This is a genomic window from Acidithrix sp. C25 (assembly GCF_904848545.2).
This window is the reverse complement of the sequence record NZ_CAJHCI020000010.1, coordinates 576,714-1,038,086: the sequence shown is the minus strand read 5'-3', so window position 1 is coordinate 1,038,086 and position 461,373 is coordinate 576,714. Positions and strand designations below refer to the sequence as shown.

The 461,373-nt window shown below is 47.9% G+C and carries 395 protein-coding genes, 7 tRNA genes and 19 pseudogenes (2 of these 421 running past the window's edge); 271 read left to right on the top strand and 150 right to left on the bottom strand.

Annotated features, from left to right (window positions below; genetic code table 11):
* The 12 genes from ACIDITHRIX25_RS80290 to ACIDITHRIX25_RS80235 form a co-directional block, all read left to right on the top strand.
* Positions 1 to 2,099, top strand: partial view of a chemotaxis protein CheA gene (locus ACIDITHRIX25_RS80290; protein ID WP_201733434.1) — the 3' portion only. Its footprint begins 316 nt before the window's first position; 2,099 of the gene's 2,415 nt are visible here — the last part of the coding sequence; the start codon falls outside the window, past its left edge; the stop codon is at positions 2,097 to 2,099.
* Positions 2,100 to 2,101: 2 nt separating this feature from the next.
* The gene (locus ACIDITHRIX25_RS80285) at positions 2,102 to 2,548 is read left to right on the top strand and encodes a chemotaxis protein CheW (protein ID WP_200891197.1); all 447 of its coding nucleotides are present in this window, start codon (positions 2,102 to 2,104) and stop codon (positions 2,546 to 2,548) included.
* An 88-nt stretch (positions 2,549 to 2,636) separates the two neighbouring features.
* Positions 2,637 to 3,011: a response regulator gene (locus ACIDITHRIX25_RS80280; protein ID WP_052604991.1), complete on the top strand. Its 375-nt coding sequence runs from the start codon at positions 2,637 to 2,639 to the stop codon at positions 3,009 to 3,011.
* Positions 3,012 to 3,015: 4 nt separating this feature from the next.
* Complete coding sequence (locus ACIDITHRIX25_RS80275) at positions 3,016 to 4,341, top strand: protein-glutamate methylesterase/protein-glutamine glutaminase (protein ID WP_201733433.1); 1,326 nt, start codon at positions 3,016 to 3,018, stop codon at positions 4,339 to 4,341.
* Complete coding sequence (locus tag ACIDITHRIX25_RS80270) at positions 4,332 to 5,243, top strand: CheR family methyltransferase (RefSeq protein WP_201733432.1); 912 nt, start codon at positions 4,332 to 4,334, stop codon at positions 5,241 to 5,243. The genes ACIDITHRIX25_RS80275 and ACIDITHRIX25_RS80270 overlap by 10 nt, the downstream gene beginning before the upstream one ends.
* Before the next feature lie 74 nt (positions 5,244 to 5,317).
* The gene (locus tag ACIDITHRIX25_RS80265) at positions 5,318 to 5,683 is read left to right on the top strand and encodes a response regulator (RefSeq protein WP_201733431.1); all 366 of its coding nucleotides are present in this window, start codon (positions 5,318 to 5,320) and stop codon (positions 5,681 to 5,683) included.
* Entirely contained in the window at positions 5,684 to 6,157 is a 474-nt protein-coding gene (locus ACIDITHRIX25_RS80260; RefSeq protein ID WP_201733430.1) for a chemotaxis protein CheX, read from the top strand.
* Between the two features lie 35 nt (positions 6,158 to 6,192).
* Positions 6,193 to 6,690: a hypothetical protein gene (locus ACIDITHRIX25_RS80255; protein WP_201733429.1), complete on the top strand. Its 498-nt coding sequence runs from the start codon at positions 6,193 to 6,195 to the stop codon at positions 6,688 to 6,690.
* A 183-nt stretch (positions 6,691 to 6,873) separates the two neighbouring features.
* A complete protein-coding gene (locus ACIDITHRIX25_RS80250; RefSeq protein WP_201733428.1) occupies positions 6,874 to 9,171 on the top strand; it encodes a tetratricopeptide repeat-containing glycosyltransferase in 2,298 nt (765 codons plus the stop codon).
* Positions 9,172 to 9,372: 201 nt separating this feature from the next.
* Positions 9,373 to 10,203, top strand: coding sequence for a flagellin N-terminal helical domain-containing protein (locus tag ACIDITHRIX25_RS80245; protein WP_201733427.1), 831 nt, complete (start codon positions 9,373 to 9,375; stop codon positions 10,201 to 10,203).
* Positions 10,204 to 10,324: 121 nt separating this feature from the next.
* Positions 10,325 to 12,877 carry a flagellar filament capping protein FliD gene (gene fliD / locus ACIDITHRIX25_RS80240; protein ID WP_201733426.1) on the top strand — a complete coding sequence of 851 codons (2,553 nt, stop codon included), beginning with the start codon at positions 10,325 to 10,327 and terminating at the stop codon, positions 12,875 to 12,877.
* A gap of 33 nt (positions 12,878 to 12,910) precedes the next feature.
* Positions 12,911 to 13,306, top strand: coding sequence for a flagellar export chaperone FliS (locus ACIDITHRIX25_RS80235; RefSeq protein WP_201733425.1), 396 nt, complete (start codon positions 12,911 to 12,913; stop codon positions 13,304 to 13,306).
* 644 nt (positions 13,307 to 13,950) lie between these two features.
* Here ACIDITHRIX25_RS80235 and ACIDITHRIX25_RS80230 read toward each other — a convergent pair.
* The 6 genes from ACIDITHRIX25_RS80230 to ACIDITHRIX25_RS80205 form a co-directional block, all read right to left on the bottom strand.
* Positions 13,951 to 14,664: a hypothetical protein gene (locus tag ACIDITHRIX25_RS80230; protein ID WP_201733424.1), complete on the bottom strand. Its 714-nt coding sequence runs from the start codon at positions 14,662 to 14,664 to the stop codon at positions 13,951 to 13,953.
* A 155-nt stretch (positions 14,665 to 14,819) separates the two neighbouring features.
* On the bottom strand, positions 14,820 to 15,302 hold the full coding sequence (locus ACIDITHRIX25_RS80225; protein WP_201733423.1) for a hypothetical protein: 483 nt from the start codon (positions 15,300 to 15,302) through the stop codon (positions 14,820 to 14,822).
* Positions 15,299 to 15,643: a helix-turn-helix domain-containing protein gene (locus tag ACIDITHRIX25_RS80220; protein WP_201733422.1), complete on the bottom strand. Its 345-nt coding sequence runs from the start codon at positions 15,641 to 15,643 to the stop codon at positions 15,299 to 15,301. Before ACIDITHRIX25_RS80220 ends, ACIDITHRIX25_RS80225 begins: the two co-directional genes overlap by 4 nt.
* Positions 15,643 to 16,344: a tyrosine-type recombinase/integrase gene (locus ACIDITHRIX25_RS80215; RefSeq protein ID WP_201733421.1), complete on the bottom strand. Its 702-nt coding sequence runs from the start codon at positions 16,342 to 16,344 to the stop codon at positions 15,643 to 15,645. The genes ACIDITHRIX25_RS80220 and ACIDITHRIX25_RS80215 overlap by 1 nt, the downstream gene beginning before the upstream one ends.
* A 76-nt stretch (positions 16,345 to 16,420) precedes the next feature.
* Positions 16,421 to 16,729 (bottom strand): hypothetical protein, encoded by a 309-nt coding sequence (locus tag ACIDITHRIX25_RS80210; protein ID WP_201733420.1) that lies wholly within the window; start codon positions 16,727 to 16,729, stop codon positions 16,421 to 16,423.
* Positions 16,730 to 17,299: 570 nt separating this feature from the next.
* Positions 17,300 to 17,488 carry a hypothetical protein gene (locus ACIDITHRIX25_RS80205; RefSeq protein ID WP_201733419.1) on the bottom strand — a complete coding sequence of 63 codons (189 nt, stop codon included), beginning with the start codon at positions 17,486 to 17,488 and terminating at the stop codon, positions 17,300 to 17,302.
* 294 nt (positions 17,489 to 17,782) lie between these two features.
* Here ACIDITHRIX25_RS80205 and ACIDITHRIX25_RS80200 point away from each other — a divergent pair, with 294 nt between their 5' ends.
* Complete coding sequence (locus tag ACIDITHRIX25_RS80200; RefSeq protein WP_201733418.1) at positions 17,783 to 19,888, top strand: methyltransferase domain-containing protein; 2,106 nt, start codon at positions 17,783 to 17,785, stop codon at positions 19,886 to 19,888.
* Positions 19,889 to 20,032: 144 nt separating this feature from the next.
* A complete protein-coding gene (locus ACIDITHRIX25_RS80195) occupies positions 20,033 to 20,788 on the top strand; it encodes a glycosyltransferase family 4 protein (RefSeq protein WP_201733417.1) in 756 nt (251 codons plus the stop codon).
* A 690-nt stretch (positions 20,789 to 21,478) separates the two neighbouring features.
* Here ACIDITHRIX25_RS80195 and ACIDITHRIX25_RS80190 read toward each other — a convergent pair.
* Entirely contained in the window at positions 21,479 to 21,721 is a 243-nt protein-coding gene (locus tag ACIDITHRIX25_RS80190) for a hypothetical protein (RefSeq protein WP_201733415.1), read from the bottom strand.
* 72 nt (positions 21,722 to 21,793) lie between these two features.
* Here ACIDITHRIX25_RS80190 and ACIDITHRIX25_RS80185 point away from each other — a divergent pair, with 72 nt between their 5' ends.
* From ACIDITHRIX25_RS80185 to ACIDITHRIX25_RS000000104465, 5 genes are all read left to right on the top strand, one after another.
* Positions 21,794 to 22,912 (top strand): tyrosine-type recombinase/integrase, encoded by a 1,119-nt coding sequence (locus ACIDITHRIX25_RS80185; protein WP_201733414.1) that lies wholly within the window; start codon positions 21,794 to 21,796, stop codon positions 22,910 to 22,912.
* Positions 22,878 to 24,158: a hypothetical protein gene (locus tag ACIDITHRIX25_RS80180; protein ID WP_201733413.1), complete on the top strand. Its 1,281-nt coding sequence runs from the start codon at positions 22,878 to 22,880 to the stop codon at positions 24,156 to 24,158. The genes ACIDITHRIX25_RS80185 and ACIDITHRIX25_RS80180 overlap by 35 nt, the downstream gene beginning before the upstream one ends.
* The gene (locus tag ACIDITHRIX25_RS80175; protein ID WP_201733412.1) at positions 24,044 to 24,793 is read left to right on the top strand and encodes a tyrosine-type recombinase/integrase; all 750 of its coding nucleotides are present in this window, start codon (positions 24,044 to 24,046) and stop codon (positions 24,791 to 24,793) included. Before ACIDITHRIX25_RS80180 ends, ACIDITHRIX25_RS80175 begins: the two co-directional genes overlap by 115 nt.
* The gene (locus ACIDITHRIX25_RS80170; protein WP_201733411.1) at positions 24,790 to 25,107 is read left to right on the top strand and encodes a DUF6262 family protein; all 318 of its coding nucleotides are present in this window, start codon (positions 24,790 to 24,792) and stop codon (positions 25,105 to 25,107) included. The genes ACIDITHRIX25_RS80175 and ACIDITHRIX25_RS80170 overlap by 4 nt, the downstream gene beginning before the upstream one ends.
* 928 nt (positions 25,108 to 26,035) lie before the next feature.
* Positions 26,036 to 26,260, top strand: coding sequence for a hypothetical protein (locus ACIDITHRIX25_RS000000104465; RefSeq protein ID WP_201733410.1), 225 nt, complete (start codon positions 26,036 to 26,038; stop codon positions 26,258 to 26,260).
* A 96-nt stretch (positions 26,261 to 26,356) separates the two neighbouring features.
* On the opposite strand, the pseudogene ACIDITHRIX25_RS80160 reads toward ACIDITHRIX25_RS000000104465, so the two are convergent.
* Positions 26,357 to 26,537, bottom strand: a pseudogene (locus ACIDITHRIX25_RS80160) (IS1595-like element ISAxf1 family transposase); the annotation flags it as partial.
* A 266-nt stretch (positions 26,538 to 26,803) separates the two neighbouring features.
* Between ACIDITHRIX25_RS80160 and ACIDITHRIX25_RS80155 the strand changes: the two are divergent.
* The 4 genes and pseudogenes from ACIDITHRIX25_RS80155 (at position 26,804) to ACIDITHRIX25_RS80135 (ending at position 29,456) form a co-directional block, all read left to right on the top strand.
* Positions 26,804 to 27,235 (top strand): hypothetical protein, encoded by a 432-nt coding sequence (locus ACIDITHRIX25_RS80155; RefSeq protein ID WP_201733409.1) that lies wholly within the window; start codon positions 26,804 to 26,806, stop codon positions 27,233 to 27,235.
* Positions 27,162 to 28,319 (top strand): Mu transposase domain-containing protein, encoded by a 1,158-nt coding sequence (locus ACIDITHRIX25_RS80150; protein WP_201731840.1) that lies wholly within the window; start codon positions 27,162 to 27,164, stop codon positions 28,317 to 28,319. Before ACIDITHRIX25_RS80155 ends, ACIDITHRIX25_RS80150 begins: the two co-directional genes overlap by 74 nt.
* Positions 28,319 to 29,082 (top strand): annotated as a pseudogene (gene istB, locus ACIDITHRIX25_RS000000104460) (IS21-like element helper ATPase IstB). Before ACIDITHRIX25_RS80150 ends, istB (ACIDITHRIX25_RS000000104460) begins: the two are co-directional and overlap by 1 nt.
* Entirely contained in the window at positions 29,079 to 29,456 is a 378-nt protein-coding gene (locus ACIDITHRIX25_RS80135; RefSeq protein ID WP_201731841.1) for a hypothetical protein, read from the top strand. The pseudogene istB (ACIDITHRIX25_RS000000104460) and the gene ACIDITHRIX25_RS80135 overlap by 4 nt, the downstream one beginning before the upstream one ends.
* 1,096 nt (positions 29,457 to 30,552) lie before the next feature.
* On the opposite strand, the pseudogene ACIDITHRIX25_RS80130 reads toward ACIDITHRIX25_RS80135, so the two are convergent.
* Positions 30,553 to 31,374, bottom strand: a pseudogene (locus ACIDITHRIX25_RS80130) (IS1595 family transposase); the annotation flags it as partial.
* Positions 31,375 to 31,443: 69 nt separating this feature from the next.
* The gene (locus ACIDITHRIX25_RS80125; protein ID WP_213333454.1) at positions 31,444 to 31,782 is read right to left on the bottom strand and encodes a helix-turn-helix domain-containing protein; all 339 of its coding nucleotides are present in this window, start codon (positions 31,780 to 31,782) and stop codon (positions 31,444 to 31,446) included.
* Positions 31,783 to 31,933: 151 nt separating this feature from the next.
* Between ACIDITHRIX25_RS80125 and ACIDITHRIX25_RS80120 the strand changes: the two genes are divergently transcribed.
* Both ACIDITHRIX25_RS80120 and ACIDITHRIX25_RS80115 read left to right on the top strand, forming a co-directional pair.
* Positions 31,934 to 32,707, top strand: a complete 774-nt coding sequence (locus ACIDITHRIX25_RS80120) for a winged helix-turn-helix transcriptional regulator (protein ID WP_201733407.1) — start codon at positions 31,934 to 31,936, stop codon at positions 32,705 to 32,707.
* A gap of 128 nt (positions 32,708 to 32,835) precedes the next feature.
* On the top strand, positions 32,836 to 35,241 hold the full coding sequence (locus tag ACIDITHRIX25_RS80115) for an IS1634 family transposase (protein WP_201733406.1): 2,406 nt from the start codon (positions 32,836 to 32,838) through the stop codon (positions 35,239 to 35,241).
* A gap of 116 nt (positions 35,242 to 35,357) precedes the next feature.
* On the opposite strand, the gene ACIDITHRIX25_RS80110 is transcribed toward ACIDITHRIX25_RS80115, so the two are convergent.
* The 14 genes from ACIDITHRIX25_RS80110 to ACIDITHRIX25_RS80045 form a co-directional block, all read right to left on the bottom strand.
* A complete protein-coding gene (locus ACIDITHRIX25_RS80110) occupies positions 35,358 to 36,035 on the bottom strand; it encodes a group II intron maturase-specific domain-containing protein (protein ID WP_201733405.1) in 678 nt (225 codons plus the stop codon).
* Between the two features lie 104 nt (positions 36,036 to 36,139).
* Positions 36,140 to 37,150, bottom strand: a complete 1,011-nt coding sequence (locus tag ACIDITHRIX25_RS80105; RefSeq protein ID WP_201733404.1) for a site-specific integrase — start codon at positions 37,148 to 37,150, stop codon at positions 36,140 to 36,142.
* A complete protein-coding gene (locus tag ACIDITHRIX25_RS80100; RefSeq protein ID WP_201733403.1) occupies positions 37,137 to 37,349 on the bottom strand; it encodes a site-specific integrase in 213 nt (70 codons plus the stop codon). The genes ACIDITHRIX25_RS80105 and ACIDITHRIX25_RS80100 overlap by 14 nt, the downstream gene beginning before the upstream one ends.
* Positions 37,350 to 37,482: 133 nt before the next feature.
* A complete protein-coding gene (locus tag ACIDITHRIX25_RS80095; protein ID WP_201733402.1) occupies positions 37,483 to 38,532 on the bottom strand; it encodes a tyrosine-type recombinase/integrase in 1,050 nt (349 codons plus the stop codon).
* Positions 38,519 to 39,145, bottom strand: a complete 627-nt coding sequence (locus ACIDITHRIX25_RS80090) for a tyrosine-type recombinase/integrase (RefSeq protein ID WP_200891212.1) — start codon at positions 39,143 to 39,145, stop codon at positions 38,519 to 38,521. The genes ACIDITHRIX25_RS80095 and ACIDITHRIX25_RS80090 overlap by 14 nt, the downstream gene beginning before the upstream one ends.
* 68 nt (positions 39,146 to 39,213) lie before the next feature.
* Positions 39,214 to 39,486, bottom strand: coding sequence for a hypothetical protein (locus ACIDITHRIX25_RS80085; RefSeq protein WP_201733401.1), 273 nt, complete (start codon positions 39,484 to 39,486; stop codon positions 39,214 to 39,216).
* Positions 39,479 to 40,561, bottom strand: a complete 1,083-nt coding sequence (locus ACIDITHRIX25_RS80080) for a tyrosine-type recombinase/integrase (protein ID WP_160291912.1) — start codon at positions 40,559 to 40,561, stop codon at positions 39,479 to 39,481. Before ACIDITHRIX25_RS80080 ends, ACIDITHRIX25_RS80085 begins: the two co-directional genes overlap by 8 nt.
* Before the next feature lie 234 nt (positions 40,562 to 40,795).
* Positions 40,796 to 41,605 (bottom strand): tyrosine-type recombinase/integrase, encoded by an 810-nt coding sequence (locus ACIDITHRIX25_RS80075; RefSeq protein ID WP_201733400.1) that lies wholly within the window; start codon positions 41,603 to 41,605, stop codon positions 40,796 to 40,798.
* The gene (locus tag ACIDITHRIX25_RS80070; RefSeq protein ID WP_201733399.1) at positions 41,602 to 42,837 is read right to left on the bottom strand and encodes a site-specific integrase; all 1,236 of its coding nucleotides are present in this window, start codon (positions 42,835 to 42,837) and stop codon (positions 41,602 to 41,604) included. The genes ACIDITHRIX25_RS80075 and ACIDITHRIX25_RS80070 overlap by 4 nt, the downstream gene beginning before the upstream one ends.
* Before the next feature lie 137 nt (positions 42,838 to 42,974).
* Positions 42,975 to 43,478: a reverse transcriptase domain-containing protein gene (locus ACIDITHRIX25_RS80065; RefSeq protein ID WP_201733398.1), complete on the bottom strand. Its 504-nt coding sequence runs from the start codon at positions 43,476 to 43,478 to the stop codon at positions 42,975 to 42,977.
* Between the two features lie 948 nt (positions 43,479 to 44,426).
* Positions 44,427 to 45,455, bottom strand: a complete 1,029-nt coding sequence (locus ACIDITHRIX25_RS80060) for a tyrosine-type recombinase/integrase (RefSeq protein ID WP_201733397.1) — start codon at positions 45,453 to 45,455, stop codon at positions 44,427 to 44,429.
* On the bottom strand, positions 45,452 to 46,411 hold the full coding sequence (locus tag ACIDITHRIX25_RS80055; protein ID WP_201733396.1) for a tyrosine-type recombinase/integrase: 960 nt from the start codon (positions 46,409 to 46,411) through the stop codon (positions 45,452 to 45,454). Before ACIDITHRIX25_RS80055 ends, ACIDITHRIX25_RS80060 begins: the two co-directional genes overlap by 4 nt.
* Positions 46,408 to 47,112, bottom strand: a complete 705-nt coding sequence (locus ACIDITHRIX25_RS80050) for a tyrosine-type recombinase/integrase (protein WP_201733395.1) — start codon at positions 47,110 to 47,112, stop codon at positions 46,408 to 46,410. Before ACIDITHRIX25_RS80050 ends, ACIDITHRIX25_RS80055 begins: the two co-directional genes overlap by 4 nt.
* Entirely contained in the window at positions 47,049 to 47,660 is a 612-nt protein-coding gene (locus ACIDITHRIX25_RS80045; RefSeq protein WP_201733394.1) for a hypothetical protein, read from the bottom strand. Before ACIDITHRIX25_RS80045 ends, ACIDITHRIX25_RS80050 begins: the two co-directional genes overlap by 64 nt.
* 228 nt (positions 47,661 to 47,888) lie before the next feature.
* Here ACIDITHRIX25_RS80045 and ACIDITHRIX25_RS80040 point away from each other — a divergent pair, with 228 nt between their 5' ends.
* The 3 genes from ACIDITHRIX25_RS80040 to ACIDITHRIX25_RS80030 are packed head-to-tail and all read left to right on the top strand — an operon-like array spanning position 47,889 to position 49,760.
* The gene (locus ACIDITHRIX25_RS80040; RefSeq protein ID WP_201733393.1) at positions 47,889 to 48,674 is read left to right on the top strand and encodes a Mu transposase domain-containing protein; all 786 of its coding nucleotides are present in this window, start codon (positions 47,889 to 47,891) and stop codon (positions 48,672 to 48,674) included.
* A complete protein-coding gene (gene istB / locus ACIDITHRIX25_RS80035) occupies positions 48,622 to 49,422 on the top strand; it encodes an IS21-like element helper ATPase IstB (protein WP_082058385.1) in 801 nt (266 codons plus the stop codon). Before ACIDITHRIX25_RS80040 ends, istB (ACIDITHRIX25_RS80035) begins: the two co-directional genes overlap by 53 nt.
* Entirely contained in the window at positions 49,419 to 49,760 is a 342-nt protein-coding gene (locus ACIDITHRIX25_RS80030; RefSeq protein WP_152625792.1) for a paraquat-inducible protein A, read from the top strand. Before istB (ACIDITHRIX25_RS80035) ends, ACIDITHRIX25_RS80030 begins: the two co-directional genes overlap by 4 nt.
* Before the next feature lie 937 nt (positions 49,761 to 50,697).
* On the opposite strand, the gene ACIDITHRIX25_RS80025 is transcribed toward ACIDITHRIX25_RS80030, so the two are convergent.
* Together ACIDITHRIX25_RS80025 and ACIDITHRIX25_RS80020 are read right to left on the bottom strand one after the other, a co-directional pair.
* Positions 50,698 to 51,012 (bottom strand): hypothetical protein, encoded by a 315-nt coding sequence (locus tag ACIDITHRIX25_RS80025; RefSeq protein WP_201733392.1) that lies wholly within the window; start codon positions 51,010 to 51,012, stop codon positions 50,698 to 50,700.
* Positions 51,013 to 51,062: 50 nt separating this feature from the next.
* A complete protein-coding gene (locus ACIDITHRIX25_RS80020; protein WP_201733391.1) occupies positions 51,063 to 52,169 on the bottom strand; it encodes an IS1380 family transposase in 1,107 nt (368 codons plus the stop codon).
* A 685-nt stretch (positions 52,170 to 52,854) separates the two neighbouring features.
* Here ACIDITHRIX25_RS80020 and ACIDITHRIX25_RS80015 point away from each other — a divergent pair.
* On the top strand, positions 52,855 to 53,727 hold the full coding sequence (locus tag ACIDITHRIX25_RS80015) for a hypothetical protein (protein ID WP_201733390.1): 873 nt from the start codon (positions 52,855 to 52,857) through the stop codon (positions 53,725 to 53,727).
* Between the two features lie 281 nt (positions 53,728 to 54,008).
* Here the strand turns inward: ACIDITHRIX25_RS80015 and ACIDITHRIX25_RS80010 are convergent, their stop codons facing one another.
* Entirely contained in the window at positions 54,009 to 54,695 is a 687-nt protein-coding gene (locus ACIDITHRIX25_RS80010) for a Druantia anti-phage system protein DruA (protein WP_201733389.1), read from the bottom strand.
* Between the two features lie 444 nt (positions 54,696 to 55,139).
* On the opposite strand from ACIDITHRIX25_RS80010, the gene ACIDITHRIX25_RS80005 reads away from it, so the two are divergent.
* The 4 genes and pseudogenes from ACIDITHRIX25_RS80005 to ACIDITHRIX25_RS79990 all read left to right on the top strand — a co-directional run bounded on the left by ACIDITHRIX25_RS80005 (position 55,140) and on the right by ACIDITHRIX25_RS79990 (position 57,855).
* Positions 55,140 to 55,595, top strand: coding sequence for a hypothetical protein (locus ACIDITHRIX25_RS80005; protein ID WP_201733388.1), 456 nt, complete (start codon positions 55,140 to 55,142; stop codon positions 55,593 to 55,595).
* Positions 55,596 to 55,602: 7 nt separating this feature from the next.
* A complete protein-coding gene (gene istA / locus ACIDITHRIX25_RS80000) occupies positions 55,603 to 56,730 on the top strand; it encodes an IS21 family transposase (RefSeq protein WP_201733387.1) in 1,128 nt (375 codons plus the stop codon).
* Positions 56,730 to 57,512, top strand: a pseudogene (istB, locus tag ACIDITHRIX25_RS79995) (IS21-like element helper ATPase IstB). Before istA ends, istB (ACIDITHRIX25_RS79995) begins: the two are co-directional and overlap by 1 nt.
* A 73-nt stretch (positions 57,513 to 57,585) precedes the next feature.
* On the top strand, positions 57,586 to 57,855 hold the full coding sequence (locus ACIDITHRIX25_RS79990) for a hypothetical protein (RefSeq protein WP_201733385.1): 270 nt from the start codon (positions 57,586 to 57,588) through the stop codon (positions 57,853 to 57,855).
* A 451-nt stretch (positions 57,856 to 58,306) separates the two neighbouring features.
* On the opposite strand, the gene tnpC is transcribed toward ACIDITHRIX25_RS79990, so the two are convergent.
* From tnpC to ACIDITHRIX25_RS79965, 5 genes are all read right to left on the bottom strand, one after another.
* Entirely contained in the window at positions 58,307 to 59,494 is a 1,188-nt protein-coding gene (gene tnpC / locus ACIDITHRIX25_RS79985; RefSeq protein WP_201733596.1) for an IS66 family transposase, read from the bottom strand.
* 42 nt (positions 59,495 to 59,536) lie between these two features.
* Positions 59,537 to 59,725, bottom strand: a complete 189-nt coding sequence (locus tag ACIDITHRIX25_RS79980; protein WP_201733384.1) for a hypothetical protein — start codon at positions 59,723 to 59,725, stop codon at positions 59,537 to 59,539.
* A gap of 76 nt (positions 59,726 to 59,801) precedes the next feature.
* A complete protein-coding gene (locus ACIDITHRIX25_RS79975; protein WP_201733383.1) occupies positions 59,802 to 60,053 on the bottom strand; it encodes a hypothetical protein in 252 nt (83 codons plus the stop codon).
* A 51-nt stretch (positions 60,054 to 60,104) separates the two neighbouring features.
* The gene (locus ACIDITHRIX25_RS79970) at positions 60,105 to 62,138 is read right to left on the bottom strand and encodes an IS1634 family transposase (protein ID WP_201733382.1); all 2,034 of its coding nucleotides are present in this window, start codon (positions 62,136 to 62,138) and stop codon (positions 60,105 to 60,107) included.
* Positions 62,081 to 62,284: an IS1634 family transposase N-terminal domain-related protein gene (locus tag ACIDITHRIX25_RS79965; RefSeq protein WP_201732276.1), complete on the bottom strand. Its 204-nt coding sequence runs from the start codon at positions 62,282 to 62,284 to the stop codon at positions 62,081 to 62,083. The genes ACIDITHRIX25_RS79970 and ACIDITHRIX25_RS79965 overlap by 58 nt, the downstream gene beginning before the upstream one ends.
* A gap of 788 nt (positions 62,285 to 63,072) precedes the next feature.
* On the opposite strand from ACIDITHRIX25_RS79965, the gene ACIDITHRIX25_RS79960 reads away from it, so the two are divergent.
* From ACIDITHRIX25_RS79960 to fliK, 10 genes are read left to right on the top strand one after another with little or no spacing between them, the layout of a single operon-like run.
* Complete coding sequence (locus tag ACIDITHRIX25_RS79960; RefSeq protein ID WP_201733381.1) at positions 63,073 to 63,426, top strand: flagellar basal body rod protein FlgB; 354 nt, start codon at positions 63,073 to 63,075, stop codon at positions 63,424 to 63,426.
* A complete protein-coding gene (locus ACIDITHRIX25_RS79955) occupies positions 63,426 to 63,869 on the top strand; it encodes a flagellar basal body rod protein FlgC (protein ID WP_052606328.1) in 444 nt (147 codons plus the stop codon). The genes ACIDITHRIX25_RS79960 and ACIDITHRIX25_RS79955 overlap by 1 nt, the downstream gene beginning before the upstream one ends.
* 42 nt (positions 63,870 to 63,911) lie before the next feature.
* Positions 63,912 to 64,313 (top strand): flagellar hook-basal body complex protein FliE, encoded by a 402-nt coding sequence (gene fliE, locus ACIDITHRIX25_RS79950; RefSeq protein ID WP_201733380.1) that lies wholly within the window; start codon positions 63,912 to 63,914, stop codon positions 64,311 to 64,313.
* 19 nt (positions 64,314 to 64,332) lie between these two features.
* A complete protein-coding gene (fliF, locus tag ACIDITHRIX25_RS79945) occupies positions 64,333 to 65,865 on the top strand; it encodes a flagellar basal-body MS-ring/collar protein FliF (protein WP_201733379.1) in 1,533 nt (510 codons plus the stop codon).
* Positions 65,862 to 66,875, top strand: coding sequence for a flagellar motor switch protein FliG (gene fliG / locus ACIDITHRIX25_RS79940; protein ID WP_213333453.1), 1,014 nt, complete (start codon positions 65,862 to 65,864; stop codon positions 66,873 to 66,875). Before fliF ends, fliG begins: the two co-directional genes overlap by 4 nt.
* The gene (locus tag ACIDITHRIX25_RS79935; RefSeq protein WP_201733377.1) at positions 66,875 to 67,561 is read left to right on the top strand and encodes a FliH/SctL family protein; all 687 of its coding nucleotides are present in this window, start codon (positions 66,875 to 66,877) and stop codon (positions 67,559 to 67,561) included. The genes fliG and ACIDITHRIX25_RS79935 overlap by 1 nt, the downstream gene beginning before the upstream one ends.
* Positions 67,561 to 68,883 (top strand): FliI/YscN family ATPase, encoded by a 1,323-nt coding sequence (locus ACIDITHRIX25_RS79930; protein ID WP_201733376.1) that lies wholly within the window; start codon positions 67,561 to 67,563, stop codon positions 68,881 to 68,883. The genes ACIDITHRIX25_RS79935 and ACIDITHRIX25_RS79930 overlap by 1 nt, the downstream gene beginning before the upstream one ends.
* Positions 68,880 to 69,317 carry a hypothetical protein gene (locus tag ACIDITHRIX25_RS79925; RefSeq protein WP_201733375.1) on the top strand — a complete coding sequence of 146 codons (438 nt, stop codon included), beginning with the start codon at positions 68,880 to 68,882 and terminating at the stop codon, positions 69,315 to 69,317. Before ACIDITHRIX25_RS79930 ends, ACIDITHRIX25_RS79925 begins: the two co-directional genes overlap by 4 nt.
* Positions 69,314 to 70,534, top strand: a complete 1,221-nt coding sequence (locus ACIDITHRIX25_RS79920) for an NlpC/P60 family protein (protein WP_201733374.1) — start codon at positions 69,314 to 69,316, stop codon at positions 70,532 to 70,534. The genes ACIDITHRIX25_RS79925 and ACIDITHRIX25_RS79920 overlap by 4 nt, the downstream gene beginning before the upstream one ends.
* Complete coding sequence (gene fliK, locus ACIDITHRIX25_RS79915; RefSeq protein ID WP_201733373.1) at positions 70,531 to 72,228, top strand: flagellar hook-length control protein FliK; 1,698 nt, start codon at positions 70,531 to 70,533, stop codon at positions 72,226 to 72,228. Before ACIDITHRIX25_RS79920 ends, fliK begins: the two co-directional genes overlap by 4 nt.
* Before the next feature lie 17 nt (positions 72,229 to 72,245).
* Here fliK and ACIDITHRIX25_RS79910 read toward each other — a convergent pair whose 3' ends face one another.
* Positions 72,246 to 72,491 carry a hypothetical protein gene (locus tag ACIDITHRIX25_RS79910; protein WP_052606320.1) on the bottom strand — a complete coding sequence of 82 codons (246 nt, stop codon included), beginning with the start codon at positions 72,489 to 72,491 and terminating at the stop codon, positions 72,246 to 72,248.
* A gap of 4 nt (positions 72,492 to 72,495) precedes the next feature.
* Between ACIDITHRIX25_RS79910 and ACIDITHRIX25_RS79905 the strand changes: the two genes are divergently transcribed.
* The 5 genes from ACIDITHRIX25_RS79905 (at position 72,496) to ACIDITHRIX25_RS79885 (ending at position 76,592) form a co-directional block, all read left to right on the top strand.
* Positions 72,496 to 72,837 (top strand): flagellar hook capping FlgD N-terminal domain-containing protein, encoded by a 342-nt coding sequence (locus ACIDITHRIX25_RS79905; RefSeq protein WP_502756222.1) that lies wholly within the window; start codon positions 72,496 to 72,498, stop codon positions 72,835 to 72,837.
* A gap of 79 nt (positions 72,838 to 72,916) precedes the next feature.
* A complete protein-coding gene (locus ACIDITHRIX25_RS79900; protein ID WP_201733372.1) occupies positions 72,917 to 74,194 on the top strand; it encodes a flagellar hook protein FlgE in 1,278 nt (425 codons plus the stop codon).
* A 478-nt stretch (positions 74,195 to 74,672) separates the two neighbouring features.
* Complete coding sequence (locus tag ACIDITHRIX25_RS79895; RefSeq protein ID WP_052606317.1) at positions 74,673 to 74,930, top strand: flagellar FlbD family protein; 258 nt, start codon at positions 74,673 to 74,675, stop codon at positions 74,928 to 74,930.
* A gap of 2 nt (positions 74,931 to 74,932) precedes the next feature.
* Complete coding sequence (locus ACIDITHRIX25_RS79890) at positions 74,933 to 75,730, top strand: flagellar motor protein (protein WP_052606316.1); 798 nt, start codon at positions 74,933 to 74,935, stop codon at positions 75,728 to 75,730.
* Positions 75,731 to 75,734: 4 nt separating this feature from the next.
* A complete protein-coding gene (locus tag ACIDITHRIX25_RS79885) occupies positions 75,735 to 76,592 on the top strand; it encodes an OmpA/MotB family protein (protein ID WP_201733371.1) in 858 nt (285 codons plus the stop codon).
* A gap of 623 nt (positions 76,593 to 77,215) precedes the next feature.
* Here ACIDITHRIX25_RS79885 and ACIDITHRIX25_RS79880 read toward each other — a convergent pair.
* The 3 genes from ACIDITHRIX25_RS79880 to ACIDITHRIX25_RS79870 are packed head-to-tail and all read right to left on the bottom strand — an operon-like array spanning position 77,216 to position 81,156.
* On the bottom strand, positions 77,216 to 77,527 hold the full coding sequence (locus tag ACIDITHRIX25_RS79880) for a hypothetical protein (protein ID WP_201733370.1): 312 nt from the start codon (positions 77,525 to 77,527) through the stop codon (positions 77,216 to 77,218).
* Between the two features lie 16 nt (positions 77,528 to 77,543).
* Positions 77,544 to 79,127 carry a hypothetical protein gene (locus tag ACIDITHRIX25_RS79875; RefSeq protein ID WP_201733369.1) on the bottom strand — a complete coding sequence of 528 codons (1,584 nt, stop codon included), beginning with the start codon at positions 79,125 to 79,127 and terminating at the stop codon, positions 77,544 to 77,546.
* Positions 79,105 to 81,156 carry a flagellar biosynthesis protein FlhA gene (locus ACIDITHRIX25_RS79870; protein WP_052606311.1) on the bottom strand — a complete coding sequence of 684 codons (2,052 nt, stop codon included), beginning with the start codon at positions 81,154 to 81,156 and terminating at the stop codon, positions 79,105 to 79,107. The genes ACIDITHRIX25_RS79875 and ACIDITHRIX25_RS79870 overlap by 23 nt, the downstream gene beginning before the upstream one ends.
* Positions 81,157 to 81,461: 305 nt before the next feature.
* On the opposite strand from ACIDITHRIX25_RS79870, the gene ACIDITHRIX25_RS79865 reads away from it, so the two are divergent.
* On the top strand, positions 81,462 to 82,478 hold the full coding sequence (locus ACIDITHRIX25_RS79865; RefSeq protein WP_052606310.1) for a glycosyltransferase family 2 protein: 1,017 nt from the start codon (positions 81,462 to 81,464) through the stop codon (positions 82,476 to 82,478).
* Between the two features lie 571 nt (positions 82,479 to 83,049).
* Here the strand turns inward: ACIDITHRIX25_RS79865 and ACIDITHRIX25_RS79860 are convergent.
* The 13 genes from ACIDITHRIX25_RS79860 to ACIDITHRIX25_RS79800 form a co-directional block, all read right to left on the bottom strand.
* On the bottom strand, positions 83,050 to 84,183 hold the full coding sequence (locus tag ACIDITHRIX25_RS79860; RefSeq protein ID WP_052606309.1) for an EscU/YscU/HrcU family type III secretion system export apparatus switch protein: 1,134 nt from the start codon (positions 84,181 to 84,183) through the stop codon (positions 83,050 to 83,052).
* Positions 84,184 to 84,187: 4 nt separating this feature from the next.
* Positions 84,188 to 84,958 carry a flagellar biosynthetic protein FliR gene (locus tag ACIDITHRIX25_RS79855; RefSeq protein ID WP_052606308.1) on the bottom strand — a complete coding sequence of 257 codons (771 nt, stop codon included), beginning with the start codon at positions 84,956 to 84,958 and terminating at the stop codon, positions 84,188 to 84,190.
* Between the two features lie 4 nt (positions 84,959 to 84,962).
* Positions 84,963 to 85,235 (bottom strand): flagellar biosynthesis protein FliQ, encoded by a 273-nt coding sequence (gene fliQ / locus ACIDITHRIX25_RS79850; RefSeq protein WP_052606307.1) that lies wholly within the window; start codon positions 85,233 to 85,235, stop codon positions 84,963 to 84,965.
* Positions 85,232 to 85,879 (bottom strand): flagellar type III secretion system pore protein FliP, encoded by a 648-nt coding sequence (fliP, locus tag ACIDITHRIX25_RS79845; protein WP_052606332.1) that lies wholly within the window; start codon positions 85,877 to 85,879, stop codon positions 85,232 to 85,234. Before fliP ends, fliQ begins: the two co-directional genes overlap by 4 nt.
* Before the next feature lie 62 nt (positions 85,880 to 85,941).
* Entirely contained in the window at positions 85,942 to 86,478 is a 537-nt protein-coding gene (locus ACIDITHRIX25_RS79840) for a flagellar biosynthetic protein FliO (RefSeq protein WP_052606306.1), read from the bottom strand.
* Positions 86,479 to 86,600: 122 nt separating this feature from the next.
* Positions 86,601 to 86,936 (bottom strand): flagellar motor switch protein FliN, encoded by a 336-nt coding sequence (fliN, locus tag ACIDITHRIX25_RS79835; RefSeq protein WP_082058726.1) that lies wholly within the window; start codon positions 86,934 to 86,936, stop codon positions 86,601 to 86,603.
* On the bottom strand, positions 86,923 to 87,861 hold the full coding sequence (locus tag ACIDITHRIX25_RS79830) for a flagellar motor switch protein FliM (protein ID WP_052606305.1): 939 nt from the start codon (positions 87,859 to 87,861) through the stop codon (positions 86,923 to 86,925). The genes fliN and ACIDITHRIX25_RS79830 overlap by 14 nt, the downstream gene beginning before the upstream one ends.
* 81 nt (positions 87,862 to 87,942) lie before the next feature.
* Positions 87,943 to 89,196 carry an ABC transporter permease gene (locus tag ACIDITHRIX25_RS79825; RefSeq protein ID WP_052606304.1) on the bottom strand — a complete coding sequence of 418 codons (1,254 nt, stop codon included), beginning with the start codon at positions 89,194 to 89,196 and terminating at the stop codon, positions 87,943 to 87,945.
* Positions 89,193 to 90,263 (bottom strand): ABC transporter ATP-binding protein, encoded by a 1,071-nt coding sequence (locus ACIDITHRIX25_RS79820; protein ID WP_082058725.1) that lies wholly within the window; start codon positions 90,261 to 90,263, stop codon positions 89,193 to 89,195. Before ACIDITHRIX25_RS79820 ends, ACIDITHRIX25_RS79825 begins: the two co-directional genes overlap by 4 nt.
* 292 nt (positions 90,264 to 90,555) lie before the next feature.
* The gene (locus ACIDITHRIX25_RS79815; protein ID WP_283770438.1) at positions 90,556 to 91,056 is read right to left on the bottom strand and encodes a transposase; all 501 of its coding nucleotides are present in this window, start codon (positions 91,054 to 91,056) and stop codon (positions 90,556 to 90,558) included.
* 127 nt (positions 91,057 to 91,183) lie between these two features.
* Complete coding sequence (locus tag ACIDITHRIX25_RS79810; protein ID WP_052605479.1) at positions 91,184 to 91,432, bottom strand: helix-turn-helix domain-containing protein; 249 nt, start codon at positions 91,430 to 91,432, stop codon at positions 91,184 to 91,186.
* 767 nt (positions 91,433 to 92,199) lie between these two features.
* Positions 92,200 to 92,436 carry a MoaD/ThiS family protein gene (locus ACIDITHRIX25_RS79805; protein ID WP_052606302.1) on the bottom strand — a complete coding sequence of 79 codons (237 nt, stop codon included), beginning with the start codon at positions 92,434 to 92,436 and terminating at the stop codon, positions 92,200 to 92,202.
* Between the two features lie 178 nt (positions 92,437 to 92,614).
* The gene (locus ACIDITHRIX25_RS79800; RefSeq protein WP_201733367.1) at positions 92,615 to 93,730 is read right to left on the bottom strand and encodes a hypothetical protein; all 1,116 of its coding nucleotides are present in this window, start codon (positions 93,728 to 93,730) and stop codon (positions 92,615 to 92,617) included.
* Between the two features lie 255 nt (positions 93,731 to 93,985).
* On the opposite strand from ACIDITHRIX25_RS79800, the gene ACIDITHRIX25_RS79795 reads away from it, so the two are divergent.
* The 9 genes from ACIDITHRIX25_RS79795 (at position 93,986) to ACIDITHRIX25_RS79755 (ending at position 104,740) form a co-directional block, all read left to right on the top strand.
* Positions 93,986 to 94,948, top strand: coding sequence for a class E sortase (locus tag ACIDITHRIX25_RS79795; RefSeq protein ID WP_201733366.1), 963 nt, complete (start codon positions 93,986 to 93,988; stop codon positions 94,946 to 94,948).
* 119 nt (positions 94,949 to 95,067) lie between these two features.
* Positions 95,068 to 95,595 carry a hypothetical protein gene (locus tag ACIDITHRIX25_RS79790; RefSeq protein ID WP_052606299.1) on the top strand — a complete coding sequence of 176 codons (528 nt, stop codon included), beginning with the start codon at positions 95,068 to 95,070 and terminating at the stop codon, positions 95,593 to 95,595.
* Between the two features lie 123 nt (positions 95,596 to 95,718).
* Positions 95,719 to 96,897 carry a non-hydrolyzing UDP-N-acetylglucosamine 2-epimerase gene (wecB, locus tag ACIDITHRIX25_RS79785; protein ID WP_052606298.1) on the top strand — a complete coding sequence of 393 codons (1,179 nt, stop codon included), beginning with the start codon at positions 95,719 to 95,721 and terminating at the stop codon, positions 96,895 to 96,897.
* Positions 96,898 to 96,906: 9 nt separating this feature from the next.
* The gene (locus tag ACIDITHRIX25_RS79780) at positions 96,907 to 98,541 is read left to right on the top strand and encodes a hypothetical protein (protein ID WP_201733365.1); all 1,635 of its coding nucleotides are present in this window, start codon (positions 96,907 to 96,909) and stop codon (positions 98,539 to 98,541) included.
* A 310-nt stretch (positions 98,542 to 98,851) separates the two neighbouring features.
* Complete coding sequence (locus ACIDITHRIX25_RS79775; protein ID WP_201733364.1) at positions 98,852 to 99,058, top strand: hypothetical protein; 207 nt, start codon at positions 98,852 to 98,854, stop codon at positions 99,056 to 99,058.
* Positions 99,059 to 99,210: 152 nt separating this feature from the next.
* On the top strand, positions 99,211 to 101,097 hold the full coding sequence (locus ACIDITHRIX25_RS79770; RefSeq protein ID WP_201733363.1) for a DUF2334 domain-containing protein: 1,887 nt from the start codon (positions 99,211 to 99,213) through the stop codon (positions 101,095 to 101,097).
* A 27-nt stretch (positions 101,098 to 101,124) separates the two neighbouring features.
* Entirely contained in the window at positions 101,125 to 102,381 is a 1,257-nt protein-coding gene (locus tag ACIDITHRIX25_RS79765; protein ID WP_201733362.1) for a glycosyltransferase family 2 protein, read from the top strand.
* A gap of 98 nt (positions 102,382 to 102,479) precedes the next feature.
* Positions 102,480 to 102,614: a hypothetical protein gene (locus ACIDITHRIX25_RS79760; RefSeq protein ID WP_283770437.1), complete on the top strand. Its 135-nt coding sequence runs from the start codon at positions 102,480 to 102,482 to the stop codon at positions 102,612 to 102,614.
* Between the two features lie 65 nt (positions 102,615 to 102,679).
* The gene (locus ACIDITHRIX25_RS79755) at positions 102,680 to 104,740 is read left to right on the top strand and encodes a hypothetical protein (protein ID WP_201733361.1); all 2,061 of its coding nucleotides are present in this window, start codon (positions 102,680 to 102,682) and stop codon (positions 104,738 to 104,740) included.
* Between the two features lie 1,234 nt (positions 104,741 to 105,974).
* Here ACIDITHRIX25_RS79755 and ACIDITHRIX25_RS79750 read toward each other — a convergent pair.
* Positions 105,975 to 107,132, bottom strand: a complete 1,158-nt coding sequence (locus tag ACIDITHRIX25_RS79750; protein ID WP_201733360.1) for a 3-keto-alpha-glucoside-1,2-lyase-like domain-containing protein — start codon at positions 107,130 to 107,132, stop codon at positions 105,975 to 105,977.
* A 259-nt stretch (positions 107,133 to 107,391) separates the two neighbouring features.
* On the opposite strand from ACIDITHRIX25_RS79750, the gene ACIDITHRIX25_RS79745 reads away from it, so the two are divergent.
* A complete protein-coding gene (locus ACIDITHRIX25_RS79745) occupies positions 107,392 to 108,588 on the top strand; it encodes an MFS transporter (protein ID WP_201733359.1) in 1,197 nt (398 codons plus the stop codon).
* 139 nt (positions 108,589 to 108,727) lie between these two features.
* Positions 108,728 to 109,510, top strand: a complete 783-nt coding sequence (locus ACIDITHRIX25_RS79740) for a thioesterase family protein (RefSeq protein WP_201733358.1) — start codon at positions 108,728 to 108,730, stop codon at positions 109,508 to 109,510.
* A 90-nt stretch (positions 109,511 to 109,600) separates the two neighbouring features.
* Here the strand turns inward: ACIDITHRIX25_RS79740 and ACIDITHRIX25_RS79735 are convergent, their stop codons facing one another.
* Together ACIDITHRIX25_RS79735 and ACIDITHRIX25_RS79730 are read right to left on the bottom strand one after the other, a co-directional pair.
* Entirely contained in the window at positions 109,601 to 110,557 is a 957-nt protein-coding gene (locus tag ACIDITHRIX25_RS79735) for a pirin family protein (RefSeq protein WP_201733357.1), read from the bottom strand.
* Between the two features lie 461 nt (positions 110,558 to 111,018).
* A tRNA-Lys gene (locus ACIDITHRIX25_RS79730) sits at positions 111,019 to 111,091 on the bottom strand.
* A 306-nt stretch (positions 111,092 to 111,397) separates the two neighbouring features.
* On the opposite strand from ACIDITHRIX25_RS79730, the gene ACIDITHRIX25_RS79725 reads away from it, so the two are divergent.
* On the top strand, positions 111,398 to 112,228 hold the full coding sequence (locus tag ACIDITHRIX25_RS79725; protein WP_201733356.1) for a hypothetical protein: 831 nt from the start codon (positions 111,398 to 111,400) through the stop codon (positions 112,226 to 112,228).
* A 407-nt stretch (positions 112,229 to 112,635) separates the two neighbouring features.
* Here ACIDITHRIX25_RS79725 and sodN read toward each other — a convergent pair whose 3' ends face one another.
* Positions 112,636 to 113,028 (bottom strand): superoxide dismutase, Ni, encoded by a 393-nt coding sequence (gene sodN / locus ACIDITHRIX25_RS79720; RefSeq protein WP_052606286.1) that lies wholly within the window; start codon positions 113,026 to 113,028, stop codon positions 112,636 to 112,638.
* A gap of 186 nt (positions 113,029 to 113,214) precedes the next feature.
* Between sodN and ACIDITHRIX25_RS79715 the strand changes: the two genes are divergently transcribed.
* From ACIDITHRIX25_RS79715 to proC, 5 genes are all read left to right on the top strand, one after another.
* The gene (locus ACIDITHRIX25_RS79715) at positions 113,215 to 113,544 is read left to right on the top strand and encodes a S26 family signal peptidase (protein ID WP_052606285.1); all 330 of its coding nucleotides are present in this window, start codon (positions 113,215 to 113,217) and stop codon (positions 113,542 to 113,544) included.
* Between the two features lie 222 nt (positions 113,545 to 113,766).
* The gene (locus tag ACIDITHRIX25_RS79710) at positions 113,767 to 114,348 is read left to right on the top strand and encodes an RsiG family protein (RefSeq protein WP_201733355.1); all 582 of its coding nucleotides are present in this window, start codon (positions 113,767 to 113,769) and stop codon (positions 114,346 to 114,348) included.
* 330 nt (positions 114,349 to 114,678) lie between these two features.
* Positions 114,679 to 115,923: a glycosyltransferase gene (locus tag ACIDITHRIX25_RS79705; protein WP_201733354.1), complete on the top strand. Its 1,245-nt coding sequence runs from the start codon at positions 114,679 to 114,681 to the stop codon at positions 115,921 to 115,923.
* The gene (locus ACIDITHRIX25_RS79700) at positions 115,924 to 116,391 is read left to right on the top strand and encodes a type III secretion system chaperone family protein (protein ID WP_201733353.1); all 468 of its coding nucleotides are present in this window, start codon (positions 115,924 to 115,926) and stop codon (positions 116,389 to 116,391) included.
* A 225-nt stretch (positions 116,392 to 116,616) separates the two neighbouring features.
* A complete protein-coding gene (proC, locus tag ACIDITHRIX25_RS79695) occupies positions 116,617 to 117,405 on the top strand; it encodes a pyrroline-5-carboxylate reductase (protein ID WP_052606630.1) in 789 nt (262 codons plus the stop codon).
* Between the two features lie 34 nt (positions 117,406 to 117,439).
* Here proC and ACIDITHRIX25_RS79690 read toward each other — a convergent pair whose 3' ends face one another.
* On the bottom strand, positions 117,440 to 118,144 hold the full coding sequence (locus ACIDITHRIX25_RS79690) for a hypothetical protein (RefSeq protein WP_052606631.1): 705 nt from the start codon (positions 118,142 to 118,144) through the stop codon (positions 117,440 to 117,442).
* Positions 118,145 to 118,264: 120 nt separating this feature from the next.
* Here ACIDITHRIX25_RS79690 and ACIDITHRIX25_RS79685 point away from each other — a divergent pair, with 120 nt between their 5' ends.
* From ACIDITHRIX25_RS79685 to hemB, 5 genes are all read left to right on the top strand, one after another.
* Entirely contained in the window at positions 118,265 to 118,999 is a 735-nt protein-coding gene (locus ACIDITHRIX25_RS79685; RefSeq protein ID WP_201733351.1) for an NAD(P)-dependent oxidoreductase, read from the top strand.
* Positions 118,987 to 120,243, top strand: a complete 1,257-nt coding sequence (gene hemA / locus ACIDITHRIX25_RS79680; RefSeq protein ID WP_052606633.1) for a glutamyl-tRNA reductase — start codon at positions 118,987 to 118,989, stop codon at positions 120,241 to 120,243. The genes ACIDITHRIX25_RS79685 and hemA overlap by 13 nt, the downstream gene beginning before the upstream one ends.
* A gap of 22 nt (positions 120,244 to 120,265) precedes the next feature.
* Positions 120,266 to 121,147, top strand: coding sequence for a hydroxymethylbilane synthase (hemC, locus tag ACIDITHRIX25_RS79675; protein WP_201733350.1), 882 nt, complete (start codon positions 120,266 to 120,268; stop codon positions 121,145 to 121,147).
* A gap of 220 nt (positions 121,148 to 121,367) precedes the next feature.
* Positions 121,368 to 122,870, top strand: coding sequence for a uroporphyrinogen-III C-methyltransferase (gene cobA, locus ACIDITHRIX25_RS79670; RefSeq protein ID WP_201733349.1), 1,503 nt, complete (start codon positions 121,368 to 121,370; stop codon positions 122,868 to 122,870).
* 176 nt (positions 122,871 to 123,046) lie between these two features.
* Positions 123,047 to 124,027 carry a porphobilinogen synthase gene (gene hemB / locus ACIDITHRIX25_RS79665; protein WP_201733348.1) on the top strand — a complete coding sequence of 327 codons (981 nt, stop codon included), beginning with the start codon at positions 123,047 to 123,049 and terminating at the stop codon, positions 124,025 to 124,027.
* Between the two features lie 402 nt (positions 124,028 to 124,429).
* Here hemB and ACIDITHRIX25_RS79660 read toward each other — a convergent pair whose 3' ends face one another.
* Positions 124,430 to 125,560, bottom strand: coding sequence for a glycosyltransferase family 2 protein (locus tag ACIDITHRIX25_RS79660; RefSeq protein WP_201733347.1), 1,131 nt, complete (start codon positions 125,558 to 125,560; stop codon positions 124,430 to 124,432).
* Between the two features lie 388 nt (positions 125,561 to 125,948).
* Between ACIDITHRIX25_RS79660 and ACIDITHRIX25_RS79655 the strand changes: the two genes are divergently transcribed.
* On the top strand, positions 125,949 to 127,760 hold the full coding sequence (locus tag ACIDITHRIX25_RS79655; RefSeq protein ID WP_201733346.1) for a methyl-accepting chemotaxis protein: 1,812 nt from the start codon (positions 125,949 to 125,951) through the stop codon (positions 127,758 to 127,760).
* Positions 127,761 to 128,000: 240 nt separating this feature from the next.
* On the top strand, positions 128,001 to 129,308 hold the full coding sequence (hemL, locus tag ACIDITHRIX25_RS79650; protein WP_052606639.1) for a glutamate-1-semialdehyde 2,1-aminomutase: 1,308 nt from the start codon (positions 128,001 to 128,003) through the stop codon (positions 129,306 to 129,308).
* A 64-nt stretch (positions 129,309 to 129,372) separates the two neighbouring features.
* Here hemL and ACIDITHRIX25_RS79645 read toward each other — a convergent pair whose 3' ends face one another.
* From ACIDITHRIX25_RS79645 to ACIDITHRIX25_RS79635, 3 genes are all read right to left on the bottom strand, one after another.
* Positions 129,373 to 131,457 (bottom strand): IS1634 family transposase, encoded by a 2,085-nt coding sequence (locus ACIDITHRIX25_RS79645; RefSeq protein ID WP_201733345.1) that lies wholly within the window; start codon positions 131,455 to 131,457, stop codon positions 129,373 to 129,375.
* The gene (locus ACIDITHRIX25_RS79640; protein WP_201732276.1) at positions 131,400 to 131,603 is read right to left on the bottom strand and encodes an IS1634 family transposase N-terminal domain-related protein; all 204 of its coding nucleotides are present in this window, start codon (positions 131,601 to 131,603) and stop codon (positions 131,400 to 131,402) included. The genes ACIDITHRIX25_RS79645 and ACIDITHRIX25_RS79640 overlap by 58 nt, the downstream gene beginning before the upstream one ends.
* Positions 131,604 to 131,959: 356 nt before the next feature.
* Complete coding sequence (locus tag ACIDITHRIX25_RS79635; RefSeq protein ID WP_201733344.1) at positions 131,960 to 133,300, bottom strand: geranylgeranyl reductase family protein; 1,341 nt, start codon at positions 133,298 to 133,300, stop codon at positions 131,960 to 131,962.
* Between the two features lie 1,583 nt (positions 133,301 to 134,883).
* On the opposite strand from ACIDITHRIX25_RS79635, the gene ACIDITHRIX25_RS79630 reads away from it, so the two are divergent.
* From ACIDITHRIX25_RS79630 to ACIDITHRIX25_RS79560, 15 genes are all read left to right on the top strand, one after another.
* The gene (locus ACIDITHRIX25_RS79630; protein ID WP_160291699.1) at positions 134,884 to 135,042 is read left to right on the top strand and encodes a hypothetical protein; all 159 of its coding nucleotides are present in this window, start codon (positions 134,884 to 134,886) and stop codon (positions 135,040 to 135,042) included.
* 237 nt (positions 135,043 to 135,279) lie between these two features.
* Complete coding sequence (locus ACIDITHRIX25_RS79625; protein ID WP_052604357.1) at positions 135,280 to 135,723, top strand: NADH-quinone oxidoreductase subunit A; 444 nt, start codon at positions 135,280 to 135,282, stop codon at positions 135,721 to 135,723.
* Between the two features lie 100 nt (positions 135,724 to 135,823).
* Positions 135,824 to 136,402: an NADH-quinone oxidoreductase subunit B gene (locus ACIDITHRIX25_RS79620; protein ID WP_082058433.1), complete on the top strand. Its 579-nt coding sequence runs from the start codon at positions 135,824 to 135,826 to the stop codon at positions 136,400 to 136,402.
* Positions 136,403 to 136,864, top strand: a complete 462-nt coding sequence (locus ACIDITHRIX25_RS79615; protein WP_052604356.1) for an NADH-quinone oxidoreductase subunit C — start codon at positions 136,403 to 136,405, stop codon at positions 136,862 to 136,864.
* A 157-nt stretch (positions 136,865 to 137,021) separates the two neighbouring features.
* Entirely contained in the window at positions 137,022 to 138,278 is a 1,257-nt protein-coding gene (locus tag ACIDITHRIX25_RS79610; protein ID WP_152625817.1) for an NADH-quinone oxidoreductase subunit D, read from the top strand.
* Positions 138,279 to 138,914, top strand: coding sequence for an NADH-quinone oxidoreductase subunit NuoE family protein (locus ACIDITHRIX25_RS79605; RefSeq protein ID WP_201733343.1), 636 nt, complete (start codon positions 138,279 to 138,281; stop codon positions 138,912 to 138,914). It abuts the gene before it with no gap.
* Positions 138,911 to 140,224, top strand: a complete 1,314-nt coding sequence (gene nuoF / locus ACIDITHRIX25_RS79600; RefSeq protein WP_052604355.1) for an NADH-quinone oxidoreductase subunit NuoF — start codon at positions 138,911 to 138,913, stop codon at positions 140,222 to 140,224. The genes ACIDITHRIX25_RS79605 and nuoF overlap by 4 nt, the downstream gene beginning before the upstream one ends.
* Positions 140,217 to 142,781 (top strand): NADH-quinone oxidoreductase subunit NuoG, encoded by a 2,565-nt coding sequence (gene nuoG, locus ACIDITHRIX25_RS79595; protein ID WP_201733342.1) that lies wholly within the window; start codon positions 140,217 to 140,219, stop codon positions 142,779 to 142,781. Before nuoF ends, nuoG begins: the two co-directional genes overlap by 8 nt.
* The gene (gene nuoH / locus ACIDITHRIX25_RS79590) at positions 142,781 to 144,004 is read left to right on the top strand and encodes an NADH-quinone oxidoreductase subunit NuoH (protein ID WP_201733341.1); all 1,224 of its coding nucleotides are present in this window, start codon (positions 142,781 to 142,783) and stop codon (positions 144,002 to 144,004) included. Before nuoG ends, nuoH begins: the two co-directional genes overlap by 1 nt.
* Entirely contained in the window at positions 144,004 to 144,687 is a 684-nt protein-coding gene (gene nuoI, locus ACIDITHRIX25_RS79585; protein ID WP_052604353.1) for an NADH-quinone oxidoreductase subunit NuoI, read from the top strand. Before nuoH ends, nuoI begins: the two co-directional genes overlap by 1 nt.
* Positions 144,687 to 145,367 (top strand): NADH-quinone oxidoreductase subunit J, encoded by a 681-nt coding sequence (locus tag ACIDITHRIX25_RS79580; RefSeq protein WP_052604352.1) that lies wholly within the window; start codon positions 144,687 to 144,689, stop codon positions 145,365 to 145,367. The genes nuoI and ACIDITHRIX25_RS79580 overlap by 1 nt, the downstream gene beginning before the upstream one ends.
* Positions 145,364 to 145,669: an NADH-quinone oxidoreductase subunit NuoK gene (gene nuoK, locus ACIDITHRIX25_RS79575; RefSeq protein WP_052604351.1), complete on the top strand. Its 306-nt coding sequence runs from the start codon at positions 145,364 to 145,366 to the stop codon at positions 145,667 to 145,669. The genes ACIDITHRIX25_RS79580 and nuoK overlap by 4 nt, the downstream gene beginning before the upstream one ends.
* Position 145,670: 1 nt before the next feature.
* Positions 145,671 to 147,602 carry an NADH-quinone oxidoreductase subunit L gene (gene nuoL / locus ACIDITHRIX25_RS79570; RefSeq protein WP_201733340.1) on the top strand — a complete coding sequence of 644 codons (1,932 nt, stop codon included), beginning with the start codon at positions 145,671 to 145,673 and terminating at the stop codon, positions 147,600 to 147,602.
* Between the two features lie 56 nt (positions 147,603 to 147,658).
* Positions 147,659 to 149,194 (top strand): complex I subunit 4 family protein, encoded by a 1,536-nt coding sequence (locus tag ACIDITHRIX25_RS79565; RefSeq protein WP_201733339.1) that lies wholly within the window; start codon positions 147,659 to 147,661, stop codon positions 149,192 to 149,194.
* A 5-nt stretch (positions 149,195 to 149,199) separates the two neighbouring features.
* The gene (locus tag ACIDITHRIX25_RS79560) at positions 149,200 to 150,828 is read left to right on the top strand and encodes an NADH-quinone oxidoreductase subunit N (protein ID WP_052604348.1); all 1,629 of its coding nucleotides are present in this window, start codon (positions 149,200 to 149,202) and stop codon (positions 150,826 to 150,828) included.
* A 523-nt stretch (positions 150,829 to 151,351) separates the two neighbouring features.
* Here ACIDITHRIX25_RS79560 and ACIDITHRIX25_RS79555 read toward each other — a convergent pair.
* Positions 151,352 to 154,399: a bifunctional lysylphosphatidylglycerol flippase/synthetase MprF gene (locus ACIDITHRIX25_RS79555; RefSeq protein ID WP_052604347.1), complete on the bottom strand. Its 3,048-nt coding sequence runs from the start codon at positions 154,397 to 154,399 to the stop codon at positions 151,352 to 151,354.
* Between the two features lie 92 nt (positions 154,400 to 154,491).
* Between ACIDITHRIX25_RS79555 and ACIDITHRIX25_RS79550 the strand changes: the two genes are divergently transcribed.
* Positions 154,492 to 154,989, top strand: a complete 498-nt coding sequence (locus ACIDITHRIX25_RS79550; protein WP_052604346.1) for a phosphatase domain-containing protein — start codon at positions 154,492 to 154,494, stop codon at positions 154,987 to 154,989.
* 317 nt (positions 154,990 to 155,306) lie between these two features.
* Here ACIDITHRIX25_RS79550 and ACIDITHRIX25_RS79545 read toward each other — a convergent pair whose 3' ends face one another.
* Positions 155,307 to 155,795: a YajQ family cyclic di-GMP-binding protein gene (locus ACIDITHRIX25_RS79545; RefSeq protein ID WP_200891172.1), complete on the bottom strand. Its 489-nt coding sequence runs from the start codon at positions 155,793 to 155,795 to the stop codon at positions 155,307 to 155,309.
* A gap of 27 nt (positions 155,796 to 155,822) precedes the next feature.
* Here ACIDITHRIX25_RS79545 and ACIDITHRIX25_RS79540 point away from each other — a divergent pair.
* From ACIDITHRIX25_RS79540 to ACIDITHRIX25_RS79530, 3 genes are all read left to right on the top strand, one after another.
* Positions 155,823 to 155,904 (top strand) — tRNA-Tyr (locus tag ACIDITHRIX25_RS79540).
* 464 nt (positions 155,905 to 156,368) lie between these two features.
* Complete coding sequence (mptB, locus tag ACIDITHRIX25_RS79535; RefSeq protein WP_201733338.1) at positions 156,369 to 157,886, top strand: polyprenol phosphomannose-dependent alpha 1,6 mannosyltransferase MptB; 1,518 nt, start codon at positions 156,369 to 156,371, stop codon at positions 157,884 to 157,886.
* Positions 157,887 to 157,925: 39 nt separating this feature from the next.
* Positions 157,926 to 158,558 carry a DNA-3-methyladenine glycosylase family protein gene (locus ACIDITHRIX25_RS79530; RefSeq protein ID WP_201733337.1) on the top strand — a complete coding sequence of 211 codons (633 nt, stop codon included), beginning with the start codon at positions 157,926 to 157,928 and terminating at the stop codon, positions 158,556 to 158,558.
* Between the two features lie 1,640 nt (positions 158,559 to 160,198).
* On the opposite strand, the gene ACIDITHRIX25_RS79525 is transcribed toward ACIDITHRIX25_RS79530, so the two are convergent.
* The gene (locus tag ACIDITHRIX25_RS79525; protein ID WP_160291698.1) at positions 160,199 to 160,711 is read right to left on the bottom strand and encodes a GNAT family N-acetyltransferase; all 513 of its coding nucleotides are present in this window, start codon (positions 160,709 to 160,711) and stop codon (positions 160,199 to 160,201) included.
* Positions 160,712 to 160,830: 119 nt separating this feature from the next.
* Between ACIDITHRIX25_RS79525 and ACIDITHRIX25_RS79520 the strand changes: the two genes are divergently transcribed.
* The 3 genes from ACIDITHRIX25_RS79520 (at position 160,831) to rpmG (ending at position 161,224) form a co-directional block, all read left to right on the top strand.
* Positions 160,831 to 160,906, top strand: a tRNA-Thr gene (locus tag ACIDITHRIX25_RS79520).
* Between the two features lies 1 nt (position 160,907).
* Positions 160,908 to 160,984, top strand: a tRNA-Met gene (locus ACIDITHRIX25_RS79515).
* Between the two features lie 75 nt (positions 160,985 to 161,059).
* Positions 161,060 to 161,224, top strand: coding sequence for a 50S ribosomal protein L33 (gene rpmG, locus ACIDITHRIX25_RS79510; RefSeq protein WP_082058425.1), 165 nt, complete (start codon positions 161,060 to 161,062; stop codon positions 161,222 to 161,224).
* 879 nt (positions 161,225 to 162,103) lie between these two features.
* On the opposite strand, the gene ACIDITHRIX25_RS79505 is transcribed toward rpmG, so the two are convergent.
* Positions 162,104 to 162,697 carry an RNA polymerase sigma factor gene (locus ACIDITHRIX25_RS79505; RefSeq protein WP_052604339.1) on the bottom strand — a complete coding sequence of 198 codons (594 nt, stop codon included), beginning with the start codon at positions 162,695 to 162,697 and terminating at the stop codon, positions 162,104 to 162,106.
* Between the two features lie 512 nt (positions 162,698 to 163,209).
* On the opposite strand from ACIDITHRIX25_RS79505, the gene ACIDITHRIX25_RS79500 reads away from it, so the two are divergent.
* The 50 genes and pseudogenes from ACIDITHRIX25_RS79500 (at position 163,210) to ACIDITHRIX25_RS79255 (ending at position 203,002) form a co-directional block, all read left to right on the top strand.
* Positions 163,210 to 163,281, top strand: a tRNA-Trp gene (locus ACIDITHRIX25_RS79500).
* A gap of 27 nt (positions 163,282 to 163,308) precedes the next feature.
* The gene (gene secE, locus ACIDITHRIX25_RS79495) at positions 163,309 to 163,602 is read left to right on the top strand and encodes a preprotein translocase subunit SecE (protein ID WP_152625815.1); all 294 of its coding nucleotides are present in this window, start codon (positions 163,309 to 163,311) and stop codon (positions 163,600 to 163,602) included.
* A gap of 43 nt (positions 163,603 to 163,645) precedes the next feature.
* Positions 163,646 to 164,347, top strand: coding sequence for a transcription termination/antitermination protein NusG (gene nusG, locus ACIDITHRIX25_RS79490; RefSeq protein WP_052604337.1), 702 nt, complete (start codon positions 163,646 to 163,648; stop codon positions 164,345 to 164,347).
* Between the two features lie 115 nt (positions 164,348 to 164,462).
* The gene (gene rplK, locus ACIDITHRIX25_RS79485; RefSeq protein ID WP_052604336.1) at positions 164,463 to 164,891 is read left to right on the top strand and encodes a 50S ribosomal protein L11; all 429 of its coding nucleotides are present in this window, start codon (positions 164,463 to 164,465) and stop codon (positions 164,889 to 164,891) included.
* Positions 164,892 to 164,932: 41 nt separating this feature from the next.
* The gene (gene rplA / locus ACIDITHRIX25_RS79480) at positions 164,933 to 165,652 is read left to right on the top strand and encodes a 50S ribosomal protein L1 (RefSeq protein WP_052604335.1); all 720 of its coding nucleotides are present in this window, start codon (positions 164,933 to 164,935) and stop codon (positions 165,650 to 165,652) included.
* A 191-nt stretch (positions 165,653 to 165,843) separates the two neighbouring features.
* On the top strand, positions 165,844 to 166,377 hold the full coding sequence (rplJ, locus tag ACIDITHRIX25_RS79475; protein ID WP_052604363.1) for a 50S ribosomal protein L10: 534 nt from the start codon (positions 165,844 to 165,846) through the stop codon (positions 166,375 to 166,377).
* Between the two features lie 122 nt (positions 166,378 to 166,499).
* Positions 166,500 to 166,877 carry a 50S ribosomal protein L7/L12 gene (gene rplL / locus ACIDITHRIX25_RS79470; protein ID WP_052604334.1) on the top strand — a complete coding sequence of 126 codons (378 nt, stop codon included), beginning with the start codon at positions 166,500 to 166,502 and terminating at the stop codon, positions 166,875 to 166,877.
* Between the two features lie 347 nt (positions 166,878 to 167,224).
* Complete coding sequence (gene rpoB, locus ACIDITHRIX25_RS79465) at positions 167,225 to 170,791, top strand: DNA-directed RNA polymerase subunit beta (RefSeq protein WP_052604333.1); 3,567 nt, start codon at positions 167,225 to 167,227, stop codon at positions 170,789 to 170,791.
* 3 nt (positions 170,792 to 170,794) lie between these two features.
* A complete protein-coding gene (locus ACIDITHRIX25_RS79460) occupies positions 170,795 to 174,748 on the top strand; it encodes a DNA-directed RNA polymerase subunit beta' (RefSeq protein ID WP_201733336.1) in 3,954 nt (1,317 codons plus the stop codon).
* 324 nt (positions 174,749 to 175,072) lie between these two features.
* Positions 175,073 to 175,444 (top strand): 30S ribosomal protein S12, encoded by a 372-nt coding sequence (gene rpsL / locus ACIDITHRIX25_RS79455; RefSeq protein WP_052604332.1) that lies wholly within the window; start codon positions 175,073 to 175,075, stop codon positions 175,442 to 175,444.
* 6 nt (positions 175,445 to 175,450) lie between these two features.
* The gene (rpsG, locus tag ACIDITHRIX25_RS79450; RefSeq protein ID WP_052604331.1) at positions 175,451 to 175,921 is read left to right on the top strand and encodes a 30S ribosomal protein S7; all 471 of its coding nucleotides are present in this window, start codon (positions 175,451 to 175,453) and stop codon (positions 175,919 to 175,921) included.
* 316 nt (positions 175,922 to 176,237) lie between these two features.
* The gene (gene fusA / locus ACIDITHRIX25_RS79445) at positions 176,238 to 178,322 is read left to right on the top strand and encodes an elongation factor G (RefSeq protein ID WP_052604362.1); all 2,085 of its coding nucleotides are present in this window, start codon (positions 176,238 to 176,240) and stop codon (positions 178,320 to 178,322) included.
* Positions 178,323 to 178,400: 78 nt separating this feature from the next.
* Positions 178,401 to 179,588, top strand: a complete 1,188-nt coding sequence (gene tuf / locus ACIDITHRIX25_RS79440) for an elongation factor Tu (protein ID WP_052604330.1) — start codon at positions 178,401 to 178,403, stop codon at positions 179,586 to 179,588.
* 133 nt (positions 179,589 to 179,721) lie between these two features.
* A complete protein-coding gene (gene rpsJ / locus ACIDITHRIX25_RS79435; protein ID WP_052604329.1) occupies positions 179,722 to 180,048 on the top strand; it encodes a 30S ribosomal protein S10 in 327 nt (108 codons plus the stop codon).
* A 221-nt stretch (positions 180,049 to 180,269) separates the two neighbouring features.
* Positions 180,270 to 180,911: a 50S ribosomal protein L3 gene (gene rplC / locus ACIDITHRIX25_RS79430; RefSeq protein ID WP_052604328.1), complete on the top strand. Its 642-nt coding sequence runs from the start codon at positions 180,270 to 180,272 to the stop codon at positions 180,909 to 180,911.
* A gap of 3 nt (positions 180,912 to 180,914) precedes the next feature.
* Positions 180,915 to 181,607, top strand: coding sequence for a 50S ribosomal protein L4 (rplD, locus tag ACIDITHRIX25_RS79425; protein ID WP_052604327.1), 693 nt, complete (start codon positions 180,915 to 180,917; stop codon positions 181,605 to 181,607).
* Positions 181,608 to 181,610: 3 nt separating this feature from the next.
* Complete coding sequence (gene rplW / locus ACIDITHRIX25_RS79420; RefSeq protein WP_052604326.1) at positions 181,611 to 181,898, top strand: 50S ribosomal protein L23; 288 nt, start codon at positions 181,611 to 181,613, stop codon at positions 181,896 to 181,898.
* A gap of 15 nt (positions 181,899 to 181,913) precedes the next feature.
* The gene (gene rplB, locus ACIDITHRIX25_RS79415) at positions 181,914 to 182,750 is read left to right on the top strand and encodes a 50S ribosomal protein L2 (protein WP_052604325.1); all 837 of its coding nucleotides are present in this window, start codon (positions 181,914 to 181,916) and stop codon (positions 182,748 to 182,750) included.
* A gap of 15 nt (positions 182,751 to 182,765) precedes the next feature.
* Positions 182,766 to 183,047: a 30S ribosomal protein S19 gene (rpsS, locus tag ACIDITHRIX25_RS79410; protein ID WP_052604324.1), complete on the top strand. Its 282-nt coding sequence runs from the start codon at positions 182,766 to 182,768 to the stop codon at positions 183,045 to 183,047.
* Positions 183,044 to 183,742 (top strand): 50S ribosomal protein L22, encoded by a 699-nt coding sequence (gene rplV, locus ACIDITHRIX25_RS79405; protein ID WP_082058423.1) that lies wholly within the window; start codon positions 183,044 to 183,046, stop codon positions 183,740 to 183,742. Before rpsS ends, rplV begins: the two co-directional genes overlap by 4 nt.
* On the top strand, positions 183,742 to 184,602 hold the full coding sequence (gene rpsC / locus ACIDITHRIX25_RS79400) for a 30S ribosomal protein S3 (protein WP_201733335.1): 861 nt from the start codon (positions 183,742 to 183,744) through the stop codon (positions 184,600 to 184,602). The genes rplV and rpsC overlap by 1 nt, the downstream gene beginning before the upstream one ends.
* Before the next feature lie 2 nt (positions 184,603 to 184,604).
* Positions 184,605 to 185,039 carry a 50S ribosomal protein L16 gene (gene rplP, locus ACIDITHRIX25_RS79395; protein WP_052604322.1) on the top strand — a complete coding sequence of 145 codons (435 nt, stop codon included), beginning with the start codon at positions 184,605 to 184,607 and terminating at the stop codon, positions 185,037 to 185,039.
* On the top strand, positions 185,039 to 185,245 hold the full coding sequence (gene rpmC / locus ACIDITHRIX25_RS79390) for a 50S ribosomal protein L29 (RefSeq protein WP_052604321.1): 207 nt from the start codon (positions 185,039 to 185,041) through the stop codon (positions 185,243 to 185,245). Before rplP ends, rpmC begins: the two co-directional genes overlap by 1 nt.
* A gap of 13 nt (positions 185,246 to 185,258) precedes the next feature.
* Positions 185,259 to 185,531 (top strand): 30S ribosomal protein S17, encoded by a 273-nt coding sequence (rpsQ, locus tag ACIDITHRIX25_RS79385; protein WP_052604320.1) that lies wholly within the window; start codon positions 185,259 to 185,261, stop codon positions 185,529 to 185,531.
* Positions 185,528 to 185,896, top strand: coding sequence for a 50S ribosomal protein L14 (gene rplN / locus ACIDITHRIX25_RS79380; RefSeq protein ID WP_052604319.1), 369 nt, complete (start codon positions 185,528 to 185,530; stop codon positions 185,894 to 185,896). Before rpsQ ends, rplN begins: the two co-directional genes overlap by 4 nt.
* Positions 185,896 to 186,201 (top strand): 50S ribosomal protein L24, encoded by a 306-nt coding sequence (gene rplX / locus ACIDITHRIX25_RS79375; protein ID WP_052604318.1) that lies wholly within the window; start codon positions 185,896 to 185,898, stop codon positions 186,199 to 186,201. The genes rplN and rplX overlap by 1 nt, the downstream gene beginning before the upstream one ends.
* The gene (gene rplE, locus ACIDITHRIX25_RS79370) at positions 186,198 to 186,764 is read left to right on the top strand and encodes a 50S ribosomal protein L5 (RefSeq protein WP_052604317.1); all 567 of its coding nucleotides are present in this window, start codon (positions 186,198 to 186,200) and stop codon (positions 186,762 to 186,764) included. Before rplX ends, rplE begins: the two co-directional genes overlap by 4 nt.
* Positions 186,765 to 186,774: 10 nt before the next feature.
* Positions 186,775 to 186,960, top strand: a complete 186-nt coding sequence (locus ACIDITHRIX25_RS79365; protein ID WP_052604316.1) for a type Z 30S ribosomal protein S14 — start codon at positions 186,775 to 186,777, stop codon at positions 186,958 to 186,960.
* A 15-nt stretch (positions 186,961 to 186,975) separates the two neighbouring features.
* On the top strand, positions 186,976 to 187,377 hold the full coding sequence (rpsH, locus tag ACIDITHRIX25_RS79360; RefSeq protein WP_052604315.1) for a 30S ribosomal protein S8: 402 nt from the start codon (positions 186,976 to 186,978) through the stop codon (positions 187,375 to 187,377).
* A 34-nt stretch (positions 187,378 to 187,411) separates the two neighbouring features.
* Positions 187,412 to 187,954 carry a 50S ribosomal protein L6 gene (gene rplF, locus ACIDITHRIX25_RS79355; RefSeq protein ID WP_201733334.1) on the top strand — a complete coding sequence of 181 codons (543 nt, stop codon included), beginning with the start codon at positions 187,412 to 187,414 and terminating at the stop codon, positions 187,952 to 187,954.
* Between the two features lie 24 nt (positions 187,955 to 187,978).
* Positions 187,979 to 188,347, top strand: a complete 369-nt coding sequence (gene rplR, locus ACIDITHRIX25_RS79350) for a 50S ribosomal protein L18 (protein WP_201733333.1) — start codon at positions 187,979 to 187,981, stop codon at positions 188,345 to 188,347.
* 4 nt (positions 188,348 to 188,351) lie between these two features.
* Positions 188,352 to 188,897, top strand: coding sequence for a 30S ribosomal protein S5 (rpsE, locus tag ACIDITHRIX25_RS79345; RefSeq protein ID WP_052604312.1), 546 nt, complete (start codon positions 188,352 to 188,354; stop codon positions 188,895 to 188,897).
* Positions 188,894 to 189,094, top strand: coding sequence for a 50S ribosomal protein L30 (gene rpmD, locus ACIDITHRIX25_RS79340; RefSeq protein ID WP_052604311.1), 201 nt, complete (start codon positions 188,894 to 188,896; stop codon positions 189,092 to 189,094). Before rpsE ends, rpmD begins: the two co-directional genes overlap by 4 nt.
* 6 nt (positions 189,095 to 189,100) lie before the next feature.
* Positions 189,101 to 189,601, top strand: coding sequence for a 50S ribosomal protein L15 (gene rplO / locus ACIDITHRIX25_RS79335; protein WP_052604310.1), 501 nt, complete (start codon positions 189,101 to 189,103; stop codon positions 189,599 to 189,601).
* A gap of 190 nt (positions 189,602 to 189,791) precedes the next feature.
* On the top strand, positions 189,792 to 191,087 hold the full coding sequence (secY, locus tag ACIDITHRIX25_RS79330; protein WP_052604309.1) for a preprotein translocase subunit SecY: 1,296 nt from the start codon (positions 189,792 to 189,794) through the stop codon (positions 191,085 to 191,087).
* A gap of 40 nt (positions 191,088 to 191,127) precedes the next feature.
* The gene (locus tag ACIDITHRIX25_RS79325) at positions 191,128 to 191,787 is read left to right on the top strand and encodes an adenylate kinase (protein WP_201733332.1); all 660 of its coding nucleotides are present in this window, start codon (positions 191,128 to 191,130) and stop codon (positions 191,785 to 191,787) included.
* Between the two features lie 55 nt (positions 191,788 to 191,842).
* On the top strand, positions 191,843 to 192,604 hold the full coding sequence (gene map / locus ACIDITHRIX25_RS79320) for a type I methionyl aminopeptidase (protein WP_235347526.1): 762 nt from the start codon (positions 191,843 to 191,845) through the stop codon (positions 192,602 to 192,604).
* Positions 192,605 to 192,774: 170 nt separating this feature from the next.
* The gene (gene infA / locus ACIDITHRIX25_RS79315; RefSeq protein WP_082058422.1) at positions 192,775 to 192,999 is read left to right on the top strand and encodes a translation initiation factor IF-1; all 225 of its coding nucleotides are present in this window, start codon (positions 192,775 to 192,777) and stop codon (positions 192,997 to 192,999) included.
* 91 nt (positions 193,000 to 193,090) lie between these two features.
* Positions 193,091 to 193,204, top strand: a complete 114-nt coding sequence (gene rpmJ / locus ACIDITHRIX25_RS79310) for a 50S ribosomal protein L36 (protein WP_082058421.1) — start codon at positions 193,091 to 193,093, stop codon at positions 193,202 to 193,204.
* Between the two features lie 4 nt (positions 193,205 to 193,208).
* Positions 193,209 to 193,586 (top strand): 30S ribosomal protein S13, encoded by a 378-nt coding sequence (gene rpsM, locus ACIDITHRIX25_RS79305; RefSeq protein WP_052604308.1) that lies wholly within the window; start codon positions 193,209 to 193,211, stop codon positions 193,584 to 193,586.
* A 77-nt stretch (positions 193,587 to 193,663) separates the two neighbouring features.
* Positions 193,664 to 194,062 (top strand): 30S ribosomal protein S11, encoded by a 399-nt coding sequence (gene rpsK, locus ACIDITHRIX25_RS79300; protein WP_052604307.1) that lies wholly within the window; start codon positions 193,664 to 193,666, stop codon positions 194,060 to 194,062.
* 21 nt (positions 194,063 to 194,083) lie between these two features.
* On the top strand, positions 194,084 to 194,707 hold the full coding sequence (gene rpsD, locus ACIDITHRIX25_RS79295; RefSeq protein ID WP_052604306.1) for a 30S ribosomal protein S4: 624 nt from the start codon (positions 194,084 to 194,086) through the stop codon (positions 194,705 to 194,707).
* 29 nt (positions 194,708 to 194,736) lie between these two features.
* The gene (locus ACIDITHRIX25_RS79290; RefSeq protein ID WP_052604305.1) at positions 194,737 to 195,675 is read left to right on the top strand and encodes a DNA-directed RNA polymerase subunit alpha; all 939 of its coding nucleotides are present in this window, start codon (positions 194,737 to 194,739) and stop codon (positions 195,673 to 195,675) included.
* 2 nt (positions 195,676 to 195,677) lie between these two features.
* Positions 195,678 to 196,028, top strand: a pseudogene (rplQ, locus tag ACIDITHRIX25_RS79285) (50S ribosomal protein L17); the annotation flags it as partial.
* Positions 196,029 to 196,214: 186 nt separating this feature from the next.
* The gene (truA, locus tag ACIDITHRIX25_RS79280) at positions 196,215 to 197,066 is read left to right on the top strand and encodes a tRNA pseudouridine(38-40) synthase TruA (RefSeq protein ID WP_201733331.1); all 852 of its coding nucleotides are present in this window, start codon (positions 196,215 to 196,217) and stop codon (positions 197,064 to 197,066) included.
* 101 nt (positions 197,067 to 197,167) lie between these two features.
* On the top strand, positions 197,168 to 197,623 hold the full coding sequence (gene rplM / locus ACIDITHRIX25_RS79275) for a 50S ribosomal protein L13 (RefSeq protein WP_052604302.1): 456 nt from the start codon (positions 197,168 to 197,170) through the stop codon (positions 197,621 to 197,623).
* Between the two features lie 16 nt (positions 197,624 to 197,639).
* Complete coding sequence (gene rpsI, locus ACIDITHRIX25_RS79270; protein ID WP_052604301.1) at positions 197,640 to 198,032, top strand: 30S ribosomal protein S9; 393 nt, start codon at positions 197,640 to 197,642, stop codon at positions 198,030 to 198,032.
* Positions 198,033 to 198,041: 9 nt separating this feature from the next.
* On the top strand, positions 198,042 to 199,355 hold the full coding sequence (gene glmM / locus ACIDITHRIX25_RS79265) for a phosphoglucosamine mutase (protein WP_201733330.1): 1,314 nt from the start codon (positions 198,042 to 198,044) through the stop codon (positions 199,353 to 199,355).
* 510 nt (positions 199,356 to 199,865) lie between these two features.
* A complete protein-coding gene (gene glmS, locus ACIDITHRIX25_RS79260) occupies positions 199,866 to 201,713 on the top strand; it encodes a glutamine--fructose-6-phosphate transaminase (isomerizing) (protein ID WP_201733329.1) in 1,848 nt (615 codons plus the stop codon).
* A gap of 221 nt (positions 201,714 to 201,934) precedes the next feature.
* The gene (locus ACIDITHRIX25_RS79255) at positions 201,935 to 203,002 is read left to right on the top strand and encodes a radical SAM protein (protein WP_052604298.1); all 1,068 of its coding nucleotides are present in this window, start codon (positions 201,935 to 201,937) and stop codon (positions 203,000 to 203,002) included.
* A gap of 335 nt (positions 203,003 to 203,337) precedes the next feature.
* Here the strand turns inward: ACIDITHRIX25_RS79255 and ACIDITHRIX25_RS79250 are convergent, their stop codons facing one another.
* Positions 203,338 to 204,564 carry a hypothetical protein gene (locus tag ACIDITHRIX25_RS79250; protein ID WP_201733328.1) on the bottom strand — a complete coding sequence of 409 codons (1,227 nt, stop codon included), beginning with the start codon at positions 204,562 to 204,564 and terminating at the stop codon, positions 203,338 to 203,340.
* A 608-nt stretch (positions 204,565 to 205,172) separates the two neighbouring features.
* Here ACIDITHRIX25_RS79250 and acpS point away from each other — a divergent pair.
* From acpS to ACIDITHRIX25_RS79220, 6 genes are all read left to right on the top strand, one after another.
* Positions 205,173 to 205,604 (top strand): holo-ACP synthase, encoded by a 432-nt coding sequence (gene acpS / locus ACIDITHRIX25_RS79245; RefSeq protein WP_052604296.1) that lies wholly within the window; start codon positions 205,173 to 205,175, stop codon positions 205,602 to 205,604.
* 213 nt (positions 205,605 to 205,817) lie between these two features.
* Positions 205,818 to 207,329: an NAD(P)H-hydrate dehydratase gene (locus ACIDITHRIX25_RS79240; RefSeq protein ID WP_201733327.1), complete on the top strand. Its 1,512-nt coding sequence runs from the start codon at positions 205,818 to 205,820 to the stop codon at positions 207,327 to 207,329.
* The gene (alr, locus tag ACIDITHRIX25_RS79235) at positions 207,293 to 208,414 is read left to right on the top strand and encodes an alanine racemase (protein WP_201733326.1); all 1,122 of its coding nucleotides are present in this window, start codon (positions 207,293 to 207,295) and stop codon (positions 208,412 to 208,414) included. The genes ACIDITHRIX25_RS79240 and alr overlap by 37 nt, the downstream gene beginning before the upstream one ends.
* Positions 208,415 to 208,456: 42 nt before the next feature.
* Complete coding sequence (locus ACIDITHRIX25_RS79230) at positions 208,457 to 209,041, top strand: uracil-DNA glycosylase (protein WP_201733325.1); 585 nt, start codon at positions 208,457 to 208,459, stop codon at positions 209,039 to 209,041.
* Positions 209,034 to 209,495 carry a tRNA (adenosine(37)-N6)-threonylcarbamoyltransferase complex ATPase subunit type 1 TsaE gene (gene tsaE, locus ACIDITHRIX25_RS79225; RefSeq protein ID WP_201733324.1) on the top strand — a complete coding sequence of 154 codons (462 nt, stop codon included), beginning with the start codon at positions 209,034 to 209,036 and terminating at the stop codon, positions 209,493 to 209,495. Before ACIDITHRIX25_RS79230 ends, tsaE begins: the two co-directional genes overlap by 8 nt.
* A gap of 432 nt (positions 209,496 to 209,927) precedes the next feature.
* A complete protein-coding gene (locus ACIDITHRIX25_RS79220) occupies positions 209,928 to 210,686 on the top strand; it encodes a hypothetical protein (RefSeq protein WP_052604292.1) in 759 nt (252 codons plus the stop codon).
* A gap of 4 nt (positions 210,687 to 210,690) precedes the next feature.
* On the opposite strand, the gene rnhA is transcribed toward ACIDITHRIX25_RS79220, so the two are convergent.
* The 4 genes and pseudogenes from rnhA to ACIDITHRIX25_RS000000104455 form a co-directional block, all read right to left on the bottom strand.
* Entirely contained in the window at positions 210,691 to 211,149 is a 459-nt protein-coding gene (gene rnhA, locus ACIDITHRIX25_RS79215; protein ID WP_052604358.1) for a ribonuclease HI, read from the bottom strand.
* A gap of 414 nt (positions 211,150 to 211,563) precedes the next feature.
* Entirely contained in the window at positions 211,564 to 212,007 is a 444-nt protein-coding gene (gene cynS / locus ACIDITHRIX25_RS79210; protein WP_201733323.1) for a cyanase, read from the bottom strand.
* A 144-nt stretch (positions 212,008 to 212,151) separates the two neighbouring features.
* On the bottom strand, positions 212,152 to 212,394 hold the full coding sequence (locus ACIDITHRIX25_RS79205; protein ID WP_201733322.1) for a HypC/HybG/HupF family hydrogenase formation chaperone: 243 nt from the start codon (positions 212,392 to 212,394) through the stop codon (positions 212,152 to 212,154).
* Positions 212,395 to 212,634: 240 nt separating this feature from the next.
* Positions 212,635 to 213,320 (bottom strand): annotated as a pseudogene (locus ACIDITHRIX25_RS000000104455) (Kae1-like domain-containing protein).
* Between the two features lie 63 nt (positions 213,321 to 213,383).
* Here ACIDITHRIX25_RS000000104455 and ACIDITHRIX25_RS000000104450 point away from each other — a divergent pair.
* A complete protein-coding gene (locus ACIDITHRIX25_RS000000104450) occupies positions 213,384 to 213,506 on the top strand; it encodes a Rieske 2Fe-2S domain-containing protein (protein ID WP_201733319.1) in 123 nt (40 codons plus the stop codon).
* 104 nt (positions 213,507 to 213,610) lie between these two features.
* On the top strand, positions 213,611 to 214,843 hold the full coding sequence (locus tag ACIDITHRIX25_RS79190; RefSeq protein WP_201733318.1) for a HypC/HybG/HupF family hydrogenase formation chaperone: 1,233 nt from the start codon (positions 213,611 to 213,613) through the stop codon (positions 214,841 to 214,843).
* 547 nt (positions 214,844 to 215,390) lie between these two features.
* On the opposite strand, the pseudogene ACIDITHRIX25_RS79185 reads toward ACIDITHRIX25_RS79190, so the two are convergent.
* From ACIDITHRIX25_RS79185 to ACIDITHRIX25_RS79140, 9 genes and pseudogenes are all read right to left on the bottom strand, one after another.
* A pseudogene (locus ACIDITHRIX25_RS79185) lies at positions 215,391 to 216,205 on the bottom strand (ExeA family protein).
* A pseudogene (locus ACIDITHRIX25_RS79175) lies at positions 216,202 to 217,555 on the bottom strand (DDE-type integrase/transposase/recombinase). The pseudogenes ACIDITHRIX25_RS79185 and ACIDITHRIX25_RS79175 overlap by 4 nt, the downstream one beginning before the upstream one ends.
* Before the next feature lie 26 nt (positions 217,556 to 217,581).
* Positions 217,582 to 218,169, bottom strand: a complete 588-nt coding sequence (locus ACIDITHRIX25_RS79170; protein WP_201733314.1) for a DUF6431 domain-containing protein — start codon at positions 218,167 to 218,169, stop codon at positions 217,582 to 217,584.
* A gap of 153 nt (positions 218,170 to 218,322) precedes the next feature.
* Positions 218,323 to 221,049 (bottom strand): DEAD/DEAH box helicase, encoded by a 2,727-nt coding sequence (locus ACIDITHRIX25_RS79165; RefSeq protein ID WP_213333451.1) that lies wholly within the window; start codon positions 221,047 to 221,049, stop codon positions 218,323 to 218,325.
* Between the two features lie 135 nt (positions 221,050 to 221,184).
* Positions 221,185 to 221,547: a DUF4011 domain-containing protein gene (locus tag ACIDITHRIX25_RS79160; RefSeq protein ID WP_201733312.1), complete on the bottom strand. Its 363-nt coding sequence runs from the start codon at positions 221,545 to 221,547 to the stop codon at positions 221,185 to 221,187.
* A gap of 274 nt (positions 221,548 to 221,821) precedes the next feature.
* Positions 221,822 to 222,301, bottom strand: a complete 480-nt coding sequence (locus ACIDITHRIX25_RS79155; RefSeq protein WP_201733311.1) for a hypothetical protein — start codon at positions 222,299 to 222,301, stop codon at positions 221,822 to 221,824.
* A 320-nt stretch (positions 222,302 to 222,621) separates the two neighbouring features.
* Entirely contained in the window at positions 222,622 to 223,524 is a 903-nt protein-coding gene (locus ACIDITHRIX25_RS79150; protein WP_201733310.1) for a transposase, read from the bottom strand.
* A 98-nt stretch (positions 223,525 to 223,622) separates the two neighbouring features.
* On the bottom strand, positions 223,623 to 223,790 hold the full coding sequence (locus tag ACIDITHRIX25_RS79145; protein WP_201733309.1) for a hypothetical protein: 168 nt from the start codon (positions 223,788 to 223,790) through the stop codon (positions 223,623 to 223,625).
* Positions 223,791 to 224,130: 340 nt separating this feature from the next.
* Positions 224,131 to 224,376, bottom strand: a complete 246-nt coding sequence (locus tag ACIDITHRIX25_RS79140; RefSeq protein WP_201733308.1) for a hypothetical protein — start codon at positions 224,374 to 224,376, stop codon at positions 224,131 to 224,133.
* A 784-nt stretch (positions 224,377 to 225,160) separates the two neighbouring features.
* On the opposite strand from ACIDITHRIX25_RS79140, the gene ACIDITHRIX25_RS79135 reads away from it, so the two are divergent.
* The 16 genes from ACIDITHRIX25_RS79135 to ACIDITHRIX25_RS79065 all read left to right on the top strand — a co-directional run bounded on the left by ACIDITHRIX25_RS79135 (position 225,161) and on the right by ACIDITHRIX25_RS79065 (position 243,377).
* On the top strand, positions 225,161 to 225,715 hold the full coding sequence (locus ACIDITHRIX25_RS79135) for a helix-turn-helix domain-containing protein (protein WP_201733307.1): 555 nt from the start codon (positions 225,161 to 225,163) through the stop codon (positions 225,713 to 225,715).
* Positions 225,716 to 225,719: 4 nt separating this feature from the next.
* Positions 225,720 to 226,160, top strand: coding sequence for a PIN domain-containing protein (locus ACIDITHRIX25_RS79130; RefSeq protein ID WP_201733306.1), 441 nt, complete (start codon positions 225,720 to 225,722; stop codon positions 226,158 to 226,160).
* Positions 226,132 to 226,281 carry a VapC50 family PIN domain-containing toxin gene (locus ACIDITHRIX25_RS000000104445; RefSeq protein WP_502756218.1) on the top strand — a complete coding sequence of 50 codons (150 nt, stop codon included), beginning with the start codon at positions 226,132 to 226,134 and terminating at the stop codon, positions 226,279 to 226,281. Before ACIDITHRIX25_RS79130 ends, ACIDITHRIX25_RS000000104445 begins: the two co-directional genes overlap by 29 nt.
* 340 nt (positions 226,282 to 226,621) lie before the next feature.
* A complete protein-coding gene (locus tag ACIDITHRIX25_RS79125) occupies positions 226,622 to 228,463 on the top strand; it encodes an IS1634 family transposase (RefSeq protein WP_201733305.1) in 1,842 nt (613 codons plus the stop codon).
* 32 nt (positions 228,464 to 228,495) lie between these two features.
* Complete coding sequence (locus ACIDITHRIX25_RS79120) at positions 228,496 to 229,521, top strand: IS630 family transposase (protein WP_201732410.1); 1,026 nt, start codon at positions 228,496 to 228,498, stop codon at positions 229,519 to 229,521.
* Between the two features lie 9 nt (positions 229,522 to 229,530).
* Complete coding sequence (locus tag ACIDITHRIX25_RS79115) at positions 229,531 to 229,893, top strand: hypothetical protein (protein WP_201733304.1); 363 nt, start codon at positions 229,531 to 229,533, stop codon at positions 229,891 to 229,893.
* Between the two features lie 611 nt (positions 229,894 to 230,504).
* Positions 230,505 to 231,080: a ribosomal protein S18-alanine N-acetyltransferase gene (gene rimI, locus ACIDITHRIX25_RS79110; RefSeq protein ID WP_201733303.1), complete on the top strand. Its 576-nt coding sequence runs from the start codon at positions 230,505 to 230,507 to the stop codon at positions 231,078 to 231,080.
* A gap of 923 nt (positions 231,081 to 232,003) precedes the next feature.
* Positions 232,004 to 232,543 (top strand): DinB family protein, encoded by a 540-nt coding sequence (locus tag ACIDITHRIX25_RS79105; protein WP_052606590.1) that lies wholly within the window; start codon positions 232,004 to 232,006, stop codon positions 232,541 to 232,543.
* 545 nt (positions 232,544 to 233,088) lie between these two features.
* Positions 233,089 to 234,090 carry a tRNA (adenosine(37)-N6)-threonylcarbamoyltransferase complex transferase subunit TsaD gene (gene tsaD, locus ACIDITHRIX25_RS79100; RefSeq protein ID WP_082058775.1) on the top strand — a complete coding sequence of 334 codons (1,002 nt, stop codon included), beginning with the start codon at positions 233,089 to 233,091 and terminating at the stop codon, positions 234,088 to 234,090.
* Between the two features lie 153 nt (positions 234,091 to 234,243).
* A complete protein-coding gene (gene groES / locus ACIDITHRIX25_RS79095) occupies positions 234,244 to 234,537 on the top strand; it encodes a co-chaperone GroES (RefSeq protein ID WP_052606586.1) in 294 nt (97 codons plus the stop codon).
* Positions 234,538 to 236,187, top strand: a complete 1,650-nt coding sequence (gene groL / locus ACIDITHRIX25_RS79090; protein WP_052606585.1) for a chaperonin GroEL — start codon at positions 234,538 to 234,540, stop codon at positions 236,185 to 236,187. It begins immediately after the preceding gene.
* A gap of 407 nt (positions 236,188 to 236,594) precedes the next feature.
* The gene (locus tag ACIDITHRIX25_RS79085) at positions 236,595 to 237,317 is read left to right on the top strand and encodes an NUDIX hydrolase (RefSeq protein WP_201733302.1); all 723 of its coding nucleotides are present in this window, start codon (positions 236,595 to 236,597) and stop codon (positions 237,315 to 237,317) included.
* A gap of 40 nt (positions 237,318 to 237,357) precedes the next feature.
* Positions 237,358 to 237,762 carry a hypothetical protein gene (locus ACIDITHRIX25_RS79080; RefSeq protein WP_052606583.1) on the top strand — a complete coding sequence of 135 codons (405 nt, stop codon included), beginning with the start codon at positions 237,358 to 237,360 and terminating at the stop codon, positions 237,760 to 237,762.
* Positions 237,763 to 237,912: 150 nt separating this feature from the next.
* Positions 237,913 to 239,076: a GuaB3 family IMP dehydrogenase-related protein gene (locus tag ACIDITHRIX25_RS79075; protein ID WP_052606582.1), complete on the top strand. Its 1,164-nt coding sequence runs from the start codon at positions 237,913 to 237,915 to the stop codon at positions 239,074 to 239,076.
* A 480-nt stretch (positions 239,077 to 239,556) separates the two neighbouring features.
* Positions 239,557 to 241,101, top strand: coding sequence for a glutamine-hydrolyzing GMP synthase (gene guaA / locus ACIDITHRIX25_RS79070; protein ID WP_201733301.1), 1,545 nt, complete (start codon positions 239,557 to 239,559; stop codon positions 241,099 to 241,101).
* A 44-nt stretch (positions 241,102 to 241,145) separates the two neighbouring features.
* Positions 241,146 to 243,377, top strand: a complete 2,232-nt coding sequence (locus ACIDITHRIX25_RS79065) for an ATP-dependent helicase (RefSeq protein WP_249685746.1) — start codon at positions 241,146 to 241,148, stop codon at positions 243,375 to 243,377.
* 217 nt (positions 243,378 to 243,594) lie between these two features.
* Here the strand turns inward: ACIDITHRIX25_RS79065 and ACIDITHRIX25_RS79060 are convergent, their stop codons facing one another.
* Together ACIDITHRIX25_RS79060 and ACIDITHRIX25_RS79055 are read right to left on the bottom strand one after the other, a co-directional pair.
* Positions 243,595 to 244,800, bottom strand: coding sequence for an MFS transporter (locus ACIDITHRIX25_RS79060; protein ID WP_201733300.1), 1,206 nt, complete (start codon positions 244,798 to 244,800; stop codon positions 243,595 to 243,597).
* Positions 244,801 to 245,760: 960 nt separating this feature from the next.
* Complete coding sequence (locus tag ACIDITHRIX25_RS79055) at positions 245,761 to 247,425, bottom strand: DUF885 domain-containing protein (protein ID WP_201733299.1); 1,665 nt, start codon at positions 247,423 to 247,425, stop codon at positions 245,761 to 245,763.
* Positions 247,426 to 247,942: 517 nt separating this feature from the next.
* On the opposite strand from ACIDITHRIX25_RS79055, the gene ACIDITHRIX25_RS79050 reads away from it, so the two are divergent.
* From ACIDITHRIX25_RS79050 to sucD, 4 genes and pseudogenes are all read left to right on the top strand, one after another.
* The gene (locus ACIDITHRIX25_RS79050) at positions 247,943 to 249,496 is read left to right on the top strand and encodes an AMP-binding protein (protein WP_201733298.1); all 1,554 of its coding nucleotides are present in this window, start codon (positions 247,943 to 247,945) and stop codon (positions 249,494 to 249,496) included.
* Between the two features lie 176 nt (positions 249,497 to 249,672).
* The gene (locus ACIDITHRIX25_RS79045) at positions 249,673 to 250,086 is read left to right on the top strand and encodes a cobalamin B12-binding domain-containing protein (protein ID WP_052606577.1); all 414 of its coding nucleotides are present in this window, start codon (positions 249,673 to 249,675) and stop codon (positions 250,084 to 250,086) included.
* Positions 250,087 to 250,228: 142 nt separating this feature from the next.
* Positions 250,229 to 251,380, top strand: a pseudogene (gene sucC, locus ACIDITHRIX25_RS79040) (ADP-forming succinate--CoA ligase subunit beta); the annotation flags it as partial.
* Positions 251,381 to 252,265, top strand: coding sequence for a succinate--CoA ligase subunit alpha (sucD, locus tag ACIDITHRIX25_RS79035; protein ID WP_201733297.1), 885 nt, complete (start codon positions 251,381 to 251,383; stop codon positions 252,263 to 252,265). It abuts the pseudogene before it with no gap.
* Positions 252,266 to 252,443: 178 nt separating this feature from the next.
* Here the strand turns inward: sucD and ACIDITHRIX25_RS000000104440 are convergent, their stop codons facing one another.
* Positions 252,444 to 252,647 carry a DUF805 domain-containing protein gene (locus ACIDITHRIX25_RS000000104440; RefSeq protein WP_502756217.1) on the bottom strand — a complete coding sequence of 68 codons (204 nt, stop codon included), beginning with the start codon at positions 252,645 to 252,647 and terminating at the stop codon, positions 252,444 to 252,446.
* Positions 252,648 to 252,800: 153 nt separating this feature from the next.
* On the opposite strand from ACIDITHRIX25_RS000000104440, the gene ACIDITHRIX25_RS79030 reads away from it, so the two are divergent.
* From ACIDITHRIX25_RS79030 to ACIDITHRIX25_RS78995, 8 genes are all read left to right on the top strand, one after another.
* Positions 252,801 to 253,535 carry a response regulator transcription factor gene (locus ACIDITHRIX25_RS79030; protein ID WP_052606594.1) on the top strand — a complete coding sequence of 245 codons (735 nt, stop codon included), beginning with the start codon at positions 252,801 to 252,803 and terminating at the stop codon, positions 253,533 to 253,535.
* The gene (locus ACIDITHRIX25_RS79025) at positions 253,532 to 255,076 is read left to right on the top strand and encodes a sensor histidine kinase (protein WP_201733295.1); all 1,545 of its coding nucleotides are present in this window, start codon (positions 253,532 to 253,534) and stop codon (positions 255,074 to 255,076) included. Before ACIDITHRIX25_RS79030 ends, ACIDITHRIX25_RS79025 begins: the two co-directional genes overlap by 4 nt.
* A gap of 576 nt (positions 255,077 to 255,652) precedes the next feature.
* Complete coding sequence (gene purN, locus ACIDITHRIX25_RS79020; protein ID WP_052606571.1) at positions 255,653 to 256,291, top strand: phosphoribosylglycinamide formyltransferase; 639 nt, start codon at positions 255,653 to 255,655, stop codon at positions 256,289 to 256,291.
* Complete coding sequence (gene purH, locus ACIDITHRIX25_RS79015) at positions 256,288 to 257,799, top strand: bifunctional phosphoribosylaminoimidazolecarboxamide formyltransferase/IMP cyclohydrolase (protein WP_052606570.1); 1,512 nt, start codon at positions 256,288 to 256,290, stop codon at positions 257,797 to 257,799. Before purN ends, purH begins: the two co-directional genes overlap by 4 nt.
* A 108-nt stretch (positions 257,800 to 257,907) precedes the next feature.
* A complete protein-coding gene (locus ACIDITHRIX25_RS79010; RefSeq protein WP_152626104.1) occupies positions 257,908 to 258,765 on the top strand; it encodes a bifunctional 5,10-methylenetetrahydrofolate dehydrogenase/5,10-methenyltetrahydrofolate cyclohydrolase in 858 nt (285 codons plus the stop codon).
* A 32-nt stretch (positions 258,766 to 258,797) separates the two neighbouring features.
* Positions 258,798 to 259,691: a methylenetetrahydrofolate reductase gene (locus tag ACIDITHRIX25_RS79005; protein ID WP_052606568.1), complete on the top strand. Its 894-nt coding sequence runs from the start codon at positions 258,798 to 258,800 to the stop codon at positions 259,689 to 259,691.
* Positions 259,692 to 259,986: 295 nt separating this feature from the next.
* Entirely contained in the window at positions 259,987 to 261,183 is a 1,197-nt protein-coding gene (gene icd / locus ACIDITHRIX25_RS79000) for an NADP-dependent isocitrate dehydrogenase (protein WP_052606567.1), read from the top strand.
* A 122-nt stretch (positions 261,184 to 261,305) separates the two neighbouring features.
* A complete protein-coding gene (locus ACIDITHRIX25_RS78995; RefSeq protein ID WP_052606566.1) occupies positions 261,306 to 262,298 on the top strand; it encodes a malate dehydrogenase in 993 nt (330 codons plus the stop codon).
* A gap of 538 nt (positions 262,299 to 262,836) precedes the next feature.
* On the opposite strand, the gene ACIDITHRIX25_RS78990 is transcribed toward ACIDITHRIX25_RS78995, so the two are convergent.
* From ACIDITHRIX25_RS78990 to ACIDITHRIX25_RS78965, 6 genes are all read right to left on the bottom strand, one after another.
* Positions 262,837 to 263,478, bottom strand: a complete 642-nt coding sequence (locus ACIDITHRIX25_RS78990; protein ID WP_201733293.1) for an isochorismatase family protein — start codon at positions 263,476 to 263,478, stop codon at positions 262,837 to 262,839.
* 141 nt (positions 263,479 to 263,619) lie between these two features.
* Positions 263,620 to 265,473, bottom strand: coding sequence for a hydantoinase B/oxoprolinase family protein (locus ACIDITHRIX25_RS78985; RefSeq protein ID WP_201733292.1), 1,854 nt, complete (start codon positions 265,471 to 265,473; stop codon positions 263,620 to 263,622).
* Positions 265,474 to 265,490: 17 nt separating this feature from the next.
* Complete coding sequence (locus ACIDITHRIX25_RS78980) at positions 265,491 to 267,548, bottom strand: hydantoinase/oxoprolinase family protein (RefSeq protein ID WP_201733291.1); 2,058 nt, start codon at positions 267,546 to 267,548, stop codon at positions 265,491 to 265,493.
* 239 nt (positions 267,549 to 267,787) lie between these two features.
* Complete coding sequence (locus ACIDITHRIX25_RS78975) at positions 267,788 to 269,029, bottom strand: CaiB/BaiF CoA transferase family protein (protein ID WP_201733290.1); 1,242 nt, start codon at positions 269,027 to 269,029, stop codon at positions 267,788 to 267,790.
* Between the two features lie 76 nt (positions 269,030 to 269,105).
* On the bottom strand, positions 269,106 to 269,783 hold the full coding sequence (locus tag ACIDITHRIX25_RS78970) for a GntR family transcriptional regulator (RefSeq protein ID WP_052604621.1): 678 nt from the start codon (positions 269,781 to 269,783) through the stop codon (positions 269,106 to 269,108).
* A 1,152-nt stretch (positions 269,784 to 270,935) separates the two neighbouring features.
* The gene (locus ACIDITHRIX25_RS78965; protein WP_152625850.1) at positions 270,936 to 271,703 is read right to left on the bottom strand and encodes a hypothetical protein; all 768 of its coding nucleotides are present in this window, start codon (positions 271,701 to 271,703) and stop codon (positions 270,936 to 270,938) included.
* Between the two features lie 577 nt (positions 271,704 to 272,280).
* Between ACIDITHRIX25_RS78965 and ACIDITHRIX25_RS78960 the strand changes: the two genes are divergently transcribed.
* Positions 272,281 to 273,510 (top strand): kynureninase, encoded by a 1,230-nt coding sequence (locus ACIDITHRIX25_RS78960; protein WP_201733289.1) that lies wholly within the window; start codon positions 272,281 to 272,283, stop codon positions 273,508 to 273,510.
* A 526-nt stretch (positions 273,511 to 274,036) separates the two neighbouring features.
* On the opposite strand, the gene ACIDITHRIX25_RS78955 is transcribed toward ACIDITHRIX25_RS78960, so the two are convergent.
* The 5 genes and pseudogenes from ACIDITHRIX25_RS78955 to sdhA all read right to left on the bottom strand — a co-directional run bounded on the left by ACIDITHRIX25_RS78955 (position 274,037) and on the right by sdhA (position 277,950).
* Positions 274,037 to 274,246 (bottom strand): hypothetical protein, encoded by a 210-nt coding sequence (locus ACIDITHRIX25_RS78955; RefSeq protein WP_052604618.1) that lies wholly within the window; start codon positions 274,244 to 274,246, stop codon positions 274,037 to 274,039.
* 64 nt (positions 274,247 to 274,310) lie between these two features.
* Entirely contained in the window at positions 274,311 to 275,108 is a 798-nt protein-coding gene (locus tag ACIDITHRIX25_RS78950) for a hypothetical protein (RefSeq protein ID WP_201733288.1), read from the bottom strand.
* A complete protein-coding gene (locus ACIDITHRIX25_RS78945; RefSeq protein ID WP_201733287.1) occupies positions 275,109 to 275,459 on the bottom strand; it encodes a hypothetical protein in 351 nt (116 codons plus the stop codon).
* Entirely contained in the window at positions 275,446 to 276,195 is a 750-nt protein-coding gene (locus ACIDITHRIX25_RS78940; RefSeq protein ID WP_201733594.1) for a succinate dehydrogenase iron-sulfur subunit, read from the bottom strand. Before ACIDITHRIX25_RS78940 ends, ACIDITHRIX25_RS78945 begins: the two co-directional genes overlap by 14 nt.
* Before the next feature lie 4 nt (positions 276,196 to 276,199).
* A pseudogene (sdhA, locus tag ACIDITHRIX25_RS78935) lies at positions 276,200 to 277,950 on the bottom strand (succinate dehydrogenase flavoprotein subunit).
* A 250-nt stretch (positions 277,951 to 278,200) separates the two neighbouring features.
* On the opposite strand from sdhA, the gene ACIDITHRIX25_RS78930 reads away from it, so the two are divergent.
* The 4 genes and pseudogenes from ACIDITHRIX25_RS78930 to ACIDITHRIX25_RS78915 all read left to right on the top strand — a co-directional run bounded on the left by ACIDITHRIX25_RS78930 (position 278,201) and on the right by ACIDITHRIX25_RS78915 (position 284,784).
* The gene (locus ACIDITHRIX25_RS78930; protein WP_201733286.1) at positions 278,201 to 279,610 is read left to right on the top strand and encodes a sigma 54-interacting transcriptional regulator; all 1,410 of its coding nucleotides are present in this window, start codon (positions 278,201 to 278,203) and stop codon (positions 279,608 to 279,610) included.
* Positions 279,607 to 281,607: a vWA domain-containing protein gene (locus tag ACIDITHRIX25_RS78925; RefSeq protein WP_052604612.1), complete on the top strand. Its 2,001-nt coding sequence runs from the start codon at positions 279,607 to 279,609 to the stop codon at positions 281,605 to 281,607. The genes ACIDITHRIX25_RS78930 and ACIDITHRIX25_RS78925 overlap by 4 nt, the downstream gene beginning before the upstream one ends.
* A 222-nt stretch (positions 281,608 to 281,829) precedes the next feature.
* A complete protein-coding gene (locus ACIDITHRIX25_RS78920; protein ID WP_283770431.1) occupies positions 281,830 to 282,099 on the top strand; it encodes a WhiB family transcriptional regulator in 270 nt (89 codons plus the stop codon).
* A 1,432-nt stretch (positions 282,100 to 283,531) separates the two neighbouring features.
* Positions 283,532 to 284,784, top strand: a pseudogene (locus ACIDITHRIX25_RS78915) (aldehyde dehydrogenase family protein).
* On the opposite strand, the gene ACIDITHRIX25_RS78910 reads toward ACIDITHRIX25_RS78915, so the two are convergent.
* From ACIDITHRIX25_RS78910 to ACIDITHRIX25_RS000000104435, 3 genes are read right to left on the bottom strand one after another with little or no spacing between them, the layout of a single operon-like run.
* Complete coding sequence (locus ACIDITHRIX25_RS78910; RefSeq protein ID WP_160291723.1) at positions 284,671 to 285,114, bottom strand: integrase core domain-containing protein; 444 nt, start codon at positions 285,112 to 285,114, stop codon at positions 284,671 to 284,673. The pseudogene ACIDITHRIX25_RS78915 and the gene ACIDITHRIX25_RS78910 sit on opposite strands and share 114 nt — an antisense overlap.
* Positions 285,115 to 285,168: 54 nt before the next feature.
* Complete coding sequence (locus ACIDITHRIX25_RS78905; RefSeq protein WP_052604141.1) at positions 285,169 to 285,441, bottom strand: hypothetical protein; 273 nt, start codon at positions 285,439 to 285,441, stop codon at positions 285,169 to 285,171.
* Complete coding sequence (locus ACIDITHRIX25_RS000000104435; protein WP_502756221.1) at positions 285,438 to 285,608, bottom strand: helix-turn-helix domain-containing protein; 171 nt, start codon at positions 285,606 to 285,608, stop codon at positions 285,438 to 285,440. The genes ACIDITHRIX25_RS78905 and ACIDITHRIX25_RS000000104435 overlap by 4 nt, the downstream gene beginning before the upstream one ends.
* Positions 285,609 to 285,610: 2 nt before the next feature.
* Here ACIDITHRIX25_RS000000104435 and ACIDITHRIX25_RS78900 point away from each other — a divergent pair, with 2 nt between their 5' ends.
* On the top strand, positions 285,611 to 286,432 hold the full coding sequence (locus ACIDITHRIX25_RS78900; RefSeq protein WP_201733284.1) for a Druantia anti-phage system protein DruA: 822 nt from the start codon (positions 285,611 to 285,613) through the stop codon (positions 286,430 to 286,432).
* 86 nt (positions 286,433 to 286,518) lie between these two features.
* Here ACIDITHRIX25_RS78900 and ACIDITHRIX25_RS78895 read toward each other — a convergent pair whose 3' ends face one another.
* Together ACIDITHRIX25_RS78895 and ACIDITHRIX25_RS78890 are read right to left on the bottom strand one after the other, a co-directional pair.
* Positions 286,519 to 287,364 (bottom strand): hypothetical protein, encoded by an 846-nt coding sequence (locus tag ACIDITHRIX25_RS78895; RefSeq protein WP_201733283.1) that lies wholly within the window; start codon positions 287,362 to 287,364, stop codon positions 286,519 to 286,521.
* A 6-nt stretch (positions 287,365 to 287,370) separates the two neighbouring features.
* Positions 287,371 to 287,613, bottom strand: a complete 243-nt coding sequence (locus ACIDITHRIX25_RS78890) for a WhiB family transcriptional regulator (protein WP_052606835.1) — start codon at positions 287,611 to 287,613, stop codon at positions 287,371 to 287,373.
* A 1,614-nt stretch (positions 287,614 to 289,227) separates the two neighbouring features.
* Here ACIDITHRIX25_RS78890 and ACIDITHRIX25_RS78885 point away from each other — a divergent pair.
* Positions 289,228 to 289,494: a hypothetical protein gene (locus ACIDITHRIX25_RS78885; RefSeq protein ID WP_052606831.1), complete on the top strand. Its 267-nt coding sequence runs from the start codon at positions 289,228 to 289,230 to the stop codon at positions 289,492 to 289,494.
* A 20-nt stretch (positions 289,495 to 289,514) separates the two neighbouring features.
* On the opposite strand, the gene ACIDITHRIX25_RS78880 is transcribed toward ACIDITHRIX25_RS78885, so the two are convergent.
* The 3 genes from ACIDITHRIX25_RS78880 to ACIDITHRIX25_RS78870 all read right to left on the bottom strand — a co-directional run bounded on the left by ACIDITHRIX25_RS78880 (position 289,515) and on the right by ACIDITHRIX25_RS78870 (position 293,476).
* Positions 289,515 to 290,852, bottom strand: coding sequence for a hypothetical protein (locus ACIDITHRIX25_RS78880; RefSeq protein WP_201733282.1), 1,338 nt, complete (start codon positions 290,850 to 290,852; stop codon positions 289,515 to 289,517).
* Positions 290,853 to 290,922: 70 nt separating this feature from the next.
* A complete protein-coding gene (locus tag ACIDITHRIX25_RS78875) occupies positions 290,923 to 292,095 on the bottom strand; it encodes a zinc-dependent metalloprotease (protein ID WP_082058816.1) in 1,173 nt (390 codons plus the stop codon).
* 181 nt (positions 292,096 to 292,276) lie between these two features.
* A complete protein-coding gene (locus ACIDITHRIX25_RS78870) occupies positions 292,277 to 293,476 on the bottom strand; it encodes a PDZ domain-containing protein (RefSeq protein ID WP_201733281.1) in 1,200 nt (399 codons plus the stop codon).
* 180 nt (positions 293,477 to 293,656) lie between these two features.
* Between ACIDITHRIX25_RS78870 and ACIDITHRIX25_RS78865 the strand changes: the two genes are divergently transcribed.
* The 3 genes from ACIDITHRIX25_RS78865 to ACIDITHRIX25_RS78855 are packed head-to-tail and all read left to right on the top strand — an operon-like array spanning position 293,657 to position 295,319.
* Positions 293,657 to 294,148 (top strand): molybdopterin synthase catalytic subunit, encoded by a 492-nt coding sequence (locus ACIDITHRIX25_RS78865; protein WP_052606827.1) that lies wholly within the window; start codon positions 293,657 to 293,659, stop codon positions 294,146 to 294,148.
* Positions 294,149 to 294,154: 6 nt separating this feature from the next.
* The gene (locus ACIDITHRIX25_RS78860) at positions 294,155 to 294,349 is read left to right on the top strand and encodes a hypothetical protein (protein WP_152626143.1); all 195 of its coding nucleotides are present in this window, start codon (positions 294,155 to 294,157) and stop codon (positions 294,347 to 294,349) included.
* Positions 294,327 to 295,319 carry a rod shape-determining protein gene (locus tag ACIDITHRIX25_RS78855; protein WP_201733280.1) on the top strand — a complete coding sequence of 331 codons (993 nt, stop codon included), beginning with the start codon at positions 294,327 to 294,329 and terminating at the stop codon, positions 295,317 to 295,319. Before ACIDITHRIX25_RS78860 ends, ACIDITHRIX25_RS78855 begins: the two co-directional genes overlap by 23 nt.
* A 187-nt stretch (positions 295,320 to 295,506) precedes the next feature.
* On the opposite strand, the gene ACIDITHRIX25_RS78850 is transcribed toward ACIDITHRIX25_RS78855, so the two are convergent.
* A complete protein-coding gene (locus ACIDITHRIX25_RS78850; RefSeq protein ID WP_052606825.1) occupies positions 295,507 to 296,160 on the bottom strand; it encodes a HEAT repeat domain-containing protein in 654 nt (217 codons plus the stop codon).
* Positions 296,161 to 296,869: 709 nt separating this feature from the next.
* On the opposite strand from ACIDITHRIX25_RS78850, the gene ACIDITHRIX25_RS78845 reads away from it, so the two are divergent.
* The 4 genes from ACIDITHRIX25_RS78845 to ACIDITHRIX25_RS78830 all read left to right on the top strand — a co-directional run bounded on the left by ACIDITHRIX25_RS78845 (position 296,870) and on the right by ACIDITHRIX25_RS78830 (position 304,266).
* Positions 296,870 to 297,874 (top strand): S16 family serine protease, encoded by a 1,005-nt coding sequence (locus ACIDITHRIX25_RS78845; RefSeq protein ID WP_201733279.1) that lies wholly within the window; start codon positions 296,870 to 296,872, stop codon positions 297,872 to 297,874.
* A gap of 526 nt (positions 297,875 to 298,400) precedes the next feature.
* A complete protein-coding gene (locus ACIDITHRIX25_RS78840; protein ID WP_201733278.1) occupies positions 298,401 to 301,175 on the top strand; it encodes a DivIVA domain-containing protein in 2,775 nt (924 codons plus the stop codon).
* A 12-nt stretch (positions 301,176 to 301,187) separates the two neighbouring features.
* Positions 301,188 to 304,127 carry a UPF0182 family membrane protein gene (locus ACIDITHRIX25_RS78835; protein WP_201733277.1) on the top strand — a complete coding sequence of 980 codons (2,940 nt, stop codon included), beginning with the start codon at positions 301,188 to 301,190 and terminating at the stop codon, positions 304,125 to 304,127.
* Positions 304,128 to 304,192: 65 nt separating this feature from the next.
* Positions 304,193 to 304,266 (top strand) — tRNA-Met (locus ACIDITHRIX25_RS78830).
* 399 nt (positions 304,267 to 304,665) lie between these two features.
* Here ACIDITHRIX25_RS78830 and ACIDITHRIX25_RS78825 read toward each other — a convergent pair.
* The 8 genes from ACIDITHRIX25_RS78825 to ACIDITHRIX25_RS78790 all read right to left on the bottom strand — a co-directional run bounded on the left by ACIDITHRIX25_RS78825 (position 304,666) and on the right by ACIDITHRIX25_RS78790 (position 312,385).
* A complete protein-coding gene (locus tag ACIDITHRIX25_RS78825) occupies positions 304,666 to 304,926 on the bottom strand; it encodes a Smr/MutS family protein (protein ID WP_201733276.1) in 261 nt (86 codons plus the stop codon).
* 19 nt (positions 304,927 to 304,945) lie between these two features.
* Entirely contained in the window at positions 304,946 to 306,919 is a 1,974-nt protein-coding gene (locus ACIDITHRIX25_RS78820) for a M13 family metallopeptidase (protein ID WP_201733275.1), read from the bottom strand.
* A 756-nt stretch (positions 306,920 to 307,675) separates the two neighbouring features.
* Complete coding sequence (locus ACIDITHRIX25_RS78815; protein WP_201733274.1) at positions 307,676 to 308,533, bottom strand: urease accessory protein UreD; 858 nt, start codon at positions 308,531 to 308,533, stop codon at positions 307,676 to 307,678.
* 53 nt (positions 308,534 to 308,586) lie between these two features.
* The gene (gene ureG / locus ACIDITHRIX25_RS78810) at positions 308,587 to 309,219 is read right to left on the bottom strand and encodes an urease accessory protein UreG (protein ID WP_052605889.1); all 633 of its coding nucleotides are present in this window, start codon (positions 309,217 to 309,219) and stop codon (positions 308,587 to 308,589) included.
* A 24-nt stretch (positions 309,220 to 309,243) separates the two neighbouring features.
* Complete coding sequence (locus ACIDITHRIX25_RS78805) at positions 309,244 to 309,948, bottom strand: urease accessory UreF family protein (protein WP_052605890.1); 705 nt, start codon at positions 309,946 to 309,948, stop codon at positions 309,244 to 309,246.
* 37 nt (positions 309,949 to 309,985) lie between these two features.
* A complete protein-coding gene (ureC, locus tag ACIDITHRIX25_RS78800) occupies positions 309,986 to 311,695 on the bottom strand; it encodes an urease subunit alpha (protein WP_052605891.1) in 1,710 nt (569 codons plus the stop codon).
* Between the two features lie 5 nt (positions 311,696 to 311,700).
* A complete protein-coding gene (ureB, locus tag ACIDITHRIX25_RS78795) occupies positions 311,701 to 312,006 on the bottom strand; it encodes an urease subunit beta (protein ID WP_052605892.1) in 306 nt (101 codons plus the stop codon).
* 76 nt (positions 312,007 to 312,082) lie between these two features.
* Complete coding sequence (locus tag ACIDITHRIX25_RS78790; protein WP_052605893.1) at positions 312,083 to 312,385, bottom strand: urease subunit gamma; 303 nt, start codon at positions 312,383 to 312,385, stop codon at positions 312,083 to 312,085.
* A 310-nt stretch (positions 312,386 to 312,695) separates the two neighbouring features.
* On the opposite strand from ACIDITHRIX25_RS78790, the gene ACIDITHRIX25_RS78785 reads away from it, so the two are divergent.
* The gene (locus ACIDITHRIX25_RS78785) at positions 312,696 to 312,881 is read left to right on the top strand and encodes a hypothetical protein (RefSeq protein WP_201733273.1); all 186 of its coding nucleotides are present in this window, start codon (positions 312,696 to 312,698) and stop codon (positions 312,879 to 312,881) included.
* A gap of 149 nt (positions 312,882 to 313,030) precedes the next feature.
* Positions 313,031 to 313,630 carry a phosphatase PAP2 family protein gene (locus ACIDITHRIX25_RS78780; RefSeq protein ID WP_201733272.1) on the top strand — a complete coding sequence of 200 codons (600 nt, stop codon included), beginning with the start codon at positions 313,031 to 313,033 and terminating at the stop codon, positions 313,628 to 313,630.
* 828 nt (positions 313,631 to 314,458) lie between these two features.
* Here ACIDITHRIX25_RS78780 and ACIDITHRIX25_RS78775 read toward each other — a convergent pair.
* The 5 genes from ACIDITHRIX25_RS78775 to ACIDITHRIX25_RS78755 all read right to left on the bottom strand — a co-directional run bounded on the left by ACIDITHRIX25_RS78775 (position 314,459) and on the right by ACIDITHRIX25_RS78755 (position 319,083).
* On the bottom strand, positions 314,459 to 315,154 hold the full coding sequence (locus tag ACIDITHRIX25_RS78775; RefSeq protein ID WP_052605896.1) for an ABC transporter ATP-binding protein: 696 nt from the start codon (positions 315,152 to 315,154) through the stop codon (positions 314,459 to 314,461).
* Complete coding sequence (locus ACIDITHRIX25_RS78770; protein ID WP_052605897.1) at positions 315,147 to 315,866, bottom strand: ABC transporter ATP-binding protein; 720 nt, start codon at positions 315,864 to 315,866, stop codon at positions 315,147 to 315,149. Before ACIDITHRIX25_RS78770 ends, ACIDITHRIX25_RS78775 begins: the two co-directional genes overlap by 8 nt.
* Positions 315,859 to 316,845, bottom strand: a complete 987-nt coding sequence (locus ACIDITHRIX25_RS78765) for a branched-chain amino acid ABC transporter permease (RefSeq protein WP_200891263.1) — start codon at positions 316,843 to 316,845, stop codon at positions 315,859 to 315,861. Before ACIDITHRIX25_RS78765 ends, ACIDITHRIX25_RS78770 begins: the two co-directional genes overlap by 8 nt.
* Positions 316,838 to 317,716 carry a branched-chain amino acid ABC transporter permease gene (locus tag ACIDITHRIX25_RS78760; protein ID WP_201733271.1) on the bottom strand — a complete coding sequence of 293 codons (879 nt, stop codon included), beginning with the start codon at positions 317,714 to 317,716 and terminating at the stop codon, positions 316,838 to 316,840. The genes ACIDITHRIX25_RS78765 and ACIDITHRIX25_RS78760 overlap by 8 nt, the downstream gene beginning before the upstream one ends.
* Before the next feature lie 83 nt (positions 317,717 to 317,799).
* A complete protein-coding gene (locus tag ACIDITHRIX25_RS78755) occupies positions 317,800 to 319,083 on the bottom strand; it encodes an ABC transporter substrate-binding protein (RefSeq protein WP_201733270.1) in 1,284 nt (427 codons plus the stop codon).
* Between the two features lie 738 nt (positions 319,084 to 319,821).
* On the opposite strand from ACIDITHRIX25_RS78755, the gene ACIDITHRIX25_RS78750 reads away from it, so the two are divergent.
* Complete coding sequence (locus tag ACIDITHRIX25_RS78750; RefSeq protein ID WP_201733269.1) at positions 319,822 to 320,193, top strand: DUF3054 domain-containing protein; 372 nt, start codon at positions 319,822 to 319,824, stop codon at positions 320,191 to 320,193.
* 698 nt (positions 320,194 to 320,891) lie between these two features.
* On the opposite strand, the gene ACIDITHRIX25_RS78745 is transcribed toward ACIDITHRIX25_RS78750, so the two are convergent.
* The 3 genes from ACIDITHRIX25_RS78745 to ACIDITHRIX25_RS78735 all read right to left on the bottom strand — a co-directional run bounded on the left by ACIDITHRIX25_RS78745 (position 320,892) and on the right by ACIDITHRIX25_RS78735 (position 324,324).
* Complete coding sequence (locus ACIDITHRIX25_RS78745) at positions 320,892 to 321,188, bottom strand: MoaD/ThiS family protein (protein WP_201733268.1); 297 nt, start codon at positions 321,186 to 321,188, stop codon at positions 320,892 to 320,894.
* Positions 321,185 to 322,300: a WD40/YVTN/BNR-like repeat-containing protein gene (locus ACIDITHRIX25_RS78740; protein WP_201733267.1), complete on the bottom strand. Its 1,116-nt coding sequence runs from the start codon at positions 322,298 to 322,300 to the stop codon at positions 321,185 to 321,187. The genes ACIDITHRIX25_RS78745 and ACIDITHRIX25_RS78740 overlap by 4 nt, the downstream gene beginning before the upstream one ends.
* 464 nt (positions 322,301 to 322,764) lie before the next feature.
* On the bottom strand, positions 322,765 to 324,324 hold the full coding sequence (locus ACIDITHRIX25_RS78735) for an HRDC domain-containing protein (protein WP_201733266.1): 1,560 nt from the start codon (positions 324,322 to 324,324) through the stop codon (positions 322,765 to 322,767).
* Between the two features lie 363 nt (positions 324,325 to 324,687).
* Between ACIDITHRIX25_RS78735 and ACIDITHRIX25_RS000000104430 the strand changes: the two genes are divergently transcribed.
* Positions 324,688 to 324,822 (top strand): IS3 family transposase, encoded by a 135-nt coding sequence (locus tag ACIDITHRIX25_RS000000104430; RefSeq protein ID WP_082058684.1) that lies wholly within the window; start codon positions 324,688 to 324,690, stop codon positions 324,820 to 324,822.
* Positions 324,823 to 324,999: 177 nt separating this feature from the next.
* Positions 325,000 to 325,212 carry a hypothetical protein gene (locus tag ACIDITHRIX25_RS78730; protein WP_152626041.1) on the top strand — a complete coding sequence of 71 codons (213 nt, stop codon included), beginning with the start codon at positions 325,000 to 325,002 and terminating at the stop codon, positions 325,210 to 325,212.
* Positions 325,213 to 325,611: 399 nt separating this feature from the next.
* Here the strand turns inward: ACIDITHRIX25_RS78730 and ACIDITHRIX25_RS78725 are convergent.
* The 4 genes and pseudogenes from ACIDITHRIX25_RS78725 to ACIDITHRIX25_RS78710 form a co-directional block, all read right to left on the bottom strand.
* Positions 325,612 to 325,728, bottom strand: a pseudogene (locus tag ACIDITHRIX25_RS78725) (hypothetical protein); the annotation flags it as partial.
* A 638-nt stretch (positions 325,729 to 326,366) separates the two neighbouring features.
* Positions 326,367 to 327,500, bottom strand: a complete 1,134-nt coding sequence (locus ACIDITHRIX25_RS78720) for an IS630 family transposase (protein ID WP_249685742.1) — start codon at positions 327,498 to 327,500, stop codon at positions 326,367 to 326,369.
* A gap of 335 nt (positions 327,501 to 327,835) precedes the next feature.
* Positions 327,836 to 328,627, bottom strand: a complete 792-nt coding sequence (locus ACIDITHRIX25_RS78715; RefSeq protein ID WP_249685738.1) for a response regulator transcription factor — start codon at positions 328,625 to 328,627, stop codon at positions 327,836 to 327,838.
* A 66-nt stretch (positions 328,628 to 328,693) separates the two neighbouring features.
* Positions 328,694 to 330,397, bottom strand: a complete 1,704-nt coding sequence (locus tag ACIDITHRIX25_RS78710; protein WP_160291833.1) for a sensor histidine kinase — start codon at positions 330,395 to 330,397, stop codon at positions 328,694 to 328,696.
* A 332-nt stretch (positions 330,398 to 330,729) separates the two neighbouring features.
* Between ACIDITHRIX25_RS78710 and ACIDITHRIX25_RS78705 the strand changes: the two genes are divergently transcribed.
* The 5 genes from ACIDITHRIX25_RS78705 to ACIDITHRIX25_RS78685 all read left to right on the top strand — a co-directional run bounded on the left by ACIDITHRIX25_RS78705 (position 330,730) and on the right by ACIDITHRIX25_RS78685 (position 335,766).
* Positions 330,730 to 331,605 carry a branched-chain amino acid ABC transporter permease gene (locus ACIDITHRIX25_RS78705; RefSeq protein WP_052605903.1) on the top strand — a complete coding sequence of 292 codons (876 nt, stop codon included), beginning with the start codon at positions 330,730 to 330,732 and terminating at the stop codon, positions 331,603 to 331,605.
* Between the two features lie 146 nt (positions 331,606 to 331,751).
* Positions 331,752 to 332,777: a branched-chain amino acid ABC transporter permease gene (locus ACIDITHRIX25_RS78700; RefSeq protein ID WP_052605904.1), complete on the top strand. Its 1,026-nt coding sequence runs from the start codon at positions 331,752 to 331,754 to the stop codon at positions 332,775 to 332,777.
* Complete coding sequence (locus ACIDITHRIX25_RS78695; RefSeq protein WP_052605905.1) at positions 332,778 to 333,563, top strand: ABC transporter ATP-binding protein; 786 nt, start codon at positions 332,778 to 332,780, stop codon at positions 333,561 to 333,563.
* Positions 333,544 to 334,284: an ABC transporter ATP-binding protein gene (locus ACIDITHRIX25_RS78690; RefSeq protein ID WP_052605906.1), complete on the top strand. Its 741-nt coding sequence runs from the start codon at positions 333,544 to 333,546 to the stop codon at positions 334,282 to 334,284. Before ACIDITHRIX25_RS78695 ends, ACIDITHRIX25_RS78690 begins: the two co-directional genes overlap by 20 nt.
* Positions 334,285 to 334,476: 192 nt before the next feature.
* Entirely contained in the window at positions 334,477 to 335,766 is a 1,290-nt protein-coding gene (locus ACIDITHRIX25_RS78685; RefSeq protein ID WP_201733265.1) for an ABC transporter substrate-binding protein, read from the top strand.
* Positions 335,767 to 336,518: 752 nt separating this feature from the next.
* Here ACIDITHRIX25_RS78685 and ACIDITHRIX25_RS78680 read toward each other — a convergent pair.
* Positions 336,519 to 338,318: a glycoside hydrolase family 15 protein gene (locus ACIDITHRIX25_RS78680; RefSeq protein ID WP_201733264.1), complete on the bottom strand. Its 1,800-nt coding sequence runs from the start codon at positions 338,316 to 338,318 to the stop codon at positions 336,519 to 336,521.
* Between the two features lie 456 nt (positions 338,319 to 338,774).
* On the opposite strand from ACIDITHRIX25_RS78680, the gene tgt reads away from it, so the two are divergent.
* From tgt to ACIDITHRIX25_RS78645, 7 genes are all read left to right on the top strand, one after another.
* Positions 338,775 to 339,890, top strand: coding sequence for a tRNA guanosine(34) transglycosylase Tgt (gene tgt, locus ACIDITHRIX25_RS78675; RefSeq protein WP_201733263.1), 1,116 nt, complete (start codon positions 338,775 to 338,777; stop codon positions 339,888 to 339,890).
* An 89-nt stretch (positions 339,891 to 339,979) separates the two neighbouring features.
* Positions 339,980 to 340,444: a preprotein translocase subunit YajC gene (gene yajC / locus ACIDITHRIX25_RS78670; protein WP_052605909.1), complete on the top strand. Its 465-nt coding sequence runs from the start codon at positions 339,980 to 339,982 to the stop codon at positions 340,442 to 340,444.
* A gap of 171 nt (positions 340,445 to 340,615) precedes the next feature.
* Entirely contained in the window at positions 340,616 to 342,043 is a 1,428-nt protein-coding gene (gene secD / locus ACIDITHRIX25_RS78665; protein ID WP_052605910.1) for a protein translocase subunit SecD, read from the top strand.
* A 32-nt stretch (positions 342,044 to 342,075) separates the two neighbouring features.
* Positions 342,076 to 343,611 (top strand): protein translocase subunit SecF, encoded by a 1,536-nt coding sequence (gene secF, locus ACIDITHRIX25_RS78660; protein WP_201733262.1) that lies wholly within the window; start codon positions 342,076 to 342,078, stop codon positions 343,609 to 343,611.
* A gap of 99 nt (positions 343,612 to 343,710) precedes the next feature.
* Entirely contained in the window at positions 343,711 to 345,948 is a 2,238-nt protein-coding gene (locus ACIDITHRIX25_RS78655; protein WP_235347771.1) for a RelA/SpoT family protein, read from the top strand.
* A 270-nt stretch (positions 345,949 to 346,218) separates the two neighbouring features.
* Positions 346,219 to 348,546 carry a glycosyltransferase family 2 protein gene (locus ACIDITHRIX25_RS78650; RefSeq protein WP_201733261.1) on the top strand — a complete coding sequence of 776 codons (2,328 nt, stop codon included), beginning with the start codon at positions 346,219 to 346,221 and terminating at the stop codon, positions 348,544 to 348,546.
* Positions 348,547 to 348,805: 259 nt separating this feature from the next.
* Entirely contained in the window at positions 348,806 to 349,942 is a 1,137-nt protein-coding gene (locus ACIDITHRIX25_RS78645; RefSeq protein WP_052605914.1) for a glycosyltransferase family 4 protein, read from the top strand.
* 44 nt (positions 349,943 to 349,986) lie between these two features.
* On the opposite strand, the gene ACIDITHRIX25_RS78640 is transcribed toward ACIDITHRIX25_RS78645, so the two are convergent.
* The 7 genes from ACIDITHRIX25_RS78640 to aspS all read right to left on the bottom strand — a co-directional run bounded on the left by ACIDITHRIX25_RS78640 (position 349,987) and on the right by aspS (position 359,037).
* Positions 349,987 to 350,253: a hypothetical protein gene (locus tag ACIDITHRIX25_RS78640; RefSeq protein WP_052605915.1), complete on the bottom strand. Its 267-nt coding sequence runs from the start codon at positions 350,251 to 350,253 to the stop codon at positions 349,987 to 349,989.
* 3 nt (positions 350,254 to 350,256) lie between these two features.
* A complete protein-coding gene (locus ACIDITHRIX25_RS78635; RefSeq protein ID WP_052605916.1) occupies positions 350,257 to 350,622 on the bottom strand; it encodes a hypothetical protein in 366 nt (121 codons plus the stop codon).
* 1,928 nt (positions 350,623 to 352,550) lie between these two features.
* Positions 352,551 to 353,369 (bottom strand): ABC transporter permease, encoded by an 819-nt coding sequence (locus ACIDITHRIX25_RS78630; RefSeq protein ID WP_201733260.1) that lies wholly within the window; start codon positions 353,367 to 353,369, stop codon positions 352,551 to 352,553.
* Positions 353,362 to 354,390 (bottom strand): ATP-binding cassette domain-containing protein, encoded by a 1,029-nt coding sequence (locus ACIDITHRIX25_RS78625; RefSeq protein ID WP_502756220.1) that lies wholly within the window; start codon positions 354,388 to 354,390, stop codon positions 353,362 to 353,364. The genes ACIDITHRIX25_RS78630 and ACIDITHRIX25_RS78625 overlap by 8 nt, the downstream gene beginning before the upstream one ends.
* A gap of 1,029 nt (positions 354,391 to 355,419) precedes the next feature.
* Positions 355,420 to 355,611, bottom strand: coding sequence for a hypothetical protein (locus ACIDITHRIX25_RS78620; RefSeq protein WP_052604147.1), 192 nt, complete (start codon positions 355,609 to 355,611; stop codon positions 355,420 to 355,422).
* A 492-nt stretch (positions 355,612 to 356,103) separates the two neighbouring features.
* Entirely contained in the window at positions 356,104 to 357,234 is a 1,131-nt protein-coding gene (locus ACIDITHRIX25_RS78615; RefSeq protein WP_201733258.1) for an AAA family ATPase, read from the bottom strand.
* Positions 357,235 to 357,276: 42 nt separating this feature from the next.
* Complete coding sequence (gene aspS / locus ACIDITHRIX25_RS78610; protein WP_201733257.1) at positions 357,277 to 359,037, bottom strand: aspartate--tRNA ligase; 1,761 nt, start codon at positions 359,035 to 359,037, stop codon at positions 357,277 to 357,279.
* A gap of 637 nt (positions 359,038 to 359,674) precedes the next feature.
* On the opposite strand from aspS, the gene alaS reads away from it, so the two are divergent.
* From alaS to ACIDITHRIX25_RS78575, 7 genes are all read left to right on the top strand, one after another.
* Positions 359,675 to 362,245, top strand: coding sequence for an alanine--tRNA ligase (gene alaS, locus ACIDITHRIX25_RS78605; protein ID WP_201733256.1), 2,571 nt, complete (start codon positions 359,675 to 359,677; stop codon positions 362,243 to 362,245).
* A 143-nt stretch (positions 362,246 to 362,388) separates the two neighbouring features.
* Positions 362,389 to 362,817, top strand: coding sequence for a Holliday junction resolvase RuvX (gene ruvX, locus ACIDITHRIX25_RS78600; RefSeq protein WP_052604151.1), 429 nt, complete (start codon positions 362,389 to 362,391; stop codon positions 362,815 to 362,817).
* Between the two features lie 91 nt (positions 362,818 to 362,908).
* Positions 362,909 to 363,964, top strand: a complete 1,056-nt coding sequence (gene mltG / locus ACIDITHRIX25_RS78595; RefSeq protein WP_201733255.1) for an endolytic transglycosylase MltG — start codon at positions 362,909 to 362,911, stop codon at positions 363,962 to 363,964.
* Entirely contained in the window at positions 363,961 to 364,842 is an 882-nt protein-coding gene (gene aroE / locus ACIDITHRIX25_RS78590) for a shikimate dehydrogenase (protein WP_052604153.1), read from the top strand. The genes mltG and aroE overlap by 4 nt, the downstream gene beginning before the upstream one ends.
* Positions 364,843 to 364,906: 64 nt before the next feature.
* Complete coding sequence (locus ACIDITHRIX25_RS78585; protein WP_201733254.1) at positions 364,907 to 366,658, top strand: GspE/PulE family protein; 1,752 nt, start codon at positions 364,907 to 364,909, stop codon at positions 366,656 to 366,658.
* Positions 366,659 to 366,676: 18 nt separating this feature from the next.
* Entirely contained in the window at positions 366,677 to 368,314 is a 1,638-nt protein-coding gene (locus ACIDITHRIX25_RS78580; protein ID WP_201733253.1) for a type IV pilus twitching motility protein PilT, read from the top strand.
* A gap of 849 nt (positions 368,315 to 369,163) precedes the next feature.
* On the top strand, positions 369,164 to 370,384 hold the full coding sequence (locus ACIDITHRIX25_RS78575) for a type II secretion system F family protein (RefSeq protein ID WP_201733252.1): 1,221 nt from the start codon (positions 369,164 to 369,166) through the stop codon (positions 370,382 to 370,384).
* A 575-nt stretch (positions 370,385 to 370,959) separates the two neighbouring features.
* Here the strand turns inward: ACIDITHRIX25_RS78575 and ACIDITHRIX25_RS78570 are convergent.
* Positions 370,960 to 371,697: an NUDIX hydrolase gene (locus ACIDITHRIX25_RS78570; RefSeq protein ID WP_052604198.1), complete on the bottom strand. Its 738-nt coding sequence runs from the start codon at positions 371,695 to 371,697 to the stop codon at positions 370,960 to 370,962.
* Between the two features lie 275 nt (positions 371,698 to 371,972).
* Between ACIDITHRIX25_RS78570 and ACIDITHRIX25_RS78565 the strand changes: the two genes are divergently transcribed.
* From ACIDITHRIX25_RS78565 to ACIDITHRIX25_RS78505, 13 genes and pseudogenes are all read left to right on the top strand, one after another.
* Entirely contained in the window at positions 371,973 to 372,611 is a 639-nt protein-coding gene (locus ACIDITHRIX25_RS78565; RefSeq protein ID WP_201733251.1) for a DsbA family oxidoreductase, read from the top strand.
* A gap of 468 nt (positions 372,612 to 373,079) precedes the next feature.
* Positions 373,080 to 374,285, top strand: coding sequence for an acyl-CoA dehydrogenase family protein (locus ACIDITHRIX25_RS78560; protein ID WP_200891155.1), 1,206 nt, complete (start codon positions 373,080 to 373,082; stop codon positions 374,283 to 374,285).
* Positions 374,286 to 374,678: 393 nt separating this feature from the next.
* Positions 374,679 to 375,824, top strand: coding sequence for a hypothetical protein (locus tag ACIDITHRIX25_RS78555; protein ID WP_201733250.1), 1,146 nt, complete (start codon positions 374,679 to 374,681; stop codon positions 375,822 to 375,824).
* A 156-nt stretch (positions 375,825 to 375,980) separates the two neighbouring features.
* Positions 375,981 to 377,165: a glycosyltransferase family 4 protein gene (locus ACIDITHRIX25_RS78550; RefSeq protein WP_052604159.1), complete on the top strand. Its 1,185-nt coding sequence runs from the start codon at positions 375,981 to 375,983 to the stop codon at positions 377,163 to 377,165.
* A 3-nt stretch (positions 377,166 to 377,168) separates the two neighbouring features.
* On the top strand, positions 377,169 to 377,366 hold the full coding sequence (locus ACIDITHRIX25_RS78545; RefSeq protein WP_201733249.1) for a hypothetical protein: 198 nt from the start codon (positions 377,169 to 377,171) through the stop codon (positions 377,364 to 377,366).
* A complete protein-coding gene (locus tag ACIDITHRIX25_RS78540) occupies positions 377,360 to 378,358 on the top strand; it encodes a glycosyltransferase family 4 protein (RefSeq protein WP_201733248.1) in 999 nt (332 codons plus the stop codon). Before ACIDITHRIX25_RS78545 ends, ACIDITHRIX25_RS78540 begins: the two co-directional genes overlap by 7 nt.
* Before the next feature lie 715 nt (positions 378,359 to 379,073).
* Positions 379,074 to 379,871: an enoyl-CoA hydratase/isomerase family protein gene (locus ACIDITHRIX25_RS78535; RefSeq protein WP_052604161.1), complete on the top strand. Its 798-nt coding sequence runs from the start codon at positions 379,074 to 379,076 to the stop codon at positions 379,869 to 379,871.
* 122 nt (positions 379,872 to 379,993) lie between these two features.
* Complete coding sequence (locus ACIDITHRIX25_RS78530) at positions 379,994 to 380,554, top strand: acyl-CoA dehydrogenase family protein (RefSeq protein WP_201733247.1); 561 nt, start codon at positions 379,994 to 379,996, stop codon at positions 380,552 to 380,554.
* Positions 380,478 to 381,992 carry an ISL3 family transposase gene (locus tag ACIDITHRIX25_RS78525; RefSeq protein ID WP_201733246.1) on the top strand — a complete coding sequence of 505 codons (1,515 nt, stop codon included), beginning with the start codon at positions 380,478 to 380,480 and terminating at the stop codon, positions 381,990 to 381,992. Before ACIDITHRIX25_RS78530 ends, ACIDITHRIX25_RS78525 begins: the two co-directional genes overlap by 77 nt.
* Positions 381,989 to 382,816 carry a DNA methyltransferase family protein gene (locus ACIDITHRIX25_RS78520; protein ID WP_201733245.1) on the top strand — a complete coding sequence of 276 codons (828 nt, stop codon included), beginning with the start codon at positions 381,989 to 381,991 and terminating at the stop codon, positions 382,814 to 382,816. Before ACIDITHRIX25_RS78525 ends, ACIDITHRIX25_RS78520 begins: the two co-directional genes overlap by 4 nt.
* The gene (locus ACIDITHRIX25_RS78515) at positions 382,813 to 383,517 is read left to right on the top strand and encodes an Eco57I restriction-modification methylase domain-containing protein (RefSeq protein WP_201733244.1); all 705 of its coding nucleotides are present in this window, start codon (positions 382,813 to 382,815) and stop codon (positions 383,515 to 383,517) included. Before ACIDITHRIX25_RS78520 ends, ACIDITHRIX25_RS78515 begins: the two co-directional genes overlap by 4 nt.
* A 160-nt stretch (positions 383,518 to 383,677) precedes the next feature.
* A pseudogene (locus tag ACIDITHRIX25_RS78510) lies at positions 383,678 to 383,806 on the top strand (hypothetical protein); the annotation flags it as partial.
* Positions 383,807 to 384,127: 321 nt separating this feature from the next.
* The gene (locus tag ACIDITHRIX25_RS78505) at positions 384,128 to 384,922 is read left to right on the top strand and encodes a site-specific integrase (RefSeq protein ID WP_249685736.1); all 795 of its coding nucleotides are present in this window, start codon (positions 384,128 to 384,130) and stop codon (positions 384,920 to 384,922) included.
* 58 nt (positions 384,923 to 384,980) lie between these two features.
* Here ACIDITHRIX25_RS78505 and ACIDITHRIX25_RS78500 read toward each other — a convergent pair whose 3' ends face one another.
* A complete protein-coding gene (locus ACIDITHRIX25_RS78500; RefSeq protein ID WP_201733242.1) occupies positions 384,981 to 385,301 on the bottom strand; it encodes a hypothetical protein in 321 nt (106 codons plus the stop codon).
* A gap of 304 nt (positions 385,302 to 385,605) precedes the next feature.
* Here ACIDITHRIX25_RS78500 and ACIDITHRIX25_RS78495 point away from each other — a divergent pair, with 304 nt between their 5' ends.
* From ACIDITHRIX25_RS78495 to ACIDITHRIX25_RS78440, 12 genes and pseudogenes are all read left to right on the top strand, one after another.
* Positions 385,606 to 386,754 (top strand): hypothetical protein, encoded by a 1,149-nt coding sequence (locus ACIDITHRIX25_RS78495; protein ID WP_201733241.1) that lies wholly within the window; start codon positions 385,606 to 385,608, stop codon positions 386,752 to 386,754.
* Entirely contained in the window at positions 386,751 to 388,880 is a 2,130-nt protein-coding gene (locus ACIDITHRIX25_RS78490; protein ID WP_201733240.1) for a hypothetical protein, read from the top strand. Before ACIDITHRIX25_RS78495 ends, ACIDITHRIX25_RS78490 begins: the two co-directional genes overlap by 4 nt.
* Positions 388,877 to 389,314, top strand: a complete 438-nt coding sequence (locus ACIDITHRIX25_RS78485) for an MBL fold metallo-hydrolase (protein ID WP_201733239.1) — start codon at positions 388,877 to 388,879, stop codon at positions 389,312 to 389,314. Before ACIDITHRIX25_RS78490 ends, ACIDITHRIX25_RS78485 begins: the two co-directional genes overlap by 4 nt.
* Positions 389,315 to 389,429: 115 nt before the next feature.
* Positions 389,430 to 390,338: a hypothetical protein gene (locus ACIDITHRIX25_RS78480; protein WP_201733238.1), complete on the top strand. Its 909-nt coding sequence runs from the start codon at positions 389,430 to 389,432 to the stop codon at positions 390,336 to 390,338.
* Positions 390,335 to 392,014 (top strand): Eco57I restriction-modification methylase domain-containing protein, encoded by a 1,680-nt coding sequence (locus tag ACIDITHRIX25_RS78475; RefSeq protein ID WP_201733237.1) that lies wholly within the window; start codon positions 390,335 to 390,337, stop codon positions 392,012 to 392,014. Before ACIDITHRIX25_RS78480 ends, ACIDITHRIX25_RS78475 begins: the two co-directional genes overlap by 4 nt.
* Positions 392,011 to 394,620, top strand: coding sequence for a hypothetical protein (locus ACIDITHRIX25_RS78470; RefSeq protein WP_201733236.1), 2,610 nt, complete (start codon positions 392,011 to 392,013; stop codon positions 394,618 to 394,620). Before ACIDITHRIX25_RS78475 ends, ACIDITHRIX25_RS78470 begins: the two co-directional genes overlap by 4 nt.
* A gap of 191 nt (positions 394,621 to 394,811) precedes the next feature.
* Positions 394,812 to 395,750 carry an Eco57I restriction-modification methylase domain-containing protein gene (locus ACIDITHRIX25_RS78465; protein ID WP_201733235.1) on the top strand — a complete coding sequence of 313 codons (939 nt, stop codon included), beginning with the start codon at positions 394,812 to 394,814 and terminating at the stop codon, positions 395,748 to 395,750.
* 2 nt (positions 395,751 to 395,752) lie between these two features.
* Entirely contained in the window at positions 395,753 to 398,518 is a 2,766-nt protein-coding gene (locus tag ACIDITHRIX25_RS78460; protein WP_201733234.1) for a GIY-YIG nuclease family protein, read from the top strand.
* A gap of 68 nt (positions 398,519 to 398,586) precedes the next feature.
* Positions 398,587 to 399,909, top strand: a complete 1,323-nt coding sequence (locus ACIDITHRIX25_RS78455; protein WP_201733233.1) for an AlbA family DNA-binding domain-containing protein — start codon at positions 398,587 to 398,589, stop codon at positions 399,907 to 399,909.
* Between the two features lie 173 nt (positions 399,910 to 400,082).
* Positions 400,083 to 401,120 carry a hypothetical protein gene (locus ACIDITHRIX25_RS78450; protein WP_201733232.1) on the top strand — a complete coding sequence of 346 codons (1,038 nt, stop codon included), beginning with the start codon at positions 400,083 to 400,085 and terminating at the stop codon, positions 401,118 to 401,120.
* An 88-nt stretch (positions 401,121 to 401,208) separates the two neighbouring features.
* The gene (locus ACIDITHRIX25_RS78445; RefSeq protein WP_283770429.1) at positions 401,209 to 401,331 is read left to right on the top strand and encodes a hypothetical protein; all 123 of its coding nucleotides are present in this window, start codon (positions 401,209 to 401,211) and stop codon (positions 401,329 to 401,331) included.
* Positions 401,332 to 401,430: 99 nt separating this feature from the next.
* Positions 401,431 to 402,126, top strand: a pseudogene (locus ACIDITHRIX25_RS78440) (acyl-CoA dehydrogenase family protein); the annotation flags it as partial.
* Between the two features lie 276 nt (positions 402,127 to 402,402).
* Here the strand turns inward: ACIDITHRIX25_RS78440 and ACIDITHRIX25_RS78435 are convergent.
* From ACIDITHRIX25_RS78435 to ACIDITHRIX25_RS78420, 4 genes are all read right to left on the bottom strand, one after another.
* A complete protein-coding gene (locus ACIDITHRIX25_RS78435; protein WP_052604163.1) occupies positions 402,403 to 403,581 on the bottom strand; it encodes an ABC transporter ATP-binding protein in 1,179 nt (392 codons plus the stop codon).
* Positions 403,582 to 404,327: 746 nt separating this feature from the next.
* A complete protein-coding gene (gene galE / locus ACIDITHRIX25_RS78430; protein ID WP_201733230.1) occupies positions 404,328 to 405,281 on the bottom strand; it encodes a UDP-glucose 4-epimerase GalE in 954 nt (317 codons plus the stop codon).
* Between the two features lie 370 nt (positions 405,282 to 405,651).
* Complete coding sequence (locus ACIDITHRIX25_RS78425) at positions 405,652 to 406,584, bottom strand: aldose 1-epimerase family protein (protein ID WP_082058392.1); 933 nt, start codon at positions 406,582 to 406,584, stop codon at positions 405,652 to 405,654.
* Positions 406,585 to 406,702: 118 nt separating this feature from the next.
* Entirely contained in the window at positions 406,703 to 408,085 is a 1,383-nt protein-coding gene (locus tag ACIDITHRIX25_RS78420; protein ID WP_201733229.1) for a glycoside hydrolase family 36 protein, read from the bottom strand.
* Between the two features lie 479 nt (positions 408,086 to 408,564).
* Here ACIDITHRIX25_RS78420 and ACIDITHRIX25_RS78415 point away from each other — a divergent pair, with 479 nt between their 5' ends.
* The 7 genes from ACIDITHRIX25_RS78415 to ACIDITHRIX25_RS78385 all read left to right on the top strand — a co-directional run bounded on the left by ACIDITHRIX25_RS78415 (position 408,565) and on the right by ACIDITHRIX25_RS78385 (position 417,175).
* Entirely contained in the window at positions 408,565 to 409,914 is a 1,350-nt protein-coding gene (locus ACIDITHRIX25_RS78415; RefSeq protein WP_201733228.1) for an ABC transporter substrate-binding protein, read from the top strand.
* 120 nt (positions 409,915 to 410,034) lie between these two features.
* Complete coding sequence (locus ACIDITHRIX25_RS78410) at positions 410,035 to 411,003, top strand: carbohydrate ABC transporter permease (RefSeq protein ID WP_200891156.1); 969 nt, start codon at positions 410,035 to 410,037, stop codon at positions 411,001 to 411,003.
* Positions 411,000 to 411,878 carry a carbohydrate ABC transporter permease gene (locus tag ACIDITHRIX25_RS78405; RefSeq protein WP_052604170.1) on the top strand — a complete coding sequence of 293 codons (879 nt, stop codon included), beginning with the start codon at positions 411,000 to 411,002 and terminating at the stop codon, positions 411,876 to 411,878. The genes ACIDITHRIX25_RS78410 and ACIDITHRIX25_RS78405 overlap by 4 nt, the downstream gene beginning before the upstream one ends.
* Positions 411,875 to 413,896, top strand: a complete 2,022-nt coding sequence (locus ACIDITHRIX25_RS78400) for a beta-galactosidase (protein WP_201733227.1) — start codon at positions 411,875 to 411,877, stop codon at positions 413,894 to 413,896. The genes ACIDITHRIX25_RS78405 and ACIDITHRIX25_RS78400 overlap by 4 nt, the downstream gene beginning before the upstream one ends.
* A gap of 97 nt (positions 413,897 to 413,993) precedes the next feature.
* A complete protein-coding gene (locus ACIDITHRIX25_RS78395) occupies positions 413,994 to 414,791 on the top strand; it encodes a DeoR/GlpR family DNA-binding transcription regulator (protein WP_201733226.1) in 798 nt (265 codons plus the stop codon).
* Between the two features lie 282 nt (positions 414,792 to 415,073).
* The gene (gene galT / locus ACIDITHRIX25_RS78390; RefSeq protein WP_052604174.1) at positions 415,074 to 416,060 is read left to right on the top strand and encodes a galactose-1-phosphate uridylyltransferase; all 987 of its coding nucleotides are present in this window, start codon (positions 415,074 to 415,076) and stop codon (positions 416,058 to 416,060) included.
* Complete coding sequence (locus ACIDITHRIX25_RS78385; protein ID WP_052604175.1) at positions 416,057 to 417,175, top strand: galactokinase; 1,119 nt, start codon at positions 416,057 to 416,059, stop codon at positions 417,173 to 417,175. Before galT ends, ACIDITHRIX25_RS78385 begins: the two co-directional genes overlap by 4 nt.
* A 359-nt stretch (positions 417,176 to 417,534) precedes the next feature.
* On the opposite strand, the gene ACIDITHRIX25_RS78380 is transcribed toward ACIDITHRIX25_RS78385, so the two are convergent.
* From ACIDITHRIX25_RS78380 to ACIDITHRIX25_RS78360, 5 genes and pseudogenes are all read right to left on the bottom strand, one after another.
* Positions 417,535 to 419,493 (bottom strand): glycosyltransferase family 2 protein, encoded by a 1,959-nt coding sequence (locus tag ACIDITHRIX25_RS78380; RefSeq protein ID WP_201733225.1) that lies wholly within the window; start codon positions 419,491 to 419,493, stop codon positions 417,535 to 417,537.
* Positions 419,494 to 419,661: 168 nt separating this feature from the next.
* The gene (locus ACIDITHRIX25_RS78375) at positions 419,662 to 421,383 is read right to left on the bottom strand and encodes an HlyD family secretion protein (protein WP_052604177.1); all 1,722 of its coding nucleotides are present in this window, start codon (positions 421,381 to 421,383) and stop codon (positions 419,662 to 419,664) included.
* Between the two features lie 2,383 nt (positions 421,384 to 423,766).
* Complete coding sequence (locus tag ACIDITHRIX25_RS78370; RefSeq protein WP_201733183.1) at positions 423,767 to 425,074, bottom strand: zinc ribbon domain-containing protein; 1,308 nt, start codon at positions 425,072 to 425,074, stop codon at positions 423,767 to 423,769.
* A pseudogene (locus ACIDITHRIX25_RS78365) lies at positions 425,064 to 425,687 on the bottom strand (IS607 family transposase). Before ACIDITHRIX25_RS78365 ends, ACIDITHRIX25_RS78370 begins: the two are co-directional and overlap by 11 nt.
* Positions 425,688 to 425,896: 209 nt before the next feature.
* Entirely contained in the window at positions 425,897 to 426,970 is a 1,074-nt protein-coding gene (locus ACIDITHRIX25_RS78360) for a PspA/IM30 family protein (protein WP_201733223.1), read from the bottom strand.
* A gap of 686 nt (positions 426,971 to 427,656) precedes the next feature.
* Here ACIDITHRIX25_RS78360 and rodA point away from each other — a divergent pair.
* Entirely contained in the window at positions 427,657 to 428,844 is a 1,188-nt protein-coding gene (rodA, locus tag ACIDITHRIX25_RS78355; RefSeq protein WP_052604180.1) for a rod shape-determining protein RodA, read from the top strand.
* Positions 428,845 to 428,936: 92 nt separating this feature from the next.
* Entirely contained in the window at positions 428,937 to 429,542 is a 606-nt protein-coding gene (locus ACIDITHRIX25_RS78350) for a bifunctional nuclease domain-containing protein (RefSeq protein WP_160291687.1), read from the top strand.
* A gap of 135 nt (positions 429,543 to 429,677) precedes the next feature.
* Here the strand turns inward: ACIDITHRIX25_RS78350 and ACIDITHRIX25_RS78345 are convergent, their stop codons facing one another.
* Complete coding sequence (locus ACIDITHRIX25_RS78345; RefSeq protein ID WP_201733221.1) at positions 429,678 to 430,583, bottom strand: NAD(P)-dependent oxidoreductase; 906 nt, start codon at positions 430,581 to 430,583, stop codon at positions 429,678 to 429,680.
* 279 nt (positions 430,584 to 430,862) lie between these two features.
* Between ACIDITHRIX25_RS78345 and ACIDITHRIX25_RS78340 the strand changes: the two genes are divergently transcribed.
* The 3 genes from ACIDITHRIX25_RS78340 (at position 430,863) to ACIDITHRIX25_RS78330 (ending at position 434,506) form a co-directional block, all read left to right on the top strand.
* Positions 430,863 to 431,420 (top strand): MBL fold metallo-hydrolase, encoded by a 558-nt coding sequence (locus ACIDITHRIX25_RS78340; protein WP_052604183.1) that lies wholly within the window; start codon positions 430,863 to 430,865, stop codon positions 431,418 to 431,420.
* A 210-nt stretch (positions 431,421 to 431,630) separates the two neighbouring features.
* Positions 431,631 to 433,829: an SF1B family DNA helicase RecD2 gene (recD2, locus tag ACIDITHRIX25_RS78335; protein WP_052604200.1), complete on the top strand. Its 2,199-nt coding sequence runs from the start codon at positions 431,631 to 431,633 to the stop codon at positions 433,827 to 433,829.
* A 194-nt stretch (positions 433,830 to 434,023) separates the two neighbouring features.
* Complete coding sequence (locus ACIDITHRIX25_RS78330) at positions 434,024 to 434,506, top strand: peroxiredoxin (RefSeq protein WP_052604201.1); 483 nt, start codon at positions 434,024 to 434,026, stop codon at positions 434,504 to 434,506.
* 183 nt (positions 434,507 to 434,689) lie between these two features.
* On the opposite strand, the pseudogene ACIDITHRIX25_RS000000104425 reads toward ACIDITHRIX25_RS78330, so the two are convergent.
* From ACIDITHRIX25_RS000000104425 to ACIDITHRIX25_RS78315, 4 genes and pseudogenes are all read right to left on the bottom strand, one after another.
* Positions 434,690 to 435,103 (bottom strand): annotated as a pseudogene (locus tag ACIDITHRIX25_RS000000104425) (zinc ribbon domain-containing protein); the annotation flags it as partial.
* Between the two features lie 251 nt (positions 435,104 to 435,354).
* Positions 435,355 to 435,597, bottom strand: a complete 243-nt coding sequence (locus ACIDITHRIX25_RS78325) for a hypothetical protein (RefSeq protein WP_201733220.1) — start codon at positions 435,595 to 435,597, stop codon at positions 435,355 to 435,357.
* Between the two features lie 98 nt (positions 435,598 to 435,695).
* Positions 435,696 to 435,962: pseudogene (locus ACIDITHRIX25_RS78320) on the bottom strand (integrase core domain-containing protein); the annotation flags it as partial.
* Between the two features lie 139 nt (positions 435,963 to 436,101).
* A complete protein-coding gene (locus ACIDITHRIX25_RS78315; RefSeq protein WP_201733219.1) occupies positions 436,102 to 436,377 on the bottom strand; it encodes a coiled-coil domain-containing protein in 276 nt (91 codons plus the stop codon).
* Positions 436,378 to 436,645: 268 nt separating this feature from the next.
* Between ACIDITHRIX25_RS78315 and ACIDITHRIX25_RS78310 the strand changes: the two genes are divergently transcribed.
* The 3 genes from ACIDITHRIX25_RS78310 to ACIDITHRIX25_RS78300 all read left to right on the top strand — a co-directional run bounded on the left by ACIDITHRIX25_RS78310 (position 436,646) and on the right by ACIDITHRIX25_RS78300 (position 438,804).
* Positions 436,646 to 436,999 (top strand): hypothetical protein, encoded by a 354-nt coding sequence (locus ACIDITHRIX25_RS78310; RefSeq protein WP_152625797.1) that lies wholly within the window; start codon positions 436,646 to 436,648, stop codon positions 436,997 to 436,999.
* 189 nt (positions 437,000 to 437,188) lie between these two features.
* Entirely contained in the window at positions 437,189 to 438,568 is a 1,380-nt protein-coding gene (locus tag ACIDITHRIX25_RS78305; RefSeq protein WP_201733218.1) for an exonuclease domain-containing protein, read from the top strand.
* Between the two features lie 174 nt (positions 438,569 to 438,742).
* A tRNA-Ser gene (locus tag ACIDITHRIX25_RS78300) sits at positions 438,743 to 438,804 on the top strand.
* A gap of 768 nt (positions 438,805 to 439,572) precedes the next feature.
* On the opposite strand, the gene ACIDITHRIX25_RS78295 is transcribed toward ACIDITHRIX25_RS78300, so the two are convergent.
* From ACIDITHRIX25_RS78295 to ACIDITHRIX25_RS78280, 4 genes are all read right to left on the bottom strand, one after another.
* The gene (locus tag ACIDITHRIX25_RS78295; RefSeq protein ID WP_201733217.1) at positions 439,573 to 440,202 is read right to left on the bottom strand and encodes a hypothetical protein; all 630 of its coding nucleotides are present in this window, start codon (positions 440,200 to 440,202) and stop codon (positions 439,573 to 439,575) included.
* A gap of 33 nt (positions 440,203 to 440,235) precedes the next feature.
* A complete protein-coding gene (locus ACIDITHRIX25_RS78290; RefSeq protein WP_052604193.1) occupies positions 440,236 to 440,418 on the bottom strand; it encodes a hypothetical protein in 183 nt (60 codons plus the stop codon).
* Positions 440,405 to 441,421 carry a hypothetical protein gene (locus ACIDITHRIX25_RS78285; RefSeq protein WP_201733216.1) on the bottom strand — a complete coding sequence of 339 codons (1,017 nt, stop codon included), beginning with the start codon at positions 441,419 to 441,421 and terminating at the stop codon, positions 440,405 to 440,407. The genes ACIDITHRIX25_RS78290 and ACIDITHRIX25_RS78285 overlap by 14 nt, the downstream gene beginning before the upstream one ends.
* Positions 441,422 to 441,735: 314 nt before the next feature.
* A complete protein-coding gene (locus ACIDITHRIX25_RS78280) occupies positions 441,736 to 441,858 on the bottom strand; it encodes a PIN domain-containing protein (protein ID WP_201733215.1) in 123 nt (40 codons plus the stop codon).
* 1,211 nt (positions 441,859 to 443,069) lie between these two features.
* Between ACIDITHRIX25_RS78280 and ACIDITHRIX25_RS000000104420 the strand changes: the two genes are divergently transcribed.
* Together ACIDITHRIX25_RS000000104420 and ACIDITHRIX25_RS000000104415 are read left to right on the top strand one after the other, a co-directional pair.
* The gene (locus ACIDITHRIX25_RS000000104420; protein ID WP_201733589.1) at positions 443,070 to 443,378 is read left to right on the top strand and encodes a helix-turn-helix domain-containing protein; all 309 of its coding nucleotides are present in this window, start codon (positions 443,070 to 443,072) and stop codon (positions 443,376 to 443,378) included.
* A 225-nt stretch (positions 443,379 to 443,603) separates the two neighbouring features.
* On the top strand, positions 443,604 to 443,873 hold the full coding sequence (locus ACIDITHRIX25_RS000000104415) for an integrase core domain-containing protein (protein ID WP_201733214.1): 270 nt from the start codon (positions 443,604 to 443,606) through the stop codon (positions 443,871 to 443,873).
* Positions 443,874 to 444,617: 744 nt separating this feature from the next.
* On the opposite strand, the gene ACIDITHRIX25_RS78275 is transcribed toward ACIDITHRIX25_RS000000104415, so the two are convergent.
* Positions 444,618 to 446,006 (bottom strand): FtsW/RodA/SpoVE family cell cycle protein, encoded by a 1,389-nt coding sequence (locus ACIDITHRIX25_RS78275; RefSeq protein WP_201733213.1) that lies wholly within the window; start codon positions 446,004 to 446,006, stop codon positions 444,618 to 444,620.
* 539 nt (positions 446,007 to 446,545) lie between these two features.
* Here ACIDITHRIX25_RS78275 and nadC point away from each other — a divergent pair.
* The 4 genes from nadC (at position 446,546) to ACIDITHRIX25_RS78255 (ending at position 452,809) form a co-directional block, all read left to right on the top strand.
* Positions 446,546 to 447,385 (top strand): carboxylating nicotinate-nucleotide diphosphorylase, encoded by an 840-nt coding sequence (nadC, locus tag ACIDITHRIX25_RS78270; RefSeq protein WP_201733212.1) that lies wholly within the window; start codon positions 446,546 to 446,548, stop codon positions 447,383 to 447,385.
* A 129-nt stretch (positions 447,386 to 447,514) separates the two neighbouring features.
* Complete coding sequence (gene nadA, locus ACIDITHRIX25_RS78265; protein ID WP_052605362.1) at positions 447,515 to 448,438, top strand: quinolinate synthase NadA; 924 nt, start codon at positions 447,515 to 447,517, stop codon at positions 448,436 to 448,438.
* Between the two features lie 7 nt (positions 448,439 to 448,445).
* The gene (locus ACIDITHRIX25_RS78260) at positions 448,446 to 449,945 is read left to right on the top strand and encodes an L-aspartate oxidase (RefSeq protein ID WP_200891222.1); all 1,500 of its coding nucleotides are present in this window, start codon (positions 448,446 to 448,448) and stop codon (positions 449,943 to 449,945) included.
* A 257-nt stretch (positions 449,946 to 450,202) separates the two neighbouring features.
* The gene (locus tag ACIDITHRIX25_RS78255) at positions 450,203 to 452,809 is read left to right on the top strand and encodes a pyridoxal phosphate-dependent decarboxylase family protein (protein ID WP_052605361.1); all 2,607 of its coding nucleotides are present in this window, start codon (positions 450,203 to 450,205) and stop codon (positions 452,807 to 452,809) included.
* Between the two features lie 123 nt (positions 452,810 to 452,932).
* On the opposite strand, the pseudogene tnpB reads toward ACIDITHRIX25_RS78255, so the two are convergent.
* Positions 452,933 to 454,538, bottom strand: a pseudogene (gene tnpB, locus ACIDITHRIX25_RS78250) (IS607 family element RNA-guided endonuclease TnpB).
* A pseudogene (locus ACIDITHRIX25_RS78240) lies at positions 454,535 to 455,100 on the bottom strand (IS607 family transposase). Before ACIDITHRIX25_RS78240 ends, tnpB begins: the two co-directional pseudogenes overlap by 4 nt.
* 195 nt (positions 455,101 to 455,295) lie before the next feature.
* Here ACIDITHRIX25_RS78240 and ppk1 point away from each other — a divergent pair.
* The 6 genes from ppk1 to ACIDITHRIX25_RS78210 all read left to right on the top strand — a co-directional run.
* The gene (ppk1, locus tag ACIDITHRIX25_RS78235) at positions 455,296 to 457,401 is read left to right on the top strand and encodes a polyphosphate kinase 1 (protein WP_201733209.1); all 2,106 of its coding nucleotides are present in this window, start codon (positions 455,296 to 455,298) and stop codon (positions 457,399 to 457,401) included.
* Positions 457,401 to 458,096 (top strand): CYTH domain-containing protein, encoded by a 696-nt coding sequence (locus ACIDITHRIX25_RS78230; protein WP_052605329.1) that lies wholly within the window; start codon positions 457,401 to 457,403, stop codon positions 458,094 to 458,096. The genes ppk1 and ACIDITHRIX25_RS78230 overlap by 1 nt, the downstream gene beginning before the upstream one ends.
* A gap of 294 nt (positions 458,097 to 458,390) precedes the next feature.
* Complete coding sequence (locus ACIDITHRIX25_RS78225) at positions 458,391 to 458,606, top strand: helix-turn-helix domain-containing protein (protein ID WP_052605330.1); 216 nt, start codon at positions 458,391 to 458,393, stop codon at positions 458,604 to 458,606.
* 9 nt (positions 458,607 to 458,615) lie between these two features.
* Positions 458,616 to 459,614 carry an RNA-guided endonuclease InsQ/TnpB family protein gene (locus tag ACIDITHRIX25_RS78220; RefSeq protein ID WP_213333447.1) on the top strand — a complete coding sequence of 333 codons (999 nt, stop codon included), beginning with the start codon at positions 458,616 to 458,618 and terminating at the stop codon, positions 459,612 to 459,614.
* Between the two features lie 724 nt (positions 459,615 to 460,338).
* Positions 460,339 to 460,620, top strand: a complete 282-nt coding sequence (locus ACIDITHRIX25_RS78215) for a hypothetical protein (RefSeq protein ID WP_201733207.1) — start codon at positions 460,339 to 460,341, stop codon at positions 460,618 to 460,620.
* Positions 460,621 to 460,665: 45 nt separating this feature from the next.
* Positions 460,666 to 461,373, top strand: partial view of a class I SAM-dependent methyltransferase gene (locus ACIDITHRIX25_RS78210; protein WP_201733206.1) — the 5' portion only. It continues 57 nt past the right edge of the window; only the first 708 of its 765 coding nucleotides appear in the window; its start codon is at positions 460,666 to 460,668; its stop codon lies off the right edge, out of view.

The window sequence follows — 461,373 nt, the reverse complement described above, 5'->3', positions numbered from 1 at the left end:
GTGAGATGCTCTCATTTATAGAGCAGGAAAACTACGAGGGCAATGGCGACTACAGCGCGCTAATCGAGCTTCTTGCTTCGATGACCAATGGAACGCTACCGCAACCGAGCCAAGGCTCTAACCCAGCCACGGTTCCTTCGAGTGCCCCTACATCTCAAGACCCCATCTCTCCGCCGGAAGAAGTTCAACCAGAGATTCATGCGCCAATTAAGGTCGGGGAGTCTTCCTTTGTCTTCAATAAGAAGGTTTCAAAGCCTGCTCCACCCCAGGAACCCGTCTCTATAGCGGCTCCGACATCCGAGCAGGTCACAGTCGATGAGCCTTTGGCCGTATCGCCTATAAGTGATGTCTCAAAGGATGCAACTCCTCCAAATAGAGGTGATGTCGACAAGGATAAAGTTGTCACATCTGTCTCTGACGCCAATATAAGGGTTGACGTTGGGTTGCTGGACAAGCTTATGAACTTAGTCGGAGAGTTGGTTCTAGCACGAAATCAGATTCTGCAATATACCTCTTCTCAGACCGACTCTTCGTTCGTCGCAGCTTCGCAACGGTTGAATCTGATTACATCTGAACTCCAAGAGGGTGTGATGAAGACGAGGATGCAGCCGATTGGGAATGTCTGGTCTAAGTTCCCTCGGGTGGTTCGAGATTTAGCCCTCTCTGTCGGTAAAAATGTGGCTATTGAATTCGAAGGCAGAGAGACGGAACTGGATCGAACTATCATCGAATCGATCAAGGATCCCCTGACCCACCTTGTCCGTAACTCAGTAGATCATGGAATTGAGACACCAGAGGGTCGAATTGCAGCAGGTAAAGCTCGGGATGGTCGATTGATCCTTCGTGCATACCACGAAGGTGGCCACGTAAATATTGAAATTGCAGATGATGGTGCTGGAATTAACCCCGATAGGATTCGGGCTAATGCTCTCAAGAAGGGCCTTTTTCGAGCGGATCAACTTGACAAGATGAGTGAGCGTGAGATTACAAATCTCATCTTTGCGCCAGGGTTTTCCACCGCTGAGAAGATTACCAATGTCTCGGGGCGTGGCGTTGGGATGGATGTGGTCAAGACCAATATCGAAAAGATTGGCGGCACTATCGACATCCAAAGCACTCCTGGTGAGGGAACCACTATCAAGATCAAGATTCCACTTACCTTAGCTATCATTCCTGCACTTGTGGTGGCTGCAGGCGGCCAGCGCTATGCAATCCCTCAAGTCTCCTTAGTAGAACTTGTGCGCCTGGAGCGAGATCAAGCTAAGGTCGATATTGACTCTGTCTATGGTGCCCCTGTCTGTCGATTGCGGGGAAATCTCCTTCCTCTTGTCTATCTGTGCGACTTGATGCATACCTCGACGAAAAAGATAGAAGATGATGCTGTAAACGTAGTGGTGCTTCAAGCCGACGAGAGGCAATTTGGCCTGGTAGTTGACAACGTCGTTGACACCGAAGAGATCGTCGTGAAACCACTCGGTAAGCAAGTAAAGAATGTAGATGTCTACGCTGGCGCGACAATAATGGGTGATGGACGCGTTGCACTGATTTTAGATGTAATGGGAATCGCACAGCGGTCGTCGGTGATTTCAGAGGTGCGAGATCGTAAGCTAAGTGAACTTTCAGCTAGTTCAACGCTCGAGGTGGGAGAGCGCCAAACCCTGCTCCTGCTAGGTGTCGGCGATTCGTACAGGGTCGCGGTTCCGCTGTCGAGCGTGGATCGTCTGGAAGAGTTTCCTTCCGATGCCCTTGAATGGGCAGGGGATAACCAAGTTGTTCAGTACCGTGACGCAATAATGCCACTCATCTGGCTCTCGAGCACCCTTGGTGTACCGAGTGCAACAGAAGTCGATTCCGCGAGCATTCAAGTTGTGGTTCATTCGGGCCATGGCAGGCGTGTCGGAGTAGTGGTCGATCGGATCCTTGACATAGTTGCTGTCAATATGAACCTAGAGAAGTGTTCTATAAAGTCACAAGTCATCGGTTCAACAGTTATCAACGATCGAGTAACTGACATAGTTAACGTCGACGAAATCGTTCAAAGCGCTCTTGTGAACTTTATCGATTCGTCCAATTTTGCTTTAGCTGGATACGGAGGCTAGAAGTGTCCCAAAAGATTTTGAGTGAAAAGCAGTATTGTACCTTTTATTTGGACAATCATTTTCTTGGAATAGGCGTTCGCGAGGTTCAAGAGGTCCTCAAATACCAACCGATGACAAGTGTTCCATTGGCCGATGATGTAGTTGCTGGACTCATCAATCTGAGAGGCCAGATTGTAACTGCTCTTGACCTTAGGAAGGTCATGGGTCTCGCGCATCTAGATGGTCGTCTTCCTATGAACATAGTGGTTAGAAGCGACGATGGCCCCTTGAGTCTCTTGGTCGATGAGATTGGAGATGTCGTCGAAGTGGAGGCGGACTTCTTTGAGGATCCGCCCGAGACGCTTGAGGTTTCATTTCGTCACCTGATTAGGGGTGTCTATAAGCTCGAAGGCAAACTGATGCTTGTTCTGGATCTTGAGCGAGCGGTATTTTCATTAGTCGACGCCTGATTTGGCCCGAGTAGTCACATTCACCTTTTGGCCCAGTGGATCGCTTTGGGCAAATATTAAATCACAACTATCTCCGGAGGGGATCTAGATGGCGTTGGCCCTGGTAATAGACGATTCGAGCGCAACGAGGATGATTTTGGCACGTATCTTAACGGAGCTTGGGTATTCGGTCGAAAAGGCAGAAAATGGCGCTGATGCTCTTCATAAACTCTCGAAGATGGCCAAGCCAGAGCTGATTCTAATTGACTGGAATATGCCGGTTATGAATGGTTATGAGTTTTTGGTAAAGGCGAGGTCGATGGCTCAATTCGACGATGTGACGATGATGATGGTCACTACTGAAACCGAAATTGAGCAAGTCTTAAAGGCTCTCGAAGCAGGTGCTAACGAATATGTAATGAAACCTTTCACTAAGGACGTTATAGATGAGAAGCTCTCGCTCCTGGGTCTCGGAGCGAGGTAGGCGGATGGATAGTACGCGTATCCGTGTAATGGTCGTCGACGACTCTGCTGTTATTCGTAAGATCGTAACCTCGACACTACTTCGGGAGCCCGATATAGAAGTCGTAGGGACTGCAGCCTCTGGTAAAGAAGCGATTGCTCGCTTTAGGGAGTTGCAACCCGATGTAATCACTCTAGATATCGAGATGCCCGAGATGAATGGGATTGAGGCGATTGGTCATATTCGCGCTATGGATTCGCGAGTTCCTATCATCATGTTTTCAACTCTTACAGAGGCTGGGGGCAAGGCTACCTTAGATGCACTCAGCTGTGGTGCGACTGATTATGTAACAAAGCCAACATCTAGCGCCAGCATAGAATCATCGAAAGACATTATTGCATCTGCTTTGGTCGGTAAGATTAGGGTACTTGGCCAAAAGCGAAAAAAATCTCCTCCTTCGTTACCGGGATCAAGCGGTGTCAATCCGACTCATCGACCAGGTGCCACCAGAGGGTCTTCTTCAACTATCGAAACTCGCCATTCCAATTCGCGCGAGACCCGCAACGCTCTGCCAGAGCCAATTGGCCGTAGTCTTTCTCACCGAGATGAAGGCTCTCGCGATAGTGGCTCGAGGCAAGTGCCAAGAGCGGCTCCTACTCGAGCTCCTTCTGTTGTATTGATTGGCATATCCACCGGGGGGCCGAATGCTCTAGGGGAGGTAATCCCAGCACTGCCAGCCAACCTTTCGGTGCCAATTGTGATCGTGCAGCATATGCCTGCGACCTTTACCCGACTTTTAGCGGAAAGGCTAGACACCAAGTCAAAGCTTCATGTGATGGAAGCTAAAGGAGGGGAGAATCCTCGTGCAGGAGAAGTTTACATTGCACCAGGAGAACATCATTTGGTTGTCAATACCAACTCTCGCGGCGACCTAACCTTGGCTTTAGATGACTCACCGCCGGTAAATTCTTGCAGACCTTCGGTTGACACGCTCTTTCATTCGGCTGTCAGATTAGGAAGTCGAGTCCTAGCGATCGTAATGACCGGTATGGGCCAAGATGGCTACGTAGGAGCTCGAGAGCTCAAGGGCGTAGGGGCCGAGATTGCGACTCAGGATGAGGCGTCCTCGGTGGTCTGGGGAATGCCTGGATTTGTCACTAATGCTGGACTGTCCGACAATGTTATCGCTTTGTCAGCAATGGCCGACTTTATCTCCAAGCGCTGTGCGCCAAGCAATGGATCTAGTGGATTTGCCAGGCAACCCAAAATGTTGACTCCCGGAAGCCTCGTTGGAACCTCGGGTTCACCTCGTGGTCAATCGAGAGAGCTAGGAGGTGGTAAATGGCACTAACTCCAGGTGATTTTACCTTTCTTTCTAACTACGTAAAGAATTCAACTGCCATTGTTTTGACTCCAGATAAGGATTACTTGGTAGAGTCGAGATTGAATCCCGTGGCGTGGCGCTTAGGTGCCTCAAGTATCTCCGATCTGGTCTCAAAATTGCGAGCCAATCCGTCTCCGACTTCGGAGATCGGAATGATGGTCTCCGAGGCGATGACGACAAACGAAACCTATTTTTTTCGAGACGTAAAACCTTTTGATGTATTGAGGAACGAACTGTTGCCACAAGCGATGGAACGCCGAGGAAGTGATCGATCTTTAAATATCTGGTCTGGAGCATGTTCTTCAGGCCAAGAGGCATATTCGATTGCGATGACAATCAAGGAGCACTTTCCTTCTTTGTCTACTTGGCGAGTTCGGATAATTGGTACCGATATCTCAAGGGCTATGGTGGAGCGAACTAAAGAGGGGATTTTTTCACAGATCGAGATAAATCGTGGATTGCCCGCTCCTCTGTTGGTGAAATACTTCTCCAAGGTGGGTTCCGAGTGGAAGATCAAAGGTGAATTGACTTCGATGGTCGATGCTTCTGTGATGAACTTAGCCGGGAACTGGCCCATATTGCCCAGGATGGACATCGTCTTTATGAGAAATGTTTTGATCTATTTCGATCTTCCTACCAAAAGGGCAATTTTGGAGAAGGTTGTTCGGGTTATGGCACCGAATGCTTCGTTATTGCTTGGTGGATCCGAAACGACCATGAATGTCACTAATGAATTTGACCGCGTAACAGTAGGCGCCAGTTTTTACTATCGAATAAAAGGTGGGGGTGCTAGTTCGGTTGCACCATCGGTTGGATCTACCCCAACCTTTCGTGGAACTCCAGTTGCACCACGAGCTGGACTTCGGTAATAATTTCAAGGTTGTTTATAGTTAGGTCGAATAAGACAACAGCTTCTAGCAAAGGATTGAATAGGGAGCTTAGAATGAAGATACTTATTGTTGATGACTCAAAGGCGATGCGGATGATTGTCCTGCGGCACCTCCGCCAAGCGGGACATGGTGACGCGGACTTCTGCGAGGCAGCAAATGGCCTCGAGGGCCTTAGCCAAGTTAGAGCCGAAAGTCCGGATCTAATCCTGAGCGATTGGAACATGCCCGAGATGAATGGTCTCGAATTTCTTCGTAAATTACGATCGGATGGCTTTGACACTGCATTCGGTTTTGTAACATCAGAAGGTACTCCAGATATGCACATGCTTGCCCGTGACTCCGGTGCTCTATTTTTGATCGCCAAGCCATTTACTGTGGATACCTTTAGGGAGACACTAGATGCAGCTGGGGTGGTATAGATGGATGATCCGACGTTAGTTTCAACTTGGCTTCATGCAATGGTAAATTCTGCCGAGGAGCTCGCCACTTCGACTCTTGGTCTTGAAGGTATTACCGTTATAAATGAAGAGCTCCCAAAGGAGAGGGACTTCCCAGGTTCGTATGTAGCCTTGATTGGTGATTCATATAATTTTGAATATGGGATAGCAGGAAGCTGGGATTCTTGTGCGGTTCTAGCACGGGCGCTATTGTTCATGGAGCCAGAGGAAGAACTCAGCGATGATGATCTGGCAGATGCCGTAAATGAAGTTATAAACATTGTAGCTGGAGGCATAAAAAGACGTATGTCGGAGATTGATACTGGCCTCAAACTGGGACTTCCTGCATTCTTCAATGGAACTTTGCATCCGACATCTCATCAAGAGGCAGCAGCCTCTAAAGTTGATCTAGCGGGAGCGGAAGTTTACTTGATGGTATTTCGCCACCGAACGTAATTTTTTATAGCACGAGAGAAGAGAGAGGTAGTCCCATGTCGAATCAAGGAGCAGACCTAAAACTGCCAAATCCGAACGATGTTGAAGAGACACTGGGGATGTTGTTTGGCAAGTCGGTCACAGCCAAGCGGATAGCAACGCCGGGTAAGTTGCCCGGAGTGGGTACTGTCTCTATCTATACATTCGATGATGATGAAGTTGGAGCAGCGGTCTTTTGCGAACTGGGCCTTACTAACTCCTTGGGCGCTTCTATGATGATGATCCCAGCAGGAGCCGCAGAAGATGCAACCGACGAAGGTGAGATCCCAAAGAATTTATTGGAGAACTTTCACGAGGTGGCAAATGTTATCACATCACTTTTGAATGATCGCCGTAGCCATGCCAAGCGAGTGAAGCTAGATAGAGTTGTCGTTCTGCCGGAAGAACTCGACGATGAAACAAGCAGTCTCATAGCTTCGCCAGGTCGTATAGTGTCCTACGATGTTTTTATTCCGGGAGGGTATCCTGGGGGCGAGCTTCGTTTTTGCCTTTGATAGACCGTTTTGACTGAATGCTCTTCCTTCTGGGTCGGTATTTTTGTAATAGTTTCAAGGGGCTTGGGCCATCTAGAGGCTAGGTGAAGATAGTTCTTAATCGGAAATAGACCATAATTTTCAAAAGGTCGTCTCAATTGAGGCGACCTCTTGGTCGATTAATAGTCCATGGTAGATCAATCATTGTCAATCGTTGTTTTATACTCTGAAAAAAACACCAAGCTGCTCTCGCAATCTGTTGATTCAATTTCTTCGGCAATTCGTGCCGGAGATGAAGTGACAATTGTTGAACTTGTTGATTCAACACTTAGAATGCCACCTCGATTCAAGGTCACTCGAGGCGCAGACTTGGTCCAATCCATTGCATCTATCTCCTCTAACCATCTTTGTGGCAAGGTCGTCTTCTTTTGCGCAGGTGCCTTTGTGACTAGGGCGCATTTGGACCAGATCAGAAATTCATCCCTGATAGCCACGGATGTGATCACCGGTCCTCGTAGTGCTTATCTTCCAGGATATCAGCTCTCGTTTGGACAGAGCTACCACGGAAGAAGCGCTATGCGAGAGTTTCAGTGCGAATGGATTAAAAGTCACAGCGGTTTCTTTTCATCGACTCCTTTTCTAGGAATTGACGGTATCTCATTGGCCAAGGAGACATTCATTCGATTTGCCTCGCAGCTGACCGATTGCGATGACCTGGTTGAGCTATCTTGGTCGATAGCGACCTGGGCCAGTGAGAACCAGCTCTCTATGGTCGTGGATGACTCCCAATTTCTCCATAGCGATGCAGTGCTTGATTATCATCTAACCCTTGAATATCGAAATGTAAATCAAGGAACCGGCTTTCACAAATATCAAAAATTCGCCATTTGTGACAATGCGCTGTCTTCTCGCGAGATACCGGCGACAGGACGAGTGAAAACTCCGGTCTTGAGCCTAACGATGATCGCTAAAGATGAGGAGCATATTATCTCCGGAGCTCTATCCTCGGTATCTGATTTGGTAGAGGAGATTTTTGTCTTAGATACTGGATCGAGTGATTCGACCCGCGATATCGTGCGTTCTCATGGAGGTGCGGTCGGGGAGTTTGAATGGTGCGGCGACTTTGGTAAGGCGAGGCAACTAGCTCTTGAATCGGTCGATAGCGACTGGGTTCTGTGTTTAGACGCTGATGAGGAATTTGATTTTACTATTCCTGATATTTTGTCTGAATTGTCGCAAAACCTTGGCCTTGGCATTGGACTTATGGTGAATATAAAAAGTGTGGACAATCTTGACATATCCACTCCAATTCGCAACCAAATGGGCCGTATTCTGAGAAGGGTAGACGCGAGGTGGGAAGGAAATTTGCATGAAATAGTGCTTCCTAAACACTCCTTGTTGCCACCGTATTTTTCCACTCTTGAGAGCGGATCGATCAGTCATTTCGGATACCAGCCTACCAGGGTTGATATGCAAGCTAAAGCTTTGAGAAACGTGACGATTTCCCGAGATTTTGTCGAATCCACAAATCGAAGTGCCGAGTCGTTAGTGCACCTTGGTCGCTCCCTTTTGATGATTCAAGAAATAGATGAAGCGGCCCAACTCTTTGAGGATGTGATTCGCTCCACTTCGACCCCGCTTAGTTGGTATCCGATTGTTCTGAGATTATTAATTCAAATTGAGCTTGACCGCGGTAATTCTCAGGCCGCGATCGATTGGCATAAAGAATTCAAAGATAGATTTCCACATCGAGCAGACCAAGCCGCGTTTGAGATGATGATCTTGATCTCGCTTGATAGAACAGACGAAGCTCTTTTAGTTTATCATTCGCTGCCTCTCTCTGAGAGCTACTTAGGTGATCAACAGTTTGATAAAAGCAGATTTTTGCCAGCGTTGATTGGACACCTCTACGAGAGTGAAAGATATTCAGAGGCACTGGGAATTATTATTGAGGGCCTTGATATCTCGGGTTATCTGGAGATTCACCCTGGATTGATTGTGTCAATTCTGGAGAAAGCTAATGTCCAGCCCTTAGAGTTCTATAAGCGAATTCCAGAAAAACGGCGAATTCCTGTCTTTGGATTTATTCAACAGCTAGGCTACAGCGACCCCGAAGTTGCGAGTAAGTTTTTACTTTCGTTATGGAAGAGCCAAGTCCAAGAGGATCTATTGCTCGCATGCGCACTCAATTTTGTCGATAACGCCTCGTTGAGTGATCGCCTGGAGTGGTCAGCGATCGCTAGGAATTGCGGACAAAGCGATAAATGCCCACTCGTAAAGGTTGGTGTTGACGAATCAAAGGAACTTTTGGAGCGGGTCGCATCTTTGTACGTCGCTGACTTTGCATTCGGGGATCCATTTGCACATAAACAGCTTGACGAGCTGATGCGGTCAGTGGATCGATGCGTGCTCGAAGATGCCTTGGAAGAGATTCGTCAAAGATATGAAATAATAATCCCAATGATAGTTGCTGGAGTACCCCTTCAAGCTGGTATTTCGTGAAGTTTGATTTGCCATATGTCTCAAAAATCCAAGTGACAATGTGTGAAAGTATTAAAGGCTTAAAGATCAAGGAAAAATTAAAGTTCGTATTAGTTAAGCCGAGATATTAGGTAGCCACTCCATCGGTGACCCTGTGAATCTTGCCGCAAGAATCGCGTCACCAAGGATGGGAGACGTAAAAATCAAGGAGGAAATTACCAAATGTCACTTTCTATCAATACTAATATCGCAGCAATTGACGCTTATAACAACCTGAATAGTACTAGCAATGCAATGAGTAAGACAATATCTCAGTTGTCTTCGGGTCTTCAGATTCAAACAGCTGCTGATAACGCTTCAGGCTATGTAATTGCCCAGGATTTGCAGGCACAATCAAATGGCCTAAATGTTGGAATAACAAACGGGCAAAATGCAATTGCAGTTCTTCAAATTGCAGATGGAGCAATGAACCAGCAGGCATCTATTCTTCAGCGGATGAACCAACTTGCAACGCAAGCCTCCAACCAAGGTGCCATGACTTCTAATGCCTATAGTGCGGTCAATGCTGAATTTACTTCGCTTGCAAATCAGCTAAATCAAATTGCCAATTCAACGTCTTTTGGTTCCGCGTCTAACACGCTTTTGAATTCAACTCAGACGCTGACGTTCCAACTCGGTGCATTTACAACGTCTGCGAATCAGGTAACAGTAGGGTTGAACGCTACCACACTCGGCGCACTCACTCTCTCCGGTGCGTCAATTGGCTCCGGAACAGCGGCACTCGCGGCAATGGCTTCGGTTCAGTTGGCAATTGACAATATCTCGTCGATTCAAGGCGCACTGGGTGCGGCGCAAAATCAGATTCAAGCCGATATCGCGAACTTGACAGTTAGTCAGCAGAACGTTCAGTCAGCGCACTCGACACTTGTTGATACTAATGTCGCCCAAGCGATGACAACATTTTCTTCTCAGCAGATATTGATGCAAGCAGGTACTGCTATGCTCAGCCAAGCGCAGCAGTTGCCTAACCTATTGTTGAAACTCATACCGTAATAAATAATTTTTAGCCAAGGCTGGGGTGCGGGAGCTTTTTGGGCTTCGGTGCCCCAGCTCTTTGGTTATTGGATTGTTTGATTGGAACTCATTTTGAGATAAATTGAAAGGGTGATTCTAGATGACAGTATCTTCCACGTCTTCTACCACTAGTAGCGGTACAACCACTGTCAACCCATTTGCCGGTAGCACTACTAGTACATCCGGTGGAGCGCCGATAACTTTCAGCGGGGTCATCTCTGGATTGAATACCCAATCGATAATAGCTGCACTCATGGCAGCCTATAAACAACCTCAAACTAACATCACGAATCAAATCTCACAAATCAATTCCAACATCTCAAACTACGAAACTATCCAGAGTCAGCTGAGTTCCCTTCAAGCCGCAGCCGATGCTATCAACCAGACGTATCTATGGGACGCCACCTCTGCATCTTCATCCAACTCTTCAGTAGCCACGGCTACCTCCACATCAGGTGCTCCTACGGGCACCCTAAGCTTTAGTGTGAACCAACTTGCTCAGGGCGCAGTTGAAATGAGCAATAGTTCCGTTGGATCGACTTCCAGCATCGTAGCCACCGCTCCGCTATTAATTGCTACCGGGGCTAGTAACCTTGGATTTGCATCATTGACCGCGGGAACCGGGTTAGCGATTGGTTCGCATTCGATTGATGTGACATCTGCACTCAGCGGAGCATCGGTTACGGGAACTTCAGGCTCTTCTTCTACTACGATTACCACGGGCTCTAACGATACCGTTACCGCGAACGTCAACGGAACAGCACAGACCTTCACCATTGCGGCAGGAACTTATTCGGAGTCACAACTCGCCAGCGCCCTTGCGAGTGCATCAGGTGGACTATTAAATGTTTCAGCTGCCCAGAATGGTGGCTTAGCGGTTAGTACGACTCAGCTCGGATCAAGCTCGTCTCTTCAAATAACTGGTGGCAACGCATTGTCCTCTCTGGGACTTACCGCAGCTGCCTCGGCGGTTAACGGTACCGCGGGTTCTATTACTGTTGATGGGACTGTCAATACCGTCAATAATGTTGCGGCTGGATCTTCTGTTACTCTCAATTCCGGTACGGGTGGGACGATCGCAACAACCGTTGGTACAACGGGATTTAGTACCGGATCGTTTACGGCGAACTATTTAAACATAGGTGGTGGCACTCTCTCGGATCTTGTAAGTTCGATCAATGGCGCTGGTATTGGAATTAGTGCATCTGCTGTAAATCTCGGAACGAATAGTTACGTCCTTGAACTTGCATCAACTTCAACAGGTACTGCCTCTCAAATAACCCTCGATAATTCTGCACTGTCGTCTTCGCTGGGTGGTATGAAGCAGGTAGTTGCTGGTCAGGATGCACAAATTCAAATCGGTGGATCTAGCGGGTACACCGTAAATTCTGCAACTAACGCCGTTACAGGAGTGATGCAAGGGGTGACGCTGAACTTGGTATCGGCGCAAGCTGCTGGAAGCACCCCTGTGAGTGTTTCAATAACTCCAAATGCAACAGCTATGGCATCGTCAGTTTCTAACTTGGTTTCAGCAGCTAATACCGCTTTGTCTACAATCAATAAGTTAGCAGGTTATAACTCTTCAACATCAACCGCGGGACCTTTGATGGCCGATCCTAACATGACAACTCTAACACAGGCAATCTTGCAAACAGTGGCGTCAGCGACGGGGCCTGCCGGGGCTTATAACTCTGCAGCTGTTGGTCTTTCCTTGACGAAGACTGGTACCATAACTTTTGACCAAAATACATTCATAAGTGCATACAACGCAAACCCCTCAGCCGTTGCATCGATCTTCTCCCAGGGTGGGAACTTTCAGTCTTCTAGTGCCACCTATAACGGAGCGGTTTCTCTGGTATACGGCGCAGATGCTACAGTTCCAGGAACCTATGCAGTAAATATTTCACAATCTGCTACTCAAGCCAAGGATGCTGGAAATGTGATTTCAACGGGAACCATTACAAGCGCGGAGAATTTGACGATAACCTCAGGGACTGCGAGCGCATCGTATTCGGCGACTGCGGGTGAAAGTCTCAGCGCCATAGCTACTGGTTTGAATTCCGCTCTATCCGCACAGGGTATAGGGGTAAATGCATCTGTAGTTACAAACGGATCTGGGAGCCAGTTGGTTCTAAATAGCGGTGCATATGGTTCGGCTGCTTCCTTTAGTGTAACCAGTTCAGCTGTTGGTGCCGGTCAGACCGGGCTGGCTAGCGTGGCTAATACTCCCTCGACCTTTAGTGGTCTTGATGTGGCGGGAACGATAAATGGTGTGACCGCTACTGGATCGGGTCAGATTTTGACTGCTCCAGCTACTGATCCAACTCTGGCGGGCATGGCTCTATCTGTTACGGCATCTGGAATTACATCTTCGACGAATATAGGCTCATTTTCCTATACGCCAGGCATTGCCGGGGGAATGGCATATACCGGTAATTTAGGCTCCAACGCTGTCAATGGCATGACAACTACTACGATAGCTAGCCTGAATAGCCAAGTCGGCGCATTGCAGTTTCAGTACAGCTCATATACGCCGATGATTAACGCAGAGCAGCAATTGTTGACGCAGGAGTTTTCAAATATGGAAGTTCAGTTGGGAACTCTGCAAAATCAGACGCAATGGCTTACATCGGCGATTGCCAAGCTGCCTTAATGAATTGTTTTACTCGTTCCATGGAAGGCATTTATGTATTCAAAGCCTAATGATTATGTAAAAGATGCAATTTTAACTGCGTCACCGACACAACGTCTTTTGATGTTTCTGGATCGTCTGGAAATTGATATGAAACGCGCTGAAATAGGCTTTGACGAAGCTAATGTGCAAAGTCGGAACGACGCATTGATTCATGCACAAGAGATCATTTTACATCTTCGGGATTCTCTAAGACCTGATATCTGGGATGGGGCTATACAGCTGGCCTCGGTTTATGGGTTCATCTACAGTGAACTGGTTTACGCCAATATTCGAGCCGACAGGAAGCGATTTGACGTGGCATATAAGTTGATACTTCAAATAATTATGGCATGGCGAGGGGCAGCTAACCAAATACAAGGAGAGGGAGCTTCAATTGGAGTGGCGTGACGTAATCTCACAGATAGAGGACAATCAAAATGAATCGGTCCTAGCATTGGAAGGAAAGCGGAGTTGGCCTATGCCTTTAGAATTTAATCAGTTTAGCCAGGTCAGCTTTCCGAAATCTTCGAAGGCTCTATTGCTTGGGTTGCTTAGTCGCAATGAATCTTTAATTGAGGCGATTAATGCTCGTAAAGAAGTCCTATCAGAATTATTGGCAAGCTCGAAGCGTCCCGAGTTGAATCGTCCACTTGCGGTTGATATTCACGCCTGATGAGAGTTTGGCTAATTAGCTTGTTGTGGATTGGACGTACTTGCAAGAAATATTGCTGGTCGTAAAATCTCATTAGCTCTACGAAGCTCTACGACTTCTCGCTCTAGTTGACGGGTGCGCTCTCTCATTGAGTAATTGTTCCTTTAGCTTCACCGACATCTATCGAAGCCTAACGCACCCAAGTACGTAAGCATCTCGGGCGTCTTTTACAGCTCCTGAGCAACAGATTGGATAGCTGCCCACTGTGGGGGATACTCACCCCGATGGTCTGTGACCATTCGTATTGGCCGATCACGAACTTCGGGTGAGTACTTCTTTAGCCTTGATAATGATGACCCCTTAGCTCAAGACTAGGAGTCTCCAAGATTTCCGGGGCGTATCACTTCGAATGACCTGTCGAGGTTGTAGATCGATTCGAAAGCGCGCCACGCTCACGGTTTCGTCGCAGGACCCACCAAATTGCATACGACCGAAGTAGGTGTTGATCTTTGGACGAAGACACCTTGTCGAGTTTGCTGTTTATCCAGGTTTCAAGTTCACTAAGTCTGTCATCGCGCCGCATAAGCACGCCGTTTGCTACCAGAATCTGGCGCACCAGGTTGGCTGCGACTCGTTTGGGATATGAGTCAAGAGCTTCGTGAGAAAGCGCAAGGGTGCCATTAGATATTTCAGCCATAATCTTCGCACTTGCTGATTGTCTTACCCAGTTGTATGCGCTGTAGGGCTGGGGGTTTGAAATAATCGCCCGATAAATTGGTGCAAGTGGACCATCTATATTGTCAATTAGTAAACGTGTCTGTTCTCTAAGTGCGCAGCGGATACAAAGGCCATCTTTGTAGGGACATTCCTCGGCGTTACATTCTCGACAACGCAATAGGCCTTGGGTACCCGAACAATCAGCACATAGTCGTGCATTTGGACCTGGTGGATCTACGAGACGGCGTTCACTCCTACAGGTCTCACAAATACCCCTGCGGCTGAGCGCGCCGCGATAACAAGGTTTACAGACTGCCCCTTCTGGCCAGTGCACCGCCGGTGGAGAGAGTTTTCCACAGTGAACACAGAGTACCTTTGGACGTGGTGAGCAAGACACACAGACCGGCCGGCCGGATGATACGAAATTACATGGACGTTCCCGGCCACATACCCGACACAGCGCCAGCGGTCCCTTGTAACAGGAATTACATACGTCGCCACTGTCTTGGTGGGCTCGAAGCGCTATTACTCGGATCCGACCACATAGAGAACCTAATCGTTTTTCCGTGGAGAACATAGCGAACACAACGCTCCGCCGTTGGGATCACGTCCGTGGACGATCTTTATCTTCCCACACGAAACACACGTTGTAGCCAGCTGTCGATGCCGACAATTACCACACACCCCGCCTTCCTGCGACGAGGTCAGCTTGTGATTTGTTCGTCCACATCCTACACATGTGGGTTCGCCAATTGCTATACCTGCCTCTCTCAAAGCCATAACCAGACGTCCCACCAATGGAGGTGCACCGATCGATACTGCGTCAGGATGGTCTAAGAACGCTCGGTAGAGTGAAGCTAATATGGCAGGTTTAACAGTCATCTGATTGAGCACTTGGGCAATTGCCAAACGATCGGCTTCACCAACTGTGGCCACAATGCTCTCAAGTATCATTTCTACCTGGGAGGTGCGATGAGTTCCATTAGATGAGTTGTCGTGATGGTCATATGTGTGACTTCTAAGCATTTGGTTCATAGACGGGGATCCGGTGTGATTTTTGCCTTTATCGGGTGAATGGCTGATATTTGTGCCCGACCAGGCGCTGGTGTATCTGCTGGGCCAGATTCCGTACCAGAAAGTGGTTCAATCAAATCCGATGGGCTGCACTCTAAAATGTCGCATAGTGCCGATAGTGTCATCAAACTGAGGCGCTGAGGAGTCTTTACCACCAGTCGGTAAACCTGCTCCCGAGAGAGTGTTACCCCACGTGATGCCAATAGCGGCACCAGTTCCGATGTTACAAAGATCCCCTTTTGGGCTAAGACCGTCCGCAAATGCCACCTAAAACTAACTGGCGCAATCCTCTTGGTACTCATCAGTACTCCTTATCCCTAAATGCCCGGTCCAGTGCACCGCGTAGCATACGATTCATATGGTCAGATCCGACAGTAGTGTAAATAGCAGTGGTCGATGCCCAGGAATGGCCCACCTGATGCTGTACAAATAACGGATCGACACCATCTTCTATCAGATGTGATACATAAGAATGTCTCAAGGAATGAACTGACAGCTCAGGTGGTAACTCTGCCAACCTACGCCAGGTGGCAAATCTGTCGTCAATTGAGCGAAGTGAGATTCTTTCGCCACGTTCGGTTAACCATAGTGCGGAACCACGGGCAGGATCGCCATGTAATGGACGAATCTCTTTTACATACTGGCCTACAACCTCAGATGTCCACGGCCACACTGTAGCTACTGAACGTCGCTTCGGCGGGCTGCCGCGCATTGCTTTTGCGAATCGTACATGACATATGCCGAACTCGCCAAGTTCAGGAGCTGCTGGGTTTATCCCGAAATCAGATACATCTAGCATGGCTGCTTCTCTGCGCCGTAGCCCCCACCCGTATATTACTTTCAGTAGTGTCGCATCCCGGAAAGCCCCCAGCCAACCTTTTCTTGGTGAGGTGGCAGCTTCTTCGACACAAGCATCGGCGACATCAAATAGTGCCTGCAGTTCCCCTCGGGTGAACGGACGCCTGGCCGGTCGACCTTCATACCCTGAAACATGCACTGACATATTTTCTTTATGACATATCTAACTTGGAGCAACACCAACCTGGCTGAGACATTCCGCTGTCCATCCATAGTGAGGGTCACAGAGAAACCCCATAAACAAAGCGATTGATCCTTGGTAAGATCTGATTGTCGAATGTGACCAGTTGCCTTGGGCAATCCAGGCATCTAACTTTTTTAGACTGCCACTCCCAGGGCCAGGTTTCGCAGTAGTCACCGAATCGCCTTACCACTCGTTCACGACTTCGGATCATAGAAGGAGATAGCCGACGCGCCATATGCTGGCATCGCCATCCCTCCAACATTGCATCAAATAACATCGGCTCTACGCGCAGTGGCGTTCCAGCACCCACCAAAACCAATGCAGCCGAACCAGACGGTCGTCTCATTCGTGCTCCTCCCTGTTGTGGCATCAGATACAACATTATGTACTTCGACCCAACTTATTAGATGCATCATTATTGCATCTAACTGACTATAGGTGTTATATATCCATTCCCACCAGCGCTTTGGTGCGCGATGGACAAACTTCTATAGAACTGCTTAAAACTGTTTTCCCAGGTGGGAACTAATCACGAACCATGCTGAATGATGCATCAGACCTAACATTGCTCATTTTACGCAAACGAAAGTTGAAATGTGGAAAACGCTTCGCGTTTACGCACAATCCAACGATCTTCGCCCACGAGGCTCTTTCAACCTGTAGCTACTACCCATAAAAAAGAATAATAAAGAGATCTTTTCCAAGTCGCCCTCAACGAAATCTCAACCCTATCTAAAAATCACACTGCGCCTCGATGGAGCACTTTCATCTAATCGACAATTAACTGCTCTTGGATGCAAGTTGGAGTAGTTAATAGACCTTTGCGACCAAAGGTTACATTATTTCACCTCCTCGACAAGAAATGCCCATAGAAGGACCGAATGAAATAGCTACTGTAATAGTAAAAAAAGCGGCCTCAGGTAAACGCGAGCTGTGGTAAAATGTGCAAAAGTGATGGCCACTTGTATGCATTCTTCGTGTCCACCAACTTGCAGTTCTCAATGGCCAGTAACACTTTTTCACAGCGGTAGGACTCAACGAGTTGGTACTTGCTGTAGCTAATGCCGGTCTTTTTATTTATTGTTGGAGTTTCACGGATAAACACAACAAGACAATAGCACCATGTCAGGGCTAATGCAAGTCATAATCAAAACTACTCAAAAATTAGGACACTACATTTGCGACCCAAAAAGATCTAATAGCCATCTACCATGGAATCTATAAATCACACAAGTTGTAAAACGCCCAAAATCCCCTCAAAAGGGGCTAATTGGGGCGATTTTTCGGGAATTCTGCGAAAGATGGGTCAGGAAAACTGCTGCCATGTTCAAGCACAACGCCAAACGAGACGATATTTATCAAACCTAAAGAGGTCGTAAATTCGAATACAAGAGGCAATGTGGAAAAGATAATAATTGAAGGCAATCTGGACACATCGGGAAGCTATGCGATCGTAAATATTTCGCTTGCCGAGTCACTTCTCGAACTTGGCTTTGATGTTTCGCTGCTCCCATTCGACACATCCGCAAAAAAACTCTCAAAACACTTACTTATAAATAACTCTAAGCTTCAGGTTGCAGATAGAGACGCCTCCTGCGATATAAGAATCCGAATGGTTTGGCCGCCAATTTGGACGAAGTACTCTCCAGATGAAAAGTTGGTCGTCTTACAACCTTGGGAGTTCGGTTCGATCCCAATAAGTTGGATTGAGGGCGTGGCTTCGGCGGATCAGGTTTGGGTTCCAACTGAATTCGTTAAAGCATGTTACGTACAGTCTGGGGTTGATCACAAAAAGATTCGAGTAATTCCCTACGGCGTAAATTCTGACGCTCTGAAACTGGGGGCTGAAAAACTATCAAACACAAAATCGACTACATACAACGATCCTTTTCGCCTCTTATTTCTCGGCGGCGCCATATTTAGGAAGGGCGTTGATCTCCTAATGGACGGCATCGCTCTGCTTTCTGCAGCCGAGCAATCAAAGTTACGCCTAACTATAAAAAAAGTTGGCTCCGGCGGTGCATACCTCGGCCAATCTCTCGTAGAGCAAAAGCTCACAGAACACCCCGAAATCCAAACAATCGTCGAAATTATCGACGAACATTTGGATCAAAGGGAGCTCTACGACTTGATTCAGGGATCAGATGCTCTAATACACCCTTACAGAGGAGAGGGATTCGGCATGCCAGTCCTTGAAGCTATGGCACTAGGCACCCCAGTAATTCACACCGCAAATGGTCCAACAAACGAATTTTGCACTTCGGACATATCGGTCCTAATCAAATCTGATATTGTTGTTCAAGACATTCCGGTAGTCAGCAATAGTTTGCTCTCCGACAGGCTCTGGTACCTCGAATGCTCACCGATCGACATTGCCAATACATTGCGAAATGTACTTACGTATCGCTACGAACTTCCACAATTCGCGAAATTAGCACACGAAAGAGCAAAGAGTTATCTTTGGGAGCACATTGCCAGTAAGGCGGTCGAGCACATTCAGTCGCTTGCCAACTCGCAACACATCCTCGATGCTTACAGCATAATTACAGATGCGATGACCGTTTGGTCTCAAAGTCCAGTAACCGTCGATTTGGTATTGCAAGTCGTACAGCAACTTACAAATTTGGGGGACTTTCAAAGCGCTCTCACACTTATCGACGCCTCAGATGCTGATTCGAATCGTCAACTTAAGCAAATTCGCGAACAACTATTTACCTTAGCCAACACTCGAAAAGACCTTTGGTCGAAATCCCACCATCGCGAACTGATCAATAACTTGTCCGCATCGAATAATAACCGATTGGTGGCTCATGTCTTCGAGGGTAGTGACGATCAAACTTATCAAATCGCACTACACCTCTCGCAGTACTTCGCGGGAAGACGAAAGGTCCTAGACATTGGCTGTGGACAAGGTTCGATGTTGCGCGCGCTGCGAGAACGTGGCATCGATGCAATTGGGATAGAGGCTGACCCCGTTCTGGTGTCAAACCTCCGATCAGACGGCTTCACCGTATTCGAAGGCTGGCTGTCGGAGACTCTAAACGACATCGAGATCTCGTCATTCGACGGAGTATTCATGGGCCATATCATCGAACATCTGCAACCGAGTCACGCTGAAGAGATTTTCAAATGGATACATAGTCGAATCGACGACGGTGGAACCATATTGCTTCAAACTCCAGATTTCACAAACCCGTTTGTCACCTCTTTCAACTTCTGGCTTGACTCCACTAACATTCGTCTCTATCCCATCGAACTAATGAAGGAGATGCTCAAGGCCGCCGGATTTGCGCCAATTGAAGGGGCTTGCCGGCGCATCAGCGAAATTGCACCCCTTGATGTCATTGCGATGGCTAAAAAGGTAAACCATCGCTCGACTCAGAAAAACACTCCATCGAACGAAGTAACCACAAACGACCAATCCTCACTATCGGTTGCTTATATGGGGCTCTTCCAGGGAAACAGTGGATTTTCGAAAGACTGTGCCACGCTTCTAAGCGACTGACCGCAAGGGGTGCGACTTGAAAAATTCGACGTACTAGCAACCGACTACAGAAGCGAATATCCGCCACTCTCCGACGTGCGGGGACAAAGTTATAGCACCACAATAATCAATACACCTTTGACTTGGATCTCGAAGATCACGCCATTGACAAGATCAAAAGTCAAAATCGCTCGAACCTCCTGGGAAGCTTGGTCAATTCCAAAGACAATTGCTAGTTCCCTTCGACAATTTGACGAAATTTGGACCTTTTCGGAGTACGACCGATCCATATTTATCGCATCAGGATTAGATCCCACCAAAATTCGCCGAGTTCCCATAATAGTTAACGCACTAAATATACCGACAAGAGATGTAAGAACTGAAGATACGTCAGCATCGCACCCCTTCACCTACCTATCGATCTTCGACTTTCAGGATAGGAAAGATCTAGCATCTCTATTGCGAGCATTCGAAGGAGTCGCTAGTGTGCACCAAGACTCTCGCCTCATCCTGAAGGTAAATGGTATTAGTACGCCTGAATTAATAAAATTCATGGATGGAGTGCTTCCCCAAGGATTGCGTCAGGAGCTTTTGGAAAAGATCACAATCATCACAGAAAACTTGGACACCTCCGAGATCAAAGATCTCTACCATCGATCCGACGTATTCGTCTTACCATCTCGCGGAGAAGGTTTCGGATTGCCTTATGCAGAAGCTATGATGATGTCCAAACCAGTCATAGCACCAGACAAAGGGGGACATATGGATTTCTGCTCCAATGAAAATTCATACCTAGTGGAGTCAGGTCTTGTTCCCGTTGTAGCTACATCAAACGATCAACTATTTCGAGATTGTCTCTGGCTAGAGGTGGACGAGGAATCGCTCTTTGAGAAAATGAAATATTCACTGTTAACCGGCTAATAAGATCTCATTTCTATATGGATTAGTGGAAACACCGGATTTAACCAGCTCCGATGAGCTTGATCAGATGGTCTAACAACTATGATTCCTCAACTTCACCTACCAAGAAAAAACGCAGATGTTGGCTATGGCTATGACAACTTAGAGCAGGACCAAAAATAAAGAACCTTTTGTTTAATTGGTAGTAGTGACGGGCTGTGGGTCTTGTTGACCAAGAGTAGCCGATGACAAATCGATGGACGAAAGCCATAGCTTTGGGGTTAGCCCGTGTTCTTGGTCCACAAATCCATAGCCCCTTTTGAAGTCTTTACGCATTGGCGATCTCAAAGTGTCATCGGGTTAGCTAAAGGCGGTGCCTGGTCCATAAGCAATGCGGATGTGAATTGAATCCAAAACAATCGGGGAGGAATACCTCACTTTTGTCTCCAAGTCACCTAAATCATCGAATTGCGGCCTAGGGCTCAGAAAGATTGAGGAATACCCCTCTACAACCATATTCGCAACAATCATACTCGCCACAGCGGCCCTTCTCTTTGATGCCTTGGGCCATGGGCTTCACGTAGACATCTGAGGCTATCTCACTTGCGCTGGTGTCGGGTGGATTCTCGAGGAATCCAAAAACTATAGGACTATCGCCAGATTCTGATTGATCCTAAAGCCAAAGAATCGATCAGAATTAATCTCCTTGGTCTAAATTCTTAGTAAGCCCAGGGCCAAGTTGTCATCGATTATCACGACAACGCCGATAAATACGGCTTTACGGGCAAATGCAATTTCACTTGGTTGACTAGAAGCCATCCAAGTGGCAAGCTCAAAAGGAGCGCCAAATAGGTGAATCTTAGCGAAATTGACAGATCCCAAAGGGATCTGTCTGTAACCAACAAATCTCTCATGGCGCGTCGTCGGCATTGAATGGCGACCGCAGTCACTCACTTAGACGTATTGGGCCATAGCGATCGAGCGTTTCCAAATTAGTAAATAAACCCAGAAAATGATGGAAACCTCTTGCTTTTTTGGATCATCTATGGTACATCTGTATCTATGAATGAAGTTGAACTTCGGGTTGAGTATGTAAACGACACTTGGGTACTGACTGGCTCTTGGTTAGCTGGGCTCCAGCTTGTGAACGATTACCTCGGTTATCTAGCTGACCGCAACTATTCACCGAAGACTGTTCGCTCCTACGCCTTTTCGCTCCTTGCTTTTTGTCGGTGGCTGTTGACAGAGAAAATTGATTTGGATACAGTAGACACCAAGGTACTGCTCAAGTATCTATCTTCATGCCGTCAGGCCACAGTTCTAGGCCGGTCCACCTCCAATGTTGTGCGCATTGATGGTACAAGAGTTGATGGTTACGCGCCCGCTACGGTCAATCATCGCCTAGCTGCCATCTCCGGATTGTTCGGGTTTTGGTCAATGCGAGATCCGGAAAAAAGGAGTCCGATTCCACGTGGTGTAAATGTCCGGCGGTTGTCTTCGTCTGAACGTAATGGGCTTTTGGCCCATATAAACCGAGGGCCAAAATACCGTTCAGAACTGAGACTTAGAGATTCAAAGCGTCTGCCTCATGCTCTTAGCTCTAAGGAAGTCGTCAATCTTATTGAGGACATGAAGACCTGGCGCGATAGGGCCATTTGCGGACTTATGGTCTACTGTGGTCTTCGCTCGAGTGAGGTACTTGGTCTCAAAGTCACAGATATAGACATTGGGGCAAGATGGATTCATGTCTTAGGCAAGGGGAGGAAGGAGCGCAAGGTCCCCCTTGATATTGATGTGGCTGGAGTTATCCAGACCTACCTTCTAGTTGAACGTCCAGAATCTTTGAGTGACTGCCTTTTCCTGGTTGCCAAAGGTCCAAATCGTGGACTTCCTCTTTCTTCTGCAGGGCTTCGGTCCATCTTTCGCTATCACCGCATTACAAGTGGCGTTGTCGGCGGGAACCCACATTCCCTAAGACACAGTTTTGGCACTTGCCTAGCTGAGGCCGGGGTCGATTTGGCAGTTATGCAAGCACTGCTCGGACATACCCACACAGATACCACCACCCGTTATATCCATCTTGCACCTATCCATATAAAGGCTGAATTTGATGCAGCTTATGCCCGTAGTCGCAACTTACGCTAATTGCTCAAAGGAAGACATCCTCCTTCACTACGCTAGCGTTCTAAGAGTTGACCCATTTGGCAAATCTAGGCTTATAAATATTGCGACTTCGTATTTCGAATTGCACCCAGATCTTGAGACCTTATCAGATCTCCCACTTTCGTTGAGATTGACTGAATTCCCCAAAGCTGGGCGATTTCTTCTTTTTTTAATGCTGCATGGGTATTTACATCCAGGTTATGACTATTTGGTGGAGCGAAAGCTTTGTGGATTCTGGCATGAACTCGAGGCGAGCCCTATAAAAAGTGATATCGATTCTTTTCTACTTGGCGCACAGAAAGCTGGATTTAGCGAAAAGGTTTCTATACGAGTCGCATCTCAGACGATTGCACGACTGCTAATACAGAGTGGCAAAAGCCTTCATGAACTGAAAGCCTCTGACCTTAGTGACCTAGCCAACGCCTGTCGGGAACGTAAGGATGCGACCGGTCAGGGCTGGGAACACTATAAAATTGCACTCACTGCAGCCGAACGGATACTTTTTCATCTAGGAGTGCTTGAGTCTCCGCCCAAACCTTGTTTGGTGCCCAAGTCATTTTTAGTGAGAATGTCTGATACGCATCCAGCATTGCAGTCTTCACTGATTGAGTATTTGGAGCGGAAATCGGGGACCTGTAGGCTAAAAACTGTAAGCTCGCTGGCAACTCGTCTGTCACACTTTGGTCGCTTTATTTCCAAATGTGATCCTGAACTTACCTCAATTAGAGATCTAGAGCGACGCCGTCACATCGAGCCATATCTAAATTCAATCGCAACTGCAATTAATTCCCGAACTGGCAAACCAATTACAACAGCCGACCAAGCACGGCGCATCCTCGCAGTTACATGTTTTTTTAGAGATATAACCGAATGGGGCTGGGAGGACATCCCAAGTCGTATTTTGATATTTCGCTCCGATATGCCTCGCCTGCCTGATCCGCTTCCACGGTATATACCCATAGATGCAGACCGCAGGCTCACACTGGCACTGCGAAGTTCCAACCACCGTCTAGCTGCCGATGCACTTTTATTAGCCCGAGCTACTGGACTTAGAATCGGGGAACTATTGGATCTTGAACTGGACTGTATCCATGAGATCCCAAACAATGGTTCATGGCTAAAGGTGCCTCTTGGGAAACTCGACACCGAGCGTATGGTCCCCTTGATGAGGAGACGGTCTCAATCATTGACTCTATTGTTGCTACACGAAGTTGCGGAAGGGCATTAATTCATCCCCGAACTGGCAAACCTGCCCAGTTTCTCTTTATGCACTACGGTAGGCGATTATCACAAAATGCGTTAAGAGAAGAACTTTGCAGAGCTGGCGAAGAAGCGGGGATTAGGCATGTAACTCCCCATCAACTCCGTCATACTTTTGCCACTTCTATGGTAAATTCTGGAGTATCACTTCAGGTTCTAATGGCTTTGTTAGGACATAAATCATCAGAAATGAGTCTTCGATATGGCCGTCTTTTTGATTCAACCGTTCGAGCAGAATATGAAAGGGCTCTTAACTTGGTAAAAGCCAGGATTGGACCAATACCGAAAAAGCGTGAGTACATTGCGGTAACACTAGATGAATCTAGCCCCTGGCAGAGTGCTCCTCTTATCAAATCCAGGCTCTCTAAAGGACACTGTCTGCGCTCAGTAGCACAAGGGCCATGCTCGTATTGCAATATCTGTGAGCACTGTGCCAACTTTAGCGTTGATGCCACTAACGTTGCGGTTCTTGATTCCCAGCGCAGGGATAGTCAAATACTGGCAGAGGACGCGACTAATAGGGGTTGGATCACCGAAGCTGATCGTCACCGCTCTTTAGTGGCACGTCTTGACGCACTCATAGAACAAGCAGGTTCAAATTGACGTCACCAGAGGTCATTTCCAAAGTGGAGCAAGCTTGCCGAGAGCTAGTTGACGAAGGCAAAGTGGTTAGTTTTGTTGAAGTTGCCCGTCGGATAGGAATCACGAGAAACAGACTTTATCGAAATGAAGAACTTCGTGCAACTGTAACGGAGTACCGCAATATCAGTCGAGATGTACACACCTTTTTGGGATTATCTGCCGAAATCAGTCACCTACGCACTGCAGTCGAAGTTCTAGCAGACAATGTTCGTCGTCATGAAGAACAGATTCGACGTCTCAGCAGAGAAGATCGTTACCGACGACAGGCGACTTGAAATCTTCAAAAGTCCATAGATTGCTTGAAACAGGATTAGCCGGTTAATCACAGGACAATCCAGATGAAACGGTGGCGAAAGGCAGGACATCACAGCAAGCCATAGAGAATTTTATGACCGATATTCGAAACATTAATAAGTCCGATATATTGGAGGCTCTCCTTCTGGGATATCCACCGAAATTATAAGAATAAAAAAAGAAAGTTACATTTCAAACGATATTCGCTATCACAAAGTCAATAAACAGCAAAACGAGCTCACACAATAAAATTTCGAGGGATATCTCCTCGGGAAAGAAACAACTTTGAAACATCACCCTGAAGATTTCACTCCCTTCTCATGTCCGCCATGAGTCCCGTAATGATGTGACTGCGAAGTTACAAATCATTTTGACATGTGCATAAATTAACAAAACTCCATCCTGTTAGATTAACGGAAAAGACTGATTAATACCCACAAGCCAACTAATACAATTCAAAACCATAGCAGCCGGAAAATACAACTGGCGGGTCCCCATTTAATGGTCCAAAATTAATGTTATTTTTGGATCGGGTTGTTTTTAGGGGTTAGCGACTCTAGGGCAAATCCATAGAGCTTTTTAAGTAATTAGTAGTAGCTGTTTGTTGAGCCTGTGGGCGAAGATCAATCGATTGTGCGTAAACGCGAAGCGTTTTCCACATTTCAACTTTCGTTTGCGTAAAATGAGCAATGTTAGGTCTGATGCATCATTCAGCATGGTTCGTGATTAGTTCCCACCTGGGAAAACAGTTTTAAGCAGTTCTATAGAAGTTTGTCCATCGCGCACCAAAGCGCTGGTGGGAATGGATATATAACACCTATAGTCAGCTAGATGCAATAATGATGCATCTAATAAGTTGGGTCGAAGTACATAATGTTGTATCTGATGCCACAACAGGGAGGAGCACGAATGAGACGACCGTCTGGTTCGGCTGCATTGGTTTTGGTGGGTGCTGGAACGCCACTGCGCGTAGAGCCGATGTTATTTGATGCAATGTTGGAGGGATGGCGATGTCAGCATATGGCGCGTCGACTATCTCCTTCTATGATCCGAAAGAGCTTTCGAGATGAACTCTGGTCCGTTGTCACACCTTATATAGATAGGATGACCTCGGCTTGCTACGATATCATCTAGGACGGCAATAACCCCTAGTGAATCGATCGATCTGGCTGTTATTGACGCTAGGGCTTCCCTCAAAACCTAGGGCTTGAGTATTCATCAACATACTTATCAAGTTTCGTAAGCAAGAGCCATTTTGGAGTCAGATTCGCGGAGTAGCGGATGTGGAGACGCAAACACACATGTATTGAGAAGTCGCTCTACCAAGGACATTTCAAAGTGCCTTGCGTTGAATCGGTATGCGAATTCCTCGAGGCATAAGTTGCTTATGTTCCTCATCTCCGTGGTATGTCAACGGCCATTTGAAAATGCATGAATATGGCCATTTGGCATGAATGAATATAGCCACGAAAATTGCATACAGGATGACCGCCTAGCGTGACGGCCCACTCTCGGGTCTCCTGGACCCGAGAGTGGGCATGCAAAGGCGGTCTGGCTATCACTTTTTGAGAAAAAAGAAGAATGAAGGCCCTTATCTTGGGGCATTATGGATTTATACCACTCCTAATGCCAAGAAAGGGCCCAAAGTGAAGGATAGCAAAGAATCCATGGAAATTATTGAGGCTTACGATCTTTTTAGATCGTATAACGGAGCAGCGCAGTTCGTTGGCTGTTCTCCTAATACCCCTAAAGAAGTATGTTCAAGCACGAAATGCCGGACAACTGATACGACAGGGTCAATATGAGAGGCGTCCTAAGGCCACCGATAAGTTCGCTGGCGTAATTGAGGAAGCCGTTGACAAGTCTAAGGCTAAGGTCCGGGCTAAGGCGATCCATGTCAGGCTGGTGGCGCTAGGTTATAACGGTTCAATTCGAAGCACTAGAAGAGCTGTAGCTACAGCCAAGGTCGCCTGGAGGAAATCTACGCAAAGAATCTTTTGGCCTTGGATTGCCGAGATGGGGAAATGGGCACAGTATGACTTTTCTTCATGGTCCTGTGATCGATGGGAAAAAGACCACACTCTTTCACTTCTATCTCCCTTTCTCTAAGGTGAGGATCGTTAAATGGATCCCGGATCAGTCACTGCCCAATGTGATTATGGCCTTAGATTACTGCTTTAGGTACATAGGGGGTATTCCGGCTTATGTACTCACCGACAACGCTAAGACTGCTGCGGTGAAGCATATCGCAGGGGTGGCTGTCATTAACCCCAAGATGGTCTCCTTCGCTAGTGCGTATGGCTTTAGTATCCAAACTTGCGTTGTCTATGATCCAGCATCAAAAGGTGGAGTAGAAGCTGCAGTTAGGGTGGCAAAAGAAGATATCTGCCCAAAAGACACCAACCTCGTTCAAAACTACAGGAACATCGCTGAACTTGAAGCTGCATGTGCCGCCTATACCACTTCTATCAACTCCGTTGTCCACTCAACCTCAGGCAAGATCCCATCAGTGGTACTTCAATCTGAGGCTATGACATTTCATAGCCTTCCTAAAGTGCCTTATCTCGGTGCTTATGGAGTGATGCGCAAGGTAGAGCCAAAGATGCCCATCGTTAGGTTCAACCACTGTGGTTACTCGGTACCAGCGAAATATCGTCGCGAAGTAGTCTATGTTCGCAGCGTTGGGGAAGAAGTGGTCATCGTAGCCCAGGAAGAAGCTGGTGGATATGTTAACGAAATAGCTCGCCATGCAAGAGGAGAAGCTTTCAGCTATGTCATTGACGATTCTCATAAGGAACCAGATCATCCCAATGGCCCACTTGTGAGGATGCCGATTCCGACCAATGAAACTCAGGCTAAGTTTCTTTCAATTACACCTGATGCTAGCCAATGGCTCATTAGGGCTTGTAATAGTGGAGCCAGCGGTATTGAAACCTCGATAGCAGATCTAGTGGGCTACGCCAATAATGAAGTCTCCTCTTCAATAATTGAGGAGTCACTTCGTCTTGGAGCCTTCAATCACTCGGTAATAGCTGATCTCTTGGTAATTCACAAAAGGTCAGCTCGTAGTGGAACTAAGGCCACTTCACCACAGAGTTCCAAACCACAGAGTTCTAATGGTGCATCTAGCTCACCACAGGGTCCCTATGGTGCATCTACTGACGCCTGGTCCAAACTTGCGGCGGTGTCATAATGGCCGATAATATAATCCAAGACGAGATCGAAGCTATGACCAAGCGTCTTAGGCTTCCTCATATTAGGCGGAGCTACTATGATTTAGCTCTTTCGGCCCGAGCACAGCGATGGGATCCCATGGAGATGATCCGGCTGCTATTGGAAATCGAGCTAAAAGGCAGAAATGCTTCTACGTTAGAGATTCGCCGCATAGCAGCGAATCTCCCCTCCAATCGAACCCTAGAGGGGTTTGACTCATCCATATCATCGATTCCAAATAGAACCATTATGGGATTGTCCAACTTGGAGTGGGTAAGACTAAAGAGAACTTACTGGTTCTTGGTCCTCCTGGAACGGGTAAGAGCTTTCTGGCGGAGGCACTTGCAAGTGCTGGAATCGAAGCAGGTTTCAGGGTAGCTTGGTACACCCCTGAAACTCTGTGTCGTTATATGGATATAGCTAAGGCCACTGACACCTTGGCGAAGATGATGCTCAAATTGATGAGAATGGATTTGATTGTCATTGACGACCTAGGAATACTTCCTATGAACTCTATGGAATCAGAGTCTCTCTATCGGGCGGTCGATGCTTGTTATGAGAAGACTTCAATGATTGTGACCTCGAATTACCCTATAGCGTCCTTCGACGAGATCATCACGCCTAGATCTCTCGCTGCAGCACTTGTTGATCGTCTGGCTCATCATGGCCATCTCATAGAAACCAAAGGAGACTCTATTCGCCTTAGCCAAGCTCTTTCGGGTAAAGGTGTGGTGCCACTATGAGCCAGAGACCAGCGTTAGATGATCCCTCCTATCACAACGATAGAGAGGCGTTAGATGATCCCTCTCTAAAGAAGTCCTGTCCTATCTGTGGAGGTCAATTTGTCTCAATCGGTCGACGCATCTATTGTTCGGCAACTTGTAAACATAGAGCCTATCGAAGACGCCATCAAGGATTGGTGAGCAATGCCATAGTTGGAATAAGTAAACCTCGTCGAAATATCAGTATCTATGAGTGTCCTTCTTGTGGAGTGCACGAACTCGGCATACAACGCTGTAGCGATTGTGGAGTCTTCATGACTCGCGTTGGCATTGGCGGGCTGTGCCCTCACTGCGACGAGCCTCTCGCAGTAGGCGAACTCATGGGAGAGATATAGAGATAACACTCTTAGAAACCCAGTAATAATCAAATAAGAGCCCAACCAAGGCCTAACATAGTCCTTGGTTGGGCTCTATCTATATAGGACTCTATCCGTGTAGTGCTCTATCTATATCGGCGACTATCAGGACGATTGATACATCCATTCGGTTTCTCGATTGATAGCTGCTGGTGCCCTACTGTCACCAGACTCGGAGAAATCTCCGTTCCTCATGAATCAAATGACCACACATGGATCTCACGCTTTAGACCCCACACTTTAGAGAACTAATGACGATATGTCTTAGCTCTTGACCAAAGAGAACCAACAAGGATAGCGAATCGTCACCATATAGACAAAGCCCACGGGATCCAACCCTTGTCGCGAATGTTCCACGATCTCATTGATTCGCCATGTCAACTGATTCGCCATGTCAACTGATTCGCCATGTCAACTTCATGCCCAAGAGCTGATGGGGCCAATTTGTTCGATTGCAAGCAAACCTATCGTCGCTCTATCGTCGCGCAACGGGCCATTGGGGTTCACGATGGGGCCTCTTGGTTGGGTTGGGTAACTTGCGGTGCCGTCACTACTCGCTAGTTCTCTAGAATCTAGAACCTAGAACCTCCACCTATCCAGGAACGTAATGGGGGTTATTGAGTTGTGAACGATTGCTACGCAAACGAAAGTTGAAATGTGGAAAACGCTTCGCGTTTACGCACAATCCAACGATCTTCGCCCACGAGGCTCTTTCAACCTGTAGCTACTACCCATAAAAAAGAATAATAAAGAGATCTTTTCCAAGTCGCCCTCAACGAAATCTCAACCCTATCTAAAAATCACACTGCGCCTCGATGGAGCACTTTCATCTAATCGACAATTAACTGCTCTTGGATGCAAGTTGGAGTAGTTAATAGACCTTTGCGACCAAAGGTTACATTATTTCACCTCCTCGACAAGAAATGCCCATAGAAGGACCGAATGAAATAGCTACTGTAATAGTAAAAAAAGCGGCCTCAGATAAACGCGAGCTGTGGTAAAATGTGCAAAAGTGATGGCCACTTGTATGCATTCTTCGTGTCCACCAACTTGCAGTTCTCAATGGCCAGTAACAGTGGTATGTTCCGTCGATAAATTTCTTGCAGTTCCCAATTTAGGATCTTGAGCCATTTGAATGTTACATGTGCTTGTTCGTCTTTGGATAGAGTGAACCAGTGCGCTAGTCCAAGGTCTTTCAGCACATACCCCGTAACTTGGGTTACCATTACTTATCAGCTTGGTATCGGAATCTCAACGTCTCACAAAAACATCTTTGGGTGATTTAGCAGTGGTATCTTTGATTACTTCCATGAAGCAATGAGTAGGAGCACCATTGCTAATCGACACTCCAATTAGAACATTGGTTTGTTTTGTTCCCTTTCCTCGTTAGCCTTCGCCATGGCTCTCACCACCTAAAAAGAACTCATCTACTCAGGCGTTTCCTCCAAGTTTGTATAAACCATTTCGGTCAGCCATTACGCTCAGCCATTACGCTCAGCCATTGCCTTAGGTAGCTTATTTAGCATCAACCAGCCAGTTGGATAAGATACTTGAACGAATTTAGCAAGGGCTCTGATGGCTAGGGGGTAGTAGCCGAAAGACCACGCTTGTCGTTGGACAATAGATAGATAGATAGCAGAAAACCACTTGGATAAAGAGATATGGCTTCGATGAAAGATAGTCCCGGAGGTAACGCTAGTTTGACGGTGAAAAGATTTACATTGAAAAAGTGGAGCTCGAGATGCTGCATTTCTTGAAATGATTTGCCCTGACTAAGGTAAATTGGTCGAAGTCACACTTTGGGCATCTAAATCCCTCATAGCATAAGCAATTTGATCAAATGATCTTCACATGCTTCCTCTGAAGCGAAGCGTACCATAAAGCCTGAGAGATCCACCTAGACAGCTTTATCGAACATCTGTTCTACTAAAGATTAGCTCCAATCTGGTCTCGGTGGAGGCGAAACTTACGAAACTTGATAGGTATGTTCATCAATGATATTTAGGATCTTGATAGTACGAGTATCGGTTGTCTGGTCGAATTGAAAGTCAAGTGCCCATGAAACGTGTTTCTCCAGGGGAACGTTGTAGCCCATGGCTTGTCCATGGCCAACAGGTGACTTTCTCTTCTTCTTATAGGGTACTTTCAAACCGGCTTGTCGCCAAAGAGACCTTACCTTTTTGATATTGACATGGTATCCCTTGTCTATGACGTAGCGATATGCTCTTTTGTAACCTTGAGCTTTGTGTTCTAGGACAAACGTTCTAAGGAATTGCGTGATCTCTTCGTCTAATGACTTTTCCACAATCTTTGGACCGCCTCGCTGAAATCTTTGGACCATGATTCCACAATCTTTGGACCACCTCGCCGAAATCTTTGGACCACCTGATTCTTTATCTGATTAACTTGCTTTGGCGTCTTGAAAAATGTGGACGCCAAAGGAGGAATGAACATAAATGGCTTCAAAGAAATGGAAGGTGGATATGAAAGATATCCGTAATTTATTGGCTCTTGTAGCCAAGGGTAGTTACAGCAATAGAGAGATAGCAACATCGCTTGGTATCTCACACCAAAGCGTAAGTCGACATCTCGATAGGCTCGCCAAAGCAGGCGTTAGTACCCAAGAGGCATGCGACCTTGACGATGAGGCACTCTCTGCTATCTGCTATCCAAATAGTCCGGGTCCAAAATCCAATGGAGCGGTAATGCCGAATTTGGATGCAATACTCACAGAGCTAGCCAAGCCGAACCCACCAACTCGCAAAGTACTTTTTGACGAGTATTGTGAGCAATTTCCCGATGAGCACTATGGATATTCGCAATTTGCCGAATTTATCCGTCAAGCCAAAAAAGACCGTAGTCTCACGATGCACTTAGAGCATGTACCAGGGGATCAGTTATTGATTGACTTCGCTGGGGATAAGGTGGGAATCTACTCATCGCCAGGTGCTAGTGATCCCGACTACCAAGCCTCTATTTTTGTTGCTACTCTTGCCTTTTCAGGCAAGACATTTATTTGGGCTACCAGATATCAAGATGTATCTTGTGTGATAGATGCAACCGAAAGGGCTCTCTACTTCTTTGGCGGTGTTGTAGGTCGATTAGTCCCAGACAATATGGCTGCAGCGGTAACTACCGCCAAAGGTCCTAAGACTGCGCTGAAGCTAACCCCAGTTTCGGCTGAATTCCCCCCAAGAGCCTGTTTAAGCCCCCTTTTAGCCCCTATTTAGGGGTAACCCCTATTTGGAGATGCTGGTAGATGAAGTTCGGTTTTCTCAAGTGGCGAATGTAGTGCCCTAAGCTGAGAGTTAGCTGCGAATATTGACCTACAAGGTAATTCATCTGGTATACTTGTTATATGTTCATTCGCGAGAAGACCACTAAGAATAAGGCAACTGGAACTAAATATATAAAGCATCAGTTAGTTAGGTCTTATCGCGAAGGAGACAAAGTACGCCAAGAGATAGTTATGGATCTAGGACGACTTGAGATTGATCCTAAGGACTACAAGAAGCTAGCTCAGATATTGACGATGAGACTAGCTGGCTCTGAGTCTTTGTTTGAAGGTGACCTAGAACTAAAGTCAATCGCCGATAAAGTTCTATCTAGCTTTTCTGTTACTCAAACACTTCGCTCTGATCGTGAAGTAATCACAAAAGATGCCGAGTTCCTAAATGTCAATACATCATCTCTAGAGGCATCTGATATTAGGCGCTTAGGTCCTGAACTAATAGCTAGTAGCTTCTATGACAGATTGAAGATCAAAGAGCAGCTACTACGGTGTGGCCTTAGTGAAAAAGAGACAGCAATTGCTAAAGCTGTAATATGTGCTCGTTTGGTTGCTCCTTCTTCTGATCTTGAAACACATCGCTTCCTAAAAGAGGACTCTGCACTCTATGAATTGGTAGACCAAGACCTTAGCAATATCGGTAAAGATGCTATTTATGAGATAGCTGATGCTATCTACGAAGCCAAAGACTCAATCGAGATGGCACTTATCAAAGCCGAGAATGAGCTTTACCCAACTAATAAGCGTCTCTTTTTATTTGATCTTACCAATGCCTATTTTGAGGGACGAACACTTGGTAATGATCTAGCCCAATATGGCCACTCCAAAGAGAAGCGCTTCGACTGTACTTTAGTAAGTCTTGCCCTTTTGGTGGATGATCGTGGACTACCGATCTATAGCCACATATATCCCGGTAATCAGTCAGAGCCTGAAACCCTTGGTGATGTCTTATCTAGTATCTCTAGTCACCTAAGACAGGGACTCTTTAGCGAAGATCTCCCAACGGTTATCATGGATAGAGGGATAGCAACTTATGACAACATCGCACTGATTGAGTCCTATGGTCTTAGCTATCTGGTAATTACACGCGCTAATGCAGCTAGACACTATCTAGCTGAACTACGCCAAGGAAAAGATACCTTCTTAGAGATCAAGAACTCCTCCAATGAGAGCATCTACATCAAAGAACTGGGTGATGACCTGGGTGTTGAGCTGGACGGCAAGGTGGGAGTTGTCGAGTCGGGTGCCGAGATGGATGGCAAGGTGGGAGTTGCCGAGGGAGAAGTTGCTGAGGTAGAAGTTGCCGAATCGGGTGCTGAGATGGGTGCCGAGATGGGAGTTGCTGAGATAGGTGGCCACCTTGGCGTTGAGGTGGATGACAAGGGAGAAGCTGCTGAGTCGGGTGCCGAGGGAGAAGTTGCCGAATCGGGTGCCGAGGGAGAAGTTGCTGAGTCGGGTGGCCACCTGGGTGCTGAGGTGGATTCTGAGCAAATAGTTGTTCATCTACAAGGCAGTGAGTCGATGGGCATCGAGTCGATGGGCATCGAGTCGATGCGTGTTGATTTCATCGATGCTGGATCACTCAGCGCTCATCCACAAGCTAACCATTCACTTGGCGGCGAGTCCCTCGGTATCGATTCGATGGATACTGCTCCACAAGTTGGCGGTCCACAGGCCAAGCACTCCCAGAGCAATGAACCCCAAGCCAACCATTCCAATAGAGCTCAACCATACGCAAGTGGCTCCATGGACAACAAGATAAAGCAGATCCTATGTATCTCAGAGCGTCGCAGGGATAAAGAAGAGGCAATTGCTAGAGGTATGCAAACTAAGTTCCAGAGTGCATTTGACAAACTAGCTGACTCAGTTAAGCGTGGTCAATATTCCAATGCCACAACTGTGGCTTCAAGAATAGGAAAGCTAAAGCAAGAGCATCGCTCTATTGCACGTCGCTATGAGATAGATACCATAACTGGCGATGACCAAAAAGTCAAAGAGCTGGTTTTGACCGAGAAACCAAAAGTAAAAGAAGCAGCTGAGACTCTCTATGGTGCCTATGTGATTGAGACCAATAGGAACGATCTAGAACCAGAAGAGATCTGGAAGCTCTATATGACCCTAACAAAGGTAGAGGATGCATTCAAAGCCCTAAAGAGCAATCTAGGGATGAGACCGATCTATCACCAACTAGCTAGTCGTACCGCTGCTCATCTATTTATCTCAGTAGTTGCTTATCACCTCTATGGAGCAATTGCACTTAGCTTATCTCAAGCCGGTGACAAAAGAAGTGTTCACAGCATTCTTGCTCAAGTGTCTACCCATAGCCGCTTGAACGTAACGATGTTAGATGATAACAAACGTCTACATAACCTTCGTATCTCCTCTACTCCAAACTCTACCCAAAAAGAGATCTACTCTATTCTTGGAGTAGTAGATACCCTAGCTCGAACCAAGAAGGTGATTGCTCAACTGTAGTGCCCAAATCCAGACACCAATATGCTCATGACCTGGGCTTTCATGGGGTGGTTGTCGAGTGGCGGGGAGGAACTTCCCCTCCCCGCTCTCACAGAACCGTGCGTGAACCTCTCAATTCACACGGCTCCTAGCGAACCGACTTTTGGTATTACCCCAAATGACCAGTGAGCCCAAAGATTGGGTTCACGTTCGGCTATTTGAGATAGGTATTTCCAAGCATTTGCTCGTATGCTAAGTCGCCTGTACTTTTTGCGTGCCCATCTAATCAAATAGATATTGATACGTCGGAGGAGTTGGCCTAATCTGGATTTGTAGAAGCGTCCATAGTAGTTGATCCAGCCTAAGATCACCGGGTTGTAAAGCCTGGCGAGTTCGGCTATGGTTTGGCCTGTTTGGAGGTGAATACGAAACCGCCTAAGTTCTCTGCCCATTTCTTCTACCGCTTTATCTGAAGCCGCTGGCAGGAAGTTGTTAAACTGCTGCTTGAACTTATTGCGGGCGTAGCGTGGTGCAAAGGTAAATCCTAGAAAGTCAAAGCGTATTTGTTCGAACTCTCCTTTACGGTTGGAGTCCTTACAATAGACGATTTTGGTCTTTTGTGGATGTAACTCCAACTTGACCTGCGTCATTCTCTGACCTATAGCCTCTAGGATCTCTTCGGCTCGTTTCTTTGTTTCCACATGTACCAAAAGGTCATCCGCGTATCGTTCAAACGGGGCATCCGGGAAGTTCTTTACCATCCATTTGTCAAAAGCGTAATGTAAGAACAGATTCGCCAAAATCGGAGAAATCACCCCGCCTTATGTGAAGCAAACGATTATGCGAAGTTGAAAGACATACCCGCATTTCACGGTGGTATTTGGGTCTGATTTACTTCGCATAATCGGGTATCAATTCCTCAAAAACCTGTCAACCAGGCAAGGAGGTTAGCATCGTCCTTCCATTCGGGCAAATCTGGCGAGATCATGTTGGGATACGCCTTTTCGAGAGCTTGGCGTTTCAACTCGGTATCGGCTCGGGCATAAATCTCGGTAGTGGAAATATCTACATGCCCCAAGAGGTCGCGGATATAGATCAAGTTCACTCCAGCTTGGAGCAAGTGCATTGCTTTAGAATGACGAAAAACATGGGGAGTTATACCTTCTGGAACGATTGGTGAAACCAATCGAGCAGAAGCCGCGTATTTGTCGAGAATATAAGCTACGCCCTTGGAAGTTAGCTTCTGATGCTGACGGTTACAAAAAAGTGGGACATCATCGGTTCGGTTACTACCCAGATGATTCTCTTTTAGATACGCCTTGAGCAACGCTTGTGTAGGAGACATCAACGGTACCTGACGAGTTTTTCTACCCTTGCCGGTCAACGAGAGAACCGGTGGAGGATCGAGTCGCACATCTCTCACGCGTAGGTCGACCAATTCTTGAACCCTCGCACCGGAATCATAGAGCACAGCGAGCAACGTAGTGTCGCGCCGTCCCTGACGTGTTGTGCGGTTGGGCTGGGATAATATCAGCTGCATTGCGTTGGCGCTGAGATGATTGACGAGCGGTTGCGGTGTCTTTTTCATAGGGATGGCCAGGATCCTCTGGTACGACAAGAGTCCAGCGGGGTCTTGAACTTGTAAATAGCGGAAAAACCCGTGTAGACATGCGAGGCGTTGGTTACGAGTCGATTTAGCGTTGTGCCGTTCCTCTTCCAACCAGTTGAGGAACCCTATGATTAACTGATCGTCGATATCACAAAGGGTGAGTCGTTCTACTGCTAAGTGCCGCTCACCTTGACAGTAGCCAAGAAACAACTTAAAGGTATCCCGATAGGAGTCAATCGTATTCGGACTGACATTTCTGTGGCCTGGTAGATAGAGGGACAAATAGGTAGATAATGCTCGGGCGAAGTCAGTCGGTTTCATTTGAGCCACTTCCAATCTCTGGCATAATATAGCCAAAGGCCTGTTCCATCTGGGCGGTGATATCTGGATAGAGTTCGGCCGTCAAGCTTAAGTAATAGGCGGTATCACTAAATTCGTAATGGCCGAGGTACGTTTTCAGAATGGGTAGATAGGCGCCAAGGTCCTTACCTTCGCGAACCCATTTACGTAAGCAATGCACGGAATAGGTATGGCGAAAGAAATCCAAACGTTTGGATTTCTTTCGTTATCCCAACCTTAATAAAATCCCAACCTTGGCCCCCAAAACGATCTGACACCGGCCAGCTTTGAGAGAAAAGGTTGGGATTTTTTCTTCACTTTTCCAGAGATGCTACGCCGCAGAATGCAGCGAGGCCGCCGCTCCCCGTTTTCCATTTCTTTGAGACGGTTCGGTCTTTCTCGTCTTCTATAGTTGCCAGGGCTTGCAATTCTTGTTCGAGAGTAATGTCTAGATAGACCATCGTCGTCTGCAGTTGTTCATGGCCTAGTAGAAAGGAAATCTGCACAATATTCATTCCGTCCTCTAGCCAATGGGAGGCCTTTGCATGCCGCAGTTGATGGGCATGCAAATCCAGGGGGACCTCAGGACGCCGTGTGTGGGCGATGCCGGCATGTTTCTTTAGTTGCTTGTTGACCGCTGTCTGACTCATTTTTCCCTGGGGCCCAATGTTGCGGGAATAAAAAACATACGCAGTGGGGTGGGGCATATCCCCATGGAATTCTTTGAGGTATTGCTTCAAATGGGCTACAGCCCTCGGAAGCAGATAGAGAGTGCGGATTTTGCGCCCTTTGCCGACGATCGTGACGTGCGGTTTGGCGGCATCTAAATGCAGGTGTTCCATTGTCAAAGAGAGGATCTCATCTAAGCGCATAGCAGTGCCATATAGCGTAACCATGAGAGCTAGGTCGCGCCGTCCCGACTTGGTGGATCCATCTGGCACGGCCAACAAGGCCTGCATGGCTGATTTACTCATTCCATGGACGGGCTTATGCATGTCCTTCATTCTTGGGATGAGGGTGGCATCTTCAAACAAGTACAGTAGTGCGATGTCTTGTCTTCCTATGTATTTGAGAAACGCCCCCATGGAGGCCAGGCGATTGTTACAGGTGGCAGGGCTACAGCCACGCTCGGTCAAGAGCCATTGCATCCATTCTTCGATCATGGCGCGGCTGAAACACGGGGCCCCTAGCGTTTCGGTACGAATCCCTTTTTCCTTTTCCAAAAAGCCGAGATATAAGACGATGGCATCTCTATATGATTTCGCAGTATGTTGACTGTAGGTCTGTTGGGACAGAACATACGTATTCAAAAATGTGTTGATGTGACGGGCAATGAGAATTGATTCATTGTTAGCTTTTTTCATTAGCCACCTCCGGAACAATCTGATCGAAATCGGCGCTGGTTTTTTCTTCAAGGATCTGTGCCAGTCCCGGTACTAGGCAATAGTAATTCTTGGTGCTTTCCACCGTGCAATGGCCCATGCTCTTGGAGAGATAGAGGAGCTTGGCATCGAATCCAAAACCAACATCGATCCAGCGATTGACGTTGGTGATGGCATAATGGTGCCGAAGGGCATATGCCGTCGCATGCGACGAGTGACATTGATCCCAGAGCACTCGGAAGTTCGTTTGCACCCATTGCCGAGTGTGACATGAGTCACCGCGAGCCGGAAATAGATAGGTACGATTCGGATACCAACGGGAAATAGCCGCATCATACCGGGTCAACAGATCAAACATGGAGTCGGCCAGCACGACGTGATGCTGGGCACGCCCTTTGGAATAGCGAATATTCAAAATGCCATGCTGCCAGTCCACATCTTCTACCCGCAACAGGCGAGCCTCATTCGTACGCAGTCCGCTGCTATAGAGAAGCCGGAAGAAGACCGGAATGGTGATCTTACGCAACCGTTGGTCGGGCGTGCTTGAACCCGAAGGCAGGTTGTCACAGGCTCGGAAAAAATTCGTTAGTTCCACTTCCGTGAAGGCATGGGGAATATATGTACGGGGCTCTTTCCTGGGCATAACTGGCGGTATCACTTCGGTTATGCCACGTGCCCGGCAGTATCTGATGAAACTAACCACCACATAGATGCGGGATCGACACGAATTGTTAGTTTCGGTATCTCGTTGGCAACACACCATGTGTCGATCAGCTCTTGGGAAAGGCAGGTCGCTTCGGGATCATGAGCCTCGTGGTATCGATCGAACAATAGGAGGTTCGGTCCATACGATGTGTCATTCCATCGCCCGGATGCTTTTTGATAGGTGATATATTCCAGAATGAGCGGCGCTAAGTGCGAAGTGAACTCAGTCATTGGAGAACACCTCCTCGGCCACTGGCCACCTCACGATGCTGAGCGCACAGTCCTTCAAATGTGTAAAGTCGGCGCTGAGATAGGGCCCTAGGGAATTGGGCGATGTGTGGCCGAGGGTCCGGCTGATGACCGGCTGGGGAACGCCCTGGCCCAAAAGGGTGGTCGCTAGATGGTGCCGAAAGAGATGTAGTCCCCGTCGATCACCAAAGGATTGTCGGATGCCGCTAGAGCGCATTATCTGCGCTGCGACGTTGCCAAGACTCCTACTTTGTAATCGTTCATAGGGCCGACGTTGGGACAGGAAAATGTATCGACTGTCTGTTGATGGACGCTCATGGGTTAGAAAATCATAGAGGGCATTGCCGACGCCGGTTGTCAAGGGGAGCTCCAGTGGCACCGTTGTTTTCTGCTGGCGAATGGTGATGACGTCCCGATCCCAATCAAGGCAATCAAGGGTCATGGCCGCGATATCGCAACTTCGTAACCCTGTATACAGCGCGAGCATCCCGATGGCTTTATCGCGCAGCGTTAGTGCGGGGTTCTCGGGTGCGAGGGCCGCCTTCACCTTATCGATCTCTTCAGGGGTGAGATACGGAATGTTCTTGCGCGTTTCCCGTAATGCCGGTAGAAAGGTCAAAATTCGCTTGCACAGGTCTTCGTGGTCGGAGAGACCCGCTTTCAAGACCGCCATAACACTTTTCTTGTACGAAGCACTCCGTCGTAGGGTGCCATCCGAAGACAGAAAGACCGATAGCACTGCCGCTTGGGTTACGTTCATGAGGCGATCGATGCCCTGGTTCTGAAGGGCCAAGAAAAAGGTCGCAGCCTGATGCGATTCGGTGTCGATGGTGGTTGGTTTCTTGCCCTGTTGGGCTGCGATGGCACCGTAGTCGTCAATGATCGATCGGAATTCGGGTGATAGTAATGGGTAAGCGCCTCGTGGAAAAAGCTCATGACGCCGCCGACCATCTGGGAATCGGTGATAGAGATCAAACTGTTCAATAGCGCCAATGATCGTGCGTTTATCCCGGAGATACCCGACAGAGCGCGAGGTGTAGGTATAGTCCCGATACACATCTGCATAACAGGACCAGGCCGCGGAATCCGCCCGAGCCAATATTTGTTTCAACTCCCGGGCGAACCGTTCCACGTAGAGTTTCGAGTAGCCGTGGTCTTCCATGTAGGCAAGAAGCTCGGGATAGTGATCCCGCAGGTTTTGTATATCCATAGGAATGCCCTTCTTTAGATTGACAAAGTGGAGCATACAATGAAATAAAATCCCAACCTTTTCTCTCAAAGCTGGCCGGTGTCAGATCGTTTTGGGGGCCAAGGTTGGGATTTTATTAAGGTTGGGATAACGAAAGTCGTGAACGCGAGGTCCCTTGCCCCATCCCCCGTGGGAAATCCCAGCTTGCCATAGGAACCGGCGGAAGTTCTTGTAAACATTACCGGATGTAAGGGGGTGACCAGGCCTGCCGACAAAGAACGCTGCATCAGGGTTTGAATATTGATGTACAAGTTTCGCGTATTTCCTGGAGCGTTGTAACAGATCTTGAGTGATTGGTATCAGACGATCTTTGTGAAACTTGGCATCGCGAATTGTAAGTACCCCCATCTCTAGGTCAACGTCCGCCAGACGCAGACATAATGCTTCAGAGAGTCGAAGACCACAACCATATAAAACACGAAATAATAAAGGCATTACCCACTCTCGATAAGGAACAGTCGAACAATAGGTGCAGTTGTCAATTTGTCGAAATATTGCACTCAGTTCCGCGTTCGAAAAGATATAGGGGACATAACGGGGTCCGTCTCGATAGATATGAGTTGGTGTCACGTATGCCGGAAGGTCTATTCGCTCCATATACAGTGCCAATTGACGGACCACACTTATCCTTCTCTTCCATGTAGCGGGAGCTTCGTGGGAGCGTTTTTCGTTCCAAGCCTCGACTAGTGTTTTGTCTAGTCCTGCCCCTTCGTAACCGTAGGCTGTGCAGAATTGGTCAAACTTGTAAAAGAGTCTCGCGACGGCGTCACAATCGTAGCCAAGAGCCTTCTTCTGTCGGAGCACTCCTTCGATTTGGCTGTGCAGGCTGCTGTGATAGGTATAGGTGGTCATGAAAGTTCCACCTCTTCGAGATCGAGAGCGCATTCACGGAGCCGATTCACATCTATTTTAAGATAAATAGCAGTGGTATCTGAGTTGGCGTGACCCAAAATATCGGAAATCACTGCCAACGGGGTGTGTTGTTCCAAGAGGACGCTAGCCAAAGTGTGTCTAAGCGAGTGCATGCCACGTTTCTTGTCGGGTGAAAGTGGTAGATGAGCCTGTTGCATATATTTTTTGATCACTTGATGGAGATGATCGTCATCTGAAAACGGTACAAGTGGCGCCAGATGTCGTAAAAAAATAAATGGCGAACTCACCTTCGGACGGCCATTTTGTAGGTAATCGATAATGGCCCACCCAACATCACTAAGTAGAGGCAGGCTCAGTGCTTGCCCTGTTTTCTGAGCGACGAACTCGATACGGTTGGTTTCCCAGCAGAGATTGGAAAATTGCAAGTGCTTGACGTCCATAGTTCGAAGGCCTAGGCGAGCTACCAAAAGAATCATTGCATAATCCCTCTTGCCAGCAGGATTCCCTCGATCTATCACATCCAATAACTTTTTTACATTCTCAGGACTCCACACCGAGGGGATTCGGGCATGCTGGTGTACGTGGACTGTGGGGACCACCAGGGCGAGGTCTCGATTGTTCCTACCATCCGCATATAAAAAGCGAAGCAAGGATCGTAACGCGGTGAGCTCAAGTTCTATTGTCTTAGAGCTGTATCCCAGCCAAGTCGAAGCGTATTCGCCTATGTGTTTTGGTATAATCTGAACGGTATTGGTCACTGTGTGGGATTCTAAAAAACTAAAGAATTTCTCTGCACTCCGTTGATAATGTGCCTTAGTGACTTGCGAATACTCGCGCGTTTGACACATGGAGATATAAGCAGCCACCGTGTCTGTGAACTCGTCGCTCTGTAATAGTTGGCGATGCTTGTAGTATCGCCGTAGAATGCTTCTGTGCTGAGAAAAGTCACCCAGCATACGGACAGCTCTAAGAGCTGTAATCATGTTTTGTGTCAGCGTTCCGGCTTGCTGATGAGCCAAGAAGTTATATTGCTTGTCTAAGAATCGCAGACCTAATTCCTCAGTGAACTGCTGAGCCCCCTCACTTTCAAGAAACGTTGCCACATGGCCCCACATGCGGCGATAGTAGTTGGTAGTGGCCTGGGTATAGTGCAGCCGATATAGCTCGGCTTCTAAGTCAGTTGTCAATTGTGAAAATGATTCAGGAATCAATTTAGTGCCTCCTCAATGGACTGTGGGATCGTAAGGATCTCCCACTCCATTTTGGAACACCATGGCGTTATGCGAAGTAAATCAGACCCAAATACCACCGTGAAATGCGGGTATGTCCTTCAACTTCGCATAATCGTTTACTTCACATAAGGCGGGTTATGCGAAGCTTCGCATAACCCGCCTTGGGGTAATCCTTGCTCTCGATCTATTAGTTGTCCATCTTTGTTTTGCATTGGAGCTTTCAACCAACGTTTGATGTAGAGAATTATCCATGGCTCTGATACGTGCATAGAGACAGCTTTTAGCAGCAGTTCATGATCTATTGTGTCGAAGAAGGCCTTGATATCTAGATCAATGACCCAATCGTACTTCCAACATCTCTTGCGTGCTTTTTCAATGGCATCATGGGCTGAGCGATTCGGCCTGTAACCATAGGAGTCTTCGTGGAAGACCTCTTCCAATCTTGGCTCTATGTAGGCTTTAGCTACCCCTTGGGCGATGCGATCTTTGACGGTTGGAATACCTAGGATTCTTTTACCGCCATCTGACTTGTCTATCTCGACATATCTAGTTGCCGCTGGAAAATAACTTCCAGAAGCCATTCGATTCCAGAGTTGGTAGAGATTGTTCTTTAGATCCATCTCAAAGACTGAGATGGACTGCTTATCAATCCCTGGTGCTCGCTTTGTGTCTATTGTGATTGGCTTTTGCCTCTTTGTATGCTTTAAGTACGACGTACTTGTCTTTTGTCAAAAGCTTTTTCTTGTCGTGGTCTTGTCATTTGATCCCTCCCCCTCAACTTTTACCTTGAGAAGTTGTTCATTTGCCAATTACAACTAGATCTGCTGTTTACTCCATCTCTTTGGCTCCATCCTCATTACAAGGACTTCGTAGCTACTACGGGATGGTCCGCCCCCAATCCATAGGCATTTGGTACTTTCCCTCTTGTTGATCTGCAACTTGTAGGTTTTCCTCATCTTTGGGCTTAGCCCATGTGGGCTTAGCCAAGAACGTCTAGGACTGGGTTCTCATGTTCCACATAAACGCCTGATGTTAAGCTCACGCCACCTACACGCCGGATGCCCAAGGAGCACTAATTGGGTTAGTCTCCAAGTTGTCCCGAAAGTTCGACGTCCCTCGGTTTCGACATCATCCATACCAATTTCGAACGCTTCGTCAGTGGTTTGTTTTCACTCGTCTTCTTAACTCATACCTGAAAGAGTCATTGCTCTAACTTTTCCGTACCGCTTTGGACAACAGTCTTTAGCTAATGCCCCGTACGGTGGTTTGGAATCTCCTCCCAAAAGGCGATCCCGGAGGGCCTACCTCCATCATCTATGTAGCATTGCAGTGTGATTGTTATCAGCTTCTACATGATTTACAACCTCTTTCATTCATGACGCACGCCGAAAGTAGGGCTAAATAATTCTTTCAAGGAATTTGCCAACCATCTTGGTACTTTAATAGCTCCGACCAGGGTTCGCAGGCCAAAAGATTATCCCGAAGTTTTAGTTATCCCGAATTAATTTCACAAGTCCCGTTCAGGGTGTCAAGAGTAAGCAAATCTTCGGGATAACCAAGTTCGTTTATTACAACCCAGATAATTGCATCAACAGTATTTCATTGTCTTGCCACAGTGGCATCTCTCGAGGAGCATCTTCGTTTACATACGTTTTTTCAAGTGCTTGTTTCATCATCTTCAAGTCAGCAGAGGCGTAGATGTCTGTCGTGTTGACACTTGCATGGCCGAGAAAGTCCTTGATATACGAGAGCGGCATTCCTGCTTGGTACAAGTGCATGGCGCGAGTATGACGAAATAGATGAGGGTTGACTCGTTCGGGGACTTCCGGACAAATTTGTCTTGCTGATCTCGCGTAACGATTAAGAAAGGATGCAACATTATCCGGTGACATTTTGCCGGAGTTACCCTTTATCACCGTGTAAAAGAGCAGCTCTTGTACGTCGTGTGGCTTTGGGTTATGGAAATATCCCATGTACGACTCGAGATGTCGGACTGTTTTTGAAAGCAGTGGCACCGCCCGTGTTTTTTGTCCCTTCCCCGTTAGGTAAATACTTGGAACAGTGTCGCTTAGGTGGAGATCCATAAGACGAAGATCTAGTATCTCTTGGATTCTGGCGCCGGTGTCGTACAGTAGCACCATAAAGAATTGATCACGGATTCCAAGTCGAGTCTTTACGTTTGGCTGTCGCAGCAGTACTTCTAAGGCGCTTTCTGACAAGTATCGCATAGGTAATGCAGGTGCCTTCTTTAGCGGAACTTTAGAGAGTTCCACATATGCCGCCATCAGGGAGATATCGCGCTGAGCTGCATACTTGAAAAATGACTTGAGCGCCGCCAGCCTCTGGTTCTGAGTCGAGGTGGCACAGTTTCGTTTCTCACCCAGCCAAACTATGAATTCCCCGATGAGAATGTGATTGAGGCAGTCAAAGGTGATCTCTGAAATAGCTATTTTCTTTTCTGTACTTACAAATGCGCAAAGTAGCGTGATACTTTCGCGGTAGGATTTCACCGTGTTCCCGCTGAAACAGCGATTCTTGGGTAGATATATCAAAAGAAAGTCACGCACATAGCAAAAGAAGCGATCATCTTGGCTCATTGGTTCACCTCCGGTATCAGATGAGCAAACCGTTGCTCGCTAGCAGCGATCAGGGTCGGGAAAAACTCCGGAACAAGGTGAAGATAGTAGTCAGTTTCGCTTAAATGCGCATGGCCGAGGTACATCGAGAGGTATGGCAAATATGCGTTTAGGTCTTTCCCTTCCGATACCCACTTATTCAAACGATTAACCGAAAATCCGTGGCGAAAGTCGTGAACTCTAGGTGAATTTCCGCTGATGTATCCTATATTTGCCTCCTTCCAGCACTTTTGAAAGGTATGCCATAAAAACCCATTGCTATACCGATCCCCACGATGGTTTGGAAAGAAATAGGTCCTCTCGGGCCATATCACACTGACTCTTTGATGATAAATCTGACAAAGGCGAAGAACGTCTTGGCTCATCATCACGATTCTGTCCTTGTGTCCTTTTGACTCCAAGATGCTCAGGGTTCCGGTAATAAGATCCACGTTTTGTACTTTCAGCCCGATGACTTCTGATGAACGTAGGCCACAACAATAAAGCAAGCGAAAGATGACCGGAGCAACCAGATGGCGAGTAGGAGAATTCACGTTGTAGGTGAACTGGTCGAGCACCGAGAAAAAAGACTTCAGTTCGTCTTTGGTGTATACGTGCGGCACATAGCGGACACTCTTGGCTGGAATCCCATCTGGGATAACATAGGCGTCAATTCCAAAGCTAAGTAGATACTTCGCAAATTGGCGAACCGGGGTGATCCTCCGGGTGAGCGTGTTGACGTGTTCACCCGGCCGTTTTTGTGCCCAGTGCATTGCCATGTCCATCCCTAGGAGACATTCATCTGGATAATGTTCTAAACAAAATCTGTCAAAGACACCAAGTATTCGCTCCGCGGTATCATAAGGGAACCCAACTGCTCGCTTCTGAGCAACAAAGCCTTCTAGATCTTTTTTGAAGCTACTTGAAAATTTGCTCATGACAATGCCTTGCTGCTGACTTCAATTCCCTCAAGCCCCAGCGCACAGAGGCGTAGATGCTCAGAATCGGTAGAGAGATAGACTTTGGTGCTGTTCTTATTTGCGTGGCCAAGAACACCTGAGATTACAGGCAGAGGAGTTTCGTCAGCCAATAGACGTGCGGCCAAGGAATGTCTCAGACAGTGAGGACCCCGCCGCTGTCCTATCTCTTGGCGTATATTGGCCTTTTCCATGTACAAAGCGACCATGTTATAGATGCCTCCACGAGGCGCGATGTTTATATAAGGGGCCTGAATTCGAAGAAATAGGTAGGGTGAATTCGATTCTGGCCTGCCGTTGAGCAGGTAATCTATGATTGCGTTGCCGACATCTGTAAGTAGCGGAACCTCTAAGCGACGCAGTATTTTCTGCTGGATGATCGATATGGAGTTTGTCCTCCATTTGATGTCAGTAGGTTTCAGCTGAATGATATCTATGGAGCGCAATCCAAGACGCAGAGCCAGCAGAAGCATGGCAAAGTCCCTTTTACCGACAGTGGTTGTCCGATCGACAGCTGCAAGCAGTAACTCTTCTTCTTCGGCTGTGATCGTGGGGATGAGTGCGGTTTTTCTCCCGAAGCTTTTCGGAACAGCTGCTGTTAGATCCGATGGGGTGAGACCGCTCTCTGCAGCAAAGCGGGTAAAGCTTCTAAGCCCCGACAATACCGTGCGCATACTTGTTGGTTGATAGGCCCAGAAATAACAGAAATGAACAAGCTAATATCCGCTAGAGTCAGCTGCCCAAGACTCTTTATATCTCTGTCTTCAAGGTATTTGAAGAACTCCTTGGCGACGATGGCATAAAGCTCTACGGTTCCTTCCCCGTAGCTAGCGATCCTTAGCTTTTGGACGTAAGTGTCATAAATGTCGATGAAGTGCTGTTCTTTGAGTCTTTGGTTTCCCCATTTTGGTAAGTTCTTCCATTGCACGGTTCCACTTACATGAAACTGAACTAAAAGATCCGTAGTTTTGCGGAATAGCTTGAATTTCCACATCTTCAACGCACCCTTTTCGTACTTTTCCCTGGCCTCATCAACATAACGACCTGCCAGGTCAATCGAAAATGAGTCGTAGCCATGGGCAATAAAATAAAAGCGCAGTTCTTCCCAGCCGTAGTTGTACTGCCACAGCGTTGACTTGCTGTGGTTAAGGGGAGCAATCGCTTTTCTCGTACAAACGATCAATTCCTCAAGTGAAAGCTGTTTCTCCATCTGGTTCTCCATAGCTCGAACCGGCGTTGTTGCCGGTGTCATAAGTATGGATGATGTTATGATTTGGGTAAATGCACTTGGGGTTTCATTTTTTGGTTATCCCGAAGATTTGCTTACTCTTGACACCCTGAACGGGACTTGTGAAATTAATTCGGGATAACTAAAACTTCGGGATAATCTTTTTTATCCCGAATTCGGGATAAAAAAGACAAAGCTCGCGTAGAGCAGATGGTTGGCTATGTACAAAGAGATATTCTCGGGAGACTGAGAAATCAACGCTTTTACTCTATAGCTGAGCTCAATGTAGCACTTTTAGATGGGATCAATCGGCTAAACAACACCAAGATAGGTGGCCAGGACTTCTCTCGCGAGGATAGATTCGTAGAATTCGAAGCTAACTGCCTAGCTCCACTTCCTCCTCATAAGTTCCAATTCGGCATCTGGTCTAATGCCAGAGCAGGATCCAACTACCACGTCAAGGTAGCAGGAAACTACTACAGCGTTCCATACCGCCTAGCAAATAGCTCCCTAAGTGCTAAGGCAACCATCGATACGATTGAGATCTATGAAGGTAGCAACTGCGTGGCTATTCATACAAGATCGATGCTATCTGGAAAATACACCACCATCGAAGCACATATGCCACAAAATCACCTCATCTATCAAAGATCCACATCCATCGATGGACTGATGACGCAGATCAAAAACATAGGTCCATCAGCAGTTAGCTTCGCCGAGGTAATCCTAGATAGAGTGGGGCCATCTACTGGATTAGCAATTGGCTCTTTAGCTCAGATAGCTGAAGTAGCCAAACTCTACGGAGCTCAAGTATGTGAGCAATCGTGCGCATATGCAATAGCTATTGGATCCACTAAGTCATCTTCTCTTAGGAGCATCGCTGCCAAGGGACTATTCGATAGCGAAATAGGTGAAACCCCAAATTTGCCATGCATCACAACTCATGACAACATCCGGGGTGCCTGCTACTACGGAGGTATGGAAGATGTCATCTGAGGCCATAGTTACCCAACACCTAAATAGCCTAGGACTATCGGGCGCTCTGGAAGAGTTTCATCGGCAATTAAATGAACCAGCCTCACTGTCATTGGGATTCGAAGAGAGGCTGGCCATGATCCTTGGTGCACAAGTTGATCTAAGGGTTAATCGTAGGATCCAACGACGTATAAAAGAGGCGGAATTAAAAGTTTTAGCTCATCCAGGCGAAATAGACTTTTCAGTTGATCGGGGTGTTCCTAAGGCCAAGGTAGCCGAGATACTCTCACTTGGTTTTCTAAGACGTCACCATAACCTTTTAGTTACCGGTCCTACTGGTTGCGGTAAGACCTATCTGATCTGTGCTATAGCCCATAGCGCAATCGTGGCGGACCATACAGTGCGTTACTTTCGACTGTCGCATCTACTTGAACAGATAACCATAGCAAGAGCCGATGGCACCTACAAGTCGTTCCTCACCAAGATAAGGTCCAAGGACGTTATCTTGATAGACGACTTTGGTCTAGCACCAATTGCATCACGGGGTAGCCGAGAGCTACTAGATATTCTTGACGAGCGCATTGGTGTTGGATCTACCATCATCGCCTCACAACTTCCCGTTAGCACTTGGTATCAAAGTTTTGAAGATCTAACAGTTGCAGACTCAATACTCGATCGTCTCGTTCATGACTCAATGCGCCTCGAGATGAAAGGCGAGTCAATGCGAAAGATACGAGCACAACATAGCGAAATGGGAGACGGCTCATGAGTAACGAAATCCCGTTGCGTCACGATAGCGTCACGATAGCTTGTCCGGTTTGCCATAGTGATTTCTTAGTATCGGGTCGTAAGACCTACTGCTCAGAGCGTTGTAGAGCTAGTGCTTACCGAGCTCGACGCGATAGCACCCAACCCAAGGTACCTGTTGTAGGTAAGAAACAGCCGCTAAAGCCAATCACTGTATATGAGTGTGATATCTGCGGGGAGCGAGCCCTCGGGGAGCAACGCTGCGACGAATGTCAGAAATTCATGCGTCGTGTTGGCTTTGGAGGACTGTGTCCTCATTGTGATGGCGCAGTTGCCTATGACGAGCTAACCGTTGGTTAAACGAATCTAACAAACTAAAGATCAGGCCATCTTTAGTGAGCGGTGGACGCCTGCACGCTTGCCTCGCAAATAATCTGACACATGTGAATAAGCGCTTCGCGTTTACACGCAGGTTCCAGATCTCGACCACAGGGCCCACCGCTATCGCTACTACCGATAAACAAATAATAAAAAGAAGGGTAACTGGTTCCGAAACTACCCATTGGGACCAGTTACCCCTCGTGCTACTCCTGGCTTAGAGTTGTCCGTAATCCTCAGAAAAGCGAAAGACAACTTTCTAATCCAACAACGAGAGGACTATGGACAAATAAATATCAAAAAGACGAGCCATTTAGGCATTAATTAAGGGACCTTCTAGCCTGACATCTACCAGGATTGAGGTAACTTAGAGATAGGTTAAAGGGATCAGGAAAGTCTGGTCCAAAGACTTCGGTACAGTGGTCCAAAGATACTGGTGCTGTGGTCCAAAGATTCTACCAATAGTGGTCCAGAGAATCGGAATAGTCAGTCTAGATCTGCACTTTTGCGTTCAGGTGCTACGGTACGCTGCGTAGAACCATTTTGACCTGCTACTTTGCAGGCTCGTCTCTTTAGAAACCCCGAATCGTATCTGTAGTTTGTGAACTACCATACGACGACGATTCGGGGTTAGAAGTTTCTTATCGTCACCTCCTTAAGCCTGAATCCACAGAAATGGACCAGCTTGAGCCCCTCGGTGTGAATCCAAGTCGGTTTTTAGGATCTGATTTAGGTTTGACGGAGGGTCTATGGTTTAAATCTGGTTTCAGAGTGCCAAATATGACCTATTCCCTTTGTAATTGAGCCTGTTTGGTCATTTTTGAGATTGTGAAATCTCATTTTGGGTATAGTGACCTAATCCCTTGTCTTCTAGAGCAGTTCCTTCAAGTAATATTCAGTGTGTTAGGTAACCAGATGTTCAGGTGATGGCGATCTCAAACTTTCTGATCCGATCAAGAGCCTCTAAGAACTTATCCTTATAGTGCCAGTGTTCTTCAAGATGCAGTATTACTTTTCTAGCTGAACGAGTGATATGTCCTGCGATCTGAAAGTAACACCGTCGAAGCTTTGGTGTGGTTATTACAGTTTCTGCAATAGCACCTATTTGTGCAGTTGCACCGTGTCGGGTTGTGCAGTTGCACCGCGCCAGGTTGTGCAGTTGCACCGCGCCAGGTTGTGCAGTTGCACCGCGCCAGGTTGTGCAGTTGCACCGCGCCAGGTTGTGCAGTTGCACCGCGCCAGGTTGTGTGCAGTTACACCAATAACTAACCAGACCAGAGCTAATTAGACCAGAGCCAACCAAACGGCATTAGCGTTCATGTATCTGGATGGAACATGATTCCACCCCGAACCTCCTTTGAGATCCTTGATGACTAGTTCGATCTGGGCATGTGCTCGGTGATCAGCCTCAAGAAAGAGCGTTTCGCCTTGTCGATCGGTAATAAATGCGTGATAGTCATAGTCACTAAATAGTGCCAGCTGAGACCCTGGAGTAGGCTTGACCCTTCGTACGATAAGACGAACGTCTTGTCTATCTCTTGCAAATGCGCGATATTTCACTTCTGCTACATCAGCTCCACCTTCAAGCCAATAAGGAATTGAAGTCCATGTTTCTTCTGGTATGGCTGCAATAACCTGCTTCAATCGTTTTGACATCCGTGTTGTAATGCAAATGCGAACATCACCCGCACTAGCTGCGTCTCTAACGGCTCTTGAGAAGAACCCAGAGTCAAAACGCATGGTTATTTCACCAGTTGCTCCAGCGGCTCTGGCATTGTTGATTACCTGGGTTACAAACTCCCCGGCACCACGGGCGGTATTGGCGTTGCCTTCACGTGTCACTATTCCAAGAATGTCACCTGTTTTACCAACTGCTGCTAGGTGTGGGTGATACCCCCTTACTTTGGTATAACCAAATCCAGCTCCTTCTTTTTTGTTTCCATATACCTGACATATTGTGGAATCAACATCAATGGTGAGTGACTCATCACCTGGACCTGCTCCAGCTAGCCAGGCTCGTTTTAGCAACAAAGCTGCAACTCGTTCAACATCTGCGATGTCACTGGTCTCAAAACTACGCAAGAAGACACCAAACCTAGATGGTGCTGGCATTATCTGACCAAGGATAACTTGCGCATTTGGGCTTCGAAGGATTGCAGTGTCATCAATGCAATCACCACCGGCCAAGATAGATGCGACGATAGCCATAGCTTTTCTGCCAACATTTGCTCGTCCAGGACGATCCTCTAGGTCAATGTGTAAATCAAAGAGATCCCTAAGGCCAAGTCTCTCAGCAAGGGTGATAGGGAGTATTAACCCACTGTTGGAAACTGCGTTCGAATCGTCAAAGGTGACTATCAAACACTCTAAAGCACTAGTAGATGCTTGCATCTAAAAGGTGCTCCTTGAACTGATGGATTTGAATTGTATTCAAACATCATTCCACCAGTTCAGAGCACCCTTTCTATGTCTAAATCAAAGTTGAGCGGCTAAATTTTCGGTGGATCCAGGTTAAGCATGGAGACATCAAGAGTTAGGTCGACAACGATGCTCTTTAGACGACGGTTCTTTAGGCGACGGTTCTTTAGATTCAAATTCAATGAGTAAGCTTTACTTTGGTTCCCTTCAATGCAGCGTAGGTACTCTTCCATCGGTGCCAGGTTGTCTCGGTAACTGCAGCGCCTTAGGGCTTTTATGGCAAAGCGGCAGCTTCACTTATGGTTGCACCGTTATTTAGCATCTTGTCCCCTTCGGCGATCTTCTTGCGCACCTGTTCTGGGGTATGCCTTTTGGACTTCACAATAATTTCCTCCATCTACATTATGGATACAAAGCTCACATTAGTAGCGGATCAATTAAATGGGAGCCTTCCACAACTAGAAGTATATCGATGTAAATCGAATGCAGGAAGTACACAGACGCTGCGATATTATCGAAAGATCAATATCTAGCAATTACCCCGGAAAAAAGAGAATATATAATTGAATGAAACGAGTAATTCCCCCACCTTTATGAAACCCTTTTAGTCGAATGCTTCCACCTAAACGACCAATATGCCGAGAATGAGAGTATCAAGTTGAACGAAACGCCTGAAACCTGGAACCTACTGCTAAATAATATCAGCGTTGCAATTGGGAACCAAGGAGCTATATTTCAAAAAATCTTTGAGGCTGACGGATATCTGGCACGGGCCGAACGCGATCGTATTATTGCTCGCCACTCGAACGATCCTAACCGTCTAGAAAACTATGGATATAAAGTCTACTCTCAACACGAGGAAGACGGAATTATCTCCAAGATAATGGAGATAATCGGACTAACGACTGCGACCTTTATTGAGATAGGAGTAGAGGACGGATTGGAGTGCAATTCCCGTCTGTTACTGCAAAATGGATGGCAAGGAATTTGGATAGACGGGAACCACGAAAAACTAAATTCAGCATCTCTGACGTTCGCAAAATACTTGCAAGAAGAAAAGCTAATCATTAAAAATAGTTTTATCACCCGTTCAAATATTAACGAACTAACAAACAAACAAGAATCAGAGAGACTAGGTATGGTGTCCATCGATATCGATGGAAATGACTATTACATATGGGAAGAACTTCAACTTAGTCCTCCGTTGGTAATTATCGAGTACAACTCAAAATTTCCACCACCGGCGAAACTTGTACAAAAGTACGATGAGCGCTGGGTATGGAACCACGCAACTGATGACTACGGTGCCTCTTTAGGAGCCCTCGTTGATCTTGGAATACGCAAGGGATACCGACTCATCTGCTGTTCGATCACGGGAGTTAATGCCTTTTTTATTCGAAATGACCTAGCCAACAAGTTCGGTCAGTATGATTCAAACGAACTTTATCACCCAGCTAGACACCACCTGATAGCATCTCAGTTTATCGGAAGTGGTCATCATCCCGGGAAAATGATATTCGATAAGATATAGCCATAACGAGCAATTCATTATCAATCATCAAATAATTATCATTTATAATGCTAATTTATAGTTCCTAAATTGATATCTCATTCCGCATTTTATCCCTAGGTGTCCGGATGGTTGGTATCTGCTCAAGTAAAGCATGAATGATCGGATAGGGCGAGAATTCCGGCGAACGATGATACTTTATCCAAAGGATAGAAAAGAAGCTGTTATTAGGAAAATCGTAAACATTCGGCCAACCCGTTAGAGAGTGACCTCCCGGGCCAATCTGATATCCTGTTGCGTTTTCACTCAGGTGAAGCAAGGATGCTCCGATAGTTACGGTGCAGCGGGTAGAGATAGACTTCCTTGACAGAGAGAGCGTATTGGTTGTAGCGATCAAGTTTGCCCCGACCTTTGGTTTGCCCGACACGGATCCAGTTCGCCGCCTTGTAGCTCGCTCCGGTGAACCTGGCAGACTCCACGAAGGTCTCCAAGAGTACAGGCTGGTACCCGTAGGCGAGTTGCCAGTCGCCAGGGAGGCGGCGAGCGACACGGGAGAGGATGTATGAGCTGAGGTTCACAACACGTACCTGAGGAAGAATGAGAAACCTCGCGTTGCCAACCACAAGGTGCAGCCATGCTTCGCGGGTCGCTTTGTCCCAGCCGATATAGTTATCGCGTGGTGCGCAGCTCCATGGCGAGGCAGCGAAGCCGATCGCACCGATAGTTCCAGAGGAGCTCTCGATGAGATAGCGCCCCTCAGCACCGGCAAAGGTGGTGTAGCCGAGGTAGTGGTAGCTTGCAATGAGGTTTCGCCAGCGCTGCTTTTGGGCTTTGGTATTTGCTATGGCGAACTTGATTGGACAGAGATCGTCGAGCGATTCAGGATAGGCAAAGGGTAGCTCAGCGATTGGCTTTGCGTAGCGGGTGATGCGGCCGTTGCCGTTGCCATGCAGTGGCTTGGGCAAGGTGATGAGTCTGTCTCTGTCCATACGCAACTACACAGCCACCTCTACGTCATCATCAGCTTCAGTGACGCCTTAATACCCCCGCGTAATCAACGAAAGCGTCGCCCTACAGTACACAGCGATCAGGTTGGAGATGACCTCAAGGTCTGCTTGGGAGAAGTCCCGCCCGCAGTAGCGAAGCGCTTCACTCATGGCATTGGACCAGGTGGCGGCATGCGCCACTCAACAAGATCAGTCTCGCTCGCCGCCCAGGGAAAGAACCGCTCCAGCGCGGCGGGATTCGGGGCCTTTCCACCAGCGTGAATATTCCACTAATTCTTTTCCACGTATTCCAGTAATACGTTTCCACCTATTCCACTAATTCTTTTCCACCCATTCCGGAAACTCTTTACCGCTCTTTTGAAGTAGGTAAATGCGAGAAACTTGTAAGTGGATCGAAGTATTCGATCCACTTACAAGGAGGAAGCATTGAAAAGAAAAGGAGGATGGTCCCTGCAACTATTTGTGATTAGAAATATCGTGACGATCAAAGAATCATCACCATCAATATCCAAAGGCGAAGTTGCAAAAGCAGTTGGAGCTTCGCATCCCTCGGTAGGGAAAGTACTCAATCAAGCTAGGCAGTTAGGCCTTAGCGCTAGCGAGTTAGAGTCAATGACAGATAGTGACATATCTGATAAATTCTATTCTTTAGCGCCAGGACGCCATGGGGTAGCCAACAAGGTGGAACCCGACTTCGCGATAGTGCTAAAGGAATTGGAGGCTGGCAAGCGACAAAACCTTACCAGATACCTGCTTTGGTGCGAATATGAAAATGAGGTAGGCGAAGATCATGCCTATGGATACTCAGGTTTCTGTGAGAAACTTGGTCGTTTTGATGAATCCAAAGAGATATCGATGGTCCTTCATCACGCTCTAAGGTGACGTTGCAATGGTTGACTACGCCGGGCAGAAAATACCAATTTATGATTGCACAAGTGGCGAGGTAAGTTTCGAAGCGTCAATATTTGTTATGACTCTTGGTTATTCGGGATACGTCTATGTCGAGGCCCAGAGGTCACAAGATATCGCCAACCTCATGGAGGGCCATTCTCGGGGGTTCGAATTCATAGGAGGTGTACCAAAGAGTTTGATCGGCGATAACCTCCGCGCTGGCGTCACCAAGAACACTAGAGACGAAACGGTACTGACTCGCAGTTACCTAGAAATGTGCCAGCATTACAATGTGATTCCAGCCCCGCCAAGACCATACCACCCTCGCGATACGAGTAAAGTTGAAGGCTCTGTATACCTGGTCGAGACTAATATTCTGGCACGATTGAGAAAGTTGAAGTTCTTCACTTTAGCAGAGCTAAACGAGGCAATTAGTCCGTTACTCACTAGCGTCAACCAAAAGAAGTTCCAAAAACTACCAGGCAGTCGCCAGGAGAGGTACCTCAACCAGGAAAAAGCCGCACTTGGCAATATTACCCTTGGTTCCTACGAGTACGCCTCCTGGCAGCCCGTGAAAGTGGGGTCCAACTACCACTTCTCTCTTGAGGGAGTCTACAACTGCGTACCCTTTCATTTAAGAGGATCAGAGATTATGCTTCGGATCACAAATGATCTCGTATCGGCCTATTCGAACAATATTCACATCACAAGCCATCGACGCACGAGGGAAGTTGGTACTTGGGTTACTGATAACACCCATTTGCCAGAATCTCATCGAAGTTATTTACGAAATACTACTGATGAAATTACCGCTCGGGCTAAAACAGTCGGAAGTGCTTGTGAGGAGTTGATAGGGGTCGTTTTGCTATCTCATGCTTTTCCACAAAGTGCACATAAATCCGCTCGAGCAATTCTTCGTCTTGCCAATACCTACACAGATGTTGAACTTGAAGCGGCTTGTTTGGTGGCCATTGAGATAGGTTCACCCACCCGAGCTAGTGTCAGTTCTATTTTGGCAAGGGGACTGCATATAAATCGTACCCCCATGATCGAGGCGGTGTCTTTACCCACCGGCGAACATGAAAATATCCGTGGTGAAGAGTTCTACGCTAAGGAGGTGTCATAATGACACATCCCACTCTTATATCAAGCCAACTATCCCAACTCTGTCTCCCCGCGCCAGAAAAGGAATACCGCCGACAAACTACAGATGCAAGCTCAACTTCGTTATCCTTTGAAGATCGACTTGAACTAATGCTAAATACGGAGTTATCTGGACGTAGTTATCGCAGGATAGAGCGTCGGATAAAAGAAGCTAATCTTAGAATTCACGCAGTACCAGAAGAGTTAGAAAATAAGAGTGCCCGTGGACTCCCCGAAGCACTTGCTTCTTCGTTACTTGGACTTGGTTGGCTAAAGAACCACCACGTATTGATCACTGGAGCTACAGGAACTGGCAAAACATATTTGGCTTGTGCACTTTCAACTGCTGCAATTCGATCAGATGCCACGGTGCGCTACTTCAAGTGCTCTAGCCTTCTAGAGACAATCTGAACTGCCCGTCTTGATGGTAGCTACCGATCATTTGTAAACAAATTCTCGCGTATTGACCTAATAGTAATTGACGACTGGGGATTATCTCCTATAACGGTAAATGGTGCCCGGGAGCTTCTTGACATCATCGATGACAGGAGCGGAGTCTCCTCTTTGATCATTGCTTCACAACTACCTCTTTCTTCTTGGTATATGACCATTGAGGAACGTACTGTGGTTGATGGGGTATTTGATCGTGTGATTCACAATTCGATCAAAGTGGAATTACTCGGAGAGTCAATGCGCAAGTTTGTTGGCTCCTCCTATCAAAGCGCACCATCGGTTCGGGGAAACCAAACCGAGGTGTCGCAATGACACAAGATCCCAAAACCCCGTTGCGTCACGATAGGCTCACGATAGCTTGCCCGTCTGCGGAGGTAACTTCCCCTTGTCAGGGAGGAGAACCTACTGCTCAGAGCGTTGCAGAGCTAGTGCTTACCGAGCTCGACGCGATAACACCCAGCCCAAGGTACCTATCGTAAATAAGAAACAGCCGCTAAAGCCAATCACCGTATATGAGTGTGATATCTGCGGGGAGCGAGCCCTCGGGGAGCAACGCTGCCAAGAATGTCAGAAATTCATGCGTCGTGTTGGCTTTGGAGGACTGTGTCCTCATTGTGATGGCGCAGTTGCCTATGACGAGCTAACCGTTGGTTAAGCGAATCTAGCGAATCAAAGATCTGAGAATCTTTAATGAGCGGTGGACGCCTGCACGATTGCTTCGCAAATAATCTAACACATGAGCAAAACGCTTCGCGTTTACACACAGGTGCCAGATCTCGACCACAGGGCCCACCGCTATCGCTACTACCGATAAACAAATAATAAAAAGAAGGGTAACTGGTTCCGAAACTACGTATTGGAATCAAACCCCTTTAGTTCGAATTCAATGGAGCTAAGAACACAACTTTCAGATCCAATTACGGGACTGCTTATTTCTTTGGATCCAAAGAAACGCTCGAGGGGAGTTCTTGAATTCTAAGCAACCATTTTGAGTAAATGCGTTGCTGTCGAATACGCCAAAACGGTCATTTCGCAATGGCCCCTGTGGTAGGTTAAAAGCACTGGTAAAGAGTTACTGGAATGACTGGTAAAGAGTTTTGGAATACTCACCAGATCCGCGCCGCCAGGGTGGCTGCCCATATTGAACCGGATCCATAGCAGTTCTTGCGTATTACTGCTGGGTTGCGAAGTACAGCCTCTGCTGGGTTGTTATCGAGTGGCAACTCGGGGAACTCTTCGTGGCGACAGAGGCCTTCCCATTCACGATCCAGTGTTGCGAGCACCTTTATGGCCCCAGGGTGAAGCGTCGGATCGCAAGCCTCAGCCTTTCTGGCAGTATCCATTGCTCTGATGATCCTGGTAAAGTCCTCCTCAGCGCGTAAGCGCCCGGTAGTTCCCGTCTCAAGTGCTTGGCGTGCATGATGTGCTACATAAAGCGACCCGATGCGAGCGAGCCATGAAGTAGTCCAACTCCGCAGCTCTTGATGCGCATCGCTAGCGCGGATGAAGTAGCGCCTGATGTGTGCCCAACACCACAACGGATCTACTCCCTCAAGTGCACCAAGGGGCTGGTAGACACTGTAAAAGTCTGAGCTTATCAGGAGCTGTCGGCCAGGTTCGAGCGAACCCGCATCTATATCGATACCCAAATGCTCGGCTACCACTCTCGTCGAGCATTTGGGATCGATCAAGAACACCACGGTGTCGGGACCGAGGAAGGTCCACAGCCACCAGCGGTTGCCCGCTTTGTCAGCTACCGCCTCGAACACCTTCCAGGATGTCTCGTCGATGTGCAGATGCGCCGACTTTGCGTTCCTCTCCCTAATCGCTGCGTCAAGTTGCTCAAGTAGGTCCGAAAGCGCCTTGAGCGCTCCTGTCAAGGTGCCTTTTGAAACCTCGAACCCGTCATTTGAGAGAGCTGCGACGATGCGTTCCAAGGGACGCCCGAGCACGTACTTCTCCACTACCAAGCGGCCCAGGAACCCTGAGGTGAACATTCCCCTGGGGATTGGCTTGGCCGGGACCGGTGCGACGAGCATGCCCCGAGTCTGACACTTGCAGGTGCGCCGGTAGGTAGGGCGGCGATGTCGGTGTCGCACGATGTGTACTTGCCAGTCGATCTGGTAGGAGGTCTCTTCGCCGAAGGCGGCATAAGGTGCCCCGCAACCCGAACAGATTCGCTCGTTGTCTGGTACGTCGTGGATCACTTCGACGGTTTCAAGGGCCGAGTAGTCCCGTCGGCCATGCCCTGGACTCCCTGGTTGTTGACCACGGAGGCGTTTCTCACCTGTGATATCGTCTTTGCCTCTTCTAGGCTCGACTGGCTTACTCTTCTCCTACGAGGTGCCAAAGACGAGCTTTGCGAGAGTCGTCACCTTCTCGGTGAGTGCACCAATCTGGCCTTCGGGTTCACTAACCCGTGCTCGAAGCTCGGCGTTCTCCGCCTGAAGACGGGCATTATCGCCAGCGAGGCGTTCTGCCTCCGCCTTCCAGTACGCTGACTCGGTTGTATGCAAACTGTCCATGACTACCAGTTAACACTATCTAGCGCTTCGTGTTCAGTCCTGTTTTCGTCAGGGGTGGTACGGGTTCACCGAACGTTTACGTTGCAGTTGCAAGCACGGCTTGGAACTTAGCCTCTGAACTCCATAAACTGGCTGGGGTTCGCTTAGTTGGATCTTGGCGATCTATCTGGTCCTTTAATTCACGATTCCAGATGTAGATAGTTGTCTTTGGTATCTGGACTTGTTTAGCCAAATCGACGATTGCACCTCTGGGTGCATTGGGATCTGACAACAGCTCCCTCGGCCTCTTGACTACAGCTTCTTTTTGATCCTTGGCCCATCTTTCCAAAAATCAAACCATTCTCCCAGCTAGTTGAGTATGTGGTCTTACGTTGGGACACTACAAATGCGTCGCAATGGTCTTTATCCGTTTAAGGGGATCACTAACTCCTAAGAGACGGTAGATCTCTTTGTGAACCGGCTCAGAAACACCACTAGTGCGGATGTGATAGACGACACCTTTATCTGATGTAAGAACTATGGTGGCTCGGCGGTGACTGTTGAGTTGCTCTTTGATGGTTGACCATCTTCTCTTATCGTTATTTTGCCTCAAGGTCAGCTCAATAGCACTAAGGAGGTGATAGGCAAGTACTGAGATGAAGAGGTGAGCAGCAGTTCGGCTAGCTAGTTGATGATAGACCGGTCGAAGTCCAAGATCACTCTTGAGGGATCTAAAGGCATCTTCTACTTTAGTGAGAGTCGTATAGATATTCCAGATCTCACCTGCATCTAGCTCGCTATGGCTGGTGTCTATGACGTAGGCTCCTTGGAGATTATCATCTTTGGCTTTAGTGGGTTTTTCTGTAATAGTGAGATTGATTACTTTGTCAAAGCGTCTCTTTTTGATGATCTTGCCATGGTCTTGATGATATTCAAGGGATATCTCGTATTTGGAAGCAATACTTGGGTACTTGGCCTTGATGCGTCCGATACGCTCTGAGACAACTGTGGTCTTAGATATAGAACCCTTTGTGATTGAGGTACTCAACGAAGTGATATCTACTAAGAATCTCTCGTTAGCTTGACTAGAGATCGCTGATTCCTTCTTGGATCTCCCCAAAGAACGACACAACACCACGGTTGTGGTGTTGTTGTTGGTGGAAGAGGAGGAGATGGAGATGGAGGAGGAGATGGAGGAGGAGATGGAGGTGGCGTTAGTATCAGTGTCGGTGCTGTCGCTGATATTGTTGCCGGTATTCTTGCCGGTGGCACCATTACGGATATAGTCGTCAGTGTCGGTGCTGCTGTCGCTCTTGATGATACTGTTGCTAGTGTTGCCGGAGGTGGTGTAACTGTTATTGTCGTCAGTGCCGGTGTCTTCTTCTAGCGTTTGCACTTGTCCTTGTACTTGTGTTTTCACTTGTCCTTGTGGCTTTTGTGGTTCCACTTGGAGCTTTTTCACCAGTACTGGGGATCCTTGGGCATCGTAGATCTCGGTGAAGCCTTCCATCTCCATGAAATGGCTTCGATAGAGGCTCTTTTTGTTAGCTCTCTCAATTACTACGTAGTTGAGATTGCGCTTAATGAGAAGTTCTAGGTTTGCCTTGGTAGCAATTCCCCTATCCATCACAATGGTAGGAACAACATCCCCAAAGAGAGATCCATCCGATAGAGACTCCAAGGCATCAAGTACGCTAATGAGAGTTCTAGGCTCAGAGGTATTGCCCTCATGTATCTCTGAGTAGATGGGTAGTCCCCGGTGATCAACAAGTAGTGCCAGAGAAACTAATGTGCAATCAAAACGCTTCTCTTTGGAATGTCCATGTTTAGCTAGGGAGTTCCCCTTAGTAGAACCTTCGAAGTAGGTGTTGGTTAGATCAAAGAGAAAGAGCCTGGTATTCGTCCTAAAGAGATCAGAGCTAGCTCTATAGAGTGCTGGCTCTATGACGGCTTTAGCGTCATAGAGCTTATCTGCAATTGCATAGACCTTATCCTTGTGAAACTTAGAGAGATCGATACCACATATCTCAGGTAATGAAGAGTTGGAGTTGATATAAGAATAGGTCTTTCGATCAGATCCAGGATGAATAAGACGAGCTATTATCGTTGCCTTGGCAATGCCAAGAGATTCACCCGATAGACCTGCACTCTCTAGGATCTTATCGAAGCTAAGAGCTTCATAGAACGAGTTTCCTATGAGTTCTGGACCGATACTTCTACTATTGATAGTCTTAGCACTAGAGAGATCCACCATCTCAAGGTCAGCCTCAGTAGCTCTTGTTTCTTTAGCGGCTGCAACTTCGGAACGAATTGCATACTTAGTGATTGCCAGATCTGCGTATCTGGCAATAATAGGATCTGATTCAAAGAGTGAGGTTACTCCAGAGAGTCCCAGGTAATAGCATTGGCAATTGCATTGGCCAGAGCTGGCCACAATGACTTATCCAGGTCCAGTTCGGTCAAGGTCATTACTATACGTTGACGGGGACCTTTTTCACAGCGGTAGGACTCAACGAGTTGGTACTTACTGTAGCTAACGCCGGTCTTTTTATTAACTGTTGGAGTTTCACGGATAAACACAACAAGACAATAGCACCATGTCAGAGCTAATGCAAGTCATAATCAAAACTACTCAAAAATTAGGACACTACATTCGCGACCCAAAAAGACCTAATACCCATCTACCAGGGCATCTATAAATGACACAAGCCGAAAATCGCCCAAAATCCCCTCAAAAGGGACCAATTAGGGCGATTTTTCGGGAAATCTGCGAAAGATGGGTTGGGATAAGGCTTCATCGTGTTCGATCAAAGTTCTCGCCCTGCATGGTTGGTATTCTATTCGAATAGATGCCAACTCCCTTGACACCTAGGGCTCAGAATCACTAAATGTCACCCAAGACGCTTTCGTGCTTTGATGCGTCACAGGCTGCTATAGATGTCCGTGACGGTAAAGGAACAAATACTCAACGAGAGGATTGAAACCCGTTAACTTGAGCGAGAAGTTGTGAAACGCATGAGATTTTATGAGCGGTATTTATTCTATAGCGATCTGATTTGGAAGGTCAAAACGTGAAGAGATTCAAGTAATCGCTTGCTTGGATTGGAATAAATAAAGATGGGTGCTCCGGCTGATTGCCAGGGGAGAGTCGATTGTTGGTTCTTATCGTTATAAGTGAATTCTCAATACCAGCACTGGCTTAACGGATTTTTACCCTTTGTATCCAAATTATTTGGAAATTGCCTTAAGTACTGTTCAATTGACACCGAAAACAATAGTGCGAGCAGGATAGCGCAGTAGGAGCCCAGGAAGGGCCGTATTCGGATTCGGACATTTATGTCCAAATGAAGGATTTCGGTGAGTACTTAATGGGTGGACCTGTAGTTCAAGCATTACAATTCGCATTAGATGGCCTGACGATCCAGCAGAATGTTCAGGCAAATAATATCGCAAATGTCAGTACGCCTGGATTCACTGCTTCTAGGGTTGACTTTGCATCTTCTCTCCAGAACGCTCTAGCGTCAAGCACAAAGGGTGCTCCAACTGTAGCTTCGGTGGCAATAACGGGTTCAAGTAGATTGCCCTCCACAAATGGAAACAATGTCTCCATGAGCCAAGAGCTTGTTGGAATTGAAAAATCTACGGTCTGGTATCAATCAGCTTCTGCTGAAATCAATAACCAATATCACCTAATGCGTGGTTCAGCGGGAGGGTCCTTCTAATGTCTCTGTTTGGCCTTTTGTCAATTTCTGGTTCTGGTATTGATACGAATCAAACCTGGTTGAATGCAATTGGAAGTAATATCGCCAATATCAATGACGCGGTAAATCCAGCGAAAACGCCATTTTTGCAGCAGGAGATCGTAGCCGCACCGGGAGCGGTACCAACAGGATACGGTCCCTCTCAGAGTGCAATTCCAACATCTCCCCTAAATGGTATGGGTGTGCACGTCGCAGCTGTTACGACGAATCTTCCAAATGGAGTTCTCACCTATGATCCAACGAGCCCGGTAGCTAACGCAAGTGGCTATGTGCGCACTCCTGGGATCAGTCTTGCCGATCAGCTTGGAAACTTGAACATCGCTGAGGCAAACTATCAAGCCAATGTTGCTGTGATCAACCATGCGAAGTCGATCTATCAATCCGCATTGACGCTCGCTGTATAGTAAGCGAAAAGTTTCCTAAATTATTTACCGAGAAAGACTACCATGACTGCGATTCCGGCTATCTCCGCCATTCCATCGATCCCACCACTTCAGAGCGGATTGTCCCCTTTGAATCAAATCGCGACTCCTAACTCGACTAATTCTTCATCTGCGACAGGTGCAATTGCCACAAACCCTACCATCGGCGCAATACAGCCAATCGGAGGGGCTGCAGCTACCAGTGGAACTTCTAGCTTCGGTAATGCCCTCGCTTCGGCTGTGGATTCGATCTCTTCAGTGCAGAACCAGGCAAGTTCTCAAGCACTTCAAGTCTCTACCGGTCAAGCTAATCTCGCTGACGCGATGATCTCAGCACAGCAGGCTTCTTTGGATACCCAAGTAGCGACGGCAATTAAAACTGCTGGAGTTGGAGCGTTCAATCAAATTATGGCCATGCCGGTCTAAGAAATAGTTAGGTACTAATGTGGCAGTTTCAGATAGCGTAGGATCGCTTAGGCAATATGGCGTAAGGTTCGCAAATGGCTTTACGTCCGGTCAAAAAGTTCTCACAGTTCTTGCCATAGCGGCTCTAGCGCTTGGTGGATTTGTGTATTCCCAGTACGCATCTAAGCCCAGTTATGCTCCTTTGTTTACGGGGTTGGCAGCATCTGACGCTGCTGCTATGACGGCAAAGCTTCAGGCGGCGGGCGTTCCGTATCAAATAGCTGACGGTGGTGCCACGATTATGGTCCCACAGCCAGATGTTTACCAGCAGCGCCTAAATATGGCCCAAGCAAATCTTCCAGCCAATTCGACGGTTGGCCTTGCGATCTTGGACAAAGTCGGAATTACTGCCTCGCAACTCACACAGCAAGCCGACTACCAGCGTGCTTTGCAAGGAGAACTCGCCTCTACGATCGAAGCAATCCAAGGTGTTACTGCGGCTCAGGTCAACCTTGCGTTGGTCTCTAACAATGTCTTTGCGATTTCAAATACCCAACAGCCATCTGCTTCGGTTTTGGTAACACTGGCTACCGGGACTGTTCTTAGCGCTACGCAAATCCAAGGGATCGTCCATTTAGTGGCTTCGTCGATTCCAAATCTTTCAGCATCAAACATCACCCTCGTTGATTCAAATGGAAATGTTCTCTCAGCACCGGGGATGAATACTGCGTCTTCGACCAATTCGGCAGCTACTACTGCTTATGACCAGAACCTTCAGACCGCTCTAGAGTCTCTTCTGACTCCCTTGGTGGGAGCTAACAACGCCGTGGTTCGCGTGGCTGCAACCCTGAATTTCAATCAAGTCACCACTCAGAGTCAAGCCGTTCAGACTAACCCTAAGGGAACTCCGATCACGGTTCCAACGCAGGTTCAAACTGCAACTCAGAACTTTAGCGGAACTGGATCCCCAACAGGTGGAGTTCTGGGAAGTATCACGACTAATGCCGCTACCGGTGCTGCTAATTCCACCTACCAGCAAACCAACAACACGACCAACTACGCCCTTGGCCAAATCAACCAAAGCACCACCCAAGCACCAGGGCAGGTTCAGCGGCTGAGCGTCGCAGTTTTGTTGAACTCAAAGGTAAAAGGTGTGACCCCGGCGCGAGTCTCGCAACTTGTCTCGGCGGCTGCCGGAATTGTAGCGGCCAGGGGCGATACTATCTCGGTTGTTCAAATGCCCTTTAGCGTTTTACCTAAGACTACCCCGATTGTTGGAGCGTCTTCTGCATCATCGCTTTATTCCCTGATAAAGACTGCACTGCTAGTCTTAGGCGTGATCTTGGCCATGTTCTTTGTCATTCGATCGTCCAAAAAAGAGGTTCGAGCCGAGATAGATATTCCTGCCTATAGCGATTATTACGATGAGATTCCAGAGGCACAGATTCGTCAACTTCCACCTGCTGAAGCTCCGATGATTTCAACTGAAATTGTGAGCTTTATAGAGAGCCAGCCTGAAGATGTCGCCAAGCTGCTTCGAGTCTGGATGACTTCAGCCGTAAAGGCGGGATGATGGCGGTGAAAGCCAGCGAACTCACAGGAACCCAAAGAGCAGCCATTGTTTTGGTGCAACTCGGAAGAGATGTTGCTGGTCGGATCCTTCGATCGATGTCGGAGACTGAGGCGATATCGCTCACGCTCGAAATAGCGCGCCTTCCAAAGATTGAAAATGATCTGAATCGTCAAATTGCTGATGACTTTATTAATTCTTTGGCTGGAATTAGAAACCTCACCCAAGGCGGAGTTGACACCGCCAGGGATTTTTTGGCCTCTCGAATTGGAGCCCAGGCGGCCGAAGAGATACTTGATGAATTTTCTGGATCTCAGGTAAATAATCCGGTTTCGTTTTTGGCACATGTGGATGCGGGCCAGACTGCTTCTTACCTTCAAGATGAGCACCCGCAGATAGTCGCAGTAATTCTAAGTTTTTTGTCCCCAGATACTGCGGCTGCAATTTTGTCTGCACTTCCGGATGTTTCGCGCGCCGATATAGCTAGGCGAATAGCCAACATGGAGCGAGTTGACCCAGAGGTTCTAGAGCTTGCTGCATCGGTCTTGCAGAGAAAGCTTGCTGGTCTGGCAAAAGCTGGGCAAACTTCTAGCAGAGGTGGGGTCTCAGCAGTTGTGGAGATGCTGAATCGGGCAGAGCAAAATACAGAAAAGAGGATCCTAAGCGACTTAGATGCCATGGATCCTGAATTGGCTGACCGAATTAGAACGCAGATGTTTGTCTTTGAAGATGTGATGAATTTGGACGATCGAACGCTTCAACGCATCCTTCGGCAGGTTGTGCCTAAGGATCTAGCCGTCGCACTCAAGGGTGTTCCAAACGACATGAGAGAAAAGGTCCTAAAGAATATGTCAGAGCGTGCTGCTGGGGACTTGGTCGATGAGATCGAGACGCTTGGTGCTATGAGGGTTTCAGCTGTTGAAGCGGCACAGTCGGCGGTCGTTAGGGTTGTGCGCGAATTGGAGTCAGCTGGAGAGATTGTTCTCACTCGAAACGATGAGGAGATGATCTAATGAGCCGCAATCGATATGAAAATATGGACGCATCTACGAGAGCTGTTTTGCGATTTGGAGCAATGCGCGATAATCCAGAGCTGATCTCACCACTTGAGCTACCATCGGTTGCATCTTATTCATCCGAGGGGAATCCCTCATCAGGCTTCGAATCCCAAGAAAAAGAGAGAATACGCCAGGATGCATTTGAGGAGGGAAGGCTCCAGGGTTACAACGAAGCAAGAGAACAAGCCCAAAGTGAATTTGGAGCAAAGGTTCGAGCCTTTGATTCAGCAATATCGTCACTCTCTCAAGCCATCGAGTCAATCTCGTCAAAGAGCGAAATCCTAGAGATGACTGAGTCAACCGACCTAGCTACCTTCGTGGTTGACTTGGTGGAAGCAGTGTTATCTGCCCCTATCTTCGATCTGCGTCAGAGATTGATCGAGGTGCTCAAGAGTACCATCTCCATGAGTATCGATGCTAAAGCTGTCACGATTCGACTCAATCCTAAAGATTTCCAAGTGGTTTCAGTCGCCTTTGAAGAGCGAAAGATTCCACCTCCGTCAGGACTCTTGCTAGTTGAAGATCCGGATATAGAGGCTGGCGCCGCAATATTAGAGGCGGATTCCATGAAACTCGATCTTCAGATCTCTTCAGCATTGGCTCGCATGAGGGAAGTCCTTAATGAACTAGGAAACGACTAATGATACCTAGTTCTATCAAAGATGCCCTTCGCGAGGGGGCAGCATTTCGCCCAGTTGGGAAGGTCTCTCGAATCACCGGCCTTCAACTTGAGATAGAGGGCGTTAGCGCTGCAATTGGCGACTTGGTAATGGTCCAACGAGATGATGGTTTTATGGAAGCCGAAGTAGTGGCCGTTCGAGAGGGGCGTTTGATCTGCACTCCATTTGGTCATTTACGTGGCCTTCGTTTTGGAAGTTCTGCGATGCCAGCAGGTCGGCCACCAACAATTAGAGTCGGTGAAGCGCTTTTGGCGCGAGTGGTCGATGCCCGAGGGTACCCGATCGATGGCGGTAAGCCTATTAGTGGTGGCGAAGTGATATCAGTTCATGGAGAGCCGCCAAGTCCCATGGCGAGAGGAACGATCTCACGTCAGATCCCTCTAGGGGTGCGGGTGCTTGACACCTTAGTTCCCTGTGGAATTGGCCAGCGCCTTGGGATCTTTGCTGGCTCTGGAGTCGGCAAGTCCACAATGCTGTCGATGATAGCTCGCGGTAGCGCGGCCGACATAAATGTAGTTGCACTGATTGGCGAACGAGGTCGAGAGGTAAATGAGTTCATTTTGAACGATCTTGGGACTGACGGCTTGGCGCGTTCGGTAATTGTGGTGGCCACCTCTGACGAACCTGCCTTGGTGAGAATCAGGGCCGCATTTACCGCTACTCGTATTGCAGAATGGTTTAGGGATCAGGGCAACTCAGTAGTGCTAATGATGGATTCGCTAACGCGTTTGGCTATGGCTCAACGAGAAGTTGGATTAAGTGCCGGCGAGCCACCAGCTACACGGGGATATCCACCATCTGCCTTTGCCCTTTTGCCTAAGTTGCTAGAGAGAGCTGGAAACTCCGAATTAGGCAGCATAACTGGTTTGTACACCGTTTTGGTTGATGGCGATGAGATGAACGAGCCAATATCAGATGCCGCACGGTCGATTTTGGATGGTCATATTGTTTTGTCACGGCGGTTAGCTACCTCAGGTCAGTATCCAGCTGTTGATGTATTGGAGTCGATCTCTCGTCTTGAAGGCGCAATATTGACACCTGAACGCAGAGCCTTGTGCACAAGATCTCGAAGGTTGATGGCCACCTATCGCGAGGCCCGCGATCTAATTGAGGTAGGTGCCTATCAGCGTGGCTCTAATCCTGAGATCGACCTTTCTATCTCAGTCAAACCACGACTTGATGAATTCCTACGTCAGACTATCGATGATCAAAGCGATGTGGACCTAGCCTTTGGGCGACTTGGTGAGATTCTGAATTCCTCCTACGAAGAGGTGTCTCGATGAAGAAGTTCGTCTTTTCCCTGGAGCGGCTGATGCGCCTTGCTCAGATGCGCGAGGAGGTGGCTCGGGCACAGCTTTTAACTCAGGAGAATATCGTTCGTCTCGCGGAGGTCCAGGTGAAGACGAGGTCTCATTCTTTATCTGCCATGAGCTTTAATGCCTCTTCCAAAGAGGAGTTGCAAGGCACCTTCGCCCTTCAGCTAAACGGAGTGGAAGCCCTGGAATTTTCTGAGCGAGAAAAGTCGATTGCTCTTGATCAGAGAGATAGTGCAAAGGATAAGTGGACCGTTGAAAAGCGTTCATTCGAATCGCTTTCTCGTTTAGAGGAACGCGATTATAGAAACTACATCGAGGAACTAACACGCTTTGAACAGATGGAAAACGATGAAGTCGGATCGGTTATGTGGTATATGAGAAAGAGAGAGGACGAACAATGAGTATGGTTAGCCTCGCTCCATCGAGCTCTTCTTCTGTGAACCCATCGGTCCAAATGAGCCAAAGTGCGATCTCGGGCATTTTGGCTACCATAAATTCCATCTCTAACATGGGCAAGACCTTGGCAAGCAGCGTTGATGCAGCGGTACCTTCAAGTGCATCGTTTGCCTCGGCTTTAGCATCTGCGACTCCTAGCGGATTGATCAATGGCGCAAACCTATTGCAGAACTTAAATAATGCGGCAAATCCATCGGCGACAAATTTATCTAATGCGGCAGCGGTAACTTCTCAAGTTCCATCACAGCCCACATCACCAAGCGGCGCACAAGCTCTCGCCACAGGCAATTGGGCATTTTCACCATCTAGTACCCCCTCTGTGTCTCCTGCATCTCCTACGTTTGCTACATCTCCAGCGTCTCCTGTAGCTTCGAGCGGAACTATCACAGGGGGCGCGCCTGTCGTAAATGGTGCATCTGTAGTTAGTGATGCTATGCAATACCTAGGTGTGCCTTACCAATGGGGTGGGGCCTCTCCATCAACAGGATTTGACTGCTCGGGCCTGGTGCAAAAGGTATTTTCGGATCTCGGCGTCTCACTTCCTCGAACCGCGGCTCAACAACAGAGCACAGGAACCCCAGTTGCATCATTGGCACTTGCACAACCTGGCGATCTGATCTTTTATGGAAGCCCTGCTTATCACGTTGGCATTTATATAGGTAATGGAAAGATGATCGATGCTCCAAAAGCAGGCCAGAACGTTCAGGTAAATTCGGTTGGCACTCCTACTTCAATTGTGCGAATAACTGGCGCAACAGCAAATCCTTCTTTGGTGAGCCAAGCTGGAAGCTACCTTCCGACCTTCCAGGCTGCGGCTGCGGCAAATCACATTGATGTGAACTTGTTGCTTTCAATCGCTAAAGTCGAGTCAAACTTTAATCCAAATGCCGTTTCGTCGGCGGGCGCCCAAGGCATAATGCAGATAATGCCATCAACGGCTAGCGGTCTTGGAATTAACCCAATGAATCCAACCCAAGCTATCTATGGCGCTGCTCAGTTGCTCAGCGAAAAGCTTGGAGCCTTCAAGACCCCGGCTTTAGCTGCAGCTGCCTATAATGCCGGCGACAATGCGGTAAGAGCCTATGGAGGAATTCCTCCGTATCCAGAAACTCAAAATTACGTCACCTCGGTACTTCAGAATATGAAAGGAGCAGCTGCATGATAAGTGTTTCTGCATCCAATTCGTCCTCTAGCTCTACAGTAAGTTCAACGCCAAATTCAAATGGGTCCTCCTCGTCAGGCGGTTCCTCTTTTTTAGATGCGATCTCGCAGGCGACATCCCCTCCCAATGCTGCAACATCTAACGCTGCATCAAGTTCTTCGTCTCAAACTATCTCTCGCGTCAGTGACACTATCGGCCAAGGGGCATCTGCTTCCCAAACCAATATGAGCACACCTACCTCTTCGCAGAGTCAAGATGCGACCTCAAAGAGCCCTGCGGCCGCGAATAGTTCTTCGAATGGGGTGAATAATGGTCCTAAAGGTGCTGCTATTTCGACAGTGATGCTGACAGATGTCAGTGTCGCAAATGGCACTGGACCAGCGACTAATCCGTCTTTAGCCAGTGTTGTTTCGGATGCCAAAAATGCTTATCTCGCAAATTCAAATTCCCAGCCAATAACTACAATTGGCGCGCCTTTGGACAAGCAACCTACGAAGACAACCACAACCACAGCTACCAAATCAAAGTCGAAACCTATTTCATCACCTGGTAATTCGATAGGGTCACCGGCACAGTCGACCACTGTTCCGAATCAGATTTTGTCGAATCAGCTTGCACCAATCACGATTGCATTGAGTGCTTCCAATCTCTCAAGTAAGGTGGCATCTTCGAGCACCAATGGCCAAAGCGTCCAAAGTGCATCAAAGCAAGGTGCTTCGGTATCTTTGGTTAGTGCCTCAGTGTCAGAGAGTGCCCTTTTGCCAAATCAGCTTGGAAACAAATCCAGCACTGCTGCTGCGCCGGAGGCGACGGCCTCTAATAAGGCGATTCAAAATTCAAACAGTCCGACTTTTGTTTTGGGAGAGAATTTAGCCAAAACAGTCCCTAACCAAACCCAAGATGCATCGAGTGTGAGTCAGCCTTTGTCTTCTAGTCAAAGTCAACAGGAGGCGTCTTCTAAAGGTGCAGCCCCTATTGATTTTACTAGTGCAGTTATGAGCGGCTCTAAAATGACTTCTTCTTCAGCACAGATTGGCGGATCAGGTGCTTCTGGTATCTCTTCAACCTTGGTTGGCGAAGCTACTAAGGCGGCTGCGTCTCAGAGTCATACTTCTGGTAATTTAACCCCAGGAACACAGAACCAACCAAGCGTTGCCACAGTTGGCCCCTCAGAAGAGAAGTTGGCTAGTCTTTTAGCCAACTTTGGAACTATTGCGTCAAACGACCCAACTTCTGGCGCGCCGAAGACTTTGACCATTTCATTTCCGACGCCCCTTGCACCTTCTGAAGCTATCTCAAGTGCGATAGCAACATTGGGGATTAAGGCTGGGATGGGCGCAAATGTGGAACTTATTATTACACCACCAAATCTTGGACCAATCACAGCACATATGACCATTGATTCAGGCGGTCTAGTGGTCTCTTTGACCTCTAGCAATTCAGCAACTAATTCCCTTCTATTGCGACATGCTGGCCAACTCACGAGTGAACTTACGAGTGCATCTGGCCTATCTACCCACTTAGATTTTTCGCAGAATCGCTCGTTTGGACAAAGAAGTCCTACCCCGAGCGCATTTTCACCAACGGCCGCCACAGCCGTTCTAGACGGACCTATCGAAAATCAACAGCCCTCGCCCGCTTCGCTTTCTTCAGTTTTGATCAGCGGATATCACGTACTTGATATGCGTCTTTGAAGTGACTAATGAGAGAACTATCTATTTTTTGAGAGAAGGAAATTAATGTCATCTATTTCATCGATACCGGCGATACCACCGATCATCCCACCTGCAATGCCGACCTTTAGCTCGATCGCATCACCCACAACCACCACTTCAACCTCGACGACGCCTACCAGTACTACGCCTACCAGTACTTCTACGACGACGCCTACTACGTCATCCACTTCGACGACACCAAGTTCGTCCTCGTCGGGTGGTTCGAGTGCAACTTCGACCAATGCGATTGCTTCGATGAATTCGAGTGAGTTTTTGCAACTATTAGTCGCACAGCTGCAGAATCAAAACCCCCTGAATCCAACAAATCCGACTACCTTTGTAACTCAAACTGCACAACTTACGATGGTTCAGGCGCTTCAAGCGGTTCAAACATCGTCAGCTCAAACGAACCAGGAGATGGGGGTGATGGCGTCGACGTCGATGATCGGTAAGACGGTTTCGGGTACATTATCCAATGGAACACCTTTTTCGGGTTTGGTATCTTCTGTCTCCGTAACAGCAAGTGGGCCAAATTTAAATGTTGGTTCTCAATCCGTGCCACTCGCAAGCGTCAGCTCAGTCTCTTAGATCTTGCTCTCTTAGTTATCCATTTATTAATCATAAGTATTTCAATTCGACCAACAATTAAATTAGAAAGGCAAGCCAAATGACTCGTTCTTTATCCGCTGCTATATCAGGAATAGATGCCGCACAGACAATGCTTGATAATGTCGGTAACAACATTGCAAACGTCAATACGGTTGGATACCAAGACACAAGTGTCCAGTTCGCAGACCTTTTAAATCAGCAGGTAGCTCCTGCTGGAGCGCCGCAGACTGGAGTAACGGGTGGCGTAAACCCAATCTTTGTCGGTAGCGGTGTTCGTGTCAGTAGCACAAGTACTAATTTTACTGAAGGTACAAATGTTCAAACCGGAAGTCCGACTGACGTTGCAATTCAAGGAACGGGCTTCTTGGTAGCTCAACAAAATGGCCAAACTTACTACACCAGAGCTGGTAATTTGAAGCTTGATGCCAACGGTCAGCTCGTTACTCAAACTGGAGCACTGATCCAAGGCTGGTCCCCAACGACTGCAGGGGGTACTATCTTAACTACAGGACCGACAGGGCCCCTATCAATACCTCAGGGCCAAGCTGCAAATCCAGCAGCTACAGCGAATATAACCTTGGGGGGAAACCTCCCTGCTTGGAACGGAGCTACGGTTACCACGCAGCCAAGCTATACAGCTACGACTACAGCGTATGATAGCCTTGGCAATCAGATACCAATTACGGTTACATTTACAGCCACATCGGGGACGGCAGATAGCTATGGCGTAAAGGTAACCACGCCGACGCCAGGAAGTACAACGGGAGGCACCACCTCCCTAGGGAGCGGTACGATTACCTTTGATCCGACCACCGGGCAAATGACGTCAACGACTCCAATACCGTTGACGGGTTTTCCAACATCCTATAGCGTGCCGACGGCGGGAATGAATTTGGACTTTCCGGCCGCTGGGACGACAGGGGCTGTAACTCAGTTTTCTGGATCAAGTACGATAGCGGTTGCTTCTCAAGATGGATATCCTTCTGGAACCTTGCAGAACTTCTCCATTGGGTCTGACGGGACGGTAACTGGTACTTATGCAAACGGTAAGACGCAATCTTTGGGAGTTATCGCAATGGCAAACTTTGCCAATGAAAATGGCCTAACCAAGGTGGGTAATCTAAATTATCAATCCACCTTGAACTCTGGAACTGCCCAACTTGGTACTCCTGGTACTGGTGGTCGAGGGCAACTTCTAGGTGGTTCTTTGGAAAACTCTAACGTCAGCCTTGGAACTGAACTATCGAACCTGATAGTCGCCCAAACTGCCTACCAGGCTGACACTAAAGTGGTTTCAACAACTTCCATGGTCCTTCAGTCGTTGGTTCAGATGTAGCTGACCACCTTGAATAAATAAATTCATCACTTTTTCTTCGACGAATCCGCCAAATGGGCACCGGGTAACTGTGAACCTGGTGCCCATGTTTTTGCCTTCGGATATGCCGTGAGCAGTCAAGATATGCGTGCTACTCGATCGTTGTGTCAGAAACTTCCATTGTCTATAACAGATATAGTTCAACCGATTAAAGGGCAGCCCCATGAGGCGATACCCCTGAAACTATTGGTGTCAAATGAGATAGCGAAGACACCATCGTTTAATGTATCTATCGATTTTTGGATTATCCAATAAAACACTATTTGCCTCGGACCCCAGCCTTTTTGGTCGAACGCAATTGAGGAAATCTTCAGATTGTAATTTCGATGATCTTGAGCATTGCGTTATTTATTTATTGATTTCTTTAAATTAGCCACCTAGAGTGCCGACACTCTAGGTGTTGGAATTGTCGGGAGATGTTCGAAAAGGAAACTTATAGATGATTAATCTAACTCGATTGAATGGTGAGAAGATGGTCATCAATTCGGATCTCATACAACGCGTTGAGGCTAACCCTGATACCGTGATAATGCTGAGTGACGGGACTCATTACGTTGTTCGAGAGAGCGTCGATGAGATCGTTGCTGGGGTTCGTACCTTTCAGGCATCTGTTTTGGCAGAGGCTGCATATTTGGGACGCACCGGAGAGCCCTCTCCCGCACTTCGACTGGTTATAGGACCTGACCAAGAGGGGTAGAAATGGATTTCGCAACACCAATCGGAATTGGAGTTGCCTTAGTGGCAATTATGGTTTCGATGATAATGGACGGGGGCAATCCTGCATCGCTGATCGCTCCGTCTTCAATGCTTTTGATCTTTGGAGGCACGATCGGCGTTACTATGGCGACGGTCCGTCTTAAAGATATGTCTATGTTGATCGGTGGAATCAAATCTGCAATGTTAGCAAAGGCTCCAGTGGCAGAGGAGTCGATAGCCGATTTAGTCAAATACGCAGAGGTTGCACGCAAGGAAGGCCTATTAGTGCTGGAATCTGCGGCAAAAGACATAGAGGATCCCTTTATGAAAAAGGGCCTTCAAATGGTTGTGGATGGCTCCGATCCGGAGGTAATTCGGATGATTTTAGAGGGCGATATCGACTCGATGAAGGCACGGCATAAGGCTGCGGGAAAGATCTTCAAGGACATGGGAGGATATGCACCTACGATTGGTATTTTGGGAACAGTTATGGGCTTGGTCCATGTTCTGCAGAACCTTTCTAACCCTAGCACTCTAGGGCCCGCAATTTCGGCAGCCTTTACCGCAACCCTTTGGGGTGTTATGACTGCTAATGTGATCTGGCTTCCAATCGAAGGCAAACTTCATCGCATGGGAGAGTTAGAAGTCAAAGCCAAGCAATTGACTCTTGATGGGATATTGGCAATTCAAGAGGGATCTGCTCCTCGAATTGTCGAACAGCAACTCTTGACCTATTTGGCGCCAAAAGACCGAGAAGCGCTTGAAGCTGCAAAAGCGGCTTCTAAGAAGAAGGCAGCATAACAAGATGAGCGTTAAGGGACATACTGCTCCTGCACTTCATCGAGGAAAGAAAAAGCACGAGGAAGAAGTTGGTGAGCACTCTGAACGTTGGCTACTGACATATGCCGATATGATTACTCTTTTGCTTGCTCTATTTGTGGTTCTTTTTGCTATGAGTTCTATCAGTGTAAAGAAATTTAATGAATTTAGGACTGGTGTGATCTCTGCATTTTCTCCTCAAATAAACTCCCTACAAGCGGGAGGAACTGGAATTTTACAAGCGAATTCACTTGTATCGAGTCCTGGCAATTCGTCAGCTAAGGCTACGATCTCGTCCTCATCAAATTCGAGCTCCTCTAATGCGACTGTTAGCTTAGAACGCCAGTTGAGCAGGTCGATCGCATCCTCAGGACTTTCTTCTTCGGTAAGTGTTTTGACAAGCTCCCAAGGAGTTATTGTTAGGATTCTGACGGATAAGGTATTTTTCGCCGTTGATTCTGCCAACGTTCAGCCTGGTGGAACCAAGATTTTGGATGCCGTCGCCTCGGTGATTGCACCGATTCCAAATAATGTAGTTATTCAAGGTAACACCGATAACCAGCCAATTGTAGGAGGACCTTACAGCTCTAATATGGAATTATCGGCCATGCGTGCCGTGAACGTGCTTGAATATTTAGTGAAGAACGATCATATTTTGGCTTCGCGCTTGAGCGCAACCGGATATGGATCAACGCAGCCATTGCTTCCAAATACCACCCCAGCTAACATGATGGAAAATCGACGAGTTGATATCGTGATTCTCAACACGACGATATCGACGAGTCTCTCTTCTACGGCCACCTCTTTAGCGCCGACCTTGACTACGCTTCCGAATCTAGGTTAGCTGACTCGCGCTACTGGATATCATGAGCGAATGTTGATTTCTACATTTTTGTGAATAGATCTATAAAGAGATTCATTGAGCTCGGGTCCTCATTATTAGTGTGACCAAAGCGCTGCGACTGAACATATGAGCTGGAGCTGTGATTGACTTTCTCATGGTCGGCTACAAAGTTCAAGACCCTCCAGGCGCAATTGGCACGGAGACGACCAGGATTGTTGCCAGGGATTGGGACACAGACACGATTCGAATTGGTACTGTAGGTCGCAACCTCTAAATTGATTTTGCAGAGTCTATCTGCGCTATGGTAGTTGTTTGATCTCTTCCTTTTCTCTTTTCGTCTCTTGTCTTCTTGACGATCCAAGACCATGTTTTTACCCTTTGATAGGGTCCAGTTAGTTAGCTATCTTTAGCATTTTGGGAGAAGATCGATTTAGGGATCGATTTCCGCAGATTCATTTGAGATAGCCGATGATGGTGAGGTGCAATGGTGAGGCGCAAAGGTGAGGCGCAATGGAACTAAATCAGTTAACTAAATTGACTACGCCATGGCTTCAATCTAAAGAGACAATGCTCTTTAGATTGAAGCCATGGCGTAGTTGTCGATAGGTTCTAAATTAGCTCTTTTAGCCAATGGCAGGTGGTGGCTGAGAGGTCTGTTGGTTTATCTCCTCTAAGGCGAGTTTGGCAGGCACCACATTATCGCCTTTGTTCTCCTTCTCCTTGGCATCTAAGAGTTCTATATTTTCCAAGGATTGAGCAGTAAAGATTGCAAGTACATACGAAAGAAGGGTAACCCCAACAAACGAGACCGCAATTGAGATTAATGCACGGCCAAGAAGGTCGTTGAGGGAGATGAAGCCCGCACTATAAGACGAAAAGGCCGGAAAGGTAATCGCAGCAGATGCTGCCAATGTTAGTTTTGGTCGAAAGTGCATCGAGTCTCACCTCCTATCAATCAGGGTTACTTTGCGACCTGGTCATCTTGGTTGGAACAACTCGACCGGCTTGATTTGTTGCCAGGTTCAGAACTGGCAGGTCGAAGTTGTTTGCGTCAAAGCCAGGCGAGTTGCTCAAAAAGACGAGCGTCATTGCGCTTTTGCCACCGAGTTCTCGGGCTAGATGATTGATATAGGCATTAGACCACCGTGGATCACAAAATAGATATGTAGATGGAAGGCCAAGTTCGCGACGTACAAAGGCCACTTCTGTCGGGTTTAGCGATTCTTCGTCGATCTCCATTGCAATTGTCATTGGAGAATTAGAGGTTTCAATTTGTCCAAAGAGGTTGTTGATCTGCTCGATTGTAGCCACAGCAAGAAAGAGTGAAGGACTCTCGATCCGATATTCTGATTCAATAAGATCTAAAAGCTGGTAGGAACCTTTGCGGATCTGCCTTTTCTCGCCTATGAAAATCGTTCTTAGGGCAGCCAGCGAAGGAGAGTTTAGAGTTCCATCTCGACTTTGATTTAGAGTTCCGTTTGGGCTCGGTGGGCGGCTTTGTTCGTTTATGTCGGCAGCTAGGCCCCGTGTGAGGCTGTTGATTCGAGCTTCGAGCCAAGTTATAGGATCGGACTTCGTATCGTGAGCGGAGCTGTTGTCTCTAATTTGACGAAGGTCGTCTAATTCGATTACATTCCCACGCAGAAGTTCGGGTTCTGGTGGGGTCTTGGGCTCAAAAGGGGTCTTGGGCTCAAAGGTACTTGGAGTTCGAAGGTCTATTATTTGTTCTTTTTCGGGAGAATTTCGATAGGACGACGGGGTGGCTTGTGCTGCCGCATTATTTGAGATGTCATCGAGAAGTTCAAGGGAGAGGTCGTCTTCCAAATAATCGTAGGAGCTATTGGAGCTTCTAGAGACTAGATATTCATTTGAGAGTTCATCGTTTGAGGCATCGCTTCCTAGATATGCTTGGCTGAGTTCGCTGGAGAAGTCAAAGGCCAGATCATTTTTGCTAGCCTTAGGAGATTTGCTCTCTTTGGTGAGGTCCAACTCAAAGTTGTCATTGGTCGGGGCGTTAGCTTCAGCTTCGCCATCGAACTTTTTCGATAGGCGAGTCCAAAGGGGAGTGGTAACCTCTTTTGGCGTCTTTGTCTTTTTTGCTCCTTTTGAATTTGAGCGAAGCGTTCGTTTATCCGGATCGGATGGATCGTCTAAGAGGTGCTGTGATGGGTTCGAAGATACCTTTAAATTTGGAAACGGAAGAGAGGTCGAAGGTGACTGGGGCTGCGATGGGGCGACCTCTCCGTATGCACGTGCTAGTCGTACCGCAAATTCAGCAGGATCTCGAACGAGAGTATCTTCTCTTAGACGGGCTGATTCCGCACGAAAACGGTCTTCAACTAAAGCATTTGAGAAGTTGGGATTGTCGGAGATTTCAACGAGAATGGAGAATCTCTCTTTGTAGACCAGCGACTTTAATCCCGCTGGCTTAATCTTTTCGGCTTTTATAATCTTTGCGGCGGAGCCCCATTGATTCTTCACATTGAGAATCAGGAGCTCGAGGGATTCACCCTCAAATTGCTGAAGCGTTGACAAGGCTCACTACTCCTATCAGATTGGGGCGGTATGAACCACCCAGTTCGGCGGTCGAAATGACGCTTAATCGAGGTATTAGAGGGTGTATGGTTCGGTAGGTCGCTGCCCTAAGCTTGGGTTGGACGACTAGAACCGGGGACTTTCCCTTGGTTTCTGAGTCTGCAAATATCGCTCCCACCTCGTCGACAACTCGTCTAACATATGTGGGGTCGGCTCCAAGGGTCAGACCAGCCTCTGTAATTTTGAGCGTTTCCATCAAATGCGTGGTTACAAGGCCGTCCAGTGTGATCATAGGCAGCTCGCCATCGGTGAGTTTTAGTGAGACTATCGACGGGCCAAGCGCCACTCTTGCGGCTTCGAGGAGGTTATCGGGATCGCGACTCACACGAGCTCTTTCGGTGATAGCTTCTAAGATTCGTGTGAGATCGCGAATCGGGACGCCTTCGTCGAGGATATCTTTTAGGGTTCGCTGTACTTCCGAGAGGTTTATGCCAGCTGCTCCCAACTCCTCTACAACCGCCTCATTTCCTTTTTTGATAGCGTCTATGAGTTCTTTGACTTGTTGTCGTGAGAGTAGTTCGCCTGCGTGACGTTTTACCACCTCGGAGAGGTGGGTGGTAATTACTGACGAGCGGTCGACAACTGTCGCACCCATCATCATGGCCTGTTGCTTCATTGAAGAGGGGATCCACTTGGCCTCAAGGCCAAAGACTGGTTCTTTATCCATCTCGCCCGGGATTAGATGGAGATCGCCTCCGATTGCTAGAGATCGCCCTTGAGGGGCTCGTCCTTTTGCGACTTGTACTTCATGGACTGAGATCGCATATTCAGTCATGGCTAGCTCTATGTTGTCTCTAGTTCTTACCGGTGGGAGGACAAGCCCTAGTTCATTTGCAATCTTGCGACGAAGGCCTCGAACGCGATCCAAAAGGTCGCCACCCATGGGAGTATCCAATAGATCCAAAAGATCAATTGCAAGTTCCAGAGTGAGAGGTTCCACCTTCATAGTGTTCATAAGGGCTTCTGGGGTGTCAAGTGGAAGCGGAGCTATTACCTTTGGCTCTTCTTTTTCCACCTTGGCGCTAGCGTCAGCTTGTGCGTTGTTTCGACGACCAATTATATAGACAACTGAACCAACGAGTATAAATGGGAGCTTCGGAAGTCCTGGGAGGATTCCAAGGCCGGCGATGATACCTCCAGCCATGGTCATAGCATGTTTTTGAGATTTGAATTGCGATAGTAGGTCTAAACCAAAGTCGTTTTCTCCAGCTGATCTGGTTACGATAAGGCCAGTTGAAACTGAGAGCAATAGAGCCGGAATCTGTGAGACTAAACCGTCTCCAACGCTCAGGAGCGAGTAGGTAGAAATCGCCTGAGTGAGCCCAAGATGATTCTGTAGTACGCCTACGGTAAATCCACCTATAAGGTTTATCATCGTGATTATGACGGCTGCGATGGCATCGCCTTTTACAAACTTCGATGCGCCATCCATAGCTCCGTAGAAGTCAGCCTCTTTTGAGATCTTTTCTCTTCTCAATCGTGCTTCAGCCTCATTGATGTGGCCTGCATTTAGGTCGGCGTCGATTGCCATCTGCTTTCCAGGCATTGCATCGAGTGTGAATCGAGCTGCGACTTCAGCGACTCTTCCGGCACCATTTGTAATTACAACGAACTGGATGATGAAGAGGATAAAGAAGATTACTAGGCCGACAACGATCGAGCCACCGACGACAAAGTGGCCAAAACTTTCAATAACGGATCCAGCGAATCCATGCAGGAGAACTAGGCGTGTGGCGCTTATATTGAGCGCAAGGCGAAAGACCGTAGCGATGAGCAAGACCGATGGAAAGGCAGAAAATTCCAAGACTGATTTCACTCGTATCGCCATCATTAGCACGAGCACGGCAAAGGTTATGTTGATAGATATCAAGATGTCCAAAAGTATCGATGGTATAGGTACCACCAACATGACAACGATCGCTACGATTGCCAAGGGAACACCAAAGAGCGTCCATTTACCAGCCTTCAAGACTTATCCTCACATCGCGTTCTTACGCAACCATCATGGTTAAGTTCCAAAGAGCCGTCCTGGCTTTCAATAATTTTCGACAGCTTGAAGGTCTGACTAAAATTTTTACTTGATTTACTTTGAGCTTCGTCTTCGATTGCTAGAGTTGGCGATCAATCAATGTATTTTATCTCTTGGGTCGGGCCAGTTGGAATCCAACCAAGGTGCACCAGCCGCAGAAGGGCAAAATGGCTAGGATCGCGATCTAAATCGTCGCCGTTAAATGCTATTCAAGTCTCCTCGTTGTTAGGTCGAATAATTAAAATATGGTCAAGACCATAAGCGCATGTCTTATAACAAAAAATGAAGAGATCCACCTGGAGAGGTGTCTGAGCTCTGTCTATGGCCATGTCGATGAGATCGTGGTCGTAGATACCGGTTCGAATGATCGTACAGTTGAGATTGCGCAGGGTTTTGGTGCCAAGGTTTTTTCGGTCTCCTGGAAAGACGACTTTGCCCTCGCCAGAAATGCAGCGCTAGATCTCGCCTCGTCGGAGTGGATTTTGAGCATCGATGCAGACGAATGGGTGGAAGTAAATTGGGACGCTTTGGACTTTGCGCTTAGATATCCAAGAGGTACTCAAGCTTATTTGATTGATATAGAAGTGAAAAGCGCAACTAGCTTTGGAGGAGATTACTCTTTTCGAGCTCCACGGCTCTTTACCAGGACGGAACTTCGCTGGTTTAATCGGGTTCATGAGAAGGTTTTGACCCCAGATGGCTTTGAACCAGTGGTCTCTTTTTTGGAGTCGTCGATAATGAAGATTATTGACGTTGGCTATCAAAATGAGGATGATTGTTTGGTTAAAGGTGAGCGAAATTATACCCTGGCTCTTCGTGACTTGTTAGATCACCAAGAGTTCTCGTTCGATCAAAACCTCCTTGCGCAAAAGGCCTTCGAAGTTGGGCGCAGTTTAGTCACTTTAGGCCGTAGAGAAGAGTCTTGTGAATATTTTGAGCAAGCTCGGGGCACCGCTAGAGACCCGCAACTTTGGATGTGCGCTACTGACTTTCTAGCACGCCAATATCTTGCCCTTGGAAGGTTCCGCTATTGCATAAGCTTGGCGATCTCGCTACGCCAGCGTGGTGGTGAAGAGCGATATTGCAATTGGTTGTGCGCCCAGGCTTTGGCTCAAGCCGGTCAACCACACGATGCATTGGACTTTCTAGAAGGCGTGGACCAAGTCATCGATCCTTCGGGGTGTGAGTTCGATCGAGCTCGGGTAGTAGAATTTCGCTCGCTCTGTCTTGCACTCAGTGAACTTGAGGAGTCCACAGGATAGAGTCTTTGAAAAAGGGACTGAATCAACCAGGCAGAGATAAGCACCCGATTACAGCGCCAAAGTAAATAGAGGAATCTGAGGCCTTGTGACCAAGGTCAATTTATTTGCCGTAGAGCGTTTTTGCCTTTAGCGTTGAGCCCCCTCGAACTAACTTTGATTGAAAGTCGAGACTTTGTTGACCTGAGGTAGAAGTCGATCTTTGGTTTTAGATTTCGTTTGATTCTTTTTCTAAGGACGGCACTTTGGCCGCCTCGCTTGCTTTAAAGAGACGATCCCAAAGAGACGATCCCAAAGAGACAATCTTTTTGAATGGACGGACCTAGGCGAGCTCTGGTTAGTCGACTATAGGTCGACTATAGGTCGACTATAGGTCGACTATAGGTCGACTATAGGTCGACTATAGATAGTCTGGGTTCTAGGGGCTTTTACTTCACGTAGCGATATCTCAATTTGATCCGTGATATTTCAAATCGATGTGATAGTAGGTTAGCCCTCTTGGACGCTCTTTAGATCGATCTTTTGCCTACCTCCAGTGCCAATCGCGATAGTTGGTTGCCCATAGAGGTGTCGCCTAGGCAATTGAATCCGCTTTGATTAATAGTTCATTGGGGATCTCTGCGCTCGGAGTTGTGTGGCTCATCTCTTGGCTTTTAGCAAAGGCAGATAGCTTGAAGACGAATGCGATCAGCTTAGCAACGGCCTTATAAAGCACAAATGGAATTTGATCGTCAATCTTCGTGGAAACATAGAGTGCGCGAGCTAATGGTGCGTCGCGAACGATCGGAACATGATTTTGGCTTGCTCGTTCCTTTATCAGGAGCGCTATGTTATCTTTTCCTTTGGCTACGACCCTAGGCGCCGGTGAGATCTTGGGGTTGTAAGAGAGGGCGACTGCAAAGTGGGTTGGATTTACCACCACAACAGTTGATTTTGCTATTGCAGCCATCATCCTCTGCCTGGACATTTGCATCTGCATTCTTCTGATTCTACCTTTTACGGTTGGATCGCCTTGATCGTCTTTGTTTTCCTCTTTGACCTCTTGTTTGGTCATCTTTAAGCTTTTGGTAAGCATTTTTTTCTGACGGGCATAGTCGGCTACGGCTATTACTAGACCAAATCCTGCTATCATTCTGGCAGCTCCTAGGACAATACCGGCCGTTTCAGTTGTAACGCTTCCAATTGCCAGATTTGAATTTGTGGAGAGCAAAGATGTGAGGCCATGAACCTGTGAATAGCCAAGCCCAACCACGACAACTAGCTTGACAAAACTCTTTAGCACTTCTGTGAGGCCAGATGGAGAAAAGATCTTCTTGATGCCCTTGAGGGGCGAGACTTTGGAGAGTTTAGGGGTTATAGATTTATAGAAGAGACCAAATCCCGTTTGAGCAACCGAAATGATGATAGCAACAAGGGCTGCTCCTCCAATTATCGGACCCACAATCAATACGAATGCGCTGAATCCATCGCTGAGCATGGCCGTTGTGCTTGTTGTCGTTGGATTCAGGGTTACGCGAGGAATTGTATAAAAGAGCACCTCGATCTTTTGTTCGGCAGGTCCCAATAGGATTGGCATCAGAATCGTCGCTGCTAAAAGTGAAAACCATGAAAATAATTCCGGAGATTTTGCTACACTACCCTCAGATCTCGCCTTTTTGATTCGTTTAGCGGTGGGTTTTTCAGTCTTACTCTTCTTGTCGGCGGCCATCTGGTCACCCCCCGTTGATCAAACGCATGAAGTTCATCATCGTCGTTACCGAGTCACCACTAATTAGTTGTACAAAGCCAGGAAGATTCGAAATTACCAAGGAGACGACCAGGATTGTTGCCAAGATTTGAATGGGAAATGAGAGTGCATAGATAGAGATCGAAGGTGAGACCTTAGAGAGGATGGATAAGAGTATTTGGACCGTAAAGGCCACCGCTGCAATTGGCGCTGCTATCTGCAGGGTCGCTCCGAAGAAGGTCGAGAAGTTGTTAATAACTAGTTGACTAATCGCAGAGGATGAGATGTGGGTTGGCATCGCGATCTTCAGTGATACAAATAGTCCTTTTAGAATAAATAGGTAGGCACCTGAGGTGAATAAGAGCATAAGTGCGATCATCTCGTACAAGATGCCAAGTCCAGAGTTTTGGTTTAAACTCAGTGGGTCTAATTGAGGCGGAGGTGAAAATCCACCGAGTAGACCACTAAGAAAGCCAGCGCTAGAAAAGGCCGATATCAATGTGTTGACAAGGACTCCAAGGGCCAGCCCTAATACGACTTGTACAACCAGAAAGATTAGCGTCGAGTTGGGGTTTGAAAATGTCCCACTTGGAACTGCCAAGAGATGAGCTGCTGGAAGTGCCATCGCCAAGGAGAGACCGACTCTAACTGAGACCGGGATCTGCTGTGATGAAAATGGCGGTGCGACAGCAACGAATGCTCCGATGCGAAGCAGTGCGCCAAGCAACAAGAGCAAGGATGCTTCAGAGAGCGTCACGGTCTCATCCAGCCAGTAGCTGAGGTAGTTGAGAAAACAGCGAGTCGGTGAAGGAGATCAATTGGCCGATCATCCAATGTCCCCCAACAAATAGCACGGCCGCCGCCACGACTAGTTTTGGAACAAAAGTTAGAGTTGGCTCTTGAATCTGCGTTATCGCCTGGATAAAGGAGACGATCAGTCCGATTGCAAGGGTTGCTACCATAACTGGCCCTGCGATCTTGCCAATTAGGTAGAGTGCTTGTCCTGCAATATTTATTACTTGAGAGTCGGTCACCGAAAGCTCACCAGTAGCCCATGAACCACCAGGGTCCAGCCATCCACCAGCACAAATAAAAGAAGTTTAAAGGGCAGAGAGATAAGTGTTGGTGGTATCATCATCATTCCCATTGACATCAATATCGATGCGACCACCAGATCCACGATCATAAAAGGTATGTAGATAACGAAGCCAATAATGAAGGCAGACTTGAGCTCAGAGAGCATGAAGGCCGGAACCAATGCACTCATTGAGATGTCTTGTGGCTTTGCGGGATGTTGGTTTGTCACCTGTGTAAAGAGCGCTAGCTCGGGTGTGCGAGTTTGTTTGAGCATCCAAGTCTTCAGGGGCGCCTGGGCGTCATTGTATGCAGTCACTGCTGATATTTTGCCGTTTAGATACGGTGAGACTGCAACATTATTAATCTGGGTGAAGGTTGGCGCCATAATAAAGAATGTCATAAATAGGGCAAGTCCTGTCAGGACCTGACTTGGGGGGATCGTTGAGAGGCCCAGGGCGTTTTTGGTAATGGAAAGGACGATGATAATGCGGACAAAGCTAGTCATCATAATTAGAAGCGATGGTGCTATTGAAAGCAGGCTCAACAGCAGAATGACAATAATACTCTGACTTGGCTTTGTGAGGGTGTTACCTAGATTGATGCTGACGGTAGGAAGAGTTGTTGTGGTCGGTGTTATGAGACCGGCGGCTGCGAGAATGGGTGTCATCGGCTTGCCTTGGTGAATCTTTGGGTTCCACTAAATAGGCTCTGGGAGAGTTTGGTAGCGAGAGCTTCTTCAAATCGAAGTTTTGTACCTGAGCGACCTTGGCTTTGTCTGATCTGTGCAGTCAGATCCTCAAGGCTATTATTAGAGAGCTGATTTGCATCGTCAGTCAAGTCGATAACTTCACCTTGATATCCACCCTGGCGCTTTTGCGGTTTCATGACAAGTAGGTTTGTGGCATCTAAGGCTTCATGGGAGCTTTCATCATTTGATTCGGCCTCTATCTTTGAGATTAGCGAGATGTTGGACGGCGTGATTCCAACGATAAAGGAGTGCTCTCCGAACTCTACAAGGGCGATCTGGCTCGATTTCCCAATGGTTATTCGACTCTTGATGACAAGATTCTGCAACTGCTTGGGCTTGGGTCGCGTCCCTTTGACCATTCGCTTTTGGTAGATTTTTGAAAAGAGAAGGATGATTCCAATTGTCGCTCCCAAGGAAAGAACAACTCGTGCTGCTAGAAGGACCATGCTCATTGAAGTAACTCTCCTGACATCGCATATCGCGATGTCTAAATAAGCCGATCCTTGGCAGGGTTTGGATTCTTCCGTGTTTGAAAAGTAATAGAAAAATTAAGTGATAAAGTTGACTCGCTTGGCTAGGAGTCGCTTCGCTCATCTCGGCCGACCACTTCGGTGATACGTATGCCGAATTCGTCTTCTACGACGACTACCTCTGCTCTGGCTACTAGGGTTCCATTCACCAGAACATCCACTGGGGAGGTGGCCAAGCGATCGAGCTCTACGACGTCGCCGCTTGTCAGGGAGAGGAGTTCTCGAACTGACATCTTGGCGCGACCCAATTCGACCGTAATCTCCATCTCGACATTTTGGATAACCCCTAGCGGACCAAGGTCTGATTCAAGTCTCTTCCCAAGAAAGTTTTCGTTTCCATTTTGATTAGTATCGGAAAAGTCAGTACTAATGTCGGTCATTTGTCTCCTCCGGTTCGACTAATAGACAGGCAACTCGTTTACCGACCTGTGTCGGTTGAGCCCAGTAAAGATAGGTTCCATCGACCTTTATTTTCAGAGGGTTACCTTTTCGATGTTTCAATCGCACCACGTCACCGACCGAAAGAGAGACTATCTCTCGTGAGGTAAGAGACGTTGGCTCGAATTCCACCGTTGCCTCTACCTCAATGTCAAATAGCCGAGCCTCTAAATCATGGCTTAAGGTGGTATCGGCCGCGTCTTCTACTGGGTTGGCTCGATTGTTTAATATGTCAGTGATGGGACGAAGTAGCGGAAATGGTAGGCAGATAGCCGTTTGAATTGGCGGGTCATTTGAGATTGACATCTCAACTTGAGCCAAGACGCACATCTCAGACAGCGATACAAGCTGAACAAATTGAAGGGATGCTTCTTGATGGATGGATCCTATTGAAATTTGGGTTATTGGGGCGAATGCCGGAATTAATTGGGCAAGCATCTCTTCGATGAGATTTCGAACGATAACCCGTTCTAAGTCGCTTAGAGATCTTCTTGGGTTTTCGCCTCTTCCGTTTCCGCCAAGTCGCATATCGATGAGACGCATAACAAGCTCAATTGGCATATGCCATAGAGCCTTTGACGGCAATGGAGGGAGGGAAAAGACTGCAATTGACGCAGGATCTTCAAGAATTGTGATTACATCTTCCCAAGGCTTTTGTTCTAACTCGCCGATGTTCAATCGAAATGGCATGCGAAGGTTGGCAGATAGGACCGACGAAGCTGCCCTTAGAAAGCTCTCCAATATCAATTGGAGGGTTCTAAGTTGGTTACGCTCTAGAGACTTCGGCTGGCGAAAGTCGAAGTTTCTAGGAGCTCGCTTGTTATTTTTTTTAGAGACATTTGCGATGTCGAAGGAAGTCTGAGTCATACCTATCTATAGTTTTCGGCACTTCCATAACCAATCTTCAATATCTCGAGTGGAATTTCCTAAATTTAGTTGGTCGCTAATTCAAAGGGGAGGTAGTTGGTGCAGTTTTTTAGAGTCGTGGCCTTTGGAGCGTCTTAGAACCATAGGGCCTAGTTCGGAAAACTTTACGCGGGCACCTATTCGCAAAATTGAAGCAATGTAGATACGAGCACCTATTCGTGCGACTAGGACAGTCGCAATTATTGAAACTGCAATCGAACCTATGAAATATGCAAGTGAGATTTTTCCAAGAGAAAAAAGAACCGGTGCCAAAAATGGCGATACCCCAGGGATGAATACGAGCACTTTGGCCAATAGCGAGGGAGAGGACGATGCGACCTCAAAGAAGCCAAGTCCATAGCCGGCAAGCATTGGTAGAACCAATGGGAAACTAACAGCTTGGGCATCTTCAACTCGAGAGACCATCGATCCTACCGAAGCAAAGAGAGTTGCATAAAAGCCATAACCTGCGATGAACCAGATAGGACCAGTGACCAAGAGTGATCCGGAGACGACGCTGGTCGGCGACACTCCAATTACAGCTAACCCCACGATTAGCGAGAGGATCAGTAAGGTGGCATGTATGAGGGCTACGACTGCAATCCCAGCAATTTTTCCCGTCAATAGTTGAATTGGACGTACGATCGACAAAAGGACCTCTATGACTCGGGTCGATTTTTCCTCGATTATTCCAAACATTACCCAACTGGAGTATTGGGATAGAAGAACGTACATTAATATCAACTCGAAGATCGCAGCTTTTTGCGCTCCCTGATTTGGTGCTTTACTTGGCGTTAAGGAGGTGATTGAAAAAGGAGCGGGATGATTGATTATATAGAGTTGGCTCTTTGTCAATCCTGCTTGATCCTGTGCGTTGATGGTTGCAAGAACATTGGCGGTCCTATTGGCTAGAACGTAAGATGAAGAGGAGGTAGAGGCGGAATTTATTAGGAATCGCTTTGATGGTGAATAGCCAACGGATATGGCTTGGCTTCGAACTTCTTTCTCAAGTTGGCTGGATGATGCGATGGTTTCGATCCGAATGTGAACACCAATTTCAGTTGAGGCGATTTGAAAAGCCTCTAGAACGGATTTTGGGGCAGAGGATTCGATACCGACGCTTTGAGGTCCAGCCTTTGATGCGGTTAAATGCGGTACCAGAACATATGCAAAGGCTGCGAGCATCGTTAGGATCGTTGCTATCCTAAATGCTCTTGAATTGGTGCGCTGTCTAATTTCTCTCTTAGCGATTAGTGCCAGCGAGGAAGTCCCGAATTGGGGTCGTTTCAGTTTCATGAGATCTCATCTTTTAGGTCGTGGCCTAGTTCGGTTTGGTGTTCTGCCTTGAATTTTAGGTCTTCGTCGAAGTCATCTCTTGTTTCCCATTGGCTATTTGATAGGCCAGAGGTTGAGATGGCTTCCTTGAAAACATCGGAGAGGCGTCTTCGCGCGACTTCGTATCGCTCTAAGGTCCCGAACTCCATAGCTCTGTGCAATACGACTGGAGCCAATTCTGGTCGTGCGAGGCGTAGTCGAAAGGTGCCCTCATGATTATCTAAAATTGAGATATCATCAATTTGATTTAGATAGTTACCATCTAAATCGTCTTGGACCTTGATGATTAGGTCTTTATCTAACTCTGTGAGCGTTGTGAGCCGATCCCAGGCGACGATTCGACCTTGGTAAGCTATCGCCACTGATTCGCAAAGGTCCTCGACCACTTCTAGCTGATGCGATGAGAAGAGTACAGTCTTGCCCTCCTGCGCATATTTTTTAAATATCCCGCGCACTACCTCAATCGAGATAGGATCGAGGCCAGAAAATGGCTCATCCATAACCAACAGGGTGGGCTCATGTATGAGCGCCGCTGCAATCTGGGTCCTTTGTTTGTTTCCTAGCGATAACGACTCTACTTTGGCACTTCCACCACCTTTAACCTCTAATTCGTCTATAAGAGCCTGCGCCCTTTTGGTAGCGGTTTCAGTGGATAGGCTATGAAGACGACCTAGGTAGACTAGGTGATCCATTACTGACATTTTGGGGTACAGCCCGCGTTCTTCTGGCATATATCCGAATTGTCTTATTTCATCGGGCGTAATGGGTGCGTTTTTCCATTGGACATGGCCGGCCTCAAGCGAGATCAACCCGAAGATTGATCGCATTGCCGTGGTTTTGCCAGATCCATTTGGGCCAAGAAACCCAAATACTGCTCCAGGTTGAACGGAAAATGTCATTCGATCAAGAGCTTTAACTTGGCCGTACGTCTTGGTGAGATCTATCAAATCGAGCATATGTTTGTAATGTCCCCTCTGACTTTGGTAGGACCTAATATCTATTTGGATAACTATAGGAAATCTTCTCATACCTAATTACTCCTCAAGATGAGTAATTAGGTATTGCTATCTATGCAAATGTGGTTGGCCATATTCTAAGGTGTTGTGATGTGATAGTAATTGGAGATAGAACAATGAGACCAAGTGTTAGGATTTCTGCTCTAGAACCAAATTTGGCTCTCCTAACATAGATGTGGATCAAGCAACCCTTTCGTAGGGGAGCTTGAGATCAATCGGACCGCATGAAAGCATCACCAAGCCAAGTGTTGATTTTGCAGAGTGAAGACCATAGCATCTAGCAATGGCGGATCTAATATATTGTTTAGACCCTCAAGCCTTCCATTAGAGACACCCTTTTCAAGCTAGGGGGCTCAATAGCAGCCATAATTCCAGCTTTATGGATTCGAATTGTCTTTGACAATCTGACAAAGCTAGGTATCTGTGATCGTGAAGCACGAGCACACCAGGAATCCAAGAACTCAGCTACTTCGTCATTGGATAATCCAGTACCGAATATCCCTCTTAGGGATTCTTTCATCTCTAAGGGCTTTAGGAGTATTGCAGCGGTTGACTTTATTTGACGTAGAGTCTCATTTTGGCGTTGAGTCAAATCACCAGGATTCTTTAGTAATGCCCATCTTGCACTCACAAACCTACGGGCGTAATCTGGAGTAGGAAGTTTTCTCAGTTGGCGCCATAGGTCGCATCTTACCTCCTCCAGGGCCTCAGTGCCCAATTTAACGACATGAAAAGGATCGAGTGCGATTTGAGTATCTGGTGTGCGATCAGCGAAAGCTTTAGCAAAAGCTGGTCCCATGTCCATTGTTGCTACTTGTGTGAGAGCTTGGAACGTTGCGAACCAAGCTCACATAAGAACCCATCTAGACTCTTAGCGCTTTTTCCTTCTGCTCCATAGACGATCTTTCCAGTTTCATGATCTGTTACGGGCTCTAAATAACTTGGGTTATGTACTTATGGTGTTTACGATAGGCAATCTCATCTACCCCTATTATTGAGAGCTTCTCTAGTCGCTTTGGATCGATCTCTTTGGCTACTACTCTCTCACAGATCGTACCAACTGTTTTCTGAGCAATTCGGGTGAGCTTCGTAACTGTTGTTTTATCCATCTTTGCGGTTGAGCCGGCAACTAGATGTTCAAAGTCTCTCGTGAAGCGAGATTTGCGATACCGGTCACCCAAATGGCACTGACTCAGTGATTACTCCATGATTGGGGCATTTCGGTCTCCGTAGGGCACAAGAGATCCAAGTACGACGTATTCCCATGTCAAGATGTCTCCAGCGTGAGTTGATAAGTTCTGATGTCGTAGCGGTATTTGGTTTTGAATTTACGGCTTATTCAACAACACGGTGGACATGCGAGTTTGGATCGTGCAAGTTTGACATCTACAACAATTTCATCTTTTGAGATAAAAATATCGTTGACAATGACACCTTTAACGTCAAGCAACTGCTTGACTAGAGAGTTAGCGTGCACGGTTAGATCTCCTAAATCTGTGTGTTAGTAACTTCAAATTTAGAGGTCACAAACCGTGCACGTTTCATTCAATGCTTTTAAAGACCCAAAAGTTCTTATCGTACAGGCGTTACTTATCAGTTATGGGGTCTTGGTGACCCACATGAGGGTTAGGAGAGCCCCAAATTTTCCCCGAACGATCGCCCATGACTCGAGTGATCAATTTCAGTTGAAATATAGCTCGACAAAAGACCGGTAGTTTGTTATCCTTCGGGATAAGTTTACCTCCTAGTCCGGGCAGGTTACGGCTGTGCCTGATGAGCCTTGGGGTTGATCTCTTTGACCCAAAAATGCAATATCTACATTTATCTTATAGTCACCCTATTAATCACCCTTTTAAGGCGATCACGAAAGGCAATTGAGATATGATGTCGGGCCTGTGGGGCCTTTTATGGAAGCATAAGGCTCAGGAGGAGTTGTCATCTAGAGTTGTTATCCACCTGATACAGGGGGTAAAAATGCCAACTCGCTATTATTGGAGAGTTCGGTATCCAAAGGAACCTCGTCGCCGTCAAGCCAAACCTTTGAGACCAAGAGGAGTTCTTCAAATTTTGTTCCAAAAGATTGTCGAGCAAAAGCTATTGCTTCTCCTACCGTCTTAGCATCGATCGATATCTTAGTCTTGCCGGTTATGTCTTTGAATTGCGCAAAAAATAGTAAGGTTGCCACCACATCCACCTTAGCGCTTAGAGGGCACTTTTAAACAAAGCCAGCGAATGAACAGAGCTGGCCAATAGGTTTTTGTTCAAATTATTCTTCGATGATAGCTAAAGCATCATTTAGATCTAGGTCGGGATAAACCTATATGGTGATTGGGAGCGCCCTTTGAGCAATGATATCTTGGAAACTAGCTCCCGCTTGGATTTTCAGGCGTTCTATTTTTGAATTTTGGAAAATCGACGTCGAGGTTTTTCCAGCGCCTTGGCCCAGACCATGGTGCTGGAAGTGCATCGATCTCATAACACAGCCGAAAGACTATCGCCTCATAATTTACTCGCCAGCCTTGAAAATGTCGATATGCATCTTCGACGCTGCGCTCAATTGGAAAGCCAACGATCCTCAGCATCTCGACCGTTTCTGCAAATTCACTCAACGATATCGAGATCGGATTTGTTGGAAGGGGATCTGGATCGTAGGAGATTCTAAGTGAACGAGCAATCTGGCGTAGCGCGCTAAAGCCCATTTGAAGACAGAGACGCGCCTGCATCGGAGCGTCGCTGGGAGCTAGGGAGAGATGGATTGCTGCGGCATCCAAGACAGCCATTAGGGAGGTGATCCATGATGTAGCAAAACCAGGAGATCGGAACCTAAGCAAAATTGGGTATGAGACATGACTTTCAGCAACTTGCGCAGACCAGCGTTCCCAAGCCAAATAGATGATTGGGAGCTCATCTGCGACGATTCCGAGACGACTTCTTCTTAGAACCTCTGGTCCCCAAGCTGGTCGACCCGCTCGTGCAACTAGTAGAGTTACCTCGGTTTCTCTCTTATTGTAGGCGGCATATAGCGTCGGAAGGTACGCAATTTGCAGTGCCACCAGGATCATTCCAGTAAAGGCGGCGGTGAAATCAACAAATGTTGCCCAAGGGCGGTTAGTGGCTACAAATCCAAGTGTCATTAGTGAAGCGCCGGCTTCTCGGATGGCTGCACCAAAGTTTGGGACTACAGGAAAAAGTAGCATTGAAGTTGACAGGAGAAAGATTATGCCCCAAGTGCTCAATTGTACGAATAGGACGGCAGCTGGTTGGCTAGTGAGAAGTGCATTTTTATCTTCATAGTTTGGACGAAAGCCACTCGCCATGTGGTAGATGAAACTCACACCATGATCGATTGTTCTTGCGGTTTTGGTAATGTATCCGCCCGGTATTACTAGGGTCTTCAGAATGTTTGCAACGGTTAGGCCAAATAAAAGGGAACCCACTATGGCGACGAATATTCTCAAAGACGACTCCCTATCGCTCACTCTTGGCAAACCTAGATTACAAAGCTAGGCTACATGGTTCGATGGTGGCTAACCCCCATAGCGTGGAAAGTCAAATCAAGCGACGAAAAAGATGCGGCAGTTATCTATTGGAGGCTTCGACTTTGCGATATCGTAAAGTAGTGTGTTTGGGTAAAGTTGCATGCGTTCATTGTCGAATAATTCACCGATAGTGGTAAATTTACTTTAGTACCATGACTTGGGGTTCCCTAGATTTTTTGATAAGGGGTTGATGCTTTGGCGAATCGGACTTATGAAAAGGAGGTCGTTGGGGATCGCTACTCCTTTGATTCTAGGACTCTTAAGGATGCTCATTTAGCTAACCAAGATCTAAGGCGCAATAGAAAGTCCGCCATACACTTTCAGAATGCTAGAAGTTACCAGAAGCACTCGATAGAGTACATTGGATCGATCGCGCTCTATTTGGCGCTGGTTGTCGCGCTTTTTATAGCTTTTATGCTCTTTGGCACGAACTTGATAAATGCCAGCGAGCAGTCAAGCCTTCTAAATAGCTATCAAAGTCGAGTAACCCATGGCTCGTATCTGCCTCCAAAACAGGGGAGTGTACTCGGAGTTCTCTATATCCCAAAGATCGGACTTGACAGGGTAATAGTGCAAGGTTCCATGGAATCTGACCTTATCTTGGGTCCGGGTCACTACGTCGGAACGCCGCTACCTGGACAAATGGGTAATGTGGGAATCGCTGGCCATCGAACTACATACGGCGCACCTTTTTATAACATCGCAAAATTGGCCGCGGGCGATCCAATATATATTCGAAGCAGCGCCGGGCGATTTGAATATTTAGTTACTGGCGCTGAGGTCGTTGCTCCAAGTGACAATTCTGTTCTGGATCAAACTAATTTCGCTCAATTAACCCTTACAACATGCAATCCAGCCTTTTCAGCATCAACTCGCCTGGTGGTCTTTGCTCGTCTTTTGGGAAAGCCGATAGGCTCTACAATCACCCTAACCAAAACAATCCACAAACAGGTCTCTATCTCTAGCGGTACCTCCTCAACGATTAGCTGGCGAGGGATTGCCTTGGCGCTTGTTTCACTTTTGGTTGGACTGTATGGACTTTGGAAGATTTCAATTCGCCGCGCTCACTTAGTGGGCTTTGCGCTGGTGCTTGGGTCTTTGGTGTTGTGGATTGGGGCTTTTTACTTTGGTGCTTCCATGCTGCCAGGATCTTTTTGATGCATCTTGGTGAATGCACCTTGAGGTTGAGATGGAGCGATTCTAGATGGAGGAGATGGTGCAAGAATTGGCTCAAATTCTCACCCAGGCGATGGCGATCTAGAGGGGCCGACGTTTTAATGCGGACTTCTATTTGCTGGGTGGCTCTTCTTGCAGTTGGCCTAAGCGGTTGTCAATTGCTTCCAACTTCGAAGGCGCTAATCAAAAAGACCGTAGTAACTTCGATGATTTCATCCACAACTGTGACTTTTCCAGTAGTCCTAAATAACTGGGGAGCAACTATGGCTATATGGGATCAAAATCACACCGTAGACCCGAGGGCGCCTTCGGCATTTTGGCCACGTTTGAGCGATGGCCGCGACACCTATACCTCTTTGATCGTTGAATCAGGAGTGGTTGTTGGATTTACTTTCGCGCTGTATCCATCGATATCGTTGGCTTTGGCCAAGGGGCTGGCACTTTCGTTGTTGCCTCTCTCGGAAAAGCAGATCTCAACAGCCAAGAGCGCCTCATGTCTTGAGGTTAGCTATAGTCGGTTCGACCATATGATTCCTGTGGCTTTTTTTGTATTTGATCCATCTATGGATATAAAGACGGTTATTTTTTCAGTCGATACACGGCCAAAACCAGATCAGTGCGTTGGTTGATCTATGGTCAGTTGGGTTTTGTCCGAGACGTTGCTTTGAGCCTATGGATAGGAATTAGACAACCGTTTTTGGGTAATTTTTATAGATATTGAAAATCAAATTATTAGGCAAGGATTACATTAAATGAAAAAACGGGTATTGATTGGATTTGGCACTCGCCCGGAGGCAATCAAAATGGCGCCTCTGGTTAAGGTGATGCAACAAAGTGCCGACTTTGACTCGATAGTTTTAACAACCGGTCAACACAAGGAGATGCTACGGCAGGTCTTGGAGGTCTTTGGGATTATCCCAGATTACGAGATTGAGTTAATCCGAAAGTCCCCAGATCTAGCTGAGCTGACCACCGCCTTGATAGAGATTGCCGATCGGGTCATCGTGGAAGCCTCGCCTGATGTTGTTTGTGTTCAGGGCGATACGACAACGACTTTCGCTCTCTCGCTTGTGGCATTTTACCACAAGATAAAGGTGGTTCACCTAGAGGCAGGCCTGCGCACCGACAGCAAATTTTCCCCGTTTCCCGAAGAGATCAATAGGCGACTGACTTCCACCCTTGCTGATCTTCATCTAGCTCCGACTCCGATTTCGGCGGCGAATTTGATTCGAGAGGGTGTGGACGAGGCAAAGATTGTCATCACGGGCAATACCGTTATTGATGCACTTTTGAGCGTGGTGAATGGGGGTTTCCCGTTCGAGACAGAGATTGTGCCAAAGATCCTTTCTGGCAAGAGAGAATTTGTTTTGGTAACCATGCATCGAAGAGAGGCTTGGGGAGAACCGATGGTCATGGTCTCCAAGGCGATAGGCGAGTTGGCTAAAACTTTCAAAGACCTCGATTTTGTGCTTCCGCTTCATCCAAATCAATTAGTGCAAGAGGCAATGCGAAGTGGCGTGAGTGGCCTAGATAATGTGATTATTACCGAGCCGGTGCCCTATGGGGACTTCTGTCGCTTGATGAATGGTGCAAAGATGGTTATTACAGATAGCGGTGGAATTCAAGAAGAAGCGCCATCGCTCGGAAAGCCGGTTTTGGTCGCTAGAGACACTACCGAGCGACCCGAGGCCGTCATGGCAGGTACGGCAAAGTTAGTTGGGACGCAACCGTCGCAGATCGTCGCTGAAGCCTCGAGGCTTTTATCGGACCCACAATATTTTCGATCGATCGCTCAGATTGCGAATCCATTTGGTGATGGTAGCGCGGCACTCAGATCACTTATGGCAATTGGCTATCTCTTTGGAATGGCACTCAAGCCGGCGGATTTCGTAGCTGACTCTTTGAGGGACTCTAAGGTTCTGGCCTCCTAGGCGATAAAAATGATCACTTATCCCAAGGATGGACCTAGCCTATTAGGAAAATGTTTTAGAGCTGGAGCTACTTTAGCAATCTTAGGGGTGGCCCTAACTAGTTGTCTTGGTCCCACAAAGGTCAAGTCTTCATCGGCCCCAACGACGGTGGTCAATGGTCGAACTCTTTCTACTACGTCGTCTACCTCGAACATAGTGGTGTTACCTGGACCTCCGTCTACAACCTTGACTTCATCACCTAGCATTGCACCGCCACCACTGGTTGCCCTACCTAATATCACTCCAGGGCCACCAGGAACTGTTCTGCTGAGCGCTTTCAATGCAAATGGTTCGCTAATTTCATGGGGAAACTTTAGATCTATTGAATCTAATAACACTGGATCCAATGGATACGACGATGCGCTTTTGAATCCAAAGACCCTTGAAGTTGAAGATCTTGGACCTCTCTATAACCAAGGGATAGGTGTTAGTGCTGCGTTGGATGCGACAGGATATGAATCTTTGTCTTTGGCGTGGCCGTCTGATTTGGGATATTCGAATTTGATCTGCGACCTTCCAGGGGCTGGTCAATACAATTTTGATCAGGTTTGTTCTTTGTCTCTCCTTCGAGATGTCTCTGAGATATTGTCAGAGCATAAGGGAATGACATTGACTTTGGGTCAAGCTTCCACCTTCAACTCGATTGCAAGCCAGTTGCTCAAACCGGCCGGTGGGAGTTTTAACCAAAACCAACTCCAGGCGGCAATGGACCTCGATGTAAGTGTTACAAGTGACGCGGGCCTCTATCAGATTTCTACGGTTGGACTAGCCAATAATTATCGATATGGAGTTACAATTGACTCCCCAGCCATTGCGATTACGACTCTTCGATCACTAAAGAGCATCTATCCAACCGGTGCCCGGGTTCGATTGGTAATAGATCCAGGCACGCCTCTTTCTAGATATCAATCTATTATCAATTTTGCCCATTCACTTGGTATATCAGTGATGGTGGAGTTGGTGGATTCACAATACATGGCATCGATGAACCTTGCCAACTATGAGGCTCGCGTAAGTCAAATCGTAACGACTTTACGGAATGTTGACTCATACGAAATTGGAAATGAAGTAAATGGCAATTGGCTGGGCACGAACGTCGCTGCCAAGGTGGCCTATGCAATTAGCTTCGTTAGATCTCACTCCTCGGCAACTACCTTGCTAACGCTCTATTGGCAGTTGGGTGAAGATACTGCCTCTAATTCAATATTCAATTGGTTTGCTACAAATATCACAAACAGTGAACTTTCTGGAATAAACGATATAGGTATCTCTCTCTACCCACAAGAAGCACCAATGGGTACCGCATTTCATCGGGTATTGGATACTTTGCACAGCCAGTTTGCTCCAGGTCAGAGGATCTTTATCACCGAATTGGGCTATGGTGGCTCTGGAGTTACGGGAAGCTGGTGGTGGGTAAGTCCCGGTGTCGCATCGGACTCCCAGCGAGCAGCGGTGGCTTCTCTCTATCAGGATGAATTGGCTGGCTTTAGCTTTAGTGGCGGTGGGACTTTTTGGTGGTACTTTGGTGAAGAGTACAAGAGCAATCTTGGCTTAGATTCTGCCTTGGCAAATTTTTATCAACTAAGCCACCCCAAAGCGCCCTAATGCGTCGCTTGAGCTAGGTATCGCAATATATAGATACAACTTAGAGTAGGATTTACGATTTTCCTTTCACGGAAAATGCAGTTATGTGCCTTCTAGCTAAATATTCCCGGTGATTCGATAAAATTTCGGTAAGTTCTAGCGAATTCGTAGTCATAAGAGACTTCCGTCTTAATTTTATAAAGTAATATTAACAAATTGTGAGATTTTACTTTTTTTGGGTAAGAAAAATCTTTATTATCCGTATAATAGTCACATAGGGTGGTAACAAGAGGTCGGGCATGTTTTATGCTGCCCATAAAGGAATGGTTTTATGTCTGGTGTAGGAACTACATTAACAACGCTTGGAAATGTGACAGGGACGACCCTAGGTAGTGTCGCTACTACCCTTGCAGCAGGCCAAACAACCGGAGTTGCCCATGACGCTCTTGCCTTTACTGGCTTTGCCCTGGGAGGCTATGCGCTTTTAGTGGCGGGCCTGGTAGTAGTTGGTTTAGTGGTAAAGATCTTCAACCATTAATATTGTTTTTTGATGTGGCTTTTGCTTCATCTGCTTTAGGTTTCATAAATATCGGTCTTATAAAAGAGTCCAAGCCGGTTCTCGCGTGATATTATCCGGCTTTAATATATGTTCAATTTCATACAGCGAAAGTTTCAACAAGGAGTGTCGGGATGTCTAGGACGACGGTAGTTAAGCGAGATGATAAGCATAGATTTGGAAGTACGGTAAGTATTTTCCAAAGGGGCAGGTCCTTTCCTGTTGTACGGTTAGCCATGTCGGCACTGGCAATGGCCACGGTTGCGAGCGCTGGTGTTGGAGGTCTTACCGCTACCAAGGCGTTCGCCGAAGATTCGACTACTCCCGCCAACATAGCCAAGAGTATTTCAGCAACTGCCCCGGGCTCTACAGTTTGGGGAACTACCTCATTGCCGGCTAAAACGCTTGTCCTCTACGACACAACTGGTCCATGGGGATATCTTGGTCAGATGTATGCTATTTCGCTTGGGAACCTAGCGTCGAACGCTGGGATGGTTGCCGCACAACCGGTGGTTGACTACACAGCTGGTGAGATGAGTAAGTTCACTGCTGTGATTTATGTAGGATCTACCTACGGTGAGCCCATTCCACAATCTTTCATAAGTGATGTTACGACCTCCTCCACCAAGGTACTTTGGTTGGGGGAGAATCCATGGGTGTTGGATAATTCGTCCGCAACTGCTACGAGCGCGTTCATCAACAAATACGGGTGGGATCCTTCGACTAGTTATTTTGATACAAATAACATTGCATCGGTTAATTACAAAGGTCAGACGCTCTCTAGAAACCCCTTGGCGGGTGGCGTCATCGGGCCCAACATAGTAACGCCTGCTAAGGTGACAGTGCTTGGCACTGCCAATTGCACTACGACTGCCGGTGTGGCTATCCCCTGTGCAAGCCAGGCTCGAGTAAATGGGGCTACTAGCTTCCCGTGGGCTATTACCTCTGCTAACTTGACTTACGTTGGAGAGAACCCGCTTTCTTACATGACCGAGACGGATCGATACCTTGCATTGGCAGATCTAGTTCAGGGGTTGACAGCTCCTGCGGTAACCGGCCATACCGCGCTAGTGCGTCTTGAAGATATCAGCGTCAGTGACTCAAACCGTCAGTTGTTGGCAGCAGCGCGGTACCTTCATTCCCAGCACATTTCGTTTGGCATAAACCTCATTCCTCACTGGTTGGATCCGCTTGGAACTTATAGCAATGGCGTGCCAACCAACATTCCATTGACCTCGCCAAAGGCGAAGAGCTTTGTTGCGACCATCAAGAAGATGATACGGTTGGGCGGGGTGTTGGGACAAGAGGGATACACCCATCAATATTCGAATATACCAAATCCATATGACGGTACCACTGCAGATGATTTCGAGTTCTATCGTGGACAATGTGCAACTACAGCGTCAGCGCCGTATACCTTTGTAACTCCGTGTGCAAATACAGATTGGGTTATAGAAGAGGGGCCACTGCCGGGAGACTCAGGATCTTGGGCTGCTTCGAGAGTCCAGGCTGGTCTGTCTGAGATTGCTGCGGTTGGTCTTCCTAGGCCGACCTATTGGGTAACGCCTCATTACGCGGCTTCTTCTGTGGATTATTTGGCCTTTGCGAAGTACTACGGTTCCAATACAACGACCGCTGGATACGATCGAAGGCTTTACTTCGGTGGGCAATTGAGCACGCCTGCTGCTCCTAACTATTCGCAAGTGATGGGTCAGTTCTTCCCCTATATGGTTCATGACTTATACGGATCCACGGTTATCCCAGAAAACCTTGGTGACTACGAGCCGATTGCGCTAAATAATCACCCAGCTAGGACTCCAGCCGACATAGTTGCTGAGGCTAAGGATAATTTGGCCGTTCGAAATGGGTTCGCCAGCTTCTTTTATGATCCTTCTTATGGTACTACTGCCCTCACTCAGATAGTTAGTGGAATTCAGGGCTTAGGCTACACCTTTGCATCGCCGAAGACATTACTAGGAGCACAAAGCACCACTACCTTTGGAGCTTCATCTGGAAGTTAACAAATTGAAATAGATCAAGAGGGTCATGTGCAATCGATCACTGCGTTATTGATACTTCTCTTTCTTGCCTATGGCGTTGGTTATGTGGTTCTCTCGAGAACTAAGAAGCCAATGCCACCGGCGATTGAGGAAGCCGCGGAAGAGATTCACTTTATCTTTTTGCTGCCCTGTCTAAATGAAGGCGCAGTCATTGGGCGAAGTCTGGATCGACTATTAGAGCTACCGTATAAAAATAAGAGCGTCGTCGTCATAGACGACGCTTCTGACGATAATACCTATGATGTCGTAGCAGGATATTTCGACCGTCGTGTCTCGCTGTTGAGGCGCGAACTTCCAGATGCACGTCGAGGCAAAGGCGAAGCTCTCAATGCCGCCTATCGAGCAATCACATCGTCGCCGGAGATTGTAGCGTCCGATCCGTCCAAGGTGGTTCTGTGCATTGTGGACGCCGACGGTCGTCTTGAAAAGAATGCACTTGCTCGGGTAGCTCCATACTTTAGTGACCCAAAGGTTGCAGCCGTTCAGATTGGCGTGCGCATGTACAATAGCGCCAAGTCTCTTTTAGCCCGGATGCAAGACTTCGAGTTCCTAGTCTTTACCGAGATCTTTCAACGGGCTCGCCATCAAATTGGCAGTTCTGGACTAGGTGGAAACGGGCAGTTTAATAGATTGAGCGGATTGGCGGATTTAGGAGAATCTCCTTGGTCAAACTGTTTAACTGAAGATCTTGACCTTGGCTTGAAATTGATTGAGCGTGGATGGGTGAATGCCTTTTGTCAGGAGACCTACGTTGCCCAGCAAGGCGTCACTGTATTTTCAAAGTTGATTCGACAACGGACTAGGTGGTTTCAGGGCCATTTGCAATGTTGGCACCACATGCCCAAGCTTATCAAAGCTCGCTTACCGGTGACGGCAACGATTGACCTTTTGTATAACCTCATGGGGCCAATGACCGTCCTTTTGCTTAGCCTGTCAATCGTAACGGTTATGGTGGCGAATATTTTTATCGCGATTTCAATGCCGATGAGGTATCTACACGCGGTGACGTCTAACTATGGCCTGCCGTTGATCATTGTTTATCTATTTTCGTTTGGATTTAGCCCAATCTATGCCTACTTATATTTAAAGAACACTCCAGGCGTCGGCATCATGAAGGCCTATTTTATGCCCATATATATGTGCTTTATTCCTACATTTGGTTTATATCTGGTTGGAAGGCCATTTTTCGAATCGTGTTTCGGAAAAAGGGTTGGTCTAAGACCTCTAGATTTACTAAGCAGCTAGCTATATTAGATCCCTATGAAACCAGTTCTTCTAGGCCTAACCCAAATAGGCCAAGACAAACAGTAATGTCTTTCGGCCAAGGAGGGTCCGTCGCCGATGTGGCAATTGACGATCTGGAATTGATTGCAAGGGAACTACCGAAGGCATTTTTGGATGATCTCGTGAGAAGAGAATCTACGGTCTCTGGGTGGGGGTTTCTCTGGCCCGAACTTCAATCTGACACTTTCGAATAAGCATTTGATAAATGAGAAAAATTCTATCGAAATCAAGTCCGAGCCATCCTAGGGCCAGATCGACAGTGGCCTTCTTGCGTTGGTTTGTTTCACTTTTAATATTGACCGTTACATTGGCTGCTTGCTCGGCGGCAACCGTTCCATCGACCGGTTCCACCTTTACTATGGCTCCTAAAGAGACGCTAAGTGCGTGGGGAGGAACTTCCCCCATCGTCGTCGCAGGCGGACCGAGCGAGATATCCAAAGCTTTGAATATCCTACGTTCTGGAGGCTTAGCGGCATATAGCGAATCGATTTCATTCCTCACAAATGCATCAAGCCTTGTCGTGCTCGGTGATGCAATTTTGTCAAAGCCACAGATCGATGCGATATTGACCTGGACTAGAAGGGGTGGTTATCTAGTTAGCTTTAATCGAGTGCTCAATAGCGCTTTAGGGGTGAAGCTTTTGCCAGCTAACCTCTACCCAAAAGCATTGGTTCCTTTTGTTGGCACTCCGGTTACCATCAAAAATCCCATAAAGATTACACCAATTTCACTCACTAAGGGCTTTAATCCACTCGTATTTGGAGGTAGTGCTGCTAACCCCTCCAACGCGTTTGTCGCCAGTGAGGGGTTCGGAATTGGAAAGGCACTGATTTCGACCTTTGATCCATTTAGTGGTGGTTTCCTTGGATATGAAGTTATTCCGTCACTGGCGAGGGTGATCGGGGGCTTTACCAACGCCCCTCATGGTGCTCAATCCCTCATGACGACAGTATTTGTTGATCCTGGTGTTTTGGGGCCGAATCTGGAGTACAACTATGCTCAGATCGCTAACGATCTTTATGGTGTTCGTGCCGTTGAACTTGCTGCTTGGGACTTTGGTTTTTCTGTTCCATCGGCGAACTACCCCTATCAAAAATTGATCAGCGCTCTTCACGCGCGTGGGATTTTAGTTTATGCATGGCTGGAACCGCCATTTGTGAACGATGCCCTATGGCAAAAGTATCCTCAGTGTCGTGAGAAGACACAAAGTGGAAGTCAGGCGATTGGCGGCTGGCGCGAGCTGATTGCACTTGAAGATCCAACTTGCTATGCCTTAGCATGGGGCCAATTTAGCAAGGTGTTGACGTCTTACAACTGGGATGGTGTCAACTTTGCTGAACTCTATTTTGAGACTTTGGCAACTCCGGCTCTTTCGACTCCTTATTCTTCGGCTGCGCTGAGTCAATTTGGTAAAGACCCACTTACCAACCCTGCCGCATGGATACAATTTCGATATTCCCTTGTTGACCGTCTATATTCGGAGCTATTGAAATCGGCAAATGGACTTGCAAACGCAAAGTCACTAGCGTTTCAGATTACGGTAATCGATGACTCGATAGACCCGGTTGAGGCTCAGGATATTGGTATGAATGTCCATCAGTTGGCAAAGGTGGCGTCAAATGGGGGTGCATCGATGATTATCGAAGATCCTTATACCGTGTGGACGCAGGGACCCAATCGCTACGTTGGAGTCAATAAATACATTTCGTCGATGGTGACAGCACCCAACTATTCGATCGATATAAACGACGTTCAAAGAGGTGCGTCAGCCGCACCGACGCCAAAACCCACCATGGGCGAATTCAATTTGGCCTCGATGTTTGCGGGCGCGAATAGCTCGAGAGTTGACTTTTACGCACTGGGAACTATTGCTAGCTACGATATGGCTAATCTGTCGTATGGTGTTGCGGGCAGTACTGTGTATTTTCCAAATGGACTTTCGTCAAAGTTTCCCGTTGTCTTGTCCGTGAAATCATCCTATGGAAGACTTAAGGTGGATGGTGTACAGTGGCCAGTTTCTGGCGGAGTTGGCGTCATTCCTGCGGGGCAACATAATTTGGTTTGGGAGAAGGGTTCACCTCTTTCGCCGGGGTTGATGAGAATTGATGCAGCAATTTCCACAGCTAAGGTCATCTCGAGCAAAAGTATCTCATTTGATTACTACTCAAGAAGTGCTACCTACGCGCTTTTGTCTGCTCTACCTAGATCTATTACCGCTAAAGGTGGTGCGGCTATAACTTTCCAACCCCGCCAGGATCCACTCGGGGGCTATTGGGTACGGCTTCCTAGCGGCACCCAAAGTATTACGATTGACTTTTAATCAAGTTTTTCAATTTAAGCTAATGCTTATTAATATAAATTCGAAGATACTATTTATGGTGGCGATCGAATTCATGGGTTCTGTATCGATCATTGCGAATTCTTATCTTATTGGGAACGAACTGGGTTCTTTTAGGATATCAGGGATGTTATCTCGTTCGAGCTATTTCTCTAAAGTGTAAGCGTTCTTTGAGCTTTGCTTGTTGGGCTCTAGTCGTAATAATAAAGTCGGGATTGAGTGGATCTTTGTCTTCGGCTGCGATGTCGTGACTCATAGCGCTGAAAGTTCTTTGGGTTTATCTCCTATGAAAGTAGATAACCTATCTAATGAGGCTTATGAATGATGGATACTCCCTGAGATATCATTGATTTATCGATTTGATTTATCGATTTGATTTATCGGATTGATTTATCGAATTGATGGAGCTTCCAGGATTTGAAGGTACCCTATCTTTCGGTCTTATCGTCAATTTGAGTTGGCCTGTTTTTTACGATTGATTAAGGTGAAAAGGCTATCGTGCTTTAGATGCAATATTATTTCGAAGATTACAACTCATTCAAAATTAGAAGTTGGCTCATTTTCGAGATTTACTTACCTTTGATGGTTAGGCTTTTTAGAGTATTAATTTAATTTTTGGGATAAATTGGGGCTTACAGTCGTTTGGTGATGAAGTAGTGATTAAGGTGGTTTTTAAAAGCTAATCGCGAGGCAATTTAATCGCGAGGCAATTTAATCGCGAGGCAATTTAATCGCGAGGCAATTTAATCGCGAGGCAAATTTCTAAAGATCAAATGATACCTAAATTTCGGATTGCGCGATGAGTAGTGCCGCTAGAGATGGTTGGCATACAACCGATATCGGCGATTATGACCCGCCCTCTTTTTGAATTAAGGCATATCGTAAATGGGGATCTGCGCAGAGGATGAAGATTAATTTTAGCACTATGAGTGGATTTTGCTTCCGCCAAAGTGGCGTGGAACTGGCAACGGCACAAACTTATTGATTGCCAGTTTCTAAGGCCGTTGTTTCCTCGTTGGGAATTTCGTGGGGAATTGACTTTTACGTTACGATATCTATTGGTATCTTTATTGAAATATTTGAATCGTTACGCTTGGATGCGCTTCAAAGATATTGATGGCCCTACCCATTACGAATGGGCATTGATGTAGTTGGATTGAGATAAATTGTTGGGTGATTCCAGCACAAAGAATCGAATAAGTTGGATTTAGAGTATCTAATTTATTTGAAGGGGGCCATAGTCAACGGATGAGTCCTCATCGTAGAGGCCAAAAGATCCTGAGAGATATGGGTTCTGATTGTCGGTGAATGTCACAATTGGTGTTCCATTTACACTAACTGAGATGGTCGAGCCGTTCATAATGACATTGATCTTGTACGTCGCTCCAACGGGGAATGTTGGGGAAGATCCAGTGGCCATGAACCGCTGATTGCCGCGATAGCTTGGATCTTCTTTTCCTAGCTCCCACCCGGTTGGCTTTGCCAGAAAGTAGTAGAAGTGAGTGTTATTGGTGTAATGAAAGAGCACCCAACCTTCTTCCCAAGGGTTTGGGGGAGTGCCGGTTCTAAGTTGACTGATAGTTCGGTAGGTAAAGGTCGCGTTGAAATTTCCATAGTTTGAGGTTGTGGTCACTAGTGCGGAGTGTGTGACGTTGGAAGCGTTTGCAACTGCTGGTGAGAGATTTAGCGAAGGGCCAAGGACTGGGTCGTTTACACGATTTATTGATCCATAGCCGTTAAAGTCGACAAACCACGGACCATAGGTTTGACCAGGTGTACCTTGGTTGTTTGTTGGAAAGGACGAATACCCTATTGTTCCCAAAGGTGTGGTTGTAGTGGGGGTAGCTGCGGTTGTAGATGTGGTGGTCGTGGCTATAGGCTTCGAGGTGGTCGGAACTGCGACTGGAGCAGGAGCCTGGCTTGGAGCAGCCGTTGTCACCTGAGATACTGCGAGAGATGTGGCAGTTACTCTTTGGCTTGTAGGATTGGCATTTTGACTAAGTAGTGCGGCGTTCGCTAAAGTTGCGTTCTTGGTTGGCTGGGTCGGGTTTGATATCGTTGCTTGTGAAGCGGTGGTCTTTTCTTGGCCGATAGCGGTAGTCGATGTTGCTTGAGAGCTAGGCGTAGTGGATCCCAAGGTATTGACCAAGGATATTCGGGCTGGAGATACTTGGGCCGACTTGGCGGCACCTGTTGCAATAATTGGTGCATTGACCATATTCGTTTGAGAAGTCAATCCCGGGCTAAGTAGGGTGACGGAGGCTGTGTTGGCCATGTTTACCCCGGCTTCGTGAGCTACAACTGCCGTTGTGAGCGGCATGATCGCTATCGCCGTAAGTCTGAACAGAATCGGTGCCTTCAAAGCTATCTTCATACTTTGTGTATCGTCACTGAGAGTGATAATTATAAGTTAGAAATCATATTAGCGCGTTGATTGACGCTACTTTAGGCGCTCGCAGTGTAAATTATCACTGGAAATCTCTTGGCTGACCACTGAAATCGAAGGTTGTCACTCAGGTCCAAAGATGTGGGATCCATTGATGTTGGCGTCGATGGCGCCCTAGTATGTCAAGGCGGCAATTGCTCATTTTGCTGTCTGAATATCTTTGAGCGAGAGTGAGGTGTGAGAGAGAATGCGAGAAGAAGATCCGATTCTAACAAATCGAGCACTTTATATATTTTCTGTTACCTGCGGTGCGAGTGTTGCATCGACTTATTACCTTCAGCCGATCTTTCCATCTGTCGGAAGATCGCTTCATATTTTGCCGGCCACTGTGTCGTTAGTCTCTACTGTGTTGCAACTTGCTTATGCACTTGGCCTTTTGCTCGTGGTACCACTCGGGGATCTGTTCGATAGGCGTAAGCTGATTCCATTTTTGTTGGGGTTGTCGTCTCTGTCACTTCTGGGGGTGGCATTGTCGCCAAACTTCGGCCTCTTTCTCTTTTTTTGCGCTCTTGTTGGCGTTACATCGGTGGTGGCTCAGATCACAGTTGGTTTTGTAGCTACGATCGCCGAACCTGCTAGAAGAGGAGCGCAAGTTGGTACCGTTATGAGTGGACTTTTGATGGGAATTCTTCTGGCGCGAACCATCTCTGGGACGATCGACCAATTCTTTGGATGGCGTGCAATCTTTGTCATGGGTGCAATAGCAGTTGGAGCTTTGGCCTTGGTGATCGCTCCCAATATCGCCACCTTACCGAGATCGCACCAAGGTGGATATGGTTCCCTCTTGGGCTCTTTGTTAGTTACCTTCAAGTCGGAGCCAGTTGTACGTCAGGCTTCACTTCTCGGCCTGTTGCAATTTATGGCCTTTTCGATATTTTGGAATACCTCTTCGCTTCAGTTGTCGTCGGCAAAATTACACCTAAGTCCCTTTGATATCGGCCTTTTTGGTCTGATTGGTGCTGCGGGAGCGACTGCGGCACGAATTTCAGGCAAACTCGCCGACCAGGGCCGTCAGTTTGCCGTCTCACTTTTTTGTGCAGCCTTGATAGTCGTCGCCTTTGGTTTGTTGTATCTCTTTGAATATAACTTAGTTGTGATCGTGATTGCGGTTTTGCTCTTGGATTTTGGTGTTCAAGGGGCACATATTGCGAATCAATCTGTTATTTATGCCATTGGGCAACAAGCCAGAAGTCGCATCACAAGCATCTATATGACCTCTTATTTTTTTGGAGGCGCAATCGGCTCATTTCTATCTACCTTGTTCTTTAGACAGTATGGCTATAGGTCGGTGGCTATCTATGGCTTCGCGGTTGGATTGACTATAGTTTTCGTTCGGTTCATTATTGGAGATGTGCAAAAACGCTATCGTTTGCTGCAGAAGTAGTTGGTTCCATCGAATCTCTGAGGCGTCATTGCGATAGCACGAAGTTTTTTGCACCTTAGATCTATCAACGAGCTTCAATCAACTATTTTTTAGTGTTAGCTCGCAAATATACCGGGGCCTTTACTTCTATGCTGGCGCTATGGCAAATAGTGGATTTTACGAACGAATTGGTGATGGAAAGTTTTTCCCGAACGAAGCGACCATTGGTCCGTGGTCGTCTGATGCACAGCACGGCGGACCTCCGTGTGCACTTTTAGCAAAGATGATGGACGACTTTTCGCGTTCGGATTCCACCTTTATATCGAAGATCTCGATAGAGTTTTTGAAGCCGGTTTTGTTCGGGGTGGTTGAAGTATCGCTTCGGATAGTGCGACCGGGTTATAAGGTATCTTTGGTTGAAGGAGAACTGGCTGTAAATGGAGAGCCGACCTTGCGCGGGCGTGCATGGCGACTCCGCAAGACTCCGAATCGGGTGCCCGAGGTTTCAATGGCAGAGGGCTTGGTCTTAGATCCAGAAGCATTTGAAGTGTTAAATCTTGACGCATTCCCTTACATATCAAATATTGAATGGAGATTCGAGGAGGGGTCCTTCTATGATCCAGGCCCCGTATTGGTACACGCTAGACCAAAGATCCCCCTAATTTCCAATGAAACCACCTCCGGATTAGCGGAGATGATCATCGTTGCCGACTCTGCGAATGGGATATCCCAAGAATTAACGATGGGAGAGTTTGTCTATGTCCCGGTTGATCTAATGATAAGTATTCTAGATGAGCCGATACCAGGTGAATTTATCAAATACGACGCTCGAACCAGGATTGATTCAGGCGGTGTTGGAACTTCGATAATGACTATCTCTCAAGGTGGACGTCTAAAGGCCAGTAGTTTGCATACTTTATATGTTGATAAGGGCAAGGCTTAGAAGAATTACTTCGAACAAAGCCTTGCCCTATTCGTATTTTCTCTATTTGCAGGCAGGAAGCTATTAGAGAAAAAGGCGGCCACTGTTCGTCTAGTGTTGGTAAGAGGAAGGAATGCGACCCATTTTTCCGCTTTGAAAATCGTCAAATGCCTCTTGCAGCTCGGATCTTGTATTCATCACGAATGGTCCATGCCAGGCCACGGATTCTTTAATCGGCTGTCCACCCAAGATTAGCAGTTCGAGTTTGTCTGGAGCATTTCGCTCGTCTCCATAAAGGGTTATATGGTCACCCCGCCCGAGGACGGATAGATTTCCAGTTTTGATTGAAGCTTTATCCGAACCAACGAAACCTTGTCCGCTTAAAACGTATACCAACGCGTTGAAGTTGGATGGCCAGTTCAATTCGACCATTGAGTTGGGTTCAAGGGTAGCATGGACAAAGTTAATGGGGGTCATGGTAGCGCCCGGGCCGGCGTATCCGTCGACTTCACCAGCCACGATGCGTATGAGGGCTCCACCATCAGGCGTCGTAACCAATTTGACCTTATCGGATTCCAAGTTTTGATACCCTGGTGGTGTCCACTTGGACCGTGCTGGAAGATTGACCCAAAGCTGAATTCCATGAAATAGACCTCCAGACACTACAAGGGATTCAGGTGGTCTCTCTATGTGTAAGATTCCAGCTCCTGCGGTCATCCATTGCGTGGCGCCATTTTGGATTATTCCACCACCACCGGTCGAGTCATTGTGAACGAAGGTGCCATCAATCATGTAGGTGACTGTTTCGAAGCCGCGGTGTGGATGCCAAGGGGTTCCCTTGGGTTCACCGGGTGCATAGTTTACCTCTCCCATTTGGTCCATGTGGATGAAGGGATCTAGATAGGCTAGGTCGACGCCGTGGAAGGCTCGCCTTACTGGGAATCCTTCTCCTTCGTGACCCTTGGGGGCATTAGTAATCGAACTAACAGAACGTGAAGTGGAGATGGATCTGTCAATTCTGTTAGTCCTCGGCAGGACGAGGAGGTCGGAAACTGTTACAGCTGGCATTTTATTTACCTCAAAGTGTCTATAGTTGCGCACGCAACTAAAATTATAACCAACTTATGGCGCAGTTGTATTCCAACTGTCGCTGAAAATCAGGGATAAATCCAAAGGCCATGATATGACGCCACCTCTATTGGTCTTTGGGTGTTCAAGCTGAAGTGGAGTGGGGGATGTCAAAACTTCTCACGAGTTGCATAGTTGGCTACTTATCCAAGAGCCAGCTAGACCAGATAAACCAAGGGCAATTGGATCGGAGTTTTGGGAGAATTTCCTAGTGGGAGGGATGATCTTCTTGGAATCAGGGTGCATGTTTTGGGAGGGTCTGTGCCTTAAACGTGTGTGTATTAGATGGTGTCATCGTGTCTTTGAGTTCCCTGTGCAAACTGCACCTTTGACACATAGCTTTTGAACTAGAGATCCAGGGCATTTATGTGTGGAATTCCTAGATAATTTATCGATTTAAGTGCCCCCCCTGGGACTCGAACCCAGAACCGCCGGATTAAAAGTCCGTTGCGCTAACCATTGCGCCAGGAGGGCAGTCCGATCTAGAAACGTATTCCGGAGTATGACAGAGTCTAACCTCGGCCCTTGGGCTATGAGTCCGATTTGTTGTAGGCAAACCGATGGATTTTGCATCCTTCCAGCACCTGGAGCCGACTCATTAGACCAAAATCGTCCAATTCACGTCAAGAACAGCTTTAAAGGTTAGTCGATTAAGGCTGCGCTTCATCGATTCAGTTTTAATTTTTCGTTTCGATTGGAATTTGATCTTTGTTCTAAATTTTCCTTGTAGATTCCATGGTCAATTAATGTTGCCTTCAGAATGGAGGACTATTACTGATAGTGATGAATGCGAACGGTAATGAGGAAATAGTCAACGACTATGGTGAAATGAAACGGCCTCCCATAGTCCGAATCGAATCTCGGATATCGACTGGTTTTGAGCGGACACCAATCTCGGGCAATGGCCTCAGCGAGCCACTTCATCCGGCGATTGCTCCAATCGTAGAAGAGATCTTTCACCCAGAAATTGACGATCAGGGTCCCAAACGAGCGGTATTGGCAAATACACGTCTTACATCTTCCATAGGACTTTTGATCTTTCTTGAGTTGTTTGTAATTGGCATTACCATACCTGTGGTCGGCCAACTCTTTACACTTCATGCAATCATTGGCTTTATGCTAATCCCACCACTTTTGTTCAAGCTAGTTTCGACTGGGTATCGATTTTTTCGCTACTATAGTGGCGCTCCACGATATAAAGCCGCTGGTCCGCCACACACCCTTTTGCGTGTTGCGGCACCATTATTGGTATTATCGACCGTGGCTTTAATGGCCTCAGGTGTGGTGCTGATGGTGATAGGTCCAACCGCGAGTGCGATGAATACATGGAAAGGGATACATCAAGCCAGTTTCGTCGTTTGGTTTGCTCTGACGGCAATGCATGTTGTCTCCTATCTGCCAAGGGCTGTCTATCAGATGGGTGGTGAAATTCGACTTCCAGCGATTGGTTCCTTTCAGTTTTCAAGCGTGAGACTCAAAGGACGTGAGGCGCGCTTGATCGTGGTCTTGATTGCCATCATCTTTGGTATTGTCGTCGTTAGCCTGGGTTATGGAAGTATCGCTCCGTGGGTTCACCTATTTCAGACCGGTCGGTTGATCAAGGTTCATTAGTTCTTTTTGAAGTTGATTCGATAGCCCCAAGCTAATGGATTCCAAGATGGATAATTGGTGTTTAGTCTTGATCTATCTTTAGTCTTGCTTGGGATGATTTAAGATCTAGCTATCTTTGAGACAATTCTCTAACTAAAAAGTGCTTCGAACGCAATTGCTTGGTCATACTTGATCGTAAACACCTAATCGGCCATACTTGGAGTTATTCAACGCATTGGTCCGCTGGAATTGGCATTAGTCCGACTTGCAACAGGGGCCTACGTTTCACTAAGGATTTGTTCATAAAATGGAGAGCCCTATCTGAAAACTTCAGCTAGGGCTCTCCATTTTTTTATTCTTATTCTTATTTTTACTAGGTTTTACTAGGTTTTACTAGGTTTTACTAGGTCTAAACAAAGTATAAAGATCTACTTCTTTGTATCCCAAAAGATCGTGTCGATCGCGGCAATCTCTGAGAGCAATTTTTCGGCGACTGCTACGTCATTAGTTTTTTTGGCTTCGCCTGCGGTCTTGGTGGCAGACCAAAAGAGCTGATGGAGATCTGGATGTGCTTCTAGATGAGCTGGTTTGAAGTAGTCAGTCCAAAGAACCCAGAGGTGATGCTTGACGAGTTCAGCTCGGTCCTCTTTGATTCTGACAGCACGCTCGCGAAAGACATCATCGCTGGATGCATTGAACTTCTCCATGCAGGCTTTGACTGATTCGGCTTCTATTCGGGCTTGCGCCGGATCGTAAACTCCACAAGGAAGGTCGCAATGCGCAGATGCGATTCGTGGCGCCAAGGTCTTTCTGATTTTCAAGGTATCCTCCGTTTATTTTCATCCGATTCCGATGGTCTCCGAATACGGCCATCCTTGCCGCTATTTTCTTTCATCTCCAATCTACATCGGAATTCGGTTCTTGTAATTGACTTAGTCGGCCAACGTTAATTTTCTGGTGAAAATATAGTTGTCTGATTAGGGGTTTACTTTGTAGGATCGAAGTGAATGAGACCTGTTTTTAGAGTAGAGGTTACCGGATTGAGCATGCTTCCTACTTTGATGCCAAAGGAGAGACTCCTTTGCGTTGGGATCTTTCGACGAAGATCTCTAGCTCTAGGCGCAATAGTTGTGATAGCTGATTTTGAAGCCACAAGTGAGCTTATGGTCAAGAGGGTATCAAAGATTTTCTCAGATGGATCATTTGAGGTGATGGGCGATAACCGAGGTATTTCTATCGACTCACGTCAATTTGGGGTTGTTTCGCCGGATTCCCTGCAGGGGCGAGTCTGGTTTTGCTACTCGCCCAACTTTCGAAGTTTGTGGCGAGCTACATAGAAGAGCTCATAGTGAACATCCCAAAACGCTTTTACATACAATTCCGAGGAGATGTATAATTCCGTCGAAGGAGTTTTTTAGGGTTATGGCATGGTCGATGGAGCGAAATTTTGGTGCAAAACTTACTTTTTGGCTAATTATAAGGGCAAAAGGGATCGCGCTATTGGCATTGGACTCACCTTAATGATGCCAATAACTTATTGAAGTCTATAATTTTAGATCATGCAAAGACTTGAGTCAGATATCGAGCGGATTCTAAATGTAAAGTTTTATACCGATCTTGATTCGGTTTCAACCGAGGAACTGCGTCTTCGAAAGAAGGATGCTGAAGCCATCGAGGCAATGGTCTCTTACGCCCGGAGGATTACCCAAGGGCGAATGGAAATTTTTGAGTACGATCCGACGACCTTGGCAGCAGAGGGCTCCAGTGCCGATGCGGGGGCAGTCGATCGTCTCGGTGATGTTATTACCCCCAACTCAGGGGGCAGGCCAATATCTTATGGCCGTTTTGTTGACGTCTCGATTAGTCAGAGCCAGATCGATGAAGTCGAGGCTCAGCTTTTAGAATTGATCGCAGCCGCTAGGACACAAGTAAGCACCACGTTAGAAAAGCCTACTCCGGACTCAGTTATTGAATTTTCTAGTTTGAATCAGGTGGAGACGAAGTTATCTGAGTGGCGAAAGCAGCTGTTTTTGAGTATAGATGCTATTCATGCTGAGCTGGTGGTTCGATATCGAGATGATGGTTCGATCATCGACAGCCTTTTGAACAAGGTAATTCAAGGCGAAACTTCAGGGGATTAGCACTCCAGAGGTTCTGAGATTCGAACGGTTCTTTCATCAAAGTCGAACTTTTGTGCTTGCGGTCCTGGATTTTTATCATTTTCGTCATTTGGGGATTATTGACCTTTAAGGGAATTTTTTGGAGCGTGCTTTTTTAGATGATCTTTGAAGTCGTTTTTTTCGATCCACATTGGCTCAAAGTGAGCGACATCTACCTGATGAGGTTGTATCTCTCTTCTCTGAAACGATAGATGGTCTTGGTGTTATGGTAGTTCCGGAAACAACTTGGAGACGATGATTGTTGTTATCGAAGATGCTTTGGGTAAGAGGTAAGACTTTGTGGGTTTTTGTATGACCAATTTTGCCGTAGTTTCGCTCCATAGTTCCCCGCTGGATCAGCCTGGTAGTGGTGATGGCGGGGGAATGAATGTCTATGTTTTTCAATTAGCGTCGGCCCTTGCGAGACTCGGCAATGACGTTAACATCTATACGCGAGCGACCTCGCAAGACGATCCAGCTCGCATTGAAATCGAACCTGGACTAAGGGTCCACAATGTCCCAGCAGGCCCTTTGGCGGCTCTTGATAAAGACGAGCTGCTGGAATATGTCGATGAGTTCACCGAAAATGTGATCGCAAGAATTCAGATAGACCGTTCACTTAAGCCTGATGTCGTGCACTCAAATTATTGGATCTCAGGGTTGGTCGGCCACAAACTGAAGCACTTCTATCAAGTCCCGATGATTACGACTTTTCACACAATTGAAGCCATAAAAGCGATTGGTCGTACTGTTCCAGACGATCGAGTCAGTGAATCCTTTCGGATGGATGCCGAGGATCAGATTGCCGGTTGTTCAGACTTCGTGCTCGCTTCCTGTGACCAAGAGGCGCTCGATATTCAGAGGTATTTGGGTTTAGCTTCGGAGCGAATTGCTGTTGTGCCATTGGGCGTTGAACATGCCTATTTTGCGCCGGGAGATATGGCTATGGCTAGATCTGCAATGGAGCTACCTCAGAACGATCCAATAAGCCTCTATGTGGGCCGAATTCAGCCTCTCAAGGGTCTTGCAACTGCCTTCGAAGCCTTTTCTTGCACCCTTGGTGACTTTCCCAATAGCCGCTTTGTGGTAGTTGGAGGACCTTCGGGCCATCTAGGCGAGGTTGAACTTGACTATTGTTTCGATATGGCTAGATCCAAGGGATTTGAGGACAAGATTATCTGGCGACAGCCAGAGCCTCACATCCGCCTAGCAAGCTACTATCGGGCCGCAAACCTGGTGGTAGTCCCATCGCGTACCGAGTCATTTGGATTAGTAGCCCTAGAAGCAATGGCATCTGGAACCCCCGTTGTAGCCTCAAGCGTGGGCGGATTGAAGTCCCTAATATCGCATGGCCGAACAGGCCTATTGGCTCCTGTGCGAAATGGCGGTGTGTTTGCTAATTTGATGTTGGAGCTTTTGTCTACTCGTGAGCGGTCTTCGATGATAGCCAGAAATGCTCTTATGCAAGCACGGACATACTCTTGGAAGGAAGCGGCTGAGCGAGCGCTTTCGGTAGTGGAATCTTTGGATGTTCGACAATTGATCGAGTGTGGATAAGTGCCCGAGTTGGTCTCTCTAGCCAAGCAGAAAGAACTCTTCATGGAGATCAATGGGTATCTTTTGGACTTTTCTAGGTCTGACATAGTATTGAACGTTGATAGCGATGAGACTATATTTCGCCATTACTTGCGTTGTCGCGGTCAAGAGCGTGAAGTTATTACTATATGGATTACCCAAAGGGGTCGTACAGTAATGTTTGAGACTTACTTTATGCCATATCCCGAGGAGAATGTTGCGCAGTGTTTTGAGTATCTGCTTGCCTCGAATTCACGAATTCACCCGATGTCATTTTCAATAGGGATAGAGGATGCGATCTTTATCACGGGAACTTGCCCCACTTCAAACTTCACGAGGAACCAGCTAGAGGAATATGCCGGCGCTCAACTTCAATATAGCGACGAGATCTTTCCAATTGCGATGTCTATCGGTTATGAAAGCAAATATCGCCGTTCTAGAGCTTTCTGATCTTTGAAGTTCGACCTCCGATGACTCATGGGTGATCATCTGCTTCAATAGTAAATCCACCTAAGTTTCTTCCAGGGTTTGTTTTTTAAATGATTGGTGAGCGTAGCTAAGGACTACCTTTTCATATGGTCGTGCTGCGGATAGCAAGGCTGGTTGATTATCAGTTTGACTATTTGCCCCGATGACGATCTTACCTTTTGAAAATTTGCTATAGCGTGTCTTGTTATGGCGAGATTGACAATTGTTGGTGTAGGTAAAATGGGTCGGGCAATTCTAGATGCTGTTGTCGCGGTGGGGATTACGGGGCTAGATGAGATCGTAATTTTCGATGCCAACCCAGCCCTTTTGGACGATGCGGTTCTGGCTCATCCAACTATAACTGTGGGTCACAAAATTGAGGCATCAGATATTTACATTATCGCAACCAAACCGCCTGTAGTTCGGGAAGTTGCAGGTGAGATCGGCTTGATCGGTAAGGGCTTGGTGATTTCAATAGCCGCTGGCCTTAGCATATCCTATTTGGAGGAGTCACTTGGGACCCAGATGTCCATCGTTCGCTGCATGCCTAACACCCCTGGTCAGATCGCGATGGGGATTACCGCTCTCTGTGCTAATTCAAATACAACTGCTGGCGAGTTGACTTGGGCGTCGTCGTTGCTTTTGGCTCTTGGTGAGGTGGTTGTGGTTCCTGAGAGTCAAATTGACGCCGTTACTGCGATTTCAGGCTCTGGTCCTGCCTATCTATTTTTATTTGCCGAGGCGATGATTGACGCAGGCGTAGCGCTGGGTTTGAGCGCAGATCTTTCCGCGCGTTTGGCGGTTTCGACGCTTTTGGGTTCGTCTGAGCTTTTGGCACGATCAAACTATGATACCAGAGGACTACGCCTTGCGGTTTCTTCTCCCGGAGGGACCACTATTGCAGCTACAAATGAGATGGAAGATTCTGGTTTACGCAGAGCAATTCATCGTGGAATTGCCGCAGCTCATAAAAGAGCAAGGGAAATGCAAGGCTGAGTTTTCTTTATCACTGCTCTGAATTGGTGCCCGCTCAGGATACCTTAGCGGGCACCTTGGCGGTCGTCGCAGCGATAAAGCCAAAGTAAATTATGGTAATCCCAATTACCAATGTTATTGAGAATGCCGTCATGGCATTTGCCAATGAATTTAGGAGTCCGCTAGCGCCCGTTACTGCCGTTCCGATTGCTATGAGGGCGTTGGATACCTTGAATCGAAGAGTGTTGGTTCGAAAAAAAGATGCAATTGCGCCCACAAAGACTACCGTTGCCCCAACTCCGGATCCGACTCCCGCAAAGAGTCTTGGTAGGACGCTAAAGACCTTTGAACCTTGTGCCAAATGATGCAAGGGGAGTGGGGCTAAAAATGGAGCCGAAATCATCATTCCGGTTACAAGGAATGCCAATAAGACCAAGACCTTGGCAACTTTGTTGCCAATCTTTTCTCCGAATTGGAGATAGACCGTTCCTAGTGCCAAAAATGGCACGTTCAAGATCGCACCAAAGAGATAGAAGACTTTGAATAGAAGGTGGTTCCAGCTACCAGCTGCGCCTAGAGCTAGCGCGAAGGCTGCAATCGCAAACATCGAAAGCGATGATGCCCATGCCAATTCATGAATTTTTTTCTTATTCAGCCACCGTTCATAGGTCGATAGTGCAAATATGACTCCGACTAGTGTGGCTACGATTGCCGAGATTAGCTCTACCATTTTATCTAAGGATAGATGAGATATGGACAAATGTGTTAGCCTTGGCGCTTATCCTATGGTAAAAGTGAGAGTAGCTCCCGAACAAAGGCACTATTGCGCCGACCAATTGGTTGAAAGTGACCGACGTCGAGGCGGAGCGGTGACTAAACGATGATGGTCGACTTAGATCTGTCCAGCTTGAATGTGGCAGTGATCGGCGCTGGAGCGGTTGCAGCTCGAAAGATCGCAAGGTTCGACGCCCTTCCAAGGCGCCTTTTTATCGTATCTCCTGAGATATCGAGGGAACTTTTATTCCAGGTTGGACGCCTCTTGGAAGATTACGATCCAGAAGTTATCAAAGGGGTCGATGCTATTGGGTGCGCCGATCAGATTCTCCTTTTGATCCAAGGCAACCTTGAGGATAATTCCAAGGACATTGAATTGAGATTTGGGCCTATCGAGATTCGCTTAGGCGAATATAATGAAGGCGACCTTGATGGCATTGACTATGTGGTCGTATGTACGGATAAGCATGAGCTGAATGACTCTATTACCAAAGCCGCACTAAGTGGTAAAGTTTTAGTGAACAATACTAGCGACTTTAGATCTAGTACGGTGAGAAATGTTGCGGTAAGGGCGTTGGAGAACTTTTCTGTGGGGGTAAGTTCCCATCGTCCGGTACCGGCGGTAAGCGATTGGGTTTGCGACGGACTTGTTCGGAGCATGGATCCATCGCTTGATAAGTTTATAGAAGCCTGTGCGAGTATTCGTGAGACTTTGAAGATGGAAAAGGTGAGCCTGTCAAGGGGGGCGTGGTCGAGGGTTCTTGAATCGGGAGCTTTTGATTTTATGAAGATGGGCGAAACAGATTTGGCGATTAGTGAGATTTATAAATGCCTCTCGTAGCAGTGGGAATTTCCCAAAATGAATTAGGTAGCAGAGATTTCAGTGATTTCTCGATAGACGACCAGCGTTGCATGGATTTGTTGGTCGACTTGACCGCTTCTAGCCTTGTTGAAGAGGCAGTCGTTGTAAATACCTGTGCCCGAACTGAGGTTTATGCAGTTGTCTCTTCATTCCATGCTGGGGTTGACACTGTAATTGAGCACCTAAGTCTGTGGCTTTCGGCGAATAGGTCAGAGATCGCTGAGGTCGCTCATGTATATTACGATAATGGTGCTTCGCGTCATTTGTTTAGACTTACATCTGGCATTGAATCGACAATTATTGGTGAGTCAGAGATAATTGGGCAAGTTAAGCGTGCTTATTCAAGGGCTCATGATGTGGGCACCACTAAGAGTTTCTTGGAGCGCCTCTTCCAACGGTCACTTGAGGTAGGTAAGAAGGTTCGTAGCGAGACCGCGATCTCGCAGGGAACAGTCTCCTCTGCTTATGCTGCCACGGAAATGTTGGCTCGAATAAAGCCTGGTGTGGAGCGAGCGCTCGTAGTGGGTGCTGGAGAGATCGGCTCGAAGATAACTCAAGCCTTGGTCGATAATGGAGTTAGTGTTCACGTTGCGAATCGAACAGCCGAGCGTGGTGAGAAGTTGGCTGAGTCCTTTGGCGCATCGTCTATTCCTTTAGACTTTGCCCTTTCAAACCTAGTCGACTACGACGCTGCCTTTTTCGCGACTGGTACCTCGACTTATTTAGTTGAAAAGGGTGCGCTTGCTAAGGCGATCTTATCGAAGGTGGATGTCGATTCTCAACTGGTGCTTTTTGATCTCGGCATGCCTAGAAACCTTGACCCCCAACTGGGTTTAATCTCCAGTGTTGAGCTGGTTGATCTCGAGCGTATCTACGACTACTTAAACGATGAGATGAAAAAACGAAGGTCTCAGATATCTCTCGTTGAAGAGATTATCGATTTGGAGTTGGCAGACTTTTCTTCCCGAGCCACCCAGGCCGCCACCCTTGGGCCGACGATTGCTTCACTCTATGCCTTTGGAGAAAGTGTCAAATCTGGAGAGCTAGAGCGGTTTAGGAGTAGGCTGTCGAACTTGGACCCCGAAGAAGCAAAGGCAGTAGAGGCGTTAGTATCTGGCATTGTTGGAAAGATCTTGCACGCTCCCGTGAGCAAATTAAAACAGACGAACCTAGAACGCGCCGAGCGATTAGCGGATTCTCTGCACTACCTCTTTGGACTTTAGTTTTAGGTATGGGCGAAAAATCATGACGAAGATCGTTCGGATAGCCACACGCCATTCGGAGCTTGCCCTCTATCAAGCACGAGAGGTAGCCTCTCGGCTGAAATGTGACTTTGAAATTGTTGAGATTACGTCAAGTGGTGATCGTGACCTAATAAGCTCGCTGTCGCAGATTGGCGGAACGGGAATCTTTGTCAAAGAGGTTCAAAATGCTCTGCTTGAAGGGCGGGCAGACATAGCTGTTCATTCAGCTAAAGACCTTCCTGGGGTTCTTCCTGAGGCGACGACCATTGCGGGATATCTTCCCCGAGGTGACATCCGTGATGCAATATTTGGATCTCGAATAAGTGATCTTCGTGAAGGCGCCATTGTGGCCACTGGGTCGGCCCGGCGAAGGGCGCTACTTTTATCTAAGCGCCCCGACGTTAAAGTGGTTGACTTGAGGGGGAATATCCGAAGTCGTCTCTCGAAGGTTGGTGAGGTTGACGCGATCTTGGTGGCAAATGCAGCCTTGGTGCGTCTTGGCATTGATTTGGAGCTTGGAGAGATCTTCGAGCCCGAAGAGTTTTGCCCACAGATTGGACAAGGAGCAATTGCTATTGAAGCTCGGCTCGACGATCTGTCGACCCTAGAGCTTGTTCGGGAGGTCTCTGATTCTGATACGTTTTTGCAGTTGACCGCCGAACGGAGTCTCTTGGCCACATTGGGGGCGGGTTGCACATTGGCGGTTGGAGCCTATTCATCGCTGATCGGGCCTCGAGTTTCCCTCTTTGGGATGATTAGCTCCAGCGATGGAGATGAATTTGTCACAGTCAAAATGGAGAGCGAGGACCCGGGCCTACTAGGCCAGAGGGCGGGTGCATTTCTTCTTGAGAATGGTGGCTCACGCCTTTTGTCTAATGGCTAATTTTTTCATTTGGTCTGCTTTTGATTAGAGCCGATGTTGGGCCATAATTTATTTTCTTGCGAGGTCGCCTCGACCCGTTGATTGGTGACTCATCTCAGGCGAAGTGGCCTTTGTCTGCTGTAATCTTTGCCCCCGGAACATTTTTGTCACTTGACCGAGGTGCCCGGTACCTCATTGAAACCGCAATAGGATTGTTCTGATTCGACTAAGTTAGGTTTGTGTGAGTAGTTCTTATCAGAGGTTTTCAAGCGGCGTAGTTTATCTAGTTGGTGCTGGACCTGGGGATCCCGGATTGCTAACTCTGCGAGGTCGCGATCTTTTGTCAAGTGCAGATTGCGTTATATATGACTACCTTGCCGATTTGTCACTACTCAAATATGTCCCGAGTGACGCTGAAATAATCGACGTAGGTAAGCGTCCTGATCGACCAATGCCCCAGGATGAGATCAATGAAATTATTCTTGCCTGCGCCAAACGACATGAGAGGGTGGTGCGTCTAAAAGGTGGAGATCCTATGCTCTTTGGCCGCGGTGGCGAGGAGGCCATGGCTCTTGTTGAACATAAGATTCGATTTGAAGTTGTGCCCGGAGTCTCGTCTGCAATTGCTGTACCTGCTTATGCCGGAATTCCGGTTACCCATAGGGGCGTTTCAAATACCTTGACGATAGTCACCGGCCACCGACAAGGAGGTGGTGAGGGCGAGATGGACTTTGAAGCCTTAGTTCGATTAGGTGGAACGATAGTTGTACTCATGGGTGTGGCACACCGAAAGGCGATAGCTCAAGGATTGATTGATGCTGGGATGGCATCCAACACACCGGCGGCAAGTATTCAATGGGGAACAAAAGCTGCACAAAAGAGCTGGCGTGGTACGGTTGGCGAGCTTGGGGAAGCTCCGATATCTTCTCCTTCGACCATTGTTATAGGTGCCGTGGCATCCTTCAATCTAGTTTTTTTCGAGTCGCGGCCACTTTTTGGAAAGAAGATTGTGATCACGAGGGCACCCCGTCAAACGGGCCTCCTCGAAGGCCAATTGAGATTACTAGGCGCCGAGGTAGTGGTTGCACCGTCGATCGACATTGCTCCACCTCTCGATAACTATGACTCTCTCGATCGGGAGATCTCACGGATTGAAACCTATGAATACTTGATCTTTACCTCCGTTAATGCAGTGGAGGCGTTTTTTAGTCGAATCGATGATATTAGGAGACTCGCGAGACTCAAACTCGTGGCAATTGGTACTTCAACTCAAAAGGCGATAGAGAGTTTTCAACTCCGTGTGGATTTGGTGCCAAGAGAGGCTCACCAAGAGGCTTTACTGAAAGAGTTTCCGATTGATAAGGGTCGAGTCCTCTATCCGAGAGCCGAGATAGTTCGGGACCTCCTGATCGGTGGACTGATCGAACTGGGTCACGAAGTTGTCGATCCAATAGCCTACCGTAATGTCGACTATGACCCTAGTGAGATCGAAATCGATGCAATTTTAGGTTGTGACGGTATATGTTTTACGTCATCTTCGTCGGTAGTAAACTTCCTAAAGATCTACTCTAAGGATAGACTGCCGCGTTCCGTATTTTCAATAGGGCCGATCACCACTAAGACTGCGCGTGACTGTGGAATTGAGGTATCTGCTACAGCTGATCTTCACAATCTCGATGGTTTGGTTGAAACCCTTGTTGCTTTTTTTGCTGATGACTTTCCATCTGTGGACAGAATTGGATAGATCTATACAAATTCATAATAAGCGCCATCACTAGGGGTGTCTTTTTAGATTTTTCTGAATGTCTTTTGCACGAGGGCTGTCAGCTGATAATCATTTTATTTCGGTAACGGATAGGTTGTTACGTCGGATTTCGATTTGCTTGATGGCCTTTGGCGATTTGGCCCTAAATTTTAACTATGGCAAATATCGCGCGGCGCCCAAGGCGTCTTCGTTCTACCGCAGCACTTCGTGATCTAGTTTCGGAGGTGCAAATAAGTAACAACGATCTTATTGCACCACTTTTCATAAAAGAGGCACTTGATGAGCCAGTTCCGATCTCATCTTTACCTGGGATCTATCAACATAGCGTTACCTCGGCGATCGAAGAGGCGCGTCGTTTGAATGACTTAGGGGTAAAGGGCTTCATGCTCTTTGGAGTCCCGAGTCAAAAGGATCCCCTTGGAACCCAAGGATATGACGATAATGGGATAACTCAACTCTCGATCGGGGCCTTCAAAGAGGCTTTTGGTGACCAGGCAGTCGTAATGGCGGATCTTTGTCTTGATGAGTTTACGGATCATGGTCATTGTGGAGTCCTGGACCAACGCGGTTGCGTGGACAACGACAAGACTCTTGAACTCTATGGCGAAATGGCGTTGGCTCAAGCCCGAAGTGGCGTTGACTTTGTAGCGCCCTCCGGAATGATGGATGGACAAGTTGCATTTATTCGACAAACCTTAGACCAAGCCGGATTCGTGGGTGTGGGTATCTTGGCGTATTCGGCCAAGTACGCCTCAGCATTCTACGGGCCGTTCCGCGATGCGGTTGATGTGACGATTGCCAATGGTGGTGACAGGAAGGGTTATCAACAGGACTTTAGAAATCGTCGTGAGGCAATATTGGAGATAGAACTCGACATCTCTGAAGGTGCTGACATGGTTATGGTGAAGCCCGCTTCGAGCTATCTCGACATAATCTCTACCATTCGACCAATGGTCAACCTGCCAATCGCCGCTTACCAGGTATCGGGTGAATATGCAATGGTAAAAGCCGCTGATGCGGCAGGATATATTGACGGTACTGCAGTGGCTCTTGAGCAGTTACACGCCATCAAGCGTGCTGGGGCGGACTTTATATTGACTTACTTTTCGCACGAACTTGCTGAGATTCTTAGATAATAATCCCACTGGCATCTCCAATGGTTTGTAGATTTCTACACATTGGAGCAAATTTCAAGGTTCATTTATTTGGGTGGTTGCAGATCCTATTCAACGCCTCAACGTGAATGGCGTTAGAAGCCTAAAAACTCAGTCGACGTCTTAGATAACGGCCGAATCTTATCTTATGGACCATCAAGTGGGTGACATAACAGAGATTCGAACAGTTAGATAGTCGATCGTCATAATGTGTTTTATGCTGGCATAGCTTGGGTCAGACTTGTCGTCTCGAGCTGTAGTTTAAAATGGGGCATAAGCTAAAGCGTTTAGCAGCTTAGTCAAATGAAGCTAGGTAGATCCCACCCCAGCTCGGCATGACGGATCAGATTTTATAACGAACCTATTTTTCGGTAGAGCATTTTACTAGGAATGTACCACTGGTTCTTCAAATGGATTTACAAACCCTAACTCTAAAAGCTTGCCTTCTCCCCACTTTTGAACAAAGTGTTCTTGGTCTTTTTTGACTATCTTGCGGATCCAGGAGGCAATGATTGGATCTTTGGTTCCAACGGTTTCGGAGAGGCCATGGGAGATTTTGCTTTCATGAACGCAAGTCGGTGACCTTCCAAATTCGCGCATTCTTACATAAAGATCCGTATCTTGAAACCAAATTGTAAAAGATTCGTCAAAGAACTCGTCCTTACCTGCGGAAAGCAATTCGATTGATGAGGCTTTGAATACAAAGCACCAAGCGGAAAAGTCATATCGAGTCATCTCTAAGGTGTAGGGAAATACTACAAGTTCTCCTGAGTCAAGTGATTCTTGCAAAGGGTCCCACCATCCTGGGAGTAACTGAACGTCATCATTTACGATCGCGATATATTCAGTTTGAGCAGAGCGTACTCCAGTGTTGACTGGAGTCGTGTATCCCTGGGGCGCACCTCCGTTGTCGACGATAACTGTTTGAAACGGTACCTCTGTGGTTTGATATATAGATTTGACCAATCGTAGGAAACGCGCCGAGGTGACATCCAATGTTGGGACGATTATTGTGAGAATCGGTTTTATACCAGGTCCAGGGTTTGCTGGGATTTTGGCCTTGGTAGGATTCGCATGTCTTGTCCCCATCTTGGTCTTTTTTGCAGTTTCGTTTAAGTCGATGGGATAGTTGGCAGCTCGTTTCGTGAATGTTTTGAGTTCGGATATTTCATTGAGACCAAAGTGATTGATCTGAGAGAGTTCTTCGATAATCAGTTGTGTCTCGATTACCTCAATACCCTCGAATTCGATTGCGATCTCTATCGACTGGTCGGCAGAACTAATATTGCTTTGTTCCGTTTTTGCATTAGCATCTAGAAAGCGAGTCAATTGATCGATTATGCCGAATTTACTTAGGTTCAATGCAATTGTTTTGGCCATTGGATGGAATTCGGTAGATTCCTGGGGCCATTGGGACTTTTGATTTGGGTCGGCCAGAGAAAATATTGGAAAAGGGTATTCTCGAAATTTAGCGATCGCATCTACAGAGAGTTCAGCGCGCTCGCCGTAGGGCAAAAAGGCGATGGCGCCTATATATGGCTTCGCGTTTCCATTTCCGAGATCAACTGGATATAGGCGTTAACATCTACATCAGAATCAGCAAAGACCAAAAGCAAAAACCAAAAGCAAAAAACTCATGCCTTCAATATCGGAATAACCAGGATAGTTCTGAAGCCCTGACGCCATATGCAAGAATCTAAAGACATACCCGATGATGCTTTTGGGATCTAAATCAGCCAGAGATAGCTTTTGTGGCAAGGTGTATGGATTCTTAAATTGAGCTTGAGTTTGGTCAACTTTGTTTCGATATAGAGTTGGAGACTTTTAACTTAAGTCCTAGCCCGACTCGGTCGTTGAGACTAAGAGCGCGCGATCTTGAAACGAACTAGGGAAGACGATTAGAGTGACCACAACTGAATCTCGAAGTACCTTATCTGAGGATGCGCCCGCATCGAAAGGACTTCAAGCGCCATCTTTTAATACTCGAACGCGGCGTCCGCGAAGCGATAAGGCAGTAGCTGCATTGAAAGTTCGTCGAAGTATTTCAAGTGATGACCGTGCCTCATCAATTGTAAAACCCGAGGTCCCTGAAGAGTCCTCTGTTGAAGTGGAGGTCGATTTTGATTTCCAAAAGCTATCGTTCGGGGGTGATCTTCTGGGACGAGGTTCTAATGAATCTAGTGATGAACGACAAGTTGGAAAAGAAGGTTTCTCTTTTGGATCGGATCGATTTCGTGTTAATCGATCGATGGTAGATGATTCTGGGTCCCACCTGAGGAATGGCTCGATCTCGGGGGATCGAGTGGTTACAAATAAAGTTGCTATCTCTGACGATGCGCGAAAGGTCAAAGCATCACTGAATCGAATTGCCGTCACAGGGTCAAATCTAGGGGTACGTATTGCCGAGATGGCTGGTGTCTTGGAGGTGGTTTCGAGCTCAATTGATGATCAATTGGCCGAGGTTGCATCACTTGGTGATTTGGCAGAGGGACTCTCTGTGCGAAATAGCGGTGTCGCGCATTCGGCCGATTTGGCTCGGGGGCTAACTCAAAACTTGAATAGCCGAATCTCAGTTACTAAGAGCCAAGTCGATGACGCTGTTGGCGAAATTAAGCAGCTTATCAAGTGGGTGAATGCCACATCTGAGGAATTGGTTCGGCTTAGTGATGTCGCTGGAGGTATAGGAGAATTTACTACTGCAATATCGAGGATTGCCCAACAGACCCATATCTTGGCCCTAAATGCAAGAATTGAAGCTATGCGTTCTGGAAGCGCGGGCGCAAGTTTTGCCGTGATAGCTAATTCGATTAGACAACTTGCTGATCAGACAATTAAAGCTGCCGCTGAGAGCGCAAATACTGCAAATCTTTTGCGTGAACGAATTGATATTCTTTCAAAGGATTCAGGCACTGCTAAAGATAGGGCGAAACGTGCTGAATGGGCAACTACCTCGATGGCTGATGCGATATCGGAGATAGAGAGTTCGTTGGAAGACGCAGATTTGACAGTATCTGAAATAGCCGTATCTGCATCAGAGTCAGCGACAGAGATGCGGGAGTTCGCAGATGGCATTGGTCGCCTATCAAAGGAAGTCGCAGATTCTAATAAAGAGCTCTTCGAAGGTCGAGAGCTCGTAGCATCAGCTCAAGCAGCCTCGAATTTTTTGGTAAATCAGACTGTGAATTCGGGAGTCAAGACCGTTGACTACTTTTTTGCTCATCTCTCGTTTGATATAGCACGAGAGATAGCTGGTCTATTCGAGAGATCTATTCGGGAAGGTCGAATCTCGGCATCGAGCCTCTTTGATGATAATTATCTTCCAATCGATGGTACTTTACCTACCCAGTACACAACAAAGTACGTTAACTTTACCGACCAGGTTCTACCAGCAATTCAAGAGCGGGTTCTGGCTATGGATAAGCGAATTATCTTTTGTGCTGCAATGGATCGAAATGAATACATAGGGACTCACAACCATATCTATTCCAAACCACAGGGAGATGATGTGGTTTGGAACGCAGCGAACTCTAGAAACAGGCGAATCTTTTTAGATGATGTTGCTAAAGCAGCGGCTGCTAATGAAGACGAACATCTGATTCAGCTCTATCGTCTAGATATGGGCACCGGACAATTTGTGATCAGCAAGGACGCTTCCTCGCCTATTTATGTCGGAGGACGTCATTGGGGAGCCCTTCGGATAGCCTATCGTGCCTAACGATCCTCTCTGGGGTTGCTTGAGTTTTTGTAATTGAGGCGCCCAAGGTAGCACTATGGATGTTGGGTCCAACGCAGCATCTCGTGATAGTGCCCACTGGGGCTTTTAAATAGGTCTCATGAGCTTTGGGGGATTTCAGCTAGGATCTCTGTTATCCACTTTTAGCCGATCTGTCGCCATTAAGTGGGTTATAAAAACTATTTGTGGCCCTTTTGGCCCGACCTCCGAGGAAAATTGCACGTGAATAGCCCTGAATCAAAAGTCACCAATGCTTCACTGTTCGATCGAGCATGTGAGCTAATACCCGGCGGTGTAAATTCGCCCGTCAGAGCCTTTCGTTCGGTAGGCGGAGGAACGCCATATTTTGTTGAATCGGGCAAGGGTGCGTTTGTCGTTGACGTCGAAGGCAGAAAGTATCTTGATTACGTACAATCCTACGGAGCGTCGATTCATGGCCATGCCCACGACGACGTTGTGGAAGCCATCATCTCGGCGGCCAGGAAAGGGTCTACCTTTGGAGCACCAACGCCTAACGAGGTTGTACTTGCCCAATTGCTAATAGATCGGGTGCCCGGTTGTGAGATGATTCGCCTTTGTTCTAGCGGCACCGAGGCTACGATGTCTGCCCTCAGAGTCGCAAGAGGTTTTACGGGGCGAAATAAGATAGTGAAATTCGATGGGTGTTATCACGGCCATTCCGATGGTTTGTTGGCTGGAGCAGGTAGCGGTTTGGCCTCTCTTTCGCTTCCAGATAGTGCGGGTGTCTCACCTAGTTCTATTGCTGACACAATGGTCTTTGAATATAACACTGTTCCCACCTTGGACGAGTCGGTCGCGGCTGTCATTGTGGAGCCCGTTGCGGCCAATATGAACCTTGTGCTCCCGGTTGCTGGTTTTCTAGAAGGACTGCGCGCCGAATGTGATCGTGTTGGAGCATTACTGATTTTCGATGAGGTAATTACTGGATTTAGAGTGGGCTTTGGCGGCGCGTCTAAGCATTTTGGTGTTACCCCGGATCTTTGGTGCTTTGGTAAAGTCATCGGAGGGGGATTGCCGATTGGCGCTTTTGGTGGTCGAGGCGAAGTAATGTCTAAGTTGGCGCCAATTGGTCCGGTCTATCAGGCCGGCACCTTGTCGGGCAATCCGGTTGCCACCGCCGCAGGCATTGCTGCTTTGAGCCTCTTGGACGAATCAAGTTATCTTATGCTAGCGGGCCGTTCTAAGGCTCTTGGTGAAGGGCTATCTAAGGTTTTTTCCGATGTCGGCGTAAACGTTGTGGTTTCGGTATTTGAGTCTTTGCTCGGATTATTCTTTTTAGATACTGCTCCAAGGAACTATTCAGAGTCCAAGGTGAGCGGAGACAGCGGTCTCTACAGTATCTTTTTTCGAGAAATGCTTCGCCGTGGTGTCGCCTTTGCTCCTGGCGCCTATGAGGTTATCTTTCCTTCTTTGGCACATAGTTGGGACGACATCGAATGGACGGTTGACATTGCGAGTGCTGCGGCTGGAGAAGTGGCAAAGCATATAGAGAAAAGATCGAAATCTTAGCCCATCTTTCCAAAAATCAAACCATTCTCCCAGCTAGTTGAGTATGTGGTCTTACGTTGGGACACTACAAATGCGTCGCAATGGTCTTTATCCGTTTAAGGGGATCACTAACTCCTAAGAGACGGTAGATCTCTTTGTGAACCGGCTCAGAAACACCACTAGTGCGGATGTGATAGACGACGCCTTTATCTGATGTAAGAACTATGGTGGCTCGGCGGTGACTGTTGAGTTGCTCTTTGATGGTTGACCATCTTCTCTTATCGTTATTTTGCCTCAAGGTCAGCTCAATAGCACTAAGGAGGTGATAGGCAAGTACTGAGATGAAGAGGTGAGCAGCAGTTCGGCTAGCTAGTTGATGATAGACCGGTCGAAGTCCAAGATCACTCTTGAGGGATCTAAAGGCATCTTCTACTTTAGTGAGAGTCGTATAGATATTCCAGATCTCACCTGCATCTAGCTCGCTATGGCTGGTGTCTATGACGTAGGCTCCTTGGAGATTATCATCTTTGGCTTTTGTGGGTTTTTCTGTAATAGTGAGATTGATTACTTTGTCAAAGCGTCTCTTTTTGATGATCTTGCCATGGTCTTGATGATATTCAAGGGATATCTCGTATTTGGAAGCAATACTTGGGTACTTGGCCTTGATGCGTCCGATACGCTCTGAGACAACTGTGGTCTTAGATATAGAACCCTTTGTGATTGAGGTATTCAACGAAGTGATATCTACTAAGAATCTCTCGTTAGCTTGACTAGAGATCGCTGATTCCTTCTTGGATCTCCCCAAAGAACGACACAACACCACGGTTGTGGTGTTGTTGTTGGTGGAAGAGGTGGAGATGGAGATGGAGGAGGAGATGGAGGAGGAGATGGAGGAGGAGATGGAGGTGGCGTTAGTATCAGTGTCGGTGCTGTCGCTGATATTGTTGCCGGTATTCTTGCCGGTGGCACCATTACGGATATAGTCGTCAGTGTCGGTGCTACTGTCGCTCTTGATGATTTTGGTGTCGTTGCTGCTGTCGCTGTTGCTGATACTGTTGCTAGTGTTGCCGGAGGTGGTGTAACTGTTATTGTCGTCAGTGCCGGTGTCTTCTTCTAGCGTTTGCACTTGTCCTTGCACTTGCACTTGCGTTCTCACTCGCCCTTGTGGCTTTTGTGGTTCCACTTGGAGCTTTTTCACCATCACAGGGGATCCTTGGGCATCGTAGATCTCGGTGAAGCCTTCCATCTCCATGAAATGGCTTCGATAGAGGCTCTTTTTGTTAGCTCTCTCAATTACTACGTAGTTGAGATTGCGCTTAATGAGAAGTTCTAGGTTTGCCTTGGTAGCAATTCCCCTATCCATCACAATGGTAGGAACAACATCCCCAAAGAGAGATCCATCCGATAGAGACTCCAAGGCATCAAGTACGCTAATGAGAGTTCTAGGCTCAGAGGTATTGCCCTCATGTATCTCTGAGTAGATGGGTAGTCCCCGGTGATCAACAAGTAGTGCCAGAGAAACTAATGTGCAATCAAAACGCTTCTCTTTGGAATGTCCATGTTTAGCTAGGGAGTTCCCCTTAGTAGAACCTTCGAAGTAGGTGTTGGTTAGATCAAAGAGAAAGAGCCTGGTATTCGTCCTAAAGAGATCAGAGCTAGCTCTATAGAGTGCTGGCTCTATGACGCCTTTAGCGTCATAGAGCTTATCTGCAATTGCATAGACCTTATCCTTGTGAAACTTAGAGAGATCGATACCACATATCTCAGGTAATGAAGAGTTGGAGTTGATATAAGAATAGGTCTTTCGATCAGATCCAGGATGAATAAGACGAGCTATTATCGTTGCCTTGGCAATACCAAGGGATTCACCCGATAGACCTGCACTCTCTAGGATCTTATCGAAGCTAAGAGCTTCATAGAACGAGTTTCCTATGAGTTCTGGACCGATACTTCTACTATTGATAGTCTTAGCACTAGAGAGATCCACCATCTCAAGGTCAGCCTCAGTAGCTCTTGTTTCTTTAGCGGCTGCAACTTCGGAACGAATTGCATACTTAGTGATTGCCAGATCTGCGTATCTGGCAATAATAGGATCTGATTCAAAGAGTGAGGTTACTCCAGAGAGTCCCAGGTAATAGCATTGGCAATTGCATTGGCCAGAGCTGGCCACAATGACTTATCCAGGTCCAGTTCGGTCAAGGTCATTACTATACGTTGACGGGGACCTTTTTCACAGCGGTAGGACTCAACGAGTTGGTACTTACTGTAGCTAACGCCGGTCTTTTTATTAACTGTTGGAGTTTCACGGATAAACACAACAAGACAATAGCACCATGTCAGAGCTAATGCAAGTCATAATCAACACTACTCAAAAATTAGGACACTACATTCGCGACCCAAAAAGACCTAATACCCATCTACCAGGGCATCTATAAATCGCCCAAGTCGAAAATCGCCCAAAATCCCCTCAAAAGGGACCAATTAGGGCGATTTTTCGGGAAATCTGCGAAAGATGGGTTAGAGTCAATCGCACTTTGTAACTATGAGTAGCCTAGAAAAGATGCGATTACCTAGAAAGAGCGACAAGTCATAAAAGCGATAGACCCCAAGGAACCCAAGATAGTGGACGATTATCGAAGTGTCTCATTCGATAATCGTCCGAGGCCTAGGCGTTAGTTATCTGTTTTTACGGAAGGTCGCTTTGGTATCTGAATTAATTTCATGAATTTGGCGCGGTTTTTGGATACTGGCCTCCAGATGAGATCTTTGGTCTTGACTGCGCCAAGGCCAAGCTGATAGAGCGCCTCCGGAGTTCCGATGTGGTTTGGTCGCATAAGGTTTGCCATAATTCGTACGATAGGGGTCATGACGCTCTTAGAGTTCATTCCAAGACCAACGCTAGCTCGCATAATGGTTGGGTGTCCTATTAGGCCTACGAAAGCTCTGGCGACCCTGTAGTAATTCCCATATATTGATTCAAGGCTACGTTCGTAACGCGATAAAATGGAAGGATCATCTAAAGATAATGCATCAAATATCACTCCGGCCGCCAGACGTCCAGTCTCATAGCCGTATGCTATTCCTTCACCATTCATGGGGTTAATTGTTCCGCTTGCATCTCCTATTAAGATGAAGTTTGAGCCAACTCGTGGACTAACCGATAGCCCCATCGGAAGTTTTCCGCCCGTGCCGACATAGATCGGATCATCAAGGGAAAGGCCCCATCTTTTGGGTGCGTTTTCGACGAAGGCTTCCATAACTTTGGTGGTGTTGACATCTTTCCACTTGCCTAAAGTGGAAAGGAGGCCGATTCCTACATTTACTCTTCCATCTCCAAGTGGGAAGATCCATCCGTATCCGGGGAGTATCTCCCCTTCTTTTGTTCTTATGTCGAGGTGGGATTCGATGAATGGATCACCCGAGAGTGGCGATGAGAAGTATCCCCGTAACGCTAAGCCCATAGGGAGCGATCTATCTCTTTTTGCCCCGAGTAACCTCCCTATTCGTGAGTTGGATCCATCTCCAACAAGTAGATATTTAGGGTGAAATGAAACTGTAGTGGATGAGGCTTTGTCGTATGCCTCGACAGCTGTTACCTTACCATTTGGATCTCTTTCAATCGATACGGCTTCATGACCTTGGAGAATTGTTGCTCCAGCATTTTCCGCATTCTTCGCAACTGCTTCGTCCAGTCGAAAGCGAGTCACAACATATCCATATGATGGAAGGTCTGGATGATCTGGCCATGAGAGTTCCATCTCTTTTTTTAGCGCTACAGCTCGCAGACCGTCATAGCGATGGGTGGTTTCAAGAAAGTCCCCCATTCCCATTGCTTCGAGCTGAAAGACAGAACGTGGAGTAAGGCCGTCTCCGCAAGTCTTTTCTCTTGGAAACGTCTTCTTCTCTAGGACTACTACAGAGACCCCGTATTTAGAGAGCCAATAAGCAGCACTTGCCCCGCTAGGGCCTGCTCCAATTATCAAAACATCACATTGGTTGTTCAACTCAGTCATCGCCTATAGCCTAGGGCTCTATTGAAGTTAACTCAAAGGTGCAGTAAAGAGCAGTCGTAAACTTTTGATATTCACATGCTTGCTCGCATGGTCTACCGATGACCATCGGTTTATAGACCGCGCGCGAAGACAACCATAGCTGATCGTTAGTTGTCCCCTTGGCGTGCCTTAGTTTTGTTTGCTCGAAGTGGTCAGGGATTTTGGATTAACTTTGTAGATTTCGTGTGTTAATTCTTGGTCAGAGGTGTTTGTGGACGGTTGATATTCGCCGTTTTATCTTCTACTACAATGACTAGATCTTGGAATAAACCAGTGCTAGATCTGCCGGCATAAGATTACTTGGTGAATTATTCAACGCATTTCGTTATGGTTTCTGGCTTGTGACATCGGGTATTTAAGATATTTATTCCCCACAAATTAATGAAGTGATAAAGCGTTATTTGAACCTTTTCATAAATTCCTCTAATAAAGGCGCAGACTATAAAGAATTATGAAGGTGTGGAGATCGAGAGCTCTGCTCGTTCTTTTAAAAGCAAAAATTGGATTGTCGTATGAAATATTTCAAGGGAACACATCTCTTTTCCTTGCTCTAAAAAATATTTCGACCATGGGCAACTATTTAGATTTCAAAGATTTATTTGTATCCGTCGCGCTCGGCCTAGGATGAACGTGTGATTAGATTTGTACAATCCTGGTGGTCAATCAAGGACTTTATAGCCCAATTTGGATAGCCTAATTTTGATAGCCCAATTTGGCACAGATCGCCATCAAGTTCGAAGCTCTACTAATTGGCGGCATAAAATTGTTGATTGGCTACCTGCCATTTAGGTACCGAATGATATTATGGGTGGGATTTTTGTGATCTCAAGGAAATCTCGTTTTTTTGATCGAGGATTTCAGATCCCACTAACGCTCGCAGTGCGTCTGTGTATTGATTTGCTGAGTAACCTATCTGGTTTTGGGTCCTGGCAATTGCCCCATTATCACCAGAGAAGTAGATTAATAATTATCCTCTTCAGGTTAATTTATGCAGATTAATAATTAACTCACATCAGTAGGTTTGTCGGAACAGGTTGCTGTATATCGATCTGAAGACTCGTTTTCTTAAAAGGTTGATAAATATTGCTATTGCTTCAGCGAGATAATGTGATAAATCGCGGGTGCTAACTTAATTATCACTTCAATGATCAATCGCAAATTAGATTAATGGCATTGCGGGCATCAGGAATGGATCCCGGTAGAAGCCTGGATGTCAACTCAGGAATTTTGGCCCTATCAATCCTTTGGTATTTTATACAATTTCATATGCGAAACCTTGATTAAATGGGCTTTCGAATGACTTAGATTTAATCGGTTGTTTTCGAGCTGTAATGTATTTTTGGAAGTCTTTCTGGCTTCAAGAGCACCGAATGGATGCATCGCCTAAATTGCATCGTTCTTACTTTGGTTTTTGAGTTCTCTTCCTTTTGGAATCGACCCAGGAATCGACCCAGGAATCGGCGAGTTAACTTTTAGGTGATTTTGGTCACATTTATTCGTCGGTCATGTTTCAGGTTGATTAATTTTGATCGAACAATGCGATTGTGAACAGGGCAGACGATGCTGTCTTTGGTCGTCAAAGAGGCGAAGACGGTACCTATGACTCTTTGGTCGAGGGCTTAAATTCAGAGACTGTTTTGTGTGACGTTCGAGCCAAGTTGCCTGATGGGATTCAGCTTACGAAGTTGAATAGTGTAAATTGATGTGTGATGCTGATGCATTGTTGTCATTATATAAAAGGCGAAAGTCCTTATGAACAAAGTATGTTGTGACCCGTTTGGGATTCTTACTAACCTAGGTGCTAGACATTAACGGGACGCGGAGTCGATTGATTTTTGCGTGTCAGATGTTGCCTTAGTTTTCCGTAAGAGTGAACGCTTTGTTCCAAGGTCGGACTAGTAGGCTAAATTCTGATTTTGTTAAGAGGTGATGTTTTAGCTATGGCACCTTATTTGCCAATAGTTATCATGCTGGGGTTGGGAATGCTTTTCGCTGCAGGGTCTTTCATAGGCTCTGGTTTGTTGGCTCCAAAGAAGCCAACAAATGCGAAATCTGCTCCTTATGAGTGTGGAATCGTACCACAGAGAGAACCCGTAGCACGTTTTCCAGTTCGGTTTTACCTCATAGCTATGATATTTATTATCTTTGATATAGAGATAATTTTCTTATACCCGTTTGCGGTTGTCTTCCATCAGTTGGGCTCGTTTGGCCTCTCAGAGATGGTTGTCTTCGCGGTAGTGGTCTTTGTTTCTTTCGTCTATTTGATTTCAAATGGAGCGCTTGACTGGGGTCCAGTAAAGCGTTATGGAATTCAAGAACCTTATCCGCAGCGTACGACAACATCGACGATTCGTCGAGTTGCATCTGGCGAAGAAGCCGCTTGATAACTCAATAGCGCACACGGAGGCTTATAGTCTCCGTGTGCATTTTTTTGGCGATCTAAATCGCCACATACCCTTGGGTAATCCAATTTGGAGGTTTTTTGTGGGTTTAGAGGACTTGAGTCATAATTTCCTGACCGGGAATATTGAAAACTTAGTCAAATGGGCGCGTCGTAATAGCGTTTGGCCGGCCACTTTTGGTTTGGCTTGCTGCGCAATTGAGATGATGTCTGCTGGCGCTGGAGATTATGATCTTGCCCGTTTCGGGATGGAGGTCTTTCGGGCTTCCCCACGGCAGGCTGATTTGATGATCGTAGCCGGGCGTGTCTCTCAAAAGATGGCGCCGGTTCTGAGGCAGGTCTACGATCAGATGATGGAGCCTAAGTGGGTCATATCCATGGGTGTCTGTGCCTCAACTGGCGGAATGTTTAATAACTACGCCATCGTACAAGGGGTAGACCAAATCGTTCCAGTCGACGTCTATGCGCCTGGGTGTCCACCTGGCCCCGAGACGTTAATGCATGCAATATTGACCTTGCATGAGAAGATTCGAACTGGCGAGATTACTCGTCGTAAGGGTGAGGGAGCAGGGATAGTAGTTGAGGAGCGTCCGAGGATCTCTCCGATTGCACCTGCAAGTGCCTCCCCAAAGAGCGCTTCGGTAAAAGTGGTGAATAAGTAGATGATGGATGAAGTTGTTAAAGATTCTTCGGGCGTATATTTTCCAAGGCCCGATCAGTATCTAGCGCTCATAGAGGATTTGAAGGATCACACCTATGAATTCCTTTCGGATCTATGCGGTGTGGATTACCTTGGCGATTCCACCAGGGTGCTTCCAGATGGAGTGCTCGGTGAGCGTTTTGAGGTTGTAGTGGTGCTGACTTCTCTGGTAGAACGCAAGCGGGTTAGGGTACGCGTTCAAGTTCAAGAGGCAAACCCGATCGTAGGTTCGCTCTTTGACCTTTATGTGGGATGTGAGGCCATGGAGCGCGAGGTCTATGACCTTTTCGGAATAGTTTTCGAGGGTCATCCTGACCTTAGCCGAATCTTGCTTCCAGAAGAGTGGGAGGGCCATCCATTGCGCAAGGACTATTCGATTGGAAGAGTCCCTGTCCAGTTTAAAGCTTCTCAGGCAATCAGATAGGGGTGAATTGACGATGGTGAAGCAAGTATCAAGCGGATCTCCAAATAAGGCTTCGAATCCTTCTAAAGATTTACTCTCTAAGGAGGTTGAGATAGAAGCTCTAGCGGCTGAGACCTCTGAGGGTTCTCAGGAGATGTTCGAACGCTCTGACACAGATATGGTGGAGTTCCGACGAGAGTCCGGCTCGGTATTGCGAATTGCAGAGGGTGCTATCCTTGACTCGAGCGATATTGATGTAGAGGTTTCAGAAGACGAAACCATGATTATAAACATGGGCCCCCAACACCCCTCAACCCATGGTGTTTTGAGGTTGATGATGGAGCTCAAAGGCGAGATGGTTCTTCGAACTAAGCCAGTTATCGGTTACCTTCACACTGGAATGGAAAAGACTGCAGAAGGTCTTAGCTATATTCAGGGTTCGACCAACGTAACTCGAATGGATTATCTCGCTCCACTCCATAACGAACTGGTCTTTTCCTTGGCGACCGAGTCGTTACTTGGAATTGATATGCCACCTCGTGCAACCTGGATTCGGATGTTGATGTCGGAGCTAAACCGTCTTTCGTCGCATCTTATGTGGATGGCGACGAATGGAATGGACCTTGGTTCGACTTCGATGATGATCTATGGCTTTAGAGAGCGAGAGATGGTGCTTTCTTTCTTTGAGAAAACTACCGGTCTTCGAATGAACCATAATTACATTCGTCCTGGTGGCGTCGCCGCGGACCTTCCCGATGGATGGTACGACGACGTTTTGGCAATTTGTCAAACGATTCCGGGTCGACTCGATGAATACGATGAGATGCTTACAGGTCAGCCGATCTTTCGCGAGCGAACTGAAGGGGTTGGAATCATAACCCAAGCCCAAGCGATCGCCCTTTCGGCTTCTGGTCCATTGCTTCGATCGACAGGCGTAGCGTGGGATCTTCGTAAGGACATTCCCTATTTGGCTTATGATGAAGTTGATTTTGACGTGATCGTGGGAAGCGTGGGGGACACCTTTGATCGTTTTGCAGTTCGCCTTGCCGAGTTGCGAGAGTCGGTGCGCATAATAGCCCAGATCATTGAAAAGATGCCCGAGGGTCCATATCGCACTTTGGATAAGAAAGTTACCCCTCCGCCGCGAAAGCGCATCGATGAATCGATGGAGGCACTTATTCACCACTTTAAGCTTTTCACAGAGGGCATTCATGTGCCACCTGGGGAGAGCTATGTTGCTGTGGAGTCACCACGCGGTGAGTTGGGTTGTTACATGGTCGCGGATGGTTCAGCTAAGCCGTTCCGTATGCATATTCGAGGGCCGTCCTTTGTGAATCTGCAGTCGCTTCCAACGATGATGGCTGGAAGTTTGATAGCGGACGCGGTTGCAATTATTTCCTCGATTGACCCAGTTATGGGAGAGGTGGATCGTTAAATGAGTGGTTTTTCGCAAATAATGCGAAGGCGTGCGGAGTCTCTCGTGGAACTTTACCCCGAGCGACGTTCGGCCTTGATTCCTCTTTGTCATCTAGCACAAGAAGAGGCTGGATACCTCAGTGAGGATATGATGCGAGATATTGCAGATCTCGTAGGCGTGACGCCCGCTGAAGTCTATGGAACGGCAAGTTTTTATGACATGCTCCACACTGAGCCAGTCGGCAAATATCTAGTCGGCGTATGCACCAATATTGCGTGTCTCTTGCAGGGCGGTGGCGAATTGCTCGAACACGCCGAGGAGAAGTTGGGCGTTTCGCCTGGTGGAACTACCCATGACGGAGTTTTTACCCTTGAAGAGGTTGAGTGCGTTGCCCATTGCGACAAAGCGCCTGCTGTCCAAGTCAACTATCGTTTTTTTGGGCCTCTGACGGATGAGACCTTTGATGAGTTGATCGATGACCTCAGCGTTGGAAAGTACGAGGGTGAAGTTCCTAGCCATGGAACACTCATTCGAGTCCATCGCGAGGTTGGGATTGAGGTTCCAATGGAGGAGATTGTCGCTCAGCGCCGAGAGTCGGACGCCGCTATTGCCAGTCGTAAGGCAGCACTTGAAGCTGCGAAGGAGTCTAAGTGACAACTGTTAGTGAACACGTCCCCAAGATTGTGACTTCGCGCATCGGGTTGGATCAATCGTATTCGATTGATACCTATCTAGCAACTGGAGGTTATGTCGCCTTAAGAAAGGCGCTTACCACCATGACACCTGAGGCCGTGGCCAGCGAGGTTATGACTTCAAACTTATTAGGTCGAGGTGGAGCTGGTTTTGAAGTTGGACGCAAATGGTCCATGCTAAAGAACTCGCCCGTTCGATATTTGGTAGTCAACGGCGACGAATCTGAGCCTGCAACTTTCAAGGATCACATGCTTATTGAAGGCGATCCCCATCAAATAGTCGAAGGTACCATAATTACAGCCTATGCAGTAGGTGCTTCGCGAGCTTTTATCTTCATACGAGGTGAGTTCGCGTTAGGACTAGAAAGAGTTCAAGCTGCAATAAACGAAGCCTATCGCTATGGTGCTTTAGGGCAAAATATCTTCGGGAGCGGTTTTTCACTTGACTTGGTGCTACACCCCGGAGCCGGAGCTTATATTTGCGGAGAAGAGACTTCTCTGATCGAATCTTTAGAGGGTAAGCGCGGATATCCTCGAATCAAACCTCCATTTTTCCCCGCGGTAATTGGACTTTACGGTGCACCTACGATTGTAAACAACGTAGAGTCGATGTCCAATATTCCATGGATTGTAAATAACGGCGGTGCCGCTTTCGCCTCTCTGGGAGTAGGGCGTTCGACAGGTACTCGAATCTTTGCATTGGCCGGTCACGTCAATCGACCTGGTAATTACGAGGTCGAGATGGCGAAGATGACCTTTAGAGATTTGGTCGATTCGCCACAATACGGCGGTGGCATGAGGCTTGGCAGATCAGTCAAAGCCTTCATACCAGGTGGCGTTTCGGCACCATGGTTTGGACCTGAGGGTTTGGATATTCCCTTGAGCCAAGATGACGTTGCCAAAGCTGGATCGATGCTTGGTTCAGGGTCGATAGTCATGATGGACGACCACACCTGCATGGTCAGGGCTGCGTGGCGTATCACTAAATTTTTCAATCGAGAGTCATGTGGCCAATGTACGCCGTGTCGCGAAGGAAGCGGTTGGATTGAGAAGATGATGCGACGCATTGAAAACGGTGGAGGACGCGAGGCCGATCTAGATTTGCTTTTGGATGCCTGCGACAATATCGCGCCGGGTCTTTCGTGGCCTCCGGCCCAAACGACGATATGTGTTCTAGGACCATCGATTCCTTCGTCAGTAGTTGCTGCGATAAAGATGTTTCGCGACGAATTTTTAATTCACATCAAAGAGGGTGGTTGTCCGTATGAGTAATACCGAATCGAATCCGGATTCACTAAAGATTGTCGTTGACGGAGTAGAGATTGACGCTAAGCCAGGTGAACTTATAATTTCGGCTGCCGAGCGCAACGGTGTCTTCATACCTCGTTTTTGCTATCATCCGAGAATGTCTTCGGTTGGCGTCTGTCGAATGTGTCTGGTGGATGTAAAGGGGCCACGTGGTTTTAGCTTGGCACCTTCTTGTTATCTGACGGTGGCTCCCGGAATGGAAGTCATCACCAACTCCGATAAGGTAAAAAAGGCACAGGATGGCGTTCTTGAGTTTCTTTTAGTAAACCATCCGCTTGACTGTCCAGTTTGCGACAAGGGAGGCGAGTGCCCACTTCAGGACCAGACTTTAGCCTATGGCCCGGGCGAATCCCGCTTTGTTGAAGAAAAGCGTCACTTCGAGAAGCCAATTGCCCTCTCTGAGATCGTCTATCTTGATCGGGAGCGATGCATCCAATGTGACCGATGCGTTCGATTTGCCAGTGAAATTGCCTTTGACCCCTTGATTGAGTTCATCGGAAGAGGTGATCATACCGAGGTAAATACCTTCCCTGACAGCCCCTTTGCTTCATACTTCTCAGGTAATACGGTTCAGATATGTCCCGTTGGCGCTTTGACAGCGAAGCCATATCGATTCAAAGCACGCCCTTGGGACTTAGAGCAGAGTGAAAGCACCTGTACTACTTGCTCTGTAGGTTGTCGAATTGCGATTCAGACCTCTCGTAGTGAAGTGACTCGCTATCTAGGAATCGATTCCGACGCAGTAAATCACTCTTGGTTGTGTGATCGGGGACGTTTTGGCTACGAAGCCACTAACTCTTCCGAACGGCTTTCAGAGCCATATGTTCGATATCGCTCAGATCTTGCAGCGGTTTCATGGCGGGATGCGATTGGTAAGGTCGGAAGTATCCTTCGAGGAGCGATCTCCCAGGATCCAGCAAATGTCGCCTTTATAGGTGGCTCGAGCCTTACCAATGAGGGAATCTATTCCTTTGTTCGACTTGCCAAGTCGGGACTTTCTGTGGAGAATTTCGATGCCAGAGTTATGCCAAGTCGCTCAGCGGACGTTCTATTTTCGCTTCCGCGAGTGTCATTGAACGAAGCCATGGCTTCGTCGATCGTAGTTGTCATAGGGGCCGATCCTCGCGAAGAGATGCCAGTCCTCTTTCTGAGAATGGGCGAGGCATCTAAGACCAAGACTGAGATCTATGAGCTTTCTAGGGTCGAGACATCGATTTCAACTTTTTCCAAGCATATTGGGGTCTCTCAGATCGACCTTTTGCGCCAACTGCGCGAAGGTAACTTCGGCACTAACACATCTTTAGAGTCTTTGTTTGATCGACTTGCAACTGTGGATAAAGTTACCTTTGTCATAGGGGACGAAACCATTGCGAATGCTTCGGTGATCACGGACGAACTCGCCCTGGCGTTGCACGAGAAGGTCCCAAATGCGGGTTTTCTCTTTATGATGTCGGATGCGAATATTTTTGGTGCCTATGACCTAGGAGCGATTCCTGGATATGGTCCAGGTAGGGTAGCCCTAGGCACAAATGGCGATAGCAATATTGGAATCGATACATATTCGATATTGCGACGTGCTTGTGACCAAGATATGGTCCTTGTTATCTTGGCTGAGGATCTAATCACCAAGATGGCCGATACGGCTTTAGTCGAAGCTGCACTTTCGCGATCTACGGTGATAGTGATCGATAGCTATTTGACTGCTACGGGTAAATACGCCGATGCTATCTTGCCACTGGTGGCTCCGGGAGAGACCGCTGGAACTCATACAAACTTTGAGGGACGTGTTTCGCGTTTAGGTAAGGCTGTGGTACCGATGGGCCAAGCTAAGACCGACGTGGTGATTGCAGCTGAGATTGCTCGCGAGATGATGATCGAAGCCACAAGCCATGACCATGAAGATATTTTCAATGAGATGGTGGCCACCTGCGCACTATATAGCGGCCTCTCCTATAGCGAACTTGGTTCTGAGCGGTCTCCGGACGGGGTGATTGTCCCGCTGCCGAGAACGAAGGTTGCGATTGGTCGCCGTCGTTCTTTGGATCCGATCGCCACTCCTGGTCTGGTGTCTAGTGGTCGCCAAGGTCCTCCAGCAAATATCGATGAAGCTGTCGATAATGGACCATCTGACTACGTGGGAAGATTTACTCAGGCGAGCTTTGCAAGGCAGTCAGATAAAGTTGACCTTGTTGACCATCAACAACATGGCGAGTACCTCCTAGTGTTGACGCGTCCACTCTATTATCCGACCCCCGATCTTGTGGTGTCTCCTGTGATGAAGGCTTTGATACCATCCTCGCAAGTTCGAGTTCCTTCTATCCTGGCGGATAGTCTTGGACTCATTGACGGCCAGGAGGTTGAACTTAGCAACGGAGAGATGGGCATCCTTAGGGTTCCTGCTCTGATTGATAAGACGCTTCCTGATGACATAGTGGTCGGTACGTTGGGGTCGGGAGTCAACTTGTTGTCCATCGTGGATTCGTCTAAAGAAGTAAATTATGTGAAGGTAGGGATAAACTGATGGGTCAAGACCCGCTTTTTCTCGGCCATATCTCACTAGGGGTTGTCCTGATCGTCGTTGTAAAGGTCCTCGTGGCTTTTGTAGCGCTTTTGGTCTCAGTTCTTTTGATGATTTGGTTCGAGCGTAAGATAATCTCGGATATGCAGAACCGAATTGGACCTAATCGAGCAGGCCCCTATGGTATTCTTCAGACACTTGCCGATGGAATCAAGCTCTTTTTCAAGGAAGATTTGATACCAGAAAAGAGTGATCGATTCGCCTTCAAATTGGCTCCATATTTGACGGTTATCCCGGCATTTTTGATCTTTACGATCGTACCAATTGGCGGCACAGTCCATATCTTTGGTCACGTAGTGGAGTTGCAAGTCGCGGATCCCCCGATTGGAATTCTCTTTTTGCTTGCGATGTCATCGGTCGCGGTCTACGGTACAATGCTGGCTGGTTGGTCTTCTGGCTCTAAATACCCGTTGCTTGGCTCTGTTAGAGCTTCAGCACAGATGGTCTCCTACGAGGCCGCGATGGGACTTTCGGTCGCAGCTGTTGTATTGATAACTGGTTCCTTGGGTACTCGGGACATAGTCAACTCTCAGATGGGATCGTTCTTTGGGATCTTCCCCAAGTGGAATATTATTCGCCTTGGTATCGTACCCTTTGTTATCTTTGTGATCGCGATCACCGCCGAGTTGAATCGTCCTCCATTTGACCTAACCGAAGCAGAACAAGAGTTGGTCGGTGGATTCCATACCGAGTATTCTTCGATTCGGTTTGCCCTCTTTTTCTTGGCTGAGTTCATGAATACGATTTCGATGTCAGCTGTCATCGTGACCTTGTTCCTCGGTGGTCCAGATGGCCCCAACCTCGGTGGGCCTGCATGGATTTGGCCGATTCTCTGGTTCTTGATCAAGACTGGTGCATTTCTTTTCTTTTACGTATGGGTAAGAGCGGCTCTACCGCGATTGAGATACGATCAGCTGATGGATTTGGGTTGGAAGATACTTATCCCAATCTCGCTGGCTTGGCTTCTGTTGGTTGGAGCTATGCAAGTATCTAAGGTCTATGGTTTTGTCCTTTTCGTAGTCTTTTTGATAGGTGGATCGGTGCTCTATCGAGCTGTATCGATCGGACGCGACAACGATTCAGACGTTGAGACGATTGCTACATTTACACGGATTAAGTTCAACGATGAAACCTCCATCGAAGGCTCAAATGAGGGAGATAACTGATGGGCGTATTTGATGGCTTCAAGGGCTTCAAAGTCACGCTGAAGCAAATGGCCGAGCCTCGCATTACTGGCCAATATCCAAGGGATAAAAGGCCAAAGCCACCGCGGTTTCATGGACGTCACGTCCTGAATCGCTACGAAGATGGCATGGAAAAGTGTATCGGTTGTGAGCTTTGTGCCGGGGTTTGCCCCGTAGGTTGCATCTATGTAAGAGGTAAGGATAATCCTATCGATGATCCAGTCTCACCTGGTGAGCGATATGGATTTGTCTATGAGATTAATTATCTTCGATGTATTCACTGCGACCTTTGTGTAGAGGCCTGTCCGACCGAGGCAATCACCGAGTCGAAGCTCTTTGAGTTTTCCTTTACTTCGCGTCAAGACGCCATTTATACAAAGGATGAATTGGTCGTCGATGACGATGGCAAGCCGATGCAAATGCCCTGGGAGGACTGGCGAGAAGGCGATGACGAGATGACATCTGGTTGGATGCGCGCAACCTCTCCAAGTGGTGATCCGGGCTTCGAAGGTATTGTTCATTGGTCCAATGAACTGGGTTATGGGACGAGAACTCCCGAAGACGGTCAAAAGAGCGATAGAGACGAGAGCGCCGTTAATTCCTTTGCAATTAGGAAGATCAAAGGGGATCGCATCTCCAAAGCTAACGGTGGGAGGGTTAGATAGTGGAGACAAGCCTTATCTTAGCTGCAATCGCTAAGCCGGATTTGATTACATTTATTGCGGCTGCAGCAATTGTTTTGGCTGGCGCTTTTGGCGTTGTGGCATCAAAGAATCCAGTCCATTCGGCTTTGTCATTGGTGATGACGATGTTTGGAATCGCCATTTTGTTTATTGAAGAGAATGCGCAGTTTTTAGCGGCGGTACAGATAATTGTCTATGCCGGTGCAGTCGTTGTTTTGTTCTTGTTTGTCATCATGTTGCTTGGCGTCGATAGAAGAGAGATCTTTTCGCGTGAGAAGCTCCGAGGTCAACTCCCTATGGGTATCGTTGCAGGAGTAATCGCCTTGGGCGAAGTACTCCTTTTGGCTAAGACCACCTGGGCAACGGGGGCTAAAGCATCGACGGGTCCAGTCGGGAATTCCGTGGACAATGTAACAAGAATTGCACGGGCTGTCTTTTCGACCTATCTTCTCCCATTTGAAGCAACCGCAGTTCTGCTCGTCATCGCGGTTCTTGCCGCGGTGTATCTGGCTCGTCGTGTGGTTGTCGAACATAACGAAGAAGAAGAGATCGCAGTTGCGATTCCCGAGCCAGATGATAGCGACTTTGGGGTCTCGATTTCAACGGCCGACTATAGCGAGGATTTTGAGAATGAATCTGATGAAGAGGTGATCGATCTATGAGTATTCCAGGAAGTTGGTTCTTAACACTGGCTGCGGTGCTCTTTAGTGTTGGCGTCGTTGGCGTTTTGGTTAGACGTAATGTAATCGTGATGTTTATGTGCGTCGAGATGATGCTAAATGCAGTGAATTTGACCTTTGTTACCTTTGCACGAATGTTGGGCGATATAGGCGGTCAGGTACTTGTCTTTTTCGTTCTAGTTGTTGCGGCTGCAGAAGTAGTAGTGGGATTGGGAATCATCGTTTCAATCTTTAGGCGACGCGTAGGCGCTACCGCCGATGACTTACATCTTTTGAGGGGCTAGCGTGGAAGGTTTAATTTTTCTCATACCGGCTATGCCGTTAGCTGGTTTCTTTATCAACCTATTTTTTGGGAGATTTCTTCCAAAGCGGGTTGTAGGTTGGCTGGCAACAGCTCTGGTCGGTGTCTCATTTGTAATTGCACTGACTGAATACTTTCACCTGCTTTCTCTGACTTCAGCTGCTAGGGCGTTGGCACCTAACCTCTTTACATGGTTTGCAGTGGGTCATTTGAGCATTCACTTCGGGGCTTATTTGGATCCGTTGTCGAGCGTGATGATATTGTTCGTGACCGGTGTAGCGACCTTGATACATGCTTATTCCATTGGCTATATGGATCATGATCCTCGATTTAGAACGTTCTTTGTCTATTTGAACCTCTTTGTCTTCTCAATGTTGGTCTTGGTTCTTGCCAATAACTTTGTCGTAGCCTTCCTTGGTTGGGAGGGTGTTGGCGCCTGTTCGTATTGGTTGATCTCATTTTGGTTCGACCGAGATAGTGCAGCTTCAGCTGGCAAGAAGGCCTTTATTATCAACCGAATTGGTGACTTTGGCTACATGCTTGGAATGTTCTTGCTCTTTGAGGTTGCAAAGTCGCTCAATTATACTTCGGTATTTGGCAATATTGCCTCGAGCGCAGCACATGGTGGTCATCCCTTCATAAGCGGCCCCCAAGCTACTGCGATTGCCTTGCTGCTCTTTGTCGGTGCGGCTGGTAAATCCGCTCAGATTCCACTCTTTGTATGGCTAGTGGATGCCATGGAGGGTCCAACTCCAGTTTCAGCTTTGATTCATGCCGCCACAATGGTTACCGCAGGCGTCTATTTGATGGCTAGAGTCGCTCCGATCATTCACCTCTCATCGAACGCTGGCACCGTGATTGCGATAGTTGGCGCTGCGACTGCCTTTGTCGCTGCGACCGCTGCGACCGCCCAGAATGATATCAAGAAGGTTCTTGCTTATTCAACGGTTTCACAGCTCGGGTATATGTTTCTTGGAATTGGTTCAGGAGCATATGTTGCTGCGATCTTTTTGATGATAACCCACGCATTCTACAAAGCACTTTTGTTCCTTGGCGCTGGCTCGGTGATTCACTCCTTGGGTGATGAACAAGATATCAAGAAGATGGGAGCGCTCTATAAATTGATGCCAATTACTGGCTTCACCTTTATCATTGCGTGGCTTTCCATTGCAGGTTTGCCGCCTTTTTCGGGATTTTTCTCCAAAGGCGATGTCCTCCTAGCTGCCTATTCAAAGTCTCCAATACTTTGGGCCGTTGGAGCCATAACAGCAATACTTACGGCTTACTACATGGGACGAGAAGTTTATCTGGTCTTCTTTGGTTCACCAAGATATCGCGAAGCGCTCACTAACCATGATGGCCACGGTGCTCATTCAGAGCCCCATGAATCTCCAAAGGTTATGACCGTGCCGCTGATTATCCTGGCAATTGCCTCGATCTTGGCTGGTGTCATGAACCTTGGTATTAGCTCGAGCACAGACTTTCTAACCAACTGGCTATTGCCAGTCTTTGGTAAGGCTCAGGCAAACTTGACCTTTGGTGGTGGTACTAAAGTGATTTTGGAAGTCGGTGACATCGTCTTTGCGCTCCTTGGTATCTTCATAGCAACTAGAGCTTGGTCTAAGACCGCAAGCAACCCATCTCTCGAGGTTGGTTTCTTGAAAAAGGGATGGCAGATCGACCATCTCTTCGACTCAGTCTTCGCTAGAGGATCTAGCGGACTCGCGATCGAATTGAATGAGATAGTTGATAATGAAGTTATCGATGGTGCCGTAAATGGCTCGGGACGTCTAATTGGCGCTCTTGGTGGATCGCTGCGGGGAATTCAAAGTGGTTACGTTCGAAGTTATGCCTTGATCATCAGCTTTGGTGTGGTTTTGATTCTCGGCTTTGTAATTACGAGAGCAGGTCTTTAGGAGATGTTATATGTCGAACCAATGCAAGATGAGATTAATAGTGGCGGTGAAGTTCGTTGAGTAACGTATTGGAAGTCCTTGTTATTTTGCCAGCCATAGGTGCTCTTTTGATTGCGCTCCTTCCCAAAGAGGTCCGAGGAAGACTGGTAGTTCCAATAACAGGAGCTATATCTATTGCCGAGGCAATATTGGCGATCGTTCTCGCCGTCAACTTCAAGGCTGGAGTGGCATCTTATCAATATGTTTCGAGCTACAGTTGGATCTCTTCTTTTGGGATCTCTTGGAAGCTCGGGGTAGATGGGATCTCGATCTTTTTAGTCCTTCTGACGGCCTTGATCTTTCCGATTGCATATATCGGTGCCAAGGAGCGAGCCAACGCGCAGAGCTTCGCAGCCTGGATGCTTCTCCTAGAGGCAGCCTGTATGGGTAGTTTTATGAGCTTGGACCTGTTCGCATTTTTTGTTACCTTTGAATTGACCTTAATACCGACCTATTTCCTGATCGGGTCGTGGGGCTATGAAAAGAGTGGCGCTGCGGCTATCAAGTTCTTTATCTATACCTTCCTAGGCTCTGCACTTTTGCTAGTTGGAATGCTTGCACTCGTCTTTATCCATTCGGCTCAAACTGGCGTTACGACCTTTGACATTGCCGCTTTGGCTAAGACATCACTTTCTAGCGGAACTGAGAAGTGGCTCTTTTTGGCCTTTACCGCGGCATTTGCCGTGAAAGCTCCGATCTTCCCCTTTCACACTTGGTCGCCTGACGCCTATCGGCAAGCGCCTACGTCGGGCGTAATTGTCCTTGCTGCCATTATGGCCAAGCTTGGTACCTATGGTATCTTGCGTTTTGACTTCACGCTCTTTCCGCATGCGGTTGTCTCATTTGGTCCATTGCTGCTTACTTTGGCGGTAATAGGGATCATCTACGGAGGAATCGTGGCCGCTGGCGAGCGTGATATAAAGCGAATGCTCGCCTATTCTTCTTTGAGTCACATGGGCTTTATAATCTTAGGATTCTTTGCCCTGTCGCGCGAGGGCGTAGCTGGCGGCGTGCTTCAGATGATAAATCATGGCATCTATACTGCTGCACTATTTTTATTGGTGGGCTTTCTCTTTGCGGCAACTGGAGCTATCGACATGGATCGCCTTGGTGGGCTTCAATCCAAGGCACCGGTCATGGCAGGTATTTTCACCTTGTTTGTAATGGCATCGATAGGACTGCCTGGACTAAGCGGCTTTGTAGGTGAGTTTTTGATTCTCATTGGTAGCTTTAGCACCCATCGCTGGTGGGCTGTTGTGGCTGCTTTTGGTGTCGTTATCTCGGCCGTCTATATGCTTTGGTCATACCAACGGATATTTCATGGGAAGCCATCGGAGCCAGACTTGATTCCAGAGAGTCGTCCGATTGAGATCAAGAAGGGTCAGATCTTGGTCCTTGCACCACTGATCGTGATAGTAGTTGCTTTGGGTCTTTATCCACGACCGATCCTTGATCGAATAACTCCCAGTGTGAATGCCCTTATAAGCCATGTAAATGCAGCGAACGTCTCTCCAAATGCTATGGGCGTTATCGTGCAAAAAGGAAAGGGATAGTCCTTATGAATTCAATCCTTGGATTAATATCTACTGGCCCCAAGATTGTCTTTCCGTCGATTTCCTATAAGGCAATTGGCCCCGAGATAATTCTGATCGTGGGAGCCCTGGTGATCATGCTGATCTCATCGCTTGCGCCATCGCTAAAACGGACCAAGGCGATTGGCGCGATGGCATTTGCCGTAACCGCCATTGCTTTGATCGATTCGATTGTTCTTTGGTCGAACTTTGTCTCCCATGGGGCATCGAGAGCGATAGCATCCTCGATCGTACTCGATGGATTTGCTATATTTTTGATGATTACGATCTCTTCTGCGGCGCTTCTGTCGGTATTGGCCGGCGAAGCTTACCTATCGAGGAGCCGGATCGGTCGAGTTGAGTATCACTGCCTTTTGCTTCTATCAAGCGCTGGCGCCATCCTTTTAGCAAGCGCTGGCGACCTGATCGTTGTCTTTTTGGGCCTTGAGATCTTGTCGATTGCCCTCTATGTCATGGCAGCTTTCGAAAAGCGCAATCAACTATCTGGCGAAGCAGGACTAAAGTACTTCATACTTGGCGGTTTTTCCTCTGCAATCTTCTTGTATGGAATTGCCCTTACATACGGTGCCACCGGCACTACCAACATTCAAAAGATCGCCTCTTTCTTGGCCACTAATACCGTAACTTCTAACGGTGTTTTATTGGCTGGAATTGCGCTTTTGATCGTCGGTTTGGGCTTCAAGGTTGCTGCAGTTCCTTTTCACCTTTGGACACCAGACGTCTATCAAGGAGCTCCAGCGGCTGCGAGTGGTTATATGGCAGCAGTGGCCAAGGCCGCAGGTTTTGCAGGTCTGCTGAGGATTCTGATAACGGCGTTTCCTACTCAGCGCCTTGATTGGCAGCCTATTATTTGGGGACTTGCGGCTCTTACGCTCGTTGTGGGTGCAATACTGGCGATAGTTCAAAGCGATATCAAGCGCATGCTTGCATACTCCTCGATTAATCATGCTGGTTTTGTACTACTTGGAGTTGCAGCTGGCACTGCCGGTGGGGTTTCAGGCTCGCTGTACTACTTGATCGCTTACACCTTCATGGTCATTGGCACCTTTGCTATTGTAAATGTCTTTGAAGATAGCGATACGGGTGTGGTTCCGATCGAACGCCTTAGGGGTCTCGCTAGAACTAATCCGGCGCTAGCGCTCTTTATGGCAGTATTACTCGTAGCTCAAGCAGGTGCGCCGCTCACAACTGGTTTATTGGCTAAGTTCTCAGTTATTGCTGCGACTGTAAAGGCTCATTCTTATATCCTCGCCGTGATTGCGATGCTATCAGCTGTAATCGCCACCTTCTTCTATCTGCGAGTGGTAGCCGTCATGTACTCTAAGGTTCCACAAGACAAGGTCTCTGAATCACCTATTGACGATGAGGAAGTGTTGGTATTTGCGAGTGGCGGTGATGGTGATCTGGGTTCGTTCGATCGACCCGAAGGCGATTTGGCGGTACTAGCTCCCGCAAAGGTGGCGGTAGCTCGCTCGCTACGAATTTCAACTGAAGCTAAGATCGTGGTCGGAATAAGCATTCTATTTACTGTTGGATTTGGTATCTTTCCGAATCCTCTTGTTCATATGGCAGATTTAGCCAAGCTTCTGTTTTAGAGAATCAATTCTTCGAGAACCAGTTTTTAGGGCGGGTTCGCAATGAGTAGATGTTAATCAAAAGGGCTCGATTAAGGTGTTTATCACCCTGATCGAGCCCTTTGTTTTTAGCGATTGTGGCGCGTTCGGGCTTTTCTCGCAATGTTGGTCGCAATTAGCATTAAAAGGGGACCAACTCCTGCTTTGCCTTGGATGGTTGGTTTCGGTCTAAAAAAGGCGGTCTTTCAGTTTTTTGTGGGGGAATGAAGTTCGGATACTTTATTCTTGCGAGCCAGGATGCCAGGATTGAAAGAATTGCAAGGAGCTAGTTTTGTTTTTGAATTTCGGAGAGATTCTTGAATGTATTTTCGCGGTATAGGTTTTAATAGTGGGTTTTAGTACTTCCTTGCCATTGATTTGGGCAAGGAAAGAGGGGGTAAACCGGCACCTAAGGACTAAACACAGCTCCCCATTGGCCTTTTAGATTGGCCTTTTAGAACTAGTTCTAGCATCGTTTGGCTCTTTCAAGTAGCAATACCGATTGCTATTGCTTTGGAACTAGAAACTTTCCTATAACTGGAAGTTCCCAAAGCGATTCTGCTCGAGCAATTGCGATAGCAATTTGAGGGAGGCTGTCTGGGGATTCAAAGACCAGATAGCGAGGAAGCCAGATTGGATGGAATTTGGAGTTGAAGCGCCAGAGGCTCTCAATCTGCATTGTATCTGATAATCTTTTGAGAAACCATCTTTCGATCCTCGAACTGACACCGTCTTCAGTCTCTCCAGCTATGACGGCACGCATTGTCGCGAAGTTTAAGCTGAGCGCCTCCATTGCATTTGCCCTTAGATATTCAATTGTGGCTACCACCATAAGGTCGGTTAGTCCATTTGGATGGTCAGCTAGATCCCGACGCATAAGGTCAAGTGAATATCCATTTATTCCTGGTGCGGGTACCCATTGGCAGAAGCCCACCACCTCGTTGTTTGGGCCATAAGCTATGCTCAATAAGAGGCCAATATCTCTTGGATCTAGAAAGCGACCAAGTGTCATAGAGAAGCCTCGTTCGACCCCACCTTTGCGACTTTGTGCGAGGACTCTGGTGAGTTCATCGCGCAACGGGCCGCTAACAGTTGCCGGGTCTACGAATTCGACACGGTAGTTGTAGTTGCGCATTCTGTTGACGGCTTGCCGGAGCGATTTATTCTTATTTCCATCTAGGTGGAAGTCGGAGACATTTACCACTGCTTCATCTCCGATATAGATGGAGTGAAGGCCGCTAGAGGCATAGGTTGTCTGCCATGGTTCGCCAGAACCTAGTACGCATATCGTCCAACCATTTGAATTTGCATGATTTCGAAATGCATTCCAGGCTTGAGTGGCCGTTGCAGCTGGTCCTATAGGGTCAGGTGAGACCACGGCTACTGTGCCAATCACGGCATAGGCGATCAAGGTGTTATAGGCGATAAAGTGCGATTTGTCGTCGCGAAGAGCAAAGTAGTCAAGTGTGGTTTTGGAGTAGCGGTTGACTATCTCAGTTGGCGTAAGTGCAGGTCGACCTGGCAGAGTCAATCTTGCCACCTTTGCCTCAACTACTGGTCGAGATGCTCGAAGGAGAAGAAGAGCTAGAAGCGTTAAGGCGGAGTAGCTGAGCGCTGGGGCTAGAAAAAGGTTGATTGAATGAGGAATTGGGATCGATTGTGACCCTACCATCCGTTCAAGAACCGCTAGGAGTCCATTGAGTATTCCTATAGAGGTGCTACGGCTAAAGAGCAGAAGATCAAGGCGTAATGCTAAAGAGCCAGCGATAAAGATCAAAAGCCATCCAATTGGTATCCTGATGATGCCCTTTAGCATGGGAATCCTATTTGTTGGCGCAGTGAATGCTTTGCGAGAGGCGACGAGCGATCCAACCAATATCGCGGTCAGAATCGACTCCTCAATGTCGCCACCCTTGATCAGGTTGGTTATGACGCTGGCGCTAGCTATAGCCACTGTCAGCAGGTAGGCGACTCGTTGACCCCTTCTTAGACCACTGGCGAGAGCCATTAGCCCCACGGATTCGATCGCAGCAATCGCATTGGCGGCCACGGGTACCGCTAGTGGGATGAACTCTGTTATAAGACTTAGCCGCGAGCGAAGTGGTGGCACCAGAGTTGAAATTAAGTCAATTAATCCAACTAGCAGAACGCCAAGGGCCACTAGTCGCCGTGGCCTTGAGAATTTGGTAGAGGTTGCGTCGCTAGGAATGTAGCCTTCGCCACCGGGATATGACGCCAGGATACGCAGGCCACTCGTCGGATCGTGTTTTCCTAGACGAACAAGTCGCTCGCTCCTTGACTCTAGGGGCAGTTCTTCAGTCTGAGAATAGAGACGAACTCTCACTTTGGCACCTGGCTGAATTTCTACCCAGGTGCACTGCGCGATCGGCTGAAAGACTGATGGTAGTCCAAATCGTGCTGGGGACTCTCTGTAGCATTTTGATATTCCACCAGTGGCGCAAAAGAATCCTGAGGTCATGTCGGTCATCTCGGGGTTCAGGCTGTTGCCGATGATGGTTCCGATATGGCTGTCGTCTAACGCCTCCATGGCTGCGATTCGTGCGGCAAGGTTTGGTAGTGCTTCTCCGCTATTTGTGGCGATAAGTGGATTTTCAATCATCCCGGCGTATGTTCGACGCGCTAGCCACGTTGCAATGGTCAGGACTAGGACTGCATCCAATAGTGTGGCTGCGCCAGCAATTTGGATAAAGGGTGCTAACGCGCGAATTCGATGTTTGAAGTGACCTATCGTTGGCAGCGCCAGAATTACCGGCAACTTAATGAAAAAGGCGCCCAGAATCGGTGCGATGAGCCATGGAAGATATCGCATTGCCTTTCGATAGAAGATTCGGGATGCGAAGAATCGAGATATTGCGCCCTGGTTGTCGACGAGGTCTATGCCTTCTAGCCATTTTGCCCGTTTGGTCAGATGGGGAATTATCTCCCCAATGAGATGCGTAGACCATGGGGTATCAACTTTTGAATATGGATCGACTTGATTCGATCTGGCTTCGAATTCTCGCCCTGAGAATATATCGATTGTTTTTGGTCCATTGGTGGTCTCGACAATAAGGCTGACCTTGATTCCTAAGCTGGCTTGGCCTATCGTTTCTAAGTCTTTTTGTTGAGAGAGATCCCAAGCTAGAGATCGATCTCTAGAACCAGGAAGAATGTAGATTTCAAAGCCGTGAGAGGTAGTGAGGTCCCGAAGTTGACCAAAGAACTCCTTTTCCTGATCGATTAGGTCACAAACTTTGACTTGTAGGGTTTGATTAGAAAGATCAAAGAGATTCCCAGCAAAGATTATTACCCCTGGTCCATCGAGTGTTGCCAGGTATTCCTTGAATTTGGTTAGTTCGCCGCGAGTGCCGGGCTCAAAGCGACCGATCAAAAGATCTGAAGCTACGATCACCCGGCTTCCGATACCGACATGAACTTCAATTTCTTTCTTGCAAGCGCTATGAAGGCTTTCATCCACAAAATCATCGATGCTTTCTTTAATGTGCATCGTTTGATTTTCGGCTTCATATGGTTTTGCAGATAGTGAATCCAAGTTAGTTATCCTTACCCCTTTCATATCTCAATAGGATAATCGCTATCAGGGATTGATTATCTGACTGAAGTGATCCAAGGAGATATCCAAATATGCAAATTGACCTTTCAGGCCGACCCAAGAATTGGATAATCAACGAGAAGGTCAGTATCAATGAAACCGCGATCATCTTTGATATTGACGGAGTTCTAGCGGATGCTTCTCTCCGGCAACACTTTTTAGATCGCCCGAGACGCGACTGGGATGGATTTTTCAATGCGGCTGGTGATGACCCCCTGATCAAAGAGATGGGCACCTTGATGACGCTTATCGATCCCCAATTTAGTTTTATTTTGATGACCGGTCGACCGTCGTCGATCGCCGACTTGACCGTTGCATGGTTAGCTACGAACAACCTTCGGTGGGATCTGTTGATTACCCGTAATTGGGGGGACTATAGCCGAGCGAGAGAATTCAAGGCGTTAGAGACCAATCAGTTGTTGGGGATGAACTTTGAGATCGTTTTGGCATTCGAAGATGATAAGCGAAACGTCGAGATGTTTCGAGAAAATGGGGTGCCATGTATCTACATTGAGTCGGGCTACTACTGATCCATTGCATCGAAAGACCAAAAGCTAAAGCACGGTTTGCCCTGCTTGAATCGTATGAATCAGCTTTGATCTAGCCGATAGTTGCCCCTTGGGGCAACTATCGGCGATAAAGTTTATAATTCTTATCAATTGGTCTCTTTGAGAACTTACATTAAGGACCAGCCTGATTATCGACCTAACTTGTTCAATGGCCGATAATCAGCTACCACAATGAGGCTCCACAACGCCTAAAGAGTCTCCCAATTCGCTTGCGCACCCATTGGGCGTTGGCTTTCTAGAAATGTAGCGGTTTGCTTGTATCTTTAGCTACGAAGGAGTCAATCTCGAAAATTATTGAATTGTAGGGGTATCTGAAAATCACCCTCGCGCAGTTTGGAGATCACCTCTTGGAGATCATCTCGTTTTTTGCCTGAGATCCGCAAGGAATCGCCTTGGATTGAACCCGAGACGCCTTTGAGGTTTAAGTCTTTTATGAATTTGTTAATTGCTTTTGCTTTTTCAGAGGAAATTCCGGCAACGAGCTTGATCGTTTGACGAGCCGATCCCCGACTACCTTCTACAATTTGACCCTTCTCGAGGCTCTTTAGCGAGACGCCCCTTTTTACTAGTTTTTCTTCCAGTACGATTTCAAGAGCCTTTAGGCGGTCCTGAGACGATGATGAAAGGTGGAGCTCGGAGTCGGTATATTCGATCTCCGAATTTGTATCTTTAAAGTCGAAACGTGTCGATGCTTCGCGATTTGCTTGATCAACCGCATTTCGAACTTCTTGTAGGTTTACTTCTGAAACGACATCAAATGTTGGCACACTAATATAGGATATTCACAAAAGAGTGGGTCGGTGCCCGAGCGGTCAAAGGGAGCAGACTGTAAATCTGCCGGTTACGCCTACGTAGGTTCGAACCCTACCCGGCCCACAAAGCTATGTTCGACTTTATTTGTATCCGAAAAAGTGGATAAAGTTATTGGCGACATAGCACTCAAGAGTCTCCCTTCTTACCACCCTTTTTACCGTAAAGTTTCCCTTTGGGTATATTGAGAAGTTTTGACCTTATTGCGTTTCTTGGATTTAGATTCTGCTAGCGACATTTAACCTGGTACTAATGATCTTCTCGCATGGCAATTGCTTATCTGCTGATTTCGTTTGCTTAGGCTGGGAAGTGGTCGATTTCTGTTATTTATGAAATTGTGCTGAAGTGACGATTAGTATTCGACCTCCATTCGGGATTGTGTGAGTGAAATATCAGGTACGATTAATTGTTATAGATAGTTGAATAGTAACCCGATCTGGAAAGTGCAAGTCCGCTTCGACCCGAAATTTCCCAATCGATGTAGTTGGCAGTCTTAGTAATCTTAAAGAACGACGGTCCCAAGAAGGCAAATGCAATTAGCTCAATCGAAATTGATGAATGGAATCAACAATCTAACTACCGTGCGTAGGCATGATCTAAAATTTGTACGCAACGTTGGAATTGTTTCGACCGTGGCTATAGTCATTGGCTCGCTTTCTCCATCGGTTCCCTTCACCTCTAAAATTCCCGGTTCATGGTTTTTTGGAATCGCCAACGGTCCGCTTTCGTTAGGGATACTTCCTTCGTGGCTCGCACAAGCGATTTTTTATTTCGGCTTTATCTCAGGTCTTTTAGCCTGGCTATGGCTAGTTCAACTTGTCATGGCAAAGGAAGTTACCACTAAGCAGTTGATAGTGATAGGAGCAATCTGGTTTGTACCCCTTGCGATAGCCGGTCCCCTATATTCGAGAGATATTTACAGCTATGCTGCAATTGGCGAAATGGTCTCGAGGCATATTTCACCCTATCAGTATGGCCCCAATATTTTGGGAGCGACGCCATATTTGAATACAGTTGACCCATTTTGGGGTAATGCTCCAGCTCCTTATGGCCCGCTCTTTTTATGGTTTTCCGGTGTTGCGGCGGTCGTAACCCAGCATAATCCATTTGCCACCATGCTATTTTTGAGAGTCGCCACGGTCATTGCTGTCTTAGCCATCATCTTCAGTTCGATGAGAATCGCAGAGATTTTGGGTAAAGACAAAAGGATCGCTTTGGTTTTGATTGGATTAAATCCGATCGTAATCTTTCACCTTGCATCTTCTGGCCATAACGATGCGTTCATGATAGCTTTCATGACCCTGGGCCTTTTGATGTTTTACAAGGGTCATTCTATTTTAGCGACGGTCTTGATTTCTGCAGGTGCGGCGGTCAAGGTTCCTGCCGTGATAGCGTTGGCCTTTATCGCCTGGAATTCTACGGCTGGTAACAAGATCAAGGATAAGATCATCCCTTCAATCAAGTATGGGTCGATAGCACTTGCAACTGTAGGGGCTATTTCATATTCGACAGGTCTTGGATGGGGTTGGATCCATAATCTAGGAACGCCGGGCACTGTTAGATCGCCAGCGGTACCTACTACAGCCCTGGCGGCTTGGTCAGATAGGTTGACCTCTTTGTTGGGGATTCCGCTTCATTTTGCCGGATTCCTAACGCTCTATAGGGCTTTGGGACTTCTTGGGGCGGCTTTGATCACGCTGTATTTTGCCTTTCACCTAGAGCGTTTTAGCTTTGAAAGAGCGATTGGGTACTCGTTATTGGCGCTTGTCTTGTTGGGACCAGTTATCCAACCATGGTATATTGCATGGGGCCTGATTTTCGTGGCCATTTCGCCCAGCGAGCGAGTTGTGAACGGTGTAGTAGTGGTGACGTTTATGGGCATGATGCTAGGTCTCCCCGACGGCCCGATGCTTGTCTCTTGGACTGTGTACGTCGTTGGAACCCTCGCTCTTGTGGGATATCTGGGTGTGCGATATCAGTTGTCTTTTATCCCGTCGCAGTTAAAGGCGCTGAATCTCACCCGTGAGAGACTATTTGTCAATCGATAGTCGCAGTAGGGCTCTTGAAGTACTGATGTTGGATTCAAAGTGATCGATCCAGACGTTGAGTTTTTCCTTAGATCTCATCCAGAATTTGCTGGTCTCTATAATCACTTTGGGGTTCCTGGCTTTTTAACTCCTAACTTGTCTTTTGTTAGAAGTTCAAATGAGATTTTTGCATCTTTGGTTCGAACTGTTGTGCATCAGCAATTGTCGGGCGCCGTCGCGAGCGTCTTTGACAAAAGAATACAAGAGGCTGCTTCGGGTGATGTTTCACCAGAGAAGGTATTGGCTCTTTCGTTCGAGGGACTACGCGCATTGGGACTATCAAATTCCAAGTCCCGCTCAATTTTAGAGCTCGCTCAGAAGGTCTACATAGGTGAGTTGGATCTGATAGAACTAGTTACTTTAGATGAGGCTGCTATCTCTAGTTCATTGTGCGGGCTATATGGTTTTGGACCTTGGTCTGCGCAGATGTTTTTGCTATTTGATTTAGGCAAGAGAAATGTTTGGGCTCCAGCCGATTTAGGAGTTCGAAAGGGCTTTCGTATTCTCTATGGCCTTGATGATCTTCCTTCAATACCAGAGATGACTAAACATGGTGAGAGGTATTCTCCCCTTGCTTCACTTGCAACTTGGTACCTATGGCGAGTGCTTGAATTGCCTAAGTCGATCTCTTGATCTGATCTATTGACTTGGCTGCCCGACCGCTCGATTTGAGGATGATGGGGATTCTTCGATCCTGATATGATTCTCCTAAGGGGAGATCAAATTTGCTATCTTCACATTCCAGTGTATCTATTTGTGTTTGAAGAATTGCTGCCATCGAGGTTCTCAGGGTTCGTAATTTAGCGCCGTGAATAGTTTGGTTATATAAAAATAAAAGCCGCTAAGAGCGCCGATTTGGTGTGAGCTGGCCACTCGGGAAAAGCTTTCAGTGATTATAGGTTTTATTGAGATTAAGTGCAATATAAAACTGACGAGTGTGGTGGTTTTATATTTAGCTTAGTGCTGGTTTTGATTAAACTAATTTATCGGATTAGGTTTGTACTCATTGGCATTTTGGTGACTCTTGTGAGAATAAGAGATTTAGTCATGATATTGTACCGATTCCTCGCCAAGGTCGGTTTAATTGGTGATTGATCTTTTTGTAACCTATCAAGGACGAGAAGTCCTAGATTTCGCAACCTTTTCTGGATTAATGAGGTGATGAGTGGGGTATTTGCCGTCAACCTGAGACTATTTGCATAGTTTTTGTGACGCTTGGCATGACGCTTTGCTCTTTTATTTGAATGACGACACCTTTTAGTCGCTGGCGTTTCAATGCTTGTTCTGGGGTACTGGTATGGTCGCCAGCATGCTATATCGTTTTAAATAATTGGTCCATACTGGCTATTCGATAGAGGCCAATGGATAGAGGCCATTCGACTCCAAAGGGTAGGAGTTTCATTGAGATGGCGCCTTTTGACTCGGGTGACCCTCCTTTGGTCGATTTTGAAGGCTTAGAAATTACGAGCTGTCTGCAATAGGTCTTTATACTTTTGCCCAATTTAGTCTTTTGGCTATTCCGATGGGTTTCATTGTTCTAGATGGCTGTAGCTTTTTCGTACCCATTATGGCCGATCAGCTTCGTCGTCTTATGAATTGGTTCTATGACTTCTTGAATTGACTTACCGTGGATTGATTTAAGGATAAGCGATCTGCGATGTGATTTTTTTAGAGGAAGCAATTTTACATAAAGCCATTAATCAGCGCAGCCACGGATCGACTGAAGCTTTTCCTGGTGATCCATAGTGGTTCTATAAGCGACCGGGCGATAATCGATTCCGCATTGATCACACTGATTAGATTATTGATATGTGAATAGACAATTGGTGCTTTGGGCTACCAAATGACTCTCCACCAAGGGGGATTTGTGGCTGAGATCATCTTTGTATCAAGTTTATTTGGAAATACCAAATGATTCTTGACTCCTGAAAGTGCCAAGGTGTGGTCTGCTTTGATAAGGTGCCAAGTGCCAATGAGAAGATAGAGCACACAGATGGTGTCCTTGGCTGGGTTTATTTACTTTGGTCGGCACTTTTGCATCGCTAGGGTAAATCACCGATTCCAACTAATCGACCTAGATACGCCTTTGTGAGTAGTTGTAGATTTTGCTCCCCTTCTTCTCGACCTTGGTTGGTGGGCATTTGCTTTCTGGCCTACGAAGATTTTAAGAGGAGGCGGACTATCTTGTCTGATTCCCGGTGCGATAAGAGCGTTGCCTTCATGATCAAAGCCGGCCTCCGTGCTTGGCAGATTGCGCCGTCGACGGGGATCTTTTATTGAGGTTTTAGCAAGAGTTCAAGGAGCATCATGTCGATCCATTTTCCAAATTTCCTACCGACTTCACGCTCAAGGCCAACTTCGAAGAAGCCAATTGACTTATGAAGGGCAAGCGATGCGGTGTGATCTGAAGCCACCCTAGCCATACAGGCATGAAAGCCATGTTTCGCCGCTAGTCCAACGATGTTGGAGAGGAGTAATTTGCCGATACCTCGACCCTGGAAATTAGGGTCAATGTAAATAGAGTCTTCGACGGTGGTCGAATAGCCAGGACGAACGCGGTATGGTGATACTGACGCGAACCCTACGACTTGTTCTGAAATGGTGGCAACGAGAGCAGGGTATGGGCCTAAGTGTTCTTCAATCCATTTAGTCTGTGTCTCGATCGTTCTTGGAACAAGGTCAAGTGTCACGCGGGAGCCAAGTACTTCGCGATTGTAGATTTGCATCAATGGCACTGTGTCGGTAAGTGTTGCCGGTCTTACGGCGACTTTCGGGGTATTTGGCATTGTTATTTTCATAATCGTAGTTGATGCCAGCTAGTAGATTGTTGTGAATTTTGATTTCCCTTAAACGTCAGGTTTTGCCTTTGGGCGGATATAGAATAACTAAGCTATTTTTATCAAGCGCCCCCTTAGCTCAGACGGCAGAGCACATCCATGGTAAGGATGGGGTCGTCGGTTCGATTCCGACAGGGGGCTCCAAGGCGGCGTAGCTCAGGTGGTTAGAGCACACGGCTCATAATCGTGGGGTCGTCGGTTCGAGTCCGACCGCCGCTACCAGAAGTAGCAGTGCATTGCTTTTCGTAATGTATAGGTAGTCGCTGTGAACGAGTTTAGAGATACACGGAGAGCTCAATGGCAAAGAACGAAAAAAGAATTAAAGTAACGCTCGCTTGCGAGACCTGCAAAAGGCGTAATTATATTACGACAAAAAACCGAATCAACGATCGCGAGCGAATCGAAATGAAGAAGTATTGTCGTTGGGATCGTCAGCACACAACTCACAAAGAGACTAGGTAGTTTCTTTCTTATTAGATCTCGCCGCATCTTTTGCTAAGGGTTACTCTTGGCAAAAGATGCGGCGTTTTTATTTAATTTTTTGCGAACTCCTAGATCTATCCATTAGCGATAGCTATTTCTAGCTACTTTCAATGCGACGGCCTTGCGCTCTTCAAATCCGTGGTTTGTAATAACCGAAACTTCGCCACCAAAGTGCAGTTTCGCCAATGGATGTTAAACCTTTGCATTGAATCTGAGGAGATATCCAATTGGAGTTTGACCCAGCAACGCTATCTTCTGTTTGAGTCGGTGTTTGGGGCGCTAGGGTACGGCTACCGTTTCGATTTTGGGTTGAAGGAGTGGTGTGATGGTCGTGGCTTGATTGTATGGCGTGGGGGTAATAGCAATTTCTAGAATTTCGCTGTTGTTGGTTATATCTGTCTCTTGGATTCTCCTGTCTCTTGGATTCTCCTGTCTCTTGGATTTTCACCCCTAGGACCGCTAGCGCGTCGCAATCGTCGCCATGGTCGTAATGTCATTCGGCGGTACTTTGAACTTTAACCGACAGGGCGCTCTGATTGGGTCTGCGCAAATTGGGTCTGCGCAAATTGGGTCTGCGCAAATTGGGTCGCCGCGGTGATTGTCGGTTTTGATTCATGGGGCATTTAGGTGAGTCACCCGTATTGCTACCTTGGCGATGGTGTGTGGCACTAAGGGATAAAAATTCGCTATTTCATTTGGATCACTGGCGAGTGAAACTTTTATCTATTTTTGTCTTGTAGCTATTTCATGCTTTGAGTTCAATGGAGTTGACGACATAACCCCGGCATATTTGTATCGACTTTGGAATCAAGCCGATGTACAAAAACTATGGCCTGTGGGATCAAGTCGGACGTTACCTCAAGCGTGGCGCCTTTTTTTCCCGTTACCTATGACATCTGGCGCTTCACCTTCGGCGATGAGGTGGATTCGCAATAATTTACGCGCCCTATGTAGGCGAACCTTTGCATTGGATTCGGTAATTCCAAGCACCAAAGCGATCTCTGAATGCTCCATTCCATAGAGCTCTTTTAGGATTACGATGCGCCGCAACTCCTCTGGGAGTTTCTTTAAGGCCGCTTGAACCTCCATCGTGGATGCTATATCTTGATCGGTGACGCTTGAATTAGAAAGGGTGTCACCGAGTAGGACGTCAGCTCCTTCGATTACTTCAAAGCGTCGCCTCCTAGCTTTAGCAAGCAGGGTCGAGCTAGCATTTGTGACAATGCTAGACATCCACCGGCTAAAGCTAGAGTCTCCTCTAAAGTTCTTGAGCGAGCGGAAGGCTCTCAAATAGGCCTCTTGGAGTGCGTCACGTGCGTCGTCTAGATTTCCCGTTAGGGCTACGGCCCGCGCTAGGAGGTTTGGATATGTAATCCGTACTAATTCGTCGAAAGCTTCATGGCTGCCGGTTTTGGCCTCTTCTACGAGACGCTTGACTGCATTGGTGTCCATGCTCTGCTCCCGACTTTCTCCAAACCGATAAGTTCCTATGATAGTTCTTAAAATTGGTAGAGGAGACCAATAGCTACAGCATTTTGGTCTCGCGAGCAACCCACTGCGACGTTACCTTCGTTTGACCACGCTAGATCCGTCGATTTGTTTAATTAAATCCCTGGTCTCCTCATTGGCCGCAAGCAAATAGGAGGCGTTCAATGAGAAAATATCTTGATCTAGATCTTTGTCCGGACTCTGGAGCGCCAGACTGCGCTTGATCTGGACTTCTCGTAGCCATTGGCTCAGACCTTTGTGGATTTAATTGAAGGTTGGAGGGTGAAATTGGGAGGCAATTAGCTTTCTTGGGGAGATAATTGTTCGAGATCAGAATTTCATGGTCGTAAATATTCCTGAAGTTGGAGAGCAAGCGCTTAGAATTGAATCTCCGATAAGTATTTTCGGACACTGTTTAGGTTTGACTTCTTCATGGAGCTAACTTCGCGGTAGTCTGATAAGCTTGTGTCGGTCTTAGGGTAGTAGCTCAATGGTAGAGCACCGGTCTCCAAAACCGGGTGTTGGGGGTTCGAGTCCCTCCTACCCTGCGCAAATTTACCGGAAGAGGTTTTTAGGTGAATCGTCAATCGAAACGTCTTATGGCTCGCCAGCAAAGCCAGAGCGAAGCGGAACGGGCGAACGCCCCAAAGAAAGTTATATCTCAGAAGAATCAGCCAGAGTCAAAGCGACTTACGCCAAAGATATATCTTCGTGAAGTTCGTGATGAACTCAAGAAGGTTACTTGGCCAACTCGAAAGACGGTCATTAACTATTCGACTGTAGTTTTTATAACCCTTACCTTTCTTATCGCTTTGATATTCGTGCTGAACTTGGCTTTCTCCAAAGCCGTTCTATTTTTGTTTGGCTGATTCAGTCTTGGCTCTTGGGTGCCGCTGCTACTTTAGGATTTAAATGACTGACTTTTTTGATGAAACACCCCCAGAAGAAGATATACCTTCACGCGAGGAGGTTGAAGCTCCGATCCAGGTGATACCTGGGAAATTGGAGTATGTAAAGGATGGCGACGAGGTTCCTCTGGAGCCACAAGGGCCTCCGGAACAGAGCCCATTTGATCTGCCAGGGGACTGGTATGTCATACATTCATATTCTGGTTATGAGAAGAAAGTGAAGTCCAATCTGGAGTCTCGCATGAGTTCCATGCAAGTGGAAGATCGAATTCACCAAATTTTTATTCCGATGGAAGATGTCACCGAGATAAAAAATGGCAAACGAGTTGTCTCCCAGAAGAAGGTTTTTCCCGGGTATATCCTAGTGCGCGCTGACCTAGACGATCTGACTTGGGATGTGGTGCGGCATACGCCTGGTGTAACTGGTTTTGTCGGCATGGGATCGAAGCCGACGCCGCTATCACGTAAAGAAGTCGAATCCATTCTTAATTTCTCTGTCGAACCGATGGATCTTCAAAGAAAGTCAAGGCCTACTCTTGAATATCAGGTAGGTGACCCAGTAACCGTCAAGGACGGCGCCTTTGAGGGGCTAACAGGGATGATATCTGAGATAAATGAAGATCACCTCAAGTTGAAGGTGCTTGTCAATATATTTGGCAGGGAAACGCCTGTTGAGTTGGAATTTGCTCAAGTAGCCAAGGTATAGCTACCTAAAATCATATTGGCCTCTGCAGGATATTGCAGGATCCGCCGTATGATGTACTAGTTCATTAGCTGTTGTATGTCAGCCAAAAATTTAACAAAGTGAAACGAAACTAAAGATGGCAAAGCGTCGTGTTACCGCAATTGTAAAGATTCAGCTGCCCGCTGGAGCTGCTACTCCAGCTCCCCCGGTAGGTACCGCTCTTGGACCCCATGGAATTCAAACCATGGAGTTTTGTAAGCAGTATAATGCAGCCACAGAAGCGCAGCGTGGAACGGTTATCCCGGTTGAGGTTACAATCTTCGATGACCGCTCATTCACATTTGTGCTAAAGACCCCTCCGACACCGGTTTTGCTGCGACAAGCAGCCGGCGTTCCAAAGGGATCTGCAACCAACAAGAGAGTTGTAGCCGGAACTATTTCTGGTGACCAACTCGAAGAGATCGCTAAAACCAAGCTGCCGGACCTAAATGCCAACGATCTAGACGCCGCTAAGCGTCAAATTGCCGGAACGGCACGATCAATGGGCATCAAGGTCGCCGAATAGGCCTCGTCGAGCAGTTCATATATTTGGGAGATTTACCTTAAATGGCAAAAGTTACAAAGCGCATGAAGGCGCTAACGGCGTCCTATGACAGAGAACATCTAAATGTTCCAGCTGAAGCGGTGGAGACTGTAAGGAAGCTTGCAACTGCAAAGTTTGATGAGTCGATTGAGTTAGCGGTACGCTTGGGTGTTGACCCCCGAAAGGCCGATCAAATCGTGCGAGGTACCGTTTCACTACCAGCTGGTACTGGTCGAGAAGTCAGAGTCGCAGTCTTTGCATCCGGTGAAGCAGCCAATGAGGCCCGTGAGGCCGGAGCTGACGTCGTAGGCGCTGATGATTTGGTTGCTCGTATTCAAGGTGAGAGTTTTCTCGATTTTGATATAGCAATAGCCACTCCGGACCTTATGGGTCAAGTTGGCAAGTTGGGTCGTATTCTTGGTCCAAGAGGCCTCATGCCTAACCCCAAGACCGGTACTGTCACCACTGACGTTGCCAAGGCAGTCCGTGAATTCAAGGGCGGAAGAGTTGAATATCGCACCGATCGCGTGGGAAATGTTCAAGTACCGATCGGCAAAGCATCCTTCACCAAGGATCAGCTCCTTGAGAACTTTAGAGCAGTCGTTGATGAGCTCAGTAGAGCTAAGCCAGCATCCTCAAAGGGTCGCTACTTCAAGAGCGTTACCTTGGCTTCGACAATGGGACCTGGCGTCAAAGTTGATACTAACCGTCTGAGGGTTACAGAAGAGGATCTAGCGAGCTAGACTCCCTGATAGATTTCAAATATATAGGCAGTTGCCAAAGACCTTTGGTGCTCTTTTAGAGTGTAAATTCCAAGTGAAGCCAAAGTAGGTAACGATAAAAGTTTTTGGTACTGCCACAGATCGCCTCCAAGCGACTTGTGGCTTTTTGTTTTGTTCCGACTTTGGAGCAAATCTTTTGGATTGGAGAGAGTATGGATAATCCGCGTCCCGATAAGGTGGCGATAGTAGAGGAGCTAAACCAAAAATTTGCTAGTTCCGCTGCTGTTGTGGTCGCTGAATATCGTGGTTTGAAGGTCTCGGATCTCGAGGCGCTTCGTCGGTCTCTTGCGCTAGCCGGTGGCTCCTTCAAGGTGTACAAAAATACTCTTGTGAAGCGATCAGCCGATGCCGCAGGGCTAGAAGGACTGGCAGCTTACCTCGATGGGCCAACAGCTCTGGCGTTCGTGGAAACAGACGTCGTTGAGGTAGCGAAGGTTCTAAAGGAGTTTACAAAGACTCACCCGCTTCTCGTCGTGAAGGCTGGCGTCTTAGGCAATAGCGTGATAGATGCCAAGGGCGCACTTGCCCTCGCAGAGCTTCCTTCGCGCGAGGCCCTCTTGGGCCAGCTGGCTGGAGTCATGGCCGCGCCTATGCGCGACTTCGCTTCGGTTCTCAAGGCACTGCCGCAAAACTTTGCATATGCTCTATCTGCCTTGGTGGACAAGCAGACCGAAGAAGCAGCATAGCATTTACCCAATTTGGTCGTCGCCAGTTGGCGCGGCCGCTTAGATCCCTACGCCAGGTGGCTGGCGGGAGAGTACATCTTTAGTGATGTGCTTAAAATTTGAAAAATAGAAAGGAAACACAAATGGCAACTTCTGAGGAAATTCTAGAATCAATTGCATCCATGACCGTACTAGAGCTGAGCGAATTGCTCAAGGCTTTCGAGGAGAAGTTTGGCGTAACCGCAGCTGCTCCTATGGCTTTTGCAGCTCCAGTTGGTGGCGGCGATGCAGCACCTGTAGTGGAAGAGCAAGATGAGTTCGATGTTATCTTGACCGGCGCCGGCGAGAAGAAGATTCAGGTCATCAAGGAAGTTCGCAGCTTGACAAATCTTGGTCTAAAAGAGGCCAAGGATCTCGTTGATGGTGCTCCTAAGGCCGTACTGGAGAAGGTATCGAAGGAAGACGCCGAGAAGGCTAAGGCTCAGCTCGAAGGAGCAGGCGCCACGGTCGAGCTCAAGTAACATAAGTTTTTCGGTGGCGTTCGATCTATAATTGAGTTTATAGTTAGAGCAATAGATTAGTGAGCCACTTGCTCAGAGATGATATGGTGTTTCACTAATCCTGCCGAACTTGTTGATCAAAGGAGTCAAAATCGATATTTTCTCTGTTTTTGCCTCCTTTGACGAAATATTTGATGAAAGTTGAGTCAATCCTGCAAAGGATTGACTCGCTTTTGCGTCTCTATGTGTAAACTAGAAGATTGCCGTGCTTTCATTCTTACTCGCCCTCTTGCGCTTTTTGAGCATCTTTAAGAGCCCCTTGGCGATTCATGTCCTATTTCAGGTGAACTCTAGCTGGGAGAGATTCGTTGACCTCTAGATCTCGTTCTATTGAACGGTATTCGTTTGCAAATCTGGATGAGGTTTTGCCTCTACCAGACCTCATTTCTATTCAAAGAGAATCCTTCGATTGGTTTCTCCGCAAGGGCCTCTCAGAGGCCTTCGCGGAGTTAAGTCCGATTGAGGATTTTTCGGGTAAATTAGCTCTTGAATTAAATTTCGACGCCGATGACCCCGACCTTACGCCCGTGCCAAAATATAGCGAAGAGTTCTGCAAAGAGCGTGATTTAACTTATCAGGCTCCGATCTTCGTGAAGGCTACATTTATCAATAAGGGTACAGGTGAGCTCAAAGAGCACACAGTATTCATGGGTGATTTCCCTATGATGACTGAACGAGGTTCTTTCATTATAAACGGCACTGAACGTGTCGTTGTCTCCCAGTTGGTCCGATCTCCCGGAATTATTTTCCAAAAAGGTCGAGAGGCCAAGACTGTCGTTAGCGGAACGATTCATGCTTACCGTGGGGAGTGGCTCGAATTTGATGTCGAGTCTAAGCCTGGTCGCGAATTAAACGCTGGGGCTAGAGTTGCTCGAAAGAGGCGTATCTCTATCTTTACATTGATTCGTGCACTGGGTTATGACGATCCAGAGCTGCTTGAGCGCTTCGTTGAGGAGTTTGATTTTCTTTCGGATCAATGGTCCAAGGACAAAAATATACACAAGACTCAAGAAGAGGCATTGCTCGAGATCTATAAGAGGGTTCGTCCTGCTGACCTTCAGAATATTGAGTCCGCTCGAAATTACTTCGAGAGTTCCTTCTTCTCGACCAAGCGATACGACCTTACTCGAGTTGGTCGTTATAAGCTCTCTCGTAAGCTTGGTGCTGAGATTGAAAGACTATCTGATGTATTGGGGTTGGATCTTCCGGTGCCAGGTAGCAAAGATACAACTCTTTCACCAGCTGAGATATTGAGCGCAATCTCTTACATGCTCTGTTTGGTGGCACAGCGGCCCGGCTATCGCCTTGATGACCAGGATCACTTTGCCAATCGTCGAGTTCGTAGCGTAGGCGAGCTGATTCAGAATCAGCTTCGTTTGGGCCTCTCTCGATTGGAGAGATTGGTCAAAGAGCGTATGTCTACTCAGGATGTTGAGGCAATTACTCCTCAGACTCTGATCAATATACGACCAGTTAGTGCAGCTATCAAAGAGTTCTTTGCGACTTCTCAGTTGAGCCAGTTTATGGATCAGGTGAATCCTCTTTCTGGCCTAGCAAACAAACGTCGTCTCTCGGCATTGGGACCTGGTGGTCTTTCTCGTGAGCGAGCAGGCTTTGAGGTCCGTGACGTTCACACATCTCACTATGGCAGGATGTGCCCAATTGAGACGCCAGAAGGTCCAAACATCGGATTGATTGGTGCGCTAGCTAGTTATGCGCGTATCAACGAGTTTGGCTTTATCGAGACTCCTTATCGCAAGGTAGTCGAGGGAATAGTCACCGATGAGATTGCCTACTATCCTGCGGACTTGGAAGAGCAGTTTATTATTGCTCAGGCGAACGCACCTATCGACAAAGACGGACGGTTCATTGAAGATAAGGTTCTTGTTCGACGTGGTCCAATTGGTGCAGAAGTTCGAGTTGGCGTAGATACCACTTCGTATGCGTCTACCTCGGAGATTGACTTTGTCTCTGCTAAAGAGGTGGAGTTGATGGACGTCTCTCCAAAGCAGATCGTCTCAGTGTCGACCTCTTTGATTCCATTCATTGAGCACGACGATGCTAACAGGGCACTTATGGGTGCGAACATGCAAAAGCAGGCGGTTCCGCTTTTGGTGCCTGAGGCTCCTTATATCGGGACCGGTGTTGAGGCTCGTGCTGCACGAGACGCAGGTGACGTTGTCTTGGCGGAAGGTGTCGGAACTGTTACCGATGTCAGCGGAGATAGGGTTACGGTTGAATATGAGGTTGGGGAGTGCGATCGTTACGGTCGAGTTCTTGGTCGCAAGATCTACCCAATCGCTAAGTTTCGTCGTTCCAATCAAAATACTAGTTATAACCAGGTAGTGCTAGTCAACGTTGGGGAGCACTTGGTCAAGGGCTCTGTGATAGCTGATGGGCCAGCAACTCATGAAGGTGAGTTGGCTCTTGGTAAGAACCTTCTTGTGGCATTTATGCCTTGGGAAGGCTACAACTATGAAGACGCGATTATTCTTTCGGAGCGCCTGGTAAAAGATGACGTGCTCACATCTATTCACATCGATGAGCATGAGACTGATGCTCGTGAAACGCGACTTGGACCAGAGGAGATCACCAGAGATATACCAAATCTTTCAGAAGAGATCCTCTCTGACTTGGACGAACGTGGTATCGTCCGCATCGGTGCTGAAGTCGGACCAAATGATATTTTGGTCGGTAAGGTCACACCAAAGGGCGAGACCGAATTGACACCCGAGGAGAGGCTTCTTAGAGCTATCTTCGGGGAGAAATCTCGAGAGGTTAGAGATACTTCGCTTAAGGTCCCTCATGGTGAATACGGGAAAGTTATCGACGTGAAGGTATTTTCACGCGATGAGAATCCCGATTTAGCTGCTGGGGTCAATCAGTTGGTAAGGGTCTATGTGGCTCAACGTCGTAAGATTACAGAAGGCGATAAGCTTGCTGGTCGCCACGGTAACAAAGGTGTTATCTCTAAGATTTTGCCCCTTGAGGATATGCCCTATATGGAAGATGGCACTCCTGTTGATATTATCTTGAATCCACTTGGAGTTCCTAGCCGGATGAACGTTGGTCAGGTCCTCGAGTCGCACTTAGGGTATACGGCACGTTGGGGATGGCCAGGCAACCCCTTGGCCGATGAGCCCGTGCGAGGTACTGAGACTAAAACTCGACCAAGAACTAAGCCATCTTCGTGGATTGCAACGCCCGTCTTTGATGGTGCGCACTGGGATGAAGAAGATAAAGCTGGTCGTCACCCGACGATCCAGAATATCTTTGAGAATCTGAATCCAGAATCTCGCGACGGGGTGAGGTTGATTGGCAATGACGGCAAGGTCACACTATATAACGGGCGTACCGGGGATAAGTATGACAACGCGGTTTCTGTCGGTTATGTCTATATCCTAAAACTCGCTCACCTTGTAGATGACAAGATTCACGCACGTTCGACCGGTCCATACTCCATGATTACCCAACAGCCGTTGGGTGGTAAAGCTCAATTTGGTGGTCAGCGCTTTGGAGAGATGGAAGTTTGGGCTCTTGAAGCTTATGGAGCTGCATATGCTCTTCAGGAACTTTTGACTATTAAGTCTGACGACGTCTTGGGTCGTGTCAAGGTATATGAGGCGATTGTAAAGGGAGAGAATATTCCTGAGCCAGGAATTCCTGAGAGCTTTAAAGTTTTGATCAAAGAGATGCAATCGCTTGGTCTAGACGTAGAGGTTCTCTCGCATTCTGGCGAGGAGATTCAGATCCGTGAGATCGATGAAGACGCATTTAGAACAACCGAACAACTCGGGATTTCACTAGCACGTCCTGAACGTGGGTCGGATTACGACGACGGTCAAAGGCGCTTCGGTGGAGAAGGGAGCTTTTAATAGATGATTGATGTCAATGAATTCAATAATCTTCGTATCGGCATCGCTAGCTCTGATGCCATTCGTTCATGGTCTCATGGCGAGGTCAAAAAGCCTGAGACGATTAACTATCGAACCTTGCGCCCCGAACGTGATGGTCTATTTTGCGAGAAGATTTTCGGTCCAACTAAGGACTGGGAATGCGCTTGTGGAAAGTATAAGAGGGTTCGTTTCAAGGGTATTATCTGCGAACGCTGTGGCGTCGAGGTTACCCGAAACAAGGTTCGCCGTGAGCGAATGGGCCATATCGAACTGGCAGCTCCTGTAGTTCATATCTGGTACCTTCGTGGTACTAGATCGTGGTTGGCTTATCTATTGATGGGTACATCTCTAAAAGAGGAACTCAAGGCTAAGCAGCTAGAAAAGGTTATCTATTTCGCCGCCAACTTGGTTACCTGGGTTGATGAGGATAAGCGTCACGAAGATCTCTCTAATCTAGAGATCGAACACGCTGCCAAGGTAAAAGAGGTTGAGAATCGAAAGAATCTCGATCTTGATGCTATCTTCAAAGAAAACGAAGAAGAACTAGCTGAACTCGAGGCAAAGGGTGCCAAAGAGGCTGAGATTCGAGCAGTTCAGAAGCGCTTTGAACAGCGTCTTGAGCTAGCTCGTGCTCGCTTTGATAGAGATATCGAAGTGGCCGAGAGGGCTTTTGATGCCTTTAGAAATCTACATGGTCGTCAAATTATCGAGGATGAAATCCTGTGGCGTGAACTTCGGGAGAGCTTTGGCGAATACTTCGAAGGCGGCATGGGTGCTGAAGCTATAGCTAAGCTGATCGGTCGTTTGGATTTGGTCGATGAGGAGCGAAAGCTTAGAGAGATCATTGATCCCACCGACGGAAGAAAGCCACTAGCTGCCCAACGTCGTCAGAAGGCTATCAAGAGACTTAAGATTGTCTCGGCTTTCAATGCCGCGGCAAGCGCTGGTGAGCATGGAAAGATAAATTCTCCATCTTCGATGATCATGGACGTTATTCCAGTGATTCCACCGGATCTGCGCCCTATGGTTCAACTCGATGGTGGTCGTTTTGCTACTTCGGACCTCAATGACCTTTACCGTAGGGTCATAAACCGCAATAACCGCCTAAAGCGATTGCTCGATCTAGCGGCTCCTGAGATCATCGTGAATAACGAAAAGCGTATGCTCCAAGAGGCAGTTGACGCTCTCTTTGACAATGGGCGACGTGGTCGACCCGTTGTTGGTCCAGGAAATAGGCCACTAAAGAGTCTTTCTGACATGCTCAAAGGCAAGCAGGGACGTTTTCGTCAGAACCTTCTGGGAAAGCGCGTTGACTATTCGGGACGTTCGGTTATTGTCGTTGGACCAACACTAAAGCTGCATCAGTGCGGCCTCCCCAAGCAGATGGCACTTGAACTCTTTAAACCTTTCGTTATGAAGCGGTTGGTTGATCTTGAATACGCACAGAACATTAAGTCTGCAAAGCGAATGGTTGAGCGACGGCGAAATGAGGTCTGGAACGTTCTCTCTGAAGTTGTCAAAGAGCACCCAGTTCTCCTGAACCGCGCCCCGACCTTGCACCGCTTAGGTATTCAAGCTTTTGAGCCAGTGTTGGTGGATGGAAAGGCAATTCAGATTCACCCGTTGGTCTGTGCCGCCTTTAACGCTGACTTTGACGGTGACCAGATGGCTGTTCACCTTCCGCTTAGTTCCGAGGCGCAAGCCGAAGCTCGCATTCTGATGCTTAGTGCTAATAACATTCTTTCTCCTGCTACTGGTCGTCCAATTACAGTTCCTACTCAGGATATGGTCTTTGGTATCTACTATCTGACCATGGAGGTAAATGGGGCTAAAGGGGATGGAAGAGTCTTTAGGCACAGCTATGAGATTCAGCGTGCTTATGAGGCAGGCGACGTCAACTTGCACGCTCGAATCCTCTTTCGACGTCCAACCGAGGATGGATATGAAGAGATTGTCACTACTCCTGGTCGAGTTTTCTTCAATGATGCCCTTCCAAGTGACTTTCGTTTCGTAAACACTTTGATAGGTAAGAAGGCAACTCCAATCGGCTCGATCGTAGAAGAGATAGCCAATAACTACTCTAAGCAGGTCGTCTCTACCTCGCTGGATGCGATCAAGAGCCTCGGTTTTCGATTTGCAGCTCAGTCTGGTCTTACGATCTCTATCAATGACGTAAAGACGCCGTCGATCAAGGGTGAAATCTTGGATCGTTATGAGAAGGAAGCGGAAAAGGCTGAGACGCAGTTCAAGCGCGGTATTATTACCGACGACGAGCGGCGTCAAAAAGAGGTCGAGATATGGACCTCTGCAAACAGCGAGATCGGTAAGGCGATGGAGGCAGTACTCTCTTCGTTTGCCTTCAACCCCTTGGACATGATGGTGGACTCAGGTGCTCGTGGTAATGCTCAGCAGATTCGCCAGATATCTGGTATGAAGGGTCTTGTCTCTAACCCTAGAGGAGAGATGATTCCCCGTCCTATTAAATCTTCCTTCCGTGAGGGCCTCTCGGTACTCGAATACTTTATTTCAACACACGGTGCTCGAAAGGGATTGGCTGATACCGCCCTTCGAACAGCTGACTCTGGATATTTGACCCGTCGTTTGGTCGACGTTGCCCAAGAGTTGATCGTTCGTGTGGATGATTGCGGTTCTACCCGTGGTATTTGGATGGACGAGATAGTTCCCGATGAAGCTAAGCGTTCTTCTTATTTGGAGACTCGTATCTATGGAAGGGTCTTAGTAGAGGGCGTTGAACTGGTCGATGGAACGGTCCTTGGGACCGGTACCTTGATTGATGATAACGTTTTAGCTCAACTCCGTGACGATCCGGGTATCGATAGGATCAGGGTGCGTTCTGTATTGACTTGTGAGACTCCTCATGGAGTCTGTCGGGTTTGCTATGGACAATCCTTGAGCGCAGGTCGTTTGATCGACTTGGGTGAGGCCGTTGGCGTTATTGCTGCACAGTCGATTGGTGAACCTGGTACCCAGCTAACAATGCGTACCTTCCACCAGGGTGGCGTTGCAGGCGCTGACATCACCCATGGACTCCCTAGGGTGGTGGAGCTCTTTGAAGCACGTACCCCCAAGGGATCGGCCATCTTGGCCCACCGTAGTGGATCTGTGCAAGTTGAAGAGGGCGAAAGTCATCGAAAGCTTATTGTCATTGACGATCAGGGCGAGCGCGAGGAGTACGATCTATCTCCTAAGCAGCGCTTGGAGGTTCACGGTGGTGACATGGTTGAGGCTGGAGACGTTCTTGTCGATGGCCCCAAAGATCCTAAGGAACTCCTAGACATTAAAGGCATGCGCGAAGTTCAACAGTATTTGGTTGAAGAGGTACAAAAGGTCTACCGTGACCAAGGCGTTTCTATCCACGATAAGCATATTGAACTTATCGTGCGACAGATGCTCAAGAAGGTTACAGTGGCCGAGCCAGGCGATTCGGACTTTTTGCCCGGCGAGAGGGTAGACGCTCGTGTCTATCACGATCGCAACGTCGAACTGACCTCTTCTGATCAAAAGCCAGCTCTTGGTCGGCCCGAACTTATGGGTATTACCAAGGCGAGTCTCGCTACCGAGTCGTGGCTTTCTGCTGCGTCATTCCAGGAGACGACTCGCGTGCTGACTGAAGCGGCCATTGAGGCCCGTTCTGATTCGCTGCTTGGCTTGAAGGAAAATATTATCATCGGGAAGTTGATTCCGGCCGGTAGCGGCATGCCGCTCTATCGCAGTGTTCAGGTCTCAACTCCTCATGCACGGAAGATGTCGTATTGGTCATCTAGTGATGACTTTGATGAGTATGAGGACCCAGATGAGGATGAATTGGCCGACCTTGAGTCGACCATTGATGATTCATTTGACTTTGATCTTGATGTAGATCTAAACGACATTCCCGGTGGAATTGGCGGTAGCGGTCTGGGCGAAGGCGCCTGATATTATTTGATTCCAGAGAGAGTTCATCTTCCATCTTTTTATCATTAAGGGTGGTCCGTGGCCTCTTTCTGGGTCATTTGATCTAAGGGTTGTAGCGTTTGGTAGAAATACCATGCAGGTTGTTCGTCAAATCCGCCCTATAGTGTAATTTTGGCAAATTTTCGCCAAACTGTCGAGAGTTGCGCGACAGATTAGCCAGGGTTGTTTGTGGCGGACAGGGATCCCCTGTTTTTAAAGTTTGTTTTCCCCGAGGCCTGATGGTGGCTTTGGGGTCATGTTATTCGTAGCGGTCATATGATCGTCTACTAAAGTGGAGAGGTACCAATGCCAACGATTGCTCAGCTGGTACGCACCGGGAGAGAGTCAAAGAGGTCAAAGACCAAGACTCCTGCGCTAAAGGGCGCCCCGCAGCGTCGCGGTGTATGCACCAGGGTCTATACGACTACGCCCAAGAAGCCTAACTCGGCCTTACGCAAGGTGGCCCGTGTGCGATTGACTTCAGGTGTAGAAGTGACTGCATACATACCTGGCGTTGGCCATAATCTACAGGAGCACTCCATAGTGCTCGTTCGTGGCGGTCGAGTCAAAGACCTACCTGGTGTTCGATACAAGATTATTCGAGGTGCACTAGACACCTCGGGAGTAAAGAACCGTAAGCAAGCTCGTAGCCGCTACGGTGCTAAGAAGGAGAAGTAGTAAGCTATGCCTCGTAAAGGTCCAGCTCCAAGGCGGGAGATCGTCGCAGATCCCATTTATCATTCCACCTTGGTTACTCAGTTAATAAATAAGATTCTTTCCCGAGGCAAAAAGACCTTGGCGGAAGCCATTGTCTATGGTGCATTGGAGAATATCAAAGAGCGCACCGGCAACGATCCTTTGGTGATCCTCAAAAAAGCTATCGATAATACTAAGCCTGAACTAGAGGTTCGATCGAGGCGTGTTGGTGGGGCAACCTATCAGGTACCAGTTGAGGTCAAATCCCGCAGGGCTCACACTCTATCGATTCGTTGGCTCGTCTCATTTTCACGTAAGCGCCGTGAAAAGACGATGGTAATGCGGCTTGCGAACGAGATTCTTGATGCTTCTAATGGCATCGGTGCATCAGTGAAGCGTCGTGAGGATCTTCATAAGATGGCCGAATCCAATAAGGCGTTTGCTCACTATCGTTGGTAGCCATCCATTGCCCTATGATCGATCTAGGTTTTAAGATACGCTAGATTTGGTCAAAAGTGCTTTGGGTATGTAAATTTCCCGGCCAAAAATTTAAAAGCGTGGGTTGCGTCAGTAACCCACGCTTTGGTATGGATTTTGATTAATGCAGTTTCTGGGTTTTAAAAATCCTATGGGCGGCATGAAAAACTAGTACAAAGTCGGACAGAGAATTTATCAATTGAAGTCAAGGATCGAATAACTCCAGATCCTTGGAGTGGTTGATGATCGCGGTCTTGTAGGTGACACCAAAAGATGGTGTCGGACATTGAGGGACAAAATGACGGCTCGAGAATATCCGTTAGAGAAAATTAGAAATATCGGCATTATGGCCCACATTGATGCGGGCAAGACAACGACGACTGAGCGAATTCTTTACTACACCGGTAAGAACTACAAGATCGGTGAAGTTCACGAAGGTGCTGCGACAATGGACTGGATGGTTCAAGAGCAAGAGCGTGGAATCACCATTACTTCGGCCGCGACCACCTGCTTTTGGAATAGCCACCGCATTAATATTATCGACACTCCAGGCCACGTTGACTTTACCGTTGAGGTAGAGCGCTCACTTAGGGTTCTAGACGGCGCGGTAGCAGTCTTTGACGCAGTTGCTGGTGTGGAACCTCAGACTGAGACGGTTTGGCGACAGGCAAATAACTACAACGTTCCCCGCCTTTGTTTTGTAAATAAGATGGATCGTGTCGGGGCGAACTTTTATCGCTGTGTCGACATGATAAAGGATCGTTTGGATACCAATCCTCTTGTGATTCAACTCCCAATCGGTGCTGAGAACGGCTTTAGGGGAATTGTCGACATAATCGAGATGAAGGCGACCATCTATGAGGATGAACTGGGTGAGCGCTTTAGCGTTACAGAGATCCCAGAGGATGTTCTGGAGTCTGCCCAAGCCTATCACCACGATCTAATGGAATCCCTTGCATCCTTTGACGATGATCTCATGGAAGCTTATTTGGCTGAAGAGGAGATAACTCCAGCTCGGGTCGTAGAGGTTTTGCGCCAAGCTACAATTGCAGGTTACGGTGTACCGATTCTGTGTGGTTCGGCCTTTAAAAATAAGGGCGTTCAGCCAATGCTAGATGCCGTTGTGAATTTCCTTCCTAGCCCGTTGGATATTCCAGCAGCGATTGGTACTTCCCTTCGCGGAGAAGCCGGACTGAGCAGAGATGCCGACGATAAGGCACCTTTTTCTGCCTTGGCCTTTAAGATCATGACCGATCCATATGTAGGTAAGTTGACTTACTTTAGGGTCTATTCTGGTTCGCTCGAAAAGGGTTCTTCTGTCTTGAACAGCACCAAGGACAAAAAAGAGCGAATCGGGCGACTTTTGTTGATGCACGCTAACCATAGGGAAGATATCGATACCATCTTCGCGGGTGATATTGTTGCAGCGGTTGGTCTAAAGAACACCACCACCGGTGACACCCTTTGTGACGGCGACAGCCCCATTATCCTTGAGTCGCTGGAGTTCCCAGAGCCAGTTATTCACGTTGCAGTCGAGCCTAAGACCAAGGCCGATCAGGACAAGATGGGCAAAGCTCTTTATGCATTGTCCGAGGAAGACCCGACCTTTAGGATCCGGACTGATGAAGAGACCGGCCAGACTGTTATCTCAGGCATGGGCGAATTGCACCTCGAAGTGATCGTGGATCGTATGTTGCGCGAATTTAAGGTTGACGCTAACGTCGGTAAGCCCCAGGTTGCTTACCGAGAGACGATTCGCAAGACGATCGAAAAGGTGGAGTCAAAGTACGTTCGCCAGAGCGGTGGTCGTGGTCAATACGGTCACGTCGTAATCACCTTGGAGCCTACGGGCCCCGGTGGTGGTTACGAATTCGTCGATAAGATTACCGGCGGTGTAATTCCTAAGGAATATATACCTCCGGTTGATGCGGGTATTCAAGAGGCTATGACCTCTGGTGTACTCGCGGGCTATCCGACAGTGGATCTTCGGGTGATTTTGACCTTCGGGTCCTATCACGATGTTGACTCGTCGGAGATGGCATTCAAGATTGCTGGTTCTATGGCATTCAAGGAGGCTGCAAGGCGGGCATCGCCGGTTCTATTAGAGCCGATTATGTCAGTCGAAGTAGTTACCCCTGATGAATACATGGGCGATGTAATCGGAGATTTGTCATCAAGGCGTGGAAAGATTGAAGGTATGGACCAGCGAGGAAATGCTCAGGCAATTCGCGCTCAGGTTCCGCTGTCTGAGATGTTTGGATACGCCACTGACCTACGGTCGCGCACGCAAGGGCGCGCCACATACACTATGCAATTCAACTCGTACCAAGAAGTCCCGGACTCCATAGCCAAGGAGATCGTGGCGAGGGTGCGGGGCGAGTAGCCTAGTATCAGTACCTTGTAAGCAAGTCGGCGCCGTAATTTTCGGCGTCGGTCATACATAACGGAGCAAGTTGGAGAGATGGCAAAGCAAAAGTTTGAGCGCCTCAAGCCACACGTAAACATAGGAACCATGGGTCACATCGACCATGGTAAGACTACATTGACCGCAGCGATCACTAAGACGCTTGCGGATCGCAACCCGGGAGTGAAGTTCACCCCCTTTGATCAGATCGATAAGGCTCCTGAAGAGCGAGCTCGTGGTATAACAATCTCGATTGCCCACGTTGAGTATGAGACGCCAAATCGTCACTATGCCCACGTGGACATGCCAGGCCACGCTGACTACATTAAGAACATGATTACTGGTGCTGCCCAGGTTGACGGAGCAATTTTGGTTGTTTCCGCCGCCGACGGCCCCATGCCCCAGACTCGCGAGCACGTGTTGCTAGCCCGTCAGGTAGGCGTTCCTTACATCGTTGTAGCCCTAAACAAGGCTGACATGGTCGATGATGAGGAGTTGCTGGATCTGGTGGAGCTAGAGGTACGCGAACTCCTAAGCGAGTACGAGTTCCCTGGTGACGATACACCTGTTATTCGCGTAAGTGCACTCAAGGCTCTTGAGGGTGACGCCGAATGGCAAAGTAAGATCGTAGAGCTCATGGATGCAGTTGATTCTTACATCCCAGAGCCAGAGCGCCCAGTAGAGCGTCCTTTCTTGATGCCAATCGAGGACGTCTTTACGATCCAGGGTCGTGGTACTGTCGTAACTGGCAAGGTTGAGCGAGGAATCGTTCGAATCTCGGAAGAAGTCGAGATCGTCGGTCTACGCGCAACTCAAAAGACAGTTTGTACCGGTGTTGAGATGTTCAATAAGATCTTGGACCAAGGACAAGCTGGAGATAACGTAGGCGTTTTGCTTCGTGGAACTAAGAAGACTGACGTTGAGCGTGGCCAAGTGCTTTGTAAGCCTGGCTCGATCACTCCTCACACTGAGTTTGAAGCTAATGTGTACGTTTTGAACAAGGATGAAGGCGGCCGTCACAAGCCTTTCTTCAACAACTATCGTCCCCAGTTCTACTTTAGAACGACAGACGTTACCGGCTCGATCACCCTTCCTGAGGGTAAAGAGATGGTTGTCCCTGGTGACAACATTACTTTGAAGGTTGAGCTACAAAAGCCTATCGCAATGGATGAGGGTCTTCGTTTCGCTATTCGCGAAGGTGGCCGTACTGTTGGTGCTGGCGCTGTAACAAAGATCATAAAGTAACGCTGTCTAAATAGACAACTTCTCAGCGGTCAAGGTACGCTTGGTCGGTCCCAGAGAAATCTAGGGACCGACTTGTGCCTTTGATGCCCTATGATGGTAGGGCGCGTATTCGTGGATTTTATAAGGAATTATGATGGCAGAGAACTCAAAGCAGCGAATTCGTATCAGGCTAAAGGCCTATGACGCTGCCATATTGGACGCCTCAACTCGGAAGATTGTCGATACTGTCCTTCGTACCGATGCTAAGGTAAAGGGTCCAGTGCCACTGCCGACGGAGACGTCGCGCTACACTGTGATTCGATCCCCGCACAAGCACAAGGATTCCCGCGAGCATTTCGAGATGAGAGTTCACAAGCGCCTCTTGGATATCGTAGAGCACACCCCTAAGACTGTAGATTCGCTTCAGCGTCTCGACGTCCCAGCCGGTGTGGATATAGAAATAAAAGTCCAGAGTCTATAAGTAGCCGGATGGTCCAGGTTGGACCGGTAGGCTAGAAGAGTTTGAAAGCTTTGACGTCTGGGTAGGCCCTTGAGGAACCGCCTAGCAAACAGATGGCAGAGCTCCGCCGATTAGGCGGAGTTTTTGTGTCTGAGCAAAGGTGCTTTGTACCTTTGAACGTCGGGTTTTTAGATCTAAGCAAAGAATGTCTTTGCATTTAATTATGAAAGTTTCGTATAGAAATGGCAACCAAGGCTTTAGTAGGCAAGAAGTTGGGCATGACGCAACTCTGGGACGACCAGAACCAAATCATCCCAGTTACTGTCGTCAAGGTTGACCCAATGAGGGTCATGAGGGTGAAGCAGCCCTCCACTGACGGATATTCGGCCCTTTGCGTCACTTATGGCGCGAAGGATGCTAGGAAATTGAATAAGCCCGAGGCAGGAGTCTTTCGGGCTGCCGGCGTAGAACCGGGCGTAGAAATTATGGAGTTTCGACTCGATGATGTCTCCTCCTATTCTGTCGGCTCTGAATATGGAGTTGAGATTTGGGAGAGTGGGGACTTTGTTGATGTAACAGGTACATCCAAAGGCCACGGTTTTGCTGGAGTTATGAAGCGTCATAATTTTGCTGGCCAGAAGGCTACTCACGGTAACCATAAGAAGCATCGAGCTCCAGGTTCAATTGGCGCTTGCGCTACCCCAGCACGAGTCTTCAAGGGGACGCGCATGGCTGGGCAAATGGGTTCCGATAAGGTAACGACCCAGAACCTCAAAGTTGTAAAGTCCGATCCAGAGCGTGGTCTTTTGTTAATCAAGGGTGCCGTTCCAGGTGCTAAGGGCTCGTCTGTAGTCGTTCGTGACGCTGTGAAGGGTGGCAAGTAACTTATGAGCGCTGAAGTTGTTCGAGTGATCGAACTCAATCAATATGTCGCGGCCCTCTTGGACCACAACGGCAATCGCATCGGTGAAGTTGAACTGAATCCAACAGTCTTTGGTTACACGCCAAATGTTTCGCTTTTGCACCAGGTAGTTACTGCTCAGTTGGCTGCTGCCCGAAGTGGAACACAGTCCACCAAAACTCGCGCCGAGGTGCGCGGTGGTGGTCGTAAGCCATTTCGCCAAAAGGGTACTGGACGTGCCCGTCAAGGCTCCATACGAGCTCCCCATTGGGCAGGCGGTGGCGTAGCCCTAGGGCCAAAGCCACGTTCTTATGAGCAACGCACCCCAAAGAAGATGAAGCGTGCGGCTCTATATCATGCGCTTTCTGATCGAGCGGCTAACGACGCAATCGTAGTTGTTGAATCGTTTGAGTATGAGACTCCTAAGACTAAAAGTGGTATCGCATTTTTGTCCAATGCCGGTCTTTCGAATAAGAAGGTCCTCTTGGTGGTGGATCCATTTGAATATAACTTGGTAAGAACCTTTTCCAACTTGCCTCTCGTTCGTCTTATCGATGAGGCTGAGTTGAATCCCTACGATATCTTATGGTCAGATGTCGTTATCTTTGATAAGTCCACACTGATTGGCGAGGCTGATTCTTCCAGCGACGCCGATGACGAAGTGGCCACGGAAGGTTAAACGATGGCAAATCCATACTCGATTATCATCAAGCCAGTTATCTCCGAGAAGTCCTATGGACTCTCCGATGCCGGCGTCTATACATTTGTGGTCGATCGCAGGGCCAACAAGATTGAAATTGGTAAGGCCATAGAGGAGATCTTCTCCGTAAAGGTCGGCAAGGTCAACACTCTGAATCGCAAGGGTAAGCGGAAGCGTTCACGTAAAAGCGGACTCTATGCCAAACTCTCTGATACAAAGCATGCCATGGTCACCCTTAAAGAGGGTCAGATCGAACTGTTCCAGAGATAGAAGGTTTTTAAGAATATGGCTATTAGAAAGAGAAAACCCACTAGTCCTGGACGTCGGTTTCAGTCGGTGTCCGACTTTTCCGAGATTACTAAGTCCAAGCCTGAGAAGTCGCTTTTGGCTCCTAAGAGCTCTAGTGGTGGTCGTAACTCCTATGGACGAAAGACCTCCCGCCACCGCGGCGGTGGTCACAAGCAACAATATCGCTTGGTGGACTTCAAGCGTCGCAAAGACGGAGTTCCAGCAAAAGTTGCTGCGATTGAATACGATCCCAATAGAAATGCTCGGATTGCTTTGCTTCATTATCTTGATGGTGAAAAGGCATATATTCTGGCTCCTAATCGCCTCAAGGTCGGCGAATTGGTGGAGTCGGGTTCCGGTGCTGATATTCGGATCGGAAATGCACTTCCTCTAAGGAATATTCCAGTTGGTACTGTGGTGCATAACGTGGAATTGCGACCTGGTCAGGGCGGCAAGATTGCTCGTGGAGCAGGTATGTCGGTGCAACTAGTCGCCAAAGAGGGCGATTTTGCTACACTTCGTCTTCCCTCTACTGAAATGCGTCGCGTTCCTATTGATTGTCGGGCTACCGTAGGCGAGGTTGGCAACGCCGAGCATGAGCTGATTTCGATTGGTAAAGCTGGACGTAACCGTTGGAAGGGCGTTAGGCCTCAGACACGAGGTGTCGCTATGAACCCAGTGGATCACCCACTTGGCGGTGGCGAAGGCAAGACGTCTGGTGGACGTCATCCAGTTTCCCCTTGGGGTCAACCTGAAGGTCGTACGCGTTCAAGGCGCAAGGCAAGTGATGCAATGATCGTACGTCGTCGTCGCGGACGCGGCGCAAGGCGCTAGGAGGTCTTATAAAAGATGGCACGTAGCCTTAAAAAGGGTCCTTTTGTCGATTCTCACCTACTCAAGAAGGTCGACGCTTTAAATGAGAAGAACGAGAAGAAGGTCATTAAGACCTGGTCTCGTAGATCTACAATTATTCCTGACATGGTGGGTCACACCATCGCCGTTCATGATGGCCGAAAGCATGTTCCTGTCTATGTGACAGAGTCCATGGTCGGTCACAAGTTAGGTGAATTCAGCCCTACTCGAACCTTTAAATACCATGCGGGTCAAGAGAGAACGGGTAAGAGAAGATGAGTACCACTACTTTCAATTCAGGCACTAGGGCTGTCTTGCGTCAATATCGCATGTCGGCATCGAAGGTTCGTGAAGTTCTTGACCTGATCCGGGGCAAGGATATTATTACCGCTCGAGATATTTTGGTCTATTCGGATCGTGGAGCGGCTCGTCCGATCTTGAAGCTTCTGGCCTCTGCTGTGGCCAATGCTGAGAATAACGACGGTATTCCAGCAGATGAACTCTATGTCTCTGCCTGCTTTGCAGACGAGGGGCCGACTATGAAGCGTTTTCGTGCGCGAGCTCGTGGGCGTGCAGGACAGATTTTGAAGCGTACGGCTCACATCACGATCTATGTCGATCGCATGGAATTTACCAAGATTGCTCAGATCAATGCTAAGAGATCCTCTGAGGAAGCTCGTCGTCAAGAACGTCGTAGTGCACGTGTCCGTGGCTCAAACAGTTCTCTCGACGAAATAGAAGTTGTCTTTGACGCCGAGGATTCGGATCTTGTTGTTCATACTGAGACCGAGAACACAGAGACCGCTAACACAGAGACCGCTAACACAGAGCCGACAATTCCAGAGAGCTCGGAGACCGTGAGCGATCAAGGTGATTTAGGTGCAAGTGATGCAGTCTCCAACGACGTCCTTGAGGTAGTTTCAAGCGAAGATCAAGACGTTGTCGATGACGATGCTGAAAGCGAGAATAAGTAATGGGTCAGAAAGTAAATCCCTACGGTTTTCGCCTTGGTATAACCACCAAGTGGAAGTCGACCTGGTACGAGGATAAGAATTACAAAGAGACAGTTCTTGAGGACTGGAAGATCCGTAACTTTCTTATCAAGAGACTTGAGAACTTGCAGCTTTCGCGAGTAGAGATCGAGCGTAAAAGAGGCGATATCAGAGTTGATATCTACTCATCGAAGGTTGGTCCTATCGTCGGACATCAAGGCAAGAAGATTGAAGAGCTTCGCCATGATCTCGGTGCGCTAATTGGGGATGAAAAGGTCCAATTAAACGTCAAAGAGATTCAAAACGCTGAGCTTGATGCCGCATTGGTTGCACAAAGTATTGCAGATCAGCTGGCTCGGCGAGTTAGCTTTAGAAGAGCGATGAAGCGCGCTATGCAGCTCGTGGAGCGTTCTGGTGGTCAGGGCGTCAAGATCCAGTGTTCTGGTCGACTTGGCGGTGCTGAAATGGCACGCAAGGAGTCCTATCGCGAAGGTCGAGTTCCGCTTCATACCTTGAGAGCAGACATCGACTATGGCTTCCGAGAGGCTAGAACTACCTTTGGTCGTATCGGTGTTAAGGTCTGGATCTATAAGGGCGATATCGTTCCCTATAAGGTACCTAGCCTTACCGAAGCAGCTCCTACCGAGCAGGCCGCGCAACGGCCGCGAAGAGTTTCTGCAGGTGGCGGTCGACGCGTAAGCGAAGGAAGGCCCCGTAACGCGGCGCCGGTCGTAAATGGAGAAGAGCAACTTGAGAAGATCCTAGATCGGTCTGAGGAGCTCGAGAAGAAGGTGCGCCAGGAGTCACATGAGACAGCGCACTTCAAGCGGGAGAGCGATTAATCATGTTGATGCCTAGGAAGGTAAAGCACCGTAAGGTGCAGCGTGGCCGGCGAACTGGGCTGGCCAAGGGTGGTACCGAGTTGAACTTTGGTGAGTTCGGTATTCAAGCCTTGGAAGCTGGTTGGTTGACCGCTCGTCAAATAGAAGCAGCTCGTATTGCTATGACGAGGCACATCAAAAGAGGTGGAAAGGTCTGGATTCGAGTTTTTCCAGATAAGCCAGTTACCAAGAAGCCTGCTGAGACTCGCATGGGTTCGGGCAAGGGTAACCCGGAGTTTTGGGTTGCAGTTGTAAAGCCGGGTCGCATCCTCTTTGAATTGAATGGTGTCTCGGAAGAGCTAGCTCGTGGCGCTTTGGAGAGAGCTATTCAAAAGCTCCCCTTTAAAGCACGTGTGGTTGTAAGAGATGCATTTTCTCACGAGAATGAGGGTCAATAATGTCAAAGGCTTCTGAATTAAGAGATTTCGGTGATCAAGAGTTGCAAGAGCGTCTTGATGAGAATATCAAGGAGTTGTTTCAACTTCGGTTTGACCTGGCTACTGCCCAGGTCGCCAATACCTCGCGTGTGGGTCTATTAAAGCGAGAGGTTGCTCGTATTCATACGATTATGACCGAGCGATCCGCTTCATCCGAGGACAAGTAGGTAGGAAATCATAATGAGTGAGATTGAAAGTCCGAATGAGAATACCCGTAAGGTCCGTGAAGGTACAGTTATTTCTGACGCCATGACCGATACGGTTGTTATAGCGGTTGTAGAGCGAGTTCGCCATCCGAAGTACCGAAAGACGGTGCAGCGTACTAAGAAGTTGTATGCGCACGACTCGACCTTTGGTGCACGCGTTGGAGATGTCGTCCGCCTGGAAGAGACAAGGCCTCTTTCCAAGCTAAAGAGATGGCGTGTTGTGGAGATTTTGGAGCGTGCCAAGTGATACAGCAAGAAACCAGACTTAGGGTGGCTGATAATTCAGGCGCAAAAGAAGTCCTCGTTATTAAGGTTTTGGGGGGTTCACGGAGACGATATGCCAGCATTGGCGATATCTTTGTGGCCACTGTTAAGGATGCAATTCCTGGAGGTAATGTAAAGCGCGGGGATGTTGTAAAGTGTGTGGTTGTGCGAACCAAGAAGGAGAAGCGCCGTTCAGACGGTAGTTACATTCGGTTCGACGAGAATGCCGCTGTTATTATCAACGATGCGATGCAGCCAAGAGGAACCCGTATCTTTGGGCCAGTTGGCCGGGAACTCAGGGACAAGAAGTTTATGAGGATCATATCGTTGGCTCCGGAGGTGCTTTGATGAAGATCCGTAAGGGTGACAAGATAAAGGTGCTGGCCGGTAAAGATAAGGGTCGCGAGGGCGTGGTCTCTAGGGTGATTCCTAAAGAGGGACGTATCATAGTTGATCGTATTAATGTCGCTCGCAAGCATCAAAAGCCGACCAATCAGACCTCTCAAGGTGGAATTATCGACAAGGACATGCCTTTTTCGGCTTCGAATGTGCAGATAGTTTGTGCTAAGTGTGGTCCAACACGGGTCGGTTATAAGTTTTCCGACGCAGGCGTTAAGTCTCGCGTCTGTAAAAAGTGTGGGGGTGACCTATGAATGAGTTCGCTGGACCGCAGCCGCGTCTGAAAGAAAAGTACAACACTGTACTGCGAAGCCAACTCAAAGAGAGCCTTGGCCTGTCAAATATCATGCAGGTCCCTCGCATGGAGAAGATAGTTATCAACATGGGTGTTGGCCGTGCTACCGCTCAGGCTTCTCTACTTGAGGGAGCGCTGCGGGATCTAGAGATTATCTCTGGCCAAAAGCCCATAGTTACCAGGGCACGAAAGTCCGTGGCGAGTTTCAAGCTTCGTCAGGGAAATGCTATCGGTGCCAAGGTAACGCTTCGAGGCGATCGCATGTGGGAGTTCTTTGATCGTTTGGTCTCGCTCTCCATTCCTCGCATTAGAGACTTTCGGGGATTGAACCCTAAGTCGTTTGACGGTAACGGTAACTATACCTTCGGCGTCACGGAGCAGTTGATCTTCCCGGAGATCGAGTATGACAAGGTTGATGTAATGCGTGGTATGGATATAACCATCGTTACAAGTGCAACAAGTGACGACCATGGCCGAGCGCTTTTGTTCGCATTTGGATTTCCCTTCAAAAGAGAGGGTTAGGAAGTAGATAATGGCTAAGAAAGCTCTAATCGAAAAGCAAAGGCGTGCAGCGAAGTTTAAGGTTCGCGCCTATACCCGTTGCGGTCGTTGTGGTCGTCCACACTCGGTATATCGCAAGTTTGGTCTATGCAGGATCTGCCTTCGGGTAATGGTTCACGCAGGCGAGATTCCTGGCGTGACCAAGGCTAGCTGGTAGAGGAGGAACTGACCAATGATGACGGATCCGATCGCGGACATGTTGACGCGAATCCGTAATGCCAATACGGCAATGCATGATACGGTTGTAATGCCAGGTTCGAAGCTAAAGAAGGCTTTGGCTGAGGTGCTCGTTAGCGAGGGCTATATAGAGGGCTTTGATATCAAAGAGACTGAGGGTAAGCCCGGTAACTCTCTAGAGATTCAGCTCAAGTATTCACCAGAGCGCAAGCGGGTAATCTCTGGTATTCAGAGGGTTTCAAAGCCCGGGCTCAGGGTCTATTCCCGAGCGGAGTCTGTTCCACGTGTCCTTGGTGGCCTTGGGATAGCGATCGTCTCTACCTCTCGGGGTTTGATGACTGATCGAGAAGCTCGAAAGCAAAAGATCGGCGGTGAGGTCGTCTGCTACGTCTGGTAGTGATGACCCATCTATTGAGGAGTATGTAAGTTCTATGTCACGAATTGGGAAAGTCCCAGTAGAAGTACCTCAGGGCGTGTCGGTCGAGATTCTTGGATCTAACGATATCAAGGTAAGTGGTCCTAAAGGGACGCTTTCGAGAGTGCTTCCTGGTGAGATTTCGGTCCGCCAGCAAGAGTCGGTTTTGGTTATTGAGCGTCCAAACGATGAGAGACTCTCTAAGTCCCTGCATGGCCTTTCGCGCACTTTGGTCTCGAATATGGTCGCCGGTGTAACCAGTGGTTTCACCAAGGAGCTAGAGATTATTGGCGTTGGATATCGCTGTATAGCTAAGGGCCCTGGAGAGTTAGAGCTCTCGTTGGGTTTTTCGCACACAGTCAAGGTCGTTGCACCAGAGGGTATTACCTTCGAGGTGCCCACGCCTACAAGGATCATTATTAGAGGGATCGACAAGGAAATTGTCGGTCAGGTCGCTGCCAATATTCGCAAGATTAGAAAGCCAGAGCCTTACAAAGGTAAGGGCGTTCGGTACCTGGGAGAAAAGGTCCAGCGTAAGGCTGGTAAGACTGGTAAGTAGTGCCAGAGCTTTTTGGAGATAGCAATGTCAATTAACAAAGTTAACAGCCACGCGCTGCGTATCAAGCGACATAAGCGAGTTAGACGTATCGTTATCGGTACCACAGTTCGCCCACGTTTGGCTGTCTTTCGTTCGAATAAGCACATAGTTGCTCAGATCGTTGATGACTCGACTGGTTCAACGATCGCTTCAGCTTCGACGCTTGAGGCCGACCTTCGTGGCGGTGGCGCTACCGGTAATATAGCTGCTGCTGTCAAGGTTGGAGAACTCGTTGCGCAGCGCGCAGTGCAAAAGGGAATTAAAGCAGTCGTTTTCGACCGGGGTGGATTCCAATACCACGGTAGAGTGGCGGCATTAGCCGATGCAGCCCGTAGCAAGGGATTGGAGTTCTAAGGATATGGCCGAAGAGGTTTATGAAGAGCGCACGATTAAGGTCAACCGGGTTGCCAAGGTTGTAAAAGGTGGACGTCGTTTCTCCTTCACAGCACTTATGGTGATTGGTGACAAGAATGGTCGTGTAGGACTCGGTTATGGTAAGGCCAAGGAGGCCGGTATTGCCGTCCAAAAGGGTATTGAAGAGGCTCGAAAGAATCTTTTTAGTGTTCCGTTGGCGGGAGATACAATAATTCACCCGGTTTTAGGTGCTGCTGGGGCTGGGCGAGTTTTGCTCAAGCCAGCTGCTCCTGGTACAGGTGTTATCGCTGGTGGCGCTGCTAGAGCTATTCTTGAGATGGCCGGAATTCATGACGTGGTTGCTAAGTCTTTGGGTTCGTCCAATGCTATCAATGTCGCACACGCCACCATCTCTGGTTTGAAGGATCTAAAGCGTCCCGACGAGATAGCTGCGCTTCGTGGTAAGTATGTCGATGAGATCATTCCAGGCGCCATTAACCGTGCTTATGCTGAGAAGAAAAAGCAAATAGAAGGTGGCGAACGAGGTTGAGCGAGACTAATTCGGAGAAGAAACTTACAGTTACGCAGATTAAGTCAGGGATCGGTACAAAGCCAAAGCATCGTGCCACCCTTAAGGCTCTAGGGCTTGGACGTATCGGTAAAAGCAATGTGCTTCCTGATCGCAGAGAGATTCGCGGGATGATTGCCAGAGTGCCGCACTTGGTCGAAGTCGTGGAAGAGGTATAGAGGCTGATGTTAAAGTTACATGATCTGACTCCAGCTGAGGGGTCAAAAAAGAAGCCAAAACGCGTTGGTAGAGGTATTGGCGGTAAGGGCGGTAAGACTGCTGGCCGTGGTACCAAAGGCCAAGGAGCTCGCGATACGATTCCTATGGGCTTCGAAGGTGGGCAGCTTCCCCTGACCCAGCGTACGCCTAAGGCTAAGGGATTCAAGAACCCCTTTAAGGTGATCTACGAGATCGTCAACTTGGATAAGGTAGCTGAATTGGCTGCTCAGGGTGTCCTGGTGATAGATCCAGGCGTCTTAGCCAATTATGGCATCGTAAAGCGTGGTTCGTTGGTGAAGATCCTTGGAAACGGGGAGATTCGTACCGGTGTTACTGTAACGGCCCATAAGTTTTCTAGGGCGGCTGAGTTTGCCATTAGAGCTGCCGGTGGTTCGATAGTCACTGTGGATCTACCTTATGCTGGTGGGCGACCACCGGTCCGTGGTAACCAACACGCAAACCGTTAATTATTTCTTTTATCTGATTGTGGGGCCGGTTGCTATTCTAAGCTTGCCGGCTCTTTTTTTAGTTTCGGACCCAGTTTCATGGGTTTTTTAAGAGTCTCTATGGAATCTTTTCGCCATTGACTAGTATGGGATAGCTAGGCTTGGGTCCAATTGTACGTAAGAGCCTTATGAATGGTAGGTGAGTCGTTAAGTGCTTGGCAGTTTGAAAAACATCTTCAAAGTCGCAGACTTGCGCAATAAAGTTCTTTTTACGCTGATGATCATTGCGGTCTATCAGTTGGGCGCGAATTTACCAGTACCTGGTATTGACTTCGCGGCACTTAAGCAGTTGGAGACATCTGCCTCTGGTAGCGGAGTCCTTGGGTTTTTAAACCTTTTTTCTGGTGGCGCTCTGACCCGCTTTGCCATCTTCGGCCTTGGGATTATGCCCTATATCACCTCCTCGATCATCATCCAGTTGTTGACGACTGTTATCCCTAAGTTCGAAGAGTGGCGTGATCAAGGACCAGTTGGCGAAAAGAAGCTGACGCAAACTACCCGTTATCTTACCATTGTTCTAGCGATCCTCCAAGGAACTGGTTTAGCCTTTGTCTTTCACAATGGTGGTGCTGGATTTTTGCCTAACGGTCAGCAGATCGATCTAATTCCTAGTTTTACAATTGCGAGGGTTCTCTTCATCGTCCTCACCTTTACGGCGGGTACTGCCTTGGTTATGTGGTTAGGTGAGTTGATTACACAGCGTGGAATCGGTCAAGGTATGTCGATCATCATCTTTGCCAATGTCGTGGCTGGTATTCCTAGCGGTGGCCATGCGATTCTTGCTCAGGCTGGTGGCTTTAAGTTCGGCGTTATCGTTGTCCTTGCGCTTATAATCTTGGTCGCTATCGTCTTTGTAGAACAAGGCCAGCGTAGGATTCCTGTTACCTTTGCTAAGCGTGTAGTTGGTCGTAATATGTATGGCGGTGGAAGCACTCATATTCCGCTCAAGGTCAATCAGGCTGGCGTTATTCCAATCATCTTTGCATCATCTATTTTGTATTTTCCGGTTCTTTTGACGAATATTATCCCGTGGGCCGGCTTTAGAACCTTTGTGAATAACCATTTGGTCTCTGCCACCAGCTTTTATTACATTATTAGCTACGGTATCTTGATAGTCATGTTCACCTTCTTCTATGTGCAGGTGGCATTTGATCCATATCAACAAGCCGATATTATTCGAAAGCAAAGCGGTTTTATCCCAGGTATCCGTCCAGGTGCGCCGACAGAGCGTTACTTGGCTAAGATCCTCAATCGGATCACCTTCCCTGGCTCGCTCTTTTTGGCGGCGGTTGCATTAGTACCCGCTATCGCTTTGGCACTATGGCATGTAACGGGATATCCTTTTGCAGGTACGACATTGTTGATTGCCGTTGGTGTCGCGTTAGAGACTATGAAGCAGGTCGATTCTCAGCTTTCGATGCGAAATTACGACGGCTTTCTTAAGTAGCATCTTTGGGTGCATATTTTAGAATTTAGGGGGCAAGGGGTTGGATAAGCCGTATCGAATTGGCATGCTTGGTAAGCAAGGCGCCGGTAAGGGAACTCAATGTATTCGTTTGAGCGAGGTATTGGGGATCCCCCATATATCCACAGGCGATATGCTGCGAGCTGCACTTCGTGAAGGTACCGATTTCGGTAAGGCTGCGGGTGAGTTTATGGAGCGTGGGGAGTTGGTTCCTGACTCTATCATCGTTGGCGTCGTAGCTGAGAGACTTGCACAAAGTGATGCTCTAAATGATGGTTTTGTATTGGATGGCTTTCCCCGTACCTTGGCTCAGGCCCAGATGTTGGAGGATACGTTAGCTCCAGTGGGGTTGAAGGTTGTCATCAACTTAGACGTCTCAACCGAAGTAGTCCTGGATCGCTTGTCTTCTAGACGTGTTTGCGTGGGCTGTGGTCGGACTTATTCGATCCATTCGAGGCCAAATCGCAATTGGAGCTGTGATAGCTGTGGTGAGGAAGTCATACAACGCAGTGATGATACCAAAGAGGCTATCGCGAGAAGACTGGCACTCTATGATGAGCTGACTGCACCGCTGATTGATTGGTACGGCCAGTTGGGCAAATTGATTTCGGTTTTTGGCGATGGCGACTTCGACTTGATTCACAAGGAAATACGTAGCGCTATAGATAGCGTTATAGGTTAGAGTACTTGTCGCTATTGGCTTATTAGGCCCCTATCGCTAAACGTGAGGTTTCGAATTGAAGTGGGATTCTACGGTCCGTCGTTCAGGTGCTGAACTTGATAAGATGCGTAAAGCTGGAAAGATAGTTGCAGAGATTCGCGCTAAGACTCGCGAAGCTATTCGAGACGGAATTACTACAGGCGAGATTGATAAGATAGCCCATGAGATAATCGATGCTAGAGGTGCTAAATCTAATTTTCTGAATTACCATGGTTTTCCAGCTACTATTTGCACTTCGCCGAATTCTATGATTGTTCATGGTATCCCTGGTGATTATCGATTAGTCGAGGGGGATATTATCTCCATCGACTGTGGCGCCATTTGGCAAGGATATCATGGCGATTCGGCTTATACAGTTGGGGTGGGAAAGATCTCGAAGGTAGCTGCGAAGCTGATTGAGGTTACTGAGGCCTCTTTGTTTGCCGGTATAGATGAGATGGTGGTCGGAAATCACCTTCATGATATTGGTCGGGCTATTCAAAATCTCGTCGAAGCTAACAAGATGGCAGTAGTGCGCGAGTATGTTGGTCACGGAATTGGTACGGCGATGCACGAGGCGCCCAATGTGCCAAACTATTGGCCCGGGTCTCCAGGTCCGAAGCTTCGTGCCGGTAACGTCTTTGCAGTTGAGCCGATGGTGAATTTAGGTAGTGCCGATACTAAGGTTTTGGCTGATGGATGGTCGGTGATGACCGCTGATGGCTCACTCTCGGCTCACTTCGAGCATACGATTGCGGTTACAGATAATGGTCCAGAGGTCTTTACCTTAGAGGACTAGTAAGGGGTTAATTTTTGGATTGCCTTTCTTTTTGTGATATACCGGAAAGATCTCGGCGTACGCTAGACTAATCTCTCTGTGCAAGATCTTAGGGTGCACCTAAGTTTGTGCAGCTGTCTCCTATGGGGGATTGACAACCGATTTGGTTGTAGCGATTTAAGGAGTTTGATCTGACGAAGCCGAAAGAAGATGCAATTGTTCTCGAAGGGACCGTGGTAGAGCCCCTTCCCAATGCGATGTTCCGAGTTGAACTCGAAAATGGCCATAAGGTATTAGCTCACAGTTCTGGAAAGATGCGTATGCACCGAATTCGAATTCTTCCGGGTGACCGGGTGCAGATTGAACTGACCCCATATGACCTCAATCGGGGCCGGATAACATACCGGTACAAGTAGGAGACTATACTTACCAGTTTTGATTGGTAAATAATTCTCTATCGTCGCTTCTAAATTAGGAGTGACGATTTTCAAGTCAAGAGAGTAAGCAATGAAGGTAAGACCGAGCGTCAAAACAATTTGCGAGAAATGCAAGGTAATTCGCCGCCACAGGGTTGTGTTGGTGATTTGTGAAAACCCTAGACATAAGCAACGACAGGGATAGGTAAATGGCACGTATAGCCGGAGTAGACATTCCAAGGGAAAAGCGGTTGGAGATTTCTCTGACCTATATCTATGGAATTGGACTGACCACCTCGCAGCAGATCTGTGCTGCAACCGGTGTAGATCTGAACACTCGAGTTCGGAACTTAACCGACGAAGAAGTAGCACGTTTACGTGCCTACATCGACGCTAACTTCAAGGTTGAAGGTGACCTCCGTAGAGAGGTATCCCAAGATATCAAGAGGAAGCAGGAGATTGGCTGCTATCAAGGACTGCGTCACCGTAAGGGGCTCCCAGTTCGCGGTCAGCGTACCCACACTAATGCGCGTACGCGTAAGGGTCCAAAGAAGACCGTCGCTGGTAAGAAGAAGGTCAAGCGATAGTAACCCTATAACAGAGCGCTTGTAACACCTCTGTTAGATCTTGTTTTGAAGTTAGAAAATTCCTATAAGGAGCGTCGATGGCCAAGCCAAAACCAGCTGGGCGAAGAGTAAAGAAAAAAGAGCGTAAGAATATCGCTCATGGGATTGCCCATATTCATTCGTCTTTTAATAACACCATAGTTTCGATTACAGATCCAGATGGTAACGTCATTTCTTGGGGTTCCGCAGGAAACGTCGGTTTCAAGGGATCCCGTAAATCCACCCCATTCGCGGCTCAACTAGCTGCAGAAGCCGCCGCCAAGCGCGCGGCTGAACACGGCGTGCGTCGTGTCGATGTTTTGCTCAAAGGACCTGGTTCCGGTAGAGATACAGCGCATCGCGCCATTGCTAATGCCGGTATTGAGATTATGTCCGTGCGCGATGTGACACCTACTCCCCATAATGGATGTCGCCCCAAAAAGCGCCGCAGGGTTTAGAAAGTTTAAAAGGAGTTTATTGTGGCTCGATATACAGGCCCTGTGTGCCGTCTGTGCCGAAGAGAGCGTGAGAAGCTATTTCTCAAGGGTTCCAAGTGTGATACCCATTGCCCCCTGGAAAAGCGTAATTATCCACCTGGTGAGCACGGTCGTGACCGCGCCCGTCAGGGTTCTGAGTACTTGACCCAGTTGCGCGAGAAGCAAAAGGCTCGTCGTATCTATGGTGTTTTGGAAAAGCAGTTCCGAAATATGTTCGAAGAGGCTTCACGCCAAGATGGTATTACCGGTGAGAACTTGTTGCGTATGCTTGAGATGAGACTCGACAATATAGCATTTCGTGCTGGTTGGGGTGTATCTCGTTCGCAAGCTAGGCAATTTGTTTTGCACGGTTTTGTGACGGTAAATGGCCGAAAGGCTACAATCCCATCGATGAGACTTCGTCGAGGCGATATCGTCGCTCTAAAGCCATCGGCTCGTGAACTTGCCGTTGTTACGGAGTCGATTGCATCTCAGGCCCCTCACATCCCGGCCTGGTTGACATCGATCGGATCTGGCTTTGAAGTCGAGGTTTCGAATCCACCACTGCGTGAACAGATTGATGTCAAGGTTCGCGAACAGTTAATCGTCGAACTCTACTCCAAGTAAAGGTTTCGCAAGAGCGCTAAGGAGAAGGAATGCTCTTTATTCAAAGACCCGCCGTTGAGGAAGCATCCGAAGAGGTTGCGGGTCGTCAAAAATTTGCGATAGGACCTCTGGAGCCCGGTTTCGGACATACCTTGGGTAATTCGTTGCGTAGGGTTTTGCTCTCGTCGATTCCTGGTGCTGCTCTCGTTGAAGTTCGCTTTGACGATGCGCTCCATGAGTTTACGACGCTGCCCGGAGTTAAAGAAGATGTCACTGAGATCATCCTTAACTTAAAGGACGTTGTGATTCGCTCTGAGGTAGACGAGGCGATTACTATTCGTCTGGACGTCAGAGGCCCCGGAATTGTAAGAGCGGGTGACTTTCAGGTCACTGCTGATCTAGAGATAGTTAATCCCGATCTACATATCGCCACTCTGTCGGATCGAGGGCGGATAGCTCTTGATGCTGTGGTAGATAAGGGCAAAGGCTATCAGAGTGCCGATTCGTCGCGTTCGAGTGGAATCATTGGACGTATCCCTATGGATGCGATCTTTTCTCCAATTCGTCGTGTAGCGGTTGAGGTGATTGCCACTGCAGGTGAGCGATCTCGTGACTACGACCGCTTGGTCTTAGATATCGAGACCGACGGATCAATTACTCCACGCGAGGCTTTGGCCTCGGCTGGAGAGACTTTGAGGTCGTTGGTTGGATTGATTGCTGATATGAGTGATCAACCCCAAGGACTTGCTTTGACGGAGACGCCAGTTATAGAGGTTCGTTCACCAGATCTTGACCTTCCTATTGAAGATCTTGAATTGACTGAGCGTCCGCGTAACTGCCTCAAGCGTGCTCAAATTAATACGATCGGTGAGCTACTTTCGCGAAGCACCGACGACCTACTCGCGATTACTAACTTTGGCCAGAAGTCACTTGATGAGGTTGTCAGCCGACTCAATGAGCGCGGCCTTTCACTAAGGAAGAGGGACTAGTTATGCCCGGTAGGCCTAAGCAGGGACGTCGTTTTGGTGGCGACGCAAAACATCAAAAGGCGATTCTCGCTAATCTAGCGGCTTCGCTCTTTGCAGCTGAATCGATTACTACTACAGAGGCCAAAGCTAAGGCTTTACGACCAGTGGCAGAGAAGCTTATTACAAAGGCAAAAAGAGGGGGTCTCGCTAACCACCGTGAGCTCGCTAGCTATCTTCGTGATAAGGATATGGCCCAGAAGTTGATCTCTGATATCGCCGAGCGTTATTCAGAGCGTCAAGGTGGCTATACCCGGATCCTGAAGAAGGGTCCTCGCCAAGGAGATAATGCGCCTATGGCCATTATTGAGTTGGTATAACAAGTCTCTGTGTGATCTAGAGAGTTTTTGATAGCGGATGTTGGGGCGTAAGCTCCTCATCCGCTATTTTTCTTGGCTGAGTTTTCTTTGTCTATGGCTTGGTTCTTCGGCGGGTTTCTAAGGGATTTGGAGAGATCTCCGTGGCATTGTTTTATGGTGAAATCAGTTTAAAGGGTGGGACCGTTGTCTTCGCCTAGAAACTATCTTCCACAAGAAGTCAATAACTTGGCTATAGAGTTTGCCTATGATGGCTCAGCATTTAGCGGTTACGCGCGTCAGCACGATCAGGTTACGGTGCAAGGGGATCTCGAGGCCGCACTAAGGGCAGTTCTTGGGGACTCTTTTCGAACGTTTGTTTCTGGGCGAACTGATCGGGGCGTTCATGCTAACTCTCAGTTCGTCTCAGTTGTACTGGAGGATCCCAAGTACATTGATTTGGATAAGTTCCGGCGGTCGATCGAGCGCCTCACTAGTGCCTCGATTGCTATTCGTGCGGTATGGTCGATGCCGGAGGATTTCCATGCACGCTTTTCCGCAGTGGCCCGTCGATATCGGTATTGTCTTCTTACCGGCGACTTTGCGCTGCCAATGGAGCGCCGTGCGGGTTGGCATATCGGTTCTCCACTCGATCGAGATGCTCTATTTGCAGCGGCATCCTACTTGGTAGGTGAGAAGAATTTCGCTACCTTTTGTAGAGCCGATCCCAATGGTGGTTCTCTTAATCGACGTGTGAGTGAAGTCAGCGTCTTTGAGACCGATCGCGATCATATCCATATAGAGATTGAAGCCAATGCCTTTTGTCACCAGATGGTTAGGGCTCTAGTGGGTTACTTAGTAAAGGTCGCTCTAGGCCATGCTACTCCTTGGGATTTCAGTAGGGCTCTTGATGCACAGGATCGTTCTAAGGGAGTCGATCTCGCCCCACCGTATGGTCTTTTTCTTATCATGGTTCGCTTTGAGGAGCGCTTTGAATTTTTGAATCGGCCTGTAATTTCGGTTGGCAATCGACTTATGTCCAAAAGGTTGGAGGATTAGCGGATTGGCTATCGATTAATCCTGTTATAATGTTCCTTTGTGTCTTATGCGACCGAAACTGTCGTAGGCATCTAATTCGTACCTTTGAAACCAGTGAGATTATGCGCACCTATTCAACAAAGCCATCAGAAATTGAGAGAAAGTGGTTCGTAGTCGACGCCGAGGGCATGGTCCTTGGTCGTTTGGCTACCGAAGTCGCCAGAATTCTGCGCGGTAAGCACAACCCTTATTTCGCACCACATCTCGATACCGGTGATCACGTTATCGTGATTAACGCCGATAAGGTTATTTTGACTTCCAACAAGGCGGAACGAAAGTTCTCCTATCATCACTCGGGTTATCCGGGTGGCCTTCGTACGACTCGATACACTGACCTTATGGCTGATAAGCCTGCCTTCGTCGTGGAGAAGGCCATTAGGGGTATGCTTCCTAAGAACCGATTGGGTCGCGCTATGTATTTGAAGTTGAAGGTATATGCAGGGCCGACTCACCCGCATTCTGCCCAGATGCCAGTTCCGCTAGAGATTCCAGGCGCTACGCGCACTGCAAACCGTTAAGCCGGGGAGAGATTATATGTCAATACCATTAGTTCAATCGACAGGTCGTCGCAAAGGTGCAGTCGCTCGTGTTAGGCTTCGCTCAGGCGAAGGCTCTGTGACCTGTAATAAGCGAAGTTTCGAAGAGTATTTCGGTGCTCCAAGCCTGCGCCAGCACGCGATCGAACCGCTTCGGCTGACCAATTTGTTGACCAACTATGACGTGGATGTCACCCTAAATGGCGGTGGCGTCTCTGGTCAAGCTGGAGCCCTTCGCCTAGGTTTGGCAAGAGCTATTGTCGAGTTGGATCCTGAACTTAGAGCACAGCTCAAGAAGGCCGGATTGCTTACTCGCGATGCCCGTGAGAAGGAATCTAAGAAATACGGCCTCAAGAAGGCGCGCAAGGCTCCTCAGTACTCCAAGCGTTAATCTTCGGTGTTGGAATTTGGTACGGATGGCGTACGTGGTAGGGCGAACTCTGAGCTTAATTCAGAGTTCGCCCTTCGTCTTGGTATGAGTGTTGCAAATACAATTGCTGGCTCTACTTTTTTGGTTGGTCGTGATACTCGGGTCTCTGGAACCATGTTGCAGGCTGCATTTTCTGCTGGTTTAGCCGCTGCGGGTACCTCAGTTTTGGATCTCGGGGTAATTCCTTCTCCAGGAGTCGCTTATCTGTGCTCTAGATTGAAGCTAGCTGGCGCGGTGATTTCTGCTTCCCATAACCCCTATCACGACAATGGGATCAAGATTTTGGGGCCGGCAGGCGCTAAATTATCGAATGCAACCGAGATTGAGATTGAACGTGGCGTAAGAGATGGCATTGCCATCGACGAAGGTGTTGGAACCATCAATGACGCTTCGCATCTAGTCTCTGACTATTTAACCTATATTACATCTCAGCCGCTGATTCAATCGCTAGTTGGACTAAAGCTGGTTTTGGATACCGCTAATGGTGCCGCATCCGGATTTGCTCGAGAGGTTTTTGAGCGTTACGGTGCAAGTGTTGTGGTGATCAACGACTCCCCTGATGGTGTAAATATCAATGCAAATGCAGGTTCGACTCATCTTCAAGGTTTGATTGACACCGTTTTAGCAGAGAAGGCTGATCTGGGTTTAGGGTTTGACGGAGATGCAGATCGAGTATTAGCAGTAGCTCAGGACGGCTCCGTTATAGATGGTGACATAATCCTAGGGGTTTTAGCTAAGTTTTTGAATAGCCGTTCGCTGCTGTCGCATAATGGTCTGGCGATAACGGTTATGAGCAATATGGGCCTTCGGATCGCCATGGCGCAAGCTAACATCGTCGTCGTTGAGACGCCGGTTGGTGATCGCCATGTATTTGAAGCTATGGAGCGGCATGGTTTTGTGCTAGGCGGCGAACAGAGTGGCCATATAATCTTGGCGGATTTGGCGGCAACCGGCGATGGAATGCTCACCGGAGCCGTCTTTAGCCGCGCTCTTTTGGAGTCCGGCATCGCTGCTAGCGAGTTGGCCAATAGAACCATGGTGCGATTCCCACAGATTTTGCGTAATGTCGCTTGTGTTGGGGATCCAAAAGTTGTTCTTGGTGCTCCAGAGGTCAAAGATGTGATCGCCAGAGCCGCGCAGCAATTGAGTGATGCAGGCCGGGTTTTGGTTCGACCTTCAGGCACTGAGCCTTTGATACGTGTTATGGTCGAAGCTAGGGACGAAGCTCTCGCTACCGAGTCGATCGAGCTGATCCTAAAGGTGATTTCTCAGACTGATCTTTAATTCAGATTGAGCTTTAGTGTGATCGGGACGTGATGGCGGCCTTTTCCATCTAAGCAGGTAATCTCCCAGCATCATTACCCACGACGCCTTATCCGGCAATGCTTTAGAACATCTAGGAAGCTCGTTGTATGCAAATAATTACAGCGCTGCGAGTTTTAGGGTTGAGCTCATCTCTTGTGCTGCATGTTGATTCGTCCATGCTGAATTAATCAATGGTACTTGGTAAGAATCCAAGAACGCGTTTGTAATCTTGATGATCGAAAGGCCGATGGCGGATCTCTGTATATCTTTATTTCTGGCTTGGTTGCAAGTGGCTTAGCGGTATAGTTTGGCGCGATTTGTGATCTTTGCCAGGGTGTTTGTTCCAATTGTGGTAGAGCTGTTGATGGCTGTCTCGTATTTTTTCGGAATCATTGACCGAAGGGCTTAAAGTCTTTCTTTGATTTAGGTTTTAATCTCATTTTGACGAACGAATTTTATATTTTGATCAAAGGGCTAGGGTATTAAAGCGTGTGTGGAATTATTGCAGTAACTGGCCAAGGCGCAACCGTTGAGGTTTTGACAAGTGGCCTCAAACGTCTGGAATATCGGGGATACGATTCCGCTGGAATTGTAGTCTGTGATGAAAATGGTCTATTTTCGCGATTGCGGGTAGCACAGGGTAAGAATTCTTTGGATCGATTAGATAGCGATGCTAAAGAGAGCGAATTTGGCTCGATCATCAGCGGAATCGGTCATACTCGATGGGCAACTCATGGTGGTCCAACCCTATTTAATGCGCACCCCCATATCGATTGCAATGGGACAATAAGTGTGGTTCATAACGGAATCGTTGAGAACTTCAGAGAGCTCAAGGATGATCTTATTTCGCGGGGCCATATATTTTCCTCCGAGACCGATACGGAGGTAATCGCACACCTTCTAGAGGAATCTTTGATTTCGAAGGGAAGCTTGGTCGAGGCTGTTTCATCGATAGCGCCAATCATGCGTGGCGCGATGTCTTTTGTGGCAATCTCTTCGACAGAGCCAGGGGTTTTGGTTGGTTTTAAACGTATGGCGCCGATGGTTATCGGTCGGGCTTCAAACACCTGGTTTATTGCGAGTGATATACCGGCGATTCTTGATCGTGCGGAGGTTTTTTACCACTTAGAAGATGACCATCTTGTCTGTGTTACTGGGGGTGGTGCTGAGATCTTTAACCTCGAAGGGGACTCGGTTGATCTGGTTGAATTCCCCGTTACTTGGTCGCTTGAGTCCGCTGAGAAGTCGGGTTTCGATGATTTTATGTCGAAGGAGATACTTGAACAACCTGGGGCGCTGCGAGACACTTTGGCAGGACGCTTAGCATCCTCTGGTGAGTTGATTTTGGACGAGACGACCAGCGATCCAGATTCTTTAGCGCGCATAAATAAGGTTTTTATCGTTGCCTGTGGAACCTCTTATCACGCAGGTATGGTAGCGAAATATGCAATCGAGCATTGGACGAAAGTCCCCGTTGAATTAGATATTTCTTCGGAATTTCGTTATCGGGATCCAGTGGTGGATGAGCGTACTCTCGTAGTGGCCGTTAGTCAATCGGGCGAAACCCTAGATACGCTTGCTGCTTTACACGAGGCAAAGAACCTCGGAGCCCAGACGTTAGCGGTCTGTAACGTAGTGGGTTCATCAATGGCGCGATTGGCCGATACTGTGATGTACACCAGAGCCGGACCTGAGGTTGGTGTAGCCGCCACGAAGACTCATACCGCACAGATAGGGGCTCTTTTACTTTTAGCTTTGAATCTAGCTCGAACTAAGGGCCAGCTCTACCCGAGTGAGATCGACGCATTGTACGAAGAGTTGACTTTGGTACCTGCAAAGATCCAAGAGGTTTTGAACTCATGGGATGCCATTGGCGAGGTGGCTAAGCGCTTTAGTGGCTCAAGTAGATTTTATTTTATTGGCCGTCATGTTGGCTATCCTGTTGCCTTAGAAGGAGCGCTAAAGCTTAAAGAGATCTCATATCTACCCGCGGAAGGCTATCCCGCTGGAGAGCTCAAGCATGGTCCAATTGCAATGCTCGATGAGATGGCGGTTGTTGTGGCGATAGCGACTCGAACCAGGCTTTACGAGAAGATCGTTTCGAATATAGAAGAGGTACGTGCTCGCGATTCTTCTGTGATAATTATCGGCAATCCTGGAGATGAAGGACAGGCTAACTTAGGCGAGTCCTTCATCTCGGTACCCAGAGTTCATCCTCTCTTTGCTCCATTGGTAGACGTGGTTCCCCTACAGATATTCGCATACCATATGGCTCGGAACCTAGGTATGGATGTCGATCGTCCACGGAACCTCGCCAAGACGGTGACTGTGGAGTGATGCTGGACCCCACGGGGATCAAGTTTTATTATGAGAATCGACGATTGCGATTTTGAGCCTTAAGGCTGGGGATTTGGACTCTAACTTGATCTTACAATTGCGCCTAGCCTTGGATGGTAAAGACTTTTATAGGCATGATATAAAAAGCTAGGTTCCATTGGCGGCTCAACTTCTCGAAGTTGCCAACTTGGGGGACTAGTCGGGTTTGAATAGAGGTTGTCGTGGAGGATTTTTCATCGTTTTTACATGTGATTACTTGGGAGCTGACCAAGGCATGTCATCTCCATTGTCGTCATTGTCGAGCAAGAGCGATCCCAAACCGAAATGAAGGAGAACTTGATATTGACGAGATCCAAAGTGTCTTATTAGATATTTCGAATCGGCTTCCAAGAAAGCCGATCATGGTCTTCACTGGCGGTGATCCAACCGAACGACCAGATCTCGATGAAATTTTGAAGAGTTCGATCGAGATGGGATTCATCACATCTATCTCGCCATCTGTTACTAATCGCGTTACTCCTGAATTGGTCTATCATTGGGCAGAACTTGGGGTTCGTGCGATCTCTCTTTCAATCGATGGACCATCTCCTGAGATTCACGATAGATTTAGAGGCGTTAAGGGAACCTTTGAACGCTCCATTGAAATAGCTCGCACAGTCGTTGACGCCAAGATGTCCCTGCAGATCAATACCTCAATTGGGAGATTTACATTAGACGGTTTAGCCGAGATGGCGGATCTGGCCAAAGATCTCAAGGTGTCGTCTTGGGAGGTATTTTTTGTAATACCTATGGGTAGAGCGAAGTTGTCGAGCGCCCTAGATTCCTCAGAGATGGAAGAGGTGCTTCGGTATCTCGCGACTTTTAGCCGCAGCGTTGATTTTCGCGTTACTGCGGTTGGCGCGCCGCAATTTCAAAGGGTGCTTCATGAGATGAACTACCTAGAGACCTCTGGCCTTCGTCCGTCGGTACGAGAGGGTCGAGGATTTGCATTTATTGACCACCTAGGGGAAGTCTATCCTTCGGGTTACCTTCCTTTGTCCGGTGGAAATGTGAGATCGCAATCGCTAGTGGATATCTACTCCAGTTCGCCACTGTTCACATCAATGCGCGACCCCTCTAATTACAGCGGTGCATGTGGATCGTGTGACTACAGCGGCTTTTGTGGAGGATCCAGGGCTCGTGCATTTGCAGTGACAAAAGATGTGCTTGCCTCTGACCCAGGCTGTCCAAGGACTGACTCTTATGGATCATTTCTTGATTTAGAACCTGTAGAATTGGTTATAGAGTAGCAATTAGGCTCCAGATCTGTTTTCATTTATAAGTTGTATGGCCGTTCTGGTCGGCGCCAATTTCATGGAACTCGCGATCATAATGAAAGACACAAGCCCCTAAAAGAGATCTCTTTTAGGGGCTTGTGTCTATTGATGGATAAATACGGATCAGTTCGATCGTCTGTCTTTGGATTAATCACCCTGTTGTATCCCTACTGGTTGATGCAACAGGGTGAGGGAGCTGACCCAAGAAGGCTCCTATAGCTTTCATAGCCGTTATGTCCGACCTAGATGGGCCAAAACGGCTATGTGAGTTAAGCAGCCCACTTATTTAGCCCACTTATTTAGCCCACTTAGGCAGCTTGAGCCGTTCCAGCGCTGGTAGTACTTCTAAGTGCCGCGCCACCATTAGGTCCACCAAAGCCAGGGCCACCATGACCGCCAGGGCCACCAGCGGGACGTGGGTTATTGACGAAGTTGGTGATAGCTGTATTTAGATGAGACAGGATCTGAGTGGCTTGAGTAGAGGTTATCTTTCCAGCGGTTACAGCGGAGTTGATATTTGCTGTAGCACTAGTTACCAACTCTGAGATCAAGGTAGATGGAGAGATATTAGCTGCCGTTGCTACTGCGGCTAGGGTCTTTCCAGCTTGCAAGTCTGCTTTGAGAGCAGATGTAGTTGTCTTTAGGTCACTAGCTGCAGTTTTCAAGAGATTATCTCCAGCAACAGCTCTCATGCCACCAAAGCCAGGGCCACCATGACCGCCAGGGCCACCAGCGGGACGTGGGTTATTGACGAAGTTGGTGATAGCTGTATTTAGATGAGACAGGATCTGAGTGGCTTGAGTAGAGGTTATCTTTCCAGCGGTTACAGCGGAGTTGATATTTGCTGTAGCACTAGTTACCAACTCTGAGATCAAGGTAGATGGAGAGATATTAGCTGCCGTTGCTACTGCGGCTAGGGTCTTTCCAGCTTGCAAGTCTGCTTTGAGAGCAGATGTAGTTGTCTTTAGGTCACTAGCTGCAGTTTTCAAGAGATTATCTCCAGCAACAGCTCTCATGCCACCAAAGCCAGGGCCACCATGACCGCCAGGGCCACCAGCGGGACGTGGGTTATTGACGAAGTTGGTGATAGCTGTATTTAGATGAGACAGGATCTGAGTGGCTTGAGTAGAGGTTATCTTTCCAGCGGTTACAGCGGAGTTGATATTTGCTGTAGCACTAGTTACCAACTCTGAGATCAAGGTAGATGGAGAGATATTAGCTGCCGTTGCTACTGCGGCTAGGGTCTTTCCAGCTTGCAAGTCTGCTTTGAGAGCAGATGTAGTTGTCTTTAGGTCACTAGCTGCAGTTTTCAAGAGATGATCTCCAGCAACAGCTCTCATAAGACCACCATGGTGTCCACCACTTGGGCTCGTCGTTGTGAATGAAGAGAGAGCCGCAGGTATCGATGTAGATGGGGTTGTGCTCGCAGATGATACCGCTGGGGTTCCAAGTGTTGCACCTGCTAGCCATCCACCGCCTATCGCCAAAACTGTAAGACCACTTGCTATCTTTGCGTTTAGTTTAATTTTTCTCATTTGAACTTCCTCTGAGATTTACTTTCCTATTTTGCTTCGCCCTAGGCCTTCAGGGGATACTTACATGCTCGTTGAGATTGCCTAAAATTAGCTGTGGAGCGATTAATGACTTTGTTTATAATTCCTGAACTTACTTTTACCTTTCTTAGACAACTTTCATATTTGAATAAAGTCCCAGCTAGCAATAGGTGTAGACACCAAGCAATTCTAAAGATCTCAAATGGAACTTGTAAAAAACTATGGCAAAGTGCTCAATGATCCCTAACGAAAAGGTTGTGTCGAAGGTATTTTGGGACCCAATGGCAAATTGGACGCAGGGCAAGAGATAGTCTCAGCTAGCTGGATATCGGTGGTGGATCGAGGTAATGGGCTTTATGCAAGCTCGAAGCGTTGAATTAATTCTTCACGGCTTGATTTACCGTAGCACTTTCGGGCTGGCATAAAGGAGATATTCCGCCCTAAGCAAAAGGTGGTAGGTTTGTCTTTGTTGGCCCAGGACCATCAAGCCGATCACGGCTGTATTCTCGGGTACTTCATAGGACGTGGTGGCGTTTTAGGGATCTGGCTTGGATAGATTCCGGTCGTATTGAATGAGGGTTGGGCTCTGTATGAATCAAAGATATACCTTTGGAATTGGGGTGGACGTGGTCGACCACGATCGCTTTGCTTTATTTGTGAAGCGTCGGAGTCGAGGGGTCGATCGGATCTTTACTGATGGTGAGCTTGACTATATCAACCGCTTTAAGGGAGATGGCGCAATTGCACGTATGGCCGCGCGCTTTGGGGCCAAAGAGGCAGTCTCAAAGGCGCTAGGCGTCACCCTCTTTTCGCTCTCACTGCATGACATTGAGGTAGTGAATTCCAGTGACGGACCACCGAAGGTGAAGCTACACGCTAAGGCAAAGGAGGTTGCTTTTCAATCAAATGTTGTTGAAGTCAAAGTTTCATTTTCTCACGAAGTCAGAGTTTCAATTGCCTTCGCTATGGCAATCGCCGAGATTCGGAGCGTTGATCTTCAAGGACCACTAGAGCTCGGCTGAACCCTATGGTCGGTTGGGGCGTTGAAATCGTCTCTTTGGAGCACTTCTAAAGGTGTAATTTATCTCCTTGAATTCATTAATACTAAACCAGTCGGTCGCGGTGGCGTGATGGAAGCGATGTTAGGAAACCCCAACCAAACAGACGGAGCCAGAAGCCCCGTCCGTAAGGGCGGGGAAGGTTCACGAAAAATAGGGTAAAGCCCCAAGGAAGCCATGATTCAAATATATTCGACCGAAACGATGAGATCTCTAGATGAAACCTTGGCCGCCCAGGGTTCGTTGGCCACCATAATTGATCGCGCTGGTTTTGCACTGGCACAATTTAGCGCCTTGATTCTAGGTGGAGCCTACGGCAAGGTGGTAGTAATCGTAGTGGGCAAGGGAAACAATGGAGCAGATGGCAGGGCGTGCGCTAAGTATCTCTCTATTCTTGGAGCAAGTGTAGGGGTTATTGAATATGAAGATCTCCACGAAAGATCGACTCCTCGATGCGATCTTTTGATCGATGCTGTCTTTGGTTTTGGCTTTCATGGTGATTTGAAAAGGTCGATCAAAACTCCCCGTGGAGCGTTGATCCTAAGTGTCGATATGCCAAGCGGCGTCAATTCTACGAGCGGTGAAGTTGCACCAGGAACACTCAAGAGCGACTTTTGTCTGGTCCTAGCTGGGCTGAAGAGAGGTTTGCTTTCCGGTGATGCCATTGAGGTTATGGGTGAGAGCTATCTCTGTGATCTAGGTGTGGCTACCAATCTCGCGGGTGAAGGAACCTTTTATCAATCCTTTGACTTTAGCGAAGTCCCAACTCCAACACAGCATCACAAATGGAAAAGTTCGGTAGCGGTCTTTAGTGGATCACAGGGAATGGAAGGTGCTGCTATCTTATCGTCGGTAGCAGCGATGCGGGCGGGGGCGGGAATCGTTCATCTTTTTTCGCCGAGCAGTTCAATCTCATACCTTTTGGCTGCTTCGAATCCAGAAGTTGTCCTGCGTCCGTTGCTCCACGACGGAGAGTTGCAGATCCCGAAGGAAGACCTCTCACGGTTCAATGCTATTGCAATTGGCCCGGGGTTAGGGCGATTTAGCGGCCAGTTGCTTGAATATGTTGGACGAGCCAGCGGCGCTAGTTTAGTTGTCGATGCGGACGCCATCTCTGCCTTGGCGGCCTCGCCGGATTCTCTCGGATTACTTAAAAAGGGTAAACGAGGCATTGTGCTAACTCCACATATGGGAGAGCTTGACCGCCTCTCTATTGCATTTGGCTTTGCTAAGACAGATCTCGGTATCTTGGAGTTTTGTCGGCGGTGGAGCGTATATATGTTGGTTAAGGGATTTCCGACCTTTATATATTCTCCGGAGGGTCACTTTGGGGTGGTCTCCTCCAACGGTAGTGAGCTGGCAACCGCAGGCTCAGGCGACGTGCTAAGCGGCATCATTGCTGGTGTTCTTGCAAATGAAGTGATCTCTATCTCTGCTATTGCTAAGGCTGCCTATATTCATGGACTTGCCGGTCGTCTGACCTTCCGAAGGGGAATGATCTCCTATGATCTATTGGATAAAATTCCGCGCGCAAGGTGGCTGTGTCAAACAAGCAGTGAGCTGCAACGCCAACAAAGCCAATTTGTGCCATTGTTTTCTCGCGGTCCATTGATCTCTAGCCGCGAATCCAAGATCGATTGGGGTGTACTCGCATGGGGGCAGAACATAGGCCCGTCTGGGCAGAGATAGATGCACAGGCGCTGATTCACAACTATCGCTTATTTGCTGCTCTGGCTGCGCCCGCAAGAATCTGTGCCGTTGTAAAGGCCGATGCTTATGGCCATGGTGCCGTGGATGTGGCTCGAATCCTTCATGAAGTGGGATGTCGTGATTTTGCTGTCGCCTTTGTCGACGAGGGAGTCGAGCTTAGACAAGCTGGTATCGATGGAGAGATTTTAGTCTTGAGTGAGCCCGCCGTCTCTGACTTTGGAGTTGCGGGCGATGCAGATATCTCTCTCACGCTCTATAGCCTCGAGGCTATAGGGATAGCGTTGGCTACTCGATTTGGCAAGGAGGGAAAGCGACTCTCTTTTCAGCTGAAGTTAGATACAGGAATGTATCGAGCCGGTGCATCCTTGTCCGATTTAGACAGGATCTCAGAGCTCTTAGAAGGAGTTGATTTAGATGGCATTTGGAGCCACTTTGCCGTTGCCGACTTGGACGATCCTGAGTCGGTTGCCTTTACCAAGTTGCAGATTGAAAGGTTTAGAGATGCCGTAGAAGCGCTTTCGCTAAAGGGTATCACCGCTCGTCAGTTGCATATTGCCAATACTGCAGGGCTCTTGGACTTTCCAAAGGTGCGATTTTCAAAAGTTCGCGTAGGTCTTGGACTCTATGGTTACGACCCAAATCCAAAGTCACGATCGATTGGCTTGCGTCCGGTGCTCTCTTTGATCTCCAAGGTGACTTTCATACGGCAGGTAGAACAAGGTGTCAGGCCATCTTATGGGCGCCTTCGCCCTATTGATTCAGATGGATTCCTAGGGCTGGTTCCAATTGGATATGCAGATGGAGTTCCTAGGGCACTCTTTAGGGGTGGGGGTAAGGTGGCAATTAATGGTGTGCTATTTCCATTTGCAGGAATGGTCTCTATGGATCAATCTGTAGTAGACCTTGGGCCAGATCCAAGGGTGCAAATAGGCGACCGAGTAGTACTTTTGGGTTCGGATAATCCGGTTTCAATTTGGGCAGATGAGTGGGCTTTGCGCACTGGAACTATTTCGTGGGAGATTCTTTGTGGAATCTCAAAGCGGGTTCCCAGAAGAGTGGTTTAGGCCAGATAGCCTGTTTCTAGCCATTCAAAACAAGGGATAATATTGAGTTCGCGAACTGATTTTGAGAGAACAAGATCTGCGGCCCTGGAGTGCCAAAAGTGTTCTTTATGTGAGAGTCGTTTGAATGTGGTCTTTGGCGAAGGTGATTTGTCATCTCCGATACTCTTTGTCGGTGAAGCCCCAGGAGCTCAAGAGGACCTTCAATCAAGGCCATTTGTCGGGCGTTCAGGGAAGTTGCTCGAACGTTTAATCTTCGAGGCATTGGGGCTTAACCGAGGTGATGTCTACATCACCAATGTTGTAAAGTGCCGTCCACCAGAAAATCGATTACCAAAACCAGATGAGGTTAGAAGCTGTAGTGGCTACCTAAAGGATCAGTTGAACTTCATCTCGCCTTTTCTTGTGATTTCACTCGGTTCGCTTGCGACAAAGGTTTTTATGGGTCGAGACGTTCAGATAACTAAATGCCATGGGGAAATTGTACAGAGTGAACTTGCTTTGGTGATGCCCATCTTTCATCCAGCCTATGCGCTGAGGCGAGGGCGAGTAGCTCAAGACGCTATTCGCAATGACCTCATCGGCGCTAAAGGGTACCTGCAAGAGATCGGTGTGTGGAACTTTGAATGAGATATTAGGAGTAAAGTCATCATCGGCGCTAGAGACCAAGGCTATTGGTCAGCGCCTGGGCTCTCTTTTGCATGGTGGCGATGTAGTCCTTCTAATTGGCGATTTGGGAATGGGTAAGACTGCATTTACTTCTGGTATCGCGGTTGGAATGGGAATTTCTCAGAGGGTCGCATCTCCAACATTTGTAATGGTTCGGGAGTATTTTGGGAGTTTTCGTTTGGTCCACTGCGACCTTTATCGAATTGACACCACCAGAGGAGTTGACTTCGATGATTTGGAACTCTTCGACGAAGATAGCGTTACGGTCGTCGAATGGGCAGATCTATGCCTTTGGCAATTCGACGACTTTGATCCCTTAGTGGTTTTGTTTGCCAATGGGGCTGATGAAGATTCCAGGTCGATAACGTTCACTGAGAACAATTCGAGATGGAATGAACGATTTTTAAAGTTTTGACTAGATGAGGTGACAATTTCCACAACTTGTGACTAAAAACGATCCCTAAGGATTCCTTGAATAAGTCTAGGAGATCCTATGTCAGGGATGCAAAGCTTGATGTAGCTGTGTACTATAACAAAATATAAAGAACTTGCCTGGATTGGGTCCGGGGCATATTTACAAGGCGCCCATAATAAAGGGCATGTAAGGTTCTACAAGGGGTAATATAGGTGCCATGCAAGCGGTATGGAGTGCAGGTTGCATCGTGTATCGCTAGATTCGATCAAACCAAGCACGCAGAGTTGGTCAACACTATATGGTGTTTTCAGCGGTGTTTTTTGATCACCTCGACTTTGTCCAGGGGGAAACCTTTGGGGTGAATAGATTGCACCTCCGGTTTCTTTTATAGAATTTTATTTCTGCCCTATTTGATCTACATCGGAGTCCACCTTGTCAAAGAGAAATTCACCAAAACGAACTATTTTGGCCATAGACACCGTCTCGCCGAGGTCATACATAGGGCTGGTCCAATTTCCACAAGGTGAATTTGACGCTGGCGAATGTGCCTATTACATGGAGATCTCTAAACCAAGAGCCTTTCTTTCAGAAGTTGGGATCTTCTTAGAAAGAGCTCTTGGTCCCAATGCGAACTTTGGTCTTCCCGAGGCAATTGCAGTGGCTGTTGGCCCTGGAGGGTTTTCTGGAAGTCGCCTTGGAGTCGGCATCGCCAAGTCGTTAGGTTTTTCTATGGGCTTGGGGGTCTTGGTCTATGATCATTACGAGATGGTGGCGAATTCATACCTTGAATGGATGCGCGCTGAGACAAGAGGTGTCGCTGTGATTGGCGACGCGAGAAGAGGTCAAGGCCATCTTATGATCAAGGAGGGCGACCCAAAAGGCAACCTTTCCTATGGTCAGTTCTCAAAGACTTTGGACTACCATGACATGAGCGATCTCCTCATGGACGCGGATCTATCCTCAGTCATATTTTCAGACCCGGTGACAGCATTGAATTTGGGCGATTTGATTGATCGTAGTGATATGCAAGTAGCAAGTGAAGTATTTTCCTACGTTAATTCAAAGTCCCTTGGGAGATATATCGGCCGACTTTCAGCACAAGGGGGCGAGGTGGAGGCCTCTAGCGTAGTGGTTAGGTATTCTAGAGACTATGACGCGAAGGTCAACTTCGAGACGATTCTGCCATCTTGATGGTCTAAAAGTTGCGCTTTGAACCATTTGCTAGCAATTGGTCAATTCCAAGATTTGCTAGTTGGTCGGCTCTTTCGTTGCCCTCATCGCCGTTATGGCCCCGAACCCAAATCCAGTTGATCTCGTGGCGTTTGGTCGCTTGATCTAGCAACTTCCAAAGATCGGTATTTTTAACTGGCTCTTTTTTAGAGTTGACCCAATTTTTCTTCTTCCAATTTACGATCCACTTTGTAATGCCGTCCATAACATATCTCGAGTCGGTGTGGAGGCTTATACGACACGGTACTTTTAGGAGTTCTAGGGCTTCAATTACCGCTTGGAGCTCCATCCGATTGTTGGTTGTTGGGTTGTCACCACCGTAGATCTCTCGTTGCTTTTTTGGGCTAATCAACAGCGCACCCCAGCCTCCGGGCCCCGGGTTACCTCGGCATGCTCCATCTGTGTAGATCGTCACGGCCTGCAATTCTTGATTGGCAGAGCTAGAGGCACCACTGGGTTGTCCCACAGATGTGGATTGGTTATTTTTTTCTTGCATATCCCTGGTGAGCTTGCGCAGATTCCCTTCAAAGTCGACTTATTCTTGGCCCATGATCTTATAGGCGCGGTAGAAGATGTGGCGCGAGGCCACGACTATCTTGGCCCAAAGGTATGTCGTTGAATAAATAAATACCAAATCTCCAAGACTCCTCGAAGCACGATATTTCTTTGAGGAGTATTAACAGGTGAGTTGTTTCGCCCAACCTTGAGGTCTTTATCGAGTATCGATTGTGAGAGCCCCGGTGATCCCAGTGAAAGGGGATCACGAGGTCAAAGCCAAAGAGACCAAAGTAATCTGCAAGCTATGTTGTTCATTTGCCAGTTGAGGTGACTCGCCGCGTTAGTAGCTTTTGTAAGGTAAAAATTTGCCTGAGAGCTCTATGTGTACGCGGTCGCCATTTGGGTCTTCTTGGCGGGTAATTGACATATCGAAGTCGATAGCACTCATGATTCCATCTCCGAATTCTTCATGGATCAGTTCTTTGATTGTCGGTCCATAGACTGAAACCAGTTCGTATAGGCGATAGATCGTTGGGTCCGCCGGTATCTGATTTGGTAGGCTTCCTCTAAATGGAGGGACTCGCAACATGGCGATCTCTTCCGGAGAAAGGTCAAATAACTCACCGACTACCTGTGCTTGGTGATCGGAGAAGGCCATTTGTCCAAGACAACCTGCCGTAACCCACTCTTTGGACTTGCCAACCTCTTCTGCAACTTTCGACCATGTGATGTTTCGTCGGATTTTGGTCTCGATAATCTTTTCAGTAACGTCGTTTCGATCCATGGCCCTACCTTTAGATAGTGAGAGATAGAGCTATCCTAAGGTGAATTGACGAATGCAGTTCGCAACCTTCTCAAAAAATTCATCTTTGTGGCCATCCCATGGTGCTAACACCTCTTGGACTTATATGCTGAGTGGCCATAAGGCCTATCTTTGGACTCTTGCGAGTGCGATTCCGGCTTGTACGAGAACTACGTCGCCAACGGCTAGGTGCTCGATAAAGGCGTAAGCCACCTCAGAGATATTTCCACAAGGGTCGACCCCTAATGCGAAGCCTGATTTGATCTCCACTATCTCGATTGCGGTCGCATCATCTAGGCAGACGCTACAGCTCGCAGGTTCTTCTTGGTCTAGCGCCAAGGGAATTAGGAAACGTCTGGTATCTGTCATGAGCTAGGAGTTTTCATTAGAGAAGCCTTTCAGATCTGATTCGTAGGGTAGGTGCTGAGGTGAATAATTATCGATCTGGAAAAAGCCAAGACAGTAGCCTTATTTTCCTTATTTAAAGTTATTGACTAAGAATAGAAATTTCATTGATCTTTGCGCTAGGGGATTTGGTCACTATATCTTCGATTGCGGTTTCATGGTTAGCTTTTCTTTAGGTGTGAACCGCTATTGGTTTCATGAACCTCAGGTTATGGCTTTTGGCGAACTTGTTTGGCCAAGGCGAGCTGCCGCTATGGCGACCTGCCCCAAGGAGATACCCCCATCGTTTGGAGGAACTTCTAAAGAGCAAAGCACTCTAAACCCCGCCATCTCTAGCTCCTTAGTTGACTCTTTGAGCAGGATTATGTTTTGAAAACATCCACCTGCAAGCACCACGGTTCGAAGATTTGTAGTCGCTGAGAGTTCTATTAGAACCTCAGCTGTTGATGTCGCTAAGGCCCAATATGCATATAGCGCTATCTCAGAAGGGTCATGACCATCCAGGATCTTTTGAGCGGTCTCTCTAAAGGTTGATGCCGTATCAATTACCCATCGCTCTTGGTCTTTGTCAAAGCGCACATGGGGGTCAGCCTGATTTGAGTTCATAGCGCGATGGGCCAGCGCCCCTAGGTACATGGCCCCTTGGCCCTCGAAGGTGCGACGTCACATAGCTCTATGAGCCCACCGACCGCGTCAAAGAATCTTCCCATTTCAGAGGTGCATGGCGAAAAAATTGGAGATTTTGAGATTGCGAGTAGATCTTTGAGTTTGGATTCGAATCTGGCGATGGATGGAAATGATAAAAATTGTGCCTCGTCGCCGAAGGCTGCTATTGAGTAGGAAATTGCCATGCGGTAGGGCTCGGTTATCGCCTTTTCAGCACCGATCATTGGTATGGACGATGAAGTTGCAAGTCGAAAAGAGCTGATAAGGTTGGCGACCGAGATGTTATTGTGGTTGCCCACAATGATGAGTTCTCATGTTTTGAGAATGCATGTTCTCATATTGAACTGCCTCTTGACCGAGCAAGTGTTGACGCCGATGGCGTCTTGGCATGCCCATGGCATGGCTTTTGATTCGATGGACTAACTGGTGAATGTATAACATTTCCGGATGTCTTTCTAGAGTGCCACAAATGTAAGGTCGTGTATGGAGAGATCTTTATCAAGGCATGTCCTTGATGCTTCGAGTAATTTCTCTCGGGGCCGAGTCGCCAGGAGGGCTAGCACCTCCCGCTGCAACTTCCGCGCCCGATCGATTTTATGGTCCCCGTGGACTCGTGTTGATCGGATCGACTTTGATCGTATGCGATACGGGAAATCATCGGGTTTTGGTCTTCAGAGATTTGTGCGATGGGATTGTCAGTCCAAAGGCGTCAACGATCCTTGGACAGCCTGACTTTTATTCAGAGAGCCACAGCAACGGAGGCGGATCTCAAGGGTTGTTTTTGCCTACAGGGGTTGCAACTAGGGATAATAGGTTGATTGTGGGCGATGTATGGCATCACAGGGTTCTCATATGGGACGCCATCCCGACAGAAGATTGGACCGGAGCCGATCACGTAATCGGACAAGCCACTATGGAGGATGTCGAACCCAACCAGGGCGGAGAGTGTAGCACTGCCAGCTTGGATTGGCCCTTTGGTGTTGGCTTTGTAGAAGACCGTTTTTTTATTGCGGATACTGGCAATCGTCGAATTTTGGGTTGGGATCATCTTCCTCTAGATGGCGAACTGCCCGAGGTGATAGTTGGGCAAAGTGACTTTAACTCACGTCATGAAAACAGAGGAGAGGTAGGGCCATCGAGTTTTAGGTGGCCCCACTCCGTAGTCGGTGACTGTGATGGAATGTATGTAGCTGATGCGGGAAACCATACAGTCCTTATGTTTGATCTAAAGATTGACAAAGATTGCGATGCGCTTTGTGTGATTGGTCAAGTTGATCCTTGTTCAAATAGCGAGTGGCCCTATGGCCTTCAGCCTCAAATGCTTATCGTTTTCCATATGCCATTGCCAAAGATGGTGACAGATTTATGGTTGCAGATACCGCCAATAATCGGGTGCTTCTTTACGATAAGCTGCCTAAGAGTTATAGTTACCTTCCTTATGGGTCAATTGGCCAAAAGGACTTTAGCTCAAATGGTGAGAACCGATGGGCTGGGGTTGCTCCCGACACCCTTTGTCGGCCATATGAATTTCGCAGGTGTTAGTCGTGACGTCTGTTTTGCTTCATGGCCAGATGTAAAGGTCGGAGACTATGTTCTGGTACATGTCGGATTCGCGTTGACAGTATTGGATGAATCTAGCGATCATGAGACACTTGCCATCTTTAGGGACTTTGGCCTAATTGATGGTGAACTTGGTAGCGACGCAGAGATCGTTCCACAGCGTTGCGCCCTTTTGGCAGGAAAATAGAAAAAGCGCTTAGACGTAACTAGCCCCATCTTTCGCAGTGCGTCATGAATGAAAGAGGTTGTAAATCACCTACAAGCTGATAACAATCACACTGCAATGCTACATAGATGATGGAGGTAGGCCCTCCGGGATCGCCTTTTGGGAGGAGATTCCAAACCACCTTATCGATAATGGCACGGGGCATTAGCTAAAGACTGTTGTCCAAAGCGGTACTAAAAAAGTTAGAGCAATGACTCTTTCAGGTATGAGTTAAGAAGACGAGTGAAAACAAACCACTGACGAAGCGTTCGAAATTGGTATGGATGATGTCGAAACCGAGGGACGTCGAACTTTCGGGACAACTTGGAGACTAACCCAATTAGTGCTCCTTGGGCATCCGGCGTGTAGGTGGCGTGAGCTTAACATCAGGCGTTTATGTGGTGTTGCCCGCCAGCCAAGCTGATCATGCAGACGACATGGTAACTGATCATGTTGTGTGATCGCTATGTCGCCAGTGACACTGATGGTGGTCACGGCGGTCCTCTGGTTGTCGCTAACTTTCTCATTCTCACTCTGAATCAACTTCTGATATTGCCTGGCGTGCCGATTTCTCATCTACGATTGCGCTTTTATATTTGCAAATGTAGCTATCAGTGCTTGACGGGCAAGGTTGTTGACCGCTCTCGGCAGACCTCTGGAAACCTGATGAATCAGTCCCAACGCTTCATCTGAAAATAGAGCATCCGTTCGACCTGCCAGCTTCAGGTGATGTAGCGTATAGCTTTTGGTTTCCTCCGATTTCATTGGTGGAACGCTATAGCGAAGCGATATTCTCTGTTCAAGTGCGCTAAAGGTTGAAAGTCGCAGCCGTGCCTTTAGATTTGGCTGACCAACTAAAACCAGAGCAAAAGAGCTGGATGAATCCATATCGCTATTGGTAAGAAATCTCAGCTCTTCTAACTGGGAACCTTCCAAGAGATGAGCCTCGTCACATACCACTATCACCTTTCGTCCCTTTTCCGATTCAGATGCAAGCAGCGAGATTGTCTGGGAGATAAGCGGTGTTTTGTAAAAACAGGGACTCTCGCCTAAATGAGAGACGATCCCTGAATATATCCCTTTAGTTCCAAGTGCCGGATTAGCCAGATAGATAATACTGTGTCTCGATGGCTCTAACAGTGACACTGCTTTTCTCACTGCTACTGTTTTGCCAGATCCAACTTCTCCGGTTATCACTCCAATAGCTGATTCATCAACTAAAAAGCCAATCCGGGCAACTGCTTCTAAGTGCCCCTGGTTGGGGTGGAGATCAGACGGGGATATTTCTTTTGTAAATGGCATCTTTGTAAATCCAAAATGTGAACGTATCTGATCTATGCTCATTTCTCTTCCTCTGCGTTTAGCTCCCTGTAGCCAATTGGAGATCCAAGGTATTTCCTGTGCTGTTTATCCACCAGGGATAGATAGTCAATTCCGGTTGGTTTTATGGTTTCTGGCGAGTGGGCAATGGTCATCGGATGCGAATGGCGGGAGATTTTATGAATAACAGCCTTACCAAAGTCTCTGTCCATATACCGCACATTGATAGCTGAGAGATCGAATGGATCAAAGACCAGATCTACTTTCCTACCTACCAGAGCCTGGTCTACTTCGTAGTCGTTCCCATAGAGGGAAACCGTTGCAGTTTTTGTAACAGTTCTTGATTCAGAGAATAGAAATGCCTCCCGCACAAGAGAAAGATCTGGTATCTTTGGCAGAATGGAGAACCGTTCAAGTGGTGTCTGGCCGGTTTCAGAATGAATCCATCGGTGATAGACCTGTTCCACCCACCCCTGGAAGCGTTCTTCGAGAACTTCCAGCGAAGAGATATCGCTGTGGGCTACTTCTACTAGGAACTGGTCTCTTACCGTTGATGAAAAAACGCTCAATTTTTCCACGACCCATTGGACGCCCAGGTTTCGAGTGCACTAGCCGAATCCCGAGAACTGCCAGGGCTCTTAGCAGTTGACGCGAGACAAATGGACTCCCGTTGTCGAGATACACGGTACCCGGTATACCTCTTGAGAGTATTCCACGTCGTAGCGCTGCCTGAACTGAAAGAGTATCTTCAGAATATGTCCAGCGGTGAGCTGTAACCAATCGGGAGTGATCGTCACAAAAACAAAACAAGATTGCCTTCTTTCCGGCAATTACCGGGCCGTGTAAAGCATCTCCCACCCAGAGCTCATTTGGATAGTCTGCCTCAAATCTCCCAAATGCAATGTTTTGACCGCTCAGCTGGGATCTTGTGAGTCCTAAAGCTTTGAAATGACGCTGTGGAGTTCTTTCATTAGGTGACCATCCATTTTGAGTTCTGATGATCTGGGCAATATGGGCTGCTGTTCTAAAAGGATCTTCTTTTCTTAGCTCACATGCTAAAGAAAGCAGATGCTCCGGGGTACGGGGCTCAACATGGCGTGCTGAAGGGTGAAGAGCTTGAAAGCCGCCTTTTCTGTAGGTACGGATCCAGCGGTCGATGCTTTGGCGCGATACCACTACCGGAACTCCGTCAATACCAATATGTGTTACAGAAGCCAACTCGCGTACAAGTTGCCCCCGCTTTGTTTTAGAGAGGGTTTCATCTGCAGCTTCACGAACTATCCCGTAGCGAAATAGTGCTATATCTTCCGCTCGGTGATGTTTTGGCTCTTCCAGTGGATCCGTTGTCACTTTTTCTCCTTTTTGTCGTGCCAATAAATGACAAAAAGAATCATTACTGATTATGAAGGTGCTGGAAAGGGTGAGTTGGTGTTGGAAAGAAGTCTTCCTCCGCACATAACTGACATCTGGGACCATGGGGGACTAGGACCAAAGCGGATGCTTAGAGAACGAACAGCAATCCCAATTGCACTTATTGCATCTGCGAATAGAGATCCCGCTGGGGCAATCTCAGACAATGTGACATCTAAAACCAGAGCCCAATTGGTGAAGTGTTCTAGGAGTATCTCCAACTTTTCTCTAAAACGTCTGAGCCAGCCTCGGACGGTTGTCTCGGGACGACAGATATTTGCAGCGATCTTTCTATGTCCAAGTCCCTCAGCCTTTTGAACTAAAGCTGACCCGATTACCGCTGCTTCGTCCACCCGGCGAACTAAAAGGTAATCGGGCAGGAGAACCGAGGTCTTAAAACAATCACTACAGCGCGATCTTCGTGGACAAAGCGTCTTTGTGCAGTCACGCATACGAATGGTTCTCGACCTCGCATGTGCCCATTTCCGAAGCACTCCGTTACAGGATGGACAAAAAAGTTTTCCACCCAACAATTCAGATTCCACAACGTCGGGATCACTAGATACAATTAAGGTCATGGTGCCTCTGGCATCTCTGGGGGACCCTCTTGTAGTTCGGACAAAAAACAGCGAGGGGGTCCCATTTTATTCGGACTCCCTAGTTTGCCCTAACAGATAGCGACAACGCAACTACACAGCCACCTCTACGTCATCATCAGCTTCAGTGACGCCTTAATACCCCCGCGTAATCAACGAAAGCGTCGCCCTACAAACCAGAGTAATCTTCTTCCGCGCTCTTGTTATAGCTACATTTAAGCGTCTGTGACCGCCCTGCATGTTGATCGGACCGAAGCGGTACTGCATTCGCCCATCCGCTGTTTTGCCATATCCGATCGTCAAGATGATTGAGTCGCGTTCGTCGCCTTGAACTCTCTCGAGGTTCTTGACAAAAAACATCTCATTTCTTGCTTTGGGAGAGGCGCTTCCGCTAATGAATGCCTCTAGTACGGGGTTCTCTCTTCCGGCGCGCCGAAGTGCTTCTTCGATGCGATTAGCGTGCTTTATGCCCATTGTTATTACGCCAAGGGACTCACCTGGGTGACGCGCGGCGTGTTCGGCGACGAGTGCTACCACTCGCCTTACTTCATCGGCGCCAGATTCCAGCGGATCTAACCTATTGGAATGGAATGGGACAAGTACGTGGCTTATACAACTTTCACTGCTCACGCCTGGGAAGGTCGTCATAGAAAAACTGTAAAGTTCGCTCTGTGCATTTGAGAAGGCAATAAGGCGCTCGTCCTTTGACCGATAGTGCCAGCCAAGGGTGCGAGTACCGATAGGAGGAGGCAAAATTGCGCTCATCGCATCCAGGATTGATTCCATATCCTTTGTGACATCGGTTTCGTATATTTCGCTTTCGGCACTCTCGTCGTCTTCTCCCCCTCCTGACGATGTCGCAAAGAAGCTTGTAGGCGGTAATTGACGTGGGTCACCAGCGACCACAGCTTGTTCTGCTCGCATTAGGGCGCCAACGGCATCCGCGGGGCTTACCTGAGATGCCTCGTCGAAGATGACAACGTCAAATAGTCGTTGGGTTGGCAAAAGTTGAGCTACAACGAGTGGGCTCATAATCCAGCATGGCTTTAGTGCCCCTAAGACGTTAGGTGCGGCCTCGAACAATGTCCGTACCGGAAGGTGGTTTCGCTTTAAGTGAGCTTGGCGTTCAATGACTTCCGATTCCCTCGGACAGCTGTCGCGAACTTGGGTTATGCGCTCGCTAACCGCTCGGCGAACCCTAATTGACGCACTTTTTATATGTTCGCGATCTGCTCGTTGAAATTCAGTTACGGTGCGAGAATGCGCTGTTCCATCGAATGCTCCAATAAGTGAATTAGATAGTGAGACGGATTCAATTATTGATATCAACCAGACGTACTCCAAAGTCTCCAAGGTACCGTCTACAGTTAGTTTTTTCGAACGCATCTCTGCCAGGAGACCACCTAGTGACGATTCTTGGAGTTTAGCGTTTAATCGAATTAATTCAGGAATCTTAAACAGTGTTGTAGTGTCTTCAGAGAGGCTAATTAGCAGGTCGCAAAGCGTAGGAAAAGACATATCCAGAAGATTGGTGTGTGCTGTCAATTTAGCAAGCTCTTCTAGTTGTAGTACGACCTTTTGATAGCCGTCTTCATTGTCCAACAATTTAAATGCGGTCTCGGGAACGGTGACATCTTTTTTGATCTGAGGCCACGCTTCCAAAACGTGCTGTGCCTTCTTTATGGCAATCGAAAGCTCTTTGGGAGAGGGCTTAGGACCGATCCAAATCCGTGAAGCTTGCTTTCGGGCATGACGATAGGTTCTATTGGTAATTTTCGTAATCCAACCACCGATGCCACCTGATTTGCCTGGGGTAAGGTCGCGTGCAAATTCAGCCAGCGGAAGTTCGAAGATATCCTTGTTGAAGACTTCCAATGTCGTTTTCGTATCTCTAATGATTTGAAGGATGTCACCCCACGTCCTCATCGCCGTAGGAATAAGAAGCCCACAGTCGGCGACCGTCTTTGAGAAGGTTTCGAATGCAATTGTCAATGTCTTCGTGTTGAGGGTTGTCAGCAATTCGAGGACTTGAGAGGCGGCGTCGGAAGTTGAAATTGTGGAGTCAATGAAGGCTCCTCCCCAAGGGCTGCTCTGTGAGGAAAGGGTAAATCCACCCAAGCCGAAAAACTTTTCTAGATTCGCATAAGTATCTCTAAATTTATCTTTGTCCAGTCGTACCAATGCTTCACCTCGAATCCGAAACGTTGAAGTTGCTGAATCTGAAATAGCCATGATCCGCGATTGGGCATCGTAAATGCTCAAGCCCCATGGTTCGCGACTCTTATGTAATGCGTCGGTTACCTCTATTAAGGTTCGCTTTCGTTGAGTTAGGTTCTCATGCACGGCAGTCATATCCGGACGAGCAATAGAAGAGGCAGAGGCTAAGGACTTAGCGAGATTTTCGGCAAGTTTGCGTCGCGACCCCGCCCCGTCATGGAGATCGAGCACAAGGTCCTCAAGTCCAACGCTCCGTAGACGGTCTACTACCGCGTCGATCGCAGCACGTTTTTCGGCGACAAAAAGGACCTTTTTCCCGCGAGCGGCCAAAGTGGCAATAAGGTTGGCTATTGTCTGTGACTTTCCAGTGCCCGGAGGTCCATCAATAACCAAGTCCGCACCTCCGACGACAGCATTTATTACGTAGGATTGGCTAGCATCGGCGTCAAGGACAAGGAATTCATCTTGGGGTGGTTGTCGATCGGGATCAGAGAGCGTTATCTCTGGATGTCGACTACGGAGAGACTCGAGCGAAGCTTGATCGCCAGCGAGAGAGGAAATAAGGTCTGATGCGACCATCGTATCAAGTGATTTCTCAAGGTCAAGGACCATGGGGAGCTTAGCATAGGAGAAATTTCCAATCACGATTCGAGGTTTTACCTCAAATCCATTAACTGCGACACATGCTTTTGAAAGATTATCAAATAAATTATTGGAGTCTATAGAACCATTTCTACTATCGGTAATATTTGGCAGATCGATAGCTTCAAAATCGATCTTCTATTCGGTCTTAAGCATGTGTAAGAGCGAAGGGTTTGTCTCCCACTCTTCTGTTAGTTCTACCTCAAAATCTTCTCCTGCGCTATTTTTCGGTTTTAGATTGATCGGCCGCAATAAAACCGGAGCCGCAGGAGTCGCTTCGCTATTGGTGTTGTTCCAAGTGGCCATGCCCCACGCTACGTGTAAGGTTTGAAGCCCCCTCTCCTGAAAGTTCTCTACCGCCTTAGCGTTGATGGTGCGCACACGGCGAGCGGCTGTTTCTCGTGCTGATTCACCAAACAAATTTGAAAGTAGCACCTTACCTCCAGCGAGCAGGGCCTTCAAAACGGCTTCATTTTGAGTCGATACCGGTTCGAGCGCCAAAGTACCCTGCTTTAGCCTGAATCCACAGAATTGGACCAGCTTGAGCCCTTCGGTGTGACTCTGAGTCGGTTTTTTGGAACTGATTTAGGTTTGACGGAGGGTCTATGGCTTAAATCTGGTTTCAGAGTGCCAAATATGACCTATTCGCTTTGTGATTGAGCCTTTTTGGTCATTTTTGAGATTCTGAAATCTCATTTTGGGTATAGTGACCTAATCCCTTGTCTTCTAGAGCAGTTCCTTCAAGTAATATTCAGTGTGTTAGGTAACCAGATGTTCAGGTGATGGCGATCTCAAACTTTCTGATCCGATCAAGAGCCTCTAAGAACTTATCCTTATAGTGCCAGTGTTCTTCAAGATGCAGTATTACTTTTCTAGCTGAACGAGTGATATGTCCTGCGATCTGAAAGTAACACCGTCGAAGCTTTGGTGTGGTTATTACAGTTTCTGCAATAGCACCTATTTGTGCAGTTGCACCGTGTCGGGTTGTGCAGTTGCACCGCGCCAGGTTGTGCAGTTGCACCGCGCCAGGTTGTGCAGTTGCACCGCGCCAGGTTGTGCAGTTGCACCGCGCCAGGTTGTGTGCAGTTGCACCGTGTCGGGTTGTGCAGTTGCACCGCGCCAGGTTGTGCAGTTGCACCGCGCCAGGTTGTGTGCAGTTGCACCGTGTCGGGTTGTGCAGTTGCACCGTGTCGGGTTGTGCAGTTGCACCGTGTCGGGTTGTGCAGTTGCACCGTGTCGGGTTGTGCAGTTGCACCGTGTCGGGTTGTGCAGTTGCACCGTGTCGGGTTGTGCAGTTGCACCGCGCCAGGTTGTGTGCAGTTACACCAATAACTAACCAGACCAGAGCTAATTAGACCAGAGCTAACCAAACGGCATTAGCGTTCATGTATCTGGATGGAACATGATTCCACCCCGAACCTCCTTTGAGATCCTTGATGACTAGTTCGATCTGGGCATGTGCTCGGTGATCAGCCTCAAGGAAAAGCGTTTCGCCTTGTCGATCGGTAATAAATGCGTGATAGTCATAGTCACTAAATAGTGCCAGCTGAGACCCTGGAGTAGGCTTGACCCTTCCTACGATAAGACGAACGTCTTGTCTATCTCTTGCAAATGCGCGATATTTCCCTGTATTTCCCTGTATTCAACTTCTGCTACATCAGCTCCACCTTCAAGCCAATAAGGAATTGAAGTCCATGTTTCTTCTGGTATGGCTGCAATAACCTGCTTCAATCGTTTTGACATCCGTGTTGTAATGCAAAAGCGAGCATTGCCCGCGCTAGCTGCGTCTCTTACGGCTCTTGAGAAGAACCCAGAGTCAAAACGCATGGTTATTTCACCAGTTGCTCCGGCGGCTCTGGCATTGTTGATTACCTGGGTTACAAACTCCCCGGCACCACGAGCGGTATTGGCGTTGCCTTCACGTGTCACTATTCCAAGAATGTCACCTGTTTTACCAACAGCTGCTAGGTGTGGGTGATACCCCCTTACTTTGGTATAACCAAAGTAAGCTCCTTCTTTTTTGTTTCCATATACCTGACATATCGTGGAATCAACATCAATGGTGAGTGACTCATCACCTGGACCTGCTCCAGCTAGCCAGGCTCGTTTTAGCAACAAAGCTGCAACTCGTTCAACATCTGCGATGTCACTGGTCTCAAAACTACGCAAGAAGACACCAAACCTAGATGGTGCTGGCATTATCTGACCAAGGATAACTTGCGCATTTGGGCTTTCAAGGATTGCAGTGTCATCAATGCAATCACCACCGGCCAAGATAGATGCGACGATAGCCATAGCTTTTCTGCCAACATTTGCTCGTCCAGGACGATCCTCTAGGTCAATGTGTAAATCAAAGAGATCCCTAAGGCCAAGTCTCTCAGCAAGGGTGATAGGGAGTATTAACCCACTGTTGGAAACTGCGTTCGAATCGTCAAAGGTGACTATCAAACGGTCTAAAGCACTAGCAGATGCTCGCATCTAAAAGGTGCTCCTTGAACTGATAGATTTGAAGTGTCTTCAAACATCATTCTACCAGTTCAGAGCACCTTTTCTATGCCAAAATCAAAGTTGAGCGGCTAAATTTTCGGTGGATCTAGGTTTAGATCGCGGTAATAGAGCAGGTTGTTTCTTCCACCAAGGTCGACAAGCTCATTGATCCAAGCGCTTGCCGCCTTCGTGACGAGTTCGACGCGCTTATTCGCAGATTCAGCCGATGTTACGATTGTCGGGTTCAATTCGCTCACAAAAATCTCCACTCGCATTTAAAGCTGATTCGGACAAGAATATGCGATTTGGGGGGCTTTTGATTGATTATGGCTTAGGTTTGCTCAATTTTCGAAAAACAACGACAAATTCAACTTACCTTAAATATTCAAAATCATAAAAGTGACAAGGTAATATCTGTTCAATAGAACAAGGTCTGTGGGTTGGTAGTCAGAGCAAAAAACGTGCAATGCATACTTCTCCGAAATCCTCGAAACCGATGTGCAAAAATTATTATACTTCTGAACAGCGGTACCAATTTATCGATATGAAATTATATAGTCGGCCAGAACGATGTCAGCTATTTATCAAATCACCGTTTCAGAAGCGATAGACCCTTCGATCCGATATTGGAATTTCATCAGAATCAGACTTGGAAAACGCCAAATATGAGACCATTCGCTCCGAAATACAAAAAGGACCCTTTCGAGGTGTCAATGGCTTACTAGTTCTTGCGACCTGGCCAACGGAGGCGATCAAAAGTGCACCGTCAATCTCTTGAAGTAAGCGTGGTTCGATAATGACGACGGTGGGTGCTACGTAATTCGGAGAGCTGCGAATCGCCAACTCTAACACCAGAGGTCTTCAAATGCCGCATTGTGCTTTACGAGCGTAGTCATAGGGTACTCCCTGAGGCGAATTCGTTTTTTAGAGCATTAGTGCAGTGGGCTTGACCTTTAGTGAGTTGCGACAATCAATTTACTTGTCTGCGGGATTCTTTGACTGGGGTTACGACTGCTTTGGCATATTGTCTGAGCAGCCATGGATGCCACTTGTGAAACTGGAAAGTTTTTGACCGCGGACATCTCTCTTGTATTTATCTTCTTTTTCATTTATGGTAAAACTTGGATCTATTGAGCTGATCCATTCTTTGAATTTACGGAAATCGCCAAAGGCATATGGGTGTCAATATTCGTGCTTGAAGACTTGCTAGATAACATTTTGTACCCGCATGATCGTTGCAAGAGTCGTTGCGACGGATAGCACTGAAATGCCCCGAAGGAGCGACTGGTTTGGTGGCGATAAATCTGTTACCCTGATGTGGTTTTCATGGAGTGCCGCTCTGAAGTTAGTTTTTTTTCTTCCCGAACTACTGCTCTCCTAGAAATGCCAATTTGTCAAGTGGCAATTGCTGCCTTCTGGCCATCGTTATTGATATTGGAGAATCAGAGTCTTGCCCTAGTTCTGCCCCCGTGGATGTGGCAGAACACGCAAAGGCGTCTGGAGAGCGAAAACAAAAGAGGTGCATATGAATGTATATGCATTTCGGAGCGGAAACATTTCACGTAGCAGGTTTCAATGATAAAAATAAATCATTTTCGATTTTTTCGAATTATGCTAATTTGGTTATATGACAACGATAGGCCAAGCAGACGAAGAAACCTCTGAAGCTAATTTCAATAGCGATCGTGAAAAAATTCCCGTCTTCCCTCCTGATACTCTCGACGAGCTCCTCGAATTGTCTCGGTTCATTCAGGTTCATACGGAACCTGGATTCTTAGTAGGACCCGACGGAGAAAAGACACCTCTATCTGCAGAGGTATATGAGGTTCTGCGGCAGGTAATAGAAGCAATGCGCCGTGGCAGGGCAATACTCGTATCATCGCAGGGACTCTTTCTGACTACCCAAGAAGCCGCCGACTTTTTGGGAGTAAGTAGACCTACGTTGGTCAAGCTTCTCGAAGAAGGTACGATTGCATTCGAAAAGCCGAATCGCCATCGTCGCGTTCGCCTCCAGGACCTAGTTGACTTCCAGCAAAGACGCCGAATTGAGCGCAAGCAAGTCTTGAACCAGTTAACTGAAGAGGCATCTGAACTCGGACTTTATGATGGTTCTCCTGACGACTACAAAGATGCGCTCAGGGAAGTCCGTCAAAGACGGTCTCAATCTGATCATAAAGCATAAGGCAATGACTCGTTATTCTGCAGTTTTAGACGCTTGCGTGATCGTACCTATCGCACTAGCTGACACATTGCTACGCGTAGCCGAAAGCGGACTTTATCGGCCGCTTTGGTCATCCAGGATCATCGCCGAAGCCATGGATGCAATTTTAATGATTTACCCAGAAATGAACGGCGAAAAGATTTTTGGGAGATTTCAAGATATGAATAGGACATTTGACGATGCATGTGTGGAAGGCAGGCAAGATCTAGAACTTATAATAAAACTTCCGGACGATGACGACAGACACGTGGTATCGACGGCGATCTGCGGACGTGCGGACGTTATTGTAACCTTCAATCTTAAGGACTATCCTTACGATGTACTTGAAGCATTTAACCTCGAGGTGATCCACCCGGATTACTTTTTGTTGAATCAGCTTGACCTTGCTCCAAAAAAACATTGTTGAAGTAATTCGGGAACAGGCTTCACATGCACGCCACCCCAAATTAGACCCTGTAGACCTTCTGGCGAGACTTGCTAAAGCGGGAGTTCCTCATTTTGCTCAAGAAGTTTTACGACTCATCTGAGTTGAGAAGGACAAATAATTGCCCTTCTTGCAAAATGCAAGTTGAATTAGCCTCTCAATCCCTCGGTAATGATTTCGGCCCGGTCGATTCCATTCGGGAAGACTCGGTTCGAGGTGTTCCAGCTGTAGCTGACGTTCTAGGAGTCTGCTAACCCCAGTTTCGGCTGAATTCCCCCAAGACCCCGTTTAAGCCCCCTTTTAGCCCCTATTTAGGGGTAACCCCTATTTGGAGATGCTGGTAGATGAAGTTCGGTTTTCTCAAGTGGCGAATGTAGTGCCCTAAGCTGAGAGTTAGCTGCGAATATTGACCTACAAGGTAATTCATCTGGTATACTTGTTATATGTTCATTCGCGAGAAGACCACTAAGAATAAGGCAACTGGAACTAAATATATAAAGCATCAGTTAGTTAGGTCTTATCGCGAAGGAGACAAAGTACGCCAAGAGATAGTTATGGATCTAGGACGACTTGAGATCGATCCTAAGGACTACAAGAAGCTAGCTCAGATATTGACGATGAGACTAGCTGGCTTTGAGTCTCTGTTTGAAGGTGATCTAGAACTAAAGTCAATCGCCGATAAAGTTCTATCTAGCTTTTCTGTTACTCAAACACTTCGCTCTGATCGTGAAGTAATCACAAAAGATGCCGAGTTCCTAAATGTCAATACATCATCTCTAGAGGCATCTGATATTAGGCGCTTAGGTCCTGAACTAATAGCTAGTAGCTTCTATGACAGATTGAAGATCAAAGAGCAACTACTACGTTGTGGCCTTAGTGAAAAAGAGACAGCAATTGCTAAAGCTGTAATATGTGCTCGTTTGGTTGCTCCTTCTTCTGATCTTGAAACACATCGCTTCCTAAAAGAGGACTCTGCACTCTATGAATTGGTAGACCAAGACCTTAGCAATATCGGTAAAGATGCTATTTATGAGATAGCTGATGCTATCTACGAAGCTAAAGACTCAATCGAGATGGCACTTATCAAAGCCGAGAATGAGCTTTACCCAACTAATAAGCGTCTCTTTTTATTTGATCTTACCAATGCCTATTTTGAGGGACGAACACTTGGTAATGATCTAGCCCAATATGGCCACTCCAAAGAGAAGCGCTTCGACTGTACTTTAGTAAGTCTTGCCCTTTTGGTGGATGATCGTGGACTACCGATCTATAGCCACATATATCCCGGTAATCAGTCAGAGCCTGAAACCCTTGGTGATGTCTTATCTAGTATCTCTAGTCACCTAAGACAGGGACTCTTTAGCGAAGATCTCCCAACGGTTATCATGGATAGAGGGATAGCAACTTATGACAACATCGCACTGATTGAGTCCTATGGTCTTAGCTATCTGGTAATTACACGCGCTAATGCAGCTAGACACTATCTAGCTGAACTACGCCAAGGAAAAGATACCTTCTTAGAGATCAAGAACTCCTCCAATGAGAGCATCTACATCAAAGAACTGGGTGATGGCATGGGTGTTGAGATGGATGGCAAGGTGGGAGTTGCTGAGGTAGAAGTTGCTGAGGCGGGTGCTGAGGTAGAAGTTGCCGAGGCGGCCAATGAGTCTCTTGGCGTCGATTCCATCGATGCTGGTCTACAAGTTGCCGGTCCTCAAGTCGCTCATCCACAAGCTAACCATTCACTTGGCGGCGAGTCCCTCGGTATCGATTCGATGGATACTGCTCCACAAGTAGGCGGTCCACAGGCCAAGCACTCCCCGAGCAATGAACCCCAAGCCAATCATTCCAATAGAGCTCAACCATACGCAAGTGACTCAATGGACAACAAGATAAAGCAGATCCTATGTATCTCAGAGCGTCGCAGGGATAAAGAAGAGGCAATTGCTAGAGGTATGCAAACTAAGTTCCAGAGTGCATTTGACAAACTAGCTGACTCAGTTAAGCGTGGTCAATATTCCAATGCCACAACTGTGGCTTCAAGAATAGGAAAGCTAAAGCAAGAGCATCGCTCTATTGCACGTCGCTATGAGATAGATGCCATAACTGGCGATGACCAAAAAGTCAAAGAGCTGGTTTTGACCGAGAAACCAAAAGTAAAAGAAGCAGCTGAGACTCTCTATGGTGCCTATGTGATTGAGACCAATAGGAACGATCTAGAACCAGAAGAGATCTGGAAGCTCTATTCGCATAACACTCTGAAATGCTCCAATGAGCCCTTTTAATTTCTTGTAAAGTGTGTTAATCTTCTCATGACATGCTTACACCCGAGGAACTCGCCACTATTGAAGCATTCATGGCGAAGACTGAAAACATCGACGAATATAAGCGGGCGCTGGCAGTTCTCACCCTTGAAGATGGGAGTCCCCTCAACAGGACAGGCCTCTCTGTCAAGCATGTACAGCGAATTCGACGGTCATTCCGCGGCGTTGGCACTGAGGCATTCAAGGACAAGCGCCATAACAACGCTCCGGTACTTCTCTCAAAGTCTCAAAGAGATGAAGTGGCAATCATGCTCACGACTACAACTCCCAATGACCACGGCTATAGCAGTTCCCCGTTTTGGTCAACACGGATCCTGGCTACAGTACTCAAGCGCAGATACGGTGTTCTCTATGCCTCTAGGACTAGCTATTACGTTCTGTTTCGGGAAAGTAAGTTCAGCTTCCATCTGCCGGGCAAACAGTACGAGAAGGCTGATCCACAAGCGGTAGCTGAATGGAAAGACGAGCAGCAAGAACGTCTGAAAGAGGCATTCTCTGATCCAGATACGGTGATTCTCTGTGAAGACGAGATGGTTCTCACTCAGGCGACAACTACTCAGAAAGTGTGGATACCGAAAGGAACCACACCAGCTGTAATTGAGACCAATGGAACCAGAAAGAACCGGAGCATCTATGGGTTTTTGAACCTCAAGACAGGCAAGGAGCATGCATTTGCAACAGAGCGCCAGACTATGCATGAAACAGCGGCCATACTGCTGGCGATCCGCAAGATCTACCCAAGAGAGAAGATTCTGCTTATATGGGATGGGGCAGGATGGCACAGAGGGAGCGTCGCTCAAGAGGCAATTAGGGAGCATCACATCGAAGCAGTCCATTTCCCTCCGTATTCTCCGCAACTCAATCCCCAGGAACACGTTTGGAAGCAAGGGCGCTCTGCTGTAACCCACAATCGCTTCATTCCCAAGATTGAACCAGTCACAAAGGAATTAGTCGACTATCTCAACACGACGACATTCCCATACTCTTTGCTTGATTTCAAGGAGCAAGTCAGAGTGTGAGCTCTATATATGACCCTAACAAAGGTAGAGGATGCATTCAAAGCCCTAAAGAGCAGTCTAGGGATGAGACCGATCTATCACCAACTAGCTAGTCGTACCGCTGCTCATCTATTTATCTCAGTAGTTGCTTATCACCTCTATGGAGCAATTGCACTTAGCTTATCTCAAGCCGGTGACAAAAGAAGTGTTCACAGCATTCTTGCTCAAGTGTCTACCCATAGCCGCTTGAACGTAACGATGTTAGATGATAACAAACGTCTACATAACCTTCGTATCTCCTCTACTCCAAACTCTACCCAAAAAGAGATCTACTCTATTCTTGGAGTAGTAGATACCCTAGCTCGAACCAAGAAGGTGATTGCTCAACTGTAGTGCCCAAATCCAGACACCAATATGCTCATGACCTGGGCTTTCATGGGGTGGTTGCCGAAAGTAGGGCTAGGCAATCAATCAAGAGCAAAATTAGTTACTAATAGTTTTGCACATCTAAAATGGGCTAGTGGCCCTTACGTTGGCTTCATGGTTGACTATTGAAATAGATTTTCATCTCCTTTGACTGGATCAATTAGTGCCTGGGTCGACTAGGCCAGATCGCAATCTGATCTGCCAATCTGATCAGATTGGGGATAGCTATTGACTTAGGTGATCTTTGAAGAGTTTATAGGCGATGGCGGCGACTTGGATTGTGATATCGTTTCTAGACAAAAGCGCAGCTGGTGGTGTGGATGGTTTTGGATAAGGCGGTCCCTCTTCGTTTGGATTATACCAGAGCTTTCTTCTTCTGTATGAAAGTATGTACTCACCCTTGGGCCCGGGCAGATGACCAACTTGTTCCGAAACCTAATTGTCAACAATCGCGGCCATAAACGCCACATTATGGCCCAAAGAGGACCTAGGTGTAATTGAATTTCCGTCGATGGAATAGTCTTACAATAATAGAATTGAATTGTCTAAGGTCATCCAAAGTCAGGTGCGGTCAGAAAATGGTTCTGAGGATAAAAAGCGAAGATCCTACAGTTGGGCCCGGCGAACTCAGCATTAATCCAATGCGCAAAAAGGACCTCTCGGCTATTCATGAGATCGAGAAGCTTGTCTACCCAAAGCCGTGGAGTGTAGGGGTTTTTTTATCTGAATTAGCACACCATAAAGAGCGTTCTTACTCAGTTGCGGTTCTGGGCGGCGCTGTGGTGGGTTATTCGGGGGTAATGTACGTTTTAGAAGATGCACATATTACCAATATCGCCGTTCACCCAGACTTTCATCGCCATCATATCGGCTCGGCGTTGATGTATTCGTTGGTTTTAGAAGCCCTTGATTATGGTGCTAAGAACCTAACGCTTGAAGTCCGCGTGACCAACTTGGCTGCTCAACGTATGTATGCCAGTTTTGGCTTTATGCCAGTTGGGGTCAGAAAAGGGTATTACCAGGAAAATAATGAAGATGCGATCATCATGTGGGTATATGAGGTCGATACGCCCGAATATCGAGATCGCTTGGTGCAGCTTGCCTCAAAGCGCAATTTGAGCGCTCGAAGACGCCATTTCCGTTGGTTCAAGTAACAATACCATTGTGGAGCCAGCGGTTTTGCTAAGTTGATGTTACGTCTAGGTTAGTGCCGGTGGTCACGTTTTTACACTGAAACTAAGCTAGGGTATCCCGCTGCAGGATTATGTCAAACAGATCGAGCAAGCTAAAAGCATCAAGCACCCGACAACTTGCCCGAAGCGATCACAAGGAGATGGAATTGATTCCTCGATAATTTTGCATTTGTGCTCGGCCGGGCCAAAACCATTGATTGTCAGCCGGTAAGTTACTAATCTTGGCGTTATCGCACTTCGACCGACCTCCTGCGGAGGAGTTTCAAGCTGTTAGGTTCACAAGTAGAGTATCGCTAACTCAGAGTTTCCCTTGCCGAATCTAGATCACATCATTTAGTAATTATGTGTCAACCTTTACCGGTGTCTCCGGCTTTGATGGATGCTCCATGATCTTAGAAGTAGTTGCTTCTGCGAGGTAACAATTAGAACTACGGAGGAGAATGGAGGTAGCTTAGATCTTACAAAAGTGATAACTTTATTGGCAGGCTCTGGAGTCTCCAAGAAGTTCGAGTCGTTTAAAGCCTTTGGTATTTAGATTGCAAGACGAATATGAACACTCGTTGATAATTTGTAAAGGGTTTGCCTTTGTGTAGGTTTTTGGGGCTCTCATAACCCTCATGTGGGTCACCAAGACCCCATAACCGGTAAGTAACGCCTGTACGATAAGAACTTTTGGGTCTTTAAAAGCATTGAATGAAACGTGCACGGTTTGTGACCTCTAAATTTGAAGTTACTAACACACAGATTTAGGAGAGCCGTTTTTGGTCAGATAGATTTCTGAACTCCCAGCTTGCAATGCCAGTTTCGCTTTGCTAAAAGGTAAAGAAAAGCTCTAAATTCAAGGTAGAGATTTTTGTGATCTGGCCTTCGACTAGTTTGATTCTATGACGATGATTCCCGCTGATACAAAAGATTGGACCTGGGTCCTTGAGAGGCCGTGCAGCGAGTGCGGTTTTGATCCAAAGAGTTATAATCGCTCTGGCTTTTCTGGTGCTATTGCCTCTAATGCTGCGCAATGGTCCAAGGAGTTATCTAAACCCCAAGTTGGGATTCGAGAGAGTCCGCATCGTTGGTCGACCCTTGAATATGGATGTCATGTCCGTGACGTCTATGAGATCTTCAATGAGCGACTGGAACTTATGCTGTCGCAAACTAAGCCAACTTTTGCAAATTGGGACCAGGATAAGGCTGCCATTGACGGGCGCTATGGTGATTCAGATCCGGATGCTGTTGTTTTTGACCTTGGTGTGAGTGCAAATAAATTAGCTCGTCGTATTGAAACACTAGAGGTATCTGACTGGGAGCGCGAAGGGCTTCGCTCGAATGGAAGTTTATTTACTGTCGAGTCGATAATTCGTTACCTCCTGCATGATGTTGTCCATCATATTTGGGATGTAACACATAATGAGAAGGAGATAATATAGGTTCAATCCAAAGCAATCCCATTGGGAGAGTTTCGCCTTTACCTTATAGTTTTAATGGCAAGGCGAACCCTTTCGGCGTTATCTCTAGGGCTCGCTCGCTCACTTTTTCTACCTATGTTTTTACAAGAGGTCTGATGGATCTGCCTGATCTGCGATGGACGATATTGGGGACGATATATGGGGCGATAGCTGTGTGGGATCTTGTTTTGTAGAGTCCGCTATGGGTAATAGGCATACCGACAGGGCTCGGTTTTTGTCAGGGCTTTCGGTTTTGTTTGGCCACTCATGATGATACTGATTGTGAGCTCGATTTTTCCCGATTATACGCAAGCTCGATTATACGCAAGGATGCTTGGGCGCCTGGCTGACTCTCAGATAGGTACTTCGGCAATCTCCAAACCTTCGCGATTGCTTTTTGCGAACCTTACTAGCCGACCGAGCCCAATTGTGGGTAGGTTTCGATGGGTCATTAGAGAATTATCGCGATAAGATCGCACCCAAATGGCGAGGTCTAACTGGGTGGATGTGATCTATTGTTTAGGAGCATTGTGAAGAATTTAATACTTGGTATTGAGACCTCCTGCGATGACACTGCATTAGGAGTCGTCGACAGTGGTGGCATCGTTTTATCGTCTGTAATTGCATCTCAGATCGATATTCATTCTAACTTTGGCGGGGTGGTCCCAGAGTTGGCCTCTCGAGCACATGAAGCCGTGATAATAGAGGTCCTAGAGCGAGTTTTAAAAGAAGCTGGTCTAAATGCTCAAAGTTGCGGCCTTGATGCCATAGCAGTAACCAAGGGTCCTGGGTTGGCTGGTTCTTTGATGGTTGGAGTTGCAGTAGCAAAGGCCCTTTCCTTGGGATGGCGTATTCCGCTGATTGGGGTAAACCACCTAGAAGGCCACATCTTTGCCCTTAGCCTTGAGGGGCGCCTAATGCATTTTCCAATGGCTGTGCTCGTGGTATCAGGTGGCCATACGATGATTGTGCGCGTGAATAGCTTGGGCAGTTATGAGATATTGGGTGAGACTCTTGATGATGCTGCCGGTGAGGCATTTGACAAGGTTGCACGCTTTATGGGCCTTGGATTTCCCGGGGGTCCTGAGATCGAGAAGGTGGCGACCAATGGAGATCCAAGCGCCATTCGATTTCCTATCGCTAAGGTGGATCGACGCTTTGACTTTTCCTTTTCGGGCCCCAAGACGGCTGTCGTCAACTACCTTCGGTCTAATCCAGGAGTTTCAGTAGAAGATGTCGCCGCTAGCTTTCAGGCCTCCATCGTCGAGACGCTGGTTGCAAAGACTATGGATGCTGCGATATCAACCAACTGCGTCTCAATTGGCCTTTCAGGCGGTGTTGGCGCCAATAGTTTGCTACGGGAGCGGTTGTTGGCTGCAGGAAGTGTTGCGGGGTTAGAGGTTGTCCTTCCGGCCAAGGTAAATTGCACCGATAATGGAGCGATGATTGCCCAAGCGGGTCGTTTTCGTCTCGAGACCTTCGGCGCGGACGACTACGGTTTGGATGTTGAGGCCTCTCTGCGTCTTTAGCTTTTGACCCAACTCCTTTAACGGTGAGAGGTCAATCTGTTGGATGAAACTAGAACCTTGTGACAAATCGTTTTAGCACTCATAGGTAGAGAGTGCTAAAATCGAGACTATATTAAAAGTGAAGTCAATCACACAAGGAGGCTTTGGGAGAAAATGAAGCTAAATCCACTCGATGATCGTATTGTAGTAAGGCCAGCGCAGTCCGAAGAACGGACCGCTTCTGGGCTTGTTATTCCGGATACAGCGAAAGAAAAGCCACAGCAGGGCGAGGTCTTGGCAGTTGGCCCAGGCCGTCGTGCAGATGCAACCGGCGAAGTTATCGTTCTTGATATCGTCGTGGGTGACACAGTTGTCTACTCGAAGTATGGTGGCACTGAAATCACAGTTGATGGTGAAGAACTTTTGATCCTCTCTTCGCGAGATGTTCTAGCAAAGGTGACCAAGTAGATGTCAAAGATGCTCAAGTTTGACGAAAATGCACGTCGTTCGCTTGAGGCCGGAGTTAATAAACTCGCCGACACTGTGAAGGTAACGTTGGGACCAAAGGGTCGAAACGTAGTACTTTCCAAGAAGTTCGGTGCTCCGACAATCACAAACGACGGCGTTTCAATCGCCCGCGAGATCGAGCTAGAGGATCCATATGAGAATATGGGTGCTCAGCTTGTAAAAGAAGTCGCGACAAAGACAAATGACGTAGCCGGAGACGGCACGACAACAGCAACTGTTTTAGCACAAGCCCTTATTCGTGAGGGATTGCGAAACGTAGCAGCTGGTGCTAATCCAATGGTGCTCAAGAAGGGCATCGAAAAGGCAGTAGCAGTAGCAGTGGAGTCGATCCAAAAGCAGGCTAAGCCTGTTGACGGGAAGTCCGACTTCGCTCAAATTGCATCAATTTCTGCGGCCGATACCTCGATTGGCGATGTTTTGGCGGAAGCCATCGACCGTGTTGGTAAAGACGGAACTGTCTCGGTTGAAGAGTCCAATACCTTTGGTATTGAACTTGAATTCACTGAGGGTATGCAATTTGACAAGGGATATCTATCCCCTTACTTTGTTACCAATCAGGATCGTCAAGAGGCAATAGTAGAGGATCCTTATATCCTCTTTTATGGCTCCAAGATTAGTTCGGTCAGCGAGATCTTGCCTCTCTTAGAGAAGGTTATGAAGACGGGTAAGCAACTAGTAATAGTTGCCGAGGACGTCGACGGCGAAGCACTAGCGACTTTGGTTGTAAATAAGATCCGCGGAACCTTCTCCTCGGTAGCAGTCAAGGCCCCCGGCTTTGGCGAGCGTCGCAAGGCGATGCTACAAGACATGGCAGTTCTTACCGGTGGCCAAGTTATCGCAGAAGAGGTTGGCCTCAAGCTCGAGAATGCCACCCTTGACTTACTTGGTACGGCTCGACGTATCGAAGTTACCAAGGATGATACCAAGATCATTGGTGGACATGGATCTAAGGATGACGTAGAGGGCCGTGTTGCTCAAATTCGTCGAGAGATCGATGCTACCGATTCGGATTGGGATCGCGAGAAGCTACAGGAGCGTCTGGCAAAGCTTGCTGGTGGCGTTGCTGTAATCAAGGTTGGAGCAGCCACTGAGGTTGAGCTCAAAGAGAAGAAGCACCGTATTGAAGATGCCCTCTCTGCTACACGAGCTGCAATCGAAGAAGGTATTGTTGCCGGTGGTGGCACAGCATTGATTCGTAGCCGTATCGATGTTGAAAACCTAGCTGCTACACTCTCTGGCGATGAGGCAACCGGAGCGATTCTTGTTGCTAAGGCGTTAGATGAGCCACTTCGATGGATCGCAAATAATGCCGGTGTTGAAGGCGCTGTTGTAGTCCAAGGAGTTGCTCGCGAAGAGGGTTCAATTGGTTACAATGCCCGAACCGGAGTTTATGAGGATCTCGTAAAAGCGGGAGTAATCGATCCAGCTAAGGTCACTCGATCTGCACTTCAAAATGCAGCCTCAATCGCTGCACTGCTTTTGACGACCGAAGCTTTGATCGCCGAGAGGCCATCTGAGAACGATTCGGCTATGCCAGGCGGCGGCGCCGGCGGCATGGGCGGCATGGGCGGCATGGGCGGCATGATGTAGTTTTGAAGGTTATCAATCTCTATAAGGGATAAAATCTTCAAATTGTTTGAGATTTGGGCCAAGTGAGTAATCGCTTGGCCCAAATCTTATTTAATAGGGTTCTGCTTTATTTATGTAGATCGTGATCACGAGGGAACTCTAAAAGGATGACCGTCCTCTATGTCTGGAATGAACGTCGGCCTTTGTTTGGTAACCATTAGTTTTTCTAATAGTAAAGGTCCACAAATTGAAGTATTTATGGCTATTGTGAGATAGGTATAAGGCTCAAAGTCTACATTGACGAAACAGAACGTCAGAAAATGTGTTGTGGAATAATGTGTTATCGGATGGAGAGCCAAATGATCTTGCCTGACCCTGGGGTCCTGATCGTTTGATTGAACCTTATGGGGCAGGATAGTGATGTGTAAATGATGGGTGAAATTATTGAACTCGACAGTCGATATCGGCAATTAGTTCCGAGACCTCCGCTAACTCGGCGGATGAAGCGGCCGGTTTGGATGGATGAATTGGCAGAATCCTTACCTTTGAATCGATTTGACTTGGCTAGAGCTTTTTCCATGGGTGAAGCCTCTCGAGATCTCGCACCAAAACCCGCACCAAGTCTGCCCGACGGAGATATGAAACGACCTGCCGGCGTCTTGGCGGTATTGACAGGATCCGCTTTCTCGCCTTCCATGGTTTTTACCAGGCGGAGCCTTCATCTAAAGAGTCATAGTGGAGAGATCGCCTTTCCCGGTGGCAAGGTCGAGCATGGCGAGACTCCGATGGATGCCGCAATCCGTGAGACTTATGAGGAAATTGGAATCGAACCATCCACATTGGATATTCTGGGGAAGATTACTGAGTTGGCAACGTCAACGAGTGGTATCTCAATGTCGGCATACTTGGCCATGTCAAGTGTCTCATCCCCCATCTATTACCCTAGTGAAGATGAAGTGGCAGCTGTTATCGAAGTTCCAATCGCAGAACTCCTCTCGAGCGCGATCTACCATCGGGAAGTTTGGATACGTGGTCATGAAGAACGAGAGATGCACTTTTTTGCCATCGATGATGATCTTGTATGGGGTGCCACAGCATACATTACGGTTCAAGCGCTAAAGAGAATATATCTGGGTTTGCGTCAGAAGTGAGGCGCGCCAAGAGATCAACGTACGAAGGGAAGATGGACCAATGGCGTCTGTAACGTTTGAGGCTGAAACTTTAGAAGAGCTCGTCTCTAAGATGAAGCTATGGATACATAGCGCTGATCAGATGAGTAAACGATCGTCGGATCTTTCTGGTGCTATGGGTAGTGCTACTGAAGTTACCAGTGAATTAGCAAAGGCTGCTATCGAGCTCATTGCTCGATCGGCACCCGAACCAGTCTCTAGCTCCGAGATCTTTAAGAGGCTGACCTCACTCGGTTTTGAAGTAACCGAAACCGCCAAGAGGACCGTAACCTCGACTCTGGACGCCTTGAGCGAGACTGAAGGAGATGAAGGAATTATGGACAAGGTGGACAAGGCCCGTGATGCGGCTATCTATGAGATGAGCCAGGCTGTGGCTCGTGGAGTCCTCAAGATCATAGGACTTTGACTCTAAATTCTATTTTTGAGGTCATTTTCTAGAATCGCCTAGGTGTGGCGTATAACACAAATGCAATTTGTTGTCAAGTGGTTATACTGATCATATGGAACGCTTCTTTTGTGAAAATGGCCTCATTAACTTCTCCAAGGAGGGTTTTTGATGGCAGAAGTCGAAATCGGTAGGGGAAAGTCCGGACGCCGTGCGTACGGCTTCGACGACATCGCAATCGTACCTTCGCGACGTACTCGTGACCCAGAGGATGTCGATATTACTTGGGAGATCGATGCATTTCGATTTGACCTCCCACTTCTTGGATCTGCGATGGATGGAGTAATTTCTCCAGCGACAGCTATTGAGATTGGTCGCTTAGGCGGACTGGGAGTTCTGAACCTCGAGGGGTTGTGGACTCGATATGAGGATCCAGAGCCATTCCTGGCCGAGATTGCTTCACTTCCGAGTGAAAAAGCTACAGAGCGAATGCAAGAGATCTACTCTGAACCAATCAAGGCTACTTTGGTGACTGAGCGAATTAGGCAGATTAAAGCTGCGGGTCTTACCGCGGCTGCATCGCTAACTCCTCAACGTACCCCTGAACTTGCGCCGGCCGCTTTAGCTGGAGAGCTAGATCTTTTGGTAATCCAAGGAACTGTCGTCTCTGCGGAGCACGTCTCTAAAAATCACGAACCCCTCAACCTGAAGAAGTTCATTCGTGAGTTTGATGTTCCAATTATCGTTGGAGGATGCGCTTCGTATCAAGCAGCACTTCACCTGATGCGAACTGGAGCCGTCGGAGTTTTGGTGGGCGTCGGTCCTGGTAATGCATGTACCACACGAGGAGTACTCGGATTGGGCGTGCCTCAAGCTACCGCTATTGCTGACGCCGCTGGCGCTCGGATGCGCCATTTGGATGAAACCGGAGTTTACGTCCACGTCATTGCTGACGGTGGAATGAGTAAGGGCGGGGACATCGCCAAAGCAATCGCCTGTGGTGCCGATGCAGTTATGATCGGCTCGCCGTTAGCTTCAGCCTATGAGGCCCCTGGTAAGGGCTATCACTGGGGAATGGCTACATTCCACCCAACCTTACCTCGAGGTGCCAGAGTCTCAGTCTCTCAGCGTGGTTCTCTAAAGGAGATCCTTGTTGGTCCTGCTCGTGAGAACGACGGACGTTTGAACCTTTTTGGTGCGCTAAAGACATCGATGGCAACGTGTGGATACGAGACAATCAAAGAGTTCCAAAAGGCTGAGGTTATGGTTGCACCTGCTCTTCAAACTGAGGGTAAGGCACTTCAGCAAGCTCAACGAGTTGGTATGGGCCACTAGTAGCTGGATCAGCTGGAATCAAAAGGTCTAGTCTATGATTGACCGCTTTTCAAAATAAGTGAGATCTACCAGGCCGACGGTATTCTTTGGATCCTTATGGGTGTATTTTAAAAGGACTTCGGGGATTGGTTTGGTTTTTGCGTAGTTGCTCAAGCGACTCCGCGATGGTCTTTCAATAAGCTCGATAGATTTTATAAATCACCTGCGTCTCATCTACGAGATGCAGGTGATTTATATTTTTGTCGGATTACGTATCTCATGGATGAAGTTGTGATGATCTATTGGTTCCGGGGCAGAGTTGACTTCTTTGGTCAACTTTTGCACCTTTGGAGATTGCGGCTTTGCGTTAGCCCTAAAGTGGTTTTTGGCGCTTTTGGGGATGGCTCTTCGATCCTTGTTTAGATCGGCGAGCGCTAGTCTTGAATAGACCAGAACTCAATTTGTTCGGGACCGTAGTCGCTTTCTAATGCCGAGGTTCAAATGCACACTCTACGATCGTCCAAAGTCCTTGTATTGGATTTCGGGGCTCAGTATGCCCAGTTGATAGCTCGAAGAGTTAGAGAACACCACGTCTTTTCCGAGATAGTACCTAGCTCTATCACCTCCGAACAGATTGAAGCTATTGCACCACGTGCAATAATCCTATCGGGTGGTCCAAAGAGCGTAAATGTTGAGGGAGCCCCCCGAATAGATCAAAGAATCTATAGCTTGGGGATCCCGATCCTTGGAATTTGCTATGGTGCTCAGTTGATCTCGCATGACTTGGGCGGAGTTGTCTCCAAAAGAGCCTCTGGTGAGTATGGCAAGGTGAATCTAGAGGTTATCAATCGGCAACTTCTTCTGGAGGACGTGCCGGAGAAGTCGGTTGTATGGATGAGCCACTTCGATGCTGTTACAGAACTGCCGCCGAACTTTCAGCTTTTGGCATCTACGCCTGAAGCGCCCTGTGCCGCATTTGCTGATCCAGCTGCCAAGATATATGCACTTCAGTTCCACCCAGAAGTGGAACATAGTGAATATGGCTATAGGGTCTTCGATAATTTCCTTCATAAGATCGTAGGGGCGGAGCCATCTTGGACGAACTATTCGATTATCGAGGATTCGATCAATCGAATTCGAAGCCAAGTGGGGAATAGCCATGTTATATGTGCACTTTCGGGTGGGGTTGACTCATCTGTTGCAGCGGCGCTTGTGCACCGGGCAATCGGGGATCAGCTGCATTGCGTCTATGTGGATACGGGATTGATGCGCCATGGTGAATCCAAGACGGTAGAGGCGACCTTTCGGGAGCAGTTTGAGATCGATCTACTCTCAATCGATGCCAGCGATAAATTTTTTAGTCACCTAGAAGGAGTGACGGATCCCGAGGCCAAGAGAAAGATAATTGGTGAGGATTTTATTCGAACTTTTGAAGCGGCTGCTAAGGATATATCTGGAGCCAAGTTTTTAGTTCAGGGAACCCTTTATCCAGATGTAATTGAGTCAGGAACCAAGTCTGCAGCGCGAATCAAGTCCCACCACAACGTAGGCGGCCTTCCTGAGGATATGGACTTTGAATTAGTCGAGCCACTGCGGGAACTATTCAAAGACGAGGTTCGAGCTATCGGTGAAGAGCTCGGCCTCCCAGAGGCTATAGTTTGGCGTCAGCCATTTCCTGGTCCAGGTCTAGCCGTTCGAATCGTAGGCGAGGTAACGCGAGAGCGAGTAGAGATCGTACGCGCTGCTGACCGTATCGTAGGCGAGGAAGTACTAAGGGCTGATTTGGACAAGAAGGCGCTTTGGCAAAGCTTTGCAGTTCTAGCAGATATTAGATCGGTAGGCGTTATGGGTGACGAGCGATCCTACGCCTATCCGATAATCTTGCGAGCAGTTGAATCAAGCGATGCTATGACTGCGGATTGGGCTCGGCTACCTTATGAGTTGCTTGAGCGCATCTCGTCTCGCATTGTGGCTGAGGTCCAGGGGGTAAATAGAGTCGTATATGACATTACTTCTAAGCCACCGGCAACCATCGAATGGGAATAGTTTTGGTTTTATTAAGCCTGTTAGACTTTGATTAGGATAGTTTTTTGACCATTACAAACTCCAATAACCCTTTGCTAGCTGGCTTAAATCCAGCACAGGCCGCCGCCGTCTCCCATGATGGTGGTCCTTTACTGGTGATAGCGGGAGCAGGATCAGGAAAGACTCGAGTCTTGACGAGGCGTATTGCCTATCTGATCGAGGCGAAAGAGGTCCATCCAGGATCCATCCTGGCTATTACCTTTACCAATAAGGCCGCAGCGGAGATGAAAGAGCGAGTCAACGAACTGGTGGGACCTATTGCCAAGTCGATGTGGGTCTCAACCTTTCACTCGGCATGTGTTCGGATATTGCGAAATCACCCCGAGGCATTGGGGTATCGGAAGAACTTTGTTATCTATGACCAAGGCGACGCCGAGAAGCTTATCTCTTTGATCTCTTCCTCAATGGGACTTGACACTAAGCGCTTTCCAACTCGCCAAAGTGCAAGTCGCATCTCAAATGCCAAGAGTGAGCTCTTGGGTCCAAAGGAGTTGATGGCTAAGGCGACTCACATCATGGAACGTAAGGTCGCTGAGGTCTACGCCCAATATCAAGAGCGGTTGCTTGGGGCAAATGCCATGGACTTTGATGATTTGATCTATAATACTCACGAACTCTTTGAGCGATACCCTGCCATCTTGGAGCAGTACCAGAGGCGCTTTTTTCATCTTTTGGTAGATGAATATCAAGATACCAACGTGGCACAGAATGCTCTTGTTATGCAACTGGGAGAGCGAAGTCGAAACGTCTTTGTGGTGGGAGATTCAGACCAAAGCGTCTATGGCTTTCGCGGTGCAGATATGCGCAATATCTTGGAATTTGAAAAGGCCTTTGAGGACGTCGCTGTAATCAAATTAGAGCAGAATTATCGAAGCACTCAGACGATCTTGGATGTAGCTAACTCGATCATCTCTAACAACCAATATCGAGAAGCTAAGAATCTCTGGACCGACCAGGGCTCGGGCGAAAAGGTCCGTCTCTTTGTGGGTGACGACGATTCAGAGGAGTCAAATTTTATAGCTTCTAGTATTTTGCGAGAGAGGGAGACGGGCGGTCGAAGATACAGTGATTTCGCAGTCTTTTATCGGATCAACTCGAATTCTCGCTCCGTAGAAGAGGCCTTTATTCGTCGCGGAATCCCCTATCGTGTCGTGGGCGGAACGCGCTTTTATGATCGCCGAGAGATCAAAGATACGATGAGCTATCTGAGGCTGATTCAGAATCCCACCGACGAGATCGCCCTGAGACGAGTTATAAATGTACCCAAGCGAGGCATCGGTGATCAAAGCATTGCTAAGGTTGCAACCCTAGCAGCCGAGATGGGAACGACCCTAGTCGATGCTCTTTCGAAATATGAGGCAGCAGGTGTAACTGGACGTGCAAAATCTGGGATTGCTGACTTTTTGGTGCTCATGGAGGCATTGCGGGGTCATGTGAGAGACGAAATGCCTCCGGGTGAATTGATCGAGGCCTTCTTGGATGAATCGGGTTATCGCAGCGAACTTGCTGCCAACGATAGTGTTGACAATCTATCTCGTCTTGATAACCTTTCTGAGCTGGTATCGGTTGCCTCTGAGCATGAGACGCTCGAGGCCTTCTTGGATGCTTCTGCGCTTGTAGCTCAAGCCGATCAAATCCAAGGAGACGATGTAGTAACTTTGATGACAGTTCATACGGCCAAAGGTTTGGAGTACCCAGTTGTCTTTTTGACTGCATTAGAAGATGGTATCTTCCCTCATTCAAGATCCCTCTATGAGCCTAAAGAGCTCGAAGAAGAGCGGCGACTATGTTACGTTGGAGTGACCCGTGCTAGAGAGATTTTATATCTCACTCGCGCAAACCAACGGTCCCAATATGGTGAGTCGTCATTGACAATTCCATCTCGCTTCCTAGATGAGATACCCCCTAGTCTGATTGAGGACGTCTCTGTTCGATTGAGTTACGAGGAGCGTCGTAGTCGTTACTTGGGGGACTCTGTCGTCCAGAGCGCTTCGGGGCTCAGTAGTTCTACCTTGAAGCGATATGGAACTACGTCGAACTCTACAAAGGTTGATAGCGGACCTCGTCTTAGTGTGAGTCAACTAAAGCCCGGAATTCCAGTTGTCCATGGCAGTTGGGGAGAGGGAGTGGTAACTGCAATTGATGGCAACGGCGACAACGCCTCTGTGACAATTCGCTTTAGCAGTGTTGGCTCAAAGAAGCTAATTCTCTCTTATGCACCGCTCAAGCTGGCCTAAAAAGCTACCCCTTAAAACGCATTAGCGGGCATTGGAAGGGGTGTAGAGGTTCTCTGAGAGAGATGGCTGGTGGATCGTGCCCTCTTCGTATTTATCCTCTTTGTATTTATTAGGAGTGGTAAGTTCGTGATAGCTCTCTGGCTGTTTATGGCAATGTCTTTTAGTCATGGTTATTGATGTCGAGGTTGCCAGCTAGATCTGCCAAATGTTGGCAGATCTAGGTTGATTTGAGTCGATATACTGATTTCGATCCAATTAGGATCAACGAAGTCGCTATCAACGCGATACCACAGGCAATAGTTGCTAGTGATGCGCTCATAAAATGAGTCTCTAGCCCGCCAAGGACCTGTCCTAGGGGATATAGGGCAACTGAGCCGAAGATGTCATATGCTGAGACTCTAGACATGGCTTCTTGTGGAAAGAACCTTTGAATCGTCGTCTCCCAGTTGATCCCTACGAATGAAAAGCCAAAGCCTAACATTGCCACTGAAGGTGCGATAAATACGGGGGAGACTCTCAGGGCCAGAAGAAAAAATGATGGCGATCCAAGTAGGGCGATGATACTCGCGCTCCACAATGGTCGTTTCAATTTAAATCTAGATGCAGCGACTGCGCCCAAGATTCCTCCTACTCCCTCAAAAGCTAAGATGACTCCCCATGTCGCTGCTCCACCAAGATGGCGCTTTGCAATTAGCGGACCAAGAACCACCAGGGGTCCAAAGACTAAAAGGTGCATGAATGAGTAGACAATGATCGTTAGCCAGCACCAAGTCTGTGAGCGAACTTCTCGATATCCCGTCTTTAGGTCCTCTAGAAATGATCTCTCAACGACATCTGGAGCTATCGTGCCGCTTACCTTGGAGAGCCATAGGCCAGAGATCGCATAGCAAACCGCGATTATCAAGATGGTCTTTCCGGCTCCTAGATAGGCTACGCCAAAGCCTGCGAGGGCTGGACCGCCAAGGTTGCCAATGGCTCTCGCCCCTTCTCGAAAGCTATTTGCAGCTACTAGCGCATCTTGAGTGAAGATCTCAGGTGTCATTCCTGTCAATGTTGGAGCGTAGAAGGCTCGTGCAACTCCCCATCCTGCCCCAACGATTGCAAGCTCTAAGGGGGTGAAAGTGACCCATATGACAATGTAGGCCAAGACCAGAGCCAAAAGAGCACGTACCACCTCAGATGAGATTGCAACTGCCTTTCGCGAGAAGCGGTCGGCGATCACGCCGCCTACTAGCAGCAAGAGTACGAAGGGTAGATCGGTGGCTGCCAGAACTCCCCCCACGGAGAGTGCAGAAAATCCATGATCCAAGAGTGCGAACGATAGGGCAATAGGCATCGCACCTGAGCCGATAAATGAGAATGCCTGAGATCCAAGGAATGCCCTGGCATTTTTGTCTTTGATTAGTCTGTAATTTTTTTCCATCTAAGGACTTCTTTATTTGATTTGAGATATTAAAATCGTGAGTAGGAATGCTCTTGGTTGTTTTATTCAGTTGAGTGGCCGCAACTTGGGAATACAATTAGAGTTTTACTTGTCTAAAATAAGATCAAAGGTCACTCATATATTGCTTAGCATCGTTTGCTTGTAGTGATCATATATGGGTAAATAATCATTTTTATCAGCCAAGATTTCATTATCAAGGTGGCGAGTTGGCAAACTAGATGGTTTGCAATATATCGTTTTGAACATTAGTTATCTCGATCTTGAATTTGTAAGATTTTTGTGGGGCATATTGAAGATATGACTTAAATGTCGATGATTTTTATCGATAAAAATCATCGAAGCTGCTTTGAGGCGGCTATTTGTCTCCATGGGGATAGTTATTGTATCGGTGAAGATCACTATGAAAAAGACGATCGACTTAGTCGCAGCACTTTTTCTTCATGACCGATAGATGATAGCCTATCTAAGGTTCAAATCGAGAGTTGACTCTTATGAGTCATTAGATTTAAAGATCTTTTGTCTCAGCGAAAGATCGCTAATTAAGCGTACTTTAGAGTGATCAGCTATTGGGTGAGAGCGAGTGCCTCTGGTCTGAATACGATGTAATCTTCATGGATTCGCCCTCCTTTTGCCGAATAGTTTAATTTATTATATATCAGAATTTGAAGGCTTCTAGCCTTTTGTGGATTTTTTGAATATTTTAGGAAGTTTTAAATCTTCAAAACTACGATATTAAGTGGCGACTCTTGTAAGGATGGCTTAGGTGGTGAGTGCTAAGTAGATGATCTAATGTTACGACGGTTTTCGGTTCATGGGCGGTTTTCTTTCGCAGCTCGCGCTTTTGCTGGCGTAGCATTGCTTTTGCTGGTTGTCTTGGGTTGCCAATTGGTTGTTCATTAATTCGTTATGCTCATCCGATTGGTCCTTTGGTGAACTGGGTTAGTGCCCCAATTCTCGCTGTAGCTGCGCTAGGCCGACAAATCCCAATTCAAAACCCTTTTGATGAAATCTTGAGAGCGAAAAATCTTTACCCTGAGCCTTTTTGGATGCTTCTCGGGTCGCTCGCCAGATTCGTTCTCCGATTTTATAACTTGTTGCTTGGGCGGGCCACCCAAGGTATCTGTCGATCTCACTGACTGCAAAAGCTCGTTCTCTGCCGCTAGTGGCTTGCAGCAGATTTATTGCATTCTCGATCGTCCAGGGTCCAGCTTTTAGAAAACGATGGCCAGGCGGTATCATAAATCCATGGTGAAGGCCAATGTCGATGACTACTCGAGCAGCTCTCATCGCCTGAGCGCTTAGCATCCCAAGTCTGTAGACCGGGTCACCAAGGTAACCCAACTCATCCATAAGGCGTTCGGCATAAAGTGCCCAACCCTCGATATGGCCAGAGATTTCGCCAAGGAGTCTGCTAAAGGAGTTGAGCTCCTCGCCCATGTAGGTAATGTATCCGATCTGTAGGTGATGGCCCGGCACGCCCTCATGGTATGCGGTTGAAACCTCTGTCCAAAGGGGAAAACGATTGCGTCCTAAGGTTGGATACCAAGTCCGCCCTGGGCGAGAGAGATCAGCACTTGGCCCTGTGTAATACATTGCCGCAGCACCGCCGGGCGGTGCAATCATGGCTTGGAGCTTCTGGATCGGGACAGGAATGTCAAAGTGGACTCCATTTAGCTCTGAAATGGTGTTATCTAAGAGTCCCTGGTTCCAGTCTCTGAAGGTCTCCACCCCTTCAATCACATATCCCGGTCGTTCGTCGAGAGCTATGAGCGCCTCTTCGAATGTAGCGTTGGGATATAGGTCGCGAGCGATCGAGACCATCTCGTCATCGATGCGAAAGACCTCATTCCACCCCCATTCATAGGCCTCTGTGGGATCTATTTCAATCCCGTTGAAGCGTCTGCACTCTAGAGCCCACCTATCAGGGCCGATTGCGTCTTTAGCGTTTGACCTTTGGGCGTAGAAACTGAGGTATTGCGCCAATTCGAGATATGCCAAAGATGCCACCTCGGCCCCGCTGGCAAGGTCGTTTTTGACTTGTGTATTGCTGCCTTCGTACTCGGTAATCAGGGATGCAAAGAAGCCAACATTGTCGCTACCGCCATAAGCGCGTGCCTGCTTTGCAACTTCACTTGCTTGACGTGGTGAAGCCGCAACGCCAAGGCGAAGTCCCTCTTCGAGACTTTTTTGATAGCCAATAAGAGCACTTGGTACTCGGCTAAGGCGAGCCGCTATGTCGCTAAAGTCATCGTCGGTCTCTTTTTTCATGAGGTCGAAAATTTGGCGAATTTGCTGTGGAGGGCTCTCTATTACATTTAGGTTTCTCAGGTGTTCTTTAGACTCAAAGAGATCAACTATCAGCCCGAGGCGTTCAACCATCGACTCCTTGGCGATTCGGTCTTTGTCATTGGAGATTGTGACCTTGGATAATTGGGCCAGAGTGGATATGGCGAGATCTAAAGACGCTCTGGCTCCATCGGGAGAATAGTCCCCGAAGCTATCGTTGGCTCCAGCTAGTCCAAAATATGTCGCGCTTGTTGGGTCAAGTTCCGTTGTTGCCTTTAGATATTGGTCTGCTATTTTGCCAAGTGAGATCTGCTCCACTGTGACTCCTCGAGATATCTTTATACCTGCTTATATGGCAAGGAATTTAAGTACGACTAAAATCTATTCGCCCAGAAGCGGTCTCCTTGGCGTATTGTGCTAAAAAGAAATGAACCTTAGCCGACTGAGGGGACGATAGCCTTTGATGGTTATGGCGCAGCCTTGGTGGCTGCAGCTAGGCCTTGGTAATTTTGAGATCTGAGTTTTTAATCTATTTGGATAAGATTTGTTCCAGCCAAGCTGCCCAGGTAAATCAAGCTGCCCAGGCACATCAGCTTTGCCAAGCTGAGCTAATCAAGATAGCTACGCCACCTTTTGAAGTGGGAATCGTAAGGAACGTTTTGTAGCTTGTTGATTTTTTGTAGTTCTGTTGGCTTCTAATCGCTAATTAGGAGGCCCAGAAAAGTTTTGGGAAAAGTTTTGGCCCTTAGGAGTTGGTTTGGTAGCCAAAATCCATAGGGTAGGGGAATTTGGCCAAATAGGTCAAAACCGCTTTTTCGTTAAGTTAGTCTTTGGCATGAAATTTTTTTTAGAAGGTCTGGCAAGCCTCGGTGATGACTCTAATTGGTTGGTCGATTCTCGTTCGAGTCTTTCGCGACATGAGTCTCTTGCGCGGGTAACCAATCTCCTAGGAGCGCTACAAGAGCACGATATCGCCCCAGATGACTTGATAGCAATCTTTTCTTTTAATCGTGTCGAGTATATGGAGACCCTGCTCGCAGCCACTGTAGGTGGGATTAGGTATACCCCGATAAATTGGCATTCATCGGCTCAGGAGCTGAGTTATATCCTAAGCGATGCCCAGCCTAAGGCTCTCTTTGTGGACTCTCAACTTTTTGAGATTGCTGGCAATGCGATTGCTCTGTCGGGCTATAGCGGGATTGTTTTTGAATATGGCGATCACCAACTGACAGATGCAATTGGATCAATCTCTTATGAGGACGCTATCTTGCACCCTGGAGTCCAAGGCGATTTGGAAGAGACTGTCTTTGGAACCCCGATGTTTTATACCTCTGGGACCACAGGCAGGCCTAAGGGGGTGAGGGGAAGTCTTTTGCCACCGGGCACAACTTTGTCAGCCTTTGCCCTAGCCTACAATGCGCGCATTGGAACTCCCCGTCCGGGCGTGACTTTGCTAGATGGCCCTATCTATCACTCTGGACAGTGGCTCTATGCCTTTTTACCCATGTTGTGGGGATCATCTACGATAATTCAAGGTAAATTTGATCCACTTGAAACTCTCAGGGCAATAGAGCGCTTTAAAATAACCAATATTCATTTGGTTCCAACGCAATTTGTGAGAATCTTAAAGCTTGATCCGCAGGTGCGCTCGTCGTTTGATCTCTCTTCTTTGGTAAAGATTTGGCACGGCGCAGCACCGTGTCCTCCGGTAGTCAAAGCCGAGATAATTGAGCTCTTTGGCGATTGTGTAACTGAATACTATGGTTCAACTGAGCTTGGCGTAAATACCATGATCACAGCAAGTGAGGCCGCTGCCAAGCCAGGCTCGATAGGAAAGGCCGTACCTGGAGTTGAAGTTGCAATCCTAAACGACGATGGCGAGCCTATGTCCGCTGGTGTTCCGGGAATAATTGCTGCTCGATCTCAACGGAGCTTTCACTATCACAATGAGCCTGATAAGACTAAGTCGACCATGATTGGCGAGGGATATTTCACAGTTGGCGATATTGGATACCTAGATGAAGACGGTTATCTATTTATCTCGGATCGCAAAATTGACATGATCATATCGGGTGGGGTAAATATCTATCCTGCCGAGATTGAAGCTGTCTTTCACAAACATCCTGGCGTGCTTGACGTTGCGGTGATTGGGATCCCAGACGATGAGTTTGGCGAGAGTGTTCTAGCAATCGTGTCACTGGTGGATCCAGAAAAAGCCACGGATGAGTTAGCAACCGAGCTAGCTGATTTTTGCCGGGCACATCTTTCGGGTTATAAGGTTCCTCGCAAGATTGAGTTTTCTGGTGAGATCCCTCGTTCTTTGGCCGGTAAGATTCTGAAAGCTCAGATCCGCGCGCCTTATTGGATCAACACCTCGCGCAAGATTTAGAGGTTGTGCAAAGGGCTGTTTTTGCGATTTGTCGGTGGGTCAATTTGCCAGTCGGTGGCGATTTTTGGACAATGATAGCTTTTTATAGCCATAATGGTGAAATTTGATCTAAAAAACAAGTTAATTAGCCTTTCGGTTGGCAATTCGGTAGTGGTTTATGCCTATTATAAAGAGCCGTGGAACGTCCTTATCGAGTAGTAGTAGGCAAGCCTGGCCTTGACGGTCACGACCGAGGTGCAAAGGTTATAGCAAGAGCGCTTAGAGACGCAGGCTTTGAGGTAATTTATACAGGACTTCATCAGACGCCCGAACAGGTCGTGCAAGCTGTAGTCCAAGAGGATGCTGACGCCTTGGGCCTCTCACTTTTGTCTGGGGCACATATGACATTGGTGCCCAAGGTGATATCAGAGCTGAAGAACGCAGGTTCTGAGGATGTCCTAATAATCGTTGGTGGTATCATCCCAGAGGCTGACATCATTCCACTCATGGAGATGGGGGTGGCTCAGGTTTTTACTCCGGGAAGTCCGCTGGCGACTATAGCTAATTGGCTAGAGGTCGCATTGGATGAGCGCGAATCGCAACTTCATTAATCGAATTGACCCAAATTGTTGGTGGATTGAAAACACCGCGCTTGCAGGGACTTTAGCGATCGATTTGGTTTAGCGCCAATCATGTCTGAGAATGTCATATAGGAAATGTCTAAATAACTATTGAAGAGTTAGAGAAAGTAGGAAAGTGGATCTTTTTGAATACCAGGGCAAGCAATTCTTTGCTCAATACGGTATCGCTACATCACCGGGTGGTATCGCAGAGACGGTCGACGAGGCGGTTCGCCAAGCTGATTTAGCAGGGTATCCAGCTGTAATCAAAGCGCAGGTGCAGGTCGGCGGTCGTGGAAAGGCTGGCGGAATCAAGATTGCCAACAACCAAGACGAGGCTCGTTCGTATGCCGGCGCAATCTTGGGAATGGACATCAAAGGTCATCTCGTCAAGCGAGTATGGGTTGAGCATTCTTCTGATATTGCCAAGGAATATTATGCAAGTTACACCTTGGACCGCGGCGCCAAGAAGTATCTTTTGATGCTCTCAGCACAGGGTGGCGTGGAGATTGAAGATGTCGCCAAGAGCGCCCCTGATGCCATCGTCTATGTTCATATCGATCCGGTTGATGGAATATCAAATGACCAAATTCGAGAAGCGGTCACGGGTGCCAAGATCGACCCAGAGGCCTTCGAAGGAGTGGTAGAGGTCTTAGAGAAGCTCTATGGCGCATTTGTCAAGGGTGACGCTGACCTTGCTGAGATAAATCCACTTATCCTAAATACCCAGGGCCTGGTGCATGCTCTTGATGCAAAGGTCTCTCTCGATGACAATGCAACATGGCGTCATCCGGAGTGGGCAGATTGGGCGTTGACTGTTGAATATGACGGTAGGGAACGCTTGGCGAAGGAGAAGGGCCTCAACTACATTGGTCTTTCGGGGACCGTTGGAATTATCGCCAACGGCGCTGGTCTAGCTATGTCTACTTTGGATGTCGTAAACCAAGTCGGCGGATCTGCAGCAAACTTCTTGGATCTAGGCGGTGGCGCTAGCGCTGACACCATGTCGGCAGCGCTTGAAGTTATAAACACCGACGAAAACGTCAAGGTAGTTCTTGTGAATATCTTTGGCGGTATCGTGCGATGTGACGAGGTTGCAAATGGAATTATCGAGGCACTAGGTCGTGTGAAGTTGACCGCACCTATTGTGATACGCCTCGATGGCACAAATGCAGAGGTTGCACGTGAAATACTTGCGCCTCGTGAGTCGGAGAATTTGATAGTTGAATCGACGATGCTTGGCGCAGCTAGACGAGCCGTTGAGATCGCTAATAAGGGAGCTTAGTTGAGTATCTTTGTTGATGAAAATACCCGTGTCATCGTCCAAGGATTGACTGGGGGCCAAGGTAGATTCCATGGCCTTAGAAACCGTGACTATGGTACAAAAGTTGTAGGCGGTGTTACCCCTGGTAAGGGGGGCACGGACGTCGATGGCATTCCAGTCTTTGATACCGTCGAAGAGGCGGTGGCGCTTACAAATGCCAACGCCAGCTTCATCTCGGTACCGCCACGTTTTGCTGGTGGGGCAGTTTTGGAGGCCGCAAAGGCCGGAATCGCTCTGGTTGTTTGTATTACCGAATTCATACCAGCAAAAGATGAGGCGTTTTTCTATAACGTCCTTGTCCGAGATTACCCGGGGACCCGATTGATTGGACCAAACTGTCCGGGAATTATCTCTCCAGGAAAGTGCAATATTGGAATTACATCTGGTTCCATTGCCTTAGCTGGGGGGCCCGTGGGGATTGTCTCACGATCTGGAACTTTGACGTATCAGGCGATTCACGAACTATCCCAACAAGGCATCGGCCAGACGACATGCGTGGGTATTGGGGGCGATCCCGTACCGGGTACGAACTTCATAGACTGCTTGGCTGCCTTTGAAGCCGACCCAGAGACTAAGGCTGTCTTGATGATCGGGGAGATCGGTGGGACTGAGGAGGAGAAGGCTGCAGCTTTTATTAAAGAGCACTTTTCTAAGCCAGTCGTAGCGTATATTGCTGGTCAGACCGCTCCGCCGGGGAAGAAGATGGGCCATGCGGGAGCTATTATTTCAGGCTCGCAAGGAACAGCAGCGGCCAAGATGGAGGCGTTAACGGCTGCGGGGGTAGTCGTCGCCGCAAATCCAACTGCTGCCGGTGAAAAGATGGTCGAGATAGTTCGGGCCTTCTAGAAGCTTTTGGATCTAGTAAGCTTGCGTGGTTTTAGCGTACTTGGTGGCCCGCGAGAGGGCATTTGAGCAAAATAAGTTCACGCATTTTGGGGAATCCGTTACTGGCCCGTTGTCTCAAGGAGATTCTTGAGGTAACGGGCCAGCTTGATTTGTAGCCATGTCATTTTGCGCGCTGACCTTAATGGAGTTGATTTAAATTGGAGAGTTTTGGAGGTTGTGCTCCAAAACGATTTGGACCAGCTGTTCCTGGAAGAACGGTAAAGATGAACAGTATGATTGGGCCGAGAAGTGGTATGAGGCCAATCAGAGCCGTGTATCCAGAACGGTCAATATCATGGAGCCTGCGTATTGCCATTGAGAAGCTTGGAATAATCGATGCCACTACAAAGAGCTGTAGGGATCATCGACTGGGGACAATGCTCGGTGATTATTTGTCTAGCTCTCTGATTTTAGGCGTGATCCGGTAGCATAAATCATATTCAGAAGTTGTGACGTGGCGACTTCGGTTGCTTTGGCAAGTTGCGAGGTTTTTACTGTGGGTGGCGACAAGGAGCGACGCGTATTAGTCGTTGATGACGAAGCGAGCATAGTCGATCTAGTCACGATGGCTCTTTCGCTTTTGGGCATGACTACACGAGGTGCCAAATCCGGTAAAGAGGCTCTGTCGATGGTCGAATCTTTCTATCCTCATCTGGTCGTTTTAGACGTGATGCTTCCGGATATGGATGGTTACGAGGTGATGCGCCGTATGTCTGAGTCATGGCGAAGTGCATCAATTCCTGTTCTTTTGCTAACTGCACGGCGTGGCCTTGACGATCGAATTTCTGGCCTCAAATCAGGTGCGACAGATTACGTCGTGAAGCCCTTTAGCGTCGAGGAACTTACCCTTAGGGTGCAGGGCATTTTACGGCGAACAGTTGGCGACGGTCCGGATGGCTCGAGCGTTAGTGTCGGTGATTTGATTTTAGATACCGATACACAAGAAGCTCGCAGGCGGGGGGTCTTGCTAGATCTCACCCCTACTGAATTTAAGCTCCTTCGGTTTTTGATGATCAATGCCGGTCAAGTGGTTACTCGTTCTCAAATTCGTGATCGAGTCTGGGAACATTCTCAAGATGACGTCTTTAACCAGATAGCTGTTTACATAAGTTATTTACGTAAGAAGATCGATGCATTGGGACCTTCGATGATTCGAACGGTGCGAGGCATTGGCTATAGTTTGAGGGCGCCGGTGAATGATTCGAATGGCGCCTCTGAAAGCACCTCATGACTCTTCGGACTCGATTAATAGCTTTGATAGTGGCGGTGGTCCTTCTTGGTTTTTCAATTGCCGATTTTGTAACCTATAAGTCCATAAGTTCATTTTTGGATCAGGGTGTAAGCCATCAGCTCGATTCGGCATCATTTCCAATTACGCGTTCTCTCGCATCGATAGCAGGAGTTACTCTGCCTGGGCGGCCTTTATCTCGTTTAGGCGGGGCTCCCGGGGGGCGCGGACCTCTCGTAGGGGTTGCTTCAGGCAATGCAGCCGGAACATTGTTTTCTCCAAACCAGTCGTCTCCAAATGTGCCTCCAGCACCTGGGGGGCGACGAGTGCTTATTCCACAGGGTACATTTGGCGAGCTCCTGAGCCCGCAGGGAAGGGTCTTGTCGCGACTGTTTTATGGCTATGGACAAGATACGCCATCGTTTCCATCCATAGAAAAGATCGCGCTCTCGGCGATGGTGGGACCTAATCCAACTAAGTATTTCTCAATTACAAGTACAGGCTCTGGGGCGGCACCTTATTCGGCACTTGTTGCGCGGTTGGCCAACGGAGTCGGGGTTGTTATTATTGGCGTGCCGATGGCGGTGGCCCTGGGAACTCTACATCGTCTTTTATTGGTAGAGGCGGGTGTATCTCTTGCCCTTCTGGTTGCTTTGGGCGCCATAGCTTGGTTCATATTGAGGCGGGATCTTAGGCCACTTGTTGAGGTTGCGAATGCGGCTAAGGAGATCGCCCAAGGGGACCTTGGTCGACGTGTCCCCGAAGTTGGCAGCAATGCTAAAGACGAGGTGGTTCAACTTGCTAGGTCATTCAATGCTATGGTTGCCGAGATTGAAGGGGCCTTTGGAGAAGTTGCGGAGTCCGAGGGAAAGTTGCGCCGCTTTTTGGCAGATGCCTCCCACGAACTAGGGACTCCTCTTTCTTCGATACTTGGTTACTCTGACCTCTTTGAACTTTGGAAGAAGGACGATAGATACGACCTAGATATAGCGTTTCGCCACATTAGAGAAGACGCGAATCGAATGAAAAATTTAGTGGATGATCTATTTTCTCTGGCGCAATTCGACCAAGAGCGGCCACTTGAGATTACCACCTGCAACCTGAGTACCATCGCTTATGAGGCAGTGGCAGCACTTAGAGTTACCAATCCGAATCGAACGATTACTCTGGAGGGGGCAAAAGAGTTGCTCCTTCAAGGAGACAATTTTCGCCTTCGGCAGGTCATTGATATTCTTTTAGTAAATGCCACAAAGCACACTCCAAGCCATGTGGCGATTTCGCTTGACCTTGCACTCGAAGGCTCTGACGCCTTTATAGTTGTTCACGATGACGGTCCTGGTATCGATAAGGATTTAGCCGATACTATTTTCCAGCCCTTTGTCAGAGGCGACCGCTCTCGCCAGCGACATAGTGGTGGAGCCGGCCTTGGTTTGGCGATTGCCCAGTCGATAGTGACCGCTCATCTAGGAGAAATTTCACTTGAGCCAGGGATCGGCGCCACTTTTATCGTCCGAATTCCGATTAGGCACAGTCAGAATTTTTAACTATTCAACTCCAGGTAGACTTGGTTGGGTCTTGGATAAAGGTTTATTTTTTGATTCTGCCTCATTGAGAGATTTGTTTCAAGTTTTTTGAGCAATCGGCGGCCTTGAGATTGCAATTTGAACTTTTGGATTGAGATCGATTCCGATATCGTGATCTAATAGTGATGATCTTTTACGATCACGACTTCCACTAGCTAGGGCCAAGGCTAGCGATTTTTGCATCGTGTTTTCTCGTGTGCTCTTGTGTTTTGTGCCAAGATGGAAGTGTTCTTTAGTCATTTAGACTTTTTAGAAATAATCTGTCTTTCTTTTTTTGCTTGCCGGGCTCGAATGGCAAGCAAATGGGAATCAGATAGGGCGTTTGTTTCCAAGCAAGTGAGAGAATGTCCTCGCCTTTTGGTGCTGTGCAAGCTTTGTTGAATGTCGCAAAACCAAGGTTGAGTTTGCCCGAGATGCCTATATGAGCTTTTGATGGGTCGTAGTTTGTACGTGATTGGACACTTTGTTTCTTTGCACCTTGGGATTAGGTACTTCTTGGTAGCGGTTTGAGCCCTGCTGTGATCTAGGCTCTATTGGGTGAAAATTGCGGTACTAGCTTCTGGAAGTGGTACCATTCTCGATGCCATGGTTGGTTGTGGTATAGATGTCTCTCTAGTTCTGGTCGATAGACCTTGCAAGGCAGAGGGATTGTCCATAGACCATGGTATAGCGCTTTCGAGTTGCTATCGACGGGACTTCTCTCGATCGTTCGATAGAGTGGGCTATACCAATGACGTCCTATTTGAATTGGTTGCAAATGGCATTGAGCTCATCGCGATGGCTGGTTACGGAACCATTCTCGAAGAACCGATTCACGAGCGCTATGCCGGGCGAATTCTAAATACCCATCCCTCTCTTCTGCCAGCATTTGCAGGATGGCATGCTGTAAGCGAGGCCCTCAAATATGGAGTGAGGGTCACAGGATGCACTGTCCATCTAGCCACTCTTGCAGTTGATGCCGGACCGATATTGGCACAAGAGGCTATCGAGGTTAACTATGGTGATGATGAGTCTTCGCTCCATGAACGAATAAAGAAGGTGGAGCGACGCTTGTACCCACAGACAGTTGCAGCCTATAACGACTATCTTGACACCAATTTTGGTGGATCTTTTTTTGAGTACCAAAAGATGATCCACGATGCTAATTCACTAGGAAAGACCAGGGAGAAACGATGAGAGCTTTGCTTTCTGTATATGAAAAAGATGGAATTGTAGATTTTGGGCGTGGCTTGGTCGACCTTGGCTACGAGATTATTGCATCGGGTGGCACCTCTAGGGAGTTAGCTGCTCATGGCGTTGCTCACATGAGCGTAGAAGATGTAACTGGTTTTGCTGAGATGTTGGATGGGCGAGTAAAGACTCTTCACCCAAAGGTCCATGCGGGGATTTTGGCGGACCGTTCAAAGCCTCAACATCTCTTGGATATCGAGTCACTCGGGATCGAGACGATAGACATCGTGGCTTGCAATCTGTATCCTTTTGCTGGGTCGCCCAGTATCGAGACTATTGACGTTGGTGGCCCTTCGATGATTCGAGCAGCTGGCAAGAATCACACCTTTGTGAGCGTCTTGGTCGATAGCAACGACTACGAGCCTGTATTGAAGGCGCTTGCCGAGGGCGGCTCGGTCGACTATGAAACCAGAAGGGCCCTTGCGGCAAAGGCATTTGATCATCTTTCGCGATACGACCGGCTTATCTCTCTATGGCTAGGCGGAAAACAAGAGGACGCTTTGGCTCTAGATGATGAGATAGCACCAGTACTGATGAAGAAGTCATCTTTGCGTTACGGTGAGAATCCTCATCAAGACGGTGCTCTCTATACTAGGGTGGGTCGTCCAAGTTGGTTTGAAAGTATGGTTCGCCATTCCGGAATGGAATTGAGCTATTTGAATCTATTTGATGCAGATGCAGCTTGGCGCCTCGTTCATGAGCTTGGTGATTCACCTAGTGCGGCGATTATAAAGCATGCAAATCCTTGTGGAGTTGCAACTTCTACTGTCGATATTTCACAGGCCTACTCGCGAGCATTTGAGTGCGACCCGATTTCAGCCTTTGGAGGCATCATTGCACTAAATCGCCCGGTCGATATGCACCTAGCGCAGGAGATGGCCTCTAACCCTAAGGCTGACGTGGTAATTGCGCCCTCTTATGAAGATGGAGTCATCGAATTTCTCTCCAAGAAGCGAAAGAATACTCGATTTCTAACGGGCGAACCCCCAGAGGTGCCAGCCCTTCAATTCAGATCTATTGGGGATGCTATCTTGGTTCAAGCGCCTGATACGTTTGTCACTACCAAAGAGCAATGGAAGGTGGTGACTACGGCTCAGCCGGATCCGTCTCGTTGGGAAGAGATTGAGATGGCATGGAAGGTTTGCGCCAAGACCTCTTCCAATGCGATAGTCATCGTATCAGAGGGTGCGGCTATTGGCATTGGTGCTGGCCAGCAGAATCGTTTAGATTCCTCTAGAATTGCGATCGCTAAAGCCAAGGAAAAGGTAGTGGGATCCGTAGCTGCATCAGATGCTTTCTTTCCGTTTCCCGATGGAATGCTTACTCTAGCCGAGGCTGGCGTCTCGATTATTATCTCTCCAGGTGGGTCAATCAATGACGCAAGTGTAATTGAAGCCGCAAACGACGCCGGAGTCGTTTTGATCTTCACAGGCGAGCGCCATTTTAGACATTAGGCACTGGATTACCTGTTGGCTGGTGGGTTCAAAGGAGTGTCATTCGACTTTCTTGAACCCAAGTCATTTAGATATCTTTTTGGAATGAAATATTGATCGGGGAAAGTTATTATGGCACTAATTCTTGATGGCAACGCGCTAGCTTCGATAATCAAAACACGTCTCAAGGATGAAGCACAAGAGTTGCTCACCGCTGGCATAAGACCCGGTTTGGGCACAATCTTGGTTGGATCAGATCCATCGAGTGCTCGTTATGTCGCAATGAAACACGCCGACTGCGCAGAAGTCGGCATCGAATCCTTTCATTGCAAGTTAGATCAAGATGCCACGATGGAAGAGCTGTTGGAGGCTATTGACCTCTTCAACGGTGATTCGAATGTCGACTCCATTTTATTGCAGCTTCCGCTTCCCAAACATCTAGACCAACTAGCCGCCCTTCTAGCGATCGACCCAAACAAAGATGTGGATGGCCTTCACCCAGTCAACTTGGGAAAATTGGTGATGTCAGAGCCAGGGCCACTTGCGTGCACCCCCGCTGGTATCGTGGAACTCCTAATCCACTATGGCATTGAAATTGCACATAAGCATGTAGTTGTGGTGGGACGGGGGCTCACTATCGGTCGTCCCCTGTCGCTACTGCTTGCGTCCAAATCCCCAAACTGTAATGCGACGGTAACTGTAGCGCATACCGGAACGGCGGACTTGGGATCAATTACGCGCCAGGCAGATATCCTTATTGCAGCCGCTGGCGTTGCCGACATTATAACTGAATCCATGGTGAAGGAAGGAGCGGTGGTTGTTGGCGCGGGAACACCTTTTGTTGATGGAAAACTTCGCTCTGATCTTTCGGATTCGGTGGCAAAGGTAGCATCAGCCATTACTCCGAGAATTGGTGGTGTGGGCCCGATGACTAGGGCTATGTTGTTGGTGAATGCCATTCAAGCCGCTAAAGGTCGTTTAATATAGTTGCTGTCTCGCTCGAGACAATCAGTAGAAATGTGAAAAACTTAGTGCGTGTCGATCAGCTTATTTCAAGTGCTTCGAGGCCCCTCTTTTCGGTTGAGCTTTGGCCGCCGCGTAACGTTGAATCAGAAAGAAGATTGACCCAAGCGCTGTTGGAGCTCTCTGAGCTTTCGATCGATTTTGTGTCCATAACCTACGGAGCCGGTGGGTCTACTCGGGAAAATACTCACGACCTGGTTGTCAAGCTCGATCGCGAGTATAGTTTGACTGCGGTGGCCCACTTGGTGACAGCGGCCCATTCCAAGGTAGAGATTGATTCTATTTTGAGCCGATATGCCAAAGGGGGAATTGTAAACCTTCTGGCGCTTCATGGAGATCCGCCACTATCTGGGAATGATCAACTTCTCGACGGGGAGTTTCCTCACGCTATTGACTTGGCACGTTACGCGATTGAAAAATACGATATGTGTGTTGGGGTGGCTGCCCACCCTCAGGGGCATCCAAGTGCATTTGACAGGGAGAGCGATATTCGCTTTTTGGCCGAGAAGCTTGAGGTCGCACACTTTGGAATTACCCAATTCTTCTACGACTCAAATTACTATTTCGATCTGCTCTCGCGACTCGATAGTATTGGGATCCAAAAGCCAATAATTCCAGGGATTATGGCTCCGACGAGTCTTTCAACGCTCATCAAGATGTCGGAGTTGTCCGGTGCTGAGATACCAAAGGTTGTTTTGAATCGTCTGAACCGCTATCAAGGTGATCCTCAATCGCTCAAGAAAGAGGGAATAGAGATAGCGATTGAACTGTCTCAAGAACTTCTCGATGGTGGCGTGGCTGGAATTCACGTCTTTACGATGAATCAAGCCTCGACCACCAAGGCCATATATTCAGCGCTATTTCCAGGCCGGTCCGCCGCTTCTAAATAGTCGGATTTTAATCTATGCTCATGAAATCGCCGTTATGCTCCCATTCAATCATCTCTTGGCTAGCGGTTTTTTGGTCATATGCATATACTTGGTTTTTTGGGAATAAGATCTGCCTCTGCCCCCATTGCTAAAGACCAAGAGCTCATTTTTCACGCTTTTCACCCAGCCAGGGAGTGCGATTTATTGGTTTAGATCTAGGGTTTGGATCGAGTTTTGTTGGCTTAAACCTTAGGTGATAGACCATACGAGAATCTCGTTTAGGCAATGGAGTAAAAAAGGAGTAAAATCGGCTGTTATGGCAGAGAAAATTACGATGTCCCCTGACGGGACGCTCAATGTACCAAATGATCCCATCATCCCATTCATTGAGGGTGACGGAATAGGGGTCGATATTTGGCCGGCTGCACGTCTAGTGATGGACGCCGCCGCCAAGAAGTATGGCAAGAACGTTGCGTGGAAAGAAGTTTTGGCGGGTGAAAAAGCATTCAAGGAGACGGGCAGCTGGCTCCCTGAAGAGACGGTCTCAGACTTTCGAGATCTCCTCATCGGCATCAAGGGGCCTCTTACTACCCCAATTGGCGGTGGCATTCGTTCTTTGAACGTGGCACTACGTCAGATCCTCGATCTTTATGTTTGCTTACGACCGGTGCGATGGTTCCAGGGGGTTCCATCTCCGGTACTGCATCCCGAGAAGGTCGATATGGTTATCTTTAGAGAGAATACCGAAGACGTCTACGCTGGTTATGAATTTGAAGAGGGTAGCGAAAATGCAAAGAAGCTCCTTGAATTTCTAAGAGAAGAGTTTGGCTGGGATATTCGACGAGATTCCGGTGTTGGTGTAAAACCTGTCTCAGAGACCGGATCCAAGAGGCTTGTTAGGGCTGCGGTTGAATACGCTAAGGCTAGAAATCGCAAGAGCGTTACCTTGGTCCATAAGGGCAATATCATGAAATACACCGAAGGCGCATTTAGAAACTGGGGATACGAGGTCGTTCGTGACGAGTTCTCAAATATCGCAGTGGGCTGGGATGATTGTGGAGGAGATCCAGGCGATAAGATTCTCGTAAAAGACGCTATCGCCGACATTACCTTGCAGCAAGTTCTCACTAGGCCGGACGAATTTGATGTTATCGCAACCTTGAACCTAAACGGTGACTATCTATCAGATGCTCTTGCTGCTCAAGTGGGTGGAATTGGCATTGCTCCTGGCGGAAACATCAATTATGTTACTGGTCATGGAATCTTCGAGGCAACTCATGGAACTGCTCCAAAGTATGCTGGCCAGGATAAGGTCAATCCAGGTTCTGTGTTGCTCTCAGGGGTAATGATGTTTGAGCATCTCGGTTGGCAAGAAGCCGCCGATGACATCGTCAAGGCCCTTGAAGCCACAATCGGCGACAAGATCGTGACCTACGACTTTGCGCGGCTAATGAAGGGTGCTACCGAAGTGAAGTGCTCAGAGTTCGCTTCAGCGATTGTGGATCGCCTCTAGTTTTTCAACGCCACGGAAACTCTGCCTCTATGGCCAAGGATCTTTGATCCCAACTAACAGGCAGTTTCCGTGGCGTCGCTATGTGCTTTTTGATAATTTAGAATTTTGAATAGGAGTCATCAATGGCAAACAAGCCAATTTCGGTAGCTGTGACTGGCGCTGCCGGTCAGATAAGTTACTCTCTACTTTTTAGGATTGCATCTGGTGCTCTCTTTGGGTTAGATCAGCCGGTTTCGCTGCGCTTGATTGAAGTGGATCCAGCGTTGCGAGCTCTAGAGGGTGTCGCAATGGAGCTCGACGATTGTGCATTTCCACTTTTGGATAGCATCGAGATGACCTCGGATCTAAAAGTCGGTTTCGACGGTGTGAACTGGGCTATCTTGGTCGGAGCAATGCCCCGAAAGGCTGGGATGGAGCGAGGAGATCTTCTCGGAATCAATGGGAAGATCTTTGGGCCACAGGGTGCGGCGATTGCCGCTCATGGAGCTTCTGATGTAAAGGTGTTTGTAGTTGGCAACCCGTGCAACACCAACTCAATGATAGCTCGTGACGCAGCCAAGGATCTTCCGGCGGACCGCTTCTTCGCGATGACTCGTCTTGACCAGAACCGGGCCAAGAGCCAGTTGGCCAAGAAAGCGGGCGTGGCCGTAACCGAGGTCTCTAACGTTGCGATTTGGGGAAACCATTCGGCGACACAGTTCCCAGACTTTCTAAATGCTAGAATCTCTGGTCGTCCTGTTGTTGATGTGATTGAGGATCATGATTGGCTCCACGGTGACTTTATCACCACCGTTCAAAAACGTGGTGCTGCCATTATTGATGCTCGAGGTGCATCGTCAGCTGCATCTGCAGCGAGCGCGGCTATCGATTCAATAAAGTCAATTATTACCCCGACCCCAGAGGGTGACTGCGTCTCTTTGGTGGTACCGAGTCGTGGTGAGTATGGAATTGAAGAGGGGCTACAATTTGGCTTCCCAATTCGAAGCGATGGTACATCATGGCGCGTTGTAGAGGGTTTTGACCTTGACGACTTTGCCAAGTCTAAGATCGCAATTACAACCAATGAACTCATTGCTGAGCGTCAAGAGATCAAGGCGATCTTGGCTAACTCCTAGGGGACTATCTCTAGATTTGGTCTAGTGATGGGTTGGCGTGGCCGATCAGGTTGCGCTAACCCATTTTTATATTGGACCTCTGCGTGGTATCTCGAAAAGTCAGAGGTTGCTACTTTGTCTGGAAGATATCTCAGTGGTTGATCTGATCTTGGCTTGATGATTCTCATCCTTGATCCGCAGTGGTTTCAAACCCCGACCAAGCTGGCAAATTATTTTCCACATTTACCAAGATTGACACGGTATCATTTTCCTGATGTCGCCGCCGGATCCTTCTCTTGTGATATTTAAAGTGCTGCCGATTGAGGTGGTCGCCTGCCATGGGAATGCGTTCTTCGATTTGGGGTACTTTTGAGATGGCCGATCAAGGTCTGTCTCTTTCCATAGACAGAGACAGTTTGTTATATTGTCGATCAAATCCAACTTAATCGGAGGCAGCGCAGAGGGTTAGGTCTCTTTGAAACCATGGTCTTATGAACAAAGGCCTAGTTGTAGCGTGATAAAGGTGAATGAGTAACTCTCAGAGTCGATTGCCCTGTCGTCATCTCTGTAGAGATGAGAGGTACTTGAGGATCTCTGGTGTTGTTACTACGTCTGCATATTTCGCATTTAAATCAAAGAGGTTGGCTTCTTGTATCTGCGGACTTCTATCTCCAACGCCATCCCTAGCGACAATGGAGTGAAATCCCATTGAAATTGCATCAGTTGCACTGGCTCGAACGCAACCTGAGGTTGAAACGCCACAAAAGATCGTAGTGTCGATATTTGATGCATTTAGGGTGGCAGATAGAGAAGTGCCATAAAAGGCACTAGCGTACTGTTTGGTGAGGACAAGATCTCCAGGAAGAGGCTTGATCTCTTGTGTAAATTCACAGTATTGCGAACCTCGCAAAAAGGCAGAGAGGCTCGGTACCTTCTTCCAAAATAGACCCCCATCAAGGCCATCATTTTGGTATTCAACCTTAGTGAAGACGACCAAGACGCCATGGCTGCGTGCAGCCTCTATGATTTCATTTGAATGCGCGACCACTGATTGGTAGTCTCCAAAAAGCGGTGAACCTTCTCTTAGATATGCGCTGACCAGGTCTATTACGATGATTGCTGGGGTATTGCCGAACCCTACAGTTCCGTTGAAGCCTGCTTTTTGGTAGTCTTGTTCGTCTTTTGAAAAGTCTTTACTCAATTGCAAAGTCCTCGGTGTCTAAGGTGGTCTTGGTCTATGAGAGGTATTGGGACGGGATTATCCCATTTGATCAAAGCGACAAAGTGCGTTTTAGGATTCCTTTGCAGTTTGTCGCTTTGACCTTGAATGGGTTATGCCAGCTTAGGTAAAGACTGGATCGATTGGTGCGATCAAGCCAGTCTCGGCCTCGCACCGCTCCTTTAGATCGACAATCTCGCCACCTCGATTGAATACCTCTAGCCCAGGGCGACTCTTGAGAAGTTGAGAGCGTAGTTCTGCTGTGGCATCTTCATCTAGGCTAAAGTCTTGATTTAGTACGACGCCATAGTTTCTAGCTCCAGCAACGGTTATAAGTCCCCGCTTTAGTTCTAGCGCTACCAGTTCTGGATCTCTGATGAGGGGATCGCCCCATCCTCCGCCGCCCCATGTGACGTAATGGAGCACATCATTGACGTTAACATCAACGTTGTCGCACTTGGACGGCAGTATCTCTTTTGATCCGTTGGATCTTATGAGATACTTCGTACTACGCATTCCTGGTTCGCCACCATTTACGCCCCAAGGATAGGTGAGCCAACGGTCGTCATGGATAGAGATGGTTCCAGGCTCAAGAAAGCGATATGCAATATCAATTCCATTTCCGCCCCGAAAGAAGCCAGCACCACCAGAATCTGGTACGGTCTCATAGCTCTCTATTACCAATGGGAAATAGGCCTCTAGAAATTCATTAGGCACATTTGTAAATGAGGGCCAAAGTGAATGGCCATCTGGGCCATCTCCAAAGGGACGTCCGGGGATCCCGCCGAAGCCAATTTGATAGAGCTGGAACCATTCGCCATTTCGATCCGTTCCCGAATACATGAGGTGTGGGGAGGAAGAAAAGCCAGCAGCGCATAGAAATTCAGGTTGACGTTGACCAAGCAGGCCGCCCAATACGTCAAAGATGCGTCCAAGGCCGTGTGTTCGACAGGAAAGGGCTGCCGGATATTCGGGCTTGAGCAGAGATCGGTTTGGAATGCGTACCTCAACTAGGGGATAGAAGCCGTCATTCCAAAGGATCTGAGGATCAAAGACCATTATCATGTAGATTCCAAAGAACATCTTGAACATGTTTACGTTCAAGAAGAAGTTGATTGGACCTATCGACTGAGGGTCGGTACCCTCAAAGTCCAAGACTACATGATCCCCCTCTCGCCACATCGTACAGTGGATCTTGTATGGTCCATTTCCGAGGCCATCATCGTCGATGTAGTCGGTGAATGAGAGCTTTTCTGTCGATATAGTATTTTGAATGAGTTGGCTCATTGCTCGATAGTTTCTATCCAGAAGTGCTTCAAGCGTGGAGATGTAGATATCGGTTCCAAACCTCTGGCATAGTTCGACCACTCTTCTTCCTGCCGTGCGACAAGCTGCGACAATTGCATTTAGATCGGAGCGATTCCACTGTTTCATCCGAACTTGATTCAAGATCAAATCCAGCAATTCGGTGTTTAGTTGACCTTTGTTGTAGATCTTGATCGGTGGAATTACCACCCCTTCTTCGTGTATTGAATGGGCATCGGTTGGTAGAGAACCTGGGACCTTTCCGCCTACGTCCGTCATGTGTCCAAACATTGCAGACCATCCAACTGCGCGACCATCTAAAAAGATGGGCATGAGCACTAGCCAGTCATTTGCATGCGAGATAGCTCCGTCACATGAATAGGGGTCTGAAGTTAAAAAGACATCGCCCTCTTCTATGTCGCCAGCATAGTTGTCGAGAAAACCCCCGATAAAGGAGCCAAATTGTCCAACGACCATTCGTCCTTTGTGGTCTGCTATCAGAGGGAACTCATCGTGTTGTTCTCTAATACCAGGGCTCATGGCAGTTCTAAATAGGACTGCGTCCATCTCATAACGAGCGTTTCTTAGTGCGTTTTCAATGATGTCAACGGTAACAAGGTCGACATCGACGCTTTTGAATCCGTCAGTATTCGTTTCGATTATTCGTGCCATAGAAGAACTTTTCCTTGTTAGTTAGCCGAAATTGGATTGATTATCAAGTTTCCAAAGGTGTCTAGTTTGCCAGCGTGGCCGGGCAAGATCAATGTGGTCGAGTCCATCTCGGTTACGATTGCTGGGCCATTTATCACGTTGTTAGCCCGTAGTTTTCTACGGTCATAGATTGATGCGCTAGCCATGGCTCCATCTACGTAGATCTCGCGCGTGGAGATTACCGCACTGGAGGCATCGCTATCTGCCTGGGCGATCATTTCGGCACTTACTTTGGGATGTTCGCCTTGAACGACTGCGCGTAGGTGTACCAGTTCACACTCGGTATCGAGAGCAAAGGTGAAAAGTCTTTCGTGTTCCTTTGCGAATCGATCGCCGATTATCTCAAGGATGGCGCCGCTTACTTCGTTAGAGCTCAGTCCGATTGTAACTTCGAACCCCTGACCGTGATAGCGAACATCAACGGAATAGGTGACCTCTTGAAGATCGGCGCTTACCCCCTCGCCTAAAAGTTCCGTGGATGCTTCTTGGTGCAATTCACCCAGAAGTTTTTCAATTTCACGATCTGAAGTTGAGCTGAATCGACGGATATAGGTTCGCGACGATTCAGAACGAAGTCTCGTAGTGGCATCGCCGTAGGCGCAAAGGACGCCGGGCGATGGTGGAATGATGACCGGCCATGATCCCATGAGTCGCCCTAGTGCATTCGCATGTAACGGTCCAGCTCCACCAAATGCGACTAATGCAAATTCACGAGGATCGTACCCCTGTTGGACAGAGACAAGGCGTAGTGCACCAAACATATTTTCGTTCACGATATCAACTATGCCGGAGGCGGCTTTGTATATGTCGAGATCTAGTGCTTGCGCGACACCGGCCACCGCCGTTTGCGAGGCCTCATAATCGAGTTCCATCTCTCCGTCTAGGAGTCCGACTGGAAGGTATCCAAGTACAGCATTTGCATCGGTAACCGTTGGCTCTAGGCCACCTTTGCCATAGGCGGCAGGTCCTGGTACGGCACCTGCTGATTGTGGTCCAACCCTAAGGGCTTTAGTAAGTTCTGGTACGTGGGCGATCGAACCACCACCTGCACCCACTGTTCGAACATCGACCGATGAAGCTCTGATGGTGAGGTCACCCACTGTCGTCTCTCGGCCAATGCGAGGTTCGCCATCTTGAACCAATGCGACGTCGGTTGAGGTGCCGCCCATGTCAAGGGTGAGAAGGTTCTTGTATCCACTCTGGCGTGCGAGCCAGAGTGCTCCGGATACGCCTCCGGCAGGCCCACTCATTAGCATATTCACCGGGGCACTAGAGGCTGTCTCGACACCCATAAGTCCGCCGTCTGAGCGCAGGATATGAAGACGTGCCGAGGGCGCAATCTTTGTCAACTCATCTCCTAGATTTTTGAGGTACTTCGCTGCCGTGGGTCGAACATAAGAGTTCGCTACGGTCGTAAGGGTTCGCTCGTATTCCTTTATCTCTGGGAGAATTTTAGAAGAGAGTGAAATCGGGATCTCCCCCATGACAGAGGCGGCTAGTTCTGCAATTCGGCGTTCGTGAGAATCGTTGGTGAATGAGTTGATAAGGGAGATTGTGAGTGCCTTTACATCTTGGCCGGCCAAATATTTCAACGACTCGATCATCGCTGGTTCATCTAGCTCTTCGATCACCTCGCCCTTTGCTGAGATTCGTTCTTTTGCCTCAACTGTGTTTTCAAGGAGAGCTAGTGGCGTTGGCTTTGGCCATACTATCCACCCTGCCAATCCACCTGGGACAAACGAACGTGCGATTTGAAGGATTTGGCGATACCCTTGCGTGACGATCAATCCGACCTTGGCGCCTTTGCCCTCCAATACGGCATTTGTTGCCACGGTAGTGCCGTGCATTACATGTGAGAGGTCGGCTTGAGATATTCCTGCACGGTCACATATCTTGGAAATTCCCTCTAAGACACCAATGGATGGATCCGAAGGTGTTGAAGGTACCTTAGCTCGGTGAGTCTCACCGTTGGTCTCGTTGATTAAAAGTAGGTCGGTGAATGTTCCGCCCACATCTACGCCCAATATGTAGGACAATTTTCCTCCTTGGAGTTATCTTTTATTCTCGGTGGGGGCGATCAACCTCGATGCCAAAAAGCGGCTTTTTGAGGTTTGATTGAGATGATCTTTGGTTAAAGACGCTGGTGGGATCGAGAGGTTCGCCAACAGCCCTTGATTAGGAAGGTTCCAAGATATCAAAGGTGTCGGTGGTCTCGTTTAGTGGCCTTTTGACTTCGTGTGCCTTTGGGTTTTGACTCGTAGTTTTTGACCTTATCCTAGATAACCCCCTTTGTCGATAGTTGCTTAATTTGATCTGGTGAGTATCCAAGCAAGCTTTGGAGAATTTCGGTGGTGTGTGCTCCCAGTTCTGGTCCTGCCCAACGGATATATCCAGGTGTGTCGCTTAGCTTTGGAGCGACATTCTGCATAAGGATTGAGCCAAAGTCTGGATGGTCGACGCTCACAATGGCGTCTCTTGCTGCAAAATGTGGATCACTTAGCATATCTGGCGCACGAAAGATCTTTCCCTGAGGAACGCCATTTTTGTCAAGTATAACTTCAAGTTCCGATGTGCTATGGCGGGATGTCCACTCGCTAATGATCTCATCTAGGAGCCCTTGGTGGGCACCCCTTGATGAATGCGTTGAAAATCGGGGGTCGCTTACGTATTCGGGCTTTTCCATCGCATCGCAAAGGCGGCTAAATACTGAGTCCTGATTGGCTGCGATCAGAATTAGTGCAGCATCTTTGGTGGGGTAGATATTGGAGGGAGCCACGTTAGGGAGAATTGAGCCAGTTCTTTCCCGAATGTAGTTGGCCAGTGTGAATTCTGGAATTAGAGATTCCATCATCGCAAGGACAGCTTCGTAGATTGCGACATCAACCACTTGACCCACTCCGGTTCGATCTCTGGAATGAAGTGCCATCATCGCACCGAGCGCCGCAAAGGTGGCGGCTAGAGAATCTCCAATTGAGATGCCAGCTCTCGAGGGGGCGGTGGAGGGATCTCCAGTTACGTAGCGCAGGCCTCCCATCGCTTCGCCTATCGATCCATAACCGGCCTTATGGGAGTAGGGGCCACTTTGTCCATAGCCGGTGACCCTTACCATTATGATTTTCTTGTTAATGGACTTTAGGGTTTCATAGTCGAGGCCCCACTTTTCTAAGGTCCCAGGCCTAAAGTTCTCGATCAAGATATCTGACTCTTTGACCAGGTCTCGGATGATATCTTGGCCCTCTTTTGTCCTTAGGTTTGTGGTTAGAGAACGCTTTCCACGTGCTACGACTGGCCACCATAGGCTCAATCCATGTGGTTTTTCTCGCCCCCATTGTCTCATCGGGTCACCTACGCCGGGATCTTCTACCTTTATTACGTCTGCTCCAAAGTCCCCCAGGAGCTGTCCCGCGAAGGGTCCAGCTAAAAGTTGGCCCATTTCTATTACGCGAATATCGCTTAACGGAGTGTCTTTACCGTCGTGGCCTAGTTTTGTCCCTAAAAGATCGCCATTTTGGCCCATTGTGAGCTTTTCTCCTTATGATTTTGGGCTATTGAAAACCTATAAAATATGCATGATGATTGATTTGGCTCGATGGCTATGGTCGTCTATCTGAGATTGCTATCTCTTCAACTTTTGGAGGCACAGATAGAACGGCTCTTGCTGAATAGATGTGAGATTTCATCACAGATTCCGCCCATTCTCCATCTTTAACCATGTAGGCGGCGATCAGTTCTCGATGGTGGGACATAGATCGTATCAGCTGCTCATGGTTGTAGCGGCGGAAGGTATTTCTAACTGTAGCAACTTGAATTACAGAGGACAACTGTTCAGATAGCCGACCATTTCCAGCACTTGCAACGATTACCGAGTGGAAGTGGTTGTTGAGTGGAGTGATTGCATCAATTACGACCTCCGATGAAGTCGAAAAGGCTATCTCTTCCATCTCGCCAGCCAGCTTGGTTAAAAGATCGATGTCGTCTTTGGAGATATGGCTAGCGGCGATTCGAGCGGCGTAAGATTCCAGTTGGCCACGTAGAGCAAAGACTTCGCCGAGTTCGTTGGGTTTCCATTCCAACACTCGTGCTCCACGATGGCGAATCACACTCACGATCCCCTCTGCATCTAACCTACGTAGAGCCTCTCTTACTGGCGTTCTTGAGGTACCATAGCGACCTGCTAGTTGCTCCTCGCGTAATGATTCACCAGCTACGAAAGTACCATCGAGAATCTCGGATCGCAAGATATTGTATACGTCTTCGCTAATCGATGCCATAAATTTGCCTCAACAGTCCATAAACTCAAAGAACTAATCGAAATTGTGTACAATTTATCGCATCGCACGATCAAATGTTGGATTTTCAAGTTGTTTTTATATTAAATTTTTTGCCAAGGTTTTAAGACATTTTGACCATAACCGCACGATATGGCTGTGGGCAGTTTGGTCGTTTGAGCTCACAAGGTGTATCAGTCATAGATCGGCCATAGATCAGGGATAGGGCTGTTGAAGATCGTTGCTGAGGTGTCATGTAGCCATGACGCGGGCTTTAGAGGCCTAAACCCTAATTATGGTGGCACACTTGTCCATAATGAGCTATCTGTGAGTTGAGATAACTCAACCAATCAAGACCACGCGATCTCATTTGCATTCTTTCATGATTCTTCCGATTCTCTAAAGCACCTTGGTGGATTCTCTGGACCCATTTATTTTCGTTCCTCCTATGGCGTCTATATTTTTAAGATGCCCAAGAAAAGTTAATCAGATGAAGAATCGGCTGCTTCAAAGATTTCGGCGAGATGCTCCAAAGATAAAAGAAAAGTCACTTTCATCGGATAATTTTGATGAACTAGCCGACGATTCGATTTGAAAATCATCGTGATAGACCCAGGTAGCCTAAAATCTATTCGAAATCATTGACATTTATCCAGGGACCCTTTAGACCCCTAAAGATGGCCAATTGAGCAAAGAGCTTTATGCAGCTTTCATGGAGTTTACTAATATCCAAATGATGATTTTGGCGGAAGATCAAATTTCGCCATGTGTGTCAAATGCAGACGTGCCCATTGAGGCGATTAGAGCCATTTTAGGAAATCATCAGAATCTCTAATTGTCGATGGCGCTCGGTAGATAAATCCGGGGGCCATCGACGGTATCTTTGACGCCAAGTGAGTGGTTGAGTGATTTGTAGCATTTCAAGGCGGGCTTTTGCCGAAGAAAATCTGTATTCAAGAGAAGATATACTTCAAATTTCGATTAATTTCTGGGACCCTAATGGTCTTGGGAAATACCATTTTGCGAATACAAGTTCAAAGCGTATTTGAGCCGCGAGGCTTCGGGCTCAAATACGCTTTGGCTGCGACTCAATCATAATTTACCCAAGTTAGAAAAGGCCAACCTCAAGATTTGCTCGGCAAATCGAGCTGCGGATTAACCAGCGGCACTGGTCGTGGGTGAAGCTGGCGCAGAAGTAGACGGCGAAGTTGGTGCAGTGGTCGTGGGTGAAGCTGGCGCTGTCGGGAATGGTATGGCTGATGCTGGAGGCGTTAGATTTACGGTTTGGTTCCAATTGCTAAATTGGAGGTTTACTGCGATTGAAGTTCCACTAATAATTCCGCTTATTGGGAGTGGTGACCCCACAGTTGGTACGACCAACCCAAGTTTTCCTCCTACGCTCGTTCCGTCGAGCTCAATCACTTTGGTTCCAGCGACGTTGGCATGGGCTTTTTTGGTTACTCCGCTTAGACCAACGGATTGGGCCAGATTTGACATTGTTACGCCAGATGCAAGTGACGTATAGCCACTGCTTCCAGATGGGACTATTAGCCATTTATTGGCGTCTTGGGTGGCAAGATTGACCGGAAGGCCGAAGTTGCTAGCCAAGATTGCCTCTGGAGCCTTTACATAGGCATTTGTCGGTGTAACTAAAATCGTTGCGGTCTGACCAAGTATCGTAACTGTCCTTATTCCGCCCGTCTTTGCAGCGTCGAGAACTTGGCTAGATGAGGATGTTCCCTGCTGAACCTTGATGACCATACGAACAGAAGTGGCGCCAAGAATTGCTTTGGTGACCGAGCTCTCAGCTGCAGTCGCGTTCAGCTTGTCTATACCGTTGTTAGTGGGCGCGCTCGATCCGCCGCATGCACTTAGGACAATGGAGGCAAGAAGGGGAAATATCATTAAATTTTTGTTTGGCACGCAACCATGCTAGCCCAATTGGGAAATTTATAGACGGACCTCAATGCCGACCCCACTGTTTTTGCGTTTTTGTACCTGTCTAACAGAGCAGCCAACGATCTAGTTGTATCGGCAAATAACTCCTTGATAAGATATCACCCTGAAACAACAACGTCCTTTGGAAGATCCCATCGGAAAGGAGTCGATTGGCTTTTCCACATTTGTTTACGCCTTCAAGCGGTACTTGGATCTTTGATTAGAGCCGATTTTTACGAATTTGTCCAAAAGACCTTTCGATTGGATCTATGAGGAATGAGATAATGGATTTGTAGAGCTTAGGGGGGGGGAGGCTTTTTCAAATAGTTGAATCTTGTAAGCTTTGGGGCTTTGCTAGGTGGGTCAAATCCGATCGCTGAATCGCGCACTTGGTGGATGCGTTGGAGATCAATTGGCTATCTTTAGCGAAGATTTAAATGAGGTAGATCTTAGGGTATTCTTTTTAGATCAGCGATTGATCCTTGGCTACTTGGAAGGCTAACAACTTATGGGGCCAATGCTAGTTCGCGTAGTCTAGAACTTATTTTGGAGGTTTATATCCATGGGGGATCTTCTTTCGGAGGCTCGGTCTCTCGATGACTCTGATCAACTCTCTTGCTTTCGTGACGAGTTTGTACCTATAGAGCCCGATCTAATCTATTTGGATGGAAACTCCCTAGGACGCCTACCAAAACGCTCGATCGAGATTGCTAATGATGTCATTGCCAGACAATGGGGTGTGCAATTGATCGAATCTTGGAAGACTTGGATCGATCTCTCAACTACTTTGGGTGATCGACTATCTCAAAGTGTTTTGGGTGCTAAGAAGGGCGAGGTGGTTGTATGCGATTCAACAACTATCAATCTTTATAAGATTGCCCTGTCGATCATAAAAGAACAACGAGGTGATAAGGAGGCGAGGAAGAAGATCGTTATCGAGGCAGATAACTTTCCCACCGATCGTTACATAGTGGATTCCCTGGCCCAAGAGTTTGGACTTGAGGTTATTACACTTCCGGTGGATGACTCCCTGACGATATCGATTGATCTATTCGAAGAGGCCTTCGACGAAGATGTCATATTTGGTTGCTTCAGCGCGCTCTCGTACAAGAGTGGTGCTCGAATTGATATGGCGGCAGTTAACTCGATCGCCCAAGGTGTTGGATCTCGAGTGATATGGGATTTAAGCCATGCTGGTGGGGCGGTAGTCGTTGATTTGGAGGGGACGGAATCTCAATACGCAATCGGATGCACCTATAAGTACCTAAATGCAGGGCCAGGTGCCCCTGCTTACCTTTATGTGCGCTCTGATTTGATAGAGGCGATGGAGAACCCTATCAAAGGTTGGTTTTCTCAGGATGATCAATTTGAAATGGCTGAAAAATACAGTCCTAAATCCGGTATTAGTCGCTTTTGCACCGGTACTCCTAATATTATCGGAAGCTACCTCGTAGGTGCCGGAATTGACCTTATAGCGGAGGCTACTATTGAAGCTCTTGAGGCCAAAGGTCACGCCTTGGGTGACTTTTTCATCAAAGGATTTGAGGTCGAACTCAAGGACCTCGGCTTTAGCCTTGCGTCGCCCAAAGATCAGAGCCTCAGGGGCTCACACGTAAGTCTGTCGCATCCAAGAGCACGTCAAATTACTTCTGAGTTGATTGATCACGGAGTTGTTCCGGATTTTAGAACTCCATCGCTCATTCGGTTTGGATTTGCACCGCTGTATCAATCCTTTATAGAAATTTCTAGGGCAATCCAAGTGATTCGAGAAGTGACTATCGGGATGCGATAAGGTGCAGGCAGCTGATGGCGGATTTTCTATCAACGACTACGAATCGACCTTCTGCAGCCCGATCTTTTCCTCTGTAAGTTTCATATTGACTTAAACGCGAGATAGAAGCCAGTAGGCCGATGGTTCGAGTTTAAGTAAAACTTCAAGATTGTCAAAGTCCAAGTAAAGACCCGGCCCAATTCAGGACCCGGCCCAATTCAGGACCCGGCCCAATTCAGGACCCGGCCCAATTCAGGACCCGGCCCAATTCAGGACCCGGCCCAATTCAAGCGAAACTATTGAGGGTATGGGGATCTTCTATTAGTTGATTCAAGCGAAACTAATAGAAGATCCCAGTCTTTGCATAAACCGCTACATCTCGTAGGGCTTTAGTGACGGCTCAAGCGCATTAATTTTTGAGATTTGTAACAATTGCTACGTGTTGGCTGGCGATTGCTTACCACCTGCCCGTTAGCTTCGTTCTATGGGCTATATCCGTTCTTTTGACGTATTGGGGGGGTCAAAAAGACTTATCCCCCAAGCCAGATCAGGAGCTTCTAAGACCTAGTCCGCACGAGTCTAAGAATGAGAGCTTTGCAGCCATTGCTTCCCGCCAATTTGCCAAGTCCTTTTGAAAGTGATTTCCGTCGCCGTCTTCATAGGCGTGTTCAACTTCGTAGAAGGCCGTATCCTCTGCATCGAGAAGCTCGCGATATTTTGCGAGTATACGGTCATCAATTACACCTCGAATGGTCAAGGCTACCTCCTAGGTTCTAAGAGTTTGTGTTGATAATTTCTCGATAATACACCCAAACGAGGGTCTAAAGCGAAAAAACATCACATGAATTGATGTTATTTGCGATTGCGAAGTCGTCGATCAATGAAAGGTCTCCTTGCAATGTCTTTATAGCATTGAGGTAGGGCTTGCCTGTCTTGATATCAAACTGAACTTTGGAAAGATCAAATACGGCAGTTGTCCATAGTCCCTGCCACGAACTAAGTGCACTTTGATCGGCTGGATAATTTGAAATAGCGTTCATGGCCTTAGAGATCGATGTAAGTTGATTGGAGTATTTTGATATGAACGCAGTGCGTTTTGCTTTAGAAGATGAATAAGGGCCCGAGAGGATTTCACCAATCGGAGCAATAGATGAAGCTTTGTAAATCGTGCAAGTAGAGGCAAGTTTGGCAACCAATGTCGTTTCGCTCAAAAGAGGTACAGCGGGAGTGCTTTTACTAATACGGCTGGAGGCACCAAACATTTGCATTGCGTAACTTGAGACGGTGGCAATGCCCAGAACTAAAAAGAGTGTAATCGCTAGCAAATGTCGAGATCTCTTTACCCGCGACCTTGTGTGTTGAGTATCGCCTAGTGGACGGTGGTCCGGAGCTAGGAGTCTTCTAACCACATGTTTTGGCTCGTCAGAGTCGATATCAGCTTGAACTTTTACAAGTTCGGCCCACTCTGGTCCTTCGAGCCAAAACGGGGTAGATCGCGTCTGGCTGCTCCAGAAAAAGCCGTCGAAATATCGCAGGTATTCTCCATTGGGATTACCAATTCGATACCAACCAGCGGCACCAGGAAGTGTAGTATTGGGGTTTCGACGCCTTTTTCTCACTTACTTTTCACTCTTTGAAGTGAGCTCTGATGCGAGCGTATTTACCTCGCTGACCGATCCCGAAATCTTAATTTCACCAGCAGCGATAGCATCGGCTACTTGAAGCGTTCCGTTTCGGATGGCAATTGCAATATCCGCCGCTGCCTTTAGGGTAAGAGTCGGCGGTCCATCGCTAAGAGCAGTTGGACCGCCGTTGCCGAGATTGAGATAAACGACGGCATGATCGTCATGATCGTGTATCTCGAGCGCGATTGAGTATGGCTTGGAAAAGTTAGGAAGATCTACCGTCTCTAAAAACCCAAGCCGAATCTCATCCGCTAATTTTTCAAGGCGAATATTAGACACGGTCATATAGTATCGCGCGCTTTACCTCTTCGATCGCTTTTGTTACAGAGATGCCTCTTGGGCAGGCTTCTGTGCAGTTGAAAGAAGTTCTACAGCGCCAAACGCCAGATTTTTGATTCAGTATGTCGAGTCTCTCTGTCGTTGCTTGATCTCTTGAGTCAAAGATGAACCTGTGTGCGTTAACGATCGCCGCTGGGCCAACGTATTCATCGTTTGCCCAGTAAACAGGACACGAAGTCGTGCAGCAGGCACAGAGAATACATTTAGTGGTGTCGTCGTATTTTTCTCTGTCGCTTTGGGATTGTAGACGCTCTTTGTAGCCTGGATCATCATTTGCTATTAGGTAGGGAAGAACCGAACGATATTGTGCAAAGAAGGGCTCCATGTCTACGATAAGATCCTTGATTACCGGTAACCCACGGATTGGTTCTATCGTTAGGTCGGTTCCAATATTGCGAATTAGATTGACGCATGCGAGTTTGTTCTCTCCGTTGATCACTAATGCGTCAGATCCGCAGACTCCGTGAGCGCAAGATCGGCGAAAGCTTAGCGTTCCATCGAATTTCCACTTCACAACATGTAGGGCATCTAGAACTCGGTCGCCAGGCTTTAGCATTATGTCGTATTCTTGCCAATGAGGGCGTGTATCGACCTCTGGATTATACCTCTTGATCTTCAAATGGACCTTTACCTCGGCCTCATGTGAATCGATCTGTGGTGAACTCTGATCTGTAACGGTCATATCTTTAGTACTTTCGTTCCATGGGCTGATATTTGCCACCTTTGACCGGCTTGTAGTCAAGGCGCACGCTGCCATCTTCTTGTCGATATGCAAGGGTATGTGTCATCCAGTTTTGGTCGTCGCGGGTGGGAAAGTCGTCCCTCCAGTGTGCGCCACGGCTCTCCTTGCGCGCTAGGGCCCCGATCACAAATGCCTCCGCTAAATCGAGGAGGTGACCAAGTTCCAAGGCTTCAACTAGGTCGTAGTTGAAGACCTCACCCTTGTCGTCGATGGCGATGTCGTTATATTGCTTCTTGATAGTTTGGATCGTTGTGAGCGCTTCCTCTAAGGATTCCTGCGTTCTTACGACCGAGGCGTTGAGAGTCATTGTTTGCTGAAGATTCGTTCGAAGCTCTCCAACCTTCATGGTTCCGTTAGCATCCTTGAGCGCCTGGATTCGTTCGCGAACAGGAGTCTCCACGCCTCGGGCAACCTCTGGGTGCGGTACTTTGGCAACATATTCTGCCATAGCTTTGCCACCGCGACGGCCAAAGACGACGATATCTAAGAGTGAGTTGGTTCCAAGTCGATTTGCGCCATGTACCGAGACACAAGCACATTCGCCGGCCGCATAGAGACCCGGGAGAATTGTCTCGTTGGAGTCGACAAGGACTTCGCCATCGACGTTGGTTGGAATTCCACCCATTGCATAGTGTGCCGTTGGCTGAATTGGAATGGGTTGAGTCTTTGGCTCTATGCCCAAATATGTACGCGCGAAGTCACTAATGTCGGGCAACTTGGCATCGATTTGCTCTGGAGGAAGGTGTGTGAGATCGAGATAGACATAGTCTTTATCTGGCCCAGCTCCTCTTCCTTGGCGAATTTCTGCATGAATAGCACGAGAGACCATATCGCGGGGTGCAAGATCCTTGACAGTTGGAGCAACGCGCTCCATGAAGCGCTCACCACTGCCGTTTCTTAGAATTCCGCCTTCGCCTCGTGCAGCCTCGGAGAGTAAGATCCCAAATCCATAAATGCCTGTTGGGTGGAATTGATAGAACTCTAGATCCTGGATCGGAATTTGTTTTCTGAACAGGAGGCCCGGACCGTCACCGGTGAGGGTGTGGGCATTTGAGGAGATTCTAAACATCTTTCCGTAGCCGCCGGTGGCAAAGAGAACTCCCTTGGACACAAATACATGTAGGTCGCCGGTCGAGAGCTCGTATGCGACGATACCAGCGGCCTTTCGCTCTCCTGTGCTTTCATCAAAGAGAATATCAAAGACCTGAAATTCATTGAAGAATGTCACATCTCGAGCGACACACTGCTGATAGAGCGTCTGTAAGATCATGTGGCCGGTTCGGTCTGCAGCGTAGCACGAACGCCGCACTGGCGCTTCCCCATGGTTTCTTGTGTGGCCTCCAAAGCGCCTCTGGTCGATTCGACCTTCGGGGTTCTAGAGAATGCCATGCCAAAGTGCTCAAGGTCTATGACCGCATCAATGGCTTCCTTGCACATGATGTCGATAGCGGGTTGATCACCTAAGTAGTCAGAGCCTTTGACCGTGTCAAAGGCGTGCCATTCCCAGTAATCCTCCTCGACATTTGAGAGTGCTGCGCACATACCGCCCTGAGCGGCACCGGTATGAGAGCGGGTTGGGTAGAGCTTGGTTATAACGGCGGTTTTAACTTTTCCGGCAACTTCAATCGCTGCGCGGAGGCCTGCGCCTCCGGCTCCGACGATGACCGCATCGTAACTGTGGTAATGGACTTTCACGCTATATAGCTTTACACGAAATGGTGACTTTTTGAAATCTGTAACCGAGAAAAGATCAAAAGAATTGTATTTTTTTATTAATTCAGTGACTTATGTCACATTTTTGTCTCAAATTTCAGATTAATACCGCATTTGATCGCTCCAGGGTGGCTCTAGCTCAGATGAATTTATCGATTTTTGGGACTTGAAAGGAGCCTAAATGACCTCGATCGCCCTACATAGCTCCCATGGTTGGCCTATCGTTGTATGAATGGAACATGTAAAGATAAAGACGCTTGGTGAATTGAATAAATCCGGATGGACCTCTATGCCTATCGCTGCTGAAATGCGCAAGAATGCTATTGAGGCGATTCGTAGCGGCAGAGGACTTTTCGACGGGATCCACGGGTATGAAAATACGGTGATGCCCCAATTAGAGACGGCGATTTTAGCTGGCCATGATGTGATCTTGCTAGGGGAGCGAGGCCAGGGTAAGAGCCGGATTATTCGAAGTTTGGTCTCGCTTTTGGATGAATGGCTGCCGATTGTGGAAGGTTCTGAGATAAATGATGATCCCACCAATCCAGTCTCAGTCTATGCGAAGGAATTGATAGCGAAAAACGGCGACGAGACACCCATAGCATGGGTCCATAGAAGTGCGAGATTTGGCGAGAAATTGGCGACGCCAGATACTTCTATGGCCGATCTGATAGGCGATGTTGATCCGATCAAGGTCGCTGAAGGTCGGTACCTCTCAGATGAGTTGACGATGCACTTCGGACTGGTCCCGAGGACAAATCGTGGTATTTTTGCCATCAATGAATTGCCGGACCTTTCCGAGAGGATTCAAGTCGGTCTTCTTTCGATTCTTGAGGAACGTGACATTCAGATCAGGGGATATCGAATTTCGCTTCCGCTCGATATCTTTCTGATCGCATCGGCTAATCCGGAGGACTACACCAACCGTGGTCGTTTGATTACTCCGCTAAAGGATAGATTTGGCTCTCAAATTCGAACTCATTATCCACTTTCTTCGGCTATTGAACTGGAGATAGTCGACCAGGAGGCTCTTTTTTATGATGATGAGGATTCGAATATATATTTCCCCCAACATCTAAGAGGGGTAGTCGCGTTGGTCTCTGAGTTGGCCAGGAGGGCTCCAAATATAAACCAGAAGTCGGGAGTGTCGGTACGAGCTACAGTGGCAAACTATGAAGCTCTTTCTGCAGCGGCCTTGCGACGTACGTTGATATCCGATTCACCCGACGCGGTGGTACGACCTTGTGATTTTTGGGTCCTTGCTTCGTCTATGTCTGGAAAGATTGAACTTGACACGGTTGATGACACCGACGAAGTCATGGTCATCTCCAAGCTCGTGGATCGCGCAAATCTTGAAGTGTTTCGCTCATTAGTGACCTTGGATGAACTGCGACCATTGGTAGCGACCTTTGACGAAGGTTTTGAGGTAACGGTTGGAGAAGATGGCAGTGATGAACATCTCGCAAAGGCTCTGGAGAGTTCGCCTGAAACCCAACTGGTGATCGACCGAATCGAGCCTAGTGCATTACCGCAGGCTAAGTTGGGTGCCCTTGAATTCGTCTTGGAGGGGTTGCACCTTGCTAAGCGATTGAATAAGTACGAGGGCGATGCTGGCTCGATTTATGCAAAGCGAACAAGATGAGACGCCCCGGCAGTTGGAGTTCCGTTCGTTATGGAAGATGGGATGGGACTCAAGAGATCGAGGTAGATGTATCTGAGATTTTCGACGAGATTGCCGACGCACTGCTCTATCACGGCGATCCCATGTCTGCCCTGCGGGAGCTAATGAATCGCGGAATGAGAACTAAAGATGGTGGTGATATCCTCGGGCTGAAAGAGGTTCTTGAGCGACTCAAACAGAGGCGCTCTGAGCTCTTTGGTAAGTACGACCCATCGGGCAAGGCTAGCGAGATTGACAATGCAATTAGATCGATCCTAGAAAGTGAACGTCGGGCGCTTGAGGAGTATCTAGAGGCAGCTTCCAACTCCAAGGACGCTCCTCGGATCGCACAGGCAGAAGAACTTTATCTGAACGATCAATTGACGCTTGATTCCCTTGGACCTTCGATTGCTTCGAAGATTCAGTCGCTTGGAAACTATGACTTTCTCTCTCCGACTGCGAAGAGAGACTTTGATGATTTGCGAGAATCTCTCGAAAGAGAGTTTGTCGAAGGCTTCTTTGAGTCTGCTAAAAATTCATTGTCGACTATGACGCCAGAGGATTTAGAGAACTTCCGAGAGATGATCGGCGCCCTCAACTCCCTTATAGAGGCTCATAATGCAAACGAGGATACATCCGAAGCTTTTGAGGCGTTTATGGATAGGTATGGTGGATCTTTTCCGCCTGGCATCGCTAACACTCAAGAGTTACTCGACCACCTTCTCACGCAGATGGCGGCCGCCTCGCTCGCCTTTGGAGCTATGAGCCAAGAACAGCAAATGGAATTGGCTAATCTTGCTCAGAATGTCAATGGTGATCTCGATCTCTCCTGGGCTATCTCTCAGCTGATGCGATCTTTGTCCCCAATGATGGACTCGATGCGCTTTGATCCAAGGTCCTTTCGGGGGAGCGATCCTATGTCTATTGGCCAAGCCGGCCAAGTATTGGATGAACTTTCCCAACTCGATTCCATCGAGAGTTATCTCCGAAGTATTGGAACTCCTGGTGATCTATCTCGGTTGGATTTCGATCAAATCTCTGAATTGTTGGGCGAAAAAGAGGCCTCCTCGCTTCGGCGACTTTCGGAACTTACGAAGCAGCTAGAGGATGCTGGTTTGATTGGAATGAGCGACGAGAGGTTGACCCTAAGTGCCGGCGGACTCAGAGCGATTGGGCAAAAGATGCTTCAGGAAGTTTTTGATGATTTGGATGCATCGCGCTTGGGTGGTCATGATTTGAAGAGGCGTGGGGTAGGCGTTGACAAGGACTTCGAGACAAAGCCATATGAGTTTGGCGATCCGCTAAACCTCTCCTTAGGAAAGACCTTAGCCAATACTATCGTTCGCCAGAGAGGCGGACTTCCACTCAAAGTAGAGGTCGAGGACTTTGAAATTGAGACCACTGAAGCGATGGTTAGCGCATCGACTGTGCTGTGTCTGGACCTCTCGCTGTCAATGCCGCTACGGGATAACTTTTTAGCCGCAAAGAAGGTCGCAGTTGCTCTGTCGACCCTGATATCTACGGCTTACCCCAAAGACTACCTTGCCATAGTGGGTTTTTCTGAGGTGGCACACGTCATAAAGCCGATGGATTTGCCTAGCGTTTCATGGGATTATGTATATGGAACCAATATGGAGGATGCTTTGCGCCAATCACGAACGCTTCTTAGAAGGCGTTCTGGACGCAAGCAGATCATCCTTGTAACCGACGGGGAACCAACGGCGCATATCTTAGAAAATGGCGAGCCATTTTTTAGCTACCCTCCGGCCCGGGAGACAATATTGGCGACTCTTTCGGAAGTGAATAGATGCACAAAGGCCGGTATAACAATCAACTCCTTTGTGTTGGATGCAACCGACTATCTCGTGGACTTTATGAACCAGGTTGCCAAGATCAATCGGGGCAAGGTCTTCTATAGTGATCCATCGGATTTGGGGAAATATGTTCTTGTCGATTTTATGGCTCAGCGGACTTCGTAACCTTAATTAAATTTCGAGATAAGAGAGTTTTATTCCCGTTTTTCGGGACAAAAGTGCTTACTTTGGGAAATAGAAAAATTTAGTTTGGAATTGAACGATTTTTTAGATGCGATAGCTAAGCTCACTCATAGTCGCAGTTCAAGGTCAAGTATTTGATATTCGACGCTAGATGCTTCGTCTGTTGCATTTTAAGTTTGAGCCTTTGGGGGAAGGAGGGGTGGTGTGACCATTGTTGGCTACGAGCTCTCTTTAGGTAAAGAAAAATGGCAGGAGTTTGCCCGCTGCAAGGGTTGGGATCCAGAGATTTTTTATCCAGATCGCGGGGTTCCATCGGCTTCTGCTAAGGCTGTTTGTAATGAATGTCCGGTTCAAGGGGATTGCTTAGAGTATGCCTTGAATCAAGATGAACGTTTCGGGATTTGGGGCGGACTCTCTGAGAGGGAACGGCGAAAGCTTCATCGACAACGAGTAATGATGCGGGCACGAAATTAGCTAAAATGCTTGACGAGTTGACGGACCTAGCGGTCGTCAACTCGTCCTTTATTAAGATTTTTGGTACCGACACACCGAGGCGCAATCTCCGGCAAATCTGCTCATAGAAGGTCGCCGACTAGTCGTGTACCACGGTAATTTCTAGACGAGCTAACTCCGACTCTAGCTACTCAATGAGCGATCTTGCAAAGCCTAGATTTGTGGTCCAAGTAGGACCCATTGGTTCATGAGTGCCGTCATGACTCTAGTCGAGTTTAGGCATTCCTAATTTATGCGGCACCTACGAAGAAGTCTTCAAAGAGCTTGTCAAAAAAGACGACATGTTGCGTAAAGCCACTAAGTGTGGCGAGATGCTATGTTTGGATAATGAATGAGTGGAAAGCAAGGACTTCTTCAACGAGTAATGATGCGGGCACGAAATTAGCTAAAATGCTTGACGAGTTGACGGACCTAGCGGTCGTCAACTCGTCCTTTATTAAGATTTTTGGTACCGACACACCGAGGCGCAATCTCCGGCAAATCTGCTCATAGAAGGTCGCCGACTAGTCGTGTACCACGGTAATTTCTAGACGAGCTAACTCCGACTCTAGCTACTCAATGAGCGATCTTGCAAAGCCTAGATTTGTGGTCCAAGTAGGACCCATTGGTTCATGAGTGCCGTCATGACTCTAGTCGAGTTTAGGCATTCCTAATTTATGCGGCACCTACGAAGAAGTCTTCAAAGAGCTTGTCAAAAAAGACGACATGTTGCGTAAAGCCACTAAGTGTGGCGAGATGCTATGTTTGGATAATGAATGAGTGGAAAGCAAGGACTTCTTCAATGTTCCATTAACGGCCACCTTAGGTGCTATACGTCAAGCAAGCACATCCCTACGATCAATGACCATCAAGAACGCTCGATCACGACCTTGGGGTGGGTATTTCTTCTTTGCCATAAGGGCCACCTTGTGGCTTTAAAGATCGATAAGGTTCCAGTATTTTCTATACGTCGCTCTGGGCTGGCTTTCAATGGCATAGGACACTTTGTTTCGCTTAGGTAGTTAGGCCAGCCGAAACGGAAATCTTTCGATTTGTGACTATGGGAAGGTTCCATCCTCGGCAAATAGGTCGATCGTCTAATGGCTGGGCAATGCTAAAGCTGGTGGTTTGACTGAGCTCGACTGATGGACAATTGAAGATTCAAGATAAGCAAAATAGCACGGCTCACAGATACAGAGCAATCTTAGGCTTGGTCGTACGTGGATGATTCGTGCGAGGGTGGACTCCTCCTCTTGATTGTCGGCCCTTGGCTTCTTTTTCGTGAGGTCCGGACTCTTGACATGGAACGCAACTCTCATGCAACGTTTGAGGCTTAGCATCATGATGCATTTTCGATAAGAACTATGCACTAAATATTTCTCATATTGAGATTTGTCAGTCACAAGGGGGAGCCGTGGCAGTTTTTGAAGCACCAGGCAGTTCTGGAAGTATTACTAAGTTCAACGATCGTTACGATAATTTCATTGGAGGGGAGTGGGTTGCACCAGTAAAGGGAGGATACTTTGAGAACATCTCACCCGTCAATGGAGAAGTATTTTGCGAGGTTGCGAGAGGAACTGCCGAGGACATCGAGCTGGCTCTCGATGCGGCACATGCGGCGGCTGGGAAATGGGGCAAGACATCGGTTGCCGAGCGAGCAAATATTCTCAACTAGATCGCTGATCGAATTGAAGCGAATTTACAGGAACTTGCAGTCATCGAAACGTGGGACAACGGTAAAGCGGTTAGAGAAACATTGGCTGCTGACCTTCCGTTGGCAGTTGATCACTTTCGATACTTCGCAGGTGCCATTCGTGCCCAAGAGGGCGGCATCTCTGAGATTGATGAATCGACGATCGCTTACCATTTTCACGAACCATTTGGTGTGGTGGGGCAGATGATTCCCTGGAATTTCCCCATACTCATGGCAGTATGGAAATTGGCACCAGCCTTGGCAGCCGGCAACTGTGTGGTTCTCAAGCCCGCTGAGCAGACTCCAACTTCAATCCTGAAGGTAATCGAATTTATCGCTGATCTTTTGCCCGCAGGCGTTCTCAATGTCGTGAACGGTTTTGGTGTCGAGGCCGGTAAGCCGCTGGCTTCGAGTTCTCGGATTCGCAAGATTGCGTTTACGGGGGAGACGACTACTGGGCGTCTGATCATGCAGTACGCTAGCCAAAATATAATTCCTGTTACTTTGGAGTTAGGCGGGAAGAGTCCAAATATATTCTTTGGCGATATCGCAAATGAGAGGGACGCCTTTTACTCGAAGGCGCTAGAGGGATTTACAATGTTCGCATTGAACCAAGGTGAAGTTTGCACCTGCCCTTCTCGAGCACTGATTCAACGGTCGATGTACGATGAATTTATGGTCGATGCAATTGCGCGCACTAAAGCTATCAAGCTTGGGAATCCATTAGACGCAGAGACCATGATGGGTGCTCAAGCGAGCAATGACCAATTAGAGAAAATCTTTCCTATATTGAGATTGGCAAAGCTGAAGGCGCTAAGATCCTCACCGGTGGGTCTAGGGCTGAGCTTGAAGGCTCGCTGTCAAAGGGTTATTACGTGACCCCAACCGTCTTTGAAGGCAACAATTCGATGCGTATCTTCCAGGAAGAGATTTTTGGCCCGAAGATAGGGCGACTCATTCGCAAATGCTTCTAGGGGAGTCTCGCCAAGGCCATTATGTACTCTCGTATCAGTTTGTCGACACCAAGAAAGAGCCTGTTCATTCAAGTCGGCTAAGTTGGTAAAAGTACGTGCTGGCCAAAAGTTATCCTTGGCGTATCGTATTCCTCGTTCTACTTTGCCCTTTGTCTGGGGTCTTCTCACTGGAGCTAACTTGATTGATATACCTAAATATTTAGCCAAGTCGCTCGTGTGACTATTTAGGTCCCATCCTTGAGTGGTTGAGCCACCAAGGACAACTGTTTTCATGTGATCGGTAAGAAATGCATCGGTTATGCCACCAAAGTAATAAAGAGCATTGATCAAACAGGTAGAAAAGCCATAGATGTCAGCTGTTAGGGCAAACTCTAGATAGACCCTTTAGCTGTAACCCATTGTCACCATAAGTCCAGCGATGTTTCTCCTTGTTCCTCGGTGATCGTCATAACCAAAGAGTCCCCAATCAAGTTGAATCTGAGCTCCCGGTTTGCTTTCATAGCGAATGGTCGCCTTGGCGTGAGGTCGAATATTTGGTTTGATAGATTTTACGTAATTACGGATCGTCGTTTCTTTAGAGCTATAGCCCAAAGGTTCTATTCGAGAGAGTATCGCTGGAGCACTGATCAATCCGTCTTTGACAAAACCATCAATCATCTCCTTATAGAGGACCTAAGTTTTGATCCCCAAGGGGCTCTAGGTGGTTTAGTTTCGCACATTGCTCCATCACGAACGTACTTGCGTACAGTATTCCTAGATACACCGGCAAGTTTAGATATTTCGTGATAGCTGTGTCCTTGTGATCTTAATTCAATTAAATTCATTAATGTCCTGCCCTTCAGCATTTGATGACTCCTCCGTGGTTTTGAATGTTCCACAGACAAGTCTTACTGGAGGGTGGGTCAATTTAATGTTGCTGGCAACAAAGAAGGACATGTCGGCGCGCGTTGCATTGTTGCGTATGGACAGAGACAGACTCATCACCTTGCCCAAGCCACTGCATGGCAACGGCAACGGACTCATCACCCGCTACGCAAAGCCAATCGCTGAGCTACCCTTTGCCTATCCTGAATCGCTCGACGATCTCTGTCCAATCAAGTTCGCCATAGCAAATACCAAAGCCCAAAAGCAGCGCTGGCGAAACCTCATTGCAAGCTACCACTACCTCGGCTACACCACCTTTGCCGGTGCTGAGGGGCGCTATCTCATCGAGAGCTCCTCTGGAACTATCGGTGCGATCGGCTTCGCTGCCTCGCCATGGAGCTGCGCACCACGCGATAACTATATCGGCTGGGACAAAGCGACCCGCGAAGCACGGCTGCACCTTGTGGTTGGCAACGCGAGGTTTCTCATTCTTCCTCAGGTACGTGTTGTGAACCTCGCCTCATACATCCTCTCCCGTGTCGCTCGCCGCCTCCCTGGCGACTGGCAACTCGCCTACGGGTACCAACCTGTACTCTTGGAGACCTTCGTGGAGTCTGCCCGGTTCACCGAAGCGAGCTACAAGGCGGCGAACTGGATCCGTGTCGGGCAAACCAAAGGTCGGGGCAAACTTGATCGCTACAACCAATACGCTCTCTCTGTCAAGGAAGTCTATCTCTACCCGCTGCACCGTAACTATCGGAGCATCCTTGCTTCACCTGAGTGAAAACGCAACAGGATATCAGATTGGCCCGGGAGGTCACTCTCTAACGGGTTGGCCGAATGTTTGCGATTTTTGATCATCTGAAAGCTTTATTGGATAAGCCCTTGTCGCTGGAGGGCTGCCTCGATGGTTTTATCTTTTGAGAGACCGAACGGACGTAGATCTTCATCCGTCATTGATGATAGATTTATGCTTGGCACTAGTCCAACAAGTTCCGATGAGCTAATTTTTGTCAATTTGGCGACGGCGCGATAGAATTCGATTGGTCCAAAATCGAGTGGCTCGATCAAATTGGCTGATATTTGAGTGGATCCTCCAACTTCCAGGGCAAGAGTACGAACATATTTGGATCGAAGCTGGGCGGCAATCGATTTTGCGCTTTCTAAAGTCTCTTCAACTATGAGATTGTAGGCTACAAGCAGTCCTCTCTCACCAACTGCCACTGCCCCAGATCGCTGAACCTTTGAGAGGTCACCTATGTCGGGTGCTTGTCCGGCGTTGAAGTCGGATCGTAGTCGAGGAAGCGTTCGGCCTGTTCCATACAGATATGATGGCACCGAAAGCTCTTCCCACAACCAAGTTGCAAAGAGGTCTCGAGCTTGTCTTGCATCGTCCTCCGTGCATTTTGATATCCCAAGGTCCAGATTCAACCAGACGAACGGTACTACATCTAGACTGCCAATTCGCGGATGTACGCCGTGATGACTTGCAATATCTATCTTTTCGATTGTTTTAATTGCTAGAGACCTAAGGTCGTCGCGAAGTGTTCTACCATAAAGGCTAAATACTGATCGATTGTGATAAGGATCGGAGTGGAGATCTAAAAGGGACGTACCACCAGCGACGGCTATCTCATCAATTACGTTTTGTCGCTGACCTTCGGAGACGTTTGCAACAACCTCTAAGCCGAAAAAGCTAGACGAATCAATCGACACGATAACTTATAGATCTCGAAGTGACTGTTTAGAGCGTAGATGGACTCTTCTTTGTCTGGCGATTCTACGACGAGATCTTTCTGATTCTCCGCCCCAAACTCCGTGGTCTACATGATTTTCAATTGCGTAGTCCAGGCAAATGTCTAACACTGGGCATCCTTCGCAAATGCGCTTTGCGACTTCAACTCCTGCGCCATCTGTTGGAAAAAATAGGTCTGGTGGCAGATTTCTGCAATTGCCATTTCCCATCCAAGAGGTATCCCTCAAGCCGCTCACCCCACCTCTTTGCCTAGTGTTCTTTGTCGAACTCATCATGGCGTGAAAGCCATGATAGTAGGATCATTTTAAGTATCGGATCACCTCTAGTTAAAATAAATAATGCTAAGAAGCACCAAAGTATTCCTTTTTGATTATATGATACGATTATATGATTTTAAGTCTTGTAAATTATCCCCGTTAGCAACCCCTGTGTAATTTTTAGATCGATTTGTTTATTTGGCTTGTTCTTCTAACTCTAAGATTACTGCTAAACCAGATCATTCTGAGGGTAATTCCGCTACATTTAGTGATCGTATCGCTATTCCCTTGTGGTTTTAGGATCTAGGATGCTAACTCTTTTTGAATGGTCCAAATCTTGATTGGACCGCACGTTTGTTGTTTTTCTTCAAATCTTGCTCGACAAGCGTGAAGTTCGCCAGATGCTAGTTCGCAGTTTTCTGGTACGCCCGCATATAAACGTTTATTATGCCTGTGGCTATTGCTCTTGGTTGCTCGATCATTGACTTGGAGTTAGTGCTTTTATGGTTGCGTCACGGCTATGCCTCCCTTGCCACGAGATGGGGCGTCTCTGAGATTTTGGAGCCCAAAGAGAGTTGCTATTCTTGTAATATCTAGCCTCTATTGCTAAGGCATCAGGGCTAATAACATCTTGTTCTTTTTTAACCACTTATGTTTGAATCTAAAAGGCGTGAATTTTGGTGGCATTATTCCTTTTCTGATTTTGAGTAGTTGATCATAAACTCAATGGCAGGAAATATTGTCTCTAAAAACGGGGCCACCTCGTCAAGCTAACTGGGGCCAATTTACTGCTGAGCTTCCACTCCAGGATGTAAAGGACTCTTCAGCCTCGTGGCGTCATGGCAATTTTCATTCAAAAATAGATACTCCAATTGCCAATGTTGGCAGCTATCGGCTATGCAAATAGCGAAGCCTTTAGATCAACGCAACGCGCGGAGCAAACAACCACAGGATAAGGTCCTGCTAAGATTTTGCAACTTGGTCCTTGTGGGCCTCGACCAAGTTGGCCAAAAAAGACTTCCTTGGTCAATCTTCATACCAAGAATGACCGAGGTTAGCAATGCAACAATGCTAGTCATTTACCTGCCCAGTGGTGGAAACCCAGTGGGCAGAAGCATCTAAGCCCTAAGGAATATGCCTGGGATCCTTGACTCGTTGGATCCAATGCTAAAGGACAATCTGTTTCCATGGGCACTCCACATAAAGACCAAACGTAGCCCTTGTCGGCTTATTTCTGGGATCGATGCCTGGCACCTCTTGGGGTAATAACACCGGAGAGCAATAATGGTGGCGCTTTGATACTTCCGCGATCTGGCTTTTATTGCACTATTTCCTACTGTCTAGTCTTGCGGTGAACTGGGTGGTTGTCCATGGCTCAACTTCTGTGGCGTCCAATAGACGCTTAGTTCGGTCGAGATGAGAATCTCTTTGGTTTGGAACTGTGGGGCTGGACCTTTGTGAATGTGTTCAAGCTTGGCGTATTCTTGGGATCGTTGCGAGATTTCCGCCGTCGCGGCCTAGATTGTTATTTGAAGATTCCTAAGTGTTCAAGTCAGGTTGTCTATTATGTCGTATGTGGAAAATGAGATTGACTCTCCGCCTCTGGCGAGTGCTCGAATAGTTTATCTAGGTCCCGTTGCGCCGCACTGGGAGGTCTATCACACGGGTGGAGAGCGCAAGGTCGTTGATCTTTTCCGACAAAGAGTTTTGGCTAGATTGATGCTACTTCCGCCGCACGACCCCCAATTTAAGAGAAATCGTGAACGAATCGTCAAGGACTCTGAGATCGAGAGGGTTACTCTTGTCTGGGATCTCGGAACCGGTGACGATTAGTTCACAACTTGAAAAAGTGCTTAGAGCTTTTTGGTCAGAATCGCCATAATTTTGGATTTTTTGGCTGGCTGAGTTATTGTTATTTCTGCGGTGATTGGATCGGAGGCGATCTCGTTCTTCCTCCGACTTCCGCGTCGACCCTTTGAATGTGACGATGAATCTATATTGGCGTTGGTGCTAAAGAGGTCGTCGTCGCCTCTCGACCATGGGATCGGATGGGCCTGGTTCGACTCCTTGGCTACTCTTTTCGAATCTAACTCCATGGTATTCCCAAAGATATTATTTTTTGTTTCGAGGTCTTTGAAGAATCCTTCTTCGTTGCCACGCGATTCGTCTGAAGGATTTCCTGGACTTGCTGTTATCGGAGCTGATTTGGCTCTGTCTACCACTGAATGTTCGGCTGAGTTCGAAGGTGCTTTTCCTCGACCTACGCGTGAGGAGAAGCCGGTGATTTCGGAACTGTGAGGCGAGATTGCACTACTGACGCCGAAGGTAATGATTTGCCTTTGTTTGGGTGGTTGTACCGTATCGTTGGCATTATTCGTGCCTACTTTTAACTTTATCGAACTCGTGGGCATATGATCGTTGCCTAGCCCATCAGAATCGCTTTCTATAGAATTGCCGTCTTCCTCTGGATCCATTACTTCGAAGTATGATTTTCGAACGGACGTCTCAGGATTCGCAAATAGCGCCGTACGTCTTAGCGCATTGAATGCATCCGCGCTTATTCCAGGAGTTCGTTTACGACCTTCGTCGGTTCCTTTTGATGGGTAGGGATCTACGTAAGATCTTGCGCCCATGAAACGCCGCTCTGCTCCGCTCTTGCCGAAGGTACCTGCTTCTGAAGGCACTTCTCTTGCAAGAGGTTGCTCTTCAACCGGGTCAACTTTCGAAGACGCGTCCCCTTTGAAGACATATTCGGCTTCTTCGCCAGTGAATGGATTCTGGTAGTGAAAGTTGTACGATGGTTCGGGGTTGAATGGTATCTCTATGAATTCGTCGTCGTTGCTCGGGATATGATCGAGATCGATCGACTCTGATTTGATTCCCTCACTGACAAAGGTGTCAAGTTTGGGAATTACTTTTGGATCTGAAGGCTCTTCATCTTCGTTGAAGTATCCATAACCTTTCCCACTTTCCAATGGGTCTAAATTGGCGATCTTCAATAGAGCTGCTTCGAAACCCTCGTAATCATTTTTTAAAGATTGAGGATTCTCAATTGGTTCATCGAAGTCTTCGATAGCTTCCTTTGGGGATGCTTCGAAAGATGGATATTCGTATACTTGGTGAGATGAGAAGTAGTCGGCTAGAAACTCTTCATCTGGTGATTTTTCATTTGGCCACTCCATATCTCGCATATCGTCAAATAGTGATCTGGCCTTTACATGCAAATATTTGTTATTGACGTATCAAATATTTGCTGGAATATCAAAGCGTTTCGAGCCTCGCAAGCCAAAGTCCTGGTGCCTCGACCTCATTTGCGGTCGGAAATGCAATTGAGTCGTTCACGATCCTAGCGAGAGCTTCTTCGCCATTTCTCTCTAAAACTCCAAATATGAACTTATGTCCTAGTTCGTAAGTTCCCGCGTCAGCCCCGATGCCGAAGATTTTTTCGAATAGGTCCACACCCTGAGGACGATCAATTCTTTTCCGGCGAGTCGCCTCTGCCAAGGAATCGAAGGTGCCCAATAGGTGACGCGCCGCATTGGATGCGACATAATCTGCCAAACCAACTACTACAGCGATGACTGAACGGCTCTGTCTGATCAACCTTTCTTGCTCTTGGGAGAGTTCGATGTTCATGATTGCAGCTGGATTCGATGCTAGAGCCTCGATAGAGGAAGGGTCGCTGAGGTCCATCTCTCCGATCTGCTTTGACATCGTCTCTAATAGCTTCATTGAAGCACCAGTGTGAGCCTGGTTTATTGCGTAAAGCTTCTCTTTGATTGCTGGTTGTTTCATGATGGCGCCCATTGCAATTTGATTGAGCGATGTCCACATTGTCGCTTCGTCGATCTTTAGATTCCAGTCGGAAACAAAAGTATCCAGATTTTGAGTCAGAATAAAAATCTGGTTTCCGTCGATGGGCCATGTGACTTCGTAGCTAGCTAGGATTTCTTGCGAAAGATGGCCAAGCATAGATCCGACATTGACCCCGGTCATCATTGGCCCCATTAGGGTTGCCATTTGACCAAAAGGAAGTCCTGGTATCTCGATCTCTTGCATTGACTCGTCCTCAAAAGAGGCGGGTGTAGAGGTCTTTGACAGCTCTTCTGCTTGCGAGATGAGCTGTTGATAGCTTACCAAAACTTGTTGAACGTACTCAAGGCGTGAGACGCAGACGACACTTACATCATTGGTAAAGGCGATATCTGAGATTAAAGAGTTGGATGCCAATTCGCGCTTGGCGATTTCGAAGATGGATTCGGCTCGAATTCTTTGAACTGGATCTATGTTTGCATCCCCTCCGTCTTGGGAGGATAGAGAAATCGCGAACTGACCTGCGACTGTTGAAGCCAAGTTGTTTTGACCGCCAATCACCTTCATTAGGTCTTTAAGTACTGTTTCGAACGGGTTATTCCCGAACGGATTATTGGTCATCTCTTACCCCGTTACTTGGCCGAACTGTGATTTATTTTGGCCCTGAAAAGTTCTAGTAATTTGATTTAATCATTGCAGTTGATGCTGACAGTCTGCTTTGAAAGCTATGAGCTAAAGCTTAGAAGAAGAATCGCATCACAACGGTTGATAGTTGAAATTAACTGATTCGCGTCCTTTACATTTATGGATGTTTGCCGACTGTTATAGTTATCGTTTCACGCTTTGACCCCATATAGAGCCCTAGCTTAACTTTGGTTCCTGGAGTTGTTGACTCAAGGATGCCTTGGAGTTGCGGAAGCGACGTTATCGCTAAGCCATTCAAGGAAGTGATATATGACCCGATGGCAATGTGAGCTAGTTGTGCTGGGGAATTTGGTGCGATTGATGTGACTTTTACGGCAGAGCCAGAACTCTTTGGAGCTGGGTTATTGGTAGTTAGTCCAGAGACACCAATATAACCGTGACTTACTGCCTTGTGCTCTGCAACCATCGTCGTGATTCTTATCAATGAGGGCATTGGCGTGGCATAAATTATTACTTGGCGCTTTATTTTTTTAGTTGTTACGACTATCCCTACCGGATCGCCCTCTGGGTCGAGCACCAGCGATCCCAGGGTTACGTTCTGTGACTGAGTCGTAAGCTCGATGCTGTTGGGTATGTAGATCGATTTAGAGAGCGTTAATGGGGTTGACGTCGCTTTGACCTCGGCCGTAATTACCTTATTTTTGGCGCCCTTATGTTGAGGGGATATCAGCTCTTCGAGTGCTCCAACTGGCGGTAGATCTTTTGAGTATGGGGGAATGAAGTTGGGTGAGCTATTTGTCGACTGCAAAACTGCTGAATTGGTCAATGGATCAAGTGCGGTGACCGAGAGCATGGACCATTTGTTGCCCTTTCCTTTGACCAGAAGTTTTTCGTTGGTTTTGAGGGCTGCGGCAGATGTTACCAGGTAATGCGAGGAATTGACGAAAGTAGCAGCTTCCCAAAAACTTCCGCTGCTGGTCTTTATTGTTGTGACTGCTAAAGCTTCAATGGAAATTTTCTTAGAAAGTTCGCTTGGCAATACTACAGAACTGTAGGTGTTGGATGTCGGCTTTGGGACCTTGGGGGAGGCAGACGCCATTGAGGTTAGACCATATTGCGCTGAGGCTCCAAGAACTATCCCCACCAACAAAAGTACAATGACACTCGAAATTGGGAATCTATAAAGTCGATCTTTGAACCTACTCAGTTTTGATTGTCTTTTTGAAGTTAGATGCAGGAAGGAGATTTCGCTTGGATGCATCCAGATTCGATCGTCCGGGGGCAGAATCTCACCTCGGCCGAGTTCGTCGTCGCCGTCTTCCTCATTCCACTCCGGGTCATTTTCGTTGAATGCCATTTCAGGTAATAACGATAGCTGAGAGATGGCCGGAGATCAAAGCACCTAAGCACAAAAGTTGCTGTTGATGCCCAAAGTTTTCCTATTTTGACCATCTTTAACTCAGCGAAACTAAAGGTATGTACGTTAGGCTATAAAGGTAGGAATTCGCTAAGAAGCCAAGCGCGGAAAGAGTGATGATTGAACTCGTCAGATTTGATTGGCCCCGATGAATTTCAGGGCGAAACTATTTGGTTGAAGGTAGCGCGTAAGGCGCTTTCCTTTGACGATGTGATTTCGTTTTTGGGCGACGATCGCGCTGGCGGCGTCGTGCTTTTTTCCGGGAATGTTCGAAACCATTCAGAGGGACGTGATGGGGTTGACTCACTGGAGTACGAAGGATACGAAGAGCAGTTGGTACCTTCTTTTTTGAAGATTGCCAATGAGGCCATGTCGAGGTTTGAAGGCGTCCTAAAAGTCGCCATTCACCATCGCTTAGGTCTGTGTGCTTTAGGGGAATCCAGCGTTATTATTGGCGTGTCGAGCGAGCACCGAGAATCGGGATTTGTTGCTAGCAAATTTTGCATAGATACTTTGAAGCAGACTTCGCCGATTTGGAAGAAAGAACACTGGTCAAATGGTAGCGACTGGGCGCTTGGAGCGAATGTTGTTACGCAGTTCGAGGAGCTATAACTAAAGATGTCTAATTTACTGTATGTGCTTGTGCCAATAGCGGCAGTAGTCGTTATTGGGTTGCTTATTGCCTTAATTGAGCGAAAGCCAAAGAGTCCGACCTCGAGTATCGATAATTTTTCTGCGAGAATGGCGGTTATCTCCAATTTGAAGCCTACCGTTCAGGATCACAACGCCGATGAGAGGAAGCAGGCTGTCTAGGGCGGTCGCTCTCGATCTAGGAAGTTCGACTATTTCTTGGTGTGATACCTCTACGGACGAAGTCGTTTCAGAGCCCAATTTGATTATCTTTGATCAGAAAAAGGGCAAGATCGTTGAGATTGGTGAAGCTGCAGCTTCAATGCAGGGTCGGGTCGAGGGGAACCTCCGGGTCTCTCGACCGGTTAGAAATGGCCGAATTGAAGATGTCTCACTTGCGGAGCAGTATTTTAAGGCGATTTTACGGCGCGTGGGGCAACGCCACTTTTCAAAACCCACCATAGGCTTTTGTGCTCCGATCTTTATGACAGGTGCCGAAAAGCGCGTAATTGCCGCTGCTATGTCCAAGGCGGGTGCGAGCAATGTCATCTTTATAGATAGTCTTGTCTCTGCCGGTGTTGGCGCCAACTTGGAGATGCAGGGCCCCGTGGGCACAATGGTAGCCAGTGTCGGTGCGCAGACTACCTTTGCTGGCATCCTCTCTTTGGGCGATGTCGTGGAATGTAGATCGGAACTTGTAGGTGGCGATAGCATCTCTGAAGATATTGCCCAATTTCTTCGAAATCGCTACAACGTCACAATGTTAAGTACGGACATTGAAGAGTTAAAGGTGTCTCTGCTCGACGTGGCTGCTAACGGCAGTGCTCTGATCGCCAAGATCATTGGAAGAGATGTTGATTCGGGCGAGGAGATCACTGTCCAAATGGGCGGCGAGGAGCTAGTTGATGCTGTTGACTCTACTATCTCTGCAATTTGTGACGTAGTCTTGGCGACACTTAAGGAAGCTCCTGCTGAGATCGCTAAAGATTTAGCGCTAACGGGCATTGCTCTTGTCGGTGGGTCAAGTCAAATAAAAGGACTTGAGTCGAGATTGGAAGCGCTAGCTGGCGTTCCGGTACGTCATGCTTCGGTGGTCGAGCGGGCAGTAGTTATCGGAGCTGCGCGTATCCTAGGACAGGTTCCCTCTAAGTAATTTAGAGACCGACTTCGCTGTCTTGGGGCTGTGGCCTAAAGTTTCTTCAAATCGTAGTTCGGATTATTTTAAGTTACTGGCTCTCCCTTTGGTGGGGTTGACTGTCTAATGGCGGTAAATAGTCCTTTTTATGGGAGTGCCGATGCTTTACCTCAACGATTTGGAAAGAGAAAGACCCATCTTGTCTCTATTCAGCAATTGTGCCATCTTCGATTGCTAGTAGTTCTCTAGCAATAGTTGCAGTTTGCCAATCTCGGTCTTTGGAGAGCGTTCTTAGTCCCTGCGTAGCCCGTTCGGAGTCGTATCCGGCTAAAGCGATAGCCACTCGGCGACGAATTGGCGCCTTGTCGCTCATCGCCTGGAGAAATAGACTGAGAGACTCCTCGAGTGAGAAGTTTGCGAGCGCAGCGATAGCGGCTTCGCGACAGAGCGGGTCAGGGTGTTCGATTGCAATTTTTGAGATTATCTCAGCACAAGAAGGGTCACCGCGTTCTCCAAGTGCAAAGACGATTGCTTCAAGGACAATTAGATCTTTTTCTGCCTCTAGGCATTCCACTAGATTTACCCCAGGATGCCGGATCGCTTCGTTAGCTCCAAAAAGACGAACCTCAATAGCCGGATCGGCGAGGGCTCGAATAATGTCAATCTTGCTAATCCTATCCATGCGGACGAGTGCAGAGTAAGCCGCGGCGCGAATTCGACCATTTGAACTGTCAATGAGTCCTCTGGCGATCTTTTCATCGCATTGATATCCAGCCACTACCGCTTTAACCATATCCGACAATTCGGACTGATTCATGGGCTCGAGATGAGATAAAAGATCTTCTTTTTTGGAAGTCATTCAAAATCCTATATTGGGTCTACTGAGATCAAAGATCTTGTTTTAAAATCTGGCAAATTGAATCGACGACGTACCTAGGTTCGGTCACCTATGGGTTTTGGTTGATATCTGTGCTCTGATATTGGCAAATTTCAAGCGAAGCTCTAGGTCGATTATACCAAGGTGGCGGGTTGGGCGAGGATGGCCTTTTGTAACCCATGTTTTTTCTGGACCTCCAGTGTCATGTTACTTTTTTGAATTTCTCTTTGAGATGATATGTGTTCTCTTGAGCCGAACTAGCTTCTGATTACGTTTGTTCAAAATCGCCCCTGAACAAATTTGATTGTGAGCGGCTGAGGTTGATCTCAGGTCACTTTTTTGTTGATAGCTAGAAACTTTTAGGCTACAGTTCCTATTTTAGGCTACAGTGCCTAATTGTGACGGTCCGCAAAAGCTCAGAACGTCTAAAAAAGGGAATCACCCTTTACACATTGCCTTCTAGCGAAGCGCCTCAGCCCATGTGGAACTATTTGCCGCGTGGCTTGTGAATGAAAAGCACTGTGGCGATACAATTAACTTCGACGAGCCTCGGTTTTCAGTGCCAACCTTATATATTGCTTCAGCGGATTCACTTTTTTATCGACTAGCTTGACTTTGCATGTAGTTTTGCAACCGAGGTTATTTTACTTTGGTGAAAAAGGCTGTTTGGTTTGAACGTGGGTAGTGGGTCATGAAAAATCAATTACGTGTAGTTGGGGTCATCGCTCTAGTGCTTAGCGTTATTTTGGTTGTGGGATTTTTGCCAATTTCGAGTTATTCTTTCTCGCCTGGCAATGCGATTGCCGTTGCCAATCAGATTCACATTGCGGCAGAGCCCGATTTGAATAAGCAGGGAAAAGTCTTGATGACGGATGTAATCCTAACTCAGCTAACCCCTATAACTTGGCTATTTGATCACTTCGATTCAACGATAAGTATCTATCCTGCGGCTGATATCTTCGGAGCCTCGAATCCCTCCAACCTAGCTACCCAGCAACTAGGCCAGATGATCGATTCTAAGACGGCTGCTGTTGTCGCGGCACTTTCTTTCGCTCACATAAAGTACTCTACGATCCCTGGAGCATCGGTGGTAGCCACTACGCCTAAGACCACGCCATCAATATTGCCGGGGGATTTGATCGTTGGTGTAAATGGCCAGAAGGAGACCACTCTCTCAGGAGTGGTCTCGGCTATTGTGGCTTCCGGGAAGAAGGTTAAGCTCACCATGGTTAGGGCTTCAACCCAAGTTGGGAATCCAAATACCTTGACAGTCGTTGGGGTAAAATATAAAGCTTCGGGTCGACAGATCTTGGGGATTTCGCTTCAAGCAGGTGAAGCGGTGAAGCTCCAGCGACCGGTTACGATTTCAACAGGACAGATAGGTGGACCATCAGCAGGTCTCGCATTTACTTTAGGTGTGCTTCAGGCAATGGGAGTTTTGCATATAAAGGCCGGAGGCGTCATTGCTGCCACTGGAACGATTGACCCAACTGGTGCCGTCGGTGATGTAGGTGGAGTTCGGCAAAAGACCATTGCGGTGGCTAGGGCTGGCGCGAAGGTCTTTTTAGTTCCACCACAAGAAGTAGCTGCGGCAAAATCTGACCACATCGCTGGATTGAAGATCGTTCCGGTCGCGACGCTTACGCAAGCTCTACATTACTTATCGGTGGCCTCCTTGGCGACGGTTGCTCGCTGATCTTTGATCTATGACGATTATGTGATTCATATTTTCAGCGATCTTGGTCTTTGCTAGAAAATCTAGGTTCTGATTCTGATACAGCTTTGTGACAAGGACTGGCAATCACTTATCTTCTCAAGTAGTAATTTAAGTGATCGGGTTTATTTTTTTAGATTTATCAACGACAGGTAATCATACAGATCTAGATACCTTGAATCAAATGACAGCTGAGTGCGATTTTGATGGCAAGGACCCTTGGTGAATGGTAACGTCGCATCTATAGCTGGCAAGTGACTTCTTGTCCACATTTGGAACTGTTGAATTTAGCTTAGTTTTGGACAGTCTTGGACAGTCAGAGCTTTATTTGTCGAGCTGGATGGGCTAGACGGGCTACGACAAATTTCATTCCCACTCCCAAATACATATTGCTAGACCATGGCTCGGACTTCATTTGGCCTTGAGCTGATAGCCTGATGAATTTAGGGCGTAAATATCTAAAATTTTGCCCTATCTTTTTACTTTTGTGACTTAGGCTAAAGGCATTATGAGCGATTCCTCAAGTTTTAGTGGCCCAAAAGAACGTCTTTTACCAAATGAAGTCGTTTCCAAGTCGTTTGGGATTGCAAGGCGTGGCTTCAAGCCAGAAGAAGTTAATCGTTATCTCGCCCTTTTGGCGACTTACATTGCCGAACAGCATAAATTATTCGACGCTCTTTTGCTCGAAAAGAGAGATCTTGAAGATCGTTACAAAGTTGCAATGGCCAATCAGGGGGTTGCACCGAAGTTAGATATCTCCGCTGTTACGGCTGCTTTAGGCGAAGAGGCAGGCGAGATTCTTCGTTCTGCGACTGCAGCTGCGGAGTCGATAAAGGCTCGAGCTAATGCGTATGCTGAAGATCTAAGGAAGCGCGCTGAGGACGATATCTCAAAGAGTAATGATTCACATCGCGATGAGCTCGCTAAAAGGCTAAAAGAGCATGAGGCCACTATAGATAGATTGACTCGTGATGCAAACGTGAAGATTACTGCCGAGGTTCAACGAGCCGAGGAAACGGCTCGTGAGTTGGTTGCTGATGCTCAGAACGAAGCGGCGCAAATGATTGCAAAAGCAAAAGCTGTCCGTGGCGAGGTGTACGAAGAGATCCGAGGTAGAACTCAAGACGCGAAAACTGAGTTATTGGAACTTGAAGAGCACAAAGAGTTGGTGGTCTCACTATTGAGCCAAGCCGCGCTCTCTATCCAGTCGTTGACGTCGTTGATGAACGGAGAGACTAGCTCTATCAATGATCCCTATTTGGTTGCACGACCGGATCCCCAAGGACCAACTGTTCAACCAGAAGGGGTCCCAGTTGTCGCACCAAGCGAAACGAACGATTCTTCGGCAACTAATTGGCGTCGCACAACAGATCAAGCGCTTAGGGATAGTCTCTATACCATGGCAGGAGCCTCGAGTGATCCCGAAGGAGAGCCTTCTGGGGCTGAGAATGTCACTTTGAATTCCTCAACTATAAATGATTCAGATTTTGCTGATTTAGGGGCTCGGTCAGTCGATGGTGGCCGCAACGATGGTCGCGGGGCGCACTTTGTGGATCGCGAAGTTTCATCGGTTGAGATTGCGATCTCCGATCAAGATGAGATGCGGGCTAAATTGGGACAAGAGCGGTCGATCTCCGAACCCCGTGTTTCAGGTCCTTCTCGTGGACGAGCTTCGTCCGCAGGTTTTCAGTCTCCGCCAAGACGAAGAGTGGTGGATGAACAAGATACCACAGAGGCGCGAGATCGGGGATCCTACGATTTTGCAGATGACTTTGAAACTGAGATAGTGATTATCCGTGATTCGGTTAGAACCTCCGATTCTAGAAATAGGGGAAATGCTCGAGGTGATAGAGCACCTGGTTTGCAGAGTTTGTCAAATGAAGATGCCTTGTATCCATCGACTAGTTATGTAGATTCAAACTTGGATTTGGAGACAGCCGACCAAGAGCGATCAACTCTAGATGGCAAAAGATTTGAAGCCCAGGTGGTTCCTTTGCCGCAGAGCCTAGGAGTTCTGGGTCGATCTTTGGATGATGTTGATTCTGCTAATGCGACAGTCGCTAAAATAATCGAGCGCAGCACACTTGGTGAAATCGACGAACTTCAATCGAGTCAACGTGAAGGTTTTGATGGTGACTTAGCTAAAGATCGAGTGAGCGATAAATCAAAGAAGCGCGACCACACGACAGTGGAAGACATCTTTGCGCGCCTTTTGGTTGATGATCCCGAGGAGAGTTCAACATCTCGAGTTAGGGATGGGTCGCTTTCCAAGCCAGATCTCAACACCACTATCAATCGTATATCTGACCTTCAACGTCCACATTCGCTTGGGGACAGTGGGTCGTTGGGCGTGAAGCCAGCGCACATAGTGGAAGATGAAGGCAAGGTTGCCGGCGTTAAAGTCAAAGAGCCGCATCCTACTTTAGTGAGTGAAACCCCTCAGGGAACGAATGAACTCTTGGATGATATCTCCGACAAGGAGCTTAGTCAAGGGGATTCTAAAGATGCCCACAGTCGAATAGACGGATTTATTGCTGTTGACAGTGTCTTGGACGACAAAACCGAAGGGCTTCTCAGCGATCCCAAGATCCATCTTTCTGTAGTCTTTCATGAGCTTTACCGCGATGCCTTTGCACCGATTCAAACTCAGATTGCCCGGCGGATAAAGCGAGTGCTTCAAGACGACCAGAATGAGCTCTTGGACAAGTTGAGAACTTCATCTTTACGAACCGCGGAGGACCTTGTGGGCAAATTGGACCATTTGACCTCAAGGTACTTTGAGGTATTAGGATCTTTTGTGTTGCCAGTGATGAATGAGTCGCGCGATTTTTATTCGCTGATTGCTGAACGCTTGACCGGGGATCGAAATTCAATCGCCATTCTTACGGAGCCAAGCGATGAGATGTATGTTATCGCTCGGGACCTGTCACGTGAACTAGCTGAAGAACTAATTGGCAGAATTGAGAGAGTATTGGCTAAAAGTGATCTCGATGAGGACATGGCTCTAGCCTCGCAGTTTGGTGCAGCATTTCGAGAGCTGAAGATTGACTACGTAGAGGCGCTGACCTCTGATTTGGTTTCGATCTATGTAAGCACCTGGTTGCTGACTCATACGAATGTCTCAAAAGTTCGTTGGATTAAGTCCACTCGTCCCGGTTGTTCGGACTGTGAGGATAATGAATTGGAGGGACCAATAGACGTAGGAGCGAATTTCCCCACTGGAACAAATGCTCCACCAGCACATATTGGTTGTGAATGTCTATTAGTCCCGGAATTCGCCTAGGGTATTTATGAAATGAAAAGACCACCTGACCTTCCAATTACCCGTAAGCGACTGACCAAGAGGCAAATGATTGCTCTTATTGTTGCAGTCGTAATAATCGCTGTGGTGCTTTCCCTGAGGGGAATAGCCATGTTTTACACAGATTACCTTTGGTTTAGATCTGTAAATTTATCTAGCGTATGGTCAAAGACTCTTCTTACGAAGGTTGAGTTGACCGTAGTCTTTGACTTGATCTTTTTCTTAGGCTGCTTTGCCAGTCTTACCGTTGCAGAGAAGGTTGCATCCTCAGAGTCGCAAATTAGCCCAGAAGAGGATTTGATTAGGCGATTTAAATCTGCAAGGCGAAGAGTTCGCATTCTGGGACGCGCAGGAGTTTCGTTACTTCTAGCTCTTTTGGTTGGATCGAGCGCGACATCCCAATGGCGAAACTGGCTCTTGTTCCAAAATAGCGTATCGTTCAATATGAAAGATCCTCTCTTTCATAAAGATGCAAGCTTTTATGTCTTCAAATTACCTTTCATTACCTTTTTGGTAAGTTGGGGTTTTCTTGCCCTGACTGTGATATTGCTTGCTTCGCTCGCATTCCACTATTTCAATGGAGGAATTCGCGTTCAAGGCCAGGGGCAGCGTGTCGGTCCAAAGGTCAAGGCGCACCTATCCCTTATCGTGGCACTGATGGCTCTGTTGAAGGCCGTGGGATACTATTTTCAACGCTATCACCTAGTTACGTCCACTCGAGGCTTTGTGGAAGGCGCCGGCTATACCGATGTTCATGCGGTTTTGCCAGCTCTGACATTGTTAGTGATTATATCTTTAGCTTCTGGCGGAATTCTTATCTACAACATTCGGCGCAGAGGTTGGGTTCTGCCAATTATAGCTGTGGGTCTTTGGGCGTTGATGTCGGTAATTCTTGGTGGAATCTACCCCGCAGTTATGCAGCAGTTTATCGTCCAGCCCTCTCAGATATCTAAGGAATCACCCTATATCGCACGCAATATATCGGCGACACGTTATGCATTTGGGCTTACCAAAATCAAACAGTCTCCGTTTTCCTATTCGCAAAATCTAACTTCTGCATCGTTGACTTCGGATCTAGCTACTCTACAAGCTGTGCGACTGTGGGATCCGATCTCGCCGATCAACACCTTTAATAAGCTCCAAGACATTCGTTCTTACTATCAGTTCAATGCTTTGGCGGTAGACAGGTACAAGATTTCAGGCGTTACTACGCCTGTTTTGTTGGGAGTTCGTGAACTCAACCAAGCTGACCTTCCATCTCAGTCTTGGGTTAACTTGCACTTACAATTTACCCATGGATATGGAGCGGTACTTTCGCCAGCTAATGCGGTTAAGCCCGATGGCAATCCTAAGTTTGCAATCAGTGACGTACCTCCAGTTTCTGCTCCGGGTGTGACGAAAATTACTCAGCCACAGGTCTACTACGGATTGGGAAATAGTAGCTATGTCGTCGGTAATACTGCACAGCCTGAGATTGATTATCAGACGCAATCGGGCACATCAGTAGAGACCCACTATAACGGCACCGGTGGTGTAAGGTTATCTTCGATCGTTCGTCGTGCAGCCTATGCTTTGCGATATAACGATATTAATTTGTTGATTTCCGGATTGATTCGTCCCAATTCGCGCATTATCTACCGACGTAACATTCAGAATATGATCACCACGGCGGCCCCATTCCTTCATTTGGATGCAAATCCATATCCAGCGATTGTGAATGGACGGATTGTTTGGATTCAAGATGCCTACACTACAACTAGTAACTTCCCATACTCCCAACAGGGAAATAATTCGGCACTAAGCACTTCAAGTGGACTTGCTGGAAACTTTAACTACGTAAGAAATTCTGTAAAGGTCGTTATCGATGCATACAACGGCTCCATGAAGTTTTATGTTACCGATCCGCGTGACCCGATCATTAGAAGTTACGAGTCCATCTTTCCTGGAATGTTTACACCAGTTTCGCAGGCTCCGGCAGCACTAGTTCGACATTTCAGATATCCAGAGGATCTGTTGACGGTACAGGCGACCATGTATGGTTACTATCACATTACAAATGCAACGGCGTTTTATAATGCTGGTGATGCGTGGACTTTGGCCCAAGATCCAGGAACCGGTCCAGTAACTCAAGCTTTGAGCACCTCGATAGGGCAAGGTACCGTGGCGAAATTTGCTCCTGAATATCAGCTGCTTAAATTGCCGGGGCAGACAAAGCCAACCTTTAATTTGCTCGAACCCTTTGTCCCTGTCTCACAGTCCGGGGTTCAACAAAACTTATCGGGTTTCTTGGTTGCAGGCAGTGACCCTTCAAACTATGGGCAACTTACAGACTTCGTAACCCCACGAGGGCAGCAGATTGATGGTCCCGCTCTGATAAATGCCCGAATAAGTGCAACGCCGGCCATCTCTCAGCAGATTAGTCTTTTGGATCAGCATGGATCTCAAGTGAGTTTTGGAACAACATTGATGGTTCCGGTGGGCCAGTCACTGCTTTATATCAGGCCGCTATACGTTGCATCCGTTCAGAACTCTTTGCCGGAGATAAAGCAGGTAATAGTTGTTTATGGGACCCAGGCAGCAATGGAGCCTACCTTAGCCGGAGCACTAAAGGACGTATTTGGTACGGTTTTACCAGGTGTTCAGGGAGCCAATCAGCTGGCTGCCGCGGCCTCAGGTTCGACGACTACGGTACCCGGTGGCACATCGCAAATATCTCCGATTACTGGTAGCAATGCGTCATCCTTGATCGCTCAAGCTAATCAGCTTTATTCACAGGCTCAAGCCGATCTAAAAGCTGGAAACTTGGGCGGCTACCAGAGTGCTGTAAATGAAATAGGGACGATATTGAGCCAACTTCATATTGCGCCCACAACAACGAAGGCCTCTCCGACAACGACGACAGCTCCTAAGGCCTCGGCTTCCTCGTCGGCGTAGATCTTGGGATGTTGCGATAGCGGCCGTATTTATCTATGGCCGCTATTATATTGTAAGTATTGCAACGCGGGGTGGAGCAGCATGGTAGCTCGTCGGGCTCATAACCCGAAGGTCGCAGGTTCAAATCCTGTCCCCGCCACTAATGATAATGCAGGACCGGTCCGCAAGGATCGGTCCTGTTGTTTTTCGAATTCTAATCCATGGGCAATCCCATGAACGTCACAGCTCGTCGCTACTATCGATACGTACCGGATAAAGAGTTCTACCGCGTATGAAATCGAGTTCCCCACCCCGGTAGAAACGGAAGAGCCACTTATCCCCTTAGGCCAAGCCAGCACAGTTGAAAGGGATAAGTACTTATATGGTCAAGCTTTAGGTTGTTCTCTGGTTGCACTTGTTGAGGGCCAGGAATGTCATTACATGGTCGAGATCTGAGATCACATCTTTGCTGGAATTGCCAACTTGTCACTAACGAAATAGGACTAAATGTTGAATCATGCCTTGACTTTCTGCCATTGTCGTAGAGTGTTTTAGCGTTCTACTTCCATTTGAAGTGAACAAAGATACGTCCAAAGTTGTCAGAATCTTTCTCGAGTCTGTGGTATCTTCCTTTGATCTCTTTGCTTTCTAAAAACCTGATTACATGCTTTTTGAGCTGCCCGCTTCCTTTGCCGGGAATGATCTCGATGGAAGAGGCCTTTATACGTTCGGCCTCTGCGAAGGCATCGTTTAGAGCAGCGTCGATAGCACGAGAGTTGTTGAAGATTGGATGGAGATCTACTTTTATCTTTGATGACATTTAAGTCGCCGAATCACATCTACCAGATTTGTATTCGTTGTGAAGGATCGAGCCACATTCGACAATCTTCATTTGTCTCAAATGCTTCATGGAAGGCATCTAAGTTTTTAACGATTTGGTTGCATCGAAATTCGCTTGGCGAGTGTGGGTCGATTGCGATGAGACGCTCCATCTCGGCATTACGTCGCTTTTCCCGCCACGCTTGCGCCCACGACAGGAAGAACCTTTGAGCGCCATTGTAGCCATCGATTATTGGGGATTCGGCGCCATCCAATGAAATAAGGTAAGCCTTCCAAGCGATTCCCAGTCCTCCAAGGTCACCGATGTTTTCCCCAACCGTCAACTCTCCATTTACCTTAATGTGTGGTGTTTGAGCGGGCGATAGTGCGCTATATTGCGAAATGAGGGCCTTTGCCCGCTCGTCGAATAATTCTCTGTCGCTATCGGTCCACCAATTTTCCATCTTGCCGGAACCGTCAAATTTGGAGCCTTGATCGTCGAAGCCATGGCCAATTTCGTGGCCAATGACAGCACCGATTGCACCATAATTTGCTGCGTCGTCGCTATTTGGATCAAAGAAAGGAAATTGCAATATTGCTGCTGGGAAGACGATTTCGTTGAACCCGGGATTGTAATATGCATTGACGGTTTGGGGGTTCATAAACCACTCATCGCGATCGATTGCGCTTCCAAGTTTTCTAATTTCTCGATTGTGGTTGAAGGTTGCAATTGCTCGAATGTTGGCGATCAGCGACTCGGAGGTTATGGAGAGCGCATCGTAATTACGCCATTTCTTTGGATATCCAACTTTTGGAGTGAATTGATCCAATTTGGCGATTGCCCGTATTTTGGTTTCAGAACTCATCCAGTTGAGCTTCGTAATACTTTGTTGATACGCTTCAACTAAGTTTGCAACTAAGCGATCCATCGCTACCTTTGACTCCTCGTTGAAGTGCTTTTGGACGTAGATTCTTCCAACAGCTTCGCCCATTGCGCCATTTAGTAACGAGACGGCGCGTTTCCACCGCTCTGGAATGGCCGGAGTCCCAGTGAGCGTCTTGGAGTAGAAGTCGTAGTGTTCTTCTACAAAGGCCGAAGAGAGATATGCCGATGAGCTTCTAAGAATGTTCCACTTTAGAAAGATCTTCCATCTCTCTATTCCGATCTCGGAAAGTAATTTTGTGACCTCGCTATGAAATGAAGGTTGCCCAACAACAATTTCAGGGGACCTTTCTACGGCCTCTGAAATATGAAGGAGGTAGCTATCGAAGGCTTTCCCTACAGCTGGGTCGATGTCGAGGATTGATTTCTTAAAGTCGCTCCAGGTAGTGAGGTTGTAAACCTTGGTCTGATCTCGGCAGGTGACGTTATCCCAGTGGCACCTGGCAATCTTTGTCTCTAAATCAACTACGAGATCTGCATATGTGGGTGCATTTTCAGGTTCAATGAGTGCGAAGGTGCGTTCGATATGGACTTTGTAGGCTTCCAATATCGACGCGAAATGTTCATCACGATAGAACTGCTCGTCCGGAAGACCAATGCCACCTTGTTCAATAAAGAGGAGATATCGATTTGGATCCCCGGGATCGTTGTCTACGAATCCACCGAAGATTCCCGGGATTGATATCGACTCGAAGCGGCCAAAGATGTCAAAAAGGGAATTGAGGTCTTGAATCGAATCTGCCTCATCCAGCAGGTCTGCGATTGGGAGTGAGCCGGCTGATTCAATCGCAGCCTCATTCATGTACGACTGATACAGCGCACCAATTTTCTCAGCTTGAGGGTCGGTTTTATTGGAAATTGCAGCTTCTGCGATCCCTTTGACCGCTAACTCTGCCTCTTCGGCAAGGATTGCGAACCATCCGTAGCGAGCCTTATCTGAAGGTATTTCGCTGTTTTGTAGCCATTTCCCATTCACGTGCCTAAATAGGTCGTCTTTGGGCGAGATATCTTCGTCCATTCCATCTTTGCGGATCCCAGAAGCCTTTGTCATATGGTCATATTAGTTGACATCCTATGGACTTTGATAGATTCAGTTTGACTCAATCTAGTCACAGCAAACTTCGGTCATCTTTATTTCACACCTTGAGAGAGGTGTGGGTTTGTCGTTAGTACTGCTAAGGCGGGATAAGGTTTGTTCGGCGACAATCAATGCTGTGAGGTCTTGTATTCTTCAAGAGTGAGACGAGCTTGGTGATTTAGGTGAAGTCGATGGGGTGGTTGCTCGGCGGGCGCCCCGGAAATCCCCAGCTCAGTTAATTGATTGGTAGCGGTGACTTTTACCGCTAGGTCTCTTAACATAGAGCGTATTTAAAGTATGTTTGGCGGTCCAAGCGCATTAAAAGATTAGCTTGTTCTATTCCTCAGATGGAATGAATGAATCCACAAAACCATAAAGTGCCTTAGGTGTGGCAGATTTCCTTCGAGTTCGTAGTCTGGGCAATTCCAAAGCGGTTGGTTGTGTTTAGGTGATCGCTTGGTTACATTTTTGACCTGGTAAGTATTTTGCCTATTTCTTGAGGCCACCGGGAGAAGTGGTTTTTCTAGGTTTGTGAGACAAATTCTGGTTAGTTTAGGATCCTAGGCGTCCTTTGTCAGAGTGTCCCAAAACAATGTGCGCTTGGGCTCGCTAGGAAGCAAGGGAGTTAGCCGTCTTTTTGCAAAGCGGATAAGTCACTGTGATATTGACGAGTTTTGGAATGTCCTCGATGTTTAACATTGGTTGGCGGCAGATAATAAGGGAATGTGGTTAATTTAGGAAGTTTTGAGCCAACCAAGAGAAGTACGACGCAAGATAAAAAGGATCTCTGGCACGTCCCCTAATTAGCGTAATTTGTTCCATTGGCGATGTCGCAAGAGAGCTCTGCACCTTGGTCATAGCAGAAGTACCAATTTTGGTGAGTTCGTGTAATTTTAGATCTCCTTGCGGACCAAATCCACAGAAGTAGATCGTGCCTATTACATCAAAGCCGCCCGTTATACGTTGACGAGCTCCCAAGGGGTCGAAGAGTGGATTTTCGTGCGTTGCGATTCGATCGATTAGTACAGTTTCGCCACCGTAGATCACCTCCATAGCCATATCGATGGTTGTTGTGCCATGGGAGTTTTTGGTTGGAGCGACCTTTGCTATTATCTCCGAGGTGATGGCTACGCCACCTAGCGCTAGGTCGAGCTGAATCGATGAAACAAAGTTTGAACCTTCGTAGGAGATCGTAGGAGCCAGTAGCGCAATGAGGCTACAGTCACTGGCTATTTTGAAGTTCTGTTTCATCTTAGCGTATCTGTCATCTTCACAAAGATGGACCTTTGTCGCTGATTGGCTTTCGATTACGACATTGCTTTTATCACCAAGACTTAGTGAGATTTGGTGGCGTTCTCCAGGGAAAAGGCCAGGTCCTATCTCGGTGATAAAGAACCGCTTGCGTCCAAAGACCTCGGTAGTTCGATTTGATAGCCTGAATTGTCCAAATTGCTCTTGACATCTTGGTACCCCGTTCTTAAAGTCGACGACGAGTGATGATGTGGGTTCCATGCCGAAACTACATCTAGCAGAATCTATAGCTGCTGGGAGATTTTTGCTAGTTAGGGTAGATGTATTTACCGTCATAGTTAGTAGCGACCTTTGGTGGAGATTGAGCGAGTTTTGCTGTCTTTTTTTGCCTAGCCAATTTGGTCTGATATCCACCTTGTAATTTGATCGATGCCTCGTCCGTCGCCCAAGTCCGAGAAGATAGTGGCTCGTTCGCCTCTTAGGGTTTGGGCGTCGTGTTCCATTGTCTCTAGGTTCGCTCCGACAAAAGGAGCAAGGGAGATCTTGTTTATGATAAGGAGGTCTGAGAAGGTAAGACCCGGTCCTCCTTTTCTGGGGATTTTGTCTCCTTGTGCTACGTCGATCACGTAGATAGTTTTGTCAGCTAGATCTGGAGAGAACATCGCAGTCAGGTTGTCGCCGCCAGATTCAACTAATATCAGGTCCAGCTGATCGCACCTTTGTGTCAGCTCGTCGATGGCAGCTAGGTTCATTGAAACGTCGTCGCGAATTGCCGAATGAGGACAGCCTCCTGTTTCGACACCCAAGATATGATTCTGGGGTAAAATCCCCAAATTTGTTAGAAAATCGGCATCTTCCTTCGTGTAGATATCGTTGGTCACAACACCAATTTGAACCGAGGATTGTAACGATTCGATAATTCTCCTCACCAGCATTGTCTTGCCGGATCCAACTGGCCCGCCCACTCCGATTCGGAGTGCCCGTCGAGTTGCGCTTTTGGTATTGTCGAGTGCTATTGTCATCTGATAACTTCCTTTTCTTGGTTTTTACGACTGAAATAGCCTTGGTGAGAGTTCTTGGTGGTTTATTTGGTCCATCTCTATCTGCCAAGCTGAAATCGCCGATCTATCTGGAAGCGATTTAGGCCGAACCATGGCTAGCTTGGCAGAAGATTCCAGAATCGTGCCCATCATCTCTAGTTGTGCGAATTGGCCAATTCGTCCACAGCGAACCAGTACCGATGTGGCGGCCAATGCCTGGGTTTGTAGATAAAAGAGCCTGGTGAGATCGATCGGCCATTTAAGGCGACCAGAGATAATTCCAACGATGCTTGATGGTTCCCGAAGATCTTCCTGCAGTTTTGTACCGTAAGACGGATTGCTCGCGAACAATTTATTGCCTGCTATTTCAATAGCGCGAGCGAGGGATATTGCAGACTTTCGTCCTTCGTAAGTTGATCGACTTGCATGCAAGATCGTGTCCTCTTTGGTGATTTGTTGGGTGGTGGCTTGTGGAGTTTGCAAAATCTCTGAGATCTTTGATATGTTTTCGAGATCGCCATACCAAAGGGAATGGACCATATAGTTTTCAATCCAATTGAGGCCCTTCTCTGGGTCTGCGCCATCTTTTGAGGCGGCGAAGGTCTCAAATCCAAAGCTATGACCGTATGCTCCCGCGGGAAACGCTGAATCAAAGAAGTAGTGCATTTGCGATATCTGGCGTGCGTCGGATCTTTTATTGGAGCTCTCCATAGTTAAAGCTGGCCCTTTACCTTGGTGAAATAATCTTTCAAAAGAGAAAATAGCGTTGAGCTAGAGGGAGTGACCTTGCCGGCTGTGAAGTTAGAAGCTCACCATCGAGTCGCACCTCGTATGTTTGGGGGTTTACCTCAATATCTCCAACTCTGTCATTTAGCACCATTGCAGCTTTTGTAAGAGTCCTTGTTCCTTTGACGGGAAGTCTCTTGCGATTCGAATTTTTGAAGCTACTACCGCTGCTAAGGCTGATTTCAGAGACGAACGTGAAGCCAACCGACGATGCGGCGAGTCCCATGGATGCAAATTGTGACTTATATAGGCGTGGCTCGGGAGTAGGTATGGACGCATTGGGATCACCACTGACAGCGCACGAAATCATTCCTGCTTTGATGATCAGTTCGGGTTTGACTCCAAAGAATGCCGGTTTCCAAAGCACCAAGTCGGCAATCTTCCCAACTTCGACGGAGCCTACATAGCTCGAGACTCCATTGGCAATGGCTGGGTTTATTGTGTATTTGGCGACGTATCGCTTTACTCGATTGTTGTCGGATCTATCGCTATCACCTTCGAGTGGACCTCTCTCTTGCTTCATTTTGTGGGCGGCTTGCCATGTCCTAATGATTACCTCACCGACCCTACCCATCGCTTGACTATCGGAGGAGATCATAGAGATTGCGCCGAGATCATGTAGAACATCCTCGGCGGCTATCGTTTCAGCTCGAATTCGAGAGTCAGCAAAGGCTATATCTTCAGCTACAGACTTGTCCAAGTGGTGACAGACCATCAGCATGTCTAGGTGCTCTTCTATGGTGTTGAGGGTATAGGGTCGTGTTGGATTTGTACTAGAGGGAAGAAAATTTGAAAGGCCGGCAACCTTTATGATGTCGGGCGCGTGGCCACCACCGGCACCCTCGGTGTGGAAGGCATGGATGGTTCGACCTGATACGGCATTTATCGTCTCTTCGACAAAGCCACTTTCATTCAGGGTATCCGTATGAATTGCAACCTGAACGTCCATCTCGTCGGCGACATCTAGACAGGTGGAGATGGCCCTAGGTGTAGACCCCCAGTCCTCGTGCAACTTGAGACCCATAGCCCCGGCGATAACTTGTTCTCGCAGCGCCTCGTGTGACGATGAATTTCCTTTGCCCATGAAGCCCACGTTGATCGGTTGATCTTCGAATGCCTCGATCATGCGGGCCATATACCAGGCTCCGGGTGTCACCGTTGTTGCGTTTGTCCCAGTAGCCGGACCGGTTCCGCCTCCTATCATGGTTGTAATGCCAGATGAGACTGCGGCTTGGATCTGATCTGCAGATATGAAATGTATGTGAGAGTCGATTCCGCCTGCGGTGAGAATCATTTTTTCTCCGGCGATTATCTCTGTGCTCGCACCGATTTCAATCGTGACACCTTTGGAGACGAGAGAGTTTCCCGCGCTTCCGATCGCTAAAATCAAGCCATCTCGGATAGCGATGTCAGCTTTATAAATTCCACTGTGGTCCAGAATTAGCACATTGGTGATGACAAGATCTGGCGCACCCATTGAGCGTGTAATGATTGGGTTCTGACCCATTGAATCACGGATGGTCTTACCGCCGCCGAATTTGGCCTCTTCGCCCTTGGTCGTTAGATCTTTTTCCACCTCTACGATGAGGTCGGTATCGCCCAAGCGCACTCGGTCGCCTGTTGTGGGTCCGTAATGACTGACATAGATTGATCTAGGGATTGAACTTGCCATTAGATTTATCGTTTCATCTCAGGGGCCGACGTCGATTCTGGTGTGGTTAGCGAACCGCTAAAGTGAACCAAATTCACGTTTCGATGTTGACCTGGCTCAAAGCGCATAGCAGTTCCACTGGCGAGATCGAGTCGAGTGTGAAATGCCAAGCTTCGGTCGAATAAGAGCGCGTGGTTGCTCTCGTAGAAGTGAAAGTGCGATCCAACCTGGATGGGCCGATCTCCGCTATTGAAGACTTCGATTTCTACGATTTGAGAGTCAGAATTGATAAGAATATCTTCCTCTGTGAGGAAAAATTCGCCTGGAATCATGTCTGTCCTTTTGTAATAAAGTTGGTGACTCTAGGAAGTTGCCAACTTTGAGCTTGGAGTTGACGTCTTTGTTGAACTATGAGATTGGGTTGTGGACCGTGACCAATTTGGTGCCATCTGGGAATGTGGCTTCTATCTGGATCTCCTCTATCATCTCTGGAATACCTTCTAGAACTTGATCCGCTGTTAATATTTGAGTGCCGTAAACCATAAGCTCAGAGACGCTTTTACCATCTCGGGCGCTTTCGAGCAGTTCCGAGGAGATCAATGAAATTGCCTCCGGATAGTTGAGACGTAGACCCCTCTGAAGGCGCCGTCGAGCAAGATCTCCGGCTACCACTAGAAGGAGTTTTTCTTTATCCCTGTCGGTAAGTAACATTGATTGACTCGCTTTTGCCTGTTAGTTTTTCCGTAAAACGAAGGTTAGCGCATGGAAACTATAGAAGGATCCCCTATGCACTTCTTGATGCACTATTTAACAAAGATGAAACATTTCCTTCAATCTTAAGAGTTCAATTAGCTAATTTAGTATTTGTAATTTTGTTGATATTTAATCTATTTTCTGCTTCTAGATAGATTATTTTTTGACACTACTATCTCGCCAGGATATCTTTTAGGTATTCCTTATCTCCTTTCGGAGAGGATTTTATTACCACTTGAGCGGCGAGTATTGATAGCAAGGCTATCAAATGCAATTTAGACTGGCTGATCTATTTTCCGTCAGCAATTATTTTGACTCCTGGCTGACCTCTAATATGGCGCTTGTTTTCTTAGGTAAGTCGAAAGTGCGCTTCTTGCCAGGTGCAGTTGTTGAAATGGTTCCTGGGGGTTTTTTGTGTGACGCCATAGAGATTCTCTATCGTATTGATATCTAGTGGATCTCAATTCCTTGCTTTGTCTTGAATTTAAACCGCGCTAATTCAAATGAAAGTCCTGGTAGGCCTCTTGTTACCACCTAAAATATGAATTAAAGGTAAAGTTTAGGTAAATATAAAAGGATTTATTTCTTTAGAAATGAGTGTCGATGAACAGTCTTGACCGTAGTCTCTATGAGTCCGTAAATCGTTTTGCTAGGAACACCTCATTCGCTCACGGGTTCATGAGCGCCTATGCGGTCTATGGCGGCCTGGTAATCCTTGGGTTGCTCGGTTTCTGGGCTTTTCTTAGGGCGAGAAAGGTTGGGGCACTTCAATCAGCTCGAGTCGTTTGGGTTGGTGCAGCTACGTTGATAGCCTTGGGTCTGAATCAGCCTATAATTCACTTTTTTGGACGGCCGCGACCTTATAACTCGATACCGGGAATGGAGGTCTTGATAGCTAGGGCTAATGACTTTAGCTTTCCCTCTGATCACGGGACGGTGGCTGGAGCCATGATCGTAGGGCTCCTGTTGGTTGATCGAAAGGTAGGAATTTTCGCTGCGGTATTTGGGCTATTTCTTGGCTTTGCTCGAGTCTACGTAGGAGCTCATTATCCGGGTGATATCGTAGCTGGCTTGATTTGGGCTGGCCTTTTTGTCGCTGTCACGCTTCCTCTTGCGACAAAGCTTTTGAGCCGCCCGGCTGAGTATCTACTCCATACCGGGTTTGCGCCGGTTATTTCAAGTGGAGGACGCCGAGCTATATAGGCGGATTTTGATCACGTGTATCCAATTCGAAACCGTTCGCTTCTCTGGCTAGTTCGATCTAATGGGATCGGTATATCGATGGTTTTAGACTATAAATCTGGCGAGATTCTTTGTCATAAATGGGGTAATTATGTTGTATGTGATGAATGTTATTTCTTTTAAGCTTATTTTTGTTCGATACGTTCGCTCTTATTGATTGCGTGATGACCTCGCCCCTACTCTGCAAACATACTTGTTGAATTTTCGCGAATCTACGAAGTCCATATGCAGGGAATTTATCGAAGCGACGCGTTTGTCCGTAATGACACTATGTCGCATTTACTAACACAAATATGCACTGGACGGTGTCTTCTGTTAGATTTTAGTTAGGATCGATTTATCAGGTGGCTTTGATGGATGCGATGGCTGTAGAAGTAGTTTTAGCCATCTAAAGTTTTACTCTCAAGCTTCTCAAGCTTCTCAAGCTTCTTCGGGGTGAGATATATGATTCCGTTTGGATCGTTTGTTTGATTTGGCTAGCTCAAGGTTGCCCCTGCAGAGCGTTGTATGGGGAAATTGATATTTTAGCTAGGCAAAGTAGATGCGATCGTGGTAGAGGAGTGCCTGCCGCCCTTCCCTAAAAGACGTTTGTTTTCGTACTATTTGGTTTTTGATAAGGCAGCCACACGATACGGAAATAAAGGTCTTTTTTGGGTCCGAACCAGCTGGTTTGGATCTATTTTGGCTCGACAGAGATCCAAATACGAGCGGTTGATGAGGGCAAAAGGAAGGTGATATTTCGTGTCCCAACACGGGGGAGTCGTGACACGAAATCGGTACACCGAGGTTTTATTCAATTCCAAAGAATGCTTCTTTTAGCGTGTCGTTATTGTTGAAGTCACTTACTGATCCAGTAAATCTCGTTTTTCCACCTTCAATAACACTTACCGTATCGGCGATACTTAGGAAAGATATGTTTTGTTCTGCTATGACGAGAGTTATCCCGCCTCTGAGTTCTGCAAGACGTTCGATTACTTCGTTTACGTACCTCGGAGAAAGGCCTGACGAAGGTTCATCCATCAGCAGAATCTTAGGTTCGGATATTAACGCGCGCCCGATTCCGACTAGCTTTCGCTGTCCACCTGATAGTCCTCCAGCGAGTGACTTTCTGCGTTCTTTGAGTTCAGGGAATCGTTCGTAGATGTTGTCGATTTGATCTCCGACTGATTTCGTCTTGGTGCGCAAGGAACCCAAGCGGAGATTTTCTTCGACGCTCAAATCAGGGAAGATTCCCTGTTCGCTCATGTAGCCAAGACCGTGTTTTACACGTTCGGCAACAGCTAGAGGGGCAATGTTAGTGCCATTCATCTTCAAGTCACCGGACCACAGAGGCAGTAAGCCGATCGCTACTTTTAGAAAGGTGGATTTACCCGCACCGTTCGCTCCTAGGACGACTTGGATCTCATTTTCTTTAACGCTCAGGCTTATATCCCATAGCACTTGCATCGAACCGTAACCGGACGTTAACTGTGACACCTCAAGCATCGTGTGCACCTCCCAGAAAGACCCGCTTTACCTCTTCGTCTGAGAGCGCGTCGCGAAGGGATCCAGAAAAGATACCTTTGCCTGCGCTTAGAACAAAGACCGAATCGACAACTTGCTCCAAAAATCCCATTAAGTGTTCCACGACGATAAGCGCTATACCATTTTGTCGAAAGTTGGCTAACATCTCGGCAACTTCGGTTAGCTCTGTCGGAGTTAATCCGGCTGCTAGTTCATCAACAAAGATTACTTTGGGATCTAGTGCTAGTGCCCGAGCTAGATCCAGCCTTTTTTGCTGAGAGGCTGTTAGCTTTTCAATCGGATAATTTGCACAATCGGCCAAGTTGACTTTTCTTAAGATTTCTGGGATCGATGTCCGGTTTTTGGAGTGGATCGAGGAGACCGCCACGTTCTCATAGACTGAAAGGTCTCGGAAAGGTTTTGGTATCTGAAAGGTTCGATTTATCCCGGCTCTCGCAATGTCATGAGGGCGTTTCCCTGTGATATTTAGGCCTTCTAAGGTTATGTGACCGTGCGCAGGCTTATAGAGTCCACAAACCGTGTTTACCAGTGTTGTTTTCCCTGAGCCGTTGGGTCCAACCAGGCCTAAGGCTTGACCTTGGAAGAGTTCTAGAGATACATCGTTAAGTGCCTTAAATCCGCTAAATATGGTCGTAAGATTTTCGATCTTTAGAAGACTTTTCGATTCAGTCATTTTTTGCCCTGACCGTGGTGATTTTTGTAGTGATGTAGTTCCAAAAGCCAGCTAGCCCTCGGGGTGCAAAAAGGACCAAAAGTACGATTACCATTCCGTAGATTAGCTGGAAGTATTGTGGATTTGAAACCCCAATTGCGTTATAGATCGCATATAGAACGACCGTGCCAATCGTCGGACCCCAAATGGTTCCAACACCTCCGAATAGGGCGAAAACGATAGCTAGCACTGAGAGGGCCGGGTCGAACACTGCTTGGGGATAGAAGACGCTTGTCGACCAGCCAAAGACACTGCCTGCCATACCTGCTATGGCAGCTGCGATTAACCATGCATAGAATCTTTGGCGTGGTACGTTCACTCCAGCCATTGATGCCGAATATGAGTCGTCACGGATCGCCTTGAGCGTCAACCCGAATTTCGAAGAGCGCACAAAGCTTGTAGCAAGTATCGATAAGGCTGCCAAGGCTATAGCGGTTCCATATGCCGTTCCAGAGGAGTAAAATCCTGCTAGGTTGAGGCCGTATGGCCCATTCGTAATCGACTGGAGGGAGGGGTTGGAGATTATCGTGTAGATCGCTTCGCTGGCTGCTAGAGTTCCAATCGCGAAATAGGCCCCACGCAATCTAAATAATGGTAACAAGATTGCACCTACAAGTGCTCCCGCTACGCCGCCAATGATAACGGCTAGTACCGGGGGAACGTTATAGTCCAGCATTACAAGGCCAGAGGCATAAGCTCCGACTCCGAAAAAGCCGAAATAGCCAAATGGCAGGTATCCAGTGAATCCATAGATGATATTGATTCCTTGGGCGAGCGCAATGTAAATTGCCATGTAAGTTAGGAGCAGTTCGTTCGAATAGAGGTGGACACCTACGGCAAATGCAACGATTGGCACCAATGCTGCAATCGCTGGAGAGATCAGTTTCTTTCCCTTTGATCCTGTCTCTAATGTCAGATCTAGATCATCTAATTTAGGCAATTCTCTGCCTTCTTCCGAATAAGCCTTGAGGCCTAATGAGCATTGTGGCGATGACTAATGCATAGGGTACAAGGTTTGACCAGCTAGGAATGTAGACCTGAGCCAATTGGTAAAAGATTCCGAAGATGATTCCTGCTGCGATCGTTCCCAATGTGTTTCCTAAAGATCCAAAGACGATGATTGCAAAGGCAGTAATTGTAATTGCAGTACCTTCGGTAGGACTGACTCCGCCAAATATAAATACTCCCCAGACTCCAGCACAAGCTGCAAGTGCAAAGCCGATTCCAAAGTAGATACCGGAGACTCTTTTAGAATTTATTCCAGCTACTGCGGCCTCAACGGAGTCGGAGATGACGGCCCTTACCTGAAGGCCGATAGATGTGCGATAGAGAAAGATCACAAATATTGCCAGTAGTGGAATGATGACTAAAGCGCTCACCCACCAGGTGGCTGGGTAGCCTTGACCAAAGAGCACTAGGCGAGATGTTGGTATCGACGAGACTGGCAAAGATCTTTCAGCACTTCCAAAGACGAGCGAGGCCAGTGCCTGAATGACCTCTGAAAGGCCGAAGAACAGAATCAACGAAAGCATTTCGGGATCTGAAGCTTTTACGAGGCGTGGTGCGATCAATCGATTCAATAGATAGCCAAAGAGTACGGTTATTGGAATTACTATTATGGTCGAAAGTATCGGTGAGATGTGGTAGGTATTGTAGAGTTCCCAGGCACCATATCCGCCGAGCATTATGATGTCGCCATGTGCGAGATTGATTATCTTCTGCGCACCGTAAACGACATTTAATCCCACAGCCAATAACGCATAAAAAATGCCTAGGAGAATACCGCCTATAACGGCGTATTCGAAGAGCACAGATTTTTCCTTTACTTATACGAAAATAGCCACCGCACTAGCTGTCAAAGTGACAAGCATGGAGCGGTGGCTATTTAGGGGAATTAACCTACAGGAGCAGGGTAGACGGCAGAGCCGGTGGCTTGGCTGGCAGGATAGACGGCTTTGAGTGTGATTCCGCTGCTTGATGGGAAGAGCTGTGCTACTGGAAGAAGTTCGCCAGTTTGAGCTCCCTCTGAATTTATGACGAAGTTCCCATTAAGTGTGTTCAAATGGCCAGATGCCGCAGCCGCTCCGGCGCGTATATCGGTTTGTGAGAGTGACTTAGCATTTTTTAGCGAAGCTTGAATTACAAGTCCTGTATTGTATCCATCTAACGACAGCGAGTTTAGCTGACCAGGGAATGCAGCAGCGAATTGCGTCTTGAATTGGGAGCTATTTAGTCCCTCGGATACCGTTGGATAATTGACATAGAAGTTGGTTCCATAGGTGTAGGTGTATGCCAAACCTGCGGTTCCTACCTGTTGCTGGAAGAGACTCAGTAGCTGCCCTGGAAAGACGGTAAATACCATCTTGAAGTGCATCCCGGAGCTCTGAACGTTTTGAAGGAACGGAGTGTCATTGGCTGCGTAACCGAACTCTAGAACCGCATCTGGCTTGGATGCCGAGATCGTTTGCAGGAGTGTACCGAAGCTTGTGGTAGATGATGGTACACCTTGGTAGTATGCGACATTGATTCCGTTTTGCGAGAGGATGCTCTTTAGGGTGGTCGCCTGCGAAGCATCGAAATCGTTGGTTCCATAGAGTACTGCAAGGTTCTTGATCTGCTTGGAGATGAGGAATTTTGCTAACACGTTGGGCCAAATGGAAGATTCGGGTAGATCAGTCAGAACTATGTATTTATTTTGTGGTGTGAAAAATGGAATGCCGGTACCAGTTTGGTCGAAGAGTACGACCTTATGAGCTTGAGCCAAGGAGACAGCTGGAGCAGTCAACACTGATCCAAAGTCTGAGACAAAGATATTAACTTTATCTTGAGTTAAAAGCTGATTGTAGAGAGTTGCAGCAGTGGTAGCTGAACTTAAGTCGTTGTATGCGATGAGCTTTAGCGGAATTCTTTTCTTATATCCACCAACGTAAACACCACCTTTTGCGTTCTCGGTTTTGATCCAAAACTTAAGGCCGGCTAATTCCGGCAGTGATGAAGTGGCGAACGATCCAGAACCCGAATAGGTAGTACCGACGGTGATCTGGGCTGGTGCAGCCGGCAGGTTAGACGCGCTAGTGCCCGAACTGCCCGAGCTAGAAGACGATGTGGAAGATGATCCGCATGCTGCTAATGCTATACCGAATGATGCGGCAATCACTGGAAATGTTTTTTTACGCAACTATTTATCCCCTTTAAATTTGCTTTTGTTCCACCTTTAGTGATGAAGATCCCCCGTCTCCATAAGGTGCTTACCTAGAATAGCATGAAAACTAAAAAAGTAAAGTCAGCGCTTTGGGAAATTTGATTTCAGAGAGTTTCCGGTCTATTTTTGATTGATTTGACGATTTTATCAATCATTTTTTATCTCCGTGATCTTACCAATACTTTGTATTATTTGTTTCCAAACTATCTTCGTTCTAGACCTGGCTCTTGAACGATCTTGCTTCGATGATTTATTTGCTAGGGCTAATCGGGAAGCGGTGTCATGATATCTGGCATGCTCTTAGTGGGGTTTAGCCGTATTTTTTTGGAAAGGACCTAGCTGAACCGGCTTTTAGAGGGTTGGGCACCCGTTGAGTGGATTTGGCCCTAGGTGATAGATGAGCGATTTGCCTCTGTTTCTCAATTGCAATTGCTCATAGTCGGTGCGTAAAGTTAATAAACGAGGTAGAGGAACAGGTGCCGCTTCCGCTATGGCAAGTGGTGCAAGTGAATTTTGCGCCTTGGAATCTATTTGGGCTTTGTTGGTTTTTGAGATGGCGAGTAAGTTCTTGTCGCGATTGGCTTAGTCGAGCTAATACCATATAAGGGTTACTTGATTATTCTTGTTGTCACCCAAATTTGAATATTAAGTGTTCGCTATGTGGCTTTTGGCCAGGTAAAGCTAAGGTCGTAGGTGGATTAGAAAATGAGGATTTTGGCAAATGTACGTTCCGGCATATTTGACTGTCTAGTTGTTGTAGTTTTTGTAATGATCGGTCGTTCCGCCCATGGACACGGAGAGACCATCGCCGGAATAGTAACTACCGCATGGCCATTTCTCTCAGGAACGACTCTCGGATGGTTGATTATTAGACCATGGATGACTTCGACGCAGATCTATCCAGTGGGTGTTGTAGTTTGGCTCTCAACGGTTATCTTTGGTCAGTTGTTTCGTGTGATCTCGGGCCAGGGAACTGCCCTAGCTTTCATTGGAGTTTCACTAGGCTTTTTGGGATTAGGTTTGGTGGGTTGGAGGGCTGTTGCGTCGTTCTTTTCTAGATCCAAAGGGACCTTCTTGCTCAAATAGGCTTTGTCTTTCCCGTTTACACGCCGAGGAATAACCTGTATGTAAATCGATTCGCCTAGTCATGATTTGTGTCGACCATGGTTGGTTTGAATTTGGGTTTGACTGGTGCCTAGCGTTAGCTGGTTGCTAGCGAGGGTTTTATGGACGGATGAAGTTTTTCTAGCAATGATTACAGTAATTGGATCAACTAAGTCCAGTCAAACCCCTTAATGTTCAATCGATGGGTTAGTTCTCCGAGGCCGGAATCCATGGGCCAAGGTTGACCTTATCTAATCGAGTGCCAAAGCTATCGCATCGTATTTAGGTCATTGGTCAACTTCCTTCAGCGGGCTTGCAGGGTTTGCACCTTGGCTCAAAGAAGCACTGACTTTCTATCCCCGGCGCTATATCCCCGGCTCGTTACCCCCGGAAGCCGGTCTTTAGCTCCCGCAGCGTCGATGGGGTTTTTTCATTTGCGATTTTGCCGAGTCTGGGCGCTTTTGTTGGCTTGTATCGATGATGGATCCGAATCGAAGTGTTGATTTCATTGCTTTATTAGAGCCATGGTTTTGAGTGTGTTGAAGTTGCAGGGCCATTTTTAGGTTGGGCCTTGACATGGATTCTGTTGGTAATTTGAGTGATTGTTTGTCCCAACCTCTAAGAGGCGATTGGGCGAGAGACGTTCCTTCTGTGGCCTATTAGGGTTCGCTCGACTTTATTTATCCTCCAGCAATCGCTCCTAAGATGTCGATTCTAGGGGTTGCATGTCGAATATATTCTTTCAATGATTCGTTTATGGGCACATTGGAAATGTCTTGCCCATCGGCGAAGAATCTAATGAAGGCTCGACGCGATTGCGTCGTTGGATTTAGGATTGTGCCTCGAAGCATAGGGAATTCTACTTCTATCGTGCTCACAATCGCGGCTAATGTCAGCTCGCCTGATATTTCAAGAGTTAATTCTCCGGAGATATTTGCTAGATCCCTGAGGTGTTGGGGAAGGCGGATTTGTATCATTCAAGTGTATGTGCTTCTACGGATAAAACAGAGGGAAGGTGGGAGGCTAGTTCCATGAAGGAATCGCCTGAATCGCGAGAGGCGTAGATTTCCCCAGTTGTCGTGCCGAAATATATACCACAGGGATCGCATTGATCACTGGAGAGAGCTCCTCTTAGGACATTCCCGTAGAAGTGGCTTTGGGGCAGCCCTTTTGACATGGGTTGCCAGTCGTAACCCCCGCTTTGGCTTCTGTAGACTCTTAGCTGGTGGTCCGGGGGAAAGTGCTCCGAGTCACTTTTTATGGGGATCACGTAAACGGTTTCTGGATTGTTGTAGTCGACTGCGATTGCGAAACCAAAGTCACTTGGTAAATTGCCTGATATCTCGTACCAATTTTCTCCCGCGTCGTCACTGCGCATTACATCCCAATGCTTTTGCATGAATAGCACCTCAGGCTTCGATCGGTGTAGCGCTAGGCGATGCACGCAGTGTCCCACTTCTACGTCGTCATCGGGAAGATAGTCTGCTCGGAGTCCCTTGTTGATCGGCTTCCAATTTAGTCCTGCGTCATCACTTTTAAATGCGCCAGCTGCTGAAATTCCTACGTAGATCCGATTTGAGTTGGTCGGATCTTGAATAACAGTATGAAGGCATAGCCCACCGGCGCCAGGTTGCCACGAACCAGCCGTTGAATGTTCTCTCAGTCCATGCAGTTCGCCCCATGATTCTCCGGCGTCGTGCGAGACGAATATAGCCGCATCTTCAATACCTGCGAAGACCGTTTTTTCGTCAAATAGGGAAGGGGAGAGATTCCACACCTTCGCGAATTCCCATAGATGAGAAGATCCGTCATACCACAGGTGTGGTTTTGGTTCACCGGAGTAGTTGAAGCTGTTCGAAACCGCTTCCCAGGTCTTGCCGGCATCGAACGACCGCTGCAGGACTTGTCCAAACCATCCGTTGAATTGCGACGCGTAGATGAGATTTTTATTTAGTGGTGATGCATTGATGTGGTAGATCTCCCAACCCCCAAAGAGAGGCCCTTGTATCTGCCATTGTGATCGGCCATTGGCGCTATCTATTATAAAGGCTCCCTTTTTGGTGCCAATTAGCAACCTGACCTCAGTCACAGCAGCTCCTTTTTTTCTATTCCAGACCAAAGAAAAAGGACTACACCGGATCTTTTGTCTTTAAGATTTCCGACGTTATTGATTTATGATGTTATCACGTCAAATTCAAGAGATTATGAATTAAGTCGTAAATTGCAACTAACAGTTTCTGCTTTGAGGGTTCGCGTAGGAGGTGGATTTTTACAAAAGACAATCTAGCCACTGGTTTTCGCACTTAATCCGGATCTTTGAGTGTGCGCCAGACGTTACATATCTTCTATTAAATGGGCTCTCAGCGAAAGAATTCGCTCAAAATAATTGCCAGATATCCAGTCCGATTAGCTCTTAGATCGTGGTCTATTTCCCTATCTTTGAACTAGCTAGTGGGCACAATTGCTATGATAATAATCATTTAAAAGAGATGTGGGATGGCTAAAAGGCTTGTTCACTATTTGCTAAAACTTTTTAAGTGCAACTTTTGTAAATTACCAAAGCTCTCCTTGACTCCAGGTCGGTTCCGCGAATTTTTTTACTATTTCGAGAATGTCGCTTCCGTATTTGGTAGCTTTTGTTGGACCAATTCCTTTGACTCCGAGGAGTTCTTGATCGGTCTTGGGAAGCATTCGGGAAATTTCTTCAAGGGTAACGTCGTGAGCGATTATGTATTGAGGCACTCCTTCACTTCTTGAGCGTTCGCGCCTCCAAATTTTAAGGTGGTCGAGAATATTGGTGTTTATATCCTTTATCTCTAACGTGTGAGTTTGGGGAGTTTGTATCGATTCGTCAAAATCAACGGTATTTGCAGCGAGTGCTTCTGAACGCGCTCGCAGAACCCTGTCTAGCTCAAAGATCCTTTCGTTGAGTCGCAGTGCCATTGAATTTAATCCAGCAATGAAGAGTCCATCTAGACGGCGAACCCTAGACAGTGCGACATATCCCATGCCGGGTGTGAATGATCGTTTTAGGTCCACCTCAGCGGCGTCGAGGCTCATCCCTTGACTTTTGTGAATCGTGATTGCCCACGCTAATCGTAATGGTACCTGGCTGATCTCAGCGGTGACTTTTTGATCTTCCTCGCGCTGCCACGTATGGGCCTCTACCTCTATGACTCGGCCGTTTCTTGCTAGTGCTACACGTGGCCACTCCAAATCGAGGTCGATGACTTTGCCAAGGGTTCCATTTGCATACTGTCGATTAGGGTCATTTGCCACAAACATCACCTCTGCTCCAACCTTTAGGTCAAGGTCGCTAGGGGCAAGCATGCCTTTGCGGAGAGTTTCAATCGATGTTGATTCACCGCGGGAAACCATAGTGAATCTTTTAGTTGGCATTGGTATTTCATCTAGATGGCGCTGGTTGATGGTGTCGACATCGATATTGTGCGAGTAGAGTCTCGTTATCTCATTTCGATTTTCCGGCGCTATCGCGGTTCTAGATTCTAGAATCTCAAGATGTTTTGGGCCCAGCGACCCTAATCTCATTGCTTCAAGCACCTCTTGGAGGCCATCGCCTTCCTGGCGGTGCTGTTCGGTTAGATAACAGGGGTCGGGATCTAGATCTCGCCAACTGCGCGAGTTGAAAGCAAAATCGAAGTCGCTTAAACCCTTTGAAATCGGTGGCAGCTGAAACATATCCCCGACAAGGATCATCTGTATTCCCCCAAAGGGCGCGTCTATGCCTCTTATCTTTCTGGCTAGGTCATCAAGAGAGTCCAAAAATCGCCCTGGAAGCATTGATATCTCATCGATTATTAGAGTCTGCACCTCTAAGAACCGACGAGATATCCTGTCGCGCGCGGCTATCTTGGCTAACTCTTGGTCGTTCAATGAATCGCTGATTCCGATACCTGACCATGAATGTATTGTGACTCCAGCAATTTGAGTCGCTGCAATTCCCGTTGATGCGGTAACTGCGACTTGGATGTTCCATGCTCGACTATAACGAACAAAATTTGACAATACATATGACTTGCCTGCGCCCGGTGCTCCCGTAAGGAAGACGGAGGCTGAGTTCATCATGATTTGAAGTGCTTGGCTTTGTCTCACCCATTAGACCTTAGCTTTTTCTGGAGCGACCTTTAGACCTTATAATGCTTTTACCACAGTGGGCAAACCGTACTCCTTGAAAATTACGAACACCTTGGGGTTGCTATTTGCCAACGTTAGTAGAGGGTAGTCGATGAAATAGCTTTCTATTTTGTCATTTCCCTGGTGTTAACCGGCTAATCGTGAGGCTTCCTCCCCGAGAATCATTGCGCCTGGATTAGCAGGTTAACAGGGTATTGTCCGGGTACTAATCGGAGATTTGGACGCACTAGTATGCCCAATAACCGGATAATCCTACGATAATTGAAATGACTGAATCACTTTTGTGCTTCATTGAAAAAAGAGCTCGTCAAAGGATAAGTTTTGTACACCAGAGAGGAGGCGAGAACGGAGATATTTGATTGGATCCAATGGTATAACCGGAAAAGAAGACATTTACGTATTGGTGATATTTCACCAACTGAGTTCGAAAGGTCAGCTATGTTGAAAGCTGCGTAGTTGAGCGGAGTTTCGTGTCGCGTTTGGTGAGCAATTCCAGAGACTTCCGATCCAGTATCAGAGGTATCAATTATTCCTACGGATAAGTCAGTTGGAGATGAATCAAAAGGCGAGCGAAGGGAGGTCGCTTAGATTGTGCGAAAGTGACAATTTTATTGGCAGGCTCCGGAGCTGACTTTGAGGCACAACAACGACAAGAGAAGATGGTCAACCATCAAAGAGCAACTTAATAGTCACCACCGAGCCACCATAGTTCTTACGTCAGATAAAGGTGTCGTCTATCACATCTGCACTAGTGGTGTTTCTGAGCCGGTTCACAAAGAGATCTACCGTCTCTTAGGAGTTAGTGATCCCCTTAAACGGATAAAGACCATTGCGACGCATTTGTAGTGTCCCAACAAAAGACTACATATCCAACTAGCTGGGAGAATCGGTTGAGTGACGGTAAGTTGGGTTAGCATACGAGCAAATGCTTGGAAATACCTATCTCAAATAGCCGAACGTGAACCCAATCTTGGGCTCAATGGTCATTTAGGGTAATACCAAAAGTCGGTTCGCTAGGAGCCGTGTGAATTGAGATGTTCACGCACGGTTCTGTGAGTTAAGCGGCTAATCCGAGTCCGGACTTAGCTATCTCCCACACACGCCTAGTCTTTATTACCTTGTTTTTTCTCCGGATTGGCGGGCAACTGAGCCTAGGAGCTCTTCGTGACGACGAAGGACGGCGGCCATCGCTTCAAGACTAACACGGAGTTGCTCGACTTGAGCGGCTAACCCCGAACCGCAACGTTACGATGCAAATTCAAGTATCGAAGCAATCGCTTGAGTTGTTACCTCTTGTAACGAAAGCCCCTCTTCAATCAGCCACCGACAGAAGGACAAAAGATCAAAGGCATAAGCCTCTACCGTTCTTGGCGACTAAGCCCGATCCATGAGATAGCTAAGGTAAGCACTCTCCGCCTCGAAACCATCGCTAGGCGAACCCGATAGGCTCCAGCCCTTTTCGTGGCGATCCAGACGTAGCGTCTTTGTTTGCCTAGAACATTAGTATCTCACCGGTCTTATCTCATTGCAAGCTATTTTTTAGAAAACTTTCGAAGAAGCAAATCAGATGGAACTTGGATGGATGATCGGCCAATTCCACCCCATCCCTTCGCCCCATCTGTATCTTCAGTCGCATTCCGCGAGGGGATGGGGTGGAATTTGTTAGTCTGAGTACCACAAACCCAAAAGAGCACTCACATCCCCAGTATCCTGCACAAACTCTCGGAGTTTCCTCACCCCAACAACCGTTGATACTAATTATTAGCCACATAAAAGGAGAGCGGGGAGGGGAAGTTCCTCCCCGTCAATCGACAAAGGGATATCAAACCGGCACAAGCTGCGTTGGTAAAGAGCCCAGGTAATGAGCGTTGTGTTCAAAAGGCGGAGATGCCTCCCTTGGGTAAGTACTACGAAGATGCGCGAAAACAAACCATCCGATGACGCACAAAGGAAATTATCAATAATGACACTAGTGTCCCCTCTCATAAGTTCCCTGAGTTCTAGTTCCCCAGATACTTTGCCATCGATGCGAATATCTCGTCAGCTGTCTTTACCCACCTAAATGGTGTTGGGTCTTGGTTCCAGCGCTCTGCCCAGGTGTTGATCGAAGCAACGAGTTGCTTTTGTGACTTATGGGTGGATGTGTGGAGCATTTTGGTAGTCAGTTCCGAGAACCATCTCTCAACCAGGTTCATCCACGAGGAGTAGGTGGGTGTAAAATGGAAGTGGAATCTGGGGTTTTTTATGAGCCAGGCCCGTACAGCATCGGTTTTATGCGTTGCATAATTGTCCAGGATGACGTGGACTTCGAGTTCTTTTGGAACTTCTTTTTTCACCTGATCCAAAAAGGCTATGAACTCGATCGCCCGATGAGCCTTTGTGGTGTTGGTGATCACCTTGCCAGAGGCAACATCAAGTGCTGCAAAGAGATTTGTTGTGCCGTTGCGTTTGTAGTCATGTGTTTGCCGCTCTGGAACAAAAGGTCTCATGGGAAGCAGTGGCTGGGTTCTATCCAACGCCTGGATCTGTGTCTTTTCGTCAATACATAGTACCAGTGCAGCATCAGGGGGATTGAGATAGATCCCAGTTATGTCGCGGACCTTTTCGGTAAAGGCCGGATCGGTACTGATGTTGAAGTATCCCAAGACATGGGGCTTGAGGCCAAAGGTTCTCCAGATACGTGAGATGCTCGCTGGTGATACCCCGATCCGCTTGGACATTGAAGACGTCGACCACTGGGTAGCAAGCGGGGGCTCTTCTTCCAAAGTGATCCTTAGAATCTCGGCGATCTTTTCGTCATCAATGCTTCTCGGTTTTCCACTTCTCGGTGCGTCATCGAGAAGTTCCACTCCGTAGTTGATAAAACGCCGCTTCCATTTGCATACCGTCTCTGTAGATATCTGAAGTCTTTGCGCGATCTCGTTGGTTCCAACCCCTTCGTTACTCCATAGGGCAATGCTGGCCCTTGCCACCTGTCCTATGGGAGCTGTGGACTTTCTTACCACTGCTTCTAATTCGCTACGTTCTTTGGGACTGAGCGGAACCACCGAAGCTTGTCGTCCAGATCTCTTCTTGGGCGGCTTGCTCTGGTTGGCATCAATGTTTGGCTCCTCTGAAATGGTGTGACTTTGCATCGTTCTCCCTTGCAAGGTTATGTCCTTACCAAGGAGAACAACCTTAGAAGGGATTAATTCCTCAGTTTCAGGGAAATTATGAGAGGGGACACTAGGAGACAATTGATTAGGTCGCTATACCCAAAATTAGATTTCAGAATCTAAAAAAGTGACCAAGAAGGCTCAATCGCAAAGGGAATAGGTCTTATTTGACTCTCTGAAACCAGATTTGGGCCATAGATGCTTTGTCAAACCTAATTCAGTTCCAAATAACCGACGCAGAGTTACGCCGAAGGGCTCGAGCTGGTCTACTTCTGTTGATTAAGACTTGATTGGAGACCAGCCGCCTTGGTTGGTTATTTGGCCCACTCATAAAGGTGCTCAGGTCGCCCACTTGCCCCATATTTGAGAGTGAGATTTACCTTGCCTAATCTGGCTAGGTACGCTAAGTAGCGCTGAGTGGTACTTCTTGAGAGGCCGGATCTACGTGCTATTTCGTCTGCAGTGAGTATTTCATCAACCGCCCTCAGCGTCGACATTACAACTTCTAGGGTGTGGGGAGAATGACCCTTTGGCAGATTGACTTCGTCTGGAGCGGTCCGAAGCACCGACCAAAGGCGATCGATTTGTGCTTGGTCGAGATCGCTTGATGCGTCAAATTCCGCTCTCATGAGGCGGTACGCCTGGAGTCTTTCACTTAATCCACGTGAGTCAAAAGGCTTAGTAATGTAGTGTATCGCACCACATTTCATCGCTTCTCGGACGCTCGCACTGTCGCGGGCAGCGCTAATGACTATGACGTCTGGACGGGGAGGATCCATCGCTCTTAGCTGCCTTAAGACCGTTAATCCATCAGTATCTGGCAGATAGAGATCAAGCAGAACTAAATCTGGAGATAGATCCTTTGCGGCCGAGACTGCTAGAGCTCCTGTGTTTGCAAATCCACAGGTTTCGAAATCCTCCAATCGGTCGACATATGCGCCATGAAGCTGGGCGACGCGGAAGTCGTCGTCTACTACGAGAATTCGGATCTTTGTCCCTTGTAAACTTTCCTCGGTCATGGAAGCTCCTACCTTGGCGATCTCTTCGTGAATTAAAACTTTGACCACTACTGTAATATTTGGCCAAAGTGCTTTTGGGGCGATCATCTTTGGCACTATTGCCTTGAAGTGGAAGTCTTACTGTAAATCTTTAGTTATTTTGATTTTTATGGTTCAATCCATTGGACCGATCCTTTCGGCAGCGCTGTCAATGGCGCTATGAAGAGTAACGCTAAAAGATGCGCCTGGAACGTTCTTTACTTGAACTTCGCCATTATATTTAGCGGCGATTTGAGCCACGAGAGCTAATCCTAGGCCTCGTCGGTAACCTCTGCCTGCCACTTTGGTGGAAAATCCATCCGTGAAGATTGAGCTTAGGAGTGCCATGGGAATTCCTAAGCCACTGTCAGTTACGGTTATGTAGATTTTCTCTTCGACGGCTTCTATGTGAAGTTCGATCCATTTGGGATCGTTTTCCATTTGGTATGGATTTGTGTGCTCGGTGCTCGACAAGACGGCGTCTAGGGCGTTGTCGATTAAATTTCCAACGATTGTCAATATATCCAACGAATTTCGAAGAGTTCCATGAACCTTAGTTGCATTGGTTACCACCAAGGTGACACCTCGTTCTGAGGTAACTGCGCCCTTGGCCAGGATCAGAGCTCGCAAAAGAGGGTCGTCGATGGCGTCAATCCGATCGTTTGTAAGGTTACTCCTCGAAGAGATGTTGAGGGCAAAGTCGATTGCTTCTTCGGATTCCCCAAGTTCTATAAGTCCAACAATGGTATGCATTTTGTTCGAGAATTCGTGGGCTTGCGCCCGAAGGGCTTCTGTCATTCCAACCATGCCGTCGAGTTCACGAAGTAGCCCCTCCCATTCGGTCCGATCCTGAATGGTTATAACGTGACCAAGGTTTTGGCCGTCGCGTTCAACCGCTAGGCGGGAGATCGAAAGGATGGATCGGCCAACTACCACTGGAAGGTCTCGACCGGGAATTTCTCCGGTTACAATTTGGCGAAGACGCCGCCCTCGGACGAGGTGTCGTAGAGGTCTTCCAATTGATCTCTCGGGGATCCCTATCAACCGTCGTGCTTCTTGGTTGAAAAATCTTATTAGTCCATTGGCGTCACAGGCTATTACGCCTTCAGAGATGCCTTTTAGGAGCGCTTCTTGTTCTTGAAGCAGAGACGATAGTTCAATGCTAGTGAGTCCGAAGGTCTCGGCTAGGTTGCGGCGATAGAGATACCACAGACTGAGGGTTGTGAGTGCTGCGACGAATAGGAATGCAAAGACGATCTTTGAAAATACAAACTTCAAATAAGAGTAAAGGCGTTGGCGTGTGGCGACTATTTCAACTATCGCCACCTGTCTGGTATGCCTATTAGATAGCGCGAAATATGAAAAATTTATAAGGGTAGTCGGATTGAGGTTTTTGGCACAGAATGATAGTCCGAGATTCGGACTTTGGTAAGGGAGGTTGCTGAGGTTTTGCGCGTGGTTAGAGGGGAAGATGGGTACAGCTGTTGCTGAAAGTGGGCTCGACGTAGGGGCGGATCCTGTTGCTGTCGCCTTTGTCGTGAGATAGGACGGAAAAAAGACAAAGGTTAAGTTTTCTATTTTACAAAGGCTCTTTAGCTCATCTCTGGTCTGGCGCGTAATTTCGACCTTGGTGTTATTTGTTGAGGTTCCATCTCCAATCGAACCGAGAGACTCAAGTATCGCTTTGGATCGATCGATCGATATGGTTGTTAGTCGTAGCTCGGTCGACGATTCGGTCAAGACTAAAAGAGCACCGATCGCCACGGTGATGGTCATCGTCAGTACGAATGCATAGATCGCGATTTGACGGATGGAACTTGTATTGGATCTGGTGCTCAAGGACAAAAGACCCCCTGACATTGTCTTTTTGAACCTTCAGATATATACAAACTAGCCCTTTGAACCAAGAAGAACAGCGCCGATCCCTCATGGGATTTATGGGATAAATAGCTTTATTTGGGATTATCTGGTTAATTCGAAATTAATATCGGCTGGGAATTGCCTGGATGTAGATTCTTACCTACTGCCGCGAGGTGTACCGGGGGATGGTCATCTCGAATAAAAAACGGCAGAGGAAATGTCTGCAATTGGGGGGTTGTTTTGCTTTTGTGCAATCATGTCTCGGTTTCGGGCTACAAATTAGATGCTTTTGCATATCTAAGGAGTAGTCGGTGAAACTATTCTTACTCACATTAGGTTTCGGCTTTGTTTCGGCTTCAATCTATGCCCTTTTGAGTGTTGGCTTGTCGCTCCAATTTGGTGTTACAAACTTCGTCAATTTCGCCTATGGGGCGTATCTGGGCGTCGGAATGCTTTTGACCTATACATTTTCAGCCACGCTTGGGTTGCCATTTTGGCTCTCTATCGTTCTGGCGACAATTGGTACTGGAATAGTTTCCATGCTGATATCGGAGTTCATCCTAAGTCCGTTTGTCAAGCGGCGAAAATCTCTCTTTTACATGTTGATCGTGACCTTTGGCCTCTCTCTCATTCTCGACAACGTCTTACAGATCATCTACGGAGTCGGCTTCAACGAATATCCCATAGGTCAGTCCTCGCCTGTTACCATTGGCCCCTTTAGCTTCACAGGCAACCAATTGATCATAATTGCGATTGCTGGAATTGTCATGATCGGAGTTCATCTCCTGCTCTCTCGTTCACGATTGGGCAAGGCTATGCGAGCGATGAGTGATAACGCTGATCTAGCTAGAGCATCTGGAATCGATACCAACATGGTAACTCGTTGGACTTGGTTTATCAGTGGGGCTCTTGCGGGTCTGGGTGGTATTGTCCTGGCGTTGAATATCGTCTCATTTCAAACGACTAGCGGGGATGCACTGCTCTTTGTCATCTTTGCAGCCGTTATTCTTGGCGGAATTGGTCAAACCTACGGGGCTATGCTTGGTGCGTTGATAATTGGTGTAGTGACAGAGGTATCCACGGTCTTTATATCTTCTGCGTACAAGCAGGACATTGCATTTTTGGTTCTCGTGATCATGCTTTTGGTACGTCCTCAAGGGTTGATTCCTGCAAAAGGAAAAGCCTAACCTAGCGACTCCTTTGGATGACGATTGATTCGAAATCCATGGGCCATGATGGAACCCAAACCCGTCATATCACAACGTTGGTTTCTCTTTTTATCTTATTTCTACTTCGACCACGGTGAGAAATTCTTACACATAGGAGTTGGTTTATGTCAATTTTTCTCGGGTATGTTGCAACCATATTGGTTACCTTGTTTACCTACAATATCTTTACCCTGGGCCTCAATATTCAATTCGGTTACGCCGGGATCTTGAACTTCACAGTCATTACCTTTATGGCAATGGGTGCCTACTTCTACGCAGTCTTCGTAATGCCCCCAGCGAATGCTTCAAATCAGGTCTTTTATATCCTTGGTTTACACTGGCCCTGGCCCCTTGCGTCGATTGCGGGAATAGTTGCCTCGGGAATCCTTGGCTATCTAATTGGTCTGATAGCGCTAAAGCGACTTCGATCTGACTACCTGGCAATTGTTACCCTAGCAACGGGAACTCTTCTCTATGGGCTATCTGGCGATCAGAATAAACTCTTTGATGGTTGGGCTGGGCTATTTTCGGTAAATCAACCTTTTCAAAGTGTGGCTAACAACCACCCGAACACCTTCTCTTGGATCTTTGTGGTTATCTCTGGAGTGGTGATGCTAATCGTTTGGTGGTTTGCCAATCAGCTCTACTCATCACCGTTGGGACGTTCGATGCGTGCAATCCGTGAGGACCAAGACGTGGTGGACGCCTTTGGAAAAAATACCTTCAAGGTTCGAATGATGGCGATGGTAATAGGTTCTACCATCGTAGGAATCGGAGGAGTGCTTACGATTCAGTACATTGGAGCACTTTCACCTGCTGGATGGACCACTGGGGAGACCTTTGTAGTCTGGGCTGCGCTGTTGGTCGGCGGTCGTGGGAACAATATTGGCGCGATGCTCGGTTCTTTGTTGGTCGCTGTGATCTTCAACGAGGGAACTAGATATATTCCCCAAGTGGCATCTAGCCCTAACCTGGTTCCTGATCTTCGTAACATAATTATTGGCTCGTTGGTTATTTTGAGCATCTGGTTTAGACCTCAAGGTGTACTTCCGGAACGTAAGGCCAAGTTTTTTGAACTTCCCCTGAAGGATAAGTATGCCCAAACCTTTGGTGGAGTAAGCGCGAATCAAGAGTTAGCGACGGAGGTCTAGATGAGTAATATTTTAGCGATCTCGGATGTCCATGTGGCATTTGGTGGGCTGAAGGCGATCGATGGATGCACCTTTGAGGTAGAAAAGGGTACAATTACTGCCCTGATTGGTCCGAATGGTGCAGGAAAGTCAACCATGGTTGGCTCAATTGCCGGAGCCGTTTCTCTTACTTCTGGTTCGATTACCTTCGACGGGCAAGAGATATCACACCTGCCTACATATAGGCGAGCTCAAGGCGGATTGATAAGGACCTATCAGATTTCACGGGAGTTCGGAGGGATGACCGTTCTTGAGAATTTGCTTGTTGTCCGGCTCGGACAGAGCGGAGAAAGCCTAATTAATGCGGTCTTTCGGCCGAAGAAATCTAAGACTGAAACCAATGCACTTGTAGGCGAAGCAAACGAAATCCTAAATACTTTTGGTCTTTACCGACTGCGCAATGAGTATGCATCGAATCTTTCGGGTGGCCAAAAGCGACTTCTGGAGCTTTCTCGAGCAGTGATGGCCAAACCAAAGATGCTTCTTTTGGATGAGCCAATGGCAGGCGTAACGCCCGCTCTTATTGAAATCCTTGGACAACACTTACTGGACCTAAATAAGGGTTCAGGCATGTCAATGTTGCTTGTTGAACACAACCTAGAGGTTGTAGACAAAATCTGTTCGAGGGTCGTGGTTATGGCGACCGGAAAACGTCTTGCTGAGGGAACTTTGGCTGAGCTGCGTTCGAATCGTGACGTTGTCGAGGCTTATTTGGGAGGTGAAGTTCATGAGCGTATTGGAAGTTAAAGGACTTAGCGGAGGGTACGGGAAGACCCCAATTATTTGGGAAGTATCCATGGAGGCCAAGGTCGGCCAGGTGGTTAGTATTGTTGGGCCAAATGGCGCTGGTAAGTCAACCTTCATGAAGTCCCTGTTCGGGATTACAGACGTGACCGGCGGCGAAGTGGTACTCGATGGCCAGAACGTCAAGGGACTGCCTTCATTTCGGTTGGCTCGCGCGGGTATGGCTTATGTGCCCCAAGTTGACAATATCTTTACGACCATGACGATCAAAGAGAACCTGGAGATGGGTGGATACTCCAACCGACGGGGACTGGCTCAGCGAGTAGAGGTTGTGCTTGAGATCTTTCCAGACCTCAAGGCTGCTCAGAACAGAAAAGGCGGAGAGCTTTCGGGCGGACAGCGAAATATGTTGGGTATGGCCCGAGCGCTCATGGCCGATCCTAAGGTGCTGCTACTCGATGAGCCCACGGCGGGACTTTCGCCTATCTACGTCGACGTAGTCTGGGATCAGGTCGGCCGCATCGCTAAGACTGGCACCGCAATTGTGGTGATTGAACAAAATGTTGATCGGGCCATCTCGAACTCGGAATGGGTATACGTCCTTGTGGCTGGGCGAAATCGACTCGACGGCCCTGCAAGTCAGGTGGCAGCACTTGACCTGGGCGAAATTTTCTTGGGTGCGACAGCAGCAGCCATGGAGTCAGAGAGCGAGGTGATCGCCTAGCAATAGATGGGGCAGTTTTGGGGGATTCCGTTGCTTATGGTTTGAGCGATGGACAAAGTTTTAAGGCTACTTGGGGATCGTGTGATTTCATCTCTAATGGAGAGTTTCGATTTCGGTAGCTTCATTTCAGTAGTTTCAATGATCTCATCAAATTAACTGATGATCAGTATTTGGATAAAAAAGGGGGTACCCGTGAAGGGTATTAAAAAGTGGGTAAAAGCGACGGCAGCACTGGCATCGCTATCTATGGTGGCAGCGGCTTGTGGGAGCGGCTCTTCTTCATCATCATCATCATCATCATCGGCTACGACAGCGGCATCAACGGGCCCGCTTACAGTCGGGGAGCTCCTGCCTATGTCTGGGGCAGAGGCGTTCGTCGGTCAGTGGTTTGATCATGGGATCAAAGCTGGTGTCTATGAGATAAATCACCATGGCGGAGTACTTGGCCATCAACTTACTACGGCACTTCAAGATACTGCGGGCGACCCAGTAGATGCAGTAACAGCGTGGAAGTCGCTTCAGTTACAACATCCAAATTTTGTAACCGGGCCGAGCTCTCTATCGATCATGGGCGTTATCAATCAGTTCCAACAACAAAAAGTGGTGGACCTCATGGAAGGTGGTACAACTCAGTTGGACCACATGACGCAGTCATATATCTATAGAGTTTTCCCATCTGACTCAGTGCTATTGGCAGCAGAGGCCTATTATGCCCTCAAAGGTTTGAATTGCACAAAGGCATCGCTAATTTACACCTCCGATGCAAACGCCCAGGCCGAAGTTCCTCCTTTGACTGCAGCCTTCACCGGTAATGGTGGGAAGATCTTGGACAACGAGCAGATTCAGGCCGGCCAGAGCTCATATCTCTCTGAGGTATCTCGCGCATTTGCGAATAACCCACAGTGTGTATTTTTCCATGCCGATCCACAGACTGCCGCAACTCTGTTCGCGAACGTAAAGCAGCTCGGTCACCTGAATGTTCACTTTATTACTGGTGATACCGGTACCTCTATTCAGCTAGCACAAGCTGTCGGCCTAGCCGATGCCAGCAAGTGGATGACAGGTATGGCTGCGCCAGCAGCGTACGCACCGGCATATAATGAGTTCTTAGCAGCCTATAAGGGGCAATGGAATAGCTCTAAGCCACTGCCAGCATCACCAGCTATGTATGATGCGGTTGTTATGGCGGCGTTGGCAATGACAGCTGCACATTCCACTAATCCACATGTTTGGGTGAAGTATATTACCAAGATTAGCAACCCGCCAGGCACGCCTGTTTATACATATGCACAGGGTGTGGCACTGCTAAAGCAAGGTAAGAAGATCAACTACCAGGGTGCGAGTGGTCCTGAGAATTTCAATCAGTATCACAACGTCTTTTCTGGCTTTGACGTTCAGCAATTCAATACGGCCGGTGTGTTGCATACAGTCCAAAGTATTACCTCTAGCCAAGTGGCAGCTATGTACAACTCCAAGGGTTAACCAATGAGTTGTCTTGATTTCCTATAATGCACTTAGCTTTTAGGAATTAGTGTTCTCCCCCGAGAAGCAGCGTCGGCCAAATCCACTTGGATTTGGCCGACGTTTTTTAACAGGATTTTCAGCCAGTAACTCTGATTCCTGACACCACCTGAGCGACAATCCAAAGGAATGTATAGAAGGGCCCCATTACCCGTATTTGTCTGAAGTGATAGTTCGCTAGAGAGTCTGAGAGAATCAAAGTAGGAGGTTGAGTTCGAGAGGCATTGATGTTTTTCTCACCAGCAAGCCAGCAAGCGTTTTAGGATTTCTCGTGAATGCGCTAGAAGGCCACGGCGCCGCGGGGAATTCTGTGGTCGTAGTTATTTCGAATTTGAACTGGCTGAAGTCATGTGAGCCAATCGAGCTATTTGATATTTGGTGATCGAAGGATCGCTCGGTTATCGACGGGAGGACACCATGGTCAGCTGATATTTTGCCAGAGTAGCTTGCCAGCGTAGCTTTCCAGGGCGGTCTTGGTTCGAGGGGACCATTTTATAAGTAGTCGCATGGTTGCAATGGTTAAGGTCGCCTCTTTAGTGGTTGTAACATGGTGAATTGCGCCTTAGACATTTACTGCGTTCCACTGCGAAGAGGTCGCCTTTAGGTGAGATGATTAAGCGAGATGATCTAATCTTTGCTAGGTTCATCTCGCTTCAGTTTGCATATTTTGTTCATTGAGCAAATATTCGAGAATCGACACTCAAGTGATTGGGCTAGCTGGAGGTCCTATGCTTTGCTGGTGAGAGCTCTTGAGTAACGTTGCGGGCCGTATTGATCAATGCGACATGAGTGAGTGCTTGTGGAAAATTGCCCAGCATGGAGAGGTTATTTGGGTCGTACTCCTCTGAAAATAGACCAAGTTCATTTCCTAGTTGGAGGAGTTTGTCAAAGCGAATCTTTGCCTCTTTAGTCTTGCCCGCTAAAACCATATTGTCGACTAGCCAGAAACTGCAAGCTAAAAATACTCCTTCATCTCCGGGTAGGCCATCTTCGCCACTTTCTCCAGTTTCATACCTTTTAACTACGTTGTTTATCGATAGCCGTTCATCTATTGCTTGGGCGGTGCGAACCATCTTTGGATCTGCTGCATCTATGAATCCCACCAATGGCAAGAGCAGGAGCGATGCGTCTAGATTAGTGGATTCGTAGTCTTGTACGAAGTAGCCGAGTTCTTCATTGTAGCCATTAGCCATGATTGATTTGTGTATGTCATCACGAATTGCTCTCCACTCTTGGTCTTTGCCAGCCATTCCGTATCGTTCGACAAGTTTTATTGCGCGATCAAATACCACCCATGCCATTACCTTTGAATAGGTGAAATGGCGCCTTGGCCCTCGTATTTCCCAGATTCCTTCGTCAGGTTTGTCCCAATTTTTAGCGACAAAATCTACGATTACCAACTGAAGATGCCAGGACTCTTCGGAGTATTTAATTCCAGATCGACGAAATTGATAGAATGCATCCATCAATTCTCCATAGACATCTAGCTGGAATTGGTTAGATGCTGCGTTTCCTATTCGAACTGGTGCTGAGTCTCGATAGCCCGATAGCCACGGTATCGTGAATTCCGGTATAAGTCGTTCGCCTCCAATTCCATACATAATCTGAAGCTGCGTAGGATCTCCGGCTGCAGCCCGGAGGAGCCATTCTCGCCACTTTAGAGCCTCGCGTTCGAATCCGTCAATCATTAAGGCATATAGGGTAAAGGTGGCGTCTCTCAGCCAACAGTATCTGTAATCCCAATTTCGAATACCGCCAATTTGCTCAGGAAGCGAGGTCGTTGGCGAAGCTACAATTGCCCCCGTAGGCTGGTAGGTCAAGGCCTTTAGGGTGATGATCGACCTCTCTACAACTTCTTGATATTCTCCAAAGATTGGCTTGCATCCGTTCATATAGTTTTGCCAGAAGGAAAAGGCATGTTCGAATGATTCGCGAGCTTCGTGGGGGGCTGGAGGTTTGGTGATTGAATCATGATAGATCGCGCTGAACGTTTGAGTTTCGCCAGGGATAGCTTGGAAATTGGCTATAGTCTTAAAGTCTTCACTCTCTAGTGCTACGTTGGACGATATGGCCAGACCTCCAGATCCAGAGACCATAGATAGTCCACCTTCCATGTGTCGCACCCAAGGAACCGTGGTTCCGTAGTCAAACCGAACTATAAGTTCCATGGTCATGTCTACAACTCCATCTATCCCCTCTACAAGACGGTAGATGCTTGGATGAGAGTTTCTAGGTGGCATAAAGTCAATGACTTTTACCTTTCCTGATGCCGTTGTGAAGGTTGTTTCTAGAATTAGCGTTCTGGGAAGATAGCGTCGTTCGTATTTGATGACTGGCTCCTTAGGGGTAATTCTCCAGAAGCCATTTTCGTCGCTACCTATCAGCCGGGCCAGGCACGCATTTGAGTCAAAGCGAGGCAGGCATAGCCAATCGATTGAACCTCTCTTTGAGATTAGGGCGACTGTATGTAAATCGCCAATGATGCCATAGTCTTCGATAAGTTCTCTTTCCATAGAATGACATTACTTCAGATTTTGCTTTGTGGGAAGCTACCTCGAGGATTTTTGCCTGTTCTAAATCTTAATCATGACTAATTTCCAAGGTCAAGTAATTGAATTATTTCAGATTTGGTTCGCTTTAATTTGATCACCAGTTGCCAGCTTTGTTCGGTGAAAGGCGGAGATTGGTGACTTATGTGACCTCATGTTGTTGCCTTAATAGCATGTAGGGCGGGGGATCAAAGCAGATATTTTATGAGGTTTAGCTGAATAAATTGTTCTAGCAATACGATGTGAACTTACGGATAACTTTGATTTAATTAATGATTTTAAGCACGTGTTCAGTCTGTTTATTTTGAGATTTGGTCAGTGGTTATGATTTCTGGGGGATTTATGTCAAAGGATAAACGCGGAGGTGCGCTAGCCGTTTATCCTATCTGGGTTGGTGGTATTTAAAAGGAGGGTCTAGTCGTGGTTGATGATTTGAAAGGTGCCCTCTCGTTTTCGGTGGGCGACACTCATAACGGGAGTCGACGTGGCACGGTTAAATTGAATCGCGGATCTTTTTCGACACCTATATTTATGCCAGTTGGGACCAGGGGCACCATTAAGGCGGCAATCGCCAATGACATAGCCGCAATCGGCTTTGAGGTTATTCTCGGAAATACCTACCATCTGATGTTGCGACCTGGAGTTGAAGTTATCGATGCTTTGGGGGGACTTGGTAGATTTAGCGGGTGGAAGCGCAGTATGCTCACGGATTCAGGTGGATTTCAAGTGATGTCTCTTGGTGCAACCTTTAGCGATGCCGGTGCGACCTTTCGCTCTATCTACGATGGATCCATTCATGATGTAACCCCCGAGAAGGCCGTCTGGCTTCAAGAGATGATCGGCGCAGACATAGCAATGGTTCTTGACGTTTGTACCAATCTTCCAGCTAGCCGTGATGAAATTAAACGTGCTATGGATTTGACTCATTCCTGGGCCCTTCGCGCGCGTTTTGCAAAGCACCGACAAGATCAGGCGCAATTTGGGATCGTTCAGGGGGGCTCCGAGGTAGACCTAAGATCAGAGAGCGCCAAATTTATCTCTGATGTTGGTTTTGAAGGAATTGCCCTAGGAGGATTGGCGGTAGGAGAGTCCCGTGACGACATGCTTCGGGCCATCGACGCGGTAGTTCCTCATCTTCCACCAGATAAGCCGCGTTATCTGATGGGCGTGGGCGATCCAATTGGGGTCGTTGAAGCGATAGCACGCGGAATAGACATGTTTGACTGTGTGGCTCCGTCTCGAGTCGCACGTCATGGGGTTGCCATGACTTTTTCAGGGAAGATGCATATGAGGAATCAAAAGTACGTGCGTGATGAATCCCCAATTGAGCCCGGGTGTCCATGTGTAGCTTGTGCGAATTTTCCAAGGGCTTTAATTCGACACCTTGTGTCGGTAGGTGAACCTACCGGTGGCAGCCTTCTGACCTTGCATAATCTTACTTTTATGTACCGACTAATAGAGGGTTCGCGAAATGCTATTTCTACAAAAACTCTAGGTGAATACATTAAGTCGATCTATGCTGCTTGGGGCAACTAGCATAGATCTGGTTGTTTATGCCAAAGTGGATTTTTAGCGTTTATGGCTATTGAAAGTTACGGCATATTTTTTACAAATGGAGTATTTGAATGTTTCTAGGGGCCGCTGCTGCACAAACGGGCGGAAGTTCGTTGACGCTACTTCTACCAATCGTCCTTTTCGCTGGAATATACCTTCTTGTGCTGCGGCCACGTGCAGCAAAAGCGAAAGCTGCCCAAGCCAACGCCAGGGTTGTTGAAGTTGGAGATCGAGTCATGATGACCTCTGGAATTTTGGGTCGAGTTGTTCGGACTACCGAAGAGACCGTGGTCGTTGAAGTTGCTCCTGATATCGAGCTGAGCTTTGTACGTCGTGCGGTTTCACGAAAGCTTGAAGAGGCAGATCCTCTATATTCCATGGATGAATTCGATTATTACGATGAAGACGAAGATGGCGATGTCGAAGGTGACGATGCTCAAGATGAATCGACTGGGTCGGCCGACGACTCCACCCACGACGGTCAAATTGGATCTGAGGCTCCTAAAAATGCACTCGACGAAGATGGCGATAAGTAGTAGCAGTAGCAGAGTTCTCTGATTGACAAATTGCTGGAAGATGAAGACTAGGTCTTTTGCTTCCAGCTTGGTCATTTTGGTGGAAATGTTGATTCTCGGTCAGACCTTGTTGTAGATGGTCGATCGTTTGATTTTGAACAGATATTTCGTTCAATTTGAGGTGGGTATTTAATGAAACGCTCTGGATGGTTTATGGTCATTGCGACCTTCGTCATCTCTATTGGTGCGTTCGTTGCGGTTCTGGCATTGAACTATGCGCCGGTACTAGGCCTGGACCTTCAGGGTGGGCTCTCAGTTGTCTATGCTCCCGCGCATACAGTAAGTCAGGCGACGCTAAACGAGACGATATCTATCATTAGAAATCGAGTCGATGGTTTGGGTGTGGCTGAGCCCAATATTACCTCCCAAGGACATGACATTGTGGTTCAGTTGCCTGGTGTAAAAGATCCAGCAGCGGCGCTAAAGATAATTGGGCAGACGGCATTGTTGAGGTTTCGACCTGTTCTTTGCTCTGCCGCTCCGTATACAAAGCCTCCGGCTTCACTACATCTAACGGCTAGTGAACTCACACCAACTTGTCCGACTTCAGCCACTAATTCCAACATATTGGCATATGTTCCGACCACGTCAACGGCTGCAGACCTTCCTACTTCTAACGTTATATTGCCCCAGATAGTAAATGGAGCAGTTGTAGGTCGCTATGTAATGGGACCAAGCGTATTGACTGGATCAGCGTTAAAGAGCGCATATGCAGGGCTTGACTCTACGGGAAACTGGCTAGTGAATTTTACGCTAACCAAAACCGGCTCTCCTGCCTTTGATGCCTTGGCTAAGAAGTATTATGGCCAGTACGTCGCCATAGTCTTAGACGGAAATGTCATAAGTGCACCGAAGATCAATTCGACCTCCTTTGGGGGACAGGGTCAGATCTCAGGTCAGTTCACTCAATCGCAAGCTGATAATTTGGCGCTTGTTCTCAGATATGGCGCATTACCGGTTCAGTTGGTTCAACAGACAGTGCAAACTGTATCACCTACCCTTGGTCAATCCTCCCTAAAGGCCGGAGTCTTTGCTGGCATAGTCGGTCTAATCGTCGTAATGGCTTATACGATCTTTTACTATCGGGCCTTGGGAATAGTGGTCGTCTTGGGTCTTGGTACCACCGCGGCGCTTTTATGGGGAATTATCTCTTATATGGGCCATACCAGCGGTTTGACTCTTGACCTGTCAGGAGTAACGGGATTAATTGTATCAATCGGCGTCACTGTTGACTCTTACATTGTCTTTTTTGAACGTCTAAAAGACGAGGTGCGTTCGGGAAAGACCGTGCGTAGCTCTGTTGATCGTGGCTTTAAAAAGGCTTTTAGAACAATCGTCGCTGCCGACCTGGTCTCTTTCATTGGCGCCCTACTTTTGTATCTCCTTTCAATAGGACCGGTTAGAGGTTTTGCATTCTTCCTTGGACTTTCGACAGTCCTTGACGTTGTTACCTCGTGGACATTTACTCGACCTCTGGTGATGATACTTGGGCGGAGCGAAGTTGTAACTAAAGCTAAATGGCTCGGAATGGCACGTGGCCTCGCGGTCAAGGGCGCATAGATGAGATTTTGGAATGGTGTTGAAGGATTAAAGTGAGCAAAGCAAAGGAAATGGTCTCAAACCAATCGCAAGAGGATGACTCTATCTCAAACGAGTCGGTGTGGTCCAAGCTTTATAACGGTCATACCAAGTTGAGTTTTGTGCGCAATCGTAGGCGTTGGTATATAATCTCAAGCCTAGTGATCTTGATCGGAATTGGTTCGCTAGCTGTGCGTGGTTTGAACTTTGGTATTGAGTTCAAAGGTGGCACCTCTTGGGAGATCACCAATACGACTTTGACGGTATCAAAAGCTAAGGCAGTCCTTTCGTCCTTGGCGCTAAAGCAACCGGTCATTGTATCGTTAGGATCGGGTTCGAATACGAGCATCCAAGTCCAAGCAGATCTCTCGATCTATAGCTTGGCTAAGAAGAACCAATTGGAAAACCAAGTAACGTCAGTGCTGGCCAAGGCCGCTAATGTCCCAACCTCGAAAGTTTCCTTGACGGACGTTGGTCCCACGTGGGGTGGATCGATAACCTCCAAAGCATTAAGAGCGCTTATTGGATTTTTTATCGCGATCACCCTCTATATAGCTATCCGATTTGAATTCAAAATGGCCATCGCTGCGCTGATCGCCGTTGTGCATGACCTTTTAGTGACGGTTGGAATCTATTCGATTGTGGGTTTTGAGGTAACCCCAGCTACGGTGATTGCTGTTTTGACGATTCTTGGATATTCACTATATGACACCATAGTCGTTTTTGACCGCGTCCAGGAGAATGTGAAAGAGCTTGTTAATCCAGGGCGAATGACATATTCAGATGCCGTCGACCTTTCGATGAATCAGGTTCTTATGCGGTCCATGAATACCTCGATCGTAGCGATCATACCGATCCTATCGGTACTGCTGATTGGGGCAGAGTTGCTGGGCGCGACCACTTTACAGCAATTTGGCTTGGCTTTGTTTATAGGCTTGACCACTGGGGCTTACTCTTCACTCTTTATCGCGTCGCCTATTTTGGCTTCCCTGAAGGAGAGAGAGCCCAGATATATGAATCTTGCCCAGCGTCTTGAATCCAAAGAGGCACGAGCACAGAGAAATGAAGTTACAAAGGCGGTGCCGGCTGTTAAAGGCTCCACCTCTGGACCTAAGGTGACAAAGACTACCGGCTCAAAGGGGAATGCACCTTCGAGAAAGGCGATCAAAGGGGCGAAAAGTACTTCAGATATTTCAGAATTTGTCGCTACTCCTGTGAATTCAGGGTCATCCAAATCAGGAGAAACGAAAAAGTCAAATGTCGCTCCTAAGACTGGATCGAACAAGGGTGACGAGGAGTTGTCGGCTTTGGTAGGCGACTCTAGTTCGGTTACCTATAGCGTGGTGGACTACTCAGATTTTGATGAACTAGAGACTGATGTCCCCGAAAGTGACTCTGATGAAGTGCTTGATATGGACGAAGTCAAGATCGACGACGGAGCAGACTTGACACAAAGTTCGCAGACGAACTCAGGCAGACCTACAGGTCGACCCAAGTTGGTGGAGCCCGGAACTCGAGAGTTGAAGAGCCGTAGAAACAAAAAACGTTGAGTAGTTGGGCTACATGACACTGATTGTGGTAAATTCGGATTAGTTTGGCGCAATTGTAACTAAGTTGACTCATCTTGGGTAATAATAATCGACTATCACGTGTATTTTGTATATATGGTACCTGGAATTTCAGCTGAGTTTGAAACAGTTCTTTTGGATAAGCTGCTCAGGTCCTTTCGTGCTCGTCGACCTGAAGCACCTAGCGGATTTATTGAAAGTGCTTTTGCGAGCGCCATACGGGCGCACGAAGGGCAGTTTCGTAGATCCGGCGAACCCTACGTAACCCACCCTATTGCTGTAAGTCAAATCGTAACAGATTTAGGCGTTGATGAGGTAACGATTGTAGCGGCCCTTCTACACGATACGGTAGAGGACACTTCAATCGAGCTAGATCAGATCTCGACACGATTTTCTCCTGAAGTAGCAGCCATAGTCGATGGTGTTACAAAGTTGGATCGCCTTAGTTTTGACTCTAAAGAAGCACAACAGGCTGCCACTGTTCGCAAGATGATAATTGCAATGGCTAAAGATCCAAGAGTTCTAATAATCAAGCTTGCCGATCGCTTGCACAATATGCGCACTTTGGCAGTGTTGCCTGAATGGAAGCAGCGTCGGATCGCTCAAGAGACCATCGATATCTATGCACCCTTGGCGCACCGCCTCGGAATCCAAGAGATTCGTTGGCAACTTGAAGACCTTGCATTTGCGGTTCTTCAACCTCGACGTTACGCCGAAATTGAACAGATGGTTCAATTGAGGACTCCAGAGCGAGAGCAATCCATTGGTCTCTTGCTCAAGAACCTCAAAGATCGACTTTTGGATGCAGGTGTCGTAGCTGATGTGAAGGGGAGACCTAAACACTTTTGGTCGATCTATGAAAAGATGGTCGTAAAGACCAAGGAATTCAACGAAATCTACGATATCATCGGCATTCGAATCATCTGTGAGACCGAGAAGGATTGCTGGGCTTCCTTGGGTGTGGTGCATTCCTTATGGAATCCAATTCCGGGCCGATTCAAGGACTATATAAATACCCCTAAATTCAATCTCTATCAATCGCTTCACACGACGGTTGTAGCTCCGGGTGGAAATCCGCTCGAGGTTCAGGTGCGTACATTTGAGATGCATCAACGTGCAGAATTTGGAATCGCCGCCCACTGGGGATATAAGGAGGGTTCGTCGAATTCAGAGATGGCATGGCTGGGGCGGATATTAGATTGGCAAAAAGATACTCCTGATCCTATTGAATTTTTGGAGAATTTGAAGCTTGATCTGGAGCTTGATGAGGTCTATGTCTTTACCCCTAAGGGTAAAGTCGTCTCCTTGCCAGCCAAAGCGACGCCGATCGACTTTGCCTATACGATTCATACCGAGGTAGGTCATAGGTGCATTGGAGCCAAGGTCAATGGTCGCCTAGTTCCCTTGGACTCAGTGTTGAAGTCGGGAGATACGGTAGAGATATTCACCTCGAAGGTGGAGAGTGCTGGGCCATCTAGGGATTGGCAATCTATCGTCGTCACCCCTAGGGCTCGAAGCAAGATTCGCCATTGGTTTTCTCGTGAGCGTCGCGAAGATGCACTTGAGAGCGGACGGGATGAATTAATTAAAGCCTTGCGCAAGGAAGGGTTGCCAGTACAGAAGATGGCGGCATCGGATACCCTTGGGAAGTTGGCAGTCTCCTTAGGTTTTAGCGATGTGGAAGCCCTCTACGTCTCGGTTGGGGAAGGTCATGCTTCGGCTAAGGGTTTAGCTCAACGCGTTGTCCGGGAGATGGCGCCCGAAGAATCTGAGATTCAACTTCCAACTACGGTTAATCCCTCTAGGCGACAGAGCAAGCGTCGTCGAACTCCAGGCGTCTACGTCGAGGGGTTGGATGACGTTGTTATTCGCTTTTCGCGATGTTGTAGCCCTGTTCCTGGTGATGACATAATCGGCTTTGTAACCAGAGGTCGTGGCGTATCTGTTCATAGGACTAATTGTTCAAATGCTGCCGCTTTGGCGGCATCCTCGCGAGAACGTCTTATTGAAGTTGAATGGGATAGTGACATATCTAATTCCGTATTTAGCGCCCAGATTGAAATCAGGGCACTTGATCGTTCGCGACTTCTTGCAGACGTTGCGAGGGTTCTGTCGGAGCATCATTTGAATATTCTCTCATCCTCAACTCAGGCCGGTGTGGATCGAATATCAAGGATGCGTTTCGAATTTGAATTAGCAGATCCCAGTCATTTGGACTCTGTGTTGTCAGCGTTAAGAAAGCTAGATAGTGTGTATGACGCTTATCGAGTGGTTGAAGGCGGTCATGGTGAAGGCGATTTAGGGGGCAATCTGAACTAGACGATTCGGGCGATCCCTCGCAGAGCATCGGGCCCATATCTGATTGTTTCATTTAACGCGGTCCTGTATGAGATTGAGACAATCGTAAGGTCTCAGCTGTACAGACAGCTAATTTTTCTTTCTAATTTTCGCTCCATCTTTGGGACTAGTCAAGCGATGTGAGGTTTGATCTTGAAACATTCGGGATAGGCTCGATAACTTTGGCTAGGCTTTTCTCAGCTCGAAAAGGTAAGAAGCGAGGACTTTTCACTTGATGGTCGTAGGTTTTTGATGTCTATATTTACTAAGGTTCCCCAGGTCGCATACCAAGGTCTTGATCCTAAGAACAAAGTGGCGCTTACTAACACACTTTTTGTCGTGTTGGGTATGCAGTCTTTACCGGGATGGTTTCGGGTTGAAGTAGAGGTTTTGGGTCAATACCTAGGTTCAGCTCGGCCATTTGTGGTCATTGGCAAACCGGATTCGTTCGTTTCCTCCAAGGTGCTCGAAATGACGAAGGTTCAAGAGACAACCTTTAGGACCACGGCTTATGTAGAAGCTGGATTCGAGATTTCAATCAATTTTACAGATTCCTTTTTGCTATGCTATCCTCCCAAGGTATTGTTCACAGCTATCTCCAAGCGCCAAAGTTTTGTCAACCGAGCTCTAATCATTGCTCAAGATAAAGACTATTGGCGCGGCTTTTCGAATGGATTGAGATCGCCCTCTGAAAAAGGGTTGAGAGGCGCTTTAGAAGTAGCTTGCAGAAGTGTTTTTAGGCGGATTCGTAAGGGCGAACCAAGTGGAGGTTTGGAGAGGATTAAGGCGGTGGCCAGCGACTTTGATAGATACCAAAGATGGCTGTTGGTGCACCAAGGTGATTTGATAGCGGTCGAACAGGGTTCGAATATGGCAGGGTTGAGCGAGACTGTATCGAGTCGCGATGATGGCTCTGGAGCCACTCCAGTTGGCCTTGTGCTCGATGGTCGAGCTTGTACATCCGATGAAGTGCTACTGACGCTTTCCTCGATCTTTAGTCAGCGTGTTAGCAACCTTGCGATTGTGGTGGTCTTCAAAGAAGGAGACTATAACACATGGAAGCGGCAGATCGCCATAATGAGTTCCCTCTATGGCTTTGGCGGTACCGTCGTATTGGTGGACTTTCGGGTGATGGCCAATAAGGATCTAAGTACGCTGATCGATGAGACCCCCATGCCAGATGCGGGCCACCACTCGGAGCGTTTCTGGTGTTTTTTAGAAGGGGGAACTTTACTTGGTTTGGACTTACTAACTGTTCTTGACGCCGAGATCAAAAAGGGCTTCTCTCCAAAGGTCGTTTATTTCGATCACGACCTTGTAGCACGAAACGGGATCCATCATTCACCTCACTTAAAGGCGTTTTTCGACCCTGATCTTTGGTATGCCAGTAACTATATTGGTCGAGGCACATTCGTCTCTGGTGTGCTACTCGGCACATTGGAGATGTCGCTAGCGGAGTCGTTATCACAAGGTGCAATAGATCGCGCATGTCTTTTCTTGATTCGAAGTGATAATTGCTCGTCAATTGTGCATGTACCAGTAGTTGGTTTTCACTACCTCGACTACCTGAATTTCGACGCAAGCTTCGAGAGCAATCCCAAAATTCCAGCCCGGTTCGAATTGGTTGAAAGACATCTTCAAGAGATCTTTCCCAATGTCGTGCTCAAAGAAAAGAAGATCGAGAATGCCACTGGCCCTTTAGAGGCCAAGGGGGAAATCTCGATTTTCGAGATCACATATGAGCCGCCTCTGAATGAGCCAAAGGTTTCAATAATAATTCCAACTCGCGATGGAATTGATGTTTTGCCCAACTGCATCGATAGTCTTAGGTCTAAGACGATTTATGAAAATTTTGAGATCCTGATAGTCGATAATGGTTCCTTGGATCCAAGGATGATTGACTATTTGGACTCTGTCTCCACGGAGGATTCCGTTAGAGTCGTGAGCTTTGATGGCCCCTTCAACTTTGCTAAGATTCAAAACTTTGCTCTGTCGCAGTGTGATGGCGAGTTGGTTTGTCTGCTCAATGATGATACCGAGGTATTAGAAGGGGAGTGGTTGACAAAGATGGTGGGGTTGGCTCTACGTGAGGATGTAGGGGTGGTTGGAGCAAGACTGCTATATCCAGATCGTACCCTTCAGCACTGCGGAATCTATTTAGGCATTGGCGAAGCTCTAAGTGCTCAAGGTGAGGGCGTTAGGGATTTTGTGTCCATCTCTCAGTGTGTGGCTACACACGAGGTAAGCGCGGTCACCGGCGCTGCTCTTTTGATTTCCAGGTCACTTTGGATGCAAGTTGGAGGGATGGATGAGATTCATTTGGGGGTATCTTATAACGATGTTGACTTGTGCATGAAGGTTCGGGACGTTGGATTGCGGGTAATGGTCGAAGTGGGAGCTGTCTTGATACATCACGAGTCAAAGACTCGAGGTCTAGACGGATTGGACCCCAAGAAAATTCGCCGAAATGCAAGCGAAAGGGCCTATATGCTTGCCAGGTGGGATTGTCTTATGGAAGATGACCGCTTCTACAGTCCCCTTTACTCCAAGTCGGTACTCTTTGACCTAGACATAGAATGATTTTACTTTGAATTTGTCAAAGAGAAGCTCGAGTTTTATTATCCTTTGGTTTGGATCGGCTTGCAGGATCGCTTGAGATTACCAATAAAGGCTCAAGCCCTGCGCCTTTGATCGATTCGAAGCTAAGGTGCTAGTCGTTTTGAATGCGGTCGATAGTCATTTGCGGTCGATCGATATTATCTTGTTTATCTTGGCGGTATTTGATATCAAAGCACTCCGATAGGCTGGTAGACAAGGAATTAAAGGCACGAAAGTTCAAATGTTTTTTAATCTACGATCACAAATCGAAGTCCCGATATTTATGCCGTCTTTAGCGCCTAATGATGCGATGGCGACCCATGTGATTTCATTGCGCGATGCAATAAATGCTCACGGATTGCGCTCGACAATCTATGCCGACGATATTAAGGCCGAAATGAAGAGCGAAGCTAAGCCGTTTCGCCAATTTAAATATCTGCCCCATTCTCAAAGTCGATACCTGTTATATCAGGCTGCCACTGGGTCTAACCTTGTCCGTCACTTAGTTGCTCGTTCTGAGCCTTTGATGATTCAATTTCATAATATAACTCCTCGTTCTCAATTCGTAGCCTGGGAGCCTGGAATATCTTCTGCTATGGCTTGGGGGCGCAGGCAGTTGGAGACGCTCAGCCGCCACGTTGAACTAGCGCTTGCCATCTCGCCGTTCAATGCAAGAGACCTCATCAACGCGGACTATTCAAAGATAGTGCTTTCGCCTCCACTGATTAGGGAGCTTCCAAGGAACCCTGGGAGTAGGTTCAAATCTGAGTCAGGGACTCTTGCCAAGTTGCTTTGTGTGGGTCGAATAGTCCCGAACAAAGCGCAGGAAGATCTTCTTCGGGCGTTGGCGATCTACAACGCCACTTTCGAGCCAAAAGCTAAATTGACCTTCGTTGGTTCGACCGTTATAGAAGATTACAGAAAGTATCTTCAATCTTTAGTTGTTGAATTGAGTATCTCGGAATATGTCGAGTTTCGTTCTTCGTTGAACGAAACCGAACTGGCGGGACTATTCGAGACTTCGCAACTTCTTGTATCTGCTTCTCGTCATGAAGGCTTTGGCTTTCCTTTCATAGAGTCAATGCGTTTTGGTTTACCAAGTGTCGCAATAGGTACGACTGCTATCCCAGAATCGGTTGGAGATGGAACTGTTTTGGTGAGCGACAATGATCCGATCGCGATGGCAACTGCTTGGAATATGGTCTTGTCCGACCTTTCCTTGCGCCAACGCTTGGTTGAAAATGGATATAAGCAGTCTAAGCGAGTGGACCTTGAAGCAAATAAAGTACAGAATATAGCCGCACTTGCTAATCTGGTTCCCATCGAAGGGGTCACACCAGCCAAGTTATTTTATGAGGCGAAAAAGGATCCCAAGTAAGTATTTGGCTTCAAGAATGAGATATCTTTGGCTATGGAATTTAGCTAACGTTTCATCCGGGGTCCTTCGAGAGGAGTTGTTAGCCCAAATTCACTCCTAAGACGACTTGACTCCTTTTTCATCTCTCTGGATCCAGTCTTTACAGCTTCGTTTAATGTGGCAAGTGTCGAGCGAGATGACTTGAGTGTGGCGATAGTTATCTGCAGTGGCGTCGAACCGGCAATTCGTTTTTCGATTTTGTACTTCGTCCATAGGGATCCGCAAGCACCGATGGTTGCGCCAACCCCAAACCAGAGTGTTCTTTTTGGCACGGGCTATTTTCTTTCTTTTTTTGTTCGAAGTACTGAAGCCGCAGCGCGTGACCCGGCTTGGAGGGATCGAACTTTGACGATAGGTGAGGTCAAGGCCGAGAAGGCAGCTCGGGAGGTCTTGTGCATCATTTCGGTAGCGATAGCGGTGGAATCAATTAGTGATTCGAGCTTTTCAAGTTCGTCTTCGGATCTTGAGATGTTACTGGCAGCATCTCTAATCAATGGCAGAGTCTCATCTCGGAGCGATTTGATTGAAAGCTCTAGATAGCGCTCCAAGCGGCGAGTTCGTCGAATTGCTAGGTATGAAAAGATAGCAGCCACCGCTGCAGCTATCGATGCGATCATGGTAGTTGCGGCAATTAACGTCAAAAGATCTCTCCTGTTTCTACATAATACCGCCTTGGGCGATAACTCCGATTTGAACCAATGGGAGCGCAATCGGTTTCTGTAAGGGAGTGGGAATGATCGTAGCTATTGTTGCATGGATACTCGAATACTTTTTGCTGTGAGCGTCCATTTGTCGGCACGTTTACCCAGGGGCAGAGGCCAACACGGGCTGAATTGAGCGATTTGAGTTCAATCCGGCGATATCACTTTTAGTTATCTGTTCCAATAGGTACCTTTGTGAAGTGGGGTTTTAGCTATTTGGATGTGGGCTTCGAGAGATCTGTCTCTTTGGGTTTTGGGTGGTTAAATCTAGTATGACCACCCCTGATTGATCGAGAAGATTAATTCGAGTTAGCCCCAGGAATTTGAGCTCAGCCATTGATCGATAGCGATGAATGAGCCCTTTATCTGTGGTCGAGTTGATTATATAGTAGCGCCCGCTTGGGTGGACGAAGACTTTTGGTATCTTTGCTAGCAGGACCGCCCTAGCTCTAGTTTCGGGCACCGCCCCGTGAAAGCCCAGGTTATGACCATATTGGTGTCAAGATTTGGGCACTACAGTTGAGCAATCACCGTCTTGGTTCGACCTGAGGTGTCTACTATCCCAAGAATTGAGTAGATATCTTTTTGGGTAGCGGTGAGTGTCAGAATAGTTGGCACATTTGCTCAGTTCCAGATTAATGGTTTTCTGGCACCTTGGTGCCGCCAAAATTTAGTTAATTTAGGTTTCCCGTGGATCGACTTACCCGTGGTGGTCATTTGATTTAGTTGCCGACGATAAGTCGGCAACTAAATCAAATGACCACACTTAACTCTGCCAATTCAGACAACTAATTGACGATCTCTCATTGCTTTTGGCTTAGGAGATCGAAGATGTATAACAGAATCGTCGCGCTATCGTCGCGTAGCGGGCCAGTGGAGTTCGCAAATAGCTGCCTCCTGTTTGGTTGGATAGACTTCTAGCTCTTTAGCGCCGCCATTGGGGCTATTGAGTTGTGGAGCATTGCTAGTGGTGATGAGCAATGTTCCGTTCGTGCTGATTAGGTTTGTGGACGATCTTTATCTTCCCACACGAAACACACGTTGTAGCCAGCTGTCGACGCCGATAATTACCACACACCCCGCCTTCCTGCGACGAGGTCGCCTTGTGATTTGTTCGTCCACATCCCACACATGTGGGTTCGCCAATTGCTATACCTGCCTCTCTCAAAGCCATAACCAGACGTCCCACCAATGGAGGCGCACCGATCGATACTGCGTCAGGATGGGTTGAACGCTCGGTAGAGTGAAGCGAACATGGCAGGTTTAGCAGTCGTCTGATTGAGTACCCGGGCAATTGCCAAACGATCGGCTTCACCAACTGTGGCCGCAATGCTCTCAAGTATCATTTCTACCAATTAAAGAGGAATAATAAAGAGATCTTTTTCCAATTCCCTCACATCGAAATGTCAACCCTAGCTAAAAATCAAACTGCCATCGACAACTTTCATCTGATCGACTCTACATAGCTCTCCGAGGCCTGTAAGGTGCGAATTCGGCTAGAGCGCCCAACGAGTTGTATGGTTTCTCCCCTCCAAGAAATGCCCATTGCAGAACCGTATGAAATATCTACTCGTAATGGCCAAAAAGGAGGGCTTTAGCTTAACGCGAGCTGTGGTAAAACATTCAAAAGCGATGGCCACTTGTATGCATTCTTCGTGTCCACCAACTTGCAGTTCTCAATGGCCAGTAACAAGAGATCTACTCTATTCTTGGAGTAGTAGATACCCTAGCTCGAACCAAGAAGGTGATTGCTCAACTGTAGTGCCCAAATCCAGACACCAATATGGTCATGAACTGGGCTTTCATGGGGTGGTTGCCGAAAGTAGGGCTAGGCGCCAGGGGAGTTGGTTGAAATTGAGACCTAGGTACTAAATGCGCCTATAGGAGCGAATCGCCAAGGGGATAAATATTGCAATAATGACGATTAACCATATTACGCTTTTGATTCCACCTGAAAAGAGCGGTCCGCCCAGAGCCAAGGATCTCATCTCGTTGATGATGATTGTGACCGGTTGGTTTTTTGCGAATACTTGAAGCCAACTGGGCATTGAACTTACTGGGACGAATGCGGACGAGACAAATGTCAATGGAAATAACCATGCCAGCCCAAAGGACTGAACCGTCTCTTCGTTTTTTAGTGCCAATCCGCAAAAGGCCGATACGCAGCAGATAGCAATGCCAAAGGCGACGCCCAAGCCCAGCATTGCTATGCCAGCAGCGACACCATTGTGAAATCTAAAACCTACGGCATATCCAACTAGTAGAATTACTACAACCGTCACTAAGAGTCGAATTGAATCGGCTGTTAGCCTTCCAAGTAGGACCGCTGACCTAGCCATAGGCATCGAGCGAAATCGGTCGATCACTCCGAGTTGGATTTCACGAGCAAGGCCAATTGCAGTTCCGAATGAAGCAAATGCTGCAGATTGAGCGATTATCCCAGGCATCAAGTAGTCAACGTAGCCGCCTGGCACGTTGACCGAGATTGCCCCACCAAAGACATAACGAAACAGTAAGACGAACATTACGGGTTGGACTATAGCGAAAAATATGAACGCTGGAACCCGAAGCCAAACCAAAAGATCTCGTTTAGCGATAATAAGGGCATCGCTGATGCCATACCTAAGTTCCTCAAGTAAAGAGACATTGATTTCCGTTGGTCGATCCAATACCGGACGATTATTCACTGGTTGTTCCCTCTCGAGCTTTAGAAGTTGTTCTTTTTGCCCTGCGGTTTTGACTTTTCTGGAGGTTTTCATCGACAGCGGTGCTGTAATGGCCAGTGATAGAGAGAAAGACATCATCGAGCGAAGGGCGATGCAGTGAGAGTTTTTCAATGTTTACACCAGCGGAGTCGAGGTTTAGGACCGCTTTGGCCAGCCCATTTGTTCCAAGGGCGCCAATTCCGACAGTTACCCTTGCTGAATCGTAGTTCACAACTGGTTCCTTCGATGATAGATCAGAGACGGCACGCTGTGCCTCTTCGATTCGGCTTGGGTCGGTGACAGTAAATTCTATGACATCACCACCGACTTGGGCTTTTAGCTCGTTCGCCGTTCCAGCGGCAATAACTCTTCCTTGGTCGATTACGACTATCTTGTCCGCTAGGATGTCGGCCTCCTCTAGGTATTGCGTCGTAAGTACGAGCGTGGTTCCTTCTTCCACCAGCTCTTTAATTACGCTCCACATCCCGTTTCGAGCTCTTGGATCAAGGCCTGTCGTGGGCTCGTCCAAAAAGAGTACTGCGGGACGTCCAACAAGACTTGCCGCTAAGTCGAGGCGCCTTTGCATGCCACCTGAATACGTCTTAGCAGGGCGATCTCCGGCTTCAATGAGGTCAAATCGATTAAGGAGTTCGCTAGCTCTGGCCTGTGAGGTCTTTTTATTGAGATGATAAAGTCGCCCCATGATTTCGAGATTTTCTCGTCCGGTTAGCTCCTCTTGGATCGCCGCACTCTGTCCTGCTAATCCAATTAGCCTTCTTGCCTTTGCTGGGTTAGCTAGTACGTCGCAACCTTCAATAAATACTGAACCACCATCTGGTCTCAAAAGCGTGGTAAGGATCTTTATCGCCGTGGTTTTCCCTGCACCATTGGGACCTAGAAGTCCGAGTACTGTTCCTCTTCTGACTGCAAAACTAACTCCAGATAGGGCCAAGACGCTACCAAAGTTCTTCTTCAAGTCGCGAACTTCAACCGCATCTTCCAATTGACTTTCCATGCTTATCCTTTGGTTTTCTTCAGGTAGGGTAGACAGGCTGAACTTCTTTATATCAACCAGACGACTTAGGGTTTCATTCGAGATCCTAGACACCTCTATGGCCATTGGCTACCAGATACTTTGGAATTCGACGTACAATAAATAGGAACTTAGCCCATTCGGGCGCCCTTGCGCTGGTCTTTTAATTTGACGTGGTCGGTTAATGGTTTTCTAAACCCAACTGCACGAAAAGCATATGACTCTACTGTCGACATGTTTCAATCCGCGCTCTTTCAACTTGTGTGTTTGGTCTGGCTGTGGGCCATCTCGGGATGGCTCATAGAGGTAGATAAATTTCCCAGATGTGATTTCTAAAATCGGTACGCTCTGGAGATAATCTTTAGTCAAATAGGGGTCGATCCTCCAAAGCAGCTTATCTCCCTGGTTCATCTTGTTCGTCTTGCATGCACTCTGGAGTGAGCTGGTTCATTATGCAAATCAAATATGGTCGATTCGAGCCCGGCAGTGGTCGTTACAAAGTGAATGAATTTGGCCAATTGCAATAGTCAAACCGCTTATTTGAATGCTTATTAGAATAAGGTGGCTACTCGTTTGGTTCATCGACAACTTTAGTCCCTCTTTGCTAAAGAGAAATTGATGGTAGCTTTTACCTCTTGGAGGGTTGGGTAGCTGACCTTGGAGCCGGGATTCTCTTGGAGGTTTTTGAGAGAAGAGACTTTTGTCTTGTCGCTATATCTCTTTAGATTTAGCTCTTTGGGAATTAAGCACGACTCTTGAATGAGGTGGTTTAAGATTCGCTGGGGAGCCAACTGGGTTTTTCCAATTTTGTTTTTAAGGTTTTCTTCGATGCCGTCGAAGATAGCAGTTGAGCATTGGTTCTTATTTACGTCTAAGAGCTAAAAGTGCCCCAAAGAGTTCCAAAGAGCAAAAGATGAGAGTTTGTCTAGGAATTGCCTTTGGGGCATTTTTCGTTGTGAATCTTGCCTGGCGCTTTAGGTTTTGTTTAGAACTATTTAGTTATCCGTAAACTGGTGCTCCTGACTTTAGCTGGGAAAGTGGTGAACCTCCAGTTGTGGCGGTGGCTCCTCCTTTTGCTGGTTCAACTCCTTTGTCTCCGTCACCATCTGGAGCCTTCGAAGTTGCTGATGCTGATTTTGAAGCGCCGCCCCCAGCCATTACAGGGGCTGCCGCTATTGCCGAAATGCTCATGATTCTCTCCTTATATTTCATGAATGAGCTGACCCAATCCTTATATAGGAATTGATCGACCGGGTTAGTTAATTCTTGAATTTGCCTCTTCAGGGAGTCTTCAGATTTGGTCAGCAAAGTCCTGGATTCACCTTCGGTGAGCTTGGGGATGAATCCCTTTGTTGGTTCAGCTAGGCGCGATTAGGTCAGCTTCTTGCGGAGAATCCCCATTTCAATGGCTATACAATAGAATTTGATGCCCGGATTGCAAGACTCTGGTACAAAGTTGAGTTTTAGATAAGGGTGCTTTGTGAGTTTTTTATTTTCATATGATTAGGGTAGAGCAAATCCCATTTTCAATCGAAGCTACATTGATGAATTGCGATCTTAAAAAGGAAGTTCGGATCATAGATGGTATTAATATCTTCAGAACTACCTTGGTATTGGGTGATATTTATTTCTAGAGTATCGGACTACAGGACGCGACAATCGGCTCGATTCGTATCAAAAGAGCTACTCTCGATAGAAGGAGCCTCGTTGGGTTAATCGCTCTTCAATTTGTCCTGATATTCCTCTGAGGTGACTGGGGGTCGATCCAAGATTGGCGATATTTGAGATTGCACTATCTATGGCATCGTAGACAGCTCTAGATTTGGGGGCGTCTGCCATGTAAATTACCGCCTGAGAAAGGATTATTCGAGCTTCTGGCATACCAATGCGTTCGACGGCATTGAGTGTCGATGTGGCAAGCACTATCGCCATTGGATCTGCGTTTCCAATATCTTCCGATGCGAAGATCACGATCCTTCGTGCTATGAAACGAGGGTCTTCGCCTAGGTCTAAACTTTGCGCAAGGTATTGTATCGCATCATTTTTTTGGCCAGATCGCATCGATTTTATGAGTGCACTCGCTAGTTCAAAGTGGCTGTCGTTTGAGAGTCCTCGTCGGAAGTTGAATACTTCATCTTTGAGTTCCTCGAATTTTTCTAGCTGCTTGGCGCCTTGGAAAGTTCCTAATATCTCGGCAAAAGTCAAAGCGGAGCGTAGATCACCGTGGCAGGAGTCGGCAAGTGCTAGGACGATCTCCTCAACAAGCGGATTTTGAATGGACTTGTTTGAGCGTCGAATTACCTCTGCCACCTCTTTCTTGGTCAGGGGAGCCAATGCTATGGTAAGCATTCTCGAAAGCAACGCGGAGCTAAGGCTAAATGAAGGATTTTCGGTAGTAGCTCCAATTATCTCCAATTTGCCACGCTCTAGAGGTTCCAAGAGAGCGTCTTGTTGAACTTTGGATAGTCTGTGTATTTCGTCGACAAATAAGACCACACGACCACCAAAAAGGGATCCACGGGCTGCTTTAGTGGCATCAATTGCTCGTTTGATCTCCTGGATCGAAAGAGTCGAGCCGGTATGAGCTAGCACCGTGGCGCCGATCTCTCTGAGTAGGTTCTCGGAGATGGTGGTCTTTCCACTTCCGGGGGGCCCATATAAAATTATAGACAATGTCCTATTTGAGGTCCGGAATGATCCTATGAGGCCGCCTTGGCCAAGAAGTGTTTCATGGCCAACGATAGCATCGAATGACTGTGGGCGGATTGCTTGAGGAAGTGGGACTTGTGATCTATCGACATCGTTCTCAGACATTTAAAATCCCGCCTTTAAAACCTACTTACTTTAATTTGATATCTAATTGGATCCGGGTTTACTCGCCTTAGGTAATGTTCGCAGTCCGACTGTATCGAGTATCTTTTGCGAAACTGGTTTAGGTGCGTTCGTCATTGGATCTTGCCCCGATTGTGTCTTTGGAAAGGCGATCACCTCTCGAATATTTTCTTCTCCCGCCATTATGGCCGCGATTCTGTCGATTCCAAAGGCAAAACCACCATGTGGCGGTGCTCCATATTTGAATGCTTCCAATAGGAAGCCAAATCTGGAATGAGCTTCTTCCTCTGAAATGCCAATGATCTCAAAGATCTTGGATTGGATCTCCGAACGGTGGATTCTTATGCTGCCACTGCCTAATTCCCAACCATTTAATACTAAATCGTAGGATTGGCTTCTAGTGGATAGTGGATCTGAATCCAGCAGGCCAAAGTCGTCATTATGTGGCATTGTAAAGGGGTGGTGAGCCGAGATTGGCCTGCCATTGTCGTCCAAACCTTCAAAAAGCGGAAAGTCGACGATCCATACGAACTTAAGATCGTCGTGGTTTAGGCCATTTCGTCCAAGCTCCAAGCGAATCGCGCCCAGCACCTCTACTGCTTTTTCCCATTTGTCAGCCACGATCAGGGCAAGGTCGCCGGCGACAAGATCTAATTTTTCAATGATTTGGGCGGTTAGTTTTTCGTCTAGGAATTTTGCTAGCGGAGATTCGAAGGCTAGGTTGTCACCTTCTTGAATCACCTTGAAGTAGGCAAGACCGCCGGCTCCAAGGGATTTTGCCTTGGCTATTAGGGCGTCTAGTTTTGACCTGCTAGGCATCTCTGAGATAGGAGCCTTGATGCCCTTTACGCATTCAGCGCTAAAGGCGCGTATGCCCGAACTTCCAAGAATATCGGTGAGATCAAAGAGTTTGGATCCAAATCTCATATCTGGTTTATCGACACCATATGAGTCCATAGCTTCGCGCCAGGTCATTTTGGGGAAATCGCCGATCTCTATGCCCCTTGTTAGACTGACGATCTCTCGCATCGTTGATGATACGAATTCATGGATTTCATCCTGCGTTATGAAGGATGCTTCCAGGTCGAGTTGGGTAAATTCAAATTGGCGATCTGCTCTTAGATCTTCGTCTCGCATGCATCTTGCTATTTGATAGTATCTATCAAAACCGCCAACCATAAGTAGTTGCTTGGCTATCTGCGGGCTCTGGGGTAGAACATAGAAGCTTCCTGGCTGAAGCCGTGAAGGTACTAGGAACTCTCTAGCGCCCTCTGGAGTAGGCGTCCAAAGCATTGGTGTCTCAACTTCGGTAAAGCCTTGGTCTTCAAGTGACCGTCGAATGGCGCTATTTACCTTGGCTCTAACTCGAAGATTTCGCTGCATCTTTTCTCGTCGAATGTCTAGATATCGAAAGCGAAGTCGGGTAATCTCCTCGACGTCACCTCTATCGTCCAGTGCAAAAGGAATAGGCGCCGCCTGTGATAGGACTTCTATCTCTACGTCTCGTATCTCGATGGTTCCAGTTGAGAGGTTTTCGTTTTCAGTACCTTCTGGACGAGGCGCTACGGTCCCGCTGACGCGAATTACATACTCGGGCTTGATATCGGTAATTCTGTCGGTTGTAACTTGGACTATACCTGTATGGTCTCGCAGGTCGATGAAGCTTAGGTGCTCCCCGTGGTCTCGAATTCGCTGAACCCAACCGCATAGTGTTACGGAATTGCCTATCTCACTTGCGCTAACTTGACCGCAATAGAGACTCCTAAGGCCGACTGCTTGTCCCATTTTTGAGATGCCCACTTTTCATTGTAAATAGATCTGTCAGAAATTATCGATGCGATGCCTGGCCACAAAGAGCCGCCACACCGCATTTAACTGTAATAATCTGCGATTATAGCCTAAGTCCGCTTGACCTTTTCTTTGCCATATTACTTTGACAACCCTTTGATTTGCATGGCTGAAGGGGCTAATGATCGCTGGAGATCCATATACTTTGGTGCTTTTTGGCGTTCTTATGGTTTATGAGGCGAATGAATTTTTGTTGCAATAGCTCAGGCGTAATTCTAACAAGGGTGTCGCACTCGATCGAGGAGGATTGAGGAAGTGGCCTAAGGGTAGATCGTTCGTGAATCTTAGATTTAAAATGAAACAAACTTGTAAAATGAAACAAACTTGGGTCTTTTGATTTTTGTTCGTTTTTTTGTCTCTGACCCATTGATATAATTGACTATAGTTCTCGCTCTGTTTCAATATAACTCTGGCGCATTTTCGGCCTCTGTCTTTAGCGCTGGATGAATCTACTCGACGACTCGTCGTGTCTGGTCTGGCTCAAATTTTCGCGGAAGTAATTTTTAGAGTTGTATAACAACATCGGACTATTCCAACTAAGGGCATGTCGCGTGCTGATAAGATATGCATTCAAATGGAAGCAAATGAACTCAGAAAAGCCTTTACAGATTTCTTCGTAGAGCGCGGTCATACCTTGGTACCGTCAGCCTCGTTGATTCCTCACGATCCTACAGTATTATTTACAGTGGCAGGGATGGTTCCTTTTAAGCCGTATTTCCTCGGTGAAGAACAGCCTGCTTTCAGCCGAGCCACCTCGATTCAAAAATGTATGAGGGCTGGTGGCAAGCACAACGATCTAGATCAAATCGGCCGAACCGCCAGGCATTTAACTTTTTTTGAGATGTTGGGTAACTTTAGTTTTGGAGACTATTTCAAGAACGAAGCAATCCCCTATGCGTGGCAACTTGTCACCGAAGTCTTAGGGTTAGATCCGAACCGCCTTTGGGTCACCGTTCATTTGAGCGATGATGAGGCGGAAGCCATTTGGCGTGATAAAGTTGGCGTAAATCCCAAGAGAATTCAGCGACTTGATGAAGACAACTGGTGGCAAATGGCCGATACTGGGCCGTGCGGGCCATGTTCGGAGATCTATTACGACAAGGGCGAGAGTTACGGTGCCGACGGCGGCCCCGCTTTTGGATCGGACGAGCGATTTCTGGAGATCTGGAACCTGGTCTTTATGCAATACGATAGGGCCGAAGACGGATCCTTGCACTTACTGCCTAAGCCCTGTATTGATACTGGGGCAGGACTAGAGCGAATTCTTCCGGTTATTCAAGGTAAGGGTTCTGTCTATGAGACTGATTTGCTTTGGCCTATATTGGCTGCAGGCGCGGCCTTGATTGGTGCTACCTATGGTCAAGATCCAGAAGTCGATGTGTCATTGCGGATCATGGCGGACCATGCGAGGTCAATGGCATTTTTAGTGGCGGACGGAGTGATACCTTCCAACGAAGGTAGAGGCTATGTACTGCGTCGGATCATAAGGCGGGCTGCGCTTCGAGCATGGCGAATAAAAGACGTAGAGTCTGTAATGATCACCCTCTTAGATGCAGTTATCGATAACTTGGGAGTCGCTTATCCGGAGTTGGTGACTGGAGCGGATTTCATAAAATCCGTGATCGACCGAGAAGAAAAGAGCTTCGCCAAGACGTTGAGAGCGGGATCTAACCTTTTAGATGCTGAACTTGAACGTGGTTTGCCGATCTCTGGGGAGGCGGCTTTTCGCCTTCACGACACCTATGGCTTTCCAATTGAATTGACTCAAGAGATTGCAATGGATCGAGGGGTCGAAGTCGACACTGCGGGTTTTGAAGTTGAAATGGACAAGCAGAGAACGCGTGCTCGTGCGGATCGCAAGGAAAAAGGCGGCGATAACGAGCTCAACGACCGTTATCGAGAGATTTTCGAGACCTTTGGCCCCACTATCTTTAGCGGCTACTCCACATTGGGTGATCAGGGCCGAATTGTTGGGATTTTCAAGTCGGAAGGTCAAGACGATCTCTATGAGGTCTTTTTAGATCGAACTTCCTTCTATGGCGAGCAAGGTGGTCAGGTGGGTGATACTGGCGTAATCTCGACCGAGGGAGTTGTTGGTGAAGTTTTAGATACAAATTTCGCCTTCTCATCGTTGACAAGGCATATCGTTCGAATCCCAAGTGGTGAATTTCGAATTGGACAGAATGTTTCTATGAGCGTCGACCGGGCGCGACGAAATGCAATTCGCAAGAATCATACAGCTACTCACCTTGTTCATAGCGCTCTTCGTTCGGTGCTAGGTGACCATGTAAAGCAACAGGGCTCTTTAGTGGCTCCAGATCGTCTCCGATTTGATTTCTTTCACTGGGGTCCGCTTTTGCCAGATGAGATCATTAAAGTTGAAGAACTCGTCAATGAAGCCATATCGGCTAGTGAAAAGGTGGAGACCAAAGTAGCCTCTAAATCTGAAGCCATGGAGATGGGTGCTATCGCTTTTTTCGGAGATAAGTATGGCGACTCAGTCCGCGTGGTGCGGGCGGGTTCAACGTCTATGGAGTTTTGCGGAGGAACTCACGTAGATGAATTGGGTGCGATAGGGCTCTTCGTGATCACACAAGAGACTTCTATCGGCGCTAACACTCGTCGTATCGAGGCACTTACCGGTCTTGGTGCGCTTAGCTACCTAAAGGCCAAGGCTGCCTTGCTGGGTCAAGTTACAAGTGTTCTTGGCACCTCTGAGACCGAGGTTTTGTCCAGATTGGAACAGATGCGGATCAAAGAAAGAGAGTTAACGTCGACTCTCGCAGGCTACGAAAGAGAGCGACTTTCAAAACTTACAAAGGACCTTTTCTCTCGGATTGACGATGGAATCCTTATTGAACGCCTTGATGGACAGAATCCAAATGCTCTCAAAGAGATCTCCTCCATCTTGAAGTCGCATGTGGGGTTGAAGTTTGTAGCTCTAATTTCACTCTATGATGAAAATAAGGTTGCCTTGATTGCGACGCGAGGCCCGGATTCGTCTATCGACGTCTCGAGCGCGGTTGCTGGCGCAGCAAACGTTCTGGGTGGAGGAGTAGGCAGGAATGCAGATTTTGCTCAAACCGGAGGCAAGAATTATGAAAAGATCGACGAGGCCCTTCAAATCATTAAGAAGTCGATCTAACTAGTTGTTTCTGCAGGGGTTGAACATATTTGGCTTTAGATATAAAGCTCAAATAGCTGGCAATGAGCCTTGTTCAAGTAAATAAGATCGAATTGGTATCGTCAACTATTTGAGTCAACTCATTGTAACTTATAAGGTTTGAAGTGGCTAAGTATGTAGCGTTAGATCTAGGAAAGCGACGTGTAGGCGTCGCAGTTGGCAACAATTTGATTGGGGTAGCTGTTCCTAGCGAATCGTTCCTGGTGAGTGGCGATCTTATGTTAGAGATTGATAAGTTGGTGTCTCATCTGATGGATTACGATCCAAGCGTGATCGTAATCGGCGATCCTGTTTCTTTGAATGGAAGTAGTGGGATCGCTTCGAGCTGGGTACATGAGATTGGTAATGAGATAGCTCGCGTTGGGAAAATAGAGATTGTCTATGTTGATGAGCGCTTGACCACCAGGTCGGCGACGAGGGAACTTGCTCAAACGGGCCAGAGAGGGAAAAAATTGCGTAGCCGAGTTGATTCAGCGAGTGCAGCTGTAATTCTTTCTTCTTATTTTGATACTATCAATGGTCACGATTCGTGAGTATGGGTTTGTCCGAGGTCTCCAAGGGTAGTTTGTTTATCTGTCCAGCAAGACGCTCTGTTAACTCTAGGTATTCAAGGGGAGTCTGATTTTGGTTGTAGAAGACCACGACCTTACTAAAAGGCGTCGAGTGACCCTTAGGGGTAAGGTCATCATTGGCATCCTCTCCATAGTGTTTATCGTGATAATTAGCGCTTTCCTAGCTTGGTCTTCTTACCAAAGAGGGATATCTGGAGCAATTAAAGGTTCGGTCGTGAATCTTTTGATAAAGAGCGGAGATAATTATTCTATTGTCGGACGTGAACTCGCAGGGTTAGGAGTGATTCGTTCTAGTTTTTATTTCGACATTTACCTGAAGCTAAATGCTCCTCCTTCCCTTCTTCCAGGTGAGTATACTTTTCATAAGAATGAGTCGGCCAAAGCTGTAATTTCGGTCTTTCGAGGTGGCGCCAATGAGTATCGCCTGACCATCATTCCAGGGATGACCGTAGCTCAAATAGCTCATCAAGTTGCTAAAATTCCAGGTCATAGCCTCAAGAGTTTTGATAAAGCTCTATCGAAGGGCAACTTTAAAAGTCCATTTCTTCCTCCTGGTTCGACAAATTTGGAGGGTCTTTTGAGCCCTAACACATATTTTGTTCTTCCAAATGAGCCCGATAGTCAATTGATCCAAGAGATGCTGGATGAGACCACAAAAGTTGCTTCTCAGGCAGGTCTATCGCCAAGCACCAGGTTTGATTCCATCAGCGCCTATCAGGTTTTGATAGTCGCATCTTTGATTCAGCGTGAAGCTTTGTTGAGTGGGGACTACGCCAAGGTTGCTAGGGTGATATACAATCGGCTCGCTATACCGATGAACCTGCAGTTTGATTCGACTGTTCTCTATGGACTTGGCTTGACTGGTGGTTCGCCTACTTATCAACAACTTAAGGTGGCTACCCGGTATAATACTTATTTGAATCCTGGATTGCCACCAACGCCCATCAGCGCTCCTGGAGAAAGCGCTATTCACGCAGCGCTAAATCCTGCAAGTGGGCCGTGGATATATTTCGTAACTGTTAGCTCAAATGGAGCAGAGGCATTTTCAACAACCTATAGTCAGCAGTTAGCTAATGAAGCTTTAGCTGGCCAGAGAGGGCTAGGATGACAAATTTTGAAGTTGAGGCTCACCTATCATCGTGGGCCTGGCCCACCGGAGCCACTAAAGTTTTAGCCGTAATAGGTGACCCTGTGGATCATTCGCTTTCTCCGGTGATTCACAATGCAGCTATAAGACGTTTGGGTTTGGACATCGTATATGTGGGTTTTAAGGTCGCACGCCAAGATATAGAGAGCGCGATGGCGGCCGTGCGTATCTTTGGGATCCAGGGACTGTCGGTGACAATGCCTCTCAAGAAGGAGATCATACCTTTTCTCGATTCGGTAACAGAGCGTGCTCGTTTACTGCAGAGTGTAAATGTGGTCTATCGAAAAGGTGATCAGCTCATTGGTGATTCTACCGATGGCCCAGCTTTGGTCGAAGCTCTTCGAGAAGATCATGGTATTTCAGTTAAAGGCAAATCTGTGGCAGTGATCGGTAGCGGCGGTGCCGGACGGGCGATCTGCCTAGCTCTAGGTGAGGCTGGGGTTGGTGAGGTATACGTGGTGTCGCGAAACCTCTCGACAGCTGCAGTTGCAGCAGAGCTAGCTGGATCAGTAGGCTTTGTGGGAGTCCCCGCCGATATTGCGCGAGCCGATATCGTAATCAATGCGACCCCGGTTGGAATGGCTGGTACTCAACTTAGTGGTTTGAGTCCTATCACCCCTGACCAGCTTTCATCTGGTCAATTTGTCTACGACATAGTTTATTATCCGGTGCAGACACCCCTGATGGAAGTGGCTGCGTCCAAGCATTTAGAAGGTGGCTCAGGAGTCTCTATGTTGGTGCAACTTTCAAAGATAGCCTTTGAACTTTGGACGGGAGTTGAGCCGCCGCTTGAAGAGATGAGAGCTGCGGCCAAAGCCGAAACTCTGCGCCGAAGCTGAGTATTCGCTTCGACTTCACAAATAGTGTTGAAGTTTTGGTTAGTAACTGACGAAAATGAAGTTGATGACTTTCCCGGTCCCACCTTCAACGCAGTTAGAACGTAATCAAAGCGCTCGCCAGAGTGGGGTAGGTGGTATCCTTTCCCCCTTAGCTCGGTTTTTGCTTCAAGATGGCGTGGTCTCGGAGGAGAACCTTCACAAGGCTGCAGACGAACAGAGAAGGCGTAACGTACCCCTGTCACGGGTATTGATCGAGAACAACTTAGTCGACGAAGCCATTCTTGGAAAGATCCTAGCTACACGTTTGGGGCTAGAATTCGTAGATCTAAATAGAATATCCGTTGACCCAGCTGCTTCATCTTTGATAACACGTAATCTTGCAGTCAAGCATGAGATGATTCCTATTTCATTTAGGGATGCGCGGGTGGTGGTGGCAGCGGCCGACCCCAACAATGTGCAGGGAATTGACGACTTTCGAGCATATATTCGTAGGGATATTGTCCTTGTTGTCGCCTCAAGAACTGCCGTGCTTTCAACTATCGATCGTATGGTTGGAATCGGAAATGAATCCGTAGAGGCAAATGCCATAGCGGCCGCTGAGGTTGCCGATTCGTCTAGTAATGAAAATGCCTCTGCACTCAAAGAGGTGGCCGAAGAAGGACCGATCGTAAAGTTAGTAAATGCGACAATTGCTCAAGCGGTAAATGATCGGGCTAGCGACGTTCATGTGGAGCCACAAGCAGATGGAGTTAGGCTTCGGCATCGTATTGATGGAGTGCTTCACGAAGTGTCGATGCTTCCAAAGAATCTGCAAGCAGGGATTATCTCACGCATCAAGATAATGGCGGATCTTAATATTGCCGAGCGGCGAGTGCCTCAGGATGGGCGGATTTCAGGAGTTATTGGGGGCCGATCGATTGATCTTCGAGTTGCTACCCTTCCAACCAATTATGGCGAGAAGGTAGTGCTTCGAATTTTAGAGAACGCTACTGCGATGATGGACTTGGCAGATCTGGGGTTTCTGTCGGACTCCTTAGCGCTCTATCAAGCCTCTTTCAAAAAGCCCTACGGAACAATTTTAGTTACTGGACCTACCGGTTCTGGTAAGTCCACCACGTTATATGCAACGCTGAATGTCTTGAATTCGCCAGAGAAAAACTTGATTACGGTTGAGGATCCGGTTGAGTATAGAATTCCAGGCATCAACCAGGTTCAAGTCAACTATAAGGCTGGCCTCAACTTTGCATCAGCCCTGAAATCGATTTTGCGTTCAGATCCAGATATCGTCATGGTTGGCGAGATTCGAGACCAAGAGACTGCGGTTATCGCGACGGAGTTAGCGCTAACTGGCCACCTAGTTCTGTCCACTCTTCACACAAATGATGCGGCATCCACTCCTGCTCGCTTGATTGAGATGGGCGTGGAGCCCTATCTGGTTTCAAGCGCACTTGACTGCATTGTGGCTCAACGTCTAGCGCGGCGTCTCTGTGATAATTGCAAAGTGGCCTATGCACCAACTAGAGCTGAGCTCGCTCCTCTTAATCTTGATCGCTGGGGGCTTGAAGTACCTCCGAATTTGTACAAGGCCGAGGGATGTGGTGTTTGTTCTAATACGGGCTACAAGGGACGCTTTGCAATTCATGAAGTTCTCGTGGTAACTGATGACGTAGAGCGTCTTATTGCTGGGAATGGTAATAGCCATGATATTCGCGATTTGGCAATGGCCAAAGGAATGATACCCATGAAGGTTGCTGGATTGCGGCAGGTTTTAGGCGGAAATACAACTTTGGATGAGATATTTAGAGTTGTTTCATGAGTCAAGGATTAGACCTAGGTGCTAGATAAGACAAAGGCGATTGCAGCATTAGTCCGGAATGGGATCTCAGATCCGGATCGCTTGGAGGGACTAACCAAAGATTCTTCGGGTGTGATTGAATTCGTAGACATTGTGGCTCGAGAATTTCAGTTGTCTCATGATAATCTTTTGGCCACCGTCTCTGAATCCAACTCCGTAAAATATAGCGATGGACCTTCTGTGGTTCGATCTTCAATGGTGGATAAGCTCGCCTCTTTGGAGTTGTTTAAACGATTCTGGGTGGTCCCGTTCTTGGTCGTCGACGGGAGGCTGCAGATCTCGACTTTGGATCCTTACTCTGACGGTGTGATTTCGAAGCTCAAGAGTGCCTTGGTCGGCTATGGCATTGATATGGTCCAAGTATCTCGATCATCAATGGTGGAGATTGCCACCTCGATCTTTGGATCGGCGATATCTAAAGAGTTCGAGGAGTCAAATCCTCTTTCTCAAGGTGAATCCGATTCTAAATCAATTGGCGTTTCGGATCGTTTAGTATCGATGGCGCGAATGGATGCGTCGATACCCTCAATTGCTGAATTATTGCGAGTTACATCCGACCAAAGAGGATCAGACCTCCATTTGACCGTTGGGGCGAGTCCCACAATAAGGGTTGATGGTCGACTGATAAGGCTCGATCAATATCCAATTCTAAAGCCGCAAACTATAAGGGAATTGATCTATTCCATACTCACTGATTCGCAGCGGGATCGCTTTGAAGCCAGCCGTGAGCTTGATGTTTCCTATGGCGTTGCGGGAATTGGGCGTTTTAGGGTAAATGTATTCATGCAGCGCTCCAGTCTGGGTGCAGTTATGCGATCGATTCCCGACAAGATCGCCACTCTGGAAAGTTTGGGTTTACCTAAGGTCGTTTCTTCATTTGCGGATATCCCAAGGGGTTTGGTTTTGGTCACCGGCCCTACTGGCTCAGGCAAGTCAACTACACTTGCCTCGCTCGTTGATAGTATAAATGCATCCCGTGAGTGCCATATAGTCACGGTCGAGGATCCGATTGAGTTTTTGCATAGCCACAAGAAGGCGTTGATCAATCAAAGAGAAGTTGGCGAGGACACCTTTGGCTTTGCGGAAGCGTTACGTCATGTATTACGTCAGGATCCCGATGTCATACTAGTTGGTGAGTTGCGCGATCATGAGACGATCTCAATGGCGCTCACTGCCGCTGAGACTGGTCATGCTGTATATGCGAGCCTTCACACTCAGGACGCCCCACAGGCTATAGATCGAATTATAGATGTCTTTCCATCGCATCAGCAATCCCAAGTCAGAGTACAAGTTGCTTCGAGCCTTCAAGGGATCGTTACTCAGCAACTCTTACCGCTGGCAAGCGGGCATGGCCGGACGGTTGCAGCGGAGGTATTGGTAATTACTCCAGCTATACGCAATTTGATTCGAGAGGCAAAGATCCACCAGATCTATTCATCCATGCAAGCCGGTGGAGCCTTTGGCATGCAGACCATGGAAGTGGCGCTCGCTCAGCTTGTAAGGGCTAGAACGGTAACGCCCGAAGCGGCACTGAGGGGCTCTTCGAACCCCGACGAACTCCGCAGGCTACTCTCTTCTTCCAACTCTTCCCCTTCTCAGCTACGCAGGGGCGCTTAAGACCATCTTGGCGCTTTTGGGTGGAAATGGCGTTTGACTCTAAGACGCGTCTTTAAAATCTGGGTACCCATCGGAGATAGGTAGGGGTTTGCACTAAGCATGTCAACGGGACCAGAAAGAGAGTCGATCGATAATATTTTGATCCTGTAGCGGAGGATCTTGCCTTGCTTGTCAAGTTGACTCCTTGTTTTGGTAGATAAGCCACCTTCATTTTGCTCTGTTGGGTTGAGGAGCTGATCCGATGGCGTTGGTTTGAGTGGTTATGGATTTATAACATCACTGACACGAAGATTCGCATCTATCAAGTTACCCAAAATAGTCCAAGAATTCAGCCAAAGCTGATCTACCAAAGCGATATCAGGGGTGGTTGTCCGTCCCAAGACACAAGGCTGTCGTAACGTCGATAGTGGCAATCTATGAGTGATAAAAAACTTTTCACTTTTGTCACAAGGACTACGGCTATATCTTGAAATCGCCGTGGTGACTCTTTTTGAGTGGTTATAGCATTTTCGAGGTGCCAAGCTTGACTTTTGGATCAGAAACGCTATTCCAGCGTTTTTCTCGCGGAGGAGTTGGATTATCTGTCTCTGGGGGGTTTTAGGTTGAGCGATAGCCTTAGTAAAAACGGGGGATCTAGCTGTCTCCACTAGAGCAACTGGCAGATTTTGGTTAAGATGACCTTTCTTGGAGATGCGAAAGCATAAACGATTTTACAACGGTATTGATAGCGTCGATACGAATTTTTGAGATCCGTGGTGATGCGATTTCGGGTTTTTATTACAGGTTCACATTCCAAGCGGTCGAAAGAGTAAGTGTGGAATATTCCCCGAGATATTTGAAGGTGCGGTTGTGAAGACTTTTGAATACCAAGCACGTGATCGAAAGACCGGCGGAAAGATATCCGGTGTGATCGATGCAGAGAGTGAAGGCAGGGTAGCCGAACGCCTTCATGAGATGGGCTATCTTCCCGTTTCAGTCAAATCCAAGAATACGGTTGCTCTCTCGATGGAGATTCGGATTCCTGGTATCTCTGATCGTGTCAGTGCTGACGATTTAGCAACATTTTCCCGACAGTTTGCAACTATGATTTCAGCGGGCTTGCCGTTGGTGCGCTCGCTTGTAATTCTTTCAACTCAGGTTGAAAATAAGACACTAGCGGCTGCTCTAGTCAAGATTCGACAGGAGATCGAGAGGGGTTCATCGCTCTCGGTTGCTTTGGCTATGCATCCAAAGATCTTCGATCGTCTCTTTGTGTCGATGGTGAGAAGCGGCGAAGTCGGTGGTGTTTTGGATCGCGTTCTTCTCGATCTGGCCACCACTTTAGAGAATGCAGCCTCGATTCGTCGCAAGATTAAATCGGCGATGACCTATCCTGTTGCGGTGTTGATCTTGGTTGTTTTGATTTTGACGGCGATGCTTCTGTTTGTAGTTCCTCAATTTAAGTCGATCTTTGCATCCTTGCATGGCACGCTTCCGACCCCAACATTGATATTGCTTGACATCTCCCATATCATGGTTTCCTACTTTTTGGAAGTGGCACTAGTTGTCGCTCTCCTCATATACCTATTACGTAGGTATATTCGCACCGAAAAGGGGCGGATTGTAAAGGATAAGTTGGTTCTGAAGGTGCCGATTTTCGGCAAACTTCTACATAAATCAGCGGTGGTTAGATTCTGTCGTACACTATCGTCGTTAGTTCGATCGGGAGTTCCGCTTCTGGAGGCACTCGATATCACCAAGGGAACAGCTAATAATACGCGTTTTGAATCCGCTATTTCTGCAATGCAAAACGGTGTGAAACAGGGAGTTTCACTTTCGACGACAATGGCTCAACATGATATATTTCCTCCTATGGTTACACAGATGGTGGCAGTAGGGGAAGAGACTGGCGAAGTTGATACAATGTTGGCCAAAATAGGGAACTTTTACGCCGAGCAAGTCGAGGCGATGGTTGCATCACTTTCATCACTTTTGGAGCCGGTCCTGATTGTGGTCCTGGGAGGGGTCGTCGGTTCTATGGTGATCTCACTATATCTGCCAATGTTCAATGTCATCAAGCTTATAAAATAGGATCCAGAAGCTGCTATTTTTCGGTTCTCCTGATCGTTCTTTCTAGCTTGGCTTTTTTGGATCGATTGCTCGAATTTTCAATCTGTCGGATCAAAAAGCATATTTGTGTCAATTGCCTTGGATCAATGATTTACAAAGCCAGCTTCGGTTGAAGCGTTTCAAAACGTCCTGAAGTATTATGGCTAGCGGTTTTTACTTCCATGATGGACCGAAACACTAATGTCCCCTCCAATTAGAGCGTTGATCTAATTTTCTGATGAATAAGGATGATCTTCTTATGACGAATTGATTAGACCCACAGAGTTTGACTCCCCGACGAATCTTTATTGCAGTCGGAGCACGCCTCTTCTTGAGCCTCTTATTTTTAGCCATGTACCAAAAAACACCATCGGGGACGATGGGCGAAAAGGTGCCTCGACTCTTTGGAGTTTGCAATGAGACCTCTTTTTATTACTCTCTTATTGAAGATTTGTTCGATGAACAGCAGCTTTGCTTGAGACCGATCGCAAAAGCGTGGTTTGCGTATGTAATAGTTGGTCTTTGAAACTTTTACGGACTCTTTTGGACTTCCCGTGCTAGGTGTTGATTTCAGAGCGTAAAATTGGTGGGTGAAGGTGAGTTGCTGACCCCCGAAGATAAAGAGCAGCGGGCCTGCCTCCGCGGTTTCCTGGGACTCCCGCCTTGCCAGCAGGAAGGACAAACCCTTTGGTTGAGAGCACTTTGCGTCGAAAGTTGGCAACATCAGGAGCCTTGCCCCAAACTGCCTCGTAAACTCCTCGGATGTCGGCTAGTGAGAATGGCTCGTTTACGAATGCGGTCGCTAGTGTTGTGTATTCCAATTTTGATCGAACGCGTTCGATAGCATCCGTGACAATAGTGTCATGATCGAAAGCCAGCGGGATCCTCTCTGCCTTGTCACCGCGTCCAAGTGCCAGTGAATCCACGGGCCAAAACTTTGCTTGAGACACATCTCCTCCCGCAACTGGTCGATCTAAGTTTGCCACAAGAGCCACGTGTGCTACTGAGACGACTCTCATCCTGGGATCACGCTTTGGGTTGCCGTAGGTTCCTAGTTGTTCGAGGTGCATTTCACTTGCGTCTAACCCAGTTTCTTCGGTGAGTTCGCGCCGGGCGGCATCTTCAACATCTTCTTCGGGAAGGACAAATCCACCTGGAAGTGCCCAGTAATTCGAGAAAGGATCCTCGCCTCTGCAAATTAAAAGCACACAGAGTTTTCCATAATTCACGGTAAAGATCGCCAGGTCGACCGTTAGTGCAAATTGGGGTTGATGGGTCTGATTTGTTCGGGTCATTATCAATTCGTAAGGAATCTTGTAACGGTTGATTGCAATTGGTACCTTGATATCAGAGTTGACTATAGATCTACGAGTTGATTTTATCTCATTTTGTGAATCTTGACTAAAGAAAGTTCCAGACTCCCACCTCGCTTGGTGCCGTGACGGCTCTGAGTAATTTAATACTAGGGCAAGCGCGCTGAGCAACGATGATTATTTTGATCAATGGACTAAAAGAACCGTATGCTTAGTTATCTTTATTAGAAATAAGTATGACAATTATGGACGTGTAAATGAAAATCGAGATCTTCGCAGATATAGTCTGTCCATGGTGTTTCGTTGGGCGTCGGCGACTAGATGAGGCGCTTACCTATTTCGACCATAGTGACGATGTCGTTATCTCCTATAGAAGCTTCGAGCTCGACCCAGGTGCGCAACTTTATTCAGGTGCATCGATTGTTGAGCTGATTTCGAAAAAGTACAACGTTACGCTCGAAGAGGCTAGGGGCTTCAATGAGAATCTTCTAAATATTGGCGTGGAACTTGGAATTGACTTCGACTTTGAGAAGATGTCGCCTACAAATAGCTTCGATGCTCACCGTCTGGTTCAGTTGGCCATCAAAAGTGGCCTTGGAGAAGAGATGGTGGAATCTTTGATGAAAGGATACTTCGAAGATGGTGCATTGATTTCGGATCATGAACAACTCGCTAGCATGGCCAGTCGCGCTGGAATGGACTTCTCGCGTGTGAGTGAAGTTTTACGGAGCGATGAGTTTGCCATAGAGGTCCGACGAGACGAATCTTTTGCTGCCTCGATTGGTGTAAGCGGTGTGCCCTTCTATTTGATCGAAGATAAATATGCGATATCGGGTGCTCAGGATACTATGACTTTTGTCTCTGCTATGACGGCGGTATGGTCTAAGCTCAAATGACTCCAAATTTGGAGATACTTTGCCACATGGATATAGCCCTAGCTCGAACACTATTTCGACTTGAAGGCCGTTTTAGCCATCATTGAGATCACAAATGTTGCCTTTTGCTTGAGGTCCAAAGTCTAGGGTGGCTGATTTGTTCGAGTGGTTGGAAATTATTGGCGCTAGCTCTTTCTTCCTACGATCGAACATTGGCACAGCCTAGAGGAGTTGGCCGTTTTTTTTGGATTAAATTTGCCTTGTCTTGATTTGGGGTCGGCAGTTTTTTGATTACGCGCTTGATTCTGAGTTACGCGCTAGTGATTTTGCCTTTGATACAGGGATGTCATGGTTATGTAATCTTTCTCTGTAACTTTTCTTATTGAGATCTCCTAACTAATTTGATCGAATTCAGATTTACCCAAACGAACCTTTGTGTTGGTTGTATGCTTCGATCTGTAAGAGACTGATATATCCGGGGTAATGACTATGGATTTTGAATATAGCCCGAAGGCAAAGGACCTACAAAATCGTCTTTTGGCCTTCATGGACGAAGCTGTATACCCAGCTGAAGAGGTGTACGAGGAGCAAATGAGAAGCTCTGGTGATCCTCATTTTTATCCTCCGATAATTGAAGATTTGAAGAGCCAAGCTCGCTCGCGAGGTCTGTGGAACTTGTTTTTGCCACACAAGACTGAATGGACCGAGGGACTCTCTAATCTCGACTATGCGCCACTTGCGGAGATTTCAGGGCGTAGCCATTTGGCACCAGAAGCGATCAATTGTGCCGCTCCAGACACGGGGAATATGGAGATCCTCACAATGTTTGGAACAGAGGAACAGAAGGAAGAGTGGTTGAGGCCACTGCTTCATGGCGAGATCCGATCGTGTTTTTCTATGACCGAACCAGCGGTAGCCTCGAGTGATGCTTCCAATATCGAATGTTCGATTACCCGAGATGGTGACGAATACGTTATAAATGGGCGCAAGTGGTGGTCTTCTGGAGCCTCATCGTCGCGTTGTAAAGTGGCAATAGTTATGGGTAAGACCGATCCCAAGGCCTCTCCTTATCAGCAGCAATCTATGATTTTGGTACCTCTGGATACCCCTGGGGTTAAGTTGATCAGAGACCTGACGGTATTTGGCTATACCGACAGGGAGGGCCACGGAGAGATTCACTACGACAACGTCCGGGTTCCAATATCGAATCTTCTTGGAGAAGAGGGTAGCGGTTTCGCAATTGCTCAAGCTCGTTTAGGACCAGGGCGCATCCATCACACGATGCGTTCCATAGGTGCCGCAGAGAGAGCCTTAGCACTTATGTGCAAGCGAGCACGAAGCAGAGTGGCCTTTGGTAAAACTTTGGCAGAGCAAGGCACAATTCAGACTTGGATTGCGGATTCTAGAATAGAGATTGACCAAGCTAGGCTTTTGACATTGTATGCAGCTTGGCTGATGGATACCGTTGGAAATAAAGGGGCGCGAACCGAAGTCTCTGAGATCAAAGTGGTCGCACCTAATGTTGCTCTTAGGGTGATTGACCGTGCTATTCAAGTTTACGGGGGCGCTGGCGTTAGCGAGGATACTCCGTTGGCAAGGATGTACGCCGGTCAAAGGACATTGAGGCTGGCCGATGGTCCAGACGAGGTGCATCGCATGACTATCGCCCGCCGAGAGCTTAGAAAACACGAATAGTATCCCTAGCTTTTGATATCTGGTTGCCTTGATAATGCGCCCAACGTTGACTAAGCCGTAATGATTCGGCGAGGTCAGCGTTGGGCGTAGATTATTGTCCCGTAGCGCGTTTCTCGTTATGAATCGGCGGCTTTCTCAGTTGAAGCCTTTTGTAATAAAAGTTCCTGATAGCTCAGCTTTGGAAAGATAACAGATTTTGGGTAAATTTAATGATCTCACAAGGTGGCGTCTTTGAACCTTCTAACCAAGTCATAGTCTTACTTGATTCTGGTTTTGTGCCCCTTTATCCAGGAGAAGACAAATAGGGCCAATTGTTCTGGTGGCGCTTCAACTAAACTTCCTACATATGCTTTTAATGAGCAAATGTTTAGGCGGATAAGGTGGGAAATCGTTTTGGGCAAGGCAGAACCACGATCTCAAGATAACGAGACCAGCAAAGTTGATCCAGAGTTTTCCAGCGAGAGGGTGCAGGGATATCTCGCGGAAGCTGTAGCGATTACAAATGAAAGCACCGAAACGGCCGAGGCGCTCGCATTCGTGGAGGAGATGCAGGCTAAGATCGATTCCCGCGTAAAAACCCTTAGGGCTTCTGGCGCATATCCACCTTCTCTTTTGGCTCGCGTAAATGGCTACTATGAGTCGCTAAAGCCAATTGGAAGTGGGCACTCTAAAGCGGACTTCGAAAAGATACTTCTTATCACCGATCGTGTTGCCTACATGGATGTAGATGTGCCCACTGGATCGTCTAAGCCGGGAGTTTCCTATGTAAAAAAGGTATTACGTATGGCAATGGCCTGGTACCTCAATTACATGGCACAACAATTCAATAATTTTACATCGAATTTAATGCGGCTTTTGACGGTAGTCGATCATCGTTTGACTGCGTTAGAGGAAAAGGCCGTTACCATTGAATCGCCCAAGCTCGATATCGTCGGAGTAACCGCATCATTGGTCTTACATGCTTCATTGGTTGATGAGATTGTGGGCGAACTCACAAACGTCAATGGTCGAATCCTGGTCGCCGAATTTGGAAGAGCGCAAGTGCTTGAGGCACTTGCCTCTGAGAAGAAGGATTTTTATGGGATCGAGACTAGGACGGAGTTCTTGGATCTAGGCGAGTTGGCTTCTTATGATGTTCGCCAAAGTAGCATCCTTGAGCACCTCTTGGCAGTCGGCAATTCATCTCTTGATGGGTTGGTGGTAAGCGGAATTGTAGATAGGGGATCAATTCAAGAAAAGACCGCTTTGCTTTTTGGAGCGAAAAGAGTGTTAAATCAAGGGTCCAAATTGATTCTCGTGAGTTCCACGATGGAGCACTTTTCCAAAGTCGAGAACCATATGGAGTTTGATCTGTCTATCGGTCGCCCATTTTCTAGTTCGACTTGGACCTCGATCTTGACCAAACTCGGGTTTTCTCACGTGAAGGTCGTGGAAGCAAAGGATGGCTGTGGCTGTTTAGTGATTGCGAATAATACTAAAGTCTCGCCTTTATCTTCGTTGGCGGATTTTGGTATCAAAGAGAACAAGCCCGATAATTAGTTTGCGTCTCGCCAGCCGTAAGGTGCGTAGTGTTTTACTTACCCTATGGATTTTGGTTCCGTTGTTTTTATAAGGAGCTAATTAGCTTTTGATTGCTTCCTGGCAATTATTAATAAGTTTTAGTTGGCAGATAATTTTGGATTGTAGGACCCAGTAGTGGCGGGAATTCATCAATTTATACCAGTTCTATCGCGGGGCGATGGTACCTCTAACAATGCGTTAGCGATCACACGACGTATTCGGGAAGTTGGCATTGACTCTAGGATCTATCTCGTTGAAAATTTTTCAGGTGAGGAAGGTTATTTCTATAGCGACTATCTGAAGGTGATGGATCCCCAAGATATACTCATCTATCACCTAGCTACTTCTTCACCGATTCCTATATTTTTGGATTCGCTGCCCAATAGGGTTGTGGTTCTATATCAAAATTTGACTCCCGCCTCCTACTTTGCGCCTTACGATCTCCTTGGGGCGGTTGGGCAGGAGCAAGCTCGCGCAGAGCTCTCTTTGCTCGCTCGAAGATCGACAATGGGAATTGCTCCTTCCCGCTTCAATGGCAACGATATGATTGAATGCGGATACGCAAATGTAGAACAGGTTCCTATAATCTTTGACACCTCTGATTTTATGGGTGAACGAGACCCAGCAGTTGAGCGGATGCTTTGGGATATCAATCAGAGGGGTTTTTCTAATTGGTTATTTGTGGGAAGAATCGTTCCCAATAAGGCACAAGAACACCTAATAATGGCTCTTGGTGCACATAGAGAAATCTATGGTGACAATGCGATGCTGCACATTGTCGGTCGTCCAACATATCCAGCCTATTTGGACTCTCTCTATCGCCTCGCCGTCGAATTGGGGCTAGACAAAAGGGTAAACTTTGTCCTTGGTGTATCACCTAAAGAGCTAGCGAGCTTTTATGCAATGGCGGATTTGTTTATATCTGCTTCTGAACACGAGGGGTTTGGCATGCCGCTCGTGGAGGCAATGTTTCATGGATTGCCAGTTCTAGCTTATGGTAAGGCGGCGGTTCCAGAGACTGTGGGCAAGGGTGGCATTGTCCTAGATACTCGGGATCCGATAGTAGTTGCTTCTTGGGCGCATGAGATCACCAACTCATATTCTCTTTCGAGCGCGATGGCTGAACTTGGTCGAAGTCGCCTTATGGAGCTTGCTCCTTCTGAGACTGTAGCTATCTTGGATAAAGTTTTAGAGAAGTTACTTTCGGAATGTGGTCTTGATGGGCTAGGAGATTTTTCAAGACCATCTTCGCTCATAGCCGATAAAGGCTCCAATGGTATTTTAGGCTCGCAACCATTGGTCAACTCGAGTAGAGATTGATCGATGCATTCGTCGAAGTTTAGAGTAACTTTTGTAGTTCCACGTTATGGCAAAGAAGTATTTGGCGGAGCAGAAAATGCGGCTCGGATGTTGGCTGAAGCCTTGGCAACACGCGAAGAGCTAGAGGTAAATGTCCTTACTACCACGGCTTTATCTCATCTTGATTGGTCGAATAACCTTCCCCGGGATCGTCGTTGCTAAACAATGTCTCCATTGAACGATTCTCCATCGATGCTGGCCGTAGAAGCGACTTTGAATATATTTCGCGAAGGATGCTGTCAGCGCCTAAGTCTTTTAGCCGACAAGAATCATTGGATTTGATCAATTGGCAAGGGCCAGTATCAAATCAACTTATTGAGTCGATAGCAACCTGTGACTCTGATGTTGTAGTTTTTTATCCCTACCTCTACCATACAACGGTACAGGGAGTACTCAGTTGTCCAGTACCCAGCGTCCTTCATCCTGCAGCTCACGATGAGCCGATTATAGATCTAGCTATCTACAGAGATGTATTTGCTAAGGTTCAGGGTCTTGTTTATCATACTTATGCCGAGCGCGCCATCGTCGAGCGGCGATTTGGAGTCGCCTCCAAGAAGAGTATCGATCTTGGCATGGGTTTTCGGACTTATGAAGGTCTCAGGGGTAATGTGTGTGAGCGGTCTGGATTGAACGGGAAGGAGTTCATCCTTTGTTTGGGGCGCGTGGAAGCGAAAAAGGGATCGGTGCTTCTGGCAAGACTCTTTCATGAATACAAGGTTCGCAACCGAAGTGGAGTGCAACTTGTGTTCGCGGGTGCGATTTCAGAGGCCGGTCCGGGATTTGTGGATGTGAGATACTTGGGAGAGGTTTCGGAAGCGGACAAGGCGGAGCTGTTGGAAAAGGCCACGATTGTGATATCTCCATCAGCATATGAGTCATTTGGTATTGTCCTTCTTGAAGCTTGGAATGCATCCAAGGCTGTAATTGTCAATAGGGATTGTGCTGCAACTTACGAACTGGCTCGTTCTTCAAGGGGTGCATTGTCTTTTGAGGATTATGGGACATTCGAGGAATCTCTTCATGTTTTGTTGGAGAATAGAAAATATCGCGACCTCTTGGCGAAAAATGGCAAGCGTTATATACGGCAAAACTTCTCCTGGGACGTCCTCGCTAAGCGGTACTTGGATTTTTTGCGTTCGGTCGCAAGGGTATGATTAGATATTTAAATATTTAAGATAATGTAGATCGATCCTTTATGATCTATTGATTATTACTAAAGTTGCTTATTCAAAGAGAATCGCGGACAACTACTCTTTTGCGAAATTGTCATGTTTTTTCTGGGTTAGTTTCTGTCGTTTTACACACTCCTTGATGAGGATGGACTAATTAATTATGTTGGAAAATCATAATTAGTGCTGTCATTTTCGGTGAAGTTGTCAATTTAAAGTCTGTTGGCGTCAGGCCGATCTATGGACATCGCGGATATGATTGCATGATTTTTGCCTTTAGTTTTTCTGATTGCCGTTCGGTGGATTTTAAATATGACGCTATTTTTGATAAAAAGACCGATTAATGATGCATATTTTTAAGGCTGTAATTGTTTCCATGACTGTTTGGAATCTTACTGAAGGAAGACCTTTGTCTTGGATTCGATCCTGATTTTAGATTCTTTTTCGTCCAGTTTGACCCGTTTTGTCGAATCAATGGTTTGGATATTTCTTTTGGACTGGTCGCAACGATGACTTTATGCTATCTTACCCGTTGGATTATTTATTTGCGGAGATACCTATGATCGAAGTTCAATTGCAGATATGGTTTAAGACCTCCATCGATGATATCTATCTCTGGTTCTAAGTGTTCTATTAATTATGGGTTAGCGATGTTCATCTCGCAGACAACTATAGAGTTCTAAAGTAAGGTTGAGGTTTTATGTATTTTTCGAAGTATGAGTATCTTTTATTCGAACGAAAAGAAAATGGAGTACTGTTAATAACTATAAATAGACCTGAGAAATTTAACGCTACTAATGAAATTGGCCACGGTGAGCTAGCGCGAATATGGCGGGATGTTTCTGAGGATCATTTAACAAAAGTTGCAGTTATTACTGGATCGGGAAAGGCTTTTAGCGCCGGAGGCGATCTGGATATGGTCTTGAATATGGCCGGTAACTATGAGAGAGTAAATCACATGTTGCGTGAGATGAGCGATATGGTTTACAACATAATCAACTGCGAGAAGCCCATAATATCGGCCATAAATGGAGTGGCAGTCGGTGCCGGTGCAGTGGTTGCACTCTTGGCTGATATCTCAATCTGTGCTCTAGATGCCAAGATAGGTGATGGACACGTGAAGCTCGGCGTGGCGGCGGGAGATCATGCATCAATTTTGTGGCCATTGCTTGGAGGGATAGCAAGAGCGCGTTACTACCTTCTTACAGGAGAGATGATCACGGGTGAGGAGGCGGAGAGGATTGGAATGGTCTCCAAAGCGCTTCCAAAACAAGAGGTCCTAGATGAGGCGTTACGCGTCGCCGATGGGTTGGCTAAGGGCTCGCAAGATGCGATTAGGTTGACCAAGAAAGCAATAAATGGATGGTTGCGTAATGCGGGGCAGATCTTTGATACCTCTGCTGCATATGAGATGTTGACCTTTATGGGTCCGGATGTCGTAGAAGGTGTGGCGGCGTTGCGCGAAAAGCGCGCTCCATCATTTCCTTCATCTATATAGTTAAAAGCTTTTATGAAGGCTCCTATCAAAGCTAGGGTTGCTACCAAAGGGTCGAAACCTAAAAGGAACTGAACAGCTTCGATCGCAATTGTCATTCCCATGATTGGATTTAGAGGATTGAAATGAAGAATAATTCAAATGTCGACTATGACGCTGAGCACGAGGCGTTTGGTGAGATCGTTGAGGTATTTATAGCTCGAAGTGTTGAGCCGCACTATCAAAGATGGGAGCAGCAAGGTATAATCGACCGAACTCTCTTTTTGGAGGCAGGCCGGCAGGGTTTATTGGCTTTTGGTGTCGGAGAGGAGTATGGTGGCGCGGGAGTCAATGACTTTCGCTACAACGCAATCTTGAATCGTGGCCTTTCAAATGGAGGTTATGCGGGGGTTGCACTCGCTTTGAGCCTTCAAAATGATGTCGTCCTGCCATATTTTACAGATCTAACCAATGATGAACAAAAGGAGCGGTGGCTGCCATCTATCGTGGCTGGTGAGTCGGTGATAGCAATAGCAATGACGGAACCCAACACAGGTAGTGATTTGTCGGGAATTTCGACTAGCGCTCATAGGGACGGGGACTACTTTATCCGGGTAAGCGGATTATCGTGTGGAAAGGTCGCTCCAACTCCTGCTTGCCGTGATAATTCACAACGGACGATCGCGTGTAACAGCCCTTCGTTATGATCTGCTTATGCCGCTATCAGCTGATGACTCACCAGACAGGGGTGCTCCAAGCTTTTCTTTAGATCTACCCAGCGTTCACGGTATTCGAACTGAACTCAACGAGGGAATTCGGTTAGTGGAAGGGCGATCTATCCATGAGGCTCCACCATGTCCGAAGTGTGGAGACCTGCGTCCCTTCCGACATGGAACAAAGGTTCAACGCTATATCGATCTGCCCGTGCGAGGAGTCAAAGTTGTCGTTGACCTTGAGCGTCAGCGATACAGGTGTAAGCAATGCTCAGCGACGTATTTCAACCTCCCAGATGGTTTCGACCATCAGCGCTCGATAACGACCAGATTGCGGAGTTATCTTGAGCGGAAGGCGCTAACCCACACGTTCTATGAGCTTGCGCGCGAAGTCGGAGTAGATGAAAAGACGGTTCGTAACGTCTTCAACGATTACTTGCCTCACCTGCAGAGCGGCCCAACAGTGCAGACCCCTACGGTACTCGGCATTGACGAGGTTCACACTCGCAGTGGCTATCACTTAGTGGTTACCAACGTTTTGGAGAAAACGATCATCGAGATGTTCGAGAAAAGGAATCGCCACACGGTTGATGCTTATCTTTCCTCTCTACCCGATGCCCAGGTGATACAAGTGGTCACGATGGACATGTGGCGTCCCTACCGCGACGGAGTCCGCAAGCACCTCCCCGATGCCCAGGTCGTCATTGATAAGTTCCATGTCGTGAAAATGGCGAATCAAGCTCTAGAGACGATTCGAAAAGCTCACCGAGCAACTTTGAGCCAGAGCGACCGCATCCAACTGAAACAAGATCGGTTCCTGATGCTTTATCGGCGATCGGAGCTTGATGAGTCTCAAAGCCTTCAGCTCGATCAAATTTTCGACAAGTACCCCTCGTTGGCCATAGCCCATGCGTCTAAAGAAGCATTCTTTGATATCTATGCTTGTGCGACTCGAACTGCGGCTGAAACTGCCCTTGAAGATTGGAAGTCGAACCTCACCCCAGGACTACTTCCAGCATTTAAACCACTTCTTACTGCACTCACGAATTGGCATGACGAGATCTTCGCGTATTTTGACTATAGGTACACCAACGCGCTCACGGAGTCGATGAACGCACTCATCAAGATCGTCAACCACATGGGTAAGGGATACAGCTTTGATATTCTCCGTGCGAAGATGCTCTACGCCCCAAGAGCCCAGCTGACACGGAGCACCACTACTCGAGGAGTGCGCTGGAGCGGCACAAACGATTATCTCACCCTCCGGACGTCGGGGCATCTCGGCAGTTCCAACCGCCCCACTACGACTTCTGTTCGCCTGGGTACGAGTATTCCCGCGCTGATACAATTGTGTGTCGATGATATTGATGACGAAGATACTCGTTCAATAACTCAGGATGCAGAAACGGAAGAAATGAGGGATACCCCGTGAAGGACACGCAGCACGGCGATCCCGAAATTGGCGAGCCGAGATCGAAATCCGCTTCACCCTCAGGTCTCGAGAAGATACCTGAGCGCCTAGTCAAGTCCACAGAACGAGTTCGAGACTTGGGTGAGGTGTTCACCCCTGTTGCGATCGTCCAAGATATGTTGGATCTGCTCCCCGCAGACGTTTGGCACCCCCACCCTGCTCAGACATTTTTAGAGCCAGCTTGTGGGGACGGTAATTTTCTCGTCGCAATTCTCACTAAGAAGTTATATGCAGTCATGAGCGCCGCAGCCGTTGTCGCAGATCGCCAACAGATAGAAGTAACTCGCGCTCTCGCACTTGAGGCTCTGGCGTCGATTTACGGGGTGGATATTTCTCCCGATAATGTCATCGGAGGAACCCCTGGCCACGAGATCGGTGCAAGAGAGAGACTTCTACGGGTGTTTTCCGACTGGCATGCAGAGTGTCTCGACGAGAAGCTTGAAAGTGACAATCCAATCCTGTTGTCAGCAAAATGGATAGTCGAACGAAACGTCCAGGTTGGCAACATGCTGCCGTTCGGAGCCGACGGTCGACCGAGCGATAGGGCACAGATTCCGCTCGTCGAATACAGCTGGAACCCGGAGTGTGCAGAAGTTTCGATTTCCATAACCACTCTTGGTGCGGTTATGGAGGGCGCCGAAGCCGAGGTAGGCGATACCGTTTCGTTGTTCGGCGCAACACCTCCAAAGCATTTATGGACTGGAAATATTTCTGAGCTACATCAAGTAGAGACGTATCGGGTCACGGTGAAGCGTGGGCGCACTAGTGGGAAACGAGCTTCATGATGAACGACCTTGTATCTTCCAAAGCACCCGATATCTTAGAAGTTATCTCTGACCTCTCTAGCGACGAAGTATTCACTCCACCACGAGTTGTGACCCAGGTGCTCGACCTTCTCCCGGCAGAAGTATGGAGCAATGCATCTTTGCGATGGCTTGACCCAGGCTGTAAGACAGGCGTATTTCTTCGCGAGATAACTAGGCGATTGATGTCGGGACTTGCCGATGAGATTCCTGATGACCAAGAACGACTTCAACACATTCTCGAGAACCAAGTTTTCGGTATCGCCATTACGGAACTTACCTCGATGATGTCTCGCCGAACCCTGTATTGCTCTAAAGATGCAGCCAGCGTCCACTCCGTGGTTCAAATGCCAACGAGCAGCGGCAACATTTGGTTCGAGCGAGTTGAACATACTTACGTCAATGGAAAGTGCCGAGAGTGCTCGGCTTCAAAGACGCAGATGGAGCGAGATAATCGAGACAACTATGCATATGCCTTCATTCACGAGGCAGGGCGCACAGCCGTTTGGAAGGATTTAGGGATGAAGTTCGACGTAATCGTGGGTAATCCACCCTTCCTTGTAATGTCACTGTGTTGTGATATAATGTGTTGCAGTGACGGAGGACTTAGAAAAGACGGACTGGCGGCTCTGCCGGGCGCAGCGCTCGACGTGGAGAGGGAGCTACAGCTCGTCGCTGCTTGACGAATGGGATAACCTCGAAGAGGTTGAGCAGGGGCTAGGCATCATTCCCGGACTGCCGTTCCTGTTGCGGCCAGACGGAACTGTCGATAGCGACGTGGTGGCGTACTTCACCAGTTCAAGCTTCAAGAGATTGGCTCCGGCATCTCGGTGGTCGTACGCAATGGACCTGAAGGTGTTCTTCTCCTTCCTGGAGCGACAGGGCACGACTTGGCGAGATGCCACGCACGACAGCCTGCTCGACTACGAATACTGGCGTCGGCGTGACGCCGATAACCTTCAGCGAGTGAGTGGCGCCAAGTTTGCCCGCGAACTGGCTGCCTGTGGTCGCTTCTACAAGTGGCAAGTTGACCACGGTGTCATCGAAGCGAGTCCTGTGCTGACGACGACGTATCGTGATCGGCGTGGTGACGTGGCGACAAGAGCGCAGCTCCAGCCGACGAACGTGCGATCCGTGAAGGTCAAGTGGCTTACTCCCCGCGCCTACCGGCGCTGGCGCGATGTCGGGCTTGGTGGTTACAACGGGGATGGCCTGCTGGACAGTTCGTGGCGAGGTCGCAACGACGATCGCAATGTCTCGATGTGCGAGCTGATGTGGTCCAGCGGGCTGCGATTGCGAGAGGCTGGCTCGGTGTTGCTTACCGAGTTACCGACAGCGCAACCCGCAGACCAGTACGTTCGCGGACACGTCGCTGAGGCAGTCGCGAAAGGTAGGGGTCGCGACTTTTGGGTCTCGCGCAGTGCCCTGCGGCGCATTGACGCTTACGTCATGACGACTAGGGCCGCAGCGGTTCGACGTGCTCAGGTCTCTGGGCGCTACGAGGAAATCGCCGAGCGGCGATTAGTTACTCAGATGAACGCTCGTGGAGATCTAACCATGGAAAACCGTCGTGGGCGATCCGAACGCACGAACATCAATGAGCTGGACAGCGAGATCCGCCGATGCCTCTTCCAACAGACTGACGACGGCGTCGAGCCGCTCTCTTTGTGGCTAACGGAGGCCGGAGCTCCGATGCCTTATCTGACCTGGGAGGCGGTGTTCGCTGGCGCGAGCAGTCGATGTGCCACACAGGGCGTCCCAATCACTTGCCATCCGCACATGCTTCGTCACTCCTTCGCCCTCCGCATGTTGGTCACGCTTATTCACAACTTCGACAGGCGTCTTGGATTGAGCGAGCGAGAGCGCCTTGAGTACCGGCACCTATTTGGCGACCCTTGGGTGTTGGTACAGCAATTGCTAGGTCACTCCAACCTCGTGACGACTAAGTCCTACTACTTGGAGCCGGTTCAGGGTCTACAAGTTGACATGTTTCTCAACGCGGACACTGACGATGAATCCGTGCAACAGCTGCTCACCAGAATTTCTGAGACGTCGCCGCTGGTCCAAGACCTTGAAGGTCCCGCATGACGCGTAAGACTTCGGGTCACGCCGCAGCAATGCCGAAGCCGGGGTATAGCCGTCCTTCTCAGCGTGACGCGACTGGCCTCATGGTTACGCATATCACCGAGGACGGGGCGGTCACGAAAGTGTTTGACTTTCGTGAAGTCGATTGCCCGCCGGTTCTCTTACGGTCATTGGTCAGCGGGTTCGCCGTAGCGACGGGAACTGACGGACGTTGGAAGTCGGCATCGTCCGCTGCTGCCGGGGCAGATACTTTGCGTCGGTTTATCCGTGAAATTGCCATGCAGCAGAGACCGCCGACTTCGATCAATGAGGTTGGACCAGAAGTGTGGTGGACCTGGCGTGCTGACGTTGAGACTAAGAGTCGTTGGCCGGCCGCAGTCAATCACATGCGCGTTCTGCTTCTCGACACGCCTGGGCTTCCGGACACCACCCGAAAAGCCCTACGGGGTCGAACGCGTAAACCAAAAACCCGTCTTTACGATGCCTACACGCGAAGTGAGTTCCAACGAATTAAGAGTGCCGCATCGGCCATCGTTCGGACTGGCCAGCAGCGTATTGACGCCAACCTTGCAACGCTCACGACCTACCGCGCCGGAGGGGAGCCGTCCGACTCCCCGACGGTCCGCATACGAGGGGAGCTATGGAGCGCTGGCTCGCTGCTTGACTATCTTGCGCGAACCGGTTGCGTGCCCACCGAACTTACCGCAGCGGGGCAGTTCGCGTTGAGGAGGTTACTCAAGCTCGAGGGCGCATCCATAATCAATGAGGCCCTCTTCCCAAACTCGATGGAAGCTCTATCAATGACGTACCTGCTCGTGTGCGAGCGCGGGTATAACCTTTCAGTAATCAATCAGCTGACAGTCAACCTTGACCGCGCAGATGATCGCAAGGATGAAATGCCTGTGCATGTGTTGCATCTGGACAAGCCACGTCGCGGACCGGCAGCACGATTCAGTGATGAGAGTCTCAGCGGTGAGTCGGGAAGGTTGATTGATCGAGCGATTGCGTTGACAGCGCAGGCTAGGGCCACAATGGCTGAACTGGGATACCCTACAGATTCGCTGCTGTTATTCCGCAGCGGCAATTCATACGGCGGTAGGCAGATATTCCAGACACAGCTGGAAAATCCACATTCGGTACAGAAGCGGTGGCACGCCGTGGCGGGCCTGTTGGCCGACGACGGAACCGCACTTCAAGTCACTCACCAACGACTTCGCTTAACCGAGCAGGTACTCAACACCAAGCCTCGACAGAACTCACAAACTGTCAGCGAGTCGGTGTACCGGCGCTCAGATCCACAGACTCGCCGGGAGGCAACGGCCACCATCATTAGGGGGCAGGCCGAAGCGCTCGAACACGCACGGGTGACCGTCGCGATGCGGTCACTGAGTGACCAGGACATCGCTGAGGCGCAAGTGAATCCATCCGCACTCGCAGATCGTCTCGGCATTTCGGTGGAGAAGGTGCCTCTGCTAATTTCGGGCCTCCTGGACACCGGGACGGGAGCATGCCTCGACTTTCACAGCAGCCCCTTCACCCACGACGACTCCGGAAATTGCACCGCGTCCTTCCTTGCATGTCTTGGCTGCCCCAATGCTGTGGCTACACCAGACCACCTACCGCGCTTAGTCGCCTTGAGCGACGCGCTCGAGCGCATTGCGTCAGCCGTCACTCCAGCCGTGTGGAACGAGGACTTCTCTGGCCACTTCGTACGCCTGACAGCACTGCTCACGGCCAACACCACCGCGGAGCAACGCGACCATGCACGAACACAGCTCAGCGATGCAGATGAGGAGTGCCTCGAACGACTACTAGCCAGGAGGCTTGACGCATGAGTAGATCTGCCGCAGCGAGACACCGTGAACCGCAAATCTTTCAGACGGGTGCGGAAGAAGTCGTCTTCCGTAACGTGCAGGCAGATCCCGATAGCGGTCCGCTATCGCGCTACGGCGACGATGCGTGGCTCTTGCACCCAATGGCACAGAAGCTCACGTCAGATCCTCTCAAGATTGATTTCGCGACCCTGCCTTCGTCGTATCGCGACACGGGTAAGCGACTCGTCTGGACGTTCATCAATGAACGAACTCCAATGGATGCGCTGTCACGCCCTACGGCAATCCGAGATCGCCTAGCCGCTGGCTCAATCCTAACAATCTTTCACGACATTCGCATGTTCCTGAAGTGGTTAGACGCGCGTGCCATCACTGATCTTCGTTCAGTGACGCCAGGCGATTACCGGGCGTACGCAAGCTACGTCGCTGGGCGAAGTGTTACACGCGACGTGAAAGGTCGCCAGCTTTTTAGTGTGACGCGCATCTGGCTGATTGCCCCGTATCTGCCACCCGAGGATCGGATGCTGCGTCCGACATGGGAAGACATTGCAGCGCAAGAAGATCGGATCGACTCCGTCATCGGACCCGCCAACTGGACTGGCGAAAACAAGAGGCTGCCGGTACATCCCCAGTCCATGTCGGCACTTCTGCTCGCTGCTCTTCGTTTCATAGAAGTGTTCCGTGACGATATTCTCGATGCCGTCGCTGATAAGGCGAGGATGCAGAGTCAGATTCCTCTGCACCAAGAGCCCGAGCACGTTAAGAGGGCAAACGCGTATCTCCACCGTCTAAAGGCATCGGGTGGATCGCTGCCCGGAATGCGAGGAACCAATCCAAAACCGCCCAACGACATAAACCTTGCCATTCAGTATCTGGCAGCCACGCTTGGAATCACTAAAGACCAGGCAGCGTCAATGGGCAATCGTGGCCTCGCGATTCGTCTCGGTACTCCGATGCCTACCACCATCACTGGTCTCGTAGATGGCGAACCGTGGTGTAGCGCTATCGACTACTACGAAGTGGAGCAAATGCGTCACATGCTGATGGTTGCGTGTTTCATCGTGGTTGCGTATCTATCGGGCATGCGCGTCGAAGAATGTCGTGCGCTTAGGCGAGGCTCTTGCACCGCCACGCGTCCCGAGCCCGACATGCCACCGCATTTCGAGATTCGCGGGCTTTCATTCAAAGATGCGTTGGACGAGGACGGCAATGCCATCCCCGGTGGAGTCGAGCGTGAAACTCCTTGGATTGTCCTCGAGCCAGTCGCGAAAGCGATCGCCACCGCAGAGGCGATGCACAGCAGCGGTTATGTCTTCACACGTGGGTTGTTCAGAGCTCAGAAGCAAGAAGAACTCGAACCGCCGCTTGCGCAGGCCGCTCGCGATTCCATTCGCAGTTTCGTTGACTGGTGGAATGCCTATTGCCAGACCAACGGCAACACACGTGACGTAATTCCACCAGATCCTGATGGAGCCATAGTCCCTGCTCGTTTTCGGCGCACGCTGGCGTGGTTTATCTACCGAGTACCCGGAGGCCGGATTGCTCTCGGTCTGCAGTACGGGCACTTACGAGGCTATACGAGCGATGCCTACGGATCTCGTGTTGCGAGTGGATTACGCGACGTGTTTCCAATGGAAGAGGCACTGGCGGTGGCGGAAAGTCTTCACGAGGCGGCGAGGCGGCTTGATGCGGGTGAACAAGTCTCGGGACCCGCATCCTCTAGGTACGTAAATGGCGTCCGCATTTTCCAGCAGACATTCGGCGGCTCCTACCTGACGACTCGACAAATGGCGGCGCTTCGTAGAGATCCTCGACTACGTATCTACGACAACCCTTCTCGCGCACTCGCCTGCGTGTACGACCAGACGAAGGCACTCTGTCACCCGGATCGCGACCGTGGCCGAGCGGATGTCACGCGCACTCCGGACATGAGCAGATGTCGCGATAACTGTGGCAACACCGCTCGCACCGATACTCACGCCGAACTTCTGCAAGCGGAGATCGGTAATCTGCGAGAAGAGGCGGAGAACCCGCTCACGCCCGAGCCAATTCGTGTGCGGCTGCTTGCGAGAATCGTCAGACGAGAGAACGAACTTCAAGTACACGCCGAACAACGGAGCGTCTCATGACCCCTGACAAGCGCAAGCCGGCAGCAAAGACCGAGGCCATTTGTCAAAACGATCTTGACCGTTTGCGCATCCGAGATGCGATGGCGCGTTTGATTGATGGAGCACCGCTCTATTCCGACGGGAAACTGACCGTGAAGTCGCTCGCCGAAGAAGTCCAAGTGAAGCGGTGGCTCTTGACCCATAAGCACATTGACCTGCAAGACGAGTTCCGGGCCAAGGTTGCGCAGACCAACCACGTGCCAGCCGTTGTTCAGCAGTACATCGAAGCCAGACAGCAACTGGAGCAGCGGGTCGCTCACCAGGCGGCGGAGCTGCGCCAGGAACGTGAAACCGTAAAACGGCTAGAGCGTGTTGTGCTCGCTTTGACGCTGGAAAATCAACGTCTGCAAGTTGAGGCTTCAGCAACTGCCAACGTCGTGCGGATCAAGCCATGACCTGCGGTCTCCAGATGATAGGGATGAGTGCCACAATGATGGCCTCGCGCACGATGGAGATTGTCGGCGTGCGGCAATTGAGTTATTGGACAATAGGACGGAGGACGGTTCCTGAATGACGTCACCGAATAGATCGGTTCGTGCCGACACTAAGAACATGGTTGAGGGCACAAAGAGTCACTTCCAAAATGAGAGCATAAGAGGGGCAAGTGCACCGAGGGGGAAGTTGATGTCTGCACCAAAATGGTGGTCAGCCACACGAAGCGCTGACTGCGGAAACGATCCCGATGCTGGTTGGGTTTGCGAAACTGATACCAACATTTCCTGGCATGAGTCCGCCAAACTGGTGGAACTGACCGACGACGCCATCCTGGCTCCCCTTGAAGCGCAGTTCGGTCAAGTCCGATCACGCCAGCGCGTTCGTGAGTTGGCAGAGGTATTCACGCATCAGCGCGAGGTAGACGCAATGCTTGACATGATCCCGGATGCGTTCACTGAACTCGACGTGACGTTCTTGGAACCGACCTGCGGTTCCGGTAACTTTCTCATCGAAATCCTGCGGAGAAAGTTGCAGATAGTCAAAAAAGCGGAGTGCGTTTCCCAAGAGCACTATGAACATCGCCTACTGCGAGCGTTGGCGTCGATCTACGGCGTTGACATCTCGATAGACAACGTCACCGAGGCACGAGCTCGTATGGCCCACACGGTGCTAAGCCACTACCAATCGGACGCCAATACTATCGAGCCAACGACTGGTTTCTTGAACGCTGCCGCAGTCATCCTTGGCGACAACATCGTGCTCGGCGACTTAATTAACAACGCCGACGAGATCGAGCTGTGTGAGTGGCGTCCTTTCCCCGCTGGGCGGTTCCAGCGAATTTGGAGCTGCGCCTTGGTCCCCGAGTACTCACGAAACTTGTTCTGGCAGGAGCGAGTGCAAGACGTTGAGCCGATTCACTACAGCGAGCTGGTCGCCGCGGCAACGCCGCCCAAGACCAAGAGTCGAACAAGGACGAAGAAATGAGTAAAACTGACTCAAAGATCACCACCATCGGCGTGGGGACCGTGCGCACTCACCATATCCCCGACATCCTGGACGTCATCGCGGCGCTCTCGTCAGACGCGATACCTACGCCACCGTTGCTAGCTCGCGCTCTGCTCGATCTACTGCCTATCGAGGTATGGAGCAACCCCGACTATCGCTGGCTCGACCCAGCGACGAAGTCAGGCTCGATTCTTCGAGAAGTTGCCCGCCACTTGATGGAGGGTTTGGCTAAGTGGGAACCGGACCCCAAGAAGCGTGCCGAGCACATCCTCAAGAACATGTTGTTTGGCGTGGCCATCACCCAAGTCCACGGCGAGATGACTCGCCGGTCGGTCTACGTGTCGCGCGACGCAACGAGCACCCACTCGGCTGTGCTGTTCTACACCCCCGACGGAAACCTGCCCTTCATTCAAACTGAACATGATTACCCCACGAACAGGGATGGGCGGGCATCGGGGCCGTGTCGCATCTGTGGCGCCCCTGTCCGACTCGAACGTGGGGCTACCCGTGAGAATTATGCATACGCCTTCATCCATGGGGCGTATCCAACCGAGGAGATGAAAGACATGAAGTTCGACGTGATTGTTGGCAACCCTCCGTACCAGGTACAGACTGGCACTACCAGCGCGCAAGCTACGCCGCTCTACCACTACTTCGTCGAGCGCGCCATGGAACTCAACCCCAAGTATCTCGCGATGATCATTCCTTCGCGCTGGTTCACTGGCGGTATGGGCCTTGACACCTTCCGTACTCGAATGATTGCGGACCGTCACTTAGTGAAGGTTGTTGACAACCCTAAACTCTTCGACTGCTTCCCGGGCGTGGAGATCAAAGGCGGAGTCAATTACTTCTTGTGGGATCGCGATCATGATGGAGACTGCGAGTTCTCGACCCGTATTGAGGGCACCATCATCTCGACGGCTCAAAGGGATCTCCGCTTGGGCAAGGGTGTGTTAGTCCGTGACAACAAAGCCATGTCCATCATCAAGAAAGTGGCTCACGGCAAGTCGATTGTGGAGTGGGTCAACTCCGTTGGCGGCTTTGGTCCAACCCTGACAACGAACTTCACCGACGCCGCGTCATCCGAGTTCGAGGGTTCTGTGCCGCTCGTCTTCGGTAGTCACGTCGGCTATGTCCGGCCCGATCAGATCGAGAAGAACGCTGAGTGGGTCACCAAGTGGAAAGTCCTGCTGCCCAAGGCGGGCGATGGGCATGGTCGGGAGGTGTCCTACGTCCTGGGTGAACCCATCGCACTCGCACCAGGGTCGGCGTGCACGTTCACCTATGTGGTTGCTGGCATGTTCGACACGAAGACTGAGGCGAGGAACTATGCCAACTTCCTGGCAACCAAGTTTGTGCGCTTCCTCGTTCTTCAACGCAAGGTAACACAGGACGTTCGCCCGGATGTCTTTTCCTTCGTGCCACAACTCGACATGAAGCAGAATTGGACAGATGAAGCGCTCTACGATCGCTTCGGGCTAACTAAGGCAGAGCGCGAGTACATCGAAAGCACCATCCATCCTCGTGAGGCAATAATGTCCTTGGAATCCTCGATTCCCGCGTCGCACTTGCCGGGTGGATCGAAGTACCGCGCACCCGGCAGGGAGCGCGAGGCTACCGAGGCTCTCGATACGAACGGGGAGGATGAAGAGTGAGTAGCCAGGTTGTCGGTCGCATCTACGTCTACACGGCACCGGGATACGACACCGAGTGGACTCGCACCGTCGGCTCATCGAGCATCGAGGGGCGTGGTCGTCTGAAGGTTGGCTGGACCGGTCGACCCGACCCGCGGGTACGTATCAAAGAGCAGTCGGGGACTATGTACCCCGACGGCGAAGGCATCGTTATCCTGCTAGACGAACCGGCAGTTCGCTCAGACGGTACGAGCTTCACTGACTCGGACATCCACAGGGTCCTCGACAACGCTGGAGTCCAGCGCAACAGCGAGGTTGTCGAAGCCACACTCGATGAAGTCAAGGCCGCCATCTCGGCGGTGCGCTCGGGGCTAGACTACGACCCGCTGCGCACTGAGGACTTCAGGCCACGTCCTGAACAGAAGCAAGCCATCGAGCTCACGAAGACGTACTTTACCCAGCACGCCAATGATCTTCGGCCACCACGCTTCCTTTGGAATGCAAAGATGCGCTTCGGCAAGACGTTCTCGACGTACCAACTGGCGCGTCAAATGGCCTGGCGGCGCGTCCTCGTCCTGACCTACAAGCCAGCGGTACGAAACGCCTGGCAAGACGACCTGCGTAACCATGTGGACTTTGCTGAGTGGGTCTACGCAGACCGCGATCACCCCAGTGACCCGGACATCGATGCCCCCATGGTCTGGTTCGCCTCGTTCCAGGACCTGCTTGGAACTACGACCGATGGCGACGTCAAGGAACACAACGAGTCCATCCACCTCATCGACTGGGACTGCATCGTCCTCGATGAATACCACTTCGGTGCTTGGCAGGGTGCAGCCAAAGAAGTCTGCAGCCCCGCGAGCGCCGCTAGCTCGACGGAGGCCGAACGCAAGGCCGAGCTGCGCGATCTCGATGAAGAGACAGGGCGCGCTGACGAGGTCACTGAGCTCGTTTATGACGGTATTCCTCGTCTGCTCGCCGCCACGCCTGAGTCCACCGGCATCAACCAGGACCTTGACGCTAAGGACATGCGACTATCGAGCTGCAGCTACCTATACCTCTCCGGTACTCCCTTTCGAGCTATCGCTGACGGCGAGTTCAACGAAGAGCAGATCTTCAACTGGACCTATCCGGACGAGCAGCGTGCGAAGCGTGCGTGGGACACAGACCCCGCCAAAGACCCGATCCGCAACCCCTACCGGGAACTCCCAGCAATGGAGATGTTCACGTACTCCCTATCGGAATTGGCGTCGGTTGAGATCGATCAGCGACCAGACGGACTGTTTGACCTCTCTGGGTACTTTGCCGCTAAGAAAGTCGGCTCGGAGTATCACTTCGACGATCCAGATCGCATCAGCGAGTTCTTGAACATGCTCCTCGGACGCCTGACTCAGTCAGCGACAGAGAAGCTGCTCAACAACTTCAAGCCACCCTTTCCTTTCAGTGACGGTCGTTTCACCGAGGCAGTTGAGCACACCGTCTGGTTCATGCCAAGCGTCGCATCAGCACATGCGATGAAGGCTTCACTGCTAGCCCATCCGTTTTTCAAGGACTTCTTGGTCCACGTCGCGGCCGGTGGTACCAAAGTCGGTGCAGCAGCCAAGCCCCCCGTTGACAAGATGCTCGCGGAAGCGGCGAAGCTCGGCAAGCAGACGATCACGCTCTCTGTTGGTCAGTTGATGACGGGCGTGACGGTGCCCCAGTGGGGTGCAATCCTGGTCCTTCGCTCCCTGAAGTCGCCCGAGGCGTACTTCCAGGCGGCCTTCCGGGTGCAGTCCCCGTGGACGTCCAAGCGACCCGATGGAACGCGAGTCGTCAAGAAACAGACTTGCTACGTCTTCGACTTCGACCCCAATCGCGCCTTGAGTCTCATCTATCAGTACGGCACGAAGCTTGCACGCTCGACAACGAAGACGGCGCCGGCTGAGGTCATCGGCGAACTCATTGAGTTCCTGCCCATCTTCGCCTTTGACGGGGGCCGGATGGACCCGGTTGACGTTAACGCAGTCATGGACTGGGGAACAGCGGGGGCTGGTGCGGCCATGCTCGCCAAGCGCTGGGGAAGCCCTCGGCTCATCGACCTCTCCGAAGCGGTGCTCACAAAGCTGCTCGAGGACACTGACCTTCTCGACCGCCTGGAGCAGATGGAAGACTTCCGCAACCTGCGCGAAGACGCGACCAAGATCATCGCGCAGTCCAAGAAGATCAAGTCCGGCAAGAAGCCCAAAGCGTTCGATGGCGACCCCGAAGACCCAGAGGTGACGGCGGCGCGCAAAGCTAAGCGTGAGCAAGTGAAGACCCTCAGGGCTAAGCTGCTCAAGTTCGTTCAGTCGATCCCAGTCTTCATGTACCTTACGGACTTTCGTGAGGAGTCTCTGGTCGACGTGATTGAGTCACTTGACACCCAGCTTTTCGAGCGCGTGACGGGGCTAACCCTGGACGACTTCCACAAGCTCTCAGATGTGGGCGTCTTCAACCCCGATCAGATGGATGAGGCGATTTGGCAGTTCCGTCTCTTCGAAAGAGCGAGCCTGGACTACCTCGGTACCGGCACTGGCGAGGACACGAAGGAGCGCGTGGGCCTATGGGAACGTACTGTTGCGATCGAAGGCGAAACGGTCACTTAGGCAAGATTCACTTCTCAGGAACGTTTTCTCGAGGCGACTCAATCCAACCGATTCGACCCATGTCTGCTCGTCCTTGAAGTGCACAAGCCTGAGGACCCCACTTATCTCTCAGCACCTTCTAGAGCACATCCGTACAGGTATTCGTATTGGTTTGTAACACGTCTGAACTATAGAAGGAACCGCCATACCAAATGTCAGGTGGAGGTGGAGGCACAAACGACACACCTCTTTACAACGTCTTCGTAGAAGAGGCGATAAAACTCAACCCTCAGTTCCTCGCAATGATCATCCCCTCCCGGTGGATGGCCGGTGGCCGTGGGCTTGAGTCTTTCCGCTCTGGGATGCTGAAGGACAGGCATCTTAGGGTACTCGTTGACTACCCCAATGCCGGTGAACTCTTTCCGGGCGTAGAGATCAAGGGAGGAGTCTGCTACTTCATGCGGGATCGAGACAATCCCGGCTTCTGCGACATGACTATTGTTCGCGGTGACGAAATTTATGGTCCAGGAGAGCGTGACCTCAGCGAGTTTGACGTATTAGTGCGCGACAGTCGCGCGGTTGGTATCCTTCACAAGGTCCTCAAAAAGCGCGAAGGAAGTTTCGCGGAGCTTGTATCGGGCGACACACCTTTTGGGATTTCGACGAACTTTACTGGATATCGCCGAGGGGACGTGCAGCCTGGAGATCTCAGACTCTTCTTGAAGGATGGAGCGAGAAATGAGAAGTGGATTGCCAGTGATCTCATTCGAAAGAATACCAGGGCCATCGAGAAGTGGAAGGTGTTCGTGCCGGAAGCCGGATCAGATGGAGGCCAGAGGATCCCGGATATCGTTCTTGGAAAGCCGTTCGTAGGAGGTCCTGGAAGTGTGAGCACACAGACGTTCCTTTTCGTCGGACCTTTTGATACTCAGGCTGAAGCGGACAGCGCTTTTTCCTTTATGCGCACGCGGCTAGTACGCTTCCTGATCTCATTACGCAAGATCAGCCAACACGCAATGAAGTCGGTCTACACCTGGGTACCCCAGCAAACCTGGGACCGTACCTGGACAGACGAAGAACTCTACGCTAAGTACGGTATCACAGAAGACGAGCAGGCCTACATCGAGAGTATGGTCAAGGAGATGCCGTAATAATGCCCGTCTCTCTCGCAGAAAGCGTCCGTCAGCCAAAGATCTACGCCTACACCATTCCGCAGTATGCCGATATAGTTTGGCAGGGAGCCAGACAGGGCAAGGGCCTCCTGAAGGTTGGCTATACCGATCAAGATGCCAACGTCCGTATTCGCCAACAACTCCAAGGCGTCCAGATGCCGGTGGAAGTCGAATTCACGGTGCTGTTGACTGAGTCAGCAATGGACGATCATGGAGACGCCTTCCGGGACCATAGCGTGCACCGTGCTCTTGTTAATGCAGGTGTTCACAGGGTGTCAGGAGAGTGGTTCGAATGTACAACTGATGAGGTGCGCGCTGCGGTCCAATCTGTCAGATCAGCGACTCCACTAAGCAATCTTCGACCCTTAGCAACATTCCCTATGCGACCGGAACAAGAAGAGGCCGTATTGCAGACAGCTACTTACTTCAAAGGTCATAGGGATACGGTCAATCCCCCACATTTCCTGTGGAATGCAAAAATGCGCTTCGGCAAAACATTTACTGCGTATCAGCTAGCCAAACACCTGGGGTGGACAAGAGTCCTGGTGTTGACCTACAAGCCAGCGGTAGAGAAGAACTGGCGAGAAGACTTACTCGGTCATCGAGACTTCCAAGGATGGCGCTTCAGCGGTAAGGACGATGTGCGACCGGATCTCTCCAACCCAAGCCCGCTCGTGTGGTTTGCATCATTCCAAGATGTGCTCGGCAAGAATGCAGACGGCAAGACCAAAGCCAAAAACGAGGTTCTCTACCACGAGCGGTGGGACGCAATAATTATTGATGAGTATCACTTCGGCGCTTGGAGGGAGGCGGCACGGTCCCTCTATCTCAAAGATGGTGACGAAGGCGGAGACGTCTCGGAGCAGAAAGCGCTGGATAATCCAGACCTAGACGAAGACTTCAGCACCAACGTTGAAGAGGAATTAGACGTTCAGGTCGATCACTACCTTTATCTGTCTGGGACACCGTTTAGAGCGTTGACTCAAGGGGAGTTCCTAGAAGATCAAGTCTTCAACTGGACGTACAGTGACGAGCAACGAGCGAAGCAAGATTGGGTGGAGCCTCCATCTAATCCATATGTTGCGTTACCCCGTATGGCCCTTCTAACCTATGAAATGCCTGACAAGCTTCGAGATATAGCCCTAAACAACCAGTCAATGTTTTCCTTCACCGAATTCTTCAGAACAACCAAAGAAACTGGCAGACCTCCGAAGTTCATTCATGAAGACGAAGTGCAGAAGTGGCTTTCGTTATTGATCGGACAAAACATTACGGATTACTGGTCTGCATCATCCACTCGACAACGCCCTCCACTGCCCTATGAGGATGGAAATCTCTTGCAGGCCCTCCAGCACACGGTGTGGTACCTACCGTCCGTTGACGCTTGTACAGCCATGGCAAACCTCTTGGGGGCTACTCACAACACGTTCTTTCGCCAGTATCGAACGGTTGTAGCAGCAGGCAATAGTGCCGGTCTTGGTGAGGAAGCACTTCCCCCCGTTCTGCGAGCAATTGGACCAGTACCACAAGATACTAAGACCATCACGTTGACGTGTGGGAAATTGATGACCGGCGTGACCGTGCCTCCATGGACTGGGATCTTCATGTTGCGAGAACTCAAAAGCCCAGAATCATACTTTCAGGCAGCCTTTCGAGTGCAATCTCCCTGGGTGTCCAGATTTGTTGACACAGTGGCTGGCGGTGAGGACGAAATCGTACTCAAAGAGCAATGCTTCGTGTTCGACTTCGCTCCTAACCGTGCATTACAGCAGGTAGTGGACTACGCCACTCGTTTGAGGGCAGACGATCCGTCGGTTCGAGATGACCAAAAAGCCGTGGATGAGTTCATGGCATTCCTTCCGGTGTTGGCATATGACGGACACTCCATGCGCCAGCTGAACGCAGCGGATGTGATCGATTACCTCACCCACGGGATTAGTGCAAGCATGCTTGCGCGTCGATGGAACTCCCCAGAGCTCATTGAGTTGGATGCCCGTGCTATGGAGGCGCTGCTTGGTAATCCAGATCTTCTCGCTTCACTCGAACAGATGGAGTTGTTCAGGGAGATTAATCTCAAAGCTGATCTTGAGGCAATGATCGCCACAAACAAGGAGCTCCGGCAGAAATCCCTCGCAAAAGAGCCGCTAGATGGTGAGGAGAAAGTAGCAAAGAAAGAGGCAACGAAGAAACGTGACAATATCAAGAAGCGTCTTCAACGGTTCTTGACGCGTATTCCAGCTTTTATGTACCTGACCGATGCTCGTGAGCGGACTGTTCAAGATATCATCCGTCAAATTGAACCGGAACTTTTTGAGAAAGTGACTGGACTCACACTCTCAGATTTTGCAGAGCTGGTGGATCTTCGAGTATTCAGTGACTCGAAGATGAATGATGCAGTATGGAAATTCCGTACCTTTGAAGAGCCGAGTCTTCGTTACGGAGAAAATGTCCTAGCTCCTGAGACTTTAGGAGGATGGACTCTTCGTCGAGATCAGCGCTTTGCGCGTCTCGTAGAGACGGGACTTATCGCTCCGGGTGCACGACTGGTGGGGACAACCGACTCTGGCATCGTTGAAGCCGCCGTTGGCGACGATTTTGGTCTATGGGTCGGGGGAATCCGATATGAATCACCAAATGACGCTGCTGCGGCGGCGACGGGAAGGTTAGACCTCGATGGTTGGACATTTTGGAGAGCGGACGACTACGACGGGAGCTCGCTAGCCGAGGTTTCGAGCCTGCTTGACTGATAAGCTAGCCAGATCTTGGAAGTGTGACCTCACGGTGGTAACTCCTACTCGGGAAGGCGCAGAGTGCCGTGGCTGAACGTGGAAACGTATCCAAGTCAGACCTTCTCCAGAAGGTGGAAGATAGCGGGGACGTTCGACTCCGCTTTGGGGTAGCTCATCAAGATGGGAAAAACTCACTCATCTTGCTGGACGGCGAATTTGGTGCTGAGCTCGATCGGCAAGACGAGCGTACTTGGACGTACGAAGATCTATCTTTTTTCGACCGGCTTCTCCATGGTAGCGAGCTACGGCAGTTTATCGAAGATGGGGCAATTGCTTTAGGCGAGCAGACGGTATATTTCCCGGCGATTGGGGACACAGCGAATTGGACTCGCCACCCAAGTCTTAGCGACTGGGGTCTCGGGAAATTTTCGTGGCCCACCGTAGAGTACAATTTGTCGGTGACTTCTCATGCCCAACCTGGTTCGGGCTTACTTATAGGGAGAGACAGTCCCTCGTTCCAGAGTTATCACGCGGCCATCGCAGCGTTTCTTGGGATTGACCTAATGCCAGGTCGTCAATTTAACCGAAGCGATATTTCCTTACGCCGCCACGATAGGTCGGGACGTATCACGAACGTCGTTTGGTCGCCCACCACTATTGATGTGGTGGTTGAGGGTGATGCTCTTGCGAACTCAGTGATCGAATTGGCATCACCGATACCCGGCGAAGAGCACTCTTTATCCGAACATCCATTTCAGACGTTTCGCTTCGACATCCCGGACACTGGACTACCTTCAGGCTCTTGGCTTGTACTCCGACGCGATGGCGAGTGGCTGGACTACAAGTTCCTCAATTGGCCTTACGCCCTTGGGCCTGACTCAGGCGTCGAAAAGATCGTCGAAGAACAGGACGAAATCCAGTCACTCATAAGTCAAGGGGAGGGATCGACTATTGAGTTCAAGGAGGACGTACCTAGTCAGCCTGGTAAAGAACGCTATGGCGTATGTAAGACAGTAGCGGCTTTCGCTAACGGACTCGGGGGAACCATCCTGCTCGGAGTGAAAGACGATGGAAACATCAAAGGAGTCCCCGACGAACAACAGACACGAGATGCGGTCGACGCCATTACCAATTGGATCAAAGATATAGTGGAGCCTCTCCCGGACTTCGACGTTCGCACGGTAGAGATCATTCACTCGGACGGATCGGGAGAGACGCTCAGTTCGAAGGTGATATCCATTGAAGTCGGACACGGATCTTCATCACCCTATTGCATAAGGACTACCCGACCTGCCAAACGGGAGTACTACGTGCGTCGTGGTGCCACCACTTTTGCTGCAGCACCAGACCAGCTTCGAAATATTGTCTTGGCGAGCCGACCGGCTCAGACTGGTCTAATACAACCTTGAGGGATTCATGGGGATAAGACCCATAAGTGCTGACGGAACGCTTGCTCTTAATCCAAGACAGAAATCTACAAGACTGTCGTACTGCGAAACAAGGGACGCTAATCCACATACCCTCTAGAAGTAATATTTGTATGAAACATGCAGATCATAGAACGAGAGAAGGTGAGCCCCAAATGGGATCTTTTAAAAATTGGCGTGAAGCTGATGAAGAATGGGCGAGAGAGAATGCCGAAGTTCTTCGGGCTACCTTTCTACGTTTCTACCAGACTGGTGAGTGGCCGAACATTAGAGACCTTCGGCGCGAACGCGATATTGCCGGCAAGGCAACTCCTTCCGTTGTCGACATTGCTAGAGGCAAGCCCAGCATCCCTGGTCAGGCGAATTTTGAATCCTCCGCCCCTCAGTCACTCATCATCAACGCGCGGCATTTGCTGACTCTCGGTGTTCCTCAAGCCCAATTGCTCCTTGACGCCCTTGTAGTCTCATCCGTGGCTGCCGTGGAAGCGTACAAGGATTCCGCCAGAGAGTTCCCGCTAGCAATAACTGACCAAGAGGTAGCCATTAGATGGAATCTTGATCCTCATGCCTTGGGGTTAGTTCCACGATTCGTCTCGTCAGATTATCCAACCCCTTTTAGTGGATTCAGTTGGTCTGAGAACACTTGGTCAATGGGTGTATCTGAGAACTTTGTGATGAACTTCCAAGGGGCAACGACCTATCAAACCTACGTTGATCGTCAACTATCGGTCATCGAGGGATGGTGTGCTGAAGTCGACAAGAAGGACATAAATCTCCAGACCGCCAGAAACCTAAGGGTCTTTCTAGCAATGCCGTTTACTCAGCCGTGGTCGAATGCTACACATGAGATGGTCCGCGAAAGTATTCGTCAGGCAGGCCTGCCTATCGATCTAGTCCGTCTCGACGAAGTCCATTCACCTGGCAGAATCACTGAGCAGCTCGTCAAAGAACTTCAGCTTGCTGACTTTCTGATAGTCGATATCACTGGTGTAAACGCCAACGTTATATGGGAACTCGGCTTCGCCGAAGGACTAAAAAAGCATTCAGTGGTGATACGAAGACGCGACGATAACACCGACGTCCCCTTTGATATTTACGATCATCGTCAAGTGCGGTACGACGACCCCGTTACCACTCAACAGATAAAAGAGCTAAACGGGCACTTGTCTCATGTCGTCGCAACCCTCATGTAGCAAGAAGTCAGCAAGCTGGAACATGACTGCACAAATAGCTTTTCATGGTGTCGGGGAATTGACTGAAAGGTCGAAATGAGGGGTATGAATGGTCACGACAACTGCCAAGCTCGGCTCGTTTCATTCGAACCAGTACCATTTCTCTGGTCGTGATGGTTCGGCGGAGGTAGACCGACGAGCAAATATTGACGGCTTCATCCTTGGAGCCTAAAAGTGCTTGAATCTATGTTTGTCCTCTCATTCCACACTCGCAAGTGTAAATGTATAAATGAGAGATGCAAAGATTTCCACACGATAATCCGCTTACCCCTTTATCCTAAATGGTGCAAAGACCTTTATCTCCAATGGTCAAAATGCTGATTTGATAGTCGTGGCTGTACGTACGTCGCCGGATCCACATAGAGGGCTTTCGCTTTTGGTCGTTGAATCAGCCACGCCGGGTTTTTTTCGCGGTAGGAATTTGGACAAGATAGGACTTCATTCCCAAGATACCAGCGAGCTCTCTTTTGTGGATGCACGAGTGCCCGCTAAGAATTTACTCGGAGAGGTCAATAGGGGATTTTATTATTTGGTGCGGAATCTGCCACAAGAGCGGCTTTCTCTCGCCCTTGGAGCCGTGGGAGCAGCCGAAGGCGTTTTTGATTTGACGCTCGCTTATACCAAGGAACGTTTTGCATTTGGACAAGCCATAGGCAGCTTTCAGAGTTCGAAGTTTACGTTAGCTGAGCTTGCCACTGATATTGACGTTGGTAGGACCTATGTTGAAGATTGTTTATTTAGCCATTTGAGGGGCGCGCTGTCCCCAGGTAGAGCAGCCAAGGTGAAGCTTTGGACTACTGAGATGCAACTGCGAGTCGTCGATCGAGCGGTTCAGTTGTTTGGTGGATATGGTTATATGCGTGAATTTCCAGTAGCCCGAGCATATGTAGATGCCCGAGTTCAGACAATCTACGGCGGTACTTCTGAGATTATGAAAGAGATCATTGCTAAAGATCTCGGACTTTGAGACTGGTTCGCCATGGCATTACTCACCCATGTTCAAAAATGCCCTTTAAGTCGCGAGCAAGAATTAGGTTGCAATTCATGGGCAACAGCATTTTTTCGCATTTTAACGCAGTTGGGTGCAAAATGCGGATATCAAGGGAGATCTATGGCAATCTAAATGATTGATGCTGTAACTTGGTGTTGATCGAGATATTTTTTCGTGGCCGGCCTATGTCGTGGCCGGCCTATGGCCACTTGGAGTTGGAATTGACATTTCCAACACCAAGTGGCCATGCGGCTAGATTGCATCCCCTGAATCTGGGTCAAAGAAGTGGAGTTTTTCTATATTGACGGTAAGGTCGATATAGCTTCCCGCAGTAACGTCCAAGTCGGGTGAAAGCCGAGCGACTCCTCGAGCGTATTTATTGCCCGGGTTGTCGAGTTGAATTTCATCTAATTTATCTTCTTCTGGGGTCTCGCCCTCCACCTTGACGGATGTCGCCTCTATCTGAAAGTGGGCGAGTATCTCCGAGCCGAGAACTTCAGATATGTCAACTTTGACCCGAAGGCGGTTGGTTGCTTCTTGACTACTCGAATTCAGCGCGAGATCCTCCGGGCGGATTCCAACTATTACTTTACGATCGCGGTACTCCGTCAACGTGGAATGTTTCTTCAAAAGGCCAGGAGAAAGTGCTAGCTTCTGTGATCCAATCGTCAGGTTTGTTAGGTCTCCTGCGATAGTTGCGTGGTAGAGGTTCATGGATGGTGAGCCGATAAAAGCAGCTACAAATAAGTTTTTTGGAGAGTTGTATAGGGCAGAAGGCGTATCAATCTGCTGGAGGATGCCGCCGTTCATAACAGCAACCCTGTCGCCCATTGTCATTGCTTCCACCTGGTCGTGGGTTACATAGATAGTAGCAGTACCAAGGGCACGTTGTATTCTAGAGACCTCTGCTCTCATCTGAACCCGCAATTTTGCATCCAGATTCGATAGGGGCTCATCCATTAGGAAGACTGCAGGATCTCTGACAAGGGCTCGTCCCATTGCAACTCTTTGGCGTTGACCCCCTGAGAGTTGAGCGGGCTTTCGATCTAGATACTCTGTCAGACTCAACTTGGCGGCTGCTTCTTTGACTTTCGCCTCTATCTGGTCCTTGGAGAGCTTTTGAAGTTTGAGCGCAAAGCCGATGTTTTCGGCTACGGTCATATGGGGATATAGCGCGTAGTTCTGAAAGACCATCGCAATGTTGCGCTCTTTGGGTGATGTTTCGTTGACTCGCTTGCCACCTACCCTTAATTCGCCCGAAGTTATCGTCTCAAGTCCTGCGACCATTCGTAGTGCTGTGGTCTTACCGCAGCCAGAGGGTCCAACAAGAATTAGAAATTCACCATCAGACACCTCGAGATTGAGCTCGCGGACGGCAACATATCCGTTTGCGTACGTTTTTGAGAGCCGATCGAGAGTTACGTTGGCCAAGGCCTTCCCCTTCCATGTGCATGGTTAGATATCTTTACATAGGTTTAAGGCGCTTGAAATGAAGTAGGGCTGCGTGGAAAATATGGATCCAGCCATCTCATCCTTTAAATTTATCACATTTTGAGCGTGCATGGGCGAAGTTTTGGAAATTTTTTACGTTATATGGGTGGCTCATCTTCAAGGCGACTGAAAGCCCCCAAGAACAATCTCTTAAAGTTGATACGTTAATGTGGTCGAGATGGTCGAGTGTCTAGTGTTACAAAGCTCTAGGAGACAATTGCAAAAGTAGATCTTTAGCTGTTTTGGATTTAAAGCTCCGCACTTAATGCTAAATAAGGCATAGCAACCCCACTCCGAGTCAAAAATACCTCCCGAAAGAGTTGATTTCCGAATCGTGCGATTTTCTCCTAGGGGAGTCATTCTGGCCAAGATCAGCCTTTTTTAGGAGATTGGCCAGAATGATTGAGGCGAGAAGATAGACCATAAGCTGGCGACATTGTTTCATGGCGTTTGAATCGCTAGTTAAAGCTGGGCTATTCAAGTCAAATGCCCTTCGAAGGTCCTCTTCGAAGTTGAGCGGCCAACTTTCGGCGGGTTCACGAACAGCGCAATAGGGTTAGATCAAAGGGAGCTTCAATTGCGTGCCTGGGTGATTTTTTCGAAGTTGCATTCGCCTCTTGGGTCGAAAATTAAGGTAAGGCGAAAATGGAATCAAAATCGTTTATTTTGCCATCGGCAATACTCTTTTAGTGACGGTTTTCGAAGTTCCAAAGATCTAAGATCATCTCCTCTAGGTCGGGCTTAGTGGGAACCCATCCGAGCTCTTGTCTTATTTTTTTGCTTGAGGCGACAAGGCTCGGTGCATCGCCCTGGCGACGAGGTGCAAACTCAACCTTTGGAGTCTTTCCTGTCACATTTTTTATTGCATCGATGACCTCGAGATTGGAGAATCCATCACCATTGCCTAGGTTGAAGATGTTATGGTTCGAGCTTTTCATCTTCTCTAGTGCCAGTTTGGCGGCAAGTGCCAAGTCGACGACGTGAATGTAGTCCCTAATGCAGGTGCCGTCTGGGGTTGGATAGTCCGACCCAAAGATTTTGATAACCCTTCCTTCGACTATTGATTTAAGGGCCGTTGGTATCAGGTGGGTCTCTGGGTTATGCCTCTCACCGGCACCACGATAAGCACCAGTTACATTAAAGAAACGCAAGCTAGCTGCATTTAATCCGTGAGCTTGGGCCTCGGAGGCGATAGCCATGTCCATAGTAAGTTTTGTCATACCGTAGGTGTTGAGCGGATTGGGAGGGGTATCCTCGGTGATTGGGCTCTGGCCTGCCCTGCCATATACCGCAGCTGTGGATGCAAAGACTAATTTTGGAATCTCTAATTTTCGCATTCCATCTAGTAACTTGATTGTTCCGATCACATTGTTGTGCCAATAGAGTTCGGGATTAGAGACCGACTCTTCAACCCTAGAGTGAGCAGCCATGTGAACTACGGCGTCGAATTGGTTGGTTTCGGTAAAATATTTAGGCAAATCGGATATTTCACCCTGTACAAAGATAGCACCTTGAGGCACTGCATCTAAATAACCACGTGATAGGTTGTCTAAGACAGTGACAGTGTCACCTTGGTCAAGGAAGTAGCGAGCCATTACGCTTCCGATATAACCGGCTCCGCCAGTAACCAGAATTTTCATCTTTTAGTACCTCGTTTTGAATTAGCTTGGCCCGATGTGCCAATTGGAATTGTTTCGACGCCCATAATTTATTGATCTAGAGGTTGAATTATGGGTGTTACTGGTGCTTGAGACTGGCACTTGGGCGCTAAGGATATCTTCGCGTGGGCAATGCTAGCCAGCAACGCTTATCTTAGGAGTTTTTGAAAGGTTGGATAGTAGATTTCCGCTCCTCAATAGGCAAGCCGAAACAGCTAAGCACCAGCTCTTGATTGATCTTGGGAGCTCAATTAGGAGCTGGTGCTTGTCGACTGTCATGAGGCTGGTTTGAATCTTTGGCCCGAGGCATTTCGGACGTTTACTCATAAGTAACGAAGAACTCCTTTTAGGCTCAGCTCTTTATGAGATTGGGTTCAATGCCCCATGTGAAACTCTTGGTCTCTTCTGGTTCAAGTTTTATCAAATCTACGCCGGAGTTAAAGGCATCCGGTGGTGCGCTCATTGGTTCAATCGCTATTGAGTGGCGGCGTCTCTTTGCATCAGGCAGGGTGTCGCCACTGTAGAGTTGCAGATATTGGTAGGACTCGTCCATCCAAAGTGTTGTCTTGGAGTCAGTATCGTTTGAAAGAGTAATCCTTGCTAACCCATCTTTGTCGCGATCAATATCGCTAAAGGTGTGGTCCAAGGCCACCGATGCGATCTTTTTATTTTTCCTGAAGTCATAGATGGTATCTTCCACCTCTTTCTTTGCGATTGGGATCGCCTGATCGTCCTTTTCAAAGTAGGAGTGTGCAGGGCTTTGTAGCTTCAATTGGTCGATTTTTTCACCAAATAATGATATATATGGATGTGCTCCGGTGGCTAGTGGCGCCGGGGTGTCGCCTATATTTTTGATTGTCGTTTCTACTCTAAGTCCAGCTTCTCCTATGTCGTATCTGATTTGACATAGCAGCATGAATGGCCACGATGTCGTTGGAGGCAGGAATAACTCGTATGTAACCGATTCTTGGGTTGAACGAACTAATTCGAAGTTTTGCCAACGGGTGAGGCCGTGGATCGCATTGTTATTTCGTGCCTCACTCAAGTCGAGCTGGTAGGCTTTGCCGGCCCAATGATAGCGCGCCCCACGGATCCGATTTGGCCATGGGATCATGGTTTGGCCTCGTGTACTGTCTGCTATCGAGTTTTCTTCGAAGCCCTCGACTACCTCAGTCTCATCTTTTGTATATCTTCTAAGGCCACCTCCGACCGAAGTGGTTGTGACCTTTTGATCACCGAATGATATCGTGGCTTGATTGCCTGATGGTGGACGCATTTTAGTCATGGTGTTCCTTGTCTTTTTAGCCAGGGCGATCGCACTCAATTAGCATAATTTGTTAGTCTCAAAGCTATTTCAAAGATTCAATTCTCGCATGTGAAGTGCTGGGGCGAAATATTGGTGCTTATTGGACTTGTTGTGAAATATATTGAACTGAAGCAACTCGAGGAGATGGAACCGCTGGAGCCGTCTCTGCTGGAGTAATCAACTCGCGCACCTTGGCGATAGCCCATTCGTCCAATGACGATATTGGGTCAGAAAAGGTGCGTAATCCGTTGGTGGAGGCGACGGCATCAGCTATCAATTCTCGATTTTCGATTGAGGGCCGCAAAAGAAGGCAGTCCGGGTCGTTTACCCAGAATCTACCATGTAGTGCTCGGCGAGCCCGGCTGTTGAGAATCGCCGCGCGAGATCCGGGTTGGCTTAGGTCTTGTTCGGGTGGGTCCCATAGCGGAGAGATATCGGGCGAGATCCTCATGGCGTCTACCAACCCGACGCTCGAGAGTATTGGTGCGCCACAACCGACTATGGTGGCTTCATCACCGACACATTCCCTTATGGAAGCCATTGCTTGACGATATGCAACTTCACTAGGGATATCTCGATTGCGGTTACCTTCCATAGCGCCGGCATAGAGGAAGTCAAGTTTAAAGTAGGTGACACCTAACTCCTTTAACATCGTGAAGGTCTCTAGAAGGTAGTCCATCGCGCCGTTTGCAGTCGTATCGAGGGCTAATAGCGGCTGGTTCCAGTTGAAGCCTGCATCAGCGCCCCCTAGAATCCAACTCGGGTTTTTTTCGGCCAACTGGGAGTTGGCCCCGACCAAAAATGGCGCGAGCCAAATGCCGGATTCTTTGCCGGCCTCCTTGATCGTGGCTATAGTGCTTTTTAGATCGCCAAAGCGTTTTGATATGGTCCAGTCACCTATTGCTTCTTGCCACCCATCGTCGATTTGAATTGTGGTTATGGGTAGTTGTGCCCTGGTGATGTCGCCTAGCGCTCCGACGATGTCGTTTTGTGTGACGTTGAACCAGTAGCAATACCATGAACACCATGCAGGTGCAATTGCCTTTAGCAGTTGGAGTTCCATCTTTGAAAGAATCAATTCAGCCCACCCACTAAGGGCATCTTCGATCGTTACGGCGCTTGGCCAACTTCGAGCCTCAATTGGTAGATTGGATGAAATGACCAGGTGTTTATTACCTTTGGGCGTTGCTAAGATGTGGGGGATTTGACCCTGTATGTCTGCCACGCCGAAGCTAACGATCGGCCTTCCATCTCCTGGGTTGACGATAAGCACCCCGTCGCTTTGAAAGCAATTTAAGGGGTCAACGAATTCAGGGCGATATGCCATCGCTTGCCATATTTTTTTGAGCGGTCGCGGTGATGTTGACTTGAAAGAATATGACCCCGATGGACTCCAGGATTGCCAACCGAGTTCGTAGACTAAGGCACGATCGGGGTCGATCTCGATCTCGGCAATCTCGTCAAAGTGCAAAGAAACCATGTTATCTAGAACTCCCTGTGCTGCTTGGTCGCTTAGTGAAATATAACAGTTGCACCACTTATCATGGTAGTTTTTGTTAGATTTTAAGAATCTTACACGCTGGTCAACTTTTGCTGTGTATCAGCTGATTGTTAGAATGAACATCAGGCATTTTACAATAAAAAATATCGAAAAAAGACTACATATGTATTTCTATTGTGGGGTATCTCGATTCTATGGCGACTATTGACTAGGGGGGCGTGGGGATATATCGCTATTTGCGTTGGTTTCTTGAGATCTTTTAGGCAGCGATAAGAAAATATTTTAAATTTTTTGCTGCTCAATGGCAATAATTTTGCGATAAATGAGATTTTTTGTTAACTTGATGTTGCATTGATGTTTCGGATATGTTAGTTTTTGTTTGGAAGCAAGAGCTTCCGTGGGGTCCGTTGCTCGAAACAATGTTTGGGTAACGGGAAAAATACAAGGGGGACAACACCATGAGCTACAAGAGCTCAATCAAGCGATTCCTTACTAAGAGCGGAAAAGGAGTAGCCCTTTCGCTCTCTGTGGCTACATTGGCGGCAGCTTGTGGCTCGACGACGGCTAGCAGTTCCACCACTGCGGCTCCAGCGACGACCCAAGCGGGCGTAGTTCACCTGACCTTTTGGTCTTGGGTACCTGGCCTTCAAACGTCGGTAAATCTTTGGAACACGTCGCATCCAAATATTCAAGTCAAACTAGACGAAGTTACTTCAGGCGCAGCGGGAACTTATGCCAAGATGTTTAGTGCCTTGCAAGCTGGTACTGCACCAGATCTTGGTCAGGTTGAATATCCAGTTATTCCTAACTTTGAGCACGTAGGTGGCTTGGTAAATCTTGCAAACTATGGTGCAACATCTTACAAGAGCAAGTTTGTGCCATGGACCTGGAATCAGGTGAGCCAGGGGTCTGCGGTCTATGCTATTCCTCAAGATACCGGGCCTATGGGCCTTTTCTATCGTGCAGATCTCTTTACGAAATACGGTTTGACGGTTCCAACTACATGGGCTCAATATCTCGCTGATGCTCAGAAGCTTCACGCCGCCAATCCAAATGCCTATATCGCGGCCTTCCCGGCATCGGATTCAGCATGGTTCTCGGCACTTGCGTGGCAAGCGGGCGCGAAGTGGTTTTCCACTAAGAGTAATTCATGGGTTGTAAATATGGCAGACCCGGCAACTCTACAAGTGGCGAAATTGTGGCAGACTATGGTTGCGGATCATCTTGTCAAAGTTGAGCCGGACTTTGCAACTGGCTGGTATAAGGACTTGTCAGATGGCACAATTTTGACTTGGCCAACTGCAGTATGGGGTCAAAATACCATCGCCACCAACGCTTCAACGACTTCAGGAGATTGGCGAGTTGCTCCAATGCCAAACTGGACCTCCACTCCTAGCAACGGTAACTGGGGTGGCTCAACTACCGCGGTCTTCAAGGGAACAAAGTATCCAGCACAAGCGGCACAGTTCGCTGAGTGGCTAAATACAAACAGCGGAAGTCTTAACAATATGATCACAACGGGTGGCCTTTATCCAGCTGATATCGCTGGACAGTCCCTGCCTGCTGATAATTCGCCCGTTGCATTCTATGGTGGTCAAAATATCTGGAAAGTATTCAAGGCTGGATCTGCTATCGTAAACACCAACTTCCTCTGGGGACCATTGATGAGCACGACCTTTACTCAGTTGAATGATGCCTTTGCTAAGGCGACGACTGGAACCGGTACTATCGGATCTGCGGTCTCATCTGCTCAGGCATCTACAGTAACATCCATGAAGCAGCAAGGCTTCTCGGTTATCACCGGTTAGGAAGTACCAAAAGGATCGGATTAGGTTGTGGTAGTTCACTTTTAGGCGCTGTGAACCACCCACAACCTAATCTGTGGAAACTTTGGTAGCCTTTGGACAAGTTAAGGAGTTAGCTCTAGGGTGGTTTTAAGTTCTGCTCCGCCAAAGGGACAAGCAGATGTCCCTCAGCGACGTCGCATAAAAGATAAATCTTCGAAGATGGGGGCCCCTCTGGCATTTATGAGTCCCTTTTTACTTCTATTTGCTATCTTCTTTCTGCTGCCAATTGGGTATGCAATCTATGAGAGCTTGCTGCAAATAAAGGTTTCGGGCCTTGGGATAGGTCCCAATTCCACAACTACTCAATTCGCCGGATTAGCCAACTACGCAAAAGTTCTTGCAAACGCCTCCTTTATCTCCGGGGTTGGACGCGTTTTAGAGTTTGGGATCGTACAGGTTCCCATAATGCTCATCTTGGCCACGACCTTGGCACTGCTGTTAGATTCGGCATCTGTCTATCTAAAGAGGTTCTTTCGGCTGGTCTTTTTCTTGCCATACGGAATTCCTGGAGTAATAGCGGCAATTCTTTGGTCTTTTCTTTACCTACCTGGATTGAGCCCAATTGTTTCAATATTGAAAGGTGTTGGCTTTGGGTCGATCAATTTTCTTGGAATTCACTCTGTCTTGTGGTCGATAGCAAATATCGTAACTTGGGAGTATACCGGTTACAATATGCTCATTATCTATGCCGGTCTTCAAGCGATTCCTCAGAGCTTATATGAGGCTGCGCGCATAGATGGGGCGAGCGAAATCCAGGTGGCCTTTAGGATAAAGATTCCGCTGGTCGTCTCTTCCCTGGTTCTTACCGCAGTATTTTCAATCATTGGAACCCTTCAGCTCTTTAGTGAGCCTCAGGTTCTAAGGTCTGTTACGACTAACATTAGTTCTTCATTTACTCCAAACCTTCTGGCTTATACAAAAGCCTTCGTCGAGAATAATCCAAATTTCGCGGCCGCAGCTGCTGTAGTTTTGGCGGTCGGAACATTCATCCTCTCGTTTGGATTTTTGAAATTGGTTCAGCGTCGAGCTCTAAGTGAGGTTGAAGTATGAGTATCGCTCCACCAATTGCACCTGAGCGCCAGAGGGCGCCTTTTCGCAAGAGTTCAATTTTGGCAATGGCCTTTATGTTTGTGATGGCTACCTACTTTTTGCTTCCCGCTTATTGGCTGGTAATTTCATCGACCAAGGGGCCTACTCAGCTATATGCCTCGCAAGGTCTTTGGATTAGTGGCTTCAAGCTGTTCTCCAACTTGAGCGGTCTGTTTAGTTACAATGGTGGGATCTATCTACAATGGATAATTAATACCGTTTTATATGCTGGAATCGGTGCGGCGGTCGCAACGCTGATCTCTGCGCTTGCCGGGTATGGCCTCTCTAAATACAACTTTAAAGGTAAAGAGCTGATCTTTTCCATAATTTTGGGTGGAGTGTTGGTGCCAGGTACCGCATTGGCTTTGCCGCTGTATCTCTTGCTCGCGAAGGTGCATCTGACCAATACTTACTGGTCCGTCTTGATTCCAGCCTTTGTCTCTCCATTTGGAGTATTTTTGGCAAGAGTCTATGCCGGAGCAGCTATCCCTAATGAACTTATTGAAGCCGGAAGAATAGATGGAGCGAGCGAATTTAAGATCTTTCGAACTATTGCATTTCGAATTATGTCGCCTGCGCTTGTAACGATCTTTCTCTTTCAATTTGTTGCTATTTGGAATAACTTCTTTTTGCCACTTGTGATGCTCTCCAATCAGAAGCTATACCCAGTAACATTGGGGCTCTATAGCTGGGACAACCAATACGGCCAGGCTCCTCAGTTGATAAGCTATGTGGTTTTGGGTTCGTTGATCTCGGTGATCCCCCTGGTAATAGCATTTCTATCACTGCAGCGCTTTTGGCGATCTGGGCTTACTGCGGGGAGTGTGAAGCTTTGACGGTCTATAGCGAGAGGCTTTCTCTTCCCTTGGGACGTCCCCTCTACTTTGGTGGCGATTACAATCCAGAGCAGTGGTCGCGAGATGTTTGGCAACAAGACGTCGAGATGATGGTCGAGGCCGCAGTAAATCTGGTAACTTTAGGGGTATTCTCCTGGTCGCGCCTTCAGAGTGCTCCTGGGAAGTTCGATTTTGGGTGGATGGATGAGATCTTTGAACTCTTAAGTTCAAATGGAATTATGGTGGATTTGGCGACTGCTACAGCGTCCCCGCCGCCATGGTTAGTTCATGCACACCCTGAAATCCTTCCAAGGGATTTTTCTGGGCGGACTTTGAGTTTTGGTTCGCGTCAGTCGTATTGTCCCAATTCTAGACCATACCGTGATGCGGCGGCGGAGTTGGTCCATGCGCTAGCGCAAAGGTATGGCAGCCATAGTGCGCTAGAGATGTGGCATATCAACAACGAATACGGTTGTCATGTGACCTCATGCTACTGCGATGTCTGTGAGGTAGCCTTTAGAGAGTGGCTTGTGAAGCGATATGTCGATATCGCTGGTCTGAATTTCGCATGGGGCACGACTTTTTGGAGCCAGATCTATACCGATTGGAACCAAGTAACCCCTCCAAGGATTGCTCCTACCTTTTCAAACCCTACCCAGCAGTTGGACTACGCGCGATTTAGTTCGGACTCTCTCTTGGATTGCCTCTTGGAGGAGCGCGCTATTTTGCGTGAGGTTACACCGCAGATCCCCGTTACAACGAACTTCATGGGATTCTTCAAAGGGGTAGACCAGTTCAAATGGGCAGAGGCTCTAGATTTCTGTGCTGTTGACAATTATCCTGATCCAGCTAGTCCAACGAGTTCTTTAATCTCGGGCGCCGTTGGTGATTTGACTAGATCGGTAGGTCAAGGGCGTCCGTGGATTCTTATGGAGCAAGCTCCTAGCGCGGTGAACTGGCGTGAGATCAATGCACCAAAGGCTCCTGGACAAAATCGAGCTTTGAGTATGTCATCTATAGCTCGTGGGGCCAATGGAGTTATGTATTTTCAGTGGAGAGCTGCTAAGGCGGGTGCTGAGAAATTTCATAGTGCGATGGTTCCGCATTCGGGTCGCAATTCCCGTGTATGGCGTGAGACCGTTCGCCTCGGAAATGATTTAAAGGCGCTTGGCAGCCTTGGATCATCTCAAACTCTTGTCGATGTTGCTATTTTATTTGACTGGGATAATTGGTGGGCGATAGAACTCGATTCGCATCCGAGTACGAAGTTGTCTTACCCACTTGGGATTTTGGACCTTTATAGATCGTTCGCTCGGGCCGGTCGGGTAGTCGATTTTGTTCACCCAGGCTCTGATCTCTCAAGGTACAAGGTCGTTGTGGCTGCTAATTTGTATTTGGTCAAAGAGGACGCTAGCTGCGCTTTCGTCGAGTATGTTCAAAATGGCGGAGTAGGCGTTGTTACATACTTTTCTGGAATCGTAGATGAGAATGACCATGTTTATTTGGGAGGCTACCCCGGATTGTGGCGAGAGCTTCTAGGTATAGAGATTGAGGAATTTTCGCCCTTGGCTATCGGTGAATCGGTGAGCCTAAAGGGCGAGTTTCTTCAATTGCATGGCGGAAGTGGTCAGCAATGGAGCGATTCGATTAATCTTGTTGGCGCCGAGGTGCTAGTCAGCTTTGGAAGTGGTCGACTTGAGGGCATGCCGGCAATTACAAAGAATGCATTTGGTTCAGGGAAGGCATACTATGTGTCGACTTCCTTGGATCCAGATACATGGGGATTGGTTTTGACAGATGCCCTAAGTGGTCATGAAGAAATAGCCATTAGGCCAACTAGCGAAGATGTAGAGATTATAAATCGAGGCAATCTCGTCTTTATCATTAACCATGGGTTGAAGACGAATCTTTCGCTGGAGGGAGACTGGATTGACGTGCTTACCAAATGCGAAGTTAGCGGTGAGCTCAGCCTTGAGCAATACGACGTTTATGTTCTCTATCGGTTAATTAGGGAATAGAGATTTTGATCTACCCTGAGCAGGATTGAGTTTTGCTGGTATAACGATGAATGGTAAATCTAATTTTTTCGGACATACGAGGGAGGGTAGTTTCAGGGTGATAGCAAGTCAGCGCCGGTCGCGCATCTTCGAAGAGTTGCGAAATCGTGGTTCGGTTAGAGTTGTTGAGTTGGCAGGTCTCTTGGATGTTTCGGAGATGACCGTTCGACGTGATCTTGAAGTGCTTCAGGAGTCGGGTGTCCTGACCAAGGTGCACGGCGGTGCTATTGCTGTGGGCAAGAGTGCCGAGGAGCCCGGTTTCGAGGCAAAGATCTCTCAATGCGCCGACGAGAAGATGGCCATAGCGGGTGAGGCGGTCAAGTTGGTAGCGCCCGGATCCTCAGTCGCGATTTCTGGTGGAACTACTACTTGGGCGTTAGCGAGACTACTTCCATTGGTGCCTCAAGTAACAGTCGTTACGAATTCTTTGAGCCTAGGGGTAGAGCTCCATGCGAAACACCCTTCTCTCCCGCTGATACTCACAGGTGGAATACCGACTCCTTCGGGAGCGCTGGTTGGCTTGGTAGCGGATCTGGCTATTGAATCTCTGTATGTGGATGTGTTGTTTCTAGGGGTTCACGGGATGGACCCGGATGCTGGTTTTACAACACCTAATTTGGCTGAGGCTCAAACCAATCGAACCCTTCTCCGTAGCGCTCGTCGGGTAGTTGTGCTTGCTGATCATACTAAATGGAGGACAATCGGTATGACCCGGATAGCTCCGTTTTCGGCTGCTGACATACTAGTTACTGACGACGGTATATGTCAAGAGGGCCGTCGTAGCCTGAGCGATACGGTTGGTGAATTAATTATCGCCCCCGTTGTCCATGGCCTCGATGGAGTTGGGTATGTATAGAAAGCTAGGTGATCCTAGTTTTCTAAGATCGGCACTAGTTGAGTGAATTGAGTGTGGTAGCCGAGTTCGGATGGTCTTTAAATGAATTTGATGAGATATTTTGACGGGAGTGATGATGACTAAGAATCCGACTAATGCAACTGACGCCTTTGATTATGGCGATGAGGTTGTTGTGAGAGTGCACACTAGTGATGGTACGAGTATTTTACTGCGACATGTCGATGCTATGGCGGATGCGCGGAGGATCACTTTTTATAGACAAGTAAAAGTTGAGATCGCGTAATGACCGAACGAAGATATGATCCGACTTCAGGCGAGTGGGTAACTTTTGCAACTCACCGTCAGAATCGGACCTACAAGCCAAAAGATGACTTCTGCCCCCTTTGTCCCACCAAGGACGAGTCGGCACCCACTGAGATTCCAAGCGAGCATTTTGAGATAGTTACCTTCGATAATCGCTTTCCGGCCTATTCGATAGATGCGCCGGTTCCTGATGTTGCTGATAGCTCCTTTTATCGAGTTCTTCCGGCTTCAGGCAGGTGTGAGGTAATTGTTTATTCCGATGACCATTCCTTGACGTTCGCGGATCTACCTTTGAGTCGTCTGCGAATGCTGGTCGAGGTGTGGATAGACCGATGGAAGATATTGGGAGAGGAGGCGGAGGTCTCCTATGTGATGCCCTTTGAGAATAAGGGTGAAGTGGTTGGCACAACCTTGTCACATCCACACGGACAGATATATGGATATCCTAACGTTCCACCACGCGCCCAGAGGGAGCTAGAAGCCGCAGCACAGTACTTACAAGATACGGGTAGGTGTGTCGAATGCGACGTTATTGCAGCTGAGTTGGAGGGCGGAGATAGAGTTATCTATTCCAACGGATCCTGGCTAGCTTGGGTTCCTTTCTGGGCCCGATTTCCATACGAGGTACATGTGGCGCCTAAGTTGCATCGTCCAAGCCTAGTTGATCTAACAATGGATGAAAGAGCTGATTTTGCAGATATCCTTTCCGTGGTTGCTAAGAGCTATGATTGTCTCTTTGGTTTTTCGCTTCCTTATATAATGGCATTTCATCAGCGGCCCACCGACTCGGCTCAGGATTGGGATCCGATATCTCACTTTCACGTGGAATTCGCGCCCCCTCATCGAAGTTCCGACAAGTTGAAGTATCTAGCTGGCTCAGAGTTGGCTGGTGGTGCATTTATTACCGATGTTGTTCCAGAGATGGCGGCGGAGCGGATTCGTAAAGCGGGAGCTTTGATTAAGTGAACCTCACATCCGTATTGGGTAAACTCTTCGACGAAAATTTCAATCGTTCAGCTGAGGTGATTATCCGTTCGCCTGGTCGTGTGAATTTGATTGGCGAGCACACCGATTACAACGGGGGACTTTCGCTTCCGTTTGCGATCGATCGATATGTTATGGTTGGGATTTCCCGACGGGTAGACGGCCAAATCAGGTTGCTTTCAAATGATCAGAATGGAATTTTTGAGATCTCTATTGAAGATCTACTAAAGTCCCCCGCTCTAGGTGGTTGGGTGAGATATCCCCTTGGTGTCTTTCAGACCTTAATCGCTAGAGGTTTGCCCTTGGGTGGTTGCGACGTAGGAGTTGTCTCCGACCTACCCATGGGAGCTGGCCTTTCTTCGAGTGCCGCTCTTTTAGCGGGCGTTGGTCTGGCATTGATGGAGTCTTTTGGATTTGAACTTAGCAAGTCAGAGTTAGTCGAGGTCATCCACTTTGCTGAAAGTCACTACGGTGGATCCCCTGTGGGGTACTTGGACCAAATGGCAATAGTTCAAAGTAAAGCGAATCATGCTCTCCGCATTGATTTTTCGGATAAATCGACCTTGGACGTGGGGTTACCCTTTGGCGAAGTGGCCATTTTTGATTCAAGGGTCAAACACTCTATTAGCGCTGGAGGATATGGACTTCGTCGTCGCGAATGCGAAGAAGCAGCCCAACGCCTTGGAGTGGCTAGCTTGAGTTTAGCTTCGCTAAGTGATGCCTACGATAAATTGGATGATCTGCACTATAGACGGACGCGTCATGTTCTTAATGAAAATAGTCGTGTTTCAAGGGTGGTGGATTCTCTTCGAAAGGGCCTTGACGTCGGTATCTATTTGACGGCCTCTCACGCCTCTCTGCGTGATGACTTTGAGGTCTCCTGTAAGGAGTTGGACTTAATCGTGGACGAGGCCTTACATTTTGGTGCCAGTGGCGCAAGGATGGTCGGCGGCGGCTTTGGAGGTTCTGTGCTAGTTTTAGGAGGTGATTGGGAGGCACTTTCTAGATCGCTAGAGGTTAAATTTAATGCGATGTCGCTGGTTGAACCAAAGGTGTTGATCGTCTCAACTACTGGGACACTCCAAAGGGTCGCTTGAGAGTCCAAATATAGGAGTGTTGAGATCTCACTTTGGCTGAGATCGATTGAGTTCAACCTATGGGTTGACCTTGCTTTTATAGGTCAGGTTCTAGGCCCTCGGAGCAGCTAGATTTTGCTTTCTTCTGCCCCAATATACTCAAGTTTTTCTAACACATAGATCACTTGTAGTATTTTGCCGAGGAGCTTATAGGTCAACCTTTAAAGGCGATTTCAACTGCGTTGGTACCCCTAGCTTCCATAATGGTTTCGAGTTGGGATAAGTTGCCAATAGAGCTCATTCTGGGAGATCTCCCAATTGTGGTAGGTTGCGGCTTTTGCACCATCGCCCAAAAGAAGAGAGGAAAAGCTTGGTTATTTTTAGCTTTTAGTCCAGTTTTCTTCAGTGACGTGATTAGCTGTCGGTGGATATGCAGTCTCGTTGGTAAGATTTCTTAATCTCCAACGAGCATCGTCGATGAGCGGAAGTGTAAATAGAGCCTCAATGCCTATGAACCGTTTGAGTAGTGAATATAAAAAGACTGTTGGCAGCCATGGCAATCGCCGAATGTTGTCATAACGTATTACCAATACCATTAAGACCGAGAGGGTAATTCCCCCAGATATGCCAAATGCGATTAGCGCTCCCTCTCTGGTAGTGGCGGTGCCTCTGGAAAATATTGATGCGAGTATCCAAAGCGGCACAACTCCTCTCGCTAGTGAGAGGGCTCTCATCGAGAGCATCTTTGGATAGAAAAACCAAGCCCTGGGGCCAACTAAGCCTGCGTAAAAGGGGCTATGGCGAGACCAGGTATGGAGGACCGCTCTTGTCCATCGCACCCTTTGTTCACGGAATGATGCTATGTCGGAGGGGACGTCTTCTTTGATTTTGATGGAAGTGTCAACGACTGCCCTAAAGCCCAGTCGTGATATCTGCATTGTAAAGTCTGCATCTTCGCCATTCATCCCGAAGGCGAAGCCAGACACTCTCAGCGCGGCACTCCTTCGAAACGCCACAAAGGTGCCTGGAATGCAATTTATTGAATTTACCCTGCTTTGTGCCAAGAGGTTAAAGCCAAAGGTCTTGATCTCTTCCAATCGACGCATGTGGTCGAACCAGGTGACTCCTTCGTCGCTACGTGGTGAGGGAAGCGTCCCAACCAAACCGATTTCTGGGTTGGCGAACCACCCAGGGAGCGGAAGAAATGCGTCAGAGTCAATAATAGTGTCGGCATCGATTCTTATTACGATCTCTGTCGACGTTTCGGCAAGTGCAGAATTGAGCGCGAATGCTTTGCCGGCATGGCCTAAGCTGAGTACTCTTACTTTGACCCATCGGCATTGTGATGCGACCGATAGCGCCTGATCTCTTGTATCGTCCATGGATCCATCATCGGCGATGATGATCGATACAGGGCCGCCATATGTGAGTGCCCCCGCATCGATTGCTTTAATCATTGATGCAATTGATGCACTCTCGTTATAGGCCGGAGTGATTATCTCAAGTGGAGGGGAGCTATTTCGGGGTAGGCCTGGCCGGACCTTAGGAGTAACGGCGATTATCAATAGCGACGACAAGGTGTAAAAGGCAGGATATGCCGTAATTCCAATTACTGTAAGGCTTGCAAGTGTCATCTTGAAGATTGATGCCAGTGAGAACAGTCCTATTCCGAGAATCAGCAATAGACCAGTCACAATGCTGAGAACCCGGATTGTATCGGAGCAGTTTTTGGCTCCTTCTCTTTTAACCGATGTAACTCCCGGTAGGACGAATGTGGAATGCAGGAACCTCAGGTAGATCACTGTTGACAGAAAGAGAGTCAGCAGGGTGCCTTCAATTGAAAATGGACCCACCGCCAGGCCAGTGGTACTTGAGATGATCATCTCAAGTGCGTCTAAGGAGATAGTGAGGATAAGGTAGATGATTGCGTTCGACGCTATGGCTAACCTTCGAACCAATCGAGCACGAATAAATAGGGCGATTAAAGGATAGTCCAGAGCAATTAAGACTCGGATTGCTATTGGAATCTCACCGGTAGAGACAATCCTATGAGCACTTGGCGAATTGAAGGCGATCAAGACTACAGCCAAAGTGGCAAATTTATAGAGCCGGGCAACTTGGTGAAGGTCAATGAGCACGAAAGATGTGGCAAATATGATTGTAACCATCAGCATTGCGGGGCGTCTCCAATCACCCTTGGCCGATTTAGGGATTATTACTAGGTCCTTGCCATTGCCAAGATCGAATTTCGACGGTGAAAATAGTGGAAGAACACCAGCGCCAAGTGCTGCTAATGCGACGGTTACTACAGCTCCAAGTCCAAAGTAGTTGATTGTCATCGTTTCCTCTTTGTCAAAATCTAAGTTACAGACAAGGTAACACTTTGCCACTTTTGCAGCACTGCTTGTTGGTAGGCGCTAGATCGAAAAGGCTTCAATGTCTTTATCTAAATCGCTATATAGAGCTAGTTGCAAGGTAAAACTCCGGTTCATAGCGGTTTTAGTTAGCTAATTTGGAGTTGCGCTTCCAACCATCCCTTGGATTATTCCCTTCGGCATTCCACCCACTTCTTTGGCGGTTATTTCGAAGAGGATCTGACCACCCTGAACTACTTCGATGGGCGAAGCATTTGAAATGACGCCGTAAAAGGTCTTTGTAGGGTTTCCCGAGAAGGTGATCGTTACCTTTTTACCGGAGTGAAATTTAGACAGACTATTTTGAGGAATTAGCAGCTGCACCTTCCAATTATTTCGATCGCTAAGTACTATGAACGGAAGCTGCGTTGCCGAAGGACTAGATCCTGAGCCGGAGGCCGCGGATTGAAATAGCGTGTTTGATGATCCAGTTGGAAGATTTGGTCCATTTGTATAGTTGACAGTTCCAGATGCTCCGGCCAATTGTCCCACCGCACCATTGACCTGCTCGACTATGCCTGAGATGGGGGCAGTTATCGCGGTAAGTAGCTTTGCTCGTTGGTCGGATTGGAGTTGTGAGAGATCTTTTTGTAGCTGTGCGTTAGCTGCGCTGATCTGACTCGAACTTCCTATGTTTGAGGGAGTGCCTAGCTTTATCTTAGCTTTGCTAAGAGCCGCATTGGCTTGTGCAAGGTTTAACTTGTCTTGGTCGACCTGGGCAACTGACGATGCATTTACACTGCTCAATGTGGATTGTGCTACGGAAAGATTTCGTTGGTCTTTGTTGGTCTGTTGATAAAGTGAGAGACATTCTTGGTAATAAGCGATTTGATTCTGTGGGATGGAGACTTGGGATGATCCGTATCCGGCGGGCTCCACTAAGCCGTTTGGACACGTGGTTTGGTATAGCTTTTGATCAGAACTTAGGAGAGAAAGCGAAACGTTGTATTGACTTTGGTCAGCAACAATAAGTGCGTTGTCTGTGTTGATTGTGTCTTGCAGGGTGGCTTGGTTTTGTGAGACCGCTGCCTGAGCGGCATTAACGTCTTGTATTAGGAGTTGATTGGCGCTGTTCTGCGAGGTCGGACTGCTTATTTGCGCGATCGTTGCTTTGTCGGCTGCAATTGCCGCGTTATCTGAGGCTATTTTGGCGTTATAACTCGAAGAATCTTGTGTTGCAAGGGTTTGACCTTGCTTTACATACTGCCCTGGAGTCACATCTATAGTGGTGACGTTTGCCGTAGTTGGAAAGTTGAGGTCGACCTGCTTTGCCGGTGCAGCAATTGCGACGACGGGGTGCTTGGTTAGTGCTATTGCTTTGATTACCACCACCAAGAGGGCTATGCAAAGCAAGATTGCCAAAAGAGTAGCGATTATTGTTCTAGATCGATCCCTTGTGTTTCGCCTTAAATCCGGGGCGGTTAACCTGTCATTTAGCGGGGCCCAAACGTCCATGAGGGCAGGGGATACTGGAGAACCAGACCATCTTGTTGCGCTAAGAGGTCGATCCTGTACTTGCGCGATCGCAGAGGCATTAGTTACTCCTTCAATCGGCCCACTTTTCATGGGCATTAGACCTTCTTGTGAGAAACTATCAGTTGATGGTTGTGTTGACTCTCCAGATTGATTGTTTTTACTATCGCCACTGTGATTGTTACGCAGGATGGCAGATTTTGATTCTAGGGTTGGCTTGTCTAGATGTTCCTCTATGAAGGACCAGAAGAAACTATCGTTTTCATTCGATCTGTTTAGACCAATATCACCAACGTCAGGTGTATTTTTAGATTCAACATCGTGGCAGCTGTTCTCGTCCATAAGAGCTCCTAAGTCGACAAATTTTCGATCCGGTATCGTTAGGTTTTATTTTTTTCAATTCGTTTGACTTTGCGCGGATAATTGAATCTATTAGAAGGTAAGGATAGAAAATTCGATTGATAAGTTTTAGGTAGTATTAAAATATAACATAATCTAAAGTAGCCAATGCATTATCTCAATTGGATTTTTTAATAAGTTGTCAGATCGTATTTTCGTTGTGTTGTTTGCGATACTATTTGGGAACAGTTCCAGTATGGCAGTCTATTACATTTTGTGTAATCTAATGGATTTCTAAACATTTCGTGAGTGGCCTTTGTGTCACTTGAGCGATAAGCAGTTGGGGTATTTGTCGCTGGTCTTGTTGGTAAAAGTCGACCTGAGTGGCTATCGGGTGGCCATTGGCGAAATTGAATCTATCTAGATCATCATTGGTGTTCTGTGGAACTCGCTGATTTTCTTTTTGGTCTTGCCCTTGCCGAGGACATCCATCCATCCATCCATCCATCCATCCATCCATCCATCCTGTTTGAATCAAGGGTTTATGGGAAGAGAAAGAGCCGAAGGTATCGGGGATTTTTAAAGGTTTAACACCTTCGACTTTGAGATATTTTCGATCATAGGGTTGCTGTAAAAACTTATGATCGAGATTTTGGGTGAGTTGACTCCAATGTGGTGTTAAAAAAATTCGATTCTATCAATTAGGTTTGAATAATTTTAGACATCTATGGCTGGTAGTTGGAGCAAGGATTACTTTGTTATTATATTATCATTAATTTTAGATCTGGGTTAGCATGCAATATAATTAGTCAAGTGGACTGTAAAATTATTATATTGATTTTGCGCTATCCTAAGGTCGATTTTGAAGATCATGAGTTTTGATATTGATGATAAGGCATTACTATTGCCCGCTTTGTTGGATTGGTATTCAATTTTGTGCAAGTAATGATGTCATGATAAGTGCGCTCATTCTTGACCAGTCGATTTTAATTTAAGTTTTGGATTCTTTTAAATATTTCTCTCTTGAATGCGCGATACCGAGCGAAGAGCCTTTGGCTGGGGTGCTTTTTTAGCAAGTGGGGATTGTGTAAAGTTGGCTTGTCGGGTCGGTTGTTAGGGGTGGAGCACGATCTGTGCGTCGAGGAACACTCGTTTATGGTTGTGGAATCTAATTCCTTGATCTTGCTTATTATTATTAGTTGGAATCACAACGCCATATTGGTACTTCTAGGGTTTTGATTCCAACAGCCGAGATTGGCTACTTCACGGCAACGGGCCTCTTTTTTTTGAGAAACATTCAAGCCATTTGGCGCGCAAGTTTTGCTCACGATCACAAGTTTCAAATAATTGGATGAGACTTTAGTGTCAATTACACTCGTTTCTTGAACGATATGGCGAATTTGAAGTCCGCTTTTGTGTTGTAGTTGCCCAAAGGAATAATTTGTTCCAATTGTGTTATTTGCTATTTGCTTTGCATCATATAGTGATAGTGATTAGTAGATTTGGCAGTGATTGTCGTATTTATTTTTAAAGATCACACTGAGTAGCCTAAATTTTGGTGGCTATCTCTATATACTTCGGAGTATACGTTGAACAAATTACGTGCTGGTCTTTGACATCGTCAAGTTCCTTCAATTGGGTAGTTTAGATGTCAAATCGAACTATCAGTAATGGGAAGTTTCAACTATTTGTCTATTTGCTTATAGCTTGGAGGCCGTGTGAATAGGGTATCTTGTTCGCGAAACGGGCAGTTGGCCATTTCGCGACCACGTTCGTAGGGCCAATGGTGATAGCCATTTTGGAATAATTGGTCCAAAGAGTTACTCGTCAAAGATTTGAGTTTGCTAGACATAGCGTTACCATTACGCAACTTGAGGATAACTTCGGTGCGGATGCTAATGTTGTTCCTAGCTTTGGACTGCATAGCTTGGTTTTGAGCTGCATAGCTTGCCAAGATGATAGAGAATTCTTTCGGCGAATGGGGCCACGAGATCACCTGATGGTGATTGACGGCCTGACAACGGCTACTGCTCTTATGGTGAAGGTCAGATAGCTTAGGATTCGCATTTTGAGCGAGCAACCGCCCGCTCTAATGGCTGTGAAGGGGCGTATTGCATCCTTTATGGGTGTCAACCAAATCGGAGAGGTTTATCCAAAAACAGCAAAATGAATGCCGACCCTTGTCGAGGGGTAAGTTGTCCGTAGCTCTTTGAAAGCTTAGATTTGTATTTGAAGACCTTTCTCGGTCCTTTGAGGTCTCTTTGGCTTGTGTCAACAAAGGAGTGGTGACGGTCCGGGTATCTGCTCCCAAAAACCTGAGCATAATTGCTCAAAGCCGTTGGGCTTATCCGCACATGGTTGATAAGAGATTTGGGTCTCTTGCAACTCATGCCCCTTGACGCATCGTTGCGCCGGATGAACGAGCTAGTAAGATACGTCGAACTTCCCTATGAGGGGTATAGAGAGTTATCTCATGATCGAAGTATCTATGTCGCAGGTTCAAAGCAGCGTTGAAATCAGCCTGGAGAACATCCCCGTTTGCACAGTGAAACTTATCCACCACACGCTTACCTTCCAGTAGATGTGTGTTGGAGTCCATTTGCGATGTATAGGCCGCATTCACGAGAACATTTCTCGCTTTAGCCTGTTGTGTTGTAGATTCAAGGGCTTCTGCTAGTGTGCCTTTGGCCCATGCTGACATTTTCTTGTTGTACTTCTTCTGGGGCTTCTTCTTGGCGATAGGACGGCTTAGGTCTTCGGAGATAACGAGGCTGGCCTTGTCTACTACCGAATGGGCTGCCTTGAAAGCAATGTTCCTGATTCGTTTCTGTGCCTTATTCTTGCGAGCGTTGATCTTCTTTGTCCCAAGGTTGTTGGTCTTGATACGGTCAGCCTTAGCTGTGTGTCCGGCTTCTCTGTGCTTTTTTTCTAGGGCGTGTAGCTTGTTGCGAGCCTTGGCGGTTTTACTAGCCTTGCCACTGTACTCGGTCATGATTTTGCCAAGCCCCATGCCGTGCGTGTCTCCATCTGAGTCCACGAACGCTTCGGTGTATCCTTTGTCAACGGCGATAACATCGGCCCCGACTGGGCGGCCTGGTGGTTTCTTGAATGCGTAATGGATCTCGGTAACGTCGTCCTTGACTATGATCCTGAGGTTCTTGCCATTGGTAGTTGTGACTAGACGGATGGGTTGTCCGTATTTGGCTGCGATGTTGATGACCACGACGACTTTGCCATCAACAATCTCGGTATGGTGTCTGTCTGAACGGACTACGAATTGGTTGTTGACCTTGGAATGTCCGTGCTTGAAATGCTTTCGCATCTGGCGCTGTCGGAAGTTGTCTTTGGTCCACTCGTCCTGCAAGAGTGTGTAGAGGCGAGCGAGTTCTTCTTTGTCGTCTTTGGCTCGGGCATAGATAGCCCTACGTACCTGCTTGCGAGCGGCAGCTCGATAAAGGAAGACATCATTAACAATATCTTTCGTGCTCTCGTTAGGGATGGTGCCATCTATTGGCAAGTTAAAATAGAGGGCGAGACTGCTGATTTCGTTACGAATATCGTTAGAGCTTTTGCCAACCGTCTTTCGTCCACCGTATCTTCGCCAGATGTCCGCTCTTATGTAGCCAACGGCCTTAGCTATCGGCAGTAGCTCTTTGGGTGTGTCGGCGTAGATGATGCGAGTGCTAGTTGTCACTGAGTACCTGAATCTTGTGTTTGGGATACTCGGCCTGGAGCTGTTGCTTGTATTTCCTCACGCCATAAAGCCGACAGCTAAAAGTGTGGACGATAGCGAGCATATCTTCGACCATCTCCTGTTCTGGTGAACACGATGGTTGATTGACTACTACTATCTCGCATCCCGATTCTTCAGCTATGTGGGCGATAAGATCGAATCCAAACCTAACGAGTCTGTCTTTATGAGCGATTATTAATCGTTCAATCTCTCCGTGCTGTATACGATCCATAAGCGCTAGGAACTTCTTGCGTTTGAAGTTCATACCTCCGCCGATTTCCTAAGTCCACTCATCTACAGCTATACCAGCGTTAAGACAGTAGATCTCCATAGCTTTAACCTGTGATACCAGGTCATCTTTTTGCCCTGAACCACTCACTCGGCGCTAGACGACAGTGACTCGACTAACAGGAGCGCCGCCCAGCATAGCTCGTACATCAGACTCATCGAAGTAGCGATGCCCGCTAGGGAGCCTTTTGGGCGTGATCTTGCCCTCTTGCTCCCATCGCCGTACCGTACTTGGACTACGCCCAATCCGTCGTGCGAACTCACCAATGCTGTAAGTATTAGCCATTACAGTTAAGTATCGCAAGTGTTGGATAGAAAAATGTCAACTGTTGTTTGCTCCTAAGGCGCTAGAGATCTTCACAAGCAATACGTGATGCCCATAAAACCATTGCGCAACCTATGGCTATGCATCTAGATAGATTTGTGTAAAGGTCAAGGTTGTAGCGGAGTCCTTCATGGAAACTTTTCAATGAAGGACTCCGTCGCGAAAGGGAGCTACATATCGAATAGCTTCTTTGCCTCGTCGATGGTCATGTCACCACTTGGGACTACTAGATCAGAGACAGCCATTGTCTCATCTGCCAGAAGTGCTCCAGAGCTGACGATAAGATTATTCAATTGTCGGGCGCAGTTTGCAAAACCCTTTTCGTCGCTATGGGAAATAGCGGTTTCCATGGCTGTATCGAGAGCATCGAGCTGCGGCTTAATCGTTATTGGAACCTGATAGACCGATTCCCCAGCGATCCTGATCGTCAATACCTCTCCCAACGGAGCCGTTGTGTGTGGGGTTGGTGCTGCAATAGGTGGTGCAATCGGTGTTGGTGTGGGCATGGTTGGAAGCTGGGCGACCGGGGCTGGCGCTGCCGTTAACCCCAATTCGGCTTTCATCGCCTCAAGCTCTAGATCTACGCCAGTGCTTGAGGTGGCTGAACGCAGTTGACGCTCGATGTCATCGTTCCCACCGCCAATTGCCAGGGAATCAAGCACTCCAGAGTCCGCCAGTTCGCCAACGGCTGAAGAACGTGCCTGGTATTGAGTGATCTTTTCTTGAGCGCGATCAAGCATTAGATTTACATCCGTCATATGCTCGGAAAGACCGCTTAGGTTTTCAACGGCTTCACTTGAAGCTTTGGCTGCTGTGTACTGAGCCTTCATTGTTTCGCGTTGTGTTCTGAAGACCTCGATCTTGGCTTGAAGCTTGCGCCCCGTATCCTCTAGAGCTTGCTCTTGTGTACGTAGCTGATCGATCTGAGGGTTGAGGGCATCCACTTGACTCTTGACCACCCTTGCCCTTTCAAGGGCAGTTTTGGCTAAATCTTCTTGCCCTTGTTGGAGTGCTTGGCGGGCTTGTCCTTGTAGTTTTTCAAACTGACTGTTGAGCTGTGCTCGTTGAGCCTCTAATCTCTTTTGTGATGTAAGGACATCGGCAATCGATCGCCTTACTTGCTGGAGATTCTCCATCATCTTGGTATAAGACAGGTCAAGTGCTTGGGTTGGGTCTTCAACCTTATCAAGAGCTGCATTGGCTTTTTGTTGAAAGACCTGCGAGAGCCGCTTAAAGACGCTCATCTTTTATCCATTCCCTCTCTAGCGCTTTAGCTAGTAGCGCCGTTGACTTAAGTTGCACACGTGCAAACCTTTGGCAATCTGATCGGCCAAAAAACTAGCATAGTAATAACTGTAGTTTGTGGTGGCTAGGAATTCACTTAGAGATGCGTCAAATTTTGTAACCTTGTGGAATGATTTTTATTTCTCGATGGGAAAGAACAGGTTTCGAGCCCCGTTATCTGCCAGCGCGAAGTGGCGGGAGTACTTGATATCCTGAGCTGACGCTCCATTTCTCGGAGTCCGAAATGGTATCTGCTGGAGACTAGTTTCAAGGAGGCCACGAGAGACACTATGTGACTTTGAAGTGGGCAATGACCTGAATTTGGCATTTTTCTTTGAATATTTCTCGGCTGTAGGTGTGTCGATTGCACCCTTGAGCACGCAGTGTTTAGTGTTAAAATTTACCTCTCTCTAGGAGACACGCCGATTGGTTCTAGTGAGATATAGATTGGTTCGGATTTTCTTTTGCATGGGTTGTTAGCTAGAAGCTTTGCCCAAGATATTGTTTTGGGTTTTGTCGAGGTGACTCGGGTTGACTGGCGTCAATCGCTAAAATTTGATTTAGGGGTTAAGCTTGGATCCGAGCATCAGGACAAGATTACGATGGATACACCCTAACTATGACTATTTGTCAGGATCAGTGAAAAATGACGACATTTTCGATGTTTGCAACCCGGAAACGAGTGGCGAAAGAGAGCCTTTTGCACTTTGACTATTCGCTCGTGATCGCAACGCTTGCCTTGGCACTCGTGGGCGTTGTTATGGTCTATAGCGCAACGAAGGGAAAACTCCAAAGTGGAGGTTTGAACCCCAAATATTATTTGGAGCGCCAAGCGATCTGGGTCGTCTTGGGTTTTATCGCAATGATCGTAACGGTTCTGATCGACTATCGTCATATTCGTCGCTTGGCTTACGTGGTCTATGGCGGGGTATGTCTAGGACTTCTGGCGGTCCTTTCTCCTATTGGCCATAGCGCACTAGGCGCTCAACGTTGGTTCCAACTTGGTCCACTTCAACTCCAGCCATCGGAGTTCGCAACCCTAGCAGTTCTTTTAAGTGCGGCCTTTTTTCTAAGGGATGGCGAAGGACCAATACCGATCGGAAGATTGATAGGGGTTTTGGCCCTGGCTGGGCTACCTATGGCACTCGTCATCAAGCAACCTGATATCGGTACAGCCATCATCATCGGCGTGGTCTTTCTGTGCCAGTTGGTCGTTGCTCGAGTCCGTCTGGTTCATTTGGTGGTATTGGCCATGTTGGCGGTATTTGGTATTTACGTCGTGATTCATCTTCATATATTGCAGAAATATCAGCTCAACAGGTTGACTTCATTCGTAAATCCTCATGCAAATAATGCTACGACGGGCTACAATTTGGCGCAATCCAAGATCGCCATTGGTTCCGGTGGACTCTATGGCAAAGGATTGTTCCATGGGACTCAAACAAATCTGTCATACGTACCCGAGCAGCAGACAGACTTTATTTTTACCGCAGTTGGGGAGCAGTTTGGCTTTATCGGAGGGAGCCTCGTAATCTTAGGATTCGGCTTTATATGCTGGAGAGTTTGGCATGTGATGTCGATCGCTAGAGACAGACTTGGTCGCCTCTTGGCTGCTGGTGTTTTGGGGCTGTTGTCCTTTTCGATCTTCCAGAATGTAGCGATGACTATGGGGATTATGCCCATTACTGGGATACCGCTTCCATTTATGAGCTATGGTGGATCTGCTGCACTCTCCTTTTTCACAGCTGTGGGTGTAGCATTGGGGATTGGGATGCGAAACTCTAGATATGTACCGGATGATAAACGCCAATTTGCCGCTCAAATGAACGAATAGCCCTCGACTGGGTTTAGATTCGAAGGCTAGGAATGGGGCCTGGCCCTAGGAAGACGAAGCTACCTGAGTTGGAAAGACAAGAAATACCGCAAGTGGAAGAATTGAATGGCAAAGTTCAGTCTGAGACCCTTGACGATTCTCCATTCGTACCATCGGGCACTTCTCACGAAGATGTTTCACCCAAGGAGTTGCTCGAGGTCGATTCATCGCTCGATGAATTAGATTTTTCACATCCAAAAGTTGATACTATCGACGAAGAGTGCGTGTCATCTGGCTTTGATGAAACCGTTCTTCGATTGTCCAGTCGCAGGCGTAGCCGTGTTGTGGACGTTGGCGTCGCGTTACCAGACACCTTTGGCCATGTGATCATAGAAGAGACGGATGAGCCCAATAGACGGCTTTCGGTTCCGATATCTCTAGATCAGGCGTCTATGATAGCAGCGGCATTGCTCCATCTTCCGAGAAGGCGACCCTTGCTCGCCGATGTGGTGTCAGACCTTTTTGATCAATTTTCCATGACTATCGCAATGATTTCAATCACTGGGCGTCAAGGGGGTGTCTTCTTGGCGGAGGTTACCGTTGTCGATAGCCGTGGTCAACAAAGGACCGTTCCCTCTCGGCTTAGTGACGCTATTTTGTTGGGTCTAGCCTCTCCCATCATGCCCCCATTGATGGTTTCAGAGACGCTATTTGGATAAGGACTTCTGTGGCTGGGCCATTTTGATTTTCGTGTGAGTGACGAGCTTGCTCATGAATCTAAATGGCCCATATCATTGCCCGGCATCTTTTTCCTAGATCTCTCATTGCCTTTAGGGGCCTGCGACCTCTAAAGATCAGTAAGAACCTTCGATAACATTTTTTGGGGTCTCTCCCCTTGAAATTCTGGCAAGGTTGTCCTCTAAAAGTTCGGTTGCTTTTATGTAGAACGATTTGGTTGCTCCTCCAACATGGGGAGTTATGACCACATTTTCACACTCCCAGAGCGGGTGGCTGGGATCTAATGGTTCTGGATCGGTAACATCTATGCCAGCTGATATCCTCCCAGAGGAGACTTCTTTGTAGAGGTCCGCAGTTACCACTACCTCTCCTCGTGCAACGTTGATTAAGAGTGAATTATTGGGCATCATGGCTAAGAAGTTTGCGTCTATGAGGCCTTTGGTCTCCGATGTGAGCGGCACGACGACAACGACTATATCTGAGTTGCGTACAACTTCTTCGCACACGTTGAATGCTATCGTGTCGTTGTGGCCGCCCCTAGACACGAGCGTTGGAAGACCTCCAAAGGCTGTGATTAGGGTCGCTATTCGTCTTCCGATCGATCCAGCTCCTATTATTGTGACTTTGGCGCCGAAGATACTGGGACGTGTTTTTCGGGTGCTCCAGCCTTGGTTCTTTGCCCGGATGGTTGCGTCGATGCCTCGCAGTCTGGTTAGAATCAGGGCTATCGTCAACTCGGCCGTTGCATCGTCATGTACCCCTTTGGCATTGCAAAGGGTGACGCCTTCCCTCATAAAGGGTAAAGCGCGGTCGATTCCCGCAGTGAGCAATTGGAGCCATTTCAGTCTCGGCATCTTGTCGATAGCATTGTAGATCCCGTCGCCGCCCATGTAAGAAGGGACATAGATCTCGATCTCATCTAGGTTGGGAGGAAGTTCATCAACGTCGCCATCGAATATCGTTGCGGAGATGCCGTTGGGTAATTTGATGTGAGAAAATGCGTGTGGAATCAATATCTGCATATCAAAATCCTACAATCTCAAAGACTATCTCGATCTTGGATGAATCGAAAAAGCCCACCATGTTCCTCGTGCTAGTCCTAGAGGTCCAAGTGAGATTGAACTGTTTCAAAGATAAAATAAAAGTCAGGTAGGTCGAACCTGGGGATAAAAGCTGCAAAATTGGCTGCGAAGCGGTCCTTGGTCGAAAGGTTTTCTTAGGGTCTATTCACTTTTGACAATTGGGACTTTAGCCATGGGTGACTTGAATCACTATGCGTAGATCGTGTAGGGTAATCGGCCATGAATGCAAGATTTTTTCAACTTTTGAGCGGTTATGTATCGCCAGGCGTAGCCTCTAGTGTCTCTTTGGCGGCCGATGGCGAGCGAGTTGTAGTGATTGATCCAGGGATGGTCTCCAATAAGGAACTGATCATCTCGGCCATCCAATCGGTTGGGTATTCCGCACCGGAAGTTACAGATGTGATTGTGTCGCATCTACATCTGGACCACACGATGAACGTAGCTTTGTTTTCGAATGCGACGGTTCACGACTTTATGGCGAGTTATAAGGATGATTCATGGGAAAACCACGAGGAGAATTTTTCAATCACTGAAAATATCACTGTCGTCTCAACGCCTGGACATACCCGGGAGGATGTTTCAACTTTTGTCAAGGCCGACTCCGGATTGGTAGTCTGCACTCACCTTTGGTGGTCGAGTAGCGGACCGGAGGTTGACCCTTATTCGCACGATCAGAGAACTTTGGAGTCTTCTCGTTCAATGGTTTTACAGAGGAAGCCGGATTTGATTGTACCGGGCCATGGGCCCTCCTTCAAGGTAAGCGAACTAAGGCTTTGAGCGCTGCCTCGTTTGGAAATTTTAGGTGATTGTCTTGGAGCGGCCTGGGTGGTTAGAGAGATAGTCTCTGGCGCTTCAGAGGCTTCGTAAATGACTTAATTGAAGTTATTGCAGCCAAACGATCGAGATCTCTCGAAGTCGTGATGGCTGGACCCCCTAAAATACTTTGGGAGATTTAGGTGAGATCTTTTGGAGGTCAGTCGAGTCAAATTGAATTCAAATCAGCCTAGGCCGACAAAAACTAGCGGAAATGAGAGTCTGTCAATCTCGGGAACCGTTGAGAGGGTAACCTTCCATTCCGAAGAGTCGGGATTTTGTGTTCTAAAGGTGGTCGTTCCGGCGGTTAGGGAAGAGATAACTGTCGTCGGCACCATTGCCCAGGTCTCTCCGGGTGAATATGTGGAGGCAGAGGGTTTCTGGAGGATTGACTCGAACTACGGTAAGCAGTTCCAAGCCACCCGTCTCGTCTGTTCCACTCCGACCTCTTTAGAGGGCATTGAGAGATACTTGGGATCGAAGATGGTCAAAGGGGTTGGCCCACACTTTGCCAAGCTCTTGGTGGAGCGCTTTGGATCTGAGATCTTTAATGTGATTGAAAGCGATCCAAAGGTCTTGGGCGAGATTCGGGGAATCGGCGAAAAGCGGATCGCAAAGATTACTGCGAGCTGGCATGCACAGGTGCGGATTCGCGAAATCATGGTGTTTCTGCATTCACATGGTGTTGGAACTGCTCGTGCCGTTCGCATTTACAAGACCTACGGGGATGAGGCGATCGAGGTGGTAAGGGCAAATCCCTACCGGCTTGCTAGCGAGATCCGGGGGATTGGCTTCAAAACGGCTGACTTATTGGCTAAAAGCCTGGGAATAGCAAGCGATTCAGCCCTACGCGCTAGAGCAGGGGTCAGCTATGTCCTGTCAGAGTTATCTAATAAGGGCCATTGCGGCGCCGAGGTAAAGACGATTTTGGAGCTGGGCGAGAAGCTTCTTGAGATTGATCAGTTGATTTTAAGGGATGCCATCGATCTTGAAATAGGTGAAGGCTCCTTGATCCCATGGGAGGTAGATGGCGTCGAACTTATCTATCTGTCGCCGCTCTATTACGCAGAGTTAGGCGTGGCGACGAATATAGCCAGATTGATGAGAGCACCCTCGCCATGGCGTGAGATCGTAGCTGAACGAGCGATTGCTTGGATCGAAAAGAAAAATTCTATCTCACTTTCGCTTTCGCAAAGAGAGGCAATTGAGTTAGGAGTGAAGTCGAAAGTCCTGGTAATTACCGGTGGACCGGGAGTTGGGAAGACGACCCTTTTGAACAGCTTGATTGCAATAATCTCAGCCCGTCACCAAAGAGTGCTCTTGACTGCGCCGACAGGACGTGCGGCAAAGCGAATGAGCGAAGCGACAGGGGAGTTAGCAAAGACGATACATCGTACTTTGGACTTTGATCCAGCTACGTTAGGATTTCGCTTCAATCAAGATAATCGTCTCGAATGTGATTATTTGGTAATTGATGAAGTCTCAATGATCGATGTCGTTTTGATGAACAAACTTCTGTCTGCGCTCCCAGAGCACGCAGGAGTAGTCTTTGTTGGAGACGTCGACCAGTTACCATCCCTTGGACCAGGTGCTGTTTTGTCTGACATAATTGAGTCGCATGTGGTTCCTACTGTGCGTCTCACGGAGGTATTTAGGCAGGCCGGCGAGTCCATGATCGTTAGAAATGCTCATAGGATCAATTCTGGCCTTTTGCCAATTTTGGACGATCCAGGCCCGAAAAATGATTTTTATTTTATTGAAGCTCAAGATCCAGCAGCGATAGTAGAACGAGTAGTTCGTGTGGTAACCTCTCGAATTCCATCGCGATTTCACTTGGATCCGATCTCGCAAGTACAAGTTCTTACTCCTATGAATCGTGGAGGGACGGGTGCCCGCGCTTTAAATGAGTCCTTAGCTGCAGTTCTTAGTTCGAATTCAAATCGCATTACAAAATTCGGAAACTCTTTTTCAGTAGGGGACAAGGTTCTTCAAGTTGTGAACAACTACGATAAGGACGTCTTCAATGGAGATATAGGGATCATACAAGAGATAGACCTCGACGAAGAAGTATTGTCGATAGATTTTGAGAACCGCCGCGTTGCCTATGACTTTGGTGATTTGGACGAGATCGTTTTGGCCTATGCCACATCTATCCATAAATCACAAGGCTCTGAATATCCATGTGTGGTAATTCCGCTTTCAATGTCACACTATTCCATGCTTGATCGCAACATCTTGTATACAGCGCTAACCCGCGCAAAGTCGTTAGCCGTCATTGTGGGGGATAAAAGAGCACTTGCTATTGCAGTCTCGAATCGAAGTTCATCAAAGCGCTTGAGTGGCCTCAGACAGCAACTTACCCGGGCTATTTAGGCACTGTTGGCACATGACTCGGTTTTGGGTACCTATTGGCCTTATAGCCGAAGTCGCTTTTTAAGGTAGATTTTGTGGCTCGATGGTCTTTGGCGGAATACAAAAGGTGGCTTTGGTGGTTTTTGAGAGTGGCCTCTCTAAATACAGAGAGAGCTTTGGTCGAAGTGGATCAAAATAGCATTGTGGAGTTTTATATGGCAATAGCTGTCGGCGACAAGATTCCTGATCTTAACGTGGCTGTGACTATCGGCGACAAAACGGAATCTGCCTCTAGTGCGGATCTTTTGGGTAGCGGGAAGGTGGTGCTTTTCGCAGTACCGGGAGCTTTCACCCCCACCTGTTCTGACTATCATCTTCCTGGGTTTGTTATTCGTGCAGAAGATATCAAAGCCAAGAACGTTGGCAAGATTGCATGTATATCTGTAAATGATTCATTCGTGATGGGTGCATGGGGAAAGTCTCAAAATGTTGGTGATGAGGTTATTATGATTGCCGATGGAAATGGCGATTTCACCAAGGCTGTGGGTCTCGAGCTAGATGGCCGTGGCTTCGGGATGGGAATTCGCTCCCAGCGATATGCGATGATCATTGAAGATGGAATTGTTACTTCACTTGAGGTAGAGCCAGGTGGTGGACTGGATGTCAGTTCAGCCGAGGCTATCTTGGCTAAGCTATAAGACCAAATCCATCTCGATTGCTGCTCATTTGGTTGTTCGAATCCGCCAACCAATGGTTACCCCAGCCATCACAATTGGAAAAGCAGTTGTGGCTGGGGTGAGAAGTTCAGTGAACCTCCCCGCCCTTACGGACGGGGCTTCTGGCCTCGTCTGTTTGGTTGGGGTTCCCTAACATCGCTTCCATCACGCCACCGCGACCGACTGGTCTGGTACTAATGAATTAGCACTGGTAGATGAGTTCGCTAGTTTTGGCTTGCTAGTCTGAGATACCTCAGACAAGGCCCGGTTCTGGGCACTACTTCGGGCTCTGGCCTTAGGGCACTGCACCTTTTGGTGTGTCTTGCGTTGATTGAGTGACCAATGTTTTTCAGCTCGAAGATACGTGACTAAGATTGTTGTATCTAGTCCAATTGGAGAGTACTCTGCGTATATCGCCTTCTGGAGAATGTTTATTGCTCCTAGGGCGTCTCGATGACAGCTGAACCCACAGATAGGGCTCTTGCATCGGTAGTGCCGACCTGATGGTCGGTTGCGTCTTAAGCACGCTGGACAAGTTTGGCTAGAATATGACTCGTTTAGGGGTTCTATCTCTAAGTTAGTTTTCTCATTGAGGTATTGCTCTTGAGGGCCTCTTGACCACTGCGGTAACCGTCAGTGTATTTGCTGGAAGTGACTGTTATATATCTTAGTTGCTATCCACTCGACCGGGGTAGCAATAAGTCAACTATCCCCGATTTATTTTCTTGCTTGTGTCAACTCCTCCCCAAGTAGATCGATGATGGAGATTGGTTCGTCACAGGAGGGACAATATCCCCCTATTCCTACTCGAGCCATAAAGGTATTACACTCTAAGCAGCGTTGTTCTCCGAGGGATCGTTCACCACAACACCTACACTCATAGACGGTGAAGCGTCGATGTGACTTTGGAACTGTGACTGGAGAATGTCACCTATATCGTGACGTCGTCGATAAGCAAGAGCCCGACAAGCATCGGAGCAATAGGTTCTCCTCCCTGACAAGGGGAAGTTGCCTCCACAGACAGGGCACGCTATCGTGACGCTATCGTGACGCAACGGAGGTCTGGCACTCATGGCAGACTCGTTAGGTTCAAATCAGACGCTGCAGTGGTGGACTTTGATGTTGTCGTTGTCTGGTTTGTTGGAACAAGTGACGTAGAGACAACTGGCTTTCAGTTCCGGGTGTTGGCATTGATCCATCGTTTTGGATTCTTGGCTTTGGCCTCCTCGTAGACCTTGACTCGCTTGGCGAGGATCATGACATCTTCGCCGTTATGTTTTTGGTTTGGGGTCACAAAGTTCAAGCCAGAGTGATGGTGCTCCTCGTTGTAGAACTGGACGAATCCCTCGATCCAGACCCTTGCCGCCATGAGGGAGGCAAAGCCATCGTGGGGATAGCTCGCACAGTACTTGACTGTGCGAAACATCGATTCCATGTGAGCATTGTCATTCGATTAACCGGCTAATCCTGTTCCAAACAATCTATGGACTTTTGAAGATTTCAAGTCGCCGGTCGTCGGTAACGATCTTCTCTGCTGAGACGTCGAATCTGTTCTTCATGACGACGAACATTGTCTGCTAGAACTTCGACTGCAGTGCGTAGGTGACTGATTTCGGCAGATAATCCCAAAAAGGTGTGTACATCTCGACTGGCTTACTCTTCTCCGACGAGGTGCCAAAGACGAGCTTTGCGAGAGTCGTCACCCTCTCGGTGAGTGCGCCAATCTGGCCTTCGAGCTCACTAACCCGTGCTCGAAGTTCGGCGTTCTCCGCCTGAAGACGGGCATTATCGCCAGCGAGGCGTTCTGCCTCCGCCTTCCAGTACGCTGACTCGGTTGTATGCAAACTGTCCATGACTACCAGTTAACACTATCTAGCGCTTCGTGTCCGGTCCTGTTTTCGTCAGGGGTGGTACGGGTTCACCGAACGTTTACGAAATGAGATCCTATTAGCCGGTTAACAGTGAACTCCTGGGACGTGAGTAGGAGGCAGCTGTATCAAGTAGGTAACACAGTGCCACTAGGGTTATCCCCTTCATAGGCGAACCGTTGTCGCTAGTTGAGTACTTGTATGAGCTAGATGTAAATATATCGAGGTCACGGCTTTTCGGTATCAAATGATAATGCAGAGAGTCTCTGCGCTCTTCAAGACCGTGAAGTACTTTCCAAACTATCGCTATGGAGGATTTCCGACAATTGAAGAATCGCGTAAGTGGATGAGTGACTTTGTTGATCACTACAACAACGACCATCAACACTCAGGTATCAAGTTCGTAACCCCACAGCAGGCTTACAGCGGCGAACATATCGAGTTACTTGCTAAGCGGCGCGAAGCTGTAGGCGGGAGCAACGCAAATCTACACCAGGAAGGTGGATATCGGACAAATGCAGAGACTGGAATCCAGTATCAGAGGTACCAATTATTCCTACGAATAAGTCGGTCAGAGATGAATCAAAAGGGAGGCAAAGGGAGGTAGCTTAGATTGTGCGAAAGTGACAAGTTCTTTGGCAGGCTCCGCTTATCTGGTGTGCGATTTTTTCACACTTGTTGATATCAAGAGCCTGAGAACTACGTTTGCTTACGAAATATTTATTTTTGAAGCTATTTAGAAAATCTCGGTACTCAAATGTGCTACGAAATATTCGGAACACTGGGGGGATAATTGTTGAAATCTTTACGGGAGAAATTCAAAGACGCGATCCAACGCGGTAACGATCCCGCAAAAAGTAATCGAAAGCTTCATTCGGAATTTAAACAAAAAACTACTGCGCCTGCGAAAGTCGCTGATCAACATAAGTACACGAAAAACATCGACACGTTCATAGGCGACCTGCCAAATCTTGAATATGACTTTATTGCCCTTGACTTTGAAACTGCAAACGAAGATAGAAGCAGTGCATGCGCCCTCGGCATCGCTGCATTTAGAGGCAAAGAGATAGTTCACAATTCTGCAATTTTAATAAATCCTCGTACTGACAGATGGGTCTTTTACGACATTCATGGTATCCGTGCACTCGATGTCGCTGATGCTCCTCTTTTTTCGGCGATTCTTGAAAAGCTTTACCCAATTCTAAAAGACACGTACGTGATTGCCCATAACGTTGGATTTGATTCTGAAGTGTTTCGCGAAAGTGCGCGTGCATGTGAGTTTTCTGCGCCAGGTCTGATTTGGACCGATTCGAAATTTGGTATTCCAACTTGGGCGCAATCGAGATACTGGAAGCTCGACCTAATTGCTGAAAAGCTCGGGCTTTCACTGGATCATCACAATGCCGGATCGGATGCCAAAGTCGCTGGGCAAATTTGGACTACGGGAATGGCGGAAGTTCGAGGATCTAACAGGGTGGTACTCCCTTCAAAGGATGTACTTTTATGGCCCACGCCAGCCTCCTTTGCTGTACCGACTGGAGTTAAAATTACCCAATCAGCTTTCGACTCGGTTGAGGCCGATTTGATTATGAAAAAATACGGAGCCACAGTTTCGGTCGATCTCACGCGATTAACTTTCAGAGATGAGATTGTCTGGGCTCTTACCGTTAGCAAACGTCAAATCGGAATGGTCAAGGGTGACAGCGCCGCCTTGCTTGACGAAGCTTTATCCGGAAGCTGGTCAGAGCAAAAAGCAAACGTGTACTTGAGGTCCAATAACGCTTACAACGAAGACGGTAAAGCTGAATTTCTACACGATGTTCAAGGTCCACAGATTCTGGGGAAGGCGCCCTTACGTATTCCAAAGCATTCGCCGCTGTCTCTAATTATAGATCCTGGTCAACTCGACCTTATCGTGGATCAAATTCGAGGGAAATCGAAAAGAATGAATTTCAAGGAAGTCGGTAACGTCCGAATAATAGACGAAAATTTAGCATTGTTTCACGATCAGATCTTTATTGGTGAGATTGACACTAAAAAACACACCCCGTTTGATCGAAAGCTCAAAAATCTTTGTCGAGAAGGATATTTGCCAATGGTGGATTATCACATCAAGCTTTCGAATAAGAAGGAACTTGAGTTTGCAAATGCGTTTGTCGATCTTAGTTTGAGGTGACCAATGGCGGGCGAAAGAGAAGTGCTCGGCTCAATCTAGCCAGCCTAATCTGTCACCAAAAACTGAGCGTGTCACATTTCGTGTCACACTTTTTTGACTTATCCCTCATTTTATTGATTGATAGTCAACAAGTTGTTGCAGTTCAAGACGATTAAAGCTCATTCCAGATATATTGCGAACGAACCTAAATCTGACTTCGGATCAGACGGTTGGGGGTTCGAATCCCTCCGGGCGCGCAAGACCTCACCTTTTCAGAAGCCTTAAAGGGGCCCTTCAGCTTTCAGCGGGCTCTAACCAGATTCCTCTCAGCCATCTAATTCGGAGCCTTCCGTATTAATGCCCAATCTTCCAAATCGATCATTCTCCAAACTTGGAGAATGGCTCAGTTTTGGAAGAGCGTTGACACTGTGAAACAAAACAAAGCCAATATAGGCTCCCCCGTCCTTTTCGATCCTAGCGATATTTGTAATGCCCTCGTTGGTTTAAAGGAGGTGAGAATCCTCCATTACCAGAGAATTGGTCCCGTAGCCGAGATCGCTATTGAGCAGACCGTCTCTGAAGTTCGCTGTCCTGTGTGTTGATTTGTAGCACTCGTAAAAGAGTGACCCTTCGTCACCTACATCGATCTTCCATTTGGCGGTACCCCTACGAGGATCTTCGAAGTGTAGAGATTTCTACGCAACTAGCCACTTTCGGAAAAAGGCGGTAACGCGGATAAGCATATAAAATCGACGTCGTCGACTCGCATAGGGGATGGATCACCAACAGGAGGCGGTGCAAAGTAGTCGGTATCAGCAAAGAATCAAATATTGCGATGGGATGTCTTCGAACTTCTAGGATACGTAATTCATTTCGATTACTGTAGGAGCATCTATTCATTCAACATCGTATGTTGCCCCGTTAGTTGTACAGCTAAATTTGTACAACTCTGGGGAGCTAGTTTTTAGATTTCCAGAAAGAGCTTTTCCACGCGCGCGCCGAGAACTTCATTGCAAAATCGCAATTTACGTAACGCTTAAATTAAGGCGGGTGTAAAAAGTTCGGACTGCGACTACCGAATCAGCGCGTAGTGATTTCTCATCGAGTTCCGGATGGTCGATGATCATTTGAGATGCATAGGCTACAGGTCCTTGGGCGCCAGTGTTGGCAAAGTTAGCGTAAAGATCATCAATAGCAGTTCGAACACCTCCGACCAGCTCACTTCCGAACCGAGCTTCGACAAGTTCTGCTCCTTTCACTGGCCCACCTAGGTCGTTGTGTAGGAGCACGAAGGCGATGTCATACCAATCCTTTTCCTTGCGTCGCCCATAGGCGGCTGCGATCTTTGCCAAGAGAAAGCCGGCAAGGCCAGTGACTTTCACATCAACGTAATATTGGTTTCCGCCAACCTGGGCGCTCATAGTCCGAGGTAAAAAATCGCGAGCTGCAAATCCGGTACCCCGAAGGTTCGCCGCTCCGAGTTCTTTGCAGTCATCGAAGCTGACCAAGGAGCCGGCCGGCGCATACTCTAGATCAGCGAGCAGTTCAAACTTGACGACGGCCTTCTGTCCATCTGCATCTGATTGCCATCGCCAGACGCGCTGAGGGTCGGGAGTGAATTCTGCGTTGCTGAGAGCCTGCTCGAGACGGGACATGTTGGTCGCGCCGGCTGCTATCTCAAGGTCGACTTAAACGTCGACGTCGGTTGTGCCGGCGTGGATGACTCCTGATTTTGAGCAGAGCAGATCGGGCACTAAACCGCCAAGTAGGACAAACTCGGGGTTCTCTCCATAGTGGTGCACCACTCGGACCAGCGCTTCTTCGGCTGCACGACGAGCTGCTCTGGAGCGAGGAGGATCATCGAGTGCCACGCTGGACCTCCTTCAAATGTTCTGCCGCTTCCTCTCCCCGGACTCCGACATGGCGAAGGTCGGCATATATCCGCGGCCAGGGGGCTACGCGTATGCCATCTCGTTCACCAGCAGTTCGTCTAGAGAATTGAGTGGGAAAGGGTCGGAGGATGAGCCTGCCACCATCCATAGGCTCAACGTGCGCGAAACGCGCAGCGTTGCGAAGATCCAGTTCTCTTCGGCCATCGACATAGAGGTCTCCTCCAGATATCTCAGTCAGGTAGGGGGCAAGCATCGCCGCTCCGAGCGCCCCCGTCGCGGCCCAAGCAATACCAGCGTTATCAAATTGCTCGCCCAACTCCCTGACGGTGACCAGAGGGTCTCTCCACAGGACCCCACAACGCAACTCAGCCTTTGGTCGTTGCAGGGCCACAGCGTCTGCGTACTCATCCAACAAACGATCCGGATCGACGACCTGACGCCCCGAACGGGGGCCTCTCGACGCTTTAGTCTGGAGCAGCTCCCACTTCGAAAGAACGGCTAGCGCCTCTGCAATCGAACTAGTGGAATGCCTTGACACCTTCGCTACTGCCGTGACCGTAGCCGGTACGCCACAGAGCAATGCCTCGGCAACCCCGAGGACCGTCGGACTCCAACTCGGCTCGTAGGTCTTAGCTTGCCGATTCCCGGATAATGCAATAATGATGTTCCCAACTACGATCTCAGCAGCTCCCGTTTCATCAACCCAGCCAACACCAGCTTGCGAGGCTAACTCTCGAGCGGCGAGCGAGATCTCCGAACCCACGATCACGTCTGGCCGTTCCTGAAATTGAAGGACGTCACGAATCTGAGGAAGACCACCCCTTCCAACCCATCGCACCTTTAACTCCCGAGAACCAACGGCTACAGTGGCAACCGAGCCATTTATCGAAGATACGTTCAATGTCACAGCTCGAGGAAGTACTTCGCGCAATGCCGAAACAAGCCGCGGCGTCCGCCCATCATGTGCTCTAATGTTATTCATCGAATATAACTATATATCGGTGCTGCACCGATATATCTGTTATAGGGAAGTAAATTAGCGACAACGGTATTCTCTGAACGCGATTCTCTTTCTACCTGAGCCCGCACAGATCGCCGGATTAGATAGCTTCCAAATACTGAGCGGATTCAAGTTAGACATAGCAACGAGTTCGTTTGGATAAATCAGCCCAGAATAGCCTCCATCGTCTGAGTTGAAGTTTCGAGGAGCCGCAGCAGCAGCGTCTTATTTTGGTGGATCTAAATATGCGAATTTATCGAGCTTATCCAGGGTGGCCAGCAACTCGATAAGTGCAACTACTCCACCGTCCATATCGGAAGTCCGCATCCGAGGAAGTCACCGTCACGTGTAAGAATGCCAGCATCCATGGTCATGGCTAGCGCGACAGGAGCCCAATCCTGCGGATCTTGCGGACTCAACGAAGTGCGACTGCCTTCTTCTTCTCGTATGCAGACGAAGGAATGATGTCAATGGTGCGGCTAGAGAAACGATCATCAACGAGGCTCAACAGTAGGTCGACCTGCAATTGGCTCAAATGGCCACCTTCGACAATGTTCCTTGCTCATTTTGGTAGTTGGTGCCAAGTCCCTTACTACTGCTCTTGAGCGACGACACTGTGCAACTCCGGATGGCGAAAAAGGTCACGTTCTCGTCTGCGGAGCAACTCTGCAATGAGCACTCTCGCGTCGACCACCACAATTACTCAGATAACCGTCGCCGCACTTCGTGAGTATTCCAAAACTCTTTACCAGTGCTTTTAACCTACCACAGGGGCCATTGTGAAATGACCGTTTTTGCGTATTGGACAGCAACGCATTTACTCAAAATGGTTGCTTAGAATTCAAGAACTCCCCTCGAGCGTTTCTTTGGATCCAAAGAAATAAGCAGTCCCGTAATTGGATCTGAAAGTTGTGTTTTTAGCTCTATTGGACTCGAAATAAAGGGGTTTGGTTCCAATACGTAGTTTCGGAACCAGTTACCCTTTGTGCTACTCCTGGCTTAGAGTTGTCCGTAATCCTCAGAAAAGCGAAAGACAATTTTCTAATCAAACAACGGGAGGTTTGGAAGGCCCCCATTTAATTGATCCGCTACCAATGTGAGCTTTGTATCCATAATGTAGATGGAGAAAATTATTGTGAAGTCCAAAAGGCATACCCGTTCTACTCAAGGTAAGCAGGGCGCAGGTGCGCAAGAAGATCGCTGAAGGGGACAAGATGCTAAATGACGGTGCAACCATAAGTGAAGTTGCCGCTTTGCCATAAAAGCCCTAAGGCGCTGCAGTTACCGAGACAACCTGGCACCGATGGAAGAGTACCTACGCTGCATTGAAGGGAACCAAAGTAAAGCTTACTCAAGGAACTTGAATCTAAAGAACCGTCGTCTAAAGAACCGTCGTCTAAAGAACCGTTGCCTAAAGAGCATCGTTGCTGACCTAACTCTTGATGTCTCCATGCTTAAGGAGGTGACGATAAGAAACTTCTAACCCCGAATCGTCGTCGTATGGTAGTTCACAAACTACAGATACGATTCGGGGTTTCTAAAGAGACGAGCCTGCAAAGTAGCAGGTCAAAATCGTTCTACGCAGCGTACCGTAGCACCTGAACGCAAAAGTGCAGATCTAGACGAAGAGATCACGCAACTCCTAAGAACGTTTGCCCTAGAACACAAAGCTCAGGGTTACAAAAGAGCATATCGCTACGTCATAGACAAGGGATACCATGTCAATATCAAAAAGGTAAGGTCTCTTTGGCGACAAGCCGGCTTGAAGGTACCCTATAAAAATAAGAAGAAGTCCACCGTTGGTAAAGCATCTTCTAGTCACGACAATCCATGGGCTACCACGTTCCTCTGGAGAAAAACGTTTCATGGGCACTTGACTTTCAATTCGACCAGACAACCGATACTCGTACTATCAAGATCCTTTAGTATCATTGATTAATACTCAAGCCCTAGGTTGTGAGGGAAGCCCTAGCGTCAATAACAGCCAGATCGATCGATTCACTAGGAGTTATTGCCGTCCTGGATGATATCGTAGCAAGCCGAGGTCATCCTATCTAAATAAGGTGTGACAACGGACCAGAGTTCATCTCGAAAGCTCTTTCGGAATGGTCAATTGAAATGGGCGTAACCCTTATGCCTACCGAACCTGTATCTCCATGGCCCAGTGCAGCTTTATGGGGTCAGAGTTGAATCTTTCAATTCCAGATTAAGAGATGAATTTCTCAACGGCGATCTATTCGAGAGCGTCGAAGAAGGACAAGCGCTGCTAGATATCTATAGCGATGACTTCAATGAATTTAGAAGTCACAGCTCTCTTGGATACCTATCTCCGACACGATTCCTAGAACTCACCGCACAAGACCAACGAATGGTGCTTACCAAGTCGTATAAACGACGAGGTTGGTACGCTCCGGCGTGTTTCGTGAGGGTTTGAGGAAGAAAGGTTGATTGAGTTGTGGACGATTGCTAGTGGTAATGAGCAATGTTCCGTTCGTGTTGAATAGGTTTTTAAACATACTTTGAGAATTGCTATTCCGCATGGTTCGTGATTAATTTTCTTGGTGGCGGGTCCCCATTAGAGGAAGTGAAGAAGTACATAGAAAACCAGAAACTCCCAAGAGGTAAATCAGGGAGACCAAGAAAGAACGAGGTCGCTTGACCCCTCCCTTACGGAAGGGGATTACGCTCCCGTTGGTTCAATTGACTACACACGGTTTGGGATCTTTTGTAAATTAAAGTTAAAGTTCCGAATGAGGCTTAGGCGGATTTTGGGGATCATGCCGTGCGTTTGTTTAGGAAAGTCATGGTGACTTTCAAGGCGAATGTTTAAAGATATCAGGACCTATGTATGCAATTTGTTGCAATGCCTGATGATGCAGACAACTCATAACGATAGCGCAAATCCAAGTTGGTAATAGAGGCCCTGGGGAGATAGTGTTATTGTTCTAGAAAAAATTGCCATACATTGCACCTAGTCGGTCAGGTGCATTCTTGCAATATCTCAGGCTACGGTATCTCTGGCCACAATTTGTCTCCACGACGTTGAAGGTGATTGGGCCGAGCCAGATCGCGGTCGTTCTGGGTACTTTCTACCTTGACTTTAAGTTAGATCCTTTTAGTCCTATGGTGAATTTAGGAAGAAGTGGCGTGGCCCAAAGGGTTAATCTTTAAGGTTGGCCTATGCGGTTTTGGCCCTGCGGCTAAGTAAAGATCGTCTGGATTTGAGTTCATTTTCGAGCTCGTCTGGGCGATTACCTTCATCGCTAATTCTCATAAGGATCGAAATCAGAATGTAATTTGAGATCAACGATGATCCGCCATAGGCAACAAATGGTAAGGTCACTCCGGTAAGGGGTAGCAGCCGCACGATTCCACCCATTATGAAAAACGATTGAAGACCAATTATCATAGTGAAGATAGCCGCGATTAGGGAGCCAAAAGGGCTCTTTGCTCGCAGTGCGGCTCTGATTCCGATTCCAACTATGAGTAGGAAGGCCATCACTATTGCGCTGGTTCCCAAGAGCCCCATCTCTTCACCGATAGCGGCAAAGATGAAGTCTGACGTTACAACAGGAATGATTGTGGGGTGACCCCTCCCGAGACCGGTACCAGAGATCCCACCTGCAGCCAGAGCATATTGTGCCTGGACGATCTGATACCCTATTCCTTGGGCGTACTTCCATGGGTCTATCCAGATAGTTACTCTTACGTTGACCTGTGTAAAAAGATTAGAGGCGCCAAGCGCTCCAAGGACAAACAAAATGCTGCCACCAAAGAGGTAGCGAATTCTAGAAGTCGCCATCCATATCGTGATGATGAAGACTAAAAAGAGCATCAACGAAAAGCCAACATCTCGCTCGAGAGTCATGACTAGAAGCGATGCAATCCACGCAGTGGCAATGGGTCCTAAGATTCGTATATTTAGCGATTCTCGGAGGCTCAAACGACTCCCCATGGCGCCCAACACGTCGCGTTTTTCAATGAAGTAGGAGGCAAAAAAGATTGCGAGATTTAGCTTGGCAATTTCTACAGGCTGAAAGCTGACCGGTCCCAGTCTTATCCACAACCTGGCGCCATTTATATTTTGCCCTATTCCTGGTGCTAGCGGCAGAACTAATAGCAGCAGTCCCGAAAGCGCCAGGAGGAATCTATATCGGTCCAAAATTTCAGATCGATTTACTATTATTAGTGTTGAAATATAGGCTATCACGCCCAAAGTGGCCCAAACCCCTTGAAGAAGTGCTTCTTGTGGATCTAGACGTGCGATCATCACGTAGCCCAGACCGTTTAAGAGGGCGACAATGGGCATCAGCGCTGGATCAGCATAGGGTGCCAAAAAGAGATTTGCAATGTGGACAACAAGTGGCAATGCGACCATGGCGACTAGGACGATGATCAGGTTGGAGGGTAGGGCGGAATTGAGGCCTAGCGATGCTAATAGAAAGGCAAGAATTGTAATCCCAGATGCAAGTAGCAGCATACCGAGCTCGCTCTTTCGCTGCCGGGTATAGCGTTTGACATTAGCTCGTTGTGGAATTTGCCCCATTGCGGCAATTCTTGAACCCAAAAACGGACTCCTTTTCTGGGTGTAGGTTAGCGCAGTGATAAATTAGCGCAATTATTCCGAACCGTTGGCGTCTATGATAACACGATTCCAAGCTAACACGAGTTATGGCCACGTTATGACCATTGCCAAGGTTTGACGATGTCCTTGGTCGAATCTATCTTTGGCACTTTGACCTCTACTATTTCGCCTCTGGCCACCACAGACGTTTGGTCTTCATTGCTAGATCAGATCCCTTAATGCCTGGTTCTTCTGGCGTGGGCAGGGAAATTGGAGGCAAAAGATTTCTGAATACGAATTCAGATTAGCCAGCTCGTTTTGCAGGTGGTGTAATAGGTAATTTGTCGCAACTAGGCCCCTATCTTTTAGTGGGGGCTTTGTCTGATAGAAATCTATAAAAAGACTTGCATTATGCGCCGGGCTAATTTTTTGCCTGGTTTTCACTATTTATTTGAGGGATCCTAGTTGACGTCTAGGATGAATTCAATCTTAGGCAAAAAGCAGTTGGCGCCCCAAGACAGAATTGAACTGGAGTCGTTTGAATGACGCAATTAGACTTTCGCCACTTACGCGGTGATATATCTCGATGGATCGAAGAGGATCTAGGAGCAGGTGACATTACGTCAATACTCACCATTCCTAATGAGAGATCTGGCGAGGCTGTATTCGTCTCTAAAGGCGACGCGATTATTTCAGGCCTGCCGATCGCCCGAGAGATCTTTCGAACTATCGATTCAGATGTCTTCTTTGAATTGGAAGTTGACGAAGGTAGCCATGTTCGCAATGGTGAAGTGCTCGCCCGGGTCAGGGGAAATCTTCGATCTATCTTGGCTAGCGAGAGGTTATCTTTGAATCTAATTCAAAGATTGAGCGGAATCTCTACTATGACATCTACTTTTGTGGCAGAGGCTCGTGGGACAAAGGCGAAGATCGCCGATTCTCGCAAGACCACTCCTGGTCTTAGGTATTTGGAGAAGTATGCGGTCAAAGTTGGTGGTGGCGTGAATCACAGGTTTGGCCTATTCGATGGGATCTTAATCAAAGATAACCACATCGAATCCTTGGGATCAGTGCGAGCAGCTACGATGGCTGCCAAGGCAAATGCGCCTCATTATCTAAAAGTCGAGGTTGAAGTCTCTAATTTGGACGAGCTTCAAGAGGCTCTTGAAAGCGGAGCTGATGGAGTCTTGTTGGATAATATGGACGATAGATCTACAGAGGAAGCAGTTCGAATCGTTGCAGGCAGAGTCCTGGTCGAGGCTAGCGGAAATATGGTGTTGAGTCGGATTGCTCAAGTGTCCCGTACCGGCGTTGATTTGATCTCAGTAGGTGCCCTGACTCACTCCGCAAATGCGATCGACATCTCATTGGATATCTCATAGCAGCAATAGTGCATACCAACAATGGATCCTAAGCGAATGGCAAGGTAAAGCTTGCTTGGTGTATGATTATCGATAGGTACTAGTCTTAATGACTACAACCGCATGTGCTTAAGGCATAGGGAGCGAATTATGTTGAGCATTGATCTCTCGCAAGAGATTATGGAGTTGAAGAAGAAGCGGAATGCAGTTATCCTAGCTCATTCATACGAACGTCCCGAAGTTCAGGATGTGGCAGACTTTGTAGGAGATTCACTTGGCCTTTCCCGAGTGGCGGCCAACACTTCGGCCGACATCATTGTCTTTGCTGGCGTTCACTTTATGGCCGAAACCGCCGCGATTTTGAATCCTAAAAAGACGGTATTGATTCCAGATTTAGATGCTGGATGTTCTTTGGCTGACACGATAAGCGCAAAGGACGTCCAGGAGTGGCGGGATGAAAATCCTAACGGGCAAGTGGTTGCTTATGTCAATACATCCGCAGAGGTAAAGGCCCTGGCCGATGTCTGCGTAACTAGCGCTAACGCTGTTGCAGTTGTGCAATCTTTAGATGCAACTCGACCGATATTTTTTCTGCCTGATATGTTTCTTGGAGCTCACGTAGAGCGTGTCACTGGCATCAAGATGCACGTTTGGATGGGAGAATGTCACGTGCATGGCGGAATTGGAGATAAAGAGATTCGCGAGACTCTTGAAGCGCATCCAGACGCCGAGTTTTTGATACACCCTGAATGCTCCTGTGGAAGCTCTTGTCTGTACTTGAAGCCCGATGCCAAAATGCTTTCAACTGAAGGGATGGTGACCTACGCTAAGGCGTCCGACCGGACAGAATTTGTGATTGCTACGGAAGTCGGTATCATTCATCGGTTGAACAAGATGGCGCCAGGTAAAAAGTTTTTACCCGTCAAAGAAAGTGCTATCTGTCAATATATGAAGATGATCACCCTTGAAAAGATATATGACTCTTTGGTCGAGGACAAATATGTTGTGTCGGTGGACGAGGAGATCGCAAGGGCTGCACTAGGGGCAATCGAAGCCATGATCTCAATTGGTTAGTCAGTCTGTGTTTGAAGAGATTGAAACTGACCTTTTGATTATTGGAAGTGGCGTAGCGGGAGCCTATGGAGCTTTGCTGGCCTCTTCGATGGGCGCTAGGGTGATGCTTGTTACGAAGACCGAACTTGTCTCTGGATCCACTCAATGGGCCCAAGGCGGTATTGCGTTCCCTGATGGCCGAGATGATATTCCGTCGCACCTCGAGGATACCCTTCGTGCTGGTCGTGGCTTGAGTGACCCGACGGTAACGCGGGAGATTCTTGGTGAATCTCTGGAACATCTGGCGCTACTCAAGGAGTTGGGTATGGACTTTGACCCTGAGCTGGCACTAGAAGGTGGACATTCACGACCGAGAGTCAAGCATATCGGAGGCGATCGTTCTGGTCTCTTCCTCTTGAAATTTTTGCATAGCAAACTTATTGGCCGAATAACCTCGCTAGAGCGCCACTTTGTCGTTGGTCTGAGAGCGGCAGAGGACGAGTCTGTCATGGGCGCTTGGGCTTTTGGTCCTAATCAAGAGTTGATAAAGATTACTGCAGCCTCGGTAGTCCTTGCCACAGGTGGCTCAGGCCAGCTCTTTTCCGTTACAACAAATCCCCCAGAGGCAACTGGTGATGGCATAGTGCTTGCATTGAAGGCAGGCGCCACCATCAGAAATATCGAATTAGCTCAGTTTCACCCTACGGCACTTATGGATGGTTCTCTTATCTCTGAGGCTTGCCGAGGCGAAGGTGCCATATTGCTCAACAAAAATGGTGAGCGCTTTATGACTCGTTACGACCCTTTGGGTGAATTGGCACCTCGTGATGTTGTTGCGCGTGCAGTAATCAATGAAGAGCGCTCAAGTGGTGGTGTCTTTTTAGACCTGCGTCCAGTGGGAGACCTTGCGAACTCATTCCCTACGGTCTATGCCTCTTGTGTTGACCTTGGATTAAACCCTCTGTCGTCGCCAGTGCCGATTTCGCCTGCTGCCCACTATCAAATGGGTGGAGTAAGCACCGATAGTCACGGAAGAACTACCGTTGCTGGCTTGTTTGCTGCAGGAGAAGTCGCAAGCACTGGACTGCACGGTGCGAATCGCCTAGCGTCAAATTCACTGTTAGAGGGGCTGGTAATGGGTGCAAGGGCAGCTAGAACAGCTCTAAAGGAACTCGAGGTTCCCGGGCATTGTGATGATGCCCCTCCTTTTGTTGGCGGTCTTGACCTTTATTTGCGTCCTCAGATTCAACAGATTATGACCTCCTGTGCATCGGTTTTGAGAAATGGCGTTGAAATTCAAGACGGCAGGAGACGGTTGAACCTTTTTGAGTCATTTGAAACCTCACTTCCAAGTGAGGTGGAGACCCTGAATCTGCTAGAGGTAGGAAAGTTAGTCCTTTCGGGTGCGCTGGCAAGACAGGAATCTCGAGGTGCTCATTATCGAGAGGATTTCGATCATCTCTCCAGTATTGCATTTCATGTCGATCAAACTAAGGATTCAATCTCTTTAGTTCCATTTGGAATTTAACCAACTCATTGGTGTCTTTGGGATCGTCACAATAGAAAGATAAAGTCGTATAATTAGAAATCTTCGGCGGTAAATTCTCGCTTTACCAGCCACCATATCTTTGGTATCTTGGTAAAGGTTTTCATTTTCGTCTCTGGTGGTCGAAAATTGCGCTGAGATCTTAAAAATATTATCGTTCGTATCCGAATGGGACTCCATATGCTATTAGAGTTTTCTAGAGCTTGCATATTTGAATGGTTTTGTGGGGGTATGGCTGAATGTCAGAGATTTCAAAGGAGAATTTTCTCGCGTATTTTCCAGGTCCAAAGGGTGAAAACTCGCAGTTTATAAAGGAACTTTTCGGGACGGTCTTGGATGATTATTTTCACTGGAGGCGCAACTACTATCCGTCAGATCCCACGGTTATCTCCCCGTCCGAGGCGCATGATTTCATCGACGAACGGAGTGATCTTCAAGAGCGTTTGAGTGAGATGCTAGGGCGACTACGACGGAGTTTCCCATTTTATTCTCCTCGTTATATAGCTCACCAACAGGGAGAGACCACTATTCCCGCCCTGGTCGGTTCTCTTGCTGGTCTTTTGTACAACTCAAACAACGTCACCTCTGAGACCGGAGCAGTGACTCTTGAATATGAGATTGACGCCTGTAATCGGCTGCTTGGAATGATAGGATTTACCCCTCCTCCCGATCCACCTCGGGTCGTCACCCAAGCTTCTTTGGACGAATATCACAAGATGCTCTCATTTGAATATGCTTGGTGTCATTTGACTTCCGGGGGAACTGTCGCCAATATCGAATCGCTTTGGGTGGCTCGAGCTGTAAAGTATTTTCCGCTATCGGTGCGTGATACCGCAATCGCGCGGGCTCTCGAACTCAAAGTTAACGTCATCGGCGAAGATGGCCTTGTTGGCATGCGAAATATTTCTGAGGTTGACCCTCAAGAGCTGCTCAATATCGAACCTAGTGAGTCATTGGCTTTGATCTCTAGATATTTAGAGGCGATAAAGCAAAAGATGGGCTCTCCCCGAGGCCAGGATGGCCCATCAGATAATGAAATTGCTGATATGGCATGGCGCTTTTTGGAGAGTGATTCCAAGTACAGCCTTGCTAATGGGATGGCGCGTTGCTTAGTTGACTTCCCGCCTGCGATCTTTGTCTCTGGAGCAGCCCACTACTCAATCTCAAAGGCGCTTGATCTCTTGGGCCTTGGCAAGGACTGTTTGGTCCCAGTTGAGATGAATTCGACCTTTCGTTTAGATATCAACGACCTTGAGTTGAAGATTCTAGACGCGACCAAAAAGGGGCGAATTCCGCTTTGTGTAATTGGAATTGCTGGTACGACAGAAGAGGGTGCGATAGACCCTGTCGATAAGATTATTGAGTTGCGACAAAGAATGCAAACAAAGGGCATCAGTTTTTGGGTACATGTGGACGCTGCCTGGGGAGGGTTCTTTAGGACTTTGCTCATCAAGGCGGCCTCTGAGCGCGTGATCGACGATTTGAACTCTTTGGTTTCAATAGCGTCTTTGGAATTATTAGATGGCGAGTTCGAGTTATTGGTGTTCGAAGTTGATGAGGTCAAGCCGACAATAACAGATCATTTTGTCGAGAAGGTCGTTCGTTTAATCCAAGCACTAGATGATCTTTTATTTGGCGAAGGTGATAGCGACGTCTTGTTCTTGCACTACTCATCCTCTGCATTAGAGGCCTTGGCTGGTCGGGAACTAAGTTCGGTTGCAACTGCGCTGGACTTGCTCTTATCGGTTGTCAATCAATTGAGAGATGGTGACGCTGACTCCAAAGGAACTGCGTTGCCTCCAGATGACTTGGGTAGTTGCGCTTCTAGTGAGATGGTTAGCGATCTTTCGGGAGAGATTGAGCTTGTTCTCTCTAACTTCGACTACGAGAGAAGGAGGGAAGCTCACTTTCACAAGTCGGTTGAGGTGGCCTTTTCAGATAGCGCGATCGTTGGGGCGATAGATGCAATTGCACTAGCGGATTCTGTCACCGTAGATCCCCACAAGATGGGGTATGTGAATTACCCATGCGGTGCAGTAGCATTTCGAAATGACTGGGTCAGACTACTGGTTAGACAAAAAGCGCCTTATATTACTTCGGTTGCAGATGCAAGAATATTACACCTACCTCCAAGACATCTCGTCGAGACGGCCAAGCCGGGAGATCGGGCCAAGGTAGGGTTGATAGCAACCGAGGCCTTTGCCCCCTACACTCTCGAGGGTTCACGCCCCAGCTTCCCAGCTACCGCTCTTTGGCTAAATACTGAGTTGATTCCATTGGATCGGCTAAATCATGGCAAGATCGTGCGATCGTCGTGGCTCGCAGCAAGGGAACTCTTTGAATGGCTGTCGAATTTAAATGAAGCGCTAGACGCCACAGGGATTCGACGAGACTTTGAGGTGCTCACTTATGCAAGGGAAGATGGCAAATCCAAGCCGCCAGATACAAATATTATTATCTTTGGGGTTAGAGCCAAGGGGGATCGTACTTTAGAGGGTATGTGCGATCTTACAAATCGGGTCTATAAGCATTTTTCAATACAGGCTGAACATGGTGAAAGGGAGTACAGCTACTCGCAACCCTTCTTTCTCTCCAAGACGACCTTTGCCCAACCAGCCTATAGCTACCCGACGATGAGAACTTTTATTGAGGCGGCCGGAATCACTGATGGCGAGGCATCGTATCGCCGAAGTGGGGTAGTGGTTTTGCGTTCGACCGTTATGAATCCCTACCTAATAACTTTAGCTAAGCGACGACGAGTAGAGATTCTTCGAGAATTTATTCTGGAGTTTAGCCGAGTGGCTCAGATGGAGACGGAAAAACTTATCCAAATGCCTCTTGGGTAATTGATCGACTTTGGTGGCCTCGGGGCTAAAAGGCGAACTTAGTTCTGTGAATTAAATGCTGGCGCGAAAGCCCTATTGATTGATGGCTAGCAGTCCGTTGCATCTGAATGATAAATGGTGAGTCTACTCACTAGATGCACCTTTTTCAAGGTTCTTCCTTCGGGCTTCATTCTCACTCGCCCGAGGGTCGTTCTTGCCTCTTTGAGCACCGCCAGTATTGCTAGCGGTCTTACGTTCTCTCTTGCGATGATGAGTCATCCCATCGTCGCAACTGCCGCCTGTACCAAATGGCCTGGGAACGGGCAGGGCGCTGGACCCAACTGGCCCACAACTGATAACCGACCAGTCACGGATATTCAATGAAGCATTCTCATCTCGATCCACCTCAACATGACAAGTATCACAGATAAGTCTCTTTGCGAGCTTTGCACCCGTGAGTCTGCCTGTGCAGTTGTGGTGGATTTGCGACGAGGGAAAGAAGCGATCTACAACGACTACCTTGACTCCGGCACTTATCGCCTTATAGGTAAGCGTTGGTTTGAAGGCTCCGAGTCCGGCATCAGATACCGAACGGCGCAATGCCCGTCTTCCCATACTTCGACCCATGGCAGCGATGTTAAGGTCTTCAATCTTAACTTCGCTGTAGTTATCCACCAGGTAACAGGTTAACTGATGGATACTTTCACGACGGACGTATACGGCTTTACGGTCTAACTTGACAAGCTTGGCTTTCGCTTGCCTGTGACCGTGTGATCCGGGTATCCGTCGGGTGAGATTGCGCCCAACCCTACGACGCTCATTCATGGTAGCTCTGAGCGGAGCGGGGTTAGGAATAGCTGTTATGCCGCCATTGCTGTCTGCGATAGTAGCAAGTGACCTTAGTCCTAGATCGACACCGGCGCGCGGGTCTTTCTTGGACATAGTTGCAGACGGTGGAGTAACTACGCTTGTCTTGATCGCGAGCTGGCAGGAGACGAACAACCGACCCCATCTCTGTGATAGAGTGCGCTTGAGTAGACGAGCATTGTTCTTAGCTAGGTGACGCTGTATTCTGCGCGTGTTCTCCATAGAGCGTAGCGCACCTATCATCGGCAGCACGATTGTTCGATGATCGTCCTCAAAACCCATAGTGCCAGTCGTAAAACGTACTCTGTTGCGGTCTTTTCTCTTAGACTTGAACTTCGGGAAGCCGACCTTTCTACCCTTTCGTCTGCCGTGTTTAGAGCTAGACCAGTTAGATAGCGCGCGAACTAGGTCAGCTATACCAGAGGCATACGCCTCTTTGGAGTTATCTCCCCACCAGGGCGCGACCTCGTTCTTCTCCTGGTTCCACCGTTTAGGAAGAGCCTCAAGAGTCCACGGTGTGGATGGGTAGCTTACGTCTGTTCTCTTGGCATCCATATCCGACTTGACTTTGGCTAGTGCCCAGTTGTAGGCGACTCTTCTGGCTCCGAAGTGAGACCAGACAAGAGAGGCTGACTGCGGGTCTTTTGGCCACTCGACCTCAAACGAAGCCCCTGTGACCGTCCAACCAGTCGGAACCTTCTCGCCGGTATCGTCACATAACTGCAAATAGTACGCTGACTGACTCTAACTCATCTCGGTATTGCTCGAAATCTCCGGTGAGCGATACTTTCCTTGTTGGGTTACCTTCGTCAAGAAGAACCTTACCTCCGGTGAGATCGGATACTCTTTGAGCCTGTGCTTTTGTCCGCATTATCGCGATCATGAGCACACCGCATCAATAGCACGCTGAGCTTTGTTAGCAGCCGAACTGCGACCGTATAACCGAGCACACAAAGACGTGAGTAGTTCCGTGACATCACGCACTAAGTCATCGTCTACCTCGGCTGGATCTACCACAACCAATTTCCTGGACTGAGCCTCAAGTGCAGCCTCTATATATTCAGCTCCAAACCGGCAGAAGCGGTATCTGTGCTGTAGCAGAATCGTGTCTACTGTTGGGTCTTTAAGTAACGACAGAAACTTTCGCCTATGTCTGCGAAGTGCCGAACCAACTTCGGTTACTACGCGATCTATTGAGTACCCGTGCTCTGTAGCCCAAGTGAGAACTCTGGCAACCTGGCGATCTAAGTCTGATTTTTGATCTGCAGAAGACACTCGTGCATATATGACGGCAGACTTAGATACGGACGGTTGAGACTCTAGATCTCCCACCAATATGAGTTGCCCTACTTTAGCGCAGGGACAGGCAGAGTACCGGCACGATACCGCTTATATGCCGTTTGAGGATGTATACCTTGGGACAGCGCCCACTCACGCAAGTTCATTACATATCGTTATGGAACATCTCTGCGTCAACTGTTGCAACCCTGTCTTTAATTTGAAGTTTCATCGCAAACCATTCACTAGCTTTTCTGTATTTTCCCCTTGTAATTACCATTGCTTGTTGAATTAATCGTGCAAACAACAGCAATGGTCCTTTTGTCGCGCGTAGTACCTCCAAAGACCATAACCTTATAGGTATGGACGGATCATCGAATGTCGCGGAGCTATTGGGACCATCTCGATTCGTTAATCGAGAGCTCTCATGGGTTAGATTTGCGGAACGGGTTATAGAGCTTTCCGAAGATAAGCAATTACCACTTTTGGAAAGAATCAAGTTTCTAGCTATCTTTTCAAGTGGTTTGGACGAGTTTTTTCAAGTTAGGGTCGCCGGATTAAAGGATCGGCTGGCCGCTAGTGTTCGTTCCAAGAGTTCGGATGGAATGAGTACCCGAGAGCAGCTAAAAGCGCTTAGGGCGCTTTTGAACCCACTTCTAGAGCGGGTTGGGATCGTCTATAGGTCGCAGATCCTCCCGGAGCTCAAGGACCATGGCGTGGAGATATTGAACTTTGGCGATCTCGGTGAAGATGATCGCCAACGCATGGTTCAAGTCTTCAATAATAGGATATTTCCAGTTTTGACACCTTTAGCTGTGGATCCCGCCCATCCGTTCCCCTACATATCAAACCTCACGTTGAGCTTGGTCGTGGTCGTAACGGATCCGATCTCAAAAGAGTCACGAATCGCTCGAGTTAAAGTGCCTCCAATCTTGCCTCGGTTCGTTCCACTTGACGACTCGACTCGATTTGTCACCCTAGAGAGCATTATTGGCGCGCATCTCGATCGACTCTTCCCAGAGATGGAGATTGGCCACCACTTTTCCTTTAGAGTAACGCGAAATGCAGACCTTTCGCTTGAAGAGGAAGAGGCGGACGACCTTCTTGAATTGGTTGAGATTGAACTTAGGCGTCGGCGCTTTGGGCGCGCGGTGAGGGTCGAAATCTCTCAGGGTGCACCGGCTTGGATCAAGGAAGTTATCATAGACGAGTTGAGGCTTCATAGAGATGACGTCTATGAAGTTGACTTTCCTCTAGATCTCTCAGGGCTTTGGGCTGTCTATGACATTGATATTCCAGAGATCTCTGGACCGCATTTTTCACCAGTTACCCCCGTTGAACTCGTTGAATCGACTGCCTCGCGTAGGGTCAATGTCTTTGATGTATTGTCGTCCCAAGATATATTGTTGCATCATCCTTATGAGTCGTTTTCAACCACGGTTGAAAACTTTATCGAAGCGGCTGCAGTCGACCCGAGTGTCCTGGCAATCAAGCAGACGCTCTATAGGACTTCAGGTGATTCAAGAATTATGGCAGCGCTAATTAGGGCTGCTGAAGCTGGAAAGCAAGTTGCAGTATTGGTAGAGCTAAAGGCGAGATTTGACGAGCAGGCAAATATCTCATGGGCAAAGCGACTTGAGGAGGCAGGGGTACACGTTGTCTATGGTCTAATGGGTCTCAAGACTCACATAAAGGCAGCCTTGGTGATTAGGGCCGAAGAGCAAGGGAGCAGAATTTACTGTCATCTTGGAACCGGCAACTACAACTCAAAGACTGCTCGTGCCTATGAGGATTTAGGCCTTTTGACTTCGAATCCCGAAATCGGACGAGACCTTGCCGAGGTCTTTAATCTCCTCACTGGCTTTTCTCGCCCCGGACAATATCAAAAGATGATATTGGCCCCAGCATTTTTGAGGTCGCGGTTGATAGAGCTAATTGACGAACAGGCTGAACGAGAAGATGCTGGTAGGATCATTATCAAGGTGAACAATCTGACTGATCCAGCTATTATCGACGCACTCTATGCTGCGTCGGGGCGTGGCGTTAAGATCGACATCATTGCACGTGGGATCTGTTGTCTTCGTCCTTTGGTTCCGGGTTTATCCGATAACATCATCGTCAAATCTATCGTCGGGCGATACCTAGAGCACTCCAGAGTCTTTGCTTTTGGGGGTACTAAAGAGAATCCAGTGAGAATCTGGGTCGGTTCGGCAGATCTCATGGAGAGGAACTTGGATCGACGAATCGAGGCGATATTTCCGATTGAGGCCGAGCTAGACAAGGCGCGAATTTTGGATATTCTTCGCCTTAATTTAGATGATGACATGTTCTCTTGGTCCATGGATTCGTCAGGTTTTTACGCCCGCATGGAGACCAAGGTTGGAATCTCGGTGCAAGATCGTCTTTGCGAACTTGCGACCGAAGAGGCAAGACGTACGCAATCGTCGTCTATCGAGACGATTTTTTGATGGATATTCCTGAAATAGGGGGAGCTTTGAATACAGAAGACGAAGTGAAGCTCGAGGTGGAGATCGACTATTCTCCACCAAGACTCACTATTGGTGAAGGTTTGGACGAGATTGAAATTCTTCCAGAGGTTCATACCTATACGCTGTATTTTGATTCATCTGATGGGGCTCTGTCGAATGAAAGCATGGCGTTGAGATTTAGGTACCGCCTTGGTGTTGATCATGCCTCGACATTAGGTGGTCGTATCCATCCCGAAGGCGATCAGCTTGGAGTTTGGGCGTTGAAGACCAAGGGCGAAGTTATTGAAGCTGATGGCGTTCGAACCACCTCAAGAATAGAGATTGAAGATCGTAGCACCTTTTCGGAGATGCCCGGAAATATTGTTCACGCATTTCCATTAGTAGCTGAGAAGTTTGGTTCGCTTGTATTGGTGGCTGCTCTGGAGTCACGGAGAAATAGCCACATTATAGGCGCACGGGGCTCTAGGCTTATTGAGATCGACGACGATATAGTCAATGTTATCGATCTATGTCAACCTTCTAAATCAAAGCTTACCTTTCGGGAGATCGAGCTTGAGTTGCTGGACAAAAGTGCAGTTGCCTTGCGATCGACTTTAGTCTCATCATTCCTTGAAGCTGGAGCGAAATATGCTAGCGCGGGCTCCAAACTAGAACGTGCGATATCCGGCTCTTAGGCTAAATCTATCACTTGTAGTTCGGCGAAGTTCATCTAGGGGCGTTAATGCGTCAAGGACAAGGATTCGGATCTCTACTAAAGCCCAGACAAGTTGTCAGGTCGTCGATAATTGTATTTTGGTGCGTTACCGCGACGCTTTATTGTGGCATATTATTTTTATCAAAGCGCGCCGGAAAACCCCGTCCGTAAGGGCGGGGATGAATAGGCGCAGTTCTCTTTGCTTAAAGGACTCAATCTGTTTGTTGACAAGTCCAACTAAAGTCCAGCGTGCATTTGGTCGATAGGTATAGATATGAGCATTCGAGAGCGCTTGTACCCAGAGGATGAGGAACTACCCATTCTGGTACAACACTGCTCCGATGCTCGTTTTGTTTGGAATCTTGGCCTCGAACAACGCAACTTATGGGTTAGGGGTAGGTCACAAAAGATCACCTACAACACCCAAGCTAAGGAACTCACCCAAGCCCGCAAAGAGACTTGGTTAGAAGAGGGTTCTTCTGCAATCTAACAACAAGCCTTGAGAGACTTAGACCGTGCTTTTCAAAACTGGTGGGGAAGGCCAGATCACTTCAAGCGACCGACATGGCGTAAGGCTGAGATAAATGAGGGCTTTGCCATACGGGACTTATCCGTAAAGAGACTCAACCGTAAGTGGGGCGAGGTATTAGTCCCAAAGTGTGGATGGGTGAAGTTCCGTGTTAGTCGTAAGTGGCTCGATATAGAAAACTCCACCTCTGCACGAGTAACTAAGGATCGCTCTGGTAGGTGGTTTGTTAGCTTTACCGCTCCAGCCTCTCAGATGGATAGAGTCTCTACCGGTTCTTCTATTGGGATCGATATGGGCATCTCTTCTACAGTTACCTTATCCAATGGCGAGCAGATGCAGATGCCAGAGCTACTAACCAAAGGCCAGCTCCAGAGAAAAAGGAGACTCCAGAGAAAGCTAGCTCGACAGAGCAAAGGATCTAACCGTAGAAAAGCTACCAAGCTAGCCATAGCCAAGCTATCAGCTAGGGAAGTAGATCGTCGTAAGGATTGGATCGAAAAGACAACAACCAAGTTGACCCATGACTATGACACAATTGTCATAGAAGATCTAAAGATCAAGAACATGACCAAATCAGCCAAGGGGACAATTGCCAACCCTGGCAAGAACGTAGCAGCCAAGTCCGGCCTAAACAGATCGATCCTGGAACAAGGCTGGGGGATCTTTAGAAAGAGACTCAACGACAAAGCTACCAATGCTCAAGTGCCAGTTAAAGTAACATCTATCAATCCTGCATATACAAGCCAGCGTTGTTCGGTATGTGGCAATACGATGAGAAAAAACCGCAAGAGCCAAGCGGTCTTTTCTTGTCAATCGTGTGGTCATATAGATAACGCTGATGTAAATGCAGCTAAAAACATAATTGCCGCAGGGCTTGCGGTCACAGGACGCAGAGGGATATTGCAGGCGAAGTCTGTTTCGACTAAGCAAAGCAACCCGATGAAGCGTCAACCACTTATACCTGCATAAAAGCAGGTATAGGAAGCCCCGTCCGTAAGGGCGGGGAGGATGTCACCGTTTTGATCTCTTTTTGACCTATTTTTTTCGCTGTAACTTCGCCTTGCTGGATAGAGGGTAAGTTGAATTTTCGGCGATTGTGGTTTTTGGATGGTACGGTCTTGTGGTGCCTTTGGCCTACTGAGTGAAATCACAGAGATAAAGTCCATATACCCATGATCGTGGCAATCATCTTGGTGAAGAGTTTATCACAAGAGGTCATGGCAGAATAGCGGTACTTTGATTGGTCAGTCTAGGCTCTGCGGTGAAAAATTTGAAGAGATTCAGAGTCTTTCTTTGCGGTTAGTACTAGTAATGCGAAGGGTTTTTGAGGTCTAATGGGCTTTGTTCCGAGTCATTTCTTGTTGATGAACAACGCTTTAGCAGCGCGAAGGTTGCTCGAGGTGGCAATACTCGCTAAGTTGGTTGGGTACCATCTTTTCGACCATAAGCTTTTGTAAGAGTGAATTTGCCATTAATAGTTTCATGATTTAATAAGGAGCCAGACCTGAAGACTTTCAGCTCTTTACGATGGATATTCGTTCCCTTCTTGGTTGCGCTTTTATGTAGTTGTGGGGTATCGTCCACAATCTCAAGCACATCCAATGCAGCTACTCAAGCCATCTCTCTATCAAAATGGATAACTCAATATGGGATTCCGGATGTTTCTCAATTGAATTCAAATTTAGGATCGATAGTGAGTTCAGTTTCACATGGGAATATTCCACTTACAGCGAGTGGCTGCCTGAAGCTGGAATCTAAAGTATCAAAGATGGTCTCTCAACCTGTAGCACCAGAAAGTCCGCTCTCGTCGGATTGGAGCAGGACGCTCTCTGACGCGAAGGATTTTGCCGATTCTTGTAGTAGCGCTTCATCTTCTAATTTCGCCACCAATGTTCCTAAGATGGATAAGTCTATTCAGTCGTTGACCTCGGATATCGCGAGGATAACCTCTGATTTGACTCCCAAAGTTGGTTGATTGGCAAAATCTTCTCCATGGTTACGAAAGGACTAAAGCGTTGTTATGAGCGAGTCGCATTATCGGGATCAGCAAGTTAAGCTCGGAAAAAGTTTTGGCGCAGTCGCGGATCATTATGGGCGTGCGCGCCCTAGCTATCCGATTGATTGTATAGATCCAGCTACTGTAAAGGGTAAAAAGGTCGTTGAAATTGCTGCTGGTACCGGAGCTCTTACTAAGCGTCTTAGCAGCTTGGACCCGGCATTATTGATTCCAACGGACCTTTCTGTGCAAATGCTTCAGGACTTGCAGCGGTCCAAGCTAAAGGTCGAACCTTTCGATATGGTTGCGACTAAGGCAGAGGACCTTTCGTTTCCAGACGGTATGTTTGACACGATCTTTGCCGCCCAAGCTGCGCATTGGTTTGATATTGATAGATCCACTAGAGAATTTTCGCGTATTTTAGGTAGTCAGGGCAAGCTCGTTTTGATATGGAATATCCGTGACGGCAGTGTCCCCTGGGTAAGTGATTTTGACAGAGTTGTGGATTCCTATCAGAATCGAATCGTTATCGCTAGAATCGTTGAAGAAATTACGGGTACAAAGCGGTTTTCAAGCTTTTCTCGCACAAAAACTCCATTTGTGCATCGTCTTGACCCGGAGTTGGCTCGGTCGTTGATAATGAGCTTTTCGCCGGTATCCACGCTTGATTCTGTGGATCGAGAACGGGTTGTTGAAGCCGCGCTGGGTATCCTCATGGATAATTTAGATAGC

Coding starts and splice junctions, on each gene's coding strand:
- ACIDITHRIX25_RS80280 (WP_052604991.1), top strand. CDS start 2,637: ATGGCGTTGGCCCTGGTAATAGACGATTCGAGCGCAACGAGGATGATT.
- ACIDITHRIX25_RS80275 (WP_201733433.1), top strand. CDS start 3,016: ATGGATAGTACGCGTATCCGTGTAATGGTCGTCGACGACTCTGCTGTT.
- ACIDITHRIX25_RS80270 (WP_201733432.1), top strand. CDS start 4,332: ATGGCACTAACTCCAGGTGATTTTACCTTTCTTTCTAACTACGTAAAG.
- ACIDITHRIX25_RS80265 (WP_201733431.1), top strand. CDS start 5,318: ATGAAGATACTTATTGTTGATGACTCAAAGGCGATGCGGATGATTGTC.
- ACIDITHRIX25_RS80260 (WP_201733430.1), top strand. CDS start 5,684: ATGGATGATCCGACGTTAGTTTCAACTTGGCTTCATGCAATGGTAAAT.
- ACIDITHRIX25_RS80255 (WP_201733429.1), top strand. CDS start 6,193: ATGTCGAATCAAGGAGCAGACCTAAAACTGCCAAATCCGAACGATGTT.
- ACIDITHRIX25_RS80245 (WP_201733427.1), top strand. CDS start 9,373: ATGTCACTTTCTATCAATACTAATATCGCAGCAATTGACGCTTATAAC.
- fliD (WP_201733426.1), top strand. CDS start 10,325: ATGACAGTATCTTCCACGTCTTCTACCACTAGTAGCGGTACAACCACT.
- ACIDITHRIX25_RS80235 (WP_201733425.1), top strand. CDS start 12,911: ATGTATTCAAAGCCTAATGATTATGTAAAAGATGCAATTTTAACTGCG.
- ACIDITHRIX25_RS80225 (WP_201733423.1), bottom strand. CDS start 15,302: ATGAACCAAATGCTTAGAAGTCACACATATGACCATCACGACAACTCA.
- ACIDITHRIX25_RS80220 (WP_201733422.1), bottom strand. CDS start 15,643: ATGAGTACCAAGAGGATTGCGCCAGTTAGTTTTAGGTGGCATTTGCGG.
- ACIDITHRIX25_RS80215 (WP_201733421.1), bottom strand. CDS start 16,344: ATGTCAGTGCATGTTTCAGGGTATGAAGGTCGACCGGCCAGGCGTCCG.
- ACIDITHRIX25_RS80210 (WP_201733420.1), bottom strand. CDS start 16,729: ATGAGACGACCGTCTGGTTCGGCTGCATTGGTTTTGGTGGGTGCTGGA.
- ACIDITHRIX25_RS80180 (WP_201733413.1), top strand. CDS start 22,878: ATGCAGCTTATGCCCGTAGTCGCAACTTACGCTAATTGCTCAAAGGAA.
- ACIDITHRIX25_RS80175 (WP_201733412.1), top strand. CDS start 24,044: ATGGCTAAAGGTGCCTCTTGGGAAACTCGACACCGAGCGTATGGTCCC.
- ACIDITHRIX25_RS000000104465 (WP_201733410.1), top strand. CDS start 26,036: ATGAGACGACCGTCTGGTTCGGCTGCATTGGTTTTGGTGGGTGCTGGA.
- ACIDITHRIX25_RS80150 (WP_201731840.1), top strand. CDS start 27,162: ATGACTTTTCTTCATGGTCCTGTGATCGATGGGAAAAAGACCACACTC.
- ACIDITHRIX25_RS80135 (WP_201731841.1), top strand. CDS start 29,079: ATGAGCCAGAGACCAGCGTTAGATGATCCCTCCTATCACAACGATAGA.
- ACIDITHRIX25_RS80120 (WP_201733407.1), top strand. CDS start 31,934: ATGGCTTCAAAGAAATGGAAGGTGGATATGAAAGATATCCGTAATTTA.
- ACIDITHRIX25_RS80115 (WP_201733406.1), top strand. CDS start 32,836: ATGTTCATTCGCGAGAAGACCACTAAGAATAAGGCAACTGGAACTAAA.
- ACIDITHRIX25_RS80105 (WP_201733404.1), bottom strand. CDS start 37,150: ATGAAACCGACTGACTTCGCCCGAGCATTATCTACCTATTTGTCCCTC.
- ACIDITHRIX25_RS80095 (WP_201733402.1), bottom strand. CDS start 38,532: ATGAAAAAAGCTAACAATGAATCAATTCTCATTGCCCGTCACATCAAC.
- ACIDITHRIX25_RS80085 (WP_201733401.1), bottom strand. CDS start 39,486: ATGACTGAGTTCACTTCGCACTTAGCGCCGCTCATTCTGGAATATATC.
- ACIDITHRIX25_RS80075 (WP_201733400.1), bottom strand. CDS start 41,605: ATGACCACCTATACCTATCACAGCAGCCTGCACAGCCAAATCGAAGGA.
- ACIDITHRIX25_RS80065 (WP_201733398.1), bottom strand. CDS start 43,478: ATGGATCTAAAGAACAATCTCTACCAACTCTGGAATCGAATGGCTTCT.
- ACIDITHRIX25_RS80060 (WP_201733397.1), bottom strand. CDS start 45,455: ATGAGCCAAGATGATCGCTTCTTTTGCTATGTGCGTGACTTTCTTTTG.
- ACIDITHRIX25_RS80055 (WP_201733396.1), bottom strand. CDS start 46,411: ATGAGCAAATTTTCAAGTAGCTTCAAAAAAGATCTAGAAGGCTTTGTT.
- ACIDITHRIX25_RS80045 (WP_201733394.1), bottom strand. CDS start 47,660: ATGGAGAAACAGCTTTCACTTGAGGAATTGATCGTTTGTACGAGAAAA.
- ACIDITHRIX25_RS80040 (WP_201733393.1), top strand. CDS start 47,889: ATGGTTGGCTATGTACAAAGAGATATTCTCGGGAGACTGAGAAATCAA.
- istB (WP_082058385.1), top strand. CDS start 48,622: ATGACAACATCCGGGGTGCCTGCTACTACGGAGGTATGGAAGATGTCA.
- ACIDITHRIX25_RS80030 (WP_152625792.1), top strand. CDS start 49,419: ATGAGTAACGAAATCCCGTTGCGTCACGATAGCGTCACGATAGCTTGT.
- ACIDITHRIX25_RS80020 (WP_201733391.1), bottom strand. CDS start 52,169: ATGCAAGCATCTACTAGTGCTTTAGAGTGTTTGATAGTCACCTTTGAC.
- ACIDITHRIX25_RS80010 (WP_201733389.1), bottom strand. CDS start 54,695: ATGGACAGAGACAGACTCATCACCTTGCCCAAGCCACTGCATGGCAAC.
- istA (WP_201733387.1), top strand. CDS start 55,603: ATGGTTGACTACGCCGGGCAGAAAATACCAATTTATGATTGCACAAGT.
- ACIDITHRIX25_RS79980 (WP_201733384.1), bottom strand. CDS start 59,725: ATGGACAGTTTGCATACAACCGAGTCAGCGTACTGGAAGGCGGAGGCA.
- ACIDITHRIX25_RS79960 (WP_201733381.1), top strand. CDS start 63,073: ATGGGTGGACCTGTAGTTCAAGCATTACAATTCGCATTAGATGGCCTG.
- ACIDITHRIX25_RS79955 (WP_052606328.1), top strand. CDS start 63,426: ATGTCTCTGTTTGGCCTTTTGTCAATTTCTGGTTCTGGTATTGATACG.
- fliE (WP_201733380.1), top strand. CDS start 63,912: ATGACTGCGATTCCGGCTATCTCCGCCATTCCATCGATCCCACCACTT.
- fliG (WP_213333453.1), top strand. CDS start 65,862: ATGATGGCGGTGAAAGCCAGCGAACTCACAGGAACCCAAAGAGCAGCC.
- ACIDITHRIX25_RS79935 (WP_201733377.1), top strand. CDS start 66,875: ATGAGCCGCAATCGATATGAAAATATGGACGCATCTACGAGAGCTGTT.
- ACIDITHRIX25_RS79930 (WP_201733376.1), top strand. CDS start 67,561: ATGATACCTAGTTCTATCAAAGATGCCCTTCGCGAGGGGGCAGCATTT.
- ACIDITHRIX25_RS79925 (WP_201733375.1), top strand. CDS start 68,880: ATGAAGAAGTTCGTCTTTTCCCTGGAGCGGCTGATGCGCCTTGCTCAG.
- ACIDITHRIX25_RS79920 (WP_201733374.1), top strand. CDS start 69,314: ATGAGTATGGTTAGCCTCGCTCCATCGAGCTCTTCTTCTGTGAACCCA.
- fliK (WP_201733373.1), top strand. CDS start 70,531: ATGATAAGTGTTTCTGCATCCAATTCGTCCTCTAGCTCTACAGTAAGT.
- ACIDITHRIX25_RS79900 (WP_201733372.1), top strand. CDS start 72,917: ATGACTCGTTCTTTATCCGCTGCTATATCAGGAATAGATGCCGCACAG.
- ACIDITHRIX25_RS79895 (WP_052606317.1), top strand. CDS start 74,673: ATGATTAATCTAACTCGATTGAATGGTGAGAAGATGGTCATCAATTCG.
- ACIDITHRIX25_RS79890 (WP_052606316.1), top strand. CDS start 74,933: ATGGATTTCGCAACACCAATCGGAATTGGAGTTGCCTTAGTGGCAATT.
- ACIDITHRIX25_RS79885 (WP_201733371.1), top strand. CDS start 75,735: ATGAGCGTTAAGGGACATACTGCTCCTGCACTTCATCGAGGAAAGAAA.
- ACIDITHRIX25_RS79880 (WP_201733370.1), bottom strand. CDS start 77,527: ATGCACTTTCGACCAAAACTAACATTGGCAGCATCTGCTGCGATTACC.
- ACIDITHRIX25_RS79865 (WP_052606310.1), top strand. CDS start 81,462: ATGGTCAAGACCATAAGCGCATGTCTTATAACAAAAAATGAAGAGATC.
- ACIDITHRIX25_RS79860 (WP_052606309.1), bottom strand. CDS start 84,183: ATGGCCGCCGACAAGAAGAGTAAGACTGAAAAACCCACCGCTAAACGA.
- ACIDITHRIX25_RS79840 (WP_052606306.1), bottom strand. CDS start 86,478: ATGAGCATGGTCCTTCTAGCAGCACGAGTTGTTCTTTCCTTGGGAGCG.
- fliN (WP_082058726.1), bottom strand. CDS start 86,936: ATGACCGACATTAGTACTGACTTTTCCGATACTAATCAAAATGGAAAC.
- ACIDITHRIX25_RS79830 (WP_052606305.1), bottom strand. CDS start 87,861: ATGACTCAGACTTCCTTCGACATCGCAAATGTCTCTAAAAAAAATAAC.
- ACIDITHRIX25_RS79825 (WP_052606304.1), bottom strand. CDS start 89,196: ATGAAACTGAAACGACCCCAATTCGGGACTTCCTCGCTGGCACTAATC.
- ACIDITHRIX25_RS79820 (WP_082058725.1), bottom strand. CDS start 90,263: ATGAGAAGATTTCCTATAGTTATCCAAATAGATATTAGGTCCTACCAA.
- ACIDITHRIX25_RS79815 (WP_283770438.1), bottom strand. CDS start 91,056: ATGGACATGGGACCAGCTTTTGCTAAAGCTTTCGCTGATCGCACACCA.
- ACIDITHRIX25_RS79790 (WP_052606299.1), top strand. CDS start 95,068: ATGCGGACTTCTATTTGCTGGGTGGCTCTTCTTGCAGTTGGCCTAAGC.
- wecB (WP_052606298.1), top strand. CDS start 95,719: ATGAAAAAACGGGTATTGATTGGATTTGGCACTCGCCCGGAGGCAATC.
- ACIDITHRIX25_RS79780 (WP_201733365.1), top strand. CDS start 96,907: ATGATCACTTATCCCAAGGATGGACCTAGCCTATTAGGAAAATGTTTT.
- ACIDITHRIX25_RS79775 (WP_201733364.1), top strand. CDS start 98,852: ATGTCTGGTGTAGGAACTACATTAACAACGCTTGGAAATGTGACAGGG.
- ACIDITHRIX25_RS79770 (WP_201733363.1), top strand. CDS start 99,211: ATGTCTAGGACGACGGTAGTTAAGCGAGATGATAAGCATAGATTTGGA.
- ACIDITHRIX25_RS79750 (WP_201733360.1), bottom strand. CDS start 107,132: ATGAAGATAGCTTTGAAGGCACCGATTCTGTTCAGACTTACGGCGATA.
- ACIDITHRIX25_RS79745 (WP_201733359.1), top strand. CDS start 107,392: ATGCGAGAAGAAGATCCGATTCTAACAAATCGAGCACTTTATATATTT.
- ACIDITHRIX25_RS79740 (WP_201733358.1), top strand. CDS start 108,728: ATGGCAAATAGTGGATTTTACGAACGAATTGGTGATGGAAAGTTTTTC.
- ACIDITHRIX25_RS79735 (WP_201733357.1), bottom strand. CDS start 110,557: ATGCCAGCTGTAACAGTTTCCGACCTCCTCGTCCTGCCGAGGACTAAC.
- ACIDITHRIX25_RS79715 (WP_052606285.1), top strand. CDS start 113,215: ATGAGACCTGTTTTTAGAGTAGAGGTTACCGGATTGAGCATGCTTCCT.
- ACIDITHRIX25_RS79710 (WP_201733355.1), top strand. CDS start 113,767: ATGCAAAGACTTGAGTCAGATATCGAGCGGATTCTAAATGTAAAGTTT.
- ACIDITHRIX25_RS79705 (WP_201733354.1), top strand. CDS start 114,679: ATGACCAATTTTGCCGTAGTTTCGCTCCATAGTTCCCCGCTGGATCAG.
- proC (WP_052606630.1), top strand. CDS start 116,617: ATGGCGAGATTGACAATTGTTGGTGTAGGTAAAATGGGTCGGGCAATT.
- ACIDITHRIX25_RS79685 (WP_201733351.1), top strand. CDS start 118,265: ATGATGGTCGACTTAGATCTGTCCAGCTTGAATGTGGCAGTGATCGGC.
- hemA (WP_052606633.1), top strand. CDS start 118,987: ATGCCTCTCGTAGCAGTGGGAATTTCCCAAAATGAATTAGGTAGCAGA.
- hemC (WP_201733350.1), top strand. CDS start 120,266: ATGACGAAGATCGTTCGGATAGCCACACGCCATTCGGAGCTTGCCCTC.
- hemB (WP_201733348.1), top strand. CDS start 123,047: ATGGCAAATATCGCGCGGCGCCCAAGGCGTCTTCGTTCTACCGCAGCA.
- ACIDITHRIX25_RS79635 (WP_201733344.1), bottom strand. CDS start 133,300: ATGACTGAGTTGAACAACCAATGTGATGTTTTGATAATTGGAGCAGGC.
- ACIDITHRIX25_RS79625 (WP_052604357.1), top strand. CDS start 135,280: ATGGCACCTTATTTGCCAATAGTTATCATGCTGGGGTTGGGAATGCTT.
- ACIDITHRIX25_RS79615 (WP_052604356.1), top strand. CDS start 136,403: ATGATGGATGAAGTTGTTAAAGATTCTTCGGGCGTATATTTTCCAAGG.
- ACIDITHRIX25_RS79610 (WP_152625817.1), top strand. CDS start 137,022: ATGGTGGAGTTCCGACGAGAGTCCGGCTCGGTATTGCGAATTGCAGAG.
- ACIDITHRIX25_RS79605 (WP_201733343.1), top strand. CDS start 138,279: ATGAGTGGTTTTTCGCAAATAATGCGAAGGCGTGCGGAGTCTCTCGTG.
- nuoG (WP_201733342.1), top strand. CDS start 140,217: ATGAGTAATACCGAATCGAATCCGGATTCACTAAAGATTGTCGTTGAC.
- nuoH (WP_201733341.1), top strand. CDS start 142,781: ATGGGTCAAGACCCGCTTTTTCTCGGCCATATCTCACTAGGGGTTGTC.
- nuoI (WP_052604353.1), top strand. CDS start 144,004: ATGGGCGTATTTGATGGCTTCAAGGGCTTCAAAGTCACGCTGAAGCAA.
- nuoK (WP_052604351.1), top strand. CDS start 145,364: ATGAGTATTCCAGGAAGTTGGTTCTTAACACTGGCTGCGGTGCTCTTT.
- ACIDITHRIX25_RS79560 (WP_052604348.1), top strand. CDS start 149,200: ATGAATTCAATCCTTGGATTAATATCTACTGGCCCCAAGATTGTCTTT.
- ACIDITHRIX25_RS79550 (WP_052604346.1), top strand. CDS start 154,492: ATGCAAATTGACCTTTCAGGCCGACCCAAGAATTGGATAATCAACGAG.
- mptB (WP_201733338.1), top strand. CDS start 156,369: ATGCAATTAGCTCAATCGAAATTGATGAATGGAATCAACAATCTAACT.
- ACIDITHRIX25_RS79525 (WP_160291698.1), bottom strand. CDS start 160,711: ATGCCAAATACCCCGAAAGTCGCCGTAAGACCGGCAACACTTACCGAC.
- rpmG (WP_082058425.1), top strand. CDS start 161,060: ATGGCAAAGAACGAAAAAAGAATTAAAGTAACGCTCGCTTGCGAGACC.
- ACIDITHRIX25_RS79505 (WP_052604339.1), bottom strand. CDS start 162,697: ATGGACACCAATGCAGTCAAGCGTCTCGTAGAAGAGGCCAAAACCGGC.
- nusG (WP_052604337.1), top strand. CDS start 163,646: ATGACTGACTTTTTTGATGAAACACCCCCAGAAGAAGATATACCTTCA.
- rplK (WP_052604336.1), top strand. CDS start 164,463: ATGGCAAAGCGTCGTGTTACCGCAATTGTAAAGATTCAGCTGCCCGCT.
- rplA (WP_052604335.1), top strand. CDS start 164,933: ATGGCAAAAGTTACAAAGCGCATGAAGGCGCTAACGGCGTCCTATGAC.
- rplJ (WP_052604363.1), top strand. CDS start 165,844: ATGGATAATCCGCGTCCCGATAAGGTGGCGATAGTAGAGGAGCTAAAC.
- rplL (WP_052604334.1), top strand. CDS start 166,500: ATGGCAACTTCTGAGGAAATTCTAGAATCAATTGCATCCATGACCGTA.
- ACIDITHRIX25_RS79460 (WP_201733336.1), top strand. CDS start 170,795: ATGATTGATGTCAATGAATTCAATAATCTTCGTATCGGCATCGCTAGC.
- rpsL (WP_052604332.1), top strand. CDS start 175,073: ATGCCAACGATTGCTCAGCTGGTACGCACCGGGAGAGAGTCAAAGAGG.
- rpsG (WP_052604331.1), top strand. CDS start 175,451: ATGCCTCGTAAAGGTCCAGCTCCAAGGCGGGAGATCGTCGCAGATCCC.
- fusA (WP_052604362.1), top strand. CDS start 176,238: ATGACGGCTCGAGAATATCCGTTAGAGAAAATTAGAAATATCGGCATT.
- tuf (WP_052604330.1), top strand. CDS start 178,401: ATGGCAAAGCAAAAGTTTGAGCGCCTCAAGCCACACGTAAACATAGGA.
- rpsJ (WP_052604329.1), top strand. CDS start 179,722: ATGGCAGAGAACTCAAAGCAGCGAATTCGTATCAGGCTAAAGGCCTAT.
- rplC (WP_052604328.1), top strand. CDS start 180,270: ATGGCAACCAAGGCTTTAGTAGGCAAGAAGTTGGGCATGACGCAACTC.
- rplD (WP_052604327.1), top strand. CDS start 180,915: ATGAGCGCTGAAGTTGTTCGAGTGATCGAACTCAATCAATATGTCGCG.
- rplW (WP_052604326.1), top strand. CDS start 181,611: ATGGCAAATCCATACTCGATTATCATCAAGCCAGTTATCTCCGAGAAG.
- rplB (WP_052604325.1), top strand. CDS start 181,914: ATGGCTATTAGAAAGAGAAAACCCACTAGTCCTGGACGTCGGTTTCAG.
- rpsS (WP_052604324.1), top strand. CDS start 182,766: ATGGCACGTAGCCTTAAAAAGGGTCCTTTTGTCGATTCTCACCTACTC.
- rplV (WP_082058423.1), top strand. CDS start 183,044: ATGAGTACCACTACTTTCAATTCAGGCACTAGGGCTGTCTTGCGTCAA.
- rpsC (WP_201733335.1), top strand. CDS start 183,742: ATGGGTCAGAAAGTAAATCCCTACGGTTTTCGCCTTGGTATAACCACC.
- rplP (WP_052604322.1), top strand. CDS start 184,605: ATGTTGATGCCTAGGAAGGTAAAGCACCGTAAGGTGCAGCGTGGCCGG.
- rpmC (WP_052604321.1), top strand. CDS start 185,039: ATGTCAAAGGCTTCTGAATTAAGAGATTTCGGTGATCAAGAGTTGCAA.
- rpsQ (WP_052604320.1), top strand. CDS start 185,259: ATGAGTGAGATTGAAAGTCCGAATGAGAATACCCGTAAGGTCCGTGAA.
- rplX (WP_052604318.1), top strand. CDS start 185,896: ATGAAGATCCGTAAGGGTGACAAGATAAAGGTGCTGGCCGGTAAAGAT.
- rplE (WP_052604317.1), top strand. CDS start 186,198: ATGAATGAGTTCGCTGGACCGCAGCCGCGTCTGAAAGAAAAGTACAAC.
- ACIDITHRIX25_RS79365 (WP_052604316.1), top strand. CDS start 186,775: ATGGCTAAGAAAGCTCTAATCGAAAAGCAAAGGCGTGCAGCGAAGTTT.
- rpsH (WP_052604315.1), top strand. CDS start 186,976: ATGATGACGGATCCGATCGCGGACATGTTGACGCGAATCCGTAATGCC.
- rplF (WP_201733334.1), top strand. CDS start 187,412: ATGTCACGAATTGGGAAAGTCCCAGTAGAAGTACCTCAGGGCGTGTCG.
- rplR (WP_201733333.1), top strand. CDS start 187,979: ATGTCAATTAACAAAGTTAACAGCCACGCGCTGCGTATCAAGCGACAT.
- rpsE (WP_052604312.1), top strand. CDS start 188,352: ATGGCCGAAGAGGTTTATGAAGAGCGCACGATTAAGGTCAACCGGGTT.
- rplO (WP_052604310.1), top strand. CDS start 189,101: ATGTTAAAGTTACATGATCTGACTCCAGCTGAGGGGTCAAAAAAGAAG.
- rpmJ (WP_082058421.1), top strand. CDS start 193,091: ATGAAGGTAAGACCGAGCGTCAAAACAATTTGCGAGAAATGCAAGGTA.
- rpsM (WP_052604308.1), top strand. CDS start 193,209: ATGGCACGTATAGCCGGAGTAGACATTCCAAGGGAAAAGCGGTTGGAG.
- rpsK (WP_052604307.1), top strand. CDS start 193,664: ATGGCCAAGCCAAAACCAGCTGGGCGAAGAGTAAAGAAAAAAGAGCGT.
- ACIDITHRIX25_RS79290 (WP_052604305.1), top strand. CDS start 194,737: ATGCTCTTTATTCAAAGACCCGCCGTTGAGGAAGCATCCGAAGAGGTT.
- rplM (WP_052604302.1), top strand. CDS start 197,168: ATGCGCACCTATTCAACAAAGCCATCAGAAATTGAGAGAAAGTGGTTC.
- rpsI (WP_052604301.1), top strand. CDS start 197,640: ATGTCAATACCATTAGTTCAATCGACAGGTCGTCGCAAAGGTGCAGTC.
- ACIDITHRIX25_RS79250 (WP_201733328.1), bottom strand. CDS start 204,564: ATGAGAAAAATTAAACTAAACGCAAAGATAGCAAGTGGTCTTACAGTT.
- acpS (WP_052604296.1), top strand. CDS start 205,173: ATGAATCAAAGATATACCTTTGGAATTGGGGTGGACGTGGTCGACCAC.
- ACIDITHRIX25_RS79240 (WP_201733327.1), top strand. CDS start 205,818: ATGATTCAAATATATTCGACCGAAACGATGAGATCTCTAGATGAAACC.
- alr (WP_201733326.1), top strand. CDS start 207,293: ATGGGGGCAGAACATAGGCCCGTCTGGGCAGAGATAGATGCACAGGCG.
- cynS (WP_201733323.1), bottom strand. CDS start 212,007: ATGGATCGAAACGACGTTACTGAAAAGATTATCGAGACCAAAATCCGA.
- ACIDITHRIX25_RS79205 (WP_201733322.1), bottom strand. CDS start 212,394: ATGACAGATACCAGACGTTTCCTAATTCCCTTGGCGCTAGACCAAGAA.
- ACIDITHRIX25_RS79190 (WP_201733318.1), top strand. CDS start 213,611: ATGCTTCGAGTAATTTCTCTCGGGGCCGAGTCGCCAGGAGGGCTAGCA.
- ACIDITHRIX25_RS79170 (WP_201733314.1), bottom strand. CDS start 218,169: ATGACCTTAATTGTATCTAGTGATCCCGACGTTGTGGAATCTGAATTG.
- ACIDITHRIX25_RS79150 (WP_201733310.1), bottom strand. CDS start 223,524: ATGCGAGCATCTGCTAGTGCTTTAGACCGTTTGATAGTCACCTTTGAC.
- ACIDITHRIX25_RS79135 (WP_201733307.1), top strand. CDS start 225,161: ATGACAACGATAGGCCAAGCAGACGAAGAAACCTCTGAAGCTAATTTC.
- ACIDITHRIX25_RS79130 (WP_201733306.1), top strand. CDS start 225,720: ATGACTCGTTATTCTGCAGTTTTAGACGCTTGCGTGATCGTACCTATC.
- ACIDITHRIX25_RS79125 (WP_201733305.1), top strand. CDS start 226,622: ATGTTCATTCGCGAGAAGACCACTAAGAATAAGGCAACTGGAACTAAA.
- ACIDITHRIX25_RS79120 (WP_201732410.1), top strand. CDS start 228,496: ATGCTTACACCCGAGGAACTCGCCACTATTGAAGCATTCATGGCGAAG.
- ACIDITHRIX25_RS79115 (WP_201733304.1), top strand. CDS start 229,531: ATGACCCTAACAAAGGTAGAGGATGCATTCAAAGCCCTAAAGAGCAGT.
- rimI (WP_201733303.1), top strand. CDS start 230,505: ATGGTTCTGAGGATAAAAAGCGAAGATCCTACAGTTGGGCCCGGCGAA.
- ACIDITHRIX25_RS79105 (WP_052606590.1), top strand. CDS start 232,004: ATGACGATGATTCCCGCTGATACAAAAGATTGGACCTGGGTCCTTGAG.
- groES (WP_052606586.1), top strand. CDS start 234,244: ATGAAGCTAAATCCACTCGATGATCGTATTGTAGTAAGGCCAGCGCAG.
- groL (WP_052606585.1), top strand. CDS start 234,538: ATGTCAAAGATGCTCAAGTTTGACGAAAATGCACGTCGTTCGCTTGAG.
- ACIDITHRIX25_RS79085 (WP_201733302.1), top strand. CDS start 236,595: ATGATGGGTGAAATTATTGAACTCGACAGTCGATATCGGCAATTAGTT.
- ACIDITHRIX25_RS79080 (WP_052606583.1), top strand. CDS start 237,358: ATGGCGTCTGTAACGTTTGAGGCTGAAACTTTAGAAGAGCTCGTCTCT.
- ACIDITHRIX25_RS79075 (WP_052606582.1), top strand. CDS start 237,913: ATGGCAGAAGTCGAAATCGGTAGGGGAAAGTCCGGACGCCGTGCGTAC.
- guaA (WP_201733301.1), top strand. CDS start 239,557: ATGCACACTCTACGATCGTCCAAAGTCCTTGTATTGGATTTCGGGGCT.
- ACIDITHRIX25_RS79060 (WP_201733300.1), bottom strand. CDS start 244,800: ATGGAAAAAAATTACAGACTAATCAAAGACAAAAATGCCAGGGCATTC.
- ACIDITHRIX25_RS79050 (WP_201733298.1), top strand. CDS start 247,943: ATGAAATTTTTTTTAGAAGGTCTGGCAAGCCTCGGTGATGACTCTAAT.
- ACIDITHRIX25_RS79025 (WP_201733295.1), top strand. CDS start 253,532: ATGACTCTTCGGACTCGATTAATAGCTTTGATAGTGGCGGTGGTCCTT.
- purH (WP_052606570.1), top strand. CDS start 256,288: ATGAGAGCTTTGCTTTCTGTATATGAAAAAGATGGAATTGTAGATTTT.
- icd (WP_052606567.1), top strand. CDS start 259,987: ATGGCAGAGAAAATTACGATGTCCCCTGACGGGACGCTCAATGTACCA.
- ACIDITHRIX25_RS78995 (WP_052606566.1), top strand. CDS start 261,306: ATGGCAAACAAGCCAATTTCGGTAGCTGTGACTGGCGCTGCCGGTCAG.
- ACIDITHRIX25_RS78985 (WP_201733292.1), bottom strand. CDS start 265,473: ATGGCACGAATAATCGAAACGAATACTGACGGATTCAAAAGCGTCGAT.
- ACIDITHRIX25_RS78975 (WP_201733290.1), bottom strand. CDS start 269,029: ATGGGCCAAAATGGCGATCTTTTAGGGACAAAACTAGGCCACGACGGT.
- ACIDITHRIX25_RS78970 (WP_052604621.1), bottom strand. CDS start 269,783: ATGGCATCGATTAGCGAAGACGTATACAATATCTTGCGATCCGAGATT.
- ACIDITHRIX25_RS78960 (WP_201733289.1), top strand. CDS start 272,281: ATGGGGGATCTTCTTTCGGAGGCTCGGTCTCTCGATGACTCTGATCAA.
- ACIDITHRIX25_RS78945 (WP_201733287.1), bottom strand. CDS start 275,459: ATGACCGTGTCTAATATTCGCCTTGAAAAATTAGCGGATGAGATTCGG.
- ACIDITHRIX25_RS78940 (WP_201733594.1), bottom strand. CDS start 276,195: ATGACCGTTACAGATCAGAGTTCACCACAGATCGATTCACATGAGGCC.
- ACIDITHRIX25_RS78930 (WP_201733286.1), top strand. CDS start 278,201: ATGGAACATGTAAAGATAAAGACGCTTGGTGAATTGAATAAATCCGGA.
- ACIDITHRIX25_RS78925 (WP_052604612.1), top strand. CDS start 279,607: ATGAGACGCCCCGGCAGTTGGAGTTCCGTTCGTTATGGAAGATGGGAT.
- ACIDITHRIX25_RS78905 (WP_052604141.1), bottom strand. CDS start 285,441: ATGATTGATGGTTTTGTCAAAGACGGATTGATCAGTGCTCCAGCGATA.
- ACIDITHRIX25_RS000000104435 (WP_502756221.1), bottom strand. CDS start 285,608: ATGAATTTAATTGAATTAAGATCACAAGGACACAGCTATCACGAAATA.
- ACIDITHRIX25_RS78900 (WP_201733284.1), top strand. CDS start 285,611: ATGTCCTGCCCTTCAGCATTTGATGACTCCTCCGTGGTTTTGAATGTT.
- ACIDITHRIX25_RS78890 (WP_052606835.1), bottom strand. CDS start 287,613: ATGGGAAATGGCAATTGCAGAAATCTGCCACCAGACCTATTTTTTCCA.
- ACIDITHRIX25_RS78885 (WP_052606831.1), top strand. CDS start 289,228: ATGTCGTATGTGGAAAATGAGATTGACTCTCCGCCTCTGGCGAGTGCT.
- ACIDITHRIX25_RS78880 (WP_201733282.1), bottom strand. CDS start 290,852: ATGCGAGATATGGAGTGGCCAAATGAAAAATCACCAGATGAAGAGTTT.
- ACIDITHRIX25_RS78875 (WP_082058816.1), bottom strand. CDS start 292,095: ATGACCAATAATCCGTTCGGGAATAACCCGTTCGAAACAGTACTTAAA.
- ACIDITHRIX25_RS78870 (WP_201733281.1), bottom strand. CDS start 293,476: ATGGCATTCAACGAAAATGACCCGGAGTGGAATGAGGAAGACGGCGAC.
- ACIDITHRIX25_RS78860 (WP_152626143.1), top strand. CDS start 294,155: ATGTCTAATTTACTGTATGTGCTTGTGCCAATAGCGGCAGTAGTCGTT.
- ACIDITHRIX25_RS78855 (WP_201733280.1), top strand. CDS start 294,327: ATGAGAGGAAGCAGGCTGTCTAGGGCGGTCGCTCTCGATCTAGGAAGT.
- ACIDITHRIX25_RS78850 (WP_052606825.1), bottom strand. CDS start 296,160: ATGACTTCCAAAAAAGAAGATCTTTTATCTCATCTCGAGCCCATGAAT.
- ACIDITHRIX25_RS78845 (WP_201733279.1), top strand. CDS start 296,870: ATGAAAAATCAATTACGTGTAGTTGGGGTCATCGCTCTAGTGCTTAGC.
- ACIDITHRIX25_RS78840 (WP_201733278.1), top strand. CDS start 298,401: ATGAGCGATTCCTCAAGTTTTAGTGGCCCAAAAGAACGTCTTTTACCA.
- ACIDITHRIX25_RS78835 (WP_201733277.1), top strand. CDS start 301,188: ATGAAAAGACCACCTGACCTTCCAATTACCCGTAAGCGACTGACCAAG.
- ACIDITHRIX25_RS78825 (WP_201733276.1), bottom strand. CDS start 304,926: ATGTCATCAAAGATAAAAGTAGATCTCCATCCAATCTTCAACAACTCT.
- ACIDITHRIX25_RS78820 (WP_201733275.1), bottom strand. CDS start 306,919: ATGACAAAGGCTTCTGGGATCCGCAAAGATGGAATGGACGAAGATATC.
- ACIDITHRIX25_RS78815 (WP_201733274.1), bottom strand. CDS start 308,533: ATGACGGTAAATACATCTACCCTAACTAGCAAAAATCTCCCAGCAGCT.
- ureG (WP_052605889.1), bottom strand. CDS start 309,219: ATGACAATAGCACTCGACAATACCAAAAGCGCAACTCGACGGGCACTC.
- ACIDITHRIX25_RS78805 (WP_052605890.1), bottom strand. CDS start 309,948: ATGGAGAGCTCCAATAAAAGATCCGACGCACGCCAGATATCGCAAATG.
- ureC (WP_052605891.1), bottom strand. CDS start 311,695: ATGGCAAGTTCAATCCCTAGATCAATCTATGTCAGTCATTACGGACCC.
- ureB (WP_052605892.1), bottom strand. CDS start 312,006: ATGATTCCAGGCGAATTTTTCCTCACAGAGGAAGATATTCTTATCAAT.
- ACIDITHRIX25_RS78790 (WP_052605893.1), bottom strand. CDS start 312,385: ATGTTACTTACCGACAGGGATAAAGAAAAACTCCTTCTAGTGGTAGCC.
- ACIDITHRIX25_RS78785 (WP_201733273.1), top strand. CDS start 312,696: ATGCAATTTAGACTGGCTGATCTATTTTCCGTCAGCAATTATTTTGAC.
- ACIDITHRIX25_RS78780 (WP_201733272.1), top strand. CDS start 313,031: ATGAACAGTCTTGACCGTAGTCTCTATGAGTCCGTAAATCGTTTTGCT.
- ACIDITHRIX25_RS78775 (WP_052605896.1), bottom strand. CDS start 315,154: ATGCTTGAGGTGTCACAGTTAACGTCCGGTTACGGTTCGATGCAAGTG.
- ACIDITHRIX25_RS78770 (WP_052605897.1), bottom strand. CDS start 315,866: ATGACTGAATCGAAAAGTCTTCTAAAGATCGAAAATCTTACGACCATA.
- ACIDITHRIX25_RS78745 (WP_201733268.1), bottom strand. CDS start 321,188: ATGATACAAATCCGCCTTCCCCAACACCTCAGGGATCTAGCAAATATC.
- ACIDITHRIX25_RS78720 (WP_249685742.1), bottom strand. CDS start 327,500: ATGCAAAGTCACACCATTTCAGAGGAGCCAAACATTGATGCCAACCAG.
- ACIDITHRIX25_RS78715 (WP_249685738.1), bottom strand. CDS start 328,627: ATGATCGCCCCAAAAGCACTTTGGCCAAATATTACAGTAGTGGTCAAA.
- ACIDITHRIX25_RS78700 (WP_052605904.1), top strand. CDS start 331,752: ATGTCAATTTTTCTCGGGTATGTTGCAACCATATTGGTTACCTTGTTT.
- ACIDITHRIX25_RS78695 (WP_052605905.1), top strand. CDS start 332,778: ATGAGTAATATTTTAGCGATCTCGGATGTCCATGTGGCATTTGGTGGG.
- ACIDITHRIX25_RS78690 (WP_052605906.1), top strand. CDS start 333,544: ATGAGCGTATTGGAAGTTAAAGGACTTAGCGGAGGGTACGGGAAGACC.
- ACIDITHRIX25_RS78680 (WP_201733264.1), bottom strand. CDS start 338,318: ATGGAAAGAGAACTTATCGAAGACTATGGCATCATTGGCGATTTACAT.
- yajC (WP_052605909.1), top strand. CDS start 339,980: ATGTTTCTAGGGGCCGCTGCTGCACAAACGGGCGGAAGTTCGTTGACG.
- secD (WP_052605910.1), top strand. CDS start 340,616: ATGAAACGCTCTGGATGGTTTATGGTCATTGCGACCTTCGTCATCTCT.
- ACIDITHRIX25_RS78650 (WP_201733261.1), top strand. CDS start 346,219: ATGTCTATATTTACTAAGGTTCCCCAGGTCGCATACCAAGGTCTTGAT.
- ACIDITHRIX25_RS78645 (WP_052605914.1), top strand. CDS start 348,806: ATGTTTTTTAATCTACGATCACAAATCGAAGTCCCGATATTTATGCCG.
- ACIDITHRIX25_RS78620 (WP_052604147.1), bottom strand. CDS start 355,611: ATGAGCATTTCGGCAATAGCGGCAGCCCCTGTAATGGCTGGGGGCGGC.
- ACIDITHRIX25_RS78615 (WP_201733258.1), bottom strand. CDS start 357,234: ATGTCTGAGAACGATGTCGATAGATCACAAGTCCCACTTCCTCAAGCA.
- aspS (WP_201733257.1), bottom strand. CDS start 359,037: ATGGGACAAGCAGTCGGCCTTAGGAGTCTCTATTGCGGTCAAGTTAGC.
- alaS (WP_201733256.1), top strand. CDS start 359,675: ATGGAAGCAAATGAACTCAGAAAAGCCTTTACAGATTTCTTCGTAGAG.
- aroE (WP_052604153.1), top strand. CDS start 363,961: ATGACAAATTTTGAAGTTGAGGCTCACCTATCATCGTGGGCCTGGCCC.
- ACIDITHRIX25_RS78585 (WP_201733254.1), top strand. CDS start 364,907: ATGACTTTCCCGGTCCCACCTTCAACGCAGTTAGAACGTAATCAAAGC.
- ACIDITHRIX25_RS78570 (WP_052604198.1), bottom strand. CDS start 371,697: ATGACCCGAACAAATCAGACCCATCAACCCCAATTTGCACTAACGGTC.
- ACIDITHRIX25_RS78565 (WP_201733251.1), top strand. CDS start 371,973: ATGAAAATCGAGATCTTCGCAGATATAGTCTGTCCATGGTGTTTCGTT.
- ACIDITHRIX25_RS78560 (WP_200891155.1), top strand. CDS start 373,080: ATGGATTTTGAATATAGCCCGAAGGCAAAGGACCTACAAAATCGTCTT.
- ACIDITHRIX25_RS78545 (WP_201733249.1), top strand. CDS start 377,169: ATGCATTCGTCGAAGTTTAGAGTAACTTTTGTAGTTCCACGTTATGGC.
- ACIDITHRIX25_RS78535 (WP_052604161.1), top strand. CDS start 379,074: ATGTATTTTTCGAAGTATGAGTATCTTTTATTCGAACGAAAAGAAAAT.
- ACIDITHRIX25_RS78530 (WP_201733247.1), top strand. CDS start 379,994: ATGAAGAATAATTCAAATGTCGACTATGACGCTGAGCACGAGGCGTTT.
- ACIDITHRIX25_RS78515 (WP_201733244.1), top strand. CDS start 382,813: ATGATGAACGACCTTGTATCTTCCAAAGCACCCGATATCTTAGAAGTT.
- ACIDITHRIX25_RS78490 (WP_201733240.1), top strand. CDS start 386,751: ATGAGTAGATCTGCCGCAGCGAGACACCGTGAACCGCAAATCTTTCAG.
- ACIDITHRIX25_RS78485 (WP_201733239.1), top strand. CDS start 388,877: ATGACCCCTGACAAGCGCAAGCCGGCAGCAAAGACCGAGGCCATTTGT.
- ACIDITHRIX25_RS78480 (WP_201733238.1), top strand. CDS start 389,430: ATGACGTCACCGAATAGATCGGTTCGTGCCGACACTAAGAACATGGTT.
- ACIDITHRIX25_RS78475 (WP_201733237.1), top strand. CDS start 390,335: ATGAGTAAAACTGACTCAAAGATCACCACCATCGGCGTGGGGACCGTG.
- ACIDITHRIX25_RS78465 (WP_201733235.1), top strand. CDS start 394,812: ATGTCAGGTGGAGGTGGAGGCACAAACGACACACCTCTTTACAACGTC.
- ACIDITHRIX25_RS78460 (WP_201733234.1), top strand. CDS start 395,753: ATGCCCGTCTCTCTCGCAGAAAGCGTCCGTCAGCCAAAGATCTACGCC.
- ACIDITHRIX25_RS78450 (WP_201733232.1), top strand. CDS start 400,083: ATGGGATCTTTTAAAAATTGGCGTGAAGCTGATGAAGAATGGGCGAGA.
- ACIDITHRIX25_RS78445 (WP_283770429.1), top strand. CDS start 401,209: ATGGTCACGACAACTGCCAAGCTCGGCTCGTTTCATTCGAACCAGTAC.
- galE (WP_201733230.1), bottom strand. CDS start 405,281: ATGAAAATTCTGGTTACTGGCGGAGCCGGTTATATCGGAAGCGTAATG.
- ACIDITHRIX25_RS78425 (WP_082058392.1), bottom strand. CDS start 406,584: ATGACTAAAATGCGTCCACCATCAGGCAATCAAGCCACGATATCATTC.
- ACIDITHRIX25_RS78420 (WP_201733229.1), bottom strand. CDS start 408,085: ATGGTTTCTTTGCACTTTGACGAGATTGCCGAGATCGAGATCGACCCC.
- ACIDITHRIX25_RS78415 (WP_201733228.1), top strand. CDS start 408,565: ATGAGCTACAAGAGCTCAATCAAGCGATTCCTTACTAAGAGCGGAAAA.
- ACIDITHRIX25_RS78405 (WP_052604170.1), top strand. CDS start 411,000: ATGAGTATCGCTCCACCAATTGCACCTGAGCGCCAGAGGGCGCCTTTT.
- galT (WP_052604174.1), top strand. CDS start 415,074: ATGACCGAACGAAGATATGATCCGACTTCAGGCGAGTGGGTAACTTTT.
- ACIDITHRIX25_RS78380 (WP_201733225.1), bottom strand. CDS start 419,493: ATGACAATCAACTACTTTGGACTTGGAGCTGTAGTAACCGTCGCATTA.
- ACIDITHRIX25_RS78375 (WP_052604177.1), bottom strand. CDS start 421,383: ATGGACGAGAACAGCTGCCACGATGTTGAATCTAAAAATACACCTGAC.
- ACIDITHRIX25_RS78360 (WP_201733223.1), bottom strand. CDS start 426,970: ATGAGCGTCTTTAAGCGGCTCTCGCAGGTCTTTCAACAAAAAGCCAAT.
- rodA (WP_052604180.1), top strand. CDS start 427,657: ATGACGACATTTTCGATGTTTGCAACCCGGAAACGAGTGGCGAAAGAG.
- ACIDITHRIX25_RS78345 (WP_201733221.1), bottom strand. CDS start 430,583: ATGCAGATATTGATTCCACACGCATTTTCTCACATCAAATTACCCAAC.
- ACIDITHRIX25_RS78340 (WP_052604183.1), top strand. CDS start 430,863: ATGAATGCAAGATTTTTTCAACTTTTGAGCGGTTATGTATCGCCAGGC.
- ACIDITHRIX25_RS78330 (WP_052604201.1), top strand. CDS start 434,024: ATGGCAATAGCTGTCGGCGACAAGATTCCTGATCTTAACGTGGCTGTG.
- ACIDITHRIX25_RS78325 (WP_201733220.1), bottom strand. CDS start 435,597: ATGAGTGCCAGACCTCCGTTGCGTCACGATAGCGTCACGATAGCGTGC.
- ACIDITHRIX25_RS78315 (WP_201733219.1), bottom strand. CDS start 436,377: ATGGACAGTTTGCATACAACCGAGTCAGCGTACTGGAAGGCGGAGGCA.
- ACIDITHRIX25_RS78310 (WP_152625797.1), top strand. CDS start 436,646: ATGCAGAGAGTCTCTGCGCTCTTCAAGACCGTGAAGTACTTTCCAAAC.
- ACIDITHRIX25_RS78295 (WP_201733217.1), bottom strand. CDS start 440,202: ATGTCCCGTCTCGAGCAGGCTCTCAGCAACGCAGAATTCACTCCCGAC.
- ACIDITHRIX25_RS78285 (WP_201733216.1), bottom strand. CDS start 441,421: ATGAATAACATTAGAGCACATGATGGGCGGACGCCGCGGCTTGTTTCG.
- nadC (WP_201733212.1), top strand. CDS start 446,546: ATGACGCAATTAGACTTTCGCCACTTACGCGGTGATATATCTCGATGG.
- nadA (WP_052605362.1), top strand. CDS start 447,515: ATGTTGAGCATTGATCTCTCGCAAGAGATTATGGAGTTGAAGAAGAAG.
- ACIDITHRIX25_RS78255 (WP_052605361.1), top strand. CDS start 450,203: ATGTCAGAGATTTCAAAGGAGAATTTTCTCGCGTATTTTCCAGGTCCA.
- ppk1 (WP_201733209.1), top strand. CDS start 455,296: ATGGACGGATCATCGAATGTCGCGGAGCTATTGGGACCATCTCGATTC.
- ACIDITHRIX25_RS78230 (WP_052605329.1), top strand. CDS start 457,401: ATGGATATTCCTGAAATAGGGGGAGCTTTGAATACAGAAGACGAAGTG.
- ACIDITHRIX25_RS78225 (WP_052605330.1), top strand. CDS start 458,391: ATGAGCATTCGAGAGCGCTTGTACCCAGAGGATGAGGAACTACCCATT.